Genomic DNA, 451556 nt, shown 5'->3' with positions numbered 1-451556 from the left:
TAGCGACGAACCGCCCGTGCGGGGCGGCACGATCGGCGACCGGTGCGACCGCGCCGGGCGCGCGTAGCATCCGAACGCATGGCCGAGCCGCACACCGACCCCGCTCCCGCAGCGCTCTCCGCCGCCGTCGACGCCGTCCTCCCGGGCGCGCGCACGGACCTCGAGGCGCTGGTCCGCATCCCGAGCATCTGGGCCGACCCGGCACACGCCGAGGACACCCGCCGCTCCGCGGACGCCGTCGCGACGCTGGCCCGTGACGCGGGTGCCGCCTCGGTCGAGATCATCTCCGCCGACGGCGGGGCCCCGGCCGTCGTCGCGCACTGGCCCGCACCCGAGGGCATGCCGACGGTCATGCTCTACGCCCACCACGACGTCCAGCCCACCGGCGGCGACGACGCGTGGACCAGCCCGCCGTTCGAGCCGACCGAGCGCGACGGGCGGCTCTACGGCCGTGGCGCCGCCGACGACAAGGCCGGCGTCATGACCCACCTCGCCGTGCTCCGCGCCTACGAGGGACGGCCGCCGGTCGGGGTCGTGCTGTTCATCGAGGGCGAGGAGGAGTCCGGTTCCCCCACGCTGACCGCGCTCCTGGCCGAGCACCGCGAGAAGCTCTCCGCCGACGTCATCGTGATCGCCGACGCCGCCAACCCGGCCGTCGACGTCCCGGCGCTGACCACCAGCCTGCGCGGCCTGGTCGACGTCGTCGTCGAGGTGTCGATGCTGGAGCGTCCGGTGCACTCCGGGGTCTACGGCGGCCCGATCGGGGACGCGCTGACCGCGCTGTGCCGCACCCTGGCCACCCTGCACGACGACAAGGGCGAGGTCGCCGTCCCCGGCCTGGTGCGCGGCAGCTCCGACGCGCCCGACCCGGACGAGGCCACCTACCGCTCCGACGCGGGCCTGCTCGACGGCGTCGAGCTGCTCGGCACCGGCTCGATCCCGGACCGGACCAACCACGCGCCCGCCGTCGCGGTGCTGGCGATCGACGCGCCGAAGGTCGCCGAGGCCTCGAACGTGCTGCTCCCCCGCGCCCGCGCGATGGTCAGCATGCGGCTGGCTCCCGGCCAGGACGCCCGCGAGGCCCAGCGCGCTCTCGCGGAGCACCTGGAGAGCAACGTCCCGTGGGGCGCGCACGTGTCGGTGACGCCCGGCCACGGCGTCGCCGAGCCGTTCAGCCTGTCCTCGGCCGGCGAGGTCTACGACCACGCCCGCGCCGCGTTCTCCGCCGCCTACGGCAACGACGCCGTCGAGACCGGCATCGGCGGATCGATCCCGTTCATCGCGGAGTTCGCGCGGACCTTCCCCGGCGCGGCGGTGCTGGTCACCGGGGTCGGGGACCCGGCCAGCCGCTGGCACGGCATCGACGAGAGCCTGCACCTGGGCATGTTCGGGCGCGGGGTGCTCGCGGAGGCACTGCTGCTGGACCGGCTCGCCGGCCGGGCGTGACGGTCCGGCCCGACGGGTACCCGCCGGTCATGAAGTTCGGCATCGCAACGTTCGTGACCGACGAGGGCATCCGTCCCGGGCCGCTGGGCCGGGCGCTGGAGGAACGCGGTTTCGACTCGGTGTTCCTCGCCGAGCACTCGCACATCCCCACCAGCCGGGAGTCGCCCTACCCCGGCGGGGGCGACCTCCCGCGGGTCTACTACCGCACCCTCGACCCGTTCGTCGCGCTCACCGCGATGGCGGGGACGACCACCGACCTGCTGCTGGGCACCGGGATCGTGCTCCTGCCGCAGCGCGACGTCATCCACACCGCCAAGCAGACCGCGAGCCTCGACCTGGTGTCCGGCGGGCGGCTGCTGTTCGGCGTCGGCGCGGGGTGGAACCGCGAGGAGATGCGCAACCACGGCGTCGACCCGAGGACCCGCGGGCCGCTCATGACCGAGCAGCTGCACGCGCTGCGGGCACTGTGGACCGAGGACGAGGCCGAGTTCCACGGCAAGCACCTCGACGTCGAGCGGTCCTTCTCCTGGCCCAAGCCGGTCCGCACCCCGCTGATCTACCTGGGCGGGGAGAGCGAGGCCGCGCTGAACCGGCTCGCCGAGGTCGGCGACGGCTGGCTCCCGCGCTCGCACACCTCCTTCGACGAGATCCGCCGCGTCCGCGACGACCTCGCCGAGCGGGGCAAGCCGGACGTACCGACCACGGTGTTCGGCGGGAAGCCGGACCCCGACGTCGTCGCCGGCTACGCCGAGGTCGGCGTCGAGCGAGTGACGTTCCTGCTGCCGACCCTGCCGGAGTCCGAGACCCTGACGAAGCTGGACGAGCTGGCGCAGGTGGTCCGGCGGTCGAGCTGACCTCGGTCGGCCGGAAACCGGTGGCCGTTGCGGGGCAGAATGGCCGGTGATGTCGATCCGGCTGCTCGGCCCCGTCTCCCTCACCGACGCCGGCGGGCGCGAGCTGCTGCCCGCCGGCGCTCGGGTGCGGGGTCTGCTCGCCCGGCTCGCGCTCGACGCCGGGCACCCGGTCGACACCGCGACGCTGGTCGACGCGCTGTGGGGTGACGACCCGCCGTCGACGGCGAACGCGCTCCAGTCCCTCGCCACCCGGCTGCGCCGCGCGATCGGCGCCGACCGGGTGCGGTCGGCCACCGGCGGCTACCTGCTGGCCGTCGACCCGGACGAGGTCGACGCGCTGCGGTTCGCCGCACTGCGCCGGACCGCGGCGGCCGACCCGGACGACGACCGCGCCCGCGCCCTGCTCACCGAGGCCCTCGACCTGTGGCACGGCCCGCCGCTGGGCGGGCTGAACGGGCTCGCGTTCGCCGCACCGGCCGCCACCCGGCTCACCGACGCCCGCGCGGGCGCCGCCGAGGAGCTGGCCGCCCGCGGGCTCGCGGCCGGCGCGCCCACGGCAGGTCTGGACGCGCTGACCGCGATCCTCGCCGAGCAGCCGCTGCGGGAGACCACGGCCGTCGCGCTGGCCCGCGGGCTGCACGCGACCGGACGGCGGGCCGACGCGCTGGCCGTGCTCGACCGGACCCGCACCGCACTGGCCGAGGAGCTCGGCGTCGACCCGGGCCCGGAGCTGCTGCGGACCCGCACCGAGCTGCTGCGCGACGACCCGCCCGCCACCGCGAGCCCCGCACGGCGACCCGGACCGCCGCCGGAGCGGACCCGGCCGGTGGCGCTCACCTCGTTCGTCGGCCGCGAGAAGGACCTGGACCGGGTACGGGCGCTGCTCGGCTCGACGCGGCTGGTCACCGTCGTCGGGCCGGGCGGGGCCGGGAAGACCCGGCTGTCGCAGGAGGCCGTGCGCGACGTCGGTACGGCCGTCGCCGTGGTCGAGCTGGCCGCGCTGACCGGCGGCGACCAGGTGGTCCCGGCCGCGCTGCACGCCGTCGGCGGGCCGGAGCTGTCGGTCGCGGACCGCGGTGGTCCGGACGCCAGGGCACGGCTGGTGTCGGCGCTGACCGGCCGCGAGCTGGTGCTGCTGCTGGACAACTGCGAGCACCTGGTCGACGACGTCGCGGACCTCGTCCACGACCTGCTCGCCCGGCTGCCCGGGCTGCGGGTGCTGGCGACCAGCCGGGAGCCCCTCGGTGTGCCGGGCGAGGTCCTGCACCCGCTGGGGTCGCTGGACCCGGCGCAGGCGACGCGGCTGTTCGCCGAACGCGCCGTCGCCGTCCGGCCGGACCTCGACCCGGCCGCCCACGCCCGGGCCGTCGCCGAGATCTGCCGTCGGCTCGACGGTCAGCCGCTGCCGATCGAGCTCGCGGCGGCCCGGGTGCGGAGCATGACCCCGGCCGAGATCGCCGACCGGCTCGCCGACCGATTCCGGCTGCTGGTGACCGGTGCCCGGACCGCGCTGCCCCGCCACCAGACGCTGCGGGCCGTCGTCGACTGGAGCTGGGACCTGCTCTCCCCCGCCGAACGGGCGCTCGCGACCCGGTTCGGGGTGTTCGCCGGTCCGGTCGACGCCCGCACCGTCGAGGCCGTCTGCGGCGACGACGCGTTCGACCTGCTCCCGGCGCTGGTCGAGAAGTCACTGGTCGTCCCGGTCGACGGCGCCGAGGACGGCGCGACCCGCTACCGGATGCTGGAGACCATCCGCGAGTACGCGGCCGCACGGCTGGCCGACGCGCCGGACCACGACGCCGTGACCGCGGCGCACGCCGACCACCTGCTCGCGGTGCTGGAACCCGGGGAGCCGCGGCTGCGCACCGGGGACCAGCTCGACCAGCTCGCCGTCGTCCGGCGGGTGGAGGGCGAGGCCGTCCGCGCGCTGGACCGCGCCGTCGACGCCGGCGACGGTCCCCGGGCGCACCGGCTGTTCGCGGCACTGGGCTGGAGCTGGATGGTCCGCGGCGACCTCGGGTCGCTGAAGCGCTGGTCCGACCGGGTCGCGACGGTCCCGGCGGACGCGCCGGCCGCCGCGGTCGCGTTCGCCCGCACGATCCGGGCGACGGTCCACATCGGGTTCGGCGACGAGCCGGGCGCGGCGCGGGCGGAGCTCGCCGCCGTCGTCGCGCTGTGGCCGGAGCTGCCCGAGCCGCGGCACCCGGTGGTCGAGCTCGCCCGGCCCACGGGCCTGCTGTTCGGTGACGGTGACCGCTCCGCGCTCGTGGCCATCGCCGACGGCGACGGCGAGCCGTGGCTGCGGGCGACGGCGTCCCAGATCATCGCCGCGTACGCCGAGAACACCGGCGACCTCGACGTGCAGCGGGTCCGGCTGCGGGCCGCGCACGAGCTGTTCGCCCGGACCGGGGACCGCTTCGGGCTCGGGATGACGACGTTCGCACTCGGTGAGCTGGAGGACTACGCCGGGGACACCGACGCCGCCCGCCGGGCCTGGACCGAGGCGGTCGCGCTGTCCGCCGAGCTGGGCAACGCCGACGACGTCCCCCAGTTCCACCTGCAGCTCGCCCGGCTCGCCGCCCGCGACGGCGACGAGACCGAGGCCCGCGAGCACCTCCGCCTGGCCTTCGACCAGGACATCGTCGACGACCCCCGTGCGGACTTCGGCCTGCGGTGGGGCCGGGCCGACGTCGAGCTGCGGCTCGGGAAGCCGCAGGAGGCCCTGGACCTGCTCCAGGAGTCCGACGTGCCGGCCCGGCCCGGCCCCGGACGGCTGCAGCGGGAGGCGTCGACGCACGCGCTCATCGCGGCCGCGCTGCTCGCCCTCGGACGTCCCGACGACGCCCGCGAACGGCTGGAGCAGGCCGGGCGGTCCGCCGTCGCCAGCGAGGACGGGCCGATCCTCGGCCTGGTCGCCGAGACCTCCGCACGGTGGGCGCTGGACGCGGGGGACGCGGAGCGGGCCGGTGAGCTGCTCGGCGTCGCCCTGGCCCGCCGGGGGGCGCTGCACCTGGGTCTGCCCGAGGTCGTCGCGACGCTGGAGGGGGTCCGCGCACGGCTGGGCCCGGCCGCGGCCGACGCTGCGGTCGACCGTGGCCGGGCCCTCCCCCGGGACGCGCCCCCTACACCGTGAGCGCCGGACCGCCGCGCGCCCTCAGGTGCGGCGGCGGTAGAGCGCGACGGCCAGCGGCGCGAAGACCACGACAAGGCCCGCGGACGTCAGCAGCGACACCGTCGCCGCACCACCCGCCGGCGCGCCGTCGAGCAGGGCACGCACGGCGTCCGCGGTCCGCGAGACCGGGTTGACCGCGACGAAGCCCTGCAGCCAGCCGGGCATCGTCTGCGTCGGGACGAACACCGAGCTGGCGAACGTCAGCGGCAGCATGATCAGCGCGGACAGTCCCTGCACCGAGCGGGGCTGCTTCACGACCATCGCGAGCGCGGTGAACACCCAGCACAGGCCGAACGCGAACGCGACGACCAGCCCGAACGCGGCGAGGATCCCGAACGGACCCGCCGGGGTCCGGTAGCCGAGCGCGAACCCGAACACCAGCATGATCACGCCGGAGGTCACGTAGCGGACGAGGTCCGCGCCGATCGCGCCGACCAGCGGGGCCGCGCGGGAGATCGGCAGGCTGCGGAAGCGGTCGAAGATCCCGGTCTTGAGGTCCTCGGCCAGGCCCACGCCGGTGCCCGCGGAGGCGAACACGACCGTCTGGAGCAGGACGCCGGGCAGGGCGTAGTGCAGGTACTCCGTGCTGTTGCCGGCGATCGCGCCGCCGAAGACGTAGACGAACAGCAGCAGGAAGATGACCGGCTGCAGCGTGACGTCGATCAGCGCCTCCGGCGAGTGGATCGTCTTCACGATCCCGCGGCGGGCCAGCGACAGCCCGTGCCGCACCGTCGAGGGCAGCAGCGGGGCGGAGCCGGCCGCCCGGCCGGAGCGCGGGGTGGTGGGCGGGGTCTCGAGGGTGGCGGTCATCGGGGGCCTCCGGAGGTGGTCTCGGCCGCGTGGCCGGTGAGGGAGAGGAAGACGTCGTCGAGGCTGGGGAGCCGCAGACCGATCTCGGCGACGGCGACGCCCTCGGCCACCAGCCGGTCCTCGGTGCGACGCAGCGCGCCGTGGTCGGCGACGGCCGCGGTGACCTCCCCGGACGGCTCGACCGTCGGCTCGGCGCCGGCCTCCTGCGCGACGACGGCGGCGACCAGCGGCGCCTCGCGCGGCAGCTCGGGGCGCACGTGCAGGCGTCGCCCGCCGGCCCGGGACTTCAGCTGCGCGGCCGTGCCCGAGGCGATGACCCGCCCCCGGTCCAGGACGACGAGGTCGTGCGCGAGCTGGTCGGCCTCCTCCAGGTACTGGGTGGTGAGCAGGACGGTGACGCCGTCCTCGGCGAGCCGCCGCACGGCCTCCCACACCTCGTTGCGGTGCAGCGGGTCCAGCCCGGTGGTGGGCTCGTCGAGGAACAGCACCTCGGGGCGCCCGACGAGGCTCGCGGCCAGGTCGAGCCGCCGGCGCATGCCGCCGGAGTAGGTGCCGGCGCGGCGCCCGGCGGCGTCGGTGAGCCCGAAGCGGTCGATCAGCTCGACGGCGCGGGCCCGCGCGGCCGGGCGCGGCAGGTCGAGCAGCCTGCCGATCAGGTACAGGTTGTCGCGGCCGGTCAGGGCCTCGTCGACGGCGGCGTACTGGCCGGTGAGGCCGATCAGGGAGCGGACCCCGGCGGCGTCGCCGACGACGTCGCGGCCGAGCACCGCGGCCCGGCCCGCCGAGGGCGGGAGCAGCGTGGCCAGCATGCGGACGGTCGTCGTCTTGCCGGAGCCGTTGGGGCCGAGCAGCCCGAGGACCTGTCCGCGCCCGGCGGAGAAGGAGATCCCGTCGACGGCGCGGACGTCACCGAAGGTCCGGACCAGGCCGTCGACCTCGATAGCGGGAGTGTTCATGCCGATGAGCGTGCGCCTGGGCGCTGACACGGCCCTGGTACGGCGCTGGCACCGCGGTGACAGCCGCGGGCGGCGGACTCACCGCCACGAGCCCGGTCCCGTCGCCACCCCCCGACTGTGGCGACGGAACCGGCCCGTCTCTCCCCCCGCGCCCCGGCGAGGCTCCCCAGCCCGCCGTGACGCGAGTACGACGGTATCCGCGCACCCGGGGGCCGCGGATCGGTCGAACTACTGATCTCTTACCCGGGGTCTCTCCTACCTGGGTAGGAGAGACCCCTCATCCCTCGGCGCGCTCGGCGGCCTCGAGCCACTCCAGCTCGACGCTCTCGCGCTCGGCGACGACGGCCTTCAGCTCCCGGTCCAGCTCCATCAGCCGGCCGGGCTCGGTGGCGGCCTCGGCGAGCCGGGCGTGCAGCTTCTCCTCCTGCGCGGTGAGCTGCCCCATCCGTCGTTCCAGGCGCTGGGCGTCCTTGCGGGCGGCCCGCTGCTCCGCGGCGCTCGCCTTCGGCCCGGCCGCCTGTGCGACGGGCGCCCCGGCCGGTACCGGAGCGGTCGGGGCGGCCCCGGCGGGGCCGTGGCCGGTGGCGGCACGGCGGGTCAGGTACTCGCCGATCCCGCCGGGCAGGTGGGTGAGGTGCCCGTCGCCGAACAGGGCGACGACCTGGTCGCAGACCCGCTCGGTGAGGTACCGGTCGTGGCTGACGACCACCAGGGTGCCCGGCCAGCCGTCGAGGAGGTCCTCGAGCCCGGCGAGGGTGTCGACGTCCAGGTCGTTGGTGGGCTCGTCGAGCAGCAGGACGTTCGGCTCGTCCATCAGCAGCCGGGTCAGCTGCAGTCGCCTGCGCTCGCCACCGGACAGGCGTCCGACCGGGGTCCACTGGCGGGCCGCGGGGAACCCGAGCCGCTCCAGCACCTGCGACGCGGTCATCTCCTGCTTGCCGAACCGCACGTACTTGGCGACGGCCTCGGTGGCCTCCAGCACGCGCATCTCGGCGGGCAGGTCGACGAGCTCCTGCGACAGCTGCGCCATCTTCACGGTGCTGCCCTGGACGCGCTTGCCCGAGTCGAGCGCGCGTTCCCCGGACAGGGCACGCAGCAGCGTCGTCTTGCCGGAGCCGTTGATCCCGACGATGCCGACCCGGTCGCCCGGGCCGAGCCGCCAGGTCACGCCGTCGAGCAGGGTGCGCCCGGCGACGGAGACGGTCGCGTCCTCCAGCTCCAGCACGGTGCGCCCGAGCCGGTTGGTCGCGAACGCCATCAGCTCGACGGTGTCGCGCGGCGCGGGCACGTCGGCGATCAGGGCCTCCGCGGCCTCGATCCGGTAGCGGGGCTTCGAGGTCCGGGCGGGCGGGCCGCGGCGCAGCCAGGCCAGCTCCTTGCGGGCCAGGTTGCGGCGGCGCTGCTCGGCGGCGTCGGCCTGCCTGCCGCGCTCGGCGCGGGCGTAAACCCAGTCGGCGTAGCCGCCGGTGTAGGACTCGACGCGCCCGTTCGCGACCTCCCAGGTCCGGGTGCAGACGGTGTCGAGGAACCAGCGGTCGTGGGTGACGACGACGAGTGCGATCCGCCGCGCCGTCAGGTGCGTCGCGAGCCAGCCGATGCCCTCGACGTCGAGGTGGTTGGTGGGCTCGTCGAGGACGACGAGGTCGAGCTCCCCGATCAGCGCCGCGGCGAGCGCGACCCGGCGCTTCTCGCCGCCGGACAGACCATCGGTGGGCCGCTCGATGTCGGAGATGGCGAGCCCGTCGAGGACGTCGCGGACCCGGGCGTCGGCGGCCCACTCGTGGTCGGCGCCGTACTCGGCGAGGACGATGTCGCGCACCGTCGACCCGGCCGGGAAGCGGTCGTGCTGCACGAGGTGCGCCATCCGCAGGCCACCGAGGCGGCTGACCCGGCCGCCCTCGACGGGGCGGTCGCCGGTGATCACGTCGAGCAGGGTCGACTTCCCGCCGCCGTTGAGGCCGACGACGCCGATCCGGTCGCCGCGCTCGACGCCGAGCGAGACGCCGTCGAGCAGGACGCGGGAGGCGTCACCGGGCACGTGCGCGGTGACGTTCTCCAGGTTGAGCAGGTTCTCGGGCAACTACGTCTCCACCGTCGGGAAGGTCAGGCACGGACCGGGGGCCACGAGCCGGAGCTCGAGGGACCGCCGCGGTCGGGGGGGTGGTCGCCGCCGGTCTCGGAGGTGTCGACGATGCGGGCGCCGCCGGCCGGGCCGTGGGCGACCCGCACCGTCCGGCACACCCCCATGCCGGCGAGCTCGGTCGCGACCTCGACGGCGGAGTCGGCGTCCGCGCACAGGAACGCGCACGTCGGCCCCGACCCGGACACCAGCCCGGCGAGCGCGCCGGAGTTGACCCCGGCACGCAGGGTGCGGCGCAGGTCCGGGGCCATCGAGACGGCGGCGACCTGCAGGTCGTTGCCCAGGTTGAGCGCGAGCCGGCGCGGGTCCCCGGAGGACAGCGCCTCCAGGACGGGCTCGACCGGTCGCTCGGCGATCGGGCCGTCGCCGCGCAGCCGGTCCAGCTCGGAGAACACCGCGGGTGTGGACAGTCCACCGCGGGCCAGCGCGATCACCCAGTGCAGCCGGTGCCGGGCGAGCACGGGGATGATCTTCTCACCACGGCCGGTGCCGAGCGCGGTGCCGCCGTGCAGACCGAACGTGACGTCCGATCCGAGCTCGGCGGCCAGTTCGGACAGCTCGTCGCGGCCCAGCTCCAGCCGCCACAGCGATGACAGCGCGACGAGCGTGCCCGCCGCGTCCGCGGAGCCGCCCGCCATGCCGCCCGCGACCGGGATGCCCTTGCGCAGGGTCACCCGCACGTCCGGGGCGCGCCCGGCCTTCTCCGCGAGCAGCTCGACCGCCCGCCAGGCCAGGTTGGTGGCGTCCAGCGGCACCTCGGCGACGCCGTCGCCGTGCACCTCCAGCGCGGGCTCCTGCGCCTGCTCGACGGAGATCTCGTCGAACAGGCTGACGGCGTGGAACACCGTGACGAGGTCGTGGAAGCCGTCCGGCCGCACCCCGCCCACGGCGAGGTGCAGGTTGATCTTCGCGGGAACCCGGACGGTGACCGGTCGCGGCACGGCGGACAGCACCGCTCAACCCTACGGGCAGCGCGGGACGGGCCGCCGCCGCCCGGCATCCGGGGTGGCCGGGCTCACCGGCCGGGCCGGCTTCCCGGACTCACCTGCCCGGGGCGCCCCGCCGCCCGGGCCCCTCGACCCCACCCGGGGCTCACCCTCCCCCGCGACTGCCCCTCCCCGGGCCGACCTTCCTCCGGGGCAGGCTCTCCCCCGGGCTGGACCTTCCCGGGCTGGCCTTCCCCCCGGGGCTGGACCTCCCCGGGCTGCCCCTCCCCCGGGGCTGGACCTCCCCGGGCCGGACCTCCCCCGGGGCTGTGGCCCTCCACCGGGGCCCACCGACTCGGCCGGGGTGACCAGCCGATTGGGCCGACGGGCTCCGCCCACGGTGTCCCTGCCGGAAAACCGTTCATGGCGTGAAGGGTTGTCGCGCAGCAGGGCACCGCGGACCCACTACCCGCCGACGCGGCCCGACCCCGCGCGGCCCGACCCCGCGCGGCCCGACCCCGCGCGGCCCGACCCCGCGCGGCCCGGCCCCGCGCGGCCCGGCCCCGCGCGGCCCGGCCGGGCCGGGCCCGACGCGACGCGGCGCGACCCATCGGCCCTCTACCTCGCCGCGGGACCGTCCCTTCTCCAGAAACGGTTCACCGCATGAAGGTTTTCCGGGCGACCGATGACCCGCGGGAGGACTCAGCCGGCGGACCGGTCGGTCGCGTCGCCGGGGCCGGGGCCGGGGCGGCCGGGCACCGGAGCGGCCGGGGACACGGGCGGCGACGCGGCGGGCACGGGAGACGCTGCGGAGACGGGGGACGCGGCAGAGCCGGAACCGGCGGGGGCGCCGGACACCGGGGCCGCACCGGACACCGGGGCGGAGCCGGACACCGGGGCGGGACCGGACACCGGGGCGCTGCCGGAGTCCGCGGCGGTGCCGGAGTCCGGGGCGGTGGAGCTCGCTGCGGCTGCGCGGCGCTCGACCAGGTGGCGCGGCGTCGCGAAGCAGGCGACGGCCACGAACCCGATCACCAGCACGGCCGCGGGCAGCAGCATCGACTGGGCCATCGCCGTCGCGAAGGGGTCGCGCAGCGCCTCGGGCAGCGGGCCGCCGGTCGCGGCGACCTCCGGGGAGCCGCCGGTCGCCGACGCGCCCGGGACGAGTGCGGCGATCCGCGACTCCATGAGCACCGCGATGCCCGCGCTGCCGAGCACCGCGCCGACCTGACGGGTCGTGTTGTAGACGCCCGACCCGGATCCGGCCTGGTCCATCGGCAGGTTGCGGGTGGCGCTGGTGGAGATCGGCGCCCAGACGCAGGAGTTGGAGATGCCGAGCAGGGTGAGCGGCAGCAGCAGCTGCCAGACCGGGGTGTCCGGGCCCATCACCCACGCCAGCCAGGCCAGCGCGATGACGAACGTCGACATCCCGAAGCCGCCGATCAGCCGCGGGTGCACGCGGTCGGTCAGCCGCCCGGTGTACGGGGCGAGCGCGCCGGAGAAGATCGCCAGTGGCGCGAGCAGCAGTGCGGCCTGGGTCGGGGTGAAGCCGCGCACGCTCTGCGCGTAGATCATCAGCGGGAAGCCCTGCGCGGTGATCGCGAAGCCGACGGTGCAGATCGCGATGTTGGCCAGCGAGAAGTTGCGGTCCCGGAACAGGCGCAGCGTGACCAGCGGCTCGCTGGTGGTGACCCGCTGCCACCACACGAACGCGACCAGCACGACGACGCCGCTGCCGATCAGCGCCCAGATCCCGGCGCTCCAGCCGAACTTCTGGCCCTCCTGGATGCCGAAGACCAGCAGGAACATGCCCGCGGCGGACAGCACCACGCCGACGACGTCGAACCGGCGACGCGAGGTCTCGAGCGAGGGCACCAGCCGCCAGGCGGCGACGAAGGCGATCACCCCGACCGGGACGTTCACGAAGAAGATCCACTCCCAGCCGAGGCCGCCGACGAGGAGCCCGCCGACGATCGGCCCGGTGAGCGTCGCGACGCCGGCGACGGCGCCCCACAGGCTCATCGCGCGCCCGCGCTGGGCCGCCGGGAAGGTCCGGGTGATGACGGCCATGGTCTGCGGCGTCATCATCGCGGCGCCGAAGCCCTGGGCGACCCGCGCGACGATCAGGGCGCCGACGGTCGTCGTGAGCCCGCACCACAGCGAGGCCAGGGTGAACACTGCGAGCCCGCACAGGTAGACGCGCTTGGGCCCGAACCGGTCCCCCAGCCGCCCGGTGACCAGCAGCGGGACGACGTAGGCGAGCAGGTAGGCGCTGGTCACCCAGACCACGGAGTTGACGTCGGCGTCCAGCGAGGTCAGCAGCGCGGGCGTCGCGACGGTGACGATCGTGGCGTCGACCAGGATCATGAAGAACCCGATCACCAGCGCCCACAGCGCGGGCCACGGGTTCGTCCCGTCGGCGCTGACCACCTGTTCCCTCGACCGCGTCACCACGCCATCATGCGCCGCCCCCGGCACGGTCCGGTCAGGCGGGAGGGGGCCCCGCCGGGCGGTTCCGGGCGATCCGGGCGAAGTCGGACACCGCCAGGGTCTCGGCGCGGGCGGTGGGGTCGACCCCCGCGGCGCGCAGGGCCTGTTCGGCCGCCGCGGCCGAGCCGGCCCAGCCCGACAGGGCTCCCCGCAGCACCTTGCGGCGCTGGGCGAAGGCTGCGTCGACGACCGCGAAGGTCGCCGCCCGGTCGGCGTCGGCGGGCGGGTCGTGCCGGGTGAACGCCAGCAGCCCGGAGTCGACGCCGGGGACCGGCCAGAACACCGCGCGCGGCACCGGCCCGGCGCGGCGGGCGGCGGCGTACCAGGCGAGCTTGGCGCTGGGGGCGCCGTACTCGCGCGAGCCGGGTCCGGCGGCGAGCCGGTCGGCGACCTCGGCCTGCACCATGACCAGCCCGGTCCGCAGCGACGGCAGCTCGGCGAGCAGGTGCAGGATCACCGGCACCGCGACGTTGTAGGGCAGGTTCGCGACGATCGCGGTGGGCGGCGCCGCACCGGGCCCGGCGTCGGTCGCGAGCCGGTCCGCGCCGACCCGCATGGCGTCGGCACCGGTCACGGTGAGGCGCCCGGCCAGCTCGGGGGCGCGCTCGGCGACGGTGTCGGGAAGCAGCCCGGCCAGCACCGGGTCGATCTCGACGACGTGCACCCGGGCCGCGACCGGCAGCAGCGCCAGGGTGAGCGAGCCGAGACCGGGGCCGACCTCGAGGACGACGTCGTCGCCGTCGACGCCGGCGGACTTCACGATCCGGCGGACGGTGTTGGCGTCGTGGACGAAGTTCTGGCCGAGCTTCTTGGTGGGGCGCAGACCGAGCCGCTCGGCCAGGACCCGGACGTCGGCCGGGCCCAGCAGGCGGGCGGTGGCGGTGGTCCGGCTCCCGTCGCCGTCGGCGTCGATGCTCCGGCTCCGGCCGCCGTCGGTCCCGTGGTCGCTCACGGCACCATTCTCGCCGGGCACCCCGGGCGGGGTGCGTGCGGGATCAGCTCAGGCCGAGCTTGGAGGAGCAGGACGGCCAGGCGCTGTAGCCGCCGCGGTCGTCCTTGACCTTCTCGGCGACCGCGATCTGCTCCTCGCGGGAGGCCTGGTCCGCGGTCGGGGCGTACTGCCCGCCGCCGTAGGCCTGCCAGGTCTGCTTGTTGAACTGCAGCCCGCCCTGGTAGCCGTTGCCGGTGTTGATGTTCCAGTCGCCGCCGGACTCGCACTTGGCCAGCTTGTCCCAGGTCGCGCCGTTGGAGACGGCGGGCGCCGAGGACTTCGCCTTCGCGATGATCTCCTCGACCTTCTTCTTGGTGCCGACCTTCACCACGCGCGGGGTGGCCGGGGTGTCCTGACCGGCGCCGACGCGCTCGCGGGCGACCTCGCGGCCCTGGTCGTAGGTGACCCGCCAGATGATGCTGCGGGCGCCCTCGCGGCCCGGGTCGACGACGGTGCGGGTGCCCTCGTCGAGCGACGGGTCCTGCACCTCCTGCTCCGGCACCGGGAGCTTCTGCGACTCGACGATCTGGGCGTTTACGATGTCCGAGCCGGTGGTCGGGGCGGCGACCGGGGCGAACGAGGCGGGCGAGGAGGCCCGGTCGAGGCTCATCGACGCCGTGCCGAGGTCGGTGGCGTTCGCGGCGAGCCCGGCCTGGAGCTCCTGGGCGGGCTGCTCGGCCGGGGCGGTGAGCACCGCGGCGGCGAGGCCACCGGTCGGGACCGAGAACAGCGCGGCCGCGGCGGCGGTCCGGACCCCGGCCCGGGAGCGGGCACCGGCGGTGCGGTGACGGCCCTCGTAGGTGACGTACCCGGCCTCGTCGCCGGCGAGACCGGCGGGCGCGATGACGGGGAGCGGTCGCGTGAGCTCGTCGTCGGCGAGCGGTGCGGCGTGACGCGAAGACATGACTTCCCGGGGGCTCGGCTGTCCGGGAAGGAGCCATGACCTGCGGGAACGACGACCGGCGCGGTGCCGGGGAGCGGAACCGTCGCTGGGGAGCGGACCGGTCGTCGTCCCGCGGGTCGGGGGAGCGACCCCGTCCCGGCGGGTACGACGAGGGACGTTAGCGGACCGTGACCCGGCGCAGCGTTTCCGACGCGCGCGTGGCGACGAGCGGACGGTGATCGACGGTGAGTGACGACAACCCCGCCACTCGTCACGGCGGACGGCGTCAATCGGTTGTGCGCAGCCGGAAGATCCGTTCGGCGTTACGGCGGGCCGTCTCGGCGACCAGGGCTTCGGACTCCCCGCGGGTCGCGGCGATCCCCCGCACGGTCCACGGCAGCACGTAGGGCTCGTTGGCCCGGCCGCGGTGCGGGTGCGGGGTGAGGAACGGCGCGTCGGTCTCCACGAGGTACTGCCCGGCGGGCACCAGCGCCGCGGCGGCGCGCAGCTCGTCGTTCTTCGTGAAGGTGACCGGGCCGGCGAAGGACAGGACGTACCCGGCGTCGGCGCACTCCCGGGCCATCGCGGCGTCGCCGGAGAAGCAGTGGAAGACCACGGTGTCCGGGGCGCCCTCCTCGCGGAGGATGCGCAGGACGTCGTCGTGGGCGTCCCGGTCGTGGATCATCAGCGGCTTGCCGGTGCGCTTGGCCAGCCCGATGTGCCAGCGGAACGCGTCCTGCTGCGCGGCGGGCGGGCTGTGGTCCCAGTAGTAGTCCAGGCCGGTCTCGCCGATCGACACGACGCGGTCGTCGGCGGCCAGCCGCTCGATCTCGGCGAGGTCGGCGGCCGGCACCCGTGCCGTCCGGGTGGGGTGCAGCGCGACGGCCGCCCACACCCGGTCGTCGGCGTGCGCGGCGCGCACGGCGAACCGGGCGCCGTCGAGGTCGTCGGCGATGGTGACCGCACCGACGACGCCGACCGCCGCCGCCCGGTCCATCGCGGCGACGACGTCGGCGTCGGTCTCGCAGCCGCACGCGTCGAGGTGGGTGTGGCTGTCGATCGTCGGCGCGGCGAGCGGCTCCGGCGGCTCGGGGCGCGGCCGGCGGCCGTGTCCGCTCACTTCTGGACCGGGGCCCACTCCGGCCCGGTCTCCCCCAGCTCGGGCGCGAGCTTGGCGATGATCGGCGACGGCTTGGCCAGTGGGCGCCCCACCTCGATCGGCGTCGACCCCCAGTGGGCCTGCTCGGCGGCGTAGTCGCCGGTGAGGACCGGGTAGGCGGGGCCATCGCCGAGGTCGTCGACGGTCGTCTTCTCCGGCTGCGCGGCCCACACCCCGGTGCCGCCGAGCGCCTCGTGCACCTTCTGCGCGGCGTGCGGCAGGAACGGGGTGAGCAGGGTGTTGGCGTCCTGCACGACCTGCAGCGCGGTGTGCAGGATCGTGTCCCGGCGCTCCGGGTCGTCCTTGCGCTTCCACGGCTCCTGGTCGGACAGGTACCGGTTCGCGGCGGTGACCACTCGCATCGCCTCACCCGCGGCCTGCTTGAACCGGTTCCGCGCGAGCAGCCCGCCGACGGTGTCGAACCCGGCCCGCGAGTACGCGAGCAGCTCGGCGTCGGCCTGCTGCGGCGCCGTCGGCGTCGGGATCGCGCCCACGTTCTTGTGGGCCATCGAGATGGACCGGTTGACCAGGTTGCCCCACTCGTTGGCCAGCTCGAAGTTGACCCGGCGGACGAACTCGTCCCAGGTGAAGTCGACGTCCTGGTTCTCCGGCCCGGCGACGGCGATGTGGTAGCGCAGCGCGTCCGGCCCGAACTCGCGCAGGAAGTCCCCGACGTAGATGACGGTGCCGCGGCTGGTCGAGAACTTCGACCCGCTCATCGTCAGGTACTCCGAGGACACGACCTCGCTGGGCAGGTCGAGCGTCCCGTACGGGCCGGGCTCGCCGCCGCGGTCGCCCGCGCCGTTCTGCCCGAGCAGGATCGCCGGCCACATCACCGAGTGGAAGGTGATGTTGTCCTTGCCCATGAAGTAGAAGGCCTCGGCGGCCGGGTCGGTCCACCACTGCTTCCACGCGTCCGGGTCCGGGCCGCGACGGGCCCATTCCACCGAGGCGGACAGGTAGCCGATGACGGCGTCGAACCAGACGTAGATCTTCTTGAGCGGGTTGTCCGACCAGACGTCGAGCGGGACGGGCACGCCCCACTCCAGGTCCCGGGTGATGGCGCGCGGCTTGAGGTTCTCCACCAGGTTGGCGGAGAACTTGAGCACGTTGGGGCGCCAGTCGGTGCGGGTCGACAGCCAGCTCCCGAGCGCCTCGGAGAAGGCGGGCAGGTCGAGGAAGAAGTGCTCGGTCTCGACGAACTTCGGCGTCTCCCCGTTGATCCGCGAGCGCGGGTTCTTGAGGTCGGCCGGGTCGAGCTGGTTGCCGCAGTTGTCGCACTGGTCGCCGCGGGCGCCGTCGTAGCCGCAGATCGGGCAGGTGCCCTCGATGTAGCGGTCGGGCAGGGTGCGGCCGGTGGACGGGCTGATCGCGCCCAGCTGCGTCTTCGGGACGACGTATCCGTTCTTGTACAGCGCGGTGAACATGTCCTGCACGACGCGGTAGTGGTTCGACGTCGTGGTCCGGGTGAACAGGTCGTAACTCAGCCCGAGACCCTGCAGGTCGTCGGTGATCACGCCGTTGTACTTGTCGGCGAGCTGGCGCGGGGTCAGTCCCTCGGCGTCGGCCTGGACCTGGATCGGGGTGCCGTGCTCGTCGGTGCCGGACACCATCAGCACCCGGTCCCCCGCCATCCGCCGGTACCGGGCGAACACGTCGGAGGGCACACCGAAGCCGGACACGTGGCCGATGTGCCGGGGGCCGTTGGCGTAGGGCCACGCCACGGCGGTCAGCACGGCTTTGCTCATGCCCTCCAGCGTATTCACCGTCGCCATCACGTTCTGCGGCGGCACATCACCAAAGATGGGGATAGCTCCCGGAGATGGGTGTCGTTCCCCCTACTGGTGTCATAGTGGCGCCCATGGACCGGGGTGAACGGGACCGCGAGGCCCTCCTCGACGCGGCCCTGCAGCAGTGGGCGGACGGCGGCTGGCCCGCCATCGACCCCTTCTCGGCCGCGGAACGGGCCGGGCTGCCCGCGACCGGGGCCGACGAGTTCGGCTCCGGTGTCGAGCTGGGCTGCGCGGTGTTCGACCACATCGTCGACGAGCGCGCCGCCACGACGATGGCCGCGGTCCAGGCCGCCGCCGCGAACCCGGCGGCCCGGATCCGGGCCGCGCTGACCGCCTGGTTCGACGACGTCGCCGCCGACCCGCGACGCGTCGTCGTGCTGGTCGACGCGATCGGCTGCCCCGAGCTCGTCGCACGCCGCCGCAGCGCCAACCGCGGCTTCGCCGAGCTGATGGTCAGCGGCGCCGTCGACAGCCGGATCGAGCCCGACGACCTGCGCGTCGCCGGGCACTTCTGCCTCGGCGGGATGGGCGAGATCGTGCTGGCCTGGCTGGACCCGGAGAGCCCCGTGACCCGGGAGCAGGCCCTGGGCCACGGGGTCCGGCTCTACGAGTCCTGCCTGTTCACCCGCTGAGCGGCCTCATCCCAGCGCCCGGTCCAGGTTGATCGCGGAGCTGATCAGCGACAGGTGGGTGAAGGCCTGCGGGAAGTTGCCCAGCTGCTCCCCGGTCAGGCCGATCTCCTCGGCGTAGAGACCCAGGTGGTTGCCGTAGGAGAACATCTTCTCCAGCGCGATCCGCGCCTGTTCCAGGCGTCCGGCCCTGGTCATCGCCTCGACGTTCCAGAACGAGCACATCGAGAACGTGCCCTCCTCGCCGTCGAGACCGTCCGGCGAGTCCTCGACGTCGTAGCGGAACACCAGGGTGTCGACGACGAGGTCGTCGTTGATCGCATCCAGGGTCGCCAGGAACCGCGGTTCGGTGGGCGCGCAGAACTTCACCATCGGCATGAGCAGCACCGAGGCGTCCAGCGTGGTCGCGCCGTAGCGCTGCACGAACGACCCGCGCGGCGGCACGTCGGGGTCCCAGCCGCGGTCCATGATCTGGTGGTAGATCTCGTCGCGGGTGGTGGTCCAGGCCCCGACGTCGCCGGGCAGCCCGCGCCGGCGCGCCATCCGGATCATCCGCTCGACCGCGACCCAGCACATGAGCCGGGAGAACACGTGGTCCTGGCGGCCCGCCCGGGTCTCCCAGATGCCCTCGTCCGGGGAGTCCCAGTGCTCGCGCAGCCAGTCGAGGATGGTGCAGAGGTTCGTCCAGTCCTCGTGGCCGACGCCGTCGCCGTACTTGTCGTACAGGTAGACCGAGTCGATGATCTCGCCGTAGATGTCGAGCTGGAGCTGCGACGACGCGCCGTTGCCGGCCAGCACCGGGCGCGAGCCGCGGTAGCCGTCGAGGTGGTCGAGCTCGACCTCGTCGGGGGTCTCGTCGCCGTCGATCGTGTACATGACGCGCAGCGGGCCCTGCGCCCCCTCCTGCCGTGTCCCGAACCGGCCCGACAGCCAGCCGATGAACGCGCCCGCCTCCTCGGTGAACCCGAGCCGCAGCAGCGCGTAGAGGGTGAACGCGGCGTCGCGCATCCAGACGTAGCGGTAGTCCCAGTTCCGCTCGCCGCCCAGCTGCTCGGGCAGCCCCATCGTCGGCGACGCGATCACCGCACCGGTCGGCTCGTGGGTGAGCAGCTTGAGGGTGAGCGCGGAACGGTGGACGCGCTCGCGCCACCGCCCGGTGTACGACGAGTGCGCCAGCCAGTCCTTCCAGAACGCGACGGTCCCGGTGAACAGGGCCTCCGCGGCGTCGTCGCAGGTGGTGGGCTCCCCGGTGGCGTCCACCTCCAGCACGAACACCTCGGTGCGCCCCTCGGCGGTACGGAACTCCGCGCCCGCGGCGTGGTCGGTGATCTCCAGCTCCACCGACGACGTCAGGTCCAGGGTGACACCGCTGCCGGTGAACCGGATGCCGGCGCCCGCGCTCTCGACCTTCGGGGTCTCCCGGGCGTAGTCGGGTCGCGGGACCACCTCGACGGTCATCGGCACCGCCCCGCGGACCCCGGTGACCCGGCGGACGAGCCGCTGGCGGTGGTCGGGGTCGTGCGGGCGCAGCACCACCATGAGGTCCTGCACCTCGACGATGCCGTCGGCGGTGAGGAAGCGGGTGATGAGGATGTTGGAGTCGGGGTAGTAGAACTGCTGCTGGCTGGCGAGCTCGGTCTCGTCGACGCACGGCGCGAGCCGCCAGTGCCCGCCGCGGTCGGCGTCGAGCAGCGAGGCGAACACGCTGGGCGCGTCGAACCGGCCCGGGCAGAACCAGTCGACGGTGCCGTCGGTCCCGACGAGTGCCGCGGAGCGCAGGTCGCCGATGATCCCGTGTTCGGCGATCGGGAGGTAGCGCTCGCTGCGCGAGGGGCTCACTCCGGCACCCGCCAGCCGCGCGGGCCGGGCAGGTCGAGCGCGTCCTGCGGGCCCCAGGACCCGTCGGAGTAGGTCTGCGTCCGCGGCGGGTCGGCGAGCACCGGGTCGCACAGCTCCCAGAGCCGCTCGACCTCCTCGGTGGTGGTGAACAGCGTGCGGTCGCCCTTCATGACGTCCAGGAGCAGCCGCTCGTAGGCCTCCAGGGCGTCGTCGGGGTCGCCGACGCTGTCGAGGTCCAGCCGCATCCGGCCGCGGCCGACCTTGAGCTCCGGGCCGGGGACCTTCGCGCGGACGTCGAGCTCGGCCGACACCTGGTCGGCCAGCTCGATGACGAGCTCGGTGGGCGGCCCGTCGTGGGCGTCGCCCGTGAACGACCCGCCCGGGAACATGGTCAGCGCCGGCTCGTCGAAGCCGATCGTCACGGTGCGCCGGGTCGCGCCCATCGCCTTGCCGGTGCGCAGGAAGAACGGGACGCCGAACCAGCGCCAGTTGTCGACGTAGGTCTCCAGCGCGACGAACGTCTCGGACTCCGAGTCGTCGGCGACGCCCTCCTCGTCGCGGTAGGAGGCGTACTGGCCGAACACCACCCGCGACGGGTCGAGCGGCCGGATCGAGTGGAACACCTTCGCCTTCTCCGCGTGCAGCGCGTCCGGCGCGATCGCGTACGGCGGCTCCAGGGCGACGAACCCGAGGATCTGGAACAGGTGCGTGGAGATCATGTCGCGGAACGTTCCGGTGGACTCCATGAACGACGCCCGGCCCTCGATCCCGATCTCCTCGGGGACGTCGATCTGCACGTAGCGGATGTTCTGGCGGTTCCACACCGGCTCGAACAGCCCGTTGGCGAAGCGCAGCGCGAGGATGTTCTGCACCGACTCCTTGCCGAGAAAGTGGTCGATGCGGAAGATGTCGGCCTCGTCGTAGACGTCCTTCAGGCCCGCGTTGAGCTCCTTCGCGGACTCCAGGTCGGTGCCGAACGGCTTCTCCAGCACCAGCCGGGAGCGCTCGGCGATGCCGGTCTCCCCCAGCATCGCGACCATCGGGGTCATCGCGGTCGGCGGCACGGAGAGGTAGACGAGCCGGCGCACGTCGTCGGAGCCGAGGTCCTTCTCCGCGCGCCGCACCGCGTCGGCGAGGTCGGCGCCGTCGTCGGCGTCGGAGACGACGAAGCTCAGCCGCGGCGCGAAGTCGTCCCAGCCGGTGTCGTCGGACAGGGCGCCGCGGATGCGGTCGCGGAACTCGTCGTCGGAGCCGGGCGAGTGCCGGCCGGACCCGATGACCCGGAAGTCCTCGGGGAGCAGACCCTCGTTCTGCAGGTGGAGCAGACCCGGGAAGAGCTTGCGCTTCGCCAGGTCGCCGGTGGCGCCGAACAGCACGATCACGTGCGGGGGCAGGTCCGAAGGCATGATCCCCGGCTACCCCCGGGCGGCCCCCGCCATTCGGCGGCGCCGGTCACGAGCGTGTTTCCGACGGCCGGTGTGCGCGGCGTACCGTTGCAGGGGTGAACGTCGACGTGACGCCGCTGCCCGGGATCGGGGTGCGGAAGGAGATCGAGCTGCGCAGCGGCCGCCGGGTCGGGGTCATCGCGCACCGCGACGGGAAGATCGACCTGATCCTCTCCCGTGCCGACGACCCGGACGCCTGCGTCGCGGAGCTGCCGCTGACCACCGAGGAGGCGGGCGCCCTGGCGAACCTGCTCGGCGCCCCGCAGCTGGTCAACCAGCTCAAGGACGAGCACGCGGACCTCCCGGGCATCACCACCCGCAAGATGCCGATCAAGCTCAACAGCCCGTTCGACGGCCGCCCGCTCGGCGACACCGCGCTGCGCACCCGCACCCAGGTGTCGGTGGTCGCGATCATGCGCGCGGGCCAGGTGATCCCGTCGCCGACGCCGGACCACGTGCTGGCCGCCGGGGACATCGTGATCGCCGTCGGGACGGCCGAGAAGCTGGAGCAGGCCGCCGACATCCTCGCGCGCGGCTGAGGCCGCCCCGGTAGTCGTGGACCACACCGCACTCGAACTGCTCGAACTCGGCGCCGTCTTCTTCGGGCTCGGCCTGCTCGGCAGGCTCGCCCAGCGGATCGGCCTGTCCCCCATCCCGCTCTACCTGCTCGGCGGCCTCGCGTTCGGCGCGGGCGGCGTCATCCCGCTGGGCGACATCGGCGACTTCACCTCGCTGGCCGGCGAGGTCGGCGTCGTCCTGCTGCTCCTGCTGCTCGGGCTCGAGTACTCCGCGGTCGAGCTGGTCACGGGGCTGCGCCGGTCCTGGACGGCCGGGATCGTGGACATCGTGCTCAACGCCGCGCCCGGCGTCGCCGTCGCGCTGATCCTGGGCTGGGGCGCGGTCGGGGCGATGGTGCTGGGCGGGGTCACCTACATCTCCTCCTCCGGGATCGTCGCGAAGGTGCTGTCGGACCTGGGCCGGCTCGGCAACCGGGAGACCCCGGTGGTGCTGTCGGTGCTGGTCTTCGAGGACCTGGTGATGGCGCTCTACCTGCCGATCCTCACGGCACTGCTGCTCGGCGTGACGCTGTGGGGCGGGATCAGTGCGGTCGCGGTGTCGCTCGCGGTGATCTCGGTGGTGCTGGTCGTGGCGCTGCGCTACGGCCGCTACGTCTCGGCCGTCGTCGACTCCGACGACCGCGAGGTGTTCCTGCTCAAGGTGCTCGGCGCCGCGCTGCTGGTCGCCGGGTTCGCCCAGGCCATGCAGGTGTCCGCCGCGGTGGGCGCGTTCCTGCTGGGCATCGCGATCTCCGGGTCGACCGCGGAGAACGCGACGAAGCTGCTGGAGCCGCTGCGGGACCTGTTCGCCGCGGTGTTCTTCGTGGTGTTCGGGCTGTCGACCGACCCGCGGGCCATCCCGCCGGTGCTCGGCTGGGCGCTGGTGCTCGCCGTGTCGACGGCCGCGACCAAGTACGCGACGGGCTGGTGGGCGGCGAAGCGCGCACGGATCGGGCGGATGGGCCGGGCCCGCGCCGGGGCCGCACTCGTCGCCCGCGGCGAGTTCTCGATCGTGATCGCCGGGCTGGCCGTCGGCTACGCGGCCGTCCCCGCCGAGCTGTCCGCGCTGGCCACGGCGTACGTGCTGATCATGGCGGTGCTGGGCCCGATCGCCGCCCGCTACGTCGAGCCGGCCATGCGGGCCCTGCCGACGCGCACCCCCGCGACCGCCTGACCGCCCGGCCCGGCCCGCCCGGGCCCGGCCCGGCCCGCTGTCGCACCCCACCGGAGGCCGTCGCACCCGCCGCGACAGGTGCGGCGACCGCGCGCGGGGTGCGGCGTCAGTCCCGGGCGGCGAGGGTCGCGTTGTAGAGGTCGCGCTTGGGCACCCCGGCGGCCTCGGCCACGGCGGCGACGGCGTCCTTGAGACGCTCGCCGTCGTCGGTGCGCTCCCGGACGGCGTCGACCAGCGACTCCACCGGCGGCGCCTCCCGGGCCTCGGCGCCGGCCAGCACCACGGTCACCTCGCCGAGCACGTCGCCGGAGGTGGCCCAGGCGTGCAGCTCGGCCAGGGTGCCGCGCACGACCTGCTCGTGGGTCTTGGTCAGCTCCCGGCACACCGCGGCACGGCGGGACTCCCCCAGCACCGCGACGGCGTCGGCGAGGGTGTCCGCGGTCCGCCGCGGTGACTCGAAGAACACCACGGCGCGGCGCTCGTCGCGCAGGGTCTCCAGCCACCGGCGGCGCTCGCCGGAGCGGCGCGGCGGGAAGCCGTCGAAGCAGAACCGCTCGCACGGCAGGCCGGACAGGACCAGCGCCGTGGTCACCGCGGACGGGCCGGGCGCGCAGGTGACCGGGAGGTCCTCCGCGGCGGCCGCGGCGACGAGCCGGTAGCCCGGGTCGGACACGGCGGGCATGCCGGCGTCGGACACGACCAGCACGGTCGCGCCGTCGCGGACCGCGGACAGCAGGCCGGGCAGCCGCTCGGCCTCGACGGCGTCGTAGTGGCTGACGATGCGGCCGGTGTAGGTGACCGGAAGCGCCGCGGCGAGGGTCCGGAACCGGCGGGTGTCCTCGGCGGCGATGACGTCGGCGGTGGCGATGAGCTCCCGCAGCCGCGGCGAGGCGTCCCGCGGGTCGCCCAGCGGGGTCGCGGCCAGGACCAGGCGACCGGTCGTCGTGGCCGTGTCGGGCGTGGAGTCGGGGGCGGGAGTCACGTCGGCCAGCCTACGATCGGACGCGATGGCCACCACGAGCGCCGATGCCGGGAGCCGGGTCGCCGGAGCGGCACCCGAACCCGGTCTGACCCCGCGGGGCACCCCGCCACCGCTGCGCCGCGCCGATCCCGGCCCGGCCGCGCGGCTCGGCGCGCCGCCGCCGTCGGACCGGCTGCTGGGCTGGCTGGTCACCGCGGGCGTGGTGCTCGTCGCGGCGCTGCTGCGGTTCTACGACCTGGGCGAGCCCACCGACCGCGGCACGCCCGTGTTCGACGAGAAGCACTACGTCCCGCAGGCCTGGGACATGGTCCGCAACGGCGGGGTGGAGAGCAACCCCGGCTACGAGAAGATCGTCCACCCGCCGCTGGCGAAACAGCTGATCGCGCTGGGCCAGATGGTCTTCGGCTACGACGGCGTCGGCTGGCGGGTCTCGGCCGCGCTGGCCGGGGTGCTCACCGTGCTGCTCGTCGTGCGGGCCGGACGGCGCCTGACCCGCTCGACGGCGCTGGGCGGGCTCGCCGGGCTGCTGCTGTGCGCCGACGGGCTGTCGCACGTGCAGTCGCGGATGGGGATGCTCGACGTCTTCTCCGCGCTGTTCGTGGTGGGCGCGTTCGCCGCGCTGCTCGCCGACCGCGACGACGTCCGCGACCGGATGGCACGCGTCGTCGCGCAGGGGCGGGTCGGCGACACCGTGTGGGGCCCGCGCTGGGGGGTGCGCTGGTGGCGGCTGACCGCGGGCGTCTCGCTCGGCCTGGCGTGTGCGGTGAAGTGGAACGGCGTCTACTACATCGCCGCGTTCGGGCTGCTGTGCGTGCTGTGGGACGTCTCGGTGCGCCGCCGCGCCGGGGTCGCCCGGCCGTGGGTGGGGACGATGGTGCGCGACGTCGCCCCCGCGCTGTGGGCGCTCGTCCTGATCCCGGTGCTGACCTACGTCGGGTCCTGGTGGGCGTGGTTCGGCAGCGAGACCGGCATCGACCGCCACGAGGTGGGCCGGGAGATCGGCACCGGCGGGGCGTTCGCCTGGGTGCCCGACGCGCTGCGGTCGCTCTGGTACTACCACGGTCAGGTCCTCGCCTTCCACGAGAACCTGACGACCCAGTCCGCCGGGGCGCACCCGTGGGAGTCCAAGCCCTGGACCTGGCCGATGGGGCTGCGGCCGATGCTCTACCGTTACGCCGACGACGCGACCGGCTGCGGGGAGACCGACTGCGTCTCCGCGGTGATGCTGATCGGCACCCCGGCGCTGTGGTGGCCGGCGATCCCGGTGCTGCTCTGGGGGCTGTGGCGGGCGGTGACCCGGGTCGACTGGCGGTGGACGGCGGTGCTCGTCGGCTACGCCGCCGGGTTCGTCCCGTGGTTCTTCAACATCGACCGGCAGATGTACTTCTTCTACATGATGCCGGTGGTGCCGTTCCTGGTCCTGGCCGTCGTGCTGGCGATGGGGCAGATGCTGGGCCACTCGCGGATGAGCGCGCGCCGGCGCCGCAACGGGCTGCTCGTCGTCGCGACGTGGGTGGCGCTGATCGGGGTCAACTTCGTGTGGCTGTGGCCGATCCTGGTCGGCGACCCGATCACCGCGGCGCACTGGCAGGCCGAGCTGTGGCTGCCGTCCTGGCGCTGAGGAGCTGCTCCGTCCGGGTGACGTCCGGAACTCCGGCGGGCGGTGCGACGACCGACCCGGCGTGAGCCCCGTTCTCCGCCGCCTCGCGGTCGCCCTCCCCGCCGTGCTCCTCGCCCTCGTCGCCGGGGCCGCACCGGCCTGGGCGCACACCGAGCTCGAGTCCAGCAGTCCCGCCGCGAACTCGCAGGTCGGCACCGCGCCGACGTCGGTGTCGCTGACGTTCTCCGAGGACATCGCGGCCGCCGACGCCACCGTCTCGGTGACCGGCCCCGGCGGCACCGACTACGCGGCGGGTCCCGCCACCGGCGACGGCGACACCCTCACCGTGCCGCTGCGCCCGCTCGGTGCGGCCGGCGCGTACACGGTCACCTACCGGGTGGTCTCCGACGACGGCCACCCCGTCTCGGGCACGGTGCCGTTCACCCTGGCCTCCCCCGGGCCGGGTGCGGCCGCGGCGACCTCCGCGGCGGCCGCGCCGTCCGCCGCACCCACCACAGCCCCGCAGACCACCCCCACCGCGTCCTCCGACGACGGAGGGGCGCCGGTGTGGCCGTGGATCGTGGTCGCCGTCGTCGTCATCGGGGCCGGGGTGGCGTTCGCGCTGCGCCGGTCGAAGGCCTGACGATCGACGACGCCCCGCCCGGGCACCGGGTCCGCGAGCCCGCGCCCGCGGTCGCCGGGTGGGTTGCGGTGCTGGTGGGGGCCGCGGTCGTCGTCGCCGGGGTCACCGGTGGCATCGGGCCGGACGGCGTCGCGCTCGACCTGGCCCAGACCGTCGTGCGGGCCGCGGCGGACCTGGCCGCGGTCGTCGCGGCGGGTGCGGCGCTGGTCGCGCTGCTCGCGCCCGACCGGGTGCCCGGCGCCGACCGGGTCCTGACGACCGTCGCGCCGCTCTGGCTCGGGGTGCTGCTGGTCGAGACGTTCGTCCGGGGCGCGGTCGTGTCCGGGCGCGGGCTCGCCGACGTGCGTGGCCCGGACCTGCTGGAGTTCCTGACCGGTCCGCGTGCCGGGACCGGCCAGCTGGTGGCGCTGGCCGCGGTGCTCGTGCTGGTCGGCGTCGCCGGGTCGCGGCCGGCCCGGCCGGGTGCCGGTCCCGGGCCCGCGGTGCTGGCGCTGGTGGTGGTCGTCGTCGCGGCGGCGGCGCCCGCGGCGACCGGGCACACCGCGGCGTCGACGGTCGCGGTGTACGCGGTGCCGGCGGTCGTCGCCCACGTCGCGGCGGCGCTGCTGTGGGTGGGCGGGCTCGGCGCGCTGCTGGTCGCCGCCCGCGACGCCGACGTGCGCGCCGTCGCGGTGCCCCGGTTCTCCCGGCTCGCGCTCGCCGCCGTCGTCGTGCTGGGGGTGACCGGGCTGCTCGCCGCCACCGCGCGGCTGTCCTCGCCCACCGACCTGGTCACGACGGCCTACGGCGCGGTCGTCCTCACCAAGGTCGTGCTGCTGGCCTGCGCCGCCGCGCTGGGCGGCGCGACGCGGGTCCGGCTGCGCGCCGGGCGGCTGCCGGTGCTGGTGTGGGCGGCGGTGGAGGTCCTCGTGCTGGTCGCGGCGACCGGGGTCGCCGCGACCCTGACCCACACCGCCTGAGCGGTCAGCGGGTCGTCGCGGCGGCGAGCTGCGGTTCCAGCTGGTCGATCGCGTAGAGCAGCGCGTCCGGGCCGCCGTAGGACAGCGCGCCGCCCAGGGGGTCCTTGAACGTCGTGTAGAGCGTGCGGCCCTCGCGGACGACGCCGAGGCGGGCGAACGGCACCGACGCCGTCATCTGCTGCTCGGTCGCGCCGTTGACGAACAGCACGTCGCGGTCGAGCAGGTCCAGCCGCTCCTCGCTCACGTCGCCGGAGTGCTCCTGCGTCCCGAAGCCGAGCGCGTCGAACAGCGCGCGCCGCGGGTCGCCGGCGGGGATCAGGTAGTGCCCGCCGTTCTCCGGACCGAAGTCCTCGACGAGCACCTTCCCGGCGAACGACGGGTGGGCGGCGCGGACCGCGGCGATCCGGTCGCGGACCTGGGCGGCGCGCTGCTCGGCGAGGTCCTCCCGGCCGATGGCCTTCCCCGTGGTGAGCAGTTGCACGTCCCACGGGGTCTTCTCCGGCGGGTACGCCGCGGACTGCACGACGGTCGGGGCGATCGCGGACAGCTTGCGGTACATGTCCTCGTCGATGTCCTCGTAGATCGCGATGATCACGTCCGGCCTGCTCGCGGCGACGGCCTCCAGGTCGATGCCGTCCTCACCGGACTGCGGGACCTCGGCGCCCTTCGTCACGGCCTGCACCCACGGGAAGCCCCAGTAGGCGTCGAACCAGGAGCGGGTCATGACGGGGACGACCCCGAGCCCCAGCACGAAGTCCTGGTCGTTCCAGCCGACCGTCGCGACCCGCTCGACCTGCGCCGGGACCGTCGTGGTGCCGTAGCGGTGCTCGATCGTCGCCCCGGTGGGTGCCGCGGCGGGCGCGGGAGCCCCACCGCACCCCGCCAGGACGACGACGGCCAGCGCCGTCGCGATCAGTCCGACCAGTCGTGCCCGCACCATCGTCGCCACCTCCACGGCGGCGTCCTTCGCCGGCGCGGTCGTAGACCATCAGGTGAGGTTAGGCTCATCAATAGGCCGTGAGGGTGACATCAACTGCAGGCCGGGAGTCCGAGCCCGCCGCGGGACCCCGGCTCCAGGTACACCTCCGACAGGTAGCCGGAGCGCCCGTCGGGCCAGGTCACGCGGTACCAGAGCTCGGACTCGACGCGGTGCGGGTTGTGCGCGACGGGCGAGTCGAGGTTGTAGTTCCACATCCGCTCGCCGACGACCGTGCAGGTGGCGGGCAGCATCGCCCCGCTGACGACGTCGGTGCCGTCCTCCTTGCAGCCCCGGGGACCGCAGAACGCGATCGCCCGTGACGACAGGTAGGCGGGCCCGGAGTCCTCGACGAGGTCCTCCGCGCCGAGCGCGACCTTGTTCTGCACCGTGACGACGGCCGGCCCCGCCGACGCCGCGGCCGGCGCTCCGAGCGTCCGGGCGGCGAGCCAGCCGGCACCGCCCGCGACCAGGGCCGTGGCCAGGACGGCGACGACCACCGCCCGCGCCGTCCGCCCCTTCGGCTCCTCGGCGCCCGTCGGTTCCGTCCCCCCGGCGGGAGCGCTCGCCGGTTCCGTCCCGCCTGTTCGCGGGGTCTCCGTCGCGTCCCGGGCCGTGGGCGCTCCCGTCGCCGGTGCCGCGACGTCCGCGGAGACGGTCGCCGAGAGCCTCGCCGGAGCTGTGGTGGGCGACGCGGGGGCCGCGGGGGCCGCGGCCAGCGCCGCGTGCCGGCGTGCCCACTCCCGCACCTCCGGCGCGGGTACGCCCACGGCGGCGAGCACCGTCGTCACCAGGTCGGCGCGGGGCAGGCGGGGTCCGGTGCGGGCGTTGCCGATCGCGCTCTTGCTCCAGTTCGAGCGTTCGGCGGCCTCGCGGACGGACACGCCGCGGGCGTCGAGCACCGCGGCGAAGTCACGGCAGAACAGTTCCGGGGAGTCGAGGGGACGACCGTCGGGGGATTCGGTCACCCGGACGAGTATCCGGTGCGCGATCACGGGGAGCCAGGCGGGGCGGGCGCCGTTCCACGAAGATCGTCACGATTGACGAGAGGATCTCGCGATACCCCGGTGCATCCGCAGCGACCACAGGTCGTCGTCCGCGGCGGAGGTGTGCATCGGCACGCGGTCGCGCTCGACGAAGGCACGGGCGCGGTAGAGGACGTAGAGCTCGCCGACGCCGTCGGCGGTGATCGCTCCACCGGCCGCGCCGACCACCGTGCCCGCCTCCTCGGCGACCACGTAGCCGAGCCAGTGCGGCGGGGCGGGGACGATCTCGGAACGGACCCGCGTCTCGTCGTAGAAGCGGGCGACGACGTCGTCGACGAACGCCTCCGGCAGCAGGTCGCGGTAGGTGGCCCGGTAGGCGCGGGTGCAGACCTCGGCGATGCCGCGGGCGTCGGCGGGGACGGCTGCGCGGACTCGGGCCTGCGGACGGCTCACGTCGACATCCCGCCCCCCACGACCCCGCGCCGCGCCGCTCACCGGAGGAGGCCGCGGGCCATGGCGGTCAGCCCGCCGACGAGCTGAGCACGTCGTGTCGCGAGGCCGGGCTCGGCCCGGATCACGGACTCGGCGATGTTCCCGAGTGTCCAGGTACCGACGATCTGGGTGATCACCGCCAGGAGCAGGTGCTCGACCGCCGACCGCCCGAGCCCGGGCAGGGCGTCGCACAGCCGGCCTGCATGGCCGGCGCACAACGGGCGACGCCGGTCGATCGCGACGGTGTGGTCGAGCTCCAGGCTCTCCCAGGCCAGCAGCCGCGGCAGCTCCGGCCGGGCCGCACAACGGTCGAACAGCTGCCCGGCGAACTCACCCACCGCGTCGGGGCCGGACGCCGTCACCTGGATGCCCTCCAGCATCGTGCCCAGCTCGCGGGCCAGCACGGCGGCGAAGAAGCCCTGCTTGTCGCCGAAGTAGCGGTAGACCCGCTCCTTGTTGACCCCGGCGTCGCGGCCGATCGCCTCCATGCGGGCCCCGGCGCAACCGTGCGCGGCGAACTGCCGCACCCCGGCGTCCAGCAGCTTGCGCCGGGTGGTCTCCGTGTCCCACGCCATCCGACGACCCTACTCCAACCAGATGTTTGCAGATTGCCACCGGACCTCCTACCTTCGTTTCCAACCAGGTGTTTGGGGTCGCCGACCCCGCATCACCACCGAGCCGCCCGGAGACCGCCGTGCACCCCGTCCCTCCTCACCCGGCGACCGCGCGGTCGGCCGTCCCACCCGTCCCACCGGCGGAGCCGACGGTTCCGGCGCCGGCCCGTGTCGCCGTCCGGCCGACCGGAGCACGACGACACGGCGAGGCCGGGCGATGAAGGCCCTGGTGCTCGGCGCCCGGGGCGCCGTCGGCCGGGCGGTCGTCGCCGAGCTCGGCAGGACCGGGGAGACCGCCGTACCCGCCGGCCGCACCAGGCCGGACGGCGGTGTCGCCATCGACCTCTCCAGCGGCGACGGCCTGTCGGCGCTGCACCGCGTCGCCGCCGACGTGGACGTCGTCGTCAACGCCTCCGGGGTCGAACGGCCCGAGCTGGCGGCCCGGGTCGGTGCGACGCCGCTCGTGGAGATCTCGGCCACCGGTCGGTACCTGGAACGGCTCGGGCGACGGGCGACGGGCGACGGTGCGGGCGTCCTCCTCGGCGCGGGCCTGGTCCCGGGCCTGAGCACGATCATGGCGAGCGCGACGGCCGACCGGCCGGGCGACGCGATCGACGTCATGGTGATGCTCGGCTCCGGCGAGGCGCACGGCGCCGCCGCGGTCGAGTGGACGAGCCGGCTCCTCGGCACGACGATCCATGCCGCCCCCGAGGCCGGACCGGTCCGCAACCTGCGGTCCTGGCGCCGGGCGCCGGTGACCGGCGGCCGCGTCCGTCGTCACCTGCGGGCCGACTTCCCCGACCACGTGCTGATCGGCAGGGCACGCCAGCAGGAGATCAGGACCTATCTCGCCCTCAGCTCACCCGTGGCGACGGCGGCGCTGGCCGCCGTCGCCCACGTGCCCCGGCTGCGTGGGATCCTGGCGCGTGCCCCGCATCTCGGGTCGTCCCGATGGCACCTCAGCACCACGAACCGCCGGACCGGCCGGACGCTGCGGGCGACCGGCGAGGGCCAGTCGCACGCCACCGGGGTGCTCGCCGCGCTCGCCGCTCGACGGATGGCCGCCGACCCGCCCACCATGCCGGTGACCATGGACCGCGTGATCAGCTGGCCCGAGGCCCTGGACCTGCTCGCGCCACGCGGCAACGACACGGGCAACGACCTGGTGATCGACTGACGCCCCCGTACGGGACCGGCCCACAACGACGAACGGCCGGACCCGACGGGTCCGGCCGTGTTCTGTGGAGCTGAGGGGAATCGAACCCCTGACCTTCTCGATGCGAACGAGACGCGCTACCAACTGCGCTACAGCCCCAGGTGTATCAGGCCCGCCCTCGCGGGCTGACCTGAAGAACCCTAACAGACCCCTATTCACCCACCGCACGCCGGTGGGGGGTACCCGTGTCGAACTCGTCGGGCTCCTCCTCGGCGTCCACGTCGACCAGCGACGTCCCGGCCGGGACGGGCGGCGGCGGGGCCGCGGCGAGGCGCGGGAGCGACGACTCGTGCTCGGTCCCGACGGGTCCCTCGACGGTGCGGCCGCGGGCAGGGAGCACACCCAGCGGCTCGCCGGTGCCGCGGACCCGGGTGGGCTCGCCGTCGTCGGCGGTCCAGTCGTCGTCCTCGTCGGCGCCCGCGGTGACGGGGGCCGCGGTCGCGCGGATCTCGTCGTCGGCCCGCTCCTCGGCGGAGGCGTCGCGGCCGCGGTGGGCCCACTCGTCGAGCTCGGGGTCGTCGGCGGCCGGGGACTGCCGGGTGCCGGCCAGGCGCGCGGCGCGGCGGGCCCGGATGCCCTCCTCGATGCGGACCTGGCGGCGCAGGTAGGTCAGGTAGCCGACCAGGCCCGCGCCGACGACACCGGTGACCCACCAGAACACCGTCGAGACCAGCAGCGCGGCCGCACCGGCGGCGAGCAGCAGGACCAGCAGACCGAGGACGACGCGCTGGCGGAACGCGTACTTGGCGTGCGCGGCCGCGGCGGCGGCCTCGGGGTCGAAGCCCCCGCGGCCGGGGCGGTAGCGGGCCGGCGGGCGGGACCAGCCCTCCTCGTCGATCTCGTCGACCTCGTCGAGGCCGTCGGCGTCGGCCCCGTGCTCGTCGTCGGCGTCGACGGGCCCGGCGGGCTCGTGGTCGTCGTCGGACCGGGGGTCGCGCTCCCGGTCCGACCGGACCCGCTCGTCGGGATCGACGTCGTCGTCGTGGTCGACGAGGTCGTGGTCGGCGCCCCCGGGGCCGCGGACCCGGCCCTCGTCGTCGATCTCGGTGTCCTCGACGTCGTCGTAGGCGTAGTGGTCGGCCTCGTCGGAGCGCTCGCGGGGAGCGGGGACGTCGTCCCGCGCCTCCGCCAGCTCGCCGACCGTGGTCGGACCGGATCGCTGTGTCACAAGAACCTCCGGGTGTCGATGCCGCGCGGGACGTTCCAGCACCCGCCCGGACAGCAGCGCCGGGCTGAGCCGGGCCACTTCCTGCTGACGCCGGGCGACGGTCGGAACGAGGATCAGCAGCCAGAGCACGACCAGACCCACGAAGATCAGAGAGCTGGGCACGGCTGCCTCCTCCCCCGACCGGCGCAGTCCACCCGGTGGAACGGCCCCGATCCGCGCCACCACCGATCACCGTAATCGGGCGGACGTCCGCACCCGGGTCGCGACGCGCCGTGGTCCCTCGGACGGACGGTGCGAAACCAGGGACGTGCGGTACACGTGTGACTCCGGTGAGTGATCGAACGAGGTGCGGGCGCTGCGCAGGGTCAGGCCCGCGAGGCGCGTCCGTCCCGCACCAGCCGGGCCGCGAAACCACCCGGCGGGACCTCCTCGGCGGTCACCGCGTAGGCGTAGTGGTCGCGCCAGGCGCCGTCGACGTCGAGGTAGCGCTGCAGCAGTCCCTCGCGGCGCAGCCCGAGCCGGGCGAGCACGGCGATGCTGGCCACGTTCTCCGGGCGGACCGTGGCCTCGATCCGGTGCAGCCGGACCGGGCCGAAGCAGTGGTCCAGGACGAGCGCGACGGCCGCGGTGGTGATCCCGCGCCCGCCCAGGGTCGAGTCGAGCCAGTAGCCGACGTAGCCCGACAGCAGCGGCTCCCGCACGACGTTGCCGACCATGACGTGGCCGGCCATCGCGCCGTCGACGGTGATCGCGAACGGCAGCGACAGCCCGCGCCGGGCGGCCCCGCGCAGCAGCCACCAGCGGCCGGGCCACTCCACCCCGGAGTTGCGGCGGGACCACCCGCCGTAGGTCGTCGGCTCCCAGGGGCGCAGGAAGTGCTCGTCGCGCACCCGGATCCGGGCCCAGTCACCGCCGTCGCGCAGCCGTACCGGGCGCAGCCCCACCTCGTGCCCGCGCACCCGCAGCGGTCCGAGGACGGCGGGCCAGCCGGGGTGACCGCCGGGCGGTTCGGGGACGGCGGACGGCGGCACGCGGCTCAGTTCCGCCCGCGGGGAACCAGCTCGACGTGCTCACCGACGGTCATCTCGGTCACGTCCTCGTCGATGACCGCCAGCGCGTTGACCTCGGACAACACGGCCAGCAGGTGGGTGCCCGACACCCCGAGCGGCTGGGCGAGCAGCTCGCCGCCGTCGTCGGAGCGCAGCAGCCGCGCCGGGATGTAGGACCGGCGCCCGGCCGGGGAGACGATCGGGGAGGTCAGCCGGGCGGTCCAGGTGCGCCGCATCGGCTCCTGGCCCAGCGCCAGCCGGATCAGCGGCCGGACGAACACCTCGAACAGCACCAGCGCGGTCGCCGGGTGCGACGGGAACAGGAACACCGGCACGGCGTCCGGGCCGAGCCGGCCGTAGCCCTGCGCGGAACCGGGGTGCATCGCGACGCGGGTGTCGTCGATGCCACCGAGGTCGGCGAGCCCGCTCTTGGCCTCGGCCGCGGTCGTCCCGCCGCCCGCACCGCAGACCACGACGATCTCCGACGCCGGCAGCAGGTCCTCGACGGCGCCACGGATCTCCGCGGCGCTGCCGCCGACGGTGCGGGGCCGGTTGGTCTCCGCGCCCGCCTCGCGGGCGGCGGCGACCACGGCGTGCGAGCAGACGTCGGCGACCTGCCCGGACGACGCCGAGCGGCTCACCTCCACCAGCTCGTCGCCGACCGAGACGACCGACACCCGCGGCCGCGGGTGCACCAGCAGCTTGTCCCGGCCCGCAGCGGCGAGCATCGCGACCTGGGCCGAGCCGACGACGTCGCCCTCGCGGACGGCGACGTCACCGGACTGGACGTCCTCCCCCACCCGGCGCACGAAGCCGGCCGACGGCACGCCGCGCCGGATCGTGAGGCGCGCGGTGCCGCCGTCGGTCCACCCCAGCGGCGCGACGGCGTCGGCGAGGGTCGGCAGCGGCGCCCCCGCCGCGACGCGGACGGCCTGGCCGGGCTGCAGCCGCAGCGGCTGACGGGACCCGGCGACGATCTCCCCCACCACCGGGACGGTGACCGGGGAGGCGTCGGTGGCCCCGGCCACGTCGACGCTGCGCACCGCGTAGCCGTCGATCGCGGCCTGGTCGAAGACCGGCAGCGGACGCGCCGCGACGACCTCCTCGGCGCTGCGCAGCCCCTGCGCGTCGGTGATCGCGACGCGCACCGGGGCCGGGCGCACCGCCACGTCCAGGATCCGGGACAGGTGATCGGTGACCGTGCGCACTCTCAGTCCTTCAGTCGCTCGTTCAGCCAGGTCCGCAGGTCCTCGCCGTACTCCGGGTGCTGCAGCATGAAGTCGACGTAGGCCCGCGCGTACCCGGCGGGGTTGCCCAGGTCGTGGCGCCCGCCGCGGTGCACGACGACGTGCACCGGGTGCCCCTCGGAGATCAGCAGCGCGACGGCGTCGGTCAGCTGCAGCTCACCGCCCGCGCCGGGGGTGATCCGGTCCAGCGCGTCGAAGATCGCGCGGTCGAGCAGGTAGCGACCGGCCGCGGCGAAGGTCGACGGAGCCTCGTCCGGGGCAGGCTTCTCGACCATCCCGTGGACCTGCTTGACGTCGTCGTCGCCGGTGTCGGAGACCTCGAAGACGCCGTAGGCCGAGATCTGCTCGCGCGGCACGTCGAAGGCGCAGAGGACGCTGCCGCCGTGCTCCTCGCGGACCTGCGCCATGCGGGCGAGGACCCCGGTCGGGAGGACCAGGTCGTCGGGCAGCAGGACGGCGACGGCCTGCTCGTCGTCGGCCAGTGCCGGGCCGGCCTGGGCGACGGCGTGGCCGAGGCCCTTGGGCTCGTACTGGTACACCGAGTCGACCTCGAGCAGGCCGGGGGCGCGGCGGACCTTGTCCGCCAGCTCGCCCTTGCCGCGGCCCTCCAGGGTCTTCACCAGGTCGTCGTCGGTGCGGAAGTAGGCCGCGACCGAGTCCTTGCCCGGGGAGGTCACGATCAGCAGCCGCTGTGCGCCGGCCTCGGCGGCCTCCGCGGCGACCAGCTCGATCCCGGGCGTGTCGACGACGGGGAGCAGCTCCTTCGGCACGGCCTTGGTCGTCGGCAGGAACCGGGTGCCCAGACCCGCCGCCGGGACGACGGCGGTGCGGAAGGCCCCGGTGCCGCTGGACGTCTGCACGCTCATGGTCGGCGAGCCTAGCCACAGCTCTAGCCTGGAGCCGTGACGGCTCGCGCGGAGGACAGGGGTGGATCGTCGCCTGATCAGGGTGGACGAGCCGCTGACGCCAAGCGGTCGCTGCGGCGCACGCTGCTGGCGGAGCGTCGCGGGCGCCCGGTCGCCGACCGGGCCGCGACGACCGCCGCGCTGTCCGCGCACCTGTGCGCGCTCGCCGCCGAGACGCCCGGCCCGGTGGCCTGCTACCTGCCGATCGGCACCGAACCCGGCGGGGCGGGACCGGGCGTGCCGTCGCTGCCCGACGCGCTGGTCGCCGCCGGTCACGAGGTTCTCGCCCCGGTGGTCCCGGACGCGCCGGGACCGCTGGACTGGACCGCCTACCGCGGCCCGGACGACCTGGCCCCCGGGCCGCTCGGGGTCGTCGAGCCGACCGGTCCCCGGCTCGGGCCCGCCGCGCTCGCGTCGGCCGGCCTGGTCGTGGTGCCTGCGCTGGCCGTCGACCGGCGCGGGCGACGCCTGGGCCGCGGCGGCGGCTTCTACGACCGGACGCTCGCGCTCGCCGCGCCCGGCGCCCTGCTGGTCGTCCCGCTGCACGACGGCGAGCTGCTCGACGACGTCCCGGCCGAGGACCACGACGTCGCGGTGGGGGCGGTCGTCCTGCCCCGGGACGGGGTGGTGCATCTCTCGCCCTGACCGTGTGGACGGGTCGGAGCGACCGTTGCCTCGGAGTATGCTGGCACTCGCTCTCGCCGAGTGCCAGCCCGCGGGCGGGCACCGCCCCAGTTCGTCCGGAGGATGTTGTGCCGACCTACCAGTACGCATGCACCGCGTGTGACCACCGCTTCGAGGCGGTGCAGTCGTTCTCCGACGACGCCCTCAGCACCTGCCCGAACTGCGGCGGGAAGCTGCGCAAGGTCTTCTCCTCGGTGGGCATCGTGTTCAAGGGCAGCGGCTTCTACCGCACCGACTCCCGCTCGGGCTCGGTGAGCAGCGGGTCCGGCTCCTCGTCGGAGTCGGCGAAGTCCGACAGCTCCTCGTCGAGCTCGTCGTCCTCGGACTCCTCGTCCTCGTCGAGCTCCTCGTCCTCCTCGGACTCCTCGTCGTCGAGCTCCTCGTCGAGCTCGGCCGGCACGTCGTCCTCGAAGGCCGCCGCTTCCTGATCCGTCCACAACCGGCCGGGTTGTCCACAGGCCGGTGGATCGGCCCGTCATCGGCCGTGTCCCGCCCTAGCGTCGGAACGACGACGGCGGAGGGGCGGCCATGGCGGAGCAGACACAGCGGGCGGACCGCCCGTGGGACCGGCTGCTGCGGCGGCCCTCCTGGTCACGGGCGTTGCTGGCCCGCCGGATGCTGGCCGCCGCCCTCGCAGTCGCGGCCGTGGTGGTGGCACTGCTCCCCGCCGCGGGTGACGAGCGGGTCCCGGTACTGGTCGCGGCCCGTGACCTCGCCCCCGGCACGGCGCTGGGCCCGGCCGACGTCGTCCTGGCCTCCTGGCCGCCCGCCCTCGCCCCCTCCGGTGCACTGACCGCGCCCGACGCGGTGGCCGGGCGGCTGCTCGCCGGACCGGTGACCGCGGGCGAGCCGATCGGCGAGCTGCGGCTGGTCGGGTCCGCGCTCGCCGTCGTCACCGGTGGGCCGGGCGCCTCGGCGGTGCCGCTGCGCCCGGCCGACCCGGCGGTGGCCGCGCTGCTGTCCCCCGGCTCCCGGGTGGACGTCGTGGCGGGCGGGCCGGACGGCGCGCGTGTGCTGGCCGCCCGGGCCGGGGTGGTGGCGGTGCTGCCACCCGCCCCCGGGGCCGCCGGGGCGCGGGCGGACCCGGGACCGCTGGTGCTGGTCGCACTGCCCGAGGCGGAGGCGACCGCGGTGGCCGCGGCGACGCTGGCCGGCGAGGTCACGGTCACCCTGCGCTGAGCAGCCCTCCCCCGGACGCCCGGCCGGTCAGCCGCCGTGGTGCGGGGGGCGGTTCTCGGTGAACCAGCGGTCGGGGTCCGCGGTGTCGCGCTCGTCGGCGGCGCCGTGGTCGGCCCGCTCGTCGGCGGTGGTCGAGGGGTCGTCGCCGAAGATCTCCTCGATCCGTCGGCGCATCCGGTCCGCGGGCTCGCTCATGGCCCCATGGTGCCGTGCGCGGGCGGCGCGGGTGGACACCGATCCCGCGTCACCGTGCCGTGCCGTGCTCGCGACGCCCCACGGCGACGCGTCCGGGTGACACCATGGGGTCAGCCGTACGCATCCGCCCGGGCACCCGGGCGACGACAGGAGAGGTGGACCGCTCATGGGGTTCCTGGACAAGGCACGCGAGGCGGCCGAGAACGCGATCGAGAAGGCGAAGCCGCACCTGGACAAGGCGATGGAGCAGGCCGGCCCGCACCTGGAGAAGGCCAAGGAGAAGGCGGGCCCGCTCGTCGAGAAGGCCGCCGAGAAGGTCGACCAGGCCACCGGCGGCAAGTACTCCGAGCAGATCGACGGTGTGAAGGGGAAGGTCGAGGGCGCACTCGGGCACACCGACCCGGCCGCTCCGGGCGCCGGCACGCACGGCGGCGCCGTCCCGCCGGTGCCGCCCGCCCCGCCCGGGGGTGACGCGCTGAAGCCGGAGGGCAACCCGGCCGCGTCGCAGCAGCCGCCGGCCGTGCCGCCGGTGCCGCCGGAGCGCAAGGACGACGGCGGCGTCCCGCCGGTGCCCCCGGCGAACTGACCCGCACACGACGAACGGGCCCCGGCTTCCGCCGGGGCCCGTTCGCGTCGTGTGACCGGTCGTGCGACCGGCCCGTGGGGCCGGTCAGTCGTCGAGGCCGGACAGCTCCGAGATGACGTGCGGGACGAGCGGGGTCAGCGTCGCCATGCCGTCGCGGACGGCGGCGCGGGACGCGGCCAGGTTGACCACCAGCGTGCTGCCCGAGACGCCGACGACCCCACGGGACACCCCGGCGTCGACCGCGCCGGCGGCGAGGCCGGAGGCGCGGATGGCCTCGGCGATCCCCGGCACCGGCCGGTCGAGGACACCGGTGGTGGCGTCCGGGGTGACGTCGCGGGGCGACACGCCCGTGCCGCCGACGGTCACGACCAGGTCGACGCCGCCGATCACGGCGGTGTTCAGCGCGCTGCGGATGGCCACCACGTCGCCGGGGGCCGAGACCACACCGTCGACGAGGAAGTGGGCCTCCTCCAGCAGCTCGGTGACCAGCGGCCCGGTGCCGTCGGACCGCTCACCCGCACTGACCCGGTCGTCGACGATCACCACGAGGGCACGGCCGATCTGCGGACCCGACATCTCCATGGCGGTCACCCTAGCGTCGGCCGGGGCGCGGCCCCGGGGAGGCCGTGCCGGTGCGGGGAGGGGGGACCGGCACCGACACGACGCTCCGGGCGCATTCGGTGGGGCACCACCGGATACGGGGACACCCCATCACGCCGGTTCTTCACCCGTCAACGACGTGCGGTGCGTGCCACCCACCCGGCCCCGTCCGGTCGGACGGACTGCACCCGGGCAGGCCCTCACTGCTCGCCCAGTGTCACCTCGACGGTCCGGGTCGCGCCGCCGGCGTCGACGACCTCCAGCTGGACGACGCTGCCCGGCGGCTGCGACCGCACTGCGGCCTGCAGGTCGGTGCCGGTGGTGATCCGCTGGTCGCCGAGCCGGGCGACGATCTCCTGCAGGCGCAGCCCGGCCTTCGCGGCCGCGCCGTCCGGGGTGACCTCCTGGATCACCGCGCCGCGCAGCTGCGGGTCGTTGCCGACGGTCACGCCGAGCACGGCGTGCGTGGCCTTGCCGCCGCCGCGCAGCTGGTCGGCGATCCGGCGGGCCTGGTTGATCGGGATGGAGAAGCCGACGCCGATCGAGCCGCCGCCCGGCCCGGCCGTCGCGATGGCGGAGTTGATGCCGACGACCCGGCCGTCGGAGTCCACCAGCGGGCCGCCGGAGTTGCCGGGGTTGATCGCGGCGTCGGTCTGGATCGCGTTCAGCACGGTGTCGCTCGACCCGGGTGCGCCCGACTCGGCGGGGATGCCGACGGCCCGGTCGACGGCCGAGACGATGCCGGTGGTGACCGACCCGCCGAGGCCGAGCGGCGACCCGAACGCGGTGACCTGCTGACCGACCCGGACGCGGTCGGAGTCGCCGAGCTCGACCGTGCTCAGGCCCGGCAGGTCGGTGCGCACGAGCGCGATGTCGGACTGCGGGTCCTGCCCGACGATCGTTCCGATGGCGGTGCGCCCGTCCTGCAGGACCACGCGCAGCGTGCCGCCCTGGGCCGCCGGGGCGACGACGTGGTTGTTGGTGAGGATCAGGCCGTCGTTGCCGACGATCATTCCGGAGCCCTCGCCGCGGTCACCGACGTTGCCCGCGCCGCCGTCGACGCGGATCTGCACGACCGCGGGCAGCACCTTCTCGGCGACGGCCTCGACCGAGCCGGACGGCGCCGTGCCCCCGGACCCGCCCGCGAGGCGCGCGCCGATCAGGCCGCCGAGGGCACCCGCGACCAGCGCGACGAGCAGCCCGGCCGCGACCAGGACGACACCCCGGCGGCCGCGGCCGGGCGGACGCCGCGGTGCGGGCGGCGCGCCGACCGCCCACGGGGGCGGGGCGGGCTCGCCGGGGGCGGCCGCGCCGGTCGCGTCCGGGTGCGCCGGGAGTTCCCGGGTGCCGTCCGCCGGCACCGGCGTCGTGTCGGTCGGGGTGTCCGGGCCGGCCGCGGGCGTGGCGCCGTCGGAGCCCGCGACGGGCGCGTCGGCGGCGGTGGAGCCGGGGCGGGCCCACGGGTTGGCGGGCACGGCCCAGCGGTCGGTGGGCGGGTCCTGGGTGGAGACGGCCTCGGTGTCGGGGCCGTGGTCGTGGTGCGGGGCGGCGTCCTCGTCCGCCGGGGTGGCGGGGGACGCGCCGGCCGCGGTCGTCGCGGCGGTCGTGCCGGACCGGGTGGACGCGTCGTCGGCGGCGGTCGCGGGGGTCGGCACGGACTCGTCGCCGGAACCGGCCGCGGCGGTGTCGCGGTCCGGGCCCGGTGTGGCGATGCCCGCCGTGTCCGGGGAGGACTCCCCCGGGCCGGCCGACCCACCCGTACCGCCCCCGGAGGCCGGGGCACCGTCCGGACCGGCGGAGGCCCCGTCGGAGGAACGCGCGCCGTCCCCCTGCCGCGGCTCCCCGGCGTCACCGGAGGACCCGGCCGGTCCCGCGGTGGCGGGGGTCCCGCCGTCGCGGCCGGCCCCGTCCCCGGAGGCCCCGCCGGACGTCCCCGCTCCGGTGCGGGTCGGCTCGTCGGGCGGGTTGTCCTGGGTCATGCGTCCACCGTCCGTCGTCTCACAGATGCACCACCCCGTCACCGGGATGTCGCACCAGGCTATGGGCTGTCCGGGTCCGCCACGTACCGGCCCGGCAGGGCCATCGAGAGCAGCGCGCCGCCCTCCGGGGCGCGTCCGGCCCGCACCTCTCCCCCGTGCCGTGCCGCCGCCTGCGCGACGATCGACAGCCCCAGCCCGGAGCCGGGCATGGTGCGCGAGGTGTCGGCCCGGTAGAAGCGGTCGAACACGTGCGGCAGGTCCTCCGCGGCGATCCCGTCACCCGCGTCCGCCACCTCGATGACCAGCCACTCCGGCGAGATCGGCACCATCGACAGTCGCACCGTGCCGCCGGGCGGGCTCCACTTCACGGCGTTGTCGAGCAGGTTGAGCACGGCCCGTTCGAGGGCGCTGGCGTCGCCGTCGAGGATCCACGGGGTGCGGTGGACGTCGAACTCGACCTCCCCCGCGCGTCGCTTCACCCGGTCCAGGGCGCGGTCGACGATCTCGGTGAGCTCCAGTGCCTCGCTGGTCATCGTCGGGGCGTCGTCGCGGGCGAGCTCGACGAGGTCCCCGACGAGGTGGGACAGCTCCTCGACCTGGGCGCGGACGTCGTCGAGCAGCTCGGTGCGGTCCTGCGCGGGCAGGTCGGGGGTGTCCGGCCGGTCGGCGGAGGCGAGCAGCTCCAGGTTGGTGCGCAGCGAGGTCAGCGGGGTGCGCAGCTCGTGCCCGGCGTCGGCGACGAGCCGGCGCTGCTGTTCCCGCGACGCGGCCAGCGCGCCGAGCATCGTGTTGAACGACTGGGTGAGCCGGGCGAGCTCGTCGGACCCGGAGATGGGGATCGGGCGCAGGTCACCGGTCTTGGCGACGCGTTCGGTCGCCGCGGTCAGCCGCAGCACCGGCCGCAGCCCGGTCCGGGCGACCGCGACCCCGGCGAGCGCGGCCAGCACGACGCCGCCCAGCCCGACGATCGGCAGCGCGGTGCCCATCCGGGTCACCACCCGGGTCATCGTGTCGAGCCGCTGGGCCAGCACCAGCGCGCGGCCGTCCCCGGCCCGGACCGCGACGATCCGGTACGGCACGCCGTCGAGCTCGGCGGTGCGGCCCGGCTGGGTCGGCCCGCCCTGGGCGACCTCGATCTCCGGCTCCCCCAGCGGCGGCCGCGACGACTCGTCCGCCGAGGTCGCGACGCCCGAGGAGTAGACGAGCGCGATGTGCAGGTCGGCCGCGCCGAGCACGTCGGGCGGGAGCGCGGCGAGCAGCCGCGGGTCGATCAGGTCGCTCTGCGCCGCGGCGTAGGCGCGCTGGCGCAGCGTCTCGTCCAGCGAGCTGGTGAGGTTCTGGCGCACGACGAGGAACGCGGCGGCGGACACGAGCAGCACCATCGCGGCGGCGACGAGTGCGGCGAGCACCCCGATCCGGGCGCGCAGCGTGAACCGCTCGCGGTCCGGCTCGGCCGCGGGCCCGCGGCGCCACCAGCGCTCGGCCCGCTCCTCGTCGGGCGGGAGCAGCTGGGTCACGGCGGGGTGTCCCGCAGGACGTAGCCGACGCCGCGCACGGTGTGGATCAGCCGGGGCTCGCCCTCGGCCTCGGTCTTGCGACGCAGGTAGCCGACGTAGACCTCCAGGGCGTTGCCGCTGGTCGGGAAGTCGTAGCCCCACACCTGCTCGAGGATCTGGGCGCGGGTCAGGACCCGGCGCGGGTGCGCGAGCAGCAGCTCCAGCAGGGAGAACTCGGTGCGGGTGAGGCTGATCGGCCGTCCGCCCCGGGACACCTCGCGGGTGTCGGGGTCCAGCGACAGGTCGCCGAAGGTGAGCGCGGGGCTGGTGCCCGCGTCGTCGTCGGCGTCGGGGGTGCGGCGGCGCAGCAGCGCCCGCAGCCGGGCGAGCAGCTCCTCCAGCGCGAACGGCTTGGGCAGGTAGTCGTCGGCGCCGGCGTCGAGCCCGGCGACCCGGTCGGACACCGCGTCGCGTGCGGTGAGCACGAGGATCGGGAGCGCGTCACCGGCGCTGCGCAGCCGCCGGCACACCTCCAGCCCGTCGACGCGCGGCATCATCACGTCCAGGACGAGCGCGTCGGGCCGGTCGGTGAGCATCTTGTCCAGCGCGACCTGGCCGTCCTCGGCGAGGTCGACCTGGTAGCCGTTGAAGGCCAGCGAACGACGCAGCGAGTCCCGGACCGCCTTGTCGTCGTCGACCACCAGAATGCGCATGGGCGCCAGTCTCGCCGACGGCTCTGAGAGGAACCTGAGCAGGCCCTGATCAGCGGATGGTGATCAGGGCCCGGTGATCAGGACGCCTTGTAGGCGGCGGCCATGTCGTCGCCGCCGTGCCCGCGCTCCGACGCCCGCCGCAGCCGGTCCCGCACCGCGGGCGCGACGTCGAGCCGGGTGCCCGAGGCCTCCGCCGCGGCGACGATCAGGCCCGCGTCCTTGGCCGCGTTGTCGACGGTGAAGCTGGGCGTGAAGTCGTCGTCGAGGATCGCCTTCGCCTTGTTCTGCAGGTAGGGCAGGTCCAGCGGACCGCCGGCGACGGCGTCGAGGAAGGCCTGCGGGTCCACCCCGAGTCCCTGGGCCAGCGCGACGGACTCCCCAGTCGCGGCGGTGATCGCCAGCACCCAGCTGTTGGCGACGAGCTTGAGCCGGCTCGCCTGGGCGGTGGTGTTGTCCTCGGCGACCCAGACGGTCTGCCTGCCGACGGCGTCGAGCACCGGGTCGACGACCGGGCGCGCCGCGGGGTCGCCGGCGACGAACACGACGAGCTGCCCCGACTCGGCGGGCGCGCGGGTGCCGAGCACCGGCGCGTCGAGCAGGGTCAGGCCGTGGCGCCCGGCGATCGCGCGGAGCCCGTCGAACGGCTCGACGCCGACGGTGGTGGTCTGCAGCCACACCTGGCCCGGCGCGAGACCGTCGGCGGCCTGTTCCAGGACGGCGGTGACGTCGTCGGCGTCTCCCAGCATCGTCACGACCACATCGGCGCCGCGCACGGCGTCGGCCGGGTCGGTGTGCAGGGCCGCACCCGCGTCCGCGAGCGGCTGCGCCTTCGCCGCGGTCCGGTTCCAGACCCGCAGGTCCAGCCCGGCGGCGAGGATGTTGTGCCCCATCCCGGCACCCATGATCCCGGTCCCCAGCAGTGCCACGGTCGTCATGGGACCCACCGTAGGACGATCTCCGCAGGTCCGCTGCCCGCGGAACGGCGGCGCACCACCGACCTCTGCTTCACTGGCGGCGTGACGGATGCGGGCGATCTCGGCTTCTCCAACCGGACCGGGCGCCCGCCGGGCCGGGTGATCACCGCGGTGTCCCGGTTCGTGCCCGCGATCCGCCGGGTGCAGCAGCAGATCGAGCCCTACGCCGCGTACTGGGAGCAGCGCAACCGCGCCGAGCTCGCCCGGACCGGGCCGCTGTGTGTCGCGCTGGGCGACTCGATGGCCCAGGGCGTCGGTGCGTCGGCCCCGGAGTGCGGCTGGTTCGGGCAGCTGGTCCCGCTGCTGCCGGGCTGGCGCACGGTCAACCTGTCCCAGTACGGCGCCCGCGTCGACGACGTCCTCGACGCGCAGCTCCCGGCGGCGCTGCGGCTGCACCCCGACCTGCTGCTGTGCCTGATCGGGTCGAACGACCTGATGCAGCCCAAGCACCAGGAGGGCGTCGGGAGCCGGTACGCGGCCCTGCTCGACCGGCTCCCGCGTGGCACGGTCGTCGGCAACCAGCCGGGCACCTTCGCCGCGGCGGTGCAGGTCAACGGCCTGATCGACGACGCCGTGCGGCGCCGCGGGCTGGTGCTGGCCGAGCTGCGGGACCCGCGGACGCGGCACTGGCGCGGCAAGCTCGCCTCCGACCGGTTCCACCCCAACGACCGCGGCTACGCCGCCATCACCGAGGTGTTCGGGGAGGCGCTGCGTCGCGCCGGTCACTAGGCCCCGGGCAGCGCCACCGGCAGGCCTGCACGTCCCAGTAGCAGCGACGGTCGTGCCGGTGCTCCCCCGCGTTCACGACCGCTCCGGTCCGTGCACGGCGCGGCGACGGCGCGCGTAGGCCCGGGGCGCGATCCGCGGCAGCAGCAGCCGCGCCGGCCCCGGCGCGTGCGCCAGCATCCCCCGCACCACCTCGGGGTCGGCGTCGTGCATCAGCATCCCGAACACCGTGACCAGCTGCGACGACGGCACGGCGGCGACGCCCGCGTCCCCGATCGCCCGCCACTCGGACCCGCTCAGGTACTGCCCGGCCAGCGGGAGGACCTCGCGTTCCTCGGCCCGCAGGTGGGGGGCGAGCTCGTCGTGCAGGGCCTCCAGCCCGGCGGCGAGGGCCGGCGCCGCGTCGTCGTCGCCGTCACCCCAGCGGCCCCGCGCCTCCTCGACGCGGGCGAGACGGTCCTCGATGCCGGCGTGCTCGTGCTCGCGGGCCTCGACGGTGCGCAGCGCGTCGCGCGGTGCCCGCTCGCGCAGCAGCGGCAGGAGCAGCCGGTCCTCGCCGTCGTGGTGGTGGCCCAGCATGTCCAGGACGAGCCGCAGGTGCCGGGCGGTGCGGGCGCGCCGCCGGGCCGGGCCGGGCGTGGCCCGGGCGACCGCGGCGGGCGCCCACCGGATCTCCCGCAGCAGCGCGGCGTGCACGACGACCATGTCGCGGGTGTCGACGGCCCCGTCCGGGGTCGTGGTGGTCGGGCCCATGGGGTCCCTCCTCGGGGTGGTCGGTCCGGTTCCGGTCAGACGAACAGCGGGTCGTCGATGACGACGGCCCAGCTGCCGTCGGGGCGGCGGCGGGAGACCTCGGCGGTCGTGCCCTGCTGCGTCACCACGGAGCCGTCCGGCAGGACGATCTCGGCGGTCCAGCTCGCGGAGGTCAGCGCCACGTCGTCGGCGACGACGAGCTTGCGGTCGGTCCCCTCCAGCCGGCGGATGGTCGCGGTCATGGCCTCGAAGGACGTGCGCAGCGCGTCCGGGCCGGTGGTCTCGCTGCCGTCGAACTCGACGACGACGCCGCGCTCGGTGTCGTAGAGGGCGAGCAGGGCGTCGACGTCGCCGGCGTTGACGGCCGTCTCGAACGCGTCGTGGATCTGGGCGGGGTGGGTGATGGTCATGTCCGTGTCCTCCCGGTGCGTCCCGCCGGGCTCTCCGGCGGCGACGGGGGAAGACTCGGCCGCCGGTGTTGCACCGGGCTTGCACGGACCTGTCACCGCGGTCCGGGGCGGTGCATGCTGGTCGGGTGGTCGGTCACCTGCGGCTGCGGGTCCTGGGCCCGGTGGAGATCGGCGACGGCGACACCGCCGTCGTGGTGCGACGCCCGCTGGAGCGGGGTCTGCTGGTGCGGCTCGCGCTCGCCCGCGGCGTCGTCGTCCCGGACGGGATGCTGGCCGCCGACCTGTGGGACGACGACGAGGGCACCGTCGAGCGGCTGCGCGTGGTGGTGTCCCGGCTGCGGCGCACGCTCGGTCCGGCGGGTGCGGCCGTCGTCCGGGCCGGTGGCGGGTACCGGGTCGACGCCGACGTGCCCGACCTGCGCGCCATGACCGCGGCCGCGGAGCGGGCCGACGCCGCCGCCCGCGCCGGGGACCACGCGACGGCCCGGGCCGCGGCGGCCGAGGCGCTCGGCTGCTGGCGCGGACCGGCGCTGTCGGACCTGCGGTCGCTGCCGTTCGCGCGCGCCGAGGCCGACCGGCTCGACGGCCGCCGGGTGGAGCTGACGGTGGCGCGCCTCGCCGCGGAACAGGCGTCGGGGGACGGGGCGCCGGTCCCGGCGGAGCTGGTCGAGCTGGCGTCCCGGCACCCGCTCCACGAGCCGCTGCGCGGGATGCTCGCCGTCGGGCTCTACCGGGCGGGACGCCAGGCCGACGCACTGGCCGAGCTGGCCGGGCTGCGCCGCACCCTGGCCGACGAGCTGGGTGTGGACCCCACCGCCGCGACGACCCGGCTGGAGCTGCGGCTGCTGCGCCAGGACCCGGACCTGCTCCCGGCCCCCGCGCCCCCTCCGGCGCCGGCCGGGCGGGCCGGCGCGGCCGTCGCGCCCGCCCCCGACACCGGCCTGGTGGGCCGCGACGCCGAGCTGGCCGTCCTCGCCGGGGCGCTCGACCGCGCCCTGGCCGGGGAGCCCGCGGTGGTGCTGGTCGAGGGCGGACCGGGGATCGGGCGCACCCGGCTGCTGGAGGCCGCGGGCGTGCTCGCCGCCGCCCGGGGGGGTGCCGGTCGCGACCGGCCGCGCGGTCGCGGGTGCCGGGGCGCCCGCGTTCGGGCCGTGGCGCCGGGCGCTGGAGCGGTGGGCCCGGGAGGTCGGCCCGGCGGTCGCGGGCCCGGTGCTGGCCGGTGCCCCGGAGCCGGTCGCCCGCGTCCTGCCGGAGCTGGGCGGGACACCCCCGCCGCCGGGCCCGGCCCCGTCCGGGCCGGACGAGCGGCTCGGGCTGTTCGAGCACGTCGCGGCCCTCGTCGCCGACGCGGCGGACGCCGGCCCCGGGCTGGTGCTGCTGCTCGACGACCTGCACCTCGCCGACCCGGCGTCGCTGATGCTGCTCGGGCACGTGGCCCGGACCGACCGGCGGTGTCCGCTGCTGGTCGTCGTGAGCCTGACCGACGGTGCGCTCGACGACGACCGGGCCGCGGCCAGGGCCGCGCTGCTGCGGGCGCCCGCGACCGTGCGGCTCGCACCGGCCGGGCTGCCCGCCGACGCCGTGGCCGTGCTGCTCCGGCGCGAGTCGGGGCGCACACCCGACGAGGCGACGGTGGCCGCCGTGGTCCGGCGCACCGGCGGCAACCCGTTGTTCGTCCGCGAGCTGGCCCGCGTCCCGGACAGCGCCGCGCAGGAGCTCCCGGCCGCCGTCCGGGACGTCGTCGCCGGGCGGCTCGCGGTCCACCCCGCACCGGTCCGGGAGGTCCTCGTCGCGGCGGCCGTGCTGGGCGGCGGTGTCGACGCCGACCTCGTCGCGACCGTGACCGGCACGGCCGTGGCGGACGTGCTCGACCGGCTCGACGACGCCGTCGCCGCCGGGCTCCTGGCGCCCGACCACCACTTCGCCCACGAGATCGTCCGCGACGCCGTGGCGCTGCAGGCCGCCCGCGGCACCCGGGCCCGCATCCACCTGCGGGCCGCGGAGCACCTGGACGCGACCGGCGGCGACGGGGCGGCGCTCGCCCACCACCGGCTGGCGGCACTCCCGCTCGGCGACCGGGCGGCCGCGGTCCGGGCCGCCACCGCGGCCGCCGACCTGGCGCTGCACCGGTTCGCCTTCGAGGAGGCCGCCGACCTGCTGGAGCGGGCGCTCGCCGCCGGGCCCGGTGGGCCGCTGGAGCGGGCGGCGCTGCTGCTCGACCGGGCCCGTGCCCAGTACCTGGGGCACGACGTCGCCGGGGCCGTGCGGAGCTGCGAGGACGCGGCGGCCCTGGCCGCGCACCTCGACGACCCGGAGCTGCTGGGCCGGGCCGCGACCCTGCTCCCCGAGGTCGGCGACGCCGGGTGGCTCGCCACCAGCCGCCGCTGGTGCCGGACCGCACTGGCCGGGCTCCCGGACGCCGACTCCCCGCTGCGGGCCCGGCTCACCGCGCAGCTCGCGGCCGCCTCGGCCTGGGACGACGACCGCGCGGGCCCCGACCGCGTCGTCGCGACCGGGACGGCGGCGCTGGCCATGGGCGAGAGGGTCGGCGACCCGGCGGCCTGCGCCATCGCGCTGCGGGCGCTGCAGCTGGCCCGCTCCGGACCGGCCGGGACCCGGCCGCGGCTCGACCTGGGCGACCGGATGACCGCCCTGGCCGACGGGCTCGGCGACTCCGCGGAGCTGTGGGGGCGGCTGTGGCGGTTCGACGCGCTCGTCCAGCTCGGCCGGACCGCCGACGCCGAGGCCGAGCTGGACCTGCTCGAACCCGTCGTCGCCCGGATGCGCCGCCCGCTGCCGCACTGGCACCTGGTCCGCAACCGCGCCTGCCTGCTCAGCGCCCGCGGCCGGTTCACCGAGGCCCGGGCCGCCGCCGACGAGGCGATCCGGCTCGCCGAGCGCGGACACCATCCGGCGGCGGAGTACCCGGCGCACGCGCTGCGCACCAGCATCGCGATGCTGACCGGGGACCCGCTGGACCCGCGGCTGCCCGCGATCGAGCGGCAGCAGCCCCCGCCGCGGCTGCTGACGATGCTCACCGCGCTGTGGCAGGCCCGGCACGGCGACGCCGAGGAGGCCGCCGCCCTGTACGAGCAGCTCCCCCGCCCCGAGACCGTCGCGTTGCGACCGTTCATGGAGGTGCTGTTCCACGCCACGAGCGGCGGGCTGGCCGCGGCGCTGGGCGACGACCGGGCCGCCGACCACGCCTACGCCGCGCTGTCCCCGTGGGCGGAGCTGCACGTGGCCGCCGGGGCCGGGGTCGCGTGGACCGAGGGCTCGGTGCACGGCGTGCTCGGCGTGATCGCCGGCGCGCGGGGTCGCACCGGCGACGCCGTGGACCACCTGCGCGCCGCGGTGGCGGCGGACGCGGCCGCCGGCCTGCTGCCGCACGCCTGCCTCGCCCGTGCCCGGCTGGCGGCGGCGCTGCGCCGCCGCGGCGACGCCGGGGACCGGGCCGAGGCCGACGCGCTCGCCGCCGAGGCCGCAGGCACCGCCGCGCGGCTCGGCCTGGCGCTGCCGTGAGCACCGCGGCAGCACGCGGAGCGGCCCGGACCGCGGCGGTACCGCGAGCCGCCCGGACCGCGGCGGTACCGACGGCCGCTCAGACCGCGGCGACCTCGCGCGCCCGGGACGCCGCCGTCCGGTCCCCACGCCCGGCCAGCACCGCGACGACCAGCCCGACCACGGCCAGCCCGGCCGCGACGACGTTCGGCGAGGCGTAGCCGTAGCCGGCCGCGATCACCGTGCCGCCCAGGGCGGCCCCGATCGCGTTGGCGACGTTGAACGCGGCCTGGTTGGCCGCCGAGGCCAGGTTCGGCGCGTCGCCGGCGCCGCTGATGATCCGCAGCTGCACGGCCGGGACCAGCGCGAACGTCGTCACGGCGAAGGCGAACAGGGCGACGACCGCGGTCGCCTGGTTCTGCAGGGCCGGCACGAACAGCAGCGCGACGACGGCGTCGGCGACGAGTGCGCCGTAGATCGTCGGCATGGTCGCGATGTCGGCCAGGCGGGCGCCGACCAGGTTCCCGACGGTCATGCCGACGCCGAACAGCGCGAGCAGCAGCGTGACCTCGGTCGGGGTGAACCCGGCGACCTCGACCAGCATCGGGGTGATGTAGCTGTAGGTGCTGAACAGCGCGGCCCCGCCGACGGTCGCCACCAGCAGCGCCGTCCACACCGGACGGTGGGTGAGGGCGCGCAGCTCGGCGCGCAGGCGCACCGGGGTGGCGTCGCGGACGTCGGGGACGCAGGCGGCGACGGCCACCGCGGCGACCGCGGCGATCACCCCGACGACGCCGAACACCGGCCGCCACCCGAGCTGCTGCCCGAGCAGGGTCCCGACCGGGACGCCCGCGACGTTGGCCAGGGTCAGTCCGGCGAACATCGTCGCCATCGCCCGGGCCCTGCGGTCGGCGCTGACGAGCCCGCCCGCGACGACGGCGCCGATACCGAAGAAGGCGCCGTGCGGCAGCCCGGCGAGGAACCGGGCGGCGAGCACCGGCAGGTAGCCGGGCACGACGGCGGACAGCACGTTGAAGGCGGCGTAGCCGGCCATGAGTCCGATGAGGACGTGCTTGCGCGGGAACCGGTTCGCCGCCGCGACCAGCAGCGGGGCCCCCACGACGACGCCGATCGCGTACGCCGAGATCAGCCGGCCGGCGTCGGGGATGTCGACGGCGAGCCCGCCGGCGACGTCGGGCAGCAGGCCCATGATCACGAACTCGCCGGTGCCGATGGCGAAGGCGCCGACGGCCAGTGCGGCGAGCGCGAAGGCGGGACGAGTGGTGACGGCACGCATCGGGTGCCTCCTCCGGGGAGTGGTGGGACAGGGAGGCGGCGTCGTCGTCGCAAATTAACACGTTAGACGAGTAAATAGGCGACGCGCCAGCCCACCGCGTTGTCCGCCACGTCACCCCGCCTTCTGGTTGGCTGTGCCGGTGAGCACCCCGAAGCTGCCGCGCAAGGTCTACGACGCCGAGCTGCTCCGCCTGCAGGGCGAGCTGCTGCAGATGCAGGAGTGGGTCCGGGCGTCGGGCGCCCGGGTGGTCGTGGTCTTCGAGGGACGCGACGCCGCGGGCAAGGGCGGGGCGATCCAGCGGGTCACCCAGTACCTCAACCCGCGGTTCACCCGGATCGTCGCGCTGCCCGCGCCGACCGAGCGCCAGAAGGGCCAGTGGTACTTCCAGCGCTACGTCGAGCAGCTGCCCGCGGCCGGCGAGATCGTGCTGATGGACCGGTCCTGGTACAACCGCGCCGGCGTCGAGCGGGTGATGGGGTTCTGCACCGAGACCGAGTACCGCCGCTTCCTGCGTCAGGCGCCGGTGTTCGAGAACATGCTCGTCGAGGACGGCATCCACCTGCGCAAGTACTGGTTCTCGGTGAGCGCCGAGGAGCAGGCGCGGCGGTTCGCCGAGCGGCTGGAGAACCCGCTCAAGCAGTGGAAGCTCTCGCCGATGGACCTCGAGTCGATGACCCGCTGGGACGACTACTCCCGCGCCCGCGACGACATGCTGATCCACACCGACACCGAGCACGCGCCGTGGTGGATCGTCGAGGCCGAACAGAAGCGCAACGCGCGGATCAACATGATCCACCACCTGCTCGGGTCGATCCCCTGGGAGCCGGTGGCGCGACAGGTGCTGACGCTGCCGGACCGGAAGCCGTCGACGGGCTACGAGCGCCCGCCGCGCGAGGTGCAGCGCGACGTGCCCGACCACGCGTCGACGCTGATCTAGGTCACACCCACCCGGCCGGTACGACCGGTACCGGATACCGTCCCGACGAGCGACGATGCGGCACGGACGCCGCGCGAGAGGCGGTGCACCCGTGGGTGTCGTGCTGTTCACCGGGTTCCCGGGGTTCCTCGGGTCGGCCCTGCTGCCGCGGACGCTGCGCCGCGCACCCGACGCGCGCGCGGTCGCACTGGTGCAGGCCAAGTTCCTCGACCAGGCCCGCACGACGCTGGCCCGGATCGAGCGCGAGGCGCCGGAGATCGCCGGGCGCACCGACCTCGTCGTCGGGGACATCACCGTCGACGGGCTGGGGCTGGAGCAGGCCGAGCGCGAGCGCCTGCTCGGCGGGCCGCTGGAGATCTTCCACCTGGCCGCGGTCTACGACCTCTCGGTGCCGGCGGACGTCGCCTGGCGGGTGAACGTCGAGGGCACCCGGCACGTCGTGCGGTTCGCCGAGGCCGCGTCGCAGCTGGTCCGGCTGCAGTACGTGTCGACCTGCTACGTCTCGGGCCGCTACGACGGCATCTTCTCCGAGACCGACCTGGAGCTCGGCCAGCCCTTCGCCAACCACTACGACCACACCAAGCACGAGGCCGAGCGCGTCGTGGCGAAGGCCCGCGACGCCGGCCTGCCGGTGTCGGTCTACCGGCCGTCGGTCGTCGTCGGGGACTCGGTGACCGGCGCGACGCAGAAGTTCGACGGCCCGTACTACCTGCTCCAGCTGCTGGCCCGGCAGGGCCGGACGGCGTTCGCGCCGCTCCCCCGCGCCGCGTCGCGGACCCGGTTCAACCTGGTGCCCTCGGACTACGTCGTCGACGGGATCGCCGCGCTGGCCGGGCACGGCCCGGCGGTGAACCGGACGTTCGCGCTGGCCCAGCCGGCCCCGCCGACGGTGACCGAGATGTGCGAGGTCTTCGCCGACCGGCTCGGCAAGCAGCTGCGCGTGGTGCCGATGCCGGTCGGGCTCGCCGCGTTCTCCATCGACCACGTACCCGGCGTCGGACGGCTGTTCCAGGTCCCGTCGAGCACGCTGGAGTACCTGACCCACCCGTCGCACTACGACACCGACGCGACGACGGCGATGCTCGGCGGGCTCGGCGTCCACTGCCCGCCGTTCGCCGGGCACGTCGACGCGATGGTCCGCTTCTTCGGCGCGAATCCGCAGGTCGGAACGGCTGCGATGGTCTGACGCCGGGAGGTCTACCGTCTCCGGCGTGGCCATCGAGCGGAACGACGTGCTCCTCGCGGCCGCGACCGTGCTCGTGCAGAACCCGGCCGCGTCGATGTCGGAGATCGCGACCGGCGCCGGCATCAGCCGGGCGACCCTGCACCGGCTCGTCGACGGCCGGGAGGCCCTGCTCTCCGAGCTCAGCGAGATGGGCGTGGAGCGCGGGATCGCCGCGATCCGGGAGGCCCGGACCGACGAGGGCGACCCGATCGAGGCGGTGCACCGGGTCATCGTCGGGCTGCTGCCCTCGGTGGACCTGTGGGTGCTCGCCGAGCGCATCCAGTCCAGCGACGAGGTCCTGGCCCGCTACGCCGAGATGGACACCCTGCTCGTCGAGCTGTTCCAGCGCGGGCAGCGGAGCGGGGCCTTCTGCGTGACCCAGTCCGCGACGTGGATGACCGAGGCGCTCTACGCCCTGCTGACCCGGGCGGTGCTCGCCGCGCACGACGGCAGGCTCGCCCGGCAGGAGATCATCGGGGTCACCGAGCGGACGCTGCTGGCCGGGGTCGTGGAGACCGCCGACCGCAGCCCCGCCACCCCCTGACTCACACGCCCGGTTCCTCCCTTTCGCCCACTACGCTCGGGGTGTGCTGACCCGCGCCTCCGGCATCGCCCGCTCCCTCGCGACCTACCACGGGATCCCGGGCCGGCAGCGCCGGATGCGCCGCTTCTACTCCGCGTTCCTGCGCCCCGGCGACCTCGCCTTCGACGTCGGCGCGCACGCCGGCAACCGGGTGCGTGCCTGGCGGGCCCTGGGCGCGCGGGTGGTCGCCGTCGAGCCGCAGCCGGACTTCACCCGGCTGCTGCGCCTGTTCTTCGGCCGCGACGACGCCGTGACCGTCCTCCCCCTCGCCCTCGGCGCCGCGGCGGGCACCGCCCGCCTCGGGGTCTCCCGCGCCACCCCCACCGTCTCGACGCTGTCGCAGCGCTGGCGCGACACCGTCGCCGACGACGCCGGGTTCGCCCGGGTGACCTGGGACTCCTCGATCGAGGTGCCGGTCGGCACCCTCGACGCGCTCATCGCCGAGCACGGCGTCCCGGCCTTCTGCAAGATCGACGTGGAGGGCTTCGAGGCCGACGTCCTCGACGGGCTGTCCCGTCCGCTGCCCGCACTCTCGGTGGAGTACCTGCCCGCCGCGCACGACGCCACCCTGGACTCGCTGGACCGCATCGAGGCCCTCGGCCGGTACGTCTACCGCTACTCCCCCGTCGAGACGATGATCTGGGACGTCTCGGCCGGGGACCGCTGGGTGGACGCCGCAGCGCTGCGCGCCCTGCTCGACCGGCGCCGCCCGCTGGGCCGCTCGGGCGACGTCTACGCCCGCCACCTGCCGGACTGACCCACCACCGGGGAAGATCACCGGACAAGTCGGGCATGCTGGAGCGCCTGATGTTCCGCCCGTCCCGCGGCACCGCCGCCACCGCCCCCGTCGCCCCGCAGGTCGCGGCGGGCGTGGCGCTGCTCGCCGCCGTCCTCGCCGCACTCGTGCCGACGACCGGGGCGGGCACCCTGCGGGTCACCGCCGCGGCCGTCACCGGCGTCGTCGCCGCGGCGCTGCTGCTGCGGGCCGCGCGCCGCGCCGGGGAGCGGACGCTCGGCCCGGCCGGGGTGGTCACGCTGGCCCGCGGCACGCTCGCCGTGGCCGTCGTCGCGCTGATCGGCCTGGACGGCGCCGGGACCGTCGCGCTGGTGACGCTCACCGCCGTCGCGCTCGCCCTCGACGGCGTCGACGGCCCGGTCGCGCGCCGCACCGGCACGGCGACCGCGCTGGGCGCCCGGTTCGACATGGAGACCGACGCGTTCCTGCTGATGGTGCTGTCGGTCCACGTCGCCGCGACGACCGGGCACTGGTGGGTCACCGCGCTGGGCCTGCTGCGCTACGCCTTCGTCGCCGCCGGGCGGGTCGCGCCGTGGCTGCGCGGCGCCCTGCCGCCGCGCTACTCGGCGAAGGTCGTCGCCGCGCTGCAGGGGATCGTGCTGGTCGTGACCGCGGCCGGGGTGCTGCCCACCGTCGTCGCGCTCACCGCGGTCGGGGTCGCGCTGGCCGCGCTGGTGTGGTCGTTCGGGGTGTCGGTGGTGCAGCTGTGGCGGGCCGCCGACCGGCACCCGTTCCACGCCCGCCGGGCCGGGGCCGCGCTGCTCACCGCGCTGTGCGCCGCGCTCGTCGGCGGGGTCCTGGTGCTGCCCGCCGACCCGGCCGCCCTCGACCCGGCCGGGCTGCTGCGGCTGCCGATCGAGGCGGTCCTCGGCGCGGCGGTGCTCGCACTGCTGCCCGGGCGGGTCCGGCGGGTCGCCGCCGCCCTCGCCGGGGCGCTGCTCGGCGTCGTCGGGCTGCTCAAGCTCGCCGACATCGGCTTCCTCACCTTCCAGGGCCGCCGGTTCGACGCCGTGTCCGACTGGTCGCTGCTGGGCAACGCGCACGAGTTCCTGCGCGGCGCCGCCGGTGCGGCCGGGACCGCGGTCGCCGTGCTCGCCGCCGTCGTCGCGGTGGGGCTGGTCGTGGCGACGGCCGCCGCGGCGGCCCGGCTCGGGCGGCTCGCGGCCCGGCACCGGCGGACCACCGTCGGGACCGCCGCGCTGCTGGCCGCGGCCTGGCTGCTGGTGGGCACCCTCGCCGACGCCCGGCTCGTCCCCGGGGTGCCGGTGGCCGCCGCCGACGGCGTCGCCGAGGTCGCCCACCGCGCCGGGCAGATCCCGCGGACGCTGGCCGAGCGCCGGGAGCTCACCGAGTCCCTCGCCCGCGACGCGTGGGCCGGCCGTGCCCCGGAGTCGCTGCTCACGGCGCTGCGCGGCACGGACGTCGTCATCGTCTTTGTCGAGAGCTACGGCCGCAACGCCCAGCACGCCCCGGAGATGGCGCCGCGGATCCGCCCGGTGCTCGCCGGGGCCGACGCCCGCCTCGCCGCGGCCGGGTACGGCGCACGCAGCGGCGTGCTCACCGCGCCGGTCAACGGCGGCGGCAGCTGGCTCGCCCACGCGACACTGTTCTCCGGGGTCCCGATCGCGGGCCAGGGCGCGCACGACCGGCTCACCGCGTCGGACCGGCTGACCCTGCCGCGCGCGTTCCGCGACGCCGGGTGGGAGACCGCCGTCGTCACCCCGGCGACGACGCGGGAGTGGCCCGAGGCCGCCTTCTTCGGCCACCAGCGGGTGCACGCCGGTGCCGACCTCGGCTACGCGGGCCCGCCGTTCAGCTGGTCGCCGATGCCCGACCAGTACACCCTCGACGCGTTCTCCCGGCTCGAGCTCGACCGCCCCGGCCGGGGACCGCTGCTCGGCACCGTGGTGCTGACCTCCAGCCACGCGCCGTGGTCGCCGGTGCCGCCGCTGCTGGACCCGGCCCGGATCGGCGACGGCGCGGTCTACGGCCCGTACGCCGGCGGTCAGCAGGCCTACGACACGATCTTCTCCCTGGACCGGGCGACGCTGCGCGCGGACTACCTCACCGCGCTGGAGTACGCGCTGCGCAGCGCCACCGGCTGGGTCGCCGACCGCCGCGGCGACGACCGGGACCTCGTCGTCCTGCTGCTGGGCGACCACGAGCCCGGCGCGACGGTGTCCGGGCCCGGCGCGGGCTCCGACGTCCCGATCTCGGTCATCACCCGCGACGCCGGGGTGCTGGACCGGATCGACGGCTGGGGCTGGACGCCCGGACTGCTCCCGCCGCCGGACGCGCCGTCGTGGCCGATGGCCGGGTTCCGGGACCGGTTCCTGGCCGCGTTCTCCTGACCGGCGACTCAGGACGTGCGGTAGCGCAGCAGCACCAGGTCGCCCATCGGGCGGGCCTCGACCAGCGCCATGCCGCGCTGCGGGCACTGCGGGAACCGGCCGTCGCGCACGAAGCGCGGGGCCCGGGCGTCGCCGACGAAGAACGGCGCGACGACCACGTGCAGCTCGTCGACCAGCCCGGCGGTGAGGAACGCGGTGTGCACGGCGCCGCCCCCTTCGACCAGCAGCCGCCGCACGCCGCGGGCGGCCAGGTCGTCGAGCACCGCGCGCGGGTCCGGCGGGTCCCCCGCGGCGACGACCTCGGCGGCGTCGCCGAGCCGCTCGCGCAGCGCGGCCGCGGCCGGTGCGGCCGTGAACACCAGCGGGGCGTCCCCGCCCGCGAACACCCGCGCCGACGGGTCCAGCGACGCCCCGGTGGTCAGCACCACCCGCCGCGGCGACGGCGGGCGGCCGTCGGCGACCCGCGCGGCGCGACGCTGCGCGCAGCGCACCAGCAGCCGTGGGTCGTCGGCGCGGACGGTGCCCGCGCCGACCAGGATCGCGTCGACCCCCGCGCGCACGGCGTCCACGCGGTCGAGGTCGTCGGCGTCGGAGAGCACCAGGGTGTCCGGGCCGGTGTCGTCGATGTAGCCGTCCAGCGACATCGCGACCGACGCCAGCACGTACGGCCGGTCCACTCAGACCACCTCCGCGCACCGGGCCGTCGCCCGATACGTCCGGATACTGTCGGGGCCGTCGGCGCGCCGGGCGCCGGGATCGGGGACGGCGCGGTGGGGCACGAGGCACGGGCGTTCTGGCTGGCCGCGCCGGGGCACGGCGAGATCCGGACGGTGCCGGTGCCCGACCCCGGCCCGGGCGAGGTGCTCGTCCGCACCCGGTACACCGCGATCAGCCGCGGCACCGAGACCCTGGTGTTCCGCGGCGAGGTCCCGGAGTCCGAGCACGAGCGGATGCGCGCCCCGTTCCAGGACGGCGACTTCCCCGCCCCGGTGAAGTACGGCTACCTGGCCGTCGGTGAGGTCGAGCAGGGCCCGCCGGAGCTCGCCGGGCGGACCGTGTTCTGCCTGTACCCGCACCAGAGCCGGTTCGTGGTGCCCGCCGACGCGGTCACCGTCGTCCCCGACGACGTGCCCGCCGAACGCGCCGTGCTCGCCGGCACCGTCGAGACCGCCGTGAACGCGGTGTGGGACGCCGCCCCGCTGGTCGGCGACCGGATCGCCGTCGTCGGGGCGGGGATGGTCGGGGCGTCGGTGGCCGCGGTCCTGGCCGGGCTGCCCGGCGCGCGGGTGCAGCTCGTCGACCCCGACCCGGACCGGGCCGCCGTCGCCGCGGCGCTCGGCGTCGGGTTCGCCTCTCCCGACGACGCCGAGGGCGACCGGGACCTCGTCGTGCACGCCAGCGCCACCCCGGCCGGCCTGGCGCGCTCGCTGGAGCTGCTCGCACCGGAGGGCGAGGTGGTCGAGCTCAGCTGGTACGGCACCCGCACGGTGCCGCTGCCGCTGGGCGGGGCGTTCCACAGCCGCCGGCTCACCATCCGCGCCAGCCAGGTCGGCACGGTGTCCCCGCGCCGGGCGCGCCGCGGCTACGGCGACCGGATGGCGCTGGCGCTGCGGCTGCTCGCCGACCCCCGGTTCGACGCCCTGGTCGGCGGCGACTGCACGCTCGACGAGCTGCCCGCCGTGCTCGCCACGATGGCGGCGGGCGGGCCGCCGTCGCTGTGCCTGCGGGTGTCGCACGACGGGGTTCAGTAGCCGGTCGCGGTGTGGCCGCGCGGCGTGTCCGGCGTGGCGTCGACCTGCGGCAGGACGTGCCCGAGCCGGTCGCGCTTGGCGGTCAGGTAGCGCACGTTGTGCTCGTCGGCGGGCTCCAGCACCGGCACCAGCTCGGTCACGACGATGCCGTGCGCGGTCAGCGCCTCGACCTTCGCCGGGCTGTTGGACAGCAGCCGCACCCGGCCGATCCCGAGGTGGCGCAGCACGACGGCGGCGGCACCGAAGTCGCGCACGTCGACCGGCAGGCCCAGCGCGACGGCCGAGTCGACGGTGTCCAGGCCGTCCTCGTCCTGCAGCACGTGGGTGCGGATCTTCGCGAGCAGGCCGATGCCGCGGCCCTCGTGCCCGCGCAGGTAGACGATCACGCCGCGGCCCGCGCGGACGACGGCGTCGATGGCGATCGACAGCTGCGCCCCGCACTCGCAGCGGCGCGCGCCGAAGACGTCGCCGGTGAGGCACTCGGAGTGCATCCGCACCAGCGGGGCGTCCACCGCCGTGGGGTCGCCGTGCACCAGCGCGAGGTGCTCGGGGCCGCCGTCGTACTCGCGGAAGGCGATGGCGCGGAACTCCCCGTGCCGTGTGGTCAACCGGGACTCGGCGAACTCGTGTCGGTCGTCGTGCACCCTCGCTCCTCCATGATCGGGCGGGGCCGTGAGAGCCTCGCCTGCGTGAATCCCCTCCCGGTCGACACCACCGAGGACGTCCGGGAGCGGGGTGCCGCCGTGGCCCTGCTCCCGGTCGGGAGCCTCGAGCAGCACGGACCGCACCTGCCCCTGACCACCGACACCCTCGTGGCGTCCGCGGTCGCCGCCCGGGTCGCCCGGGCCCACCGCGTGCGGGTCCTGCCACCCCTGACGATCTCGTGCTCCCACGAGCACGCCGCGTGGGCGGGCACCGTGAGCATCTCCGCGACGACGCTGGTCGCGGTCGTCGCCGACGTCGCCGCCTCGTTGCGCGCCGCGGGCACCACCGCGCTGGTCCTGGTCAACGCGCACGGCGGGAACCACGTGCTGCGCAACGTCGTCCAGGAGTCCTCCGTCGGCCCGCTGCCGATGGCCCTGTTCCCCGTCTCCGAGGACTGGACCGCCGCCCGCCGGGCCGCCGGGTGCGAGACCTCGAACACCGCCGACATGCACGCCGGGGAGCTGGAGACCTCGATCCTGCTGCACACCGCCCCCGACCAGGTCCGGCCGTCGTACCGCACCGCCGACCACGTCGCCGACGAGCGGCCGCACCTGCTCACGACCGGGCTCGCGGCCTACTCCGCCACCGGTGTGGTGGGACGGCCGTCGCTCGCCACCGCCGAGAAGGGCCGGGGCCTGCTCGACGCGCTCGTGGTCGCCTTCGCGGGCCACCTGCGGGTGCTCGCCGGGCGCTGACGGCGCGGTCCCCCGGGCCGCGCGGCGGCGCCGCAGCACCACGAGCGCGCCCGGCGCGACCCCGACGAGCGCCAGCACCCCGTAGGCGACGGCGGCGGCGAGACCCTCGGCAGCCGGCAGCCCGACCGCGGCGAACCCGGCCGCGGCGGCCGCCTCGCGCGGCCCCCACCCGCCGACGGTGAGCGGGATCGTCATCGCCAGCAGCGCGACCAGCAGCAACGGCAGCAGGACGGTGAGCGGTGCGGTCGCGCCGGCCGCCCGCGCGGCCAGCACGAACACCGTGAGGTGGCAGGCCAGCGCTCCGGCCGAGGTCAGCACCAGCCCGGCCGCGGTGCGCGGGCGCAGCACGGTGCGCGCGTCGGCCCACACCCGTCCGAGGCGGGCGCGCAGTAGCCACCCGGCCCCGCCGAGCGCGGCCACGACGGCGAGCACGGGCAGCACCGCGCCGCCCGGGACCGCGCCGGACGCCACCCGCAGCAGGTCCGGCTGCAGCGCCAGGACGACGGCGACGGCCGCCACCGCGACCAGCTGCCCGGCGACCCGCTCGAACACCACGGCCCGGACCCCGGCGCCGAGGTCCCCCTCGCTGCGCCCGTGGCCGACCGCGCGGTGGACGTCGCCGAGCACCCCGGCGGGCAGCAGCGAGTTGAGGAAGGTGGCGCCGTAGCAGTCGGCGACGGCGCGTCCCGGGGTCAGGCCGAGCCCGATCGAGCGGGCGACCATCCGCCACCGCCAGGCGCTGAGCACGGTCGCCACCGCGCCGAGCAGCAGCGCGGCGACGACCGCCGCCGGCCCGACGCCGCGCAGGCGCTCCAGCACCGGCCCGACCCCGATCTGCACGAACAGCACGGCGAGCAGCCCCACCCCGGCGAGCAGCCGCAGGGCCGGACCCACCCGGCCGCTCACGACCGCTCCCCCGGCACCGCCAGCAGGTCGGTGTGGCCGACCGAGACGGTGAGCTCTCCCGCGTCGAGGGCGCGCTCGCGCCGGTCGCGGTAGGCGCCGGCGTGTGCGGCGAGGCCGGGACGCTGCGCGCACGCCGCGTCGAGCCGTCCGGCCAGCCACTCGCGGAGCAGCGCGGGCCGGTCGGGGCCGAGCCGCCACGGCGAGTCGGCGGTGCGCACCCGCGCGCCGTGCCGGGTGAACGCGGCCGCCGCGGCGGCGGGGGCGTCCGGCCCGAGCATCCGTCGGCCGTTCTCGTCGCGGCGCTGGTGGTCGTCGAAGGCGGCGCCGATCTCGGCGTCGAGCGGGTCCTCGGGGTGCAGCCGGACCCGGCCGGACACGGTCAGGGTGACCAGCACGGGGCAGCCGGCGGCGGTGCAGGCGGCGGCCAGGGCGTCCATCTCGTCGGCGGTGAGCAGGTCGAGCAGTGCGGACGCGGTGATCAGCGACGTCCCGGCCAGCGCGTCGGCGCCGAGCCCGGTGAGGTCACCGGGTCCGGCCTCGCCGGTCACGCAGTCGGGCAGCGACGCGACGGCGTGGGAGAGCACGACGGGGTCGCGGTCGTGCAGGACCCAGTGCTGTCCACCGGGCCGGGCGAGGCGCGGGGCGAGCCAGCGGCCCATCGACCCGGTGCCGCAGCCGAGGTCGCGCACCAGCAGCGGGCCCGGCGGCAGGAGGTCGCGGACGGCGTCGGCGAGCGCGGTCGAGCGGGCGTCGGCGTCGGCGGGCTCGCGCAGGGCGAGCCACTCCGGCGGGCAGACCGGGTCGCCCGCCGCACCCTGGATCGGGACGGGGGCGCGGCGGTCGGCGGCGGCGCTCACGGCAGCACCGCGCAGAGGGCCCGGGCGGTGTCGTCCCAGCCGTCGAGCCGGTCCCGGCGGTCCCGGGCGGCGGCGCGCAGGTCCGCACGCGTCCCCGGGTCGGTCAGCCAGGACCGCAGCGCGCCGGCCAGCGCGTCCGGATCGCCGGGGGCGACGAGCAGCCCACCGCCGCCGAGCGCCTCGGGCACCCCGCCGACCGCAGCGGCGATCACCGGGACGGCCCGGGCCAGCGCCTCGGTGACGACCATCCCGTAGCTCTCGGTGCGCGAGGGCAGCACGAGCAGGTCCGCGGAGGCGTAGGCGGCGTCGAGGGCGGGGCCGGTCAGCGGGCCGGTGAGGGTGATCCGCCCGGCCAGGCCGTGCCGGTCCACCGCCGCGCGCACGGCCGCGGTGTGCGCGGGGTCGCGGTCGAGCGGCCCGGCCAGGCGCAACGTCCACTCCCGGTCGGCGACGCGGGCGAGGGCCTCGACCAGCAGGTCGTGGCCCTTGGTCGGGGTGAGCGCCCCGACCGCGAGCAGCCGGGTACCGGCCGGGTGCGCGGACGTCATCGGGGCAGCGTCCACCCCCGGCGACGCGACGTGCACGCGGGCGACGGGCAGCTGGTGCAGACGGACCACCCGCCGTGCCGTCCATTCGCTGGTGGTGACGACGGCGGCCGCCGCGTGCAGCGCCGCGTGCTCCCGGGCCCGGCGGTCCGCGACGACCGCCGCGGCGAGCCCGTGCTCGTCGCCCAGTGGCAGGTGCACCAGGACGACCGCGCGTACCCGGCCGGTGTGCCGGGCGAGGACCCCCGGCGCGGCGCAGGCGACGAGCCCGTCGAGCAGCACCGACGCGCCGTCCGGGACGCCCGTGAGCGCCGCGTCGAGCCGCTCGAGGGCGGCCCGGTCCGGGTCCGGCCAGCCACCCGCGACGGCGATCTCCCGCACGGGGCGGTCGAACGCGGCGCAGACACCGCGGTCGTAGCGGTTCCCGCCGCTCGGGGAGCGCGGGTCGTCGATCCCGGCGGGGACGACGACGTGCACCGCACGCCCCGTGGTCCGGGGCGGTGCGGGAGCCGTCACAGGTCCCGCTCGTAGCTCGCCCACGCGACGTGAGACTCGTGCAGCGTCACCGTCAGGCCGGTCAGCCCGCCGGCGTTGCCGCCGAGCCTCCCCGCGCCGATGCGGTCGGCGAGCCGGTCCGCGATCGCCCGGGCCAGGAACTCGGTGGTCGTGTTGACGCCCGCGAACTCGGGGTGGTCGTCGAGGTCGCGGTGGTTGAGGTCGGCGAGCGTCTCCGCGAGCTGCGCGGTGGCCAGCCCGATGTCGACGACGATCCCGTCCGGGTCCAGCTCGGGGCGCCGGAAGGTGGCGTCGACGAGGAAGGTCGCGCCGTGGCGCTGCTGCGCCGGTCCGAAGACCTCGCCGCGCAGGCTGTGCGCCACCATGACGTGGTCCCGGACGGTGATGCTGAACAAGCGGTCCTCCTGCACGCGGCGCTCGCTGAACCGGTTGTCCAGACGAAAAGCGGGCAATGTTCATGAAAGCACCACGCCGGTGACGCGGCGACCGAGCCGCGTCGCGGCGGTGGCCCGCGCTGGTCACGCGCGTGCGCCCGGCTGCTGCGGCCCGTCACCGGTGCTGCTCCGAGCGGATGAGGCGTGACACACGATGGTCACCATTGAGACAGCAGTGTCTCACTGGCTACTCTCGTGGTGCGAGTCGGACAGAGCAGCTTCCGAGTCGACCACTACGAGGAGGTAGCCGATGACCACCCACGAGACCCCGATGCCGTCCTGGCCCGAGACCCTGCGGGACGCCGGCCGGCGCACCGGGAACATGCTCCGCGCGATCTGGGTGGGCATCGACACCTGGAGTGCCGTCACGCACGGCCGCACCCCGGCCCGTCGCTGACCCCCGTCCCCCGGCGCGGTACGTCCGCACCGGGGGACGCCGTCGTTCAGGCCCGGTCCGCGTCCGGCGGCGCCAGCCGGGGGTGCAGCTGCGCCCAGGCCAGCAGCCCCAGCGCGGCGGCGACGGCGAACGTCCCCGCCGTCCCGATCCGGCCGGCCAGCGCCCCGGCCAGCGGGGAGCCCACCGTCTGACCGACGCCCAGGGCGAGGCACGCCCAGGTCACCGCGCGTGCGGGAGCGCCCGGGAGGATGTGGGCGGCCCACAGGATGCACAGCCCGGTCAGCCCGATGTAGCCCGCGCCGAACAGGCCCGCCGAGACGACCGCGCCGGCCAGGCCCGGCTCCGGCAGCGCGAGCAGGGCGATCCCGGCCGAGAACAGGGTCCAGACGACGAGCCCGACCGTCCGCAGCCCGTACCGCTGCGCCGCCCGTCCCACCGCGCCGCCGAGCACGCCGACCACACCGATCGCACACCAGGCGACGGTACCGACGACCGGCCCGGCGCCGAGCTCGTCGAGCCGCGCGGTCGAGAAGGTCCAGTACGGCGCGCTGACCAGCCCGAGCAGCCCGGCGACGGCCAGCAGCGGCAGCACCCGGCCCCGCCCGCGCTCCGTGGGCGCCGCCTCGGGGACCCCCCGCGGCAGCAGCCACGCGGCGGCGGCGGTGACGACGACCGCGACCAGGCCGAACCCGAGCCAGACGGCCCGCCAGTCCCCCGGCAGCAGCGGCGTGAACGCGGTCAGCGCGAGCCCCGCCCCGGTGCCGGTGTTCGCCCAGGCCTGCGCCCGGGTGCGCGCGGCCGCACCGACCGTCTCGACGACGAGCTGCGCCACCCCGGGCGTCGCGATGCCGGCCCCGGCCCCCGCCACCACGATCGCGGCACCGAACACCACGACGCCCGGCGCGAGGGCCATGAGCAGCAGCCCCACCGTCGCGGAGACGGCGGCCGCGATCGTGGCGCCGCGCGCCGACCGCGCCGACAGCGCCGGAGCGGCGAGCAGCCCGAGGACGTAGCCCGCCGTGGAGAGCCCACCGAGCACGCCGACCGCGGCCGGGGTCAGGCCGAACGTCTCGGTGAAGCGGGGCACGAACAGCCCGTAGGCGTAGCGGGCGACGCCGTAGCAGAGCGCGATCACCCCCGCGCCGAGCAGCGCGGTGGTCCACCAGGGCCGGTCGGTGGCGGGTGCAGGTCCGGGCCGTTCGCAGGTCGCCGTCATGCCGATAGTGAACAGACCTGTCTGTTTGATTGCAACTCGGCTCGACAGACAGCGCCGTTTCTGCTGCTAGAGTCGGCCATCAGAACAGACCGTTCGGTTCACTCCAGGAGGACCTATGGCACGCACGCGGCGCGGCGACGCCGGGGCGAAGGTGCTCGACGCCGCGTCCCGGCTCTTCTACCGGGACGGCATCAACGCGGTCGGGGTGGACACCGTCGCCGCCGAGGCGGGGGTCACCAAGACGGCGCTGTACACGAACTTCGGCTCGAAGGACCGGCTCGTCGTCGCCTACCTGCGGGACCGCGACCGCCGGTGGCAGTCCGACATCGACCGGATCACCGCCGACCACGCGTCGCCGCGGGACCGGATCCTCGCCGTCTTCGACGCCTACGAGACCTGGCAGTCCCGGGAGGACTTCCGCGGCTGCGCGTTCCTCAACGCGGCCTCCGAGCTGCCGCGCCTCGACCACCCGGCCCGCGAGGTCGTCCGGCACCACAAGACCGCGCTGCGCAGCTACCTGCAGGCACAGGTCGAGCGGCTGGGAACGGCCGAGCCGGCCGCGGCGCTCGCCGGGACCCTGATGATCCTGCTGGAGGGGGCGGCCGCGATGGCGGTGGTCGAGCGCGGGACGGGGCCGATCCGCGCGGCCCGGGAGGTCGCCGACGGGCTGCTCCCGGCGGCCTGAACGGTCACACCGGGACGGGGCCGTGCGGGTGCTGGTCGTCGACGACGAGCCGGTGCGCGTGGGTCCAGCCGTGCGCCGAGGGGCTGGCGGTGACGACATGGGCGTGGTCGGCGTCGTGGTCGTGGCGGTGCCGGACGAGGTCGGCGCCGGCCGTCGGCCAGACCGTGACCGCCACCCCGAGCGCGACGACGGCGAGCGCGGCGAGGACCGACCAGGTGAGGGTCCAGCCGGCCGAGACCGCCAGCCAGCCGGTGAGCGGGTAGGTGACCAGCCAGCAGGCGTGCGAGAGCGAGAACTGCGCGCTGAACAGGGCGGGCCGCTGGCCGGGTCCGGCCGAGGTGCGCAGCAGCCGACCGGTGTTGACCATGATCCACCCCGGGCCGAAGCCGACCAACGCCCACGCGAGCGCCGCGGTCGTCCACGACGGCGCGGCCGCCAGTAGCAGGGTCGCGCCGGCCGCCAGGCAGGAGACCGCCGCGCCGGCCAGCATCACCGTCCGGACCGGCAGCCGTCGGGCGGCCCACGGGGAGGCCAGCGCCGCCGCGGCCGTCCCCGCGCCGGACACCGCGAGCAGCAGCCCGACGTCGGCCTCGGTGCCCCCGAGCAGGTCGCGGACGACGTTCACCGTCGTCACCAGCGACACCACCCCCACCGCGGCGACGACGACGTTCAGCGCCAGCAGCCCCCGCAGCTGCGGGACCGCCCGGAACAGCCGGACGCCGAGCAGCAGCCGGGTCGCGAAGCCGCCCTGGGCGCGGCCCGCGACCGGCGGGACGGCCGTCGACGCCACGAGGACCGCGGAGAACACGAACCCGGCACAGGTGCCGACGAACAGCGTCGAGTAGCTCATCACCGCGACGGCCGCCGCGGCCAGCAGCGGGCTCAGCACCGTCTCCGCGCTGCTCGCGAGCTGCGAGGCCGACAGCGCCCCGGCGTAGTCCCGCTCGTCGGGGACGACGTCGGGGATGACCGACTGGAACACCGGGGTGAACGTCGCCGAGGCCACCTGGAGCACCGCGACCAGGACGAACACCTGCCAGATCCCGGTCACCCAGGGCAGGACGAGCACGACCGCCGCGCGGACGACGTCCGCACCGACCATCAGCATCCGTCGCGGGACCCGGTCGGCGACCGCGCCGACGACCGGCCCGACGACGACGTAGGCCACCATCTTGATCGTCAGCGCCGAGCCGAGGACGAGCGCGGCCTGCTCGCCGGCCAGGTCGTAGGCGAGGAGCCCGAGCGCGACCGTCGTGAGCCCGGTCCCGACCAGAGCGACGACCTGGGCCGTGAACAACCGGCGGAACCGCGTGTTCCGGAACAGCGATCGCACTGGCCCTCCCCCGTCGACTGCGGGGACCGTAGAACGATTTCCCGATCGCCCCAACGGATCAGTTGCCAGAAGGGAGCAGCAGCCTCCCGGCGTGAACTGCGAGGTGGCGGCGGTATCGTCACCGCTCCACGAATCCGCAGTTCAGCGCGGTCCGTGCCGCAGTTCCGACTGCGAGGAGGTCGCTGTCGCCGTGAACTCGCAGAAGCCTTCCGGTGTCGTAGTGGGCGAGGTCACGGCGACGATTCCCGGATTCCGCGCGGACGGCGGATCCACCGTTCCGCGGCGGGGCGGGCAGTACCGGCGGTCGGGCGGGGAGGCGTCCGGGTAGGCTCCCCTCAGGCCCTCGTAGCTCAGGGGATAGAGCACCGCTCTCCTAAAGCGGGTGCCGCAGGTTCGAATCCTGCCGGGGGCACTACACCGCGACCAGCGGAAACGCTGTTCGCGATCGCGAACGACTTCCTGCCGTGGAACGATTCGTGGAACGAAACCGGCCTGCCCTGCGCCCATGGCAGCGGGGAAGCGCAGGTCGCGGGGTCACATCGAGGAGCTGCCGAGCGGCTCCTACCGGGCGATCGTCTTCGCGGGCGTCGACCCGCTGACGGGGCGGAGCCGCCAGCTCAAGGAGACGGCGCGGACCCGCAAGGAGGCCGAGAAGGCGCTGACAAAGCTCCAGCGCCAGGTCGACGAGAACAAGCAGCCGAAGTCCTCGATCACCGTCGGCCAGGCCGTCGCGCAGTGGCTGGAGGTCGCCGACCTCCAGCCCACGACACAGGAGCGCTACGACGACCTGATCCGCCTCTACGTCTTGCCCACGTTCGGTCAGCTCCAGGCGGGCAAGCTCGACGCCGAGCTGCTGGAGCGCTTCTACGCCCGCCTCCAGCGATGCCGCACGCTCTGCACCGGACGCCCCCGCCCCGGGCACGAGTGCCGACCGCTGAGCGCCAGCACGACCCGCAAGGTGCACTACATCCTCCGGGCCGCGCTCGACCGGGCTGTCCGCTGGCGGCACCTCGGCGTCAACCCCGCCGCCATCGCGCAGGCTCCCGCGCCGAGCAAGGCCGAGCCCGACCCGCCGAGCCCCGCCGAAGCCGCCGCGATCCTCAACGAGTCGTGGCGCGACCCGGAGTGGGGCCTGCTGCTGTGGCTGACGATGCTGATCGGCCCCCGCCGCGGTGAGATCTCCGCGCTGCGCTGGCACGACGTCGATCTCGACCGCGCCACCGTCTGGGTCCAGCGCAGCAACACCCAGTCCAAGGCCGGCGTCGTGGAGAAGTCGACCAAGACCGACCGCAAGCGCCGGGTCGCGCTCGACCCGCACACCGTCGACCTGCTGCGCACGCAACGGGACCTCTGGGTCAGCAGACTGTCCGCGCTCGGCGTCGAGTTCTCCTCCGACGGGTTCGTGTTCTCACCGTCGCCCGACGGGCGCACCCCCTACGCGCCCCGCGCGATCAGCCAGCGCTACCGACGGCTCGCCGTCCGGTTGAAGCTGCGCAGCACCCGGCTCCACTCGCTCCGCCACTACTCCGCAACCGAGCTGGTCGCCGCCGGGGTCGACATCCGAACCGTCGCAGGACGGCTCGGCCACGGCAGCGGCGGCGCGACGACCCTGCGGGTGTACGCGGCATGGGTCGAGGAAGCCGACCGACGAGCTGCCGCGACGATCGCCACGGTGCTCCCGCAGCCGAAGCCCGCGGTACGGCGGGCGGGGCCGTATGAGCTGCTGGCCGCCGCGCTCCGTCAGCAGATCCAGGACGGGACCCTCCCTCCGGGAGCACCCCTGCCGACGATGGCCGAACTCGCCGTCGCCAACTCATGCGCGGTCGGGACCGCGCACCGCGCCGTCTCCCTCCTGCGAGAGGAAGGCCTAGTGGAGGTCTCTCGCGGGCGACGGGCGACGGTGCTCGGACAAGGCGCCCACTCAGCGCCATCTACGCCAAGCATCGCCACCTGACGTCGATCACGACCGTCCGAGTTCACAGGTCTGGACTCCGCCAGGGGCTCCTGCTTTACCCGGTTACCCTAGGAATCCTGGTATTGAACTTTACGGCTCCGCGTGAGACGCTACCCCCGCTAGCTCGATAGACGGGCTGGCAAGACTAAGGGGTTATTAGATGATCCACATCACGATGCGCAAAACCAGTCTGACGAACGATCCGACCGACCCCCTGCGTCGTGAATACTCGGGTTGGGACGAGGCTGCGACGATCAAGGAAAACTGGGAGATGAACCGCGGCTACTACTCGATCGGCGAACGCGGCGATCGACAGCAGTACGTCGCGTTCTCCTACGGCGGCGAGGTGGTCATGGTCGGCAGGATCCGTCGGCTCGTGCCTGCGGAAGGCAAGCCCGGCAAGCGGATCATCGAAGGAGCTCCCCTGGGCCCCGGGGAGCCCATCTGGGACACCTTCGTCGGTAAGCCGACTCCAGACAAGGCGGTCGGTGTCCGAAACCCGATCACCTACGTGGAGGAGGGTCAGGCATTCGGGAGGCCCTGCCGGTGTGGATGCGGTGAGGTCGTGTTCGAGTCCGATTTCGTTCGTGGGCATGATCAGACCGCATTGCACCAGCGGGTTGCACGGATCGGAACGATCCGAGAGTTCCTCGACTGGTTCGATGCGCTCGATGACGCTCCCCGACCTGCGATCCCGACGACGTCAGCGGCTCTCAGCGCAGCGGGGACTATCAACCTGACCGTCACAGGCGGAGAGGTGCAGATGTCGTTCACCCCGGCTGAGCCGTCCGTATAGAGCGACCCGCCCGATTTCAGGTGGGCAGCCTCTGCCGTCAAGCAGCGATGAGCGTGGTTGTTGTCGGTGGCTGCTGTCACCCTGAGACGCATGGCGGCGTCTCCTGAGCAGGTAGCACGGATCCCGGCGGGGAACCTGCGGGTTCCGCGCGGGGATCTCGCCGCAGTGTGGGCGGCGGCGGAGCGCCAGTCCTTGGAGCAATCCGAGCGGGGTGTTCTGGACTGGTACGCGGCGGCGGTGGTCGCGACGTGCATGTGGATGGCGTGCGCCATCTATCGGCCGCCGTGGGACCGGCCGCACCCGGCGGAGGCGCCGGTGACCCGAACACGGGCGTCGGCGTATGAGGAGCTGATCGAGGCGGAGTATCTCGCTGCGCAGCGGTTCGAGGAGCTGTATCCCAGCCGCGCGGCTCGGGCGCCGGGTTGGGGCGATGGGACCCGGGCGACGCTGCGGTGGGCGTGGCGGGGTGAGGGCCCGCCACCGGTCGAGGTGCAGGGGTGGTCGGCGGCGGGGTAGCTCCCCGCCGCCGACCACCGTCACCACCGGCTGTCGACCGGCTCCGGCTCGTCGAACCCGTCAGCGGCGTCGTCGACGCCGCTGAGCTGCTCGGTGTGCCAGCGGGCGAGTTCGGCGGCGCGCTCGTCGTAATCATCGACGGCGGTGTCTCGGTAGCGGATCTCGTCGAGGATCCGGCCGGCGTGGTCGAGGTGGTCCGTCGTCTCGGCCGCCTCGGGCACCCGCACCGTGTCCTCCCCCACCGGCTCCGGACGGGCGTCAGCGATCTCGCGGACGTCGTTGCGGCGACTGTCCGCCGTCTCGGCGTCGCGCTCGACGGCGACGGCGTCCCGGTCGTCGGGGGCCTGGTCGTGGATGTCGTCCTCGGTGATCTCTCGGTACTGCTCGTCCTCGGCGACCGCGGCGTCGTGGGCGGCCTTCCACTGCGCGGCGGTGACCCGGTCGTCCGGGTCGTCGGCGGCGTCGCGTGCGGACAGCTCGGCCTTGGACAGCTCCGCCCGCACGCGGGTCTGTGCGGTGTGGGCGAGCCACATCCCGCGGGCGTCGTCGATCTCCTGGAGCTGCGCAGCCCGCTGCTCCAGCAGCGCCGCCATCGCCTCGGCCCCGGCAGCCCGCTCGGCGAGCCGCTCCCGCTCCGCCGCGTCGGCGGTCGTGTCGCAAGCGGCGCGGGTGACCGCGGCGTCCTGACGCTGGGCCTCCGCGGCCTGGCGGGTCCCGGCAAGCTCGTTGGCGACGTAGCGGGGTGCTGCGGCGAGTTCGCGTTCGTAGGCGCGGACGCGGATGCGGAGCTGGCCGTTGGACAGTTCCAGGTGCTCGCGGTCGATCTCCGGCCGCCCGAGCGCCCGCCACGCCGCGCGGTGGGCGGCGAACTCCTCGACCTGTCCGGGCTTCGGGGCCGGGCCGAGTGCGTCGGCGGGGTCGTCGTGGCCGCGGACCTCCCGGTAGGCCGCGACGCGGCCGACGTCGTCGCACCACCGCTGCCGGGCCGACGGCTCGGCGGGGACGTCGCCGAACGCGGCGACCGCCCACGCAGGCGGCTCGACAGCCGCAGCGGTACCGAGGTCGTCGGCGCGCTGGTCGGCGGTCTCGACGAGGCGGTGCAGGTAGGTGCTCCACTCGGGGTTGTCGGTGCGGGGGATCCAGTCGGTCCAGCGTTCCCCGACGGGGTCGAGGCGGTGCTGGTCACGGATGCGGGAGTAGACGACGTTGCTGACGTTGCGCGCCCCGGTGAGCGGGCCGCGCTCGACGGCCTCGACGAGCACGGCGTCGGGGTCGAGGCCGGCCAACTCGACGTGGCGTAGGACGCGGGTCAGGGCGGCGGTGCCGTCCTCGGCCGCGATCCGGGCCCGCTGCTCCCCGGTGAGCGCGCCGTCGTGCACGAGCCGGTCGAGAGAGGCCGCGGTGCGCTCGGTGGCGGCGAGCTGGGCTGCGTCGGCGAGCAGCTCGGCCACGGTCCGGGCGCTCTCGGCCTCGGCGGCGGACTCGGTCGCGATCGCCACCGCCGACCGGTCGAGCGTCTGATCGGCGGTGTCGAGGATCGAGGCGAGCACGGCGACGGGGTCGCGGTGCAGCTCGTGCCGCTCGGGCGTGCCGTCGGCCGGATCGTCGGGCGCGACCCGCGTGGTGACATGGGCGGTGTTGCGATCACGGCCGCGGGACATCCCGACGTAGAGCGAGTTCGCGCGGGTCGTCGGGGTGACGACGGTGTGGGTGGTGTCGACGGTCGCGCCCTGCCCGGCGTGGGTGGTCCCGGCGTAGCCGAGGGCCAGGTGCTCGCTCACGTAAGTCGCGGGCAGCACGAAACGGGCACCGACGGCCGGGCCGTGGTCGGCGCCGTGGGTGTCGGTGGTGACCTCCAGGGCGCCGTCGTCGCGGACGGCGGTGATCCGGTAGAGGTCGCGGTTGTGCGGGCCGCGCCGGTTGCCCTCGAACCCGGCGAGGTGGTGGGCGTTGTGGCGGGCCTCGACCAGGTCCCCGACCCCGGCGGTGGTGCCGTCGAACCCCAGCCGCACCCCCTCCTCGGCGACGCGGCCGAGGCGGACCAGCTCGGCCCGAATCTCGGCGGAGAGGCGGGCGGCCTGCTCGTTGGTGTCGACCAGCAGCAGCGACCGCCGCCCCGCCAGGTGGTCGGCCAGCCAGCCCCGCGCCGCCGAGGTCTCGGCGTCCTCGCGGGTGCCGGAATCCAGGAGGCGGCCCTGCTGGTGGTAGGTGCGGAGCACGGTCTGGTCGCCCTCGCGCAGCCGCAACGAGGCGTCGCGTTCCCACTCGGCGCTGAACCGGCGGGCGTCGGTGAGCTCGTAGCGGGACCCGGCGGTGGCGAGCAGGTCCATGCCGCCGCCGGCGCCGACCGCGGCGAGCTGGCGGTGGTCCCCGACCAGCAGCAGCTTCGCCCCCGCCTCGTCGGCCCGCTCATGGATCGCGGCGAGCGCGGCGGTGTCGGTCATCCCGGACTCGTCGATCACCAGCAGGTCCCCCTCCCGCAGCCGCCACACCTCGTCACCGTCGACGGTGCGGCGCTCGGCCGGGGCTGCGGCGAGGCGGTCCTGGGTGGCGAGCCAGCGGGCGATGTTCGACGCCGTCAGCTCCTCGGCGGTCAGGATCTCGGTGGCGCGCTGGCTGGTCGCCAGCCCGAACACCCGCCCCGCACCACCACCCGGGCTACCGGCCGGGTGTAGGTCGGGGTCGGCCCAGGCGCGGGCGAGGTTCCCGACGACGTAGGACTTCCCGGTTCCGGCCGGGCCGACGAGGGTCTCGACCCGGGCGCCGGAGGTGAGGATCCCGCGCACGGCGGCGGCCTGGTCGACACCGAGTTCGAGGCCCTCGCTGCGCAGGGTGCGCAGGAACCGCTCCGCCTGCGCACCGGTGAACGCCGCCCCGTCACGGGCTTGGGTGGCGGCGAGCAGGATCCGCTCCGAGCGGACCTGCTCGGGGGTGCAGTAGACCCGGCCGCCCGGCGCGATGTAGGCCGACTCCCCGTTCGCCACGCGCAGGTCATCGGGCAGCAGCACCGACCCGGGGCGCTCGGACTCCAGCGCGATCGCATAGACCAGGGCGTGGTCGGTGAGCTGGTCGAGCAGTACTGCGACGTCGCCGCCGTCGGGGACCCCGAGGTAGTCCGGCAGCGCGGCGTTGACCGCGCGCACCAGGTCCGAGCGGGTCCACCCGGACTTGCGCGACGACACGTCCTCCAGCGCGATTTCGATCACGGCCTGGGGGTTGAACGCCTGCGGGGTGACCCCGTCGCGGCGGGCGGCCAGGGCGGTGTCGGCGATCCCTGCCAGGCCGCCGGCGATGTCGGCCTGCAACCGGGCGGCGACCCGGTCCAGCATGTCCCCGCGGGTCTCCCCGTCGTGCGACTTCGCCGCCCGCGTGGCGAGAGCGGCCTGCTGGGACAGCCGGTCCCGCTCGACGCCGTTCGGGGCGCGGCCGTAGCGGGTCTCGAACGCCTCGATCAGCTCCGCCGCCTTCGCCGTCACCGCGTGACGGCGGTTCGACACCAGCGACATCGCCTCCGCGGACACGCCGACGACCTCGCGGGACTTCCCGTCCGGGCGGGTCGCGACCAGCGTCCCGATCGTCGCGGCCAGCCGCTCTTCGGTGGTGCGCTCCCCCACCGCCCCGGCCCCGGCGCGCCACCGGTGGATCGCCCGGGAGTCCAGGGTCCGCCACACCCCGTCCGGGCCCTGGATCCGGTTCAGGATCGCGTTGTGGATGTGCAGCTGCGGATCCCGATCCCGGGAGTCGTGCTGGAAGAACGACGCCACCGTGAACGCGTGCGCGTCCACCCACCGACCCGCGGCGCCGCCGTGGTGCCCGACCCGCGCGTAGCCGGCCTTGTCCTCCAGGTAGGCCAGGGCGGCGTTGTTGCCCGCCCAGATCGCGTCCTCCACCGCCTGGCGGAACTCGCCCCACGCCGCCGCCGTGGCCTCGTCCCCGGCCTGTCGGGCGGCGACCTCGCGGGCCTCGAACGCGGTGTGCAGCAGCGTCACCGACTTCTGCACGCTGAACGTCGCATCCAGGAACGCGACGTTGTGCCGGGCCGCCTTCCCCGCCTCGGTACGCAGCTCGGCGCGGCGTTCCGCCGCCGCGTCCGGCTCCCGTTCCAACGCCGCCGCATACAGGTCGTCCTCGGACAGGTACTTGCGCCCGGTGTGTCCCAACGTCGGCACGCTGTCCCACTGGGACACATCCCGGAACCCGCCGTCCCGAGGGTCCAGGAACCGCTCGTAGAGCGCGCGCATGTCCTGGGCATCGACCAGACCGGCGAGACCGAGCTGCTCGGCCCCGGCACCCCACCAACGGCCCGGAGGCTCGCCCTCGGCGACCGCGCCGGTGTAGTAGTTCTCCCTCCCCGTCGCGACCTCCTTCAACAGGTAGTCCGGGGAGTAGCCGGTAGCGATCCTCAGCACCCCGACCACCCCGAAACGATCACCGACGCGGCTCCAGAGCCGTCCGGGACAGCCGCCGGGCGATCGGGGCGGGCAGGGGTTCGGCGTGGCCGGCCGGAGGCCGGCCCGCCCCCTCGGATCGTGATGCCTCGGTGTGAGTCCTTTGATCTTGGGGTGCTCTTGCTCTGTTCGGTGTAGTCGTTCTCGGTTCTGGTCTTCTGCGCGCTCTCGCTGCTGGTTCTGCTCGTCGCGGTGGTGCTGCTGCTGGTCTGGCTGCTCGGGTTCATGGCTGGGTCCTGTTCTGGGGCTCGTCGGGGACGAGGTGCAGGCCACTCGCGGCCTGCGGTGGGGTGTCGCGAAGCTGCTGGAGCGCTCGGGCAGCGGTGCCCCGGCCGACGTCGGCCAGGTCCTGCAACTCGCGCACGGTCGGGAGGCCGCCGTGGCGCTGGCGGTGGGTCGCGGCGGTGGTGCGGGCGCGCTCCTGCGCGCCCGCACCCGACCCGCCCGTCCCACCCGGGCCCGAGCCGTCCGGCCGGACCGCGGGACGCGGCGCCGGGTGGGACCCCGGCCGCGGCGCGCCCGGGATCACCGGCCCGTCCAACGCGGGCGGGACACCCGACCCGTGTCCCACCCCGCCGGGGTGTCCCACCGGTGTCCGGCCGGACCGGTCGGGCGAGGGGACGGTGATGGTCGCCCGGACCCGCGGCTCCGGCCCGGGCCGGGCGTCGTGCTCGGGCCGCGGGTCCAGCGCGGCGGCCGCGGTGGGGGTCTCGGCGAGGAGGTAGAGCAGGTGTGCGACGACGGCCGCGGCGATCGCAGGCCACGCCCCGACCCCGAACCGCAGCACCGCATCCGCCTCGACCGGCGGGGCCCCGGGAGCCGGGGCGGGCCCGGCGAGGAACACCGCCTGCGCCAACCCCGACAGCCCGGCGGCGACGATCACCACGCTCCACGCGTAGCGGGCGGCGCCACCGGACAGCTGCGCGGTCGCGGTGTAGGCGACCAGGGCCAGGCCGTCGGTGATCAGCGGGTAGATCCACGCCACCGCGACCGGCACCCGCGCGGCGACCGCGACCTCGAACAGACCGTGCGCGGTCGCCACCGCAGCACCGATCGCGACGGCCAGGCCCGGCAGCCACACCGCCGACCGGTCCCACCTGCTCGTGCTGGTGGTGGTCATCCGAGCGCACCTCCGATCGGACCGGCCGCGGCCGGGGCGGGCTCGGGCGGCATCTGCTCCCGGTGCTGCGCCCACCACCCGGTGATCGCGGCCGCGTGCTCCAGCCCCGGGACCGGGACCGGCGCCCCGCCCGGAGCGCTCCAGCCGGGGCGGGTCTGGTGGGCCTCGATCGAGCACGACCCCGCGCTCTTACGGACCCGGGCGACGACGCCGGGGCGCTGGCGGTCGTGCCAGTCCCCCGCCCCAATCACCGAGGCGTCGGGGCCTTGGTAGGCCGCGCACCAGGCGTGCATGAGCCAGAGCAGTTCCTCGACGACGTCGGGGTGCCACAACCAGCACTCCGGCAGCACCGACGCCCCGTCGGGGTAGCGCAGGAACACCGCCCCCAACCACACGGTCAGCTCGTCGAGCAGCCCGCCGACACGGGCGGTGTCGGTGGGGGCGAGCAGCCACGACGGGGCGGTCGCCTTCTGCCGGCGCCCGACGACCGCGGCCAGGGTGTCCGCCGTGCGCGCGGCCATCTCCTCCAACCGCTCCACCCGCTCCACCAACGGGTCGAGATCCTCGACCCGGCGGTGCAGCTCGTGGACCTCGCGGGCCAGACCGGCCACCACGACCTCCGACGACCCACCCGCGGGCCCGGCCGGGTTCTGCGGGTGGGGGGGGGCGTGCTCATCGCTCCCACCCGGCCCCGTCCACATTCACCGACGCCGCCGACGGCCCTCGTCCGGCGGGCGGGGTGTCGTCGTACTCGACGGCCAGGGCGTCGGCCTGGGTCTGGCGGACCAGGTCGGCGACGCGGCGCATCTCGGTCTCGGTCAGCGGGCGGATCCCGCCCTCGACGCTGTCGTCGAGGGTGAACCACAACCCACCCACCGACCCCGCCGCGGCGTCCCGGTCGGGGCCGTCGGCGCTGTCGCGGCGGTCGGGGTTCTCGTCGCGCTCGACGGCGTCGATGACGTCGCTCCAGTGCTCGGCATGCAGCATCGACTCGATATCCGCCACATCCCGCAAGACGTCGTGGTCGGGGTTGCGGTCCGGGGCGTCCACTGGTGCCTCCTGCTCGTCGCGCGTCTCGTGTGCCCGGCGGTCGCCGGGGTGAATCTGCTGGTGCGGGTGCTCGTCGAGCGCGGCGACCTCGGCCGCCGCCTCGGCGGCGGCCTGGCGGGCGTCGTGGACCGCGCACGCCTCACGGTGCGAGCGCTCCCGGCCCTCCCGGGCGACAGTCACGAGCCGCGGCTGCGGGTCACACGCCGTGGTGTTGGTCAGCTCGTCCAGCCCGACCTCGTGGGCGCGGTAGCCCCACATCTCGACATCGGAGTGCAGCCCGGCCTGCCGGTCCGGGTCGGTGATCGCCGACGTCCCCCGCGCCTCCCGCAGCGCCGCGACCGCGGTGGCGTCGGCCCGGGTGCGGGCGGCGGCGACGGTCTCCCCGCCCGCGGAGTCGACCCACCCGAAGCGGGCGCGGGCGTCGTCGACGTCGAACTCGTCGAGCCGCCAGCCCGACGACGGTCGGCCGTGCACGCCGGTGGCGTCGCGCAGGTAGGAGGCGACGACCTGTTCGGCGTCGGCTGTCCCACCGGGCAGCTCGGCGGCCAGCCGCTCCACCGCCTGCGCGGGGGTCCACAGCTCGTAGCCGCTCATCGGTTCCACCGCCCGTCACCCGCAGCGCCGTCGGCCGGACCCGCCGGACCCACAGCCCCACCGGGGCCGGCGCCGGGGGACGGCTCGTGCAACGCGGTCGCCTCGACGGCCTGGTCTGCGTCGGTGCCGCGGCGGATCGCGCGGAGCTCGGCGAACATCGCGTTCGACGACCGCACCCGCTCCGCCACCTCGCCGTAGCGCTCCGGCCACCGCGCGGCGAGCAGTACCAGGAGGCGTTCGAGCTGACCATCGGCCCAGACCCGGGCGGCCTCGCTGCGGCGGTGCCAGCGGGTCTCCGCCTCGATCCGACGCAGCAGCCGCGCCCGACGCCGCACGTCACGGCGCTTCCACGCCATCTGCACCCGGCCGATCACCGGAGCGATCCCGCGCCGGATCACCACCACCCGCCCCGCAGGCAGATTCGCGATCTGCGCCGGGGCCAACACCGGCACCTTGCGCACCGACCGGGACGCGACGCGGCCGTGGTCATCGGTCGTGGTCACGCGCTCGTCCCGCTCCCCCGCAAGGGTGGACCAGAACTCCAGGTCCGCCTTGTCCCGCGTCCCGCCGAAGATCATCACGGCGGCGGTGTTGTTCAGAATCGTCGCCGCCTTGTGCTCACCCCACCGGGCCAGGAGCTGAGCGCGCGACTGGAACGCGCACAGGATCGTCACCCCGCGACCGCCCATGTCCGCGGTCCACGATTCGAGGGGCACCGGGGAGATGAGGGCGGCCTCGTCGAGGAACAGCCCCAGCGGCGGATCCAGCCGGCCCTTCGCCTGCCCGGCGGCCAAGCGTCGGGCCTCGCGGGCGATATGACCCGTGAGGGCGCAGACGAGGGGTGCGGTCTGGGCCTCCTCGGCGCCGAGCAGGAACACCGTCGCCCGCTCGTCGAGGAGGCGGGCGACGTCGAACCCCTCCCCCGGCTCCGCCGCCGCCGCGGCGGCGGGGTGGGTCAGCCACCCGAGGGCCGGCATCACCGACGAGGTGATCGAGGAACGGGTGCGCTCGTTCGTGGTCAGGAACTGCATGACGTCCTGCTCGAACGCCGTCACCCCCGACCGCCGCAACAACGCGGGCACCTCGCGACCGGCGGTGTCGGGGTCGGCGACCCAGCCCAGGACGTCGGCCATCCGCTTGCCGCCGAGGGCGGCGGCGTGCAGGAGGGCGGCGAGGACGCGGCGGGCCTGACCGTCCCAGAACTCCCGGTCCCCACCGGACCCGCTGGCGACGGCGGCGAGCATGTCGGTGGCCCGCTCTGTGGCCGTGACGGGGTCGGTGCAGCCAGTGAGCGGGTCGAACGTGATCGTCGACATCCGGGAGCCGAGGCCGGCGGGGTTGAACACGAACACCTCGCCCCGGTTCTGGCGGCGCAGCGGCCCGCACAGGTCGAGCAGGTCGGTGCGGGTCGAGGTCACCAGGGCGGCGCCGGGGGCGTCCAGGACGCGTCCGGCGAGCCAGCCGGTCTTGCCGGTGCGGGGGCCGCCGACGACGATCACGACGTCCTCGACCAGCGCCCACACCCGCAGCACGCCGGTGCGGCACAGCTCCACCGCGGCCTCACTCGTCGCGAGCCGGAGCCGCTGCCACCGCGACAGGGCGGCCAGCGAGGGCCGGACCGTGCCGGTCCGGCGGCGGACCGCGAGGGTCCCGGCGTGGCGGACGATGTCCAGCGAGGAGGCCACGCCGACCTTGCGGCGGGACCGCGCGGCCCAGCGGGACACGGTCGCCGAGGAGCGCGACCACCGGTGCCACACGATCACCCCGGCCAGCCCGACCACCGCGACCAGGGCGGGCCACGAGAGGGCGGTGACGATCGTCGCCGCGGGGAGCAGCGCGACCAGGGCGAGGCCGGCGGCCAGCGCGCGGGCCCCGCGCGCCCAGGCGAGCAGGGCACCCGCGGCGAACGCGGCGAGGACGAGGCTGGTGGAGCTGAACAGAATGCTCATCTCAGTCGTCCCATCCAGTCCGGGCCGACCACGCCGCGATGTCCGCGCGGTGACGCGCGCAGCCCTCGGCGTGCCCGGACTCGACGTCGGTCGGATGCGAGCCGTAGGGGCCGGTGTCGGTGACCCGGGCACCACAGGTGGTGCAGCGCCACGACACCGACTCCCACCGCGGCGCCGCACAGCCGCCGCGTTCGGCGACGTGCTCGAACGCCAGCACCTCCGGCTCGTCCAGCCCCTCGAACCCGAGCACCGACGCGATCTCCGCCCACGACCAGCCGGCGCCACGGGCGTCCAGGGCGTACTCCCGACCCTGCGCCGCGGCGACCCGCCGCACCTGCACCGCGGCCCGCAACCCCGCCAGCGGATCGGCCAGCACCAGGCGGGTCATGCTGCTGTCGCCGATCGGCTCGCGGGTCTCGCGGGCGCCGAACCACTCCACCGCCAGGGACCGGACCATGTCCCGGACCCGCCACACCCGACGCTCGGCGTCGGTCGGCTCACCGAACGCGCCCATCACCGCTCGCCCCCGACCCGCACGCCGACGGCGACGCGGTGGGCACGGCGCAGCTCGGCCGCCCACCGCTCCGCGGTGCGCCGCGTGACCCCGCACTGCGCAGCCACGTGAACGGGCTCGGCCCCGGCCGCGAGCGCGGCCCGGCCGGCGTCGCGGTGCCGCGCACCCCGCACCGACACCGGCACCCGAACCCCGACCGGGCGTCCGCGCCGAGCCCGACGCGGCCGGCGCAGCGCGGCGCGCTGCGCCTCGGTCAACCCACCGGCGATCCCGTGCGGCTGCTCCGCCACCGCCCACGACCGGCACGCGGCCAGGACCGGGCACCCCGCGCACACCGACAGCGCCCGCCGCTCCTCCGCGGCCAGGGCCGCACCGGCGGTCGCGGTCGGGAAGAACAGCTCCGGGTCGACCCCGCGGCACGCCGCCAATGCCCGCCAGTCCGCGTTCTCGCCCCATGCGGGGCTCGGGTCTACGCTCGTCATCTCGCCTGCCTCCTTGTGGTTGGTGAGAGCGGCCCGGCGGTCGTGTTCCGCCAAGATCCCGTCGCCGGGCCGCCCCATCTGCTTGCTGCTGTCGTTCACTGCGTGTTCCTCTCCGGCGCCCGTGCGGGCGCCTCGAACAGCCCCGGCAACGCGTCCTCGGCCTGTCGCCGCTCCTCGCGGTCCGCCGCGGAGTCCCGCCCGACCCGCGCCCCGGGCACGACGTCGACCAGGTGCGCCAGCCGGACCGGCAACGGCCGGTTCTCCAACAGACACACCGCGACCTGACGCGACGGGCACTCCTCCCGACGCGCCACCGGCCACCCGCATCCCGGGCACCGCCCGGCCCCGACGACGTAGTGCTCGACGACGACCTGTAGCCGGTCCGTGCGCCCGGTCGGGCGCAGCAACAGCGGGTCCAGGTCCTCGGGCTGCGCGACCCGCTCGTGCACCACCCACTCCGGTGACGGGCGGACGTTCACGCCGACCACCCGCGCGCCTCGTCCAGCGACGCGGTGGCACCGGCGTCGGTGAGCGCGTAGCGCAGCCCCGCCGCCTCCACCGGCTCCGGCACCCGGCCCATGCGGTCCGGGCAGAGCACCGAGCCGTCGGCGTGGGAGAACTCCGGGGACCGGCCGGCGCGGGCGGGCCATCCCGAGGGCGGGGCGTCGATGACGGGGCCGGCGCAGCCCGGGCACACCAGGTCCGTGACGTCGATCAGGTCGGTCGGGTCGTCGTCGAGGTCCACGACGGGCGGGCCGGGAAGGAAGATCACGCTCACGCTGGCCTCCGAGAAGATCGAGGAGGGTCGGCCGGTCCGGCCCCCCGGTGGCGGCGTCCCGTCCGCCACCGCGCCGTCAGGCGCGCACGGCCTCCGAAGACCTCGACCGGTTGTCCGTCATCCGACGGATCGCCGAAGCCCTCGACGTCACCATCGGCGATCTGGTCGGAGAGCCGACCCTGCTGGAGTGGACCGCCGACAGCGGGGTGCAGACGGTCCCCGCGCTCCGCGCGGCCCTCATGGACTACCGGCAGATCACACCGCTCCTCGCCAGCCCGGCCATCGCCGGTGAGGCGGTCGACCTCAGGTCGCTGGAGACGGACGTCTCGGAGATCTTCGACGCCTACCAGGCCAGCCGCTACGGCTACGTCACCGGCCGGACCCCGCTCGTCCTCAGCGACGCGCTGACTGCCGTCCGCAACGCAGGACAGACCGAGCGTCGCCGAGCCCTCGCGCTGCTGGCGCTGACCTATCAGGTTGCGGTCTCCGTCCTGACCAAGCTCGGAGAGACCGATCTGGCCTGGATCGCGTCAGAGCGCGGACTCGCGGCGGCGCAGGAGTCCGAGAGCCCGGTCGTGCTCGGCTCGTTGTTCCGCTCCGTCGCCTACGCCCTGCACTCGACCGGACGGTTCGCGGCAGGCGTCGACCTGGTGCGCACCGCCGCGGGCATCCTCGAAACGCACCTGAGCACCCGCACCGACGAGTCGTTCCTCTCGGTCTACGGCACCCTCTTCCTGACCGGCGCCGTCGCCGCGGCGCGGGCCGACGACCGCGCGTCGGTGAACGCCTTCCTGCGCGAGGCAGAGGACAGCGCCCACCGCGTCGGGCACGACACCAACGCGATGTGGACGGCGTTCGGGCCCACGAACGTCGCGCTCCACCGCATGACGACCGCACTGGAGCTCGGCGACGTCCAAGTGGCCGTCGACCTCGCCCCCTCCATCGACGTCACCGGCCTCCCCGCGGAGCGCCAGGCGCGCCACGCCATCGAGACGGCCCGGGCCTACGCCGCCCGGAACCGACGAGACGACGCGCTTACCGTCCTGCTCCAGGCCGAACGGATCGCCCCCGAGCAGATCCGCCACCACGCCCTCAGCCGCCAGCTCGTCCTCGGCTGGGTGAAGAGCAATCGGGCGCACCGAGATCCGGCGCTCGACGATCTGGCCGGGCGTCTACGCCTCGTCTGATCAGCCCAAGCAGCAGCCACTCCGGCCGTTGCTGAGCTATGCAGTCGCATCCTCTCGACGAGGTAACAGCAGGGTTCCGATGACCGAAAGTCTCGTGAGACGGGCCACATGGGATCCGTGGTTCCGAGACCTGGCCCGCCAGTACGCCCGCAAGACCGGACTGAACCGGGTCACCATATGCCCTACACGACGAGGAGACGGGTGAATTGGAGTTAACAAAGGAGGAGCGAAACGAACTCATTTACTACCCTCAGGCCGATGCTCAAATGAATGAGTTCATTCCGGCGACAGAGTTCAAGATCGACCTAATTAACCGCTTAATGCTCGAACCAGGGATTCTGGTCACCGACATCTTTTTCTTTATCTCTAGACGAGTGGAGCAAGAGATTGCCAGAGGAAACGAGAGTTGGATTACGAGCGCCATCACTAAGAAGCTAATCGTTCCCGCGTTCCGAAGTCCCGACGTGAACTTCGAGACAGTTCTTCGCGAGATGCGGCAAGATATTGTCGGCATCCTTCAGGAGTCTGGAGGACTCGCAGGGATTCTAGACGACTCCGTTGTATCCGACGGACCGAGAGTCACTTGGCCTGCACGCATGGGCGTGGAGTTTAGGTCTCTCCTCGTCAAGCACCTCATGACCGCCGAGCCACCGGAAGGCGACGACGGCGTAACCTCAATCTGGCAATCAATCGAGCGATACAGAATCGGCATCCTCGGTGACGCAATAGACAGCCAGAGCGACCCTGAAGCAAATGGAGTTCAGAGAGGGGTCATACTTAGGAAGGTCGCCGAAGATTTGGACTTCAAAGGGGACCCCAGTGACACTAGAGATCTTCTCACGGCGGCATGGGTCGATGGTGGACGTCGAAGACAGCGAGAACTCTCAACCTTCCTCCTGTGGGTCAACGAAATCTACCATTTCAACCAGGCTACCCAGTTTTCGGTCCGACCGAGCTTTCCGGTCGAGAACGCTCCTGGCGCAGGGATCATCCCTGCACATCTATGGAGGACTGAAGACGTAGCAGCGAAGATTCCGACCCTGCCTATTGACGTCTCATTTGATCCGATCATCGTACCCTGGCCAACAAAATCTATGCTGCTTCGAGCAGACCCCGTCGAACTGCTTGCAATCCGAACCGGGAGCAACGGTGAAGACTTCGTTAGACGACTCGAAAAATTGCGCACAGAGCCCAGCGAGGATAACTGGTACCGGACTAAGGTGAGCCTGGGCTCGTACGCGCGTGCCGTCTGTCAACATTTCGGGAATGTCGAATCAGGCATGTCAATGGAGCTTAAGACTGTTGCGGCACGTCAAAAGCTTATCGGCCAGCTAGGCACAACATCCACAGCACTTGGAACGACTATTCTGTCGGCAGCAGGAAACCCTGCCACGTTCTGGCTCAGTATCGCAGGAACCGTTCTCTCTATTGTTTCCCCGGTAGTCGACTACAGGCTGGCTCGATCTCAAGCTGCTAGAGTTAACTCGAGAGCCAACGCTAGGCTACGAGCCATTCCGGGGCGAACCTTCGAAGTCGACTTCCCGGCTTAAATGAGGAGAAGCAGTGAGCGACTGGATCCATGGTGACGCTTCACGCGATGGATCATCCGACAACGGGTGGTTCTTTGGTCACTTCATGGAAGGGTGCGACCTACAGCGAACCTCCACCCAGGTCGAACTCAAGTGGTCGAAGCACGCCAAGGGCGAGAGCCAAACTAGGTGGGAGCACGCGCCAGCCGAATCGATGACCATCCTGATAAGCGGTTCGATGCTCCTCACCTTCGAGGACGGCTCTGCCCACCTCAGTCGGCCCGGAAACTACGCAAAGTGGGCCGCTGACGTAGCGCATACTTGGGAGGCGACGAGCGACGACACGACGGTGCTGACCGTACGGTGGCCCTCGTCTCCTCGTAACCGAACGTCATAGTCACTAGCGGAAAGGCCGCACCGTGCTCGTAGGGATCACGCCCCCATGGCGCGGCGCCGCAGGGCACGCACGACCGCCGCTGGGACCACCGCCGACACCACGCACGGTCTGACAGAGGCAGCCCGGAATCAGCGGTCGTAAGCTCGCAGCGTGTCCGACCCGAGCGAAATCTTCGCCACCCCCCGCGTCGCCGCAGATGCGCTGTTCCTTGACGACACCGGCCGGATCCTCCTCGTCCATCCCACCTATAAAGACACCTGGGACATCCCCGGCGGGTACGTAGAGCGCGGGGAGTCGCCCGCCGCCGCCTGCCGCCGCGAGGTCGCCGAGGAACTCGGTCTGGACCGGGACCCCGTCGCACTGCTCTCGGTCGACTGGGCCCCGAGTGACAAGGAGGGCGACAAGCTCCTGTTCGTCTTCGACTGCGGCCGGCTCGGCGACGACACCGAACGCATCAGACTTGCCGAGGACGAACTCGACCGGTGGGAGTGGGTCGATCTCGGCGATCTGGACTCTTACGTGATCCCCCGGCTCGCGCGTCGTCTGCGTTCCACGGCCGAGGGCGGACCTCGCTATCTAGAGCACGGCGGGGCTCTGAGCAGCACATGAGCTAGTCAGCCGGTCGGAACCGCGTGGAACCGTTCATGGAGCGAAGTACCGGTCGCTACAGGTCATCGGAGCAACAGCATCGTTGCCAGAGCGCTCCGAAGTACCTGGCCGATCTCTCCAGACGGCGCGGCGGCCCGGCCTCCTTAAACCGGGTGCCGCAGGGTCGAATCCTGCCGGGGGCACACAGGTCAGCAGGAGTGCAGCCGGGAATCGTCCACAGGCGTGGGAGCCATCGTGGGAGCGAAACGGCTAGCTTCAGGTTCTGGCCAGACGACAGCAGGGCGAGATCGAGGTCCGCTCCAACGGCTCCCTCTGCGTCCGCGGGTACGCGGGCATCGATCGTTTGAGCGGCTAGCGACACTACCTCGTCGAGACCGTCCCTGCGGGCAAGGACGCCCGCAAAGAGGCCGCGCCGGTGCAGCGCCGGCTCGCCACGCAGGTCGACGAGCAGCGCAACCCGTGCCCCTCGTCCAACTCGAACAAGCGGAGCCGACCCGCGTCTGAATCGTTGCTATTCAGACCCGCTCTCTAGAAGATCTTCAACACTCGTGACGGGGGCGTCCACCTCTTCGTCGTCGGTCGCAGGATCGTTCTGGTCGATCTCATCGCCAACGTCGCTCTGGGCCTCGTCATTCTTCTGGACGGACTTCGACTGACTCACCGAGCTCTCCCAGGCAGTGAAGACCTGCTCTTCCACATAGAACCAGTCGCGCAGGGCGCGCATCAAAGACTTGCTGGCAGACGAGCGCGCCTCGGCACGAAGGACCTCGTCCCGAACCGTCGGCCGGCTCGTCTTCAAGGCCTTGAACTGCTGGTCCTCCAACAGTTTGTGATACAACCGGCGGGACGCGTAGAGCACGTCATTGAAAGCATCGAGACTTGGGAACCAAGACTGTAGGTGTTCCCAAGCGACCGGCGTAGCCAACGCCTGCAACCAGAAATATCTGAAGTACACGGCTTGCGGCGTGTCCATGTTCGCTATTTGATTCAGCGGACTGCTAATCTCACCCTTATTGAACGCAAGGCGCCTGTCGCGAGCCTTGCCATGCTCTTCGCCGAAGTATGCGTTCAGGCCCGCAACGATAGCGTCCGCAAAATTTGGGAGCTCACTCAGATCGGGATTGCCAGCCGAGCCCTTTCGGATCTCCCACAGCGACCCCAGTGTCATTGCCAAACCAAGCTGGCAAGCGTGAGTGTTGAAGACAGCGAAGGCCGCCTTGGACTGCTTCAGTTGCGCAGATCGTCCCGAATTCAGGTAGGCTTGTACCCTGAACGTCTCAAAGTCGTCCTCCCGACCGTTCAACGTTTCCCACGCGTGAATTACATCAGACTTACTGACACTGTATCCCCGACGCCTACGATCGAGATAGTGTTCGTAGCTGTCACGCAACGTCCAGAAAACACCGACGCCACTAAACAGCGCGTCATGAGCCAGAGACAACCCAGTATTGTCGACGTGCCAGTTCTCCTTGAGCTGGACAAGCGCTCGTGAGTGCGCAGAGTAAGGGGTCGTCTTGGAGAACAGTGTTAGAAGCGCTCGCCCCCAGGTCGAAGCAAACCTATCCGTTAGCAGATCGACCTGGCCGAGAGGGAACTCGGTATTGCCGAGCTTATCGCGCTGGTAGGTGAATCCGCCGTCCTCGAACTGGTCAGCGAACAGGCTCTCAACATCTAGCTGCTCCTGCATGAACGCATCCAGATCAGTCGGACTAGGCCTACCAACGAACTTCAGCGTCACGTCCTTTAAGTACTTTGACGGGCCGAAGATACATCTATCAACCGCTAGCTTTAGAAGATTGATGTTCGTAAGTACGGACCAACGCGCCGGACGGCTTGAATTAACTTCTGGATTGTCGTACTCGACCGCGTATAGCGGAAGAAACGAGTCGTCGTTTCCGCTGCGCAACTCATTCAGCATCCGACGTGTTAGGACATTGCTCAGTTCTGAATCCGACAGAAGGATGATGCGCGACTCAGAAGGAGGACGAGCCTCCTTGTTCACATCGACGAATAGCTTCCGGGCTGCCTCGTGTGGGCGACTCAATTCACCTGTTTCCTCAGGAAACCAGCACACAGTGACCGGAACTTCGACGTTGCTGAGATCCAGATCTTGCCCGCTGTCTTTCAGAGCTTGCTGAACTTGCGTCTCGTAGAAAGATCGGAATCGAGCGCCACTCGAATCCTGCCAGCTTTTTGTCATCGTGCGTTCGATAGCTAGAAGTGCCATTGCTCGATGCTGCCCATCCAGGACAACTAGCTGCGCCTCAGTCCGGTTCCACCAGAGCTTTCCAACATTAGCGGGATGCAGTCGATCGTTGCCGTCCAGTAGACGCTGGACCTGGAAGGATCGACCAGCCTGTTCCTGCCGCCAAAACGCATCATCATCTTCAACCGACGTTGCTTCATCAAGCGCCGGGAAAGTCGAAGGACGCTTGCTCCTGAAGGGCAGAAGAACCGAGACAATTGGCGGAAAGAACGCCGGACCCGTTGCCCGCTGCTTCAGCAGGTAAGGAATCAGATTAACGGCCACGCGATGGTCGTCGAGGTCACGCTGGAGCAACTGATTGAAGTCGAGATCACCAGCCTCCATGACTTCCCGCACGGGCGACAAGCTCTTGGTCAGCTGTCGCTCTGGGTCGTCCGAGTCGTCTCCTAGACGCGCCTTCGTCATGATGTAGTCAACGCGACCTGCGGGAGTCGAGAAGCTCCCCCACGTGCCCTGGACATAATCCCGGAACGTAAGCCGGCTGCCACTTCCGAACACCATCTTCGCCTCTACCGCCTTCCAAGGATCGGGTGATAAAGCCTATGCAGGAGCCATTCAGCCGAGCCCGCCGCGGTCTTCATGTTCTCGTCGACTGAATCGCCCGCCTGCTCGCCTTCCTGCTCACTGGCAAGGGCGATAACCCATGCGCGCAGGTGTCGCATCGGTATACTGCGGGCAGCAGCCCGTTGCCCAAAGGACTTACCTAACGCTTGGACTTTGCCGGAGTCCTCCGGATGCTCACGCAGCCAGTCTGAAGTCTTAGTAAAGTCTCGGCGGTGTGTTAGCAGACGTTGGCGAAGATTCTCGGCTATCCCGATGTATAATGGTGCCGAGAAGATCGGAGCCGAAGCCTCAAGGATCTGCGTCATCAAACGACGTCGCTCTTCGGTGCTGAGCGTGTCGGCGAGGCGTCCGAGTTCAGACATCTCGTCCGCAGCTGCGTTCCCATTCTCCGAGTGCCCGTTCTGTCGCATAGGGTTCCGGAGCGTCAGTGCGCCTTCCCATCTTGCCCCGTACGAGCCCCGTCCATCAAGCCCGATGGGCAAAGGGTCATAATAACTGGCATACTTCCGCAGCAGATCTAGGTAGCCGTCGATGGCGAGGTCTCCATCTGCACTCGGTCGGACACGCCAATCCTCAGGACCCGCACTGAAGTTCACGTACCAGGCGTAGATCCCGGGCGACTTGGGAGCTTGATCCACATCAATCATTGCGTAGCTTTTCGGCTGAATACTGTCCGTTGCCAAGTTCGCCATGCCTCCCAACCAAGTCTGCCGCCGAGCAGTCTCCAGATGCTAAGTCCACGGGACTGTCGGGCGGGGCAGCCGCCCTGCGTACGTCGTCAACCCCAGCGAGCGCATCCTCCGGACATCTGCTGACACGCTAGAGGTCGTGCTCGCCTCGTCGTCACTTGGCTCACGATCGAGTGAACTTGCCTGGCCGCGGGCCTCAGGCTCCCGTGGTGCGGGCCAGAACTGTCTGCCTGATCGAAGGCACCGTGTACCGAGGATCAACACGTTGATAGCGCCCCAGTAGCCGCGGATCCGTCGACTGCTGCCCAGACGACGGGGGCAAGCCCCCAGCATGCGTGTCGTGCAGGGCTTGCAGGCTTGTGGGGGTCACGCACGCACAAGTCGATGGCCTCGGCACACGACGCCAGCCGAACTCAGCACTCCCTGCCAACCTCTTAGCGTTCCTATCAGCTCCGGCCGCTCGTACAGCCCCGCTCGCACCTCGGCCCGGGTCAACCGCTCATATAGCGGTCGGCGCGGGTCGTCGGATCGCAGGAACTCTTCCTTGCGATGTAGAAGCGGAGGGTTCTCTGACTTACTGTAGTCTCGGAACTCGACGGTCCTCTTCCGCAAGTTTACCGTTACCGCGGACTCTAAGGTCGGGTGAGCGTCTCGCTCGAAGTTCGTATAAGCTAAATAGGACACCTGCGGCTCAGCTACTGACAATTTGATTATGTTAGCCGACGCAACGGTCCCCGCAAGTACGCGAGCACAGCCTTCGTAGACCTGCAGGACGGGCGGCATAGCACTAACTGCGGATCGATGAACGTAAAGAGCGCTGGGAGTTTGCTTCCCTATCGCCGAACTTCTTGCATTCATGAACAGCATCGCCTGATCGCCGCACATCGCAAGAAGGCGGTCAGCCTGGGCGCATACCTCGCGATATGATCCAAATAAGGTACGGATATCAAGGGCGAGTGAACGATCTAGCTCCGCAAAACGAGGTCGTCCGCCGAAACGAGATAGAGCCACATAGGTCAGCAAGTCGGCGCGGCGATAGCGAGTAACTTCTGTCCAATAGTTGTCGTCGGTAACAGTCCGGATTAGTCGTTGCGCCTGTCTTACGCTACCTAGCTCACTGCGAATCTTTCCTACAACATCCGAAGGCAGCTCGTCCCCTCGCGGTGCACGTGCATGGTGTTGCATAAACCGCAGCAGGGGTTCAACTACGTCCTTCACCCCCTCGTATCTGGCATGGAGGTCGATGACAACCCGGGGCCGATACGAGTAGACACGAGAAGCTACGAAACATTGGGCATCTGTCTCATCACGGAAGATATAGAAGATTCCTGGCGCAGCTGCTCGTGGCGTGACTCCGAGTACATCTTCAATCCAGGCCGCCAGTTCCGCCTGCTCGTAAAACTTCTGAAATGTTCCGGTCCGGGTTACCAGTCCGTCACTCATCGGCCGCCCGGCGAGATCTCGGGCGTCCCACTTCATCCGGGCCGACAAGACCAGCACCCTGTCTGTGAGATCCCAAGCTGACTGAAGTACGGCGCGACGCTCATCAGGCTCCTCGATCACGTTCACGACGTAGCCAAGGTTAACGACACTCGCAGGAGTCCTTCTGGCTTCCGGTCGATGGCCGGGGTCCCATCCGTCAGCCTCATATCCAAGCGCTGTGAGGTTCCGTATGTCGTCCCCTTTGCCGCAGCCGTAGTCGAATAGGCTCTGCCCCGGCCCGAGGATGCCGTCGGCCAAAGCTGTGGCCACTGGTCTCGAGAGAGCAGTGCGCGTGAGCGCCGTCTTGTGTCGTGCCACGCGCGAACCAGTCATGTCGCCGGCAGCTCCTCCAGCGCGATGCCAGCCAAACCAGCGACATCGGTTACACGGGGGTCTCCTACCAGATAGCCAATCCCTCGGTGCAGGTGCAGCCGCAGCTGCTGCGCCACAGTCTCGTCGTCAAGCGAAAGCCCGTCTTGGTGGCAGCGCAGTCGTACCAGTGCCCAGAAAACGTCCCCGAGGTCGCCTCCGAAGGTCCGCCAGTCCATCTCTACATTGCTGTCTAGGGTCAGTCTGATCAGCGGAGGGGGCGCTACCTCAGCGAGGGAGCGACAGAGAGCCCACCTGCAGAGGACGTTCCAATGCTGGACGCCAGTCCGGCGCTTGAGGGTGATGAGCTGATCACGGGCCTGCTGACTCAGCCGGATGTGCTCTAGCGCCACGCTCACTCCCAGAAGTATCCGTGTTTGACATACGTGGCATTTGCAAACGTGTCGAACTCGAGGTGGTAGCTGCGCCCAACTCTCGGCTCGATTCGCCGAAAAGCAATGTCGTCAATTTCTGTATCGGTCGACAGCAGCACAACTTGATGGCTAGCATGCGGAAAGTAGCGGTCCAGCAGATGCCCACGATGCGAGCCATCGAGTCGGCCAAGCGGTGTATCAATAACAACTGGCAAGGGCTGTCCTGCGGCGCGGGCTAGCCCCCACAGCAGCGCTACGGCAAGTAGCTGCCGTTCACCTGCCGACAGGTCCGTCGCCGGAAGATCGCGGCCATCAACCCCGGTCAGCGCAACGGTGTGCGTTTCCGGGTCGATCTGTACGTTTGTGATCAGCTTTTCCTTGCGCAGCAGGTTGGACAGTGCTTCGAGGATGAGCTGCGAGATCCGCTCCAGATGTCGTCGACTGGCGGCGATCCGCAGGTTCTCTAGCGTTGCTCGGACGCGGTCCACGTGCTCCACCAGCCGACGATCGTCGTCTGCTGCGAGAGTGGCATGGGCAGCCTTATCGAGCACGGCGTCGAGGCTTGCCTGCGCCTTGGCTTGATCCGTTGTTGCTGCATCCAGCATCTCGGTAGCGACGGTATGCGCTGCTTCCGCCCGAGCGTAGGCGTCGCGCGCCTCTTCCCGAGCTCGATGGAGATCCGCTAACGCTTCCGCGTCGGGGATGGCAGCGAGCATGCGAGCAACTTCGTCAGCTTCTCTTTTGAGGTCAGTTCGGTGCTCAATCTCTGCCAGAGTGCGCCTGCGCGCCTCGGGCAGGTCACGGGACAAGAGCCGGTTTAGGACGCCAGCATCAGTGAAATTGACGATTGAGTCTGCTGCCGCAGACGCGCGCCGAGCTGCTCTGTCCTCCTCCAAGAAGGTTTCGACCTCACGAAGAATGGCAGGGTCTACAGCACCTCGAGTGAGTTTCTGCAAGATGGTGTGGTCCCGCTCAGTGAAGGTATTTACGAGCAGGCCATCTCGCTTTGCGTTAGCCTCATTTTTGGCTTGGCTAGCGAGTTGCTGCATCATGCTGCCTACCTGCAGAAGTGGAGTGACGTCTGCGAGTTCACGGCGAATTGCGTCCTCGCAACGAGTCAACGCCGCATCGAGGACGTCCGCGCGCCTCTCGGCTGTCTCCCGCTGCTCTAAGAGCTCGCCGCCGGCCGACCGATAACCTTCGGTCGCCTCGTACAGGGCCTTCCTGGCACGTTCTTGCTCGTCGTTTCGAGCAACCTTTGCGCTCTTGGCGGCAGTAACCGCCTGCAGATGCGCACTGACGAGCTGCCCCTTCTCCTCTATCAACTGACGCAGGTGGTCGGGAATCTGCTCGCCACGGTGTCGTCGCTTGAGGACTGTGAGATCGGTGGACAGACGATCTACCAGGTCAAGGCCAAGTAGTGCATCTAACGCCGACCCGAGAACCTGGCGCGAACGATCCAGATCGGCCAGTGCTTCGATTTGCTCACCATCGAAGAAAAAGAGGCCAGCGATACCGCGCGGGAGAAATGTCTCGACATGCTCAGCCCACGTCGACGTCAGAGATTGATTGTGTCGTCCATCGACAGACACGAGCAAGATCTCACGTATCGCGGACCCGGTGCTCTTCCAGCTGCGACGTATCCAGTAGCGGTGCTCAGCACCCTCTTGATATGCCGTGAAAGTCAACTCCACAGCGGCCCCCTCGGTGACCGCCACGTTGCGGTGGATTAGCCCTCGCAAGTAATTGTCGTAGCTACCTGTACGCCGACCGGATTGGTGGTAAAGAGGTCCATAGAGGGCAAGCTGGATAGATTCCAGAATCGTGGTCTTGCCAGCTCCGTTGAGCCCACCGACAAGGACGATCGGCTTGCCACGAGCCGGAGGGGTCAGCTCAAGCGCCTGGCGCCCCACGAACGTCCCCACATTGTGAAGGACCAACTCATTGATAATCATGACGGTTCCGCGACGACTCGAACGAAGCCAGCGACGACATCACGTGGGTCAGGTTCAGCGTCATCGGTTTCCGGCGAACGCTCTAGTGCGTCTTTTCGACGCTGCGCGCGCTGGGTCGCGTCCTCGGCGTCGTCGTAGAAGCCTCGCCGAAGCGCCTTCTCGAGCGAGCCAAATAGTCCTGCACGCCGAACCTGGGCACGGTGGCGCTGTTCGATGTCGAGGAGCTCTCGGACGAGCTCGAAGTGAATCCGATCGCCGCCCGCAACTTCCCGGAGTGCCTGGACCATCTCGGCGCCGAGTGGCAGGTGCTCGTCGAGCGTCCCTCCTGGGTAGGCAACTCCCAGAGCATTCCCGTAGATGCGGGGAAGGGAGTCCTCAAACTCGTGCTTATCGACGACCCAGATTCGCCGGATCTCTTCGAGCTCGGCAAGAGTAATTAGCTCAAGTGATCGCACATAATCGGGTCCGTTCTCGCGGATCCACCCCTGTGCTTCCAGGAGACGCTTGAGCCAGTCTTCTCGTGCAGCCTGCGTGTATGGACCAGGGATGGGCTGATCTCTGAAGAGCTGCACAGATCCATTCATTCTCCTGAAGTCCCGGAGGTGTCGGTCGTCTGCGACATCGAGCGCGTTACGCAAATCAAGGAGCGGCAGCATCCACTCCTTCTCATCGTCGTTCTGAATCATGGCGGCCATGGACTTGTCCTGCTCGACAAGTGTGCACGTCCAGCATCCAAAGCGACTGTCGCCACAGCTCGGTGTGCTGGAGTCGACAACGAGCGGGCACTCTCCGTCAGCTGATGCCCCCTGGTACATCGTCAGCAGCTCCTTGTTGGAGTACCCCCACGGGTTCGGAGCCTGCATCAGGAAGGTCCAGACGTCGTCGTTCGACCACTCCTCGACTGGCGAGTACACGAGTGCGTTAGGCAGGGACTCGTTGGGGCTGAGCATGTCGCGTGCCCTCCGGCTCTCAAGCGCCGCCATGCGCGCGTGCCGACCCGAGCTCTCGGCCTTCCGAGTGCCGAGAACGAGAATGGCCTCGCCGTGTGAACGCACCATCTCTCGGATAAAGGAGTTTGATGGCTTGATCTTGAGTCGCTCCGTGCACCAACGGAACTTGGGCCGCGGCGCGGGATACCCCCGCCCGATGAGGTTGACCCAGAAGGTATCCGTGACGGCAGGCGTGAGGCGGTGGGGGGTTAGAGGGAGACCTTGAGCCTCGGCAGCCTCAGCCATGACGTCGAGTGAATGAGTCACCCAGGCCGCGACGACCGGGTTCTCAACGAGCGTGTCAGTACTGATCACGTGCACCGGCTTGGTGCGCTGCTCGGGCGTCAAGCCCGCAAGTGCAAGCCAGACTATCTGCAGTGTGGCCGTGGAGTCCTTCCCGCCGGAGTAGCCGACCACCCACGGCACAGCGTCCGACAGGTACAGCTGTTGGGTTTGCGACACGAGTGTGTCGACAGCACCGGTGAAGCCAAGATCGTCGAACGCGGAGCGTGGCCGGATGGGAAGGTTGGTCGTCACTTGCTTTCTCCTCGGGCGAAGGCTTCCTCAGCCCGCTGCTCGTCAGGTGGAAGGGGCATGCCAAGCACGGTGCGAATGAGGGCGGTCGTCAGCTCGACGTTCCGTCTGCTCTTACTGACGGTTCCTCCCGATGTGGCTCGGCCCTCCCACGTCGCTGGGTTGTCTCGATGCCAGTCGATGCCCGACAGCTTCTTGAGCTTGCGTGCCCAGATCGTCGGGTCGTCGCTCTGACAAAGGAGTGCGTTGCCGATGCGTCCGAGAGCATGCAGAACGATGCTGTGTGTGTGGATGAAGTCTCGCCGAACCTCGCCGGCGGTGACTTCGCCTCGATATACCTGTTGCCACAACGGAAACTGCTCAGCGACAACGCGCCAATACTGCGAGGCCAGCCCGACGCGGTCAGGCATGGCGTCCGGCCTGATACCTTCAAGCAGCGAGTTGTGAGCGGTGTGGAGCGCAGACAGCGTGAACAACTTCCGAGAACGCTGCGAGAGGCTGCTCGCCTCCATTTCGGTGACGTCTCGCAGGAAGGGCGAGCTCATCACGACCATCCGCGTCAGCTCGGCCATCGGGTCACGGTGGTCGTAGAGAACGCCGATAGACGGAGCTGGACGGATGGCGTAGCGGTTGAGATCGGCGAACATCTGCTGGCAGCGGCTCAGCCCAATGTCGATGAACATGACGATCGCGATTGTCTCGTCGCCAAGCTCGGGGTTCTCAGCCAGCGCCTGCTGAATCGCTGCCCTGCGATGCTGTCCGTCGTTGATCACGAAGGTCGCGGACATGGGGATGGTCAGCGTGCCGATCCGCTCGCTCGGACCGCTGGCGCCCTCCAGGGCGTCGAAGCGCACGTCAGCGTTCACGCTCGCGGTGAGCGCGGAGAAGATGTAGGACTCAGGATTCTCGACGATGTAGCGCGCCATCTCGGGGATCCGGCCCTTGTTGAGCGAACGCTGGGCCCGCATCTCGGGGGGCAACTCCTCCTCGTTAAAGAGGAAGAGGCGCGGGATGATCCGCAGCGGGCACATGGTCACGTAGTACGCCCGGCCCGCCTGCACTCCGCGGATCGCCGGGAACACGTACTCAAAGCCGCTGACCCTGGCTCCCGTCGACCCTGGCTCCGCCATAACCCCTGATCCCGCCGTGTATGGACATACTTCCGTACAGCTCTCCAAACCTACACGGACCGCTGCCCGTACCTAGCAGTAGGCTTCCGTACATGACCGTAGCCTCGATCACCGACGGAAGCGGTGAGCTCCGCCATGCGCTCAGCCAGGCGACGTACCTGGACTTCAACGCGACGGCCCCAGTCGACGAGCGAGTAGCAGCCGAGGTCCTTCGCTACATGACGCTGGAGTTCGGCAACGCTGGCAGCCGGACGCACGGCTACGGCCAGGCAGCGAAGGAACGCGTGAACCAGGCGCGTAGGGAGATCGCGGAGGTCGTCGAGGCTAGGCCCGAGGAGATCATCTTCACCAGCGGCGCGACCGAGAGCGACAACATCGCCATCCTGGGCTTAGCCGCCCACGGCGAGGCGACCGGCCGGAAGCACATCATCTCGACGCAGATCGAGCACAAGGCGGTACTCGAACCCCTTGAGGTTCTCGCCAGCCGTGGCTTCGATGTCGAGCTTCTAGCGCCGAGCGACGGGGGGTGGGTGCCAGCCGAGGCAGTCGCAGCTGCCCTCCGCCCGGACACTTTGCTGGTGTCGGTCATGGCGGCCAACAACGAGACCGGTGTCATCCAGCCGGTTGAGGAGATCGCTAAAGTCCTGGCTGGACATGCGGCCTTCTTCCACGTAGACGCGGCCCAGGCCTTCGGCAAGGTGGTCGCGCCGCTCCAGAACCCACGCCTCGACCTTATGGCGATATCAGGACACAAGATCGGAGCTCCAAAGGGAATCGGCGCCCTCGTGACGCGCCGGCGAGGGTTCAAACGGCCCCCACTCGCTCCATTAATGTTCGGCGGCGGGCAGGAACGAGGGCTACGCCCTGGCACGCTTCCCGTCCCTTTGATCGCTGGCCTAGGTACTGCCTCGAGGCTCGCGCTCACAGAGGTCGATGTACGGACGGACCGAGCAAATCAGATCAAGGAGCTTCTTCTGCGCAGCCTCCTACCACTCGGAGCAACGTTGAACGGTGATCCCCGGCGTACCCTGCCCACGACCCTGAACCTCTCCCTTCCTGGCGTTGACTCTGAGGCGGCGATCGTCGCGTTGAAGGACCTCGCTGCGGTGTCCAACGGCTCAGCCTGCACTTCACAGAGCTACGATCCGAGTCACGTCCTCATGGCCGCAGGTCTACCGCGAGAACGTATCGACGGGGCTATCCGTATGTCATGGGGCACAGCGACGATTGACGTACCGGCCGAAGAGATTGCGACCCGGTTGTCTGCGCTCGTCCCCCGATAGCCACGGCTGGCATGTTCCCCTATTACGAATCTGCGTCCGTGGTTCTGCTGGGGACCACCTCGTCGCGGGCGCGTATGACCAGCCTGCCGATCTCCGCTGCGGCTAGGCCGGACGATCAAGGGCGCCACCCCAATCCACTAACCGATATTCCTGTCGCACTCCATCTCGCAGAAACGCGCCCCAGCAGTTCGTGCTCGCGTATCAGCTGCTCGACACGCTTGCAGGACACGTGGTGTTCGCTGCGGCTCAGGGTCGCGTTTACTCACGGAGAGCCGCAAGTGGCACCGGAGCGGTCGTGGCGCTCGCCTCGGTTGGACTCATCCTGGCAGATCCAGTTCCGCAACACGTCGTGATGCGCGCCCAGCTGCTCGGTCGGCCGCCCGCCCACCGGCTTGGGGTCCGGACCTCCTTCTTGAGGCGGACGGCGCGCTCACGCAGCTCGTCGGGATACCTCCTCGGTGCTGCCACGGAGACTCCTGACGCGGCCCTGCGCCCGCGATCGCCGATCTCCGAGCAAGCGGGACATCTCGCTCCGGGTGGCTCGACGTGGCGGCCCACACCCGCGGGGCGCGTCACCCATCTGGCGGGAGGTCTCCTCGCAACAGGTCAGGTGGCACGCATCACTCAAGAAGTCAGCCTCCCCGATGGGCATGCTGGCCGAGCCGCCAGTCCCCACGTGGGGCCGATCGTGGGACGAACTAAAATGCACCTGCGAACGCTGCAGCAGTTCCATGGAAACCCCAGCTACTGGTAGACCGTTCGAGGACGATGCGGATCACGCCCCGTCCCGGCCTCCTAAAGCGGGTGCCGCAGGTTCGAATCCTGCCGGGGGCACGCAGGTCAGAGGCACAACGACGATCCTCCGACCGGAACCCGGAGCCCGACGGCACCGTCCCGGTTCAGGCGGCGCCGTTCCCGTCGCGGCTCCCGCGCGGGCCGATCGTCCACGCGGGAACGGAACCGCGGACGACACCGACCATGACCACGATCATCACCACGCGGAGCGCGATCCCCACCACTCCGCCCTCCGGCCCGTACTCCCCGCCGGTCAGCCACGACGGGCCGGTCGTCGACTGGTCGAGGACCGGTGTGGCCAGCGCGTAGCCGCTCACGGTGAACCCGAGCGCGACCTGCAGCGTGTTCCAGGCCCAGCGCATGCCCACCCCGAACCAGATCCGCCCGGTCCGCCACCGCGCGAGCCCGTTGACCAGGTTCGTCGCGACCGCGCCGACGACCGGCAGCACCCCGCTGCCCGTGGAGAACACGTACGGCACCGCCACCAGCACACTCGTCACGACCAGTGCAGCGGTACGACCGACGACCACCCCCAGCCCGGTCATCAGCAACGCCCGGAACACGACCTCCTCGACGAGGAAGAGCACCAGGAAGTAGACCGCGACACCGACCAGCACCGCCGTGACGCCGGAGACCGGACCCGGTCGCAGCGTCCCGGTCGCCGCGAGCGCCCCGTAGAGCACACCGACCGACACCGCACCGAACAGCACACCCCGAGCGAGGTCGGGAAGCGGTCCCGGCCGGACCGACAGCCCCAGCCGGGTGCGCCCCCGGCGACGCGCGCGCACGGCCAGTACCCCGAGGACGGCGGCCGGGACGAGGAGCAGGGCGTTGGCCACCATCTGCGTGTCCATGGCGACACCCTGGCGCCATTCCTGATCACCGGCAAGGCGGACCCGGCGGGTGCCCACCGGCCCGACGCGAGGCCCCGCCCCGCGAGCAGGTCACCGACGGGCTGCCCGGGATGCGCCGCCGACGCGGCCACCGTCCGTGTCAGCCGCGGTGCGGTTCCCCCTCTCCGCCGGCCCAGGCCGGACGGAGCTCGTCGCCGCCGGCCAGCGGTGGCCACGACCCTTCCCCGCGCCGGTCCCGGGTGGTCGTCGCGGCGGCGTACAGCTGGATGTCGCGCAGACCGACGCCGACACCGGCCCGTCGCAGGTGCCGCACGAGGGGGACGACCTCCTGCTCCCACCACCGTTCGGCGAGGGCGCGCCGGTCCGTCAGGGGAGCGTCGCGCAGGGACTCGCGGAAGCCCCACGCCTCGGCGGCGTCCGCGAGCCGCATCCAGTCGGCCGAACGGTCGAGCCACAGCTCGGTGCGCACCGGGTCGGGCAGCGGGATGCGGGTCAGGAACTCCCGCTCGGCGGCCTTGCTGGGCAGGTGCATCACCCTCAGACAGGCCAGCGCGTAGGCGACGGTGCACACCCACCGCACCCGGGCCGGGATGACCGCGTGGCCGCGTGCGCGGGCGACCGAGACACGGTGGTGCCCGTCGACGACGAAGTACATCTCCCCCAGACGCAGCAGGTCGATCCGGGCGACCGGCCCGCCGGGGCGGGCCATCAGATCGGCGACCGCGTCCCACCGGTCCCGCAGGTCCGAGTTCCTCAGCCGGAACTCGGCGTCGAAGTCCTCGGCGCGCCCGACGGTTCCGACGATCCGCTCGACGCGGACGTCGTCGTGGTACTCGAGCATGTCCCCGCGACGGCCGAGAGCGAGCACGGCGTCCTCGTACGGGACGAGCCGGTCCACTCCCGCCGCGCTCCGGAGTAGGTTCCGCACCCGGAGACCATAAGGACATGAGCGACGACGGCGCCACCTCGCCGAGGGGGAACGCGTTCCCGTGACGTCCGCACGACGGACGGCGTCACGGGTCGGGTGGGCTCACCGGACCCGCTCCCCCGCGATCCAGACCCCGGCGATCGCGCGGGTCGCGCCGATGTCCTCGGTCGGGTCGCCGTCGACCAGCAGCAGGTCGGCGCGCCGGCCCGGTTCGACGACGCCCCGGTCGTCGAGGCCGAAGATCTGCGCGGTGAGGCCGGTGGCGCTGCGCAGCGCCTCGACCGGCGTCAGCCCGGCGTCGACCATGAGGCCGAGCTCGTCGTGCATCGACTCGCCGTGCCGGGGCGCGAACGGGGCGCCGGGCGCGGAGTTGGCGTCGGTGCCGACCAGGAGCCGGACGCCCGCCGCGTGGAGCGCGGTGACCGAGTCGCGGGCGTGCTCGTACCGGAGGCCCGCCGCGGCCCGCAGGTCGGCGACGCCGCGCATCATCGTCAGCGTCGGCGAGCAGACCGTGCCGGCGTCGCGCATGCGCTGCACGGTGGCGTCGTCGAGGACCGCGTCCAGGGGTGCGTGCGTGCTGATGTCCACCCCGGCCGCGACCGCGACGTGGACGGCGCCGGTGGTGACCGCGTGTGCCACGACCAGCAGGCCGTGCCCGTGTGCCGCGGCGACGATCGCGTCCACGGTCTCCTGGTCCATGCCCTCCGGCGGGGCCGCCTCGGTGACGATCTTGATGTAGTCGGCGCCCTCGGCGACGCGGCGGTCGACGAACGCGCGGGCCTCCCTCGGACCCGTGACGACGCCGTCGGCCGGGAACCCGGGCATCCGGGCGTGGTTGCCGCCGGGGCCCACCGCGGGCGTCGTCGCGCTGAGGATCTGCGCGACGCCCGTCTGCCCGCGCATCGCGGTGACGAAGGCGCTCGGCCAGGCCGCCATGTCCAGCCCCGTGGTGACACCCCACGTCGCCAGGTCCTGCAGGTCCTCCCGGCCGCGCACGGTGTGCATGTGCGCGTCGATCAGGCCGGGCAGCAGTACCCGCCCCCGGCCGTCGACCACGACGTCCGGCGTGCGCCCGGTGCCGATCTCCGCCCCGTCGAGGTACACCCGCCGCGGCTCCGTGAGGCCGTCGCCCGTGAACACCCGGACGCCGTCGATCGCGGTCACCGTTCCCATGGCAGCTCCTCCAGATAGCTTTCTGTAAAGCTATCACGAAAGCTTTCGTCGGGTAGGCTGCGACCGTGACCCGCGACCGGAGGAACGTGTCCCCCGACGAGCGCCTGGCGTTGGCGTTCTCCCAGCACGTCGTGCGCCTGCAGGGGACGCTCGCGCAGGCGATCGCCCCCGCCCTGTCCGCGCACGACCTCACGCCCGCGGAGCTGGACGTGGTCGCGACGCTGCTGACGACCGGCGAGCCCTACCGGCAGAAGCCGAAGGAGCTGACGGCGCACCTGCTGCTGACGACGGGCGGCCTGAGCAACGTCCTGCGCCGCCTGGAGAACCGCGGGCTCGTCTCCCGGGTACCCGACCCCGCGGACCGGCGCAGCAACGACGTCCGCCTGACACCGGACGGCGTGGCCGTGGCGCGCGCCGCGACCGGCGCGGCGAACGCGGCGCTCCGGCGCCTGCTCGCCGAGGTGCCCGCCGCGACCCTGGAGACCGCGCTGCACCAGCTGGGATCCGTCCTCGACGCGGTCGAGGACACCCGCGCCGGATGACCCGACCGGCCGCGCGGGTCAGGCCGCGGACCGCCCCGCCACCGGACGACGCCGCAGCTGCGGGTCCAGCAGCGCCGGCGGCCGGAACTCCTGGTCCAGGGCGCTGACGTCGACCCCCGGCGGCACGATCCCGTCGATGCGGTCGAGCAGGTCGTCGCCCAGCGCGACGTCCACCCCCGCGAGCAGGTCGTCGAGCTGGGCCATGGTGCGCGGCCCGAGCAGCGCGCTGGTCACCCCGGGATGGGCGACGACGAACGCGACGGCCAGGTGCGTGAGCGGCACGCCCGCCTCCTCGGCGAGCGGGACGAGCTGCTCCACGACCTCGATGCGTCGCTCGTCGGACAGGTGCCGCAGGAGCCCGGCCCGGCGCAGGTCGCTCACCCCGCCCCGGCGGACGCGACCGGTGAGCATCCCCTGGCCGAGCGGCCCCCAGATCAGCGCGCCCATGCCGAACCGCTGCGCGGCCGGCAGCACCTCGCGTTCGGCACCACGGTTCAGGATCGAGTAGGCGCACTGCTCGGCGCGGAACCGGACCAGCCCGCGCCGCTCGGCGACCCACTGGGCCTCGACGATGCCCGAGGCGGGGGCCTGGGAGGTCCCGACCGCCCGCACCTTTCCGCTGCGGACCAGGTCGGTCAGCGCGGAGAGGGTCTCCTCGATGTCGGTGTCGGGATCCGGGCGGTGGAGCTGGTAGAGGTCGATGTGGTCGGTCCCCAACCGGCGCAGGGAGTTCTCGACGGCGGTGACGATCCAGCGGCGCGACGCCCCGCGGTGCGCCGGGTCGTCGTCGACGGGGCGGCCGAACTTGGTCGCGAGCACCACGTCGTCGCGGCGACCCTTCAGCGCACGGCCGACCACCTCCTCCGAGTCGCCGTAGGCGTCGGCGGTGTCGACGAGGTTGATCCCGGCGTCGAGCGCCCGGTGGATGATGCGCGCGGAGTCGATGGGATCGGGGTTGCCGAACGACGTCGCGAACATCATCGCGCCGAGCGCGACGGGGCTGACCATGATCCCGGTCCGGCCGAGCGGGCGGTACTGCATGGCGGTCTCCCGGTGTGCGGTGGGCTAAGCGGAATGCCTTTCCGGATCGACGATACGGAAAGCCATTCCGGTTCACAAGGAGCGCGTGGCAGAGTGACGGGATGAGTGGGAGGACCGGGGCCAGACGTCCGCGCTCGGACGCACAGCGCAACGTCGAGGCACTGCTCGACGCCGCACGGCGGGTCTTCGACACCTCGGGCGTGGACGCTCCCGCGAAGGAGATCACCGACCTGGCGGGCGTCGGCGTCGGCACCCTCTACCGGCACTTCCCGCAGCGGGCGGACCTGGTGAAGGCGGTGGTCGAGACCGGCATCGACGCCCTCGCCGACGCCGGCCCGCAGCTGGCCTCCGAGCACCCACCGGTCGCGGCGCTGACGTACTGGCTCGACCGGTTCATCGACCTGCTCGCGACGAAGCGGGGCCTCGCCTCGGCGCTGCACTCCGGCAACCCCGCCTTCGACGGGCTGCCCGGCCACTTCACGCATCGCCTGGGCCCCGCACTGGCCGCACTGCTCGACGCAGCGGTCGGGGACGGCGCGATCCGGCGTGACGCCGTCTCCGCCGAGGACCTGCTGTTCGCCCTGCCGCAGCTGTGCCGGGCGGCGTCGGACGCCGACCTCGCCCGCGGTCGCCGGCTGGTCGCACTGCTCGTCGAGGGCCTGCGCACCGGACGGCCCTGAGCCCGGCGGGCCGGAGACGCGAACGGCCGGCCCGTCACGGCGTCGCGCCGGTGACGGGCCGGCCGTTGGTCCGGGGCGGCTCGGCGGATACCGCCCCGGAGGGGCTCCCGGGGAGGCCGTCAGGCCTTCAGCTCCGGGAAGTCCTCGTAGCGCCACTCCCCGCCCGCGGCCGCCCCGGCCTCGTCGCGCTCCCGGGCCCGCAGCTCCACCCGCCGGATCTTGCCCGAGATCGTCTTCGGCAGCTCGAAGAACTCGATGCGCCGCACCCGGAGGTAGGGCGCCAGGTGGTCCCGGGCGTGGGCGAAGATCGCGGCCGCGGTCTCGCGGGTCGGCTCGTGGCCGGGGGCGAGCGCGACGTAGGCCTTCGGCACGGCGAGCCGGACCGGGTCGGGCTGGGGCACCACGGCCGCCTCCAGCACCGCCGGGTGCTCGACGAGCACGCTCTCCAGCTCGAACGGCGAGATCTTGTAGTCGCTGGCCTTGAACACGTCGTCGGTGCGGCCGACGTAGAACAGGTAGCCGTCCTCGTCGCGGGTCGCGGTGTCCCCGGTGTGGTAGAAGCCGCCCGCCATGGCGTCGGCGGTCTTCTCCGGCATGTCCAGGTACCCGACCATGAGGCTGGTGGGCCGCAGGGACAGGTCGATGCAGATCTCACCCTCGGTCTCGGAGACCTCACCGGTGAGCTCGTCGACCAGCACCACCGGGACACCGGGCAGCGGGCGCCCCATCGACCCGGGCTTCACGACGGAGCCGGGCGTGTTGCCCACCGACGCCGTCGTCTCGGTCTGGCCGAACCCGTCGCGCAGGGTCAGGCCCCACTGCGCCCGGACCTGCTCGATGATCTCCGGGTTGAGCGGCTCGCCCGCCGCGATGACCTCACGCAGCGAGCCGGGCCCGCCGGACAGGTCGGCCTTGATCAGCATCCGCCAGACCGTCGGCGGGGCACAGAACGTGGTGACGTCCTTGTCCCGGATCTGGCCGAGCAGCGACGCCGCGTCGAAGCGGGTGTAGTTGTAGAGGAAGATCGTCGCCCCGGCGATCCACGGCGCGAAGAAGCAGCTCCACGCGTGCTTGGCCCAGCCCGGCGAGCTGATGTTGAGGTGCACGTCGCCCGGGGTGAGACCCAGCCAGTACATGGTGGACAGGTGCCCGACCGGGTACGACGCCTGGGTGTGCTCGACCAGCTTCGGCCGGCTGGTGGTACCCGAGGTGAAGTACAGCAGCAGCCGGTCGTCGGCGGTGGTGCCCGGGTGCTCGACCGGGGCGTCGTCGACGTCGTGGGAGTCGGTGTGGTCCAGCCAGCCCTCGGCGGACCCGCCGACCGAGACCGCGGTGAGCCCGTCGAGCAGGCCGTCGAACTTGTCCGTGCACGACACGTCGGCGATCACGAACCGCGCTCCCCCGCGCTCCAGGCGGTCCGGCAGGTCCACGGCGCCGAGTGCGGTGGTCGTCGGCATGATCACCGCGCCGAGCTTCATCACCGCGAGCATCGACTCCCACAGCTCGACGCGGTTGCCGAGCATGACCAGCACGCTGTCCCCGCGCCCGACGCCGTGCGAGGCGAGCCAGCGGGCCACCTGGTTGGAGCGGCGGCGCAGCTCGTCGAAGGTCCAGGCGCCCTCGGCACCGTCCTCCTCCACGATGCGCAGCGCGGTCCGCGACTCGCCGTCGGCGATCACGTCGAACCAGTCGTGCGCCCACTGGAACGCGCCGTCGAGCTGCGGCCAGGTGAAGTCGGCGACGGCCTTCTCGTGCTCGCCGTGCAGCGCGACGAGCCGGTCACGGGCGTCGCGGTAGATGTCGTGGTTGCCCATGGGTACGGACGTCCTCCGGGTCGGTGGGATGGGGCGGACCGCGGATCGGAGCGGTCCGGGCATCGCGTCGATCAGAGGGGCACCGCGGCGGTGGTGGAATGCATGCGGGGCTCCTCGTCGAGCGCAGCCGGATCTGTCGGGAGGAGACTCTCCGCAGCGGTCCGGGCGCCGCTACCAACCGAAGTCGGTAGTCGCGGGAGTCCGGTGCGGACCGGTGACCTGGTCCGCCGTCCGCGCCGGTGGCAAGCTGGGCCACGTCGGGCGGCCGATGCCGCCCGTGGGGACGGGAAGGAGCACTCGTGCAGGACGACGACGCGGTCGCCCGGGCGCTGGACCGGGTCATGCCCCGCCGGCTCCACGAGCTCAGCTCGACGACCGGCCTGCCGGTCGTCTTCGGCGGGACGACCCGGACGGTGCGCGACGGCCAGCAGCTCACGATCAACCAGCTGATCGGCACCTTCGGCGACTCGCTGCGGCTGCTCAGCGTCCTGTCCGGGCGCGGTCTCGGCGGCGCCGCGATGGCCCGCCGGATCCCGTGCCGGGTGAGCGACTACGCCTCGACCCCGGGGATCACCCACGACTACGACCACGTCGTCGTCGAGCACGAACGGCTCGCGTCGATCCTGGCGTACCCGATCGTCGTCCACGGCTCGGTCCGCGGTGTGATGTACGGGGCGATGCGCGAGCACCGGCCGATCGGCGACGTCGCCGTCCGCAACGCCGGCATCGTCGCCGCCAACATCGCCCGGGACGCCACGGCCCTGCTCGACCAGCACGCTCCCCCGGCCGTCGTGCCCCCGGGCGCCGCGGACGCCGAGAGCCGGGCCGGCGCGCTGCTGGAGCTCGCCGCGCTGATCGAGAGCACCGGTGACCCGGAGCTGCGCGAGCGGCTGAGCCGGATCCACCACGGCCTCGCCGGGGCCCACCCGGCCGTGGCCCGGCCGGGCGGGGAGGCCCCCGCCCTCTCACCGCGGGAGGTCGAGGCGCTGCAGCACGTCGCGGTGGGCGCGACCAACGCCGAGATCGCGGCGCAGCTCGGGATCACCGTGGGGACGGTCAAGGCCTACCTGCACAGCGCGATGCGCAAGCTCGACACCCAGAACCGGGCCCGGGCGGTCATCGCGGCCCGCGCCGCGGGCCTGATCTGACCCGCGGCACACGGCGGCGGCGCAGGTGGCGTCGGGGGGCGTGCGCGATGCGGGGTCAGACCATCGGGCGGCCGGTGGCCGAGGACTCGGCGGGCACCTCCTCCTGGACGACGTCCCAGTGCTCGACGATGCGCCCGTCCCGCAGGCGGAAGATGTCGACGATCACGACGGGCGTCGGGGCCCAGCCCAGGACCCGGCTGTGGGTGAAGACGAGGTCGCCCTGTGCGGCGACGCGGGCCGGCCGCCAGGAGAAGCCCTCCAGGGTCGGCACGACCGCGCGCAGCGTGTCGAGCCCGTCGGGCATGGACGGGTTGTGCTGCGTGTACGGCTCGGCCCAGTAGCGGTCGATGGCCGTGAGGTCCTTCTCCTCGAACAGCTCCCGCATCGCGGTCAGCACGATCCGGACGTTGCGCTCCTCGGGGCCCTCCACGGCGCTCACCGGGCGGTCCGGGTGATCGTGCCGACGAGCGCGTGCAGCGTCCCGTCGATCGTGATGTTCGAGTACAGCGTGCCGTTCTCGAAGTCCTCCACGTGCGTCACCGTCGCGCCGCTCGCCTCGGTCCACGAGTTCAGGTAGACGCCCTCACGGATCTCACGCAGGTCGATGCACACCGTCTCGGTGTGCCCGTCGGGAGCCAGCCCGGCACCGTCCTCCACCACGAAGGTCGCCTCCGTGCCGGAGTCGAAGCGGTACCGCACCCGCAGCCCGCCCAGCTCGAACCGGTACTCGTGGCCCACCGGCCGCGGGGTCGTCATCGCCCGCCTCACCCCTGGTCCCCAGCCGGGTCCAGCAGCACGTACAGGGCGGAGACCCGCCCGTCGCGCAGGAGGAGCACGTCGCGGCCGGACGCGACCGCGGGCCCGCGGCCGACACCCAGGGTCCAGGCGTAGGTGACCAGGTCCTGGGCCGTGCCGATCGGACCCGACCGGCTGATCACGGCCCCCGGCACCTGGGCGTGCAGAGCCGCGATCGCCCGGGACATCCCCTCGTGCCCGCGGTGCGCGGCGTCGGGCTCGCCCACGAACACGTCGTCGGTGTAGACCGTCCCGACGGCCCCGTCGCGCACGGGTCCCTCCGGCGCGTTCCAGGCGTCCAGGTGTGCGGCGACAATCCCGGCGGGGTCGGCTCGGTCGGGCATCGGGTCCTCCTCGACGGACGGCCGGATGCCGCCCGGGCCCAGTGTCAGCGCGCCGCGGGCACCGACGGATCGGTCGCCGGATGGGTCGCCCGGCCACCGACGGGCCCACCGGTCGGCCGCCGTGGGAACCCCGGGCGGCATCCCGCCGCAGGACCCCGCCGTCGGGAGGTCACCGACCCGACCGGCGCCCCGGGGGCTCCGCACGACCGATCGCGTGACCGATCCGGGGACGGCCGGGCCGACCTAGCGTCGTGGCGACGGAGCCGCCGGGACCCCGACGGCCGCGGCCCGGGCAGGCCACCCGCCCCCGGGCCACCCCACGACGGAGGTCACAGCCATGTCCGGATCGGCGACGCCCGACGCGGCCGGGACGCCCGAGGTCACGCACCGGCCCACGACGCACCGCTACGAGGTGCGGGTGGACGGCGTGGTCGCCGGGTTCACCGCCTACGTGGACCGCGACGGGCAGCGGGTCTTCTTCCACACCGAGATCGACGACGCCTTCGCCGGGCGCGGGCTGGCCGGGACCCTGGTCGCGCGGGCCCTCACCGACTCGCGCGACGCCGGCCGGCGGATCGTGCCGGTCTGCCCGTACGTCGCGCGATGGATACAGCGCCACCACGACGTCGACGACGTGCTGGACCCGGTGACGCCCGCGGCGTTCGCCGCCGTGCGCGACCTCGTCTGAGCGCGGCCCGCGGGCCGCCACCCCCCGGAAGGACCCCCGTGCAGTTCGGCATCTTCACCGTCGGCGACATCGGCGCCGACCCGCTCATCGGGCGCACTCCGGGCGAGGCCGAGCGCCTCCGCTCGATCGTGCGCCTCGCCCGGCACGCCGACGAGCTCGGCCTCGACGTGTTCGCGCTCGGCGAGCACCACAACCCGCCCTTCGTCCCGTCGTCGCCGCCGGCGATCCTGGGTCACATCGCGGCGGTGACCAGCAGGATCGTCCTGAGCACGGCGGTCACGCTGATCACGACCAACGACCCTGTCCGGATCGCCGAGGACTTCGCGACGGTCCAGCACCTCGCCGACGGGCGGCTGGACCTCATGCTCGGCCGGGGCAACACGGTGCCGGTCTACCCCTGGTTCGGCAAGGAGATCCGCGACGGCGTCGCGCTCGCCCTGGAGAACTACGCGCTGCTGCACCGGCTCTGGCGCTCCGACGTCGTGGACTGGGAGGGCCGGTTCCGCACGGCGCTGCAGGGGTTCACCTCCACCCCCCGGCCGCTCGACGGCGTGCCGCCGTTCGTGTGGCACGGCGCGATCCGCACCCCGGAGATCGCCGAGCAGGCCGCCCACTACGGCAACGGCTACTTCGCCAACCACATCCTGGCGCCGAACCTGCACTTCCGGCCCCTGGTCGACTTCTACCGCAAGCGCTGGGCCCACCACGGCCACGGGCGTCCCGACCAGGCGATCGTGGGCCTCGGGGGGCACGCGTTCGTCGCCCGCCGCTCCCAGGACGCCTACGCCGCGTTCCGTCCCTACTTCGAGAACCACGTCCTGTTCCGCGGGACCCGCCTCGAGGACTACGCGGACCGCACGCCGCTCAGCGTCGGCAGCCCGCAGGAGGTCATCGACAAGACCCTGACCTTCCAGGACGGCTTCGGGGACTACCAGCGTCAGCTGTGGGCGCTGGACAGCCTCGGTGTCCCGGAGGGCACGGTGCTCGAGCAGGTCGAGCTGCTCGCCACCGAGGTCGTGCCGGTGCTGCGCCGCGAGATGGCGGCACGCCGCGCGCCCGGCGTCCCGGAGGCGCCCACCCACGCGTCGCTGGTGCGGGCGACCTACGGCGAGGAGTCACCGCGCGACCCGCGGCCCCGCCCCAACCGGGGCGACAACCTGACCGGGGACGCCCCGTACCTCGACAGCGACAGCACGACCCCGACCCGCTACCCGGCCGCCTGACCGCGGTCCGGCCGGGTCCACCGGGGTGAACCCCTCGCGGCCCGCGCACGAACCCAGGGTGGAGGTGAGGCGGATGCTCCTGACCGACGACGAGTCACGGGCCCTGGAACTGCTCGACGCGCGCGAGGTGGACGTCGACCTGCTGCGCCCGGCGGTGGCCCGGCACCTGCTCGCCCTCGGCCTCATCGACGCCGACGGGAGCGTCACCGCGGCCGGTGCGGCCGCCGTCGAGGAGGTCTACGAGGAGCGGTTCGCCGACGGCGTCGCCGAGATGAAGGCCCGCATCCGGCACCACCGGCTCGGCCGCCCCGCGGGCTGAGCCCCGCCGCACACGCTCCGCTGCCCGGGGCCCGGAACACGTCACCCGCGGTGATATCCGGGCCCCGGGACATTTTTCCCCGCATTTCTCCGAACCCCCGCGCTCCGGCCGTCGAATACAGGAGCAAAGGTCGCCGGGAATCGCCCGTCGGTCGGTGCGATCCAAGGAGAACCACAATGGCGAATTCCGTACGACGTGTGATCGGCCTGGCCACGATCGGCCTGGTCGCCGCCGCGACGACCGCGCTGGGCGCCGGGGTCGCCTCCGCACAGGAGACCCCTCCGCCGGTCGCGATGATCTCCAACCTGACCGGCAAGAGCACCTCGGTCGCGCTGGACAAGGGCTTCACCGACGCGCTGACCTCGCTCGACGTCACCCCCGGCCCGTTCGGGTCCGCCTCGATCTCCGACGGCACGGCGTCGTTCCCGATCACCGGCGGCAACGTGACCGTCTACAAGCCGAACGAGGTCCTGCCCTACGTGCAGGGCAAGATCGAGCACATGGGCAGCGGGCTCACCCTCACCAAGGGTGACACCGAGGTCACGCTCGACAACTTCGTGATCGACCCGGGCGACCCCGCCGTGCTGACCGGCCGGGTCCGCGCCGGCGGCCAGACCGTCGCCGAGTCGACCACCCTGTTCGACCTCAACGGCTCGACCCTGAAGCCGATCACGATCGACCAGTCGGCGGGCACCGCGACGCTGACCGGCACGACCGTCACCCTGAACGCCGGGGCCGCCGAGGCCCTGAACGGCGCCTTCAAGACCGACGCCCTCAAGGGCGGCACCACCATCGGCATCGCGACGATCGTCGTCAACACGACGAGCGGGACCATGCCGATGCCGCAGGGTGGCGTCGAGACCGGTGGTGGCAGCACCTCCGGCACCGACACCGCGCTGGTCGTGACCGGTGTCGCGCTGCTCGCCGGCTCCGCGCTGGTGCTCGTCGTCCGCCGTCGCGGCGTCCGCGGGCACTGATCCACTCCGGGGGTGCCGCCCGCACAGGCGGGCGGCACCCCCGGCTCCGGTCGTGGTGGACCACCACGACCGGTTCCCCGATCGGCACAAGGACCGGAGCACCCGATGACCGCACCACACCCGTCCCGCCTCCGGCGGCTGCTCGCTCCGCTGGGCGCGCTGCTCCTGGGCGTCGCGGGTGTGGTCGTGCTCGTGCTGGCGCTGACCGCGGGCGGTCCCCCGGAGCCGGTGGCCGCGGCCGCCGGCCCGGTGGGACCGGCCGTGGTGGGCACCGCGCCCGCGGGGGCCCGGCCGGTGGGCGAGGTGCTCCCGCCCTCCCCGCCCCGGTCGATCTCGATCCCGTCGATCGGGGTCGAGTCGGTCGTCGACCAGTCCGGTCTCGCGCCGGACGGCACCCTCGAGGTCCCGGCCCCGGGCCCCGGCTACGACCGGGCGTCCTGGTACCGCGGGTCGTCGGCACCGGGCTTCCGCGGCCCGTCGGTCATCCTCGGCCACGTCGACTCGGCCGCCGAGGGACCGTCGGTGTTCTACGACCTCGGCCGGATGCGTCCGGGCGAGGACATCACCGTGACACGGGCCGACGGGATCGCCGCGACGTTCCGCGTCGACGAGGTCAGATCATTTCCCAAGAACGAATTCCCGACCGAGTCCGTCTACGGCGACGTCGACCGGGCGGAACTGCGTCTGATCACCTGTGGTGGATCTTTCGACTCGAGTGCACGGAGTTATCGGGACAACACCGTGGTGTTCGCCCATCTCGTCGGCAGCAGCCGCGGCTGATCACGACGGTCGGTCCCCGGCATCCGGCCGGTCGGTGGACAGGCAGCGGTCCCGTCGTCGTTGCAGCGCCACCTCGACTCCCGCGGCCACGGTGAAGACCGCGGCCCCGCTGAGGCCGACGAGGAAGAACCAGGGGTTGGCGGCCCGGGCGGCCGCGTTCAGCATCTGCGCCCACATCAGCACGGCCAGCGCCGACGGCGACACGAGTCCGGCCCCGCGCTGCGCCGTCCACGCCCGGGCGTAGGCGAGGTGCCCGGGAGGGATGTCCTCGGGCCTCCCCCGCCGCAGCGCCGTCGCGACGGCCGCGCGCTGGGCCGGCGGGACGGCCCGGCGGAGGACGACCATCGTCCGGTCGTGCGGGTACGGCCGGGTCGACTCCCGCCAGACGACCGCGGCGAGCGGCACCACGACGGCCAGGACGACGACGGTCAGCACGTCGCCCCACCGGCCGAGATCGCGCTCGCTCGCGAGCCCCCAGGGGGAGCTCACCAGCACGAGCCCGACGAGCGTCACGCTCGTCCCACGCCTCCGCCACACCCGGCCGCGACCGGGCTCCTGCAGCCGCTCGTGATCGGGTCCGGCCCGCATCACTGGTCCCCCTCTACAGCCAGGTGGCGACCCCACCGTGCCCTGAGCACGTCCCGGACCGGGACCGGCTGTGGCTGTAGGTGCCGTCCTTGCACTTCGCCGTCGCCCCGGCCGGGGCGTCGCCGCCGGACCGGGTCGGGCGGGGCACGCAGGTGCCGGCCGAGTTGACGTAGTGCGTGTCCGTGTCGCACGCCGACGGTCGCGCGGCCGGAGCCGGCTTCGCCGTCGTCGTGCGGGGTGTGGGGGCCGACGCGAGGGCCTGCGGCCGCGGGGACGCGGCCTCCTGCGCGGCCGGCGCCGTCCGCAGCTGCGCCTCCGGTGCGGACACGGGTGCCCGCGTCGTGGTCGGCGACGGCGCCGCCGCCGGAGCCACCGGGGGGTTCTCCCCGGCCGGGGCGGGCACCGGGGTCGGCGTCGTGGTCGGGGCGGCGACGAGGGCGGCGGCCTCGGTGGTGCCGGTGGTCGTCGGGACCGGGGACGGGGCGAGCACCACGGCGGCGACCACCAGCGCGGGCGCGGCGACGAGCGCCGTGACCGCACGGCCACGGTGGGGCGCGCGCCCGCCACGACCTCGCCACGCGGCGATCGCGGCGCACCCGGTCGCGGCCAGGGCCAGCAGAGCACCCATCGGGATCGTCGCCGTGGTCAGCAGGAACGCCGCCGACAGCACCACCAGGACGATGCCGACGGTGGCCAGACGGTTGCGGGCCGGAGGGACGACGCCCAGCCGCTCCGTCGGCGAGTCGTCGTACCACGATCTTCCGGGTCCGTTCACGAGTGCTGCATCGATCGGGATGATCAGGACGTTGCGGACGTACGGGCGTTACCGCCGGTAGTACGCAAAGTTGGTGAGACGGCCGGCGGGCACCGCTCCTTGACGCCCGCTCCGACGGCCGGGTTGGCTGGTGCGCCCGGCGCACCACGTCCGAGGTGCCCGCCCGCCACCCCGTCGGAGGCACCATGCCGCCCCTCGCCACCGACCGGCTCCCGGTCGTCGACCTGTCCCGCTTCCGCGCCGGTCCGGACGAGCGGGCGGCCTTCCTCGCGGAGCTGCGTCGCGCCGCGCGCGAGGTCGGGTTCTTCTACGTCACCGGTCACGGCGTCCCCGACGACGTCCTGACCGGCATGGACGCGCTCGCCCGCCGCTTCTTCGCGCTGCCGCCGGCGGACCGTCTCGCGATCGAGAACGTCCACTCCCCCCAGTTCCGCGGCTACACCCGGACCGGGACCGAGCACACCGGCGGCACCGCCGACTGGCGCGAGCAGATCGACATCGGACCCGAGCGCGCCGTGGTCGAGCCCGGCCCCGGGGAGCCGGACTGGCTGCGGCTGATCGGGCCGAACCAGTGGCCGCCGACACTGCCCGAGCTGCGCGAGGTCGTGCTGGGCTGGCAGGCCGAGGCGCTGCGGGTCTCCCGTGAGGTGCTGCGTGCCCTGGCCGCCGCGCTCGGCCAGGACGAGACCTACTTCGACGGCTGGTTCGACGAGGAGTCCTCGCTGCACCTCAAGATCGTGCGCTATCCCGGGCGCCCGGACCCGGACTCCGACCAGGGCGTCGGCGCCCACAAGGACTACGGCTACCTCGCCCTGCTGCAGCAGGACGTCGTCGGCGGGCTGCAGGTCGAGGGTCCCGACGGCGGCTGGATCGACGCCGTCCCGGTGCCGGGCTCGTTCGTGGTGAACATCGGCGAGATGCTGGAGATCGCCACCCGCGGCTACCTCACCGCGACCCGGCACCGGGTGGTGTCGCCGCCGCCCGGGGTCGACCGGATCTCGGTGCCGTTCTTCCTCGCGCCGCGCCTGGACGCCGTCGTCGCGCCGCTCGATCTGCCGGCCGAGCTGGCCGCGGACGCCCGCGGGATCAGCGAGGACGCCGACAACCCGCTCGACGCGCGCTACGGGGAGAACGCGCTGACCGGCTGGCTGCGCTCGCACCCCCGGGTCGCGCAGCGGCACTGGTCCGACGTGCTGGCGCGACGGGCCGCCCCGCCGACCGTCAGGTGACCCGTAGCGCCACGATCGCGGTGTCGTCCTTGGTCATGCCGCGGGCGTAGGCGGACACGCCCCGGTGGACCGCGGCGACGGTGCCCGCGGCGTCGAGCCCGGCACACGTGCGGAACAGGTCGGTGAGCCGGTCGTCGCCGAACAGGTCGGCGCCCGCGACGGGCCGGGCCTCGGTGACGCCGTCGGTGTAGAGCAGCAGCGCGTCGCCGCTGCCGAGCCGGACCACGTCGGTGGCGACCCGGCACGGGATCGGGAGGCCGAGCATCGTGCCGCCGGTGCCGTAGCGCTCCACGGCGCCGTCGGCGCGGAGCACCAGCGCTGGCTCGTGCCCGGCGCTGGCGATCTCCGCGCGCAGCCCGCCGTCCGGGTCGTGTTCGAGGACGACCACGACGACGGTCAGCATCGCCCGCTCGTCCATGGTCCGGACGGTCCCGTCGACGCTCGCGACGATCGACCCGACCTCGAGGTCCCGCGCCGCGGCGCCGCGGATCGTGTAGCGGGCCACGACCGCGATCTGCGACGCCTGCACACCCTTCCCGCAGACGTCGCCGATCACCAGGCAGTACCGGTCGCCGACGGCGAACAGGTCGTAGAAGTCCCCGACCACGTGCTCGCCCACCGCACCGGGGACGTAGACGGCGGCGACCTCGGCCCCCGCGATCTCCGGGAGCACCGGTGGCAGCAGCCCCGACTCCAGCAGGTCGGTACGCCGCTGGGAGTCGCCCAGCTCGTCCGACAGCGTCTGCTGCTGGGACTCCGACCGGGCCAGCCGGGCGCCGAGCCGGTCGGCGAGGTCCTGGCTGACCCGCATCGACCCGGCCATCCGCAGGTGCGCGCCGAGGGTCCGGGCGAGGGCGGTCAGCAGCCGTACCGTGCGGGGCGTCCACTCGCCGGCGCCGGTGCGCGCCACCCGCAGCGCGGCGACGACGTGGCCCGCCTCGCCGAAGACCGGGACGCTGCACACCGAGCCGGACCGGCCGGGGGTGGCCGGGGCGGGGTCGCCGCCGTCCGGGGTGCCGGGCAGGGCGTCCAGCACCAGGGGTACGCCGGAGTCGACCACCGCGTGCTCGACGGCGCCGCCCGCGCCCTCCACCGTCCCCGCCGCCGGCCCGTCACCGCTCGCGGCGCAGATCCACGACGTCACGCCGTCGGTCGCCGACACCGTCGCGTAGCCGCCTGCGGCCAGCTCCCGGGCCACGTCGCAGAGGTCGGACAGGACCCGGTCGTCGGAGGCGGTCGACAGCCCGGCCCGGTCGACGGCGCGCAGCCGCTCCGCCGAGCGGCGTGCCGTCGACACGGAGTGCAGCGGTGTGGGGCGCTGCACGGGGACCTCGGTCACTGCTGTCACCTCCGGACCGGTGCGGGCGACCGACCCGGACCGTACCGGTCGGCGGGACCCGGCGGCGTCGACGGATCATGCGGGTCGCCGGACACGACGGTAGCGTTCGCACCACGGTCTCCCGACCGTACGAGAGATGCGTCCGCCGCCCCTGACCCCGGCGACGTTCCGACGGTGATGGAGCAATGGTGGGTCACGACGGCGACATGCGGAATCCGGCGGAGCTGCAGCGGGGACCGGAGGGTCTGGTCCCGAGCTCGCGTGAGCTCGCCGCGCTGCTCCGCGCGATCCGCGACGGGGACCTCGACGCGCTCCGCCGGTTGTACGACGGGACCGGGACGCTGGTCTTCGGGCTCCTGCGCACCGCGCTGCGGGACCAGGACCGGGCCGCGGAGGCGACGGAACGCTGCTTCCTGTGGGTGTGGCGGACGGCGCCGACCCTCGACCCCGGTCACCCCTGCGCCCTCACGTTCCTGTTGCGCGCGGTGCGGCAGGAGCTGGAGGACCATCCGCAGGGTCCGTGACCCCGACCTCGGGCAGGACCTCGACGGGGGCCCCGGCGTCGGAGATCAGCCACCGGGCGACGTCCGGGAGCTTCATGTTCGTCGCCTGTGACGCGCCGACCAGCATGCGGAAGGCGCGGTCGGCGTCGATCCCGTGCCGGTGCATCAGGATGCCCTTGGCCTGCCCGATCAGGTCGCGGGTCTCCAGGGCCCGTTCCAGGTGGTAGGCCTTCGTGGCCCCGTGCAGCGCGACGGCGGCCTGCAGCGCGAACGCGTCGGCGATGGCCGTCGCGGAGGTGTCGAAGCCGTGCCGGGCCCGTGAGTAGACGGTCACCGCGCCCCGGACGGCCCCCGGCCGCACCAGCGCGACGGACAGGACGCCGTGCACGCCCCGGTGCACCGCGGCCGGCGCGAACCGCGGCCACCGGTCGCGCTCGTCGTCGAGGTCGCCGACCGCGACCACGGTGGGCACCCCGCCCCGGATCGCGTCCAGGCTCGGCCCCTCGCGCAGCCCGATCTGGAGCTGGTCCAGCTCGGCGAGGTCCGCACCGGGTGTGGTGCAGACGCCGTACCGGTCCCGCAGCGTCAGGCCGACCAGGTCGGCTCCGGGGACGGTGCGGGCGGCGACCCGGGTCAGCTGGACGAGCCGCCGATCCCACGAGGTGTCCCCCGACTCGTCGGTCAGGGGCTCGGTCAGGCCGGTGGACGCCCGGACCAGGGCGGTGCGCACGGCGTGGTCGTCGCTGGCGCTCACGCGCCTCCCTCCGGTGGGGCCGTCGTCTCCGTCAGGCGTCGGTGGGCTCTCCTCCTGCTCCGGCCAGCAGCGTCGCGACGTCGTCGTCGTTCCCGGCCGCCGACGCCCGGTCCAGGCAGCGCCGCGCGTCGGCGTCCGAGCTCTCCGGCGGCACGACGAGCAGGCACAGCCGGCCGTGCGCCCCGAACACGTCGACGACGTCGGGCGGGGTGCTGGCGAAGCCGCCGAGGCGGACCAGGTGCCCGTCGGTCGTGGTCCGGCGCGGCACCGACGGCCAGATGCGCAGGTTGTACCCGACCCGGGTCACCGGGCCGAGCCGGTCGTCGACGCCCGCGCTCAGCTCGCGCAGCTCGTCGACCAGGACGCGCGAGCGCGGCCACCAGGCCCCGTCGACCTCCCCGACCGGCCTCGGGTCGTCCTTGAGCGCGACGCGCGCCGCGGCGGGCTGCGCCGGGGCAGGCTGCGCCGGGGCGGGACGACGGGTGGGTGACGGGGTGCGCGGTGCGCTTACGGTGTGGCTCCGTTCGGCCGCCGCGGACCGCCGCACGGCACCCTGCAGGGCGGCCGTCCGGGGACGCGGGCGTGGTCACGGCGGAGCGGGACGCCTCGCCGTGTGGACCCGGGAACCCCGGCGGATCCTCCGGATCGTGCGTGCCCCGAGGTGGTGGGGCATCCGGCTGTCCAGCAGCACGTGGCCGTGCCACCGACGGTACTCCGACCGGGCGGGCCCCGCGGGGTCGGACGCGACGCTCCGTGTCCACAGCCCCTCCTCCCGGTGACCCGAATGTCATCGGCCGGGGGCTGGGGCTGACGTCGGTCCCGACGCTCCCCGCCGCCCGGTCGGGTGTCAACGACCCTCGCGGGGCAGGGCCCCGGGTGGCTAGGCTCGTCCGGTGGATGCCGGCGCCGGGGTCGAGGCCGCCGCCCGGCGGGTGCGGCACGCCCGGCACGTCGGTGACGTGGGCGCCCACGTCCGCCCGGTCGTCGCGGAGTCCTGGCAGCGGTCGGTCGACCTGGGCGTCGACCTCGCCCGGTCCGCGACCTACGTCGGGCACGAACCCGGCCCCGCCGCCGTCGCCGAGGCGGACGAGGTGTTCGGCCGCTTCCTCGCCGGCGCCGACGACCTGGACTGCTCGGTGCTGCTCGTCGACGGCGACGGGGTGGTCCGCGTCCGCCACGACGCCTGCCCGGACCTCGCCGCGCTGCTCGACGCCGTCCTGGTCGCACCGGGCTTCCGGATCGCCGAGCAGGACGTGGCGACCACGGCGTCCGCGCTCGTGCGGGCCACCGGTCGCGCCGCCCGGGTGGACGGTCCCGAGCACCTCCACCCCGACCTCGCCTGCCTGGCCGAGGCCGCCGCACCGGTGCCGTCGGACACCGACGCGGCACCGCAGACGGTGGTGGTCGTGACGCACCTGTCGACGCCGGGCGGTGCGTCGGCGCTGCGTGCGGCCGTCGCCGCGGAGCTGGCCCGCCAGGTCGGCGAACGCGTCCGGGACCTCGGGCACCGGGCCGGGCGGATGCTGCACGCCCGCTTCGACGAGGTCTGCGCACGGTCCGGGGCGGAGTGGGTCGTCGCGACCGACGGCCGGGCGACCCTGTGCAACCCCGGGTTCCGGGCCCTGCCCCGCGAGGACCGGGACCACCTGCTCGACCGGGCGCTCGCCGACGCCGCGCTCGCCGAGCCGCCGCCCGCCGGGTCCACGGCCGACCTGCCGTCGGGGCGCCGCGACGACGTCGTCACCTGCGTCGTCCGGGACCACGGCGCCGTCGTGGGCCACGTCAGCTCCGGGCGGCGCTGCGCGCCCGTACCGGCCGGGTCCCGGACGGCGGACGCGATGCGTCGCCAGGGGTCGCACGTCGCGCCCACGGCCCGCCGGGACTTCGCGGCCGACTTCCGGGACGCCCACGCCGACGGCGCCGCCGCCGAGGTGCGGCGCCGCGCGAACCGCGAGCTGCTCAGCCCCTACCTGCGCGCCCGCCGCGACGTCGCGACCGCGGTCGCCGCCCGGACCAGGCACCTGCTCCTCGTCGGCGAGCCGGGGGTCGGGAAGCAGACCCTGGCCGTCGAGCAGTTCCGCCGCAGCCACCCGACCGGGACGGTGCAGGTGCTCGACTGCGCGCGGATCGCGGAGTCCGGCGGCCCCCTCCTGCCGACGGTACGCGGCACCGACGGGGACCGGCCGCGGCTGCTCGTCCTGCGCCGGCTCTCGCTGCTCGGGTCGGTCGCCGCGCGGCGCCTCGACGAGTCGCTGCGGCTGCTGGTGGCCACACCCGCGGCACCGACGGTCGTCGGGTGCATCGACACGCCCTCGGTCGACGCCACCCGGCCCTACGGGCTGCTGCTGCGCCACTTCCACGACACGGTCCGGGTGCCCGCGCTGCGGTACCGGGCCGACGAGCTCGGCGAGCTCGCGCGGTCGGTGCTGCACTCGCTGTCCGGCGGCCGGTCGCTGAGCCTGAGCATGCAGGTGGTGCGGGTCCTGGAGGGCTACGCCTGGCCGGGGAACCTGCGCGAGCTGGAGGACGTGCTGCGCTACGTCATCGCCCGCAAGCCGGTCGGCGTCGTGCAGGCACCGGACCTGCCGTCGTCGTGCTTCACCGGCGGCGCACCGCGGATGTCGATGCTCGAGGCGGCGCAGTGCGACGTGATCATCCAGGCCCTCTACGAGGCGCGCGGCAACCGCTACCAGGCCGCCGAGCTGCTGGGGATCGCCCGGTCCTCGCTCTACCGCAAGATCGACGCGTTCGGGATCAGCTACATCGGCTGAGGTGTCCCGGGACCGGGACACACGGCCGTCGCCGGGGGTCGTGCCGCCCGCGGAGTCGTCCCAGAACGGGACAGTCACATGCGCACTCCCGCATTAGCGTCGGGCCCGCCGACGCTCTCGGCACCCCCTGCGACCAACGGAGTGAGCAGATGAAGGCACTCGTCTACCACGGACCGGACGCCAAGGCCTGGGAGGAGGTCCCGGACCCGACGATCCAGGACCCCACCGACGTGATCGTCAAGGTCGACACCACCACGATCTGCGGCACCGACCTGCACATCCTGCAGGGCGACGTCCCGGCCGTCACCGACGGCCGCATCCTCGGCCACGAGGCCGTCGGCACGATCACCGCCGTCGGTGACGCCGTGTCCGGCTTCGCCGTCGGCGACCGCGTCCTCGTCCCGGCGATCACCAAGTGCGGCCGCTGCGACTACTGCCAGCGCGGCATGCCGTCGCACTGCCAGACCGTCGGCGGGATCGGCTGGATCTTCGGCCACCTCATCGACGGCACCCAGGCCGAGTACGTCCGGGTCCCCTACGCCGACACCTCGCTCTACGCCGTGCCGGAGTCGGTCACCGACGAGCAGGCGATCTTCCTCGCCGACTCGCTGCCGACCGGCTACGAGGTCGGTGTGCTCGCCGGGAACGTACGGCCGGGTGACACCGTCGCCGTCGTCGGCGCGGGTGCGGTCGGCCTCTCGGCGATCCTCACGACCGGCCTGTGGGGCGCGTCGAAGGTCATCGCGATCGACTCCAACAAGTTCCGGCTGGAGAAGGCCATCGAGTTCGGCGCGACCGACAGCGTCGAGGTCGGGCCGGGCACCGTCGCCGACGTGACCGCGCTGACCGACGGGCTCGGCGTGGACGTCGCGATCGAGGCCGTCGGCTACCCGGAGACGCTGCTGACGGCGGCGTCGCTGGTGCGCCCGGGCGGCACGATCGCCAACGTGGGTGTCCACGGCACCCCGGTGGAGCTGCCCATGCAGGACATGTGGATCTCCAACGTCACGCTGACGATGGGCCTGGTCGACACCGTCTCCATCCCGACGCTGCTCAAGATGGTCGCCGGCGGGCGGATCCCGGCGGAGAAGATGGGCACCCACTCGTTCACCTTCGACCAGATGGACGAGGCCTACGACGTGTTCAAGAACGCCGCGGCCAACCAGGCGCTCAAGGTGGTCATCACCCCGGCCTGACGTCCGCTCCGGGGCCCCGCCCGCGCCGGGGCCTCGTGCGGGGCCGTCAGGAGAACGCGTTCAGCCCGGTCACCGCCCGCCCGACGATCAGCGACTGCACCGTGTCGGTGCCCTCGTAGGTGTAGACGGCCTCCATGTCGGCGTGGTGCCGGGCGACGTGGTGGTCGAGCAGGATCCCGTTGCCGCCCAGGATGTCGCGCGCCATCGCGCAGACCCGCCGCGCGCCCGAGGCGGTCTGCAGCTTCGCCAGCGCCGCGTGCTCGATCCCGACCCGGCCCTGGTCCTGCAGCTGGGCCATCCGCAGGCAGGTCAGCTGCATCCCGGTGATGTCGGACAGCATGTGCGAGAGCTTGTCCTGGACGAGCTGGAACCCGGCGATGGGGCGCCCGAACTGCTCGCGCTCGCGGGCGTAGGCCAGTGCGTACTCGTAGGCGCCGATCGCGTGGCCGAGCCCCTCCCAGGCGATGGCCTGGCGGCTCTTGGTGAGCGCCTTGTTGGTGTCGGCGAAGGTCCGGGCGCCGGCCAGCCGGTCGTCGGCCGGGATCCGGACGCCGTCGAGGTGGATGTCGGCCTGCCAGAGCGCCCGGTTGCTGGTCTTCCCGGTGATCACCGACGCGTGGTAGCCGGGCAGCTCGCCCTCGCTGCGGTCGACGACGAACCCGCCGACGTTCCCCTCCTCGTCGCGCGCCCAGACGATGACGACGTCGCCCATCGTGCCGTTGCCGATCCAGCGCTTGCGGCCGTCGAGGACCCACTCGTCGCCGTCGCGGCGGGCGGCGGTGGCGAGCCGGACGACGTCCGAGCCGTGGTCGGGCTCGGTGAGGGCGAACCCGCCGAGCAGCTCGCAGCGGGCCATCCGGGGCAGCCAGCGCTCCTTCTGATCCTCCGAGCCGAGCATGTCGATCGCCGACATGACCAGGCCGCCGTGGATGGAGTTGAACGTGGAGAAGCTGCCGTCGCCGCGGGCCAGCTCGGTGGTCACCAGTCCCTCGGCGACGGCGCTCATCCCGGGACAGCCGTGGCCCCGCACCGAACCGCCCGCGACCTCCAGCGCGGCGTAGGGCTCGATCAGCTCGCGCGGGAACTCCGCGGCCTCCCAGTAGTGGTTGGCCACCGGGACCAGGCGCTCGTCGACGAAGGTGCGCACCCGGTCGCGGATCGCGCGCTCGTCGTCGGTCAGCCAGTCCTCCGTGGAGAAGAAGTCGGTGCCCTGGGCCCGGGCCAGGTCGGAGCTCGGCTCGACGGTCGTCATCGGATCACCCTGGCAGCTCAGCCGGTGATCGTCCTCCTGCGAGCGCGGTAGGCGGCCGCCTTCACCCGGTTCCCGCACTCGTCCATGCCGCACCAGGTGCGCCGCGCGCCGCGGGAGCGGTCGAGGTAGAGCCGGGTGCAGGCGGGCCGGCCGCACTCCTTCACCGGTGTGTCCCGGTCGGCGAGGACGGCGACGGCGTCGCGCGCCAGCTCCGCGAGGACGGCGTCGGCGTCGCCGGTGCGGCGGGTGCCGTGGTCGTCGAGCTGCACGGTCAGGCCGGGACCGCGGGCCGTGCCGTTGACGACGGCCAGCGCGGCGGGGTCGAACGCCCGCCCGGCCAGCCGGTCGGTCGCGAGCCGGTGGACCGCCTCCCGCAGGTCCCGCGCGCACCCGAGGACCTCCGGGGTCACGGTCACGCCGTCCGGGAGGTCGGCGCAGGCGTCGAGCCAGCGGGCGAGGTCGGCGGGCCCGGTGAGCAGCTCGGTCGGGTCGGTGCGCCGCCAGGTGACGGTGCCGACCAGGTCGAGCGCGGCACTGCCGCTCACGAACGCGAAACCCACGTCACCATCTTGACCGGTGACGCATCGGTCCCGCAAACTGCGTCACCAGTCGAACCGGTGACGCCGTCGCCGGACGATCCCGGGGAGCCGCTGATGACGATCGACGTCGTCGTGTTCGACGTGCTGGGCACGCTGGTCGACGAGCCGTCCGGCCTGCGCGACGCGGTCGCCGCGGCCGTGCCCGGCATGGACCAGGGCACCGCCGCGGACCTGGCCCGGCTGTGGCAGGCGCACGTCGCGGGCGAGCAGGAGCGCATCGTCGGGGGCGGGCGGGCGTTCGTGCCCGGCCACGTGCTGGACGCCGAGGCCGCGGCCGTCGTCGCGCGGGCCGCCGGGGTCGACGACCCGGACGTCGTCGCGACCCTCGGCGACGCCGGGACCCGGCTGCCGGCGTGGCCGGACTCGGCCGACGGCCTGGCCCGGCTCGCCCGCGCGTTCCCGGTGGTCGGCCTGTCGAACGCGAGCCGCACGACGCTGCTGCGCCTCGCCGCGGGCGCCGGGCTGCGCTGGCACCAGGCACTCTCGGCGCAGGACACGCGCACCTACAAGCCCGCGCCGGCGGTCTACCGGCTCGCGGTCGACCTCGCCGGGGTCCCACCCGGGCGGACCCTGCTCGTCGCGGCGCACGCGTGGGATCTTCGGGGTGCGGCGGCGGCCGGGATGCGCACCGCGTACCTGCCCCGCCCCGGCGGGGACCCGCCCGCCGACGACGATTGCGTCGACCTGCACGTGACCGACATGGCCGAGCTCGCCGCGACGCTCGCCACCAGCCGACCGGGAGCCCACCCGTGCTGATCACCTTCTCCTTCACCCGGCTCGCCGTACAGGTGCGGCGCTGGTTCGAGATCGGGCCGGACGCCACGACCGAACGCGGCGCCCGGGTGGAGCTGCTCCTGCTCGACCCGCAGCCGCACCGCGGCAGCGAGTCCGCGGCGCAGCGGCTGGTCGTGGACACGCCGTTCTGGCGGGCCGACCTGTTCGACCGCACCGATCGGCCCGGCGCGTGGGCCGCAGCCCACGTGCACCCCCACTTCGACGGCGTCGAGCCCAGCGACCGGGTCTTCTCCCCCGGGCTGACCACGGACCCGTGGGGCTGGCTCACCGAGCAGCTCTCCCACCCCGGGGAGCGACTGCGCGACGCCGGCCTGGACCCCGCCGTCGCCGGCGACGACCTCGACGACCTGCGCACGGAGGTGCCGCACATCGTCGGGGCCGCCCGCCGGTTCGGCCCGGAGCAGCCGATGACCCGTGACGACGACTTCCACCTCACCCGCGACGCCGCCGAGCGGGTCCGGCGGATGCTCACGCTGATCCCGCCCGGCGTCGGCTACGACCGCGAGGAGCTGCGGCCGTGGCTGGAGCAGCGGCCGTGACCGGTCACGCCACCGCGGTCCCCTCCAGCTCGACGAGCTGGCCGGGGACCGCGAGCCGGGTCACCCCGAGCAGCGTCGTGGCCGGGGCGACGCCGGCGGCCCCCAGCCGGGCGGCGAGCACACCGTAGTGCTCCAGCAGGGCGTCGACGTCGGTCGCGAACACGGTCAGCCGCACCAGGCCGGCCAGGCCCGTGCCGGCGGCGGCGAGCACGCCTTCCAGGTTGTCCAGGCTCGTCGCGAGCTGGGCGGGCAGGTCGTCGTCGTGCAGCGGCACCCCGTCCGGGCTCATCGCGGTCTGCCCCGAGCAGTACACCGTGCGGGTCACCCCCGACACCACGACCGCCTGGTCGAACCCCATCGGCTGCGACCAGGTGACCGGGTTGACCGAGATCCGTTCCACCGTCATCCGTGCGTCCTCTCTCCTGTGTGGAACCCCAGCGTCGCCCCCGTACACGACATCTCCTGTCGTGTACGTCGGCTAGGTTTCCGGCGTGCGTGCCGACCGGCTGGTCACCCTGGTGCTGCTGCTGCGCCGGCGCGGCCGGATGTCCGCCCCCGCCCTGGCCGCCGAGCTGGAGGTGTCGACCCGCACGGTGCTGCGCGACATCGACGCGCTGTCCGGCGCCGGGGTGCCGGTGCAGGTGTGGCGCGGGCCGCAGGGCGGTTTCGCGCTGATGCCCGGGTTCCGCAGCGAGCTGACCGGACTGACCCACGACGAGGCCGTCGCCCTGATCGCGGCGGGGTCCCGGCACGGGGTGCAGGCGTTCGGGCTCGGTTCGGCGCTCGCGTCGGCCGTGCTGAAGGTGGTCGACGCGCTGCCGCCGGGGCATCCGGCCGTCGAGGTCGCGGAGCGGCTGCTCGTCGAGCCCGACACCGACCTGCTCGCGCGGCGACGCACCGAGGAGGACGTGCCGGGCGCCGTCGTCGGGCCGGTCCGGCGGGCCGTCCTGGAGGGTCGTCGGCTGCGCATCCGCTACGCCGCCCCGGTGGCACCGGAACGGTGGCGCACCGTCGACCCGGTCGGGCTGGTCACCGTCCGCGGGACGGGCTACCTGCTGGCGCACCGCTCCGGGGAGCAGCGCACCTACCGGCTGTCCCGGATCACCGTCGCCGAGGTGCTGCCCGACCCGGCGGACCGACCCGACCGGGTCGACCTGGACCGGACCTGGCGCGAGCACTCCGCCCGGTTCCGCGCCGGGCCGGACCGGGTGCGGGTGACGGTGCGGGTCGCGCCGTCGCACCGTGCGGTGCTGACCGACACCGCCGTCACGGTGCACACCGAGACCGTCGACGACGGCGGGTCGCTGCGTCTCGACGTCGACTTCCAGGACCGCAGGCACGCCGAGTGGGCGCTGTGGCAGCTCGGCGGGGCGGGCGAGGCCCTGGATCCGCCGTGGCTGCGGGACGCGCTGCACGACCGGGCCCGTGCGCTGGCCGAGCGGTACGCGCGTCCCGCCCCCGGCCCGGCGGGCTGACGGCACGGCCGACCGTCGCACCTGGACCGACCGTCGGTCGGTCGGTCGCTACCGTGGTGGTACGACGGGATGTCAGCCGGAGGCCTACCTGGGCGGGAGCGACGAGATGCTCGGCGCGGAGGGGACCCTGCGGTCCGACGCGGCGCGGGAGCTGCCGACCGGGCCCCTCGCCGGCTTCGGCGCGCGGGTCGCCGGCCACGTCGCGGTGCCCGCGTGAGCCGGACCCTGCCGACGCGGCGCCGGAGGACGCACCGTCCTCGCCGGGCGCAGCGGGCCCCGCGATCCGGTGGTCGCCGTCGCGTGCGCCCGCGGCGCGGCGGGCTTGACCCTGACACCGTGACAGGCGCTGGGGTGGCGGTCATGACACCACCGGACATCACCGCGTCCCTGTCCGCCACCGACCCGTCGGTCCGGCTGCGGGCCGCGCTCGCCGCCGGGTCGGCCGCCGACCCGGCCCTGCTCGACGCCCTGGTGGTGCGCTGCGGCGAGGAGCCGGACTTCTTCGTCCGCGACATGCTGTCCTGGGCGCTGACCCGGCTCCCCGCCGCGACCGTGCTGCCCCGGCTGTACGTCGAGCTGGACTCGCCGCGGCCGCGGGCCAGGGCCCAGGCGCTGCACACCCTGTCCAAGATCGCCGACCCGGCGAGCGCGGCCCGGGTCACCCCCGCCCTGCTGCGCGACCCCGACGACGAGGTCGCCCGCACCGCGTGGCGCACCGCCGTCGTGCTCGTCCCCGCCGACGGCCGGCCCGCGCTCGCCGCGGAGCTGGGCCGGCAGCTGGGCCGGGGCGACCGGGCGGTGCGGCTGAGCCTGTCCCGGGCGCTGACCGACCTGGGCGAGGCGGCCGACGCCGTCCTGGCCCGGGCCGCGGCCGCCCCGGACCCGGCGGTCGCGACGCACGCACGGGCCACCCTGCTCCTGCGCGCCGACCCCGACGCGGGGTTCGACGACGCCGTGGAACAGGCCCGCCGGGTGGTCGCGCTCGGCCCGGGACACGAGGTGGCGTCGTGCTGAGCGGCGCCGAACCGGGCGGGGCGCCGTGCTGATCGGGGAGGTCGCCCGCCGCAACGGGGTGAGCGTGCGGATGCTGCGCCACTACGACGCCGTCGGCCTGCTCCGGCCGACCGGACGCACCGTCGGCGGCTACCGGGAGTACTCCCCCGCCGACGTCCGCAGGCTCTTCCACGTGGAGGGTCTGCGGACGCTCGGGCTCTCGCTGGCCCAGGTCCGCGACGCCCTGAGCGACCCGGGGTTCGACCCGTCCGCGCTGGTCACGGACCTGGTCCGGGCCACCGAGGAGCGCCTGGAACGGGACCGGGAGCTGCTCGCCCGGCTGCGCACCGTCGACGCCGCCGGGCCGGGGACGTGGGCGGAGGTCGCCGACGTCGTCGGGCTGCTGCGGGAGCTCGCCTCGGCCACGGCGGGGCGCCGCCAGCAGGCCGCGCTGGCCGCGGGCGACGGGCCCGCGCTGCCCGCGGAGGTGCTGGCCCGCACGCTGCTCGCCGAGACCGACCCGCACGCCGCGGGCGCGCTGCGCTGGGCCCTGCGCCGGGCCGTGGCCCGCGCGGGCGACCCGGGCGGGGCGGCCGTGGCCGCGCTCGCGGCGGGTCTGCGCTCGGGCGATCCCGGGGTCCGGCGGAGGGCGGCCGACGCGCTGGCCGACGCCGCACCGTCCCCGGCGGCGCACGCGGCGCTCGTCGACGCCCTCGCCGACCCGGACCCGGTGGTGCGTCGCCGCGCCGCGACGGCCGTCGGGCGGGCCGGCGGCGTCGGAGCCGTCCCGGAGCTGGTGGCGATGGTGCGCGCGGGCGTCGACGACGTCGAGGCCGCGGAGATCCTCGCGTTGCTGTCGCACGAGGACCCGGCGACCACCGGGCACGTTCTCGCTGCGCTGACCCGCGACCTGGACGGCACCGACCCCGCGACCCGGATCCGGGTCGCACAGGCTCTGGTCGAGCTGCCCGGCCCCGGCCCGCAGGACGTGCTCCGCCGGCTCGCCGACGACACCGACCGGACCGTCGCGCTCGTCGCGGGGGCCTTCGCGGAACGCCGGGTCTGAGCGCACCCCACACGTCACCCGGCGTGGCGGGACCGGCCGCGCACGGACGGCCCGGCACCCGTGGCGGCGTCGTCGTGGCCGCGACCGCCGGCGAGGAACGCGACGAGCGGCAGGAGGACGCGGGCCTGCACGACCCGCATCAGCAGGGCGTTGGCCCGGATGCCCCACCGGGTCCTCGGCGCCACCATGCGGACGCGCCCGGGGAGGAGCTTCTGCGCGGCGGTCGCGCGGGGCCGCATCGCGGCCTCGAACGTCGAGAAGGCCGCCCGGATCCGTTCCGCGGTCGGCTCCGCGGACACCGCATGCCCCCGCAGCGCCGCGGCGAGCTCCGCCGCTCCGCGCAGACCGAGCGCGGTGCCGAGTCCGCTCAGCGGGCTCGCGCACCAGGCGGCGTCGCCCACGAGCACGACCCGCCCGTCGGACCAGGATCCGTCGACGTGGATCTGGTCGTAGGTGTCGAGTGCGAGGTCCGGGGCGGTGCGTGCGGCGGCGAGGAACTCCGCGGCCCGCCACCCAGCGCCCCCGAAGGCGTCCTCCAGCGTGGCGAGCCGCGCGTCCCGGTCGCGGGGGACGGCCGAGGCCGCGAACGTCATCCCGACCTCCTGCTGCCCCGCGTGCCCGGGCCGCGCGGTCAGCCCGCGGCACCCGGGCTCGTTGTAGGACAGCGCCCACCCGTCGAGCGGCGGCGTGCCGGGCCCCTCCTCCAGCGTGAACCAGGCGTGGGCCAGGCCCAGCGGCCGCCGGTACGCCTGCTCCGGGCCGAAGCGCAGGGACCGGATCCGGGAGTGCGACCCGTCCGCCCCGGCGACGATGTCGAACACCTCCGCGGAGCCGGAGCGGAACCGCACCTCCACACCGTCCGCCGTGTCGGTGAGCTGCTCGACGGTGTCGGCGAACCGGTGCTCGACGCCCGCGTCACGGGCCGCCGCGTGGAGCACGCGGGCGAGGTCGGACCGGAGGAGCTCCTCGGTCGAGATGAGCCCGTTGCCGCCGAAGGCCTCGACCGGCATCGCGGCCGTCCGGCTGCCGTCGGCCCTGATCCACGCGATCCCCCGCTGCGGCACGAGGTGCCCGAGCACCTCGTCGATCAGCCCGAGGTCGACCAGGACCTGGCGGGAGTCCCCGCGCAGGTCGACCGTCTGACCACCGGTACGGAGCGCCGGCGCGATCTCGACCACGGTGACGCGCCATCCGTCCCGGGCCAGGGTGACGGCCAGGGTCTCGCCGGCGATCCCGGCCCCGACGACGAGTGCGTGTGCCATCCGCGTTCTCCCCAGTCATGCAACTCCGACTGCGTTAACGGTAGACCGACAACGCCTGCAAACGCAATCGGCGATGCATTACTGTGGCCGCATGCCCGAGACGACCGGATCGATACGCCCGGGTGGACGCACCGCGCGGACCCGGGAGGCCGTCCTCGCCGCCGTCCGCGAGACGCTCGCCGACCCGGACGCGGAGCTCACCGTCCCCGCGGTCGCCGAGCGCGCCGGGGTGCACCCCACCACCGTCTACCGGCGATGGCGGACCATCGAGTCGCTGCTGCTCGACGCCGTGGTCGGTGACGTGCAGACGTCGTCCCCGGTCCCGGCGAGCGGCGACCTGCACGCCGACCTCACCGACTACGTCGGCCGCCTCCTGACCAGCCTGCGCGGCCCGCGCGCACTCGGGATGCTCCGTGCGCTGATCGCCGCCTCCCGCGCCTCGACGGACCCGCAGGACGTCATGACGATCATGCAGCCGCGCGTCGACGACTTCCGCGCGATGCTGGAGGCCGCCGGCGTGACGGGCGTGGGCGGACTGCAGCTCGTCGAGCTCGTGATCTACCCCGCGTACGTGTGGGCGCAGCTCGGCGCCCCCCTCGACCCCGCGACCGACACCGGGCGCCTGGTCGACGCCGCCCTGGCCGTCGTCCGGGCGTCGTCGACGCCCGACACGGCCGAACGGTCCGCGGGAGCGGTCGACGACCGGCACCCGGGATAGCGGAGTCGGCCACCCCCGGCGGCCGCCGCCACTCGGACGGGCCGGCCGGCATCACCCGTCCGTAGACTCCCGCGGTGGCCAGGAGCCTTCGCGACACCCTGAGCGCTCCGGCGCGCCCCGTCCTGCGGTACTGGAACGACCTCCCCATGCGGGTGCAGGGGCGCATCACGATCGGACTGCCGCTCGTCGCGGTACTGATCTCGGCCGGGCTGGCCCTGACCGGGAACCTGCAGCGCGTCGACATCGAGACCGACATCCAGCGCAAGTTCGAGATGACCGGCTCGCTCGGCGAGCTCACCACGCTCATGGTCGACGCCGAGACCGGCGTGCGCGGCTACCAGCTCACCGGGCGCACGGAGTACCTGGAGCCGTTCACCGACGCGTCGGCGGAGCTCCCGACGGTGCTGGGACGGCTGGAGACACTGGCCGCGGCGGAGCCCGGGGAGAAGCCGCGCACGGACAAGCTGGCCCGGATCGCCGAGCTGCGGGACCTGACGTCGAAGCAGATGACCGACCTGGCCCGGCAGCGCGACGTCGTCGCCGCGGGTGGGGACACCGACGGCGAGATCCGGCAGGACCTCGCCTACGGCAAGAACCTCATGGACGGCATCCGCAGCCGCGTCGACCAGATGCGGACCGGCGAACGCGAGCTGCTCGACGACCGCATCGACGAGATCAACCAGATCCGCCTCCGCGACTACCTGTCGGTCGGCATCGCGCTCGCGGTCGCCGTGCTGACCCGGTTCCTCGCCTGGTTCCTGCACCGCAACGGCATCCTGCGCCGGGTGGACCGGCTCGCCGACACCGTGCGCGTCATCCGCGAGGGCGGCCCGGTGCCCGAGCCGCCGCCGGTGAAGCGGGACCGGATGGGCGAGCTCGAACGGGAGGTCCACCTGCTCGAACCGGCGGTCCCGGCGCGGCGCGACGACGCCGTTGACGGACGCGTGTGACGCGGGACACGATCGGGCGCCCACCCGCTGCCCGAGGAGCCCGCATGAGCACCGACGCCTCCGTATCCACCCGCGCACCCGGCAGGCTCGGGGACCCGGCGACGACGATCGGCGACGACCCGCGGGCCGACCCGCGGATGGTCGCGGTGCTGGAGGGCTTCGGCCTGACCGGGCACGCCGACGACGCCCCGCTCGACCGCACCGCGGGCCGCCCGGCGCTGCTCGGCTTCGTCGACGCCGCCGAGGAGGGCTTCGAGGGCCTGTTCGCCGCGCTCGCCACGGGCTGGACCCCGCCGGCCGGGGTCGACCGCACGACCCGGACCGTCCCGGGCGCCGACGGGCACCCGATCACCCTGTACGTGCACCGCCCCACCGGCGTCGACGGGCCGCTGCCGGTGATCTACCAGGTCCACGGCGGCGGGATGGTCATGCTGGCCGCCGAGGGACCGCTCTACGTGCGCTGGCGCGACGAGCTGGCCGCCGAGGGCGCCGTCGTCGTGGGGGTCGAGTACCGCAACGGCGGCGGGCGGCTCGGGCCGCACCCGTTCCCGGCGGGCCTGGACGACTGCGTCACCGGCCTGCACTGGGTGCACGAGCACCTCACCGAGCTGGGCGGCACGCACGTCGTCGTCACCGGGGACTCCGGCGGGGCGAACCTCGCGCTCGGGCTGGCGATCCGGGCCGGGCGCGACGGCTGGTCCGGGCGGATCGCCGGGGTCTACGCCCAGTGCCCCTACGTGCTGGGGTCCTGGGACCGGCCGCCCGCGGACCTGGCGTCGCTGTGGGAGAACGACCGCTACTGGCTCAACCGGGAGCTGTTCCCGCTGCTCGCCGAGGTCTACGACCCCGGCTCCGCGCACGCCGACGACCCGACCTGCTGGGCCGCGGCCGCAGGCCCCGAGGACCTGCAGGGGCTCCCGCCGCACGTCATCGCGTGCGCAGAGCTGGACCCGCTGCGCGACGAGGGGCTCGCCCACCACCGTCGGCTGCTCGCCGCCGGGGTGCCGTCGGTCGGGCTCGTGTACCCGGGGCTCTGCCACGTCGGCATGATCCTGTTCCGCGACGCGATGCCCGACGTCTACGCGCACGCCGTGCGCGACGTCGTCGGCTTCGCCCGGTCGGTGCGCGGCTGAGCCCGCCGGGTCAGGACACGGCGGGCGGGGCCGGGTCGTCGCCGGTGTCCGGGCGCACCCGGCGGCGGCACCCCAGCACGACCAGGTGCGCGTCGAGCACCCGGGCGAGCAGGACCCGGTCGGCCCGGGCACCCGCCGCCGGGTCGGTCAGCATGTCGGCGACGTCGTGCTCGGTGCCGGTCCCGCCGAGACCCGCGTAGCGGACCCAGACGTCGTAGGCGGACAGCCCGGACAGCGCCGCCCCGGCCGGGAGCGACACCGTCACGGGTTCCTCGGGCACGACCATCCGCGCCGCCTACCCGACTCCGGGCGGTTCAGACCTCCGGGCACCCTTTCTGCGCGTTTTGTCTGCCTTGTCGGACTATCCTGGGCCTCGTGCGCATCCTGGTGGTCGAGGACGACGACCGCGTGGCCCGCGGCCTCGTGCGCGCCCTGCTGCGCGCGGGCTACCGGGTCGTGCGCGCCGCCGACGTCGCCGAGGCGTACGAGGCCATCGCCGAGCAGGTCCCCGACCTGGCCCTGGTCGACATGGGGCTGCCCGACGGGCACGGCTCCGCCGTCGTGCGACGGCTGCGCGACCACCCGGCGACCGGGGTCCTGATCGTCACCGCGCAGGACGGCGAGACCGACCGGGTCGTCGGGCTGCGCGCCGGTGCCGACGACTACGTCGTGAAGCCGTTCAGCCTCGCCGAGCTGCTCGCCCGGATCGAGGCCGTCAGCAGGCGGACCCGCGCCCTGCGCGAGGCGCCGGCGCCGGTCGTGCACCGGCGGGGGTCGCTCGAGCTCGACGTGACCGCCCGGACCCTGTCCGACACCGACGACGGCTGGTCGGTCGCCCTCACCGCGACCGAGTCGGCCGTCCTGGCGCTGCTGCTCACCCACGACGGCCCGGTCGAGCGCGGCGTCATCCTCGACCGGGTGTGGTCGGCCCCGTCCGAGGCGCGCTCACGCACCCTGGACACCCACATGGCGACGCTGCGCGGGAAGGTCGAGGGGCGCCTGCGGATCCGCACCCTGCGCGGGATCGGCTACCAGGCCGGGCCGTGAGGCGACGGCTCGTCGTCGCGGTCACCCCGCTGCTGGTCCTGCTGCTGCTCGGGGTGCTGGTGCCGACGGCGGCGACGGTCGCCGAGCGGCACACCGCCACGCTGGTCTCGGACCGGCTCGCCGACGCGTCGCGGTTCTCGGTGCTGGCGCTGACCGCGTTGACCGGCGGCACCGCGCTGGAGGCCGACCTGGCTCGGCTGCGTGCCGAGCTCGACGAGTACGCCGACCTGTACGACACCGGCGTCTGGTTCCTCGACCGCGAGCAGCACGTCCTGCACGCGACCGGGCCCGGGCACGCGGGCAGCCCGCCGGACGCGGCGCTGCCCCGGCTCACCGGTGCGATGGCCGGGCGGCTGCCGCCGCTGGAGCGCACCGTATGGCCGTGGGACACCGCCGACGAGATCGTCGTGACGCCGGTCGGGCGGGACTCACAGGTCGTCGCGGCGCTGGTGTTCGCGGTGCCGACCGACACCGTCCGCGGGGAGATCCTGCGCGACTGGGCCCTGCTCGGCGGGCTGTTCGCCCTGGTCGCGGCCCTGGTGATCGGGGCGGTCGGCCCGATGACGCGGTGGATCCTGCGGCCGGTCACCGACCTGGAGCGCAGCGCCGCCGCCGTCCGCGCCGGTGACCTCGGTGCCCGGGCCGCCCCGGCCGGCGGCCCGCCGGAGCTGCGTCACCTCGCCGCCGGGTTCAACGACATGGTCGAGGCCGTGCACCGCACCATCGAGCGCCAGCAGCGCTTCGTCGCCGACGCCGCGCACCAGCTGCGCAACCCGATCGCCTCGGCCCGGCTGTCGGTGGAGAACCTCGCCCCGCACCTGTCCGAGCGCGACCCGGACGCCCGCGCGACCTACGACGACGCCGTCGACGACCTGGACCGGATGAGCTCGGTCGTCGACGGGATGCTCGCCGCGACCGCACTGCGGGACCGCCCGGCGGGCACCGCGACCGTCGCCGGGGCGCTCGGGCGGCGCGCCGAGGTCTGGCGGGGCGTGGCCGACGACGCCGGGCTGGCCTTCACCGCCGAGCTGGCCGACACCGCCACCACGGTGCGCGAACCCACCGGCGGGCTCGCCGCCGCCGTCGACGAGCTGGTCGCGAACGCCTGCCGGCTCTCGGCCGGGCGCACCCTCACCGTGCGCGGGGCCGCGACCCCGGACGGCGGCTACCGCCTCGCCGTCGCCGACGACGGCCGCGGGCTCGACCCCGCCGGGCGGCGGCGGGCCACCGAGCGCTTCTGGCGCTCGCCGCGGGACCAGAACGTGCCGGGCACCGGTCTGGGGCTGGCGATCGTCGCGCAGGTGCTCGACGACGCCGGCGGCACGCTGTCGCTCGACGCCACCCCGGGCGGCGGCCTCACCGCGGTCGTCACCGTGGCACCGGGGTAGCGCACGGAGGTCAGGGCTTGTGGCCGCGGAACCAGCGGCGCGCGGCCGGGTGCAGCGGGACCGGCGTCGTCGCCGCGCCGGTGCGCGGGTTGATCTGGCCCGCCTCCAGCCGGACCCGGGACAGCTCGTCGGAGTGGGCGAACAGCTGGTCGGTGAGCCAGTGCGCGAGGGCGTCGTCCATCGACGGCGACACCGCGAGCAGCGTCGGGACGGCCGGGGCGGGCGCGGCCTCCAGCGGCGGGTACATCGTCGCGGGCACCACGACCGGCACGTACTCCAGCGGGTGCCGCGCGATCAGCGCCTCCACCTGTGCGGTCAGGTCCAGCAGCCGGACCCCGCCGGAGGAGGCCAGCTCGGTGACCGCGGGCGTCGGCATGCCGGTGAGGCTCAGGACGCCGTCGACCTCCCCCGCCCGGAACGCCCGAACCGAGTCGGCCTGGGTGTGGCTGCGCAGCGTCGCCCGGACCCCGGCGACCTCCAGCAGCCGCTCGGTGACGAACCGGGTCCCGGAGCGCGGCGCACCGCAGGCGAGGGTCAGGCCGTCGAGGTCGCGGGCGTCGCGGGCCGGGCTCGCGGCGGGCACGAGCGCGTGGAGCACCGAGTCGAACACCCGGGCCAGCGCGACGACCGGCTCCGGGTGGGCGAGCGCGACGTCGACGTTGACGAACGCCAGCTCGGCCCGCCCGGAGGTCAGCAGCGCGACGTTCTCCGGGGCCGAGTCGGTGTGCACGACCTCGACGACCTCGCGGCCCCACTCGCGGTCCAGCAGCCCGGCCAGCGCGGCGCCGATCTCGCGGTAGACCGCCCCCTCCGGGCCCGTGGCCAGCCGGAACGGCGACGGCGGGCGGGGTGGCGGCGCCGCGCAGCCGGTCAGCGCACCACCGGCGAGCAGGGTCCCGGCGAGCAGTCCGCCGCCGCGCAGCACGTCGCGGCGCGACCATCCGGCCATGTCCGCATCCTACGTTTTCGTCCGGTATGCCGGTAATCCCAAGAACAGCCCAAGATTCCGGCCGTCCGGCCCCGCGCGACGCCCCGCCCGACCACTCTCCGTCCAGCATCGTCACGCGAGGGAGCGAGCATGAGCAGTCCAACGGCGGACGCCGTCCCGGCCGCACCACGGCCCCGGACGAGGACCCCGATCTACAAGCACCTCTACGTCTGGGTGCTCGCCGGCATCGCCGCGGGGATCCTCGTCGGCCTGCTGCTGCCCGAGGTGGGCGCGCAGATGCAGTGGCTCGCCACGCTGTTCATCAGCCTGGTGAAGGTGGTGATCGCGCCGGTCATCTTCGCGACCGTGGTGGTCGGGATCGCCGGTCTCGGCAACCTCGCCAAGGTCGGCGGGCTCGCCGGGCGCACGGTGGTCTACTTCAACGTCACCACCCTGATCGCGCTGGCCCTGGGCCTGCTGACGATCAACGTCATCGCCCCGGGCGTCGGGCTCGGCTACGACCGGGAGAGCTTCGACGGCTCGGCCGCGGACTCCACCATCGAGTCGGCCGGGGCCGCCGCGGGCGGGGGCATCACCGACTTCCTGCTGGCGCTGGTGCCGGACTCGTTCGCCTCGGCCTTCACCGACGGCCAGCTCCTGCAGGTGCTGCTGCTGGCGATCCTGGTCGGCGTCGCGATCACCATGCTCGGCGAACGGGGCAAGGGCATCACCCGGGCCCTGGACTCGTTCGCCCAGGTCATGTTCGGCGTGATCAAGCTGGTCATGTGGGTCGCCCCGCTCGGCGCGTTCGGCGGGATCGCGTTCACCATCGGCCAGCACGGCAGCTCGATCCTGGGCAGCCTGGCCGGGTTCATGCTGACCTTCTGGGCGACCTGCCTGATCTTCATCTTCGTGGTGCTCGGCCCGATCTGCCGGCTCGCCGGGTTCTCGCTGCTCAAGTACCTGCGCTACATCAAGGACGAGCTGCTGATCGTGCTCGGCACGTCGTCGTCGGAGACGGTGCTGCCGCGGATGATGCGCAAGCTGGAGGCGGCCGGCACGCCGAAGCACGTCGTCGGGCTGACCATCCCCACCGGCTACTCGTTCAACCTCGACGGCACCGCGATCTACATGACGATGGGCGCGATGTTCATCGCCCAGGCGTTCGGCGTGGACGTCCCGCTCGCCACCCAGATCGGGATCCTGCTGTTCATGCTGATCTCGTCCAACGGCGCGGCCGGGGTGTCCGGCGCCGGGCTGGTGACCCTCGCCGCGTCGCTGGCGGCGTTCGACCACATCATCCCGCTGGTCGGGCTGGCCCTGATCGTGGGCATCGACCGGTTCATGTCCGAGGGCCGCGCGCTGACCAACCTCACCGGCAACGGCATCGGCACCCTCGTCATCGCCCGCTGGACCGGGGAGCTGGACCGCGACCGGCTGCGGGCCGTGCTCGACGACCCCGGGCAGGTCGACGTCGACCAGCTCATGAGGGCCGAGAACGACGCCGCCGCGGAGCCCGGCACCGACGACGACGCCGCCCGCGCCGTCGAGCGCAAGGCCGCCGTGGCGACCGTCGGGACCGGGGGCGGCGAGGTCGCCACCGGCACCGAGCTGCGGGAACGGACCGACCCCGGGCGCTGACCCGGCACGACCACCGGCCCGGGCCGGCCCCGCGGCGGCGACGTTGCGGGGTCAGCTCGGGTCGATCCGCAGGATCCGGTCGCCGTCGCCGTTCGAGGTCGTGACCAGCAGCGGACCGCCGGGCACGGCGTACACCCCGCGCAGCCGGCCGGAGTCCCCGTCGAGCGCCGCCGGGATCTCGACGTCGGAGACCGCGCCGTCGGTGCCCTCCGGGCCGACCCGCATCAGCAGCAGCTTCTGCCCGCGCAGCGCGGCGACGGCGAGCATCCCGTTCCGCTGCCCCCACGCGTCGCCGTCGAGGAACGCGGCGCCGGCCAGCGCCTCGGGCGGGCTGCCGGAGGCCCACACGGCGGGGACGGCGTCGGGGAAGCGTTCCCGGTCGGTCATCGGGACCGACTCGTCGTAGGTGGTCACCGTGCCGCCCTGCGAGGGGTCCCAGCCGTAGTTGCCGCCCGGGCGCAGCAGGTTCACCTCGTCGTCGCGGGTGGGGCCGTGCTCGGCGGTGAAGACCCGCCCGGTGCCCGGCTCGACCGCGACGCCCTGCACGTTGCGGTGCCCGGAGGTGTACACGAGCCGCTGGGCCGGGTCGGCGGCGTCGGCGAAGGGGTTGCCGGCCGCGGGCCCGCCGGTGGCCGGGTCGACCCGCAGCGTCTTGCCGCCGAGCGAGGTGAGGTCCTGCGGGGTGGCGGGCATGGCCGCGTCGCCGGTCCCGACGACGAGCGCCCCGGCGTCGTCGACGGCGACCCGGCAGCCCGAGTGCCGTCCGCCCGAGGCGATCGGCAGGCCGCCGACCAGCGGGTCCGCGACCCGGGTCGCGGTGGCCCCGTCCGGGGACAGCGTCCAGGTGACCAGCCGGACGTCGACCGGGTTCCCGTTCTCGGCATGGGTCTGGCAGGTGGTGAACCGGTTCGACGTCGCGAAGTCGGCGTGCACGGCCAGGCCCATCAGCCCGCCCTCGCCGCGGGCGAACACGTCGCCGAGGTCGGCGGCGACCGGGGTGACCGCGGTGCCCGGGTCGAGCGAGGCGAGCAGCGACAGGCGCCCGTCCCGCTCGGTGACCAGCGCGCGCCCGTCGGGCAGCACCCCGACGCTCCAGACGTGGGAGAGCCCGCCCGCGACGACGACCGGCGCCAGGTCCCCGGCCGCCGCCGGGGCGTCGGTGGTGGGCGGCGCGGGCGCCGGTCCGGCGGGCGCCGGTGCTGCGGCGCCGCACCCGGCGGCGACCATCAGGGCGACGGCCGCGGCCGCCGTCCCGGCGCGGCGGAGACGGGCGGGGTGGGGGTCACGGGTCACACCGGTCATCCTGGCCGGAACCGGGCACGACGGCAGCACGGGTGTGGTCGCGCAACACCGGCGGTCAGGGCGTGTCGACCCGCACCTCGAGCGACCCGAGGCGCTCGAACCCCAGGTCCGACGGCCCGTCGGCCGGCGTGGCGAGCCGCAGCGCGGGGAACCGCTCGACCAGCGCGTGCAGCGCCACCTCGATCTCCTGGCGGGCCAGCGCGGCCCCCAGGCAGTAGTGGGCGCCCTGGCCGAACCCGAGGTGCCCCTCGCCACGACCCGGGTCCCGGGTCACGTCGAGCTCGTCGGGCCGGTCGTGCCGGCGCGGGTCGAAGTTCGCGGTGACCAGCCCGGCCGTCACCGACTCCCCCGCCGCGATCCGGGTGTCGCCGACGACGACGTCGGTGCTCGCGTACCGGGGCGTGCTCACCGGGACCGCGCCGCAGGTCCGCACGATCTCGTGCACCGCGGTGGGCCACCGCCACGGCTCGGCGCGCAGCGTCGCGAGCTGGTCGGGCCGGGTCAGCAGGGCCAGCGTCGCCCGGGACAGCACGTGCGAGGTCGTCTCGAACCCGGCGACGACCAGGTCGAACAACAGGACGTCCAGCTCGTCGGCGGTGAGCCGGTCGCCGTCGTCGTGCACCGCGACGAGCACGTCGACCAGGTCGTCGCGCGGGTCGGCCCGCCGGGCCGCGACGAGCTCGTGGATCTGCGCGACGACGGCGCGCGCCACGTCGGGCATCCGCTCCGGGTCGGGTGCGACGAGCAGCGCGGCCAGCTCCCGCCAGAGTCCGCGCTGCTCCACCGGGACGCCGACGAGCTCGCAGATCACCGCGATCGGCAGCGCGCGGAACACCGTGGGCAGCAGGTCGACCGGACTGCCGTCGGCACCGGCGGCCGCGACGTCGTCGAGCAGCTCGGCGGTGAGCTGCTCCACGCGCGGGCGCAGCGCGGCGACCCGGCGCACGGTGAACGCCCGCGAGACGAGCCGGCGCAGCCGGGCGTGGTCGGCGCCGTCGCGGACGAGCAGGCCCCGGCCGAGGTGGTCGAGGTCCGGCGGCAGCCCGAGCCCCGTCAGGAGCGCGCCCATGACGTCCCCGGCACCGGGCACCCCGGTGGGGTCGTTGCGGAACCGCGGGTCGAGCAGCAGGGCGTGCACGTCGTCGTGCCGGGTGACGAGCGACGCGGCGCCCATCGGCGACTCCGGCATCGCGACGACGGGCCCCTGTTCGCGCAGGCGCCCGAAGGCGGCGACCGGGCAGGTGGTGCGGTCCACGACGTACTCCTTCGACGGCGTCAGCAGGTCCGGTCCATCGGACACCGTGCCGTCGCGGCAGGGTCAAGCCCGCACCGCCGACCGACCTCCGTGGCGCCACACCCTTGACGATGGTGCCATCGTGCGCCATAGTTGCGCCATGGAGTTGGACGGATATGTCGACCGCCTGCGCACCGAGTTCGCCGCACTGGGCGAGGCCGCGGGCGAGGACACGCGGGCGGCCGCGGAACGGCTGCTCACGCCCCTGACGTCGACGACCCGCCTGGTCCTGCTCGAGGCGCTGGCCGCGGCGGCCGACGAGATCACCCTCGAGCTCGCACCGGGGTCGGTGCACGTACGGCTGCGCGGCAGCGACCCCGAGTTCGTCGTCACCGCGGGGTCGGCCGCACCGTCGGCACCCCCGGCGACGACGGAGGCGCCACCCGTGGCGCCATCGGCGCCGGCGGGCGCCGACGGCGAGTCCGGGCCGGTCGCCCGGATCAACTTCCGGCCGCCGGAGACGCTCAAGACCCGGATCGAGGAGGCCGCCGGGCGGGACGGTCTCAGCGTGAACACCTGGCTGACCCGTGTGGCCGCGGCCGCGCTGGACCGCCCCGCCACCGCACCCGACCGTCCCGACGCCGCCCGCCGCGGCCGCGTCGGCTGGTTCGGCTGAGCCACCCGACCCCTGCCACCCACCCCTGACTCACGGCGTCACCGCGACGCCGAGGAGGCGATGCCCCGTGCCCACCTACGACACCCCCGAGCCCGTCACCGCGATCGTCGACCTCGCCATCGGCGAGCTGCGGGTGACCGCGTCGGACCGCACCGACACCGTCGTCGAGGTCCGCAGCTCCGACGCCGACCGTGCCCACGCCGACCGGGTCCGGGTCGAACTGACCGGGCGGGAGCTGCGCGTCACCGGCCCGCAGCTCGGGCTGCTGCAGAAGCTCACCCCGCGCACCCCCGGCCGCTCGATCGAGGTCGGGATCGCCCTGCCCGCCGGGTCGGCGCTGACCGCCGCCACCACCTACGGCGGGATCGTCGTCGAGGGCCCGCTCGGGGCCTGCGAGGCCCGCACCCGCTTCGGCGACGTCCGCGTCGACGACGCCGCCTCCGCCGACCTGAGCACCGGCTTCGGCCACGTCCGGATCGGCGGCACCGTCACCGGGGACGCCACGGTCCGCTCCGACCACGGCGGCATGCAGATCCACCGCATCGGCGGCACCGCGACGCTGAGCAGCAAGCACGGCGGCATCCGCGCCGACGAGCTGACCGGCGACGCCGAGCTGACCGGCACGCACGGCCCCATCGACGTCGACGAGCTCGGCGCGGGCGCCCGCGTGCGCACCGCCTACGGCGACGTCCGGCTCGGCCGCGTCCACCGCGGCGAGGTGTCGCTGACCAGCACGCACGGCCGGCTGGAGATCGGCGTCGCGCAGGGCAGCGCCGCCTGGCTCGACCTCGACACCACCGGCCGGGTCGGCAACGACCTCGCACCGCGCGAGGCCCCGGACGGCGACGCCGTCGACACCGTCGCCGTGCACGCCCGGTCCCGCGAGGGCGACATCGTCGTCCGCCGCGCCTGACCCCCGCCGTCCGCGATCCCACCCACGAGCCCGTCCACGAGAGGAACCACCGTGCCCACACCTCCGCCCGCGATCGCCGTCGCCGCCCTGCACAAGTCCTACGGCGACCACGCCGTGCTCCGCGGCATCGACCTCGACGTCCCCGCCGGGACGGTGCTCGCTCTGCTCGGCCCCAACGGGGCCGGCAAGACGACGCTGGTCCGGATCCTGTCCACGCTGCTGCCACCGGACTCCGGACGCATCCGCATCGCCGGGCGCGACCCGGCGACCGACCCCGACGGCGTCCGCGCCGCGATCGGGGTGACCGGCCAGTTCTCGGCCGTCGACGGCCTGCTCACCGGTGTGGAGAACCTGCGGCTGATGGCCGACCTGCACCACCTGCCCCGCGACGCCGGCCGCGCCCGCACCCGGGAGCTGCTCGACCGCTTCGGCCTCGCCGACGCCGCGGACCGGCGCGCGGGGACGTACTCCGGCGGGATGCGGCGCCGCCTCGACCTGGCCATGACCCTCGTCGCCGACCCCGACGTGCTGTTCCTCGACGAGCCGACCACCGGGCTGGACCCGCGCAGCCGCCGCGACCTGTGGGACGCCGTGCGCGACCTCGTCGGCCGCGGCGTGACCGTGCTGCTGACCACCCAGTACCTGGAGGAGGCCGACCAGCTCGCCGACGACGTCGCCGTCCTGGACGGGGGCCGGCTCGTCGCGCGCGGCACCCCGGCGCAGCTCAAGGCCCGGGTCCCCGGCGGGCACGTGCGCCTGCGCTTCGCCGACGACGGCGCCCTCGCCGCCGCCCGCTCCGTGCTGCCCGCGGCGGTGGCCGACCCGGCCGCGGTGACCCTGCAGCTGCCCGCCGCCGGGGCCCGCGACCTGCGGGACCTGCTGGACCGCCTCGCCGGGACCGGGGTGGAGCCCGAGGAGCTGACCACCCACACGCCCGACCTCGACGACGTCTTCCTGGCCCTCACCGGCCACCCGACCACCCCGGAGGTGGCCGCGTCATGAGCGCCCCCGTCACGGACACCGCGCCCCTCGACCGTCCCCGGCTGGTCGCCGACTCGGCGACGATGCTGCGCCGCCGGGTCCGGCACCTGCGCCGCTACCCGTCGCTGACGATCATGCTGATCGGCCAGCCGATCGTGTTCCTGCTGCTGTTCGTGTTCGTCTTCGGCGCCACGATGGGCGCCGGCCTGGCCGGTCCGGGCGGTGACCGCGACGCCTACCTGGCCTTCATCACCCCGGCCGTGCTGCTGATGACCGTCGCGAGCGTCGCGCTCGGCACCGCGATCGGCGTCGCCACCGACATGACCGAGGGGGTCGTCGCCCGGTTCCGGACGATGGCGATCGCCCGGTCCAGCGTGCTCACCGGGCACGTCGGCGGCGCGTTCGTCCAGACCGCGGTCGGCCTGGTGGTGGTGCTCGGCGTGGCGCTGCTGCTCGGGTTCCGCAGCGACGCGGGCCCGCTCGCGTGGCTGGGCGTCGCCGGTCTGCTGGCGCTGCTCACGCTCGCGCTGACCTGGCTCACCGTTGCGTTCGGTCTGGCCGCCCGCAGCGTGGAGACGGCCAGCAACACCCCGATGTTCCTGGTGCTGCTGCCGTTCCTGGGCAGCGGGTTCGTGCCCGTGGACTCGCTGCCGGCCGGGCTGCGCTGGTTCGCCGCCTACCAGCCGTTCACCCCGGTCATCGACACCCTGCGCGGCCTGCTCGGTGCCGGGCCCGGCAGCGGGGCCGGGCTCGGCACCGACGCCGCGCTCGCCGTCGGCTGGTGCGTGGTGATCACCGTCGGGAGCCTGCTGTGGTCGCGCCGGCTCTACGAGACCCGCGCGGCGCGCTGAGCGTCTACTCCGCCGGCGGACGGTCGACGTGGACGGGCAGGGCGGGCAGCCGCTCGAACCCCAGCCGCGACGGGCCGTCCGCCGGTTCGGCGAGCCGGAGCCCCGGGAAGCGCGTGACCAGCGCCGACAGCACGACCTCGACCTCCTGTCGGGCCAGCGCGGCGCCGAGGCAGTAGTGCGCACCGTGCCCGAACCCGAGGTGCCCCTCGCCGCGGCCGGGGTCACGGCGCACGTCCAGCTCGTCGGGCCGGTCGACGACGCGCGGGTCGAAGTTCGCCGGCAGCAGGCCGGGCAGCACCGCGGTCCCGGCGGGCACCGACGTCCCGGCGATCTCCAGGTCCTCGGCCGCGTAGCGCGGGGCACCGGCCGGGATCGGGCCGCAGGTGCGGACCAGCTCGTGCACCGCCGTCGGCCACAGCTGCGGGTCGGCCCGCAGCGCGGCGAGCTCGTCCGGGCGGCTGAGCAGCGCGAGGGTGCCCTTGGCCAGCACGTGCGCGGTCGTCTCGAACCCGGCGACGGTCAGGTTCACCGTCATGTCGACGAGCTCCTGCTCCGAGAGCCGGTCGCCGTCCTCGTCGTGTGCCGCGACCAGCCCGGACAGCAGGTCGTCGGCCGGCTCCCGGCGACGGGCCCCGATCAGGTCCCGGACGTGGGCGACCATCCCCCGGGCGACGTCGGGCATCCGCCCGGGGTCGGGCTGGATCAGCAGCCGGGCGAACTCCCGCCAGCGGTCCCGGTCGGCCTCCGGCACGCCGACGAGCTCGCAGATGACCGCGATCGGCACCGGGTAGGCCAGCGCCTCCACCAGGTCGACCGGGGTGCCGTCGGCACCGGCCGCGGCGACGTCGTCGAGCAGGCCGTCCACGATCGCCCCGACCCGGGGGCGCAGCCCGTTCACCCGGCGCACCGTGAACGCCCGGGACACCAGCCGGCGCAGCCGCGCGTGGTCCTCGCCGTCGCGGCCCAGCATCGGACGGCGGAGCAGGTCGAGGTCCTCGGGCAGCCCGATCAGGCCGGTCTGGGCGTTGCGCAGGAAGTTCTCCGCCTCCGGCACCGCGGCGGCGTCGTGCCGGAAGCGGTCGTCGGTGAGCATCGCGCGGACCTCGGCGTGCCGGGTCACCATCAGCCCCTGCTGGGTCGGCCGGCCGGGCACCTCCAGCGGGATCTCGACGGCCGCGGCCACCTCGCGCATCCCCGAGAAGGCGGCGACCGGGTCCGACGGGTCCACGGTGTCCGGCCCGGAGGTCGCCGCAGCCGGGGTGGTGGTCGTGTGCTCTGCCATGCGGACAGTCGACACCGTGCCGTCGCGGCACGGTCAAGCCCCGCGATCGTGCAGGTTCGGTCCCGTTCGTCCCGCTCTCCCCGTAGGCTCCGCGCGTGCGCACGGATTCGGCCATGCAACGGACGGTGACCCGGTGAGCGGACTGTTCGCCCTGCTCGACGACGTCGCGGCGCTGGTGCGCCTGACGACGGCCTCCCTCGACGACGTCGCCGGGGCCGCCGGGCGCGCCGGGGCCAAGGCCGCGGGTGTGGTCGTCGACGACGCCGCGGTCACCCCCCGCTACGTCCAGGGCCTCAAGCCCGAGCGCGAGCTGTCGATCATCTGGCGGATCGCCAAGGGCTCGCTGCGCAACAAGATCGTGTTCATCCTGCCGGTCGCGCTGATCCTGTCCCAGTTCGCGCCGTGGCTGCTGACCCCGATCCTGATGGTCGGCGGCTGCTACCTGGCCTACGAGGGCGCGGAGAAGCTCTGGGAGTACTTCTCCGGCCACTCCGAGCACCCCGAGGAGCGCGACGAGAAGGTCGCCGCGGACCCGGCGGAGAACGAGCGCCGGGTCGTCTCCGGTGCCGTGCGCACCGACTTCATCCTGTCCGCCGAGATCATGGTCATCGCGCTGAACGAGGTCGCGAGCGAGGGCATCGTCGCCCGGGCGGTCATCCTGGCCGTCGTCGCCGTCGCGATCACCGCGCTCGTCTACGGCGCGGTCGCGCTCATCGTGAAGATGGACGACGCCGGCCTGGCCCTGGCGAAGCGCGGCTCCGGCCCCGTCGCGTCGTTCGGGCGCGGGCTGGTGAAGGCCATGCCGATCGTGCTGACGACGCTGTCGGTCGTCGGCGTCGCGGCGATGCTGTGGGTCGGCGGGCACATCCTGCTCGTCGGGATGGACGAGCTGGGCTTCTCCCCGATCTACGACCTGGTGCACCATCTGGAGGTGGCCGTCGCCGACGCGACCGGTGCGCTGGGCGGGTTCCTGGGCTGGCTCACCAACACCGTCGGCTCGGCGATCCTCGGGGTCGTCGTCGGCGCGGTGATCGTCGCCGTGGCGCACCTGATCCCGAAGCGGAAGAAGAACGACACCGACGACACCGACGACACCGACGACACCGCCGAGACCGCCGGGACCGCCGGCGCCTGACCCGGGAGGCCGCCGTGAGCCGCATCGAGATGCCGTCCGGCGAGACCATCGACGTGCTGCACAGCGGCGCCCCGGCCTTCGAGTTCGAGGCCGTCGTCCCGCCCGGGGTGGCCGGTCCCCCGCCGCACCGGCACCGGGGCGCCACCGAGTCGTTCACCGTGCTCGAGGGCGTCCTGCGGGTACGGGTCGGGGGCTGGACGAGCCTGCTTCACCCCGGCGACGGGATCGTGGTGCCGCCCGGCGTCACGCACTCGTTCGACAACGGGAGCGACGGCCCGGTGCGCGTGCGCACCGTCGAGACCCCCGCCGGGTCCCTGGAGGAGCAGTTCCGGATCCTGGCGACGGCCGGGCGGCTGCCGCCGCTGCGCCGCCTCGCGCGGCTCAACGTCGCCCACGACCTGGACTTCTCCCTCGCCGGGATCCCCGACGCGGTGCAGCGCCCGCTGTGGCGGTTGCTCGCGGCGCTGCCCGGTCCGTCATGATCGGGCGATGGGAGACACCGGCGTCTTCGTGCCCTACGGCGCGACCCACTGGGCCGCGCTGACCGTCGGGGTCCTCGGCGCCGTCGCGCTGGTGGCCCTGGGACGACGGCTGCGCGGCACCCCCGCCGAGCTGCGCGTCTCGCGGGCGTTCGCCGTCGTGGTCGTCGTGCTGCTGGTGCCGCTGCAGCTGCGGCTGCTGACCCCGCAGACCTTCGACGTGCACATCTCGCTGCCGCTGCAGCTCTCGGACCTGTCCTGGGTCACCGCCGCGGTCGCCCTGTGGACACGGCGCTGGTGGGCGTGCGCGCCGCTGTACTACTGGGGTCTCACGCTGACCCCGCAGGCGCTGCTCACCCCGGCGACCGACTCCCCCGACTTCCCGCACGTCGCGTTCCTGCACTTCTGGGCGCTGCACCTGCTGGTGACCTGGGCCGCGGTGTACCTGACCTGGGGCGCCGGGGTGCGGCCGACCTGGCGCGGGATGGGCGTGACGCTGGCGGCCACGATCGCCTGGGCGGCGGTGGTGCTGCCGTTCAACCTGGCGGCGGGCACCAACTACGGCTTCCTCGCCCACAAGCCGACCAACGCCTCCGCGCTGGACCTGTTGGGCCCGTGGCCGGTCTACCTGGTCGTCGAGTTCGTGCTGGTCGCGGTGGGATGGGCGGTGATCACGTGGCCGTGGACGCGGCGGCGGGAGCGGGAACCGGCCTGACCGGCAGCCGCTCCGCCAGCCCGTCGACGAGGTGGTCGAGCACCGCGCGGACCCGCCGGGGCGGGTCGGCCCCGTGCACCGCCAGCAGGTCCGCCGACGGGGTCGGGATGTCCGCCAGCACCTGCACCAGCTCCCCCGACGCGATCAGCGGCGCGACCTGCCACAGCGAGCGCATCACCAGCCCGCGCCCGGCCCGGCACCACGCCGTCGCGACCTCGCCGTCGTTGCAGGTCATCGCGCCCGTCACGCGGACCCCGGCGGCGTCGGCGTCGGTCCCGAAGCGCCAGTGGGCGTAGGCGGTGTCGTTCTCCCGGATCACGATGCAGTCGTGTCCGGCCAGGTCGGCGGGGGTGCGCGGGGCCCCGCGGCGCCCCAGGTACGACGGCGCCGCACACACCACGCGCCGGTTGCGGTGCAGCACCCGGGCGTGCAGCCGCGAGTCGGGCAGCGGTCCGACGCGCACCGCGAAGTCGTAGCCGGAGCCGCCGACCGCGACCGGCAGGTGCGACAGCTCCAGGTCGATGCGCAGGTCCGGGTTGGCCGCCTCGAACGTGCCGAGCAGCGGCGCGACGTGCGCCCGGCCGAACCCCATCGACGAGTGCACCGCGATCCGCCCGTGCAGCCCCGAGCGACGACGGCCGATCTCGTCCTCCAGGTCGTCGATCCGGCCCAGCACGTCGCGGGCGCCCTCGGCGTAGCGGCGGCCCTCGTCGGTCAGGGTGAGACGCCGGGTGGACCGGTTGACCAGGCGCACGCCCAGGCGTCGTTCCAGGCGGGCGAGCCGCTTGCTGACCGCCGACACCGACACACCCCACTGGCGCGCCACCTCGGTCAGCGTGCCCGCGGCGGCGACCCCGGCGAAGAAGCGCAGGTCGTCGAACTCGGGCAGCTCCACGCCTGCTCCTTTCCCCTGCGGAAAGACTGTCCGGCCCGGACGACGGTTCACCGCGCCCGGTTCGCCGATCAGGATAGAAGCAACCGAGTCGAGGAGGACACGACATGACCGCGCACCGCATCGCCGTCATCCCGGGCGACGGGATCGGCAAGGAGGTCGTCCCGGAGGGCGTCCGTGTGCTGACCGCGGCCGCGGAGCGGTTCGGGATCGGGCTGGAGTTCACCGAGTTCGGCTTCGCGAGCGCCGACCACTGGCTCGAGCACGGCACGATGCTGCCCGAGGACTGGTTCGAGCAGCTGCGCGGCTTCGACGCGTTGTTCTTCGGCGCCGTCGGGTGGCCCGAGGTGCTGCCCGACCACGTGTCGCTGTGGGGCAGCCTGCTGCAGTTCCGCCGTCACTTCGACCAGTACGTCAACCTGCGCCCGGCCCGGCTGCTGCCCGGCGTCGCCGCCCCGCTCGCCGGCCGCTCCCACGGCGACATCGACATGCTGATCGTCCGGGAGAACACCGAGGGCGAGTACTCGTCGGTGGGCGGGCGGATGTTCGAGGGCACCGACCGCGAGGTCGTGATCCAGGAGACCGTCATGACGCGCACCGGCGTCGACCGGATCCTGCGCTACGCCTTCGAGCTCGCGCGGCGGCACCCGAACCGGCACCTGACCTCGGCGACGAAGTCCAACGGCATCGCGATCACCATGCCCTACTGGGACGAGCGGGTCGCGGCGATGGCGGCGCAGTACCCCGACGTCGACGTCGACTCCTCCCACATCGACATCCTCGCGGCGCGGTTCGTGATGAGCCCGGAGCGGTTCGACGTCGTGGTCGCCAGCAACCTGTTCGGCGACATCCTGTCCGACCTCGGACCGGCCTGCACCGGGACGATCGGCATCGCGCCGAGCGCGAACATCAACCCGGAGCGGGAGTTCCCGAGCCTGTTCGAGCCGGTGCACGGGTCCGCACCGGACATCGCCGGGAAGGGCGTCGCGAACCCGGTCGGCCAGATCTGGTGCGGGTCGATGATGCTGGAGCACCTCGGCGAGCACGAGGCGGCGGCGGCCGTGCTGGCCGCGGTCGAGGACGTCGTCGGGCGGGGCGGCGCGACCGTCACCCCGGACCTGGGCGGCACCGCGACGACCGCCGAGCTGGGCGCGGCGATCGCCGAGGTCGTGCGGGGATGAGCCCGTCCGGCCCCGGCCGGTGCGCCGCGGCGGCCGGGCGTCGCGGCTCAGCCCGCGAGGAGCGCGACCAGGCGACGGGCCGCGTCGGGCGGCAGCCTGCGACGGCCGCGCAGGTGCCGGAACACCGGCGCGAGCACCGGGTCGGCCAGCAGCTCGGCCCGCGGCACCGGCCGTCCGACCGGCACGACGACGCCCGCCGCGTGCCGTCCGCCGGGGTGCGGCTCGGCGGGACCGGTGAACGCGAACAGCGCCGTCACGCCGCCGCCCGGCCCGGTGCGGTAGACCACGGCCCGGTCGCCCGGCGCGGTCCCGGCCAGGCAGCAGGGCTCCGGAGGCGGGTCGGCGACCTCGTCGGCGTCCCAGAGCAGCACGGTGTCCGGCAGCCCCGCGTCGGGTCGCACGGGGTCGGTCGGCACGGGGTCGGTCGGCACGGGGTCGGTCGGCACGGGGTCGGTCGGCACGGGGCCCGGCAGCGGCATGCCGCCCGTCCTACCCCAGCCCGCGGGGGTCCGGCGCGATGAGCCCGCGGACCCTGCTGCCCGCCCCGTTCACCGCCCGCACGGTCGACGCGGCGGGGACGGCGGTGCACACCGTGATCGGCGGATCCGGGCCGCCGCTGCTGCTCCTGCACGGCTACCCGCAGACCCACGCGATCTGGCACCGGGTCGCGCCGTTGCTCGCCGACCGGTTCACCGTCGTCGCGACCGACCTGCGCGGCTACGGCGACAGCGCCAAGCCGCCCCCGGGCCCGGACGACGCCGCCTACGCCAAGCGCGCCATGGCCGCCGACCAGCTCACCGTCATGCGGGAGCTCGGGTTCGACCGGTTCGCCGTCGCCGGGCACGACCGCGGCGGCCGGGTCGCGCACCGGCTGGCCCTCGACGCACCGGACGCGGTGTCGGCGCTGGCGGTGCTCGACATCGTCCCGACCCGGCACGCGTTCGACACCGCCGACGCCGGGCTCGGGCTGGGCTACTGGCACTGGTTCTTCCTCACCGCCCCGGCCGGGATCCCGGAGCGGCTCATCGGGGGCGACCCGGAGTTCTGGATCACCGCCCGGATGCGGTCGCGCCACCACGGCGGCACCCCGTTCGACGACCGCGCCGTCGCCGAGTACGTCCGCTGCTTCGCCGACCCGGCCTCGATCGCCGCGTCGTGCGCCGACTACCGCGCCGCGGCCGGGATCGACCGCGTCCACGACGGCGCGGACGCCGACCGGCGGGTGACCGCGCCGCTGCTGGCGCTGTGGGGCGCGCACTCCTTCGTCGGTCGGTCCTACGACGTCCCCGCGGTGTGGACCGGCTACGCCACGGACGTGCACGGGACGGCCCTGGACGCCGACCACTACCTGCCCGAGGAGCGCCCCGAGGAGGTGGCGCGGGAGCTCGCCGCGTTCCTGACGAGGTGATGCGGGCCGCTCAGTCCGTGATCCGGTACTGCGCGATCTTCCGGTAGAGCGTCGACCGGGCCACCCCCAGCGCCGCGGCAGCGGCGGCCCGGTTCCCGCCGGTGTCGCGCAGCGCGGCGACGATCGCGTCCCGCTCGGCCCGGTCCACCGCCCGCAGCGTCCCGGACGGTGCGCTCTGGCAGGACTCGGGCAGGTCGGTCGCCTCGACCACACCCACCGGCCGCCGGCCCAGGGCCGCGGTCAGCGCGTCGCGCAGCTCGGTCACGTTCCCCGGCCACGGGTGCCTGCTCACCGTCCGCAGCGCCCCGGCGGACAGCCGCACGTCGCGGCCGGGGGCGAGCTCGGTGAGCAGCGCGGCGACCAGGCCGGGGAGGTCACCGGGGCGGCCGCGCAGCGGCGGGACCGGCACCGACACCCGGAACCGGGCCAGCACGGCGTCGCGGACGGGGTCGGGGACGGCGGTGTCCGCGCGGGTGCCGGCCGTCGGCAGGTCCCCGCGCGCGACGGCGGGCGGCACCCCGGCGTCGCGCCGGTCGAGGTCGCGCAGCAACACCAGCGCCCGCTGCCCGGCCCGCCGGACGCGGTCGTCGAGGTCGGCGCCGTCGTCGTCCGGGCCGACCTCGACCACCGGGCCGGGCCAGGAGTCCGTGACCAGCCGCGCCCGGCCGGAGCCGGGCTCGCCGGTGACCAGCAGCGGTTCCCCCGCCCCCAGCGCCCCGGCGACGGCGGCCCGCGCCGCCCGCCAGGCCGGGCTCACCCCGTCGGCGTCGGGCCGCGGGGTCGCCGCGACCGGTCCGGCGGGGCCGCCGCCGTCGGGCTCGCGCAGCAGCGTCACCACCGCCACCAGGCCGGCGACCGACCCGCCGACCGGGACGACCGCGCCGCGCAGCCGGGCCCGCGTCCCCGACGGCAGGTCCACCCGGTCGTCGACGCCGGGCCCGCGGAGCAGCAGGAACCGGGCGTGGTCGGTGAGCGCGGCGTGGTCGCCCGCGTCGAGCAGGGTCTGCATCGCGGTGTTCGCCAGCACCGTGCGGCGCCCGACGGCGAGCACCGCCCGCCGGGTGCGGGACTCGGTGCGGGCGTAGGCGTCGAACAGGGCCTGCTGGGCGGGGTCGCGGTCGTGCAGCAGGGCGTCGGAGATGCGGGCGGCCGCGGAGCGCACCAGCGACAGCAGCAGCGGCGAGGAGTGCTCGGCGCGGCAGGACAGGTCGAGCACCGCCTCGATCCGCCCGGTCGCCGGGTCGCGCACCGGGGCGCCGGCGCAGGCGTAGTCGTGGAGCTGCTCGACGAAGTGCTCGGCGCCGACGATGTGCACCGGCCGGCCGGACTCCAGCACGGTCCCGACGCCGTTGGTGCCCACCGCGCCCTCGGCGTAGCCGAACCCGGCGGCGAACGCGTTGACGTCCGCGGACCGGGCGATCACCGCGTCGGTGTCCAGCCGCACCAGCAGCCGGGCCCGGTGGTCGGTGAGCGCGACGCACACCCCGATCCCGGCGACCTGCTCGACCAGCTGCTCCATCACCGGGCGCGCGCAGCGGACCAGCCGGGAGCCGGTGTCGAGGTCGGGGTGGAACCGGTTCACGATCATCGCCGGGTCCACCCCGCCCGCGATGCTGCGCCGCCACGACGCGACGACGTGGCCGGGCACGCCGGGCAGCGCGACGTCGGGCCGGTCGAGCAGCTCGGCCCGCGCGGACACGAGCTCGCGGCGGCGTGCGAGCAGATCCCCCATCGACGCACCTCTCTGTGCTCGTCATCACATGATGCGTCACCGGTCAACACCTGTCGCTGTCCGAAGTTCGGACACCCGTGGGACGCCCGGTCCGACCTAGCGTCGGGTGACCGTCGTCACCCCTGCACCGGGAGGACCCCCATGGCCGCCACGACCACCGAGCACGTCGACGTCCTGATCGTCGGGGCCGGGGTGTCCGGCATCGGCGCCGCGCACCGGCTGCGGGAGGAGTTCCCGGAGCGGAGCTTCGTGCTGCTGGAGGCCCAGGACGCCCCCGGTGGGACCTGGTGGACGCACCGCTTCCCCGGTGCCCGCTCGGACAGCGACCTGTTCACCTACGGCTACCGGCACAAGCCGTGGAAGGGACCGTCGATCGCCGCGGGCGGGGAGATCCTGTCCTACCTCCACGAGGTCATCGACGAGGACGACCTCGCCGGGCACATCCGCTACCACCACCGCGTCACCGCGCTGAGCTGGTCGTCGGAGGAGAACCGGTGGACCGCGGAGGTGACGCGCACCGACACCGGCGAGACCCTGCGGATGACCGCGTCGTTCCTGTGGATGTGCCAGGGCTACTACAACCACGACGAGCCCTACACCCCGGAGTGGCCGGGCACCGAGCGCTTCGCCGGGACGGTCGTGCACCCGCAGTCCTGGCCGTCGGACCTCGACGTCACGGGGAAGAAGGTGCTGGTCATCGGGTCCGGCGCGACCGCGGCGACGGTCGTCCCGGCGACGGCCGCGACCGCCGGGCACGTGACGATGCTGCAGCGCTCGCCGTCGTACTGGTTCCCGGCGCCGACCGTGCACGAGCTCGCGACGATGCTGGAGCCGCTCGACCTGCCCGGCGAGTGGACCCACGAGATCCTGCGCCGCACCTACGTCCAGCAGCTCGACTGGCTGGCGACCACCGGCCGCGACGACCCGGACGCGCTGCACGAGTTCCTGGTCGAGTCCATCCGGCCGCTGCTGCCCGAGGGCACCGACGTCGAGAAGCACTTCGTCCCCCGCTACCGGCCGTGGCAGCAGCGCATCGCGTTCGTGCCCGACGGCGACTTCTTCGCCGCGATGCGCGAGGGGAAGGCCTCGGTCGTCACCGACACCATCTCCGAGTTCACCGAGAAGGGCGTGCAGGTCTCCTCCGGCGAGGTGATCGAGGCCGACGTCGTCGTCACCGCGACGGGCTTCGACCTGGCGGTGTTCGGCGACATCCCCTTCACCGTCGACGGCGAGCCGGTCGACTTCACCCGGCACGTCACCTGGCGCGGTCTGATGATCAGCGACATCCCGAACATGGCCTACGCCTTCGGCTACTTCCGGCACAGCTGGACGCTGCGGATCGACCTGGTCAACGACCTGATCGGCCGCATCCTGGCGCGCATGGACGAGCGCGGGGACCGGGTCGTCGTGCCCACGCTGCGGGAGCAGGACGCCGACATGCCGCGGCTGCCGTGGGTCTCGGAGGACAACTTCAACCCCGGCTACATCGGACGCTCCCAGCACCGCATGTTCGGGCAGGGCGACCGCGAGCCCTGGACCCACATGCACGAGCACGACGTCGACCGGGTCGAGCTGCCGAAGGCCGACCTCGACGACGGCCTGCAGTACCGCTGACCCCGACCGACCGCACACCCCGAGGAGACCCACCGTGCCCCGCATCCCCGTGTCCACCGGCGTCGAGCTGAACTACGAGACCGCAGGCGACGGCGACCCACTGCTCATGATCATGGGGACGTCCGGCGCGATCCCGCTGTGGGGCGAGCTCGCGTCCCGGCTCGCCGAGACCCACCGTGTGATCACCTTCGACAACCGGGGCCTGGGCGGCAGCGACCGCGGCGCCGGCCCGATCAGCGTCGGGTCGATGGCCGCGGACACCTCCGCGCTGCTCGACGCCCTGGAGATCCCGCGGGCACACGTGCTCGGCTGGTCGCTCGGGTCCGCGGTCGCGCAGGAGATGGCGCTGACCCGCCCCGAGCAGGTCGCGTCCGCGGTGCTGCTGTGCACCTGGGGACGGTGCGACGGCTTCCAGCGCTCGGTGCTCAGCGCGCTGCGGCTGCCCTACGTGCACCGCGACATGGAGTCCGCGCTGGCCACCTCGGGCCTGGCGTTCTCCCCGCAGCTGCTCGACCACCCGGACTTCGCGGCGATGCTGGAGCCGATGCTCCCGGCGTTCCCGCAGAACGAGGCGCAGATGCAGGTGACCGTCGAGCAGTGGGACGCCGACCTGGTCCACGACACGCTCGACCGGCTCGGCGGGATCACCGCGCCGACGCTCGTCCTCGTCGGGGAGCAGGACCTGCTGACCCCGCCGTGGCAGTCCCGCGCGGTCGCCGACGCGATCCCGGGTGCGACGTTCGAGCTGGTCGGCGGACCGGGGTCGAGCCACGGCATGCACATCGAGCGGCCCGACGACATCTCCAAGCTCGTCACCGGGTTCCTGGGCGGGCAGCGCGTCTGACGGGGTCGGACCCGCGGGGGGGTCAGCGGACCCGCAGGCCGTCGAACAGCAGCGCCGTGTGCGCCGCGACGACCTCGTCGGCGTCGGCGTCGGACTCCCCGCGGATCCAGCCGCTCACCCCGTTCAGCATGTCGAGCAGCCCGAGCGCGGCCAGCGTCGGGTCGGTCTCCCGCAGCTCGCCGCCGCGCATGCCGGCGGCGAGCACGTCGCGGACGCGGCGGTGGTAGAGCCGCACGTGGGCGTCGATCTCGGCGCGGTGCTCCGGGGTCAGCGCCGCGCGCTCGTGCAGGCCCACGAGGTACTCGGTGCGCCGGCGCAGCAGGTGTCGGACGTGCGCACGGACCAGCTCGGCCAGCCGCTCGGCGGGGGTCCCGGCCGCGTCGAGCAGGGGCAGGTTCTCCTCCACCGGCTCCCGGGTCACGGTCAGGCAGATCGCGTAGAGGATCTCCTCCTTGGACCGGAAGTGGTGGTAGAGGCTCGCCCCGCGGATGCCGATCGCGTCGGCGATGTCGCGCATCCCGACCTGCGCGTAGCCCTGGTCGGCGAAGATCCGGGCGGCGGCCCGGACGATCTCGGCCCGGCGCTCGGTGGTCCGCTTGCGCCGGGCCGCGGGCTGCGGGATCCGGTCCGGGGCGGTCACCGTGCGGCCCCGGCCCGGAAGTCGGCGAGGTCGGCGGTGCGGGTCATCCGCCAATAGTCGACGATCCGCCACGGCATCGTGCACACCACCCGGCCCGCGGCGTTGCGGTACCAGTTCGTCATCCCCGGGTGGGTCCACAGCATCCGGGCGTGCGCCTCGTCGTGCCGCCGGGTCCACTCGGCCTCGACCTCGGGGCGGACCTCGACGGTGCGCAGCCCCCGCTCCGCCATCGTGACGACCAGGTCGACCAGGTAGCGGACCTGGCACTCGGCGATGGTGATGTAGCTGCCGCCGTGCCCCAGCACGGTGCCCGGGCCGCAGGTCACGAACAGGTTCGGGAAGCCGGGGACGGTGATGCCCAGGTGGGCGCGCGCGTCCTCGGGCCCCCACACGTCGGCGAGCCGGACGCCGTCGCGGCCGCGGATCTCGATCGGCCACAGGTAGCGGTGGGTGTGGAACCCGGTGGCGAGGACGACGACGTCGGCCTCCACCTCGGTGCCGCGGTCGCCGCGCAGCCCGGTCGGGGTGACCTCGGCGACCCCCTCGGTCACGAGCGTGACGTCGTCCCGGCGCAGCGCCCGGTACCAGCCGTTGTCCAGCAGCATCCGCTTACCGAACGGCGGATAGGTGGGCAGCGCCTTCTCGACGAGGTCCGGGCGGCCGTCCAGCTCGGACTCCAGGTAGCGGGTGAACACCCGGCGGTGGGCGTCGTTGACGGCGTTCACCGACCGCTGCGGGTGCTCCCACTCCGGGTCCACCTGCAGGCTCGGGTGCACCCGGTCGTTGAAGTTCCAGGCCAGCCGGGCCCGGTACCAGCGGCGGTAGAACGGCACCCGCGCCATGAGCAGCGCGACGGCCGGGTCGACCGGGGTGAAGTAGACGTCGTTGGGCGCGACCCACTGCGGCGAGCGCTGGAACACGGTCAGCTCCCGCACGCGGCCGGCGATCGCGGGCACGACCTGCATCGCGCTCGCCCCCGCCCCGACGACGGCGACCCGCCTGCCGTCGAGGTCGAGGTCGGCCGGCCACTGCGCGGTGTGGAACGCCGGGCCTGCGAACGTGTCGAGCCCGGGGATGTCCGGGACCCGCGGCCGGTTCAGCGCGCCCGTGGCGCTGACCAGGATCCGGGAGGTGAACACGGCACCGTCGGCGGTGCGGGTGGTCCAGGTGCCGCGCTCGTCGTCCCAGTCGGCCCCGACGACCTCGGTGCCGAACCGGATCCGCTCGCGCAGCCCGTGGGTGTCCGCGACGTCGCGCAGGTAGGCCTGGACCTCGTCCCGCTTGCCGAAGTGGGTGCTCCAGTCCCGCGGGTGGAACGAGTAGGAGTACAGGTGGCTCGGGGTGTCGACGCCGGCCCCCGGGTAGGTGTTCTCGTACCACCCGCCGCCGACGTCGTCGTTCTTCTCCAGGACGACGTGGGCGATCCCGGCCTCGGCCAGCTTGATCGCGGCGAGCATCCCGGAGACGCCCGCCCCGATGACCACGGCGTCGATGTCGGTGTCCGGCGCGACGCGGACCGGGGCGGGGGCGAAACCCATGTCCTCGGCGAGCATCTCGGCGTACTCCGGCGGGACGGGCTCGCCGTTGGCCAGCTCCAGCAGCTCGCGCAGGGCCTCACCGGTCGGGGCGGGCACCGCGGGCGGGCGGCCCGCGTCGTGCGCGGCGACCGCCTCGGCGACCGCCTCGCGGATCTCCGCGGCGACCTCGGGGGCGAACCCCCCGGGGTCGTTGTCGTCCATCCCCCGGCTGCGGGTGGGCCGGTACGGGTCGCGCAGCCAGCGGCGGTCGCCGGTCAGCTGGTGGAGCACCGGGACGAGCGAGGGCAGGTTCGCGTGTTCCAGAGCGCGCAGCAGCTCCGGGTCGGTCGAGGCCACGTCGTCCTCCTCGGTCGCTTGACATGTGCACGGGGTCACACCACTATCCGCTCCAGAACCTAACCACAGATAGGTAGGAGTTGGCGATGGAGCTGACCGAGGCGATGCGCACCGTGGGGACCTGCCGGTACTTCACCGCCGACCCGGTACCGGACGCGGTGCTGCGCCGGGCCTTCGACGTCGCCCGGTTCGGCCCGCAGGGCGGCAACCGCCAGCCGGTCCGCTGGGTCGTCGTGCGCGACACCGCCCGCAAGCAGGCGCTCGCCGACCTCTACCTGCCGATGTGGAAGGCCTACCTGGGCGGGATCGGCGACGGCACCGTGAACGTCGGTGCGCTGCCGAGGACCGTCCGCGACGCCGACCACTTCGCCGAGAACCTCGCGACCGTGCCCGCGATCGTCGTCGTCTGCGCGGAGATCGACGGGCTGCACCCGACCGACCTGGAGCTGGACCGGGTGTCGGTGGTCGGCGGCGCGTCGATCTACCCGACCGTGCAGAACTTCTGCCTCGCGCTGCGCGACCAGGGCGTCGGCTCCGCGGTGACCACGCTGCTCTGCCACCACGAGGCGGCCGTCCGCGAGCTGCTGGAGATCCCGGACGGGGTGCTCACCGCCGCGCACGTCGCGGTGGGGTACCCGGGGAAGGGCTTCCCCTCGTCGCTGACCCGCAGCCCCGTGGAGGACATCGTCTCGGCCGAGACCTACGGCCGTCCGTTCTTCGCCGCCGCCGGCGTCTGACCGGGCACCGGAGGAGACCGTGGCCGACCTCGCCCCGCACCACCGCACGCTCCTGGGCCGCGCGACCATCGGCGACCAGCTCCGCCGGCACGCGCGCACCCGGCCGGACAAGATCGCGTTCGTCGCCTACGACGCCGCGGGCGTCCGCTCCGAGACCACCTACCGCGAGCTCGACGAGCGCGCGAACCGCTTCGCGCAGCTGTTCACCGCCCGGGGGATCGGGCGCGGCGGCCGGATCGCGTCGATGGCGCGCAACGCGGTCGACGTGGTGGCCGCCTACTACGGCGCGCTGAAGATCGGCGCCGCATTCACCGGCGTCAACCCGCTCTACCGGGAGGCCGAGGTGGCCCACCAGCTCGGGCACAGCGGTGCGGCGCTGGTGCTCGCCGACGACGCGTTCGCCCCCGTCGTCGACGCGGCCCGGCCCGCCGGGGTCGACCGGCTCGGCTACGGCGCGGAGCTGGACGCACTGCTCGCCGCGCAGCCCGCCACCGAGCCGGAGGTGGACCTCGACGAGAACGACGTCGCCCTGATCGTCTACACCTCCGGCACCGAGGCCGCCCCGAAGGGCGTGCTGATCCCGCACCGCAACTACCTCGCGTCCACCGCCCCTGCCTGGGGCTGGGGCCTGGACACCGGGCCGCGCGACACCTGGCTGTTCGTGATGCCGTTCCACACGATCGCCGGGCTCGGGTCGATGACCAGCCTGACCCTGATGGGAGCCACCCTTGTGCTCCCGTCGAGCGCCGACCCCGCGACGGCGCTCGCGGTGATCGGGCGCGAGCGGGTCACGGTGATCGCGCAGACCCCCACGTTCTACATCGCGCTGTCCGCCCAGGACGGCTTCGGCCCGGACACCGTCGGCCAGGTGCGGCGCTGCATGACCTACGGCGGGCAGATCCCGCCGCACGTGATCGACGCGTGGTCGGCGGCCGCGCCCGAGGTCCTGTGGGGCACCTACTGGGGGCAGTCCGAGCTGTCCCAGCTCGGCACGGTCGGCTTCTTCCGGACCCTCGACGACGTCCCGGACGGCGACCCGACCTGGATCGGGAAGCCGGTCACCCACCTGGAGATCCGGGTCGTGGACGCCGAGGACCACGACGCCGAGGTGGGTGAGCTGATCTGCCGCTCGCCGTCGGCGATGCTCGGCTACCTGGACGACCCCGAGCGCACCGCCGCCGTCTTCCGCGACGGCTGGGTGCGCACCGGCGACATGGTGCGGATCGACGCCGACGGGAACCTGTTCTTCCACGACCGGCTCAAGGACATGATCAAGACCGGCGGCATGAACGTGTCGTCGCAGGAGGTCGAGCGGGTGGTGCACGAGCACGCGGGCGTGGAGCGTGCCGCCGTGGTGGGGCTGCCCGACCCGTACTGGTCCGAGGCCGTCACCGCCTTCGTCGTGGCCCGGCAGGGCTGCGAGCCCACCGCCGAGGAGCTCGTCGCGCACTGCCGGGCCCGGCTCGCCGCCTACAAGGTGCCCAAGGCGGTCCACCTGGTGTCCGAGCTGCCGGTCGACCCGCAGGGCAAGATCCTCAAGCGCCGCCTGCGCACGACGGAGCCCGCACGGTCCTGACCGGCCGGTCAGGACTCCCGGTGCGCCTTCGGGGACCGCCCGAAGCGCGCCCGGAAGGCCCGGCTGAACGCGGCCGGGTCCGGCATCCCCCAGCGGGCGCCGACCGCGCCGACCCCGACGTGGGCGAGCTCGGGGCGGCGCAGGTCGGTCCACGCGCCCTGCAGGCGTTCCTCGCGGATGGCCCCGGCCACCGTGGTGCCCTCCTCGGCGAACAGCTTGTGCAGGTAGCTCACCGAGATCGCGCAGGCGGCGGCGACGCCCGCGGGGTCGAGGTCGCGGTCGGTGATGTGCTCGCGGATGTGCCCGCGGGCCCGCGCGACGTGCAGGTTCTCCGGCGCGGACGCGGGCACGGTGCTGCGGACCAGCGCGACGAACACGTCCCCGATGGTCCGCGCGACGGCCTCCTGCGCGGCCAGGGGGACGTCGTCGCCGATCGCCCGGTCCAGCGAGGACAGCAGCGGCGGCAGCATCGCGCCGACGCCGCGACGGCCGTCGAGGGCGACCGCGGTGGCCTCGGCCATCTCCGCCCGGGACAGCGGCAGCGCGCTCTTGGGATGCAGGCAGACCTGGTACTCGAAGCTGTCGGTGGTGACGAAGGTGAACGGCCTGCTGCTGTCGTAGATCACGAACTCGCCGGGGCCGATCACCGCCTCCCGCCCGTCCTGCGCGACGAGTGTGCGGCCACGGCGGGCCAGCGCGATCTGCAGATAGTCCTCGTCTGCGGCACGAACCTGGCGTATCGTCCTGTCGAAGCGGTGTGGAACCGAGGAGATCCGCCGCAGATGCGTACCGGCCACCGACGAGGCGGTGACCCGTCCGGAGACCAACCCGGTGGTGGACGGTGTCACGTCCAGCGCGACGAACTGGTCGCACACCGTCGCGCGCCAGAAGTCCAGCCGGTCGGTCTCGGCCACGGTGGTGGTGTCGATCGTGACCAATGCCATACCCGAGCATGGCACGTCCACGTCACGAACGTGTTGCTCCGATGTGAGGACGTCGTCGCGCGGCACGTTCGGCCGCCCGGGCCCGCACCCCCTCGTCCGTGCAGAAGCCGGCCCCGGACCGCTTGAGGCAGAGCAGGCCGAGCAGCCTGCCGTGCCCGTCGACGACGGCGAGCCGCCTGCGCCCGTCGGCCCGCATCCGGTCGCGCGTCGCGGTCGCCGGCGCGGTGGGGGCGACGGTGCGCCCGGCCAGGGTGCCGAGCCAGCGGATCGGCGCCGCGGCGGGACGGCCGGCGAGGTCGCCGCGCTCCACCACGGCCAGCAGCACACCCCGGTCGACGACGAGCAGCGCGTGCACGTGGTCGTCGCGGAACACCTCCCGGGCCTGGTGCACCGTGGTGGTGCGCCCGCACGTCCGGGGGTGCCCGATCATCGCCGCGCCGGTGCTGCCGGGGACCCACCCCACCCCGGACCGGTCGGGCACCGCGCCGGTCATGCCGCGTCGCTCGAGTGTCCGGGCACCACCGGGAGGTCGGGGCGCACCAGCGGGACGAGGTTGTTGACCGCCAGCGCGGCCTCGCCGAAACCGACCGAGATCAGCCGGACCTTGCCCTCGAAGTCGGTGATGTCCCCGGCCGCGAACACCCGGGGCAGCGTCGTGCGCATCGACCGGTCGACGGCGATGTGCCGGCGGCTCATCCCGATCCCCCAGCTCGACAGCGCCGCGAGGTCGGCCTTGAACCCCAGCGCGGCGACGATCTCGTCGACCCGCAGGGTCTCGACGCCGTCCGGGCCGGACACGTCGACCTCGGAGACGCGGCCGTCGCCGCGGACGTCGTGCACCTCGTAGGGGGTCAGCAGCCGTACCGACGAGGCGCGCAGCTCGGTGACGCTGCGCTCGTGCGCGCGGAACGCGTCGCGGCGGTGCACCAGGGTCACCGACGCCGCGAGCGGCTCCAGGCACAGCGCCCAGTCCACGGCCGAGTCCCCGCCGCCGACGATCAGCACGTCCTTGCCGGTCAGCTCGGCCGGGCGCGGGACCGCGTAGCGCAGCCCGCGGCCCGCGTAGTCGCCACCGGCCGGGAGCGGGCGCGGGGTGAACCGGCCCATCCCGCCGGTGACCAGCAGCGCCCCGGCCCGGATCCGTACGCCGCGGTCGGTGGTGACGGCGACCCCGTCGTCGAACTGCTCCAGGACGGTGGCGTCGTGACCGAGAAGGTAGGTCGGCTCGGCCAGCGCGGCCTGCTCGACGAGCGAGTCGACGAGGTCCTGCGCGCGGACCCGGGGGAAGCCCGCGACGTCGAAGACCGGCTTCTCCGGGTAGAGCACCGACATCTGCCCGCCCAGCTGGTCCAGGGCGTCGACGACGACCACGGACAGGCCGCGGAAGCCGGCGTAGTAGGTGGCGTAGAGGCCGGTGGGCCCGGCGCCGACGACGACCAGGTCGGCCGTGAGCTCCGCGGTCATCGCGGCTTCCGCTGCGTGACCAGTGGGTGGTCGCTGTCTGCCGGGTCGGCGTCCTCGCCACCACCGGAGAACCCCTGCTCGCGCACGAACGCCGCGTTGGCGTCGACGAACGGGAGCAGGTCCGCGGGCATCTTGTGCTCCCAGTGGATGGCCTCGCTGGGGCAGGCGGGCATGCACTTGCCGCAGTCGACGCACTCGTCGGGGTGGATGTACATCATCCGCTCGCCGGGGTAGATGCAGTCGACCGGACACTCCTCCATGCAGGAGCGGTCCTGGATGTCGATGCAGGCCTCGGTGACGACGTAGGCCACGAGTATTTCCTCCGATGTGGACGGTCAGGGTGGGGCACGGCCCGGCCGGGCCGAGAAGGGCGATCCGGCCGGGCCGTGCGACTCAGGCGGTCTCGACCTCGACGAGCGTGTCGGAGAACGTGGGCGCGTTGCCCAGGTCGCCGAACACGGTCGGGTTGACCGCGGCCAGGGTGGCGCCGGCCTTGGAGTTCTTGCGCCAGCCGCCCATCGGGCTCACCACGACCCCGCGGGACACGGTGTCCTGCAGCGACGCGACGACGGTGAACTCGCCCCGGTCGTTGAACACGCGCACCGGCGACCCCTCGGCGATGCCGCGGGCGGCGGCGTCGTCGGGGTGGATGATCAGGGTGTGCTCGTTCGCGACGCGGCGGTGGAACTCGTGGCTGCCGAAGCTCGAGTTCAGGAACGCGTGCGACTTGGGCGTGAGCAGGTTGAGCGGGTAGCGGGCGGCGAGCTCCGGGTCGGACGCGGCGGACTCGCGCGGCGGGATGTAGTGCGGCAGCGGGTCGACCGGCTGGCCGGGCTGGTGGTCGTTGGAACCCTGCCGGAACAGCGGGACGACGAAGTTGCCACCCGCCGCGGCGGCGGAGACGAACTCGGCCTTGCCCGACGGCGTCGGGAAGTTCCCCTCGGCGTGCGGGGCGTAGGCCTCAGGCGGGGCCACGTTGAGCCGCTGCCAGCCCTGCTCCTTCAGCGACTCGACGGTGATCCCCTCCATGTGCGGGTGGGACCAGTCGAACGCCTCGGCGATCATCTCCTCGTCGGTGCGCTGGAAGACCGGGTCGTCGAAGCCCATCGCGGCGGCGAGCCTGCGGAACATCTCGGTGTTCGGGACGGCCTCGCCCAGCGGCTCGATGGACTGGTGGTTGTAGGTCACGAACAGGTGGCCCCAGGAGAACATGATGTCGTCCTGCTCGAGCTGCGTCGTGGCCGGCAGGACGATGTCGGCGTACTCCGCGGTGTCGGTCATGAACTGCTCCGACACGACGGTGAACAGGTCCTCGCTCTCCAGGCCCTTGATCAGCCGGTCCTGGTCGGGCGTCGTGACGACCGGGTTGGAGTTGTAGACCATCAGGCCCTTGATCGGCGGGCCGGCGGGCAGGTCACCGGCGAGCGCGGCACCGAGCCGGTACTGGTTGATGACCCGGGTGCCGGGGGTGAGCATCTCCGGGTGCATGAAGGCGCCCCAGTTGACGGGGAACGCCCACAGCGGCAGCTGCAGGATGCCGCCGCCGGGCTTGCGCCAGGCGCCGACGAGGCCGGGCAGGCAGGACAGGGCGCGCACGGTCTGGCCACCGCCGGCGTGCCGCTCGACGGCGACGCCGATCCGGATGACCGACGGCTGCGCACCGGCGTACTCGCGGGCGAGCACCCGGATGGTCTCGGCGGGCACGCCGGTCTCGGTCTCGGCCCACTCGGGGGTGTAGCGGGAGACGCGCTCGGCGAACTCGTCGTAGCCGACGGTGTGGTTCGCGATGTAGTCGTCGTCGGTGAGGCCCTCGGCGATGATCACGTGCGCCATGGCCAGCGCGAGCGCGCCGTCGGTGCCGGGGCGGATCGCGATGTGCTGGTCCGCGGCGGCCGCGGTGCGGGTGCGGATCGGGTCGACGACCACGACCTTCGCGCCGTTCTTCTTCGCCTTCGCGATGTAGGGCCAGAGGTGCAGGTTGGTGCTCATGATGTTGCAGGCCCACACCAGGATGAACTTGGAGTGCACGAGGCTCTCCGGGTCCACCCCGGCGGTGTCGCCGATGGTCATGGCGTAGGCGGTGCAGGAGCCGGAGTCGCAGTAGGTGCGCTCGGCGACGGTGGCGCCCAGCTTCGCGAAGAAGGGGTCGCCGACGTTGAGGCCGTTCAGGATGCCCTGGGTGCCCAGGTAGCTGACCGGCATGATCGCCTCGGGGCCGTGCTCGTCGGCGATGGCCTTGAAGCGGGTGGCGATCTCGGTGACGGCGTCGTCCCAGGTGATCCGCTCGAAGCGGCCGCTGCCCTTGGGCCCGGTCCGGCGCATCGGGAACAGCACGCGGCCCGGGTCGTACACGCGGTCGAGATAGTTGTTGACCTTCACGCAGAGGCCGCCGTTGGTGTACGGGTGGTCCGGGTCGCCGACGACCGAGGTCGCCGTTCCCGAGCCGTCGACGGTCACCAGCATCGCGCAGGTGTCCGGACAGTCCTGCGGACAGGCGGCCTTGACCACCTTCTCGGTCAGCGGCGTGGCCGGGGCCTCGTGCGTCGCGGTCATGGGGGTGCTCCTCGCCTCGTGGTGGGATGGCGTCGCCCACGAGACTCGTCGCCTGCCGCGCGCCGGTCTTGGCACCAGGAGCACTGACGTTGTCCCGGGGAGCACAATCGCGCCCCCCGGGACGCCCGGTCAGGCGTAGGTGTGGAAGCCCCGCCCGGTCTTCTTGCCGAGCAGGCCGGCGTCGACCATCCGGGCCAGCAGCGGCGGCGGCGCGTACAGCGGCTCCTTGAACTCCGCGTACATCGACTCCGCGACGGCCTGCACGGTGTCCAGGCCGATCAGGTCGGACAGCGCGAGCGGGCCCTGCGGGTGCGCACAGCCGCGGACCAGGCCCTCGTCGATGTCCTCGGCGGTGGCGAAGCCGGACTCCATCATCCGGATCGCCGACAGCAGGAACGGCACCAGCAGCGCGTTGACGACGAAGCCGGCGCGGTCCTGGCAGTCGATCGCCTTCTTGCCCAGGCCGTCGGAGACGAAGCTCCGCGCCCGGGCCAGGGTGTCCTCGGAGGTCATCAGGCTCGGGACGAGCTCGACCAGCGACAGCACCGGCACCGGGTTGAAGAAGTGGATGCCGACGACCTGCTCGGGCCGCTTCGTCGCCACCGCCAGCTTCATGATCGGGATGGACGACGTGTTCGACGCCAGCACCGCACCGGTGTCGGTGACGAGCCGGTCCAGCTCCCGGAAGACGCCGGTCTTGAGCGCCTCGTCCTCGGCGATCGCCTCGACGACGAGCTCCCGGTCGGCCAGCGCGTCCAGCCCCTCGACGACCTCGAGGCGGGTCAGGACCTCCTCGGCGGAGTCGATCCGGCCGCGCTTCTCCGCCCGGGCCAGCGACGACTCCAGGCGGGCCCGGCCCGCCTCCACCGCGGCGGCGGAGGTCTCGACGACCCGCACCCCGTACCCGGCCCGTGCCGCGACCTCCGCGATCCCGGATCCCATCTGACCGCAGCCGACGACGCCTACGCGCTCCATGAGCACCTCGTTCCCTCTGCGCGTCCCGGGATCTCCGGGACGCGGTCGAACCATCGAGACTTCCGTCGGCGGGGGGCGGGGCACAACCCGGCGCGACGACGGGTGCCCGGCCTCACTCCGCCGGTGCGGCCGGTGCGGCGGCCGCGCACGCGTGCGGCGGTCCCGGACACCGCCCGCTCCGGCGCAGGCCGTCGGCTCAGCGACGGTCGGCCGGGTGCCCCACGGCGCGGGGCGCGTCCCCGCGACCGACGGCGGGCAGCTGCACGGTGGCGTCGTCGGGGAGGCGACGGTGGCCCCCCGTCGCCGCCGGACCGGCGCCGACGGGGCCACCGGGGCCGCGGGCGGCGCCGTCGTGCCTGCCAGTGCCACCGGTGACCACGGGCGGCCCGGTCGGTGCCTCCGGTGCGGCGGGGCCGGTCGGCGCGGCCGGACCGGCGTCGGCCGCGGAGACGGCCGGGTCGGCGGGGTCCGCCGGGGCCGGGCGGTCCGGCCTCGGCCCGCGCGGCGCGCCGCCCCCGCGCAGGCTCCGCACCACCGACAGCTCGGCGGCGAAGCGGCCGCGCAGCACGACCAGCGTGCCGATCGACGCGACCCCGCCGGCCAGGGCCGCGGCGACCAGGGTCACCAGGTCGATCCCGAGCGGGCGCACCAGCACCGCCACGCCCCAGGTCGCGGCCACGGTCAGCACCAGCGCCGGGACGTGCTTGACGTACATCCGCAGCACCGCGCCCATCAGACCGGGCGAGACGCGTGCGGAGAACTGCAGCATCACCAGGAAGTGGACGACGATCGCCAGCGACGCCCCGGCCGCGACGCCGACCAAGCCCCACAGCAGCCCGCCGGTCACGGTGAGCACGACGACGTAGCCGGCGTAGAGCCACTGCCGCCAGGCCGCCCGGTAGACGGCACCGGTGGCCCGGGTCAGCGAGGTGCTGATCTTGTACGAGGTGCGCGGCAGCAGGACCAGCGCGAACAGCTGCACCAGCGGCACGACCTCGTCCCACTGGGCGCCGAGCAGCACCCGGACGACCTCGGGGGCGAGCACGCAGAGCAGCACCGCGGCCGGGGCGGTGACCAGGGCGACCAGGCTCGCGCTGCGCACGTAGGCGGCGCGCAGGCGGGGGCCGTCGTCGCGGACCCGGGCCATCGCCGGGAACAGTGCCTTGTCGGCGGCACCGCCGATGATGTTCGCGGGTTCGGAGAGCAGGTTGTAGGCGCGGCCGTAGACACCGAGCGGGCCGGTGCCCAGCGCGTTGGCGACGACGAGCTTGTCGGCGTTGAGCGCGAACCAGTTGCCGAGCTGGGCGATGGAGAACCCGGCGCCGTAGCCGAGCAGCGGCCGCAGCCGGCCCCAGCTCGCGGTGGGCCCCTCGGGGCGGAACCGCGGCCGGGTCAGCGCGAGGTAGCCCGCGCACTTGGCGACGGCGGCGGCGATCTCGCCGAACGCGAGCGCGGAGGCGCCGAACCCGGCCGCGGCCAGGACGACGCTGACCCCGATCAGCGCCGGACCCGCCGCGAGCAGGTCGACCGTCGCCATCGAGCGGAACCGCAGGTCACGCTGGAGCAGGCCGAGCGGGGTCGCCGAGGCCCCGGCGAACAGCAGCGCGATCGACAGCAGCGGCAGCAGCGCGGAGTCGGCCGGGAGCCCGACGAGCGGGCTGATCACCGGCGAGCCGACGGCCAGCACCGCGGCGAACACCGCCGCGACCAGCACCGAGAACCAGAACGCCGCCGTCACGTCGCGGTCGTCGAGGTCCTTGCGGTGCACCAGGGAGGCGGCGACGCCGAGCTGGGTGACCAGCTGGGTCAGCCCGACGATCAGCAACGCGGCCGCGGCCGCACCGAACTCCTCCGGGGTGAGCAGGCGGGCCAGCGCGACGGTGGCGCCGATCTGCAGCACCGCCTGTCCGACGGTGCCGGTGAACGCCCACGCGAACCCGCGCGCGGTCCGCGCGGTCAGCGACGACCCGGACGGTGCCGACGGACCCGTCCCACCCGGCGGGCCGGGGGCCGGTGCGGGCTCCGGGGGCACGGGCCGCAACGGCCGGGTCGCATCGTCGGGCAGGTCGCCACCGGGTCCGGTCACGCGGGTCCTCCGGTCGTCGGGGCGGGTCGGCGCGTCGGGGGTCGCGCCGTCAGTGCCGCTTCCCGCGGAGTGCGGGATGCAACCGCCCGACGGTACCGAGGGCGCTGAACCAGGCGAGCTGGGTGGCCCCGCTGTGCGCGGCCTCGCCCCGGCGGGGCTCGGCGAGCAGCCGGGCGCGGCGCATCCCCGAGATCGCCGGGTGGAAGACCGAGTTCCCGACGCCACGGGTCAGCACCAGGTCGGGCAGCCCCTCGACCGAGGCGCGGTAGGCCTGCGGCACGCCGCGCAGGCTCCAGCAGTCCGACCACGCCGGCGGCTCGCCCGGGTAGTCCAGGACGAACTCCAGGTCGAGGACCTTGAGCCCGGCCCCCTCGTCCCACACCAGGTTGTGCGGGGACAGGTCGAGCACGAAGCGGCCACGCTCGTGCAGGTCGCGGCAGAACCGCAGCAGCGTCCGCACGACCTCCGGGCGCAGCTGGGCGAGCTCGCCGGGCAGCCGGCGCACGACGTGCCGGCCGGTGTCGCCGTAGAACGGGGTGAGCAGCCAGTTCGGGCCGTGCTCGAGCAGCTCCGGGACCTCGGGCAGGTCGCCGAGCTCGAGGCGGGCCCGCAGCTCGCGGCCGTAGGCCTCGTGCGCCCCGGGCCGGAACACCTTGCACACCGACGGCCCGTGCACCGGGTGGTGGACCAGCGCGACGCGGGCGCGGAACCCGGGCGAGGTGCCGCCGAGCATCCGCACGACCGGGAAGGGCATCGCGCACCGGCGGCCGAGGTCCTCGACCGGTCCGGCGATGCGGTGCAGGATCCCCGGGTCGCCGAGCGCGTCGAGCAGGGCGAGGGCGTGCTCCGGCGACGACGACGCCTGCACCGGCAGGTAGTGGTCCCGCGGCGGGACGCGGCGCAGGACCCGCTTGTCGGTGTAGTCCAGGACGGCGAGGACCCGGTCGGCGACCGCCCGCACGCCCGACGTCCCGACCGGGGCGACGACGTCGCAGGCGACGATCAGGGCGTACGGCGCACCGGACGGGACCGGGCGCGACGCCGGGGCGGGCAGCGTGCCGCGGACCCGGGCGACCTGCGCGTCGTCCAGGACGACGACGTCGAGGATCTCCAGCCCGCGGGCGACACCGGCGACGGCCTCGTCGAGCAGGGGCGCCGCCGCGGACCGTACGACGAACACGGCCAGACCGCGCCAGCGGTCGGCCGCGGCCCGTGCGGTGGGCCGGACCTCCTCGAGGGTCACCGACTCGTCCCGAAAGGTTGCGCCATGAGCGAATGATAGGACCCCCTTGAACAAACGGTTAACTCGACCGGTCCTGTGGTTGTCCCCGGGATGGCGGATTCACCGGTCCGTGTGACGGCATCGGAGGGACCTCGTCCGGCCCAGCCGGCCCCGGCACCTGCCGCCTAGGTTCACTCGTGTGAGCAGCGCCGAACTCGCCGACCTGTACCGCGACCTGCACCGTCACCCCGAGCTGTCCTTCGCCGAGACCCGCACCGCGGGCATCGCCGCGGCCCGGCTGCGCGACGCCGGCTACGACGTCACCGAGGGGGTCGGACGCACCGGTGTGGTCGGGGTCCTCCGCAACGGCGACGGCCCGACCGCGCTGCTGCGGGCCGACATGGACGCGCTGCCGGTCGCCGAGGACACCGGCCTGGACTACGCCAGCACCGTCCGCGCCACCGGCCGCGACGGGGAGGAGACCGCCGTCGCCCACGCCTGCGGGCACGACATGCACGTCACCTGCCTGGTGGGCGCGGCCGCCGAGCTGGCCGCCGCCCGCGACACCTGGCGGGGCACGCTGCTGGTGGTGTTCCAGCCCGCCGAGGAGTTCGGCGCCGGCGCCGACGCGATGCTCGACGACGGCCTGTTCGCCCGCTTCGGCACCCCGGACGTCGTGCTGGGCCAGCACGTCGCGCCGCTGCCCGCGGGGCTGCTGGCCCTCGCCGCCGGACCGGCGTTCGCGGGCAGCGACACCGTGCGGGTGACCCTGCACGGCTCCGGCGGGCACGGCTCGCGCCCGGAGACGACGGTCGACCCGGTGCTGCTCGCCGCCGCGACGGTGCTGCGCCTGTACACCGTCGTGCCGCGGGAGGTGGCCGCGACCGAGACCGCCGTGCTCAGCGTCGGCATGCTGCGGGCGGGCACGAAGGAGAACGTCATCCCCGACTCCGCCGAGCTGGGCCTGACCGTGCGGTCCTACACCCCGGGCGTCCGGGACCGGGTGCTCGCCGGGATCGAGCGCACCGTGCGCGGCGAGGCCGCGGCCTCCGGGGCGCCGACCGACCCCGAGGTCCGGCTGCTGGAGTCCTTCCCGCCGGTCGTCAACGACGCCGACGCCGCCGAGCGCACCCGGGCCGCACTGGCCGCGGTCACCCCGCTCCCGGTCGTCGACCCGGGGCCGGTCACCGGCAGCGAGGACGTGGGCCGGTTCGCCGTCGCCGCCGGGGTGCCGTGCGTGTACTGGCTGCTCGGCGGGGCCGACCCGGCCGCGTTCGAGGGCGCGGGCACCGTCGCGGAGATCCGGGAGCGGACCGCGTCGCTGCCGTCGAACCACTCCCCCCGCTACGCGCCGGTGGTCGAGCCGACGCTGTCGGTCGGCGTCGCGGCGCTGGTCGCGGCGGCGCGGGAGTGGCTGCCGGCCGGCTGACCGGGATCAGAGGGCCGGTGCACGCAGCGCGTGCACCGCGACCCGCGCGGCGGCCCCGATCGCCGCGTCCGCCCGCGGGACGGCGGCGTCGCTGCGCGCGGCGTGGGTGTAGACGGCGACGGCGACCGGGTGCTCCCCCGGGTAGGTCACCACGCCGACCTCGTTGCGGACCGCGCCGACCGTGCCGGTCTTGCCCGCCACCCGCGCGGCCGCGGGGAACCCGGCGCGCAGCCGGTGCGGCCAGATCTGGGCGCCGAGCACCCGGCGGGCGAACGCGGTGGACCCGTCCGAGGCGAGCTCGCCGCGCCACAGCAGCCCGAGCAGCGCGGTGGTGTCCGCCGCCGTGGTGGAGGAGCCGTAGACCGGGCTGAGTGCGCGGGTCCGCACCGGCACGTCGTTGTCGGCGAGCACCCCGAAGGCCGCGGCGACGTCGTCAGTACCGGTGTCGGCGAGCAGGTCGGCGAACACGTCGTCGGTGCCGCCACGGATCCGGGTGCCGGTGAGCCCCAGCTCGGCGGGCAGCGCGGCCACCCGGTCGCGCCCCACCCGGGTGTGGACGACGTCGGCCGCGGCGTTGTCCGAGGCCGTCACCATCGAGGTGACCAGGTCCCGCCAGCTCATCGTCACCGGGTCGGCCAGCGCGGAGATCCCGGTGATCCCGGGCGTGCGCCGCACCGGGACGACGACGGGCTCGCGCGGGTCGATCGTGCCGACGTCGACCGCCCGGCAGTACGCGACCAGCACGAACACCTTGTAGACCGAGGCCATCACGACCGGCACGTGCGCGCCGACACCGACCTCGCGCGCCGTCGGGCGGATCCCGTCGCCGGTGACCGGGCGGGCGTGCAGCCAGCCGCGCACCCCGGCGTCGCGGAACACCGCGCGGACCTCGGCGGCCGGGTTCACACACCCTCCCGCAGCGCGTCGGCGAGCGCCCCGACCAGGCCGTCCGGGACGCCGTCGCGGTGCACCACCCGGACCCGGTAGGGCACCGGCTCCCCCGCCACCGGCCTGCGGACCACGCCGTCGCCGGTGAGGCCGGGATCGGCGGTGAGGAGGAACGCGGCACCGGTCGCGACCAGCGCCAGCGCCTCCGCCGGGGACGCCGCGTCGGCCGGGCCGGCCGGGCACCCGCGGGCGTCGAGGGTGTCGAGCAGCAGGTCGTGGGCGGCCGGGGCGTGCGTCCGCGGCGCCGTGGCCGGCGCCGTCCCGCGCAGGGTGCGCAGCACCACCGGCCCCGGCCCGGCCGCGGCGGGGTGGCCGGCGGGCAGCAGGACCTCGGTCGGCAGCGCGACGACCGGTCCGGCCCGCGCCGACTCCAGCACCGTCGGGTGCGCGACGACGGCGACGTCCACCGTCCCGTCCGACACCGCGTCGACCAGCGCGACGGTGGTCGCCACGGTGGGCGCGACCCGCAGGCCGGTCGCGGCGGCGGCGCGGACCGCCAGCCGGGCGGTGGCGGCCGGACCGAGGTCGGCGACGACGCCGAGCCGCAGCACCCGGGCCGCCTCCGCGTGCCGGGCGGCGGCGCGGCCGAGCGCCTCGGCGTCCTCGATCAGGGCACGGGCGCGGGGCAGCAGGTCGCGACCGGCCGCCGTCGGGGAGACGCCGCCGGGCCCACGGTCGAACAGCGGGGTGCCGAGCCGGGCCTCCAGCCGTCGCAGGCCCTGGGACAGCGGCGGCTGCGTCATGCCGAGCCGGGCGGCGGCCCGCCCGAAGTGCCGCTCCTCGGCGACGGCGACGAAGAACGTCAGGTGCCGCAGCAGGTCCACCGGCCTCGCCCCATATCGAACGGCTATCACACGCGAAGCACGATCGTATTCGCGCTATCGGACCGGATGCGACACGGTGCGCCCATGACGATCACCCGTCGCTCCCTGCTCCTGGCCGGTGCCGCACTGGGCGGCGCCGCGCTGACCGGCTGCGCACCGGCGGCACCGGCCGCACCCGCGGCGCCCGCCCCGGCGGGCCCGGGCACCGGGACCGCACCGATCCCCGCGCTGGCCGACGTCGAACGCGAGTACGCCCGCACGATCGGGGTGCACGTGCTCGACACCGGCACCGGCGCGGCGGCCGGGCACCGCGACGGCGAGCGCTTCCTGATGTGCTCGGTGACCAAGGTGCTGATGGCCGGATTCGTGCTGCACCGCTCGCTGTCCGAGCCCGGCCTGCTCGACCGCCCGGTCCGCTACGGACGCGCCGACCTTCTGGAGTACGCGCCCGTCACCACCCGGAACCTGGCGACGGGGATGACGGTGGGCCGGCTGTGCGAGGCCGCCGTCACCGTCTCGGACAACACCGCGCACAACCTGCTGCTGCGCGAGGTCGGCTCCCCCGCCGAGCTGACCGCGTGGCTGCGCACGACCGGGGACACCGTCACCCGGTCCGACCGGGCCGAGACCGCGCTGAACGACCGCGACGGCGAGCGCGACACCTCGACACCGGCCGCGCTGGCGTCCACGCTGCGCACCCTGGTCCTCGGCGACGCCCTGCCGCCCGCGCAGCGCGACCGGCTGACCGGCTGGCTGCGGGCGAACACCACCGGCGACCGGCAGATCCGCGCGGCGGTCCCGGCCGGCTGGACCGTCGGCGACAAGACCGGCTCCGGGCCGCTCGGGGAGCGCAACGACTCCGGGGTGCTGTACCCACCGGACGGTGCACCGCTGGTCCTGACGGTCTTCACCGTCCCGGCCGACCCGGCCGACACGGCGCGCGGGGAGGCCGCGGTCGCCGCCGCGACCCGGGCGGCGATCGCCGCGCTGCGCGGCTGAGCGTGCCGGGTCAGATCCGGGCCAGCACCGCCCGCAGGATCGCGACCTGCCCGATCGGGCTGGGGTGCAGGCCGTCGTCCTCCCAGAAGTCGGGCCGGATCGGCATCCGGGACAGGTCGACCGCGTCCGGGTCGACCTCCCGGACCGTCGCGACGAGCCCGGGGACGTCGGCCGGGTCCCACCACTCGCCGGTGAGCTCGCGGGTGGCGGCCACCCGTCCGGGGTCGACCGGCGGCGGGACGACGAACCGCACCCGGGCGCCGCTCTCGGTCTCCAGCAGCAGGCGCAGCGCCCGCAGGTTCCGTGCCGTCTCGCTGATCGACACCATCCGGATCCCGGTGGTCGCGCCCTCCCGGCGGATGTCGTTGGTGCCCAGCATGACCAGTACCCGGGTCGGCACCCGGGAGACCAGGACCGGGCCGAGTGCGAGCGCCTCGGAGCTGGTCCGCCCGGACAGCGCGAGCACCTCGACCGAGGCCTCCGGTTCGACCATCGGGACCAGCTCGGCGAACAGCCGTGCCCAGCTCAGCCGGTCGGCGGACAGGGAGTCGCCGACGACCACGATCCGCTCGCCCGGGCGCAGCGCCATCCGGTGCAGGCCGTCCGCGACCGGCGGCTCGTTCCGCAGTGCCCGCGCCGCGGCGCGGACCCGTCCGGCGAGCCCGGCCCGCACCCCGGCGACGGCCGACGGGTCCAGGCCCGCGGTCGTCGCGAGCAGCCGGTCGATCGACTCCTCCTGCACCCCGAACGCCGCGAACGCCGGCCAGGCGGTCAGGTCGGCGAACCGGATGAGCCGGCCCATCAGGTCCTCGTCCACGTCGCCCCCTCTCCGGCCCGGTCCACCGGGTCCGGCGGGGGGATCATCGCCCACCCCCGGTCGGCCGTCACCGACCGGCCACCTCCGCGACCGACGCGGATCACCCGTCCGACGGGCACGCAATGTGATTCACGACACACATATACCGCGTTTGCCGGACCGATCGCCCAGGTGGAGGGCGCAATTGAGGCGGCCCGCACCGCCGGTCAGGCGAGCCTCTGCTGCCTGGCGCGCACCGCACGACCCCGACAACCTGAGCGCCATGACCACGGCCCAGGACATGCCCCAGGTTCAGCAGTGCTCCGCCACCAGCTGTTCCTACAACTCCGACTCCAGCTGCGGCGCGGGGGCGATCACGATCTCCGGTGACCACGCCCACTGCGGCACCTTCGTCGAGATCTCGTTCCGCGGCGGCAGCGGAAACGGCCTCGTCGGTGCCTGCCACCGTTCGGACTGCCGGTTCAACGAGAAGCTCGAGTGCACCGCGTCGTCGGTGAACATCGGCGCGGGCGCCGACGCCGCCGACTGCCTCACCTACGAGGCCAAGTAGGCCAGCTCCTCCACCCGGACCTCGCCACGCTCGTCGACGCGCAGCGCGCCGTCGGCGACGGCGAGGGCCGCGACGGGGTCGATGTCGTCGACGAGGACGGCGACCCCGTCCGCAGCGACCGCCCGCAGCGCGGACAGCACCGTGCTGCGGTCGTGTGCGTCGAGACCGTCGGTCAGGCGGTCGGCGAGGACCATCGCGGTGGGGCCCCGGCGGGCCGAGTCGACGGTGGCCAGCCGGTCCGCCGCCGACTCGGTCGCGCGGGCACCCAGCCTGCGGACCACGGCGTCGTGTCCGTCGGCGCACCGGCCGCTCGCGTCGTCCAGCCGGTTCATCATGCGGCGGCGTTGCACCGACGGCCCGAGCAGCACCGTGATGCTGCCGGTCGGCAGACGCAGAGACATGGAAGCCCTCCCTCACCGGTACTGAGGCGAGGCTAACCGACGATTGCGATCAGGTGAAGGCCCTGCGGTAGGTCTCACGCAGCTCGCGCTTGAGGATCTTGCCGCTCGGGTTGCGCGGGAGCGCCTCCACGACGTCGACCGAGCGGGGCCGCTTGAAGCCCGCGATCCGCGGCCGGACCCACTCGATGAGGGCATCCGGATCGATCGTCGCCCCCGGCCGCGGCACGACGACGGCCTTCACCGCCTCGCCCCAGCGCTCGTCGGGCACCCCGATCACCGCGACGTCGGCGACGTCCGGGTGCTCGGACAGCACGCTCTCCACCTCGATCGGATACACGTTCTCCGCGCCGGTCACGATCATGTCCTTGATCCGGTCGGTGAGGAACAGGTAGCCCTCGGCGTCGAGGTAGCCGCCGTCGCCGGTGCGCAGCGTCGCGTCGTCGCCGAGCGCGGCCGCGGTGTCCTCGGGCCGGTTCCAGTAGCCGGCGGTGACCTGGTCGGAGTGGATCCGGACCTCCCCCACCTCGCCGGGCGGCAGCTCCCGGCCGGTCGCCGGGTCCACGATCGTCAGCCGCACCCACGGGTACGCCCGCCCGGCCGAGCGCATGAGGTGCGCCCGGGGGCCGTCCGGATCGTGGTCGGCCGGGTCGAGCTGGGTGATCGCACCGGTGGTCTCGGTCGCGCCGTAGACCTGGAACAGCGGCGCCCGGAAGGTCTCGACGACCGCCCGCAGCGCGCCGACGGTGATCGGCGAGGCGCCGTAGGCGATCGACCGCAGCGCGGACCAGTCGCGGTCGGCGGCACCGGGCACCGCGGAGAGCATCTGCAGCACGGCCGGTACGAGGAAGGCGTTCGTGACGCGCTCGCCGGACATCGTGTCGAGCAGCGGCCCGGGGACGATGTCGGCGACGAGCACGCACCGCGCCCCGGCGGCCAGGCAGACCAGGGCGTAGCCGACGCCGCCGATGTGAAACAGCGGCATCGCGACCAGCGCGGTCGAGGTGGGGTCGATCGACCAGTGCCCGGCGGCGAGCAGCAGCGCCGAGAACTGCCGGTGCGCGAGCAGCACGCCCTTGGGCAGCCCCGTGGTGCCGGAGGTGTAGAGCTGCAGCACGGTGTCGTCCGGGGTGGACCCGGCCGGCGGCGACGGCGGCAGCACGTCGGCGGCCGCGTCACGCCAGTCCGCGTGGTCCTCCCCCACGACGACGACCCGGCGCCCGTCGAGCGCACCGCGCAGCCCCGCGAAGTCCGGCCCCAGCACGACGAGCCCGGCCCGGGCGTCGTCGACGAGCGCCAGCAGGTCGGCCTCGGTGAGCCGGGTGTTGAGCGGGACCGACACCGCGCCGATCCGCGGCGCGGCGAAGAGCAGCTCCAGGAACTCCGGCCGGTTCTTCCCGATCCACACGACGCGGTCCCCGGCCCCGAGGCCGAGGTCGCGCAGGGCCGCCGCGGTGCGCCCGGCGCGCTGTTCGAGCTCGCCGTAGGTGGTCGTCGCGCCGTCGAACGACAGCGCGACGAGGTCGGCGCGGTCGGGATCGGCGAGGATGTCGGTCAGGCGGAAATCCTCGGCAGGGCTCTGACCCGGCACGGTGTTCTCCCTCGGTCGGCGGCGACGCAGGTTCGGCGAAATCGTATATGATAGTCGCCGTGTCGACGGCCGACTTCGTGCGTGAGCTCTCACCGGGCCGCGCCCCGCAGCTGCCCGACCGCATCGCGCTCGTCCTGCGGGACCGGATCCTGTCCGGCGAGCTGCGGCCGGGCACCTTCCTGCGGATGGACCGGATCGCCGCGGACCTCGGCGTCAGCCACACCCCGGTCCGCGAGGCCCTGCAGTCGCTGCGCGCCGAGGACATGGTCCACGCGGTGCCGCGGCGCGGGTTCGTCGTCGCCGAGCTGACCCGTGACGACGTCGCGGACCTGTTCCAGGTGCAGGCCGACCTGACCGGGACGCTGGCCGCACGCGCGGCGCAGCGGCTGTCCCCCGCCGACCTCGCACCGCTGCGCGAGCTCGCCGACCGGATCGCCGCACTGTGCGCGCGCACCCCCGAGACCCACGACCCGGCCGAGCTGGACCCGCTCGTGTCCGCCGAGCACCGGCTGCACGCCGAGGTCAACCGGCTGGCCGGCTCGCGCAAGCTCGCCTGGCTGGTGGGGCGCTCGTCGCACTACCTGCCGGCGCACTTCTACACCGGCTCGCCCGAGTGGCGGGCCGGCGCGGTCGACGCCCACGTCGTCCTGCTCGACGCGCTCGGCGCCGCCGACCCCGACGCCGCGCGGGCGGCGATGCGCCGCCACGTGCTCGACGGCCGCGACCTGCTGCTCGCCCACCTGGACCGCACCGGAATGTGGTCCGACGACCGAGGAGATCCCTGATGCCCGTCACCCTGACCGAGGACCAGACCGACCTGGCGAAGGCGATCGGCGACTTCTGCCGTCGCGAGATCGGCAGCAAGGAGCGCCGCGACGAGCTGACCGGCGGCGGGCGGCACGCCCACTCCGACGAGATCTACCGCAAGATGGCCGACCTCGGCTGGCTCGGCATCGCCACCCCCGAGGAGTACGGCGGCGCCGGCCAGGGCATGCGTGACCTGCTGGTCTTCCTGGAGGAGTCCGCGTACGGCCAGGCCCCGATCGCCGGGTTCGGCACGACCACCATCACCGCCGCGGCGATCGAGAAGTTCGGCACCGAGGCCCAGAAGCAGGAGCTGCTGGGCGGGATGTGCCGCGGTGACGTGCTGTCGATCTCGATGTCCGAGCCGGAGGCCGGGTCCGACGTCGGCGGGCTGAAGTGCAAGGCCACGAAGACGGAGACCGGCTGGCGGATCGACGGCCAGAAGACCTGGTGCTCGAACGCGCACATCGCGTCGCACATCCTGCTGGTCGCCCGCACCTCCACCGAGGGCGGCAAGCACGACGGCCTGACCATGTTCGTCGTGCCCGCCGACGCGGCGGGCCTGTCGATCCACGGCATCGAGACGATGGGTGGCAAGGAGGTCAACGACCTCTACTTCGACGGGTGCGAGCTGCCCGCCGACGCCGTCGTCGGCGTCGAGGGGCAGGGCTGGCGACAGCTCATGGCCGGGCTGAACCTGGAGCGGATGATCCTGGCCGGGCTCATGCTCGGGCTGGCGCGGCGCGCCTTCGACGACACCGTCGCCTACGTCAAGGAGCGCAAGCAGTTCGGCCGCCCCGTCGGGAGCTTCCAGGCGATGCGCCACCGCATCGCCGACAACGCCACCGAGCTGGCGGCCACCAGCCTGCTGGTGCACGACACCGCGCGGGTGATCGACGAGGCACCCGCGGGTGCGCTGTTCCCGCGCGAGGCGTCGATGGCCAAGCTCAAGGCCACCGAGCTCGCCAAGCACCTGTCCCTGGAGGGGATGCAGATGCTCGGCGGCTACGGCTACGCCACCGAGTACGGCATGGAGCGGCTGCTCCGCCAGAGCGTCGTCTCGACGGTGTACGGCGGGACCAGCGAGATCCAGCGCGACATCATCGGGAAGTCCTACGGGCTGTAGCGGCTCAGGCCGCGGAGTTCCGGGCGAGCTCCGCGGCCCCGCGGTCGTCGCCGGCCTCGGCCTCGGCCTGCCGGTCGGGACGCGGAGCCGGGACGGCCGTCGGGCCGACGTGGGCGCCGGCCTCGGCCCGGACCCGCGCGGCCTCGGCGGCACGGCGGATGTGCGCCGGGACGAGCGCCGAGCGCGCGGGCAGCAGCATCGGCGGCACCGCGCCACCGTTGCGCCGCACCTCGCGGGACCGCTGCACGTAGGCCCAGCCGCCGCGGGCGATCCGGCCGCCGCGCTCCAGCAGCCCGCTGTCGGGCATCGCGTCGCCGGCGCCTGCCTCGCGGTCGGAGATGTGGCGCAGCCGGGCGACCGCCGCCGGGAGCCGGCGCAGCGCGACCGAACGGCCCTGCGGGGACAGCGCCACCTTCGCCAGGAAGCTGCCCAGCCCGATCGCGTAGCCCTCGAGCTGGGTGTTCAGCGCCGCCTGGTCGGGACGGTGGTGGTGCCACAGGTAGGCGCCCGGGGCGTACCCGAGGACGTTGCCGGCGAGGATCATGCGGACGAGGAACTCGCAGTCCTCGCCGCCGTGGGTGGGGGTGCCCGGGCCCATGGCCTCGTCGAAGCCGCCGACGGCACGGGCGGCCCCGGCCCGCACGGCGAGGTTGGCGCCGATGCCGAACAGGCCGGGTGCGAACGGGAAGATCGGGGAGTCCGCGGGGGGCTCGGCGAGGGTGAACCGGCGCGGGGTGAAGCCCTTGTTCCAGGCCAGGGCGACGTCGGCGGCGCGTTCCTCGGGGCTGCCCAGGCGGGCGGCGAGCACCGGGCCGGAGACGCAGGCGAGCTCGGGGTCCGCGGCGAACGCGCCGGCGATGCGCGAGGCCCAGGCGGGGTCGACCTCGGTGTCGTCGTCGGTGAAGGCGACGATCTCGGTGCGGGCCTCGGCCAGGCCCCGGTTGCGGCCGATGGACGCACCGCGCCGCGGCTCGCGGACGTAGCGGACCCGGTCGGAGCCCGCGGCCCGCACGACCAGCTCGGTCCGCTCGTCGTCCGGGTCGTTGTCGACGACGACGACCGACAGCGCCGGGTGGTCCGAGGCGAGGACCGCGCGCAGGCAGCGGGCCAGCGACTCGGGCCGGTTGCGGGTCGCGACGACCACGGTGACCGGGTCGGCCGCGGACGGCGCGACGGCGACGGTGCCGGCCGCGGGCAGCGCGGCGACGGCGAGCGAGAGCTCCGCGGCGGTCGCGCGCCCGGCGCGCAGCGGCACGGTGACCTGACCCTGCGGGGTGCCACCGACGGTGACCAGCAGCCGTGCGGCGGCGAACCGCCGATCGACCTCGAGGTCGCGGGCCGGGGCGAGCCGGTCGAGCTCACCCACCCAGGTCGGTACGTCGGGAGTCATCGCCATGGACCCCATCGTGCTCACCGTCGCTGTGACGACGCTGAGATCGGCCTGTGGGACAACGGAGTGTGGGGCGCGCCACCCCGGACGGGTTCCGGGCCCCGCACCGCAGACCCTCCCCTCACGTGAGAGTACGGTCGGGCCGTTCGCGAGCTCCCGCCGTCGTGGCCCGCGGCCCCGCCCCTCCCCCGACGTGAAAGCGACCGTCGTATCGTGCCCCGCTCCGCCCTGCCCGACCTCGCCACGCTGCGTGCACACTGGACACCCCGCCTGGTGCGCACCGAGGTGCTCGCCGGACTCGTCGTCGCGCTCGCCCTGATCCCCGAGGCCATCGCGTTCTCGATCATCGCCGGGGTGGACCCCCGGGTCGGCCTGTACGCCTCGTTCACGATGGCCGTGGTCATCGCGGTCTGCGGCGGGCGACCGGCGATGATCTCGGCCGCGACCGGTGCGATCGCGCTGGTCGTGGCCCCGCTCTCGCGGGAGTACGGCGTCGAGTACCTGTTCGCCGCGGTCGTGCTGGGCGGGGCGCTGCAGATCGCGCTGGCCGCCGCGGGCGTCGCGCGGCTGATGCGCTTCCTGCCACGCAGCGTGATGGTGGGCTTCGTCAACGCACTCGCGATCCTGATCTTCACCTCGCAGGTGCCCCAGCTGGTCGGCGTGCCCTGGGCGGTCTACCCGCTGGTCGCCATGGGCCTGGTGGTCATCGTCGGGCTGCCGCGGCTGACCCGCGTCGTCCCGGCACCGCTGGTCGCGATCGTCGGGCTGACCGTGGTCACGGTGACGGCCGCGGTCGCCGTGCCGACCGTCGGCGACCAGGGCGCGCTGCCGGACACGGTGCCGCTCCCGCACCTCCCCGCGGTGCCGCTGACGTGGGAGACGCTGCGGATCGTCGCGCCGTACGCGCTCGGCGTCGCCCTGGTCGGGCTGATCGAGTCGCTGATGACCGCGCGTCTGGTCGACGACATCACGCAGACCGGCTCGGACAAGACCCGTGAGTCGTGGGGCCAGGGCGTCGCGAACATCGTCACCGGCTTCACCGGCGGCATGGGCGGCTGCGCGATGATCGGCCAGACGATGATCAACGTGAAGGCGTCCGGGGCCCGGACCCGGCTGTCCACGTTCCTCGCGGGCTCGTTCCTGCTGGTCCTCGTGGTCGCACTCGGCGACGTCGTCGCGCTGATCCCGATGGCCGCCCTGGTCGCGGTGATGGTCATGGTGTCGGTCGGGACGTTCGACTGGCACAGCATCCGCCCGGCGACGCTGCGCCGGATGCCGCGCAGCGAGACGGCGGTGATGCTGACGACCGTCGTGGTCACCGTCGGCACCCACAACCTGGCCTTCGGCGTGGGCGCCGGCGTGCTCGTCGCCTCGGTGCTGTTCGCGAACCGGGTGTCACGGCTGGTCCGGGTGGACCGCACCGCCGACGACGACGGCGCGGTCGTCTACCGCGTCACCGGCCAGCTGTTCTTCGCCTCCAGCAGCGAGCTGAGCACGGCGTTCGCCCCCGACGGGGACCCGGCGGAGGTGACCGTCGACCTGTCCGGCGCGCACGTGTGGGACGCCTCGACCGTCGCTGTCCTCGACGACCTGCGGCGCCGCTACGCGCGGTCCGGTCGCACGCTCGTCGTCACCGGGATGAACGACGACAGCCGCGACCGCCACGAGCGGCTCGCCGGACACCTGGGCGGCGGGCACTGACCACCGGGGCCTAGGTGCGCTCGCGTGCCGCCAGCACCTCGGGGATCCGGTCCTCGATCCAGCCGACGAGGCCGGCGAGGTGGCCGGTCACGCCGTGGCCGAGCTCGGTGAGGCCGTAGCTGACCTGCGGCGGGGTGGTCGCGGCGACCTCGCGGTGCACGAAGCCGTCGCCCTCCAGGGTGCGCAGGGTCTGGGCCAGCATCTTCTCGCTGATCCCGCCGACGGCGCGGCGGAGCGCGGAGAACCGGTGGTCCTCGCGGGACAGGACGACGAGCACGAGGACCGCCCACTTCGACGTCACGTGGTCGAGGACCGACCGCGAGGGGCAGCTGCTGTCGAACGCGTCACCCGAGAACAGGCCCGTGGGCCGCTCCACCTGCGTGCTCACCGTCCACCCACCTACTTACCAGAAGGTACGTACTTACCGAACGTAAGTCTATCCGGCAGTGTCGCCACCGTCCACGACGAGATGGGGAGACAGCGATGATCATCGTGACCGGGGCGAGCGGGAAGCTGGGCGGCGCGGCCGTGCGGGCGCTGCTGGAGACCGTGCCGGCGGAGCGGGTGGGCGTCCTCGCCCGGTCCGCGGAGAAGGTGGCCGACCTGGCCGCGGCCGGGGTCCGGGTGCACGTCGGCGACTACGAGGACCCGGCCTCGCTGAAGGCGGCGTTCACCGGCGCCGACGGGCTGCTGTTCGTGTCCGGCTCCGACGTGACACCCGGGGTGCGCGAGCGCCAGCACGGCAACGTGGTCCGTGCCGCGGCCGAGGCGGGCGTCGGGCACGTCGTCTACACCAGCGCGATCGGCGCGGACCGGCCCGGCGCGCCCGCCTTCCTCGCCGACCACACCGTCACCGAGGAGCTGCTGCGCGACTCCGGGCTGCCGGTGACGCCGCTGCGCAACACCTTCTACTCGGACATGTTCGTCAACCCGGACGTGGTCGCCGCCGCGCTGGAGTCCGGCGGGACGGTCGCCGCGGACGGCGGCCGGGCGCTCAACACCGCCACGATCGCGGACCTGGCGCGGGCGGCCGCCGTCGTCGTGGCCGGGGGGCCGCAGGAGCACGCCGGGCGCGCCTACGAGCTGCGCGGACCGCTGTGGACCTACGACGAGCTGGCCGCGACGATCGCCGCGGAGTCCGGCCGTCCGGTGTCGCACCGCCGGGTACCGCTCGACCGGGCCCCGGCTCCGGCCTTCATCGGGGAGTTCGTCTCGTCGGGGATGTTCGCCGAGCCGTCGGAGGACCTCGCGACGCTGCTCGGCCGCCCGGCGACCGGGATGCCCGAGCTGGTCCGCGCCGCCCTGGCCTGAGCCGGGAACAGAACGCCCGGCGCCGCGGTTGTGGTTGACGTATCAACCGAACGGGCCGGAAGGAGGCCGCACCGATGAGGATCGACGCGCTGTCCTGGATGACCGGGACGGAAGCAGGGCCTGCCGACCGGTGGGAGCACGCCGGGTACCTCTTCGACTCCGGCGACCCCGCGGGGGCCGCGACGGTGCTCGCCGAGCTCGTCGCCGAGCAGCCCGAGGCCGCCGCGGTCCGGCTGCTGCTGGCCCGCGCGTACTACCACTCCGCGCAGCTCGGCCGGGCCGAGACCGAGCTCCGCGAGCTGGTGCGCCGCGAGCCGGCCGACGGGTACGCCCACCTGCTCCTCGGGCGCACCCTGCAGCGCCGTTCGCGCCACGACGAGGCCGCGCCGCACCTGCGGCTTGCCGAGGCGATGGGCGTCAGCGCCGGGTGACCGTGCTCGGCAGCGCCGGTTCCGACCGGCGCTGCCGGGGCACCACCACCGCGCCGGTGAGCCCGTCGACGACCGGGACGCGGTCCGCGAACAGCAGGTAGCCACCGCAGGTGAGGGTGGCGAACAGCCCCAGCTCGACCGCGGCGTGCAGCCCGTCGGAGAGCATCGCGATCATGCCGAGGTGCAGCCCGATCCCGGCGACGACGGCGACCGGCCGCAGCCGCGACGACCACAGCCCGAACGCGACGAACAGCTCGGTGAGCACCGCGCCGAACGCCATCGGCACCAGGAACACCGGAGTCAGCAGCGCCGCCGGGACCAGCACCGAGTCCCACGCCCAGGACGCCAGCCCGTTGCCGGACAGGAAGTCCGGACGGATCTTCGAGATCGCGGCGTAGAAGTAGACGATCGTGATCTGCGCCCGCAGCACCAGCACCGGCGCCGCCCACACCCGGTCGGCGCCGTGTCCGCGCCGGGACCGGAGCGACCAGGCCGCGTCGCAGTCGGAGAACGACAGCAGCACCGCCGCGGTGAACAGCAGGTAGGTGTGGTTGGAGTAGAAGCCCGCACCCCAGACGAAGCCGGCGGTGCACAGCCCGACCACCAGGGCCGCGGCCCGCGCGTTCCACCCCGCGACGACGGCGAGGGCCGCCAGCCCCATCACCGCGCCGAGCGCGAGCCAGACCGGGGCGGGCAGCACCGGGCCGACCCCGAACAGCGGCCCGGCCCGGGTCCCGAGCAGCGGGCTCGCGCCGAGCTCGACGGCCTTCAGCCCGGCGACGAGCCCGACCAGGATCCGGTACCCGGCCAGCGGACGTGCGGGGAGCGTGTCGGGGAGCCTCAGCACGGCTGCTCCCACTCCGGGGCGCCGTCCCGGGTCCGCGACACCGCGACGAGGTCCGGGGTCGCCGTGCACAGCAGCTGCGGGACCGTGGCTCCGTAGTGGACGGTCCGCTGCGGCCACGGGAGGGCCTCGGTGTCGAGGGCACGGGACGCGCCGTCGGCGGTCCGCCCGGTGTAGGCGTACTCCGTCGACGACGCGACGAACATACTCCAGGAGTAGCGGCGCGGCGGCTCGGTGGTGGCCAGGCCGATCGCGGGGATCGTGACCTCCAGGGCCACGACGCCCGCGAGCAGCCACCCCGCGGTCCTGCGTGTGAGAAGCGGCACGTCCACTCATCGCCCCGCAACGGTCCGGTGTTAGCCGGTCACTTTCCGTCGAGGGAGTAGATCCGGACCCAGTCCACCTCGTACGTCGCCGGCTGCATGTTGCCGCCGAAGAAGTTGTCGAGCTGGATCGTCAGGTGCCCGCTGGGCATGTCCTGGATGTTCTTGCGGCCGGGCCGGGCGCCGCCGGAGAAGGAGAACCACTCCTTGCCGTCGATGAAGCCCTTCACGTGGTCGGGCGTCCACTCGATGGCGACGTTGTGCCACTCGCTCAGCGGTGCGCCGCAGTCCTTCTCCTTGGCGTACTCCTGCTGGACCGCGCCGCGGCCGTGCGGGTAGTGGATGAACGCCTCGGCGCACTGCTCGCCGGGCGCGCCGTTCTCGAGGAAGTCGTACTCGCCGTCCTGGGGCCAGCGGTCCGACTGCGGCCAGATGATCAGCAGCGGGTGGTACTGCCTGCCGTTGTCCGGGCCGGTGGCCTCGGAGCGGACGCGGGCCTCCCAGCGGCCGTACTGCTGGTTGAACTTCGACGAGATCCACGCCGAGTCGCCGTTGCGCAGCCCGGTCTGGATCAGCTTGCCGTCCTTGACCGTGGACCGGCTGGCACAGCGGCCGCCGTTGCCCGCGTGACCGGGCCAGCACTCGCCCGCCTGGTTCCACTTCGCCGGGTCGGGCGGTCCGGTGTAGTCGAACTCGTCCGACGCCGGCAGCGGCGCGCCCCAGCCGTAGCGCTCGGCCGCGCTGGTGGCGCCGGGGCGGGGCGTGCTCTGGTCGGCCGGTCGGGCCGAGGGGTCGGCGGGCGCGGCGGGCGCGGCCGCGGGGTCGGTCGGCGTCTCGACGGGCGTGTCCGCGGGGTCGACGGGCTTCTCCTCCGGGTCGGTGGGCTTCCCGGGGGCGGCGGGCTCCGTCCCCGTGTCGGCGGGTCCCGTCCCGGCGTCGGCGGGCTTCGTCCCGGCATCGGCGGGTGCGGGCGCCGGGTCGGCCGGCGTCTCCCCAGTATCCGCCGGCTTCTCGGCAGGCCCACCCGGTGTCTCCGCGGGAGCGGCGGGCTCGTCCGCGGGAGCGGCGGGCTTCTCCGCGGGAGCAGCCGGCCCGACCGCGGGACCGCTGGGCTCGTCCGCGGGCGGCGCCGGGTCGGCGGGCCTCTCGGCGGGGGCGACCGGCGTCGTCGGTTCGTCCGCGGGGCCGGACGGCGCGTCGGCGGGCGTGTCGGCGGGCTTCGCGGCGTCGGCAGGCTTCGCACCGTCAGCGGGCTTCGCCCCGTCGGCAGGCTTCGCGGCGTCGGCAGGCCCCGTCGCGGACGGCGGGACCGGGCTCTCGGAACCGGACGACCCGGTGGCGGCCGGGCGGGCCGGTCCGGCGTCACCGGAGCCCTCGGCCCCGCGGACGGCGTCCGTCTCCGCGGGCCGAGCGGCCGCGGCGGCACCCGAGCCCCCGGCGGCCTCCGACGACGACCGCAGAGCGGAGTCGGTCGGGAACGCCGCGGCGCCCGACGGGGTGGTCGTCGGCCCGGCGAGCACGCTCGGTGCCTCCGGAACCGCGGCCTGCGCGACGGCGCCGGGCACCGTGGGTGCCGCCGCCGCGGACACGGCCGCACCGTCGGTGAGCGCCAGGACCCCTCCGGTGAACATGACAGCACTCACCGTCACCACCGCCGCCGCGCTCATCACCGTACGTCGTGCCAGTCCGCGCCTCATGGCTTCGTTCCCGTCCCCATCCGTGTCCGGCTTGTCCGATATCCACGACGCTAGAAGCACCCTGTGCACACCAGCCACACTCGCCACCCGTCGGTGGGGTGAGGTCACCCCGGAGGAGGTCACCCGAACCGGCGGGTCGGCGTGACGGGTGGGAACCGGGGGACGATCGGGACCAGCGGGACGGAGCGGCCGGCCCTCGTGTCACCCCGGCGCGCAACGCCCCAGGTCAGGACCGGGACGGGAGGGTCTCCGGCGCCCGCCACCAGACCAGCGCCGCGACCAGCGACAGCACCCCGGTCACCGCGAACGCCGGCCCGTACCCCCAGACCTCGGCGAGCGCGCCGGCCACCAGCGGGCCGGCGATCGCCCCGAGGTCGGCCGCCATCTGGAAGCCCGCCAGCACCGAGCCGCCGCGGGCGCGCTCCCCGATGACGTCGGCGACGGCCGCGTTGAGCGGCGGGTTCACCAGTCCGCTGCCGAGCCCCGCGACGAGCGAGAGCGCCAGGAACGCCCAGGGGTCGAGCACCCAGCCGAGGACGGCCGTCGACGCACCCGACACCGCGAGGCCGGCGATCAGCGGGGGCCTGCGACCGGAGCGGTCGGCGAGACGTCCGGCCAGCAGCAGGGTCGCCGCGTTCCCGGCCGCGAACACCGACAGCGCGATGCCACCGAACGCGTCCTCGCGCCCCAACGCCTCGACCACCACCAGCGGGACCAGCGCGATGCGGACGCCGAACACCGCCCAGCCGTTCGCGAAGTTCCCCACCAGCGACGCCCGGTAGGCACGGTGGCGCAGCGCGTCGCGGAACCTGGTGCGCGGCGGGGGCGCCTCGTCGACCGGGCCCTCCGGCCGGCGCAGCAGCGGCCCGCCCACGACGATCACCAGCACCAGCAGCGCCGCGTAGATCAGGAACGGGGCGCGGACGTCGATCGCGGCGAGGGTGCCGCCGAGCAGCGGCCCGGCGATGTTGCCGAGCAGGAACCCGGTCGCCCACAGGCTCGTCGCGCGGCCCCGCAGGTGTGGCGGGGACAGCCGCACGAGCAGCGACACCGCCGAGATCGTGAACATCGTCGACCCGACGCCCGCGACCAGGCGCAGCGCGATCAGCTGCCAGTACGCCGTCGCGAAGGCCAGACCGGCCGTCGTCACGGCGACGACGGCGAGTCCGGCCACGAACACCCGCAGCTCGCCGAACCGGCCGACGACCGTGCCGGACAGCGGGGCGAACACCAGCCGGGAGAAGGCGAACACGCTGATCACCGCGGCGGCCGCGGTCACCCCGACGTCGAACGAGCGCGCGAACGCCGGCAGCACCGGCGCGACCAGCCCGAACCCGATGGCGATCGCGAACGCCGACCCGACCAGAACGCCGATCTCGCGGGGCAGCGCCGTCGCACCCCGCACCGTGGGGGGCTCGGGCACCGGTGCGCCGGGTACGGCGGGGTCGCGGCCGTCGTGCTCGACCACGTGCTCCTCCGCTCCGATGTCCCGGCCGACGACCGTACGCCCGCCGGTCCCGGCGGCCGACGCCGGTGCGGGCACACGACGCTGCCGGGGACGGCGCCGTGGACACTGTCGTCGTGGACGACGATCCGATCGCCCGGCTGGAGCGGCTCGCCGGGCCGGAGGGGACGGCGCTGCTGGACCGGCTCGCCGTCGCCGACCGGGACGGTGACGCCGCGCTCCGGCTGGGGACCGCGCTGCGCCGCGAGCACGACGCCGGGCTGGTCGCCGACGCCATGGCCCAGGCCGGGCTGCGGGACCGGGCCGCCCGGAAGTTCGCACGGGCCGCGCGGATGTGGTTCACGCGCGACGGGCTGGAGCAGGCGTCGTCGGAGGTGATCGCGCGGCACCGCGCCGCCCGCTTCGCCGGGCGCGCGGTCGTCGACCTGTGCTGCGGCATCGGCGGCGACCTGGTCTCCCTGGTCGCGGCGGGCCACGACGTCACCGGCGTCGACCTGGATCCGGTGCACCTGTGGATGGCCGACCGCAACGCGGCCGTGCACGGCGGCTCGGCCCGGACGGTGCGGTGCGACGTGCGCGACGCCGACCTGTCCGGCGCCGACGGCGTGTTCGTCGACCCGGCCCGGCGCACCGGCGGCGGCCGGATGCGGACCGGCGAGTCCGAGCCGCCGCTGGACTGGTGCCTGGAGCTGGAGCGGCGGGTCGGCGCGGTCGGGATCAAGGCGGCACCGGGGATCGACCACGACACCGTCCCGCCGGACTGGGAGATCGAGTTCCTCGCGCTCGGGCGCGAGCTGAAGGAGGCCTGCGCCTGGTCCCCCGCGCTGGCCGGCGCCCGCACGCGCGCCACCGTCGTCGACGACGACGGTGTGCACGACCTGCACGGCGAGCCGGACCCGCCGGACGGGGACACCGGGATCGCGGTCGGCGAACCGGGCGCCTGGCTGCTCGACCCGAACCCGGCCGTCACCCGGGCCGGGCTGGTCTCCGCGCTGGCCCGGGCCACCGGCACCGCCCGGATCGACCCGCGGATCGCCTTCCTGACCGGCGACGACGAGCCCCCGGCCACGCCGTTCGCGCGACCGCTGCGGGTGCTCGACTCCCGCCCGTGGGACCAGAAGCGGCTGCCCCGGCTGCTGCGCGACCTCGACGTCGGCGCGGTGGACGTGCGGCGCCGCGGCCTGGCCGGTGACGTCGAGGCGATCGCCCGGAAGCTGCGCGGCCGCGGGTCGCGGCACGCCACCGTGGTGATGACCCGGGTCGACGACCGGCCGTGGGGCCTGGTCTGCGTGGACCCCCGCTAGGCGAAGCCCCGCCGGAGCACCTCGGCCAGCGTGCCGAACCGGGCCCGGTGGTCGGCCAGCACGACGTCGCGCTCCTCGCCGGCCAGCAGCCGTCGCGCGGTCCCGGCGAGGACCGCCGCGTAGCCGCCGACGAACAGCGCGGCGAGCAGGTCGCCGTCGCCGTCGAACGTCCCGTCCGCGGCGATCTCGGCGGCGAGGACACCCTCCAGCTCGGTGCCGATCTCGCGCGCCCGGGCCAGCAGCGACGGCGACGTCGCGACCGCCCGGTAGAAGGGCAGCGAGCGCGGGTCGGTGCCCGCCAGCGGGTGCCCGGCCTCGACCAGGTCGTCGACGGCGCGCCGCAGGCCGGCCGGCACGTCGTCGCCCCCGGGCCGGTCGCGGACCGCCGCGCGCAGCAGCTCGGCCGCCTCGTCGGTGCGGTCGAGGAACAGGTCCTCCTTGCGCGGGAAGTGGTTGTAGACGGTCACGCTCGAGACCCCGGCCTCCCGCGCGACCTCGGCGACGGTCACCGCGTCGAACCCGCGCTCGTGGAACAACCGGCCCGCGACCTCCGCGATCCGCGCACGTGTCCGCGGCCCGCCGCGCGGTCCCGTCCTGGGCATCCCGACCACCTCTCTTGACCGACTAAATTTAGTCAGTTAACTTACTCGTCGTGGGCCACGCCGACCCACCACCATCGGAGGGAGGAACCCACCGTGCACGAGCCCACGTCCACCGCGTCCCCCGGGTCGCTCCGGGCGGCCTGGCCCGCCCTGACCGGCCTGTCCGCCGTCTTCCTGTTCGAGATGCTGGACAACTCCGTCCTGAACGTCGCGCTGCCGACGATCGGGCGCGACCTGCACGCCTCGGCCACCGACCTGCAGTGGGTCACCGGCGCCTACTCCGTGGTCTTCGGCGGGCTGATGCTCGCCCTCGGCGCGCTCTCGGACCGGGTCGGCCGGCGTCGCGTCATGCTCGTCGGCCTGGTCCTGCTCGCCACGTCGAGCCTCGCGACCGCGTTCGTCACCACCGCGGGCGAGCTGATCGCCGTCCGGGTGGCGACGGGCGTCGCCGCCGCGATGACCACCCCCGGCTCGATGGCGCTGGCCTTCCGCCTGTTCCGCGACGACGACCTGCGCGTCCGCGCGATCAACCTCATCTCGACCGTCGGGATCGTCGGCCTCGCGATCGGCCCGACGGTCGGCGGGCTCGTCCTGGCGGTCGCCCCGTGGCAGGTGCTGCTGCTGGTCAACGTGCCGATCGCGCTGCTGGCGATCGTCGGGATCGGGCGCGGCATCGCCGCCGACGACCCGGCGTCGCTGCACCGGGTGCCGCTCGACCTCGCCGGCGCCGCCCTGGGCACGACGACGATCGTGTCCGCGCTGCTCACCCCCACCCTGTTCGTCGAGCACGGCTCCGGCTCGGCGCTGCCGTGGGCCGCGGGCGTCGTCGCCGTCCTCGCCGCGGTGCTGTTCGTGCTGCGCGAGCGCACCGCCCGCCACCCGCTGCTCGACCTGGCGCTCGTCGCCCATCCGCTGGTGTCGAGCGGGCTGGCCTTCAAGGCCGCGGCCGGCCTGGCGATCGCCGGGCTCGGCTACCTGGTGACCCTGCAGCTGCAGCTCGACCTGGGGTGGAGCCCCGCGGCGGCCTCGCTCGGGATGCTGCCGCAGGTGGTCGTCCTGCTCGCGGGCGGCGCGCTGGTCACCCCGTTCGTGCGGCGGTTCGGGTTCACCCGGGCCTCGTGGGTGGGCGCGGTCGCGATCGTCGCCGGGCTGGCCGTCTACACCGGTCTCGGCACCCTCGGCTACCCCGGGATCGCCGCCGCGCTCGCCCTCACCGCGGCCGGGCTGCGGGTGGTCGGCGTCGTCGCCGCCACCAACGTGCTGCGGGGCCTCCCCGAGGAACGCACCACGATCGGCGTCGCGCTGGTCGACACCGCCTCCGAGATCACCTCCGGGATCGGGGTCGCCGTCGCCGGGACCGCGCTGGCCGCGCTGTTCACCGGGCCGCTCGCCGCCGCGGGCTGGAGCCCGGAGCAGACCGGGCAGTTCCGGACCGGGACCGTCGTCGCCGGGGCGGCGCTCACCGTGCTCGCGGCCGCCCTGGTCGGCTGGGGCGTGCTCCGCGCCCGCCGGGCCGCCGTGGCCCCGGCACCGGTCGCCTAACCGCGGCCGGGGAAGTGGATGAACTCCAGCGCGATGCCGTCCGGGTCGCGGAACTCCAGCGTCGCGTAGCCGGTCGGGTCGGTCCGGTCGACGACGCCGCCGTGCGGCACCGTGAGGCTGTCCAGCCAGGCGGCCCAGGCGTCGAGGGTCGCGCGGTCGGCGACGCCGAACGCCAGGTGGTCGAGCGCGCCGCGGGGCCCGCCGCCGTCGCCGTCGGCCGGGGCGTGCAGCTCGATCATCACCCCGGTCACGACGTCGAGGAGCAGCGCCGCCTTCTCCGACGAGCCGTCGGCGGCGTCGTGGTGCGGGAAGGTCATCGGCAGCCGTTGCAGCCCGAGGACACGCTGGTACCAGAGCGCACTGGACTCCACGTCGGTCACGGCCGCCGACACGTGGTGGAAGCCGGTGACCGCCGGTCGTTCGATGGCCGAGCCCATGGGCGTCCTTCTCGTCGCCGGCCGCCCGCGGGGCGGCCGGTCCTCCCTCTCGTCGCGGAGCAGTACACCACCGGCGGACCTCCCGGGGGCGGACGACGTCCGCCGGAATGATCGACCGTGCGCGCACCGGTACGTCCGGCGCGGTCGGCGCACCGCGTTGCCCGGCCCGGCCGCGCGTGCCACCGTCGTGCCCGTGACGACGATCGCCGAAGTGCCGGAGTCGATGCGGTGCAGCGTGCTGCGTGCCGCCGGTGAGCTGGAGGTGCAGCAGCGACCGGTCCCCCGGCCCGGCCCCCGGGAGGTGCTGGTGCGGGTGGCGGCGGTCGGCACCTGCGGCTCCGACGTGCACTACTTCCGGCACGGCCGGATCGGCGACTTCGTGCTGCGCGAGCCGATGGTGCTCGGGCACGAGCCGTCCGGGCGGATCGTCGGCGTCGGGGAGGGCGTCGACGCGGGGCGGATCGGCGAGCGCGTCTCGCTGGAGCCGGGCGTGCCCTGCCGCCGCTGCCGGTACTGCCACACCGGCGCCTACAACCTGTGCCCGGACATGGTGTTCTTCGCGACCCCGCCGGTCGACGGCGCGTTCGCCGAGTACGTGACGATCGCCGACGACTTCGCCCACCCCGTCCCCGAGCACGTCTCCGACGACGCCGCCGCGCTGCTCGAACCGCTGTCGGTCGCGCTGTGGGCGAACCACAGGGCGGGCACCGGGGTCGGGTCGCGGGTGCTCGTCGCCGGGGCGGGGCCGATCGGGCTGCTCGTCGCGCAGGTGGCGGCGGTGCAGGGCGCCGCCGAGGTCGTCGTCAGCGACCCGGACCCGGCGCGCGCCGCACTGGCCCGCGAGTTCGGCGCGACCGACGTCGTCGCACCGGGCGCCGACGTGTCCCGTGTGGACGCCTTCGTCGACTGCTCCGGGGTGCCGGCCGCGGTGCTGGGCGGGCTGCCCGCGGTCCGGCCGGGCGGCGCCGCGGTGCTCGTCGGGATGGGTGCCGACGAGATGACGCTGCCGGTGTCGATGCTGCAGTCGCGCGAGATCACCCTGACCGGCACCTTCCGCTACGCCAACACCTGGCCCACGGCGGTGCGCCTGGCCGCGTCGGGCGCGGTGGACCTGGACCGGCTGGTGACCGGGCACGTCGACCTCGACCACGTCGGCGACGCCCTGTCCCCCGACGCGTCGCAGGTCAAGGTGGTCGTCCGGCCGTGAGGACGGTCGCGGACCGGGACTGGACCGACACGGTCGCCCGGCTCGTGCACGCCGCCCCCGCCGGGCCCGCCGGGAACCGCCTGGTCACCGTGGACGGGTTCTCCGGGGCCGGGAAGTCCACCCGGGCCCGTGAGCTCGCCGACCGGCTCGGGGCCCCGCTGCTCGAGATCGAGGACCTGTGCCCCGGCTGGGACGGGCTGCCCCGGGTCCCGGCGCTGGCCCGGCGCGGGATCGGTGACCCGCTGGCGGCCGGTACGACGCTGCGCTGGACGTCGTGGGACTGGGTGCACGACCGGCCGGGACCGGAACGCACGCTGGCGCCGGCGACCGTCGTCGTACTGGAGGGGTGCGGGAGCGGCGCGGCCGCACTGGCGCCGGTGACCTCGCTGGCGATCTGGGTGGAGGCGTCGGCGGACGAGCGGGAGCGGCGGCTGCACCGACGGGCGGACTGGCCGGGCTACGCCCCGTACCGCGACGGCTGGCGGCGCGCCGAACAGGAGCTGGCCCGCTCCGGTGGCGCACCGGAACGGGCCGATCTCGTGCTGAACGACTGAGGGCCCGGCACCACCCCCCACGAGGGTGCCGGGCCCCGCCGGGTCCTCCGTCAGGGAGTCGCGCGGCGCAGCACCAGGTACCCGGCCCCCGCCGCGACCGCGGCGAGGATCAGCGGATAGCCGGCGAGCAGCGCCAGCGTCGGCGTCTCGACGAAGAACCGGCCGAACGCCCCCCAGGCGTCCTGCCAGGTCAGGAGCATCACCCCGGCCGCGACCACCAGCACGGGCACCAGGACAGCGGCCCAGATCCCGAGCTGTCCCCAGCGCCGGAACACCGCGCCGAAGAGCACGAACACCAGCGAGAGCGTCAGCAGCGGCACCCAGTACGCCAGCACCTGGGCGACCGGGTTCGACTGGCCCATGAAGCCCATCTCGAAGAACTCGACCCGCAGGCCCCAGCCGTCGGTGGCCCGCTCGACGGCCAGCAGCACGCTGAGCCCGATCGCGCTGACCAGGGTCTCGGCGGCCACCAGCAGGACGGTGCCGAGGTAGAAGTGCCGTCGCGTGATGCCCAGGCTCAGCGCGAACGGCATCACCTGGGTCATCAGCGCGAGGTAGGTGCTGGCCAGGATGAAGAAGAACGAGGTCAGCGCGCCGGTGTAGCCGGTCGGCTCGTCGCCGCCGTTGCTGCGCACCACCCACCACACGGTCTGGTGCAGCACGAAGACGACCCCGAGGATCAGCCAGGCCATCCCGAACCGGCGGCCCCAGTTGACCGTGCCCATCCGGATCGCGGCGCGCACCCGGGCGGGCGCGGCATCGACCGGGCTGCGGTCGGCGGTGACGGCGGTCATGACAGGACCTCCTCGGCGACGCCGGCGCCCGGCGCCGCGCTGTGCTGGGTCGTACGGACGACGAGCTGCTGCAGCGAGACCGGCTCGAACTGCAGGTTCGGCTCGGTGGGGCCGGTGCGGGTCGGCGCGACCCCGGAGAGGGTGACGCGCAGGAAGCCGCCGAGGCGCTCCCGGTGCAGCTCGGTGTGGCCGCGGGCGAACCGCTCGACCGACTCGGCGGGCCCGGAGACGGTGACGGCCCGGCCGCGCAGTGCCTCGGCCTCCTCGTCGATGAGCACCCGACCCCGGTCGATCAGGACGACGTGCTCGATCAGGTCGGAGACCTCGTCGATCAGGTGCGTCGAGAGCACGACGGTGCGCGGGTGCTCGGCGAAGTCGGCGAGCAGGTGGTCGTAGAACATCTGCCGGGCGACGGCGTCGAGGCCCAGGTAGGGCTCGTCGAAGAAGGTCAGCGGGGCCCGCGAGGCCAGTCCGATGATCACCCCGACCGCGGACTGCTGGCCGCGGGAGAGCTTCTTGCAGATCCGGGTGAGCGGCAGCCCGAACTCCCCGACGAGCCGGTCGGCGAAGGCCTGGTCCCACTGCGGGTACACGCTCGCGGCGGCCCGGAGCGCGTGGTGGACCCGGTACTCGTCCGGGTACTTCAGCGACTCGCGGATGAAGCAGGTACGGGCGAGCACCCGGGCGTTCTCGTAGGGCTGCTCGCCGAAGATCTCGGCGCGCCCGGAGGTCGCGAAGTTCTGTGCGGTGAGGATCTGCATCGCGGTGGTCTTGCCGGCGCCGTTGCGGCCGAGCAGCCCGTGGATGCGGTTCTCCTCCAGCGCGAACGTCACGTCGTCGAGCGCGGTCACGTCGCCGTAGCGCTTCGTGACGCCGTGCATGGCGATCACGTCGGTGCTCATCGGTCGTCCCCCCAGACGTCGATCATCTTCTTGAGCTGCTCGGGGTCGATGCCGAGCTTGCGGGCCTCGGTGACCAGCGGAGCGATGTACTGCCGGGCGAAGTCCTCGCGACGGCTCTCCAGCAGCCGGGACCGTGCCCCCTCGGCGACGAACATGCCGATCCCCCGTCTCTTGTAGAGCACGCCCTGCGCGACCAGCTGGTTGAGACCCTTCGCCGCGGTGGCCGGGTTGATCCGGTGGAAGGCGGCGAGCTCGTTGCTGGACGGCACCGGGGTCTCCTCCGGATAGGTCCCGTCCACCACGGCGGACGCGATGTCCTCCGCGATCTGCGCGAACAGCGGGCGTCCGTCGTCGATCACGGCGACCTCCCGGTGCCGTAGTGCAGTGGTTCATTACTCATGTAATGAACCATAGCGGCGACGAACCGATCCGTCCAGGGGCCTACTATTTCCGTTCCAAGTTATATAAGCTCGGAGTTGTGGAAGCGTTCGACGTGCTGGGCGACCCCGTCCGGCGGCGCATCCTGGAGCTCCTCGCCGGCGGCGAGCGGACGGCAGGGCGGGTGACCGAGGTCGTCCGCACCGAGTTCGGGATCTCGCAGCCGGCCGTCTCCCGGCACCTGCGTGTGCTGCGGGACAACGGGTTCGCCACCGTCCGCGCGGAGGGGACCCGGCGGCTCTACGCGGTCGACCCGTCCGGGCCTGCTGCGGCCGAGCAGTGGCTGGCCGGGCTGCGCGGCTTCTGGGCGCAACGGTTCGACGCGCTCGACACCGAACTGGCCCGTGGATCGCGGAGGAACCCGTGACCGATACCGGAGGCCGTGCCGGGGAGGTGGTCCGCGGCACCGACGGGCGTGCCGTGCTGCGGTTCCGCCGCGTCCACGACGAACCCGTCGCCGACGTCTGGTCGGCAGTCACCGACCCGGACCGCTGCGCGCGGTGGTTCGGGCGGTGGAGCGGCGACGGGCGACCCGGCGGCACCGTCGAGCTCGTCCTGACCAGCGACGAGGACGGCGGCGGCGCCCCGTCCACCGTGCTCGTCCGGGACTGCGATCCCCCGCACCGGCTGGTCGTCGACATCCGGGAGGGCGACGGCGAGCCGTGGGAGCTGTCGGTGACGCTCACCCCGGAGGGCGGGGGCACCGTGCTCGTGTTCGAGCAGGTACTGCCCGACGGGTTCTCCCCGGCCGACGCCGGCCCGGGCTGGCACTGGTACCTCGACCGGCTCGCCGCGGTTCTGGCCGGGGCGCCGATGCCGGACTGGGAGGCGACCCTCGCGGCGACGTCGCCGTACTACCGCAGCTGAATTCGGTGCACACCGAAACGTCGGGCGCCTAGCGTCGCCTCCCGTGACGGGAACAGGGATGCGGGTCGCCGCGGCGGCCGGGGTGACCGTGCTGGCGTGGGCGTCGGCGTTCGTGGCGATCCGGGCGGTCGGCCCCGCGTTCGGCGCCGGCGCGCTCGCGCTCGGACGACTGGTGGTCGGCGGGGCGGCGCTCACGCTCGCGGTGCTGGCGTCGCGGTCCTGGGTCCGGCCGACCGCGCGGGAGTGGCTGCTGATGGTGGTGTGCGGGGTGAGCTGGTTCGCGGTGTACAACGTCGCGCTCAACGCGGCGGAGGAACGTCTCGACGCCGGGACCGCGGCGATGCTGGTGAACGTCGGACCGATCCTCATCGCGCTGTCCGCCGGCGTCGTGCTGCGGGAGGGCTTCCCGCGCCCGCTGCTCGCGGGCGCCGGGATCGGGTTCGCCGGCGCGGTGCTGATCGGGTTCGCCACATCGGGCGCCGGTCCGGCCGGCGCCGGGGGTCCCGTGGGCGCGCTGCTGTGCCTCCTGGCCGCCGCGACCTGGACGATCGGGGTACTCACCCAGAAGCCCGTGCTCCGGCGCCTGCCCGCGGTGCAGGTCACCCAGGTCTCCTGCGTGGTCGGCGCGATCGCCACCCTGCCGTGGGCCGGGGACCTGGCCGACGCCCTCGGCACGGCGTCCGGACCGGAGGTCGCCGGGATGGTCTACCTCGGGCTGGTGCCGACAGCGCTCGCGTTCGGGACCTGGGCGTACGCCCTGTCGCGGACCGACGCGGGGCGGCTCGGCGTCACCACCTACCTCGTCCCGACGCTGGTGGTCCTCATGGCGTGGCCGGTGCTCGGGGAGCTGCCGACGCCGCTGGCGCTGCTCGGCGGGGTGCTCGCGCTGACAGGGGTGGCGCTGTCCCGCCACCGGGGGCGACCGGTGCGGGAGAGCCGGGTCGCGGCGGGCGGGGTGCCGGGGTCCGGCGGGGACCGGGGCACTCGGTGACCGGCGGTCCCGGCACGGGCGGCGTCCGCGGTTCCGGGGGCCCGATCGACCCGGCCGCCCTCGCCGCCCGGGCCGCGCTGCTCGCGGACCGGACCCGGGCCGCGTTCTGCCTCGCGCTGATCGACGGTCGCGCCTGGACCGCGGGCGAGCTGGCCCGGCACGCCGGCGTCGCCCCGTCGACGGCGTCGGCCCATCTGGACCGACTGGTCGACGCGGGCCTGCTCGTCGCCGAACGGCAGGGCCGGCACCGCTATCTGCGACTCGGCGGACCGGACGTCGCACGCACGATCGAGACGCTCGCCGCGGGCACCGCGCCCGCCCCGGCGGCCCCGACGCTGCGGGCCTCGCGCGCCGCGGCCAGGCTCGCCACCGCCCGGACCTGCTACGACCACCTTGCGGGCACCCTGGGTGTCGCGCTCTTCGACGGGCTCGTCGCCGACGACCTGCTCGCGACCGGCGACGGCCTCGCCCTCACACCCGCCGGGCGGCTGTGGTTCGCCGGGATCGCCGGACCGGATGCGCTCACCCGCCGCGGCCGCCCGGTGGTGCGGGCGTGCCTGGACTGGACCGAACGCCGCCACCACCTCGCGGGGACGGCGGGCGCGGTGCTGTACCGGGCCCTGTTCGACCGCGGCTGGGTCGAGCGCGGCCGCGACCGGCGGTCCGTGCGCCTCACGGCGTCGGGTCGCACCGCGCTCCCGGCGCTGGTCGGGGTGGCGCTGCCGGACTGACGGCAGCGGAGACCCACCGGGGCGACGGCCACCGAACGAGATCACCGCTCTTCGATCAGCTCAGCGCTCGGGGAACAGACCGATGCTCTACCGTGGCCGTGTGAACGCCTCCCGCACCGCCCGTGAGCGGGCCCGCGCCGAGCTCGTCGCCGAGATCACCGCGGCGGCCCGGCGGCAGCTGGCCGAGACCGGCGCGGCCGCGCTGTCCATGCGTGCGGTGTCCCGCGAGATCGGGATGGTGTCCTCGGCGCTGCACCGCTACTTCCCCACCCGCGACGACCTGCTCACCGCCCTGATCGTGCAGAGCTACGACGGGCTCGCCGACGCCCTCGCCGCGGCCGATCCCGGCACCGACCCGGCGGAGCACTGGCGGGCCGTCGCGCACGCCGTGCGCGGCTGGGCGCTGGCCCGTCCGCACGAGTACGCGTTGATCTACGGCTCCCCCGTGCCCGGCTACCGCGCGCCGACCGACACCGTCCCGGCCGCGGCACGCGTCCTGGAGCCGCTCGCCCGCGCCCTGGGCGCCGCGCACGCCGCGGGCACCCTCCCCGAGGCGCCCGACCCGGACCCCGCGCTCGCCGCCGACGCCGCCCGCGTCCGCGCCGCGCTGGACCTCCCGGACCTGTCCGACGGGGCCGTGCTCGCCGCCCTCACCGCGTGGACCGGCCTGTTCGGACACCTCTCCTTCGAGCTGTTCGGCCAGTTCGACAACGCCGTCGACGCCCGCGACGCCCTGTTCGCCGGCACCGTCGAGCGCCTCGGCCGGGTCGCGGGCCTGGTCCGCTGACCCCCGTGAACGGGGCCGGCCGGGGCGGGACGGCCGGAGCGGGACGGGTCAGCGGCGCAGGCGGCCGGCGAGCCGGCCGAGGCGCGCGCCCAGCTCGCGCAGCCCGCCGCCCTGCTCGACCCTGACCACCAGCGCCGTCGCCGCCAGCGCCACCAGCAGCGCGACGACCAGGTCGCCGAACGGGCCCACCCCGAGCCGCCCGCTCCCCAGGGCCGCGGCCGCGGTCCCGACCGGCGGCAGCCACGACTGCGTCCCGGTCACCACGAGCACGACCAGCGCACCGATCAGCGCGACACCCTCGTTGCGGACCACCGGCCGGGAGAACACCGACCCCACCGCGGCGCCGGTGATCCCGCAGGCCAGGTGGGCGAGCAGCCCGTCGAGCAGGCTCCCGGTCGTCGCCGTGCCCCAGGCCGCGACCACGCCCCACACCACGGCGAGCAGCCCGAGCAGCGCCACGCCCGCCGTCGCGGCGATCAGCACGCCGGCCGCGACCGGCCACGGGCCGCCCGCGGCGGACAGGGTGACGGTGCGGGCGTCGTCGTCCTCGGACTCGGCCAGCGCGTGCGCCAGCCAGGCCCCGACCGGGTAGAGCAGCAGCGCGCTGGCCGCCCACGGCGCGGGCAGCGGGCCGGGCGCGCCGCCGAACAGCACGGCGAGGGCGCCGGCGTAGAGCACCAGCGGCGCGACGAAGCGTTCGGTGCGGCCGACGTCCTCGCCCAGCAGCATCGCCACGGCGAACGCCGAGCGCACCCGCCGCCTCACCGGCCGCCCTCCCAGGGAGCCGGGCGGACCGGCCGCACCGAGCGGACCGCGCAGCCCGCGGCGAGCGCGGCCGCCAGCCAGGCGTCGCTCTCGGGGGCGGGGACCCGCACGGTGAACCGGCCCGGCGCCGCGCCCTCGACGCGGGCCGGTGGCAGCACCCGTTCCAGCAGCGGGCGGGGGTCTCCCGCACAGGCCATGTCCAGGCGCATCATCGCCCCGGGCGGCGGAGCGGTCGGCAACGGCACGGAGTCCGGGTCGGAGGCGGTCGCGATCCGGCCCTCGCGCAGCCGGTGCAGACGGGCGCAGGGCAGACCGGCCGCGGTACCGGTGTGGTCGGTCAGCAGGGTCGGGGCGGCGCGGGCGGTGAGCAGCCGGGTCAGGGCGTCCGCGGCGTCGTCGTCGAGACCGTTCCAGGGTTCGTCGAGCACGAGCACACCGGGCTCGCAGGCCAGCGCCTGCACCAGCCCGACCTTGCGGGCGTTGCCGGTGGACAGGTCGGCCATCGGCTCGTCGTCGTCGCCGTCGTACCCGAGCTCGGTCAGCAGCACCTCGGCGCGGTCGGCGGCGTCGTCGATGTCGACGCCGCGCACCCGGGCGATGTGGTCGAGCCAGCGTCGCGGGGTCAGCTTGCGGGCGGCCGGGAACCGGTCGGGCAGGTAGCCGACGACCTCGGGGACGTCCTCGACCTCGCCCGCGGTCGGGGCGAGCGCACCGGCGGCGATCCGCAGCAGCGTGGACTTGCCCGCGCCGTTGCCTCCCCGCACGACGGTCGGCACGGCCGGGTCGACGTCGAGGTCGGCACCGCGCAGGGCGACCGCTCCCGACGGGTGGGTGTGGTGGATCCCGACCAGGCGCACCCGACCACCTCCACCGCTCGTCGCCGCCCGTGCGTGACGATCAGGTTCGCACAGCGGCGCGGGCCCACGGCCCGGCGGTGGCACGGCGGTACGGCCCGTGGCGGGACCGGTACGCAGGGCTGTCGTGATCACCCGCCCGGCGCAGCCGGGCGTCGGCTCGGCGCGTTCAGCCGGTCCCGGTCGACACCCCGGCGTCGCGGTGGCGGCGCTGGCGGAGCTTCCGCACGACCAGCCACACGATCACCGCCGCGCCGAGCACGGCGACGACCTTGCTGATCGGCGACATGTAGACCTCGATGACCTCCCAGCGCTCGCCGAGCACGAACCCGAGGTAGACGAACAGCGCGTTCCACACGCCGCTGCCGAGCGCGGACAGCGCGGTGAACCGCAGCAGCGGCATCCGGGCGATCCCGGCCGGGATCGAGATGAGGCTGCGCACGATCGGGATGCAGCGCCCGCCGAGGACGAACCAGTTCCCCCAGCGCTCGAACAGCGCGAGCCCCTTCTCCAGGTCCTTCTGGCTGGAGACGACGAACCAGCGGCGGCCGCAGAGCCGGTGCACCCGCTCGTAGCCGAGCCAGTGCCCCAGTGCGTAGAGCACCAGTGCACCGGCGACGGCACCCATCGTGGCCGCCGCCCAGACGCCGACCGGGCTCATCGCGCCGGTCGAGGCGCGGAAGCCACCCAGCGGGAGGATCACCTCCGACGGGATCGGCGGGATCACGTTCTCCAGGAAGATCAGCAACCCGATGCCGGCGGCGCCGAGCCGGTCCACGATGTCGAACACCCACTGCGTCACGCACACCATGGTGCCTGATGGGCGCGTCCGTCCTGTTGGTCCGGTTCCTCCCCGGTCAGGGCAGGCGGAACTGGATCCGCTCGATCGACGAGCAGAGCGGGGCGAACAGCTCGCGGCGGATCCGGTTGTGCTCGTCGTCGGCGTCGTAGACGCGGTAGGACTCCTCGTCGGGCAGGTCGAGGGTGAGCACGAAGTGCGCGTTGCCCTCGCGCAGCCCCAGGTCCAGGCCGGCCTTCAGGTCGAGGTCGAGGCCCTCGATCCGCAGGTCGCGCAGCGCCTGCAGCCCCTTCTCGATATCGGCCGGGGCCACGTCGTCCTTCAGCCGGCCGACCACCACGTTGCGGATCATGTCCCGGGCTCCTTCCGTCGTCGTCCGGGGCTCTCCCCCGCCGACCGACCCTAGACTCGGCCGATGGCAGTGAACCCGACCGGCGCGGACATGAAGGCCTTCCTCGCCGAGGACCCCGACCAGCCGATCACGATGCTGAACCTGCTGCGCTTCGCCGAGGGCGGCGAGGCGCGCTACGACGACTACGTCACCCACTTCCGGGCCACCGCCGCCCGGTTCGGCGCCGAGGTCGTCTACTTCGGGCGCGGGCTGGCGCCGGTCGTCGCCGAGCCGGGCCAGGAGTGGGACGCGGTGCTCCTGGTGTCCTACCCGAGCCGCCGGGCGTTCTCCGAGATGGTCCGCGACCCCGGCTACCAGGAGGGGACCCACATCCGGACCGAGGCGCTGGTCGAGGCGACGCTGCAGCCCACCGTGCCCCGCTGAACGGAGCCGGAACGCACGGACCCCCGCCGGCCAGGGGCCGGCGGGGGTCCGTGTCGGGCGGGATCAGGCGGCCGCGGTGGCCGACTCCCCCTTCGCCGCGCGGTCACGCAGCGACTGCGGGACCTCGAAGCGCTCGCCGTACTTCGCCTTCAGCTCGTCGGCGCGGGCCACGAAGCCGGCCGGGCCACCGGGGTAGCCCTCGATGTACTGCAGCACACCGCCGGTCCAGGCCGGGAAGCCGATGCCGAAGATCGAGCCGATGTTCGCGTCGGCGACGGTGGTCAGCACGCCCTCGTCGACGCACTTCACGGTCTCGATCGACTCGATGATGAGCATCCGCTCGGACAGCTCGTGCAGGTCGACGTCGTGGTTCGTCGCGCCGAACTGCTCGCGCAGGCCGGGCCAGAGGCCGGTGCGCTTGCCGTCGGCGTAGTCGTAGAACCCGGCGCCGGTGCTCTTGCCCTTGCGGTCGAACTCGTCGACGAGCCGGTCGATCACCGGGTCGGACGGGTGCGGGGTCCAGGTGCCACCGGCGGCCTCGACGCCCTTCTTCGTCTCCTCGCGGATCTTGCGCGGCAGCGTGAGGGTCAGCTCGTCCATCAGCTGCAGCACCGGGGCCGGGTACCCGGCCTGCGACGACGCCTGCTCGATCGTCTGCGGGTCGATGCCCTCGGCGATCATCGCGACGCCCTCGTTGATGAAGGTGCCGATCACGCGGCTGGTGAAGAAGCCGCGGGAGTCGTTGACGACGATCGGGGTCTTCCTGATCCCCAGCGTCAGGTCGAACGCCTTGGCCAGGGCCTCGTCGTTCGTGCGCTCACCCTTGATGATCTCGACCAGCGGCATCTTGTCGACCGGCGAGAAGAAGTGCAGACCGATGAAGTCGTCCGGGCGGTCGACGCCCTTGGCCAGCTCGGTGATGGGCAGCGTCGAGGTGTTCGAGCACAGGAGCGCGTCGGAGTTGATGTACTTCGCGGCCTCGCGGAACACCTCCTGCTTCAGCTCGACGGACTCGAAGACGGCCTCGATGACGACGTCGCAGCCGGCGAGGTCGGCGTAGTCGTCGGTCGGCAGGATGCGACCGAGCAGCGCGTCGCCCTTCTCCTGCGTGGTCTTCCCGCGCTTGACGCCCTTCTCGACGAGACCCTGCGAGTAGGCCTTGCCCTTCTCGGCGGCCTCCTTCGAGACGTCCTTGAGGACGACGTCCCAGCCGGCGAGGGAGCAGACGTAGGCGATGCCCGCGCCCATCATCCCGGCGCCGAGCACGGCGACCTTGGTCGGCTGCCACTTCGCGGGGCCGTCCGGGCGGGACTTGCCGCCGTTGATGGCGTTGAGGTCGAAGAAGAACGCCTTGGTCATGTTCTTCGAGACCTGGCCGGTCACGAGCTCCGCGAAGTAGCGGCCCTCGATCTTCTGCGCGGTCTCGAAGTCGACCTGGCTGCCCTCGACGGCCGCGGCGAGGATGTTGCGCGGGGCCGGCATCGGCGCACCCTTGAGCTGCTTGCGCAGGTTCGCCGGGAACGCCGGGAGGATCGAGGCCAGCGACGGGCTCGACGGCGTACCGCCGGGGATCCGGTACTTCGGCTGGTCCCAGGGCTGGGTGGTGTGCTCGGGGTTGGCGAGCACCCAGGCGCGGGCCTTGTCGAAGGCCTCCTCGCGGGTGGCCGCGAGCTCGTCGATCAGACCGAGCTCGAGCGCCTTGGCCGGCTTGTGCCGCTGACCCTGCGCGAGGACGTTCATGAAGCCGTTCGCGATGCCCAGCATGCGGGTGACGCGGGTGACGCCGCCGCCGCCGGGCAGCAGGCCCAGGCTCACCTCGGGCAGGCCGTAGACGACGCCCTTCGCGTCGACGCCGACCCGGTGGTGGGTGGCGAGCGCGATCTCCAGGCCACCGCCGAGCGCGGTGCCGACGAGCGCGGAGGCGACCGGGCGGCCGAAGGTCTCCAGCTTGCGCAGCTGGGCCTTGACCTCGGTGACCAGCTCGAAGATCTTCCCGGCGTCGTCCGGGCCGGCGGACGAGAGCTGCTCCAGGTTCCCGCCGGCGAAGAAGGTCTTCTTCGCCGAGGTGATGACGACACCGACGATGTCGTCCTTGTTCTTCTCCAGGTCGTCGACGACCTCCCGCATGGCCTCGCGGTAGGCGTCGTTCATGGTGTTGGCGCTGCTGGCGGGGTCGTCGAGGGTGACGACGGCGATGCCGTCGCTGTCCTTCTCCCAGCGGACGGCCTTCTGCTCACTCACTGCTTGTTCAGTCCTTCCGGGATTCAGACGCGCTCGACGATGGTGGCGATGCCCATGCCGCCGCCCACACACAGCGTGGCCAGACCGCGGCGCAGGTCACGGCGCTCCAGCTCGTCGACGAGGGTGCCGATGATCATCGCGCCGGTGGCGCCGAGCGGGTGGCCCATCGCGATGGCGCCGCCGTTGACGTTGGTGATCTCGTGCGAGATGTCCATGTCGCGCATGAAGCGCAGGGCGACGGCCGCGAAGGCCTCGTTGATCTCGAACAGGTCGATGTCGCCGACCGACAGCCCGGCCTTGGCCAGCGCCTTGCGGGCGGCGGGCGCCGGACCGGTCAGCATGATCGTCGGGTCGGCGCCGGACAGCGCGGTGGCGACGATGCGGGCACGCGGGGTCAGGCCGTTGGCCTTGCCCGCGGCCTCGGTGCCGATGAGGGTGAGCGCGGCACCGTCGACGATGCCGGAGCTGTTGCCCGCGTGGTGGACGTGGTCGATCTTCTCGACCCAGTGGTACTTCTGCAGCGCCACGGCGTCGAACCCGCCGTCGCGGCCCATCATCTCGAAGGACGGCTTGAGCCCGCCGAGCGCCTCGACGGTCGCGCCGGCACGGATGTGCTCGTCGCGGTCGAGGACGGTCAGGCCGTTGCGGTCCTTGACCGGGATGACCGAGTTCGCGAAGCGGCCGTCGGCCCACGCCTTGGCGGCGCGGGTCTGCGACTCGACGGCGAAGGTGTCGACGTCGGTGCGGGACCAGCCCTCGAGCGTCGCGATGAGGTCGGCGCCGATGCCCTGGGGCACGAAGCCGGTGGTGTACGCGGTGTCGGGGTCCATCGCCCAGGCGCCGCCGTCGGAGCCCATCGGCACCCGGCTCATGCCCTCGACGCCACCGGCGAGGACGAGCTCCTCCATGCCGGAGCGGACCTTCTGCGCGGCGGTGTTCACGGCCTCCAGGCCGGAGGCGCAGAAGCGGTTGAGCTGCACACCGGCGACGGTGTCGGGCAGCCCGGACGCGATCGCAGCGGTCTTGGCGATGTCGCCGCCCTGGTCGCCGATCGGCGAGACGACGCCGAGCACGAGGTCGTCGATGGTGTTGGTGTCCAGGTCCGGGTGACGCTCGCGGACCGCGTCGATCAGCCCGGTCACCAGCGAGATCGGCTTGACCTCGTGCAGCGAACCGGAGGCCTTGCCCCGTCCGCGCGGTGTACGGATCGCGTCGTAGATGTAGGCCTCGGGAATCTCGCTCATCCGAACCTCTCGTGGGGTGGTCGGCACCGGGGCGGTACAGGCGGCACTGCCCCTACTTACTGGTAGCTTTTGTTACAGCAGCACTGTCACATGGGTCAAGACGGACCGGCGTCCATGTGACACGGATGATGTCACACCGGCACTGTCATATCGAGCGGACGACCCGTAACCTGCTCGCCATGTCCGCCGCCATCGACAGCTCCGCGGGGAGCCCGACCCCCGACGACGGGGATCTCCTCACCGTCGACCAGCTCGCCGAGCGGACCGGGATGTCGGTGCGCACCATCCGCTTCTACGCGAGCAAAGGACTCATCCCCGCGCCCCGGCTGCGCGGTCGCACGGGTCTCTACGACGCCGCGCACCGCGCCCGGCTGGAGCTGATCGGCGAGCTCACCGGGCTGGGCTTCACCCTCGCCGCGATCGAACGGCAGCTGGAACGGGTGCCGCTGGAGACCACGCCGGAGGAGCTGGCTCTGCAGCGCGCGCTGCTCACGCCCTGGCTGCCCGAGGTCGACGAGGAGCTGGACCGGGCCGGACTCGACCGGCGCGCCGGCCGCCGCCTGTCCGACGACGACGTCACCACCCTCGAACGGCTCGGTGCCCTGACCCGGCTGCCCGGCGACGGCCCGGCGACCGTCCGGCTGCACGGGGCGGTCGCGCTCGGCTCCGCGCTGGAGGCACTGGACTCCGGCCTGCCCCCCGAGCTGTGGAAGCGTTCGCACGACCTCATCGAGCGGCACACCGCCGCGCTCGCCGAGGACCTGATGACGCTGTTCCAGGACGAGGTCCTCCAGCCCTACCGGGACCGCGGCCGCCCCGCCGACGAGCGACGACGGCTCGCCGCCGCCTTCTCCCGGCTCAAGCCGATCACCGTGCAGGGCGTCGTCGCGGCGTTCGGGCGGGCGGTCAACCGGGCCATCCGGGAGCGCGTCGACTCCTCCGGGGGCTCCGACCGGCACGAGGGGTGAGCCCGGCCGGGTGAGTCGTAGCATCGGCCCATGGCGAGCTTCGAGTTCCCGGTCCGGGTGCGCTACCACGAGGTCGACGCCCAGGGCGTCGTCTTCAACGCCTGGTACCTGGCCTGGTTCGACGAGGCGATGACCGAGTTCCTCGAGTCCCGCGGCCTCACCTACCGGGCGATGCTCGACGCCGGCTACGACGTCCAGCTCGTCCACACCGAGCTCGACTGGCGGGCCGGGGTCGGATGGGGCGAGGACGTCGTCGTCGCGGTGTCGACGGCGCGGATCGGCCGGACCAGCTTCGCGCTCGACTTCCAGGTCCGCGCCCTCGACGACGCGGGCGAACGCATCGTCACCTGCGACTGCCGCACCGTCTACGTGGTCATCGCCGTCGACGGCAGCGGCAAGCAGGAGGTGCCGGCGCTGATCCTGAACGCGCTCGGCGACCCCGAGCCGCTGATGCCGCTGCGCCCCTGAGCACCCCGGCGCGGATCCGGCCGGGCGTCTCCCCCACCGGCTCCGGCGGTCAGGCGCCGCGGATCCGGCCGCGGACCTCGCCGAGGGCGACCCGGCCGCCGTCGCGGGCGGGCGCGGTCGCGGTCATCACGACCTCGTCGCCGTCCTCCAGCCAGGTGCGCGAGGCGCCACCGGCGAGCACGACCGGGTCGCGGCCGTTCCAGGACAGCTCCAGCATCGAGCCGAACCCGCTGCGCTCCGGGCCGGAGACGGTGCCCGAGCCGAGCAGGTCACCGGCGCGCAGCCCGGCGCCGTTGCACGTCAGGTGGGCCACCATCTGCTCCGGGGACCAGTACAGGTCCCTCGCGGGCGGGGACGCGAGCAGCTCGCCGTTGACGTGCACGGCGAGGTCGAGGTCCAGGCCGAGCGCGGGCTCGCCCGGGGTGAGGTAGGGCAGCGGCGCGGGGTCGTGCGCGGGCAGCGGGACCCGGGCCGCGGACAGCTCCTCGAGCGGGGTCACCCACGCCGAGATCGACGTCGCGAAGGACTTGCCCAGGTGCGGGCCGAGCGGGCGGGACTCGAAGAACTGGATGTCGCGGGCGGACCAGTCGTTGAGCAGCACGACGCCGAAGACGTGGTCGGCGGCGTCGTCGATCCCGACCGGCCCCGGGACCGGCCCGCCGAGGACGAAGCCGAGCTCGGCCTCGAAGTCGAGCTTGGCGCAGGGACCGAAGTCCTCGGGCCCGCGCTGCCCCGACGGGCGCGCGACCGGGGTGCCGGTGACCCGGACCGTGCCGGAGCGGCCGTGGTACCCGACCGGCATCCGCCGCCAGTTCGGGGTGAGCGGGTCCTCGGCGTCCGGACGGAAGATCAGCCCGGCGTTCCGTGCGTGCTGCTCGCAGGCGTAGAAGTCGACGTAGTCGGCGACGGCGAAGGGCAGCACCGGGACCAGTCCCTCGTCGGGCAGGCGGTGCGCGGCGGCCCGCTCGTGGTCCTCGCGCCAGCCGCGCAGCCACTGGACGACCTCGCGCCAGGCCGGGGCACCGGCGTCGAGCAGCGGGGTCAGGTCGGGCGCGGTCAGCAGGTCCGGGTACGGGCCGCGCTGCGCGGTGGCCAGCGATCCGACGTCGAGCAGGCCGCCGTCGGGCAGCGGGCAGGCGATGCGCGAGCTCCCGGGGCGCCCCTTCCCGGCGACGGCGCCGAGCGCGAGGGCGGGAACGGTCGTCGGCGGTGGCGCAGTCGTCACGGTCCCCGACCGTAGGCGATCCGGCGACGGCGTGGGTGTGGGAACTCGCCGCGGTTGTCACGCGTTCGACCGGTGTGCCCGGTCCGTCCGGATCGGACACGTACCGACACACCACCGGGAACGCACCCGGAACGCAGGAGGACACCCGCAGATGGGTCTGCTCGACAAGCTCAAGGAGCGCCTCACCGGAGGCGCGCAGGCACAGCCGCAGCAGGGCTTCGGGGGCGCGCCCCACCAGGGCTACGGCCGGGCGCAGCAGCAGGATCCCGACCAGCAGGCGATCGAGCGCTACCGCTACATGCTCCGCACCGCCCCGCCGGAGCAGGTGGAGCAGGCGCACGCGGAGGCCTTCGCGAAGCTCACCCCCGAGCAGCGGCAGGCGGTGCTGAACGACGTCGGCGCGCAGGTCCCCGAGGCCGAGCGGGCGCGGTCGACCGACCCGCAGGAGCTGGCGCGGATGGCGACCCGCGCCGAGATGCGCAACCCCGGCACGATGGAGCGCTCGCTCGGCGGCGGCCGTGGCCCGGGCATGGGCGGGATGATCGCCGGGTCGCTGCTCGCGGGTGTCGCGGGCGCGTTCATCGGCACGGCGATCGCCGGCGCGATGTTCGACGACGCCGGTGCCGGTGAGGACGTGGCCGCGGCCGAGGAGCCCCCGGCCGAGGACCCCGGCTTCGACGACGGCGGCATGGACATGGGTGGTGACTTCGACTTCTGAGGTCCCCCGGCGCGGACGCGCGGGCACCGAGCCCGCGCGTCCGCGCACGGGCGACGCACTAGCGTGGGCGCGTGTGGACGTCGGCACCCCTCCCGCGCTCACGGGCAGGCGGAGCGAGGTCCGGCGCCTCGAGGAGCTGATCGGCGCCACGCGGGCGGCGAGGGGCGGGGCGCTGGTCCTGCGTGGTGAGGCGGGGATCGGCAAGACGGCGCTGCTCGACCACGCCCGCCGGGCCGCCACCGGGCTGCGGGTGATCGACGCCGAGGGTGCGGAGTTCGAGTCGGAACTGCCCTTCGCCGCCCTGCACCAGCTGTGCGCACCGGTGATGGCGCATCTCGACGACCTGCCTGCCCGGCACCGTGAGGCCCTCCGGACCGCGTTCGGCCTGGCCCAGGGTGAGCCCGACCCGTTCCGCGTCGGGCTGGCGGCCCTGGAGCTGCTGGCGTCCGCGGCGCGGGACCGCCCGTTGCTGTGTGTGGTCGACGACGCGCAGTGGCTCGATGTGGCGTCGTCGCGGGCGTTGGCGTTCCTCGCCCGGCGCGTCGCCGCCGAGCCGGTCGCCCTGCTGTTCGCCGTCCGCCTGCCGGTGGCGGGAGGCGAGCTCGACGAGCTGCCGGGGTTCGTCGTCGACGGGTTGGGCGACGCGGACGCGCGTTCCGTGCTGGCCGCCGGGAGCTACGTGATGCTCGACGACCAGGTGCGCGACCGCCTGCTGGCCGAGGCACGCGGCAATCCGCTGGCCCTGCGCGAGCTCCCCAGGGCCGGCGGCTTCGCTCCACCGGACGCCTCGTCGGTGCCGAGCCGGATCGAGCGCAGCTTCCGGGCCAGGTCGGCCGGGCTGCCCGCCGACGCACAGCTGTTGCTGACCGTCGCCAGTGCCGACCCGACCGGCGATGCGGCTCTGCTGTGGGCCGCCGCGCAGCGGTTGGCCATCGACGTGCCGCCGGCCAGCACGGCCGCGGCCGCCACCGGTCTCGTCGAGTTCGGCACCCGCATCCGCTTCTGCCATCCGCTGGCCCGGTCCGCCGTGTACCGGGCCGCGGGCGCCGAGCAGCGCCGGGCTGCCCACCGGGCGCTGGCCGAGGTGGTCGAACCGGCCATGGACCCGGACCGGAGGGCGTGGCACCGGGCCCAGGCCTGCGCCGGTCCCGACGACGAGGTCGCCGCCGAGCTGGAGCGCTCGGCGTCCCGCGCGCGCTCCCGTGGGGGCGTCGCGGCCGCTGCGGCATTCCTCGAGCGTGCCGCGGCCCTGTCGCTGGACCCGGCCGAACGGGTCGAGCGCACGCTCGAGGCCGCCCGGGCCACGCTCGAGGCGGGTGCCACGGACACGGCCGCGGAGCTGCTCACCACCGTCGACGACGCGGTGCTGGACGACACCCGGCACGCCACCGCCGACCTGCTGCGCGGGCAGGTCGCCTTCGTCCGCCGCCACGACGGGGACGGCCCGTCGTTCGTCCTGCGCGCCGCGCGACGGCTCGCGGACCTCGATCCGGCCCGGGCCCGGGACTGCCTGGTGGACGCCCTCGAGATGGCGCTCGTCGTCGGCCGGGCCGGTGGCGTGCTGGACCGGGTCCTCGACGCGGCCGGGCCGGCGCATCCCACACGACCCCCGGACGTCCTGGACGCGCTGACGCTGCTGACCACCGACGGACACCGCGCCGCGGTCCCGCTGCTGCGGACCGTCCTCGACGGGGACGACGGCCCGCTCTGGACCCACCGCCCCGCGCTCGCCTCGGTACTGGCGGTGGAGCTATGGGACCCCGACCTGCACGGGGAGATCGTCGAGTGGCTGGTCAAGTCCGGTCGCCAGTCCGGGTCGCCGCTCGTGCTGCGCCTCGGGCTCGCGCTGACCACCTCCCACTCCGCGTTGACCGGTGACATCGGGCAGGCGATGGCCGCGATCGCGGAGGAGGCGGCGATCGCCGACGCGGTCGGGCTGCCGCCGGTGCTCTACCCGCGGCTGTACCTGGCGGCGATGCGGGGCCGCCGCGGGGAGGCCGACGAGGTGTTCCGGTCCGCCGCCGCGGAGGCCGAAGCGGACGGCGGGGAGCAGCTCGTCGTGACGGCGGACTGGGCCGCAGCGGTCCTGAACAACGGCTCGGCCGACTACCCGGCCGCACTCGCCGCGGCCCGGCGGGCCGTCGCACACGACGATCTCGGACCCGCCGCCTTCAGCCTGCCCGAGCTGGTGGAGGCGGCCGTGCGCTGCGGCGAGGACGACACCGCCGCCGCCGCGCTGGAGGCGTTGACCGAGCGCACCGAGGCCGCGTCCACCGGGACCGGGCTGGGCATCGCGGCGTACGCGCGTGGCCTGGTGACCGGCGTCGAGGGTCACTACCGGGAGGCGATCGAGCTCCTGGCGGACAGCCCGCTCCTGCCCTACCGCGGACGGGCCCACCTCCTCTACGGCGAACGGCTGCGGCGCGAGGGCCGCCGCCGGGACTCCCGCGAGCAGCTGCGCACCGCCCACGACCTGTTCTCCGGCACCGGGATCGAGGCGTTCGCCCGCCGGTCCGCCGACGAGCTGCGGGCCACCGGTGAACGGGCCCGCAAGCGGTCCGGGCACGGCTTCGACCAGCTCACCATGCAGGAGATGTCCATCGCCCGGCTGGTCGCCACCGGAGCGACGTCCAACGAGGTCGCGGGCCGGCTGTTCCTGAGCCGGCGCACCATCGATGCGCACCTGCGCAACATCTTCCGCAAGCTGGACATCACCTCCCGCCGTCAGCTCCGGGACCGGCCGGACATCCTCAGCTGATCGGGGACCGGGCGGCCGGTCCGGAGGAACCCTCCGCGGAGTGCGTAGGTAACTCTTGCCGACGCGATGCCCGTGCTGCGCGGGAGACGGTCTGTCCGTACCGGCTCCACGGCCCCCACGGAGGATCTGATGACCACGTCCAGCAGCCCACGCGCAGCGACCCGGTGGGCGGTCCCGCTCGTCGTCACGGCCGTGATCGGCCTGGCCGCCTGCGCACCGGCGGCACCGCCGGCACCGCCGGCTCCCCCCACGACCACGGCTGCCGCAGCCCCGGGGCAGACCAGCGGGCTGACCTGCGACGGCGCGGGTGTCGACCCGGCGGCGACGATCCGCTACGGCTCCGAGCGACTGATCAAGGCGCCACTCGACAGGATCTGGGACCTCCAGACCGACGTCGAGCGCTACCCGACGTGGCAGACGGCCGTGGCGACCATCGAACGGCTCGACGGGGACCGCCCGCTGCAGCCCGGCTCGCAGTTCCGGTGGACGACGCCGATCCCCGCCACCCCCGCCACACCGGCCACGACGCTGACCGTCACCTCCAGCCTGCAGCAGGTCGAGAAGGAGAGCTGCCTGCGGTGGACGGGGCCCGCCGTCGGCACCGGCCTGAACATCGACGAGGGCACCCACGTCTGGACCTTCACCCCGGCGGACGGGGGCGTCCTCGTGCGCACCGAGGAGACCTGGACCGGCGCACAGGTCGAGGCCGACGTCCCCCTGGCCACCTCGGCGCTCGGCGCGGGACTCGAGACGTGGCTGGACGAGCTGACGACGGCTGCCGAGGGTTCCGCTCCCCGGTGAACGCCCGGCCATCGACAGCTCGAGTACGTGCCGACACCACGAGAGCGAGACCGTTCATGTCGACCATCCGCACCTCCACCACGTCCACCCGGGCCGACCCGGCTCCCTGGGCGGACCGCATCGGCCGGGGCCTCATGGTTCTCGACGCGCTCGCCACCCTCGTCGCGTTCGCAGGGGGGATCGTCGTGGTCACGACGGCCGTCGCCTACGTGCTGTGCCGCGCGTGGCACGGCTGGCGCGACGTGCACGTACGCACGGCGCAGACGTCGGATCACCACCCGACTCACACAGGATGTGCACCATGAGTACGCCACCCGACGCCCCGCCGGTCGGCCCGTCCCGCGTCGCCCTGATCTCGGCGTGGGCGTTCCCGGTCTTCGTCGTCGGCGGTTTCGCACTGATCTCGGGCCTGCCCGTGATCGCGGCCGTGATCTCCGCGGTCCGCGGTCGCTGCGCACGTGCGCAGCGTGTCCTGACCGCCGTCATGGCACTGGCCTACCTCATCCCGCTGGCATCGTGGCGGTTCTCCTCGAGCGAGGCGCCCAGCCTGACCACGTACCTGAGCCCGACCGCCACGGCGGTGGTCGTCGCGACCGGGGTCCTCGTGGCCGTCGCGCTCACGGTCCTCCGCTTCCGGTCGCGGGGCGCCGCCGGCCGGGCAGCGGCGTGACCGTCCACGTGCATCCAGCCGGACCGGAGCGCCGACCGGTGGCTGCGACCGGCGATCGCAGCCACCGGTTCCCCCACATGCCGAAACACCTGTTGCAGGGCCGGAGCCGACCTGGCACCGTCCGGGCACCCATGCCAGAGTCGCCATCCGAGCATCCGTCCCGCGCGGACGGCATCGAGGACGAGTGGAGTACGAGTTATGGCACAGCAGGTACGCGGGGTCGTGGCCCGCGCCAAGGGTGAGCCGGTCACCGTCGAGACGATCAACGTGCCCGATCCCGGTCCCGGTGAGGCCGTGGTCAAGATCCAGGCCTGCGGGGTCTGCCACACCGACCTGCACTACAAGCTCGGCGGCATCAACGACGAGTTCCCCTTCCTGCTCGGCCACGAAGCCGCCGGCATCGTCGAGTCCGTCGGCGAGGGCGTCACCGACGTCGAACCCGGCGACTACGTCGTCCTGAACTGGCGCGCCGTCTGCGGCAACTGCCGGGCCTGCAAGAAGGGCAAGCCCCAGTACTGCTTCGACACCCACAACGCCGCCCAGAAGATGACCCTCGACGACGGCACCGAGCTGTCCCCCGCGCTCGGGATCGGCGCGTTCATCGAGAAGACCCTCGTCCACTCCGGACAGTGCACGAAGGTCAACCCCGACGCCCCCGCCAAGGTCGCCGGCCTGCTCGGCTGCGGCGTCATGGCCGGACTCGGCGCCGCGATCAACACCGGCGGCGTCGGACGCGGCGACTCCATCGCCGTCATCGGCTGCGGCGGCGTCGGCGACGCCGCCATCGCCGGCGCCAAGCTCGCCGGCGCCACCACCATCATCGCCGTCGACACCGACCCCCGGAAACTCGACTGGGCCCGCGAGTTCGGCGCCACCCACACCGTCAACGCCAAGGACACCGACCCCGTCGAGTACATCCAGAGCGTGACCGACGGCAACGGCGCCGACGTCGTCATCGACGCCGTCGGACGCCCCGAGACCTACAAGCAGGCCTTCTACGCCCGCGACCTCGCCGGCACCGTCGTCCTCGTCGGCGTCCCCACCCCGGACCTGCAGGCACCCGAGATCCCGCTCATCGACTACTTCGGCCGCGGCGGCGCCCTCAAGTCCTCCTGGTACGGCGACTGCCTGCCCAGCCGCGACTTCCCGATGTACATCGACCTGTTCCTGCAGGGACGCTTCCCGCTCGACAAGTTCGTCACCGAGGAGATCGGGATCGACGGCGTCGAGCAGGCCTTCGAGAAGATGCACGCCGGTGAGGTCCTCCGCTCGGTGGTGATCCTCTGATGGCCCCGGTCGACCACGTCGTCACCTCCGGCACCTTCAACCTCGACGGCGGATCCTTCGACGTCGACAACAACGTCTGGATCGTCGGCGACGACCGCGAGGTGTTCGTCATCGACGCCGCCCACGACGCCGACGCCATCGCCACCGCCGTCGGCGACCGCCGCGTCAAGGCCGTCGTGTGCACCCACGCCCACGACGACCACGTCAACCAGGCCCCCGCCCTCGCCGACCGGTTCAGCGCGCCGATCCTGCTCAACCCCGCCGAGCAGGTGCTGTGGGACATGACCTGGCCCGACCGCAAGCCCGACCAGGAACTCGCCGACGGCCAGGTCCTCTCCGCCGGCGGGATCGACCTGACCGTGCTGCAGACCCCCGGCCACTCACCGGGCTCGTCCTGCCTCTACGCACCCGAACTCGGCATCGTGTTCACCGGCGACACCCTGTTCCAGGGCGGACCCGGCGCCACCGGACGGTCCTACTCCAGCTTCGACACGATCATCGAGTCGATCCGCACCACCCTGCTGCCCCTGCCCGCCGACACCCGCGTCCGCACCGGACACGGCGACTCCACCAACATCGGCGACGAGGCACCCCACCTGGAGGAATGGATCCGCAACGGATCCTGACCCCGCCCCTGGACGCACGACGCGGCCCGGCCCCTCACCCCGAGGGACCGGGCCGCAGCCGTTCCCCGACCGGATCGCACCCCAGCGGCCGGGCCGCCCTGCGCACCGACCGACGCCGAGAAGCACCTCAGGGTCGTCCCCGGGCGCCACGGACAGCCCTGAGCTGCATCTCGACGCGGATTCCGTCGCCGAGATGCACCTCAGCGGGCCGGGGAGATCCACAACTCCCGCTCAGCTGCATCTCGGCGACGTGCGCCCGCGCCGACGGCCCGGACCCTGGGCAGGGGGCCTCCCGAGCCGGACCGGCCCCAGCGGCCGGGTAGCTCCGCGCACCGGGCCCTCGTCGAGATGCGCTGCACGGTCGTCGCCTCCGGTCCGGCGCAGCCCTGAGCCGCATCTCGGCGGGCCCGGGCGCGGCGCAGCGCGACGGGGATGTCTGACACGGTGGGGCGTGCCCCGCTCGCTGTCGTCGCTCCCGTTCCGCCTGCTCCTCGCCGCGACCGCGCTGGCGTTCGGCGGGTACGCCCTGCTCCTGCCGGTCGTGCCGCTGTGGGTGTCCCGGGGCGGCTCCGGCGAGTTCGGCGCGGGGCTGAGCACCGGTGTGCTGATGGCGGCCACCGTGGCCACCCAGCTGCTGGTGCCCGCGATGCTGCGCCGGGTCGGGCACCGTCCGGTGCTGGTCGTGGGGTCGCTGCTGCTCGGCCTCCCGACGCCGTTGCTCGCGCTGACCGCCGACCTCGGTCCGGTGCTGGCGATCTCCACCGTCCGCGGGATCGGGTTCGGGCTGGCCACGGTCGCCGGGAGCGCGCTCGTCGCGGAGCTGGTCGAGCCCTCCGCGCACGGTCGCGCGTCGGCGCGCTACGGCTACGCCGTCGGCCTGCCCCAGCTGCTGTTCCTGCCGGCGGGAGTCGCGGTCGTCGACGCGCTGGAGTTCACCGGGGTGTTCCTGCTGGCCGGGATCACCCCGGTCGCCGGGGCGCTGGTCGTGGCGTTCGTGCGGGGTCCCCGGCGCGCTCCGGCACCCCGCCGCGACGACGCCGTCCCGCACACCCGGGAGCACCCCCGGGAGCACCGCCGCCGGCTCCCCGCCGCGCCGGTGCTGGCGATGCTGGGCTGCTCCACCGCGCAGGGCGGCGTGATCACCTTCGCCCCGCTCGTCGCACCCGGGGCGACGGTCGCGGTGCCCGCCGCGCTGTTCGCCACCGCGCTCGGCGCGCTGCTCGGCCGCGGTGTCGCGGGCACCCTCACCGACCGCAGCGGACGCCCCGGGGCGCTGCTGCCGGTCGGGACGGCGTGCGCCACGGTCGGGTTGCTCGGGGTGCTCGCCGCGCCGTACGCGTCGGTCCTGCTGGTGGTGGGGGCGGCCGTCGTCGGCGCCGGGTTCGGGCTGGTGCAGAACGACGCGATGGTCGCCCTGTTCGCCGCCGCCGGGCCGCTGCACTACGGCGCGGCCAGCGCCGCCTGGAACATCGCCTACGACGCCGGGACGGGCCTGGGCGCGACCGGGCTCGGCGCGATCGCCGAGCCCTTCGGGTTCGCCGCCGCCTTCGGCACGACGGCCGCGGTGCTGCTCCTGCTCACCCCGACCGTCCGGCGTCGCCGTGCCTGACCACCGCCACGGCAACACCGGAGCGGCGGTCAGGCAGGAGCGTCGCGTGGCGGGGCGGACCCCGGGGGTACGGGGGCGCCCCTCCTCGGCGCCAGCGGGTCAGGTCTTCGGAATCGCCCGCTGCAGCTGGGGGACGACCGCGTCGAGCACGGACGGAAGACTGAGCACGGTCTGCCAGGCGAAGGCCAGCTCGGTGGCCCCCTCCAGGAACACGGTGCGCCCGTCGCGCATCGCGGGCAGCCGCGACAGCAGCGGATCCCCGACGACCGTCGCCTTGCCGCCGGGGGTGAACGACAGCTGATCCCACACGATGAGGTCGTGGTCGAGTTCGCTCGCCTGCTCGAAGCTGAACTCGGTGTAGAAATTGCCCGCGGCCAGCTCGTCGATCCGGGGCGGCACCGTGAACCCCAGCTGGGTGAAGAACCGCGAGCGGGGGTCCTGCGAAGAGAACACGCTGATCTTGTCCGCGCTGCGGCTCGCGACGACGACCGAGCGCCCCTTCCACTGCGGGTCGGCATCGCGGGCGGCGACGAACCTGGCCTCCAGGTCGGTGACCAGCTTCTCGGCCTCGGCCTCCTTGCCCAGCGCCCGTCCGGTCTCGCGGGTGTATTCCTGCCACGGTGCGCCGTAGTCGTCGAACCCCCGGGGCGGTCCGACGGTCGGCGCGACGGCGCTCACCACCGGATAGTTCTGGGCGTCGAGGTCGGAGTAGAGGCCGATCACCAGGTCGGGGCGCTGCGCTGCGATCTTCTCCGGCTCGATGGAGGACATGTTCAGCACCGCCGGTGCCGCGCCCACCGCCTGCGCGGCCGCCTGGGCCCACGGCTGCACGACGACCTTCTCGTCGCCGTACCAGTAGCGGGCCGCCACCGGCGCCACGCCGAGCGCGAGGATCGCGTCGTGGTCGGTGTAGCCCACGGACACCACCCGCTGCGGGGCCTGCGGGATCGTCGCCGCACCGAGCTTGCCGTCGATCGTCACCGGGAACCCGGCGCTCCCCGTCGCGGCACCGGTGCCGGTCTCCGACCTGCCGCCCCCGCCACACCCGGCCAGTACGGCGCCGCCGGCCGCAGCCAGCGTCGTGAGAAGCATCTGCCGTCGGGTGAGTCCCATGTCCGTTTTCCCTTCGCTCGTCCGGCGGAAGGATAGGACACCTTCTGAGGGTTGCCTCCCCTGCATTCAGGTGGGGCTCAACACTCCTCGGCGGCGCGGACGCACGGTGGCGCAGGCCAGGTCGAGCCCGTGGACCCGTGCCGCGGTGCCGCCGAGCAGGGCGGCGCGGACGTCGTCGTCGAGCTCGGGGAACCGTCCGCGCAGCTCGTCGGGGTAGCGGAAGGTCATGAGGTCGCGGATCAGGCGCGCCGGGCGCACCAGCGGGTAGCCGCTGCCGAACATCAGCCGGTCCGGACCATAGGCGGCCAGCAGCTCGCCGAGCGCCTCGGCGGCGGGCACCCGGTGCCGACGCAGGGCGATCAGCAGGTCGGTGAGCAGCACGTAGACGTTGGGCAGGCGGGCCAGCCGGACCAGCGACGCGGTCGGGGCGCAGGCGGCGCCGACCACGAACCGGATCTTGGGCAGGGCCGTGGCCAGCGCGGCGACCTCGGTGACGTCGACGGCACCGGCCGGCAGCGGCCCGGCGCTGCGCACCCGGACCGGGAGCGCGGACCCGGCGCGGACCGGCTCGGCCCACTCCGGCCACCGGGGCCGCGGTACGGCGTCGCCCTCGGCGACGACGCCCGCGTGCGCCCACTCCGGTGCCGCGCGCGACGGTCGCGCGGTCGGCGCGATCCCGATGTGGACCACCCCGGCGCCGGCCTGCTCGGCCCGGATCAGGGTGCGGCGCAGCCACGGCGCCCGCAGCGACAGCGCGGTCTCCGGTCGGCGGGCGGGCAGCACGGTCAGCGCGCGCAGACCGTCGCGCCCGACCCGGGCCCCGATGCCGCGGGCGCGGGCCCGGTCGGCGGGGTCGAGCTCCCCCGCCAGCGCGAGCCGCCCGGGGTGCTCGGCGGCGAGCTCGGCGTGCCAGGCCGGTGCGGCGAACCCGAGCACGAACAGGTCCTCGAACCCGGCCGGGACGAGCACCGCGCGGTCCACCGCGGAGAGCACGTGCGCGGCCAGCGCCTGGGGCGTGACCAGCTCGAACGCGTCCGCGGACAGCGGGCGCGGCGACGGGTCGACCATCCGGTGACGGTGCAGCAGGTCGGCGACGAACTGCTCCCCAGCCGGGCCCGCCTGGTTGTGCGGCCGGCCGTCCCAGCCGTGCACCTGGGCGTCGACGACCGCCGGGAGACCACCACGCCCCTGGGGCGCTTCGCAGCACCGGTCCACGCCGACCACCTCTCCACTGTCGCGGAGCGGCCCGGCACGCGCAGCGCGTGCCGGGCCGCTCCCCCTGTTCCTGTGACCGGACGGGCCGGTACCTACCCGACCGACGGGCCGAGCCCCATCGACTGGGGCGTGCTCGAGTCCGGGCTGGGCTGCGGGATGCCCTCGTCGAGCTGGCCGAACTCGGTCATGAGCGCCTTGTTCCAGGGCGTGACCTCCTCGGCCACCAGCGAGTTGGTGGTGAGGATCAGCCCGGCGACGGAGGCGCCGTTCTGCAGGGCGGAGCGCACGACCCGCAGCGGGTCGATGATGCCCATCTCGACCATGTCCCCGAAGCGGCCCTCCAGGGCGTCGAAGCCCTCGTCGACGCCCATGGTCGTGACCTGCTTGACCACCTCGTCGCCGTCGTAGCCGGCGTTGGAGGCGATGAGGTGCACGGGCTCGGTGAGCGCGTGCCGGACGATCTCGACGCCGATCCGGTAGTCCCCGGTCACGTCCAGCTCGTCGAGGGCGGGCTCGGCGTGCAGCAGCGCCGCGCCGCCACCGGCGACGATGCCCTCGGCCACCGCGGCCCGGGTCGCCTGCAGCGAGTCGTCCACGCGGTGCCGGATCTCGCGGGCCTCGGCGTTGGTCGGTGCCCCGACCGAGATGATCGCGGCCTTCCCGGACAGCCGGGCGATGCGGTCGGAGAAGAAGTCCTCGTCGGTGCCGATGGTCGCGCGGGCCAGCTCGGCGCGCAGCTGCGACAGCCGGTACTCCAGCTTCTGCTTGTCCCCGCGGCCGCCGATGATCGTGGTGCCCTCGCTGGTGACCTGCACCTGCACCGCGCGCCCCAGGTGCTCGACGTCGATCTGCTCGAGCGAGAACGAGGAGCTCTTGGAGTGCACCTGCCCGCCGCAGAGCGCGGCCATGTCCTCCAGCAGGTGGATGCGCTTCTCGCCGAAGCCGGGCGCCTTGATCGCGACGGCCTGGAAATGCCCGTTGACGTGGTTGTGGACCAGCATCTGCAGGGCGGTGCCCTCGACGGTCTCCGCGACGATGACGAGCGGGCGCCGGTCGTTGCGCATGATCCGGTCCAGCACCGGCATGATCTGCTGGACGTCCTTGATCTTGTGCGCGGTGAACAGGATGTAGGGGTCGTCGACGATCGCCTCGAGCGTGCCGGGGTTGGTCACCATGTACGGCGAGACGTACCCGTTGTCGAACTCGAAGTCCTCGACGAAGTCCACCGAGACCCCCGGCAGCGGGGTGTCGTCGACGGTGACCACGCCGTCGTCGCCGACGGTGTGCAGCGCCTTCGCGACGACCCGGCCGATCGTGTAGTCGTCGTTGGCCGAGATGGAGGCGACGCGGGCGTAGTCCTCCTCGGTGCTGACCGGGTGCGACACCGTCTGCAGGCGGTCGACGAGCGCGTTGACCGCGATGTCGATGCCCCGCTTGACCAGCACCGGGTTGCCACCGCGCTCGATGGCGCTCATGCCCTGCTTGACGATGGCCTGGGCGATGACGGTCGCGGTCGTGGTGCCGTCGCCGACCGTGTCGTTGGTCTTGACCGCCGCTTCCTTGACCAGCTGGGCGCCCATGTTCTCGAAGGGGTCGCGCAGGTGGATCTCGCGGGCGATCGTGACGCCGTCGTTCGTGACCTCGGGCGAGCCCGTGATCTTCTCCAGGATGACGTTACGGCCCTTGGGGCCGAGCGTGCTCTTGACGGCTTCGGCCAGCTGGTCGACGCCGGCCTGCAGCAGATGACGGCCCTCGGCGCCGAAGCGGAGTTCCTTGGCCATGGTGGGTCCTCCCGGAGAAAGAGTCGGTCCAGGTGCGCGGGTGTGGATCAACGTGCGCAGCCGTGGCGCCGCGGAGGCGCGCTGCGCGGGTGGAGCGCACCGCCCGGGCCGTCGCCGGGCGTGGTGGGCCGGGGACGGGTCGTCGTCCCGGGCGGTGCGATCCGGGTGAGGAGCGGGTCCTTACACCGGCTTCAGGTCGAAGTCGATGTACTCGGCGGCGTCCTCGGGATTGGCGAACATGATGGTCTTGTCATCGAGGTGGACCATCCGCCCGTAGTGGGTGGACATGTTCTCCTCGAACTGGGCGGCGTCGAACCAGCCCTCCTCCTGGCCGGCCTCCTCGTCCATCGCGACGTAGTCCAGCTCGAACTTGCCCGTGCCGTCGACGCGGATCATCGAGGGCAGGTGCTGCACGGTCACGTTGTCCTGACGGTCCAGGACGGTCGCGATGACCGCGCCGATCTGGTTGTTCATCAGCGTGAAGCCGCACATGTTCGACGCGGTGCTGTCCTGCTTGAACGGGCTGGTGCTGGTCACTGCTTCAGCTCCTCGGGGACGTCGAGGCCGAGATCGCTGCAGATCCCGGCGAACCGGTTCTTGGCGCGGTCGAGGGAGTCCTCGAACGTGGGGGGCTTCGAGTCCGACTGGGACCACATCGGCTGCATGGTCCGGGCGGCCTCCAGTGCCTGCGGGACGTAGGTCCGCAGCCAGCCGCCCATCAGCGAGCGGTTGTGCTCGGCAAACTCGCGGTCCTGGGTGAGCGGCGCGAAGCAGGCGATCGACCAGCGCAGGTCGCGCTGGGCGTAGTCGTACTCGCCGGCACCCATGACCGTCGGGGTCACGTAGTCGCCGTTGGAGGCGGCGGACTGCATGACCAGGTTCGAGCGGAACAGCTCACCGACCAGCGGCTCGAAGACGCAGTTGGCCGCGAAGATGGCCTCGCCCCAGTCGTCCTGGACCGCGGTGAGGGCCTCGGTGAACTTGCGGGCGCCCTGCCACTCCGGCGCGTTGTCCCACGCGTCGAGGTGGGCGGCGCCGTCGAACCCGTCGATCTCCTCGGAGAGCGTCAGGTTGTAGAGCGCCAGGTCCTGGGCGAAGCGGATCTTGCGGGTGGAGTTCGCCGCGAGCGCCGTGTTGTGCATGTTGGTAGGCGCGGACCGCTCGTTGGACGCGAAGACGTAGAGGCCGAGGATGTGCTCGATGTGCATCCAGGCGCCGACGTTGCGCTCGACGAAGCGCACCCAGTTCGAGTTCCAGAGCTCGAACGCCTTCGCGTTGCGGGCGTTCTCGATGTTCTGGGTGAGCTGCCGTACGACGTTCGCGTTGTAGCGGAAGAGGCTCTGCTCCCACTCCTCGTTCGGGTCGCGGAACTCGTGCCAGCCGTGGGCCGGCCAGTTCTTCACGTGCATGCCGCCGCTGCCGATGCCGCGCTGCGGCTCCGGCTCGTCGACACCCCAGGCCTTGAGCTTGGTCCAGTGCAGCGGGTAGCCGCCCTCGCCGTTCGCGAAGCCGTAGATCCAGCCCTGCGAGAGGTAGTGCCGCGGGTCCGGCTGGACCTCGACGGTCGTGTCCTCGTACAGCGTCTGCTTGCGCTTGGCGGGCGCGTAGTAGTTGTAGCGGCGCGCGTTCGAGCTCGAGTCGGGGAACTCCCGCGCCCCGGCCTCCGCGTCGGTGAAGACGGGCTTGGGAACGCTGCGCTGCGAACCGGACGACGTGTCCTGCGTGGTGGGGGACTGAGTCATTGCTGTCCGTCCTCGCCTTCTTGCTCACCGGTCGTGGTGAACTTGTCGTAGAAGATGTTGGTCTCACTCACACCCAGCTGGGTCAGCGTCGCGATCGCCGCGTCGACCATCGGCGGGGGACCGCAGACGTAGGCATCCGCTCCCTTCAGATCGGATTCGTTCCGCCTGACCACCTCCGTGATCAGGCCGGTCTCGCCGGCCCAGTCCCCGCCGTCGCCGCCGTCGACGTCGGACAGGGCGGGGACGTACCGGAAGCCGTTGAGCTGGGGCGCCAGTTCGGCGATCTCCTTCTCGAAGCAGAGATCGGCCGCGGTGCGCGCGCCGTAGTAGAAGGTGGCCCGTCGTTCGACGCCGCCCTCGGCCATCGCCCGCAGCAGGCCCAGTACCGGCGCCATGCCGGCGCCACCGCCGACGAAGACGATCGGCGAGCTGCGGTTCTGGCGGAGGGTGAAGGTGCCGAAGGGCGCCTCGACGTCGAGCCGGTCACCGGGAGCGGCCTTCTCGTCGAGCCAGGTCCCGAACAGCCCACCCGGGTAGACCTTGATCACGAACTCGTACAGGCCGTCCCGGTTGGGGGTGTTGGCCATGGAGAACGAACGGCTCTCCTCGGTCCCGGGGCAGACGAGGTCCATGTACTGCCCGGGGAAGAACTTGATCTCCGACGGCTCGACCAGCTTGACGGTCAGGTGCCGCATGTCGTGGGTGACGGCCTCGACCGACACGACCTCGACCACGCCCTTGGTGAGGGGCAGGCCGGAGCGGATGATCTCCTCGTCGTAGTTGGTCAGCTCGATGACCAGGTCCTCATAGGCGTGCGCCCGGCACAGGAGGGTGTGGCCCTCCTCCTTCTCGTAGTCCGGGAGCGCGAAGGTCGAGTAGCTGTCGTACTCGATGTCCTCGCCCTCGAGCACGAAGGACTTGCAGGCCGAGCACTGGCCCTCCTTGCAGCCGTGCATGAGCTGGACGCCCTGCTCGGCCGCGGCGCGGAGGATGTTCTGGTCCTCGTCGACCTCGATCTCGATGCCGACGGGCTCGAACCGCACGACGTGTTTGTCGCCCACGAGCGCAGACCACCTCTCTTGGCGTGACTAGTGGCGTGAGAAAAAAGACCAATCGGACAGATGTGGGCAGGCGTCGCCCCGGGCCCCGCCCGGCGGACGGGAGTCCCGGGGTGACCCGGCCGGGGAAGACGACCCCCCGGCCGGGCCGCGGGAAGAGGGACCCGTCATGGCGTGACGGGAACCCCCTCCCCTCGCCTGACCCGCGCTCAGGCGTCGGTGGGCGCGGGCCGGCCTCCCGGCCCCTGGCGGTTGTAGTCCGCCACGAACGCCTCGCGCTCGGCGTCGCTCATCTCGTTGAGGATGACGTTGGGGCTGGCCAGGTGCGGCATGCGCCGCATGTGGTCCAGCGTCCACATCTTCTTCGGGTCGAGATCGAGGTGCGGCTGAGCGGTCAGCGTCTTGCCGTCGTCACGGACGAAGCCCATGTCCTGGATGACGTCGGCCCAGTTCCAGCCGTGGTAGAGCGTCTCCCACTCGCGGTGACCCACGAGCTTGCCCATGTTCGGGGTCTCGCGACCCTGGTACACGGGCCGGAAGGCCTCGGCGTCGGTCCAGCGGCAGACCTCGTGGCAGTACGTGCGCCACTGGCCGTCCACCTTGTCGACGACCATGTCCTCGCGCACCAGACACGGGACCATGCAGGTCCAGCAGCGGTGCGGGTACACGTAGTCGACGTCCTCGGCCACGATGGCGTGGTGACCGTTCGGCTTGGCGAGGCGGTTGTAGTTCTCCCACCACTTGCCGTACCGGTCGTACCAGCCCGGGTACTTGTACTCGAACCACTCGAAGTCGGTGTCGGTCATGCCGTCGATGCGCCAGTAGTTGGCGCACCAGCCGGTGGCGAAGAACTGCGCGACCTCGTGGACGTAGCCCTTGTTCCAGATCTGGTTCCAGGACTCCTCGACCAGGTCGTGCGGGATCACCAGGCCGTACTTCTCGAGCGGCAGCAGGTAGCTGCGGTAGTAGTCGTCGTAGATCCAGCGGCGCCACATCTCCGCGTAGGACTCGCGGTCCTTGCGGCGGTCCTTCGTGCCGTACTCGATGAAGGTACCGATGGCGGCGTCGACGACGCGGTGGTTGTTCCACCACGCGTAGCGCAGGTCGCGCTCGAGCAGCTGGCGGTTGTCCTCGTCCGACAGCGCCATCAGGAGCGTGGCGTAGCCGTTGGAGATGTGCCGCGACTCGTCGGACTGCACCGAGTGGAACACCGTCGGCAGCAGGTAGTCGCCGTTGGCGGCCGCCTCTGCCGGCATCGCCACGAACAGGGTGTTCGTGAACGCGGTCTCCGCGACGATGGTCAGGTAGATCGACGCGGCGGTGATGGCGTCACCGGTGATGAACCCCTCCGCGAACTGGCGGCCGATGGTGCCGCAGTAGTCCGACTGGAAGTTCCGCAGCGAGTTGTTGAAGCCCGCCGGGTCGATGTAGTTGTTCATGTACAGGCGCTTGAGGTTCTGCTGGATCGTGCTGTGCCGAACCTCGTCGATCATCTGGATCGCCTGGCCGTTGTGCAGCTCCGGGTTCGGAACCACGTGGAACAGCATCGGCATCGAGCGCGCCGCCGAGATCTCCGGCAACGGGATGATCGACAGGAAGAGCTTCTGCCACTCCAGCCAGCGCTCCTGCACCTGCCGGAACATGTTGCCGCGGATGGCACCGTCCTGGGCGCCGTAGACGCGGTGGTCCTTCTCCTCCTCCATCGGGAAGTACGAGCGCAGGACCTGCTTGAGCGGGTCCTTCTTCGCCGCCTTCTTGAAGGTGTAGTCGGTTCCGTACTTCATGTACGGCTCGTGGTACTGCGGCTCCCAGGAAAGCTCCTGGATCTTCTGGTGAGCCTTCGCCAAACTCTGCCGACTCACGTCGTCTCCTCACGGTGGTGGGTTGTGGTCGGATCAGCGGGCGAGCGCGGGTAGCCCGATGTCGTGGTCGTGCACGGAGGGCGGGCGGCCCGGCGACGTGGCTGGTTGCCGCGTCTGGCGATGCCGTCTTTCTTCCGTGCTGCGAATCACACATGGTCCGACAGGCATTCGAGGTCTCAATATGAGACTCTTCCGCTCCGCCACCTGTGGTGATCTTGCTCTCACGGCGCGTACCGTCGCCGTGACCACGGGATCCGGGCAGGTCACCGCTGCCGCACGCGGGTCCTCGGTGGTCGTGTCCCGAGCTCGACACAGGCGAGGAGGCCGTGTGTGAGACCCCTGCCCGACGGCGCGCAGGGCGCCACCCGGGCGGGCCGGCCGACGCCGAGCCCGCGACACCCCGGGGACGGACATGACTCCCCCGTCACCGGCTCGGCGCCCACACCCGCCACCAGGACCACCACCAGCGCCGCGGCCGAACGGATCGCGGCGGCCCGCGACGCGTTCCTGCACCACGAACAGATGCGTGAGGACGCGGTCCGCCCGCCGATCCTGGCGTCCTGGATCCGGTCGCGGGACAGCGACGTCGCGCCCGACTCCATCGACCTGCCCGAGATCGGCCGCGAGACCGACAGCCCGCTGGTACGGGCGGCGACGCCGATCGTCTCCGAGCTGTGCGACCAGTTCGCCACCGAGCCGGTCAGCCTCATCCTCTGCGACGGCGACGGTGTCGTCCTCGACCGCCGGACCGGTGACTCCGCGCTGCGTCAGCACCTGGACCGGGTGTGGCTCGTCCCCGGTTTCTCCTACGCCGAGCAGCACGTCGGCACCAACGGCATCGGCACCGCGCTGGAGGGCAGGCGCCCGACCGAGGTGTTCGGGCACGAGCACTTCGTCGAGCACCTGGAGGACCTGGCCTGCGCCGGCGCCCCGATCCGGCACCCGGTGACCGGCAAGATCCTCGGCGTCGTCGACCTGACCTGCTGGCGGAGCGAGGCCAACGCGCTGATGGTCGCCACCGCGGCGACGACGGCCCGCCGCATCGAGGAGGCGCTGCTCGCCGCGTCCGGGCGGCACGAGCTGACGCTGCTGCACGACTACCTGACCGCGGTCCAGCGCGGGGGCGACTCCGCGGTGCTCGCCGTCGGCGACGACCTCGTGATGATGAACGACCGCGCCCGCGAGCTCATCGCCCCCGGTGACCAGGTCCCGCTGCTCGCCGGGGCGACCGACGCGCTGCGGGCCGGACGCAACCGCCAGCTCGTCGTCGACCTGCCGAGCGGGGCGACCGCGCGCGTGCAGTGCCGGCCGAGCTGGAACGAGGCGGGCTCGGCGGGCGGCATCCTGCAGGTGAGCCTGACCCACCGCGAGACCGTCGGCCGCGGCTCCGCGACCCCGACGATCACGACCGCGCTGCCGACCGCCGTCGGCTCGGGGGCGCTGTGGACCAAGTGCGCCCAGGCGGTGGACCGGCACTTCCGCACCAACGAGTGGCTGGTGCTGCAGGGCGAGCACGGCTCCGGCCGGACCACGCTGGCCCGCGCCACCCATCATCTCCACTCCCCCGCCGGGCACGTGCGTGTGCTCGACGCGGGCGACGTGGGCCCGCGCTGGCTCTCCGAGGTGTCCGACGAGCTCGGCGGCGGCGGCGGGACGCTGGTGCTGCGCGAGGTCGACCGGCTCCCCCCGGCCGCCGCGGCGGCGCTCGCCGACGTGCTCGAGCCGCACCGCGAGTCGACCGACCCCGAGCGGGCCTGGGTCATCGCGACCCGCGGCAGCTCCCGGACGACCGACTCGCCCGAGCTGGCGTCGCTGCTGGACTGCTTCCCGCGCACCATCGAGGTCCCGCCGCTGCGCCACCACGTGGAGGACGTCGCCGAGCTGGTGCCGTACCTGCTCGCCCGGCTGACCCGCGGCGCCGACCTGACCTGTGCGCCGGAGGCCCTGCGGGTGCTCATGCGGCACCGGTGGCCGGGCAACGTCGAACAGCTCTACCAGGTGCTGCGCAAGGTCGTGAGCCGTCGCCGGACCGGGGTGATCCGGCTGGAGGACCTGCCGCCGGAGACGCGGGTACTGGCCCGGCGGGTGCTGACCCCGCTGGAGTCGATCGAGTGCGACGCCATCGTCGACGCCCTGCTCGACGCCGACGGCAACAAGGCCGAGGCCGCGCGCCGGCTCGGGATGAGCCGGGCGACGATCTACCGCAAGATCCGCGGCTACGGCATCGCGACACCCGAGGGGGCGGGGGCGGCCCGGTAGCGTCGGGCGGGTGACCGCCCGCCGCCGGCTCGTCCGGGCCCTGAGCTTCCCCGACGGCACCCCGGCGCCCCTGCTCGGGCTGATCGGCATCAGCAGCTCGCTGGTCGGGGTGTTCTTCGTGCCCCTCCTGCTGCCGGAGCCGACGCCGCTGTGGGTGCGCGCGGCGCTGTCCGCCCTGGTCGTGTTCGCGCTGATCGTGCTGACCGCGGCGCTGCTGCGCCGGGCCGTGGCGCGGGGCAGGCAGCGGCGCGCCCCCTGACCGGGCCTCGCCGCGCCCCGAGTGTTGATCTACGGTGCGTGCGCATGGATGCGTGGCCGGACTCGGCGTTCCCGGCGGACCCCTACCCCGGGGCCCGGCCCGACGGGTCGTTCCTGCACGTCGACGGCCGGTCGCACCCGCTGACCGCCGACCCCGCGACGCCCTCCGGGTGGCGGGTCGGCGGGGAGTGCCTGGACACGGCGCTGGCCCGGCACGGGGCCCCGCCGTCGGCCGCGCGCGTCCCGCTGCTGGCCTACGGCTCGAACGCCTGCCCGTCGAAGATCTCCTGGATGCGCGGGGAGCGCGGGCTGACCGGTCCGGTCGTCGTGCTGCGGGTCCGGACCGAGAGCCTGGCCGCGGTGTGGTCGGCCGGGCGCCGGGTGGTCGACGACCAGCGCCCCGCGACGCTCGCGGCCGTGCCCGGCGTGGCCGAGGAGCACGCGGTCTGGCTGGCGGCCCCGGAGCAGTTCGCCGCGCTCGACACCGTCGAGGGCCGCGACGCCGACCCGCCGCGCTACCGCCTGGCCCGGGTCGCGACCGGACGGGTCACGCTCGTCGACGCCGTCGGGGAGCTCGACCGGCCGTGGGCCTATCTCGCCCCGGAGGTCCCCACCGGCGACGCGCGCACCGACCGGCGCCCGCTGCACGTCGACGGGGCACCCGTCCGCTGCGCCGACCTCGACCAGGCCGGGGCCGTCGCGCTCACCGGTGCCCCCGGCCCGGACGGTCTGGACGCGTCGACCGTCGACGGTGTGCCGGTGCCGGAGCAGTGGCCGTCGCGGGTGTTCGTCTACGGCACCCTCATGCCCGGCCGGCGGGCCTTCGGGATGCTGCGCGGGCACGCCGCCGACGTGCTGCCCCAGCCGGTGGTGCTGCCGACCGGCGGGGTCGCCGACACCGGCCTCGGATACCCCGCGCTGACCCTCGACACCGGCGACGGGGTGCCCGGCTGGGTCGTCGAGCTGGCCGATCCGGTGACCGCGCTGGCCGCGCTCGACGCCTACGAGGGCCCGGAGTACACGCGGTCCCGGGTGGTCCTCGACGACGGCACCGTGTGCTGGGCCTGGGTGTGGACGGCCGCGCGGGACGGGCACGTGCCGCTGCCGGACGGGTGGCCGGTCCCCTGAGACGCCGACCGGGCCCGCCCCCGACGGGGACGGGCCCGCTGCGGACCGGTGGTGCGGCTCAGGAGCCGGTCTTCGCGGCCTGCCGTGCGCGGTGCTCGGCGAGCCCCGGGACCTCGCGGCCGGCGATCGACACGCCCTTCGTCTCGATGACGAAGTAGAGCGCGATCATGCCGACCACGCAGGCGCCCATCATGTAGTAGGCCGGGAACAGGACGTCGCCGGTGCCCTCGATGGCCGCCTCGTTGATCAGCGGCGCGGTGCCGCCGAACGCCGCCGTCGCCACGTTGTAGGAGATCGCCATGCCGGCGAACCGGACGTGGGTCGGGAACATCGCCGGGAACGTCGCGGAGATCGTCCCGAGCTGCAGCAGGTAGATCAGGCCGAGCACGGTGAACCCGAGGATCGCCAGTGGCAGGCTCTGCGCCATCAGCATGTACATCGGGATCGCCAGCACGAAGATGCCGACCAGTGAGATCCACCAGCACGGTTTGCGGCCGATCCGGTCCGACAGCGCACCGGCGAACGGGATCAGCAGCATCATCACGACCTGGCCGACCACGGCGACGGTGTCGGCGCTCGCCGAGTCCATCGACAGCGTCGTCTGCAGGTAGGTCGGCATGTAGGTCAGCAGCGTGTAGTTGATGACGTTCAGCGCGATGACCAGGCCGAACAGCGCCAGGATCGGCTGCCAGTAGCGGACGAGGAGGTCCTTGAGCGCACCGGTCGCGGCGGACTCGGACTCGCCGGCGGCCTCCAGGTCGCGGAACACCGGGGTGTCCTCGAGCTTGGTCCGGATGTAGAGACCGATCATCGCCAGCGGCAGGGCGATCATGAACGGGATGCGCCAGCCGTAGTCGAGCATGGCCTGCTCGCCGATCGCGGTCTCCAGGCCGAAGACGACCAGCACCGCGAGCGTGAAGCCGGCCAGGGTGCCGAACTCCAGGAAGCTGCCCCAGAACCCGCGCTTGCGGTCCGGCGCGTACTCCGCCATGAACGTGGCGGCGCCGCCGTACTCACCGCCGGTGGAGAAGCCCTGGATGATCCGCAGCAGGAACAGCAGCGCCGGGGCGGCCCAGCCGATCGTCTCGTAGGACGGGATGACACCGATCAGGAACGTCGCGACACCCATCAGGATGATCGTCATCGACAGGACCTTCTGCCTGCCGATGCGGTCACCGAGCGGGCCCCACACGAAGCCGCCGAGCGGTCGCAGGACGAACGAGATCGCGAAGCCGAGCAGCGTTCCGAGGTAGCCCAGTTCGCCCGGGAAGAACGCGTTCGTCAGTTCGACGGTCAGGTAGGCGTAGATGCCGTAGTCGAACCATTCCGTCGCGTTTCCGATCGCCGACGCGGCGACCGCCCTCCGCAGTACGGAGGGCTCCACTTCGTTCTCGCCACTCTGTTGACCAGCACCTGCCGGAACCGATGACATTCGAGGACCCCCCACTCACGCAATGCGTAAACCGCTACCGGAAGCGCATTTCGTTACACGATCGACATATCCAGCACCATTGCGGTGTGCGGAGCTTACAGAGCGGAAAGGGGGGCTGCCACCCACGCGCGGTGATCGATACCGGTGCGCGACACCCGCCCCGTGTAGCGTCGCCCGGGTGCTGGCGATCGACGGCCTCGCCAAGCGGTTCGGCCCCGCCACCGCCCTCGACGGGGTGAGCTTCACGGTCGGCGCGGGCGAGGTGTTCGGCTTCGTCGGCGGCAACGGGGCGGGCAAGACGACGACGATGCGGATCGTGCTCGGCGTCCTCGACGCCGACGCCGGCGCGGTCACCTGGAGGGGTGCCCCGCTCGGTCCCGCGGAACGCCGCCGGATCGGCTACCTGCCCGAGGAGCGCGGTCTGTACCCGCGGATGCGGGTCGCCGAGCAGCTCGTCTACCTGGCCCGGCTGCACGGGCTGTCCCGGTCGGCCGCGCTCGCCGCCACCGAGACCTGGACCGCCCGGGTCGGGCTCGCCGACCGCCGCGGCGACGAGGTGCAGAAGCTGTCGCTGGGCAACCAGCAGCGGGTGCAGCTGTGCGCCGCGCTGGTGCACGACCCCGACCTGCTGGTGCTCGACGAGCCGTTCTCCGGGCTGGACCCGGCGGCCGTCGACACCCTGGGGGCGGTGCTGCGCGAGCGCGCCGCGGCCGGGGTGCCGGTGGTGTTCTCCTCCCACCAGCTGGAGCTGGTGGAGCGGCTCTGCGACCGGGTCGGCATCATCTCCGCGGGCCGGATGGTCGCGGTCGGGACGGTCGACGGGCTGCGCGCCGGGGCCGCCGACCGCTACGACGTCACCGGACCGCCGCCCGGCTGGGCCGACGCCCTCGCCGGGGTGCGGGTCGTCGGGACCGAGGGTGACCGCACCCGCGTCGAGCTGGCGCCGGGCACCGACGACCAGGCGCTGCTCGCCGCGGCGCTGGCCGCCGGGCCGGTGCACGCGTTCGGGCCGTACCGGCCGCCGCTGACCGAGCTGTACCGCGACGCCGTGCGCGACCGCGCCGTCCCGGCGACCGAGGGTGCCCGATGAGGACGGTGCTGCTCGTCGCGCGGCGGGAGATCACCACGCAGCTGCGGTCGCGGACGTTCGTCGTCGGGATCCTGCTGATGCTGCTGGTGTTCGGCGGCTACGGCGCGGTGATCGTGTTCGCCGGGTCGCAGAGCTCGTCGTCGTCGATGGTGCTCGACGGGCCGGCCCGCGAGCTGCGCGGCGAGCTGCAGGGCACCGCGGACCGGCTGGGCACCGCGCTGCGGCTGACCGAGGCCGGGAACCGGGACACCGCCGAGTCGATGGTCCGCACCGGCGAGGCCGACGCGATGCTCACCGGGGCGCCGGGGACCTACCAGCTCGTGGGCCTCGACGACGTCGCCCCGGGGCTGCGGTCGCTGGTCGCCGACGTCGTCGAGCAGCAGGCCGTGCGCGAGTCGCTGCTCGCCGCCGGCGCCGACCCCGAGCAGGTCAGCGCGCTGTCCGGGGTGGGGGTGCGCACCCTCGAACCGGTCGACACCGAGCTCGGGCAGCGGATCGGCACCGCGTTCGTGGTGACGTTCCTGCTGTTCTTCTCGGTCACCGCCTACGGCGCGGCCGTCGCGCAGGGGGTGGTCGAGGAGAAGGCCGGGCGCGTGGTCGAGCTGCTGCTCGCGACCATCCCGGCGCGGCAGCTGCTCGCGGGCAAGGTGCTCGGGCTCGGCCTGGTCGGGCTGCTGCAGCTGCTGATCCTCGGCGGGGTGGGCGCGGCCGTCGCGGTGGGCACCGGCGCGCTGGCCGTCCCGGCGCTGCTGCTGCCGACGCTGGTGTCGGCACTGGCCTGGTACCTGGTCGGCTTCTTCCTGTTCGCGACGCTCTACGCGGCGGCGGGCGCGCTGGTGTCCCGCCAGGAGGAGCTCCAGTCGGTGACCGCGCCGATCGCCGTCGTGCTGCTCGTGCCGTTCCTGCTCGCCGTCGCCGTGCTGCCCGTGGACCCGCGCAACCCCGTCACGACGGTGCTGTCGTTCGTGCCGTACCTGTCGCAGACGCTCATGCCGGCCCGCACCGCGCTGGGGGTGACCTCGTGGTGGGAGCCGGTCGTCGCGTTCGTGCTGGCGCTGCTCGCGCTGGCCGGGATGGTGGTGCTCGCGGCGCGGGTCTACCGCAACTCGGTGCTGCGCACCGGGGCGCGGGTCCGCTGGCGGGACGCGCTCAGGACCGGGCGGCCTTGACCTGGTCGTAGCGGGCGAGCGCGTCCTGCCGCTCGGCCTTGTGGTCGACCATCGGCTCCGGATAGCCCTCCGGGATGCCGTCGCGCAGCTTCCACGGCTGGTGCACGGCCTTCCCCTCGACGTCGGCGAGCTCGGGCACCCAGCGACGCACGTAGTCCCCGTCGGGGTCGAACCGCTCGCCCTGGGTGATCGGGTTGAAGACCCGGAAGTACGGCGACGCGTCCGTCCCCGACCCGGCCGTCCACTGCCAGCCGTGCTGGTTGGAGGCCAGGTCGCCGTCGACGAGCAGCGACATGAAGTGCCGCGCGCCGCGCCACCACGGGATGTGCAGGTCCTTGACCAGGAACGACGCGACGATCATCCGCACCCGGTTGTGCATCCACGCCTCGCCGCGCAGCTGGCGCATCCCGGCGTCGACGATCGGGAAGCCCGTCCGGCCCTCGCACCAGCGCTCGAAGTCGGCGTCGGCGGCCTTCCCGGTGCGCAGCGGCAGGTGGTCGAAGGCGGTGTCGTAGTTGCCGCGCGCGGAGTCCGGGCGCCGGTGGAGCACGTCGGCGTAGAACTCCCGCCAGGCGATCTCGGTGCGGTAGGCCTTCACCGAGTCGCCCTTGCGCTGCGCCAGGTCCGCGAGCAGCGTGCGCGGGTGGACACAGCCGTACTTCAGGTACGGCGACATGCCCGAGGTGCCGCGCTCGGCCGGCAGGTCGCGGGCGGACTCGTAGTCCTCGACGCCCTCGTCGAGGAAGTCCGCCCAGCGGGCCAGCGCCGCGGACTCCCCCGCGTCGGGCAGCTCGGCCTCGACCGCGCCGTCGTCGGGGATGGCGACGGCCCGCGGACCGCCGTCCTTGTCCGACGGGTCCATCCAGGTGCAGGTGCCGGCGTCGGTCTCGGCGGGGGCGCGCCAGCCGTGGTCGGCCCAGGCGCGGCTGAACGGGGTGAACACCTTGAACGGCCCGCCGGTGCCCTTCTCCACCCGGCCGGGCGCCACGGCGTAGGGCGAGCCGGTGCGGACGAGCTCGACGTCGTCCTCGGCGAGCGCCTTCTCGACCTGCTCGTCGCGCTCGCGGCCGTAGGGGCCGTAGTCCGCGGCGACGTGCACGGTCTGCGCACCGACGGCCTTCACGATCCGCGGGACGACGTCGACCGGGTCGCCCTTCACGACGAGGAGCTTCCCGCCGAGCGCCTCGTCGAGCTCGCGCAGGCAGCCGAACAGGAAGTTCGCGCGGGCCGTACCGGAGGGGGTCAACAGGGCCGGGTCCAGCACGAACAGCGCGAGCGCGCGGTCGGCGGCGTCGGCGGCGGCGAGGAACGTGGGCTGGTCGGCGACCCGGAGGTCGCGCCGGAACCAGACGACGGCAGTGCTGGGCGCCATGCCGGTCGACGCTAGCGGCGCCGCCGCCGGCCCGCCCGTCGACGGACGCGCGACGGCCCCGCCGGAGAAGTCCGGCGGGGCCGTGGGTACAGCGGCGGTGCTACGGGGTCAGCGCTGGCCGACCGGGACGTAGAGGCGCTCCGCGGAACCGGTGTAGAGCTGGCGCGGACGCCCGATCTTGTTCTGCGGGTCGTTCATCATCTCGCGCCAGTGCGCGATCCAGCCCGGGAGCCGGCCGAGTGCGAAGAGGACGGTGAACATCTTCACCGGGAAGCCCATCGCCCGGTAGATGACGCCGGTGTAGAAGTCGACGTTCGGGTAGAGCTTGCGCTCGACGAAGTAGTCGTCGGCCAGCGCCTTCTCCTCGAGCGTCATGGCGATGTCGAGCAGCGGGTCGTTGACGCCGAGCTTCTTGAGGATCGTCTCGGCCTGCTCCTTGACGATCTTCGCGCGCGGGTCGTAGTTCTTGTAGACCCGGTGCCCGAAGCCCATCAGCTTCGCGCCCTGCTCCTTGTTCTTGACCCGGTTCACGAAGTCGTCGACGTTGCCGCCCTCGACGTCCTTGATGCGGGTCAGCATCTCCAGGACCGCCTGGTTGGCGCCGCCGTGCAGCGGGCCGAACAGCGCGTTGATGCCGGCGGAGATGGAGGCGAACAGGTTCGCCTGGCTGGAGCCGACCAGCCGCACCGTCGAGGTGGAGCAGTTCTGCTCGTGGTCGGCGTGCAGGATCAGCAGGGTGTCGAGCGCGCGGACCATGTCCGGGTCCAGCTCGTAGGGCTCGGCGGGGAACCCGAAGGTCATCCGCAGGAAGTTCTCGACGAGGCCGAGGGAGTTGTCCGGGTACAGGAACGGCTGCCCGACGGACTTCTTGTACGCGTAGGCGGCGATCGTGAAGACCTTCGCCATGAGCCGCACGGTGGAGAGCTCGACGGCCTCCTCGTCGTGCGGGTCCAGCGAGTCCTGGTAGAAGGTCGACAGCGCGCTGACCGCCGACGACAGCACCGGCATCGGGTGCGCGTCCCGCGGGAAGCCCTCGAAGAAGCGCTTCAGGTCCTCGTGCAGCAGGGTGTGCCGGCTGATCCGGTTGGTGAAGGCGTCGAGCTGCTGCTGGCTCGGCAGCTCGCCGTAGATCAGCAGGTAGCTGACCTCGAGGAACGTGGAGTTCCCGGCCAGCTGGTCGATCGGGTATCCGCGGTAACGGAGGATGCCGGCGTCACCGTCGATGTAGGTGATCGCCGAGGAGCAGGCCGCGGTGCTGGTGAAGCCCGGGTCGAAGGTGACCAGGCCGGTCTTGCCGAGCAGCTTGCTGACGTCGACGGCCTGCGACCCCTCCGTCGGGGTGTGCACCGCGGTCTCGAACTCGCCGCCCGAATACCGGAGTACGGCGGTGTCGGACTTGGCGGCGGTCTCGTCGGACATGTGGAGGTTCCCTCTCACAGCGGGGATCAATCGGGTCTCGGACACACGCTAGCCCGCCGGGCGGAATCCGCAGAACGCGGCGACGATTCTCACGCTCCGCCACCGGGCGCGCGATACCGGAGGAACTCCGGGAACCGCCACACGCACAGCAGGACACCGACGACCACGGCGGCGCCGCCGAGCGTCGCGGTGACACCGGGCCCGATCAGCGAGGCCGCCGAGCCGTGCCACATGTCGGCCAGCCGGGGCCCGCCCGCGACGACGACGATGAACACGCCCTGCATCCGGCCGCGCATCTCGTCGGTGGCGACGGTCTGCAGCATCGAGGACCGGTACACCGAGCTGACCAGGTCACCGGCACCGGCGACGGCCAGCGCGAGCACCGCGAGGAACAGCGACCCGGTCAGGCCGAACACCAGGATCCCGCCGCCCCAGACGCACACCGCGACCACGACCGCGACGCCCTGGCGCTGCACCTTCTGCAGCCAGCCCGACAGCACGCCGCCGGCGACCATCCCGATCGGGATCGCGGCGAACAGCAGGCCCTGCTGGATGCCGCCGTCGGCCGACCCGCCGAAGGTGTCCACCGCCATCTGCGGGAACAGCACCCGGGGCATGCCCAGGCCCATCGCGATCACGTCGACCAGGAACGAGACGAGCAGGATGCGCTGCGTCCCGACGTAGCGGAAGCCGTCGACGACCGAGCGCAGCCCCACCTTGGGGCGGGCGCCGTCCACCCGTTGCGCGGAGCTGGGCAGCGCGGGCAGCCGCCAGGTCGCCCACAGCGTGGCCAGCAGGAAGATCGCGTCGATCAGGTAGAGCGTCGACAGCCCGATGAACGGGATCAGCACCCCGGCCAGCAGCGGCCCGAGCACCGCGCCGACCTGCACGACGGTCATGTTCAGCGCGTTCGCCGCGGGCAGCTGCTCGGCGGGCAGCAGCCGCGGGATGACCGCGCTGCGGGTGGGCTGGTTCATCGCGAGCATCGCCGACTGGAACGCGAACAGCACCAGCACGACCCACACGTTGCCGGCGCCGCTGGCCGACACCACCCACAGCGCCAGCGAGCTCAGCGCGATGCCCGACCCGGTGAACAGCAGCATCACCCGCCGGTCCACCGCGTCGGCGACCGCGCCGCCCCACAGCCCGAACACCACCAGCGGGACCAGGCCGAACAGCCCGGTGAGGCCGACGTAGGCCGAGGAGCCGGTCAGCTGGAAGATCTGGATCGGCACGGCGACGACCGACAGCTGCGCGCCGATCACCGTCACGATCCCGGCCACCCACAGCCGCCGGTAGGCGGGCGTGCGCAGCGGGGTGGTGTCGGCGAAGGTCGACCGCAGCAGGCCGGTGACCCGACCGGCGCGGGTCCGGGTGGTCGGGCCGTCGCCCGCCGCGGACGGGACCGGCCGGGTCGGGGAGTCCCGTTCCGCGCCGGGCACGGGTTCGGTCGGCCCGTCCCCCGGATCGTTGCGACTGCTCACGACGTCAAGGTGTACACGGGACCCCCGACGGTGCGCCTCCGGGTTCCCTCCTAGGGGGCGAGCCTGCGGACCGACCAGGCGTCGTCGCGGCCGACCTCGAAACGCAGCCGGTCGTGCATGCGGTCGGCGCGGCCCTGCCAGAACTCGACCTGCCACGGCACGATCCGCCAGCCGCCCCAGTGCGGCGGCCGCGGGATGTCGGTGACGCCGTCGAACCGGCGGGTCACCCCGGCCAGCGCCTGGTCGAGGACGGTGCGCCCGGCGACGATCGTCGACTGCGCCGACGCCCACGCCCCCAGCTGCGACCCGCGCGGGCGCAGCGCCCAGTAGGCGTCGGACTGGGCGTCGGAGCAGCGCTCCACCCGGCCGGAGAGCTGCACCTGCCGCTGGAGGTCGTACCAGGGGAAGGTCACCGAGGCGACGCGCGTGCGGTTCAGGTCGTGGCTCTTGGCCGAGGTGTAGTTCGTGTAGAAGACGATCCCGCCGGCGTCGAGGCCCTTGCACAGGACGGTGCGCGACGACGGCAGCCCGTCCGGGTCCGACGTCGCCAGCACCATCGCGTTCGGCTCGGTCAGCCCGGCCTCACGGGCCTGCTCCAGCCACGCGGTGAGCTGCTCGTGCCAGGTCGGAGCCAGGTCGTCGACGTCGAGCGGGCGGCTCGAGTAGTCCGTCCGCATCCTCTCGAGGGCGGGCGCGTCGGTCATCGGTTCCCCTTCCGAGCAGGTGCAGCGACCCCGACCGTAAGGGGGACGGCCCCGCGTGTGCACCCGCCGTTCGGTGCGGTCGACCCGGTCGTTCACGCACGGGTGTCCGGTTCGTGATCGACGACACCGGCCGGTCACGTTGCCCCGGCAACCCGTTCGGAGCAGGGTGACGGCGTCCACCAGAGCCGAAGGAGACCCGGTGACCGAGACGCTCGCGCACGAGGTGCCCCCGCCCCCGCCCGGCTTCAAGTCCGGTCTGGAGGGCCACGTCGCGTTCCGCACCGAGATCGCCGAGCCCGACAAGGACGGCGGGTCGCTGCGCTACCGCGGCGTCGACCTGGAGGACCTCGCCGGCACCGTGACCTTCGGCGACGTCTGGGCGCTGCTGGTCGACGGCCGGTTCGGGCAGAGCCTGCCGCCGGCGGAGCCGTTCCCGATCCCGGTGCACACCGGTGACGTCCGGGTCGACGTGCAGGCGGCGCTGGCCATGCTCGCCCCGTACTGGGGCTACCGCCCGCTGCTCGACATCGACGACACCGAGGCCCGCGACAACCTGGCCCGCGCCTCGGTGATGGCGCTGTCCTACGTCGCGCAGTCCGCGCGCGGGATCGGCGTCGCCGCGGTGCCGCAGTCGCGCATCGACGAGTGCTCGACGATCACCGAGCGCTTCATGACCCGCTGGCGCGGCGAGCCCGACCCGCGCCACGTCGCCGCCGTCGACGCCTACTGGGTGTCCGCCGCCGAGCACGGCATGAACGCCTCCACCTTCACCGCCCGGGTGATCGCCTCCACCGGCGCCGACGCCGCCGCGTCGCTGTCCGGCGCGATCGGCGCCATGTCCGGCCCGCTGCACGGCGGCGCCCCCGCCCGGGTGCTCCCGATGATCGACGAGGTCGAGCGCACCGGCGACGCCGAGGCGCTGGTCAAGGGCCTGCTGGACCGCAAGGAGAAGCTCATGGGCTTCGGGCACCGGGTCTACCGGGCCGAGGACCCGCGGGCCCGCGTGCTGCGCCGCACCTGCCAGGAGCTCAACGCCCCGCGCTACGAGGTGGCCGCCGAGCTGGAGCGGACCGCGCTCGCCGTGCTGCGCGAGCGGCGCCCGGACCGGCCGATCGAGACCAACGTCGAGTTCTGGGCGGCGGTGATCCTCGACTTCGCCGAGGTCCCGCCGCACATGATGCCCGCGATGTTCACCTCGGCCCGGACCGCGGGCTGGTCGGCGCACGTGATGGAGCAGAAGCGCGAGGGCAAGCTCGTGCGTCCGAGCGCGCAGTACATCGGCCCGGGCCCGCGCCGTCCGCAGGAGGTCGAGGGCTGGGACTCGGTCGTCGCCCGCTGACCGGGCCCCGCGCCCGTCCGTCCTACCGGGGCCCGCTCAGGAGAGGGGGCCGGTGACCCGCGCGACGGCGTCCCCGCCGTCGTGGCGGAGCCACCGGTCCTGGTGGAGCAGGCCGTAGACGCCCTGGCCCAGGGCCGTGCCGGGGACGGCGACCACCAGGATCGCCCCGACGAACACCGCGATGGCGGCGGTCTCGAAGCCGGCCACCACGAGTCCGACGGCGCCCAGCCCCGCGACGGCGCCGGCCACGATCCCGACCAGGAGCATCACCAGGACCAGCAGCAGCAGGACGCCGAAACAGCGCCACCAGGCGCCTCGGACCAGCTCGACCGACCGCCACAGCGCGTCGACGGCGGCGCGCCGCTCCCGGACGACGGCCGGGAGGGTCAGTGCCAGCAGCACGGTCACCCAGAGCACGGCGAGGTAGGCGGCGATCGCGATCAGCGCCCCCACCGCGGCAGCCACGCCGCCCGCCCGCCACAGCGGCAACGACACGGCCCACACCAGCGCCGTCGGCACGAGACCGATCGCCGTGAGGATCAGCTGCGCCCCGTACGCGGCGCCGAGCCGGTCGCGACCGGCCGCCCACGCCGAACGCAGCGTGGGCCGCTGTCCGATCACCGACAGGTGCAGGCCCGCCAGCAGCAGCACCGCGAACGGCGGAGTCACCAGGGCCCCCAGCAGTGCGACCAGCAGGGCGCTGCCCATGGACCCCGCGAACGCCTCCACCAGGTCGAGGGTCGGGGGCGGCGCGGGCTCGACGAGCATCAGCAGGCCCTGGACCCCGAGCACGACCACCATCAGCACGAGGGCCGGCACCAGCGTGAGGACGGGGCGGCGGCGCACGTAGCGCCAGGCCCCGCCGAGGATCTCGCCGGCGTCGAGCGGTCGCAGCGGCACGATGCCGGGCTGCGGCGGCCCGGGCTCCCCCGGGCCGGGGTGATTCTCGGTCACGGTCGTCCCCTCTGTTCGCCCGGTTCGTGTCCTATCGGACATCGGGGACCCCCGGGCGGGATCGGGACGATCGTGAGCCGATGGTGATCAGCCGGCGGGCAGCGGCGCGGGGACCCGCCGGCGCCGGATCGCCAGCGACAGCCCGGCCGCGACGACGCAGAGGACGGCGCCGCCGTACCAGGCCGCGTCGTAGCTGCCCAGCGCGTCGCGGACCAGCCCCGCGACGAGTGCGGCGAACGCCGCCCCGATCTGGTGCGAGGCGAAGATCCAGCCGAACACCACCGCCGAGCGGGCGCCGAACGCCTCGCGGGCCAGCGCCATAGTCGGCGGGACGGTCGCGACCCAGTCCAGGCCGTAGAACACGACGAACGCGAGCATGCTGGCGTTGAGGTCGGTCCCGAACAGCGGCGGGAGCAGGAACAGCGACAGCCCGCGCAGCGCGTAGTAGGCGCCCAGCAGGAGCCGCGGGTCGACACGGTCGGTCAGCCAGCCGGAGAAGATCGTCCCGAGCAGGTCGAAGATGCCGACCAGGGCGAGCAGGGAGGCCGCCGTCGTCGCGGGCATGCCGTGGTCGTGCGCGGCCGGGACGAAGTGGGACTGGACCAGCCCGGCCGTCGTCGCGCCGCAGATGAAGAACCCGCCGACGAGCAGCCAGAACGTGCCGGTGCGCGAGGCGTCGGCCAGGGCCCGCAGCGCCAGCCGCGCGGCACCCGTGCGCTGCGGCGGGACGACGTCGGCCTCGGTGCCGCCGTAGGGAAGGACCCCGGCGTCGGCGGGGCGGTCCTTCAGGAACAGCAGCACGACCGGCACCACGGCCAGCGCCGCGCCCGCGGTGATCAGCGCCGCGGGCCGCCACCCGCCCGACTCGACGACGGCCGCGACCAGGGGCAGGAACACCAGCTGCCCGGTGGCGGTGGCGGCGGTGAGGATGCCGGAGACCAGGCCGCGGCGGGCGACGAACCAGCGGTTCACCACGGTCGCGACCAGCGCCATCGCCATCGACCCGGTGCCCAGCCCGACGACGACGCCCCACAGCAGCACCAGCTGCCAGACCGCCGTCATGAACACGGTCGTGCCCGCGCCGACCGCCACCATGACCAGTGCGGTCGCGACCACGCGGCGCACGCCGAAGCGCTCCATCAGCGCCGCCGCGAACGGCGCGGTCACCCCGAACAGGGCGAGGTTCACAGCCAGCGCGAAGGAGATGGACCCGATGCCCCAGCCGAACTCGGCGTGCAGGGGCTCGACCAGCACCCCGGGTGTGGACCGGAACCCGGCCGCGCCGAGCAGCGCGAGGAACGTCGCGGCCGCGGCCCACCAGGCCGGGTGCACCCGGCGTCGTTGCGTGGCCGATGTCGTCGGCGCCGTCGTCATGGGCTCATGGTGCGGGGTCCCTGCGTCGCGCAACAGTGGCCGTCGAGACGACATGTGCAAGAATTCGGCCATGCACCGGGTGGGGGTCCTCGCCGTCGACGGGGTGATCGCGTTCGAGCTGGCGATCCCCGAGCGGATCCTGGGCACCACGACCACCCTCGACGGCACCCCCCTCTACGACGTGCGGGTCGCCTCGGTCGACGGCAGCCCGGTCCGCACGAGCGCCGGCTACCGGGTGCTGCCCGAGCACGGGCTCGACGCCCTGGAGCGCGCCGGGACGCTGGTCGTCCCGGCGATCCGGGGCTCCGGCGTCGGCGACGAGGCGGCGCTCGCGGTGGTGCGCCGGGCCGTGGCGCGCGGGGCGCGCGTCGTCGGGATCTGCACCGGCGCCTTCACCCTCGCCGCCGCCGGGGTGCTCGACGGCCGTCGCGCCACCACGCACTGGGCCCACGCCGGGCGCATGCGACGGATGTTCCCGCAGGTCGAGGTGGATCCGGACGTGCTGTTCGTCGACGACGGCGACATCCTCACCTCGGCGGGCGTCGCCGCGGGCATCGACCTCTGCCTGCACCTGGTGCGCCGCGACCACGGCGCCGGGATCGCCGCGGCGACGGCCCGTCGCAACGTCGTCGCGCCGTGGCGGGAGGGCGGGCAGGCGCAGTTCGTGGAGTCCCACGTCCCCGACCCCGGCGGCGGCCCCGACACCCGCGCCGTGCGCGAGTGGGCGTTGCAGCACCTCGACCGGCCGCTCGCCGTCGAGGAGCTGGCGGAACGGGCGTCGATGAGCGTGCGGACCTTCACCCGCCGCTTCCGCGCCGAGACCGGCACCAGCCCGGGGCGCTGGCTGTCCGCGCGTCGCCTCGACCTCGTGCGACGCCTGCTGGAGACCACCGACCTCCCCGTCGAGCAGGTCGCGGCCCGCTCCGGCTTCGGCACCACCGCCGCGCTGCGTCAGCGACTGCACGCCGACATCGGGATGGCCCCGCTCGCCTACCGGCGCTCGCATCGCGCCCCCGCCGTCACCCGGTGACGCCGGCGGGTGGCGCGCAGCACTCGTCGCACGTCACGCCGGTCCGGCTGCGACACTGGTGGGGTGACCTCCCCTGCCGATCTGAAGATCCCCGGCGATCTCCTTCCGCAGGACGGCCGCTTCGGATGCGGCCCGTCCAAGGTGCGCCCCGAGCAGCTGTCCGCCCTCGCCGCGACCGGCGACTCCCTGATGGGCACCTCGCACCGGCAGAAGCCGGTGAAGGAGCTCGTCGGACGGGTGCGGTCCGGACTGGCCGAGCTGTTCTCCCTGCCCGACGGCTACGAGGTCGTCCTCGGCAACGGCGGCTCCACCGCGTTCTGGGACGCGGCCGCGTTCGGCCTGGTCCGTGAGCGCTCGCTGCACCTGACCTACGGCGAGTTCTCCCAGAAGTTCGCCGACACCACCACCGGCGCCCCGTTCCTGGCCGACCCGGTGATCGTCAAGGCCGACCCGGGCAGCGCGCCGGAGCCGGTGAGCGACCCGTCGGTCGACGTCATCGCGTGGGCGCACAACGAGACCTCGACCGGCGTCGCGGTGCCCGTCAACCGGCCCGCGGGCACCACCGACGACCAGCTCGTGCTGATCGACGCCACCTCCGGCGCCGGCGGGCTGCCGGTCGACATCACCCAGTCCGACGTCTACTACTTCGCCCCGCAGAAGGGCTTCGCCTCCGACGGCGGCCTCTTCCTCGCGATCATGAGCCCGAAGGCCCTGGAGCGGGTCGCCGAGCTGGCCGCGTCGGACCGCTGGATCCCGCCGTTCCTGTCGCTGGCCACCGCCGTCGACAACTCCGGCAAGGACCAGACCTACAACACGCCGTCGCTGGCGACGCTGTTCCTGCTCGAGGACCAGGTCCGCTGGATGAACGCGCTGGGCGGGCTCGACGGCTGCGTCGCGCGCACCCGCGACTCCTCCGACCGGCTCTACACCTGGGCCGACAAGAGCAGCTTCGCGACGCCGTTCGTCACCGACCCGGCGCACCGCAGCCTGGTGGTCGGCACGATCGACTTCGACGACGCCGTCGACGCCGCCGCGGTGGCGAAGGCGCTGCGCGCGAACGGGATCGTGGACACCGAGCCGTACCGGAAGCTGGGCCGCAACCAGCTGCGGATCGGGATGTTCCCGGCCGTGGAGCCGTCGGACGTCTCGGCGCTGACCGCGTGCGTCGACTGGGTCGTGGAGCGGCTGGGTTCCTGACCCCACCTCTTCCCGGGTGGACGACGACCGTCCGCCGAGGTGGGTCGACCGGCTGCGGTCGGCCCACCCGGCGGGGTCCTCGCCGTGGCGGTCGTGTTCGTCGGCACCCCGACCGTCCTGATCGTCGTCGCCGGGGTGCCGCTCCCGGACACGCCCCGGCCGCTCTCCTGCTCCTCGCCGTCGCGCCCGGTGACGCGGACCCGGCCTCGAGCGGATCACCTTCCTCCTCGCCGTGGTCGGCGGCATCGTTCTCGCCTGCTCGACCCGGGCCGACGCGTCGTTCGTGGCGTCCGAGGGTCTTCTCGACGTGCCGGCGCTCCCGGCGTTCGCGGTCGGACCGGCCGCCGTCGCCACCCGGAGGATCCGGCTCGGCGCCGCCGTCGGGCCGGTGTCCGAGCCGGCCGCGGTCCGAGCGGGCGGGGATCACCCGCGCCGATGAGGAACGACCGCGCCGGCAGGGGCAACGGGCGGCGGGCAGCGGGCGCCGATGGGCGCATCGGCCGGTGATCCACATGGCGCGCGCAGTTCTGTCGTTCGCGCGCGTCCGGACGCGCGCGGGCCGCGGATCACCGCGCGGACTGCGGATCACCGGGCGGGCGGTCACCGCGACGAGAGCGCGCCCGCAGGTATCTCGCGTCCACACTCCACGACGGCCCCGGCGCCGTTCCCCGTCCTGACGCCGCGCCGGGGGATACGTCCCGGACGTCCTGTTCCGCGTCGGGGTGGCCACGACACCGGGCACACCGGGTTGCGTCGCCGCGCGGCGTCGTTGCGTGATCGATAGCAACTCGTTGTAGTCACACACGTATCACTCGCCCCAATTTCCTCGCGAGTCACACATTGTGCGACGCTGCGCACGGTGAGTGAGAACGGCTCGGCGGTCCCCCGGGCGAGTAGGTGTTGTCGACCAGGCAGAACTCGCCCGGCGCGCCTCACCCGGCACGGACCCCTCGCCATCTACCGTCACCCGGACGGGGACGACAGCAGGAGGTCAGGTCGATGCGCGCGTTGCGGGTCGTGGGGGTGACCGGGGACGGCTCGGTCGTCCTCGAGGACCCGGGGCGTCGCGAGCGCTACACGGTGCCGGCCGACGAGCAGCTGCGGGCCGCGGCACGGGGTGACGTGACCCGGCTCGGCCAGATCGCGATCGAGTTGGAGAGCCAGTTGCGCCCACGGGAGATCCAGGCCCGAATCCGGGGTGGCGCGTCGGTCGACGAGGTCGCAGCCGCGGCCGGCGTCCCGACCCAGAAGATCGAACGCTTCGCCTATCCCGTCCTGCTCGAACGGTCGCGGACCGCCGAGCTGGCCCAGGGTGCCCACCCGCAGCGCGCCGACGGGCCCGACTCGCGCACGCTCGGTGAGACCGTCGCGCACACCTTCGGCCTGCGCGGACAGGACTACGGCGGGGCCGGCTGGGACTCCTGGAAGGGCGAGGACGGCAAGTGGGTCGTCGTCCTGACCTGGCAGACCGGCCGCTCGGACAACGCCGCGCACTGGGCGTTCCAGCCCGGCGCGCACGGCGGCACCGTCGTCGCGCTGGACGAGCACGCCTCCGACCTCGTCGAGGGTCTGCCCGCACGTCCGCTGCGTCCGCTCGGCGCGGTGGTCGACATGGCCCGCGACGAGGACCACACCCCCCAGGCTCCGACGACCGCCGCTCCGGCGCGCGCCGTCGCGGCCGCCGGTGGGCAGCAGCCCGAGGCCTGGGCCGGGCGCGGGATCGCGCCCGAGCAGCGTCGGGCGAGCCCCCCGCCGCCCCGGACCCGCGTCGAGACACCCGGTCGCACCGTCGGCGCCCGCCCGGACGACACCCGGGCCCCGGCCGCCGCGGCGCCCGTGGTCCCCCAGCGCGTCGAGCAGGTCGAGGACGCCGGGTCGTCCGCTGTGGCCGACGCCTCGCAGGCCGACTCCGCGAACATCGACTCCGCGAAGGCCGACTCCGCGGACACCGACGGCACGGTTGCCTCGACCGCCACTGCGGATGCTCCCGGCGCCGACACGACCGCGGCGGCCGGCACGGGTACGGGCACGACCGGCGCAGCCCCGAGCGGCTCCGCCTCGACCGGCACCTCGTCGACCAGCCCCTCGTCGACCGACACTTCGTCGAACGGCACCTCCTCGAACGGCACCTCGTCGAACGGCTCGGCCCCGGCCGCCGCGGCCTCCGCCGGCACCGGCTCGGACGCACCCGCCACGGGCTCGACCGGCCGGGAGTCGACCGGCTCGGACGCCGCCGACACGGCCCCGGTGTCGGCGGGCTCCGGCTCCGCCACCCCGATCCGGACCGGCACGAACGCGGCCGACACGGACGCGGCAGACTCGGACGCGGCGGTCGCGACCCCGGCTGCCACGGCCGCGGGCGTCGCGACCGCGACCGGTGCGGGTACGTCCGCCACGGACTCCGGGTCCGGGTCCGCGGGCGACGCGACGAGCCCGGCCGCCTCGTCGGCGACGACCTCGCCGGAAGCCGCCACGGCCACCTCCGCGTCGGACACCGCCGCACCGACCACTGCGGACCCGACGACCCCGGGCTCGACCACGGCGGGACCGGCCCCGGCGCAGGACAGCGCGACCGCCGCGTCGACCGCCGCGTCACCGACTACCCCGGCACCGAGCACCGCAGCACCGTCCACCCCGGCGTCCGCGGGCACCGCCGCGGGCTCCACGAGCACCTCTGCCGACCACGGCGAGGTCTCCCCCACCGCGGAGGGCGACGCCCCCGGCGAGCGGACCGACGCACCCACCGGGGCCGCCGCGACCACCACCGGGGCACCGGCCACGTCGTCGTCGAACGGCTCGGAGCCGGAGCCGGACCCCGCTCCGGCACAGGACACCGAGAGCGCGGCCCCGCGCCGCCCCTCCACCGCCGGATCGCGGCGGACGAAGAAGGGCAAGCCGGTCATGCCGTCGTGGGACGAGGTCCTGCTCGGCGTCCGCGGCCAGCGCTGACACCGTCCCGCACGGGTTCCGGTCTCCCGCACCGGATCCGGTCCCGTGTGGGAGCACGGATCCGGTGTGGGACCGCGCCCGCGGTCAGCCCCCGCCGGTGACGGCGTGGAAGGCGACGGCGGCGGCCGTCGCGACGTTGAGCGAGTCCACGCCGCTCGCCATCGGGATCCGGACCCGGCGGTCGGCGGCGGCCAGGGCCTCGTCGGTGAGGCCGGGACCCTCCGCACCCAGCAGCAGGGCGACCTTCCGGCCGCCCAGGCCCGCCGTGGCGAGGGGCTCGGCGTCGGCGGAGGGGGTGAGGGCGGCGACGGTGAACCCCGCCTCCCGCAGCCGGTCCAGCGAGGCGGGCCACGCGCCGTCGAGGGTCGTGAACGGGACCCGCAGCACGTGCCCCATCGAGACGCGGACGCTGCGCCGGTACAGCGGGTCCGAGCAGCCGGGGCCGAGCAGGATCGCGTCGACGCCGAGGGCGGCGGCGTTGCGGAACAACGACCCCAGGTTCTCGTGGTCCCCCACCCCCTCGCAGACGGCCAGCGTGCGGGCGCGGGCCAGGACGTCGTCGAGGGACGGCGCGGGAGCCCGGTCGGCGACGGCGAGCACCCCCCGGTTCAGGTGGAACCCGACCGCTCGGGCCATGGTGTCGGCGTCGGTCGCGTAGGCCGGCACGTCGACGCCGGCGAGGTCGTCGGAGAGCTCGTCGAGGCGCCGCGGGACCCCCAGCAGGGAGCGCACCGGATACGGCGAGTCGAGCAGCCGGCGCACGACGACGACACCCTCCGCGATCACCAGCCCGCGCCCACCGGGCCGATCGGGGCGCCGATCGGCTGTCGTGAGGTCGCGGTAGTCGTCGATTCGGGGGTCGTCGGGGTGCTCGACCGTGGTGAGTATGGCCACGACGCCCGATCGTCCCACGTCACTGACCGCTCGCCGCGTCTGGTCGCCCGGTCAGCCGGTACCGCCCGGTCCGGCGATATGACACGGTGTAGTGCCGCCTCCTTCGGCACGGTCCTCCGCCGTGTGAGTGAGAAGGCGCTCCCCGTTCGATGGAGGTCGGTTCGCGCATGGGTCAGGTGGTCGACCGGACGACGTTCAGCCGTCGCGACCGCCAGCGGTACCGGATCAAGGTGCAGCGCTGTCTGGACACTCTCGGTGACCTGCTCAGCAGCTACCCGTTCTCCGACACGGAGCCGATGACCGGCGTCGAGATCGAGTTCAACCTGGTGGATCCGGAGCTGGCGCCGTCGCTCAACGGGAGCGACGTGTTGGACACGATCAACTCGGGCGAGTGGCAGACCGAGCTCGGCCGCTGGAACCTCGAGCTGAACCTGCCGCCCCGGCCGCTGCCCGGCGACCAGTGGCGCCAGCTGGAGCACGAGCTGCTCGATCTGCTCGCGGGCGCCGGGGCGAAGGCCGGTGACCTGCGCACCCAGCTCGTCATGATCGGGATCCTGCCGACGCTGGACCCGGGACACATGACCGCCGAGGCGATCTCCCCCGAGGACCGCTACGAGGCGCTCAACGACCAGATGCTCAACGCCCGGGGCGAGCCGATCCGGATCGACATCGCCGGCTGCTCGCCCGAGGAGCGGGTCAACGCCGACTTCGACACGATCATCCCCGAAGCGGCCTGCACGTCGATGCAGCTGCACCTGCAGGTGTCCCCCGCGAACTTCGGGCGCTACTGGAACGCCGCGCAGTGCCTGGCCGGTGTCCAGCTGGGGCTCGGTTCGAACTCGCCGTTCCTGCTCGGGTCGCAGCTGTGGTCGGAGACCCGGATCCCGCTGTTCGAGCAGTCCTGCGACGTCCGGACCCCCGAGTTCCACAACCAGGGGGTACGGCCGCGGGTCTGGTTCGGCGAGCGCTGGATCGACTCGGTGCTGGACCTGTTCTCCGAGAACGCCCGCTACTTCCCGGCGCTGATGCCGCTGACGTCCGATGTGGACCCGGCGACGCAGATGCGCGACAAGGGCTTCCCGGACCTGCCCGAGCTGACCCTGCACAACGGCACGATCTGGCGCTGGAACCGGCCGATCTACGACAGTACGGGCGACACCCCGCACGTCCGGCTCGAGAACCGGGTGCTCCCCGCGGGGCCGACGACCGTCGACATGGTCGCCAACGCGCTGTTCTTCTACGGCCTGCTGCGCACCCTGGTCGAGGCCGACCAGCAGCTGTGGCGGTCTGTGTCGTTCGAGGCGGCGCGGGAGAACTTCCAGACGGCGGCCAAGCACGGCATGCACGCTCCCCTGTACTGGCCCGGCACCGGCTGGGTGCTCCCCGACGAGCTCGCCCTGCGCAAGCTGCTCCCCCTGGCCCACGAGGGTCTCGCCCGCTGGGGCGTCTCCGGCGCGGTCTGCGACCGGTACCTGACGGTGCTGGAGCGGCGCTGCGTCACGCGTCAGACCGGGTCGTCGTGGCAGATCGACACCGTCGCCGCGCTGGAGGCACGGGGCGCGGACCGGATGAGCGCGCTGCGCGGCATGCTCGAGCGCTACCTGGCGCACTCGACCGCCAACCAGCCCGTCCACACCTGGGAGATCCCCGGCTGATCGGCTTCGCCATTGCGAAGCATTCTCCGCGACCGGGCCCGCTCACCGCCCTCACGTTCCTACCGTCCCCCTCCGCACACCCGCCCCGGGTGCGCGTACGGGACGGAGGGACATGTCCATCCAGCACCACCCCGACCGGCGTCGATGACCCGGGCGACGACGATGTCCCCGTTCCGGCTGTTCGGCCGCACCGCCCGCGACGAGCGCCCCCTCGACGACGGCCCCGACCCATGGCTCGACGACCCGGCCCCCGCCCCGGCTCCGCGGCCCGCCGCACCCCGGGCCCGGGAGGCCGCCCCGGCTCCGTCGACCGGCGGGACGCCCGCGGCTCCGGTGGCGGAGGGCCCCGCGACCGCGGCGGCGCGACCGGCGGTCTGGACGCCGCGGCGGCCGCCGCAGGAGCCGGTCGCCGAGCCGGAGCCGGTCACCGATCCCTTCGGCTTCCCGCCGGTGCCGCCGGCCGGGCCGCCCCCTGCCGTCGCACCGGTCCCCGCCACCGCTCCCGTCTCCGACGAGGTGGCCGCGGCCTGGGCGGCGTGGGCGCCTGCCGCGACGACGCGGCCCGACGGCACGCAGGGCAGCGCGGATCCCGGTGTTCCGCCGTCCGTGCCCGACACCGCGGCCGCTACGTCCGGTCCGGCACCCGCCGACCCGGGCTCGGCAGCACAGTCCGGACCGGCGACGCCCGCTGTTCCCTCCGGCCCGGCGTCCTCGGGATCGGCGGCCACCACGCCGGCGCTGTCCGACCCGGCACCGTCCGGCCCGGCACCGTCCAGCCCGGCACCGTCCGGTCGCGGGGGGCCGGCCGACCGGGCATCCGGGTCGCCCGCTCCGGGACGCGCGGCCGCTGAGCCGGTCGCCGTGCCCGCCGCGGTTCCGGGGCTCCCCGACCCCGGCGCCGCGGAGGCCGCACCGGGCACGGTGGGGGCCGGGACGCCCGGCCCGGTCGTGACCGATCACGGTCCGGCCTCCCGCTCCGCCGGAGCACCGGTCGGGGCCACCCCCGGCCCCGTCGATCCGACGCATGTCCCACCACGACCGGACCACCATCACCCCGAGGTACGGCCCGCCGGGGCCGCCCCGTCGCGGCTCGTCGACCCCGCCGAGGCGTCCGCGTTGGCCGGGGCCTTCGCCGCGGACCTGTTGTCCTGGGACGAGGACGACGTCGCCCGCCGCGGCCGCGTCCTCGCCGCCTACCTGCCCACGACCGCGGCCGACGGGCTGCTCGGCTGGACCGGGACCGGACGCCAGCGGGCCGACCTCGTGCTGCCGGGCCGCGTCCGCACCGACGGCGACCGCGCCGTCGTCGACGTCCGGGTGCGGGTCGTGCCCTACCGCCGCGTCGACGCCCGCGGGACGGCCGCGCCGGAACCCGAGCCCGACGACCCGATCGGGGCGCCCGCCGGTGCCCCGGCCCCGGCCGCGCGCGGCTGGCGCGGGCTGGCCGCGCGGTGGGTCCGGCTGGAGGTGGGCGTGGTCCTCAGCGGCGACGGGCTCGTCGTCGACGCGGGGCCCGCGACCGAGCCGGCCCGGCGGCCGTCGCCGGTCGACCTCGCCCGGGGCGGTGCGCGGTGAGCGGGCGGATCCCGGTCGTCGGAGGTCTGGCCGGCGGGGTCGGGACGACGACCGTCGCCCGGGCCCTGCACGGCCGTGACCTGGGGCGGGTGTGCGGGCCGGACCTGCTGCCCGACGTCGTCGTCACCCGGGACACCGCGGCCGGGCTGGCCGCCGCCGCCCTCGTCGCCCCGGCACCCGGGCCGGGGGCTCCGGTCCTCGTCCTGCACCCCGGCACCGCCGACCCCGACGGCATCGACGCCGACGCCGCGGGTCCCGGCTGGGCGGCCGTCGTCGCGCTGCCCGCGGTGCCGGGCTGGGCCCGCTCGGCCGACCCGTGGTCGGACGCGGCCGGGGTGCTCACCCGGCCCGGGCCCTCGGCCGCGGTCCGCCGCTACGCCGACGCGATCGGCCGGATCGTCACCGCGCTGACGACGTCCGGCCGGCTCGACCGGCCGCTCACCCCGGCCGGCGTCGGTGGGCTGCGACCCATGCGCGGGGTGCTGGCGGTCCCGACCGGGCCGGTCCGGTGAGCCGTGCGAGCGCTGCTGATCGTGCCGGTCGTCGTCGCACTCCTGCTGGGGACGGCGGGGCAGGTCCTGGCCGCACCGGCCGCGGAACCGGTCACCTCGGGCGTCGACGCGGCACGCGTGCCGGAGGCGGCGCGGCCGTACCTCGACCTGGTCACGGAGCTGACCTCGCAGGGCTGCCCGGAGCTGCCGCCGGCCTGGGTGGTCGCCCAGGTGCAGGCGGAGTCGGGCTGGGACCCGGAGCTGCGCACCGGCACCGCCGCCGGGCTGCTGCAGGTCTCGGAACGGACCTGGGTCGCGGCCGGGGGCGCTCCGTGGCCGGATGCGGCGCTGACCGAGCCGGAGGGGCACCTGCGCGTCGTCGTGCCGTGGCTCTGCTCGACGCTGCGCGCCGCCGCCGGGTACCTGGCGACGACCCCGAAGGACGTGCCGGTGCTCGACGCGATGCTGGTCTGCCACATCGCGGGCTGCAGCCGGGTCACCGGCTCGGCGTCGGGGGTGCCGACGGGCGGGGAGGCGGACTGCTCGCAGGCGTGTGCGTCGGCGATCCGGCGCTACCTCGACGCGGTGCACGGCTTCGTCGCGGACTACTCCGGCACGACGGCCGTCGACGACCGCGAGTCGTCCCCGCCACCGCCGCAGAAGGCCGCCCCGGCGAAGGCACCGGCGGCGAAGGACGCCTCGTCGGCACCGGCACCCGCCTGGACCGGCGGCGCGACGGGCTGTCACGAACCCGATCCGGTGCGCTCCGGCGGCTGTCTGACCGGCGCGACGAAGCACGGTCTCGACGCGGTCCGGGCGGTCTTCGGCCCGACCATCGAGACGGTCGGCTGCTGGGACGAGCACCTGCAGAACCCGCGGTCGGACCATCCGAAGGGCAGGGCCTGCGACGTGTTCACCGGGAAGGCCGGGGCGTTCGCGAAGGGCGCCGACCTCGACGAGGGCTGGGCGATCGCGCGCTGGCTGGAACGCAACGCGGCCCCGCTGAAGGTCAAGTACCTGATCTGGCAGGGCCGCTACTGGGACCCCTCGGTGCGCGCCGACGGCTCCGGCTGGGGCCGTCGCTACACCGGCGGCGGGGTCTACGACACCTCCGACGCGACCGGCGGCCACTACGACCATGTCCACATCAGCTTCGCGGAGTGACCCCGTGCGACGTTCCCTGCCGCTGCTCGTGCTCGCCGCGGTCCTCGCGGTGCCCCTGGCCCTGCTGGTACCGGCGCTGCTGCCCGGACCGCCGTCGCAGGCCGTGCTGACCTCGGCCGACCGGGACGCCCTCGGCGATCCCGGTCCCGTCCGCGGAGCGGAGCCACCCGTGCCGGCGACGCGGCCGTCGTCGCCCGGGGCGGTGGCGCGCGCCTACCTCGTCGCCGCGCACGGCACCCGGGCCGGCGCGGCCGCGGGCACCACCCTCGACGGCAGCCCGTACGCACTGCCCGGCAGCCCGGCCGCGGCCGGAGCGCCCGTCCTCGACCCGCCGCCGCCCGGCGCGGGACGGACCGCCGAGGTCGAGGACCTCGACGAGGGCGCCACCGACTGGGCCCGCGGGCGCACCGCGCTCGTCGCGACCGTCCGCACGACCACGGCCGGGCCCGGCGCGGCCCCCGAGATCCGGCGCTGGCGCACCCGCGTGGTCGTGGCGCTCGACGCGGCGGGCCACTGGCTGGTCACCGCCGACACCCCCATCACCACCGACACCCCCGACGTGGACGACTGACGTGACCGAACCTTGGAGTGGGCGATGACCGCCGACGAGCTCGAGCAGCTGCTCAAGTCCCTGCTGGCCAAGGGGGTCACGGTCGTCCTGCTGGCGCTGGGCCCTGCCGGGGAGCTGGTGGGGGTGGAACCCGGGGGGTCCGCGACGCCGTCGGTGAGCTCCGGGCAGGACGCCGCCGGTGCGCCGCGTCCGGACCTGGAGCTGGGGGCCGACGGCGAGGTGTGCGTCGGGTCGGGCGGGTCCTCCGGGGCCGGTTCCGGGTCGGGCTCCGGCGGGTCCGGGTCGGGCTCCGGCGGTTCCGGGTCGGGTTCCGGGTCGGGCTCCGACAGCTCGGGCGGCGGGGACGGCCGCGACGGGTCCGGGTCCGACGGGTCCTCCGCCGGGTCCGGGTCCGCCGGGGCCGGCGACGACTCGTCCGGCGGGTCGGAGGACGGTCGCGACGGCGGGGCCGGCGGCTCCGACAGCTCCGACGGGTCGGGCGACTCCGACGACCGGCGCCGATCCAGCGGGTCGGGCGACTCCGGGAGCAACAGCGGTTCGGACGACAGCGGCTCCGGGGGCGACAGCTCCGGGAAGAGCGGTTCACAGGGCACCGGGTCCGGCGACAGCGGGGGCTCCGGTTCGGACGACAGCAGCCCCGGCGACAGCGACGCGGGAAGCGGCTCGGGCGGCAGCGGCACCGCCTCCGGCGCCCCCGACGAGTCCGGTGCCACCGCCTACGGCACCAGCGACGACGCCGCCGCGGGCCTCCTCACCGGCGGCACCGGCACCGGCGGCCGGACCACCCCCGCCCCCTGCCCCACCGGCTCGGGCGGCGCGGCCGATACCGCGCCCGCCACCGGGAGCGCCCCGGAGGCGGGCGGCGCGGCGGCGGCCGAGGGCACCACCGCGGCGGCGAAGCTGGGCTGGGGACAGCCGGTCCGCACCGACGAGTTCGACAACGGCACCGACGGCTGGAGCATCTACGACGGCGCCGGGCACGCGGGCAACGGCCGTCGCACCCCGGACGCGGCCGCGGTGGCGGACGGCGTCCTGACGATCACCGGCGACAGCCAGGGCAACACCGCGGGCATGGCGTGGAAGGAGGGCTCCCAGCAGTACGGCCGCTGGGAGGGTCGGGTGCGCGCGCCGGTCGGGGACCCGTCGTACAACGCGCTGCTGCTGCTCTGGCCCACCGCGGAGAACTGGCCCGAGGGCGGTGAGCTCGACTTCATGGAGATGATGGATCCCTCGCGGCAGAAGACCAACGCGTTCTTCCACTACGGCGCGGACAACTCCCAGGTCGAGGGCTCGGTCGAGATCGACGCGACGCAGTGGCACAACTGGGCCCTGGAGTGGACGCCGGACCGGATCACCGCCTACGTCGACGGCGAGAAGTGGTTCGAGACCACCGAGCAGAAGGTGCAGCCGCCGGGGCCGATGCACCTGTGCATCCAGCTCGACTGGTTCCCCAAGGGCGGGTCGGGGAAGGAGACGCAGATGCAGGTCGACTGGGTCCGCCAGTACACCCTCGACGGGGGCGCCGCCGGCACCGGGACCGGGTCGGGTCAGGCGTCGAGCGGTTCATGATCACCGGTTGTGGAGCGCGGCGCTCGCTCAGCGGGCCGGATCCTCCACAACGGTCGATCTTCGGGCGCCGGGCCCCTCTCAGCTCCCCCACAGCCGTCCCCTCCTAGGCTGCCGCCGACCCGCCGTCGACGATAAAGGAGGGGGTCGTGCCGGAACAGACGGAGCAGGAGCCCGAGCACGACCCCGAGGCCCCCTCGCGACGCCGCTGGCCCGCCGTCGTCGGGCTCGTGGCGGGCCTGGCCGTGCTGGCCGGGGTCGTCACGGTCGCGATGGACCCGACCCTGCTCACCGGCTCGTCCGGCCCGACGCCCGCACCGGCGGCGCCGCCGTCGCCGGGCGGGATGCACGACCAGGAGCGTCCGAACGAGGTCGGCGAGCTCGACCCCGCGTCGCGCTCGGACACCGAGGCGGCGGTGCGCAACGGCTGGCGCCTCACCGACCACGACGAGTTCGACGGCACCGCGCTCGACCGCACGCGCTGGAGCCCGTACACCGGGGAGACCACCGGGGGCAACGGCCGGCACCGGGCCGAGAACATCTCTGTCCGCGACGGCGAGCTCGTCCTCACCAGCCGCGGGCGCACCTCGGCGGGCCTGGCCTGGCGCGGCGGACAGCAGTACGGCCGCTGGGAGATCCGGGCGAAGACCAACCCCGGCGTCGGCTACGGCGACGTCGCGCTGCTCTGGCCGGACGCCGAGGACTGGCCCGAGGGCGGCGAGCTCAACTTCATGGAGATCCCGAAGCCCGAGCGCGCCGAGACGCACACGATCGTCCACTACGGCGAGGACAACAGCCAGGTCGGCAAGACCATCCGCGGCGACTTCACGCAGTGGCACACCTACGCCGTCGAGTGGCTGCCCGACCGGGTCGTGTTCTACATCGACGGCGCCGAGGTCTTCCGGACCACCGACCCGGAGCAGATCCCGCCGCGGTCGATGCACCTGGCGATGCAGCAGGACATCGGTCCCTACGGCGACGACTGGATCCCGGCGCCGGACGCGACCTCGCCGGAGACGCTGGACTTCCAGGTCGACTGGGTCCGCATCTACGCGCCCTGACCCGCTCGGCGGCGGGTCGGGTGTGACTGGGGAAAGAAGGAGGCCCCGGACCCTGTGGGGTCCGGGGCCTTCTCCTGTCCCGAACTGACGCGCCGCTCCCACCACGAAGCGACAAGATTGAGGTTAGCCTAACCTTCGTCGCTCGCGCAAGGGCGGGTTCTCAGCCGAGCAGCTCCCGCAACGGTCCCACGCCGAAGTACCCCACGAACAGCACCGCCACGACCCACATCAGCGGATGGACCTGCCGCGCGCGGCCGGTGGCCGCCGCGAGCGCGACGTAGCTGATGAAGCCGGCGCCGATGCCGTTGGCGATCGAGTAGGTGAACGGCATGACGGTGATCGTCAGGAACACCGGGATCGCGGTGCGCAGGTCGTCGAGCGAGACCGAGGTGATCTGCCGGAACATCAGCGCGCCGACGACGACCAGCGCCGGGGCCGCGGCCTCGACCGGGACGATCGAGTACAGCGGCGTGAAGAACATCGCCAGCAGGAACAGGACACCGGTCAGGACGTTCGCCAGACCCGTCCGTGCGCCCTCGGCGATGCCGGCCGCGGACTCGACGAAGATCGTGTTCGACGACGCCGACCCCACACCACCGGCGACCGCACCCGCACCCTCGACGACCAGCGCCTTCCCGACGTTCGGGAGCTTGTCGTCGGAGTCGGTCAGGCCCGCCTGGCGGCCGAGGCCGGTGAGCGTGCCCATGGCGTCGAAGAAGTTCGCCAGCACGAGGGTGAAGACGAGCAGGACGACGGTGATGATGTCGAGCCGGGTGAACGCCCCGAGCGAGACCTGCCCGACCAGCGACAGGTCCGGCAGCCCGACGATCCGGTCCGGGATGGCGGGCACGGCCAGCGACCAGCCGCCGGGGTTGGTCGGGCCGCCCGGGCCGACCCGGACGATCGCCTCGACGACGATCGCGATGATCGTGTTCACCACGACGCCGATGAGGATGCCCGCACGGACACCGCGGGCGACGAGGACGCCGACGATGATCAGCCCGACGACGAAGACGAACGTCGGCCACGAGGCGATGGAGCCGCCGGTGCCCAGCCCGACCGGGACCGTGGTGTTGGCGGCGTCGGGCAGCCGGCGCACGAAGCCGGAGTCGACCAGGCCGATCAGCGCGATGAACGCGCCGATGCCGACCGCGATCGCCGTCTTGAGCTCGGTGGGTACGGCGTTGAACACCGCCGTCCGGAAGCCGGTCAGGGCGAGGATCACGATGATGACGCCGTTGATGACCACCAGGCCCATCGCCTCGGGCCAGGTCATCAGCGGCGCGATGGTCACGGCCAGCAGGGTGTTGATCCCCAGGCCGGTGGCGATCGCGAACGGGTAGTTCGCGACGACGCCGAAGATGATGGTCATCACGCCCGCGACCAGGGCGGTCACCGCGGCGACCTGCGCGACCGGGAGGATCCCGCCCAGCGCGTCGGCCTTGGCCGACGGGTCGCCCGGCGTGACGCTGCCGAGGATCAACGGGTTCAGGACGATGATGTAGGCCATCGCCATGAACGTGACGAGACCCCCGCGCAGCTCGCGGGAGACGGTGGAGCCGCGCTCGGACACGCGGAACAGGCGCTCGATCACGGCGACACCCTAGACGCGGTGCAACGCTGCGGGTTCCGTACGTGCACCGTTTAGGCTACGGCCCCGTGACGGCCCACGAGAGCGAGCGCGCGAGCGACCCACCGCCCCCGCCGCCGTTGCCGGCGCGCTTCTACGAGTCCCCGCCGGTGATCCTCGGCGGGATGCTGCTGTGGGCGGTCGGCGCGGGCGTCGCCGCCGCGTTCGCGATGGTCACCGGCTCCGGGTTCGATCCCGCGAACGGTGCCGGCGCCTGGTTCTGGACCTGCATCGCCGGGGTCGGGGTGGGCCTGTTCGGTGCCGCGGTGTTCTCGGCGCAGCGGGCCGCGGCCCGGCGCGGGGACCGGTCGGCGCAGCGCGGCGTCGAGCCGAGGTAGGTCATAGGCTCGGCGCCATGACCGCGAACGACCGTCCGACCGCCGTCGTCACCGGTGCCTCCTCCGGGATCGGCGCCGCCACCGCCCGCGCACTCGGTGCCGCGGGCTTCCACGTGGTGCTGGGAGCCCGCCGGGTGGAGCGCTGCGAGGAGATCGCGAAGGAGATCGACGGCACCGCGCTGTCCCTCGACGTCACCGACCGGGAGTCCGTCCGCGCGTTCGCCGACGCCGTGCCCGAGGCGAAGCTGCTGGTCAACAACGCCGGCGGCGCGAAGGGCCTGGAGCCCGTCGCGGACGCCGACGAGGACGACTGGCGCTGGATGTGGGAGACCAACGTCGCCGGCACGCTGCGCCTCACCCAGGCGTTCCTGCCGAAGCTGCGGGCGTCGGGCGACGGGCACATCGTCACCGTGACTTCGATCGCCGCGCTGGACTTCTACGACAACGGCGCCGGCTACACCGGCGCCAAGCACGCCCAGGCGATGCTGCACCGCACCCTGCGCGGGGAGCTGCTCGGCGAGCCGATCCGGATCACCGAGATCTGCCCCGGCATGGTGGAGACCGAGTTCTCCGAGGTGCGGCTCGGCGACGCCGACAAGGCGGCGAAGGTCTACGAAGGCCTGACCCCGCTGACCGCCGACGACGTCGCCGACACGATCGTTTTCGCCGCGACCCGGCCGTCGCACGTCAACCTGGACCAGATCGTGCTCAAGCCGCGTGACCAGGCGTCGGGCACGCGGCGGCACCGGCGCTAGAGGGTCTCCTCCGACCGGCGGTGCTGGTCGGCGTCGTCGCCGGGGCTCTCGCCCGAGACGGCGCCGGCGATCCGTTCCTCGGACTCGCGCAGGATCTGCTCGGCCCCCTCCTCCTGGAGCGGGGTCGGGCGGTCGCCGTCGGGCCGGTCGGGGTTCTCGGGGGCGGTCATGCCCACGGGTACCCGCTAGGACAGCGCCGACAACCCCTTCCACTTCTCCCAGGACAGCGTCCAGTCCCACAGGTCGCCGTCGCGGGCGGAGAGCTGCACGGGGGTGCCGGTGACCTCGACCGGGTCGCCGTAGAGGACGGTGTCGTAGTACGCCTTGGCGTTCTCGATCGACAGGTTCACGCAGCCGTGGGTGACGTTCGCGGTCCCCTGCGCGGCGGCCGACACCGGGTTGGCGTGGATGAACTCGCCGTTGTTGCTCATCCGGACGGCCCACTTCTCGACGACGTCGTAGCCGTACTGCTGCGAGACCATCCGCTTGTCGGTGAACTTCTCGGTGACGACGTGGATGCCCGAGCGCGTGTTGCGGTTCGGGTCGTCGGCCAGGCCGTAGGACGCCGGGTAGTCCGCGATCTGCTTGCCGTCGCGGATCACGATCATCCGGAACGAGCGGGCGTCGGCCTTGACGATCTGGGCGCGACCGATCGCGAACGACGTGGTCAGGTCCTCGGCGCCGTAGCTGCCGCCGCCGTAGTCGACGCCCTTGAGCGGCGCGTCCACGGTGACCTTCGTGCCCGACGGCCAGTACTCCTTCGGCCGCCAGTGCACGCGCGAGCCGCCGTTCTCGTCGGGCAGCCAGCCCCACGCGCCCTCGACCTCCTTCGAGGTCGTGACCTTCAGGACCTTCTCGATCGCGGCGCGGTCCTCGACGTGCCGGTCGAACTGGATCTCGATCGGCGCGGCGATGCCGACGGTGCGGTCGTCGCCGATGTTCAGGGTGCCGCGCACGGTGTGGGCGGGCTTCAGCGTCGCGACGGTGCCCTGCACGGGGGTCGCCGTGCCGTCCGGGGCGACGGCACGCCCGTGCCAGCTGTAGGTGGTCGCGAAGTCCAGGTCACCGCTGCTGGTCCAGGTCGTGCGGTCCGGGGACAGCGCGCCGTCGACGGCGTCGCCGTCCGGGTCGGTCAGCGACACCCCGTCCAGCGTGCCGCCCGCCGCGCGGACCGAGACCGGCTGCGCCGGGTTCGCCGACGACGCCGAGGCGGCCGGCTGGTAGCTCACCTGCGGCCCGGCCGGGGCCGGGGCGGCCTGCGGCGCCGCCGGGTCCTGCGGCGAGGCCGCGAGGGCCACCGCACCGACGATGCCCAGCGCGCCGATCAGCGCCACCACGACGATCAGTACCCGTCGCAACCGTTCCCCCGCGTACTCGATCCGTGCGTTGCGCACCGACCGTACGCCGAGATCCAGTACGCGTGATCGGCAGGAGGACGGTGCTCCCCCGTGCGGCGCAACGCGAACCGGACGTCGATGTACAGAGGGTGTCAGACGGCGCAGTTCACCAGCACCGGTTCGGGATGCAGTGTGACGCCGAACCGCTCGGCGACGCCGCCCTGCACCTCACGGGCCAGGGCCAGCAGGTCGGCCGTCGTCCCGCCGCCGCGGTGGGTCAGGGCCAGGACGTGCCGCGTCGACAGCGACACCCGGCCGCCGGGGCCGGCGTGCCCGCGGCCGAACCCGGCGTTCTGGATCAGCCCGGCGGCGCTCAGCTTGACCCGGCCCTGTCCCGCGGGCCAGGCGGCCAGGCCGTCGACCTGCGGCGCGCGGTCCGTGGGCAGGATCGGGTTGGTGAAGAACGAGCCGGCCGACCAGGTGTCGTGGTCGTCGGCGTCGAGGACCATGCCCTTGCCGCGGCGCAGCCCGAGCACCGCCTCGCGGACGGCGGCCGGGTCGGTCCGCGTCTCCGGGTCGACGCCGAGGGTGCGGGCGAGCTCGCCGTAGCGGATCGGGGCGGAGCGGCCGTCGGCGTGCAGCGCGAAGCGCACCCGCAGGACGATCGCGTCGTCGCGGCCCTTGAGGACGCTGGTGCGGTAGTCGAGCCCCAGGTCGGAGGCGGGCACGTGCTCGCGGACGGTGCCGGTGCGCCGGTCGTAGAGGTCGACGTCGACGAGCAGGTCGGCGACCTCGACGCCGTAGGCGCCCACGTTCTGCACCGGGGTCGCGCCGGTCCGCCCGGGGATCCCGGACAGGCACTCCAGCCCGCCGAGCCCGTCGGCGACGGTCGCGGCGACGACGTCGTCCCAGTCCTCGCCGGCCTCGACGGTCAGCAGCACCCGGTCGCCGTCGCGCTCGTGGCCGATCCCGCGCCCCGCCAGCAGCACGGCGGTGCCGTCGAACCCGGCGTCGGCGACGACGAGGTTCGACCCGCCGCCCACCAGCAGCACCCGTTCCCCGGCCCGGTCGGCCGCGGCGACGGCGTCGACCACCTCGGCCGCGCCCTCGGCGCGCACGATGCGGGAGGCCGGTCCGCCGAGGCGCAGTGTGGTGTGCGCACTGAGCATCGGGTCGACCGTTGTCGGAGCGGGGGAACTCACGACCGCAACGGTAGCCTTCGCCCATGCCGCGCTCGATCGACTACCGCGCAACGTCCGCGCACCCGGCCTCGAAGGTCTACGCGGCGATGGTCGACCGCGATCTCCTGGAGGAGCAGCTGCGTCACATCGGCGGCCCCGGGGCCGGGGTGACCGCGTACGAGACCACCGCCGACGGCGTCCGCTACACGTTGCGGCACGGGATCCCGGGCGAGCACCTGCCGTCGATCGTGTCGTCGTTCGTGCCCGGCGGGGACCTGCAGATCGACCGCAGCGAGCAGTGGCGGGCCGGCGACTCGGGCGTCTACGACGGCACCGGCTCCGTGAAGGTCATCGGCACCCCCGCCACCGCACGGTCGGTGATGCGGATCGCCGACGTCGACGGCGGCAGCGAGGTCCGGATCCGGGCCGAGGTCACGGTCAAGGTCCCGCTGGTGGGTGCGAAGATCGAGCAGGCGGTCGCCGGACAGATCGAGCAGCTGCTCGCCGCCGAGACCCAGTTCACCCTCTCCCGGATCTCCTGATGTCCCACTACGTGATCACCCTGTCCTGCCCGGACCGCACCGGCATCGTCGCGCGGATCAGCACGTTCCTCGCCGAGCTCGGCGCCTCGATCACCGAGGCCGCGTACCACGCCGACGTCGAGGCCGGGGTGTTCTGCACCCGCCAGGTCGTCGACGCCGCGTCGGTCCCCTTCGACGTCGACGAGCTCCGCGCCCGGTTCGCGCCGGTCGCCGCCGAGCTGGGCGGTGAGCACCGCATCTCCGACACCGGCGTCCGCAAGCGCGCCGTGCTGCTGGTGACCCGCGACCAGCACTGCCTGCACGACATCCTCGGCCGGGTGTGGGCGGGCGAGCTGCCGGTGGAGATCACCCGCGTGATCGGCAACCACACGTCGCTGGAGCCGGTCGTCGCCGCGCACGGGGTGCCGTTCCACCACGTGCCCTTCCCCGCGCCCGGCGACCCGGCCCGCGAGCAGGGCAAGGTCACCGCGTTCGAGGAGATCCGCAAGCTCGTCGACGACGACTCTCCCGACGCGATCGTCCTCGCCCGCTTCATGCAGGTCCTGCCCGCGCACCTGTGCGAGGCCTGGGCCGGGCGGGCGATCAACATCCACCACAGCTTCCTGCCGTCCTTCGCCGGGGCCCGGCCCTACCACCAGGCCCACCGGCGCGGGGTCAAGCTGATCGGCGCGACCTGCCACTACGCGACCGCCGACCTCGACGCCGGCCCGATCATCGAGCAGGACGTCGCCCGCGTCGACCACGGGGACACCGCGACCGACATGGTGCGACGGGGACGCGACATCGAGCGCCTGGTGCTGGCCCGGGGGCTGCGGTGGCACCTGGAGGACCGGGTGCTGATCCAGGGCAACCGGACCGTCGTCTTCCGCTGAGCCCGCAGCCCTGCGCTCCGCTCGCCCGGCCGGGTCGCGCGGCGGAACGTCGCCGAGATGCAGCTCAGCGGGAATTGTGGATCTCCGCGGCCCGCTGAGCTGCATCTCGGCGTAGGTCCTTCGTTCGCGATGGCGACGGAGTACAGCCGATCCGATCCGACGGCCACGGCAGCCGGCGCACGATCGGCGCGTGACGATCCCCGGATGGCCCGAGGTGTTCCGCGGGACCGCGGCCGTGGCGGCGGGTCTCGTCACACCCGACCTCCTGCGCGGGCCCCGCTTCCGCCGGCTGCTCCCGGACACCTACGCGCCGGCCGACCTGCTCCCCGACCTGCGGCTCCGCTCGCTCGCGGCGCACCGCTGGGCCGGACCGGACGCCGTGCTCAGCGGGTACTCCGCCGCCGAGCTGCTCGGCGCGTCGTGCGCCCCGAGGGCTGCACCGGCCGAGGTGACAGTCGGTGCGGCGCACCCCGGAGCCCGCTCCCGTGACGGTGTGCTCGTCCGCCGCGACGTCCTGCATCCCGACGAGGTGACCGAGGTCCGCAGCGTCCGGGTCACCACGCGTGTCCGCACCGCGTTCGACCTCGCGCGGCGTCTGTCCCCGACCGAGGGGGTCGTCGCCGTCGACGCGCTGTCCCGCGGATCGTTCGCCCCGGACGTGTTGCTGAACCTGGCGGTCCGGCACGCCCACGCCCGGGGTGTCAGGCGGGTGGTCGACGCGTTGGTGTGGGCCGACCCGCGCGCCGGCTCCCCGCCCGAGACCCGGCTCCGGCTGGTCCTCGTCCGGGGCGGTCTCCCGCCCCCGGTGCCCCAGCACCCGGTCCTCGACGACGCCCGGCGCACGGCGCTGTGGCTGGACCTGGCCTACCCGGACCACCACCTCGGCGTCGAGTACGACGGCGGCGGCCACTTCGCGACGCCCGAGGCGGCCCGCGCCGACGCGCAACGGCACACCCGCCTCGTCGCGGCGGGGTGGCGGGTGCTGCGCTACACCGCCCCGGACATGCACCGACGGCCCGACGAGATCGTCGCCGAGGTGGGCCGGGCCCTCGGCGAGGCTCACCGAGATGCAGCTCAGCGGGCCGCGAAGATCGACAATTCCCGCTGAGCTGCATCTCGGCGAACTTCCCGGGGCGCGGGGCGCGCACACGACGGCGCCCGCCCCGCGTGCTGCGGGACGGGCGCCGGATCGTGCGGCTCACGCCGCGGGTCGGACGGGGGGTCAGGCCGCGGACTGCTCGGCCGTCGCCGCGTCGTGGGCGGGCTCCAGGGCGATCGCCAGGGCCTCGGAGACGTCGGCGACCGGGTGCACCCGCAGCTCCTCGCGGACCGAGGCCGGGACGTCGTCCAGGTCCGGCTCGTTGCGCTTCGGGATGATCACGTCGGTCAGTCCGGCCCGGTGCGCGGCGAGCAGCTTCTGCTTCACCCCGCCGATCGGCAGGACCTTGCCCTGCAGCGTCACCTCACCGGTCATGCCGACCGAGCTGCGGACCGGGCGCCCGGAGGCCAGCGACGCCAGCGCCGTCGTCATCGTGACGCCGGCGGACGGGCCGTCCTTCGGGACCGCACCGGCCGGGACGTGCACGTGCAGCTTCCGCGACGCGAGGTCACCGGCCAGCCCGCGCGAGCGCAGGTAGGACAGCGCGATCGAGACGGACTCGGTCATCACCTCGCCCAGCTGCCCGGTGATCTGCAGGCCCGGCTCGCCGTCCATCGAGGTGGCCTCGATGAACAGCACGTCACCACCGGCGCCGGTCACCGCCAGCCCGGTCGCGACGCCCGGCACCGAGGTCCGCTCGGCGGACTCCGGCGTGAACCGCGGACGGCCGAGGTAGGTGACGAGCGCGTCGGCGTCGACGTGCACCGGGCGCGCGGTCTCCGACTCGTCGAGCTGGACGGCCACCTTCCGCAGCACCTTCGCCAGGCCCCGCTCCAGCTGCCGGACCCCGGCCTCCCGGGTGTACTCGGCGGCGATCATCGACAGCGCGACGTCGGTGAACTCGACATCGCCGTCGTCGAGACCGGCCTTGGCGACCTGGCGCGGCAGCAGGTGGTCGCGGGCGATCGCGACCTTCTCCGGCTCGGTGTAGCCGTCGAGCGTCACGATCTCCATGCGGTCGGCCAGCGGGCCGGGGATCGCGGAGCCGTCGTTCGCCGTCGCCAGGAACAGGACGTTCGACAGGTCGAGGTCGACCTCCAGGTAGTGGTCGCGGAACGTGTGGTTCTGCGCCGGGTCGAGGACCTCCAGCAGCGCCGCGGTCGGGTCACCGCGGAAGTCGCTGCCGACCTTGTCGATCTCGTCGAGCAGCACGACGGGGTTCATCGAGCCGGCCTCGCGGATGGCGCGGACGATCCGGCCGGGCAGCGCGCCGACGTAGGTGCGCCGGTGACCGCGGATCTCCGCCTCGTCCCGGACGCCGCCGAGCGCGACGCGGACGAAGTTCCGGCCGAGCGCGCGGGCGACCGACTCCCCCAGCGACGTCTTGCCGACGCCGGGCGGGCCGACCAGCGAGAGCACCGCGCCCGAGCCGCGGCCGCCGACCGTGTCGAGGCCCTTGCGCTCGCGACGGGCGCGCACGGCGAGGAACTCGACGAGGCGCTCCTTCACGTCGTCGAGGCCGGCGTGGTCGGCGTCGAGGATGCGGCGGGCCTCCACGAGGTCCGACGAGTCGGTGGTCGTGGTGCTCCACGGGATGTCGAGGACGGTGTCGAGCCAGGTCCGGATCCAGCCGGACTCCGGGCTCTGGTCCGACGAGCGCTCCAGCTTGCCGACCTCGGTCAGCGCGGCCTTGCGGACGTCGTCGGGCAGGTCGGCGGCCTCCACGCGGGCGCGGTAGTCGTCGGAGCCCTCCGGGTCGTCCTCGCCGAGCTCCTTGCGGATCGCGGCGAGCTGCTGGCGGAGCAGGAACTCGCGCTGCTGCTTCTCCATGCCCTCGCGGACGTCGTTCGAGATCTTCTCGGTGACCTCCTGCTCGGCGACGTGCTCCTTGGTCCAGCCCAGGAGCTTCTCCAGCCGGGCGTCGAGGTCGGTCTCGGCGAGCAGCTCGGCCTTGTGCGCGACGTCGAGCCACGACGCCCACCCGGCGAGGTCGGCGAGCGCGCCCGGGTCGTCGGTCTGCTGCACGGAGTCGATGACCTGCCAGGCGCCCCGCTGCTGCAGGATGCCGATCACCAGGGCCTTGTACTCGCGGGCGAGCTCGTGGGTGCGGCCGGTGGGCTCGCCGGCGTCGACCGGCTCGGCCTCGACCCAGAGCGCCGCACCGGGGCCGGAGACGCCCGACCCGATGCGGGCGCGCCGCTCACCGCGCACGACGGCGGCCCGGTCCCCGTTGGGGAGCCTGCCGATCTGCTCGAGCACGGCGACGACGCCGATGGCGCCGTAGCGGCCGTCGATGCGGGGGACGACGAGCACCCGTCTCCCGTCGTCGCGGTCCTGGGCCGCGGCGGTGGCCGCGTCCACCGCGGCACGGGTGTCGGAGTCGTCGAGACGGACGGGGACGACCATGCCGGGCAGGACCACGGCGTCGTCGAGGGGCAGGACCGGGAGCGTCAGCACGTCACTCATGTCCTGCCCAACCACACGGAGGGCCCTCCGCTTCCCGGAGTTGAGTCCTGTCCGCTCAGGGCGAACGCGGACACCGGAGCACGTAACGGCGACCGTGGGCACACCGAGTACCGCGGGGGCACCGGTGCGTGACCGGGTCGCGCTCGGGAGGTCGGGATGCGGAACCGGCTCGGCCTGCTGGCCTGCGCGGTCGTGGCCTGCACCGCCTGCGGCCCACCCCCGGCGGACCTGCCGCCCCGGATCGTCCCGCCCGCGACGACGGCGTCCGCCGCGGTGCCCACGCCCGTCCCGACCGGCGGGGTGGCGCCGCCGGTGCCGGGGACCACGGGAGCCGCCCCCGCGCCGACCCCGTCCCGCGCGGGCCCCACCGTCGACGACCCCGCCGCGCCCACCACCACCTCCCGCGCCACGAGACGCCCGCCGCCGCCCACCCGTCCCGGTGGGGGCGGGGAGCCGACCCGGATCGCGCCCCGGCTCGGCGGCGCGCCGCCACGCGGCTCGATCCCGGAGCTGCTCGACGGCAACTACACCTTCGACGACTACCGGGCGATCCTGCTCAAGGGGTGCGCACCGGCACCGAGCGGCTGCGTGAGCGTGGTGATCGACCGGGCGGCCTCACCTCCCGGCGCCACCGGGAGCTGGCTCGCATGCGACACGACACCGCGCCGCCGAACGGACCTCGCGGACATCCTCGGGCAGACCGTTCGCGTGAGCGTCGGTTACAGCAGCTGCGATCCGATCGACGGCCTCCCCGCGAAAGAGCCCGACCCGGTCCCCGGCGACGGCGGCGAGCCCGCCCCCGCCGGGGGCGGGACCCCGCAGGACGACACCGGGCGCGGCGGCGGGTGACCGCACCGCCGCGCCGACGACGCGTCGCCGGTCCGCGCCGCACCACGACCCCCGCGCCGACGCCGGCCGGCACCGGGCCGGCCGCGACGGATCCGGCGCCGCAGCCCGGACCCGAGTCCCTGCCCCGCGCCCTGCAGGCGCTCGGCACCGTCGTCGCCCCGGCGACGCTGCTGACCGCGCTGCTCCTCTACTTCGGCCGGATGCACGCCTTCGGCTTCTTCGACCACCTCGGCGTCTCCTACACCGCGATGGACCTCACCCCGGCCGACTACCTGGTCCGCAGCGCCGACGGGATGATCCCGCCGCTCGCCCTGACGGGCACGGCCGTCCTGCTCGTGCTGTGGGGCCGTCAGCTCGTCCGCCCCCGGCTCTCGGAGCGGGCGCGGGTCCGGTCGCGCCGCGTCCTGGTGCCGCTGCTCGCGGCCGTCGGCGTCGGTGCGGGGGCGCTCGCCGTCGCCGACACCGCGGGTGCGGAGCTGTTCGTGCAGGTCCCGGAGCTGCGCGGACTCTCCCTGTGCGCGGCGGTCCTGGCGCTGCTCGCGGCGGCGCGGCTCGCCCGCGGGACCCGCCCGGTCCCGGCGACGGCCGCGGTCACCGAGTGGGGCGTGTCCTTCGTGCTGCTCGGCGTCGGGCTGTTCTGGGCGGTCGGGGCGTACGCGTCGGGCGTCGGCGCCGGGCGGGGCGTGCAGTTCGAGCAGAGCCTGCCGTGGCTCGCCGACACCACCGTCTACAGCGAGCGGTCGCTTGGTCTCACCGGCCCCGGGGTCACGGTGACCCCGTGCGCCGGGCCGGACGCCGGCTACCGCTTCCGCTACGACGGCCTCAAGCTCGTCGTGCAGTCCGGCAGCCAGTTCCTGCTGCTGCCCGCGGGCTGGACCTCGACCGACGGGTCCGCCGTCCTGCTCCCCCGCGGGGGCGGCTACCGGCTGGAGTTCACCGCCGCGGAGGCCGCCCGCAGCACGGGCTGCTGACTCAGCGCGCGAGGTCCGGCACGATCTCGGCGCCGGGCAGCGACGCCAGCAGGTCGCCGGGCACCGCCAGCTTCCCGGCCCGCGTCCCGCTCCCGACGACGACCGCGTCGGCCTCGGCGACCCCGGGCGAGAGCCAGAGCGGCCAGTCCGCGGGGAGCCCGATCGGGGTGATGCCGCCGTAGGCCATCCCGGTCAGGGCGACGGCGTCGTCCATCGGCGCGAACGACGCCTTGCGCACGTCGAGGCGGCGCTTCACCGCACCGTTGACGTCGACCCGGGTCGTCGCGAGGACCACACAGGCGACGTACCGGGTCTCGCCGCCGCGCTTCCCGGCGACGACCACGCAGTTCGCGGCCCGTTCGACCGGGGAGGAGTAGGCGGCGCAGAACGCGGCGGTGTCGGCCAGGTCCGGGTCGATCTCGGCGACGGCGACCCGGCCCGCGTCGAGCCCCGCCAGCGCGACGGCGACGGGCTCCGCGAGCAGGTCGGGCCGGTCCAGCGCCGGGACGGCCGTGAGCGTCCCGAGGACCGGGTGGTTCACCAGCGCGGTCCGCCGCCCTGGACCTCCATCACCGCGGGCTTGACGTCGACCAGGTAGACCAGCGTCGCGACGGTGGCGGCCAGCCAGAACATGGCACCGCCGAACATCGGGCCGTTCGTGATGATCAGGAGCAGCAGCGCGACGCCGGTGATGCCCAGCCATGCGTTCTTGGTGAGCTTGCCCGCCGCGGTGAAGGCGTCCGCACGTTGCATCAGTGCGTGCCCGAACGAGAACCCGCCGACCACCACCATGATCCACTTGATCACGAAGATGATCAGTTCATCGGGGGCACCTGGCAGTGACAACACTCGGCCAGAGTACGGACAACCCGGGCGACGGTCACGTCCGGCGCCGTATCCGGGCGGGACGATCCGCGTCGCGCACACGACGGCGCCCCCGGCCGATCATGGATCGGCCGGGGGCGCGGGTCGTGTTCACCGGGCGCGGGGCCCGGCGGGTGTCACTTCTTGGCGGACGCCGTCGAGGTGCCACGGCGGGTGGTCGGCTTGCGGGCCGGGACCTTCGCGCCGGTGGCGGTCTTCGGGTCGGTCTTGGCGGCGGTGCGGCGCGCGGTCGAACGCGTGGTGGACGCGACCTCGTCGCCGGCCTCCTCGATCGCCTCGGCGGCCTCCTTGGAGACCTCGGTGACGACCTCGGCGGCCTCGCTCGCGGCGGTCTGGGCGCGGCGGGCGACCTTCTCGCCGACCGAGCGGGTCTGGGTGGTGACCGCACCCAGGGTCTTGACGGCGGCGTCGTGGGTCTCGTCCACGAACTCGTCGACGCGGGTGTCGAACTTCTCGGTCAGGCCCTCGACGGTCGCGATGGCCTGCTTGACCTGCGGCTGCTTGCGGATCCGGCCCCAGGCCTTCTCACCGCGCTGGGCGAAGCCGACGTAGACGCCCTCGACCTCGGAGCGGAACTCCTCGACCTGCTTGCGGATGTTGTCCGAGGACAGCTTGCCGCGGAGCTCCTTGAGCTCGTCGGGGAGCTCCTGGACGCGGGTCTGGACCTCCTCGGCGCGCTTGGTGGCGGTGGAGCGGGCGTCGGTGACGGCCTTGCTCACGGTGGTGACGGCGAAGTCGCCGGCGCCGAGCACGGCGAGCAGCGGGGTACGGACGACCTCGGCCTGCTCGGCGGTCTGCTCGCGCAGCTTCTGCACGTCGGCGCTGGTGGGGAGGTTCACGGCCATGGTGATCACTTCCTCGTATCGGTGGGGGTGTCGGTGGTGCCGGCAGAGAGGCCGTTCTCCCTGCGAAAGGACTCGTAGACATCGAGCAGCACACGTTTCTGCCGCTCGTTGAGAGTCGGATCGGTGAGCACCGCGTCGGTCACCTGACCGGCGGGCCGCTCCTCGAGGATCCCGGCGCGGACGTACAGCGCCTCGGCGGAGATCCGCAGCCCCTTGGCGATCTGCTGCAGGATCTCGGCGGACGGCTTGCGCAGTCCGCGCTCGACCTGGCTCAGATACGGGTTGCTGACGCCCGCGGTGCGGGCCAGCTGCCGCATGGAGACCTGGGCGGCCTCGCGCTGGGCGCGGATGTAGGACCCGATGTCCTCCACCGCGTGCCCCACGGTCTGACCGACGCTCTCGACGGCCTGCGCGACGCGCTCAACGGGCTCGACGGACTCACGCTCTCCGTGCTTGCGCTCGGTGGCCATCCGTCTCACCTCCGCCTCGATCCGTTCCTCACTGACGGAACCGACCGTACGCGGCACTGCTAGCTCCTGCAAGCACAGTGCTAGCGCTGGTCACGTGGCGTGCGCCACGTCGGTGACGGCCCGGTGACGGTGCGATGTCGTCCGGGGACACCCGACCGATCACCCGATGACGAGCTCCCCCACGGCGTGGATGACCAGGCCGGCGAGCGCCCCGACGACGGTGCCGTTGATCCGGATCCACTGCAGGTCGCGGCCCACCTGGAGCTCGATCTTGCGCGAGGTCTCCTCCGCGTCCCAGCGGGCGACGGTCTCGGTGATCAGCGTGGTGATCTGGTGCCGGTAGTGCCGCACGACGTACGACGCGGCGTCCGCCAGCCAGCCGTCGAGCTTCGCGCGCAGCTCGGCGTCGCGGCCCAGCCTCCGCCCGAAGGCCATGAGGCCGTCGCGCACGCGCAGGCGCAGCTCGTTCGACGGGTCGTCGGCGGCGTCGAGGACCATGGACTTCACGACCGTCCAGGCGCGGCCGATGAAGTGCTGCACCTCCGGGTGCTCGACGACCTGGCGCTTGACCTGCTCGGCGCGCTCCATCGTCGTCTCGTCGTGCTGCAGGTCGCGGGCGAACTCGGCGAGGTAGCGGTCCACGGCGTGCCGCAGCGGGTGCTCGGGGTCGGTCTTGACCGCCCAGGCGTACCCGCGGATCTCGGCGAACAGCTTGTCGGCGACGAGGTCGTCGACGAAGCGCGGCGTCCAGGACGGCGCGCGGTCGTGCACGACCCGCAGGACCATCTCCTGGTTGTCGGCGACCCAGTCGTAGGCGCGGTCGCAGACGAGGTCGACCAGCCTGCGGTGGGCGCCGTCGGCCAGGACGCCTTCCAGCGCCTTGCCCATCGGCGGGCCGACCGGGATCTCCATCAGCTTGCGCACCGCGACGGTCTCGATGACGTTCTGCACGTCCTCGTCGCGCAGCACGGTCACGAGGGCCCGCGCCGCGGTGACCAGCTCGGTGGTGATCCGGTCGGCGTTCTGCTGCTCGGCGATCCACCGCCCGACCGACTCGCTGACCCCGATCCGCTCGAGCTTGTCGCGGACGACGGACTCGGACAGGAAGTTCTCCCCGACGAAGTCGCCGAGGCTGTCACCGATCATGTCCTTCTTGCGCGGGATGATCGCGGTGTGCGGGATCGGGATCCGCAACGGGTGCCGGAACAGCGCGGTCACGGCGAACCAGTCGGCGAGCGCACCGACCATGCCGGCCTCGGCGGCGGCCCGGACGTAGTCCGCCCCGGGGACACCGCGGACGACCTCGAAGTACTTCGCGACGAAGAACACGACCGTCGCGCCGAGGAGGAACCCGGTGGCGACGGCCTTCATGCGCCGCAGGTCGCGCCGCTTCTGCTCGTCACCGGGGCCGAAGCCGCCGAGGGGGACGCTGGGAACGGACCCGATGGTGCGGTCCCGCTGCGGGACGGGGGTCGGGCGCTCCGGCGCGCGGGAGGTCTGCACACACCCATAGTGCCCGGGGACACCGACATCGGGCGGCGGGGGCGCGCGCCGTGGGTCCCGGCCGGGCCCGGGGGATGTCCCGCCGGACCCGGCCGTGGCCGGTGGAGCGGCTGCGCGGCGAGGGAGAAGTGCCCCCTCGGGCGCCGCTTCCGGGCGTACCGCCAGGCCGGTCCCGGCGTCCCCCGCGAGGTGATCGGCGGGGACGGCAACGGGACGGAACCCGGGCGGGCGGTACGCGGTCGCGCGGGCCGGATCCTCGGTTCCGTCCGGGCCGCGCGGGAGGGTCAGCGCCGCAGGGCGCCCGGGACGCCGGGCTGCTCGGCCCGCGCCTCCTGCTCGTCGGGCAGGGCCTGCTCGCTGCCGCGCCGGCGCACCGCGTCGCAGATCGCCTCGACGACGACCGCGGCCTCGGGCACCCGGTAGCCGACCCGCGCCGGGGCCACGCGCCACTGCACCCAGCCCTCGGGACGCTCGGTCGGCGGGGCGACGACGCCGATGCCGTCGGTGTGCAGCACGACGTCGGTGTGCAGGCTCAGCTCGGCCGGGAGCGCGTGCCGCGGGCTCATCGGGAACCACCAGGTGCCCTCGGGCGTCGCGGCGACCGGCACGACCTCGCCGGCCTCACGCAGCGTCCGGCAGACCTGGCGGCCGATGGCCGCCGGGACCTCGACCACGTCGAGCACGTCGCCCGTCGCGAGCATGACCTCCGCGCCCGGCCCCGGCACGAGCGGCCAACCGTGGTCGGCGTACTCGCGAGCGGCCGCTCGCAGCTCCGCGCCGTAGACGGCTCGGTAGCTGTCCCACCAGGACATGGAGGTCACTTCCTTCCGCTTGTGCGACAACCCCTGTGGTGCCGCTTTCCTTGTGAAGTACAACACCAGGATGCGGGCTCCGGGCACGAGTTCGCGAGGGGTACGCGGCGAGGGTGCGCAGCGGCGAGACGAGCGGGGAGCGCCTACCGCACGGCGTCGCGACCACCGGTGAACGGCGGGTGACCGGGCGCAGCGGGCCGACGACCGGTGGCAACCCCGCCGCCGTCCGGCGCAGTGCCGGTCGTCGTACCGCTCGACATGCCTCGTGCGTCGATTGTCTTTATCATCGAGATGGTTGTGACGATCGGAAGGACTGACATGGCGTCGACGACGGCGAGGGCGGGCCGCACGGCAGGCCCGGCCACCGGGATGGACACGGCACGGACCTGGGCGGTGCTCGCCGCGGCGGTGCTGCAGGCGGTGGCGGGCTCGCTCGGCGGCAGCGGGACGTTCGGGGAGTCGCAGCGGGTGCTCAGCGACCGCTACCCCTCACTGGTCACGCCGGCGACGGTGGCGTTCTCCGTGTGGGGCCTCATCTACCTGGCCCTGCTCGTGTACGCGGTGTACCAGTCGCTGCCCGGGCAGCGGTCGCGCCCGGTGCACCGGGCGACCGGCTGGCTGTTCGTGGCGACGGCGGTGCTCAACGCGGGCTGGATCGTCGTGTTCTCCCAGGAGCTCCTGGGCACCGCGCAGCTGCTGATCGTGGCGCTGCTCGTGATCCTGGCCGTGGTGCTGCGCCGGCTCGCCGCGTTCCCGGCCGACGGGGCGGCGGACCGGGTGCTGCTGCACGGCCCGCTGGCGTTCTACGCGGGCTGGGTGTCGCTGGCGACCGTGGCCGGGTTCTCGGTGACGCTGACCTACTGGGGCGCCCCGCTCGGCCCGGTGGCGGCCGCGGTGCTGCTCGGAGTCGGCGTGCTGGCCGCGGGCGTCGCGACCCGGCGGACGACGGCGGCGCTCCCCTACGCGGCGACGGCCGTCTGGGCGCTGGTCTGGGTCGCGGTGGAGTCCGCGTCGGCCGGGACGGTGCCGGTGACCGTGGTCGCGGCGCTCGGCGTCGTGGCGGTGGTCGTCGCGGCGGTGCTGCGGGCGCGGGAGGGGCTGCGGCCGGCCTTCGGCTGACCCCGGGAACGACGACGGCGCCGGTCCCCGAAGGGAGCCGGCGCCGCCGTGTTGCGCGGGTCGTGCCCGCGCAGAAGTCAGATCACGCGGACCGAGTCGGCCTGCGGGCCCTTCTTGCCCTGGCTGGCCTGGAAGTCGACGCGCTGGTTCTCCTCCAGCGTGCGGAATCCGTTCGACTCGATGGCGGAGTAGTGGACGAAGACGTCCGGTCCCTCGTCGTCGGTGGCGATGAAGCCGAAGCCCTTCTCGGCGTTGAACCACTTGACGGTGCCCTGCGGCATAGCGTGTGTCCTTCTCAGATGGAACGGTTCCGGCCCTCACAGCAAGAGCCGGAGGTCGCGTGGACACCGTCGTGGCACCTCAGCACCGATCGACGACGCCCACCGTCACAACTTCACACGGACGCTTCGCGGCGATCGGAGAAGAACGACTGCAACCGACGCGGACGCTACCACGGCTCGCCGGCACGTCGACCGTCCTCACTCGACGCCCCCGCACGGGCCCGTTCCGCGGCGACGACCGCCCGTCGCACCACTCCGGGGACGATCACGCCGCGTGAGATCCGGGCCGTCGATCGGCGACGGGCGGTCATCACCGTCCCGAACGGGTGAGCGCGGGACGTGTTCCACGCCGTCGGGTGAGCGCCGGGCGCACGTCCTCCCCGGTTCGGGTGGCGACGGCGGCCCGCACCCGCTCCACGGCCCCGCAGGACCCCGGACGGGGTCGCCCGTTCCGGGTGCGTTGCGGTGCGATCCGCTCACACCGTGACCGGTGGGACCCCTGTGACTCGTGTGGCCACGATCGGGGCACTGGTGGACGACGCCCGGTGACCGCAAGCTCAGCGCCGTCCGTCACCCCGTGCAGCAGCACAGCGAACTGGAGAGACCGTGCGATCCCGAGTCACCACTTCCGTCGCCCTGACCCTCATGATCGGCACCCTGGGTGTGTACGGCGCCGGCGTGGCCGGCGCGGCCGAGCCCGTTCGTGCCTCCACCCCGGCCGCCCCGGCCGCGACCGTCACCCACGCGCCCACCGCGGCGTCCGACGGCCCGCTGGACCGGCTGTTCGACACGCTCTTCGGGAACGGCGCGGCGACCGCCCCGGCGACGCCCGCCGACACCACCGTCCCCGTCCAGGACGTGCCGACCCCGGCCGCCCCGGGCGTTCCCGCGGCTCCGGGCGCCCCGGCTGCTCCGGCCGTCCCCGGCGCGCCGGCCGCGCCGCAGGTTCCCGCCGCCCCGGCCGTTCCGGGTGCGCCGGCGGCCCCGGCCGTGCCGGGTGCTCCGGCCGTACCGGCTGCGCCCGCCGCTCCGGCCGTGCCCGCGGCCCCCGCCGCTCCCGCGGTGCCGGCCACCCCCGCCGTCCCGGGGACGCCGGCCGCGCCCGCCCTGCCCGCGGCCCCGGCCGCCCCGGTGGCGCAGATCGCCCCCGCGGCGCCCGCCGCCCCGGTCGCCCCCGCGGCGCCGGCCGCCCCGGCCGCCTCGGTGACCCCGGCCGTCGCCGTCACCTCGGACACCGCGGCCCGCCAGGCCCCCGAGCCCCCGGCCGTCCCGGGCGCTCCGGGTGTTCCGCAGGCGCCGGCCGCCCCGCAGGCCCCTGCGGCCCCCCAGACCCCGGCCCTCCCCCAGGCGCCTGCGGCCCCCGCCGTCCCGGGTGCTCCCGCGGCCCCGGCCGTCCCGGGCGCTCCCGCGGCGCCGGCGGTCCCCGCCGTCCCGGGTGCGCCCACCGCTCCGGAGGCCCCGGCCGTTCCGGGCGCTCCGGCTGCTCCCGGTGCCCCCGCGGCTCCGGGTGCCCCGGCCGCTCCCGCCGTGCCCGCGGCCCCGGCGGCGCCGGGCGCCCCGGCCGTCGCCACCGCCCCGGACGGCACCGCCGCTCCGCAGGCCCCGGCCGACGCCCGGACCCAGGACGCTCCGGAGCGCACCGCCCCGACCCGACCGAGCCTCTGGGAGCGGCTGTTCGGCACCACCCGCTGACCTGCGACGCAGGCACCGCCACGCGACGGCGTCCCGCACCGGGGCGCCGTCGCGGCGCGTCTCAGGGGAGCTCGGTCGCCCAGCCCCGCTGCAACGCCCGCAGCACCTCGTCGAGCAGGTCGGCGAGCTCGGAGCCGTCGTCGGCCAGCCAGCGCTCGTAGGCCGCGATGCACACGCCCAGGCAGGCGTGCCCGACGCTCTGCGGGACGAGCTCCGAGGAGTCCTCACCACGACGCTCGGCAACGTGGTCGGCCACGACCTCCCGCCACGAGGCGTAGCGCAGCGTCGAGTGCGCCTGCAGCGCCGGGGTCTGCAGGATCAGCCGCAGCCGGCGCCGGTGCCAGGGCTGCTCGTCCGGCTCGACGTGGTTGAACTCCAGCACCGCCCGCCGGACCCCCTCCAGCGTCGGCAGGTCCGACGGCTGGGCCGCGAGCACCGCACGCATCCGCACCAGCTGCTCGTCGAAGGCGCCCCAGGCGATGTCGTTCTTCGAGGCGAAGTACCGGAAGAACGTGCGACGCCCGATCCCCGCGGCGTGCGCGACGTCGTCGACGGTCGTGTGCTCGAACCCCTGGTCGCTGAACATCTCCAGCGCGATGTGCTCGATCTCCGAGCGGGAGGTGACCGGGCGACGACCGGCGCGGCGCGCCCCGCCCCCGCCGGTACTCCCGGTCCCGTCGTTCTCGGTCACCGCTGACATCGTCGCCCCGCCGTGCTCCCCGACTCCTCCGTCGTGCCTGCGACCGGCGGACCGGGAGGGTCGAGCGGAACGCCGTCGGCCCCGATCATCCCACGTCGCGGTCGGCGCGTCGGCGCACGTCGCCCCTGTTCGGCGGCCGTTCGTCGCGCGGGCCCTCCACTTTGTCGGTGTTGCGCGGCACACTCGCGGCCAGACGGACCGGGACCCACCCGGACGGGTACGTCGAGGGGGAACCATGAGCGCACCCGCACGGGCCGCCGACACCACCGTGGACGAGCGGCCACCCGAGGAACGCCTCGAGGACCACCGGCGCGAGCTGACCGGTTACTGCTATCGGATGCTCGGCTCGGCCTTCGAGGCCGAGGACGCGGTGCAGGACACGATGGTCCGGGCCTGGAAGGGCGTCGCGAAGTTCGACGGCCGCTCCTCGCTGCGGTCCTGGCTGTACCGCATCGCCACCAACGTCTGCATCGACGCGCTGAACGGGCGCAAGCGCCGCGCCGTCCCGATGGACATCGGCGGCCCCGGCGCACCGGTCGCCGAGTCGCTGCGCGAGCCGCTGCCCGACGCCGAGTGGCTCGAGCCGATGCCCGACGCCCGGGTGTCGACGCCGGCCGGGGACCCGGCGGACAAGGCCGTCGCGAAGGAGACGATCCGGCTCGCGTTCATCGCGGCGCTGCAGCACCTGCCGGCCCGCCAGCGCGCGGTGCTGATCCTGCGCGAGGTCCTGTGCTGGAAGGCCGCCGAGGTCGCACAGCTGCTGGACACGTCGGTCGCCTCGGTCAACAGCGCCCTGCAGCGCGCCCGCGCCACCCTGAACGAGCAGGGGATCTCCGAGGCCGCACCGAAGACGTCCCCGGCGATGGACCCGGCCCAGACCGCGCTGCTGATGCGCTACATGGCGGCGTTCGAGGCGTTCGACATGGAGGCGCTGACCGCGCTGCTCCACGAGGACGTCGAGCAGAACATGCCCCCGCTGGAGCTCTGGTTCCGCGGCCGGGACGACGTCATCGCCTGGATGGCGACCGGCCCCGGGCAGGGCTGCCGTGGGTCGCGGGTGGCTCCGGTGGAGATCAACGGGACGGTCGGCTTCGCCCAGTGGAAGCCGTCCGGGCCGAACGGGGAGTTCGAGGCCTGGGGCATCACCGCCCTGCGGATCGAGGACGGGGCCGTCACCGGGCTGAGCATCTTCCTCAACACCGAGCTGTTCGGCTACTTCGGGCTGCCGCTGAAGCTGGCCGACCGGCCGGAGCTGTGGGAGCCGAAGGCGGGCTGACGCCGCCCGGACTCGCCGCCTGGCCGGGGCTGCGCATCACGGCCCGGCTCGGCGGCGGGCACCGCGGCGCGGTCTGGGCGGCGACCGACGGGAGCCGACGGCTGGTGGTCCACCGCAGCGGGCGGACGCCCGCGGCGCTGGACTGGGAGCTCGACCTGACCGGCGAGCTGCGGGCCCACGGTTTCCGCGTACCCGAGGTCGTCCCGACCGGTGACGGGCGACGGCGGTGCGGGGCGGACGTCGTCCGGACCTGGCTCGACGGCGACCCGCCCGGGCCGGGCGACGAGGCGACCGTCGCCGCCGAGCTGCACCGGCTGCACGCCCTCACCTCGGGGCGGGGCCAGCGGCCGGGGTTCGTGGGCACGATCGAGCTGCTCGCGGGCGCCGTCCGGGGCGGGGACGTGGACCTGACCGCGATGCCGTCCGACGTCGTCGCGGAGTGCCGGGCCGCGTGGGCCGTGCTGGACGGTCCGGTCGCCGTCGTCCACGGCGACCCCGGCCCGGGCAACATCCGGGTCCTGGACGGACGCCCGGGCCTGCTCGACTGGGACGAGTGCCGGGTGGACCGGACGGCGCTCGACCTCGACGGTGGGCCCGGGGCGGCCCGCGAGGTCCGACGCGCCGTCGACGCGTGGGAGGTCGCCGCCTGCTGGACCGTCGAACCCGGCTACGCCCGGGAGCGGCTCGCCGCGCTGCGCGCCGCCCCGTGACCGGGCCTCACGCCGCCGGCGTCACCGCGGCGACCCGCTCCCCTGCCGTCCGGGCGTCGACGCGGGCGCGCTCGCGCTTCTCCGCGGCCAGCGGGCGCAGCTCGCTCATCGCGGGCACCACGTCGGCCAGGGTCAGTTCCGTCTCCACGACGGTCACGTCGGCACCCCACACGTCGCGCAGGATGCGGGTGATCCAGCCGGAGCCGTGGTCCCAGCCCTCGCGCGGGGTGCCCGGCCCGTAGCCGCCGCCCCGGGAGACGACGAGCACGACCGGGCGGCCGGCGAGGGGCGTGCTGCCCGGCGCGAACCGGGTGTCGGTGATCAGGGCGTCGACCCAGGTCTTCAGGTGCGCGGCGATGCCGAAGTTGTAGAGCGGCGACCCGATGACGACGGCGTCCGCGGCCAGCACCTCGTCGGCCAGCTCCGCGATGCGCGCGAGGACCCCGCGCTGCTCCGGGGTGCGGTCGGCCTCGGCCACGTACCCGGCCGCGACCGCGGTGGTCCACAGGTCGGCGGGCAGCGGGGCGGTGCCCAGGTCACGGCGGACGACCTCGGCCCCCGGCCGCGCGTCGAGGTAGGCGCGCTCGACCTCGTCGGCGATCTCGCGGCTGACGGAGCCCTCGGTGCGGATGCTCGCGTCGAGTCGGAACAGGGACACGGTGACCTCCCGGTCGATCTGAAGTGAAGATGTTCTGTTGAACAGAGTATCTGCACGGGAGAAGACCTTGCAAGCACGTATCCTGTGACGATGTCCGGTCCGTCCGCCCCGCAGAGCGTCGAGTGCGACCTGGCGTGGGCGTTGACCCGGGTGGCGCGCGACCACGCCACGGCGGTGCAGTGCGTCGTCGGCACGCTGCCCGGCGGTCAGCGCGGTTTCCAGGTGCTCGCCGCCGCGGCCGGGGACGATCCGCCCACCCAGCTCGCACTCGCCCGCAAGCTCGGCGTGGACCGCACCGTGATGACCTACCTGCTGGACAAGGTCCAGGAGGCGGGACTGATCGAGCGGCACCCCGACCCGAACGACCGGCGGGCCCGCCGGATCGTGCTCACCACGGCCGGCCGGGCGCTGCTCTGCGAGACCGAGACGCGGCTGCGCGCCGCCGAGGCCCACATCCTGGCGCCGCTCTCGCCGGACGAGCAGGGCGCGCTCCGGACGCTGCTGCGCCGGGTCGCGACCGCGGGCACCGACCCGACCTCCGCCGAGGGCGAACCCCGTCCGCCGTCGGCGTAACCGCAGGTCGGGCGGTCCGTCCCGGCTCTAGCGTCGGACGGGCACCCGAGGAGCGGAGATCCGATGCCCGTCCTGTCCACCCCGTCCGACCCCGCCGACCGCCTGCTCGGCGAGCGGATCGTGCTGCTCGCCCGCGAGCTCGACGACGACGTCGCCGCCGAGACCTGCGCGCGCCTGCTGCTGCTGGCCGCGGAGGACCCGCGCCGCGACATCACCCTGCACGTCCTGGCGCCCGGCGGCTCCCCGGTCGCCGCGATGGCGGTGCACGACACGATCCGCACGCTCGGAGTCGACGTCGCGACCGTCGCCGCGGGATCGCTCGCGGGCCCGGTGCCGTTCCTCGTCGCGTCGGGGACGCCGGGCAAGCGGCTCGCCCGCGCGCACGCCGCGTTCCTGCCCACCGCCGACGGTCCGGTCCGCGGCTCGCACCCCGGCGACGTGCGGGTCCGGGCCGACCACCTCGCCGGACGCCGCCGCGAGATCGAGTCGCTGACCGCGGCGTACTGCGGCGCCCCACTGCCCGACGACGCCCGGGACCGCTGGCTGTCGGCGGCGGAGGCGGTGACCTTCGGCATCGTCGACGGGCTGTCGGAGGCCCCGGGCCGAAACGGATAGCTAGAGTCTCCGATGTGCGAGTCTCGGATCTGTCCCGGTCGTCCGGTGTCCCCGTCGCGACGATCAAGTACTACCTGCGCGAGGGCCTGCTGCCCCGCGGCGAGACGACGTCACCGAACCAGGCCCGCTACGACGACGCGCACGTCCGCCGGCTGCGCCTGATCCGGGCGCTCGTCGAGGTCGGCGGGCTGCCGATCGCCACCGTCCGCGAGGTGCTGTCGGCCGTCGACGACCCCGCGGTCGGCCTGCACGACATGCTCGGCCGGACGGTCTACGCGATCACCGGTGACGTCGGCGCGTCCGGCTCGCTCGACGAGGCGGAGGCCGACCTGGCCGGAGCCATGGCCCACGTGGGCTGGCAGGTCGAGAAGGACGCGCCCGCCCTGGCCGGGGCCCGGTCGGTGCTGGCCCGGATGCACGAGCTGGGCTGGGGACCCGGCGAGGAGACCCTGCGGGCGTGGGCCGAGGCCGCCGACCGCGCCGCGGAGGGTGACCTGGCCGCGATCGGGCGGACCGCCGACCGCGAGGAGGCCGCGGAGACCGCACTGGTCGGCACCGTCCTCGGCGACGCCCTGCTCGCGGCCCTGCGCCGGATCGCCCAGGAGAGCCGCTCCGCGCGGCTCTACCGCGCCGGACCCTGAGTCCCCGGCAGCCGCACCGTCACCAGCACCGCGCGGTGGTCGCTGCCCGGGGTCTCGAGGACGACGTGGCGGCGGGTCACCGACCCGCGGGGCACGAGGACGTGGTCGATGCGGATCCCGGCCCAGCGCGGCAGCGACGACGGGAAGGTCGCCACGAGCCCCCGCCCGGTGCCATCGGTGGCGTCGACGCAGCCGCCGGACGCGTCGCGCAGCCGCCGGTGGTCGACGACGGCGTTGAGGTCCCCGGCCACGACCGGCGCCGGTCGGGTGCGGGTCCACTCCCCGATCAGCGCGAGCTCACCGGTCCACAGCTCGGTCCACCGCGGGTTCGTCGGTGCGGAGGTGTGCACCGCGTACAGCGTCCGGGCACCGAGCAGCCCGCCGGTGACCTCCAGGTGCGGCAGCCGCATCCCCTGTCCGGGCCGGACGTCGACGTCCCCGGCCCGCGGCGCGACCAGCACCACCGTGCCGCGCTGGTCCGGGACGCCGGGCGGGACCGAGGACCAGCCGCGGTAGCCGTCGAGCAGGAGCAGGAGCCGGTCGAGGTAGGCGACGCCCGCCTCGGGCAGCACGACGACGTCCGGCCGCTCCCGGGTCACCGTCGCGGCGAGCGCACCGGTGTCGGCCCGCCCCAGCAGCACGTTCGCGACGAGCACGGTCAGCTCGGGCCCGTCCGGCAGCGGCCCGGCCGGGCGCGGCAGCACCCGTCGCAGCGCGGGAGCGGCGGCGGCGGCGCCGGCCAGCCCCACCGCCGTCGCGGTGCGGCGCAGCCCGGCGAGCCGCAGGAGACCCGCGACCCCCAGTCCTGCGACGCCGAGGTGCGGGCGCAGCGCGGTCAGCCCGACCAGGGCGGAGCGCCGGTCGGTCCGCCACCGCCGCGGCAGCACGGTGACGGCGGTACGCAGGGCTCGGTCGACGATCACGGACACGGGGGGACAACGGACGCGGGCCGCACTCGGTTCCACCTGATCCACATGGACAGTACGAGTATCCGATAGTTACGGTATCCGCATGAGGGGCATCGTCGCGTGGCACCGTCCGTTGATGGTCGTCGGTCTCGCCTGCGCCGCGGCCGTGCCGCTCGGCGTCCTGGGCACCCTCGTCGACCCGCGCGAGGTGCTCGGCGCGCCGGTATGGCTCAAGCCCACCAAGTTCGCCGTCTCCATCGCGATCTTCTGCGTGACCTGGGCCTGGCTGTACGACCAGCTGCGTTCCAGGCGCGGCCGGACCCGTGGCGCGTTCCTCGCGGGCACGGTCGCGGCGGTGGCCCTCGCGGTGGAGATGGTCGTCATCGCCGTCCAGGCCGGGCGGGGCACGACCAGCCACTTCAACTACACCTCGCCGCTCGACACCGGCCTGTGGGCCACCATGGGGATCTCGATCGTCCTCGCCTGGCTGGCGACGTTGTGGGTCGCCGCCGGCCTGTTCGCGGTGCGCGACCTCGACCCCGCCCGCACCGTCGCGATCCGCGCCGGGGCGGTGCTCGCGCTGGTCGGGATGGCGCTCGGCTTCCTGATGACCTCACCGACCCCGGGCCAGCTCGCCGACTTCCGCGGGATCGCCGGAGCGCACACCGTCGGCGTCCCCGACGGCGGCCCGGGCCTGCCGCTGGTCGGGTGGAGCACGCTGGGCGGTGACCTGCGCGTCCCGCACTTCGTCGGGATGCACGCGCTGCAGCTGCTGCCACTGCTGCTGATCGCGTTCGAGCTGACCGCCTGGCGGGTGGCCCGGCTGGCCGACCCACGGGTGCGCCGCGACCTGATGACGACGGCCGCCGCCGGCTACACCGGCCTGCTCGCCCTGCTGACCTGGCAGGCCCTGCGGGGACAGCCGCTCGTCTCCCCGGACGCGTTCACCGTCGCCGCCGCCGGGATGCTGACGGTCCTGGTGGTGGCCGGTGCCGTCGTCGCGCTGCGGGAGCGACGACCGGTGCTCACGCCAGGCAGGTGAGCGGGCGCCCGCCGTTGTACTCGACCATCTCGGCGAGCGCGGCCATGATGTCGATCGGGGCGCCGCGCTCGGCGCCGTCGAGCTCGGCGTAGGCGCGGTGCAGGTTCCCGACGATGCGCTCGGCGTCCGGCCAGTCGCTGAACCGGCCGAGGTCGGCGTCGCGGGCGGCCTCCAGCGGGCGGATGCCGGCGTCGCGGGCGCGCTCGGCCAGGTCGAGGACGAACCGCAGGTAGTCGAGCGTGTCCCGGACCGGCCCGTCACCCTGGAACACCGGCCCGTGGCCGGGCACCGTCGTCGCGGCCCCGAGCGGGAGCACCACCTGCTCCAGGACGTCGATCGCGCCGGTCACCGAGCCCATCAGCAGGAACGGGGTGCCGCTGTTGAAGACCAGGTCCCCGCAGTAGAGGACCGACCGGTCGGGCACGTGCACGAGGACGTCGTTGGTGGTGTGAGCGGGCGTCCCGACGTGGAGGACGTCGGCCCGCAGGTCCCCCAGGTGCAGCGCGATGCGGTCGGTGAAGGTGAGGAACGGCGGGTCCAGCGGGAGCGAGCCCCAGTCGCCGTGGTCCCAGAACGGCAGATCCCGGGGCGGGCCGAAGGCGACCATCTCCGCGCGTGCCCGCTCGTGCGCGACGACCGTCGCGCCCGAGAACAGGGCGTTGCCCCAGGTGTGGTCGCCGTGGTGGTGGGTGTTGACCAGCGTGCGGACCGGCCGGTCGGTGACCTCGCCGATCGCGGCCGCGAAGGCCCGGGTCCGGCGCTCGGTGGAACAGGAGTCGACGGCGACGGCGCCCTGCGGCCCGACGAGCAGGCCCGCGTTGTTGATCCACCAGGTGCCGTCCGGCTGGACGTAGGCGTAGAGCCCGTCGGAGATCTCCTGCAGCCGGGGCGGGCCGGGGACGGTGATGTCGTGCGGGTGGGTGCTCATCGGCCGATCATGACCGGAACCGACCCCGAACGCACGAGAGCCGGTCGGTGGCTACCGACCGGCTCTGCGGGGGATCAGGACTGTGGCCAGGGGCGGGGTCGAACCGCCGACCTTCCGCTTTTCAGGCGGACGCTCGTACCAACTGAGCTACCTGGCCCCGGCCTCCGGTGAACCGGAGATCCAGAGAGTGGAGCGACCCAGACGGGACTCGAACCCGCGACCTTCGCCGTGACAGGGCGACGCGCTAACCAACTGCGCCACTGGGCCTTGCTCTCGCGAGAAGCATCGTATCCGATACCTCTCCCGGTACCCCCAACGGGATTCGAACCCGCGCTGCCGCCTTGAAAGGGCGGAGTCCTAGGCCGCTAGACGATGGGGGCTGGGACCAGGCCCGAGGGCCTCGACCTTCCCTCAACGGCTGTCCGTTGGGAGTGAGGAAACCTTACGACACCGCTCCGAGAGGCCCTGCAACCACCCCCCGGTTCCGGCGTCGCCGCAGGTCAGCGAGCCACGGGTGGCGGCTGTTCCGGGTTGCCGGAGATCAGCCCCAGCATGTCGAGCAGCTCGCGCAGGTCTTCGGAGTCGTCCGAGTTCCGGGCGACGACGAGCCGGGCGCGCTGCACCTGGTCGTCGGAGACCTTGAAGGCGTCGGCCGCGTTCCGCGGCGCCGGAATGGAACTGGTGTCGTCGTCGATGCCGCGCTTCGCGCCGATGGTCACGAGGCCTCCCCGTAGGCCGCCAGGACCTGCTCCGGGCCCGTCCGTGGGACGCGCCGCGTGCCGGTGTCCGTCGGTACCGCCACGTGTTGTGGCCGTGACCAAGACGTTACCCATCGTGCGGGGGCCCCGCACGCCCCTTCCCGGGTGACGGCCGGTCACCCAGCGCTGCGCGGGACGGGTGCGGCTCAGCGATCCGGCGAGACCCGGCAGGGGCTGCCGGACAGCTCCCCGACCGGCACGGATGCCGCCAGCGCCCGGTACCCGGCGGGCGACGGGTGGAGCCCGTCGCCGGAGTCCAGGTCGGGCCGGAGCCGGAGCGGGTCACCCGGGTCGCCCAGTGCGGCGGCCGCGTCGATCACCCCGTCGGCCCAGCGGCGGCCGTCCGAACGGAGCCAGCCGTTCACCTCGTCCCGGGCCGCGACGGCCGTCGGGGTGGCGCGACCGCCGCTGGCCGACGGCGGGATGGTGGTGAGGAACACGCGCAGCCCCGCGGCGCGGGCGCGCTGGGCGAAGCCCTGCAGCCCGGCGACGAGGTCACCGCCGGCCGCGCCGGCGGCGAGGTCGTTGGTGCCGACGAGCAGCACCACGTCGCGCACGCCGGGGACGGCGGCCACGTCGTCGTCCCAGCGGGTCGACGGCGCGTCACCGCCGGCCGGCGGGTCGTCCTGCAGCAGCTGGTTGCGCGACAGCCCCGCGTTGAGCACGATCATCGGCCGGTCGCCGCCCGCCGCGGACAGCCGGGCGGCGAGCTGGTCGGGGAAGCGGTCGTCGCCGCCGGGGGTGGAGCCCACGCCGTCGACGAGGGAGTCCCCGATCACGAGGACGGCGCCGTCCGGGCGGGGCGCCAGGACCTCCAGACCGGTCAGCACCGGCCAGGACTGCAGGGTCGTGTCGAAGCCCGCCGCGTCCGGCGCCGCGGTGCGGTCCCCCGGCCCGGACAGCCACGCGGTGCGCATCGCGACCGGGTGCGAGCCGATCGTGCGCGGCACCTCGGCGAGGAACAGGCTCACCGTCAGCGGCACGCCCGCCGCGGCGGCGACCGGTGCGGGATCGGTCAGCACCTCGGCACCCGCCGGGATGTCGGCCACGGGGGCACCGCCGACGGTCAGCGGGACCGGCCGGGTCACCGCGGCGCCCGGGCCGGTGGCGCCGACGGTCATCGCCGCGATCCGCAGCGGCCCGTCGCCGTGCCGGTTGGACAGCCGCAGCCGCAGCTCCTCCCCCGCCGCGCCGGGCCGCACCACCATCCGCAGCGTCCGGCCGGCGAGGCTGTCGCCGGGGACGGCCTGCTGCGCGGCGTGCCAGGCGGCCGTCCAGCCGGGGGTGCACGTCGTCGCCGCGGCCGCCGCCGGGACGACCGACGGGACCGGGGCGCAGCCCGCGGCCACGAGCCCGGCGAGCAGTGTCCCGAGCACCGCCGCACCGGCGGGACCCCGCCTGCCACGCCACCGGACCGCACCGTCGTCGGGCCGCACCGGCACCGCCTCTCGTCCGTGGGCCCGCCCGCGGATCGGACGGGTCCCCCACGCGCTGTGTCGGGCCGTCACCCGATCACGTTACGGATCTGCCCGGTCACACTGCGACGATCGGCGCATCGTCGTCGACGAACGGCCTGTCCCTCCGGAGCGGTCCGCCCACGAGAGGGCTGCACACTGTCGGTGTCACCTCCTAGGGTCGTCGGCGACACGAGGGGCGGCCACCGTGGGCCGCCGGGATCGCCAGGGGAAGAGGACGACGGTGACCGCCTACGAGGAGATCTTCCGTTCCAGTGTGGACGACCGTGAGGGCTTCTGGCTCCGCGCGGCCGACGGGATCGACTGGGACGTCGCCCCGACCCGCGCGCTCGACGAGTCGAACCCGCCGTTCTACCGCTGGTTCCCCGACGGGGAGCTGAACGTCGCGTACAACGCGCTCGACCGGCACGTCGACGCCGGGAACGGCGACCGCACGGCCCTGGTGTACGACTCGCCGGTCACCGGGTCGCGGCGCTCCTACACCTACGCGGAGCTGCGCGACGAGGTCGCGCTGTTCGCGGGCGTGCTGCGCGACCAGGGCGTCGGCCACGGCGACCGGGTCGTCGTCTACATGCCGATGGTCCCCGAGGCCGCGATCGCGATGCTCGCCTGCGCCCGCCTCGGCGCCGTCCACTCGGTGGTCTTCGGCGGGTTCGCCGCCAAGGAGCTCGCCGTCCGGATCGACGACGCCGGGCCCAAGGTCGTCGTCTCGGCGTCCTGCGGCATCGAGGGCAAGCGCGTCATCGAGTACAAGCCGCTGCTCGACCGGGCGATCGAGCTGTCGGACCGCAAGCCCACGTCCACGGTGATCCTGCAGCGCGAGCAGGCCACCGCGCAGCTGGGCCCGGCCGACGTCGACTGGGCCGAGGCCGTCGCCCGCGCCACGCCCGCCGACCCGGTCCCGGTGAAGGCCACCGACCCGCTCTACGTGCTCTACACCTCCGGCACCACCGGCAAGCCGAAGGGCGTGGTGCGCGACTCGGGCGGCTACGCCGTCGCCCTGGCCTGGTCGATGCCCAACATCTACGACGTCGGCCCCGGCGAGACGATCTTCACCGCGTCCGACGTCGGCTGGGTCGTCGGCCACTCCTACATCGTCTACGCGCCGCTGCTGGCCGGGGCGACGACCGTGCTCTACGAGGGCAAGCCCGTCGGCACGCCGGACGCCGGCCAGTTCTGGCGGGTCGTCCAGGAGAACGGGGTGAAGTCGGTCTTCACCGCGCCCACGGCGTTCCGGGCGATCAAGAAGGAGGACCCGAAGGGCGAGTTCCTCGGGCAGTACGACGTCTCCTCGCTGAAGTACCTCTTCCTCGCCGGCGAGCGCCTCGACCCCGAGACCCACCGCTGGGCCTCGGACCTGCTCGGCATCCCCGTCATCGACCACTGGTGGCAGACCGAGACCGGCTGGCCGATCGCGGCCAACCCGGCGGGCATCGAGCTGCTGGAGATCAAGCCCGGCTCCCCGACCCGTGCCATGCCCGGCTGGGACGTCCAGGTCCTCGACGAGCGGGGCGACCCGGCCGAGCCCGGTGTCGACGGCGCGATCGTGGCGAAGCTGCCGCTGCCGCCCGGTGCGTTCCCGACCCTGTGGAACGACGACGAGCGCTACGTCAGCTCCTACATGTCGGCGTTCGAGGGCTACTACCTCACCGGCGACGGCGGCCACCTCGACGCCGACGGCTACGTCTTCGTCATGGGCCGCACCGACGACGTCATCAACGTCGCGGGCCACCGTCTGTCCACCGGCGGGATGGAGGAGGTCCTGGCCTCGCACCCGGACGTCGCGGAGTGCGCGGTGATCGGCGTCGCGGACACCATGAAGGGGCAGATCCCGCGCGGGTTCGTGGTGCTGAAGTCCGGCGTCGACAGCGACGCGGAGGGCTACGAGGACGGGCTGCGCGCCGAGCTCGTGCAGATGGTGCGCGACCAGATCGGCGCGGTCGCCTCCCTCAAGGACGTCGCGGTCGTCCCGGCCCTGCCCAAGACCCGCTCCGGCAAGATCCTGCGCAAGACGATGCGCGGGATCGCCGACGGCGTCGAGGAGCCGGTGCCCTCCACCATCGACGACGCGTCGGTGCTGGACACGCTGCGTCCGGTGCTGCGCAGGGAGTGAGCGCCCTCCATCGGGTGGTCCGGATGCACCCCGCTTGACCCGGATCACCCGATGGCGGTAACGGCGGACGGCCGCGACCCGATGGTTGGTCGACGGCCGCTGCCGCTCCCCGGCATCCCCCCGCGCGGTCGTCGACGTGGAGGTGTGCCGTGGACCCGGCGCGACTGCGACTCGCGGCACTGGCCGCCCCGGTGGTGCTCGGCGCCCTGCTCGGCGTGGCCGCGATGCTCGAACCCGACGAGGTGCGCCTGCCCTCGGTCGGCAGCATCCCGGTGACCACCCGGGCGACGACCGCGATCCTCACCGGGGCACCGCACACCACCCCGCCGCCGACGCCCGTGCAGGCCCGCGCGAACCTCGCGCCGCAGCCGTTGCCGACCGCCGCCCAGACCCGCGACAGCCGCTGACCTGCGGCCTTCCCGAGCGGGGAAGGGAAGCATAACCGCAGGTCAGGGGGCCCTCAGTCCTGCGGCGTCGTCCCGGCGGGGGCACCATGGACGTCATGAAGGTCATCGTGGATTTCGACCGCTGCGAGAGCAACGCGGTCTGCATGGGTGTCGCGCCGGAGGTCTTCGAGGTGCGCGACGACGACTACCTCTACATCCTCGACGAGAACCCGGCCGAGTCGCTGCGGCCGAAGGTCGAGGAGGCGGCACGGAGCTGCCCCAAGGCCGCCATCACGATCGAGGGCTGAGCCCAGCGCCGGGACCGAGCCGGCGCAGGTTGCCGGGCACTCCTCGCGGCGAGCAGGATCGCGGCGACGAGTGCACCGCCTGCGAAGGAGCCGACCGTGACACAGGGCGCGACGACCGACGTCTGGACCACCCCGCTCACCCCGCTGGCCTTCCTGGGCCGCTCGGCCGAGGTGTTCGCGGAGTCCACGGCGATCGTCTACGGCGACCGCAGGCACACCTACGCCGAGTTCGCGGCGGAGGCGACCCGGGTGGCGAACGCACTCGCCGCGTCGGGCGTCGAGCCCGGTGACCGGGTCGCCTACCTGCTGCCGAACGTCCCGGAGATGCTCGTCGCGCACTTCGCGGTGCCGCTCGCCGGCGCGGTCCTGGTCGCGATCAACACGCGGCTGTCGACCGAGGAGGTCCGCTACATCCTGGACCACTCGGCGGCCACGGTGCTGGTCGTCGACGCCGTCCTGTACGAGACGGTCCGCCCGGTCGCCGACGAGCTGGCCACGGTCCGCGAGATCGTCACCGTCGTCGACCCTGCGGCGCCCGGCGACGGCGTCGGCTCCGGGACCAGCTACGCCGACCTGCTCGCCCGCGGCTCGGACGACCCGCGGCCCTGGGCCGTCGACGACGAGCGCGCCACCATCACGATCAACTACACCTCGGGGACGACCGGCAACCCGAAGGGCGTCGAGTACCACCACCGCGGTGCCTACCTGAACTCCTTCGGCGAGATCGTCCACTCCGGGCACACCGCGGACAGCGTCTACCTGTGGACGCTGCCGATGTTCCACTGCAACGGCTGGTGCACCCCGTGGGCCGTGACGGCGATCGGCGGCACCCACGTCTGCCTGCGCGAGGTCCGGGGCGACACCATCTGGCGGCTGATCGGCGAGCACGGCGTCACCCATCTCAACGGCGCCCCGACCGTCGTCACGACGATTTTGAACGCGCCCGAGGCCGTCACCCTGGGCTACCAGCTGGTGATCACCACGGCGGGGGCGCCGCCGTCGCCGACCACGATCCTGCAGATGGAGCGGATGGGGTTCCGGATCGTGCACGTGTACGGGCTCACCGAGACCTACGGGCCGTACTCGGTGAACCAGTACCAGCACGCCTGGGACGACCTCGACGCCGAGGAACGCGCCCGGCTCCAGGCCCGCCAGGGCGTCGGCATGGTGTGCGCGGACCGGGTGCGGGTCGTCGACGAGCAGATGGACGACGTCCCCCGCGACGGCGCCACGATGGGCGAGATCGTGATGCGCGGGAACAACGTCATGAAGGGCTACCACCGCGACCCCGAGAAGACCGCCGAGGCGTTCCGCGGCGGCTGGTTCCACTCCGGGGACCTGGGCGTCGTGCACCCCGACGGCTACGTCGAGCTGCGCGACCGCGCCAAGGACGTGGTGATCTCCGGTGGGGAGAACATCTCCACCGTCGAGGTCGAGCAGGCCGTCGTGTCGCACGACGCGGTGCTGGAGGCGGCCGTCGTCGGGGTGCCGGACGAGAAGTGGGGCGAGGTCTGCAAGGCCTTCGCCGTGCTCAAGCCGGGGCGGTCCGCCGAGCCCCAGGAGATCATCGACCACGTCAAGACGAGGATCGCCCGGTACAAGGCGCCCAAGTACGTCGAGCTCGTCGACGAGCTGCCCAAGACCTCCACCGGCAAGGTCCAGAAGTTCGAGCTGCGCGAGAAGGAGTGGGCAGGTCGCGGGGACTCCCGGATCCAGGGATGACGCAAATCGGTTAGCGTTGCTGAACGTGAGCATCGCAACCGAACCGGGCACGACGGACGTCGCGGCGCCGTCCGCCTTCCGCGTCGCCTCCGGCGCGGTGATCGTGACGACGGCATCGGTGCTCCCGGTGTTCCTCACCGGCGCCCTGTCGGTGCAGCTCTCGCGCGACCTGGCCTTCGACCCGTCCGGGCTGGGCCTGGTCGTCGCGCTGTACTTCGGGGTCAGTGCGCTGTGCTCGCTGCCGGTCGGCATGGTCGTCGAGCGGGTCGGGTCGCGGGTGACCAGCCGGATCGCCGTCGTCGGGGCGGCGGTGCTGATGGCGGCCCTGGCGCTGGGCGCGCGGTCCTACGTCGCGCTCGTCGTGCTGCTGCTCTGCGGCGCCTGGTGCAACGTGATGGGCCAGCTGTCGTCGAACCTGACGCTCGCGCGCTCGGTGCCCGCGCACCGACTGGGGCTGTCGTTCGGGGTGAAGCAGGCCGCGATCCCGGCGGCGACGCTGCTGGCCGGGCTGGCCGTGCCCGCGGTGGCGCTGACCGTGGGCTGGCGCTGGGCGTACGGGATCGGCGCGGTGCTGGCCCTGGCCGCGCTGTTCGCGTGCCCGCGCACCGACGCCCGTCCGGCGGCCCGCACACGGAAGGGCGACCGGGCGACGGCCGCGCTCGCGGTGATCGGCGCGGCCTCCGGGCTCGCCGCCGGGACGGCCACCGCACTCGGCATCTTCCTGGTCGCCTCGGCGGTGGACCGCGGGATCGCCCCCGGTACGGCCGGGCTGATGCTGACCCTCGGCAGCGTCGTCGGGCTGTCGGTGCGGATGCTGCACGGGTGGCTGGCCGACATGCGCTCGGGCGGCCACGTCGCCGTCGTCGCGGCGAGCCTCGCCGCGGGCGCCGGCGGGTTCCTGCTGCTCGCCGTGCCCGGGACGCCCGCGCTGGTCGTCGGGGTGGTGCTGGCGTTCGGGCTGGGCTGGGCGTGGCCGGGTCTGCTGCAGTTCGCCGTGGTGCGGCTCAACCCGTCCGCCCCGGCCGCGGCGACGTCGATCGTGCAGGTCGGTGTCTACGCCGGCGGTTTCGCCGGACCGATCGTCTTCGGCTCGCTCGCCACCCACGCGGGCTTCCCGACCGCGTGGACGGTCAACGCCGTCGTGATGCTGGTGTCGGCGGCGTTGATGCTGGTCGGGCGACGGATGCTGGTCGCGCACGCGCGTCGCTGAGCGGAAACAGGGCCGGAACTGTCGGGGTGATAGGGCACAGTGGCGTCCGCTCAGGCCTTCCGAGGGGGACATCACGATGCCGGACGCGATCCGCGCCACGGGACTGGTCAAGACCTACGGGTCGCTGCGGGCACTCGACGGGGTCGACCTGTCGGTGCCGGAGGGGACGGTGCTCGGCCTGCTGGGCCCGAACGGCGCCGGGAAGACCACGGTCGTCCGGGTGCTGACCACACTGCTGACACCGGACGCGGGCGAGGCCACCGTGGCCGGCGTGGACGTGCTGGCCGACCCCGCCGCGGTGCGCAGCCGGATCGGCCTGTCCGGGCAGTACGCCGCGGTCGACGAGTACCTGACCGGCTTCGAGAACCTGGAGATGGTCGGGCGGCTCTACCACCTGGGGCACCGCCGGGCCCGGGACCGTGCCCGTGAGCTGCTGGCCGACTTCGGCCTGACCGACGCCGCGGACCGTCCGGCCCGGACCTACTCCGGCGGGATGCGCCGCCGGCTCGACCTGGCCGGAGCGCTCGTCGCCGACCCGCCGGTGCTGCTGCTCGACGAGCCGACCACGGGGCTGGACCCGCGCAGCCGCAACGACCTGTGGGACGTGATCCGCGGGCTCGTCGCGCGCGGGACGACGCTGCTGCTCACCACCCAGTACCTGGAGGAGGCCGACGCGCTGGCCGACGAGATCGTGGTCATCGACCACGGCCGGGTCATCGCCCGCGGCACCGCGGACGAGCTCAAGTCGCAGGTCGGCGGGGAGCGCCTGGAGGTCACGACCAGCCTGGCCGACGACCTGGAGCCCACCGCCGCGCTGCTCGCCCCGCTCGGCGTGGGTGAGGCCGTGCTGGACCGGCACCGCCGCTCCCTGACGATGCCGGTCAGCGGCGGGGTCGAGGTGCTGCGCGCCGCGCTGGACCGGCTCGCCGACGCCGGCACCAAGGTCGACGACGCGGGGCTGCGCCGCCCGACGCTCGACGACGTCTTCCTCACCCTGACCGGGCGCCCCGCCGACGAGGCGGACCAGGCCGAGGAGCCGACCCCGTGAACGCCGCCGCCACCATGCTCGCCGACGCCTCCGTCGTCGCGAAGCGCAACCTGATCAAGATCAAGCGGGTACCGGACCTGCTGGTCTTCACGACCCTGTCCCCGATCATGTTCGTGCTGCTGTTCGCCTACGTCTTCGGCGGCGCGATCGACCCGACCGGCGGCGGGGCCGGGTACCGCGAGTTCCTGATGGCCGGGATCTTCGCCCAGACCGTCATCTTCGGGGCCACGAACACCGGCGCCGGGCTCGCCGAGGACGTCAAGAAGGGCATCATCGAGCGGTTCCGCTCGCTGCCGATGTCGTCGTCGGCGGTGCTGACCGGCCGGACCCTGTCCGACGTGGTGAACAACCTGATCGTGCTGGTCGTGATGTCGCTGACCGGGCTGCTGGTCGGCTGGCGCATCCACACCTCGGTCGGCGAGGCGCTCGCCGGGTTCGCGGTGCTGATCGTGTTCGCCTACGCGTTCTCGTGGGTGATGGCGTTCGTCGGGCTGCTGGTGCCGAGCCCGGAGGTCGTGAACAACGCGTCGTTCATCGTGATCTTCCCGGTGACGTTCCTGGCGAACACCTTCGTGCCGCTGAACTCGCTGCCGGGGCCGCTGCGGGTGTTCGCCGAGTGGAACCCGGTCTCGGCGGTCACCGCGGCCGCGCGGACCCTGTTCGGCAACGACGGCGCGATCCCGGCCTCGGCGTCCGCCTCGGACGCCTGGCCGCTGCAGCACCCGGTGCTCTACGTGCTGATCTGGTCGGTCGTGATCGTCGCGGTGTTCGCACCGCTGGCGAGCCGCCAGTACCGGCGGGCCGCGAGCCGCTGACCCCGCCTGCGCCGGTCCCACTACGGTCCCCCTGCGGCGGAACGGTTCCGCCGCGGAGGGGGCCGTCGTGATCGTCGCCGGGCTGGTGCTGACCGGGATCGGGGCACTGATCCACGTCTACATCTTCGTGCTGGAGTCGCTGCTCTGGACCACCGACCGGGCCCGGGCGACCTTCGGTACGGACCGCGCGGAGGCGGAGCAGACCCGGGCGCTGGCGTTCAACCAGGGCTTCTACAACCTGTTCCTCGCCGTCGCCGTGCTGCTCGGGACCGTGGTGTTCGCGACGGGCGCCCGCAGCGTCGGCGCGACGCTGGTGTTCAACGGGGCGGGCTCGATGGTCGCCGCCGGTCTGGTGCTGCTGCTGTCGGACCCGTCGAAGCGGCGGCCGGCGTCGATCCAGCTGGGGCCGCCGCTGCTGGGCATCGCGGCGCTGACGGTGGGCCTGCTGGGCTGAGGCCCGGCCGTTCAGGCGTCCGGACCTCCGGCCGAGCGGCGGCTGCCGAGCTGTCGGCCGATCCTCTCGGCGTACTGCAGCAGCAGCTCCGTGATCCGGTCACGGTGGTCGGCGTCCATCCGGTTCCGGGGCCCGACGACGCCGAGGGCCCCGACGAAGCCGCCGTCCATGCCGAAGACGGGCACGGCGACGGCACCGGCCTCCGGGCTGCGCTCCCCGTCGGAGACGTAGTACCCCTGCGTCCGGATCTGTTCGGCGTGCTCGTCGTCGCCGCCGGTGTACACGGTCAGGATCCGTCCGCCGGCGCCACGGTCGAGCGGCAGCGCCGAGCCCTCCTCGATGTGGTGCCGGGTGGGACGGTCGCTGTTGACGCGGTAGAGCACCACCCGCTGGTCGCCCTCACGCACGTAGAACGCCGCGCTCTCGCCGGTCTCGGCGCTGATCTCGGACAGCGCGGGCCGGATGTAGTCGGCGAGCCGGAACGCGCGCTGGTACTGCGAGCCCAACCGCCACAGCGTCGGTCCCAGCCGGTAGGAGCCCTCGGCGTCGCGGTGGAGGTATCCCATCCGCTGCAGTGACGCCGCGAGCCGCAGGATGGTGCTCCGGTAGTACCCGGTCCGCTTCGCCAGCTCGGCCAGCGACAGCCGGTCCGCCCCCTCGGCGAACGCCTCCAACAGCGTCAGCGCGCGCTCGACGGACTCGACCCGCTGCTCCTTCGCCTGCTCCGCCACCCCGACCCTCTCGTGGTCCGTTGTGCCGCAACCGGCTGGTCACGACGTCCGCACCATTCTGTCAGACAGAACGACATCCTCCTTGACGCGCTCCCGAGGGCTCGCCTAGTTTCTATCCAACAGACAGACATTCTGTCAGACAGAACGGAGTGCCGATGGTGGCGACGGCAGCGCGGACGTCCAGGACGTCCGAGGTGGACGTCCTGGTCAGCGAGGTCGGACCGCGGGACGGGCTGCAGAGCGTCGACCAGGTCATGCCGACCGAGGTCAAGCACCGCTGGATCGCCGCGCTCGCGGCCGCGGGCCTCCGGGAGATCGAGGTCGGTTCCTTCGTCCCCTCGGCACGGCTGCCGCAGCTGGCCGACACCGGCGAGGTCGTCGGCCGGGCCCGGTCGATCCCGGACCTGACGGTGCTCGCGCTGGTCCCGAACCTGGTGGGGGCACGTCACGCCGTCGCGGCCGGTGCCCGGTCGGTGACGATGCCGGTGTCGGTCTCCGAATCGCACAGCCGCGCGAACATCGGCATGAGCACGGACGAGGCCGTCGGGCAGGTCGCGCAGGTCTGCGCGTTGCGGGACGAGCACCCCGGGCTCGAGGTCGAGGTCGGCCTGTCCACCGCCTTCGGCTGCACCATCGAGGGCCCGGTCGACGAGGACCGCGTGATCGAGTACGCGGTCCGGGCCGCGGACGCCGGGGCGGGCTCGGTCGGGCTCTCCGACACCACCGGCTACGCCGACCCCGCCCGGGTACGGCGGCTGTTCACCCGGCTGTCCGCCGAGCTCGGGGACCGGGCCGGCGGCGCACACCTGCACAACACCCGCGGCCAGGGCCTGGCCAACGTCGTCGCCGCACTCGACGCCGGGGTCCGGACGTTCGACTCGTCGCTGGGCGGGCTGGGCGGGTGCCCGTACGCGCCGGGCGCCAGCGGCAACATCGTGACCGAGGACCTGGTCTTCCTGCTGGAGTCGATGGGCCTGCGGACCGGTGTCGACATCGCGGCGCTGGTCGCGGCGCGCGACCTGGTCCGGGAGGGACTGCCGGGCGAGGAGCTCCACGGCATGGTCCCTGAGGCCGGCCTGACCAAGGGATTCCGCTACGCGACGGTGGCGGCGTGAGCGCCGGGACCGGCCGGCTGCCGCTCGAGGGCGTGCGGGTCGTCGAGTTCTCGCACATGGTCATGGGCCCGTCGTGCGGCCTGGTCCTCGCCGACCTCGGCGCCGACGTCATCAAGATCGAACCGCCGGGCGCCGGGGACAAGACCCGCACCCTGCCCGGCTCCGGCGCCGGGTTCTTCCCGATGTTCAACCGCAACAAGCGGTCGGTGTCGGTGGACCTGCGCTCCGAGCGGGGCATCGAGTTCGTGCGACGCCTGGTCCGCACCGCGGACGTCGTCACCGAGAACTTCCGACCCGGCGGGCTCGACGCGCTCGGTCTGGGCTACGACGACCTCCGGGCCGACAACCCGGGGCTCGTCTACTGCAGCCTGAAGGGCTTCCTCGCCGGGCCCTACGAGCAGCGCGCCGCACTCGACGAGGTCGTCCAGATGATGGGCGGGCTGGCCTACATGACCGGACCGCCCGACCGTCCGCTGCGGGCCGGGGCCTCGGTCAACGACGTCATGGGCGGAATGTTCGCGGCGATGGGCGTCATGGCCGCGCTCTACGAGCGACGCGCGACCGGGCTCGGCAAGCTCGTGCGCAGCTCGCTGTTCGAGAACAACGTCTTCCTCGTCGGACAGCACATGGCCCAGTACGCCGTCACCGGGGCCGCCGCCGCGCCGATGCCCGCACGCCTCTCGGCGTGGGCCGTCTACGACGTGTTCGACACCGGCGACGGGGAGAAGGTCTTCGTCGGCGTCGTGTCCGACACCCAGTGGCAGGCCTTCTGCGCCGCGTTCGACCTGCCCGACCTGGCCGGTGACCCGGAGCTGGCGGCCAACGCCCAGCGGGTCGCCGCCCGGGACCGCGTGATCCCCCGTCTGCGCTCGACGTTCGGCGCGATGGACCGGGACGAGGTGGTCCGGCTCTGCGGGGCCGCCCGGCTGCCCTTCGCCCCGATCCAGCGGCCCGAGGACCTCTTCGACGACCCGCACCTGGCCGAGCCCGGAGCGCTGACCGAGGTCACGCTGTCCGACGGCCGCTCGGTCCGGCTCCCGTCGCTCCCGCTGGAGCTCGACGGCGCACGCCTGCCCCTGCGGCGCGACCTGCCACTGGCCGGCGAGCACACCGCGGATCTGGCGCGCGAGCTCGGCTACTCCGACGACGAGATCTCCACCGCGGGCGCGGACGGCGCCTTCGGCGGGAGCTCCGTGGCCCACCGCTGACCCGCCCGAACAGCTCACAAAGGAGTGTCTGTGAACAGGAGAGTGCTCCCGGCACTGGGCGTCGCCGCGACGCTCGTGCTGACCGGGTTCGCTGCCGTCGACGCGAGCGGGTCGGCCACCGGCGCCGACCCGCGCTCGTCGCTGACCTTGATGGCGCCCGCCGCACCGGGTGGCGGCTGGGACCTCGCCCTGCGCGAGGCCCAGCAGGTGCTGCGTGCCGAGGCGATCGTGAACAACGTCCAGGTGATCAACGTCCCCGGGGCGGGCGGCACGATCGGGCTGGCGCGCTTCGCCGACATCGGCCCCGACCCGACCCAGCTGATGATGACCGGGACGGTCATGGAGGGTGCGATCACCGTCAACGGGTCGGCGGCGACGCTGGACGACACGACCCCGATCGCCCGGCTCGCCGAGGACTACCTCGTCCTGGTCGTGCCGGCGGAGTCGCCGTTCCGGACCCTCGACGACTTCCTCGACGCCTGGCGGGCCGACCCGCACGGGCAGGCGATCGGTGGCGGTGGCCTCGGCGGCGCCGACCACCTGCTCGCCGGGCTGACCGCACGCGGCGCCGGTATCGAACCGGGCGCGATCAACTACATCGCCTACTCCGGCGGCGGGGAGGCGCTGACCGCGCTGCTGTCGGGCACCGTGGCCGTCGGGATCAGCGGGTTCCACGACTTCTCCGACCAGATCGAGGCCGGGAACCTGCGGGCGCTGGCCTACTCCGCGCCGGAGCCGGTCGAGGGCATCGACGTGCCGACGCTGACCGAGCAGGGCGTGCCGGTGACGTTGTCGAACTGGCGCGGGGTCGTGGCCCCGCCCGGGATCACCGACGACCAGCGCGCCGAGCTCACCGCCCTCATCACCGAGATGGCCGGCAGTCCCCGCTGGGCGGACACCCTCGCCCGCAACAAGTGGGAGGACTCCTTCATGACCGGCGCGGAGTTCGACCGTTTCATCGCCGCCGACCAGGCCCGCGTGGACGGGATCATCGAGGAGCTCGGACTGTGACCACCACCCCGACCACCGACCCGGTCCGACCGGCCGCGGAGGCCGGCGGAGCGGGCTTCTGGCGACGCCGGACCGGCCTGGTCGTCCCCCTCGTGCTGCTCGGCGGGGGCGTCACGCTCGCCGTCGGCACGATCACGATGGAGGTCCCCTCCACGGCGACCTCTCCCGGACCGCAGGTGTTCCCGGCCATCGCCTCGATCATCTGCACGGTGCTCGCCGTCGCCCTCGCCGTCGACGTCCTGCGCCGCCCGGAGCCGGCCGAGGTTCACCGCCCGGCCACCGGCGGCGCGACCGCGGAGCCGGGGACCGGCGGCACCGACACCGACACCGAGCCGGGGGCCGGCGGTTCCGACCCCGGTCCGGGGATCGGCGGCGGGCCCGACCCCGCGCCCACCCGCCCACGGGCCGACCGGCGCGGGCTCGCGGAGGCCGTCGGCGTCGTGGTGCTGTTCATCGCCGTCCTGCAGCCGGTCGGCTGGCTGCTGTCGGGAGCCCTGCTGTTCTGGGGCATGGCCCGTGCGCTGGGCAGCCGGCGCCCGCTGTTCGACCTGTTCCTCGCCCTCGTCGTGTCCTCGGCGGTGCAGCTCGCCTTCTCGGCCGGCCTCGGGCTCAACCTGCCTCCGGGCGTGCTCGCGGGAGTCCTCGGATGAACACCCTGACCCAGCTCGGCGACGGTTTCGCGACCGTCCTGACGCCCATGAACATGCTGTGGGTCCTCGTCGGTGCGTTGCTGGGCACCGCGGTCGGGGTGCTTCCCGGCCTGGGGTCGGCGATGGCCGTGGCCCTGCTGCTGCCGGTGACGTTCTCGCTCGACCCGATCGGCGCGTTCATCATGTTCGCCGGAGTGCTGTTCGGTGGCCTGTTCGGGGACTCGATCTCCGGGATCCTGATGAACACCCCCGGCAACTCCACCGCGATCGCGGGGTCGATCGAGGGCCACGCGATGGCCCGCAACGGACGGGCCGCCCAGGCACTGGCCGCATCGGCGATCGCCTCGTTCGTCGGCGGCGTCGTCGCCGCCGTGCTCGTGGTGTTCTTCGCCCCGTCGCTGGCCGCACTGGCCACCGTGTTCGGACCGGCCGAGTACCTCGCCCTGGCGGTGTTCGCGTTCGTCGCGATCTCGGCGGTCGTCACGGACTCGATCGTCCGGGGGCTGTCCGCGCTCGCCCTGGGCCTCGCGATCTCGGTGGTGGGCATCGACGGCATCTCGGGTGCCGCCCGCCTCACCGGAGGCCTGCCCGAGCTCTTCGACGGGATCGACATCATCGTGATCACCGTCGGCCTGCTCGCCCTGACCGAGGTGTTCCACCAGGCCGCACGGCGCGGCGTCCCGGACGACCACAGCATCCTGCGCTCCCCCGGGCGCCCGTGGCTGTCCCGCGCCGAGTTCCGCGCGGCCCTGCCCGCCTGGCTACGCGGCACCGCCACCGGGCTGCCGTTCGGGATCATCCCGGTCGGCGGCTCCGAGGTGCCGACCTTCCTGGCCTACGGCACCGAACGGCGGCTCGACGCGCGGCGTGCGAACCCGATGTTCGGCCGAGGCGCGATCCAGGGCGTCGCCGGTCCGGAGGCAGCCGGCAACGCCACCGCGGGCACCGCCATGGGTGCCCTGCTCGCGCTCGGGCTCCCGACCTCGGCGACCGCGGCGATCCTGCTGGCCGCGTTCCGCCAGTACGGCCTCCAGCCCGGTCCGCTGCTGTTCGAACGCGCACCGGACCTGGTGTGGGCCCTGCTGGCGAGCTTCTTCGTCGGGCTCGTCGTGCTGCTCATCCTGAACCTGCCGTTCGCGCCGCTGTGGGCGAAGCTGCTGCGGGTCCCCAAGCACTACCTCTACGCAGGCATCAGCGTCTTCGCGATGCTCGGGGTGTACGCGACCAGTGCGAAGATCCTCGACCTGGTGCTCGTGCTGCTGATCGGGCTGCTCGGGTTCGCGATGCGCCGGTACGGCATCCCGGTCGCCCCGATGCTGATCGCGGTGATCCTGGGCCCGCTGGCCGAGACCGAGCTGCGCCGGGCGCTCGCGGTCAGCGACGGCGACCCGGTCGCACTCGTCGACAGCCCGATCGCCGCGAGTCTGTACGGGCTGCTCCTGCTCGTGGTGCTGGCCGTCGTCGTGCGGGCCGTCCGGTCCCGTTCCCGGTCCGGCGACGGCGACCGGCTGGTCGGCGCCGGCCGCTGAGTCCCGGGCCGGGCCCGCCCGGACGTACGGAGGCCCTCCCCGGGCGTCCCCGGGGAGGGCCTCGTCGTCCGTCGGGACGCTCGTCGTGCGTGACCACTCCAGCGACTGCGCGGGCGCGTCGCTGTGGAGCGTCCCGGCGTACGGGTGGTGGGTCAGCTGTCGTTGCAGCTCACGACCGCGTAGGGACCCGAGCTGGTCGAGGAGGTGATCTCCTCGCCGTTGCGCAGGATGCGGCAGGTGATCTCGCCGTTCCCGCCGGAACCGGACTGGGCCACCAGCGACAGCGGCTGGAAGGTGAGGACACCGGAGTCGAAGGTGACCTCCTTGGTCCACGGCAGCGAGGTCCCGTTGACCTGCTCCATCCCCATCTTGTCGTCCTTGACGTAGGTGATGTTCCCGGCGGTGCCGGACCCGGTGACCTCGTAGGTGATCACGTCGCCGCCGGTGGACGCGGCGGGGGCCGAGGCGACGGCGTCGGACTCGGGTGCGGTCACGGCCGGGGCCGCGGTCGGCACGGTCGTCGGCAGGCCGGACACCGCCGCGGCGACGACCGAGGCGTAGACGACGCAGATGACCAGGCCGATCGCCGAGAGCACGGTGCCCGCGATCGCGACGCCGCGGTTGTCCGCGCGGCCCCTGCTCGCCCGGACGACACCGAGCACACCGAACAGCAGGCCCAGCAGCACCAGCGGCCAGGCGATCATCCCGATGATCGGGATGAAGGAGAACAGCAGGCCCAGGATGCCGAGCACCAGCGCGGTGACGCCGAATCCGTTGCGCGGCGCGACGGCCGGTGCGACGGCGGGGGCCGCGGTGCGCTGCTGCGGGACGCCGGCCCGCTGGGCCGCGCTCGGCCAGGGCTGCGCGCCGGCGGCCTGCTGCTGGGGGCCGCGGGCCTGCTGCTGCGGCAGCCCACCCGGGTTGGTGCGGCCGAAGGGCGGCCCGCCGAAGGGGACCTCGGGGTGGCCGTCGTAGTAGGGGTTCGGGTGCCCGCCGGAGTGCTGCGGCCGGGGCTGGTGGTGCGGCGCCCAGCCCTGCGGCGCGGCACCGCGCGGGTCCTGCGCGTACTGCTGCTGGTGGCGGCCGGGGCCCTGGGGGCCCGGGTACTGCTGCGGGACACGGTGCGGGCCGGACTGCTGCTGCGGCGGGCCGGAGAGGTCCGGGGCGCCGTGGCGGTTCTGCGGAGTGGTCACGTCACGGCTGTCGCGGCGACGGCGGCCCGCGTATCAGCCGGCCCGCCCTTATCAACAAATGTGAGGACAGGTCCGTTCGGCCGTGCGGGCACAGGACCGAACAGGTCAGCCGAGGCGGTCGAGCAGGGCCCGGGCGTCGGTCGGTGCGTGGACCTTCGCGTCGTTGTCGAAGTAGCAGACGACGTCGTGCCCGGCGTCGCGCCAGGCCCGGATGCGGGCGGCCCAGCCGTCGAGCGCCTCGGCGGTGTAGCCACCGGCGTAGAGCTCGCCCTGGCCGTGCAGCCGCAGGTAGACGAGGTCGGCGATGACCTCGTCGAACACCGGCCAGGTGCCCGCGGAGTCCGACAGCACCAGTGCGACCCCGTGCTCGCGCAGCAGCGCGGTGAACGCCGGGTCCCGGAACGACGGGTGCCGCGGCTCGACCGCGTGCCGCAGCGGACGGTCGGCGTCGGTCTCGACCAGCGCCCGGCCGTCGAGCCGCTCGTCGTGCCCGGTCGCGGCCCGGGCGGCGGCCGTGGTGCTCGCCGGCAGCAGCTCCAGGAAGCGGGCCACCCGGTCGGCGTCGAACCGCATCCGGGGCGGTAGCTGCCACAGCACCGGGCCCAGCGCCGGCCCCAGGCCGAGCACCCCGGAGGCGAGGAAGTTCGCGACCGGCACCGCGACGTCGCGCAGCTGCTTGAGGTGCGTCACGAACCGCGGGCCCTTCACCGCGAACACGAACCCGGCGGGCACCTGTTCGGCCCAGGCGCGGTAGCTCTCCGGGCGTTGCAGCGAGTAGAACGACCCGTTGATCTCGATCGAGGTGACCTGCCGGGACAGGTACTCCAGCTCGCGGCGCTGCACCAGCCCGGGCGGGTAGAACGTGCCGCGCCACGGCGGGTAGCGCCATCCCGACGTGCCGACCAGCACCGTTCCGCTCACGTGCCGCCGACCAGCCCGCGCAGCGCCGCGGCGGCCGCGACCGGGTGGGTCACCGGACCGTCGTGGCCCCCGGGCAGCTCGACCAGGCCCCGTCCGATCCCGGCCGCCAGCGCCTCGGCGCACCGGTGCTCCCAGCGCCCGCGCGACTCGTAGCCGCCGGTGGGGATCACCCGCACCCCGCTCGCGGTGACGTCGGCCGGGTCGATCCGCGCGGCCCGCACGGCCGGGACGTCGTGGCGCAGGAACCGGCGCAGCGCGGGCTCCGGGTTCCCCGACGGCGGCTCGGGCCGGTATCCGGGCTCGACCGGGTCGTCGCCGGAGGTCAGCACGGCCATCATCCGGATCGCGGCGCCGATGTCGTCACGTGCGACGAGGTCCGCGACCCGGTCCATGGCGGCCTCGCGGGCCGCGTCGCGGACCAGGCCGGGCAGCGGCGGCTCGTGCGCGACGAGCGTCGTGACCAGACCCGGGTGCCGGACGGCGAGCAGCAGCCCGATCACCGCGCCGATGCTCACCCCCACGACGGCCGCGGGTCCGGTGCCGGCCAGCAACCCGGCGGCGTCGTCGGCGTGTGCGGCGAGCGGGACCGGGCCGTCGTCGGCGGGGCTGCGCCCGATCCCGCGACGGTCGTAGGTGAGCACCCGGTGGGTCACGGCCAGCTCGTCGACGAGCATCCGCGCCGCGCCCGCCTCGGACGCGCCGCCCTGGATCAGCAGCAGCGGCGGTCCCGACCCGGTCACCTCGTGGTGCAGGGGCACGCGTCCTCCCGGGCCGGTCTCGGGGCGACCGGAGAGCCGCCCGTTTGCCAGGATGGACGCCATGCGTACCCGACCGCACCTCGCGTCGTGACCGAGCTCGCCCCGGCGGTGCGCCGGGTCCTGGACTGGCCGGTCGACCACGTGGGCGCCGCCGTCGTCGCCGCGGACGGCACGGTGCTCGCCACCGCGGGCGACACCGACCGCGAGTTCGGGCTGGCCTCGGTGACCAAGCTGCTCTCGGCCTACGCGGTGCTCGTCGCGGTCGAGGAGGGCGCCGTCGACTGGGACGACGCGGCCGGCCCGGACGGCGCGACCGTGCGACACCTGATCGCGCACACCTCGGGCCTGGCGTTCGACACCGACGAGGTCAAGGCCGCCCCCGGTGAGAAGCGGATCTACTCCAACACCGGCTTCGCGGTGCTCGCCGAGACCATCGCGGCCGCCACCGGCATCGGGTTCGCCGAGTACCTGCACGAGGCCGTCTGCACCCCGCTCGGGATGGGGCACACCCGGTTGAAGGGCTCCGCGGGCGCCGGTGCCGTGTCGACCGTCGACGACCTGGCGCGCTTCGCCGCGGAGCTGCAGGCCCCGCAGCTGCTGGACCCGCGGACCGTCGCCGAGGCGACCACGGTCGCCTACCCCGGCCTCGACGGGCTCCTGCCGGGCTACGGCCGGCAGAAGCCGAACGACTGGGGCCTCGGCCTGGAGATCCGCGACGGCAAGTCCCCGCACTGGACCGGGGAGGGCTCGTCGCCGCGGACCTTCGGGCACTTCGGCCAGTCCGGCACCTTCCTGTGGGTCGACCCGGACGCGGGCGCCGCGGCCGTCGTGCTGACCGACCGGGACTTCGGGCCGTGGGCGATCGAGGCGTGGACGCCGTGGACGGACGGGGTGCTGGCGGCGCTGCCCCACCCCTGACCTGCGACGCGAGCGCGCACGGAGAAAATCCGGGTGGCCGGGAATGATCCCGGGCCCCCCTCCGTTGGAACGACTGTCCGAGCCGGGCGAACCGAGTCCCCGGGCCGCAATAGATAACCGCCGCCGTGGAGTTCCGTTCGGCTGGAGCCGCGGTGCGCCACTCGCCGCGAGGCGACCGGCGTCCGGTTCGGACCCCATACCTCCCCTTCCCGAAATCCATTCGACGACGCCTGCGAGGCCGGTCACCATGGTCGGCGCACGCCCGGTCCCGGGCGAGCAGGCAGACTGAACGAACGATGTCCAGCGAACCCGTCCCGTCTCCGACTTCCGCACAGCCGTCGTCGCACGACCGTCCGCGCCGACCCCGCCGCCGTCCCGGCGCACGGGGCGACCACCAGCCGCGCGGCGGGAACTCCGGCACCCCGCAGGACACACCTCCACACGAGACCACCTCATCGGACCTCGCCGCAGCGCAGGCCGCCCCCGGGACGGAGGGCGCCGCGCGCGGCGTCCCGGCCCGCGATCAGCAGCGCCGCCGTGCATCGACGCAGCGCCGCCGCGGGCCTCGGGGTCGGCGCGCTGCCGTCACGGCGCCCGGCCCCGACCAGCCCGGCCGTCGCGGCCCCGACCGCGACGGCCCGGACCAGGCGGGCCCCGCCCCGGCCGGGGAGACCGACGCCGGCCGCCCGCGCCGTCGCGCCGCCGGCGACGGCCGCGACTCCGCCGAGCCGCCGCTCCCCCCGCTCGACGACGCCGAGCTCACCGCCCTGCGCGAGCGCCTCGACGCGCTCGGCCCGGCCGAGGCCGAGCGGCTGCGCGGCCGGCTGGACCGGGCCCGCGACGGGCGCGCCCAGCAGCGGGTCGCCGACGCCGTCGCGAAGGCCGAGCACCGCGTGGAACGCCGCCGCGCCGCGCTGCCGCGGATCTCCTACCCCGCGACGCTGCCGGTCTCCGCGCGCCGCGAGGAGATCGCCGACGCGATCCGCGACAACCAGGTCGTGATCGTCGCCGGGGAGACCGGATCCGGGAAGACGACGCAGCTGCCGAAGATCTGCCTCGAGCTGGGCCGCGGTGTGCACGGGATGATCGGGCACACCCAGCCGCGGCGGCTCGCCGCGCGCACCGTCGCCACCCGGATCGCCGAGGAGCTGGGCGTCGAGCTCGGCGGGGCGGTCGGTTGGAAGGTCCGGTTCACCGACGCCGTCGGCGACTCGACCATGGTCAAGCTGATGACCGACGGCATCCTGCTGGCCGAGCTGGCCGGCGACAAGGACCTGCTGGCCTACGACACGCTGATCATCGACGAGGCGCACGAGCGCAGCCTCAACATCGACTTCATCCTCGGGTACCTCACCCGGCTGCTCCCCCGCCGTCCGGACCTCAAGGTCGTCATCACCTCGGCGACGATCGACCCGGAGCGCTTCGCCCGGCACTTCGGCGCGGCCACCGACGGCGGCGACCCGACCCCGGCCCCGATCGTCGAGGTCTCGGGGCGCACGTTCCCGGTCGAGGTGCGCTACCGCCCCGTCGTCGACCCGGACGACCCGGACGCCGACCCCGACCGCGAGCTGGACGACGCGATCGGCGACGCCGTCGTCGAGCTCCAGCGCGAGGGCCCCGGCGACGTGCTGGTGTTCCTGCCCGGCGAGCGCGAGATCCGCGAGGCCACCGAGGCCCTGGAGCGGCGCAACCTGCGGAACACCGAGATCCTGCCGCTCTACGCCCGCCTCTCGACGGCCGAGCAGCAGCGCGTCTGGGCGCCGCACGCGGGCAACCGGGTCGTGCTCGCCACCAACGTCGCCGAGACCTCGCTGACCGTCCCCGGCGTCCGCTACGTCGTCGACACCGGCACCGCGCGCATCTCGCGCTACTCGCGCCGGCTCAAGGTGCAGCGGCTGCCTATCGAGAAGATCTCCCAGGCCTCGGCGAACCAGCGGTCCGGACGCTGCGGCCGTACCTCCGACGGCATCGCGATCCGGCTCTACGCCGAGGACGACTTCGACGCCCGCCCCGAGTTCACCGACCCGGAGATCCTGCGGACCAACCTGGCGTCGGTCGTGCTGCAGATGATCGCCCTGGACCTGGGCGAGATCTCGGAGTTCCCGTTCGTCGAGCCGCCGGACCGCCGCGCCGTCGCCGACGGTCTGGACCTGCTGCACGAGCTCGGCGCGCTCCGCCCGGACCGGCGCTCGCTCACCGCGGTCGGGCAGTCGCTGGCGCGGCTGCCGGTGGACCCGCGGCTGGGCCGGATGCTCGTGGAGGCGCACCGCAACGGGTGCCTGCGCGAGGTGCTGGTCATCGCCGCCGCGCTGAGCGTGCAGGACCCACGCGAGCGGCCCACCGAGCAGCGCCAGGCCGCCGACGAGCGGCACCGCCGCTTCGGTGAGGACGGCTCGGACTTCCTGGCCTACCTGCGGCTGTGGGACCACCTGAACGCCCGCCGCGACGAGCTGTCGGGCAGCCGGTTCCGCCGCGAGCTGCGCGAGGACTTCCTGCACTACCTGCGGGTCCGCGAGTGGTGGGACCTGCACGGCCAGCTCCGCCAGGCCGCCCGCAGCTCCGGCATGGATCTGAACGACCACGACCCGGAGTGGCCGCGGCACGCCGACCGGATCCACCAGTCCGTCCTCGCCGGGCTGCTGTCGCAGGTCGGCATGCAGGACCCCCTGGCGGAGAAGGGCAAGGACGGGAAGAAGGAGCGGAAGGGCCCGAAGGACTACCTCGGCGCCCGCGGCGCGAAGTTCGCGATCTGGCCCGGCTCGGGGCTGGCGCGCAAGCCCCCGCGCTGGGTGATGGCCGCCGAACTCGTCGAGACGACGAGATTGTGGGCGCGGACCGTCGCACCGGTCCAGCCGGACTGGATCGAACCCCTCGCCGGACATCTCGTCAAGAAGACATATTCGGAACCGCGCTGGTCACGCAAGCGCGCGTCCGCCGTCGCGACCGAACGGGTCACCCTGCACGGGCTGCCGCTGGTCGCCGACCGCAGCGTCGCCTACGGCCGGATCGACGCCGAGGTGAGCCGCGACCTGTTCCTGCGGCACGCCCTCGTCGAGGGCGACTGGGAGACCCGGCACCCGTTCTTCCACGCCAACCGGGAGCTGCTCGACAGCGCCGAGGAGCTGGAGCACCGGGCGCGGCGCCGCGACCTGGTCGTCGACGAGGACACCCTGTTCGCCTTCTACGACGAGCGGGTCCCCGCCGACGTCGTCTCCGGAGCGCACTTCGACCGGTGGTGGAAGAAGGAGTCGAGGCAGGCCCCGGACCGGCTGACCTACACCGAGGAGATGCTCGCGACCGAGGCCGCGAAGCAGGTCGACCGCGCCCACTACCCCGACCACGTCGAGGCGGGCGGGCTGACCCTGCCGCTGTCCTACGCGTTCGAGCCCGGCCACCACGAGGACGGCGTGACCGTCGACGTGCCGGTGGCCGCGCTGAACCAGGTCGACCCGACGCCGTTCACCTGGCAGGTGCCCGGGCTGCGCGAGGAGCTCGTCACCGCGCTGATCCGGACGCTGCCGCGGAACCTGCGGCGCAACTTCTCCCCCGCCCCGGACCACGCGAAGGCGGTGCTGGCCCGGCTGCGCGGCGAGACCGGCCGGCGCCCGCTGCTGGACGTCCTGGAGGACGAGCTCGGCCGGATGCGCGACGTGCACATCCGGCGCGAGGACTGGGAGCTGGAGCGGCTGCCCGAGCACCTGACGGTGACCTTCCGGGTGCTCGACGAGTCCGGTGCCGAGCTGGCCCGCGACACCGACCTGGACCGGCTGCGCCGCGCCCTCGCCCCGAAGGTCCGCGAGGAGCTGGCCGCCGCGGGCAGCGAGGTCGAGGCGACCGGCCTGACGTCGTGGACGATCGGCGAGCTCCCCCGCGAGCTGCCGATCCGGCGCGGCGCGCACACGGTCACCGGCTACCCGGGGCTGCGCGACCGCGGCACGAGCGCCGACGTCCGGGTGTACGCGACGGCGCCCGAGCGCGACCCCGCCCACCACCGCGGCGCCCGGCGGCTCCTGCTGCTCACCACCACCCACCCGGGGAAGCAGGTGCAACGCGGCCTGGACAACCGGGCGCGGCTGGCCCTGTCGCGCAACCCGCACGGCTCGCTCGACGCCCTGCTCGACGACTGCACCACCGCCGCGGCCGATCACCTGATGGCCCGGGGCGGCGGCGACCCGTTCGACGAGGCGCAGTACGCGCGGCTCGCGGAGCTGCTGCGGATGCGGCTGCCGTCGACGACGTTGCAGGTCTTCGACGCCGTCCGCGGCGTGCTGGAGGTCTGGCACCGGGTCGGTGCGGCGCTGGCGGACCTGCGCGGCCCCGCCACCCGCGACGGCGTCGCGGACGTGACGGCGGTCGTGGGCCGGCTGACCGCGCCGGGCTTCGTCACCGCCGCCGGGGCGACCCGGCTCGGCGACATGAAGCGCTACCTGCAGGGCTGCGAGCTGCGGCTGGAGAAGCTGCGTGCCGACCCCGCCCGCGACGCCCGGTGGACCGCCGAGATCGCGCCGGTCGAGGCCGAGTACCGCGGGCTGCTGGCCGCCCTGCCCGAGCACACGCCGCCGTCGCCCGCGCTGCGCGAGATCGGGTGGATGGTCGAGGAGCTGCGCATCTCGCTGTACGCGCATCCGATGAAGACCCGCCATCCGGTGTCGGTGCAGCGGATCGAGCGGGCGATCGACGCGCTCTGAGGCGTGACTGTCGGGGGTCGCAGGCACACTGCCGCCATGACCGATGCACCCGTTGCCAGGTTCGCACTGTTCGCGCTCGACTGCCCGGACCCGCTGGAGCTCGCCCGGTTCTACTCGGCGATCACCGGCTGGCCGGTCAAGGGGCCCACCGACACCGACCCCGACTGGGTCGAGCTCGACCCGGGCGGCGCGGGCGCGACGCTCGCGTTCCAGCAGATCTCCGAGGGGGAGTTCACCCCGCCGGAGTGGCCCGGGCAGGTGCGGCCGCAGCGCGGGCACGTCGACTTCGACGTGCCCGACCTCGATGCCGGGGAGGCCGCGGTGCTGGCGCTCGGGGCCACCAGGCACGAGGTCCAGCCCGCACCGGAGAGCTTCCGCGTCTTCCTCGACCCGATCGGGCACCCGTTCTGCCTGGTCCGGGAGTAGCCCCGGAGACCCGGAGCGGGGGTCAGCGCAGGTCGCGGAAGAACGCGCGCACGTCGTCGACCAGCAGCTCCGGCTCCTCCAGGGCGGCGAAGTGCCCGCCGCGGTCCACCTCGGTCCAGCGGGTGATGTGGTGCGCGGGCTCGGCGTAGCGCCGGATGCCGACGTCGTGCGCGAACTGGATCACCCCGGTCGGGACGCCGGAGGGCCGCTCGGGCTCGCCCCAGCTGCCGGCGTCGAGCGCGTAGCCGACGTAGGCCGACGACCCGGCCGTGCCGGTCAGCCAGTAGAGCATCACGTTCGTCAGCAGCCGGTCGCGGTCGAGGATGCGGTCGGGCAGCTCGTGCCGCGGGTGGGTCCACTCCCGGAACTTGTCCAGGACCCAGGCGAGCTGCCCGACCGGGGAGTCGGTGAGCGCGGCGCCGACGAGCTGCGGCCGGGTGGACTGGATCGCGATGTAGCCGAACTCCTCCTGCATGAAGGCACCGATCCGCCGCACGCGGTCGCGTTCGGCGTCGGTCAGCGCGGCCGTCTCGTCCTCGGTCAGGGTGTGCATCGGCGCGCCGAGGCTGCCGTTCACGTGCACGCCGACCACCCGGTCCGGTGCGACCCGGCCGACCTCGGGGGCGACGGCGGCCCCGATGTCGCCGCCCTGGGTGCCGTAGCGGTCGTACCCGAGCCGGCGCATCAGCTCGTCCCAGGCCCGGGCGATCCGGGTCGTGGTCCACCCGTCGTCGGCGACGGGGCCGGAGAAGCCGAACCCCGGCAGCGACGGGACCACCACGTGGAACGCGTCCGCCGGGTCGCCACCGTGGGCCGCGGGGTCGGTCAGCGGGCCGATGACGTCGAGGAACTCCACGACCGAGCCCGGCCACCCGTGGGTGAGCACCAGCGGCAGCGCGCCCGGTTCCGGGGAGCGGACGTGCAGGGCGTGGACGTCCTGGCCGTCGACGACCGTCCTGATCTGCGGGTACGCGTTGATCCCCGCCTCGGCGGCGCGCCAGTCGTAGTGGTCACGCCAGTGCGCCACGAGCTCGGCGAGGTAGGAGACGGGGACGCCGGTGTCCCAGCCGTCGCCCGGCAGCGGGGCGGGGAGGCGGGTCCGTGAGAGCCGGTCGGCCAGGTCGTCGAGCTGTGTCTGAGGGACGTCGATCCGGAACGGATGCACGGTCTCGTCGGTCATGGGTCCACCGAACCGGACGACCCGGACGGATCCTGTCCTCGTCGGGCCCAGCGGGATCGACGGATCGGTGTGAGGATCAGGTCTCCGTCGACGGCGAGGGGCCCGCGATCATGACCGCACCGACCACTCCGTACACCGAGCTGGGCGAGGCCCTGGGCACCGACTTCTTCTCGGTGCGCGACCAGTTCACCGACGAGCAGTGGCAGCGCTTCGCCGACACCCGCAAGTTCGTCGACGCCGAGGTCCTCCCCGGCATCAACGACTACTGGGAGCGCGCCGAGCTGCCCTGGCACCTGTTCCGGCGTCTCCCGGAGCTCGGGATCGTCGGCGAGGACATCCAGGGCTACGGGGCGGCCGGGATGAGCCCGCTCGCGCTCGGCCTCGTGCACATGGAGCTGCACCGCGGCGACGGCTCGCTCGGCACGTTCCTCGGGGTGCACGCGGGCCTGGCGATGAAGGCGATCGCGATGTGCGGCTCGGAGGAGCAGAAGCAGCGCTGGCTGCCGTCGATGTCCACCATGGACAAGTTGGGCGCGTTCGCGCTGACCGAGCCGATGCACGGATCGGACTCGGTCGCGCTGGAGACCACCGCGACCCGCGACGGCGACCACTGGGTGCTGCGCGGGTCGAAGCGCTGGATCGGCAACGGCAGCGTCGCGGACCTGGTGGTCGTGTGGGCGCGCGACACCGACTCCGGCGAGGTGCTCGGGTTCGTCGTCGAGACCCCGGCGGAGGGCTACGAGGCCACCGTCATCCCGGGGAAGGTGTCGCTGCGCGCGCTCTGGCAGGCCGACATCGAGCTCGACGGGGTCCGGGTGCCGGAGGAGAACCGGCTGGCGCAGGCGCGGACGTTCGCCGACTGCGCCGCGGTGCTGGCCACCACCCGGGGCACCTGCGCCTGGATGGCCCTGGGCCACGCGACCGCCGGCTACGACGCCGCCCTGCGCTACGCCCTGGAGCGCGAGCAGTTCGGCAAGCCGCTGGCGAGCTTCCAGATCGTGCAGCAGCGGCTCGTCGCGATGCTCGCCGACCTGACCGGCATGCAGCTCTACTGCATGCAGTCCGCCCGGCTCGCCGAGGTGGGCAAGCTGTCCCCGACCGTCGCGGGGCTGGCGAAGATGCACAACACCCGGACCGCCCGCAAGATCCTCTCCGAGGCGCGGGACCTGCTCGGCGGCAACGGGATCCTGCTGGAGCACCACGTCGTGCGGCACTGGGCCGACATCGAGGCCATCCACACCTTCGAGGGCACCGAGACGATCCAGACCCTGATCGTCGGCCGGGACGTGACCGGGATCAGCGCGTTCACCTGATCCCGGCGGGAGGGTCAGGCGGCCAGGTCGCGGGGGCCGGGCGTGTCGCGGCCGAAGCGGCGAGCCAGGTCGGCCTCGACGCGGCGGTCCGAGCGCCGTTCCAGCCACCGCCGCCCGCGCGCGGTCCGGGCGACCAACAGCGACTCGACCAGGTTGCGCAGCACCTGCGACGGCCACATCCACGCCGCGGTCACCGGCAGGTCCAGGTCGCGCAGGCCCTCGGCGCGCAGGAACACCCGCAGCAGCGACAGCAGCCGTCGTCGCTCCCAGGCGCCGCGGAGCCGGTCGGCGGGGCCACCGGTCCGCTCGCTGCGCAGCCCCTCGACGAGCGCGCCCGCGAGCAGCGGGCCTGCCGGGGTGACGTCGCCCTGGGCCAGCACGATGTGGTGGTTGAACGCGTTCTGGGCGCGCTCGGTGTCGAACAGCCAGTCGTCGTCGACGCCCATCAGCCACCCGACGTAGCGCCACAGGTGCATGATCGCGTCGCCGTCGGCGCGCGGGACGTGCCGTCCGAGCAGGCGGCAGCCGAGGACCGCGGTGCTGTTGAACAGCCCGAGCGTGGCCGCGGCGTCGGCCTGGTTGATCGGCAGCCCGTGGGTGGCGACGTCGTAGCGGTCGCCGCGCTCGAAGCGCTCCGCGACGAGCGCGTGCATGGCGCGCACGTGCAGCGTCGCCGCCCAGCCCTCCCCGCCGGGCGCCATGCCGCCGGGACGGCTGACGGCGAACGCCCACGCCTGGGTCTCCCCGAGGCGGCGCATCGCGCCGGCGCCGGTGAGCCCGCCGGTGCGGACGAGCAGCTCGGTGGGGCCGCCGTAGCGGTAGCCGCCGATCAGCGAGAGTCCCAGCAGCACGTCGTCGCGGCTGCGGCCGAGCCTGCGGTAGGCGCGGGCGCCGCACTCGAGCAGGTCCCGGTCGAGCCAGTCCGGGTCCGGGGTGACGGCGGCGAGGAAGTCCCGCAGCGCGGGCGGCGCGTCGGCCGGCGCGGTGCCCGCGGCCAGCGCGGTGTGCAGCGCCCGCATGGTCACGCGGCCGGTGTCACCGCGGGCGCGGCCCATCGCGCGGGCAAGCGCGGCGCCGGTCTCGTCGCGGGTGAACATCCGGCGGCCGATCTCGGCGAGCAGCGCGGGGTCGGGGTCGCGGACCCCGGCGACCAGGCCGAGCGGACGGGCGATCCGCGCTGCGCGCTCGGGCGCACTGCGGAAGCGTCGCGGGGCGACGGGCGGCTCTGCCAGCATGGACCGATGCTGACACGAGCGAATGCTCGCCTTCAACGCGCGTTCCGGGGCACCCGGTGAGCGGCCGCGGGGCCCGGCGGCGCGAGCCGCGCCAGGAGCGGTCCCGGGCGATGGTGGAGCGGATCGTCGCGGCGGGCCGGGACGTGCTGGTCACCCGCGGGTACGACGGCGCGTCGACGAACCGGATCGCGGCCGCCGCCGGGGTGTCGCCCGGGTCGCTCTACCAGTACTTCCCGGACAAGGACGCGGTGCTGACCGAGGTGCTGGACCGCTACCTCGACGCGATGGAGGCTCGCGTCTCGCGCGCGTTCCTCGACTCGGTCGCCGCGGCCGGGCCGGGGGCGGGCACCGCTCCGGCCGTGCGCGCGACCCTGGAGGCGCTGCTCGACACGTTCGGCGAGGAGCCGGACCTGCTGCGGGTGATCGTCGAGCAGCTGCCGCGCTCCCCCGGCGGGCGCCGGGCCGCGTTCGCCGGCCGGATCGACGACCTGGTCACCACGGTGCTGCTCACCCGCGGCGTCGAGGACACCGACGCGGCGCGGGCCGCGGCGTGGACGGTCGTGCGGACCGTCGAGCACCTGACCACCGGCTACGTGCTGGAGCGGCCCGGGTTCGCGCGGGCGGTCGTCGTCGACGAGCTGACCGCGCTGGTCGCGGGCTACCTCGACGCGCGCCTGTCCGGCGGGCGGGTGGCGTCGGACGGGCCGTCCTGACCTGCCTCGACCGGGAGTCCGGCCGCGGCCCAGGCGCGGAACCCGCCGTCGACGTCGGTGGCCCGGTGCAGCCCGATGTCCTGCAGCGACGCGGCCGCCAGGCTGGAGCTGTAGCCCTCGGAGCAGAACAGCACCCAGGCGACGTCGTGGTCGACGGCCTCGGGGACGCGGGCGTCGGAGGTCGGGTCGAGGCGCCACTCCAGGTGGTTGCGCTCGATGACCAGCGCGCCCGGGATCTGCCCCTCCTCGCGGCGCTGCCACCCGGGCCGGGTGTCGACCAGGTGCGCCCCGGCGGCGGCGAGCTCCGCGGCCCGCCGCGGGTCGGGCCGGTCGAGCCGGGCGCGGGCGGCGGCGAGCAGGTCGGCGACGGTGCGGCTCATCCGACACCCTGGCCGGGTTCGACGAGCTCGGTGCGGGTGCGGCGCAGGCGCTGGTGCCCGGTGGTGCCCGCGACCTCCTCGACGTCGTAGTACGACATCGCCGACAGCGGCGGCGAGTAGGCGTGCACGCTCACCGCGGGGGCGTCGGCGGTGTTCGCGACGTCGTGCACGTGGCCCAGCGGGAACCCGGCGCCGCGGCCGTGGCGCAGGGTGCGGGTGCGCAGCCCGGACGGGCCGCTCCAGCGGCGCTCGGTCAGCGAGCCGGACACGACGGTGAGGGCGCCGAGCGACCCGGCGTGGTCGTGCAGCTCCGCGATCTGCTCGGTGGCCCAGCTGATCAGCCAGACGTCGACGAAGCCGTCGCTGCGCAGCAGCCGGTACCAGCGGCGGTCCGGGTCGACGACGACGTCGTGCTGCCCGGAGCGCACCTCGGCGGCGATCTCGCGGGTCAGCTCCTGCAGGTCCTCGAGGCCGTACGGGGTGGGCGCGGTGACGGGCCGCGCGTGCGGGACGCGCAGGCGGGCGGGGCGGGACGCGGGCAGGGAGGCAGGCGCGGACACGGTGGTGCTCCAGGGGAAAGGTCGGGCGAGCGTGGTCGGGGGACTCAGCTCGGGCGACAGCCCTGGTCGAAGTGGTCGGCGCGACGGGTGCCCCACAGGGGTCCGAGGGTCGCTGCCTGACTCATGCCGGGAATGGCATCACAGCGGGGGCACGGTTTCAACCCGCCGTCCGGCCCGCGGGAGGGCCCCGCGGGTGTCCGGACAGGTCGGGGGGTCAGGCGCCGTCGTCGTCGGACATGCCGATGACGGTGTCGAGACCCGACAGCACCAGCGAGCGACGGGCCTGGCTGCCGGCGGGCGCGACGAGCGTGAGCGCCGCCCCGTTGGTCCGCATCCGGCGCGCGACCTCCGACAGCAGGGCCATCCCGGCGCTGCTGACGAACGCCTCCCCCGGCAGGTTCAGGGTGATCGGCAGCCCGCGGTCGACGTGCTCCATCAGCGGGGCCCGGATCGCCGAGACCCCACCGAGGTCGAGGTCCCCGACGATCCCGATCCGCACACCGTGCGCGTCCGGGACGGCACGCAGCCGGGCCCGGACGGTGCCGTCGTCGCCGTCGCCGGACGGGGTGTCGATCCGGTCGCGGTCCGGTTCGGGCTCCCCGGCGACGAACTCCACCGGCGGTCCCGCGCCCGGGGTGCCCACCTCGACCGGGATCGCGGGCAGCAGGAACCGCACGGTGGTGCCGGAGTCCGACGGGTCGATGTGCACGTCCCCGGCGAGCTCGCGGATGAGCGCGATGCCGCGGCCGCGGTAGCCGGGGTCGGGCGGCGGGGGCCGCCAGCGTCCGCCGTCGGTGACGCGCACCGCGACCGAGCCGTCCGCGGTCAGCGCCAGGTCGAGGTCGACCCCGGCGCGCCCGTCGGTGTCCTCGGGCAGGTAGGCGTGCTCGATGGAGTTGGTGGCGGCCTCGCCGACGGTCAGCTGCAGGTCGCTGACCGCGTCCGGGCCCATCCCGCACTGCGCGGCCCAGGCGGCCACCGCGCGGCGCAGCGGGGCGAGCCGTTTCGGGTCGGCCTCGATCGCGATCCGCAGGGGCGGCGGCATGAGCCGCGCGACGACGACGACCGTGTCGTCGGGGATGACCATCCCCTCGGACATGCGGTGCAGCAGCGTGTCCGCCATGTCGCGGGGCTGGGCGGCGGACAGCTCGTCGAACGCGCCGGACAGCCGGGCCAGGCCGTCGTCGATGACCTCGTTGCGGCGTTCGAACAGGCCGTCCGAGCAGAGCAGGATCGTCTCGCCGGGCTCCATCCGGTCCACGGCCTCGGGGAACGGGGGCCGCCCGGAGATCCCCAGCGGCACGCCGCGGCCCTCGGACAGGGTCCGCACCCCGTCCGGGCCCGCGACCAGCGGCGGCGGGTGGCCGGCGCTGGCGTAGCGCATCTCGCCGGTGCCGGTGTCGATCGTCGCGATGGCCACGGTGCTGGCCATCGCGCCGCGCACCCGCAGCGCGTACTGGTCGAGCTGCTCCAGCGCCCGCGCCGGGGGCTGGCCGTTGACCAGGTTCGACGCGACGGCGGACCGCAGCTGGCCCATCACCGCGGCCGCCGCCGGGCCGCGGCCGACGACGTCGCCGACGACGAGTGCCACCAGGTCGTCGCCGAGGTCCAGGACGTCGAACCAGTCGCCGCCGGCCTCGGTGCCCTGGGTGCCGGGGCGGTAGCGGGTGGCCAGCGACAGCCGTTCGATGTCGGGCAGGCGCTGGGGCAGCAGGCTGCGCTGCAGGGTGACCGCGACCTCGTGCTCGGCCTGGTGCAGCTGGGCGCGGACGATCGCCTGCGCGCACTGGTTGGCCAGGGTCAGCACGAAGCTGCGCTGCTCGGGGGTGAACACCGGCTCGACCGGGAACCGCAGCCCGATGACGCCGATCGGGCGGGCCGCGACCATCAGCGGCACCGCGGTGTGCACCGGGTAGCGCAGCACCTCGCCGTCGGCGGGCCCGCCGGCGTTCCAGATCGGCTCGCCGCTGCTGACCGCGCGGCTCAGCGGGTGCGCGCGGCCGGGGGTGCGCATCGGCGGGCCGTCGTCGGGCCAGCCGGTCTCCCGGAGCAGCGAGAGCGCGCCGCCCTCGTCGACGACGAGCACCGCGACCGCGTCGGCCCCGATCGAGATCCGGCCGTGCTCGACGACGACCTCGGCGACCGACTCCAGGTCGGTGGCCCGGGCCAGCCCGGTCGCGACCGCGCCGAGGCGTTCGGCGAGCCGGCGGGCCTCGGTCTCGGCGTCCAGCATCGAGGCCCGATCCAGCGCCTGTGCCGCGAGCTCGGCGACGGCGACGGCCGCCTCCTTGTCCGCGTCGGACAGCCGTCGCTCGGTCAGCATGGCGACGGCGAGGACCCCCAGCGAGCGCCCGCCGGCGATGAGCGGCAGGTAGCCGATGGTCTGGGCGTGGTCCGGTGCGATGCCGATGGCCGCGGGGTAGCGCGTCGCCCACTCGTGCGCGGTGGTGAACCACATCGGCTCGTGCCCGGACAGCACCTCGGTGAACGCCAGCGGCGCGTCGACCCGGATCCGGGCGGCGCGCTGCCACATGTCGCGGTCCCAGCCGTGCCCGGTGAGCGCCTGCAGCCACTCCCCGCGGATCTCCCAGAGCCCGGCGTGGTCGGCGTCGAGCAGGTCGACGATGTGGTCCGCGGCGATCGCGGCGACCTCGCCGGGGGTCGCGGCGGCCGACATCTTGGCGGTGGCGCGGTGCAGCAGGCCGAGGCGCTGGGCCGAGGCCCGTTCCTGCTCCAGCAGGCGGGCGTTGTCGACGGCCAGCCCGGCCCGGCGGCCGATCTCGGACAGGAGGTCCAGGTCGTCGTCGGTGTAGGGGTCGCCCGACTCGGTGCGGACGACGGTCAGCACGGCACTGGTGCGTCCGCGGGCGGGCAGCGGCACGACCATCGCCGAGGTCATGCGCAGCCGGGTCCAGGCCCGGCGCTGGGTGGGCGCGAGCCGGCTCAGGACCTCGTCGAGGTGGGCGGCGTCGAGGATCTCGGGGTGGCCGTCGTCGTCGGCGGGGACGAGCGGGGCCAGCCGCCACAGCGAGGGCTCCAGGGCCGAGCGCTCCGCGGAGACGGCGAGGGTGCCGGTGCCGGTGACCGCGTCGGCGTCGTGGACGACGGCGATGTCGGCGAGCCGGTCCTCGACGACGGCGCGGACGAGCTGGTCGGTGCGCCCGGTGCGGGTGATCTCCCGTTCCAGGGACTCGGCGACCTCGGAGTAGATGCGGTGCCTGCGCTGCTCACGGTGCTGGACGTCGATGTCGAGACAGCCGCCGACGTAGCCGGCGGAGCGTTCGCCGTCGCGGACGGGGGCGCCGCGGTCGAGCACCCAGCGGTAGCGGCCCGCCCGGTCCAGGAGCCGGTACTCGACCTCGAACGGCGCGTGCGCACGGGCGGCGGCGGAGGTCACCGAGCGGTAGCGCTCGCGGTCGTCGGGGTGGATGCGGCGGCGCCAGTCGTGGCCCAGCTCCTGCGCCGCGTCCTCGACACCGGTGAAGTCCAGCCAGCCCCGGTTGACGAACAACCGGTGCCCGCCCGGGTCGTCGACCCAGATCAGCGCCGGGGTGGAGTCGGCCATGGCCCGGAACTGCAGCTCGGCGGCCCGGCGGACCCGGCCGAGCTGCAGGTGGTTCGCGACCCGGGCGAGCAGCTCGCGGGCGGAGAACGGGCGGACCAGGTAGTCGTCGGCGCCGGCGGCGAAGCCCTCGACGGCGGCCTCCTCCCCGGCCCGCGACGACAGCAGCACGACCGGCACCCCGACCGTGCGGGGGTCCGACCGCAGCGCGCGCAGGAGCTCGATGCCGCCGTTGCCGGGCAGCGCCGCGTCGGCGACGACCAGGTCCGGCGGGTCGGTGCGGGCGGACTCCAGTGCGGCCGCACCGTCGGCGACGACCCGGACGGTCCAGCGTTCGACGAGCAGGTCGCGCAGGTAGCCGCGCATCTCGCGGTCGTCGTCGACGACGAGCACCCGGTCGCGGTGGTCGACCTCCAGCCCGTCGACGACCGACCCGTCCACCGATCGGCCGCGGGCGAGGACCGCCGGGGCGCCCGCGGGCTCGGGGGCGTCGGGCAGCCAGCGCAGCGCCTCCGCCACGTAGGGCGCGGCGAGCTGCGGGGCGGCGCGTGACCCGACCCGGGCCCGGACGAGGCGTTCGGGGGGCAGGTGGGCGAAGCCGAGCGGCAGCCGCACGGTGAACGTGCTGCCCGCGCCGGGGTCGCTGGTCACGCCGATGGTGCCGCCGTGCAGACGGACCAGCTGGCGGATCAGCGGCAGGCCGAGGCCGCTGCCGTCGCCGCTGCGGCCGTGCCGCCGGGTGGGCCGGTGGAAGCGGTCGAACACCGCGTCGAGCTCGCCGTCGACGATGCCGGCGCCGGTGTCGGAGACCCGCAGCACGACCTGCTCGCCGTCCTGGGCCAGGTCGACGGTGATCGTGCCCTCGCGGGTGTACTTGACCGCGTTGCTGAGCAGGTTGAGGACGACCTTCTCCCAGGCGTCGCGGTCCACCCAGACCGGCCGGACCTGCGGCGGGCAGGACACCGACAGCTCCAGCCCGGCCCGCTCGATGACGGGCGCGAACGCGTCGACGAGCGCCGCGGTGGTCTTCCCGATCTCGGTCGGGGCGAACAGGCCGTCGTGCTTGCCGGTCTGCAGGGCGGAGACGTCCAGCAGCCCGTCGACGAGCTTGAGCATCCGCTGCGCGTTGCGCTGCGCGAGCTCCACCTGGGTGCGGACGGCGGCGTCGTCGTGGTCGCGCAGCCGCTCCAGCGGTCCGAGGACGAGGGTCAGCGGGTCGCGGAACTCGTCGCCGAGGCCGGCGTAGTACTCGGCGCGGGCCTGCTCGATCAGCCCGGCGTCGTCGCGCCGGTCGCGCTCGCGGTCGCGGGCGAGCGCGGCGGTCAGCAGGCCGCCGACGGTGCCCGCGATCAGCCGCAGGAACGAGCGGTGGTCCTCGTCGAGCGGGAGCAGCGGCGGCGCCCCGAGGACGACGGCGATGCCGGCCGACCCGTCGGGGGTGTGCACCGTCGCCCGGACGACGTCGGTGACCGGGACGCCGTCCTCACCGTGGACCGCGACCGGGTCGACGGCGAGGAACTCGACGTCGGTGGCGTGGTCGGAGTCGAGGTCGTCGAAGAGCCAGTCCGCGGGCGGCGCGTCGATGCGGACGGTGGCCAGGGGGCCGGGGTCGGCGCCGACCGTCGTCACCACGGCGCAGCCGACGTCGTCGGGCAGGTCGGTCAGGACCGTGCAGAGCCGTTCGACGGCGATGTCCAGCGTCGGTGCGTCCCGGGCCACCTCGCCGAGCGCGGCCAGGAGCGCCATCCGCCGGCCGCCGACGACCTGCGGGGTGGTCTCGGCCGTGAAGACGATCAGGCCGAGGACGCCGCCGTCGGGACCGCGGACCGGGGTGGCGGAGTAGGTCCACCACGTGACCTCCGGGGTGTCCCAGCGCCGCAGCACGATCCGGTCGTCGCTGCGGTAGATGCCCTCGCTGTCCCCGGAGAGCAGCTCGTCCAGGTGGCCCCCGAGGTGCGCGGTGGTCTCCGGCCAGCCCTCCCGCAGCGGCCTGCCGAAGGACCGTGGGTGGCGCAGGCCGGAGTGCCGGGCGAACTCGTCGTTGTAGAACAGGACGAGCTCGGGTCCCCACCACGCGACGAGCGGCTGGCGGCTCTCCAGGATGAACCGGATGGTGTCCTCGAGCTCGCGGTCCCAGGTGTCGCGCACGCCGAGCGGGGTCGCCGACCAGTCGATCGTCGCCAGCAGGTCGCGGACGGGGACGTACTCGTCCTCCGTCCGCCGGTCGAACCGCTCCACCGTGCGCGCCACCCCGTTCCGCCGTACCGGCCCCAGGATCGCACCACCGGGGCGGGTCCGGCGCGGTGAGACGGGGATCGCTCGGGTCAGGTCACCTGACGGGCCGCGTCGCGGTGCCGGTCGAGCCAGTCCCGCAGGTCCGCGAGCGGGGTCGCCCGGCCCGGTTCGTGGTAGATCTCGTGCCAGAAGCCGTCGTACCAGAGCACGGTGGTGTCGGCGGACCCGGAGCGCTCGTCGAGCAGCCGGGTGCCCGCCGGATCGGTCAGCCGGTCCGCGGTCCCGTGCTGCACGAGCAGCGGGATCCGCAGCTCGGCGGCCCGGACGGGCAGCTCGGCCATCTGCCGGTAGATCTCCGCGCCCAGGGCCAGGGTGGGGCGGCCGTGGTGCACGAGCGGGTCGGCGTCGTAGTCGGCGACGACGGCCGGGTCCGAGCTGATCGCGGAGGTGTCGATCCCGACCGGGCGGACCGTGGGCAGGACCTTCGCGACGACCGACAGCAGCGGCACGAGCGCAGCCGAGACGGCGTCGGAGGCCAGTGCGGGCGCGGACAGCACGAGCCCGTCGAGGCGGTTCTGGTGGCGCAGCGCGTAGGCGAGCGCGATCTGGCCGCCGAGGCTGTGCCCGAGCAGGAACACCGGGACGCCGGGGTGACGGGCGATCGTCTCGCGGCGGAACGTCTCGAAGTCGGTGAGCAGGTCGTCGTAGCGGCGGACGTGCACCCGGGTGCCGCCGGAGCGGCCGTGGCCACGGTGGTCGAGGCCGTACACGGCCCAGCCGTCCGGGACCAGCGTGTCGACGACGGCGTCGTAGCGGCCGGAGTGCTCACCGATGCCGTGGCTGACCAGCAGGACACCGCTCGGGTCGCCCTCGGGGAGGCGGCCCTGCCAGAACAGCTCGATGCCGCCGACGCCGGGGAGCCGGCCGTGGACCTCCGTGGTGCCGGTCACGAGCCCGCCAGGTCCCGCCGCTCGTCGCCGCCGGGGACGAGGTCGACCTCCACGCCCGGGCCGTCGTCCGCGGCGAGCAGGTAGCGGCCGGGGTCGAGGTCGGCGAGGCGGTAGGTCCCGTCCGCCGCGGCGGTCGTCGAGGCGACCGGTTCGCCGTCCTGGGAGAGCACGACGCCGGTGCCCGCGGGCGCCGAGCCGTGGACGGCGGCGGCAGCGGCGAGGCGCAGGGTGGTCCCGGCGTCGTCGTCGCCGACGGTGCAGGTGGCGACGCCGGGCAGGTACCCGTCGGCGCGGGCGACGACGACGAACGCCCCGGCGCCCGGCGCCGTGACGTGCGCCGTCCCGTCGGCGTCGGTGGTGGCGGAGCCGATCGGCCCGCCGGAGCGGTCGCGCAGCGCGACCTCGGCGCCGGGCAGCGGGGCGTCGGTGGCGTCGACGACGCGGACCTCGACGTCCTGCGGTGCCGTGTCCGGCACGACCGCCGACGGCACGGGCCCGGTCCGGAGCACGGACAGGGAGACGTCCTCGGCGCGGTCGGGGCGGGTGGCGGTGGTCGGGCCGGCGTGCACGGGGGTCTCCTCGGCCTCCGGTGCGGTGGTGGGCCGCTCCGGGGTGGTGGGGTCCGGGGTCGGGGCCTCGGCCTGCGGGTCCTGCTCCTGGAGGCCCTGCTCCCGCGGGGCCTGCTCGTCCGGGGCTTGCTCCTGCGGGGCCTGCTCCTGCGGGGCCTGGCGGGGCAGGTCCGGGACCGTCGTGTCGGACGCGGCGGTCGCGGCGGCGGCGACCGGGGCGACGACCGCGGCGGCGGCGAGCGGGACGACGGTGCGGGTGGCGCCCTCGGTCGCGTCGGTACGGGCCTCATCGGTCCGGGTCTCGTCGGTCCGGGCCTCGTCGGTCCGGGCCTCGTCGGTCCGGGCCTCGTCGGTCCGGGTCGCATCGGTCCGGGTCGCATCGGTCCGGGTCGCATCGGTCCGGGTCGCATCGGTCCGGGTCGCATCGGTCCGGGTCGCATCGGAGCCGGTCACGTCTGCACCAGCCGGGTCGGTGCCGGTCGCGTCGGTCCCGGTCGCGTCGGTACCGGCGGCGTCGGTCCCGGCAGGGGCGTCGGCGGTCGGGGCGTCGGTGTCGGCGCCGCCCTCGACCACGTTCGTCCCACCGGCGTCGGCGTCCGCCGCGTCCGTCCCGGTGGTGATGCCCGGGGTCGCGTTCCCGTCGGCGTCGTCCCGGGTCGCGACGTCCCCGGTCGCGGCGTTGTCGGTCGCGACCGGGGACGTCGCAGCGGCGTCGGTCGTCCCGGCTCCGGCCGCATCGCCCGTCGGGGCCTCGCGCTCGCCGGTGTCCGGAACGGAGGCGTCGGTGTCCCCGGCCGGACCACGGACGTCGACGGCGTCGACCGCACCGGCGGTGCGGTCGATGGTCACCGTGCCGCCGGAGCCCGCGGAGGAACCGGCGTCCCCGGCCGTGCCGGACACGACGGTGTCCTCAGCAGAGGCGGTGTCCTCGTCGGGGCCGCTGTCGGTCGCGGACGTCCCGCGCAGCGACGGGGCGAGGTGCCGCGGGCCGCTCCCGGGACGCGCCGACCGCAGGACCCGCGGGGCGGGCCGGGGCGGCGGCTCGGGGTTGTCGCCGGTCTCGCGCGCCGCGCGGGCGCCGGTGGCGGCGAGCCCGATCGACGGGATCCGGCTCACCGGCGGGGTGTCACCGGCCGTCTCGGGCGCACCGGCCTGCTCGGGGACGCGGCCCGCCCAGTTGTGCGGAGTCGAGATGCGGTCCCGGGCCTCGCGGAACTCCCGCTCGGTGTCCGGGTCGGCCGGGGCGCGGACCGAGGTGCGCTCGGACGGCAGCGCCGTGACCCGCCGGACCAGGTCCGGGTCGAAGGGCGCGCGGGACTGGGTCGTGGCGGCGGGCGGGGCCTCGTCGACCGACTCGTCGGCCTCCTCCCCGGCGGGGGCGGTATCCCCGGCGGACGCGACGTCCCCGGTGACGCCGGTCGACGCGTCGGCGGGCGCCTCGGACGCGGTCGTCGTCGCATGCCCCACGACCGCGGTCCCGGAGGTGGGCGTGCTGATGTCGGGCGCCGAGCTGTCCGGGCCGGAACCGGTGGCCGCGGTCGCCTCGTCGGCGGTACGGGCAGCGGGGTCCGCGACGGGCCGTCGTCGCACGAAGGGCGTCGGGGCCGGGGTCCGCCGGGCCGGTGCCGGCTCGACGGGCTCGAGCGGCTTGCCGTCCTTGAACCCGCGCGACCAGGGCGGGCCGACCGGGCCCGCGCTCACATCGGGTGTGACCCGCGGGACCGCCGGCAGCTCGTCGGTGGGATCGGCCGCGCCGACCGCCTCGGTGATGTCGGGCGCCGACGACGACGGCCCGACGTCCGGGGCGGCGTCCTCCGCGGCGGGGGGCCGCGGGCGCTCCTCCTGCGGACGGACCGCGGCGACGGGCGTGGTCGCGGAGACCGCGTCCTCGGGATCGTCGTCCACCGCGGCGTCGGACCCGGCGACCTCACGGTCCGCGGGCGACTCCTCGTCGACCATGGGCTCCGGGGCGTCGTCGACCGGAGGCTCCGGAGAAGCCGGGGGCGCAGACGGGTCGGGCGCGGGCCTGCGCGGCCCGTCGTCGAGGCCGCGGGCGCGGCGGTCGACGAGATCGGCGACGGTGCGCGGACGGTCCCCTTCGGACGACGCGACGTCGTCCTCCCGGCCCCGCCCCCACCGCAGGAACCCGGCGATCCCGACGGCCACCAGCACCACCACCACAACCAGCCCGAGCAGGGCCCACGTCGACATCTGGAAGTCCTCCTGCCGGAGCTGCGCGAACCGTCGTCCACGACACGGTGCGGCCCGGGAGGAGGTGCCCGTCGCCGGGCCCCGCTGCCCGGCCGGCCACGGTGACCCGGTCGGCGCATCCGGCGACGCACCGTAGCACCGTGGACCCCCTGACCGGGGGTGATCGGAGGCGGCCCGCGTGTCGGTCGCGGAGGTTGCCCGTCTCACCCCGGGCGGCCGGGCCGGGCGGCCGCTCATCCGCCAGGATCGACCCATGACCAGCGACCCGGTGACCCCCGAGCTCGCCGAGATCGCCGACGCGTACGGCGTCGCGACCTCGTACCTCGACGGCAGCAGGACCGAGCAGCGGATCGACGCGGAGGTGGTCCGCACCGTCCTCGGGTTGCTGGAGGTCGACGTCGCCTCCCCCGACGCGCAACGGGTGGCGCTCGCCGGGGCCCGCGAGCGCGCCGGCGCCGGGGCGCTGCCGCCGACGATCGGGCTGCGCAGCGACCGTTCCCGCACCGTGCCGGGCCGTGGGCGCCTCACCGCCGTCGACGGCGCGCGTGGCGACGAGGGCTGGGCCCGCGACGTCGACGGCGAGCTCCCCGCCGGGCTGGAGCCGGGCCGCTACACGCTGGAGACGACGGCCGGGCGCGCCCACGTCGTCGTCGCGCCGCCCACGCTGCCCGACCCGCCCCGGACGTGGGGCTGGATGCTGCAGCTCTACGCCCTGCACTCGCGCGACTCGTGGGGCATCGGCGACCTGGGCGACCTGACCACGCTGATCCGCGGCGGGCACGGCGCGGGTGCGGTGCTGCTCAACCCGCTGCACGCGATCACCCCGGTGCCGCCGGTGCAGCCGTCGCCGTACACGCCGTCGTCGCGCCGCTACGCCACCCCGCTGAGCCTGCGGATCACCGACCTGCCGGCCTACGCCGCCGCCGACGCGGCCACCCGCGCCGAGGTCGACGCCCTGCGCCCGGAGACGACCGGCGACCGGATCGCGCACGACCGGGTCTGGGCGGCGAAGCGGTCCGCGCTGGAGGCGCTGTGGCGCGGTGCCGGGTACCCCGACGGCGCCCCGGACGCCGACCTGCGCGACTTCGCGACCTACTGCGCGCTGGCCGAGCGCTACGGCGGCCGCTGGTCGCTGTGGCCCGACGACCTGCGTCGTCCCGACGCCCCCGGCGTCGCCGCCGCCCGTGCCGAGCTGGCGCCGCGCGTCGCGTTCCACGCCTGGGTGCAGCGCCAGGCCGAGGCGCAGCTGGCCGGGGTCCGGGCCGCGGCGAAGGACGCGGGGATGCCGGTCGGCGTCATCCACGACCTCGCCGTGGGCTGCGACCCCGAGGGCGCCGACGCGTGGATGCTGCAGGACGTGCTCGCGCTCGGTGCGACGGTCGGTGCCCCGCCGGACGCGTTCAACCAGCGCGGCCAGACGTGGGGTCTGCCGCCGTGGCGCCCGGACCGTCTCGCCGACACCGGCTACGCCGCGTTCGGCGACATGACCCGCGCACTGCTGGCGCACGCCGACGGCCTGCGGATCGACCACGTCATGGGGCTGTGGCGGCTGTGGTGGGTGCCGTCGGGGCAGACGGCCGACCGCGGCACCTACGTCCACTACGACGCCGACGCGATGCTCGCGGTGCTGCTGCTGGAGGCCCACCGCGCGGGCGCGCTGGTCGTCGGCGAGGACCTGGGCACGGTGATCCCGCGGATCCGCGAGGACATGGCCGAGCGGAACCTGCTGGGTTCGACGGTGCTGTGGTTCTCCCGCGACCCCGACCCGGTGACCGGCGGCGACGACGGCCCGCTGCGCCCGCCGCGCCGCTGGCCCGAGCGGTCGGTCGCGACGATCTCCACCCACGACCTGCCGACCGCGCCCGGGTTCCTGGCCGGTGAGCAGGTGCGGGTGCGCGCCGAGCTGGGGCTCCTCGACGACCCGACGACCGAGGAGGCCAAGGCCGGCGCCGAGCGGGACGAGCTGCTGGCGCTGCTGGCCTCGGAGGGGCTGCTCGACTCCCCGGACGAGACCGACGAGGACACGATCGTCGTCGCGCTGCACGCGCTGCTGGCGTCGGCGCCGTCGCGGCTGGTCCTGGCCTCCCTCTACGACGTGCTGGGCGAGACGCGGCAGCCGAACCTGCCCGGCACCGTCGACGAGTACCCGAACTGGCGGATCCCGCTGCCGGTGTCGCTGGAGGACGCGCTCGCCGACGACCGGGTCCGCCGCGTCGCCGAGGTGCTGCGCGCCCGGACCGGCGACGACGGCTGACCCCCGGCCCTGGCAGGATGCCGCCCCGATGAGTGCCGAGAACAGCTCCGCGGGCATGGACCCGACCGCCGTCGACCTCGTGCGGGCCGACGGCACCGCCGGTGCGTTGTGGCAGGCCTGGACCACCGGCGAGCGGATCGCCGCACTGCCGGAGCTGCTGCGTCCGCGCAGCCTGGCCGAGGGCTTCGCCGCGCAGAGCAGGCTGTCGGAGCGGGCCGGGCCGTCCTACGGCTGGAAGCTCGCGGCGACCGCGCCCGCCGGGCAGGCCCACATCGGGGTGGACGCCCCGCTGCCGGGGGCGCTGTTCGAGCGGTTCCGGCACTCCCCCGGTGACGTGGTGCCGTCGGGCGACCTGCACATGGCCGTCGCCGAGGCGGAGTTCGCGTTCGTGATGGGGGCGCCGGTGGGTGCCGACGCGACCCGCGAGGAGCTGCGCGCCGCGGTCGCGGCCGTGCACGGGGCGGTGGAGCTGCCCGAGTCGCGGTTCACCGACTTCGTCGCGGCGGGGGCGCCGTCGCTGATGGCCGACGCCGCGTGCGCCGGCCGGTTCGTGCTGGGCCCGGAGCTCCCCGGCGCCCTCGACCTCGACCTCGCCGCGACCCCGACCACCCTGCAGGTCGACGACGAGCAGGCGGCCGGGTCCGGCGCGGCCGTCCTCGGGGACCCGTGGACGGCGCTGGCGTGGCTCGCCGACGTCCTGCCCGGCTACGGCCTGCGGCTCGAGGCGGGCGCGGTCGTCACCACCGGGACGACGACCGTCCCGATGCCCGTGCACCGCGGCGCCCGGGTGCGGGCGAGCTTCGGCGACGACCTCGGCGCGGTGGAGTTCACGCTCGCCCCGTGAGCACGGTGGGGGTCAGCGCACGACGTTGAGTGCCCCGGCCGCGCAGCGGACGCGGATCGCGGTGCCGCCGGTGACTTCGTCGACCTCGCCGTCGATCTGCACCGGCATCGGCCCGCACGCGGTGAACCGGAAGTCCGAGGTCGCGGGCTGGCGGCCGAGCCCGGAGAACGCCGCCCGGGCCGCCACCCACAGCTGCTTCCACTTCGGACGGTGCTCCAGCAGCACGACCTCGAACCGGCCGTCGTCGGGACGGCTGGTGGCCGACAGCTCGGCGACCTTGGCCATCTCGCCGATGTTGGCGAAGACCAGGTTGTCGATCCGGCGCCGGTCGCCGCGGGAGAACTCCACCTCGAACGGGGTGAAGGCCCAGAACGCCCGCACCGTGGTGATCACCTCGCGGATGCTGCCCTTGCCGCCTTTCTCGATCTGCAGCGCGACGACGGGGGTCAGCCCGAACCCGATGTAGGAGTGCGCGTAGTGCGGCGGGTCGTCGTCGCGGTGCATCTCGAGCAGGTCCATCGGCTCTGGGCGGCCGTCGAGGATCGCCTCGGCCAGCGGACGGCGTGCGGTGACGCGGTCGTGGTCGTTGGCGTTCCCGGCGGCGAGGACGGCGGCCGAGGCGTCGGTGCCCGGGACGTCCATGATCCCGTTGACGACCTCGTTGTAGCCGCCGTCGCCGGACGCCGACACGATGAGCGGGCGCCCGCCGGCGGACGCGGCCTCGCGGGCGATGACGCGGGCGTGCCCGGCGTACTCGGTGGGCACCAGCCGCACGGTCAGCTCGGGCCGGGCGGCGCCGAGCTCGTCGCGCAGCTGTTCGGCGAGCACGTCGGCGTCCCCCGTACTGCCCGGGTTGAAGACCACCAGCACGGAGTCGATCGGCTCAGCCACGCGCACACCGTAGACGCCTGCGGTCCCGCCACCGTTGCGGCACGGTGGGAATCATGGATCTGCAACTGAACGGGCGCCGGGCGATCGTCACCGGTGGGAGCCGCGGCATCGGGTTGGCGACGGCCAGGGCGCTCGCCGCCGAGGGCGCCCGGGTGGCGTTGTTCGCGCGCGACGCCGGCGCCCTGGAGGCCGCCGCGGCCGGACTGCGCGCCGAAGGTGCGCCGGAGGTGCTGGCCGTCGCCGTCGACACCACCGACGACGACGCGGTCCGCCGTGGCGTCGCCGCCGTCGCCGACCGGTTCGGCGGGGTGGACGTGCTGGTGAACGCCGCCGCACGGCCGGCGAGCGCGGGCCCGCCGACCGACCTGGCCTCGATCACCGACGACGCGGTGCGGGTCGAGCTGGAGACGAAGGTCCTCGGCTACCTGCGGTGCGCGCGGGCGGTCGCGCCGCTGATGCGGGCGCAGGGGTGGGGGCGGATCGTGAACGTCAGCGGCCTGAACGCGCGGAAGTCGTCGTCGCTGGTGGGGTCGGTGCGCAACGTCGCGGTGGCCTCGATGACCGCGGCGCTCGCCCAGGAGCTGGGTCCGCACGGCATCAACGTGACGGTCGTGCATCCCGGGGTCACCGAGACCGAGCGGACACCCGACGCCGTCGCCGCGCGGGCGGAGTCGGCCGGGATCACCGGGGCCGAGGCCCGCGCGGAGCTGGACGCGACGACGACGATCGGCCGCATCACGACCGCCGCGGAGGTCGCCGACGTCATCACGTTCCTGTGCTCGCCCCGGTCGGTCGCGATCACCGGCGACGCCGTCGCCGCGGGTGGGGGAACACCGGGCGTCGTGCACTACTGAGGCCCGGACCGCCCTCCCGGATGGCACGATGGTCCGATGGAGGGGACCCGCGTGGACCGGTGGCTGTGGTCGGTGCGCCTGGCCAAGACCCGTGCCGACGCCGCGACCGCCTGCCGCGGCGGGCATGTGCGGATCAACGACCGGCCCGCGAAGCCCGCGGCGACGGTGCAGGTCGGCGATCGGGTGCGGGCGCGGGTGTACGACCGGAACCGGATCGTCGAGGTCACCCGGGTGATCGAGAAGCGGGTCGGCGCCCCGATCGCGCAGGAGTGCTACATCGACCACACCCCGCCGGAGCCGAGCGCCGCGGGGCAGCCGTTGTTCGCCCACCGCGACCGCGGCGCCGGGCGCCCGACGAAGCGCGACCGCCGCATGCTCGACCAGCTGGGGCTGTCCCGCCGCACCTCCTAGGCCGGTGTGAGGATGGGGGCATGTACGACGCCCTCATGCGCCACGTGCTCCGGCACGTCCCGTCCGAGCCCGCGCACCGGATGGGGTTCGGTGTGGTCCGCACACTCGGGACCGCGCCCGTCGTGGGTGAGCGGGTCGCGGAGCGGTTCGCCCCGTCGGACCCCGTGCTGCGCACCCGGGCGCTGGGTCTGGAGTTCGCGGGCCCGCTCGGTCTCGCCGCCGGTTTCGACAAGGACGCCGAGGGTGTCCTCGCGCTCGGCAGGCTCGGGTTCGGCGCGGTCGAGATCGGCACGGTGACCGGTCGGGCGCAGCCCGGCAACCCGCGGCCCCGCCTGTTCCGGCTCGTCGACGACGCCGCGCTGGTCAACCGGATGGGCTTCAACAACTCCGGTGCCGGGACCGTCGGGCCCCGCCTCGCCGCGCTCCGCGCCCGCTCCGGGCCGGGGATGCCGGTGCTCGGGGTCAACATCGGCAAGAGCAAGGCGGTACCCGCCGAGGACGCCGCGTCGGACTACCGTGCGAGCGCCGCCGCGCTGGGCGCCTACGCCGACTACGTCGTGGTCAACGTCAGCTCCCCGAACACCCCCGGCCTGCGGGACCTGCAGCAGGTCGACGTGCTGGAGCCGCTGCTCGTCGCCGTGCGTGAGGAGCTGGACCGGGTGTCCGGGGACCGCCGTGTGCCGCTCCTGGTGAAGATCACGGTCGACCTGGCGCCGGAGGATCTCGACGCCGTCGCCGACCTGGCCCGCCGGATGCGGCTCGACGGGGTCGTCGCCACGAACACGACCGTCTCCCGCGACGGCCTGCGCACCGCACCCGACGTCGTCACCGCCACCGGTGCGGGTGGGCTGTCCGGCCGTCCGCTGACCGAGCGGGCCCGTGCGGTCGTGCGGCAGCTGCGGACCCGCCTCGACGACGACCAGGTCGTCGTCTCCGTTGGCGGGATCGCCGACGCCCAGGAGGCCTACCGCCGGATCCGTTCCGGCGCGGCGCTGGTGCAGGCCTACACCGGTTTCGTCTACGGCGGTCTGCTCTGGCCCGCCCGGGTCCACCGCGAGCTCGCGGCGCTGCTGCGCGCCGACGGCTTCTCGTGCGTCGACGACGCCGTGGGCGCCGATCTCTGACACCTGCGGTGGCCGGTCTTCCCGCCGGCCGCCCTCCGCGCACCCCACGTCGCACACGTTTCTGCGACCTCGCAGCCCCTGCAGAGGGTGCGAGGTCGCAGGAAAGCATGCGAGGTGCACCGGCCCACCGGCCCCTCCACCACGGAGCACACCCCGGACCCGACCTGGGCCCGATACGTGGCGGACCGAAAAGGGTCCGGAAATGAGAAATGCCCCGGACTCGAAAGTCCGGGGCAGATCCCATGAAGTTGAATGTCGGCGACGACCTACTCTCCCACACCCTGGCGAGTGCAGTACCATCGGCGCTGGAAGGCTTAGCTACCGGGTTCGGAATGGGACCGGGCGTTTCCCTACCGCAATGACCACCGACAACACTATCCAACTATCACCCCACCCCCAAAAACCTAGGGGTAGGGGTCGAGCACACAAGCCAACCCACCACCCCCCAACTCACCGGGGGGATGTGGATGGTTGTGGACTCAGGGTCACACAGTGGATGCGAACAACTCGTTGTGGCAAGCCCTCGGCCTATTAGTACCGGTCAACTCCACCCCTCACAGGGCTTCCATCTCCGGCCTATCAACCCAGTCATCTACTGGGAGCCTTACCCACTCGAAGGTGGTGGGAGACCTCATCTTGGAACAGGCTTCCCGCTTAGATGCCTTCAGCGGTTATCCCTCCCGAACATAGCCAACCAGCCGTGCCCCTGGCGGGACAACTGGCACACCAGAGGTTCGTCCGTCCCGGTCCTCTCGTACTAGGGACAGCCTTCCTCAAGTCTCCAACGCGCGCGGCGGATAGGGACCGAACTGTCTCACGACGTTCTAAACCCAGCTCGCGTACCGCTTTAATGGGCGAACAGCCCAACCCTTGGGACCTACTCCAGCCCCAGGATGCGACGAGCCGACATCGAGGTGCCAAACCATGCCGTCGATATGGACTCTTGGGCAAGATCAGCCTGTTATCCCCGGGGTACCTTTTATCCGTTGAGCGACACCCCTTCCACAAGGTGGTGCCGGATCACTAGTCCCGACTTTCGTCCCTGCTCGACCCGTCAGTCTCACAGTCAAGCTCCCTTGTGCACTTACACTCAACACCTGATTGCCAACCAGGCTGAGGGAACCTTTGGGCGCCTCCGTTACTCTTTGGGAGGCAACCGCCCCAGTTAAACTACCCACCAGGCACTGTCCCTGAACCAGATCATGGCCCGAGGTTAAGACACCCAATTCGACCAGAGTGGTATTTCAACAACGACTCCACCACCACTGGCGTGGCGATTTCACAGTCTCCCACCTATCCTACACAAGCCGAACCGAGCACCAATACCAAGCTATAGTAAAGGTCCCGGGGTCTTTCCGTCCTGCCGCGCGTAACGAGCATCTTTACTCGTAGTGCAATTTCGCCGAGTCTGTGGTCGAGACAGCGCCCAAGTCGTTACGCCATTCGTGCAGGTCGGAACTTACCCGACAAGGAATTTCGCTACCTTAGGATGGTTATAGTTACCACCGCCGTTTACTGGCGCTTAAATTCTCCGCTTCGCCCCGAAGAGCTAACAGGTCCTCTTAACGTTCCAGCACCGGGCAGGCGTCAGTCCGTATACATCGTCTTGCGACTTCGCACGGACCTGTGTTTTTAGTAAACAGTCGCTTGGGCCTGGTCTCTGCGACCGGCCGTCCCTAGCCCGCAAGGAGCCTCAAGACAACCGGCCCTCCTTCTCCCGAAGTTACGGAGGTATTTTGCCGAATTCCTTAACCACAGTTCGCTCGATCGCCTCGGTATTCTCTACCTGACCACCTGTGTCGGTTTGGGGTACGGGCCGCAACAGCACTCGCTAGAGGCTTTTCTCGACAGCATGGGATCACCCTCTTCGCCTCAATCGGCTACGCATCACCTCTCACCCTTTGATGAGCCCCGGATTTACCTAGGACTCGGGCTACAGGCTTACACCACGACAACCACCGCGTGGCGGAGCTACCCTCCTGCGTCACCCCATCACTTGCCTACTACCAGATCGGATCCCACGCTCCCCCACAAACACAACTCCCGAAGGAGCCGAGGTGGGTTCGGATGGTTAGCATCACCGGCCTTGGCATGGACGCACTGTCACGAGCACGGGAATATCAACCCGTTGTCCATCGACTACGCCTGACGGCCTCGCCTTAGGTCCCGGCTCACCCTGGGCGGAACAACCTGGCCCAGGAACCCTTGGTCATCCGGCGGCAGAGATTCTCACTCTGCATTCGCTACTCATGCCTGCATTCTCACTCCCACACCCTCCACCCGTAAATCACTCCCGGGCTTCACCAGATGCAGGACGCTCCCCTACCCAACAACACCTAAAGATGTCATTGCCACGGCTTCGGCGGTGCGCTTGAGCCCCGCTACATTGTCGGCGCAGGACCACTTGACCAGTGAGCTATTACGCACTCTTTCAAGGGTGGCTGCTTCTAAGCCAACCTCCTGGTTGTCCGGGCGATCCCACATCCTTTCCCACTTAGCGCACGCTTAGGGGCCTTAGCCGGTGATCTGGGCTGTTTCCCTCTCGACCACGAAGCTTATCCCCCGCAGTCTCACTGCCGCGCTCTCACTCACCGGCATTCGGAGTTTGGCTGACTTCGGTAAGCTTGTCGGCCCCCTAGGCCATCCAGTGCTCTACCTCCGGTGAGAAACACACGACGCTGCACCTAAATGCATTTCGGGGAGAACCAGCTATCACGAAGTTTGATTGGCCTTTCACCCCTACCCACAGCTCATCCCCCAGGTTTTCAACCCTGGTGGGTTCGGGCCTCCACGACGTCTTACCGACGCTTCACCCTGGCCATGGGTAGATCACTCCGCTTCGGGTCTACACCCCGCGACTACAGCGCCCTATTCGGACTCGCTTTCGCTACGGCTACCCCACACAGGTTAACCTCGCCACGAAGCATAACTCGCAGGCTCATTCTTCAAAAGGCACGCCATCACCCTGTACCACGAAAGCACTGCAGGCTCTGACGGCTTGTAAGCACACGGTTTCAGGTACTATTTCACTCCCCTCCCGGGGTACTTTTCACCTTTCCCTCACGGTACTTGTCCGCTATCGGTCATCAGGTAGTATTTAGGCTTGACGGGTGGTCCCGCCAGATTCACAGCGAATTTCACGGGCTCGCTGCTACTCGAGAACACGCCCACAACAGAACCCAGTGTTTTCGCGTACGGGGCTATCACCCACTACGGCCGACCATCCCAGAGTCGTTCCGCTAACACAGGCTCTTGCTGTCCCATCCTCGGCAGAAGATGAACGACACGTCTCACAACCCCGCACCCGCAACGCCTGCCGGCTTGACACGGACACGGTTTAGCCTCTTCCGCTTTCGCTCGCCACTACTCACGGAATCACTATTGTTTTCTCTTCCTGTGGGTACTGAGATGTTTCACTTCCCCACGTTCCCTCCACGCACCCTATGAATTCAGGTACGGGTAACGCCCCATGACGGGCGCTGGGTTTCCCCATTCGGACACCCTCGGATCACAGCTCGGTTGACAGCTCCCCGAGGCCTATCGCGGCCTCCCACGTCCTTCATCGGCTCCTGATGCCCAGGCATCCACCATGTGCTCTTAACAACTTGACCACAACAAGATGCTCGCATCCACTATGCAACACTCAACCCACAACCACACCAGACCGAGAAGAAGCCACCACACCCGAAACCAACCGGGGCGTTAGGACAACCCTCAACCTGAGCGGCCAAAGAAAACAACCCACAGGGTGTCTTCTCAGGACCCAACAGTGTGCCAAGCCGATACGGTTCGACGTGCTGCGTTCCACCCAACGCACCCAACCCACGAACGGGGCCGCTGATGCGATTCAATGAAGGAACCACAGACACCCAAAATGAGCACAACTCACTTACGAGCGTGTGGTGCCCCATCACATGATGGGACTCCTTAGAAAGGAGGTGATCCAGCCGCACCTTCCGGTACGGCTACCTTGTTACGACTTCGTCCCAATCGCCAGTCCCACCTTCGACAGCTCCCTCCACAAGGGTTGGGCCGCCGGCTTCGGGTGTTACCAACTTTCGTGACGTGACGGGCGGTGTGTACAAGGCCCGGGAACGTATTCACCGCAGCGTTGCTGATCTGCGATTACTAGCGACTCCAACTTCACGGGGTCGAGTTGCAGACCCCGATCCGAACTGAGACTCACTTTAAGGGATTCGCTCCACCTCACGGTCTCGCAGCCCTCTGTATGAGCCATTGTAGCATGTGTGAAGCCCTGGACATAAGGGGCATGATGACTTGACGTCATCCCCACCTTCCTCCGAGTTGACCCCGGCAGTCTCCCATGAGTCCCCACCATTACGTGCTGGCAACATGGAACAAGGGTTGCGCTCGTTGCGGGACTTAACCCAACATCTCACGACACGAGCTGACGACAGCCATGCACCACCTGCACACCAACCACAAGGGAAGCCCTATCTCTAGGGATGTCTGGTGCATGTCAAACCCAGGTAAGGTTCTTCGCGTTGCATCGAATTAATCCACATGCTCCGCCGCTTGTGCGGGCCCCCGTCAATTCCTTTGAGTTTTAGCCTTGCGGCCGTACTCCCCAGGCGGGGCGCTTAATGCGTTAGCTGCGGCACAGAAACCGTGGAATGGTCCCCACACCTAGCGCCCAACGTTTACGGCGTGGACTACCAGGGTATCTAATCCTGTTCGCTCCCCACGCTTTCGCTCCTCAGCGTCAGTATCGGCCCAGAGACCCGCCTTCGCCACCGGTGTTCCTCCTGATATCTGCGCATTTCACCGCTACACCAGGAATTCCAGTCTCCCCTGCCGAACTCAAGTGATGCCCGTATCGACCGCACGCTCAGAGTTAAGCCCCAAGTTTTCACGGCCGACGCGACACACCGCCTACGAGCTCTTTACGCCCAATAATTCCGGACAACGCTCGCACCCTACGTGTTACCGCGGCTGCTGGCACGTAGTTGGCCGGTGCTTCTTCTCCAGGTACCGTCAATTGCTCTTCGTCCCTGGCGAAAGAGGTTTACAACCCGAAGGCCGTCATCCCCCACGCGGCGTCGCTGCGTCAGGCTTCCGCCCATTGCGCAATATTCCCCACTGCTGCCTCCCGTAGGAGTCTGGGCCGTGTCTCAGTCCCAGTGTGGCCGGTCGCCCTCTCAGGCCGGCTACCCGTCACCGCCTTGGTAGGCCATCACCCCACCAACAAGCTGATAGGCCGCGGGCCCATCCCCCACCGAAAAAACTTTCCACCACCAACCATGCGATCAGTGGTCCTATCCGGTATTAGACCCAGTTTCCCAGGCTTATCCCAGAGTGGAGGGCAGGTCACCCACGTGTTACTCACCCGTTCGCCGCTCGTGTACCCCCGAAAGGGCCTTACCGCTCGACTTGCATGTGTTAAGCACGCCGCCAGCGTTCGTCCTGAGCCAGGATCAAACTCTCCAACAAAACCCTGACTTGCAACAAACAACTGGCCACAACACCCGACGGGATCGAATGCTGCAACCAAACAAACAATTTGGCACAAAACGCCAAACCGAATAAATAGCTCGACACACTGTTGAGTTCTCAAAAGACACCCGCACCGCAATCACCCAACCCCCTGAAAAGGAAGCGGGATCCTGAAGACGGATCGCCTTGACCCACAAAGATAACCACACCGAGAAACTCGGTGAACCACCGGGGGTCGCTGTCCGCGGGGCCTGTTGACCGGGCCTCTCAGGGCCCGTTCTGTCCGGCTCACTCGCTGACAGGAAGAAAGTTACGGCACGGTGTCCGGGGCCGTCAAACCGGGGGGTCCTCGGGGCGAACACCAGGCGTCGTCGCAGGTCATCGCCGTGGGCGGAGGCGAACTCCTGGTTACCGACACCCTCTCACCGGGCGATACGGACGATCACCGATCTGTGTGACGCCGACCACGGTCTCTTCGCGATGAGTTGTCGACGTGGTCTTCTCGGTGGTCGGGCCACCATCCGTTCAGGTCTCGAATCGGCCCGTGACCTGCGCAGTCAGGGTGCGGTCGTGGTGCGCCGCCCCGTGCTCGTCCGGTACCGCCGTGGCCCGGTTCCGGCCGTCGGCCGGGGCCCCGCCCCGCACGACGACCCGTGGTCACGGTGCAGGTGCCCGGTTCCGGCCCACCGTCGGGTCCGGCCCGTCCTCTGCCGTCGCGTGGCAGGTCGTCCACAGCGGAGCGCCGGCAGGGACGAGCTGAACGATCGCCGCAACGGTCCGCCCGCGTGCGATCCCGGGCCGGCCGCGTGGGGCTCGGCCGCGTCCCTCCGGCCCCGACGGTCCCGGGGCCGAGGGGGCTCCGTCCCGCCGTTCCGGCTCCCGGAGCCCACCACGGACGGCGGGTGTCCCCCCGGATCGGCACTCGACGGCCCGGGCCACCCACCGATTTTTTGTCACGAAGACATGACGACGACCCGTCTGACCTGCGGGGACGACCGATGGTGGTGTCCGGGCCCGCGTCGTCACCGCATCAGGGGGGTATCCGTGCCCGTTCCGGCGCGTTGGTCCGTCGAGTGCTCCTCGTCGGGTCCTGCAGCGCGTCGGGGGCGAATGCGCGACGCGATCCGACGAGGAGCACTCCCTTCTCCCCTCCCCCACGCGCGGCGACACCGGTCGGCGTCGCCGCGCGTACGGGGTCACGGAGCGGCGGGAGCGGCCGGAGCCGCGGGCGCCGCGGGAGCGGCGGACGACCCCGGAGCCGCGGGAGCAGCAGGGGCCGCGGGAGCGGCCGGAGCAGCGGCACCGCCCTGGCGCGGAGCCGTCGCACCCGGGGCCGTGGCACCCGGGGCGGCCGGGGCGGCGCCCGGAGCGGGCGGCGTCGGGGCCCCGGCGGGCGGCGCGGGCGGAGTCGCGCCGTCACGACCCGGACCACCGGCCGGACCGCAGGCACCGGGGCCACCGGGGCCACCGGGACCGGCACCGTCGGGTCCGCGGCCCGGACCACCGGCCTCACCACCGGGGCCACCGGAGCCATCGGGTCCGCCGGGACCACCGGGGCCGCGGCCGTCGGCGGCGACCGCCGTGCGGGCGGGGCCGTCGCCCGGTCCGGCGAACGCGGTCCCGACGATCAGGCCGCTCGCGGTGGCCCCGACGACCAGGCCGATCACGCCGGCCGCGACCGCGGGCAGCGCGGACCGGCGTCGCAGGGCGGCGAACCGGCGTCGTCGCGGAGGGTCACCCGCGTCGGAGGCGGCGGCCACCGTCCCCCCGCCGTGCACGCCGTCCCGGACGTGCGGGGTCGGGGTGTGGGCGGTGGGGGTCTCGTCGGCGGGGACCGGGGGCTGCCGGTCGGTGGGACGGTCGTCGTCGTCGCGGGGGGTGCGGTTCTCGTCGTTCATGGTTCTCCTCGGACAGTGCCGTGCCCGGAAGAGGGCAGCGGCGGGTCGCGGACCGCCGGACGGCGGACCGCTGGGGGTCGGGTGGGATCAGCTGGCGGGAGGCCGCGCGGCGTCGACGACGTCGCGGGCGGCGGACGTCGTCGCGGGCAGCAGCTCCGACACCGAGTCGACGATCCGGCTGCCGCCCAGGGACTGCGCGAGCGTCGTCACGGGGGCGAGCGCCTCGGCGCTCACGACCGCGGGGACCACCCACGAGACCAGCCAGATCACCAGCAGTGCGGTCACGGCACCGGTGACGGCGCCGACGATGCGGTCCAGGAAGGACAGCTTGCCGCGGGCGAGCACCCGGCTGACCAGTCCGCCGAGGAACCCGCCGACCAGCGAGCCCAGCAGCAGACCGGCGATCACCCCGACCAGGCCCCACAACCAGGCCGAGTCGGGGGTGTCGCCGTAGCGGGCCAGGTTCGAGCCCCAGGCCGCGCCGAGGCCGGCACCGACCACGAGGCCGAGCAGGCGCCCGGCCCGGGCCACGCCGCCGAGGCGGTGGAACCCGCCGATCGCGGCGGCCACCACGATGATCAGGACGATCACGTCGAGCAGGGTCATCTCTTCCTCTCCGCGCCGCGGGCCGGGCGGCCCGTCGTCTCGGTGTCTGACACGACAGTGCCCGCGGTACCTGAGACGGACCTGAAACCGGCGGGTCCTTCAGCTCCCCCTCAGCCTCGCGGCGCACCCTTGTCCCCGTGAGCACACGCCAGGACGACGACAGCCGCGGCCCCACGACCCGGGTCCTGGTGCTCGAGGACTCCGACGCCATCCGCGAGTCCGTCGTGGACGCGCTGGCCGACGCCGGGCACGTGACCGAGGGCGTCGTCGACGGCGTCGCGTTCGAGGAGCGGCTCGCCGCGTTCCGGCCGGACCTCGTCGTCCTGGACGTGATGCTGCCCGGCGGGCGCGACGGGTTCGACCTCATCGACGTCGTGCGCGGGCACGGGGACGCCGGGATCGTCATGCTCACCGCGCGCGACGCGCTGGCCGACCGGCTCCGCGGGCTCGACGCCGGCGCCGACGACTACGTCCTCAAGCCGTTCGCGCTCGACGAGCTCGTCGCCCGGGTCGCGGCGGTGCTGCGCCGCCGGGGCAGGCTGCCGTCCGCGGTGCAGGTGGGCGACCTCGTCCTCGACCCGGACGCCGCCGTCGCCTCCCGCGGGGGGACGGTGCTGGAGCTGTCCGCGACCGAGCTGCGGCTGCTCACCTACCTCGCCGAGCAGCGCGGACGCACCGTGTCCAAGGCGCAGATCCTGCGCTCGGTCTGGGGCTACGACGCCTACGACCCCAACCTCGTCGAGGTCCACGTGTCGGCGCTGCGCCGCAAGCTGGAGGCGCACGGCCCCCGGCTGCTGCACACCGTGCGGGGCCTCGGCTACTCGCTGCGCGGGCCGTCGTGAGCTCCGCCGCGCAGGCCCGCACCGCCACCCCGTCGCTGCGCCGCCGGGTCACCGCCGCGGTGCTCGGGGTGGTGGCGGTGCTGCTGGTCCTGGTGGTGGTGCTCGTCGACGTCCTGCTCGGGGCCCGCCTGGAGTCCGATCTCGACTCCCGGCTGCGGGACCGCGTGGTGCAGGCCCAGCAGCTGATCGCGGCGGGCGCCACCCCGGAGGAGCTGGTCACCGGGCTGTCCGGCCAGCAGATCCGGATCAAGGTGACCACCGCCGACGGGGAGGTGATGGGCGACCCCGGACTGAACCCGCCCGGGACCCCGCCGCCCGCCGGCCGGCCGGACCGCGGCCCCGGTGGTGACCGCACCGACGACCCGAGCAGCCCACCTGCCGCCCCGGTCCCGGGCGGACGCCCACCCGTCCCGCCGGACACCGGCAGCCGCACCGTGACCCTCGACGCCGGCGACGGTGCGAAGGTCGAGCTCGTCGCCGACGCCTCCGACGTCACCCAGGTCCGCAACGGCCTGCGCGCGGTGCTGGCCGGATCGGTGCTGGTGACCCTGCTCGTCGCGCTCGGTGCGGTGTCGTTCGTCGTGCGGACGGCGCTGCGCCCGCTGGACCGGATGACCGCGCTCGCCGGGCGGATCACCGCGGGCGAGCGCGACGCGCGGCTCCGGCCCGACCGCCCGCACACCGATCTCGGCACCGCGGCGGCGGCGATGGACGGCATGCTCGACGCCCTCACCGACGCCGAGCGGCGCTCCTGGGAGGAGGCCGAGCGGACCCGGGTGTTCCTCGCCGACGCCGCGCACGAGCTGCGGACACCGCTGTCCGGGATCACCGCCGTCGCCGAGACGCTGGAGCGGTCCGGGCCCGACGCCGACCCCGCCCGCCGTACCCGGCGCCTGGAGCTGCTGCTCGGCGAGACGCGCCGGGCCGGGCGGCTGGTCACCGACATGCTCGACCTGGCCCGCATCGACGGCGGCACCGCGGTGGCGCCACGGGAGGTCGACGTCGCCGGGATCGCCCGCGCCGAGGCCCGGCGGGCCGCGGTGCTCGCGCCCGGGCTGACCGTCGACGGCCACGGGGAGCCCGCCGCGGTGCGCGCCGACCCGCAGGCGGTGTCGCGCATCCTCGCCAACCTGCTCGACAACGCCCGCCGCCACACCCCCGACGGCGGGCGGATCGAGGTCGTCACCCGGACCGACCGGGCGGCCGGGACCGTGTCGGTCTCGGTGCGCAACACCGGCACCCCGATCGCCGACGGCGACCGCGAGCGCGTCTTCGACCGGCTCGTCCGGCTCCAGGACGCCCGCGACCGGGACAGCGGCGGCGCCGGGCTCGGCCTCGCGATCGCCCGCGGCCTGGCCCGCGCGCACGGCGGCGACCTCACCTGCCCGCCCGACGACGACGGCGCCACCTTCGTCCTCACCCTGCCCGTGACGGGCCCGGACGGCACCGGCGGACTACCGTCGTGACGTCACGCAACCGTCAGTCCGACACCGTCCGATCCGGGAGGCCGCGGTGACCGAGGAACCGCGGATCCCCCGGGGTCTGGTGATCGCGTCGAGCCTGGCCTGGCGCGGTCTGCTCGTCGCGACCGCCGTCGCCGTCGTGCTGTGGCTGATCGCGCAGCTCGCGGTGCTGGTCGTGCCGGTGGTGCTCGCGCTGATCCTGACCGCGCTGCTCGCGCCACTCGCCCGGGTCGTGAACCGGGTGCCGCTGGTGCCCCGCGGTGTGGCGACGGGTGTCGTCGTCGCGGGCGGGCTGGCGGTGGCGGTCGGGGTGCTGTGGTGGGCGGTCGCGGCGTTCCTCGACGGGCTGCCGAGCCTGTCGGCGAGCATCGGGGAGACGGTCGTCGCGCTGCGCGACCGGCTGGCCGGGCCGCCGTTCCGGCTCGACGACACCCAGCTCGCGGCCGTCTTCCAGTCGCTGCTCGACACCCTGCAGCGCAACCAGGCCGCGCTGGCGAACAACGTGATCGGCGCCCTGGGGACCGCGGGCGAGCTGGCCGCCGAGACCCTGCTCATGCTGTTCGTGCTGATCTTCCTGATCCACGACGGGGCGCGGATCTGGCGGTTCGTCCTCGGCGCGGTGCCGCAGCACGTGCGGCGGCGGGCCGACGTCGCGGGCCGGCGGGCGTTCGCGTCGCTGGTCGGCTACACCCGGGCGACGGTCGTCGTCGCCGCGGTCGACGCGGTGACCGCCGCGATCGGCCTGTGGGTGATCGGTGTCCCGCTGGTCGTCCCGCTGGCCACGCTGATCTTCTTCGGCGCGTTCGTCCCGACCATCGGCGCCGTCGTCACCGGGATCGTGGCGGTGCTCGTCGCGCTCGCGTCCGGCGGCTGGGTGGACGCGCTGCTCGTGATCGGCCTGCTCCTGATCGTGCAGAACGTCGAGGGCTACATCCTGCAGCCGCTGCTGCTGGGCCGGTCGGTACGGCTGCACCCGCTCGCGGTGGTGCTGCCGATCAGTGCCGGACTGATCGTCGGCGGGGTGCCCGGCGCCCTGCTCGCGGTGCCGCTGGTGACCCTCGCCGACGCCGGTGTCCGCTCACTGCGCCGCCCCGGCGACGGGACGCTGCGTGACGCCGGCACCGTCGACCCACTGGACCCGCGGTCGGCGCGGCCGCTGCGCGGCGAGGGCCCGGGGCCCGTCGCACTCCCCGGCCCGGTCTGATCCGCAACCCGGATCCGGGTTTCGAGACACGGCACACCTTCGCAGGTCAGCGTGGTTTGTCCGCGAAGGCGACCGGCTATCCCCGGAGTGCCTCGCTCGACGAACGGAGGACGACGTCATGTCATCGATCGGGTCCGACGCACGCCGGCTGAACGGGTTGCACCGGGTCAGCAGCCTGCTCGTCGGGATCATGCTCCTGGTGTTCGGGGTGCTGGGCTTCACGAACAACCTCGACTTCTTCTCCACCACCGGGTCCCCGGTGCTGGGGCTGTCCACGAACCTGCTGCTGTCGACCGTCTCGGTGGTCGTCGGCGCAGTGCTGGTCGGCGCCGCCGTCCGGGGCGGCCGGCTCGCCTCGACGGTCAGCGTCACCGTCGGCGTGCTGTTCCTGCTGTCCGGCGTGGTCAACGTGCTGCTCATCGGCACGCCGTACAACCTGTTGGCGTTCCGGATGCCGAACGTCGTGTTCAGCCTGCTCGTGGGCCTGGTGATGCTGGTGCTGGGCGCCTACGGCCGGTTCAGCGGGCGGCTGCCCGCGGACAGCCCCTACGCCGCCGAGCAGAAGCACGACGTCGACGCGCAGGGCGGCGACGACCGCGACCAGCGGCTGCCGCACGGCGCCGCCGACATCGCCGCGGCCCGCTCGCTGGCCGACGCCGAGCGGCTCGTCGCGAACGGCGGCGGGACCGAGGAGCAGCGCCGCATGCTCGCCGAGGTCGACACCATCCGCGACACCGGTGAGCGCCGCGACGCGTGGCGGGCCCGCACCGAGCGCGGCGGCGCACCGGCGTGACCGGCCGCCGCACGGCACCGGGCCGGGGCACCGCGCCGGTGCCGGCCGGCGTCGCGCCCGAGCCGGTCACCCCGGACCCGCCCGCACCGGTCCGGCACCCGCTGCTGCACCAGTACTGGGCCGACGTGGTGTTCCTGCACTGGCGGGCCGATCCCGCCGCGGTGGCGCCGCTGCTGCCGCCCCGGACCCGTCCCGACGTCCACGACGGCGTCACCTGGATCGGGCTCGTCCACTTCCGGATGCGACGGCTGGGCTTCGGCCCGCTGCCTGGCCTGCCCTGGCTCGGCAGCTTCGCCGAGACCAACGTCCGGCTCTACTCGGTGGACGACGAGGGCCGCCGCGGTGTGGTGTTCCGGTCGCTCGACGCCGACCGGATGCTGCCCGTGCTCGCCGCGCGGGGTGTCGCGGCGCTGCCCTACGACTGGTCGCCGTCGACGGTGTCCGGGCGGGTCGCCGAGGGCGAGGAGATCGCCTACAGCTGCACACGCCGCTTCCCCGGCCCGCGCGGTGTCTCCGCACGGACCCGGGTCCGCACCGGCGCCCCGCTGGCCGTACCCGGGGACCTCGAGCACTTCCTCACCGCACGCTGGGCGCTGCACACCCGGCGTCCGCTGGGCACGGTGCGCTGGCGCAACGACCACCCGCGCTGGCCGCTGCACCGCGCCGAGTTGCTCGACCTCGACGAGGACCTGGTCGCCGCGGCCGGTGCCGCGCCGCCGTCGGGACCGCCGGACAGTGTCCTGACCTCGCCCGGCCTGCCGGTGCGCTTCGGCGGCTGGCACCGGGTGCGCGCGGCCCGCTGAGGGCGCGCATCCGTACGCGCGCAGCGCGCCCCGGATGAGCGCAGGTCGCGTCGGGGGTACCGTGGGGCGATCAGCGCCCCGGGTCTCCCGGGCGCCGACGACCGGCCCGTCGAGGGCCAGGAGTTGATGTGACCGAACTGGAGCCGACGACCGGCGACGCGACCGTGCTTCCGGACACGCCGGCCGTGGTCGACCGGCGCTGGACCGACGCCCCCTGTGCCGCGCTCACCGTCGGCGCCGACGGCACCGTGCTGCAGGCCAACGACGCCGCACGCGCGCTGCTCCCCCGCGCCCGCACCGGGTACCCGCTGTCCCGGGTCGCCCCGTGGCTGGCCACCGCGGGTGGCGCCGACCGCGGGGTCCCCACCGCGTTCTCCGACATCGTCGACGGCCGCGCGCTGGAGGCCCAGCCCGTCCGGCACGAGGACGGCTCGGTCACCTGGTGGCTGATCGACGTCACCGACGTCCGGTCCATCCGCGACGAGCTGCACCTGGAGCAGGCCCGCGCCGCGTTCCTGTCCGAGGCCTCGGCCGCGCTCCTGGGCTCGCTGAACCTGGGCCGCTGCATGGAGGTCACCGCCCAGCTCGCCGTGAGCAGGCTGGCCGACGGGGCGCTCGTGATGACCCCGGGCACCCGCGGGCAGTTCCAGGTCGTCGACGCCGTCACCGACGGCCCCGTCCGGCACCGGGCCCTGCGCATCGACCCGGACGAGGTCCCCGGCCTGGCCGAGGCCCTGCAGGGCTTCCCGCCGGTCCCCTCGCGCTGGATCGACCCCGCCGTCGCCCCCGCCTGGGTGACGCCGGACGGGTTCGGCGAGGTCGGCTCGATCGTCGTGACCCCGCTGCCGGGGCACGGCATCCCGGCCGGCGCCATCGTGCTGCTGCGCCGCGCCGACACCGGGCCGTTCAGCGAGGGCGAGGAGGCGACCGCCCGCGAGTTCGCCGCCCGGTCCGGTCTCGCGATGTCCGCGGCTCGCATGTTCGCCCAGCAGGCCTCGATCACCGAGACCCTGATGCGCGACCTGCTGCCGCCGTCGCTGCAGCACGTCTCCGGGGTCGAGTTCGCCGGCGGCTACCGGCCCGCGCAGGACTCCGAGCGGGTCGGCGGCGACTTCTACGACGTGCACCCCGGCGCGGAGGGCTCCGACGAGACCCTCGCCGTGCTCGGGGACGTGTGCGGCAAGGGCCTGGAGGCCGCCGTGCTCACCGGTAAGATCCGCAGCGCGGTGCACGCGCTGCTGCCGATGGCCGACGACCACCTGCGGCTGCTGCACCTGCTCAACAACGCGCTGCTCTCCGACGACCACGCCCGCTTCGTGACGCTGGTGCTGGCGTCGGTGTCGCGCAGCGGGGCGGACGTGCGCGTGCGGATCACCTGCGCGGGCCACCCGCCGCCGCTGATCATCCGCGCCGACGGCCGCGTCGAGGAGGCGGCGACGCTCGGCACGCTGATCGGGGCGCTGCCCGAGATCCACGCGTCGACCTGGGAGACCCGGCTCGGGCCCGGCGAGACCTGCCTGCTGTTCACCGACGGCATCACCGAGGCCCAGGGCGGACCGCTCGGGCGCGACCAGTTCGGCGAGGAGCGCCTGCGCCGCGCGGCCGCCGAGTGCGCCGGGATGCCGGCCGAGGCGGTCGTCGAACGGGTGCAGATGCTCGCCACCGAGTGGGTGGGGCGCAACTCCCACGACGACATGGCCGTCCTCGCGATCACCGCCCCGCGCGGCCGGCACCTCACCGCGGTGGGTGGGTCGGGCCGGGGCAGGTACACCGCATGACGGCCGAGCGCTACACCGATCTGCTCTGGGACGCGGTGCTGCGCGGCGACGAGTACAGCGCGGTCGACGTCGTCGTCGACGCGCTGCGGGACGGCCTGGAGGCCGAGACCGTGCTGCTCGAGGTCATCGGCGCGGTGCAGCAGCGGGTCGGGCTCGAGTGGGCGGCCAACCGCATCTCCGTCGCCCAGGAGCACGCCGCCACCGCGATCAACGAGCGCGTGATCAGCACGCTGTCGCTGACCAGCGGCCGGCACGGCGGCGGGCAGGGCCGGGTGACCGTGGCCTGCGTCGACGGCGAGTGGCACGCGCTGCCCGCCCGGCTCCTGGCCGAGGTGCTGCGGCTGCGCGGGTTCACCGTCGACTACCTGGGCGCGCAGGTCCCCGCGGCGCACCTGATCACCCACCTGCACAGGACCGGACCGGACGCGGTGGCGCTGTCGTCGTCGATCGCGACCCGGCTGCCGACCGCGCACGCGACGATCACCGCCTGCCAGGCCGCGGGTGTCCCGGTGATCGTCGGCGGCCGGGCGTTCGGCACGGACGGCCGCTACGCCCGCCTGCTCGGCGCCGACGCCTGGGCCCCGGACGCGCGGGCCGCCGCCGAGACCCTCGCCGACGGGCTGCCCGCCCCGGCGCACCCGCACGCCCAGCCGATGGACGACCTGCCGCACCTGTCCGACCAGGAGTACACCCTGGTCACCCGCAGTGCCCCGCGGCTGGTCGCCACGGTGCTGGACCGCCTGCCCGACCGTGTCCCGGCGATGGCCGGATACGACGACGCCCAGCGCCAGCACACCGCCGAGGACGTCCGGCACATCGTCGACTTCCTGTCCGTGGCGCTCTACACCGGCGACGCCGAGCTGTTCGAGCAGTTCCTCGGCTGGACCGCCGAGGTGCTCGAGGCCCGGTCGGTGCCGGTGGCCGTCCTGCGGCCGGTCCTGGACCTGCTCGGCGACGAGCTGCGCGACTTCACCCGGGCGTCGGAGCTCCTGCGGCACGCGACGACGTCCCCGGTGCTCACCGGAGGCGCGGGCACCCCCGTCCCGGCCGGCGCCGTCGCCGAGGGCGCCGACCCCACGACCCTGCACCGAACCGGAAGGCCCGCATGAGCGACCCGCGAGAGCTGACCCTGACCTGGACCAGCCCCGCGCCGGACCTCGCGACGGTCGCGCCGGCCGGTGACCTCGACTACGCCACCTCCGACGCGCTCACCGACGCCGTCGCCGCGCTGCTGGCGGACCGGCACGGCCTGCGCGAGCTGCGGATCGACTGCGCCGGGATCGAGTACTGCGACTCCTACGGTCTGTCGTCGCTGCTGATGATCCGCAGGCGGACCCGGGCCGCGGGCGTCGAGCTGCACCTGGACAACCGGGCCGGCGCGCTGGAGCGGCTGCTGCGCGTCACCAACACCCTGGAGCACCTCACCGGGGCCGACGGACCGGCCCGCGAGCAGCGGCTCGACACCTGAGCGGACGGCCGGCGGTCACCCCCGGTCGCGCAGCGCGGGGAGGTTCGCCTCGATCGTCGCCCGGTCCGGCTCCAGCCACGGCGGCAGCTTCAGCGCGCGGCCGAGCTCGAGCAGCGGCTCGTCGACGGTGAAGCCGGGCTCGTCGGTGGCGATCTCGAACAGCACACCGCCGGGCTCGCGGAAGTAGATCGAGGTGAAGTACTGCCGGTCGAGGATCTCGGTGACCTCCAGGCCGCGGGCCACCAGCTCGGTGCGCCACTGCTCCTGGGTCGCCCGGTCCGCCACCCGGAACGCGATGTGGTGCACCGTGCCACCGGCCTGCACCCCGCGCCCGTCGACGCCGCCGAGCACGTCCACGGCCGTCGCGGTGTCCCCGGTGGTGCGGAAGCGGCTGCGGGCGCCGTCGTCGCCGGTGTGGGTCATGCCGAGGTCGGTGAGCATCCGCTGGGTCGGTTCGAGGTCCGCCTCGGACAGCGTCACCGCGTGCAGGCCGCGTACCGCGTGCTCGGCGGGCACGTCGCCGGCGCCGTCCCAGCCCGAGCGGGTGTCGCCGGGCGCGGCGACGAGGTCGATCACCAGCCCGTCGGGATCGCGCAGGGTCAGGACCTCCTCGGCACCCGACGACGCGTCCCGGGTGCGGGGGTCGTCGGCGTCGACGCCGAGCGCGGCGAGGTGGGTCTGCCACCAGCCCAGCGACTCCGGCGGCACGCCGAACGCGGTGGCGGTCGTCAGGCCGGCGCCCTGGCGGCCGGGCTCGACGTCGGGCCACGGGAAGAACGTGAGGACGGTGGCGGGGCGGCCCGCCTCGTCGCCGTAGTAGAGGTGGTGGACCTCGGGCGCGTCGAAGTTCACCGTCCGCTTCACCAGCCGCAGGCCGAGCACGGTGGTGTAGAAGTCCACGTTGCGCTGCGGGTCCCCGGCGATCGCCGTGACGTGGTGCAGCCCGTGCGGGGTGACGGTCGTTCCGGGGGTCATCGCATCGCTCCTCGGGATGGTCGCTCCCCACCGGCTACCCGTTCCCGGGGCCGCCGACGCCGGACATGAAACCCGCCCGACCGGGGTACCCGGTCGTCATGACGACGCCCGAGAAGGACCAGCGCGATCAGGACGAGCGCACGAGCCACCCGGTCCCGACCGAGCAGAGCGACACCCCGGTCGACGAGACCCCCGACGGCGACGGCGTCCACCTCGACGCCCAGCCGGTCGCGGACGACGACCCCCGCACTGCGGCGTCCTGAACCACGCACCCGTCACGGAAGGACTGCACAGAACCATGGCCACGATCCGTTACACCGTCCCCGGCCTCGAGCGCGGAGACGCCGAGCAGGTCGTCGACATCCTGCAGCACCGTCTGCACGCCCTGAACGACCTCCAGCTCACGCTCAAGCACGTGCACTGGAACGTCATCGGCCCGAACTTCATCGCGGTGCACGAGATGCTCGACCCGCAGGTGGACGCGGTCCGCGGGTTCGTCGACGACGTCGCCGAGCGCATCGCGACCCTGGGCGGCTCGCCCAACGGCACCCCCGGCGCGCTGGTCAAGGACCGCACCTGGGACGACTACTCGATCGGCCGCGACCAGGCGATCGCCCACCTCGGCGCGCTCGACGTGGTCTACACCGGGGTCATCTCCGACCACCGCACCCAGATCGAGAAGGTCGGCGCGCTCGACCCGGTGACCGAGGACATGCTCATCGCCCAGGCCGGCGAGCTGGAGCAGTACCAGTGGTTCGTCCGGGCGCACCTGGAGAACGCCGACGGTTCGCTGAACACGCAGGGCAACACGGGTGAGGCGGGCGCGGCCGACGCCGCGCGCTGACCCACCCGGCCGTTCGGCCCCCGAGGCCCGGTCCCGCCGTCGTGCGGGTCCGGGCCTTCGTCGTGCACTCGTCCGATATGACCGGAAAGCACGGATCGTGATAGGTGTCGGCGTCGCACATCCACGTCGAGGGGGAAACAGTGATCGTCCGATACCTACGGGAGCACACCAGTCCTCCCGTCTTCGTCACCTCGGCCCTGCTGGCGGTGGCGTTCGTGCTGTGGGGGGTCGTCTCCCCGGCATCGCTCGGGGCGGTCGCGGAGTCGGTGAACGCCTGGATCACCGGCACGCTCGGCTGGCTCTACATCTTCTCCGCCACCGGCTTCCTGGTCTTCGTGATCGTGCTGATGGCCTCACGGTACGGCCGGGTGAAGCTCGGCCCGTCGGACTCGACGCCGGAGTACGGCAACGTCTCCTGGTTCGCGATGCTCTTCACCGCGGGCATGGGCATCGGCCTGGTGTTCTACGCGGTGTCCGAGCCGATCTCGCACTTCACCGCCCCGCCGACCGGGGACGGCTCGTCGCCCGAGGCCGCGCGGAACGCGATGCTCTACACGTTCTTCCACTGGGGCCTGCACCCGTGGGCGATCTACATCGTGCTCGGCCTGTCGCTGGGCTACTTCGCCTTCCGCAAGGGCCTGCCGCTGCGCCCGGCGGCCGCCCTGTACCCGATCCTGAAGGACCGGATCAACGGCTGGCCCGGCTACCTCGTCGACATCATCGCGGTGTTCGGGACGCTGTTCGGCCTGGCCACCTCGCTGGGCATCGGCGCGCAGCAGGTCGCGGCCGGCCTGGACGCGGTCTTCGGCTGGGAGAACACGACCACGCTGCAGGTCGTGCTGATCGCGGTGATCACCGCCGTCGCGATCACCTCGCTGATGCTGGGGCTGGACCGGGGCATCCGGCGCCTCGCGCTGATCAACCTGTGGCTCGCGCTCGCGCTGATGCTGTTCGTGTTCTTCTTCGGCCCCACCCGCGACCTGCTCAACAGCCTCGCCTCCAACATCGGCACCTACGTCCAGGAGGTGCCCGGCCTGTCGTTCGAGACCTTCACCGACGGCGGCAACGGCACCGCGGCGGAGTGGCAGAGCTCGTGGACGCTGTTCTACTGGGGCTGGTGGATCTCGTGGTCGCCGTTCGTCGGCATGTTCCTGGCCCGGATCTCCTACGGCCGCACCATCCGCAACTTCGTCGCCGGCTGCCTGTTCGCACCGGTCGGCGCGTCGATGGTGTGGCTGACCGTCTTCGGTGACAGCGCGCTGGAGCTCGTGCAGGCCGACCCGGCCGACCCGCTCGCCGAGGCGGCACCCGAGACCGCCATCTACGTGCTGCTCGCCCAGCTGCCGGTGCCCGAGTTCGTGGTCCTGCTGGCGTCCCTGCTGACGATCTTCGTGGTCGTGCTGTTCTTCGCGACCTCGTCGGACTCCGGCTCGCTGGTGGTCGACATCCTCACCAACGGCGGCGACCCGAACCCGCGCTGGCAGCAGCGGCTGTTCTGGGCGGTGCTGGAAGGTGTGATCGCGGCGGTGCTGCTCACCGCGGGCGCGGTCGCCGGCACCGACGCGCTCTCCGCGCTGCAGACGGCGTCGATCGTGGCCGGACTGCCGCTGGGGATCGTGCTGATCCTGATGGCCGTCGGACTGACCCGGGCCCTGCGTGACGAGCGGTTCGTCGTCGCGCTGCCGGTCGAGCCGTCACCGTCCCAGGGGCTGCGCGAGAGCAGCAGGCGGAGCACGTCGCCGTCGGAGAGCGGGGAGGGGATCACCGGCTCGAACACCGAGCCCGAGACCGACGACCCGATGCTCTCGGAGACGGCGGTGGCCGAGTTCGCGACGACCCGGACCGCGCCGTCGGACTCCGGCGGGGAGCGTTCCGGCCGCGACCGGGACTGACCCGCGACGCCCGGGCGGGGCCGGCTCAGTCCGAGCCGGCCCCCTCGGCGGCGCCCACCCACAGGGCCATCGCGAGCGTCGGGCCCCACTCGTGCTCGGCCTCGCCCGGGGCGGGGCGGGTCTGCTCGCCGGAGCGGCGCAGCCGCACCACGAACGGCCCCTCGAAGGGCTTGCGGGCCAGCAGGTCCACCCGGTCGCCGAGCCGGACGTCGTGCGCGTCGAGGAAGCGGAGCACCTCGGGGTCGGTGTCGTCGACGCGCACCAGGGTGCCGCCCTCGCCGTAGCGCAGGTCCGGCAGCCGGCGGGCGTGGACCACGGGCATCGTGCCGTCACGGGCCGGGATGGGGTCGCCGTGCGGGTCGAACCGCGGGTGCCCGAGCCGGGTGTCGATCCGGTCGAGCAGCCGGTCGGAGACGGCGTGCTCGAGCGCCTCGGCCTCCTCGTGCACCTCGTCCCACGCCAGGTCCAGCTCGGTGACCAGGAACATCTCCAGCAGCCGGTGCCTGCGCACCACGGCGAGCGCGGAGACCCGCCCGGCGGCGGTGAGCGTGATCCCGGCGTAGCGGGCGTGGTCGACCAGCCCGGCGTCGACGAGCTTGCGCACCATCCCCGACGCCGACGGCGACGAGACCCGCAGCCGCTCGGCCAGCGCGGAGACCCCGACCGACCCCTCCCACCGCTCCGAGAGCAGGAAGATGGTCTTCAGGTAGTTCTCCACGGACTCCGAGAGGCGCTCGGCGCTCATGCCCACCACGGTATCCCGGCGACGGCGGCTCAGGCGTTCCCGGCCGCGCAGAGCCGGGCCAGCAGGCCGGGGTCGACCGGCGAGCCGAGCGCCCCGCTCAGGGTCAGCCCGTTGACCGCGGCGGCCAGCAGGGCGCGCCGGTCGGCGTCGTCGGGCAGGAGCCGGGCGGCGGCCGCGTCGAGCGCGACGTCCCACCGGTCCAGCTCACCGCGCAGGTCCGGGCGCCGCGCGGCCAGCAGGAACAGCTCGTACTCGGCGATCGCGGTGACCCGTTCCTGGCGGGCGCAGTCCTCGACGAGCGCGACGAGGTCGCCGGGGACGGTCACCGCGTCGAGCCGGGCGATCCAGCGGTCGTTGACCGCGATGAGCGTCGCGACCAGCAGCGCGTCGACACTGGGGTGGTAGTAGAAGACCGCGCTGGGCGGCACGCCTGCCTCCGCGGCGACCGCCCGCTGGCTGACCGCGGCGACCCCGCCCGCGCCGACCAGCCGCAGCGTGGCCTCGACCAGCTCGCGGCGGCGCCGGTCCCCGCGGCGGCGCCGGCCGTCGGCCTCGGGCGTGTCCCGTCCCGCCGCATCAGGCATGCGCGGTCGCGCCGCCCAGCTCCAGGGCGAGCACCCCGGCGATCACCAGCGCGATCCCGCCGAGCTGCACCCAGGTCAGCGACTCACCGAGGAAGAACACCCCGATCAGCGCGACGAGCGCCACCCCGGCCGCGGCCCAGGTGCCGTAGGCGATCCCGAGCGCCATCCCGCGGCCGAGCGCCTGGGACAGCGACCAGAACGCCAGCCCGTAGCCGACCACGGTGATCATCGACGGCACCAGCCTGCTGAAGCCCTGCGAGAACCGCAGCGCCACCGTTCCGGTGACCTCGGCGCCGATCGCGAGCGCGAGCCATCCCCACATCGCCGGGCTCCTCCCCCTCTGTCCGTTCCTCGCCCACATTGTAGAGCGTTCGCTCAGGTTTCCCGCCACCCGGACGACCGAGCACGAAATGGTTGTCATTGGCTTACGGTGGATCATCGTGACCACGCAGAGCAGTCGGACGACCGCGCCCGGTTTCCCCGCACCCCGCCGTCCCCGCGACGACGGCTCCGTCGCCGCCGTCGCGACCCGCCTCGTGGCCCTGCGACGACGGCTGGAGCGCACCGACCTGCGGCCCGCCCCGGACACCGACGCCGCGTTCGGCGAGCTCGTCGGACTCTGCTGCTTCCCGCCCGCCGGCTGTACCGAGGGCGTCCTGGCGCGGGTCGCCCCGCACTCGGACGCCCTGCGGACCCTCGCCGCGACCGGCGAGGGCCACATGGAGAACCACTGGGCGGGCCGGATCGCCGCCGCCCCCGACCCCCGGGCCGAGCTGGACCGGTTCCCCTACCTGGGCAACTACCACGACCTCGTCCGGCTGGAGCTCGCCGCGCTGACCGCCGTCGGGCTGCCCGCGCCGCGACGCGTCGTCGTCCTCGGGTCGGGGCCCCTGCCGCTGACCGGCCTGGTGCTGGCCACCGGGCACGGCGCGCAGGTGCTGCACGTCGACCGGGACCCGGCGGCCGCCGCCGCGGGGGACGCGGTCGCCGCCGCCCTCGGGGCGGACGGGCGGGTCCGCAGCCTGGTCGCCGACCTCGACGACCCGCAGCTGTCCCCCGCGCTCGCCGACGAGCTGGGCCGGGCCGACCTCGTGCTCGTCGGGGCCCTGGTCGGTGCGGACGCCGCCGCCAAGGCCGCGATCACCGCCCGGCTGGCCACCGCGACCGGGCCCGGCACGACCCTGCTCGTGCGGTCCGCCGCCGGGCTGCGGACCCTGCTCTACCCGGAGATCGTCCCGGCCGACCTGCCCGCGCTCGACGTGCTCCTCGAGGTGCACCCGCGCACCGACGTCGTCAACTCCGTCCTGGTGGCCCGCGCCGCCACGTGAGGTGCGTCGCTCCCGCGGTTCGGAGCGCCCCCGGCCGGGCAACCGGGCCCCGACGAGGGGCGCAGCGACGCGCCGGAGGACGACGGACCGAGGAGGTCGGGTCATGATGCGGACGACGGGCGGGTTCTCCCGGCCCTACACCCCGGTGCAGCCGGTCGCGGCGGCGTTCGCCGCGGCGTTCCTACTGGTCGGAGCCCTGGGCTTCGTGCCGGGCGTGACCTCCGGCGAGCTCGCGGTGCTGCCCGGTGCGGGCACCGCGGTGCTCGGCGGGCTGCTGCCGGTGTCGGTGCTGCAGAACGTGCTGCACCTCGTCACCGGCCTGGCCGGACTGGCCTGTGCGCGCTCCGGTGTCGCGTCGCGGGTGGTGCTCGTGGCCGGTGGCGCCGTCGCGCTGCTGAGCGCCGCCGTCGCCCTGGACGCCGTGGGCGCGGCCCTGGTGGTCGTCGCCGTCGCGATGGTCGGCTGCGCGACGCTGCTGCGCGGCCGTCCCGTGGTGCGCCCGGCCCGCCGCGGGGCCGCCGCGGCCTGAGACCTGGACGGGGCGTGACCCCCGTGGTCCGATGGCGGTGTGTCCGACACACCGTCCGCCGGGACCCCGGTCACCGGACGACACCCCGACCACGGCCACGAGGCCGAGGTCGGCGACCCGGTGTGCTGGCTGGACCGGCTCTGCCCGGACTGCGGGGCGATGCCCTCGCCCACCGAGGACGGCGGGCCGCCGCAGACCTGCTGGCGCTGCGGCGCCGCCGTCACGCACCCGTCGGGCTTGCGATCGCCTGACGATCGTGCCGGGCCCGGCGCCGGGGTCGACGGGACCGGCCCGGATCCGGTGGAATCGCCGTCATCATGAGCGAACACGGCCGGACCCGGGTGCTGCTGGTCGACGACGACGTCCGGATCGGGCGCGCGCTCGGCCTCGCCCTGGGCGACGAGGGCGTCGACGTCGACGCGGTGCACACCGGCGAACAGGCCCTGGTCAGCGCCGCCCGGCCGGGCGTCGACCTCGTGCTGCTGGACCTCATGCTGCCGGGCATCGACGGGCTCACCGTCTGCCGGCGGCTGCGCGAGACCGGTGACCTGCCGATCATCATGGTGACCGCGCGCTCCGACTCCGCCGACGTCATCGCCGGGCTGGAGGCGGGCGCCGACGACTACGTCACCAAGCCCCTGGTGGCCGGGGAGCTGGCCGCCCGCATCCGGGCGCTGCTGCGCCGCAGGCGTCCGACCCCGGCGGCACCGCGCCGGATCACCGTGGGCGACGTCGAGCTGCGCCCGGACGAGGGGACCGTGCTCCGCGACGGCGCCCCGGTGCACCTGACCCGCACCGAGTTCCGGCTGTTCGCCGAGCTCGCCGCGGCGGGCGGGCGGATCGTGACCCGCGACGAGCTGCTGTCGCGGGTGTGGGGCTACGAGTACCACGGCGACACCCGGCTGCTGGACGTCCACGTGCGACGGCTGCGGCGCAAGGTCGAGCTCGACCCGGACCGCCCGGTCCTCGTGCTGACCGTGCGCGGCGCCGGGTACAAGGTCGGCGACGCCGGACCGGACCCCGCGCTGCCGGGCGCCGCCCCCGCCTCGGGCCGCGGCGGGTGAGCGGGCGCGGCAGGATGCGGTCCGTGCTGGACCGACTGCCGCTGGGCCGGCTTCCGCTGCGTCACCGGGTCGGCGTCGCGTTCGCCGGGGTGTCGCTGGTGGTGACCGGGCTGTTCGCGACGGTCACCTGGAACCTCGCGTCGTACTACCTGGTGGAGCAGCGGGTGGAGAGCGCGACCCGGCAGCTCGCGGTGAACCTCCAGCTCGTCGAGCGGGCGATCGCCGACACCGCCGACGTCGGCGGCCTCGACGACCTGCTGACCGGCCTCGCGGGCACCCCGGACACCACGGTCGCGCTGCGCCGCGACGGCGCCTGGACGACCAGCGGCCGCGAGGTCGACCCCGGCCTACTGCCGGCGGGGGTGCTGGCGCTGGCGGAGAACGGGACCGGGGCGCGGCAGCGGGTGATGGTGGCGGGGATGCCGAGCGTCGTCGTCGCGGCGCCGATGCCGGGCGGCGACGTGTTCGTCGAGGTCTTCCCGATGCAGCGGCTCGACGCCAACCTGAAGTTCCTCAGCGTCGTGCTGTTCACCGGGGTCGCGGTGAGCGCCCTGCTCGGGCTCGCGCTGGGTCAGTGGGCCGGGCGGCGCGCGCTGCTGCCGCTCACCGCCGTGACCCGGGCCGCGGCGCGGATCGCCGGGGGCGACCTGACCGCACGGTTGCCGTCGAGCACCGACGCCGAGCTCGCCCCGCTCGTCGCGACCTTCAACCGGACCGCCGACGACCTGGAGCAGCGGGTGTCGCGCGACGCCCGGTTCGCCGCGGACGTGTCGCACGAGCTGCGGTCGCCGCTGACGACGCTGGTGAACGCGACCGCGGTGCTGACCCGGCGGCGCGACGAGCTCGCGCCGACCGCGCGGGAGGCGGTCGAGCTGCTCGACGGCGAGATCCAGCGCTTCCGCCGCATGGTCCTGGACCTGCTGGAGATCTCGCGCAGCGACACCCTGCAGCGTGAGGACGGTGAGCTCGGTGCGCTGGTCCGCGGGCTCGTCGCGGTCCGCGGCGGGGAGCACGTCCCCGAGGTCGACGCCCCGGAGCCGGTGACCGTGCGGGTCGACCGCCGTCGCCTCGACCAGGTCCTGGGCAACCTCCTGGACAACGCCGACGCGCACGGCGGCGGCGCGCTGCGGATCGGCGTCGCGCCCCGGGGCCGGTACGCCCGGATCGAGGTCGACGACGCGGGCCCCGGCATCCCGCCCGAACAGCGGCTGGCGGTGTTCGAGCGGTTCGCCCGTGGCACCCTGGCCGGCAGCCGCGGCGACGGCGGCGGCACCGGTCTCGGCCTGTCCCTGGTCGCCGCGCACGTGCGCCGGCACGACGGCCGGGTGTGGGTGGAGGAACGACCCGGCGGCGGGGCCCGGGTCGTCGTCGAGCTGCCGGGGGTGGACACGTGAGGACGCGGCTGTGCACCGCCGTGCTGGGGCTGCTGCTCGTCGCCGGGTGCGGGGTGACCCTGGAGGACGAGCCGGAGCCGCTGGACCCGGCCACCGGGACGCCGTCACCGACGCCGACGGTCACCGTGCTCCCGCCGCACTCCCCTGCCCCCGGCACCGTGCTCCCGCCGCAGCCGACTACCGGCGGCGGCGTCGGCGCGGGTCCGACGCACAGCTGATGCAGGTGTCCGCGGCGGGCAGCGCCTCCAGCCGCTCCGGGGCGATCGGACCGCCGCAGACGGTGCATCGCCCGTAGCCGCCGTCCGCCATCCGGTCGGCCGCCCGGTCGAGGTCCCCGCACTCCCGCTCCGCCGCGGCGAGCAGGCCCTGCAGCTGCGCGCGCTGCACGGCGATGGTGACGCCCTCGGGGTCGTGCTCGTCGTCGTGGCTGGTCAGGGCCTGCTGGTCGGCGAGGGCGTCCAGCTCCCGGCGCAGCGACGCCACCCACTCGCGGGCGTGGGCGCGGGCGGCGGCCAGGGCGGTGGGGTCCACGGGACCAGGATGCGCCCCGGCAGACTGTCGTGGTGCCCCTGTCGCGTCCCGTGTCCGGTGTCGGTGTCGTCCTCCAGCGCGACGACGGCGCGGTCGCCGTCGGGCACCGCGTCACCGCCGGGGAGACTCCGAGCTGGTCGTTCCCGGGCGGGCATCTGGAGGGCGGGGAGCCGGTCGTCGCGGCCGCGCTGCGGGAGCTGGCGGAGGAGACCGGCGTCGTCGCGGCGACGGGGACGCTGTTCGCGGTGTGCGTCCGGCTCGACGGCGCGGGGGTGACCTTCGCGGTGCACGTGCCCGCACCCGCCGGGGCCGGGCTGCGGGTGACCGAACCGCACGCGATCGACGCCTGGACCTGGGCGGACCCCGACGCGCTGCCCGCCCCGGTGTTCGCCCACACCGCCGCCGTGCGCCACGCCTGGCGTTCCCCGGGCGTCGCCCTCGACGGCTGGGAGCTGCACCGGGTCGCGCATTGAGCACCCACTCCCGGCCCCGCCTCCGCGCCGTCGATCAGTACATGAGCGCTGTCCCGGGCCGGTCCGACCGCGCTCATGTACTGATCGACGTGGGTATCGGGCGGTCTACTCCCCCGCGGCCCCGGTCGCGAGCTCGACGACGATGTCCAGGTGCCCCGCGTGGCGGGCGTACTCCTGCACGACGTGCAGCAACGTCCGCTCGATCGTCCCGGGCCCGGCACCGCGCCAGCGGGCGCTCGGCAGCCCCACCGCGCCGGCCCCCACCGACTCCGCGATCTCGCGGGTGCGCCTGCCCTGCGCCGCGAGCGCGTCCGCGAGCCCGTCGGCGGTGGTACCGGGCGGGAGCTGCCACCGGCCGTCGACGTGGTCGGCCCACGGGTCCGGGAGGTCGGCGTCGACGAAGCCCCACTCCAGCCATCGGCGCTCCATGCAGCGCAGGTGGTGCAGGAGCTCGGCGGGCGACCAGCCGGTCGGGAGGCGGCTGGTCGTGCGGTCGGGCCCGGGGAGCTCGGCGTACTTGGCGAGGACGCGGGCCCGGAAGAAGTCGATGTAGGTGAGCAGGAGCGCGGTCGTGGAGGGGGCCGGGTCGGTGGGCTCGGGGAGGCGGGACGGATCCCTGCGCAGGTGCAGCAGCGGGAACGGGCGCCCCCGGCCGTCGCGGTCGGACCGTCCGGTCCGGACGAACCCATGGCGCTCGTAGAAGGCCAGCGCGGACGGGTTCTGCTCGTTCACGTCCAGCTCCACCCGCGCGAGTCCGTCGGTGGCCGTCGCCAGCAGCGCGGACCCGACACCGAGACGGTGCGCCGACGGGTCGACGAACAGGGCCTCCACCCGGTCGCCGTGCACCCCGATCCAGCCGACCGGCGTGCCGTCGTCCCGCTGGGCGACGGTGACGGCGAGGGCGGGCAGCGCCGCCGTCCGGACCTCGTACTCGATCTCGTCGACGTCGGCCGGGGTGAGGAACGCGTGCGTCGCCTCGACCGCGCGACGCCAGATGCGGACGAGCTCGGGGTGGTCGGCGGGGGTGGCGGCGCGGACGGTCGGGCGGTTGTCGTCGCTCACGGGGACAGGGTGGCAGGGCTGTCGAGCGGGTTGCCGGGGCCGGAGTCGTGGAACCGCGCCGGTGACAACGACGGCTACTGCGGCGAGTGACCGGGCACGTCTGCTCGCGGGCCGAGGGCGTCGGCCAGCCGCTCCGCCGTCGCCCGGACCAGCTCGCGCAGCTCCTCCGGCCCCTCGACGACGAACGGAACCGGCAGCCCCGCCAGCAGCGCGGGCACCCAGTCCAGCGAGTCGGCGCGCAGGGTGACCCGCGCCCACCCCCCGGGATCCGCGAGGTCCTCGGCGAGGGCCAGCCCGGCGGGGAACATCGCGGTGACCTCCGCGGCCATCCCCCGCACGCGCAGCACCACCTCGTGCCGCCACGGGGTGCGGGCCAGCGATTCCAGGACGTGGGCGGCGGGGTCCAGGTCGGGCGGGGCATCGAAGGAGCCGACGAGCGCCGTGGCGTCCGTGACCCGGTCCAGCCGGAAGGTCCGCAGCTCACCGACGGCGGTGTCGGTGGCGGACAGGTACCACCGCCCCCGGTGGACGACGACGCCGTGCGGATGCACCGTGCGCCGGCTGCGGTCGCCGTCGGCGCGGGTGTAGGTCAGTGCCACCGGGCGGCGCTCCGCGGTCGCGGTGGCCGCGGTGAGCAGGACCTCGGCCGCCGGGGCGCCGACCGGCCCGGCGGGTGCCGTGACCTGCAGGTCTGCGAGAAGGGCATCGACCCGGTGGACCAGCGCGGCGGGCAGCACGCGGCGCAGCTTCGCGGCCGCGCCGTCCGCGGCGCCGCCACCCGCGACGTCGTCGGACACGGCCGGGGGCAGCAGCCCGGCCCGCCGGGCGGCCACGAGGCCCAGCATGACCGCGACGGCCTCCCCGTCGGTGAGCATCAGCGGCGGCATCCGGTAGCCGGGCGCGAGGCGGACGCCCCCGTGCCTGCCGCGCACCGACTCCACCGGCACACCCAGGTCCTGCAGGTGCGCCAGGTAGCGACGCAGGGTGCGTTCGTCGACGTCGAGGCGTTCGGCGAGGTCGCCGACCCGGCGCAGCCGCGGTCCCGCCTGCAGCAGCTCGAGCAGGGCCAGGACCCGGGCGGTGGGACGTGTCACACGTCCATCGTCCCCCATAACCGGGCGGATCCTGACCGGTTACCGTCCTAACGTCCCGGCCATGACGACATCGACGACCGCGAGCCTGGTCTCCGTCCGCTTGATCACCGACGACGTGGCCGCCCTCGCCCGGTTCTACGAGCGGGTCACCGGGACACTCGCACACTGGTCCACACCGGACTTCGCCGAGGTGGCGACGCCGGCGGGCACCCTCGCCCTCGGCAGCACCCGCACGGTCGCGCTGTTCTCGGCCGGCTCGGCGCGCCCGGCGGACAACCACACGGCGATCATCGAGTTCCTCGTCGCCGACGTCGACGCCGAGTACGAGCGGCTGCGCGCCACGGTGGACGACGTCGTCCAGGAGCCGACGACCATGCCGTGGGGCAACCGGTCGCTGCTGCTGCGCGACCCCGACGGGAACCTGGTCAACCTGTTCACACCGATCGACCCGGAGGCCAGGACGACGTTCGCGGCCGACCACACGGAATGACCGCGGCCGCGCCGGGGTTCGGACCGTCCGTACCGTCACCGGACAGTGGAGGCGAGCCCGTCGTGACCGACGCGATCCTGCAGCGCAACAAGGACAACGTCCGAGCGTTCTACGACCTCATGTTCAACCGGTGCCGACCGGCCGAGGCCCTCGACCGCTACGCCGGGCAGACCTACATCCAGCACAACGTCCACGTTGCGGACGGCAAGCAGGCCTTCGTCGACTACTTCGAGCGGATGGCCGAGGAGTACCCGGGCAAGCACGTGCGGTTCGTCCGCGCGATCGCCGAGGACGACCTGGTGGTACTGCACTGCCACCAGACGTGGCCGGGCGGTGACGACTACGCTGGCATCGACATCTTCCGCGTCGACGACGACGGCAGGGTCGTCGAGCACTGGGACGTCCTGCAGGTCGTTCCCGCCACCTCGGCGAACGACAACGGCATGTTCTGACCGGGCCCCGCAGGAGTCATGTGGTCGACGGCCGGATGCAGCAGACCGCGCCGGGCGGCCGGAACCGACGCCGACGCCCTCGTCGCGCAGAGCCTCGCGCGCCGAGACTGTCAGAGCCTCCTGCAACCATCCCGCCATGGACGACCAAAAGAGCGACCTGCTCCGTTACCTCGACGAGGCTCGCGACGCCGTCGTGTGGAAGCTCGACGGGCTCGACGAGTACACCGCCCGCCGCCCCGGAACGCCCACGGGGACGAACCTGCTCGGTCTGGTCAAGCACCTGACGAGCTGCGAACTGGTGTACTTCGCCCGTACCTTCGACCGACCGTCCGCGGACCTGTCCTACCTCGACACGTTCGACGCGTGGGAGAACGAGGACATGTGGGCCGGCGCCGACGAGGACCGCGAGGAACTCGTCGCCCGCTATCGCCGGGTCTGCGCCCACTCGAACAGCATCGTCACCGAGCTGCCGCTCGACGCCCCGGGTCGGGTACCCCACTGGCCCCAGGAGCGTGCCGAGACCACGCTGCACCATGTCGTCGTCCGCATGCTCGGGGAGACGAACCGGCACGCGGGGCAGGCGGACGTCATTCGTGAGGGCTTCGACGGGGCGGCCGGGCATCGAGAGGGTTTGTCGTCGCTACCGTCCGAGGACCGCGAATGGTGGACGCAGTACGTCGGCCGGATCGAGTCGGCCGCGCGTGAGGCGTCCCGGTAGGCGCTGGGAGCGCTTGGGGTGAGTCCCGCCCGTTGGCCGTGACCTGCAGCGCGTTCACCCAGTGACTGTGGGCCCCCGGGGGATCGAACCCCGAACCCGCGGATTAAAAGTCCGCTGCTCTGCCGATTGAGCTAGAGGCCCCTGACCGCCCCCGGACACGCCGGGTGTGGCCCACCACCGGATACCCCCGGCCGGTCGCGGCGAACCAGATCTGCACTTTACCGTCTGCAACCACCGATGCCGTCGTCGCGACGCCGTCACCGTGTCGGGTGTCGCAGAACGAGACACCATGGCCGGGGTGGATCCCCTGCCCCGGAAGGGATCCCGGCAGCCGTCGGACGCGGCACCGCCCCGGAGGCTCCGGGAGGCGGCTACCCAGGGCTCGGAAACCGACGGTAGCCACCACACGAACCGGTGGAACGTCCCGTCGCGTCCGCTTTCGCGGTGCCCACCCCGGCGCGGGCCGTGATCATCGTTCTCATGATCCACACGCGTTCCCTCGCCTCGATCGCCCTGCTCGGAGCCACCACGGTCGCCCTGACCGCCTGCGGTGGCGAGCAGTCGCGGACCGCGGTGACCGAGGTGACCGCGACCGTCGCCCGGGGCGGGGACGGGCCCGCGTTCACCTACGACCCGAAGCTCGTCCCGGTCGGGGCGACCGTCGCGGTCACCGACGCCGAGCAGGACGGCTCGACCGTCACCACCCTCCGGGTCACCGGGCTGCTGCCGAACCGGACCTATGGGGCGCACGCGCACGCGAAGCCCTGCACCGCGGCCTCCGGCGCCGACGCGGGCCCGCACTACCAGTTCTCCGAGGACCCGGTGACGCCGAGCGTCGACCCGTCCTACGCGAACCCGATGAACGAGATCTGGCTCGACGTCACCACCGACGCGAACGGCGCGGGCGAGTCGACCGCCACCGTCCCGTGGGTCTTCCCGGACGACCGGCGCGCGGAGTCCGTCGTCCTCCACCAGAAGCCGACCGCCACCCACGCCGGGCACGCCGGCACCGCGGGTGGACGCCCCGGCTGCATCACCGTCGGCTTCTGAGCGACGCCCAGGTCGGCGCCGTCACGCGGGCCTGGGACACTGGTGGGCGTGACCGTGTTGGACAGCGTCCGCGACGCGCGGACGGACACCCCCGCCCGCCGTGACCGCGTGCTGCCGCCGTTGCGCATCGGCCCGTTCGAGGTCGACACCCCCGTGGTGCTCGCGCCGATGGCCGGCATCACCAACCCCGGGTTCCGCCGCCTGTGCCGTGAGCAGGGCGCCGGCTACTACGTCTGCGAGATGATCACCGCCCGCGGGCTGGTCGAGAAGAACCCGCTGACGTTCCGCATGATCGCCTTCGACGCGGACGAGCACCCCCGCTCGATGCAGCTCTACGGCGTCGACCCGGTGTCCATGCAGCGGGCCGCGGAGATGATCGTCGAGCGGGACCTGGCCGACCACATCGACATGAACTTCGGCTGCCCGGTCCCGAAGGTCACCCGTCGTGGCGGCGGGGCGGCGCTGCCGTTCAAGCGGGAGCTGTTCCGCCGGATCGTGCGCGCCGCCGTCACCGGCGCCGGGGACCGCCCGGTCACGGTGAAGATGCGCATCGGCATCGACGACGAGCACCCGACCCACCTCGAGGCCGCGCGGATCGCCGTCGACGAGGGTGCCGTCGCCGTCGCGCTGCACGCGCGGACCGCCGCCCAGCGCTACTCCGGCACCGCGGACTGGTCCGAGATCGCCCGGCTGCGCGAGGCCGTCCCGTCGCACATCCCGGTGCTGGGCAACGGCGACATCTTCTCCGCGCAGGACGCCCTGGACATGGTCGCCCGGACCGGGTGCGACGGCGTCGTGGTCGGCCGGGGCTGCCTGGGCCGCCCGTGGCTGTTCGGGGACCTGGAGGCGGCGTTCGCCGGGCGCGAGCTGCCGGCCGCGCCGAACCTCGGTCAGGTCGCCGCGACGCTGCGCCGGCACGCCGTGCTGCTCTGCGAGCACATGGGCGACCACAAGGGCATCCGCGACGTGCGCAAGCACATCGCCTGGTACCTCAAGGGCTTCCCGGTCGGCCCGGAGCTGCGGCGCAGCCTCGGGATGGTGGAGTCGATCGATCACCTCGACGAGCTGCTGTCCGGGCTGGACCCGGACGAGCCGTTCCCGGCCGACGCCGACGGGCCGCGCGGGCGCCAGGGGTCACCCGGTCGCGTCGTGCTGCCCGAGCACTGGCTCGACGACCCGGACGACCCGTCGATCCCCTTCGGGGCGGACGTGGAGCACTCCGGAGGTTGATCACGGCGACCCCGGGGCGAACACGCGTTACCCCGACCCGGGGGAACCAGGGCGCCGAACGGGTGCCGACGCCCCGTACGCCTCAAGCGTCCCGGGGGTGTCACCGATGAACAGTCCCAGTGGCCGAACGGCTCGACGACGGGGAGGTGGACCATGACCGACACCGCATGGACGGTGCGCAGGCTCGTGCGGTCCGCACGCCGTGTCGACCCGTCGCCGCCCGTTCCCGGGCCCGACACCCCGGGCGACGACGTCGCCCCCGCCTCCCCCGCGGCCCGCGCGGCCCTGCACACCGCGGCCGCCGAGCGGCTCGCCGAGCACCGTCGCTACGAGCAGGCCTACCTGCACCTGCGCGAGGCCGTCCGGCTCCTGCACGGCCTCAGCGCGCCCAGCCCGGCCGACGAGCTCGACCGGCTCCGCCGCGAGCACGCCGAGGCCCGTGAGCAGAGCCGCCGCGACAGCCTGACGGCGTCGTACAACCGCCGGTACCTCGACGAGCGGCTGATCGACCTGCTCGCCGCGGGAACGGACCTGCCGGTCTGCCTGGCGCTGGCCGACATCGACCACTTCAAGCTGGTCAACGACACCCACGGGCACCCGTTCGGGGACCGGGTCCTGCAGCGGATGGTCCTGGAGCTGGGCCGGGCCCTGCCGCCCGGCGCGTTCTGCGCCCGCTACGGCGGCGAGGAGTTCGCGCTGGTGCTGCCCGGGCTGACGGCCGAGGAGGGCGTCGCGGCCTGCGAGACCGCCCGCGAGAACGTCGCCGCGCACGACTGGAGCGACCTGCACCCGGACCTGCGGATGACGATCAGCATCGGCGTCGCCCGGTCCCGTCCCGGCGACGACGACGTCGAGGCCCTCGTCACCGAGGCCGACGTGCTCCTCTACACGGCCAAGCAGGCGGGCCGGAACGCCGTCGCCCACCGCGACGCCGACGGCCGGGTGAGCCTCGCCGGTGCGGCAGCCGGACGCAGGTCGATCCCCCAACCGGAGCAGGGCGCGTCGCGCCCCGCGCCACCCGCGTCGGCCCGGGCCGAATAAGATCCTCCGTGCGGTCCCCGCGACCGCACGATCCCGGAAGGGCGCGCTCCCCCGACGCCGCGCCCGTCACGCGCTTCCGCTCCGGCGGTCGCGACGAGGAGGCCCGGTGCAGGACGGCGACGACGAGGTGCGCCGGTCCCGGCGTACGCGTCGGCGCCCGGACGACGCGGGCCCGCCCGCGCCCCCCGCACCGCAGAGCCCTCCCGGGGCGCAGGTCCCGCCGTCCGGAGCGCACCCGTCGGGCCCGCAGGGGCGCCCCGGCGCGCACCCGTCCGGGCCGCAGCCCCGTCCCGGCTCCGGGACCCACCCGTCCGGGCCGCAGCAGCGCCCCGCCACCGGGACCCACCCCTCCGGCCCGCAGCCGCGCCCCGCGTCCGGATCCCAGCCCGCGGGGCCGCAGCCGGAGAGCGGCGCGCACCCGTCGCAGCCGCAGCCGCGGCCCGCCGACGCCCCGCCGCCGGGGCCCGCCGACGCCCCGCCGCCGGGGCCGGTCCCCCCGACCGGTGTGCGACGCGTGCGCGGCGGCCCCGTACCCCGCCGTCCCGGTGAGCCGCCGGCACCGCAGCGTCCGCGCCCACGCGACGGTGACCCGTCGCGGACCACCCCGGTGCCGCCCGCGGGCGGCACCGCCCGTCCGGCGTCACCGGGTGGCCCCGGTGCCCGGCCCGCCCGCACCCCCGGGGAGACCCCGGCGACCGCGCGCGCCGCCACCCCGGCCACCGGAGCAGGCCCCGGCACCGGGGCCACCCCGGCGCCCCGGGGCGGCCGTACCCCCGGGACCACACCGACCACCGCTGCCCGCCCGGCCGCGGACACCGGGGCGGGCGCGGCCGCCGCAGCCCACCCGGACACCCGGGCCCCCCGGAGCACCGGCGCCACCCGGAACACAGCGGACGCCGGGAACACCGGAGCCGGCCGGAACACGGGCGACGCCGGAGCCACCCGGAGCGGTGGGACCGACGGCGACACGGAGACCGGGGCGGGCGCGGCGCCGTCGCGGCCCGACCGCCGCGGCGCCGCGGACTCCCGCGTCACCGAGGTCTTCGACGCACTGGTGCCGCGCCGCCGTCGTCGTCGCTATCGGGACGACCCGCCCGTCGAGGACACCACCACGGCCGAGGAGGTCGCGGAGCCGGAACCGGCCGACACCCCGCCACCGGCCCGGCTAGACCCCCGCGCCCGCGCGCTGCGGATCGGCGCTGCGGCGGCCGCGGTGCTCGTCCTGGCCACCACCGCGTTCGGGTTCGCCGGGCGCAGCGAGGTGCACGACGGCGTCCGCGACGTCGCCGCCCTCGCCCCGGACACCGACGCGATCCTCGACGCCGACGCCCAGGCGAGCGACCGCAACGTCCTGGTGCTGGGCCTGCAGGCCGACCGCGCGGGCACCGCGGAGTCCGCGCGCACCGACACGGCGGTGCTGGTCCACCAGCCCGCGGGCGGCGGCCCGGCCGTCACCCTGTCGATCCCCGCGACGCTGGAGGTGTCCCGGCCGCCGTGCCGGCGATTCGACGCCGCCACCGGCACCTACGGCGACACCGTGCCCGCGGAGTCCCGCACCGCCTTCGCCACCGCCTACGACGTCGGCGGCCCGGCCTGCAGCGTCGGCGTCGTCCAGCAGCTGACCGGCATGCCGATGAGCGGCTTCGTCGCGCTCGACCTGGCCGGTACCCCGCAGCTCGTGGACGCCGTCGGCGGGATCGAGGTCTGCACCGAGCGTCCGGTCGTGGACCCGGTGCTCGGCCCGGTCGTGGAGGGCTCGGGCACCGTGGAGCTCGACGGGCCCACCGCGGTCCGGTTCGCCTCCGCCGCGGGCACCGCGGACAGCTCCCCGGCCAACCGGGTCCGGCGCCAGCAGCGGGTGCTCGCCGCCGCGCTCGGCGACGCGCTCTCGACCACCTCGCTGCTGACCCCGGGTGCGCCGGGCCGCTCCGCGGCCGGGGTGTCCTCGGCGCTGTCGGCGGACGGCGTCGACGCCGGCGAGATCCTCACCCTCGCCCGCGGGCTCGCCCGGTCCGGCGCCGCGGGCGACGCCGACACCCCGGTGTTCCTGTCCGTCCCGGTCACCGAGACCCCGAACACGCGGGGCCAGCTGGAGCTGCGCCGCTCCGAGGCACGCACCCTGTTCTCCGCGCTGCGCGAGCACGAGCCGCTGCCCGAGAGCGCGACCGCGCCGGCCTCCCGGTCCGCGGCCGCCCCGGCGCCGGGCACCGTCGTGAACCTGGTCGACGCGACCGGGCGTCCCGGCGCGGCCGACCGGATCGCCGCGGACCTGCGCGAACGCGGCTACGAGATCGGCACCGTCACGCCCGGCCCGGCCGCACCCGGCGCGCAGGTCCGCTACTCCCCCGACAACACCGACGCCGCGGGCACGCTCGTGGAGGCGCTGCCCGGCGCCCGGCCCGTCCCGGACCCGACCGGGAGCCGGGTGCTGGAGCTCGTCGTCGGGGCCGGAGACGCGGCCCCGGTGCAGGCCGTCCCCTCCGACGACGCCGACTGCGGCTGAATCGCCCATATCCCCCGAACGGGGGATGTCGTCCAGCGTTCACGGCGGGTTCACCCGCTGCGGCTGAACGTTCCCGCCCGGGGGCCTAGGCTCGGGACATGCGCGACACCTATCAGGAGCAGCTGGACGAGCTGGCCTCCGGCCTGGCGGACATGTGCGACGACGTCGCACGTGCCATGGCGCGCGCCACGACAGCGCTGCTCGAGGCCGACCTCCAGCTCGCCGAGCAGGTCATCTCCGAGGACATCAAGATCGACGACGTCCGTGCCGCCGCGGAGCACCGGGCCTTCGGCCTGCTCGCCCTGCAGGCGCCGGTCGCGACCGACCTGCGGGTCGTCGTCGCCGCGATCCACGGTGCGGGCGACATCGAGCGCATGGGCGACCTCGCCCTGCACGTCGCCCAGGCCGCCCGCCGCAGGCACCCGCAGAGCGTGCTGCCCGACGAGGTGAAGTCCTACTTCGCCGAGATGGGCCGGGTCGGCGTGGAGCTCGCGGAGAAGGCCGGGCGCGTCATCCGCACCCGTGACCTGGACGCGGCGAACGAGCTCGAGGCCGACGACGACGCCGTCGACGACATCCACCAGCACATGTTCACCGTGCTGATGGACCGCAACTGGACCCACGGGGTGTCCGCCGCGGTCGACGTCGCCCTGCTCGCGCGCTTCTACGAGCGGTACGCCGACCACGCCGTCGCCGTCGCTCGCCGGATCGTGTACGTCGTCACCGGTCAGATGCCCGGTCCGCTCGCCGTCTGAGAGCGTCGTTGCCCCGTTCGACGTAGTCGATACACCCCGCTCGGCGAACGGTCGACCGATCGAGTTTGACGGTGAGACGCCGGGGGCACGTCTGCTGCATGGAACACGCGGGCTGCGTCGTCACCGAGGTCGTCGGCACCTCGGACGAGAGCGTCGAGGCTGCGATCCGGGACGGCATGAGCCGCGCCGGACACGCCCTCGAGTGGTTCGAGGTGACCGGGGTCCGGTCGACCGTCCTCGGCTCCACCGAGCGCTTCCGGGTCGGTCTGCGCGTCGGCCTGCGGGCCCGCGCCGCCTGACCCCGGCGTTCACCGAGCGTTCACCGGTCCCGGGCCGAAGCCGTCACGGACTCCGATCTAAGGTCGTCGCCATGCGCAGGGAGACGCTCGACGACAACCTGACGCAGCTCCAGTCCATGCTCGACGAGATGGGTCCGCTCGTCGCCTCCGCGTTCCGCGACGCGTCCGAGGCGCTCCTGTGCGACCGCCCCCGGCTCGCCGAGCAGGTCGTCTCCCGCGACCCCGTCATCGACGGCCACCGCGACGCGATCGAGCTGCTCGCCGTCGAGACCATGAACATCCACCAGCCGATGGTCGCGCCGCTGCGCTCGGTGATCACCGCCCTGCGGTGCGCCCAGCAGCTGGAGCGGATGGGTGACCTGGCCCGGCACGTCGCCGCCACCGTCGTGCGCAACGGGGACCGTGTGGTGCTCGCCGAGCAGGCCCGCCCGCTGTTCCGCGACTACGGCGCCCGGGTCGCGGCCATGGGGGACAAGGCCGTCGAGGTGCTCCGCACCCACAACGTCGTCCTCGCGGCCGAGCTGCGCGACGACGACGACGTCGTCGACGCCCTGCACCGCGAGGTCTTCGAGCTGATGTTCGGCCCGGAGTGGACCGCGGGGGTGCCGGCCGCCGTCGACGCCGCGCTGCTGGCCCGTTTCCACGAGCGCTACGCCGACCACTGCGTGCACCTGGCCGACCACGTCGTCTACGCCGTCACCGGCGGCACCGTGGACGAGCTGCCCGCGCTCTGAGGTTCACTCCCCGGACGGCCCGGCGACGACCACGCTCGTCCCGACCCAGGGCCCGCTCCACCACATGATCGGCCCCAGACCGGTGCGGGTGACGGTCGCCGACGGCCGTCGCACGCGGATCCGCTCGGCGTAGCGCGCGGTCCTCCCGAGGTCCGCGACGACGAGACGGCCGTCCGGACGCAGCACCCGGCACATCTCGTCGACGGCCCGGTCGCGGTCCTCGGGCCGGGGGAGGTTGTGCACGGCGAGCGAGGACACGACGAGGTCGAACGACGCGTCCGGGAACGGGAGGTCGCGCATGTCCGCGGTGTGCAGCTCCACCCGCTCGGCCACCCCCGCGGCCTCGAGGTTCGCGCGCGTCGTCGCCGGGTCGTTGCCCGACTGGTCCCCGCGCCGCCACAGGTCGACGCCGGCCACACGGCCGCGGGGCACCCGCCGGGCCACCGCGACCGTCACCGCGCCGCGACCACAGCCGACGTCGAGCACGCGGGCGTCCTCGGCGATCGCGGCGCGGTCGAGCAGCCGCTCCCAGGCCACGAACTTGCCGCGTCGCGTGGTGTGCAGGTAGATCCCGGCGCCGAGCAGGAAGAAGGCCGCAGTGATCCGCCACCACGGCCCGAACAGGACCGCCGGCACCGCGGCGACGACGGCTCCGGCCAGGTACCCGGCCGGGACGTAGGGGGCGTCGATCCCGAAGTCGGGGCGCCTCACGGCGGACCCGTCGGCACGGTCGGTCTCCACGGTCCGATCCTGGCCCCGCGGCGAAGGACGACAACGGCATGGTGATCCGCCTCACAACGACGACGGCCCCGACCCCCTCGCGGGGCCGGGGCCGTGTCGTACGGCGGAGCCGATCAGCCGAAGCGACCGGACACGTAGTCCTCGGTCGCCTTCTGCTTCGGCTGGGAGAAGATCGTCTTGGTCTCGTCGAGCTCGACCAGCTTGCCGGGCTTGCCGGTGCCCTCGATGTTGAAGAAGCCGGTGAAGTCGCTGACCCGCGCCGCCTGCTGCATGTTGTGGGTCACGATGACGATCGTGTAGTCGTTCTTCAGCTCGTTGATCAGGTCCTCGATCGCGAGCGTGGAGATCGGGTCCAGCGCCGAGCAGGGCTCGTCCATCAGCAGGACGTCCGGGCGCACCGCGATCGCGCGGGCGATGCAGAGCCGCTGCTGCTGACCACCGGAGAGGCCCGAGCCGGGCTTGTCGAGCCGGTCCTTGACCTCGTTCCAGAGGTTGGCGCCGCGCAGCGACCGCTCCACGGTGTCGTCGAACTCGGACTTCGACGCCCGCTTGTTGTTCAGCTTCATGCCCGCGATGACGTTGTCGTAGATCGACATCGTCGGGAACGGGTTGGGCCGCTGGAAGACCATGCCGATCTGGCGGCGGACGCCGACCGGGTCGACGTTGGCGCCGTAGAGGTCCTGGCCGTCGAGCTCGAGCTTCCCCTCGACGCGGGCGCCGGGGATGTTCTCGTGCATCCGGTTGATCGACCGCAGGAAGGTCGACTTGCCGCAGCCGGACGGGCCGATGAGGGCCGTCACGGTCTTCGGCTTGATCGTCATGTTGACGCCCTCGACGGCGAGGAACGACCCGTAGTAGATGTTCAGGTCCTTGGCTTCGACACTCTTGCCCATGTCGCGGATTCCTTATCGGGTCTTCGGGGCGAAAATGCGGGAGATGATGCGGGCGACGATGTTCAGCACCATGACGACGAGCATCAGGACCAGCGCGGCGGTCCAGGCCCGGTCGAGGAACGCCTCGCGCGGGATGCCGGGAACGGCGTAGGAGTAGTAGGAGAACACCGGCAGCGTGGCCATCGGCCCCGAGAACGGGTTCAGGTTGACGCCGAGCGCCAGGCCCGTGGTGACCAGCAGCGGGGCGGTCTCACCGATGACGCGGGCGACGGCGAGCATGACGCCGGTCGCGATACCGCCGGCCGTCGTGGGGATGACGACCTTGAGGATCGTCCGCCACTTCGGCACACCGAGCGCGTACGCGGCCTCGCGCAGCTCGTTCGGGACGATCTTGAGCATCTCCTCGGTGGAGCGCACCACGATCGGGATCATGAGGACCGTCAGGGCGACCGCACCGGCGAAGCCGAACCGCACCGCCGGACCGACGAACAGCGCGAACAGCGCGAACGCGAACAGACCGGCGACGATCGACGGGATACCCGTCATGACGTCGACGAAGAACGTGATCGCCCGCGCCAGCCGCGACCGGTTGCCGTACTCGACCAGGTAGATCGCGGTCAGCACACCCACCGGGATCGACATGACCGCGGCGAGCGCCGTGATGATCAGAGTGCCCTGGATGGCGTGCAGCGCACCGCCGCCGACCCCGACGACGCCGCGCATCGAGCTGTCGAAGAACGTCGGGTCGAACCGCGCCCAGCCGTTCGACACGACCGTCCACAGCACCGACACCAGCGGGACCATCGCGAGCAGGAACGCGCCCGTGACGGTCGCCGTCACCAGCCGGTCGGCGGCCTTGCGACCGCCCTCCACCGCCCGGGACACCGCGTAGGTGGCGACCAGGTACACGACCACGGTCAGGAAGACCCACAGCCCGATGGAGAAGCCACCCGCCAGGGCCGTCACACCGGCGGCCACCACGGCCGATCCGGCGACCAGGGCCCACGGGGACCAGCTCGGGAGGGAGCCCTTGCGACGCGGCAGAGCCGTCGTCGCGGCCGGGGCCTGCAGCGTGCTTCCGGTCACGGTCGCCTCGGTGTCGGTGCGGTTTCGTTCGGTCCCGGTGGACATGTCAGTTCGCTCCCGAGAACTCGCGACGGCGCTCGACGATGTAGCGAGCGATCATGTTGACCAGCAGGGTGATCAGGAAGAGCACCAGGCCGGACGCGATGAGGACGTTGACGTCGAGGCCGGACGCCTCGGGGAACTGCAGCGCGATGTTCGCGGCGATCGTCGACGGGTTGCCGGAGCCGATCAGGTTGAACGTGATCCCGCCGGAGACCGACAGGATGATCGCCACCGCCATGGTCTCGCCGAGCGCGCGGCCGAGGCCGAGCATCGCGCCCGAGACGATCCCGGAGCGGCCGAACGGCAGCACCGCGAGCCGGATCATCTCCCAGCGGGTCGCCCCCAGGGCGAGCGCGGCCTCCTCGTGCAGCTTCGGCGCCTGGAGGAAGACCTCACGGGCGACGGCGGTGATGATCGGCAGGATCATCACGGCGAGGACGAGGCCGACGACCAGCATCGTGCGGCCGGTGGCCGACGGCGGGCCGGCGAAGAAGGGCAGCCAGCCGAGGTAGGTGTTCAGCCACACCATCAGCCCGACGGTCGCCGGGGCCAGGGTGGCCATGCCCCACAGGCCGTACACGATGGACGGCACCGCGGCCAGCAGGTCGACGACGTAGCTGAGCGTCTGTGCGAGCCGGCGCGGGGCGTAGTGGCTGATGAACAGGGCGACCGCGATCGCCAGCGGCGTCGCCACGATCAGCGCGATGACCGCGCTGACGAGCGTGCCGAAGATGAGCGGCGCGATGTAGAGGGCGAGTCCGCCGTGCACCTCGGACGCAGGGGCCACGACGGCCGGGAACGCCTCGCTGACGAGGAAGGCCGCGACGCCGGCGAGGACGACGAGGATGAGGATGCCTGCACCCTTGGCCGACCCGGCGAAGATCCGGTCCCCGAGCTGGGTCACCGGCTTCGCAGGTGCGGGCGCGGGCGAGTTTTCCGTGGTGGTCACTGTGATCCCTGGGGGTGCGGAACGCGCTGGGCAGGGGACTCGAGCGGCCGGGAACCCCGGGCGGTCACCATGATGACGACCGCCCGGGGCTCCTGGCTAGATGACATCCGACTCAGACTCAGCCCTGGGCCTTGATCTGGTCGATCACCGGGTCGATCTGTCCGCGGAGCGTGTCCGACAGCGGCGCGGAGCCCGCGTTCTGGGCGGCGGTCTGCTGGCCCTCGGACGAGACCACGTACTTCAGGAACGCCTTGGTGGTGTCGGCCTGGGCGGCGTCCGGGTACTGCGGGCACGCGAGCAGGTAGGACACCAGCACGACCGGGTAGGCACCGCCGGTGGCGGTCCGGTTGAGGTCGAAGGCGAACGAGGTGTCGCCCTGGCCCTCGACGCGCTTGGACTCCTCGAGGATCTTGGCCGCGGCCTCGGCGGTCGGCTCGACCGCCTGGTCGCCCAGCTTGACCTTGGCCTTGCCGAGGTCCTTGGCCTGGCTGGCGTCGGCGTAGCCGATGGTGCCGTCGCCGCCGCCGACGGCGGTCACGACGCCGGAGGTGCCCTGCGCGGCCTCGCCACCCTGGACCGGCCAGGTCTGCGCGGCCTTGTCGGTCCACACCGACGGGGCGGCCTTGTTCAGAAAGTCGGTGAAGTTCTGGGTGGTGCCCGACTCGTCGGAGCGGTGCACCGGGGTGACGCGGGTGGCCGGGAGCTGGACGCCCGGGTTGTCCGCGGCGATCTTCGGGTCGTTCCAGGTGGTGATCTGGCCCTTGAAGAGACCGGCGATGGTGGCCGGGGACAGGGTCAGGTCGTTGACGCCGTTCAGCTTGAAGACGACGGCGATCGGCGAGACGTAGCTCGGCACCTCGATGACCGAACCGCCACAGCGCTCGCGCGCCTTGGCCAGCTCGTCGTCCTTGAGGTAGGCGTCGGTGCCGGCGAACTGGACACCGCCCTGGATGAACTGGGTGCGGCCACCGCCCGAGCCGACCGGCTGGTAGTTGACGGTCGCACCCGGGTTGGCGCCGCCGAAGCCGGCGATCCAGGCCTGCATGGCCGCCTGCTGGGAGCTCGCGCCCGCACCGGCGATCTGGCCGGTGACGCCCGAACCCTGGGCGTCCGAGCCGCCGCCCTCGTTCGCCGCACCGCAGCCGGCGACGAACAGTGCGCAGGACGTGGCGATACCGACGGCAGCCAGGCGCGCCCGGGGCGCGCGCCGCTTGGTCTTCACTGCAGTTTCCTCCGAGTCGGCGGGAGCCGGTTGCGGGACGGCGGTCTGGGGTGACCACTCGGCCGCAGACGCTAGGAGTCGACGTTGGACGCCACCCCCACGGAAGATGAACGTGGGATGAACAGGGTCGGCGACCGGGTGGACCTGCGTCACACGTTCGAACGAACCCCGTCACCGGCCGTCGAACGGTGACGGGGTCTCACCGGGCGTAGTTGACGTCCGCGGCGTGCACGGCGAACCCGAGGCGCTCGTAGACGGCCACGGCGGGGGCGTTGTCGGCCTCGACGTAGAGCAGCACCGTGTCCAGTCCGCGGTCGTGCAGGTGGTGCAGCCCGGCGAGGGTCAGGACCTTCCCGAGCCCCCGTCCGTGGGTGGCCGGGTCGACGCCGAGGACGTAGACCTCGCCCAGGGCCCGCTCGTCGCCGGTCGCGGGGTGGACCTTGGTCCAGTGGTAGCCGAGCAGGGTGCCGCCGCCGTCGACGGCGAGCAGGAACCCGTCCGGGTCGAACCAGTCCTCGGCCTCCCGCGCGGCGAGCTCGGCGCCGGTCCAGCCGCCCTGCTCGGGGTGCCAGTCGAAGGCGGCGTTGTTGACGCGCAGGAACTCGTCGTCGTCGCGGCCGGGTTCGAAGGCCCGGATCGTGACGCCGTCGGGGACGGTCAGGGCGGGCAGCGGGCCCGCCGCGGTGGTGCGGCGCATCTGCCAGAGCACGCGGTCCCGGCGGTAGCCCCGGCCCGCGGCGAGCTCCTTCGCGGCGTCGAGGTCGCCGTGCGCCCACACGTGCGGGTCGGCGGTGACCTTCTCGACCGCGGCGACGAGCGCGCCGCCGATCCCCCGCCGTCGTGCGCCGGGGTGCACCGCCAGCTCGGCGTAGGTGCCGTCGACCTGGGCGTAGCCGTCCACGGCGCCGTCGTCACCGGCGACGACGAGGTGCGTCACGCCGTCGGCGGGGGCGTCCGGGCGCAGGTGCATCAGGAACTGCTCGGAGAGCGGTTCGGCGCCGTCGGCGGCGGTCGCCGCCCTCAGCAGGTCCTGCACCGCGGAGACGGTGGCGGCGTCGAGACGGGAGTGCTCCTGCGGGTCCACGAGCGCCGACCCTAGGTCACCGCGGCACCCACGCTCCACGTCCCGGGCCGGTCGGGGGCCGGGCGCCGGGCAGGCGACGGTCCGGGACGGGCTCGGGGTCCGCGTCGTCCTGGTCGGGCGGCGCGGACAGCCCGCCGCGCGACGGGCGGACGAACTTGTAGCCGACGTTGCGCACGGTGCCGATCATCTGCTCGTGCTCGCCGCCGAGCTTGGCGCGCAGCCGCCGGACGTGGACGTCGACGGTGCGGGTGCCACCGAAGAAGTCGTAGCCCCAGACCTCCTGCAGCAGCTGGGCCCGGGTGAACACCCGTCCCGCGTGCTGCGCGAGGTACTTGAGCAGCTCGAACTCCTTGTAGGTGAGCTCCAGCAGCCGGCCCTTGAGCCGCGCCGAGTACGTCGCCTCGTCGATGACGAGCTCGCCGAGGACGAGCGCGCCACCCCCGGACGCGGACTCGGCGCCGGGGCGCGACCGCAGCAGCCGCAGCCGGGCGTCCACCTCGGCCGGGCCGGTGTCGGGGAGCAGGATCTCGTCGACCACCCACTCGCCGGACACGGCGACCAGGCCGCCCTCGTTCAGCACGGCGATCACCGGCGCGTCGGTCCCGGCGCTGCCCAGCAGCCGGCACAGGCTGCGCGCGGCGACCAGGTCGGAGCGGGCGTCCACCAGGACGGCGTCGTGCGGACCGGCGTCGAGCAGTGCCGCCACCTCGGGCGCCGCGGTCCGCACGTTGTGCGGCAGCAGCGACAGGGCGGGCAGTACGGCTGCCGCATCCGGAGCCGTGGTCAGCAGGAGCAGTTCCATGGACTCCCCCTTCTCGCGATACGCGGACGATACCGGGACGTCACCCCACGGTCAGCCGCAGAGCGACGGGTTTCACGCCCCGATCTGGATCGTTCCCGCCGGGGATCGGAACCGATCCGGGGCCCCGGGGCCGCCCACCGGACCGGCGGCGGGGCTCTCTACCCTGGTCAGGACCTATCCCGATCCTGTGGAGGCCCGGTCGTGGGACGCCCCGTCCGTCGCGTGCTCGTCGCCGTCCTGGCGGTGGCCGCCGTGCTCGTCGTGGGCGACCTCGCCACCGGGGCGGCCGTCGAGTCGGGCATCTCCCGCGCACTGCGCGACCGGCTCGACCTCCCCGAGGACCCCCACGTGCAGGTGCACGGCTTCTCGGTGCTCGCCCAGGCCGCGACCGGCCGCTACGACCACGTCGAGATGACGCTGCAGCGGGTCCCGGTCGGGCCGCTGCGCACCCCCGAGCTCCAGGTGCAGATGTACGGCCTGCGCGGGGACCTGTCCGACCTCGCCGGGCTCGGGCCCGCCCGGTTCCGCGCCGCGGCGGCCGAGGGCATCGTGCAGGTCAGCCCGAACGACATCCGCCGGATGGTCGTCGACGCCGGCGGTCCGGCCGCCGGGGTGACGCGGCTGTCGGTCGAGGCCGTCGACGCGAACGCGATCGACTCGGTGATCCGGGCCGGCGGCGACCCGACGCTGCGCGGGCTCGACCCGCGCAACGCGGCACGGTTCGTCGCGGAGATGCCGGTGGACGGCGCCGACGCGCAGGTGGCCGTGCTGGCCGTGCTCGTCGTCGACCGCGGCACGATGCGGATCGTCCCGCGCGACGTCCGGATCAACGGCTCGGACGAGCCGGTGCCGGACGCGGTCCGCACCTCGATGCTGCGCGCGCTCGCCGTGGACATCGACCCGGGTCCGCTGCCGCTGGGCGTCACCGCGACCTCGGCGAGCGTTCCGGAGTACAACGTCCTGCAGGTCGCCGGGTCCGTGCGCGACCTGAGCGTGGGCGGAGGACCGGGCACGTCCCGCTCCGCGGGCTGAGAGGGGGCGTCGGTGGACGTCACGGGTGCGGTGGTGCTGGTCGTCGTCCTGCTAATGGCGACGCTCGCCGGGCTGGTCCTGCGCCGCCGTTCGGGGCGGCTCCGGCCCTCCGGGCACGACGGCGGCGCGCCCGCCGCGGCCGGGCCGGGCTGGGAGCTGGCCGGGACCGAGCCGGACGGGCGCCGGGCGCTGCTGCTGCAGCTGTCCTCCCCGGTCTGCGCGCCGTGCCGGCAGACCGCGCGCGTCCTCGGCGACCTGGCCGCGGCGGACCCGGGCGTGGCGCACGTGGAGGTCGACGTCGCCGAGCGCGTCGACGTCGCCCGGGCGCTGGGCGTGCTGCGGACCCCGACCACGGTCGTCTTCGACGCCCGCGGTGCCGAGGTCCTACGGGTCTCCGGGGTCCCGCGCACCGACGAGCTCGTCGCCGCCCTTCCCACCGGCTGAGAACGTGTGTGTGATGTCCGGTGGGCGCCGACCACTGGGCTCGGCACGGATCGTCGGCTAGGCTCGGTCCCGTGAACTGGCCGCTGACCCGACGCCGCACGGTCGATCTGTGCCGCCTCGCCGGCTGCCTGTGTCTGGACTCCTGACCCGCGTGTCCTGAGCCCCGGCGTCCCGCGACGCCGAGGTTCCCGCCCCGGTTACTGGAGTCCCATGTCCGTCACGGACCGCGGATCCGCGCTCGTCGAGCCCCGGCTCGACCCGCGCGGGGTCCGCTTCTCCGCCGCGATCACCACCGTCGTCCTGGCGCTGGTGCTGCTGTCCGGCAGCGGCCTGCTCGTACTCGCGCAGGCCGTCGTCTTCGCCGTCGGCGCGTTCGCCGGCATGCGGTTCGCCCCCTACGGCGTCGTGTACCGGCACCTCCTCGCCCCCCGGCTGGGTCCGCCCGCCGAGCGCGAGGACGCCGCCCCGGTCCGCTTCTCGCAGACCGTCGGGCTGGTGTTCACCGTCGTCGCGGCGGCCGGCTACCTGTCCGGCCTGACCGTGCTCGGTGTCGTCGCCACGGCGGCGGCGCTCGCGGCGGCCTTCCTCAACGCGGCCTTCGGCTTCTGCCTCGGCTGCGAGATGTACGGGCTCCTCGCCCGCCTGCGCGGCACCGCCGCGCAGTCCTGACCGTTCCCACGACACACGATTCGGGAGAGATCGACATGAGCCGCGAGGACGTCCTCGTCACCGCCGACTGGGCGGAAGAGAACCTGGAGACCGACGGGGTGGTGTTCCTCGAGGTCGACGAGGACACCACCGCCTACGACGGGGGCCACATCCCCGGTGCGGTCAAGGTCAACTGGACCGACGAGCTGCAGGACGCGGTCCGTCGCGACATCCCCACCAAGGAGCAGTTCGAGCAGCTGCTCTCCGCCAAGGGCGTCTCGAACGACGACAAGGTCGTGCTCTACGGCGGCAACAACAACTGGTTCGCCGCCTACGCGTACTGGGAGTTCAAGCTCTACGGCCACGACAACGTGGTGCTGCTCGACGGCGGCCGCAAGAAGTGGGAGCTCGACGGCCGGACCCTGACCACCGACGTCAAGGACCGGCCCGCGACCTCCTACACCGCCAAGGAGGCCGACACCTCGATCCGCGCGTTCCGCGACGAGGTCGTCGAGGCCATCGACGCCAAGAACCTGGTCGACGTCCGGTCGCCCGACGAGTTCTCCGGCAAGATCCTGGCCCCGGCCCACCTCCCGCAGGAGCAGAGCCAGCGTCCGGGCCACGTGCCGAGCGCGATCAACATCCCGTGGTCGAAGGCGGCCAACGAGGACGGCACGTTCAAGTCGAACGACGAGCTCGCCTCGCTGTACAAGGAGGCCGGCTTCGACGAGGGCAAGGCGACCATCGCCTACTGCCGCATCGGCGAGCGCTCCAGCCACACCTGGGTCGTGCTGCACGAGCTCCTGGGCCACTCCGACGTCAAGAACTACGACGGCAGCTGGACCGAGTACGGCTCGCTGATCGGCGTGCCGATCGAGCTGGGAGCGAAGTGACATGTGTGCCGCACCTGACCAGAACCTGACCCTGCCCCCGAACACGGACCTCTCCAAGGAGACCGTGCTCGCCGGCCGCGTCGTCGCCGCCGGCGACCCGGTGGCCGGGGCCTTCGTACGGCTGCTCGACGGCACCGGGGAGTTCACCGCGGAGGTCGTGTCCTCGGCCTCGGGTGACTTCCGGTTCTTCGCCGCCCCGGGCACCTGGACCGTCCGGGCGCTGTCGCGCTCGGGCAACGGGCAGTCCGAGCTCGTCGCCGACGGACCCGGCCTGCACCGCGCGGAGATCGCCGTCGCCTGACCCGCTCGTTCCACCCGAACGCCGTCCCGGTCCCGCCGGGGCGGCGTTCGGCGTTCCGGCCGCCGACGGTCCGCGCGTCGGAACGGCCGGGGAGGCGCGACGGCGTGGCAGGTCAGTAGACTCGCCCGCCGTGCACTGGTTCTCCACCGGGCTGTTGATCGCCCTGTCCGCGGGAACCGCCGCCTGGGCCGGCTGGTTGCTCCGTCGCCTGTTCGTCGTCGAGCCCGTCGCCGCGCCCGGGCCGGGTCCCGATCCCGAACGGGACCCCGACGACCACCACACCGAGGAGCAGACCCCGTGACCGACCCCGAGCCCGCCGCAGCGTCCGACGAGGAGCTGCAGACCACGATCACCGGTCCGGAGAACGCGGCCCCGGACTCCCCGCAGCGCAACCGGCCGCAGTGGCCCGACCTGCCCGTCGACGACGACACCGCCAACCTGCGCCAGGGCCCCGACCTGCACGAGGCCTGCCTCGGCCTGCTGCCGCTGGTCGGTACCTGGCGCGGCACCGGCGAGGTCGTCTACCCGACGATCGAGGGCCCGTTCCACTTCGGCCAGCAGATCACCTGGGCGCACGACGGGCGTCCGTTCCTGTCCTACGAGGCCCGCTCCTGGCTCCTCGACGACGACGGCGGGATCATCCGCCAGGCCGCCCGCGAGACCGGGTTCTGGCGTCCCCAGGAGGACGGCTCGATCGAGGTCCTGATCGCGCACCACACCGGGATCGTCGAGGTCTACTACGGGCCGCGGGGCGACATGCGGTCCTGGCAGATCGAGACCGACGCCATCGCCCGGACGCCCTCGGCCAAGGAGGTCACCGCGGCGAAGCGGCTCTACGGCCTGGTCAACCAGGGCGACCTCGCCTACGTCGACGAGCGCGCGATGGTCGGGCAGCCGATGCAGCCGCACATCTCGGCCGTCCTGCACCGCGTGGTCGGCTAGTTGGTCGCGGTCCGGGTCCGCCGCTGCGGCGGGCGGGCGGTGCTGCTGGAGGTCGACGACGCCGCCGGGGTGGCGGCCGTCGTCGCCGCCGTGCGGGACGCCGCGCTGCCCGAGGTGCGGGAGCTGGTCCCGGCCGCCCGGACCGTGCTCGTCGAGGTGGCGCCCGGAGCCGCCACCGAGCGGGTCGTACAGGTCGCACGGGCCGCGGACCCGGCCGCCGGCGAGGCGGGCACGGGCACAGTCCACACGCTGCCCGTGACCTACGACGGCGAGGATCTCGCGCTCGTCGCCGAGACCGCGGGCCTGTCCGTCGACGAGGTGGTCGCGCTGCACAGCGGCGCGGAGTACCGGGTGGACTTCTGCGGGTTCGCGCCGGGCTTCGGCTACCTCTCGGGGCTCCCGGAGCCGCTGCGGCAGCCACGCCTGGAGAGCTCGCGGACCGCGGTGCCCGCCGGCTCGGTCGGGATCGCCGACGTCTACAGCTGCGTCTACCCGCGGCGCTCCCCCGGCGGCTGGCGGCTGATCGGCCGCACCGACACGGTCCTGTTCGACCCCGTCGCCGACCCGCCCGCGCTGTTCACCCCCGGCGACCGCGTCCGGTTCGAGCCCCGGTGAGCGCGCTGCTGGTGGTGCGGGCCGGGCCGCAGGCGCTGGTGACCGACCGCGGACGTCCGGGGCACGCGCACCTGGGGGTGCCGCCGTCGGGCGCGCTGGACGGGCCGGCGTACGAGCTGGGGAACCGTCTGGTCGGCAACGACGACGGCGCGGCCGGGCTGGAGCTGCTCGGCGGCGGACTGCGGGTGCGCGCCCTGGGGGGCCGGACCGTCGCCGTCACGGGGGCGCCCGCGCCGGTGTCCGTCGACGGCCGCCCGGCCGCGTCGCACCGGGCGCTGCACCTGCCCGACGGCGCCGAGCTGACGGTCGGGACGCCGGTCGGCGGGCTGCGGTGCTATCTCGCCGTCGCGGGCGGGCTGGAGGTGCCGCTCGCGCTGGGCAGCCGCAGCACCGACCTGCTGTCCGGGCTGGGACCCGACCCGGTCGCGGACGGCGACGAGCTGCCGGTCGGCCCATGGTCCGGGCCGATCCCGGTGTCCGGGCCGGTCCCGGTGTCGCTGCCCGGTGCCGTGGTCGGGCTGCGGGTGCGCCCCGGCCCCCGCGACGACTGGTTCGCCGACCCGCACGCCGCCCTCGCCGGTCCGCTGTGGACGGTGACGGCCGACGGGAACCGGATCGGGGTCCGTCTCGACGGGCCGTCCCCACAGCGGCTCCCGGAGCTGCGCGACCGGGAGCTGCCGAGCGAGGGGATGGTGACCGGCGCGGTGCAGGTCCCGCCGGACGGGCCGCCGGTGGTGTTCCTCGCCGACCGTCCGACGACCGGTGGCTACCCGGTGATCGCCGTCGTCGAGCGCGCCGACCTGCCGCTGCTCGCCCAGGCCCCACCGGGGACGGGCGTGCGGTTCACCGTGCTGCGCTGAGGCTCAGCGCTCGGCGTCCTCGCCGTCGAGGATGGTGCGGACGTCGTCGACAGCCATCCCGGACAGCCTGCCGATCTGCGCCGGGTCGAGCCCGCACTCGTGCAGGTGCCGGACGGCGCCGGCCAGGTCGTCGCGGCGGCGGCGCAGGACCTCGTCGAGCTCGGCGATGCGGTCGCGGGTGTCGTCGAGCCGTTCGGTCGCGTCGACGGCGCGGGCCGGGTCCTCCAGGAGCACCCCGAGCAGCCGGTCCTTCGCGTCGCCGGCCGCCGGGGTGCGCGCCCCCGCGGTCGGGACGACGGCGAGCGGCAGCTCCTGCTGCTCGCCACCGGGGGCGTCGGGCTGCGGATCGACGACGGCGTCGGTGGCGCGCAGGCGCGCCCGCTGCACGGCGCGGGCCGCGAGGGCCTGCTGCACGGCCCGGGAGACCGGCTCGGGGGTCGGCCGGGACGTGATCTCGGACCCGGTGGGCGGGGTCGGCGCGGGGGGCGGCGTCGCCGGGATCCCGGACGTCGCGGGGAGGTCCTCCGCGGCCGGTTCCGCGCGCTCGGCCGACCAGGGCGGCAACGGGCCGGGCGCGGTGTCCTTCCGGGCGGCCGGAGCCTGTTCCGCGGCGGGGGGCACGGTGTCGTCCCCGGTGGCCGGGGCCTGCCCGGCCGCGGCGGGCGTGACCTCCGGGCCGGGCGCGACGACGTCGGTGAGGTCGTCGACGATGCGCAGCCGCGCGACAGGCCACTCCGGGACCGGCGGCGTGGCCGGGTCGCCGGGGGTGCCCGCGGCGTCCCGGGCTGCGATGACGTCGGCCGGGACGGTGGCGTCGGCCGGGACGGTGGCGTCGGCCGGGACGGTGGCGTCGGTCCCGGTGGCGCTGTCGGTCGCGGGGGTGCTGTCGGTTCCGGCAGGGCCGTCGGTTCCGGCAGGGCCGTCGGTTCCGGCAGCGGCAGCGGCTGCGGCGAGGGGCGTGGCGGCGGCGCGGCCCGGGCCGGCGGTGTCGGCGCGGTCCGTACCGCCGCTGTCCGTCCGGGCCGGGTCCGTCCGACCGGTGGTGTCGGCGGGAGCGGTGGCGGCGTGGGGGCCCGCCGGGGTCGTCGCGGACAGGGGCTCCACGTCCGCCGTGCCGCGCGCAGTGCCGTCGCTGGCGTCGGGGCCGTCGGGGGCACGACCGGCGCGCGTGGCGGCCCCGGCGCCCCGGGCCCGTCGCAGCCCGGTCGACCGGGGGCGCGGGGTCGGCCGGGGCCGGGGCAGCGGCTCCACCGCGGCACCCGACGCCCCGGTTCCCGGCGCGGCACCCGGGACCGGCGGCGCCGCGGCGAGCGCCACGGCGGCCGTCGCCTCCGGGTCTCGCCCCCGGGCGAGGGTGGCCGCGTCGGGCTGCTCGTCGGCCGGGGCGAACAGCGCCTCCAGCGAGCCCTCGTCCCCGTCGTCGTCGGGGGCGGCGTGGCGCCCCGCACCGGAGGCGACGACCGCGCCGGCGTACGCGGGCACCCGCGGCAGCGGACCGGTGTCCGCGCCGCGCTCGGCGACCACGTCGGCGACGGTCCGTGCACGGGCCGGGCGCGGCGGGTCGGCCGGGCCACCGGCCGCCTCACCGGTCCAGTCGGCATGGGACGGCTGCGGGTCCGCGGCCGTGCGCGGGGGCTCGAGCGGCAGCGGCACGGGCGCGGGGGTGCGGCGCGCACGCCACACACCCCACAGGACCAGGACCACGAGCACGCCCGCGCCCAGCACCGCCACGAGGGGCAGGACCGGGACCGTGAACGAGCCGAGCTGCATGGGCCCGGACCTTATTGGGGTCCCGGGCCCCGCGCGGGGAACCTCAGCTGCTGCGCGTCCCCGTCGACGGCTGCGCCGCGCCCGTCCGGCCCTTGTCACCGGTGGCCGCACCGGAACCGTTGCGGGTCGCGCCGTTGCCCTTCTCGCCACCCTGCGACGACGGCTCGGACGCCGACGACGCACCGTTACGACCGTTCTGACCGTGGCCGGCCTGGCCGGAGCCGTTGCGGGCCCCCTCCGGACCGGGTCGCGCCGGGCTGCGCCCGGCGGCCGGGTTCGCGGTCGTCGGCGGGTCCGCGTCGGCCTTCGCGCCCTCGGCCGCGGTGCCCTTCTCCCCCGCCGGCGGCTTCTGCGAACCATCCGTTGGGGTGTCACCGGAACGGCGGACGGCGCCGACCGCGACCGTGCGCTCGGCGTCGCCGCCGGGCGTCGGACGCGGGTCCTGGCGCGGCACGGCCGACGTCTTCGGCTCCGCCTCGACCGGACGGGACTCCGACGCGGGCCGGAACAGCTCGGCGGGTTCGGGCTCGTCCCCGGGCCGGACGGCGGTGGTGCGCTCGGCACCGCCCTGCTGCCCGGTGGGGGCCGGCGACGGGCGCGGGCCCGGTGCGGGCCGCGGACCCGGGCGCGGGCCGGCGGCCTTGTCCCCGTCGGTACCGCCGGGACGCGGTCCCGAGGCGTCCGTCCGGGCGGGCTGCGGTGCCCCGGCCGGACGGTCGGTACCCGCCCCACCGGTGCCGGGCTTGGCCGGACCGGAGTCGGGCCGGGACTGGGACCCGGAGTCCTGGCGCGCCGGGGCGGGCCCCGGCTGCGGACGCGGACCGGGCCGCGGCGCGGGTGCCGCATCGCCCGACGGCGACGCCTGGGCGGCGGCCGGTCGGGCACCGTTCACCCCGGCGCCGTTGACACCGGCCGCGGGGGCCTGCGGGCGGCCGTTCGGGGCGCCCTGCGGACGCGCGGGGCCCTGGTCCTTCTGACCGGGACGCTGCTCGGACCCCGGGCGCTCCTCGGCGCCGGACCGGGCACCGGGACGCTGCGGCTCCGGCGCACCCGGGCGCGGCCCGGGACGACCGGACCGCTGGTCCGCGGAGTCGGGACGGGCCTGGTCGGAGCGACCCTGGTCGGGACGACCGGGCCGGGCGTCGGCCTGCCCCGGGCGCGCGGAGGCGTCTGCACCCGTGGCGGCGGCAGCGGCGGCCGGCGTGGCGCCGGCACCGGACTGCGGGGCGGGCTTGGCACCGGCACCGGACTGCGCGGCGGGCTTCAGCCCGGGGCCCGGCTGACCGGCGGGCTTGGCCGCACCGGGCTGACCCGTGCCGGGCCGGTCGCCCGCGGCGGGCTTCGCGGAGCGGTCGTCGGACGACCCGGCCTCGCCGGACGGTCCGCCGGGCTTCTGCCCCGGGCCGGGGACCGGCCGGATCTCGTGGCGGGCCTTGTCCCCGGTGGCCGGGGCCTTCCCGACCTCGGCGCGCAGCTCGTCGCGACGGCGGGTCAGCTCCCCGACCTCGGTGCGGAGCTTGTCGCCCTGCTCACGGGCCCGGTCGGCGTCGGCGCGGGCGCGGTCGACCTGCTTGCGGGCCTCGGTGACGACACGCTCGGCGTCGGCACGGGCCTTGCTGCGGATCTCCTCCGCCTCCTCCTCGGCCTTCTGCAGGATCGCCTGCATGCGGTCGGAGAAGTTGTCGACGGCACCGTGCCGGTCGGAGTCCGACGGTCCCGGGCCGGGACGCGGCCCCGGACGCGGTGCCGGGCGCGGCGGCCCGCCGGCCGGACCGGCGGCGAACCCGCCGGGCGGCGGCACCGGCATGGGCGGCGGCATCGGCCGGCTCCGCAGTGCGTCGATGTCCGCGCGCATCCGGCCCATGAGCCGCTGCATCTGGACGATGTGCTCGTCCACCTGCCGACGGTCGTAGCCGCGGAGAACGACGTCGAACCGCGGGGAACCGCCCGGGCGGTCCGCCCCGTCTGCCGTCATCGCCTCTCCTCAGGTCGTCGACATGGGTGCCCTCGGAGGGCACGTACGAGGTCGGCGGACCGACGGTTCGGCGCGACCTCGCCGGTCAGGGTAGTCACGACGACGGGGTCGCGGCGAACCACGCAGCGTGCAACGGTCGTCCGTCGGCGTGGCGGGCCCCGCGACGGACGGTTCCGTGACACGATGTGCGGTCACCGTCCTCGTGGCCCGAGCCTACCGGGCCGTACCGAATACCATCGGCGGTGTGGACAGCACACTGAAGGGCACGTTGCACCGGCGTGGGCTCCGGATGACCCCTCAACGCCAGCTCGTGCTGGACGCGGTCCGGGAGCTGGGGCACGCGACACCCGAGCAGGTGTGCAGCCGGGTCCAGGCGACGGCGCCGGCGGTGAACATCACGACGGTGTACCGGACGCTGGACCTGCTCGAGGAGCTCGGCGTCGTCCGGCACGCCCATCTCGGGCACGGTGCGCCGACCTACTCCGAGCACCAGCACCGCCACGTCCACCTCGTCTGCCACCACTGCGGCCGGGTGGACGAGGCGCCGACCGAGCTGCTCTCCGATGTGGCGAGTCGCACGCTCGCCGACCTGGGCTTCCACCTGGACGCGACGCACGTGGCCCTGTCCGGCACGTGCGTCGACTGTGCGCACGACGACGAGGACTCCGCCGACGGAGCCCCCGAGCAGGACGACACGGCGCCCCAGGAGGGCGCGGAGGGAGACCGGTGACCGTTCCCGGATCCGAGCAGGACCCCGACACCACCGACAACGCCGGGGACACGACCCCCGACCCGGACGACGTCGTCGCCGCGCACCACGGCGACCCGCCGGCCGAGCAGCGGGCGATGGCCCGCTCCGCCGCCGTCGTCGACCGCGGGCACCGCGAGGTGCTGGCGGTGACCGGCGAGGAGCGGCTGTCCTGGCTGCACCTGCTGCTCACCCAGCACGTCAGCGAGCTGCCGCCCGGCACCGGCACCGAGGCGCTGGTGCTCGACGCGCAGGGCCGGGTGCTGCACCACATGGCCGTCGCGTCGTCGGCGGACACGGTCTGGCTCGACACCGAGCCCGGCGAGGGCGCGGCACTGCTCGACTACCTGGCGAAGATGGTGTTCTGGTCGAAGGTCGAGCCGCGCGACGTCACCGCCGAGCTGGCGGTGCTGTCGGTCGTCGGCCCCGGGACCGCGGCCGTGCTCGCCGCGGCGGGGCTGCCGGTGCCCGATGCGCCGAACGGCGTCACGGCCCTGCCGGACGGCGGGTTCGTGCGACGGATGCCGTGGCCGGGCCGGGACGCGGCGGACGTCGTCGTCCCCCGCGGGACGAAGGACGCCCGCTGGGCGGACCTCACCGCGGCCGGGGCGCGGGCCGCCGGGACGATCGCGTTCGAGGCGCTGCGGGTGGAGTCGCGCGCACCGCGCCTGCACCGCGACACCGACGACCGCACCATCCCGCACGAGGTCGGCTGGATCGGCTCCGCCGTGCACCTCACCAAGGGCTGCTACCGGGGCCAGGAGACCGTCGCCCGGGTCGCGAACCTGGGGCGCCCGCCGCGGCGCACGGTGCTGCTGATGCTCGACGCCGGCGACGAGGACCTGCCGCGCACCGGCGACCCGGTGGTGCGCGACGGCCGCACGGTCGGCCGGGTGGGCACGGTCGTCCAGCACCACGAGCTGGGCCCGGTGGCGCTCGCGCTGCTCAAGCGGTCGGTCCCGGTGGACGCCGAGCTGACCGCGGGCGTCGACGACCGGGTGTCCCCCGCGACGATCGACCCGGACTCCTACGAGCCGGACCCGGACACCCCGCCGCCGGGCCGCGCGGCCCGGGAACGGACGGGTGGCGCCGCGCGTCGCGGATGACGCGCGGCCCGGCCGGACCACCGTGGGGCGACCACCGGGTGAACACCCGGGGGCCCCGCGCCGGTCCGGGGCCGGGTCCGCCTGTGACGACGGCGGTGCCGCGTCGCATGTTCCGGGGTGAGCAGGGTACGGTTGTTTTCACGACATTGATGAGACGAGAGGGGCCGCCGGGTCGTGCGCAATGACCGGCCGCCCCTTCCCTGTTGTAAGGGGGACCTGCCATGGGGCGTGGACGAGCCAAGGCCAAGCAGACGAAGGTGGCCCGTGAGCTCAAGTACAGCTCCCCTTCTATGGATCTCGACGCCTTGCAGCGGGAGATCGGTAGCGCGACGGCGGTGACTACCGACAGCCGCGAGGACGACTACGGCGAGTACGACGACCTCGCCGCCAAGTACAACGACGAGGACGACGACCCTCGCCGTTGACGGCCACCCCGGCGCCCGGCTCCCCGTCGTGACACGACGGCCCGGGCGCCGCGGCACGTGCCGACCCGGTGAGTTCGCTCGTCGGACCGGTCGTACCGGGCGGTTTCCCCCGGCCGGTCGGATAGGGCAAGATCATGACCTGTCTCCTGTGGGAGGCTTGGTCACCGATCCCGTCACGTCCGAGGTGTTCAGCAGATGCGCGGCAACCTGTTCGCGGTCGCCGTCAACCTCGTCGTGCTGACCGTGCGGTCGGACCGTCTGCACGTGCTGCTCATCGAACGGGGCGAGCCCCCGTTCCTCGGGCACTGGGCCCTGCCCGGTGGTTTCGTGCGCCCGGAGGAGGACCTCGTGCACACCGCCAGCCGGCGGTTGGGCGAGGAGACCGGGGCCGACACCGGCAGTGCCGTGTGCGGGCACCTCGAGCAGCTGGCGAGCTACGCCGCACCCGACCGCGATCCCCGCGGCCGGGTCCTGTCCGTGGGCTACCTCGCGCTGCTGCCGGACATGCCGGAGCCGACGCCGGGCGGCGGGGCCGCCGCGTCCGCGTGGTGCGCCGTCGACGACGTGCCGCCGCTGGCGTTCGACCACCAGCGCATCCTCGCCGACGGCGTGGAGCGGGCGAAGTCGAAGCTCGAGTACACGACGCTCGCCGTCTCGTTCTGCCCGGACGAGTTCACGGTGACCGACCTGCGCCGGGTCTACGAGGCCGTCTGGGAGACCTCCCTGGACCCGCGCAACTTCCAGCGCAAGGTGACCTCCACCGACGGCTTCCTCGTGCCGACGACGACGCTGGTCACCGGCGGCCGCGGGCGTCCGCCCCGATTGTTCCGCCGCGGCCCGGCGACGGCGCTGCACCCGCCGATGCTGCGCGAGCCGCACCGCGCCGGGAACCGGCAGCCGGCGTCGCACGACACGGAGTTCCACCACTCCTTCGAGTGAGAGCAGCCGGCGCGGGACCGCTTCAGAAGCGGGGGTGCTCCCCGCGCAGCTGCACCCGGGCGCCGAGCTCGCCGGAACCGGCGCCGTCGACGTCGCCGATCCGGCCGACCTCGCCCAGGATCCAGGCGGGCACGTGCCGTGCGGTGAGGACGGCGAGGGCGCGGTCGACGTCCTCGGGCGGCAGCACCGCGACCATCCCGACGCCCATGTTGAACGTCTTCTCCATCTCCGCGCGCTCGACCCGGCCGCGGGACTGGATCAGCTTGAAGATCGGGGCCGGGGTCCAGGAGCCACGCTCCACGGTGGCCGCGAGGCCCTCGGGCAGCACCCGCTCCAGGTTGCGGGCCAGCCCGCCCCCGGTGATGTGGGAGAACGTCCGCACGCCGGTCTCGGCGGTGATCGCCAGGCAGTCCTTGGCGTAGATCCGGGTCGGGACGAGCAGCTCCTCGCCGAGGGAGTGGTCGAACTCCTCCAGCTCACCGGCCAGCGGCAGCCGGGCGATGTCGAGCAGCACGTGGCGGGCCAGGGAGTAGCCGTTGGAGTGCAGCCCGGAGGAGCCGAGGGCGACCAGCACGTCGCCGGGGCGGACGCGCTCGGGCCGCAGCATCTTCTCGGCGTCGACGACACCCACACCGGTGGCGGAGAGGTCGTAGGCGCCCTCCTCCATCAGCCCGGGGTGCTCGGCGGTCTCGCCGCCGAGCAGCGCGCAGCCCGCGGTCTGGCAGCCCTCGGCGATGCCGCGCACGATCGTCGCCACCTGGTCGGGGACGATCTTGCCGATGGCGATGTAGTCCTGCAGGAACAGCGGCTCGGCCCCGCAGACGACCAGGTCGTCGACGACCATCGCGACGAGGTCCTGGCCGATGGTGTCGTGCTTGTCCATCGCCTGCGCGATCGCGACCTTGGTGCCGACGCCGTCGGTCGAGGCGGCCAGCACCGGCTCGGAGTACTTGCCGAACTTCGCCGCGAACAGACCGGCGAAACCGCCGATGCCGCCGCGCACCTCGGGCCGGGTCGCCTTCTCGGCGAACGGACGAAAACGCTCGACCGCCTGCTCCCCCGCATCGATGTCCACCCCCGCGGAGGCGTAGCTGGCGGGGCCGGGCTCGGTCGAGGGCATGCGTGGTCTCTCCAGGTCGGGACGGGGTCGTGATCGGGTGCCGCTACGGGCGGGTCAGCGCTTCCCCGGCACCGTAGCCGACGGACAACGGCCCCGGATCGCCAGAGGCGGCACCGGACGCCGTCGGCTCCGGGACGTCCTCCAGCAGGTGCTTGCCGAGCTGGGCCTCCTCCGGCAGCGGGATCGGGTACTCCCCGTCGAAGCAGGCGCAGCACAGCCGCGAGCGCGGCTGCTCGGAGGCGGCGACCATCTGCTCGACCGAGACGTAGCCGAGGCTGTCCGAGCCGATCGAGCGTCGGACGCCCTCGGTGTCGGCGCCGTTGGCGATCAGCTCGGCCCGGCTGGCGAAGTCGATGCCGTAGAAGCAGGGCCAGCGCACGGGCGGCGAGGCGATCCGCACGTGCACCTCGAGGGCGCCGGCCTCGCGCAGCATCCGCACCAGCGCGCGCTGGGTGTTGCCGCGGACGATCGAGTCGTCGACGACGACCAGGCGCTTGCCGCGGATGACGTTGCGCAGCGGGTTCAGCTTCAGCCGGATGCCGAGCTGGCGGATGGTCTGGCTGGGCTGGATGAAGGTGCGCCCGACGTAGGCGTTCTTCACCAGTCCCTGGCCGTAGGGGATGCCGGAGCCCTGGGCGTAGCCGATCGCGGCCGGGGTGCCGGACTCCGGGACCGGGATGACCAGGTCGGCCTCGACCGGGTGCTCCTCGGCGAGGCGGCGGCCGATCTCGACGCGGGTGTCGTAGACCGAACGGCCGGAGATGGTGGTGTCCGGGCGCGCCAGGTAGACGTACTCGAACACGCAGCCCTTCGGCTCCGGGGCGGCGAAGCGCTGGCTGCGGATGCCGTCGGCGTCGATCGCGATGAGCTCGCCCGGCTCGACCTCACGGACGAACGAGGCGCCGACGATGTCCAGCGCCGCCGTCTCCGACGCGACGACCCAGCCGCGCTCCAGGCGGCCCAGCACCAGCGGGCGGACGCCGTGGGAGTCGCGGGCGGCGTAGAGGGTGCTCTCGTCGGCGAAGGTCAGCGAGAACGCGCCGCGCAGCCGCGGCAGCAGCCGCATCGCGGCCTCGTAGACGCCGAGGTCCGCGGCGCCCGCGGCCAGCAGCTCGGTGAGCAGGTCGGAGTCGGTGGTCGCGCGCAGCCCGGACCGCTTGCGGTTCTCCAGCTTCGCGACGTCCTCGCGCAGCTCGGCGGTGTTGACCAGGTTGCCGTTGTGACCCAGCGCCAGGCCGGAGCCCGCGGCGGTGGTGCGGAACGTCGGCTGGGCGTTCTCCCAGGTCGTCGCGCCGGTCGTCGAGTAGCGGCAGTGGCCGACGGCGAGGTGCCCGCGCAGCGAGGACAGCGTCTGCTCGTCGAACACCTGGCTGACCAGGCCGAGGTCCTTGAACACCACGGTGCGGCGGCCGTCGGACACGGCGATGCCTGCGGCCTCCTGGCCGCGGTGCTGCAGCGCGTAGAGGCCGTAGTAGGTCATCTTCGCGACGTCCTCGCCGGGGGCCCAGACGCCGAACACACCGCACTCCTCGCGGGGTCCTTGCTCGTCGGGCTCGGGGGCAGGAAGTGCGACGGGGGTGAGGGAGAGGGTTCGTTCAGGGCTGACGTGCTCGTTCCGGACGGAACTCAACGCGGCGCTCCTCGGCTGGCGGCGTACCGGGACCAGGGGACGACTGTACGCCCCGAGATCACGTGTCCCCAGGTACGGGGACAGGGGTCACGTCGGAGTTGCACACCGCACCCGTCCGGTCACGGCGTGCGGAGCGGCAGGAACGCGGCGATCTCGCCCGCCCGCGACCCGGACGCCGACACCCGCCCGGCGGCGACGGCGTCGTCCCAGGTCAGGCGGCCGATGGCGAGCGCGATCCAGGTCCGCGGGTCGGTCTCGACGACGTTCGGCGGGGTGCCGCGGGTGTGCCGCGGCCCCTCGACGCACTGCACCGCGCCGAACGGCGGGACCCGCACCTCGACGCTGCGGCCCGGCGCGCGCCGGGCCAGCTCGTCCAGCGACGTCTTCACCGCCGACTTCCGTGTCGCCCGGTCCGGCTCGACCCCGTCGTCGACCCAGTCCAGGAGGACGTCGGACATCAGACCGAGACGGCGCCGAACCGCGCCGGGAGCGTGCCCTCCCAGGCGGCGCGCAGCTCGTCGAGCGCCAGCGTACCGAGGGCGTCACCCAGGTCGAGGACGTCGCCGCCGGTCTCGCCGAGCTGCAGCGCCGGGACACCGGCCTCGGCGGCGCGGGCGAGGAACGCCTCGGCGCCGTCGGCGGGCACGGTGACCAGCACCCGTCCGGCGGACTCGGCGAACAGCGCGGTGAACGAGTCCTCGTGCACCCCGGCCAGGTCGACGCGGGCGCCCCGGCCCCCGGCGAGCGCGGCCTCGACCAGGCCCTGGGCGAGGCCGCCGTCGGACAGGTCGTGGCTGCCGGTCAGCGCCCGGTCCGCGGCCGCGGCGGCGAGGAGCTGCGCGAGGCGCCGCTCGTGCTCCAGGTCGACGGCGGGCGGCCGTCCGCCGAGGTGCCCGTGCACCTCGTGCGCCCACTCCGACCCGCCGAACTCGGCGGCGGTCGTGCCGAGCAGGACGACCGTGTCGCCGTCGGCGCCGGCGAACCCGGACCGGACCGCGGTGGTGACGTCGTCGATCACGCCGAGCACGCCGACGACCGGGGTCGGCAGGATCGCCGTCGTCCCGGTCTGGTTGTAGAAGCTGACGTTGCCGCCGGTGACCGGGGTGCCCAGCACCGCGCAGCCGTCGGCGAGACCGCGCACGGCCTGCTCGAACTGCCACATGACGTGCGGGTCCTCCGGCGAGCCGAAGTTCAGGCAGTCGGTGACGGCGAGCGGCACGGCGCCGGAGGTCGCGACGTTGCGGTAGGCCTCGGCCAGCGCGAGCTGCGCGCCGACGTACGGGTCGAGCGCCACGAAGCGGGCGTTGCAGTCGGTGGCGACGGCGATGCCGCGGCCGGTGGACTCGTCGACCTGCACGACGCCGGAGTCGGCGCCGTGCGCGGCGACGGTGTTGCCGCGCACGTAGCGGTCGTACTGGTCGGTGACCCACGAGCGGGACGCGAGGTTCGGGGCAGCGGCCATCCGCAGGATCTCCGCGCGCAGCTCGGACGGGGTCTCCGGGCGGGGCAGCGTCTCCGGGGAGTCCGCGTTCAGCGCGTCCTGCTTCGCGTCGTCGCGGGCGACCGGGCGGGTGTAGACCGGGCCCTCGTGGGCGACCGTGCGCGGCGGCACGTCGACGACGGTCTCGCCCTGGGAGGTGATCACCAGGCGGTCGCCGTCGGTGACCTCGCCGATCACGGTGGCGATGGTGTCCCACTTGCGGCAGACGGCGAGGAAGGCCTCGACGTTCTCCGGGGTCACGACCGCGCACATCCGCTCCTGGGACTCCGAGGAGAGGATCTCGGCGGCGGTCATGCCGGTGGCGCGCAGCGGGACGGCGTCGAGGTCGACGTGCATGCCGCCGTCACCGGCGGAGGCGAGCTCGGAGGTCGCGCAGGACAGCCCGGCGCCGCCGAGGTCCTGGATGCCGACGACGAGCCCGGCCGCGAACAGCTCCAGGCAGCACTCGATGAGGACCTTCTCGGTGAACGGGTCGCCGACCTGGACGCTCGGGAGCTTCTTCCGCCCGGTGCCGCCGCTGTCGGAGTCGAAGGTCTCCGACGCCAGCACGGACACGCCGCCGATGCCGTCGAGGCCGGTCGTCGCACCGAACAGGATGATCTTGTTGCCGGTGCCGGAGGCGAACGCGAGGTGCAGGTCCTCGGTCTTCAGCGCTCCCACGCACAGGGCGTTGACCAGCGGGTTCCCCGCGTAGGACGGGTCGAAGACGACCTCGCCCGCGACGTTCGGCAGGCCGAGACAGTTTCCGTAGCCGCCGACACCGGCGACGATGCCGGGCAGCACCCGGCCGGTGTCGTCGGCGTCGAGCGGGCCGAAGCGCAGCGGGTCGCCGACGGCGATCGGGCGCGCGCCCATCGCCATGATGTCGCGGACGATGCCGCCGACACCGGTCGCCGCGCCCTGGTAGGGCTCGACGTAGGACGGGTGGTTGTGCGACTCGACCTTGAAGGTGACCGCCCAGCCGTCGCCGACGGACACGACGCCCGCGTTCTCGCCGATACCGGCGAGCATCGTCGAGCGCATCTCGTCGGTGGTGGTCTCACCGAAGTAGCGCAGGTGGACCTTGGAGGACTTGTAGGAGCAGTGCTCGCTCCACATCACCGAGTACATCGCCAGCTCGGCGTCGGTGGGCCGGCGGCCGAGGATCTCCCGGATACGGGCGTACTCGTCGTCCTTGAGCCCCAGCTCCCGGAAGGGCTGCGGCTGCTCCGGAGTGGCCTCGGCGTGCTTGACGGAATCGACCGGCACCTGGGACTGCGTCACGGGGGTCAGGGTAGACGGGGCTCCCCCGCCCGCGTCCCCGCACGGTGCCGGGGCCCACAGGCGGGGTTCCCCACAGCGGGGTGAAACGCACCCGCCGCCCGCGGAGTCCCCTCGTGCACAGGCCCACCGGGCCACGGACGAGGGGAACACCATGAGCGACTTCGACACCACCGCCACCGTCGACGACGTGCGGACCGCCGACCTGGACCACGACGGCTACCAGGAGTCGGTGCTCGCCGACACCGACGGCGACGGCGAGATCGACCTGGTCGCGAGCGACACCGACGGCGACGGCGCGGCCGACTACGGCGTGCTCGACACCGACTACGACGGCGTCGCCGACACCGAGGTCCGCGACACCGACGGCGACGGCGTGTTCGACGCCGGCCGGACCGACACCGACGGCGACGGCTACCTGGAGAGCGCCGCGGTGTTCACCGACACCGACGGCGACGGGGTCTTCGACACCACCACCGTCGCGGTCGACGGCGACGGGGACGGCAGCGCCGACGACGTCGTCTCCTCCGGCGGGACCGGCAGCGGGATCTTCTCCGTCGCATGACCCGCGGACCGCAGGTCGTGCGGACCGGGGAGCCACCCGGTCCGCACGGCCGGGGCTCAGCGCCCGAGCTCGGCCGCCAGCCGGAGCCTGCCCCGGTGGACCCAGACCCGCACGCTCGACGGGGTCGCCCCCATCAGGGCCGCGATCTGCTCGTAGGACAGGTCGCCGGCCCGCAGGAGCAGGGCCTCGCGGTGCTTCCCGGGCAGCAGGCCCAGCGCCCGCTGCACGGCGTCGACCTCGGTGACCGCCCCGGCGAACGGGTCGACGGCGCCGCCGACCGGTTCGAGGTCCTCGACCGGCTCGGGGCGGCGCGACCGGGCCCGCAGGACCGACCGGGCGGCGTTGCGCGCGATCGCCTGCACCCAGGCGGTGAACGGGCAGCGGCCGTCGAAGCGGTCGAGGTTCTGTCAGACCGCGATCTGGGTGTCCTGCAGGGCGTCGTCGGCGTCGGCCCGGTTGCCCGTCAGCCGCAGGCACAGCGCGTGGGCCTGGCGGTGGGCCGGGGCCCACAGCGCGCGGAAGGCCTGCTCGTCGCCGGCCCGGGCCCGCTCCAGCAGCTCGGCGGTGTCACCCGCGTGCAGCGGGCGGAGCAGGGTCGTCGCGCCGGTCGTGGTCGTCATCGTCGGTGCCTCTCGTCCGTGGTGTCCGCTGCACCGTCGGACCACGGGCTTGCAAGGGACTTGCAGCGGACTGTCGAGGAGGGCGAGATGGACCAGTACGACGACCGTGAGCTGCGGCGACTGCTGCTCGACACCGTCGGGCCGGACGACCCGGCGACCGGGGAGAACCGGTTCGCGACGACCTTCGCCGCCGCCCACCGGCCGGAGCTGGCGGCGCTGCTGCCGGGCGGGGCCCTGCCCGGGCCCGACGACGCGCCCCCGGGCGGTGCGGCGTGACCACCGCGACCGCGCTCGTCGACACCCGGGCGCTGCTCGGGCTGCCCGACCCGGCCGTCGTCCTCCGGACCGCGTGCCGCACCGCGGCCGGTCGGGCCCACGACCCCGGCCTGCGCGCCGAGCTGACCCGGATCGCCGACACGCTCGGCAGGCCGCTGCAGCTCGCCGTCGCCGGGGCCGTCGGCGCCGGGAAGTCGACGCTGATCAACGCGATCCTCGGCCGCCCGGTCGCCCCCGCCGACGCGGGCGAGTGCACCCGGGTCGTCACCTGGTACTCCTACGGCCCCGACGACGGGCTGGTGGTCGTCGAGCGGCGCCACGGCGCCCCGGTGCTGCGCCGGCTCGTCGACGGCCGGATGCCCGAGGACCTCGGCTGCCCGGTCGCCGAGGTGCTGCGGGTGCGCGTCCTGCTCGACGACCCGCGGCTGCGGGTGCTGACCGTGATCGACACCCCGGGCATCGACACCGTCCGTGCCGCGACCGAGGAGGCCACGCGGCGGCTGCTGTTCGGCGACGACGCCGCCGGGCACGCCCAGGCGCTCGTCTACGTGCTGCGCCACCTGCAGCGCTTCGACGCCGACGTGCTCGCCGAGTTCCGCGCGCTGTCCGGGGCCGCCGGGATGACCGCCGTCGACACCGCCGCCGTGCTCAGCCACGTCGACCGGGTCCCGGGCGGGGACCCCTGGCCCGACGCGCACCGGGTGGCCGGGCGGGCGCGGGCGGCGCTGCGCGGGGTGGCCCTGGACGTCGCGCCGGTGTCGGGCCTGCTGGCCGAGACCGCGCGCTGCCGGCTGCTGGGCCCCGCCGAGCTCACCGGTCTGCGCGCGCTGGCCGCCCTCGACGACGACCTGCTCGACGACCTCCTGCTGGACCTCGACGACTTCACCGGGCACGGCGCCGCCGACCTCGCCGCCGACCTCGCCGCCGACCTGGGCGACGGGCCCGCGGCCGCCCTCGACGCGGCCCTGCCCGCACCGGTCCGGGCTGCGCTGACCGGCCGGCTGCACCGCTACGGGATCCGGGTCGCGGTCGACCTGCTGCGCTCCCGGCCGGACGCCGGGCCCGACGCGCTGCACGCCGCGCTGCTCGCCGCCTCCGGTCACGACGACGGGCTCGGCCCGGCCGTCGACCGGTTCCGGCGGCACGCGCACCGGCTCACCGCGCACGCCGCGGTGGCCCGGATCCGCCGCCTCGCCGCACGGCCCGCGCGGCACCCGGCGGACCGGGCCGCCGTCGCCGGGCTGCACCGGGTGGTCGACGCCGACCGGCGGATCGCGACCGAGCTGCGGGCACTCGCCCTGCCCGCCGCCGGCGCCGCCGTCGCCCGCGGGGAGCTGCTCCTGGACGGACCGATGACCGACGAGCTGATGCGGATGGTCCGGGAGGACGACGTCGCCGCCCAGCTGGGGCTGCCCCCGACGGCCGGGGCCGGGGAGGTCGTGGCCCGGGCGCGGGCCGCGGCCGCGCGCTGGCGGGCGGTGGCCGACGCCGCGGGCCGGACGGTCGGGGGGCGGCGGGCCCGTGACGTGCTCGCCGTCCTGGAGTCCATCGCCGACTCCCTCGGCGGCCCCGCCGCGCCCGGCCCGGCACCGGCGCCCGGCGGCTCACCGCTGGACCGGGGCCGCCTGCTGGCGCTGGCCGCGCACCCGTCGGTGCCCCAGGACGACCGGGACGCGCTGACCCGGCTGGCCCGCTCCCGCACCGCGCACCGCGCGGTCGGGCTGCGCGGCGCGACCCCCGACGAGCGCCGGGCCGCCGCCGCGGGCCTCGCCACCCGGCTGCGACGGCTGGCCGCCGCACCCCTGCCCGGCCCCGAGCGGGCCACCCTGCACGCGGTCTGCGACCTCTACGACCGGATCGCAGGCCCCCGACCCCGGGAGACCCCGTGACCGCCGCCCCCGCCGACACCGTCACCGCGGTGCTGACCCTGGCCAACCGCGCCCACACCGAGGCCGCCGACGCCGGCCTGACCGACTGGCGCGACGCGCTCGCCGCCGCGGCCGGGCGGTGGAAGGACGACGTGCTGACCGTCGTCGTCGCGGGGGCGCAGAACCGCGGCAAGAGCAGGCTGCTCAACGCGCTGGGCGGGCACCGCGACCTGCTGCCGGTCGACGCCGACGTCGCCACCGGGACCCGGGTCCACCTGGAGTACGCCGACACCCCGGCCGTCACCGTCACCCGCCGCGACGACGCGGGCCGGCCGGTCCGCTCGGTCGTCGCGGCGGACCGGGTCGCCGCGCACGTCGCGGTGGACGGCGCCGACCGGGCCGGGGTGGTCGAGGTCGTCGTCGGCGTGCCCCGGGAGCCGCTGCGGGGCCTGCGGCTGGTCGACACCCCCGGCGTGGACAGCCTGACCCTCGGCCACCGGCACATCACCGTCTCCGCGCTGCACGCCGCGGACGGGCTGCTGCTGTGCGTCGGCGCGCAGGACCAGCCCGTGCTGCGGCACGAGCTGGAGTTCGCCGCCGAGGCCGCCGCGCGGGTGCCGTCGGTCGCCTTCGTCCTCACCAAGATCGACGACTCGGCGGCCTGGCCGGAGCTCCTGGCCGAGAACCGGGCCCGGGTCGCGACCTTCACCGCGGCCGCCGTCGCCGACGGCAGGCTCGACGCCGCGACCGCCCGCCGCCTGGAGCAGGCGCCCTGGGTGCCGGTGAGCGCCGCGCTGGCCGAGGCCGCCGACGACCTCGCCGCCCGCGGCCGCGACGCCCGGGCCGGCGCCCGCCGCGAGCGCAGCGGGCTGCCCGCGCTCACCGCGCTGCTGGGGAGCTGGTCCCGGCGACGACGCGTGGCCCGGGCCGCCGCCGTCCTCACCCTGGTCGAGGGCGTCGCCCGCGCGCTGGACGACCTCGCCCGCGACGAGGCCGCCGTCGGCTCGGGGGACGACGACGCGCTCGACCGGCGCCGCGCCGGCATCGACGACGACCTCGACCGGCTGCGCGAGCTGCGCCGGGCACGGCGCCGCAGCGGCATCGACCAGCAGTTCCTCGGGCAGGAGGCGGCCCGCCGCGCCCGGGTGCGGATGGAGGGCTACCGGCGGGCGTACGAGATCGAGATCGCCGGGCTGCACTCGCTGCGGGAGCTGCGCCGCTACCGCGACCGGCTCCCGGAGGCGCTGGAGGGCACGCTCACCGCGGCCTGGGAGGAGATCGCCGCCGACACCCGTGACCTCGCGGCCACCGGTCTGGCCGAGCACGTCCGGCGGCTCGGGCTGCCCCCGGTCGGGCTCGACACCGGGCTGCTGGACCGGCGGCCCCGCCCCGACGGCGCGGTCCGCGTCACCGACGGTCCGGCCGCGCGCGGCGTCGACGTGATCGCCGACGGGCTGCCGTCGGTGATGATGGCGAGCAGCATCAGCTTCGCCTCGGCACACCTGCTGGGTCTGGGCGTGGGGCTCGCGTTCGCCGGACCGGTGGCCGTCGGCGTCGCCGTCGCCGGGGTGTTCCTGGTCCACAAGCGACGGCTGACCGAGGCCGCGCACACCCGGACCGCGCTGACCAAGGGCGTGAACGACGTCGTCGGGGCGGCCGCGGGCGAGATGGTGCTGACCGCACAGCAGGCCGTCGCGACCTGGCGGTCCACGGTCGACCAGACCGTCGACGAGCTGCTCGACGCCCGTCGCGCCGAGCTGGAGCAGCGGCGCGCGGCCGTCGCCGAGGAGCACCGTCGCGACGCCGGACGCCGCCGTGACGCCACCGCCCGTGCGGAGCGGCGGGCCGGCGCGGTGCGGGAGCTGACCGGGCGGGTGCAGGAGCTGCGCGGCGCGCTCGACGACCGGCTCGCCGCCCCGCCGACCTGCTCCGTCCGGGTGAGGTCGGGGACGGGCGCCGTCGTCGCTGAAACGCCGGGCGCGCGGGCGGCATCCCCCTCCCCGACACGGTGACGACAGCACCGCGACGACGGCACGGGTGGAGGTGGGCACGGTGGCGGAGATGTTCGGTCACTATCGGATCGAGGGGGTCCTCGGCCGGGGCGGCATGGGGGAGGTCAGCCGGGCCTACGACACCCGCACCGAGCGCGTGGTCGCGCTGAAGCGGCTGCGCCCGGAGCTGGCCGACGAGCCGGAGTACCGGTCGCGGTTCCAGCGGGAGTCGCGGACCGCGGCACGGCTGTCGTCGCCGCACGTCATCCCGATCCACAACGTCGGCGAGATCGACGGCAGGCTGTTCATCGACATGCGGCTGGTCGCCGGGCGCGACCTCGCCGAGGCCGTCCGCGAGTCCGGCGCGCTCGACCCGCACCGGGTCGTCCGGCTGGTCGGGCAGGTCGCCGACGCGCTGCACGCCGCGCACGCCGACGGCCTGGTGCACCGCGACGTCAAGCCGTCCAACGTGCTGCTCGCCGACGGCGACCGCGACTTCGCCTATCTCGTCGACTTCGGCATCGCCAAGTCCACCGACGCCGGCACCGGGACGGCGCTGACCGGGACGGGCACCGCGATCGGGACGCTGGCCTACATGGCCCCCGAGCTGTTCCTCGGCGCGGCCGCGGACCGGCGGGTCGACGTGTACGCGCTGGCCTGCCTCACCTACGAGGCGCTGAGCGGCGCCGCCCCGTTCCGGGCCGAGGGGCCGGCGCTGATGTACCAGCACCTGAGCGCCGAGCGGCCGCGGATCTCCGCGGTGCGCCCCGAGCTCGCCGACGCCGACGACGTCCTGGTCCGCGGCATGGCCGTCGACCCGGACGAGCGGTTCGCGACGGCGCCGGAGTTCGCCGCCGCCCTGGCGCAGGCCCTGGGTGCGGACCCCGAGCGGTCGACGGCCTCCGGGCCGACCCGGGTGCTGTCCGGCATCCCGTCCCAGGCCCCGGCGCCGGGCTCCGGTCCGGTCCGGGTCGCCGCCCCGGGGTCCGGGCCGGTCCCGGTCGCCGCCGGGGCCGCGGCCGGCGCCGTCGGGGTCGCGGGCGCGGCGGGCACGGTGCCCGCTGCGGCGGGGGTCGCGGCGTCCGTGGGCACGGTCCCGGCTCCGGCCGGGACCGTGCCCGGGGCACCGGGGGGCACCGGGCCCGGCGGGACGGCCGCGCTGTGGGGGCAGCCGCCGTGGGGACAGGCGGGACACGACGGCGCGGCCCACGGCCCGTGGGCGGCACCGGCGACCCCGCCCGGCGGCCACGGCGTCCCGCCCGGCCTCGCGGCCCCGGCCGGGCTCGGCGGCCCGTACTCCGGGCCGCAGGGCCCGTGGGTCCCGCCGCAGCCGCGGCGGCGCACCCACCCGGCGCTGGTCGCGGTGACCGCGGTGCTCGCCACCGTGGTGCTGGGCTTCGGCGCGCTGATGGTCGTCGGCACCGTCCTGGAGGACCCGGCCGGCGGGACCGCTCCCCCGGCGCCCACGGCCGCGCCCGCCGCGGCACCCACCACGGCCCCCGCGGCGGCACCGGCGTCGGCGGCCCCGGCCACGACCACGCCGATCCCCAACCGGGAGGCCGACCTCGCCGTGCTGCGGCAGGTCTTCGGCTCCGCGGCCGCGCCCGCATGTGTGACCGTCCCCGCGGACGACACCGGCTACGCCTCGATCGCCTCGATCCGCTGCGAGGACACCACGAACGGAGCGACGGTGTTCTACGACATGTGGTCCGACGCGGGCGACGCCCGCGTCTTCTACGACCACGTCCGCGCGGGGGCCTCGCTGCCGCCGGGCTCGGACACCTGGAGCTCCGGCGACGACGCCACCGTGCAGGGACCGTTCTTCTCCCGCGGACCGACGCTGAGCCGCAACGCGGTCGCTGTCGCGCTCTGCGCGGACACGCGGTTCTCGATCTACGTCGTCGCGCCCACCCAGGAGCAGGCGCAGGCCGGCTTCGCCGCGACGACGACCGCCCCGGCGTCGGAGATCCCGCGCTGAACACGGGGACGGCCCGGCCGGTGGTCCGCGGGGACCACCGGCCGGGCCGTGCGTCGTCGGTGGGTCAGGCGGTGACCCGGGCCAGCACCGAGGTGAACAGGCCGAGGCCGTCCGCGGACGGGCCGGTCAGCTCGCTGGTCGCGTGCTCCGGGTGCGGCATGAGGCCGACCACGTTGCCCGCTGCGTTGGTGATTCCGGCGATGTCGCGGGTCGAGCCGTTGGGGGCGGACTCGGCGTAGCGGAACACCACGCGGCCCTCGCCCTCCAGCTCGTCGAGGGTCGCGGCGTCGGCGACGTAGCGGCCCTCCTGCGACTTCAGCGGGATCGTCAGCCGGTCCCCCGCGGTGTAGTCGCGGGTCCACGCGGTCTGCGCGTTCTCCACGGTCAGCTCGAGGTCGCGGCACAGGAAGTGCATCCCGGCGTTCGCGACGAGCGCGCCGGGGAGCAGGTGCGCCTCGCAGAGGATCTGGAAGCCGTTGCAGATGCCGAGCACCGGCAGACCGCGCCCGGCGCCCGCCACGACCTCGGTCATGATCGGCGCCAGGCTCGCGATCGCGCCGGCGCGCAGGTAGTCGCCGTAGGAGAACCCGCCCGGCACGACGACGGCGTCCACACCCTGCAGGTCGTGGTCGCCGTGCCACAGCGGGACGGCCTCGGCGCCGGCGCGGCGGACCGCGCGGGCGGCGTCGACGTCGTCCAGGGTGCCCGGGAAGGTGATCACACCGACGCGGGTGCTCACAGCCGGGTCACCGTCCAGTCCTCGATCACCGGGTTCGCCAGCAGCGAACCGGCGAGCCGGTGCAGGGTCTCGTCGTCGATGCCGTCGGAGACCTCGAGCTCGAAGTGCTTGCCCTGCCGCACCCCGCTCACGCCGGACACACCGATCCGGTCGAGCGCCCGGGTCACGGCCTGACCCTGCACGTCGAGGATCTCGGGCTTGGGCATCACGTCCACCACCACTCTGGCCACGGGGTCAGCCTACGGTGAACACACCTGCCGGCTCGACGTGCGTGCCCTCACCATCGACGCATGCGGATCCTCGTCCTGGGCGGCACGGTCTTCCTCTCCCGCGCCGTCGCCACCGCCGCGCTCGCCCTCGGACACACGGTGACCTGCGTGTCGCGGGGGGTGTCCGGAGCGCCGCCCGTCGGCGCGGAGGCCCTGACGGCGGACCGCTCCCGGTCCGGGGCGCTGGCCGCGGCGGTGCGGGGTCGGACCTTCGACGCCGTCGTGGACGTCGCGACGATGTCCGCGCCCTGGGTCCGTGAGGCCCTCGACGCGCTGGACGGCCGTTACGGGCACTGGACGTTCGTGTCCTCGGTCAACGTCTACGCCGACCTGTCGCGGCGCGGCGGGACCGTCGGCCAGGCGACCCTCGCGCCACGGCACGACGACCCCGGCGCGGCGCCGCCGTCGGAGCGGGACCCGGACGTCTACGGCGCCGCGAAGGTCGGCAGCGAACAGGCGGTGCACGAGCGGGCGGGGGACCGGGCGCACGTCGTGCGTGGCGGGCTGATGTGTGGTCACGGGGACCCGCACGACCGCTACGGCTACTGGGCGAACCGGTTCGCCCGCGGCGGCCGGGTGGTGGTGCCGGACTCGCCCGCGCAGCCGATGCAGGTCGTCGACGTCGACGACCTGGCGGCCTGGATCGTCACCCGCGCCGGGACCGGCACCACGGGCACCCACGACGGCACCGGCCCGCGATCCACGCTGGACCGGGTGCTCGCGGCGACCGCGGAGGCCGTCGGCGCCGACGACCTCGAGCTGGTCCGCGTACCCGGCGAGACCCTGCGGGCGCAGGACGTCGCGATCTGGGCGGGCCCGCGGTCGCTGCCGCTGTGGCTGCCGGAGACGCACTGGGGCATGGCCGACCGCGACGTCACCGCGACCGTCGCCGCCGGGCTGGAGACCCGCCCGCTCGCCGTCACGGCCCGGGCGGCGCTGGCGTGGGAACGCGAGCTCGGCCTCGACCGCGGGCGGGCCGCCGGGCTGACCGCCGCCGAGGAGCGGGCGGTGCTGGCGGCGCACACCGGGGGCTGACGCCGCCGGTCGGGAAGGCGGCTCGGCCGGGGCTCGTCGGCGCGGCCGCCCGGCACCGCGCCACCGCGACGCGGGATGCTGTGCCCATGCAGCTGACGCACTACGGCCACGCCTGCGTCCTGGTCGACACCGGAGCCGCACGCCTGCTGTTCGACCCCGGCGCCTTCTCCTCCGGGTTCACCGGCCTGGAGGGCCTCGACGCGATCCTCGTCACCCATCAGCACTTCGACCACGTCGACGCCGACGCGCTGCGCACCCTGTTGCGCGCCAACCCCGACGCCGCCCTGGTCACCGACGGCCAGACGGCCGGGCAGCTCGACGGCGTCGACGCCCGCACCGCCGCCCCCGGCGACGTGCTGGCCCTCGGCGGCGCCGAGGTGACCGTCGTCGGGTCCGGGGACCACGCCCAGATCCACCCGGACGTCCCGCTGGTCGCGAACAACGGCTACCTCGTCGACGGCGCGCTGCTGCACCCCGGCGACGCCTACGTCCCGCCGGGCGTCGACGAGCTGGCGACGCTGCTGCTCCCCACCGGCGCGCCCTGGCTCAAGATCTCCGAGGCCGTCGACTACCTGCGGTCGGTCGCGCCGCGGACGGTGGTGCCGATCCACGAGGGCACCCTCGCCGACCCGGCGCTCCATCACCGCTTCTTCGACCAGCTCAAGCCCGACGCCACCACGCTCCTGGTCCCCGACCGGGAGACGGCGGTCGACGTCTGATGGCCCTGCAGTGGGAGCAGGTCGTCGTCGACGCCCGGGACCCGGTCCGGCTCGGCCGCTGGTGGGCCGAGGCCCTGGACTGGACGGTCGTGAACGCCTCGGCGTCGGAGTTCGAGATCCAGCCCGCCGAGGGCGTCGTCCCGGGGCTGATCTTCGTGCCGGTCGCGGAGGGCAAGCGGACCAAGAACCGCCTGCACATCGACCTGCGGCCGGACGGCGTCCGCGACTCCGAGGTGGCCCGGCTGCTGATGCTGGGCGCCACCCGGGTCAACGTGGGCCAGCACCGGGCCCCGGCCGACGAGGTGTCGTGGACGGTGCTCGCCGACCCGGAGGGCAACGAGTTCTGCGTGCTCGGCGAGCGGCGGACCTGACACCTGTCCACAGGTGGCACCGGTTGTCCACAGGAGAGCACACACTGTGGACAACCGGGCCGATCGCCGGGGAGCTCCTAGGCGGCCGGGGCCGCGGCGGGGAACAGCGTGCGGTGCACGGCGCCGACGGCGCCCGCCCCGCGCGCCGCGTCGACGGCGGCCAGCGCGGCCTCGACGCGGTGCTCACGGCGCAGGTCCTTGGCCCGCAGCGCGAGCCGGACGAGCCCGCCGCGCTCGGCGGTGCGCACGGCCTGCTGCTCCAGCGCCCGTCCGCGACGGCGCTCCCCGGCGCGGCGCTCGCCCCGCCAGGGCTCGGACGCCCGGAAGGTCAGCACCCGCGAGCGCAGCACCGGACCGCCGGTCGCGCGGACGGTCGTCTCGTCGGCGCAGAGGCCGAAGCCGAGGTCGGCGAGCGCGTCGAGGGTGCCCTCGGAGGCGATCCAGCCGGGCGGGGCGAAGCCGTCGGTGGACAGCCCGGTCGCGAGCAGGATCCGCCGGGCACCGGTCAGCCGCAGGCCCGCCTCGTGCCGGGGCAGCGCCCCGAACTCGGTGCGGCGCCCGATCCGCGGCACGGAGCCGTTCTGCCAGGCGCCCACCGGGTCGCTCGTGTGGTCGAAACCGTGCAGGAGCAGGTCGTCCCCGGCGCGGACGCGGCCGGCGATCCAGCGGACCAGGTCGTCGCCGCGGCGCAGCGGCCCGTCGGGCCCCTTGGGCTGCACGAGGTGGGTCAGCGGCACGCCGCGCCGGTCCAGCTCCGCGGCGAACGCGGCGGCGCGGGCGCGGTCGGCGTCGTCGGAGTCGGTCAGGCCGGACAGCGAGACCAGCAGCGTGCTCATGGCCACCATCCGACCCGACCGAGGTGAACCCCGCGTGGAGCAGCCGGATCGCGCGGACGACGATCGGCGGGCGTTCTCGGCAGCCGTCCTCAGCGGGCCGTGAACCCGCCGTCGACCCTCAGCTCGGCGCCGTTGACCATCGCGGCCTCGGCCGAGGCCAGGTAGACCACGGCCGCGGCGATCTCCGACGGCTCCGCGAACCGCCGCGCCGGGATCTCGGCGCGGTGGGCGTCCCCGGCCGGGTTGTCCCACGCCGCGCGGCCCAGGTCGGTGAGCACGACCGTCGGCGACACCGCGTTGACCGTCACCCCGTGCGGCCCCCACTCGACGGCGAGGGTGCGGGTCAACCCGGTGATCCCCGCCTTGGACGCGCAGTAGGCGGCGTGCTGCTCCAGCCCGCTGCTCGCCGCCTGCGAGGCGAGGTTCACGATCCGCCCGTACCCGCGCTCCACCATCACCCGGCCCGCGGCCCGCGCCATCAGCCAGGATCCGGTGAGGTTGACGTCCAGGGTGCGGCGCCAGTCGTCGACCCCCAGCTCCAGCGCCGGGGCGAGCAGCGCGATCCCGGCCGAGTTGACCAGTACGTCGACCCGGCCGTGCCGGGCGACGACCTCGTCGACGCAGGCCTCCGCGGCGTCGGGGTCCGCGACGTCGACGACGTGCGCCGACGCGCAGACCTCCGGGACGCCGTCGGTGCGCAGGTCCGCGGCGGCGACCACGGCGCCCTGCCCGGCGAGTGCCCGGGCCGCCTCGGCGCCGATGCCCGACGCGGCCCCGGTGACCAGCGCGACCGAACCGGTGAGGTCGAACATCAGCAGTCCGTCCCGACGGTCTGCGCCCCGGCCGGGCCGCCGCGGTCGTAGGTGTCGAGCGCGGCGACCTTCTCCGCCGAGGCGCTCGCCGGGTCGAAGCGGTGGTCGAGCCAGCCGGCGACGAGCGTGCGGGCCAGCTCCAGCCCGACCACGCGCTGACCCATGCAGAGGACCTGCGCGTTGTTGGACTTCACCGAGCGCTCGACGGAGAACGGGTCGTGCGCGGTGACCGCGCGGACACCCGGCACCTTGTTCGCCGAGATCGCGACGCCCAGCCCGGTCCCGCAGATGAGCAGGCCGCGGTCGGCCTCGCCGTCGGCGATCCTGCGTGCCGCGGCGACGCCGATGTGCGGGTAGGCGGTGTGCCCGTCCGCGCCGACGCCGACGTCGACCACCTCGGCGACGCGGTCGTCGGCCTCCAGGTCGGCCTTCAGCCTCTCCTTGTACTCGTAGCCGGCGTCGTCGGCGCCGACGACGATGCGGAGCTTCCCGCTCATGTCTCCTCCTCCAGCACCTGTGCGACGGCCGTCGCGACGAGTCCCAGCGACACCGCCCCGGCGTCGGGGGTGCCGACGCTCTTGTCCGCCAGCGGGCGGGCCCGGCCGATCCGGGGCCGCAGGTCGGCGGTGTCCCGCGCCCGGGCTGTCGCGACCTCCGCCGCCGCGGCCCACGCCCCGGCGAGCGGGTCGCCGTCGCCGACCCGGCGCTCCAGCTCGTCGACGAAGGGCAGCAGCGCGTCGAGCAGGGTCTTGTCCCCCGCCCGCGCCCCGCCGAGCTGCTCGATGGTCGTCGCGAACTCGCGGATCCCTGCCGCGACGGTCGCGGCCGGGTAGCCGTCGGCGGTGTCACCGAGGTGCCGCCCGAGTGCCTCGAGCGCCGCGCCCCACAGCACCCCGGAGGTGCCGCCGGCGCGCTCGGCCCAGGCCTGCCCGGCCTGCTGGAGCACCCAGCCGCCGCCGACGTCGTCGCCGAGCTCGCCGACCCGGGCGGTGGCGGCGGTGATGCCCTTGAGCATGCCGCGGCCGTGGTCGCCGTCGCCCGCGACGGCGTCGATCCGGCCCAGCTCGTGCTCGTGGGAGCGGATCGTCGACTCCGCCGCCGCCAGCGCGGCGCGGACGGTGCCCGCGAGCTCCCGGGCCGCGTCGCTCGCCGCGGGCGCCGTGACGACGGCGTCGGCCTCGGCGAGCTCGTCGGCGGTCGGCTCGCGCAGCGCCGCCAGCGGTGCGGCGGTCTTGCGGTAGGCGGGGGTGTAGGCGTCCGCCCGCCACAGCGGCTCCAGCTCATCGTCGAGCCACATCAGGGTGAGCGAGCAGCCGCCCATGTCGAGGCTGGTCACGAGCTCGCCGACCTCGGGGTCGACGATCTCGTACCCGGCGTCGCGCAGCCGCGGCGCGACGTGGCGCCACAGCAGGAACAGCTCCTCGTACTTCGTGGTGCCCAGCCCGTTGAGGATCGCCCCGACCCGGCCGGGCGCTCCCGTGGGCGCGTGCTTCAGCACGTCGTCGACCAGCAGCTCCGCCAGCTCGCGGGCGGGCAGCATCGGGACGTCGCGGATGCCGGGCTCGCCGTGGATGCCCAGGCCGAGCCCGAGGTGTCCCTCGGGCACCGAGAACAGCGGCTCGTCCTCGCCGGGCATCGTGCAGCCGGTGAACGCGACGCCGAGGCTGCGGGTGGCCGCGTTGGCGGCCCGGCCGAGCCGCTCGACCTCGTCGATGTCCGCGCCGCGCGCGGCGGCGGCGCCCATCGCCTTGAACACGGTGAAGTCGCCGGCGATCCCGCGGCGCCGCGACTCCTCCTCGGCGGACGCGACGTCGTCGGTGACGACCACGATGCGGGTGTCGATCCCCTCCTCGCGCAGCCGGTCGGCCGCGATCCCGAAGTTGATCGTGTCGCCGGCGTAGTTGCCGAAGCTGAAGACCACACCGCGGCCCTGGTCGGCGGCCTTCGCGACCGAGTACGCCTGGGCCGCCGACGGCGAGGTGAAAATGTTGCCGACGACGGCGCCGTGCGCCATCCCCGGCCCGACCGTCCCGCAGAACGCCGGGTAGTGGCCCGAGCCGCCCCCGATGACGACGGCGACCTGCGGGCCGCCGTCGCCACGGTGGGCGACCACGCCGCCGTGCACCCCTCGGACACGGTCGGCGTAGAGGTCGAGGAAGCCGTCGAGCTGGTCGTCGGCGAACGTGGCGGGGTCGTCGTAGATCCTGGTCACGAGGTCTCCTTCACCGGGGTCGCGACGGCGGCGCGCGGCTCGGGGGCGTCCTGCGGGACGTTCAGGAACGAGACCATCACGAAGGCGGCCGCGTAGAGGGCGACGAAGGCCCACACGACGCCGACGTTCCCGGCCCCGACCCCCAGCATCAGCGCGACGACGCCGGACCCGAGGAACGCGGCACCGCCCGCGGCGGTCGTGTACATGGCCATCGCGGCGCCCTTGTGGTCGGGTGCGAGCGCGGGCATGATCGCGCCCATCGGGACGAACCCGGCGAGCAGGCAGCCGAAGATGCAGCCCGCGGCGACCGAGACCCAGAAGCCCCAGGTCGATCCGGCCGGGACGGCGTGCGGCACGTACCACCACAGCAGCAGGCCCACGGCCGAGCCGAACACACCGAACCACTGCACGGTGCGCCGCCAGCCCCAGCGGTCCCCGACCGCGCCGAACACCGCGTTGACCAGGATGTTCGTCGCGTAGACGAACACGGTCATGGTCAGCCAGCGGCTCTGGCCCCAGCCGAGGTCCACCGCGATGACCGTCGGCAGGATGATGAACATGCCGTACTGCGGCGCGGTGTTGATCAGCCGGACCAGGAAGCCCATGAGGATCTTCGGGTTCGACGCGGTGAGCCGCAGCCCGGCGGTGAGCACCTGGGCGGTGGTCTCCCCGGCCGGGGCGAGGCGCCGGGTGGCGTGCGGCTCGCGCACCCCGAAACGGGCGATCAGGAACCCGGCGACGACGAGCACGGTCGAGCCGACCATCGCGGCGGTCTCGCCGCCGGTGCCCCCGCCGAAGGCCGGGATCATGCCGAGCGCGAACAGCGAGCCCAGCGTGGGCAGGCCGCCGGTGAACATGACGTAGAACCAGCCGACCGCGACGCCGTTGCGCGAGTACGGCGTGACGACGTTGATCCACACCAGGAACGCGAACGCGAAGAGCGGGTAGCCGAGGCCGCGCAGGAAGTAGGTGGCCGCGACCAGGCCGATGCTGCCGAGCTGCAGGCTCAGCAGGAACAGCACCTCGAACACGACCCAGACGACGACGCCGAGGGTCATCACCCGGCGCGGCCCCCACAGGTCGGCCAGCGCACCGGACAGGTAGCTGGCGACGAGCACGGCCAGGCTGTAGCCGGCGATGATCGTGGCGACGGTCGCCTCGGGCGAGCCGAGGACCGCCTCGATGTGCGGGGAGATGAAGTTCGACTCGGTCCCGTTGCCGGTCATGAAGACGAGCACGCCGAGGAAGCCCCAGCGCAGGGAGTGCGGGATGCCGATGCGGTCGAGGAAGGTCTCGCGCGGTGTCGTCGTCGACATGGCGGCCCTCACGCGTTCGGGAGGATCGAGACCTTGACCGACGACCCGGACGTGTCGCCGACGAGGTCGAGGGCCTTCTGGAACTCCGCGAGCGGCACCTGGTGGGTGCAGATGTCGGAGATCGGGAGCTTGCCGTCCTCCAGCATCTTGATCGCGGCGGGCCAGCAGTGCGGGCCGAGGTGGGCGCCGCGGACGTCGAGCTCCTTGTCGTCGGAGATGATCGACCAGTCGACGGTGACGTCGGACCCGAACACCGAGTACTCGACGTAGGTGCCGAGCTTGCGCAGCAGGTTGAGTCCCTGGGCGACGGCCGGGACGGCGCCTGAGCCCTCCAGGTAGACGTCGGCGCCGTAGCCCTCGGTGAGCTCCCGGACCCGGGCGACGGCGTCCTCGCGGGAGATGTTGATCGTGAGGTCGGCGCCGGTGCGGCGGCCGAGCTCCAGCTTCTCGTCGTCGAGGTCGAGCGCGATCAGCAGCCGCGGGTTCTTCGCGCGGGCGCCGGCGATCAGGCCGAGGCCGATCGGGCCGCATCCGGCGACGACCACGACGTCGTCGAAGGTGATGGTGGCGCGCTCGACGGCGTGCAGCGCGCAGGACAGCGGCTCGGCGAACGCGGCGTGGTGCGGCTCCAGGTCCGGCGAGACCCGGTGCACCCGGGCACGGGTCGGGACCAGCATGTACTGGGCCATCGCGCCGTCGAAGTTGCGGAAGCCGAACATGTCGTGCGGCCCGCACATCCAGTACTGGCCGCGCAGGCAGTAGCGGCACTGCTCGCACGGGACGATCTGCTCGCAGGCGACGCGGTCGCCGACGGACACGCCGTGCAGGGCGAGGCCCTCGTCGTCGCCGGAGACGATCCGGCCGACGAACTCGTGGCCGGGCGTGACGCCGGTCTGGGCCCAGGCGGGGCGGTTCTCGTCGCCCCAGAACTTCGCGGCGCCGTGGTAGCACTTCAGGTCGCTCGCGCACACGCCCACGGCCTCGACCTGCATCAGCAGCTCGCCGGGGCCGGGAGCCGGGACGTCGACCTCCTCCAGGCGGTAGTCCTCGGGGCCGTGTACGACGACGGCCTGCATCCGGGTCGGGATCTGGTCTGCCACGACGGAACCTCCATTGGTGCCATGCGGGGTGCTGCATGCGACTGGTTCTGAGCATGCGTTCCGGCGTGAACATTCGTCAACACATCCGTTCCTGATTGAACAAACGTGCAGTAGGCTTGACTGGTACCGGTCCGACACGGCGGAGGAGGTGGCGATGGCGCCGCACGACGTCTCCCGGCGCGACCTGGGGCTCATGCACCGGGCCGCACGGCTGTACTACGTCGACGAGCTCAACCAGGCCGCGATCGCCGACCGGCTCACCGTGTCGCGTCCGACCGTCTCCCGGCTGCTCGCCGAGGCCCGCCGGGTCGGGATCGTGCAGATCACCGTGCACGACCCGGACTCGCTGCACACCGGCGGCGACGACGCGCCCCGGCTCGCCGCCGCGCTCGGGCTGGACTGGGTGTGGCTGGCCCCGCGCCCCGCCACCGACCTCGGTCAGTCGCTCGCCGAGCCGGTCGGCGAGGCACTGCGGGAGGCCGGGCTGCGCGCGGGCGACGTCCTGCTCGTCTCCTCCGGGCGCACCGTGTGGGAGCTCAGCCACACCGCGCTGCCCGCGCTGGCCGGCTGCGAGATCGTGCCGACCGTCGGCGGGGTCGCCGAGCCCGAGGCGTGGCACCAGACCAACGAGATCGTCCGGTCGGTCGCCGAACGCGGGCACGGGCGCCCGCACTTCCTGTTCACCCAGGCCATGCCGTCACCGGCGATGAGCCGCACGCTCGCCGAGGACCCGGAGTTCCGGCGGGTCACCGGGTTCTGGGCGCGCGCGCAGGCCGCGCTGGTCGGTGTCGGCGCCCCGCCCGCGGGCCGCGCGTCGATCTCGACCTCGGTCCCGCTCGACGACGAGGGCCTCCAGGACGGCGTCGGCGACGTCTGCCTGAACTTCTACCGCGCCGACGGCCGCCCGATCGCCTTCCCCGGCAGCGACCGGATGGTGCGGATCTCCCCGGAGCAGCTGCGACGGGTGCCGCGGACGATCGCCGTCGCCGTCGGGGAGGAGAAGGTGCCGAGCATCGTCGGCGGGGCGCGGGCGGGCCTGTTCAACCGCCTGGTCACCGACGCCCCGACCGCCCAGGCCCTCCTCGACGCCCTACCCCCGACCTGACCCCCACCCCTCGCCGCCCCGTGGCGACCGCCGGGCGCGGGGTCAGGACGCGAGGTCAGGCGGTGGGTGAGGTCCAGGGGGTGCCGGTGATGCGGCGGTAGACCTCGGCGTAGCGGTCGTGGACGACCTTCACGACCTCGTCGGGGACCTCGGGGCCGGGGGCGGTGCGGTCCCAGTCCAGCCCGGCGGACCAGTCGCGGACGTACTGCTTGTCGAAGGAGAACTGGACCCGGCCGGGCTCGTAGGAGTCAGCGGGCCAGAACCGCGACGAGTCCGGGGTGAGCACCTCGTCACCGAGGACGATCTCGCCGGAGGTGTCCCGGCCGAACTCCAGCTTGGTGTCGGCGACGATGATCCCGCCCTCGGCCGCGGACTCGGCGCCGCGCCGGTAGACCTCCAGGGTCAGGTCCCGCAGCCGGGTCGCGGTGTCGGCGCCCAGCTGCGCCACGACGTCGTCGAAGGTCATGAACTCGTCGTGCTCACCGACCGGCGCCTTGGTGGTCGGGGTGAAGATCGGCTCGGGGAGCTTCGAGCCCTCGACCAGGCCGGCGGGCAACGTGACGCCGGAGACGGCGCCGGTGCGCTGATACTCCTTCAGCCCGAGCCCGGTGAGGTAGCCGCGAGCGATGCACTCGACCGGCAGCATCTCCAGCGGGCGGCAGCGGACGGCGCGCCCGGCGGACTCGGCGGGGATGTCGTCGGTCCCGATGACGTGGTTGGGCACGAGGTCGCCGGTGCGCTCGAACCAGTACAGCGACAGCGCGGTGAGGATCGCGCCCTTGTCCGGGACGGGCGTCGGGAGCACGACGTCGTAGATCGACAGCCGGTCCGAGGCCACGAGCAGCAGCTGGGCCGGGTCGCGGGACTCGTCGAGGTAGAGCTCGCGGACCTTGCCGGAGTGGACGAGCCTCACAGGATGCCTCCGGGGGTGTAGGCGGCGGCCTCGGGGTGCTTCGCGGTGATCGCGGCGATCTTCTCCGTCACCGTGGTGACCTGTGCGGACGCAGCGCCGGTGAACCGCAGCGGGTCCTCCAGCAGCCGGTCCAGCGTGCCGGCGGGCAGGCCGAGCCGGTCGTCACCGGCGAGGCGCTGGAGCAGGTCGTTGTCGGCCTGGCCCTGCTCGCGCATCGCCAGTGCGACGGCGACCGCGTGCTCCTTGATGACCTCGTGCGCGGTCTCCCGGCCGACCCCGGCGCGGACGGCGGCCATCAGCACCGCGGTCGTGGTGAGGAAGGGCAGGTAGCGGTCCAGCTCGCGGGCGATCACGGCCGGGTAGGCACCGAACTCGTCGAGCACGGTCAGCGTGGTCTCGTAGAGGCCGTCGAGGGCGAAGAACGCGTCCGGCAGCGCGACGCGGCGCACCACCGAGCAGGACACGTCGCCCTCGTTCCACTGGGAGCCGGCGAGGTCGGCGGTCATGACCGACAGGCCGCGCAGGATCACCATGAGGCCGTTGATGCGTTCCGCGGAACGCGCGTTCATCTTGTGCGGCATGGCGCTGGACCCGACCTGGCCGGGGGCGAAGCCCTCCGTGGCGAGCTCGGCGCCCGCCATCAGCCGGATCGTCGTGGCCAGCGACGACGGCGCGGCGGCCAGCTGCACCAACGCGGTGACGACGTCGTGGTCGAGCGAGCGCGGGTAGACCTGCCCGACGCTGGTGAACGCCTCGGCGAACCCGAGGTGGGTGGCGACGCGCTGCTCCAGCTCGTCGAGCTTGGCGGCGTCGCCGTCGAGGAGATCCAGCATGTCCTGGCTGGTGCCCATCGGGCCCTTGATCCCGCGCAGCGGGTAGCGCGAGCGCAGGTCCTCCAGCCGGGCGTGCGCGACGAGCAGCTCGTCCGCGGCGGAGGCGAACCGCTTGCCCAGGGTGGTGGTCTGCGCGGCGACGTTGTGGCTGCGCCCGGCCATGACCAGCTCGGCGTACTCCGACGCGCGACGCCCGAGCCGCGCCAGGACCGCGACGGTCCGGTCGGCGACGAGCTCCAGCGACAGCCGGATCTGCAGCTGCTCCACGTTCTCGGTGAGGTCGCGGCTGGTCATGCCCTTGTGCACGTGCTCGTGGCCGGCGAGGGCGTTGAACTCCTCGATGCGGGCCTTCACGTCGTGCCGGGTGACGCGCTCGCGGGCGGCGATCGAGCCCAGGTCGACCTGCTCGACGACGGCCTCGTAGTCGTCGATGACCGACGGCGGCACCTCGATGCCGAGGTCGCGCTGGGCGCGGAGCACCGCGATCCACAGCCGTCGCTCCAGCTGGATCTTGTACTCCGGAGACCAGAGGCGGACCAGCTCGGGGCTCGCGTAGCGCGCGGCCAGCACGTTGGGAATCACGTGGCGCGATGATAATGGCTGGTGGGGGCCCTGTGACCGGCGGGAGCGCGGCCTCACACCCTGGGCAGGGACTCCAGCACCTCGTGCAGCGCCTCCCGGCCGACCGCACGCGGGTCGGGGTCGGCCTCGATCAGCGCGGTGAGCACGACGCCGTCGACGAGCGCGGTGAGCCTGCGGACCTCCCCCGGCCCCGGGCGACGGCCGGTCGCGCGGGTGAGCGCCTCGTCGAGCAGGGCGTCGAACTCGACGCGCTGGGCGCGCAGCAGCCCGGCCAGGAACGGGCGCCGGCCGGACCCGATCAGCCGCTCGAACCGGGCCAGGACGGCGTCGAGGCCGTCGGTGCGCGACCGCGGGCCGAGCAGCAGGTCGAGCACGATCTCGGCCGGGTCGTCGCGGCGGGCCAGGCAGGCGTGCGCGTCGGCCAGCTCGGCGTGCGCCAGCCGGTCCAGCGCGGCGCAGACCAGGTCCTCCAGCGAGGAGAAGTAGTAGGTCGTGGCCGCCAGCGGCACCCCGGCCCGTTCGGCGACGGCGCGGTGCCGGATCGCGTCGAACCCGCTCTCGGCGAGCAGGTCCGCGGCCGCCGCGACGAGCAGGGCGCGGCGCCGCTCACCCTTCTCGGTCTGCTTCGGGGCCGCCATCGCCACATAGTGCCAAGACAGGACCCGTCCGGACGAGTGAGATACCGGACTCGACGCCCAGGTCGGACGGGGTGACCGTGACCGTTTCGTGACCCTGCCGTTCTCACCGCCGCGGGGATGGAACACACTGGTGGTGTGCGCCCGTCACCCAGAAGCCGCTGGTCACCGCGCGGTGGTGCGCGCGGGGCGGCGGCCGCCCCGGCCCCCGGCGAGCCCGTCGACCTGCGATCGGACACCGTCACGCTGCCGACCGAGGCGATGCGCCGGGCGATGGCCGAGGCCGAGGTCGGCGACGACGTGCTCGACGGCGACCCCACCATGCGCGAGCTGGAGGAACGGGTCGCGGGCCTGCTCGGCGCCGCCGACGCGCTGTGGACGCCCACCGGCTCGATGGCGAACCTGATCGCGCTGATGAGCCGGCTCGGCCGCGGCGACTCCTTCCTCGCCCCCCAGGGCGCGCACGTGCTCGACTTCGAGCTGGGCACGGCCGCGTGGCTGGCCGGCGGGATGCCGCGGCCCCTGCCGCACGACGCGGGCCCCGGCAAGGTCACCGCGGCCGCCGTGCGCCGGGCCGCCGCCGACGACGGCTTCTACGCCTCACTGCGCCCGGTGCTGCTGTGCCTGGAGAACACCCACAACTCCGCGGGCGGCACCGTGACCGCACCGGAGGAGCACGCCTCCGTCGCCGCCGCGGCGCGGGCCGCCCGGCTCTCGGTGCACCTCGACGGCGCCCGGCTGTGGAACGCCGCGGTCGCGCTCGGGGTCCCGCCGGGCGCGCTGACCGTCGGCGCCGACACGGTCGCGGTCTGCCTGTCCAAGGGGCTCGGCGCGCCGGTCGGGTCGGTCGTCGCGGGGTCGGCGGAGTTCGTCGAGCACGCCCGGCGACTGCGCAAGATGCTCGGCGGCGGCGTCCGGCAGGGCGGGGTGCTGGCCGCGGCCGGGCTCGTCGCGCTGGAGGACATCGACCGGCTCGCCGAGGACCACGACCTCGCGACGCGGCTCGCCGCCGGGCTGCGCGAGCGCGGCTGGCGGGTCCGCGAGCCGCAGACCAACATCGTGCTGGTGGACGTGGCCGACGTGCGCGGCACGATCGCCGCGTTCGCCGAGGCCGGGGTCCGCGCCGGCGCCATCGCGGGCAAGCTGCGGCTGATGACCCACCGCGACGTCGGCGGCAAGCACATCAAGGCGGCGCTGGACCGGATCGGCGAGGTCGGCCCGTCCAGCACCGGCTCCCCCGGCGGCCCCGCGCCGCTGCCCCGCACCGCCCTCGGCGGCTGAGCCCCCGGGGCCCCGCCCCGCGCCGCCCTCCGCCGGCGCTCCGGGTCGCCTCCGGCCCCGGCGCCGGACGTGCCCGCGGCACCCCGGGCCGGGCGCTCCGGGCGCCCCTCGTCGCCGCCGTCACAGTGTCGCGCCGGGTCAACTCACTGTCGTCCGAGGTCAAGTCGGCCCGCACGATCGGGTCCACACTGGGCGACGGCCGGACGCCGGAGCAGGCGTCGGCCTAGGCTTCCGCCGCCGTCGCGCCCGTGCGTACGCACCACCGGGCGCCGGTGGCTCCGACCCACGACCGGTGCCGGTGAGCTGCGCGGACCCGCGATCGCCGGGTGTCGTGCGGCCCGGGGCGCCCAGGACAGCAGGACCGTCATGACCAGCTCCGCCCCCTCACCCGCCCCCGATCCCGAGGCCGCCCCTGATCCCGAGGCCGCCCCTGATCCCGAGGCCGCACCCGGCCCCGAGGCGGCGCTCGTCGCCGAGGGCGTCGCCGTCGACGGCACCCACGGGGTGCTGCTCGCGCCGACCTCGCTGCGCGCCGTCCCCGGCTCGGTGCTGCTGGTCGCGGGCACCCCCGGCTCCGGGCACACCGCGCTGGCGCTGGCGCTGGCCGGGCGGATGCGGCCCGACCACGGCACCGTGACCCTCGACGGCGACGACGACCCGCGCCGCCTGCGCCGCGCCGTCGCCGTCGTCGACACGCCCGGGGTCAGCGAGCCGGAGCCGGTGCTGCCGCTGCGGACCGTCGTCGGCGAGGAGCTGGCGATGGCCGGGCGCGGCACCACCCCGCGGGCGGTGACCGAGTGGCTGGGCGCGCGGGGCGCGCAGAGCTGGGTGCGCTCGCGGTTCGAGGACGTGCCCGCACCCGTGCGGATCGGGCTGATGACCGCACTCGCCGCGTCCCGCCCCGGGGTACGGGTGCTCGTGCTGACCGCGCCGGACCGGCACGGCGGCACCCCGGTGACCTGGTGGCAGGTGGCCTCCGAGCACGCCCGCGCCGGGTTCGCCGTCGTCGTGACCTGCACCGAGGGGTCGGCGGCGCTGCTGGGCGTGCCCGCGGTGCGGCTCGGCGGTGGCGACGCCGGCGCGCTGCCGGAGCCGCCCGGGCGGCACAGCAGGCCCGAGGACCCGACGGGGCCGCTGACCGTCGTCGCGCCGCAGGGGGCCGACGACCTGCCGCAGAGCTGGACCCGGCGGCTGCTGCGCCGCCGCCTCGCCGGGGCCGCGGACGCTCCGCCCCCCGGCACGGCGGAGCCCCCGCAGGACGCGGGCACGGCGATCCTGCCCGGGCCGGACCCCACCCCCGGGACCACCGACGGCGACGAGAGCACGGAGCGGACCTCATGAGCGCGATCAGGATGGCGATCAGCGAGCTGCGGCGGATCACCGCCGGGCGGCTGCCGGTCCTGGCCGTGCTCGCGCTGCTGATGATCCCGATGCTCTACGCGGGCTTCTACCTCTACGCCAACGGCGACCCCTACTCCCGCCTGGACCAGGTGCCCGCCGCACTCGTCGTCGACGACGCGGGCGGCACCGACCCCGACGGGAAGGCGCAGAACGTCGGCCAGGACGTCGCGAAGGAGCTGACCGACTCCGGCTCGTTCGACTTCCACCGGGTCTCCGCCGCCGAGGCCGACCGCGGTGTCCGCGACAACGTCTACACCTTCGCCGTGACGATCCCGCGCGACTTCACCGCGGCCCTGCAGTCCTCCGGCGAGTTCACCCCGCGCCAGGGGATCCTCGTGCTCACCACCAACGACGCCAACAACTACCTGGCCCGCACGATCGCCGACACCCTCACCACCCGGGTCCGCGAGTCGGTCGCCAAGGAGGTCGGGACGCAGGCCGCGGACCGGTTCCTCACCGGCTTCTCCACCATCCACACCAAGACCCAGGAGGCCGCGGACGGCGCCGGGAAGCTCGCCGACGGCGCGGCCACCGCCCACGACGGGGCCGGCCGGCTGGCGTCCGGCGCCGGTGAGCTGGCGACCGGGCAGCGCAAGCTCCTCGACGGCGCCCAGCAGCTCTCCGGCGGCGCGGGCGAGCTCGCGACCGGGGCCGGGACCCTCGCCACCGGGGCGGGCACCGCCGCGTCCGGCGCGGACCGGCTGTCCTCGGGCGCCGGAGAGCTCGCGACCGGGCTGGGCACCCTGCGTCAGGCCACCGCCGACCTGCCCGCGCAGTCGCGGCAGCTGGCCGACGGCGCCCGCCAGGTCGCCGACGGCAACGCGCAGCTGGCCGCGGCCGGGGACCGGGTCGCGCAGGAGAGCGCCCGGCTGGCCGACCAGCTCGACGCCGCCGACGGCACGATCGCGGCGGGCCTGCGCGAGCGCGGGTTCACCGAGGAACAGGTGCAGCAGGCCCTGGCCGCGCTGGCGACCGCGAAGCAGCCGCTGGTCGACGGCAACGCCCGCGTCCAGCAGGTGTCCGGGCAGCTCGACCGCCTCGGTTCCGGCGCGGGGCAGGTCGCCGACGGCGCCGAGCAGCTCGCCGCGTCGGCCCCGCAGCTCAGCCGCGGCATCGCGAGCGCCGCCGACGGCGCCGGGACCCTGCGCGACGGCGCGACCGAGCTGTCCGGCGGCGTCCGGAAGCTCTCCGACGGCGCCACGCAGCTGTCCACCGGCGCCACCGCGCTGCGGACCGGGGCGGACCAGCTCGTCGCCGGGGAGCGCACCGCCGTCGACGGGACCGACCGGCTCGCCGACGGGGCGCGCCGGCTCGACTCGGGTACCGGAGAGCTCGCCACCGGCGCGACGCAGCTGCACGACGGCCTGGCCTCGGGCCTGGACGACATCCCGAACCCGGCCCCGGGCGTCCGGGAGGCGACCGCCGCGAACATCGGCGACCCCGTCGCCACCCGCGACGTCGCCTACTCCCAGGCCGACACCTACGGCGCCGGGCTGGCCCCGTTCTTCATGGCGCTCGCCACCTGGATCGGCGGCTACGTGCTGTTCCTGCTGGTCCAGCCCCTGTCCCGACGGGCGATCGCGGCCGGGCAGAGCCCGCTGCGGATCGCGCTGGGCGGCTGGATCCCGGCCGGACTGCTGGGAGTCGTGCAGGTGACCGGCATGTACGCGGTGGTGTCGCTGCTGCTGGGGATCACCCCGGTGCACCCGTTCGCGACGCTGGCGCTGCTGTGGCTGACCTCGATGACGTTCACCGCGATCGTGCACGCCCTCAACGCCCTGCTCGGCGCGGTCGGGCAGTTCCTCGGGCTGGTCCTGATGGTGCTGCAGCTCGTCTCGGCGGGCGGCACGTTCCCGTGGCAGACCATCCCCGGGCCGCTCTACCCGGTGCACCACGTGATGCCGATGGGTTACGCCGTCGACGCGCTGCGCCACCTGATGTACGGCGGTGAGCTGGCCGGGGTGGTCGGGACGGCGGTGCCGGTGCTGCTGGCCTGGTTCGTCGGGGCGCTGGCGCTGGCGACGTTCGCGGCGTACCGCAAGCGGGTGTGGACGGCGACGGCAGTGAAGCCCGAGCTGGTGCTCTGAGGCCCGCTCAGACCCAGGCCCGCAGCCGCTCCAGCGCCTCGGTGATGCCCTCGGGCGTCCCGGCGCCGGAGAAGCGGATGTAGGCGCCGCCGTCGACCGGGTCGAAGTCCTGCCCCGGTGCGACGGCGATGCCGGTCTCGGCGAGCAGCCGGTAGGTCAGCCCCATCGAGTCCTCGCCCGCGCGCAGCAGGTGCGCGATGTCGGCGTAGACGTAGAACGCGCCGTCGGCGGGGGCGAGCCGGGTGATCCCGAGCCCGCGCAGGCCGTCGAGCAGCAGGTCCCGGTTGCGGCCGTAGCGCACGACGTGGGAGTCGGCCTCGGCGTAGCTCGCCTCGTCGAACGCGGCGAGCGCCGCGTGCTGGGGCAGCGCGGGCGGGCAGACGGTGAAGTTGCCGGCCAGCCCCTCCACGGTGCGGCGCAGCCGCGGCGGGCACACCAGCCAGCCGAGCCGCCAGCCGGTCATCGAGAAGTACTTCGAGAACGAGTTGACCAGCACGGCCTCCCGCGAGGTCTCCCAGGCGCTGCTCGTCGCGGGGCTGCCCGGGAACGTGATGCCGTGGTAGATCTCGTCGCTGACGAGCTGGATGCCGCGCTCCTCGCAGTACGACGCGAGCGCCGCCAGCTCGGCGGGGTCGAGGACGGTGCCGGTGGGGTTCGCCGGGCTGGCCACGATCAGGCCCTTCACCGGCTCGTCGAGCGCCTCGAGCATCTCCACGGTGGGCTGGAACCGGGTCGCCGGACCGCACGGCAGCTCGACGACCTCGCAGCCCAGCGCGGCGAGGATGTTGCGGTAGCAGGGGTAGCCGGGGCGGGCCATGGCGACGCGGTCGCCCGCGTCGAACGCGGCGAGGAAGGCGAGCAGGAACCCGCCGGAGGACCCGGTGGTGAGCACGACGTCGCCCGGGTCGACCTCCAGGTCCCGGGTGCGCCGGTAGTGCCCGGCGACGGCCTCGCGCAGCTCCGCGATGCCGGGGGCGACGGTGTAGCCGAGTACCTGCTCGTTCAGGGCGGCGACGGCGGCCGCGCGCACCGGTTCCGGCGCCGGGGTCGACGGCTGCCCAGCCGAGAGGTTGATCAGGTCGCCGTGGGTGCGGGCCCGTTCGGCGGCGGCCGCCCAGACGTGCATGACGTGGAACGGGGCGACGGCGGCACGGGCGGCGACGGTCAGGCGGGTCACGCCGCCGAGCCTAGGCGGCGGCCCCGCACGGGACCGGACCGCGCGCCCGGGCGGGAGCCCGCTCCCGGGCGCGCGGTCGTTCACGAACCGGGGCGGGCGCGGGGCCCGCCCGGTGTCACTCGGCCTCGAAGCCCAGGGCGTCGACGACGGCGCCGATCTGCGCGTCGGTGTCGGCGACGGTGTCGTCGAGGTACTCGGCGACCGGGGTCAGCTCGGCCGCCTGCGCGGTGCCGGTGAGCGCCAGGGCGGCGAGCGGCGCGGCGACGACGCCACCCACGAGGGCGAGGGCGCGACGACGACGGGCCTGCTGGGGAGCGTGGGCCATGGTGATCCTCCTGTGGTTCAGGGACACCGGCTGTGCCCCTGTGCCACAGGACGATTCCTCGACGAACCGGTGGAGATCAAACCCTGGTGTCCGGTTTTACCGGCTCTTCATGATCATCGAACAACCGGATACGGAGGCCCAGGTCAAGCCATTCGGACTATTGGCGTTGCGCCATGCGGCGGTAACACCCGCGCAACATCAGGCCTGCGCGACGGGCACGCTGACCTCTCCGCGCTCGGCCTTCAGACCGATGTCGGTGCGGTGGTGCGAGCCCGCAAGGCGGACCGGCTCCAGGCGGGCGTAGGCCTCGGCCCGGGCGGCGGCGAGGTCGGAGCCGGTGCCCACGACCGACAGGACGCGCCCGCCGGAGGAGACGACCGCGCCGTCGTCGCGGCGACGGGTGCCGGCGTGCAGCACGCCCTCCCCCTCGGCGCCGGTGATGACGTCACCGAGCCGCGGGGTGGCCGGATAGCCCTCCGCGGCGACGACGACCGTCACCGCCGACCCGTCGGCCCACTCGATCGCGGGCTGCTCGGCGAGGGTGCCGGTCGCGGTGGCGAGCAGCAGCTGCGACAGCGGGGTGCGCAGCAGCGCCAGCACGGCCTGGGTCTCCGGGTCCCCGAAGCGGCAGTTGAACTCGATGACCGCCGGGCCCTGCGAGGTCAGCGCGAGACCGGCGTAGAGCAGCCCGGTGAACGGGGTGCCGCGGCGCACCATCTCCTCGGCGACCGGCGCGACGACCCCGGCGACCAGCTCCTCGGCGAGGTCCTCGCCCGCCCAGGGCAGCGGGCAGTAGGCGCCCATGCCGCCGGTGTTGGGGCCGGAGTCGTCGTCGCCGACGCGCTTGAAGTCCTGCGCGGGCAGCAGCGGCACCACGGTGGCGCCGTCGACGAGGCAGAACAGCGACGCCTCGGGGCCGTCGAGGAAGGACTCCAGCAGCGCCGGGTGGCCGGCGTCGAGCAGCCCGAGGGCGTGCGCGCGGGCCACCTCGATGTCGCCGGACACGACGACGCCCTTGCCCGCGGCCAGCCCGTCGTCCTTGACGACGTAGGGCGGGGTGAACACCGACAGCGCGGTGTCGAGGTGCGCCGGGTTGTCGACGACGACCGACGAGGCCGTCGGTACCCCGGCCGCGCTCATGACGGCCTTCGCGAACGCCTTGGACCCCTCGATCCGGGCCGCCTCGGCGCTCGGGCCGAAGCAGGGGATGCCGGCCTCGCGCACCGCGTCGGCCGCACCGTTGACCAGCGGGCCCTCCGGCCCGACGACCACGAGGTCCGCCTGCCAGGTCCGCGCCACGTCGACGACGGCGCCGTTGTCGGTGACGTCGAGCCCGAGCTGCTCGGACACCGCGGCCGTCCCCGCGTTGCCGGGGGCGACAGCGAGCGCCGTCACCTCCGGGTCCTGCGCCAGAGCCACGGCGATGGCGTGCTCACGCGCACCGCTTCCCACGATCAGGATCCGCACGGTGGCCGAGCGTATCCGTGCACGTCGGACGACGGGGAACCGGTGTCCGCTCAGCCGTCGCAGCGTTGCAGGTGGGCCCCGATCAGCGCGGTGACGTGGGTGGGGTGCTCCTGCTGCGGGAAGTGCCCGGTGGCCGGGAGCGTGTGGTGGGTCAGCCCGGCACCGGCGAACCGCTCGTCGCCGCGCATGGTGGTGTCGAGCACGCACGGGTCGTCGGCGCCGTGCACCTGCAGCACCGGCACCCCGACCGGCCGGGAGAGCTCGCGGGCGAAGCGGCGGCCGTCGGGGCGCACCTGGGAGCGCATCGACCAGCGGTAGTATTCGAGGCTGCAGTGGGCGACGGTGGAGATCCGCATCGCCTCCGCGTTGCGGGCGACGGCGTCGGCGAAGTCGGTGGTGGCGGCCCACTCCGGACCCGCCCACGCCCGCATGATCCGCCCGACCCGGGCGCCGCCGTCGGCACGCAGGGAACGCTCCGGCAGCCGCGGCAGCTGGAACCCGGCCATGTAGCGGCTCGCGCGGCCCTGCCCGAGCGGGTCGCGCAGCACCGCGTCGCGCATGACGACCGGGTGCGGCGCCCCGAGCCCGGTGAGCGAGACGACCAGCCGCGGGTGCAGCGTGGCGACCGTCCAGCCGATCGCGGCACCCCAGTCGTGCCCGACGACGTGGGCACGCGGCTCCCCGAGCGCCCGGATCAGCCCGGCGCAGTCACCGGCGAGGGTCCACAGGTCGTAGCCGCGGGGCGTCTTGTCGGTGTCGCCGTAGCCGCGCAGGTCGGGCGCGACGACCCGGTAGCCGGCGTCGCCGAGGGCGAGGAGCTGGTGGCGCCAGGTCCACCAGAACTCCGGGAAGCCGTGCAGCAGCACGACCAGCGGGCCGGTCGGCGGGCCGTACTCGGCGAGGTGGATGCGGATGCCGTTGGCCGACACCGCGCGGTGCGTCCACGGACCGGGCACCCGGACGACCGAGGGGTCGGGCGGGGTACCGGTCGCTGCGGACACGCCGGATCAGCCCGCGGCGGCGTGCCGCCCGGAGGTGCCGTCGGCGATCTCGCGGACGTTGTCGCGGTCACCGCGGTGGCCGCGCTGGGCGAGCACCTGGGCGGAGTCCTTGAGCGAGTCGATGGTGCGCTCGGGCTTGCGGATCTTGCGGACCCGCAGGTAGCCGAGGAAGCCGAACAGGCCGGCGACGAGCAGCATGAACAGGAACGTGATCCCGAAGCCCGCGGCGCGGTTGAGCCACAGCGAGAGGAACTCGGCGAGGGTGAAGAACAGGTAGAACAGGCTGAACAGCCCGATCACCGCGGCGATCACGAAGAAGACGCTGCCCTGCACGCCCTTCTTCACCTCGGCCGTGACCTCGGCCTTGGCGAGCTCCACCTCCGACCGGACCAGGGTGGAGAGGTGGGTGGTGACGTCCTTCGCGAGGGCACCGAGGGACGCGTCGCGCGGCCCCGGCTCGTTCGTGAGCGGGATCGAGGGCAGGACCGGCGGAACCTCCGCGTTGCCCGACTGGCTGTTGCTGGCCACCGTCTTCCCTCCTGCTGGTGCACTCGCCTACCCGGGGCGCTGGGGATCCCCCGGACGGCCGTCGTTCGGTGAGCCGCCATCGTGCCACGGGGTCCGGCGACCCGCTCGGCTACGCCACGCCGGGGACACGGCCTCACTCGTCCGGGCGGCCGCGCAGTTTCTTGATCTGTCCGCGCCGGTTCTTGGCGTCGAGCCTGCGACGCTGCGACCCGCGCGTCGGACGGGTCGGGCGACGGGTGCGCGGGCCCGCCGCGGTCGCCTCGCCGAGCAGGGTCGCGAGCCGCCCGCGGGCGGCCTCGCGGTTGCGGAGCTGGCTGCGGTGCTCGGAGGCGACGACGGTCAGCACGCCGTCGACGAGCCGGTTCGCCAGCCGTGACAGGGCGCGGTCGCGCAGGTCCTCCGGCACGCTCGGCGACGCCGCGAGGTCGAAGGACAGCTCCACCCGCGAGTCGGTGGTGTTGACGCCCTGCCCGCCGGGGCCCGAGGCGCGGGAGAACCGCCAGTGCAGCTCGCGGGCGGGCACGACGAAGCCCCGCCGCACCTCGATCGGCTCGTCCACGCCGACCAGTGTCGCCGATCGGCCCCGGGTCCCGTGCGGTGTGCACGGGCCCGGGGCCGCCGGGACCGGAGGGTCAGTCCTCCTTGGACTCGCTCATGCCGGACGAGATCAGGTCCATCACCGACGAGTCGGCGAGGGTCGAGACGTCGCCGACGTCCCGGTTCTCGGCGACGTCGCGCAGCAGGCGGCGCATGATCTTGCCGGAGCGGGTCTTCGGCAGCTCCTCCACGACGAGGATCTGGCGCGGCTTGGCGATCGGGCCGATCTCCTTGGAGACGTGGTCGCGGAGCGCCTTGATGGCCTCCTCGCCCTTCGCCTCGTCCTTCGACGCGCTCCCGCGCAGGATGACGAACGCGACGATCCCCTGGCCGGTGGTCTCGTCCGAGGCGCCCACGACCGCGGCCTCGGCGACGGTCGGGTGGCTGACCAGCGCCGACTCCACCTCGGTGGTCGAGATGCGGTGCCCGGAGATGTTCATGACGTCGTCGACGCGGCCGAGCAGCCAGATGGCGCCGTCGTCGTCGTACTTGGCGCCGTCACCGGCGAAGTAGTAGCCCTGCTCGGCGAAGCGGGACCAGTAGGTGTCCTTGTAGCGCTCGGTGTCGCCCCAGATGCCGCGCAGCATCGACGGCCACGGCTTGTCGAGGACCAGGTAGCCGCCCTCGCCGTTGCCGACCGGGGTGCCGGTGTCGTCGACGACGGTGGCGGAGATGCCCGGCAGCGCGCGCATGGCCGAGCCCGGCTTGGTCGCGGTGACGCCCGGGAGCGGCGCGATCATCTGCGAGCCGGTCTCGGTCTGCCACCAGGTGTCGACGATCGGGCAGTTCTCCTTGCCGATCTTCTCCCGGAACCACATCCAGGCCTCGGGGTTGATCGGCTCGCCGACCGTGCCGAGCACCTTCAGCGAGGACAGGTCGTACTTCGCGGGGATGTCCTCGCCCCACTTCATGAACGTGCGGATCAGCGTCGGGGCGGTGTAGTAGATCGAGACCTTGTACTTGTCGACGATCTCCCAGTGCCGGCCCTCGTGCGGGGTGTTCGGCGTGCCCTCGTAGATCACCTGCGTGGCGCCGTTCGCGAGCGGCCCGTAGACGATGTAGGTGTGCCCGGTGACCCAGCCGATGTCGGCGGTGCACCAGTAGACGCTCTCGCCCGGCTTGTGGTCGAACACCACGTGGTGGGTGTAGGCGGACTGCGTGAGGTAGCCGCCGGAGGTGTGCAGGATGCCCTTCGGCTTCCCGGTGGTGCCCGAGGTGTAGAGGATGAACAGCGGGTGCTCGGAGTCGAAGGACTCCGGGGTGTGCTGGTCGGAGGCACCGTCGACGACGTCGTGCCACCACACGTCGCGGCCGTCGGTCCACGGCACGTCGGTCTCGGTCCGCTTGACGACGAGGACCTTCTCGATCGAGGTGCCCTCGACGGCCTCGTCGGTGTTCTCCTTCATCGGAGCCGGCTTGCCGCGGCGGTACTGGCCGTCGCTGGTGATCAGCACCTTGGCCTCGGCGTCCTCGATGCGCGCCTTGAGCGCGCCCGGGGAGAACCCGCCGAACACGACGCTGTGCAGCGCGCCCAGGCGGGCGCAGGCCAGCATCGAGAACACGGCCTCGGGGATCATCGGCAGCTGGATGGCGACGCGGTCGCCCTTGCCGACGCCCAGCTCGCTCAGCGCGTTCGCGGTCTTGGAGACCTCGCGCTGCAGGTCGGCGTAGGTGATGGTGCGGGAGTCGCCGGGCTCGCCCTCCCAGTGGATGGCGACGCGGTCGCCGTTGCCCGCCTCGACGTGCCGGTCGGCGCAGTTGTAGGCGACGTTCAGCTCACCGCCGACGAACCACTTCGCGAACGGGGGCTGCCAGTCCAGGACGGTGTCCCACTTCTTCGTCCAGTGCAGCCGGTCGGCCTGCTCGGCCCAGAACCCCTCGCGGTCGGAGTCGGCGCGCTCGTACCAGTCGGCGGTGGCGTTCGCCTGCGACGCGAACTCCTCCGACGGCGGGAACGACCTGCTCTCGGTGGAGAGTGCGCTGAGCGCAGAACTCTTCTCGGACTCGGCCATGTCCTCGTGTCCTCCTCGACGCGGCGGGTCACTTCGGGCCGGCGTGGCGGCCTCGGGCGCACTCGGTGTGCGCGCACGTGTGCTGTCCGACGCTAGTGAAACGTCGTGGCCCGTGCACCGTCTGTCGGGACAGGTACGGACGGGACACAAGGGCCACACCTGACCGTCCGCGCAGGTCGGGGGCCACTCCCGGGTGCGTCACGGGGTTCGCGAGACCATCGACGGCGGACGGACGGACGTCCGGCGGTCGGTGGATCACCACGACCGGTCGCCGAGCGGTCCACACCGCAGGGGTACTACCCGACGGTAACCCACGGGTTGGGACGATGACGCCCATGGCCCGCCCCGCAGCAGCCGATCCGCTCGCCCCGCTCGCCGCCCTCCCCGGCGTCGCCGAGGCGGTCTCCCGCGCCCGCGACGCGGCCACCGAGGTGCACAACCAGCCGGTCAACCGGCGCGGCTGGCCCGCGACGGCCGCCGAGGCCGCCCTGCGCGCGGCCCGCTCCTCCGCCGCGGTCGACGGGGCCCCGCTGCGGCCGGTCACCGCCGACCACGTCTCGGACCCGGTCCTCGCGGGCGCCGTCCGGATCGCCGACGAGCGCGCGAAGCTCCTCGACACCTGGGGTCGCGCGCCGCTGCAGGGGCTCGCCCGGCTGCACGTGCTGGCCGCGGGCGACCTCGTGCCCGCCGCCGAGCACGAGCAGGTGCTGGGCAGGCCGCGCCCGGCGACGTCGGGACGGCTCGCGGCGCTGGCCGACCTGATCGGCGGGGGCACCTCCGTGCCGGCACCGGTGCTGGTCGCCGTCGTGCACGGCGAGCTGCTGACCCTGGCCCCGTTCGGCACCGCCGACGGCGTCGTGGCCCGGGCCGCGGCCCGGCTGACCGCGATGTCGACCGGGCTGGACCCGCGCGGTCTGTCGGTGCCCGAAGTGGGGTTCCTGCGCCGCACCGCGGAGTACCGGGAGGCCGCGGCGGCGTTCGCGTCCGGGACGCCCGACGGTCTGGCCCGCTGGATCGTCCACACCTGCGCGGAGTGGGAGGCGGGCGGCCGGGAGGGCCTGTCGATCGCCGCGGCGCAGTCCGGCTGAGGCCACGCACTCGGCACGGACCTCCCGCCCCGGCCGGGCTCGGACACGACCTCGGACATGACAGAGCCGGGTGGTGCCCCGAGGGGCGCCACCCGGCCCGACGTGGGAACCGGCGTCCTGGCGTGCACTACGTGTCGTGTTGTGCGGCCTCGGCGCCCGGCGTCCCGGTTCGCAGGCCCACGACGACATGCCTCCCGCGGCGTGCTCGGCGTGGACGTGATCCGGTTCCCACGTACGGAGCCCGGTCAGGGGAGACGCCTCTTCTCCTCCGAGACGCCCCTGGCCCGGCCGGGGTCCGTGACTCCTTCGTAGACCCGGAACGTGATGTGGGCAACCCTCGCACCGGGATGCACCGGTTCAGCAGCACAGGGTGACCGTCGACGGCCGCCGGGTGGGTGGACGACGACGCCCGGACGGCGGTCGCGCCCGGCATCCGGGCCGCATTCCGGCCCGACACGGTCCGCACCGGTCGTCGGCCGCCCCGCTGTCCGCACCGGCACGGCGGCCCCACCACCCGCACCGGTCGCCGGTCGCTCCCTGCCCGCTCCGGTCGCCCCACTACCGGCACCGGCACGGCCGCCGCGGTACCCGCATCGGCACCGCCGGCCACGCCGTCCGCTTCGGCACGCCTGCCGCGCTACCCACATCAGCACGACCGGCCCACTCCCCGCACCGGCACGGCCGCCCCCTTGCCCGCACCGGCACGGCCGACCCGCTGCCCGCACCGGCACAGCCGGCCACGCCGCACCACGCCCGCCACACCGGCCCGCGAGGCTCCGTCGATCAGTGCATCAGCGCTGTTTGCCGGCGGCCGAGCAGCATTCATGTACTGATCGACGGTCGCCCCGGGGTGCACCGCACCGTCCCGCGCTCCGCCACCCGGCAGTCCGCTCACCGCGTGTCGATCAGTACATGAGCGTGGTCGCGGGATACCCGGACAGCACCGACGTACTGATCGACGGGCGCGCCGCGGTCGAGGGCGCGGCAGCCGCGGTGAGGACGGGCGCGGGCCGCTCGGCGAGGCCGGCAGCGCCCCGCCCGCAGGCCGGCCATCACCTCAGCGGCCACCGCGGGCGGACCGGGTGCCGGCCGCCCCCGCCACCAGCGCCGCGAGCACCCCGCCGACCGCGGCCGCACCGAGCAGCGCCGGATCCCGCCACGGTTCGCCCGCACCGACCCCGCCGGTCTCCTCGCCGGTCCCATCGGCCGCCGGGCCGGCGTGAGCACCACCCCGGGCCCCGGCCGCGAACCGGTCGGACAGCCGGTCGCGCAGCCGGAACAGCCGGTCCCGGCGGGAGGCGGCGCGCACGAACGCGAGCACCGGCCACCCCCGCTCACGGGCGATCGCCCGCAGCTCCCGGTCCGGGTTCACGACGGACGGCTGCCCGACCGCCTCCAGCAGCGGCAGGTCGGTGATCGAGTCGGTGTAGGCGGCACACCGCGCGAGGTCGAGCCCCAGCTCCTCGGCGATCTCCCGGGCCGCGACGGCCTTGCCCTCGCCGTAGCAGTAGAACGCGATCTCCCCGGCGTAGCGGCCGTCCTCGATGTGCATCCGGGTCGCCCGGAAGCGCGTGATCCCGACCAGCTCGGCGATCGGCTCGACGACTTCCAGCCCCGACGCCGACAGCAGCACGATCTCCGCCCCCTGCGCGCGGTGGTGCTCGATCAGCCGGACCGCCTCGGGGTAGACGAGCGGACCCACGATCTCCTGCAGCGTCTCGGCGACGATCGCACGGACCCGCGCGACCTCCCAGCCCTGGCAGATCAGCACCATCCGCCGGCGCAGGGTGTCCATCGTGGACGCGTCCGCCCCGGCGAGCACGAGCAGCAGCTGGGCCCACGCCCCGCGCAGGACGGTCGCGCGGTCGATCAGGCCGGCGCGGGCGAACGGACGCGCGAACGCCAGCGCGCTCGACCCGGCGATGATCGTGTTGTCGAGGTCGAGGAACACCGCCTGGGGAACGGCGGCACCGGCGGTCCGGTCCGGGGCGACGGGGGCTGTGGAGGACTCGGGCACGCCGTCCAGCCTGCCCGAACCGGGACGCGCCCCGTCCCCGGTCCCCGACTCCGTCCACACCCCGCCGACCGTCGGCCCCACGGTGGGCGCCGCCCGTCCTCGCACCGCCCGGCCGGGGGTACGAGCAGGCCGATGACCAGCAGCGGAGAGTAATCGGCCGTACGCGACCGGTCGCCCGGACGCGCTCACCGGTCAGTGGTGCAGTTCACCCCGCCGGGGTCAAGAGCGACATCGTCGCCGGTACCGGTCGGCGCAGCCCACGGCCGGAGTATGGGCGCGACCGGCATGTTCCGGCTACAGTTGACCGAGCTCGGACGTGGTCCGAGCGGGTTCAGCTCGACCCCCCGGGGCTGAACCGCCCGACGGCCCCCGCCAATCCCCCCTGGCGGGGGTCGTCCTGCGTCCGGGGTCGGGACGACACGGTCGTGTCGGTCGCCCGCCTCCCCGGTGTGCTCCTCGCCGCTCCGGTGCTGCTCCTCCATGGCGCGCCCGCGAGGGCCCTCCCCCGTGCTCCATCCTCCCGCACGACACCGACGGAACCGGTGGGTTGTCCACAGGTCGAGCCGTTTCCACGAAGTTGTCCACAGGCCCGCGATCGGGGCCGGCGAGGCCCTCCCGGGACCGCACGCTCGACACCGGGGCCCGCACCGGCGGGCCGGTGTGGAGGACGACGCGATGGACCGGCGCTGCCTGATCGTGGCCGACGATCCCGAGCTGCTCGACGCGCTGCTGCGGCTCGCCGCGGCCGCCGACATGGACGCCCAGCGCGCGGTCGACGCGGCCGACGCCCGCCGTGCCTGGGCTCGCGCACCGGTCGTGCTGCTCGACCGGGCCGGGGCCCGGCGCTGCGGCGAGGCCGGTTTCCCCCGCCGCGACGGCGTCGTGATCACCGTCCCCGGCGAGCCCGCCGCGGAGGACTGGCGGATCGCGGTCGCCCTCGGCGCGGACCGGGTCGTGCAGCTCCCCCAGGGCGAGGCCGGGCTGGCCGGCATCCTCGCCGACGCCCGGGAGCGCGCAGCGGGCGACGGGCGGGCCGGCCGGGTGCTGGCCGTGGTCGGCGGCAGCGGTGGGGCGGGCGCCTCGGTGCTCGCCACCGCCGTCGCGCTGACCTCCGCACGGGCCGGGGAGTCCGCGCTGCTGGTCGACTGCGACCCGCTCGGCGGCGGCCTCGACCTGATGGTCGGGCTGGAGCAGGAGGCCGGGCTGCGCTGGCCGGAGCTGTCGGTCGGCGACGGCCGGGTGCGCGCCGCGTCGCTGCACGCCGCGCTGCCGCGGGCCGGGTCCGGGCGCACCGCGTTGTCGGTGCTGTCCTGCGCGCGCTCCCCGCACGGCCCCGAGCCGGCCGCGGTCACCGCGGTCCTCGACGCCGGGCGTCGCGCGGGCGGCACCGTCGTGTGCGACCTGCCCCGCTACCCCACCGACGCCGCACTCACCGCTCTCGGCACCGCCGATCTGACCGTCCTGGTGGTCCCCGCCGGGCTGCGGTCCTGTGCCGCGGCCGCCCGGGTCGCCGACGTGCTCGCCGAGCACGCCCGGGCGGTGGAGCTGGTCGTGCGCGGGCCGTCCCCCGGCGGCATCACCCCCGACGAGGTGGTCGCCTCCCTCGGCCTGTCGTTGCTCACGACCATGCGCCCGGAGCGGGACCTCGCCGGTGCCCTCGAACGGGGGCGGACCCCCGGCTCGGGGCGGGGCCCGCTCGCCACCGCGGCCCGGGCCGTGCACGAGCGCCTCTCCGGCACGGCCGCCTCCAGGCGGGCGGCGTCGTGAACCCGCTGGTCGACCGGGTGCGGGCCCGGCTGGCCGACGCCGGCGGCGAGACCGGGCCGGCCGCCGTCGCCGCGGCGGTGCGGGCCGAGTCCGGTGGGGTCGCGTCCGATCTGGACGTCCTCGCCGCGCTCCGCACCCTGCGCCAGGAGTTCACCGGAGCAGGCCCTCTCGACGCGCTGCTGCGCGACCCGGCGACCACCGACGTGCTGGTCACCGCGCCCGACGCCGTCTGGGTCGACCGCGGCGACGGGCTGCGCCGCACCGGCATCACCTTCGCCGACGAGGCCGCGGTCCGGCGCCTCGCCCAGCGCCTGGCGCTCGCCGCGGGCCGCCGCCTCGATGACGCGAGTCCCTGCGTCGACGGCAGGCTCCCCGACGCCGGGGTCCGGCTGCACGCCGTCCTCCCACCGGTGGCGGCCGCCGGGACCGCGATCTCGCTGCGGGTGCTGCGCCCCGCCGGACACGACCTGGCCGCGCTCCGGCGGACCGGCACCCTCGACGCGACCGGCGAGGCCCTGCTGCGCGCGATCGTCACCGCCCGGCTGGCCGTGCTCGTGGCCGGTGGGACGGGCAGTGGCAAGACCACGCTGCTCAACGCGCTGCTGGGCGCGGTCGACCCGGGCGAGCGACTGATCACCGTCGAGGACGCCGAGGAGCTCTCCCCGCGCCATCCGCACGTCGTGCGGCTGGTCGCCCGGCCGCCGAACATCGAGGGCTCGGGTGGGGTGCCGCTGCGTGAGCTGGTGCGTCAGGCGTTGCGGATGCGTCCGGACCGGCTGGTCGTCGGCGAGGTCCGCGGCGCCGAGGTGTGCGACCTGCTGGCCGCCATGAACACCGGTCACGACGGCGGCGGCTGCACCGTGCACGCCAACTCGGTCCGCGAGATCCCGGCCCGGATGCGCGCGCTGGCCGGGCTCGGCGGGATGTCCCCCGCCGCGCTCGACGGGCAGCTGACCGCCGCCGTCCAGGTCGTGCTGCACATGCGACGCCGCCCCGGCGCCGGCCGGACGCTCGACGAGATCGGCGTGCTGGGCCGCGCCGACGACGGCACCCCCCGCGTCACGGCCGCCTGGAGCCGCGGCAGCGGGGCCGGACCGGGCCGCGACGAGCTCGCCACGCTGCTGCGCGAGCGCGGGGTCGGTGTGCCGTGCTGAGCACACTGCCCGGGACTCCGCAGGGCGTCGCGGTCCCCGCCCTGCTCGCGCTGGCGGTGCTGACACTGCCCGCGGCGCCGGGCCGGTCCCGGTGGCGGGCCCTGACCGGCACCGCGATCGGCCTCCCGACGGCCCGGCTGCTCGCTCCGCCGTTGCCCCTGCTCGCCGCGCCGCTGGGGTGGCTGCTCCTGGGCCCCGCCGGTGCGGTGTGCGCAGCAGGGGTGGCGTGGGGGGTGCGGCGCCGGGTCGCCGCACGCCGCGCCGCGGAACGGGCCGGGTCGACGGCGGCCGAGCTCGCCGACGCGCTCGCCCGGATCACCGACGAGCTGCGCACCGGGGCGCACCCCGCGGCCGCGCTGGCCGGGCACGTGCACGACGGGCCGCTCGCCCGCGCGCTGCTCGAGCCGGCGGCGGTCGCCGCGCGGATCGGTGAGCCGGTACCGGAGGCACTGCGCCGGACGGCGCGGGGTCCCGCCCGGCGCGACGTCGAGCGGGTCGCCTCGGCCTGGGAGCTCGCCGACACCCACGGCGCCCCGCTCGCCGACCTGCTCACCGGGCTGCTCGACGACATCCGCTGGCGGATCGCGCACGGCGCCCGGGTGCGGGCCCAGCTCGCCGGACCCCGGGCGACGGCGTCGGTGCTGACCGGGTTGCCGTTGGCCGGGATCGGTCTCGGGCAGCTCATGGGTATCGCGCCGCTGACCGTGCTGCGCACCGGCCTGCACGGGCCGGCGCTGCTGCTGACCGGGGTCGTCCTCACGGTCGCCGGGGCGGCGTGGGCCGACCGGATCCTGCGTGCGGCGGTGCCGAAGTGACCGCGGCCGCGCTCGGGCTCGCCGCGCTCGCCCTGGCCGTCGGCGGCGGGCGTCCCGGGCCGGGACGGCTGCGCGGGCTGCGGGCCGTCGTCGGCACGGCTGCGGCCGCGGCGCCGCCCCGCACCGCGGTCCTCGCGGTGCTGGTCCCCGCCGGGGCCGCGCTCGGCGGAGCCCTCGGTGGGGCGGGTGGCGCGGTCGTCGGCGCGGCGGCGGGCGGCGGGCTGTTGTGGCTCGCCCGGCGGGCGGCCCGCGGGCCGGCCGCGCGGGTGGACTCCGCGGACCTGGCCGCCGCCTGGGACCTCCTGGCGACCTGTCTGGCCGCCGGTCTCGCCGTCGCGGACGCCGTCGGAGCCGCGGCCCGGCGGCTCGACGGCCCGGCCGGGGAGGCGTTGCGCCGGGTCGCGGGTCTGCTCGCCCTGGGCGCCGACCCCGACGACGCCTGGGCCGCCGCCGGCCCGGTCCCCGAGCTCGCCGGGTTCGCCCGCGCGGCGGGCCGGTCGGCCCGTACCGGTGCCGCTCTCGGACGCTCCGCCGCGGCCGAGGCGGCTCGCCTGCGCGCCGGTCTGGCGGACCTCGCCGAGGAGCGGGCGCAGCGCGCCGCGGTCCGCATCACCGCCCCGCTGGGGCTCTGCTTCCTGCCCGCCTTCCTGGTCCTCGGCATCGTGCCGGTCGTGATCGGGCTGGCCGGGGAGGCGTTCGCGCGGTGGTGACCACACCGCCGCGCGGCGACCGGGTCCGCACCCCGCGGGCCCCCGACGAAGGAGACACCGATGACCCCCACCCGTTCCCTGCTGCACCGCCGGCTGCGCGCACTCGCCTCCGACGACGACGGGATGTCCACCGTCGAGTACGCCGTCGGCACCGTCGCGGCTGCGGCGTTCGCCGCGCTCCTCTACGCGATCGTCAGCGGCGGCGACGTCCTCGCGGCCCTCACCGGGATCGTGCAACGTGCGCTGTCCACGACGCTCTGACCCCCACCGCACCGGCCACGGCCGCGGTGACCGCCGCACCACCGGCCGAGGTGCGATCGGCACCACGAACGGCCCGGCGAGTTCCCCGGCGGACGACGACGGCGCGGTCACCGTCGAGGCGGCGCTGGCGCTCGGCACCCTGGTCGCGGTCACCGCGGCGGCGGTCGGAGCCGTCGCCGCGGTGGCGGCCGGGGTCCGCTGCACCGACGCCGCCCGCGAGCTGGCCCGCCAGGCCGCACGCGGCGACACCGAACGGGGCCGGGCCGTGGCCGCGCAGCTGGCCCCGGCGGGGGCCGAACCGGAGCTGCGCCTCGACGGCGATCTCGTCGTCGTGACGGTGCGGGTCCGGCCGGTCGGACTGCTCCCGGTCACGATCAGCGGCACCGCGACCGCCGCGGTCGAACCCGGCGTCACGACCGGCGCGGACCGGTCCGGGGCCCAGGCGGCCCGGCGCGGCCTGACAGCCGGATCGGCCCCACCCGGCGACGCGTCATGAGCCGCCCGGCCCCTCCGCGCCGGGGAGACGACGCGGGCGTCGCCTCGGTCTGGGCCGCGACGGCGGCGGCGGTGCTGCTGCTCGTCGGCATCGTCGGCGTCGACCTGGCCGCCGCCACCCGCGCCCGGCACGTCGCCTCCGCCGCCGCGGACCTGTCCGCGCTCGCGGCCGCCGGCCGGTCGGTGGACGGCACGGCCGCCGCCTGCGCCCGTGCCGCCGACCTGGCCGCCCGCAACGGCGCCGAGCTCATGACCTGCCGCCTCGACGGCTGGGACGCCCTGGTCGAGACCCGGGTCGCCTGGTCGGGGCTGCTCCCGCTGCGCGGTCCCGCGCGGGCGAGGGCGCGTGCAGGCCCGGCTCCCGTGGACACCGGCCCGCCCCCGGCGAGCGGGACCGTGGACGGTTCCGGCCCCACCGCGGAGCCGTCGTGAACGCCCCCGGACGTGATCACGATCTCGGTGAGCGGTCCACGCCCCCGGATGAACGGACGGCGAACCCCGGAGCACGCCGTCATCACGATTGCTTACGACGAACGTCCCAGCGCGACCGCGTTTCGTCGTGGGCGCCTGACCGATCACCGACGTCGCGCGGCCCACATCTGGTCACCGTCGCGACACTCGGGCCTACTGGGAGTCGCAGGGACGGGCAGGGTCCGGTCCGCCCCCGCCACGAAGACCACGCTCCCCAGACAGCGACGACGTCGGAGCGCCCCTGGCGCCCCCGTCCGATGTCGTCGCACGTGGTTGCCACCGGCCCGCCCCCGCCCCCGACGGGCGGGCCGGTGGTACCCCGTCCGGTTCCGCGATCACCGCGAACCGGTCGGGGCACCGCCTTCCAGCGCGGCGAGGACCAGGTCCAGCACCTGCACCGCCCCCGTCTTGTCCAGCGGGTTGTTGCCGTTGCCGCACTTCGGGGACTGCACGCAGGACGGGCAGCCCGTGCGGCACTCACAGTCCCGGACCGCGGCGCGGGTGGCCGCCAGCCACCGCCCCAGCACCTCGTGGCCGCGTTCGGCCAGGCCCGCGCCGCCGGGGTGCCCGTCGTGCACGAACACCGTCGGGAGCCCGGTGTCGGGGTGCAGCGCGGTCGACAGGCCGCCGATGTCCCAGCGGTCGCAGATCGCGAACAGCGGGAGCAGACCGATCGCGGCGTGCTCGGCGGCGTGCAGTGCGCCGGGGAGACGTGCCTCGTCGATGCCGGCGTCGGCGAGCGCGTCGGGGTCGATCGTGTACCAGACCGAGCGGGTGTCCAGGCTCTGCGGCGGCAGATCCAGCGCCGTCTGGTCGAGCACCGTGCCGTCCGGGGTGCGTCGCCGGTAGGCGACGACCTGGCTGGTCACCGTGGTCGCACCGAAGCAGACCTGCACCGGCCCGTACCGGCGGTGCTCCAGCACCTCCAGCACGGTGACGTCGGAGACCGACTGGGCCTCGGTGCGCCAGTCCGGGTCCTCGGCGTGGACGAGCGCGACGCCGTCATCGAGGTCGAGCTCGTCGACGACGAAGCTGTCGCCGCGGTGCAGGTACACCGCACCGGAGTGGATCGTGCCCGGGGCCGAGCCGCCGTCGACGGTGCCGAGCATCCGCCCGGTGGCCGCCTCCACCACGGCGACCTGCCCGAGCCCGGAGCCCCGGATGTCGACGTGCGCGGCGGGTGCGTCGCCGGTGTCGGGCCAGAACCAGCCGTGCGGTCGTCGGCGCAGCACGCCCTCGTCGACCAGGGCGTCGAGGACCTCCACCGCGGGGGCTCCCCCGAAGATCTCCTCGACGTCGACCGTGGTCAGTGGCATCTCCGCGGCCGCGCACGCCAGCTGCGGCGCGAGCACGTACGGGTTGACCGGGTTGAGCACGCAGCTCTCCACGGGCGCCCCGATCAGCGAGCGCGGGTGGTGCACGAGGTAGGTGTCGAGCGGGTCGTCGCGGGCTACGAGCACGACGAGCGCCTCGTCGGCGGCCCGTCCGGCGCGCCCGGCCTGCTGCCAGAACGACGCGCGGGTGCCCGGGAACCCGGCCTGCACCACGGCGTCGAGCCCCGAGATGTCGACGCCGAGCTCCAGCGCGTTGGTGGTCGCGACCCCGAGCAGCTCGCCCGACATCAGGTCGGCCTCCAGCGCACGGCGCTCCTCGGGCAGGTAGCCGCCGCGGTAGGCGGCCACCCGCGCGGCCAGCTCCGGAGCGATCTCCGCGACCTGGCGCTTCGCACCGAGCGCGGTGAGCTCGGCGGCACGCCGGGACCGGACGAACGCCAGGGTGCGGGCGTCGGTCAGGACGAGGTCGGCGAGCATCCGGGCGACCTCGGCCCCGGCGGAGCGGCGGACCGGCGCCCCGTTCTCCCCGGTGATCTCGGCGAGCAGCGGCGGCTCCCAGAACGCGACGGTGCGCCCGGCGTGCGGGGACCCGTCCTCGGTGACGGCGACGACGCCGCGTCCGGTCAGCCGGGACGCGAACTCCTCCGGGCGCGCCACCGTCGCCGAGGCGAGCACGATCACGGGGCGCGCGCCGTAGCGGGCGGCGAGACGCAGCAGCCGGCGCAGCAGCAGCGCCACGTGCGAGCCGAACACCCCCCGGTAGGTGTGGCACTCGTCGACCACGACGTAGCGCAGCCGGCGGAGGAAGGTCGTCCAGCGCCCATGCCGGGGAAGGATCGACCGGTGCAGCATGTCCGGGTTGGAGAACACCCACCGGCAGTGCCTGCGGACCCAGTCGCGCTGGTCCATGGGGGTGTCGCCGTCGAACGCGGCGGGCCGGACACCGTCCGGGGCGAGCCCGTCGAGGGACCTCAGCTGGTCGGCGGCGAGTGCCTTGGTCGGGGCGAGGTACAGCGCCGTGGCCCGCGGGTCCTCGGCCAGACCGGCGAGCACCGGCAGCTGGTAGACCAGCGACTTCCCCGACGCCGTCCCCGTCGCGACGACGACGTCGGCGCCGGAGTGCACCAGCTCCGCACCGTGCGCCTGGTGCGACCACGGGCGGGTCACGCCGCGGGCCGCCCAGGCCGCGCGCAGCGGCTCGGGCGCCCAGCCCGGCCAGTCGACCGGGTGGCCGGCCCGCGCCGGGATCCGCACGACGTGCCGCAACGGGTCCTCGACGACGTCGATCCCGTCGGAGCCGCCGCTGCCGTCGGAGCCGTGAGAGCGGTCGGAGTCGGCAGACCCGTGGGAGCCGGCAGAGCCGAAGGAATCGCCGGAGTCGCGCGAATCGCGAGAACGGTCGGAACCGCGGAGACCGTCAGGACCGTCGAAGCCGTCCTGCGCAGCGAACACCCCGGCACCCGGCCCCGGCCCCGGCCGGGTTCCCGCTCCCGGCCCCGGCCCGTCCGTGTCGGCGGCACCGGACGTCCACGTGGTGTCGGCGCGGGCCGGGTCGAGTCCCGAGCCCGCCAGCACGCGACGCAGCAGCTCCACCCCGCGCTGCGACCCGTCCGGGCCCTGCGTGCTCTCCGCCGTCGCTCCCACGACCGACCACGATGGCACAGATGTTCGAACGATCCGCCGTCGCTCCCGGTGGCCGTCCCGAGCCGGCGGCCCGCGGCCGGACGGATCACGGAAGACGTTGCACCGCAGTTGATCTGCAGGTTCCCGGATTGCGTTGCAACATCGTGTGGGATTGATCACTTTTGCCAGTTCGTTACGTCTTGTGATCCCAATCGCACTGAGGGATGCACCACACTCCTAGACTGCACCAGCCCGGTCACCGGTGGACGCCGCCCGGGCCCAGTCGACGCCGACGAGGCCGTCGCCGCCCGGCCGGGTCGAGCCACAGTGACCCGTCCCGGCCGCCGGGGACCTCGCCGGCCGGATCCTTTCCACCGGGAGGACACGGATGTCCCAGCCCACCTACCTCGCCCAGGGCCTCGAGCTCGGCGGCGGGGACCTCGCCATCGTCGGCGTGGTCGCGGTGGTCGCCCTCGTCGCCCTGGTCGTCGGCGGTCTCCTGATGCGGGAGGTGCTCTCCTACGACGAGGGCACCCCCAACATGAGGGAGATCGGCCGCGCGGTCCAGGAAGGCGCCACGGCGTACCTCAACCGCCAGTTCCGCACACTGCTGATCTTCGCCGTCGTCGTCGTGTTCCTGCTCCTCGCGCTCCCCGCCGAGGACAACTTCGAACGCATCGGCCGATCGATCGCCTTCGTGTTCGGAGCCGCGTTCTCCGCCGCCATCGGCTACCTGGGCATGTGGCTCGCGACGCGCGCGAACATCCGCGTCGCCGCGGCCTCGCGCGAGCCGGGCGGCCGGGAGAAGGCGACCCGTATCGCGTTCCGCACCGGCGGCGTCGTCGGCATGTTCACCGTCGGCCTCGGCCTGTTCGGCGCCTCGCTCGTCGTGCTCGTCTACGCCGGCCAGGCGCCCCGCGTCCTGGAGGGCTTCGGCTTCGGCGCGGCACTGCTCGCGATGTTCATGCGGGTCGGCGGCGGCATCTTCACCAAGGCCGCCGACGTCGGCGCCGACCTGGTCGGCAAGGTCGAGCAGGGCATCCCCGAGGACGACCCCCGCAACGCGGCCACCATCGCCGACAACGTGGGCGACAACGTCGGCGACTGCGCCGGCATGGCCGCCGACCTGTTCGAGTCCTACGCGGTGACCCTGGTCGCCGCGCTGATCCTCGGCACCGCGGCGTTCGGCCTGCAGGGCCTGCTGTTCCCGCTGATCGTCCCGGCGATCGGCGTGATCACCGCGATCCTCGGCGTCTACCTGACCAAGGCCCGCGCCGGGGAGAACACCCTGCGCGCGATCAACCGCAGCTTCTACCTCTCGGCCCTGTTCGCCGGGGTGCTGTCGATCGTCGCCGCCTACGTCTACCTCCCGGGCACCTTCGGCGAGCTGCTGAACCCGACCGACACCAGCGTCGTCGGCCTCGCCGGCGACCCGCGCCTGATCGCCTCGGTCGCCGTGGTCATCGGCATCGTGCTGGCCGCGGTCATCCTCAAGCTGACCGGCTACTACACCGGCACCGAGGACCGTCCGGTCAAGGACGTCGGCGAGTCGTCGCTGACCGGTGCGGCCACCGTGATCCTGTCCGGCATCTCGATCGGCTTCGAGTCCGCCGTCTACACCGCGCTCGTCATCTCCGCGGCCGTCTACGGCGCGTTTCTGCTGTCCGGCTCGATCGTCGTGTCGCTGTTCGCGGTCGCACTGGCCGGTACCGGCCTGCTGACCACGGTCGGCGTCATCGTCGCGATGGACACCTTCGGCCCGGTCTCGGACAACGCCCAGGGCATCGCGGAGATGTCCGGCGACGTCGAGGGCGAGGGCGTCGACATCCTCACCGAGCTCGACGCGGTCGGGAACACCACCAAGGCGATCACCAAGGGCATCGCGATCGCCACCGCGGTGCTCGCGGCGACGGCACTGTTCGGCTCCTACCGCGACGCGATCAGCCAGGCGCTCGCCGGGGTCAACATCGCCGCGCAGGACGCCGGGACCGCCTTCGCCTACGAGGTGTTCAGCCCGAACACCCTGGTCGGCGTGATCATCGGTGCCTCGGTGGTCTTCATGTTCTCCGGCCTCGCGGTCAACGCGGTGACCCGCGCCGCGGGCGCCGTCGTCTACGAGGTGCGCCGCCAGTTCCGCGAGCACCCCGGGATCATGGACCGCACCGAGCGCCCGGAGTACGGCCGCGTCGTCGACATCTGCACCCGGGACTCGCTGCGCGAGCTGGCCACCCCCGGTCTGCTCGCCATCTTCGCCCCGATCGCGGTCGGGTTCGGTCTCGGCGTCGGCCCGTTGGCCGGCTACCTGGCCGGTGCCATCGCGACCGGTGTCCTCATGGCGATCTTCCTGGCCAACTCGGGCGGCGCCTGGGACAACGCCAAGAAGCTCGTCGAGGACGGCAACCACGGCGGCAAGGGCTCCGACGCCCACGAGGCGACGATCATCGGCGACACCGTCGGCGACCCGTTCAAGGACACCGCGGGCCCGGCGATCAACCCGCTGATCAAGGTCATGAACCTGGTCTCGGTGCTGATCGCCCCGGCGGTCGTGGTGCTGTCCACCCCGGACGCCAACCCGGTGATCCGGATCGTCATCGCGATCGTCGCAGTGGTGATCATCGCGGCCGCGGTGGTGGTCTCGAAGCGCCGCACCTCGGCGATCACCGACGCCCCGGCCGAGAGCTCGGTCGGCTGACCGACACCTCGCAGGACCACGGCGGCCGCTCGTCCCATCGGGACGGGCGGCCGTCCTGCGTCACGGGACGATTCGGATACTCTCCGCCGGACGGCAGTGATCACCCCGACGGAGGAGCGATGCGGACATCGCGAGGTCTCGCCGGACTCCTCGTCGCCCCGGCCGTCCTGCTGGCGGGCTGCGGCCCCTCCGGGCCGACCGTCGAGCAGTGGACCGAGTCGATGTGCGCGGCCGTGCTGCCCTTCGTCCGCACCGCCGTGGACACCCCCGGCGAGACCCCGGACCCCGCGCAGCGGCTGCGGGCCCTCTCGGACTACCTGACCCGCACCACCCAGGCCGCCGACGGCGCGCTGGGCGACCTGGACCGGCTCGGCCCGGCCCCCGTCGACGACGGCGAGGCCCTCTCCGCACGGCTCCAGGGCGGGCTCGGCGAGATCCGCTCGGCGTTCTCCGGGGCGCGCTCGCGGGTCGACGCCATCGACCCGGCCGACCCGGCCGCGGTGCAGCGCGACCTGCCCGCCGCGCTGGAGCCGCTCGCCCGCCTCGGCGGCACCACCGGCCCCCTCGACGAGGTCACCGGCAACCCGGCGATCGCCTCGGCGTTCCGGGCCTCGACGACCTGCACGGATCTCACCCGGTCGGCGGAGCAGGCCCGCGCGACACCCCCGCCCGGCGCACCCGTTGCTGATCCGAACGGGTTAACCGGGGAGGGTGGAAGCAGCTGACCGGCGACGGCGTCCTACCGTCGACCACTGTCCGTGCCCCGGGCCCCGACGGGCCCCGACCCTGGAGCCCGACGATGGCCACCCCCCGCCCGGCGCGAACCGCCCGGGTCCTGCTCCCCACCCTGCTCGCCGCGCTCCTGGCCGGCGGCTGCGCGTCGAGCGTGGCCGGCACCCCCGCGGCGGACCCGGCCCCGCGGCCGACCGCGGGCGTCGGCGCCGACCCGGTCGCCTGGGGCGACAAGGTCTGCGGCGCGACCCTGGCCTACTACCAGCCGCTCAACACCCCGCCGAACTACGACGGCGCCGACCTCGCCGGCATCAAGACGCGCCTGTCCGAGTACCTCGGCAAGGTCGCGGCCGGCATCGACACCGGCAAGAAGCAGCTGACCGCGGCCGGCGAGTCCCCGGTCAGCGGCGGCGACGCGTGGGCGACCGCGGTGCGCGACATGCTCGACCGGTCCGGCACGACGATCGCCCAGGCCAAGAAGGACGTCGACGCGATCGACCCGAACGACGTCCAGGGTTTCAAGGGCAAGCTCGACGGCGCCCAGCAGAAGCTGCGGACGATCTCCGGCGCCCAGGGCCTGGACAAGATCGGCCCCACCCCGCGGCTGGACAAGGCGTTCGCGACCGCGCCGAAGTGCGTCGCCCTCAAGAAGATCAACGGCCCCGCCTGACCCGCGGCGTCACCCGTCCGGCGCTCCCTGCTGGGCAAGCTCGAACATGCGTTCTATGCTTCGCGGGTGCCGCAGATGTCGCTGTTCTCCGCGGAGGCCCGGCCGGCCGGGCTGACCGACCTGGCCGGGCTGCTCTGCGGGCCCGGGCGGATCGAGCGGTTCGGCGCCGGTGACACGGCCCGGTTCGACGTCCCGCTGCCGATCGAGGGGCGCGAGACCGCGCTGGCCGCGCTCGCGGCGGCCCGCGGCGTCACCCTCGCCCCCGGCGCGTCCGGGATGCGCAGCGCGTTCCGGCGCGACCTGGTCCCGCTGGCCCGCGCCTGGTGCACGCCGGACGGTCGCAAGCGGATCCCGCCGGACTTCCAGCTCGACGGCGCCACGCTCCGGCTGTGGGCGCTCTCCGCGGGCACTCCCGACCTGCGGGGCGGGCACCTGCTGCTGCTCGACCCGCAGGCCCCGTGGACACACGGCCCACTGATCGCCGCCGCCACCCGGGCCGGCCTGCCCCCGGCACGGCTCGCCCCGGGGGAACACGGCGCACCCGGCCCGGCGTTACGCCTGCACGGAGCGCGCCGACTGGCCCGACTGGTGGAACTGGTGGGCCCCGCGCCGCGGATGACGAACCCGACCGAGTGGCCCCGGCACCACGGCCGACCGGCCGCCTGACCTGCCGAACCACGGCCGGGTCTACGCTGGCGACTCGCCCGCTCCCAGTGGCACGAGCCACGACACGGAGCGACGACGGTGTGAGATCGTGCGATCGTCGACCCCGAAGAAGACGCTCAGCGCAACCGTCCCGGCACGCTCCGGGACCGCACGGTGTAACAGTGCGGGGTCGGGAAACGGCTACGACGTCGCAGGGACCGCGACGCAGCCGAGGAGATGAGGTAGGACCACGTGGCAGCAGCGACAACGGGAACGACGGGTTCGGCACGCACGTCGGGGGGCAGCACGCGCAAGCCGACCTCGACGGCGAACGCATCCGGCCGCCCGACGCGCCGCCTGGTGATCGTCGAGTCCCCCAGCAAGGCGAAGAAGATCCAGCCCTACCTGGGCAACGACTACGTCGTCGAGTCCTCGGTCGGTCACATCCGTGACCTGCCGCGCGGCGCGGCGGACGTCCCCGCCAAGTACAAGGGCGAGTCCTGGGCGCGGCTCGGCGTCGACGTCGACAACCAGTTCAGCCCGCTCTACATCGTCACGCCGGAGAAGCGCAGCACCGTCTCGGAGCTGCGCGAGGCGTTGAAGACCGTCGACGAGCTCCTGCTCGCGACGGACCCCGACCGTGAGGGCGAGGCCATCGCCTGGCACCTGCTGGAGACCCTCCAGCCGAAGGTCCCGGTCCGGCGGATGGTCTTCCACGAGATCACCGAGTCGGCGATCCGCGCGGCCGCGGAGAACACCCGCGAGCTCGACCAGCACCTCGTCGACGCGCAGGAGACCCGCCGCATCCTGGACCGTCTCTACGGCTACGAGGTCTCCCCCGTGCTGTGGAAGAAGGTCATGCCGAAGCTGTCGGCGGGCCGCGTCCAGTCGGTCGCGACCCGGCTGATCGTGCAGCGCGAGCGGGACCGCATCGCGTTCCGCTCCGCGGAGTACTGGGACATCGCCGCGACCCTCGACGCCGGGGAGAAGGCCACCCCGCGCTCGTTCGGTGCGCGGCTGCTGCAGGTCGACGACAAGCGCGTCGCCACCGGCCGCGACTTCGACTCGCTCGGGCAGCTGAAGAAGGGCTCCGCGGAGGTCGTCACCCTGAACGAGGCCGAGGCGCGCCGCCTCGCCGAGGGGCTGCAGGACCGTCCGATGGAGGTCGCCTCCGTCGACTCCAAGCCCTACACCCGCAAGCCGTACCCGCCGTTCATGACCTCGACGCTGCAGCAGGAGGCGGGCCGCAAGCTGCGGTTCTCCTCCGAGCGCACGATGCGCAGCGCGCAGCGTCTGTACGAGAACGGCTACATCACCTACATGCGTACGGACTCGACGACGCTGTCGGCGACGGCCATCGAGGCCGCCCGCTCGCAGGCCCGTGAGCTGTACGGCGACGCCTACGTCGCGGACTCGCCGCGCCAGTACACGCGCAAGGTGAAGAACGCCCAGGAGGCCCACGAGGCCATCCGTCCCGCCGGCGAGACCTTCCGGACCCCGGGTGCCATCGCCCGCGAGGTCGACGGTGACGACTTCCGTCTCTACGAGATGATCTGGCAGCGGACCATCGCCTCGCAGATGAACGACGCCCGCGGGACCACCGTGAGCGTCCGGATCGCGGGCACCGCGGGGACCGGCGAGAAGGTCGTGTTCGCGTCCTCCGGCCGCACGATCACCTTCCCCGGCTTCCTGAAGGCCTACGTCGAGACCCTCGACGACGAGGCCTCGGGCCAGCAGGCCGACGACGCCGAGTCCCGGCTGCCCGAGCTGACCGAGGGCCAGCCGCTGACCGCGACCGAGCTGGTGCCCGACGGGCACTCGACCAGCCCGCCGTCGCGGTTCACCGAGCCCGCGCTGGTCAAGGCGATGGAGGAGATGGGGATCGGCCGGCCGTCGACGTACGCGTCGACGATCAAGACGATCCTCGACCGCGGCTACGTCTGGAAGAAGGGCTCCGCGCTCGTCCCGTCGTGGGTGGCGTTCGCCGTCGTCGGGCTGATGGAGCAGCACTTCGGCCAGCTCGTCGACTACGACTTCACCGCCGCCATGGAGGACGACCTCGACTCCATCGCCTCCGGTGACGACTCCCGCGTGCACTGGCTGTCCGGGTTCTACTTCGGCACCGACGGCGCGAGCAGCGGCTCGGAGATCGCCCGGGCCGGTGGGCTGAAGAAGCTCGTCGGGTCGAACCTGGAGGAGATCGACGCCCGCACGGTGAACTCGATCCCGATGTTCGCCGACGCGGCGGGCAACGACGTCGTCGTCCGGGTGGGGCGCTACGGCCCGTACCTGGAGCGGATCGTCGACGGCGAGTCCCAGCGCGCGAACCTGCCCGACGACCTGGCCCCGGACGAGCTGTCCGAGGAGATCGCCGAGAAGCTGTTCTCGGTGCCGCAGGAGGGCCGCAAGCTGGGCACCGACCCGGTCACCGGACACGAGATCGTGGCGAAGGAGGGCCGCTTCGGCCCCTACGTCACCGAGCTCCTGCCCGAGCCGGAGGTGCCCGAGGGCGCCAAGAAGAAGCCGGCCAAGCCGAAGCCGCGCACCGGCTCGCTGTTCAAGTCGATGACGGTCGACACCATCACCCTCGAGGACGCGCTGCGGCTGCTGTCGCTGCCCCGGATCGTCGGCACGGACCCGGACTCCGGTGACGAGATCACCGCGCAGAACGGCCGCTACGGCCCGTACCTGAAGAAGGGCACGGACTCGCGGTCGCTCTCGGGCGAGGAGCAGCTCTTCACGGTCACCATCGAGGAGGCCCTGGAGATCTACAAGCAGCCCAAGCAGCGGGGCCGCGCCGCCGCGGCGCCGCCGCTGCGTGAGCTGGGCGAGGACGCCTCGACGAAGAAGAAGATGGTGATCAAGGACGGCCGGTTCGGCCCCTACGTCACCGACGGCGAGACCAACGCCAGCCTGCGCAAGGGCGACTCGGTCGAGGAGATCACCGACGAGCGGGCGTCCGAGCTGCTCGCCGAGCGGCGGGCGAAGGCCCCGGCGAAGAAGACGACGACCCGCAAGCCCGCGGCGTCGAAGAGCACCGCCGCGGCGAAGAAGACGACCACACGCAGCACCGCGGCCAAGAGCACCACGGCCAAAAGCACCACGGCCCGGAGCACGGCGAGCAAGAGCACCACGACGAAGTCGACCGGGACGCGCACCCGCAAGACCCCCACGACCTGAGTCGACGACGACGGGCCCCGCTCCGGAGCGATCCGGTACGGGGCCCGTCGTCGTCGGTGGGTGCGGTCAGCCCGCGGCGAGGGCCTTCTTCACGGCGGCGGCGACGCGGCCGCCCTCGGCGCGGCCGGCCGCGGCGGCGTTCGCCTTCTTCATGACCTGGCCCATCTGCTTCATGCCGGGCTTCTCCCCTGTCTCGGACTCCACCTCGGCGACGGCGGCGGTCGCCAGGGCGGCCACCTCGTCGTCGTCGAGCTGGATCGGCAGGTACCGGGCGAGGACCTCGCCCTCGGCGCGCTCACGGTCGGCGGACTCGGGGCGGCCGCCGTCGGCGAAGGCCTGGGCGGACTCGGCGCGCCGCTTGGTCTCCTTGGTGATGACCGCGCGGACCTCGTCGTCGGAGAGCTCCCGGGCGGTGTCACCGGCCACCTCGGCGTTGCCGATCGAGGTCAGGACGGATCGCAGGGTCGTCCGGACCAGCTCGTCCCTGGCCTTCATCGCGGTGGTCAGGTCGGCCCGCAGCTGCTCCTTGAGGGTGCTCACGGGTCGCCACGATAGTCCCGCGACGTAGGCTGGATCGCGTGAGTATCGCCGGGACCCTCGCACGTACCGCCGCCGGAGCCGCCCTGCTCGGAGCGTCGGGCATCGGGTACGCGGCGGGGATCGAGCGGCGGCACTGGACGCTGCGCCGGGTCGAGCTGCCCGTCCTCGACGAGGGTGCGCGGCCGCTGCGGATCCTGCACCTGTCGGACTTCCACCTCACACCGGGCCAGCGCAGCAAGATCCGGTGGATCGCGGCGCTGGACGAGCTCGACCCGCACCTGGTGATCGACACCGGGGACAACCTGGCACACCCCGACGCCGTCCCGGGCGTGCTGACCGCGCTGGGGAGGCTGCTGGAGCGGCCGGGCGCGTTCGTGTTCGGCAGCAACGACTACTACGGCCCCACCCCGAAGAACCCGGCCCGCTACCTGCGCCGCGGGGACACGAAGCGGGTGCACGGGGCGGACCTGCCCTGGACCGACCTGCGCGCCGCGTTCCGCGAGCACGGCTGGGTCGACGCCACCCACGCCCGGCACGTGCTCGAGGTCGACGGCCGGACGGTCCGGATCGCGGGCGTCGACGACCCGCACCTGAACCTGGACCGCTACCCGCGCATCGCCGGCCACGACGCCGACACCGACCTGCGCATCGGGCTGACCCACTCCCCCGAGCCGCGGGTGCTCGACGGCTTCGCCGCCGACGGCTACGACCTCGTCCTCGCCGGGCACACCCACGGCGGCCAGCTGCGCCTGCCCGGCTACGGCGCGCTCGTCACCAACTGCGGGATCGACCGGTCCCGGGCCCGCGGGGCGAGCCGCTGGGGCAGCCGGATGCGGCTGCACGTGTCGGCCGGGCTGGGCACCTCGCCGTACGCGCCGGTGCGCTTCGCGTGCCCGCCGGAGGCCTCGCTGCTGACCCTCGTCCCCCGCACGACCGGCCCCGATGCGCGGACGGGAACCCCCGCGCAGGCCTCGGAGGGCATCGGGTAGAGTTCTCAACGGCTCACGGGGAGACCCGAGTGCCAATCGGGGTGTGGCGCAGCTTGGTAGCGCGCTTCGTTCGGGACGAAGAGGTCGCAGGTTCAAATCCTGTCACCCCGACAACACGAAGGCCCAGGTCCGGCGGACCTGGGCCTTCGTCGTGTTCCACGGCCTCTCACCGGAGGGCCGGGCCGAGCAGCAGGCCGCCGTCGCTCACGTACTCCGAGCCCGTCACGAAGGACGCCGCCGGGGACGCGAGGAACAGCACCAGCGCCGAGATGTCCGCCGGTTCCCCCAGCCGCGGCACCGCGAAGGGGTCGGGCGAGTAGAAGTCGGCGATGGGGGCGGCGGCTCCGGCGGCGGGCTCGGTGATGAACGGCGTCGCGATGACCCCCGGGTGGACGACGTTGACCCGGATCCCGTCGCGGCCCAGCTCGAGCGCGGCGGTCCTGGTCAGGCCGCGCAGCGCCCACTTGGCGGCGACGTACGGCGCGTAGTGGGCGGTCCCTCCGGTCCCCATGACGGACCCGATGTTGGTGATGGACCCGCCGCCCGCACGGCGCAGGGCCGGCGTCACCGCCTTGATGCCGAAGAACGCACCGGTCAGGTCGATGTCGAGGACACGCTGCCACGTGGACGCCTCGGTCGTCTCGATCGGTGCGGGCGGGTTCTGGACGCCGGCGTTGTTGACCAGGACGGTCAGCCGGCCGAACCGGTGCTCGGCCTCGGCGACGGCCGCGCTCCACGACGCCTCGTCGGCGACGTCGAGCTGCACGACGCAGCACCGGTCGCCGAGCTCCTCGGCGAGCCGGTCCCCGCGCTCGCGTCGGGTGGTGCCGATGACGACGTTCGCGCCCTCGGCGTGGAACGCGCGGACGTGGCCGGCGCCCTGTCCCCCGGTGCCGCCGGTGACGAGGACGGTCTGTCGGTCGAAACGAGCCATGGGGTTCTCCCGGATTCCGAGTCGCAGTGGTGAGTCGATCCACTCACCTCGTGACCGAAGGTAGGAGCCGTGGAGAGGTGAGTCAAGTGACTCACCTCGGTACGATACGACGATGGATGCCCCCGTGCCGACGTACCACCGGCGTATGGCGGAGGAGAAGCGCGCCCTGATCGTGCAGGCGGCCACGAGGCTCTTCCTCGCGTCCGGCTACGACCGCACGTCGCTCGCGAGGGTCGCGGACGAGGCGGGGGTCTCGCGGGCGACGCTGTTCAAGCAGTTCCCGACGAAGGCCGCACTGTTCGAGGCCATGATCACCGCGACCTGGGACGAGGGCGACAGCGGCGCGGACGTCCCGACCGGCGACCTCACCGCCGGCCTCCTCGCACTCGGCCACCGGTACGCGGCGCTGCTGGGACGGCAGGAGATGCAGGATCTGTTCCGCATCGTCATCGCCGAGCTCCCCCGGTTCCCGGAGCTGGCACGGGCACAGTTCTCGCTCGGCAAGCTGCCCTACTTCGAGACGGTCCGCCGCCATCTCGCCGCCGCGCACGAGGCCGGGACCGCCCGGATCGACGATCCCGAGCTCGCGACGACCCAGTTCCTCGGGATGATCTCCAACGCCCTGTTCTGGCCCGCGCTCCTCCTGCCCGACTGGAGCGTCGACGCGGACCGGGTCTCCCGCGTCGTCGAGGAGGGGGTGCGCACCACGACGGCGCGGTACGCGGTCCGGGCCGCCGACCCCGGGCCGTGACGACGATCGCGCAGTTCGTGGCGCGGACGGCGGACGGCCGCCGGGTGCACGATGGACCCGTGATCGGTGACCGCTGGGGCGTGAGCGACGCCGAGACCACCCGCCCCTACCCGTGCGACGAGCTCGTCCCGGCTCCCACGCTGCAGGCGTGGCGGGGCGTCTCCGTCGCCGCGCCGGCCGCCGCCGTCTGGCCGTGGGTCGCCCAGATCCGGCTCGCCCCGTACTCCTACGACTGGGTCGACAACCTCGGACGCCGGTCCCCGCAGGAGCTCGTGGGACTCCCGGAACCGCAGGTCGGGGACACCTTCACCGCGACCGGCGGACGGCGGCTCGGCCGGATCCTCTCGGTCGACCCCGGGGTGCAGCTCACCGGCAGCGTCCTGGGCGCCGTCATGTCCTACGTCCTCGTGCCGCAGGGGGCGGACACGACCCGCCTGTTGCTCAAGGTCGTCATGGGCGGCACCCGCGTGCTCGCGCCGCTGGTGTCGGTCGGCGACCTCGTGATGGCCCGGCGGCAGCTGCTGAACCTGGGACGGCTCGCCGAGGGCCACAGCCGACTACGGCGCCGTTGACGACCCGCCGGGCGTGGTGGGGTGCGACGACGGGGTGTGATGCGCGATCCTGACGGGATGAGTGAGAACCCGGTAGCGCTCGATCTCGACGACGCGGGACTGGCCGGTGGCCTCCCCCGCCCGGCGCACCAGCTCGACGGGATCCAGGACGTACCGTTCCGCCCGGTCCAGTTCCGCGACAACGACCTCCCGACCGCACTGGAGCGCGCCGCGCAGTGGCTGCGGGAGACCCAGTCCTGGCTGGGTGAGCCGGTCGACGTGATCGCCATCCACCTCGACTACAACGAGGCGTCCGAGGCGGCGTACTACGAGCTCAAGCTGCTGTGCAACGAGGAGGACCTGGCCGGGGCACCCATCGCGGTGCGCCAGCGGGCCGCGGCCGACGCCTGACCACACGACGACGGGTCGTCGCCCCGGCACCGACCGTGCCGGGGTGGCGACCGCCGAGTGATCAGAGTCACGCCGAGCGTGACGATCGGCAGGTCGTGACCCTCCGGACGGCCCGCCGGAGCACCGCGGGGTGAACAATTGTTTGGTCGACACCGCGCCCTGCGGTAGCGTCGTCCTCGGTCACCGTAGTTCTGAGTTTCGTGTCTCAAGCGCGCTCGCAGAATGATGATGCGGGCGGATTCGCTGTCTTTGGTGTAGCTGAAGCTGGCTGCCGTCTGGGAATTCCTCTGACCCGGGCAGCCGCACGACGTGGTTGTTCCGTCCGAATGCTGCATTACAAGGAGTCACCATGACCAACGGCACCGTGAAGTGGTTCAACGCCGAGAAGGGCTTCGGCTTCATCGCCCCCGAGGACGGCGGCGCCGACGTGTTCGTCCACTACTCGGCGATCGACGGCTCGGGCTTCAAGGAGCTCCAGGAGAACCAGGCCGTGTCCTACGAGGTCACCCAGGGCGCCAAGGGCCCGCAGGCCTCCTCGGTGACCGTCCGCTAAGGACGCACCCGCCCGGCCGACGTGCCGGGCCCTGTTCTTCCGTCCGATGGCGGCATCCCCCACGCGGGGATGCCGCCATCGGCGTCTCCGGGGCCGCTACCGTGGCGGCGTGCCGCTGTCCGCCCGCCAGGCCGCGCTGCTCGAGAGCCGGCTGCCCGGGCACGAGGTCGTCGCCGACCACGGCTGGGGTCTGGTCGGGACCACCGTGCTGCGGGTCCGTCACGACGGCGCCGACCTCATCGTGAAGGCCGGCGACGACGCCGACACCCACATCGCCCGCGAGCTGCGCGCCCACCGCGAGTGGCTGGCCCCGCTCGTCGCCCGGGGTCGCGCGCCGGAGCTCCGCCACGCCGACGCCGACGCGAAGCTGCTGGTCACCCGCTACCTGCCCGGGACCCTGGTGCAGGACACGCCCGCCGAGCACGAGCCCTCGACCTACCGCGGGGCCGGGGAGCTGCTGGCGCTGCTGCACGACCGGCCCGCCGTCGTCGACGAGGGGTACGGCGCCCGGCTGCGCGACACCGTCCTGACCAGGCTCGGGCGTCCGCACCGCATCGCCCCCGGGCTGCTCGCGCGGCTGCGGGCGGAGGTGGCCGGCTGGCCGACCCCGCCGGCCCGGCTCGTCCCGACCCACGGCGACTGGCACCCACGCAACTGGCTGGTGCACGACGGGGCCGTCGCCGTGATCGACCTGGGCCGGGCGGCGCTGCGCCCGGCGCCCACCGACCTGGTGCGTCTGGCCGCCCGCCAGTTCCGGTGGGACCCGGCGCTAGAGACCGCCCACCACGACGGCTACGGCGGCGACCCGCGCGAGCCCGGCCCGTGGCGCCGGGAGTGGATCGCCGAGGCCGTCGGCACCGCGACCTGGGCCCTGAAGGTCGGCGACGGGCCGTTCGAGGCCCACGGACACCGGATGCTCGCCGAGGCGTTCCCCGACTAGCCTGTGCCGGTGCCCCTCGTCGTCGGTCCGGCCACCTCGTTCGAGGACCTCGCGACCCTGCTGGGCCCGAAGCGCGACCCCGACGCATCGGTCTGCTGGTGTCTCTCGCACCGCCTGCCCGCGGCGACGCACCGCGCCCTGACCGGCCGGGCCCGGGGCGAGTACGTCCGGGAGCTGACGACCCGCGCGGTCGCCCCCGGCGTCGTCGCCCACGACGACGGCGAACCCATCGGCTGGGCCGCCGTCGCCCCGCGCGCAGAGCTGCCGTTCGCCCGCTCCCGCACCATCCCGCACGTCGACGACCTCCCGGTCTGGTCGGTGTGGTGCTTCCGGGTGCGCGCCGGGCACCGGGGCCGCGGCATCGCGCGTGCCCTGCTCGCCGGAGCCGTCGCGTACGCCCGGGACCAGGGGGCGCCGGCCGTCGAGGGCTACCCGGTGGACAACCGGGGCGCCCGGGTCGACCTGACGATGGCCTACGTCGGCACCCGCGCGTTGTTCGAGGCGGGCGGGTTCACGTTCGCCGCGGAGACCACCGGGGTGTCCGGTGGGTTCCCGCGGGTGGTCATGCGCCGCGCCCTCACCGGCTGACCCGGCCCCGCCCCGGATCGCGCAGATCCGTGACGGCGGACCGCTCCCGTTCCCGGCAGGCTCGCCCACGTCCTGACAAGCCTCCGGCCGACGCCGGAGGAGCACCGAGACGGAGGAGCGATGATCGTGATCATCGTCGTGGTCGGCATCTTCTTCCTGCTCATGGGCGGGTACGCGCTGGCCGCGCCGGCCGCGCTGGTCCGGCCGTTCGGGCTGGTGGCCGACGGCCCGGAGAGCAGGTCGGAGGTGCGCGCCGTCTACGGCGGGTTCGGCCTGGCGATCGCGGCCGTGCTCGGGCTGGCCCTCGCCGTCCCCGGGCTCCGCATCGGTGTGGTGCTCACCGTCGCCTTCGCGCTCGGCGGGATGGCCGTCGGACGCGTGCTGTCCCGGCTGGTCGACCGGCCCACCGCGTTCTACCCGATCTGGTTCTACGGCCTGGTCGAGACGGTCACGGCCGGGGCGCTGGTCGTCGTCGCCGCGACCTGACCGGGCACGACCCGGATGTCGAGCCCCGACCGGAAGAGCCGTCCGGGCGGCAGGCCGAACATCCGGCGGAACGCCAGCCCGAGGTGCGACGGCGTCGCGAAACCGGCGTCGGCCGCGGCCCGGGTGAGGTCCCCGCCGTCGCGCACGACGCCCGCGACGATCCGCATCCGCGCCCACCTGCGGTAGGCCCGCAGACCGGCCCCCGTCTGCCGGGTGAACAGGCGCGCGAAGTGGCCCGGCGACAGCCCGGCCGCCGCCGCGAGGTCACCGGTCGGCAGGTCCGGGCCGCCGGGCCGGTGCAGGGCCGCGATCGCCCGCGCGATGCGGGCGTCGGGCTCGGCGCGGGCGTCCGGCGCCGTACCGCTGTCGACCAGGATCCGCCGCAGCCCCGGCCCGTCGCCGTCGACCGCGCAGGCGACGAGGTCGGGCTCGGCCGGGTGCCCGGTCACGATCCCGGCGGGCCCGCGACCGGGCTCGAGGAACACGAAGGCCGCCCGGTGCGCGCCGCCGGTGATCCGGTGGCGCAGTCCGGCCGGGACCAGCAGTGTCCGCGCCGTGCGGTCCGGGGCGCCGTCGACCCGCACGGTCAGGTCGTCGTCGACACCGACCGCGAGGCACGCCACCGCACCCCGGTGGGCGTCGAGTCCGAGCATCGGCCCCAGGTGGACGGCCCAGCAGGGCCCCACCCACAGCCGCGCCGGGCCCGCCGCCGCGGTCACCGGACGCCCGCCCGCAGGCGTCGCCATCCGAACCCGGCGGCCGCCGCGAGCAGCCCGGCGAGCGCCAGACCGTGCTCGAACCACGCCCCCCAGCGGGTCGCGAACGTCAGGCCGGTGCGCAGCGGCACCTGCTCGACCAGGGTGTCCGCGGTGTACAGCCCGGTCTCGGCGACGACGGAGCCGTCGGGCCGGATCACCGCGCTCGCCCCGGACAGTGCCGCGACGACCGCGGCCCGCCCGTGCTCGACGGCCCGCAGCCGCGACATCGCGAGGTGCTGCCAGGTCATCTCGCTCCGCCCGTACCAGGCGTTGTTCGTCGGGATGACCAGCAGCGAACCGCCGTCGGCGACGCCGTCGCGCAGCACGTGGTCGTAGGCGGTCTCGTAGCAGATCGCCGTCGCGACCCGGGTGCCCGCGACGGGCAGCACCGCGGGCGCCGTACCGGGGGTGAAGTCGGCCAGCGCGACGAACGGGGTCAGGTACTGCGTGACCGCCCGCAGCGGGATGCGCTCGCCGAACGGCACGAGCTCCTGCTTGGCGTAGCGCTCCCCCATCCCGGTCCCCGGGTTCCAGACGGCCACCGCGTTCTCGGTGTCGGTCGCGCTCGCCTCGTAGTTGGTACCGATCAGGAACGGCACGCCGAGCGCGTCGACGACCCGGTCGACCGCCGGGTCGACGCCGTCGGTCGAC

427 protein-coding genes, 7 tRNA genes, 3 rRNA genes and 3 pseudogenes (1 of these 440 only partly in view) are annotated in these 451556 nt (G+C 74.2%); 228 read left to right on the top strand and 212 right to left on the bottom strand.

All coding sequences use genetic code 11. The annotated features are described in order from the left end of the window. Nucleotides 1-78: 78 nt before the first annotated feature. Genes KPL57_RS36815 through KPL57_RS36805 form a run of 3 tightly spaced genes read left to right on the top strand, consistent with a single transcriptional unit; the run spans nt 79 to nt 5433 of the window. Nucleotides 79-1446, top strand: a complete 1368-nt coding sequence (locus KPL57_RS36815) for a dipeptidase (protein ID WP_226355148.1) — start codon at nt 79-81, stop codon at nt 1444-1446. Nucleotides 1447-1475: 29 nt separating this feature from the next. Then, the gene (locus KPL57_RS36810; protein ID WP_226355147.1) at nt 1476-2300 is read left to right on the top strand and encodes an LLM class F420-dependent oxidoreductase; all 825 of its coding nucleotides are present in this window, start codon (nt 1476-1478) and stop codon (nt 2298-2300) included. A gap of 49 nt (nt 2301-2349) precedes the next feature. After that, on the top strand, nt 2350-5433 hold the full coding sequence (locus tag KPL57_RS36805) for a BTAD domain-containing putative transcriptional regulator (protein ID WP_226355146.1): 3084 nt from the start codon (nt 2350-2352) through the stop codon (nt 5431-5433). A 21-nt stretch (nt 5434-5454) separates the two neighbouring features. On the opposite strand, the gene KPL57_RS36800 is transcribed toward KPL57_RS36805, so the two are convergent. The 9 genes from KPL57_RS36800 to metG form a co-directional block, all read right to left on the bottom strand. Further along, nucleotides 5455-6282, bottom strand: coding sequence for an ABC transporter permease (locus tag KPL57_RS36800; protein ID WP_226355145.1), 828 nt, complete (start codon nt 6280-6282; stop codon nt 5455-5457). After that, complete coding sequence (locus KPL57_RS36795; protein WP_226355144.1) at nt 6279-7238, bottom strand: ATP-binding cassette domain-containing protein; 960 nt, start codon at nt 7236-7238, stop codon at nt 6279-6281. The genes KPL57_RS36800 and KPL57_RS36795 overlap by 4 nt, the downstream gene beginning before the upstream one ends. Before the next feature lie 277 nt (nt 7239-7515). Next, on the bottom strand, nt 7516-9318 hold the full coding sequence (locus tag KPL57_RS36790) for an ABC-F family ATP-binding cassette domain-containing protein (protein WP_226355143.1): 1803 nt from the start codon (nt 9316-9318) through the stop codon (nt 7516-7518). 23 nt (nt 9319-9341) lie between these two features. Beyond that, nucleotides 9342-10331, bottom strand: coding sequence for a 4-(cytidine 5'-diphospho)-2-C-methyl-D-erythritol kinase (locus tag KPL57_RS36785; protein WP_062400202.1), 990 nt, complete (start codon nt 10329-10331; stop codon nt 9342-9344). A 675-nt stretch (nt 10332-11006) separates the two neighbouring features. Continuing rightward, nucleotides 11007-12755 carry a DHA2 family efflux MFS transporter permease subunit gene (locus tag KPL57_RS36780; RefSeq protein WP_226355142.1) on the bottom strand — a complete coding sequence of 583 codons (1749 nt, stop codon included), beginning with the start codon at nt 12753-12755 and terminating at the stop codon, nt 11007-11009. Nucleotides 12756-12789: 34 nt separating this feature from the next. Beyond that, complete coding sequence (gene rsmA, locus KPL57_RS36775) at nt 12790-13662, bottom strand: 16S rRNA (adenine(1518)-N(6)/adenine(1519)-N(6))-dimethyltransferase RsmA (RefSeq protein WP_226356639.1); 873 nt, start codon at nt 13660-13662, stop codon at nt 12790-12792. A gap of 127 nt (nt 13663-13789) precedes the next feature. Further along, nucleotides 13790-14689 (bottom strand): resuscitation-promoting factor, encoded by a 900-nt coding sequence (locus tag KPL57_RS70600; protein WP_308253074.1) that lies wholly within the window; start codon nt 14687-14689, stop codon nt 13790-13792. A gap of 265 nt (nt 14690-14954) precedes the next feature. Beyond that, nucleotides 14955-15788 carry a TatD family hydrolase gene (locus KPL57_RS36760; RefSeq protein ID WP_226355141.1) on the bottom strand — a complete coding sequence of 278 codons (834 nt, stop codon included), beginning with the start codon at nt 15786-15788 and terminating at the stop codon, nt 14955-14957. Next, nucleotides 15785-17575, bottom strand: a complete 1791-nt coding sequence (gene metG / locus KPL57_RS36755; protein ID WP_226355140.1) for a methionine--tRNA ligase — start codon at nt 17573-17575, stop codon at nt 15785-15787. The genes KPL57_RS36760 and metG overlap by 4 nt, the downstream gene beginning before the upstream one ends. Before the next feature lie 113 nt (nt 17576-17688). On the opposite strand from metG, the gene KPL57_RS36750 reads away from it, so the two are divergent. Continuing rightward, nucleotides 17689-18252: a TetR/AcrR family transcriptional regulator gene (locus KPL57_RS36750; RefSeq protein ID WP_226355139.1), complete on the top strand. Its 564-nt coding sequence runs from the start codon at nt 17689-17691 to the stop codon at nt 18250-18252. 6 nt (nt 18253-18258) lie between these two features. Here the strand turns inward: KPL57_RS36750 and KPL57_RS36745 are convergent, their stop codons facing one another. Then, nucleotides 18259-20088 (bottom strand): glycoside hydrolase family 15 protein, encoded by a 1830-nt coding sequence (locus tag KPL57_RS36745; RefSeq protein ID WP_226355138.1) that lies wholly within the window; start codon nt 20086-20088, stop codon nt 18259-18261. After that, complete coding sequence (zwf, locus tag KPL57_RS36740; RefSeq protein ID WP_226355137.1) at nt 20085-21494, bottom strand: glucose-6-phosphate dehydrogenase; 1410 nt, start codon at nt 21492-21494, stop codon at nt 20085-20087. The genes KPL57_RS36745 and zwf overlap by 4 nt, the downstream gene beginning before the upstream one ends. A gap of 95 nt (nt 21495-21589) precedes the next feature. On the opposite strand from zwf, the gene KPL57_RS36735 reads away from it, so the two are divergent. After that, the gene (locus tag KPL57_RS36735) at nt 21590-22072 is read left to right on the top strand and encodes a cation:proton antiporter regulatory subunit (RefSeq protein WP_073577611.1); all 483 of its coding nucleotides are present in this window, start codon (nt 21590-21592) and stop codon (nt 22070-22072) included. Nucleotides 22073-22088: 16 nt separating this feature from the next. Next, nucleotides 22089-23264: a cation:proton antiporter gene (locus KPL57_RS36730; RefSeq protein WP_226355136.1), complete on the top strand. Its 1176-nt coding sequence runs from the start codon at nt 22089-22091 to the stop codon at nt 23262-23264. Nucleotides 23265-23370: 106 nt separating this feature from the next. On the opposite strand, the gene rsmI is transcribed toward KPL57_RS36730, so the two are convergent. Continuing rightward, nucleotides 23371-24246 carry a 16S rRNA (cytidine(1402)-2'-O)-methyltransferase gene (rsmI, locus tag KPL57_RS36725; protein WP_226355135.1) on the bottom strand — a complete coding sequence of 292 codons (876 nt, stop codon included), beginning with the start codon at nt 24244-24246 and terminating at the stop codon, nt 23371-23373. A gap of 25 nt (nt 24247-24271) precedes the next feature. Here rsmI and KPL57_RS36720 point away from each other — a divergent pair, with 25 nt between their 5' ends. The 3 genes from KPL57_RS36720 (at nt 24272) to KPL57_RS36710 (ending at nt 27448) form a co-directional block, all read left to right on the top strand. Next, a complete protein-coding gene (locus KPL57_RS36720) occupies nt 24272-25867 on the top strand; it encodes a dolichyl-phosphate-mannose--protein mannosyltransferase (protein WP_226355134.1) in 1596 nt (531 codons plus the stop codon). Nucleotides 25868-25928: 61 nt separating this feature from the next. Next, the gene (locus tag KPL57_RS36715; RefSeq protein WP_226355133.1) at nt 25929-26489 is read left to right on the top strand and encodes a copper resistance CopC family protein; all 561 of its coding nucleotides are present in this window, start codon (nt 25929-25931) and stop codon (nt 26487-26489) included. A 68-nt stretch (nt 26490-26557) separates the two neighbouring features. Further along, a complete protein-coding gene (locus KPL57_RS36710; protein ID WP_226355132.1) occupies nt 26558-27448 on the top strand; it encodes a CopD family protein in 891 nt (296 codons plus the stop codon). 4 nt (nt 27449-27452) lie between these two features. Here KPL57_RS36710 and KPL57_RS36705 read toward each other — a convergent pair whose 3' ends face one another. From KPL57_RS36705 to KPL57_RS36690, 4 genes are all read right to left on the bottom strand, one after another. Further along, the gene (locus KPL57_RS36705) at nt 27453-28388 is read right to left on the bottom strand and encodes an ABC transporter substrate-binding protein (RefSeq protein ID WP_226355131.1); all 936 of its coding nucleotides are present in this window, start codon (nt 28386-28388) and stop codon (nt 27453-27455) included. Nucleotides 28389-28477: 89 nt separating this feature from the next. Beyond that, nucleotides 28478-29392: a helix-turn-helix transcriptional regulator gene (locus KPL57_RS36700; RefSeq protein ID WP_226355130.1), complete on the bottom strand. Its 915-nt coding sequence runs from the start codon at nt 29390-29392 to the stop codon at nt 28478-28480. A gap of 66 nt (nt 29393-29458) precedes the next feature. After that, nucleotides 29459-29863 (bottom strand): hypothetical protein, encoded by a 405-nt coding sequence (locus tag KPL57_RS36695; RefSeq protein WP_226355129.1) that lies wholly within the window; start codon nt 29861-29863, stop codon nt 29459-29461. Between the two features lie 38 nt (nt 29864-29901). Then, the gene (locus KPL57_RS36690; protein WP_226355128.1) at nt 29902-30477 is read right to left on the bottom strand and encodes a TetR/AcrR family transcriptional regulator; all 576 of its coding nucleotides are present in this window, start codon (nt 30475-30477) and stop codon (nt 29902-29904) included. 256 nt (nt 30478-30733) lie between these two features. On the opposite strand from KPL57_RS36690, the gene KPL57_RS36685 reads away from it, so the two are divergent. Continuing rightward, nucleotides 30734-31693 carry a hypothetical protein gene (locus KPL57_RS36685; RefSeq protein ID WP_226355127.1) on the top strand — a complete coding sequence of 320 codons (960 nt, stop codon included), beginning with the start codon at nt 30734-30736 and terminating at the stop codon, nt 31691-31693. 65 nt (nt 31694-31758) lie between these two features. Here the strand turns inward: KPL57_RS36685 and KPL57_RS36680 are convergent. From KPL57_RS36680 to KPL57_RS36660, 5 genes are all read right to left on the bottom strand, one after another. Continuing rightward, a tRNA-Ala gene (locus tag KPL57_RS36680) sits at nt 31759-31831 on the bottom strand. A gap of 52 nt (nt 31832-31883) precedes the next feature. Continuing rightward, nucleotides 31884-33062, bottom strand: coding sequence for a gephyrin-like molybdotransferase receptor GlpR (gene glpR / locus KPL57_RS70595; RefSeq protein ID WP_308253073.1), 1179 nt, complete (start codon nt 33060-33062; stop codon nt 31884-31886). Between the two features lie 203 nt (nt 33063-33265). Continuing rightward, the gene (locus KPL57_RS36670; RefSeq protein ID WP_226355126.1) at nt 33266-33931 is read right to left on the bottom strand and encodes a GNAT family N-acetyltransferase; all 666 of its coding nucleotides are present in this window, start codon (nt 33929-33931) and stop codon (nt 33266-33268) included. 5 nt (nt 33932-33936) lie between these two features. Beyond that, a complete protein-coding gene (gene glp, locus KPL57_RS36665; RefSeq protein ID WP_226355125.1) occupies nt 33937-35157 on the bottom strand; it encodes a gephyrin-like molybdotransferase Glp in 1221 nt (406 codons plus the stop codon). 2 nt (nt 35158-35159) lie between these two features. After that, nucleotides 35160-36062 carry a UTP--glucose-1-phosphate uridylyltransferase gene (locus KPL57_RS36660; protein ID WP_226355124.1) on the bottom strand — a complete coding sequence of 301 codons (903 nt, stop codon included), beginning with the start codon at nt 36060-36062 and terminating at the stop codon, nt 35160-35162. A gap of 36 nt (nt 36063-36098) precedes the next feature. On the opposite strand from KPL57_RS36660, the gene KPL57_RS36655 reads away from it, so the two are divergent. The 3 genes from KPL57_RS36655 to KPL57_RS36645 all read left to right on the top strand — a co-directional run bounded on the left by KPL57_RS36655 (nt 36099) and on the right by KPL57_RS36645 (nt 37964). Next, complete coding sequence (locus KPL57_RS36655) at nt 36099-36746, top strand: 5-formyltetrahydrofolate cyclo-ligase (RefSeq protein WP_226355123.1); 648 nt, start codon at nt 36099-36101, stop codon at nt 36744-36746. Nucleotides 36747-36853: 107 nt separating this feature from the next. Further along, nucleotides 36854-37213 (top strand): FmdB family zinc ribbon protein, encoded by a 360-nt coding sequence (locus tag KPL57_RS36650; protein ID WP_178374539.1) that lies wholly within the window; start codon nt 36854-36856, stop codon nt 37211-37213. Between the two features lie 100 nt (nt 37214-37313). Continuing rightward, a complete protein-coding gene (locus tag KPL57_RS36645) occupies nt 37314-37964 on the top strand; it encodes an SAF domain-containing protein (protein ID WP_226355122.1) in 651 nt (216 codons plus the stop codon). Between the two features lie 27 nt (nt 37965-37991). On the opposite strand, the gene KPL57_RS36640 is transcribed toward KPL57_RS36645, so the two are convergent. Next, nucleotides 37992-38159: a hypothetical protein gene (locus tag KPL57_RS36640; RefSeq protein ID WP_226355121.1), complete on the bottom strand. Its 168-nt coding sequence runs from the start codon at nt 38157-38159 to the stop codon at nt 37992-37994. A 166-nt stretch (nt 38160-38325) separates the two neighbouring features. Between KPL57_RS36640 and KPL57_RS36635 the strand changes: the two genes are divergently transcribed. After that, entirely contained in the window at nt 38326-38745 is a 420-nt protein-coding gene (locus tag KPL57_RS36635; protein ID WP_226355120.1) for an antitoxin, read from the top strand. Nucleotides 38746-38829: 84 nt separating this feature from the next. Here the strand turns inward: KPL57_RS36635 and KPL57_RS36630 are convergent, their stop codons facing one another. From KPL57_RS36630 to KPL57_RS36610, 5 genes are all read right to left on the bottom strand, one after another. Next, on the bottom strand, nt 38830-39321 hold the full coding sequence (locus tag KPL57_RS36630) for a molybdenum cofactor biosynthesis protein B (protein ID WP_373324192.1): 492 nt from the start codon (nt 39319-39321) through the stop codon (nt 38830-38832). A gap of 224 nt (nt 39322-39545) precedes the next feature. Then, nucleotides 39546-41324 (bottom strand): trypsin-like peptidase domain-containing protein, encoded by a 1779-nt coding sequence (locus KPL57_RS36625; RefSeq protein WP_226355119.1) that lies wholly within the window; start codon nt 41322-41324, stop codon nt 39546-39548. A gap of 59 nt (nt 41325-41383) precedes the next feature. Beyond that, nucleotides 41384-42832, bottom strand: a complete 1449-nt coding sequence (locus tag KPL57_RS36620; protein ID WP_264199045.1) for a HAMP domain-containing sensor histidine kinase — start codon at nt 42830-42832, stop codon at nt 41384-41386. Nucleotides 42833-42837: 5 nt separating this feature from the next. Further along, nucleotides 42838-43533 (bottom strand): response regulator transcription factor, encoded by a 696-nt coding sequence (locus KPL57_RS36615; protein WP_073577591.1) that lies wholly within the window; start codon nt 43531-43533, stop codon nt 42838-42840. Nucleotides 43534-43610: 77 nt separating this feature from the next. Further along, a complete protein-coding gene (locus KPL57_RS36610) occupies nt 43611-44468 on the bottom strand; it encodes an NAD(P)-dependent oxidoreductase (RefSeq protein ID WP_226355117.1) in 858 nt (285 codons plus the stop codon). 81 nt (nt 44469-44549) lie between these two features. Here KPL57_RS36610 and KPL57_RS36605 point away from each other — a divergent pair, with 81 nt between their 5' ends. Continuing rightward, nucleotides 44550-45236 (top strand): SGNH/GDSL hydrolase family protein, encoded by a 687-nt coding sequence (locus KPL57_RS36605; RefSeq protein ID WP_226355116.1) that lies wholly within the window; start codon nt 44550-44552, stop codon nt 45234-45236. A 72-nt stretch (nt 45237-45308) separates the two neighbouring features. Here KPL57_RS36605 and KPL57_RS36600 read toward each other — a convergent pair whose 3' ends face one another. Next, a complete protein-coding gene (locus KPL57_RS36600; protein WP_226355115.1) occupies nt 45309-45986 on the bottom strand; it encodes a hemerythrin domain-containing protein in 678 nt (225 codons plus the stop codon). Nucleotides 45987-46021: 35 nt separating this feature from the next. Continuing rightward, entirely contained in the window at nt 46022-46396 is a 375-nt protein-coding gene (locus tag KPL57_RS36595; RefSeq protein ID WP_226355114.1) for a nuclear transport factor 2 family protein, read from the bottom strand. Nucleotides 46397-46461: 65 nt separating this feature from the next. Between KPL57_RS36595 and KPL57_RS72910 the strand changes: the two are divergent. Both KPL57_RS72910 and KPL57_RS36585 read left to right on the top strand, forming a co-directional pair. Beyond that, nucleotides 46462-47184: pseudogene (locus KPL57_RS72910) on the top strand (BTAD domain-containing putative transcriptional regulator); the annotation flags it as partial. Between the two features lie 307 nt (nt 47185-47491). Then, a complete protein-coding gene (locus KPL57_RS36585) occupies nt 47492-49918 on the top strand; it encodes an AAA family ATPase (RefSeq protein ID WP_226355113.1) in 2427 nt (808 codons plus the stop codon). A 79-nt stretch (nt 49919-49997) separates the two neighbouring features. Here KPL57_RS36585 and KPL57_RS36580 read toward each other — a convergent pair whose 3' ends face one another. Next, on the bottom strand, nt 49998-51194 hold the full coding sequence (locus KPL57_RS36580; RefSeq protein ID WP_226355112.1) for an MFS transporter: 1197 nt from the start codon (nt 51192-51194) through the stop codon (nt 49998-50000). 139 nt (nt 51195-51333) lie between these two features. Between KPL57_RS36580 and ppk2 the strand changes: the two genes are divergently transcribed. The 5 genes from ppk2 to KPL57_RS36555 all read left to right on the top strand — a co-directional run bounded on the left by ppk2 (nt 51334) and on the right by KPL57_RS36555 (nt 57086). Continuing rightward, a complete protein-coding gene (gene ppk2 / locus KPL57_RS36575) occupies nt 51334-52131 on the top strand; it encodes a polyphosphate kinase 2 (protein ID WP_161151226.1) in 798 nt (265 codons plus the stop codon). Nucleotides 52132-52222: 91 nt separating this feature from the next. Then, complete coding sequence (locus tag KPL57_RS36570; protein WP_226355111.1) at nt 52223-53317, top strand: SDR family oxidoreductase; 1095 nt, start codon at nt 52223-52225, stop codon at nt 53315-53317. A 25-nt stretch (nt 53318-53342) separates the two neighbouring features. After that, on the top strand, nt 53343-53900 hold the full coding sequence (locus KPL57_RS36565; RefSeq protein WP_226355110.1) for a TetR/AcrR family transcriptional regulator: 558 nt from the start codon (nt 53343-53345) through the stop codon (nt 53898-53900). Nucleotides 53901-53943: 43 nt separating this feature from the next. Beyond that, nucleotides 53944-54696: an FkbM family methyltransferase gene (locus KPL57_RS36560; RefSeq protein ID WP_226355109.1), complete on the top strand. Its 753-nt coding sequence runs from the start codon at nt 53944-53946 to the stop codon at nt 54694-54696. A gap of 35 nt (nt 54697-54731) precedes the next feature. Beyond that, nucleotides 54732-57086 carry a CDP-alcohol phosphatidyltransferase family protein gene (locus KPL57_RS36555; protein WP_226355108.1) on the top strand — a complete coding sequence of 785 codons (2355 nt, stop codon included), beginning with the start codon at nt 54732-54734 and terminating at the stop codon, nt 57084-57086. Between the two features lie 8 nt (nt 57087-57094). Here KPL57_RS36555 and KPL57_RS36550 read toward each other — a convergent pair whose 3' ends face one another. Continuing rightward, nucleotides 57095-57763, bottom strand: a complete 669-nt coding sequence (locus tag KPL57_RS36550) for a dihydrofolate reductase family protein (RefSeq protein WP_226355107.1) — start codon at nt 57761-57763, stop codon at nt 57095-57097. A gap of 93 nt (nt 57764-57856) precedes the next feature. On the opposite strand from KPL57_RS36550, the gene KPL57_RS36545 reads away from it, so the two are divergent. Beyond that, a complete protein-coding gene (locus KPL57_RS36545; protein ID WP_226355106.1) occupies nt 57857-58837 on the top strand; it encodes a zinc-binding alcohol dehydrogenase in 981 nt (326 codons plus the stop codon). Here the strand turns inward: KPL57_RS36545 and KPL57_RS36540 are convergent. Continuing rightward, the gene (locus KPL57_RS36540) at nt 58831-59481 is read right to left on the bottom strand and encodes a GTP cyclohydrolase II (protein WP_226356638.1); all 651 of its coding nucleotides are present in this window, start codon (nt 59479-59481) and stop codon (nt 58831-58833) included. The genes KPL57_RS36545 and KPL57_RS36540 overlap by 7 nt on opposite strands. Before the next feature lie 12 nt (nt 59482-59493). Here KPL57_RS36540 and KPL57_RS36535 point away from each other — a divergent pair, with 12 nt between their 5' ends. After that, nucleotides 59494-60237, top strand: coding sequence for a creatininase family protein (locus KPL57_RS36535; RefSeq protein WP_226356637.1), 744 nt, complete (start codon nt 59494-59496; stop codon nt 60235-60237). 60 nt (nt 60238-60297) lie between these two features. Here KPL57_RS36535 and KPL57_RS36530 read toward each other — a convergent pair. The 4 genes and pseudogenes from KPL57_RS36530 to KPL57_RS36515 form a co-directional block, all read right to left on the bottom strand. Further along, a pseudogene (locus KPL57_RS36530) lies at nt 60298-61131 on the bottom strand (lysylphosphatidylglycerol synthase transmembrane domain-containing protein); the annotation flags it as partial. 8 nt (nt 61132-61139) lie between these two features. Further along, the gene (locus tag KPL57_RS36525; RefSeq protein WP_226356636.1) at nt 61140-61964 is read right to left on the bottom strand and encodes an SAM-dependent methyltransferase; all 825 of its coding nucleotides are present in this window, start codon (nt 61962-61964) and stop codon (nt 61140-61142) included. Between the two features lie 32 nt (nt 61965-61996). Continuing rightward, complete coding sequence (locus KPL57_RS36520) at nt 61997-63022, bottom strand: glycosyltransferase family 4 protein (protein WP_226355105.1); 1026 nt, start codon at nt 63020-63022, stop codon at nt 61997-61999. A gap of 35 nt (nt 63023-63057) precedes the next feature. Then, complete coding sequence (locus KPL57_RS36515; RefSeq protein WP_226356635.1) at nt 63058-63456, bottom strand: 6-carboxytetrahydropterin synthase; 399 nt, start codon at nt 63454-63456, stop codon at nt 63058-63060. 289 nt (nt 63457-63745) lie between these two features. On the opposite strand from KPL57_RS36515, the gene KPL57_RS36510 reads away from it, so the two are divergent. Further along, complete coding sequence (locus tag KPL57_RS36510) at nt 63746-63892, top strand: hypothetical protein (protein ID WP_179761111.1); 147 nt, start codon at nt 63746-63748, stop codon at nt 63890-63892. A 46-nt stretch (nt 63893-63938) separates the two neighbouring features. On the opposite strand, the gene KPL57_RS36505 is transcribed toward KPL57_RS36510, so the two are convergent. Further along, a complete protein-coding gene (locus tag KPL57_RS36505; protein ID WP_226355104.1) occupies nt 63939-65108 on the bottom strand; it encodes a YbfB/YjiJ family MFS transporter in 1170 nt (389 codons plus the stop codon). Nucleotides 65109-65223: 115 nt separating this feature from the next. Here KPL57_RS36505 and KPL57_RS36500 point away from each other — a divergent pair, with 115 nt between their 5' ends. After that, complete coding sequence (locus tag KPL57_RS36500) at nt 65224-65793, top strand: TetR/AcrR family transcriptional regulator (protein ID WP_226355103.1); 570 nt, start codon at nt 65224-65226, stop codon at nt 65791-65793. Between the two features lie 4 nt (nt 65794-65797). Here KPL57_RS36500 and KPL57_RS36495 read toward each other — a convergent pair whose 3' ends face one another. Next, nucleotides 65798-67126 (bottom strand): MFS transporter, encoded by a 1329-nt coding sequence (locus KPL57_RS36495; protein ID WP_226355102.1) that lies wholly within the window; start codon nt 67124-67126, stop codon nt 65798-65800. Nucleotides 67127-67465: 339 nt separating this feature from the next. On the opposite strand from KPL57_RS36495, the gene KPL57_RS36490 reads away from it, so the two are divergent. The 3 genes from KPL57_RS36490 (at nt 67466) to KPL57_RS36480 (ending at nt 69876) form a co-directional block, all read left to right on the top strand. Beyond that, nucleotides 67466-67538: transfer RNA gene (locus KPL57_RS36490), tRNA-Arg, on the top strand. Nucleotides 67539-67631: 93 nt separating this feature from the next. Beyond that, a complete protein-coding gene (locus KPL57_RS36485) occupies nt 67632-69080 on the top strand; it encodes a tyrosine-type recombinase/integrase (RefSeq protein ID WP_226355101.1) in 1449 nt (482 codons plus the stop codon). A 160-nt stretch (nt 69081-69240) separates the two neighbouring features. Beyond that, entirely contained in the window at nt 69241-69876 is a 636-nt protein-coding gene (locus KPL57_RS36480; RefSeq protein WP_226355100.1) for a hypothetical protein, read from the top strand. A 536-nt stretch (nt 69877-70412) separates the two neighbouring features. On the opposite strand, the gene mobF is transcribed toward KPL57_RS36480, so the two are convergent. The 9 genes from mobF to KPL57_RS36435 form a co-directional block, all read right to left on the bottom strand. Continuing rightward, nucleotides 70413-74801, bottom strand: a complete 4389-nt coding sequence (gene mobF, locus KPL57_RS36475) for a MobF family relaxase (protein WP_226355099.1) — start codon at nt 74799-74801, stop codon at nt 70413-70415. 262 nt (nt 74802-75063) lie between these two features. Further along, on the bottom strand, nt 75064-75960 hold the full coding sequence (locus KPL57_RS36470; RefSeq protein ID WP_226355098.1) for a hypothetical protein: 897 nt from the start codon (nt 75958-75960) through the stop codon (nt 75064-75066). Next, nucleotides 75957-76574 (bottom strand): hypothetical protein, encoded by a 618-nt coding sequence (locus tag KPL57_RS36465; protein WP_226355097.1) that lies wholly within the window; start codon nt 76572-76574, stop codon nt 75957-75959. Before KPL57_RS36465 ends, KPL57_RS36470 begins: the two co-directional genes overlap by 4 nt. A gap of 58 nt (nt 76575-76632) precedes the next feature. After that, nucleotides 76633-77604, bottom strand: coding sequence for a hypothetical protein (locus KPL57_RS36460; protein WP_226355096.1), 972 nt, complete (start codon nt 77602-77604; stop codon nt 76633-76635). Continuing rightward, nucleotides 77601-79553 (bottom strand): type IV secretory system conjugative DNA transfer family protein, encoded by a 1953-nt coding sequence (locus KPL57_RS36455; RefSeq protein WP_226355095.1) that lies wholly within the window; start codon nt 79551-79553, stop codon nt 77601-77603. The genes KPL57_RS36460 and KPL57_RS36455 overlap by 4 nt, the downstream gene beginning before the upstream one ends. A 1-nt stretch (nt 79554) precedes the next feature. Then, on the bottom strand, nt 79555-80067 hold the full coding sequence (locus tag KPL57_RS36450; protein WP_226355094.1) for a hypothetical protein: 513 nt from the start codon (nt 80065-80067) through the stop codon (nt 79555-79557). Beyond that, a complete protein-coding gene (locus tag KPL57_RS72905; protein WP_374203830.1) occupies nt 80067-80549 on the bottom strand; it encodes a WhiB family transcriptional regulator in 483 nt (160 codons plus the stop codon). Before KPL57_RS72905 ends, KPL57_RS36450 begins: the two co-directional genes overlap by 1 nt. A 95-nt stretch (nt 80550-80644) precedes the next feature. Then, entirely contained in the window at nt 80645-81028 is a 384-nt protein-coding gene (locus KPL57_RS36440) for a hypothetical protein (RefSeq protein ID WP_226355093.1), read from the bottom strand. Then, nucleotides 81025-81327, bottom strand: a complete 303-nt coding sequence (locus KPL57_RS36435; RefSeq protein WP_226355092.1) for a hypothetical protein — start codon at nt 81325-81327, stop codon at nt 81025-81027. The genes KPL57_RS36440 and KPL57_RS36435 overlap by 4 nt, the downstream gene beginning before the upstream one ends. A gap of 110 nt (nt 81328-81437) precedes the next feature. Between KPL57_RS36435 and KPL57_RS36430 the strand changes: the two genes are divergently transcribed. From KPL57_RS36430 to KPL57_RS36420, 3 genes are all read left to right on the top strand, one after another. Next, entirely contained in the window at nt 81438-82514 is a 1077-nt protein-coding gene (locus tag KPL57_RS36430; protein WP_226355091.1) for an XRE family transcriptional regulator, read from the top strand. Between the two features lie 206 nt (nt 82515-82720). Then, nucleotides 82721-84064 carry a hypothetical protein gene (locus tag KPL57_RS36425; protein WP_226355090.1) on the top strand — a complete coding sequence of 448 codons (1344 nt, stop codon included), beginning with the start codon at nt 82721-82723 and terminating at the stop codon, nt 84062-84064. A 526-nt stretch (nt 84065-84590) separates the two neighbouring features. Beyond that, complete coding sequence (locus KPL57_RS36420; RefSeq protein WP_226355089.1) at nt 84591-85049, top strand: NUDIX hydrolase; 459 nt, start codon at nt 84591-84593, stop codon at nt 85047-85049. Nucleotides 85050-85560: 511 nt separating this feature from the next. On the opposite strand, the gene KPL57_RS36415 is transcribed toward KPL57_RS36420, so the two are convergent. The 7 genes from KPL57_RS36415 to dndB all read right to left on the bottom strand — a co-directional run bounded on the left by KPL57_RS36415 (nt 85561) and on the right by dndB (nt 95353). Continuing rightward, the gene (locus KPL57_RS36415; RefSeq protein WP_226355088.1) at nt 85561-87720 is read right to left on the bottom strand and encodes a DNA sulfur modification protein DndB; all 2160 of its coding nucleotides are present in this window, start codon (nt 87718-87720) and stop codon (nt 85561-85563) included. A 104-nt stretch (nt 87721-87824) separates the two neighbouring features. After that, nucleotides 87825-88571, bottom strand: a complete 747-nt coding sequence (locus tag KPL57_RS36410; RefSeq protein ID WP_226355087.1) for a hypothetical protein — start codon at nt 88569-88571, stop codon at nt 87825-87827. Between the two features lie 363 nt (nt 88572-88934). Further along, nucleotides 88935-90383, bottom strand: coding sequence for a DNA phosphorothioation-associated putative methyltransferase (locus KPL57_RS72900; RefSeq protein WP_226355086.1), 1449 nt, complete (start codon nt 90381-90383; stop codon nt 88935-88937). Continuing rightward, nucleotides 90380-90772, bottom strand: a complete 393-nt coding sequence (dndE, locus tag KPL57_RS36400) for a DNA sulfur modification protein DndE (protein WP_226356634.1) — start codon at nt 90770-90772, stop codon at nt 90380-90382. Before dndE ends, KPL57_RS72900 begins: the two co-directional genes overlap by 4 nt. Before the next feature lie 2 nt (nt 90773-90774). Further along, nucleotides 90775-92748, bottom strand: a complete 1974-nt coding sequence (dndD, locus tag KPL57_RS36395) for a DNA sulfur modification protein DndD (RefSeq protein ID WP_226355085.1) — start codon at nt 92746-92748, stop codon at nt 90775-90777. Beyond that, entirely contained in the window at nt 92745-94274 is a 1530-nt protein-coding gene (gene dndC / locus KPL57_RS36390) for a DNA phosphorothioation system sulfurtransferase DndC (RefSeq protein WP_226355084.1), read from the bottom strand. The genes dndD and dndC overlap by 4 nt, the downstream gene beginning before the upstream one ends. Further along, nucleotides 94271-95353: a DNA sulfur modification protein DndB gene (gene dndB / locus KPL57_RS36385; RefSeq protein ID WP_308253071.1), complete on the bottom strand. Its 1083-nt coding sequence runs from the start codon at nt 95351-95353 to the stop codon at nt 94271-94273. The genes dndC and dndB overlap by 4 nt, the downstream gene beginning before the upstream one ends. A 140-nt stretch (nt 95354-95493) precedes the next feature. On the opposite strand from dndB, the gene dndA reads away from it, so the two are divergent. After that, entirely contained in the window at nt 95494-96684 is a 1191-nt protein-coding gene (gene dndA / locus KPL57_RS36380) for a cysteine desulfurase DndA (RefSeq protein WP_226355082.1), read from the top strand. Nucleotides 96685-97583: 899 nt separating this feature from the next. Here the strand turns inward: dndA and KPL57_RS36375 are convergent. From KPL57_RS36375 to KPL57_RS36365, 3 genes are all read right to left on the bottom strand, one after another. Then, on the bottom strand, nt 97584-98333 hold the full coding sequence (locus KPL57_RS36375; RefSeq protein ID WP_226355081.1) for a CPBP family intramembrane glutamic endopeptidase: 750 nt from the start codon (nt 98331-98333) through the stop codon (nt 97584-97586). Nucleotides 98334-98472: 139 nt separating this feature from the next. Further along, entirely contained in the window at nt 98473-99261 is a 789-nt protein-coding gene (locus tag KPL57_RS36370; protein WP_226355080.1) for a hypothetical protein, read from the bottom strand. A gap of 102 nt (nt 99262-99363) precedes the next feature. Next, nucleotides 99364-100434 carry an amidohydrolase family protein gene (locus KPL57_RS36365; RefSeq protein ID WP_226355079.1) on the bottom strand — a complete coding sequence of 357 codons (1071 nt, stop codon included), beginning with the start codon at nt 100432-100434 and terminating at the stop codon, nt 99364-99366. Nucleotides 100435-100499: 65 nt separating this feature from the next. On the opposite strand from KPL57_RS36365, the gene KPL57_RS36360 reads away from it, so the two are divergent. Further along, a complete protein-coding gene (locus KPL57_RS36360; RefSeq protein WP_226355078.1) occupies nt 100500-100976 on the top strand; it encodes a MarR family winged helix-turn-helix transcriptional regulator in 477 nt (158 codons plus the stop codon). Nucleotides 100977-100994: 18 nt separating this feature from the next. On the opposite strand, the gene KPL57_RS36355 is transcribed toward KPL57_RS36360, so the two are convergent. Then, nucleotides 100995-102017: an aldo/keto reductase gene (locus KPL57_RS36355; protein WP_226355077.1), complete on the bottom strand. Its 1023-nt coding sequence runs from the start codon at nt 102015-102017 to the stop codon at nt 100995-100997. Between the two features lie 101 nt (nt 102018-102118). Here KPL57_RS36355 and KPL57_RS36350 point away from each other — a divergent pair, with 101 nt between their 5' ends. After that, nucleotides 102119-102697 (top strand): TetR/AcrR family transcriptional regulator, encoded by a 579-nt coding sequence (locus KPL57_RS36350; RefSeq protein ID WP_226355076.1) that lies wholly within the window; start codon nt 102119-102121, stop codon nt 102695-102697. Between the two features lie 119 nt (nt 102698-102816). Here the strand turns inward: KPL57_RS36350 and KPL57_RS36345 are convergent, their stop codons facing one another. Continuing rightward, complete coding sequence (locus KPL57_RS36345; RefSeq protein WP_226355075.1) at nt 102817-104511, bottom strand: AMP-binding protein; 1695 nt, start codon at nt 104509-104511, stop codon at nt 102817-102819. Nucleotides 104512-104810: 299 nt separating this feature from the next. Here KPL57_RS36345 and KPL57_RS70590 point away from each other — a divergent pair, with 299 nt between their 5' ends. Beyond that, the gene (locus KPL57_RS70590) at nt 104811-105659 is read left to right on the top strand and encodes a LuxR C-terminal-related transcriptional regulator (RefSeq protein ID WP_226355074.1); all 849 of its coding nucleotides are present in this window, start codon (nt 104811-104813) and stop codon (nt 105657-105659) included. Nucleotides 105660-105714: 55 nt separating this feature from the next. Here the strand turns inward: KPL57_RS70590 and KPL57_RS36335 are convergent, their stop codons facing one another. From KPL57_RS36335 to KPL57_RS36325, 3 genes are read right to left on the bottom strand one after another with little or no spacing between them, the layout of a single operon-like run. Beyond that, entirely contained in the window at nt 105715-106098 is a 384-nt protein-coding gene (locus KPL57_RS36335; protein WP_226355073.1) for a nuclear transport factor 2 family protein, read from the bottom strand. After that, the gene (locus tag KPL57_RS36330) at nt 106095-106415 is read right to left on the bottom strand and encodes a hypothetical protein (protein ID WP_226355072.1); all 321 of its coding nucleotides are present in this window, start codon (nt 106413-106415) and stop codon (nt 106095-106097) included. Before KPL57_RS36330 ends, KPL57_RS36335 begins: the two co-directional genes overlap by 4 nt. Before the next feature lie 8 nt (nt 106416-106423). Further along, nucleotides 106424-106798 carry a hypothetical protein gene (locus tag KPL57_RS36325; RefSeq protein WP_226355071.1) on the bottom strand — a complete coding sequence of 125 codons (375 nt, stop codon included), beginning with the start codon at nt 106796-106798 and terminating at the stop codon, nt 106424-106426. A gap of 337 nt (nt 106799-107135) precedes the next feature. Between KPL57_RS36325 and KPL57_RS36320 the strand changes: the two genes are divergently transcribed. The 5 genes from KPL57_RS36320 (at nt 107136) to KPL57_RS36300 (ending at nt 110785) form a co-directional block, all read left to right on the top strand. Then, nucleotides 107136-107486 carry a GNAT family N-acetyltransferase gene (locus KPL57_RS36320; protein ID WP_226355070.1) on the top strand — a complete coding sequence of 117 codons (351 nt, stop codon included), beginning with the start codon at nt 107136-107138 and terminating at the stop codon, nt 107484-107486. 38 nt (nt 107487-107524) lie between these two features. Further along, nucleotides 107525-108709: a CE1758 family FMN-dependent luciferase-like monooxygenase gene (locus KPL57_RS36315; protein WP_226355069.1), complete on the top strand. Its 1185-nt coding sequence runs from the start codon at nt 107525-107527 to the stop codon at nt 108707-108709. A 73-nt stretch (nt 108710-108782) separates the two neighbouring features. Next, nucleotides 108783-109028: a hypothetical protein gene (locus tag KPL57_RS36310; protein ID WP_226355068.1), complete on the top strand. Its 246-nt coding sequence runs from the start codon at nt 108783-108785 to the stop codon at nt 109026-109028. A gap of 176 nt (nt 109029-109204) precedes the next feature. Beyond that, nucleotides 109205-110005 (top strand): hypothetical protein, encoded by an 801-nt coding sequence (locus tag KPL57_RS36305; protein WP_226355067.1) that lies wholly within the window; start codon nt 109205-109207, stop codon nt 110003-110005. A 105-nt stretch (nt 110006-110110) separates the two neighbouring features. Further along, on the top strand, nt 110111-110785 hold the full coding sequence (locus tag KPL57_RS36300) for a class F sortase (protein ID WP_226355066.1): 675 nt from the start codon (nt 110111-110113) through the stop codon (nt 110783-110785). Here the strand turns inward: KPL57_RS36300 and KPL57_RS36295 are convergent, their stop codons facing one another. Next, nucleotides 110786-111373: a hypothetical protein gene (locus tag KPL57_RS36295; RefSeq protein ID WP_226355065.1), complete on the bottom strand. Its 588-nt coding sequence runs from the start codon at nt 111371-111373 to the stop codon at nt 110786-110788. Nucleotides 111374-111386: 13 nt separating this feature from the next. Further along, complete coding sequence (locus tag KPL57_RS36290) at nt 111387-112148, bottom strand: DUF3761 domain-containing protein (protein WP_226355064.1); 762 nt, start codon at nt 112146-112148, stop codon at nt 111387-111389. 185 nt (nt 112149-112333) lie between these two features. Between KPL57_RS36290 and KPL57_RS36285 the strand changes: the two genes are divergently transcribed. After that, nucleotides 112334-113377: an isopenicillin N synthase family oxygenase gene (locus KPL57_RS36285; protein WP_226355063.1), complete on the top strand. Its 1044-nt coding sequence runs from the start codon at nt 112334-112336 to the stop codon at nt 113375-113377. Here the strand turns inward: KPL57_RS36285 and KPL57_RS36280 are convergent. Beyond that, nucleotides 113370-114716: a PP2C family protein-serine/threonine phosphatase gene (locus KPL57_RS36280; protein ID WP_226355062.1), complete on the bottom strand. Its 1347-nt coding sequence runs from the start codon at nt 114714-114716 to the stop codon at nt 113370-113372. The two genes, KPL57_RS36285 and KPL57_RS36280, sit on opposite strands and share 8 nt — an antisense overlap. A 185-nt stretch (nt 114717-114901) precedes the next feature. On the opposite strand from KPL57_RS36280, the gene KPL57_RS36275 reads away from it, so the two are divergent. After that, a complete protein-coding gene (locus KPL57_RS36275) occupies nt 114902-115240 on the top strand; it encodes a sigma factor (RefSeq protein ID WP_226355061.1) in 339 nt (112 codons plus the stop codon). Here the strand turns inward: KPL57_RS36275 and KPL57_RS36270 are convergent. Continuing rightward, the gene (locus KPL57_RS36270) at nt 115182-115973 is read right to left on the bottom strand and encodes a GAF and ANTAR domain-containing protein (protein WP_226355060.1); all 792 of its coding nucleotides are present in this window, start codon (nt 115971-115973) and stop codon (nt 115182-115184) included. The genes KPL57_RS36275 and KPL57_RS36270 overlap by 59 nt on opposite strands. A gap of 31 nt (nt 115974-116004) precedes the next feature. After that, entirely contained in the window at nt 116005-116520 is a 516-nt protein-coding gene (locus KPL57_RS36265; protein ID WP_226355059.1) for a DUF5994 family protein, read from the bottom strand. 346 nt (nt 116521-116866) lie between these two features. On the opposite strand from KPL57_RS36265, the gene KPL57_RS70585 reads away from it, so the two are divergent. Then, entirely contained in the window at nt 116867-118744 is a 1878-nt protein-coding gene (locus KPL57_RS70585) for a helix-turn-helix domain-containing protein (RefSeq protein ID WP_226355058.1), read from the top strand. A 149-nt stretch (nt 118745-118893) separates the two neighbouring features. Continuing rightward, nucleotides 118894-119940, top strand: coding sequence for an alcohol dehydrogenase catalytic domain-containing protein (locus tag KPL57_RS36255; protein WP_226355057.1), 1047 nt, complete (start codon nt 118894-118896; stop codon nt 119938-119940). A gap of 46 nt (nt 119941-119986) precedes the next feature. On the opposite strand, the gene KPL57_RS36250 is transcribed toward KPL57_RS36255, so the two are convergent. Both KPL57_RS36250 and KPL57_RS36245 read right to left on the bottom strand, forming a co-directional pair. Next, nucleotides 119987-121192: an acyl-CoA dehydrogenase family protein gene (locus KPL57_RS36250; RefSeq protein WP_226355056.1), complete on the bottom strand. Its 1206-nt coding sequence runs from the start codon at nt 121190-121192 to the stop codon at nt 119987-119989. A gap of 17 nt (nt 121193-121209) precedes the next feature. Beyond that, nucleotides 121210-121737, bottom strand: a complete 528-nt coding sequence (locus tag KPL57_RS36245) for an ABATE domain-containing protein (protein WP_226355055.1) — start codon at nt 121735-121737, stop codon at nt 121210-121212. A gap of 108 nt (nt 121738-121845) precedes the next feature. Here KPL57_RS36245 and KPL57_RS36240 point away from each other — a divergent pair, with 108 nt between their 5' ends. Both KPL57_RS36240 and KPL57_RS36235 read left to right on the top strand, forming a co-directional pair. Then, nucleotides 121846-122547 carry a haloacid dehalogenase type II gene (locus tag KPL57_RS36240; protein WP_226355054.1) on the top strand — a complete coding sequence of 234 codons (702 nt, stop codon included), beginning with the start codon at nt 121846-121848 and terminating at the stop codon, nt 122545-122547. Next, nucleotides 122541-123125 carry a hypothetical protein gene (locus KPL57_RS36235; protein ID WP_226355053.1) on the top strand — a complete coding sequence of 195 codons (585 nt, stop codon included), beginning with the start codon at nt 122541-122543 and terminating at the stop codon, nt 123123-123125. The genes KPL57_RS36240 and KPL57_RS36235 overlap by 7 nt, the downstream gene beginning before the upstream one ends. A 4-nt stretch (nt 123126-123129) precedes the next feature. Here KPL57_RS36235 and KPL57_RS36230 read toward each other — a convergent pair whose 3' ends face one another. Further along, the gene (locus KPL57_RS36230) at nt 123130-123525 is read right to left on the bottom strand and encodes a RidA family protein (protein ID WP_226356633.1); all 396 of its coding nucleotides are present in this window, start codon (nt 123523-123525) and stop codon (nt 123130-123132) included. Nucleotides 123526-123616: 91 nt separating this feature from the next. Here KPL57_RS36230 and KPL57_RS36225 point away from each other — a divergent pair, with 91 nt between their 5' ends. From KPL57_RS36225 to KPL57_RS36215, 3 genes are all read left to right on the top strand, one after another. Next, on the top strand, nt 123617-124600 hold the full coding sequence (locus KPL57_RS36225; RefSeq protein WP_226355052.1) for a YafY family protein: 984 nt from the start codon (nt 123617-123619) through the stop codon (nt 124598-124600). 360 nt (nt 124601-124960) lie between these two features. Continuing rightward, nucleotides 124961-125614 (top strand): HEAT repeat domain-containing protein, encoded by a 654-nt coding sequence (locus KPL57_RS36220; protein WP_226355051.1) that lies wholly within the window; start codon nt 124961-124963, stop codon nt 125612-125614. Between the two features lie 25 nt (nt 125615-125639). Continuing rightward, nucleotides 125640-126659: a HEAT repeat domain-containing protein gene (locus KPL57_RS36215; protein WP_226355050.1), complete on the top strand. Its 1020-nt coding sequence runs from the start codon at nt 125640-125642 to the stop codon at nt 126657-126659. 14 nt (nt 126660-126673) lie between these two features. Here the strand turns inward: KPL57_RS36215 and KPL57_RS36210 are convergent, their stop codons facing one another. Beyond that, the gene (locus tag KPL57_RS36210; RefSeq protein ID WP_226355049.1) at nt 126674-127921 is read right to left on the bottom strand and encodes an FAD-dependent monooxygenase; all 1248 of its coding nucleotides are present in this window, start codon (nt 127919-127921) and stop codon (nt 126674-126676) included. A gap of 91 nt (nt 127922-128012) precedes the next feature. Here KPL57_RS36210 and KPL57_RS36205 point away from each other — a divergent pair, with 91 nt between their 5' ends. From KPL57_RS36205 to KPL57_RS36195, 3 genes are all read left to right on the top strand, one after another. Continuing rightward, nucleotides 128013-128639: a TetR/AcrR family transcriptional regulator gene (locus KPL57_RS36205; protein ID WP_226355048.1), complete on the top strand. Its 627-nt coding sequence runs from the start codon at nt 128013-128015 to the stop codon at nt 128637-128639. Nucleotides 128640-128713: 74 nt separating this feature from the next. Next, nucleotides 128714-129589 carry a CHASE3 domain-containing protein gene (locus KPL57_RS36200; RefSeq protein WP_226355047.1) on the top strand — a complete coding sequence of 292 codons (876 nt, stop codon included), beginning with the start codon at nt 128714-128716 and terminating at the stop codon, nt 129587-129589. Nucleotides 129590-129633: 44 nt separating this feature from the next. Further along, nucleotides 129634-130722, top strand: coding sequence for an alpha/beta hydrolase fold domain-containing protein (locus KPL57_RS36195; protein WP_226355046.1), 1089 nt, complete (start codon nt 129634-129636; stop codon nt 130720-130722). 10 nt (nt 130723-130732) lie between these two features. Here KPL57_RS36195 and KPL57_RS36190 read toward each other — a convergent pair whose 3' ends face one another. Beyond that, nucleotides 130733-131002 (bottom strand): hypothetical protein, encoded by a 270-nt coding sequence (locus tag KPL57_RS36190; RefSeq protein WP_226355045.1) that lies wholly within the window; start codon nt 131000-131002, stop codon nt 130733-130735. A 95-nt stretch (nt 131003-131097) separates the two neighbouring features. Between KPL57_RS36190 and KPL57_RS36185 the strand changes: the two genes are divergently transcribed. After that, nucleotides 131098-131769: a response regulator transcription factor gene (locus KPL57_RS36185; protein ID WP_226355044.1), complete on the top strand. Its 672-nt coding sequence runs from the start codon at nt 131098-131100 to the stop codon at nt 131767-131769. Further along, a complete protein-coding gene (locus KPL57_RS70580) occupies nt 131766-133157 on the top strand; it encodes a HAMP domain-containing sensor histidine kinase (protein ID WP_226355043.1) in 1392 nt (463 codons plus the stop codon). The genes KPL57_RS36185 and KPL57_RS70580 overlap by 4 nt, the downstream gene beginning before the upstream one ends. A gap of 10 nt (nt 133158-133167) precedes the next feature. On the opposite strand, the gene KPL57_RS36175 is transcribed toward KPL57_RS70580, so the two are convergent. Then, on the bottom strand, nt 133168-134106 hold the full coding sequence (locus KPL57_RS36175; RefSeq protein ID WP_226355042.1) for a TAXI family TRAP transporter solute-binding subunit: 939 nt from the start codon (nt 134104-134106) through the stop codon (nt 133168-133170). Between the two features lie 129 nt (nt 134107-134235). Between KPL57_RS36175 and dctA the strand changes: the two genes are divergently transcribed. After that, entirely contained in the window at nt 134236-135726 is a 1491-nt protein-coding gene (gene dctA, locus KPL57_RS36170) for a C4-dicarboxylate transporter DctA (protein WP_226355041.1), read from the top strand. A 51-nt stretch (nt 135727-135777) separates the two neighbouring features. On the opposite strand, the gene KPL57_RS36165 is transcribed toward dctA, so the two are convergent. Then, entirely contained in the window at nt 135778-137028 is a 1251-nt protein-coding gene (locus tag KPL57_RS36165; protein ID WP_226355040.1) for a sorbosone dehydrogenase family protein, read from the bottom strand. A gap of 55 nt (nt 137029-137083) precedes the next feature. After that, the gene (locus KPL57_RS70575; protein ID WP_226355039.1) at nt 137084-138328 is read right to left on the bottom strand and encodes a cytochrome P450; all 1245 of its coding nucleotides are present in this window, start codon (nt 138326-138328) and stop codon (nt 137084-137086) included. 94 nt (nt 138329-138422) lie between these two features. Here KPL57_RS70575 and KPL57_RS36155 point away from each other — a divergent pair, with 94 nt between their 5' ends. The 4 genes from KPL57_RS36155 (at nt 138423) to KPL57_RS36140 (ending at nt 141683) form a co-directional block, all read left to right on the top strand. Further along, nucleotides 138423-138938, top strand: coding sequence for a hypothetical protein (locus KPL57_RS36155; protein WP_226355038.1), 516 nt, complete (start codon nt 138423-138425; stop codon nt 138936-138938). Nucleotides 138939-139005: 67 nt separating this feature from the next. Further along, nucleotides 139006-139851, top strand: coding sequence for a DUF4097 family beta strand repeat-containing protein (locus KPL57_RS36150; RefSeq protein ID WP_226355037.1), 846 nt, complete (start codon nt 139006-139008; stop codon nt 139849-139851). A 51-nt stretch (nt 139852-139902) separates the two neighbouring features. Further along, entirely contained in the window at nt 139903-140853 is a 951-nt protein-coding gene (locus tag KPL57_RS36145; RefSeq protein WP_226355036.1) for an ATP-binding cassette domain-containing protein, read from the top strand. Next, the gene (locus KPL57_RS36140; RefSeq protein WP_226355035.1) at nt 140850-141683 is read left to right on the top strand and encodes an ABC transporter permease; all 834 of its coding nucleotides are present in this window, start codon (nt 140850-140852) and stop codon (nt 141681-141683) included. Before KPL57_RS36145 ends, KPL57_RS36140 begins: the two co-directional genes overlap by 4 nt. A gap of 4 nt (nt 141684-141687) precedes the next feature. Here the strand turns inward: KPL57_RS36140 and KPL57_RS36135 are convergent, their stop codons facing one another. After that, a complete protein-coding gene (locus KPL57_RS36135) occupies nt 141688-142965 on the bottom strand; it encodes a cytochrome P450 (protein ID WP_226355034.1) in 1278 nt (425 codons plus the stop codon). 133 nt (nt 142966-143098) lie between these two features. Between KPL57_RS36135 and KPL57_RS36130 the strand changes: the two genes are divergently transcribed. The 3 genes from KPL57_RS36130 to KPL57_RS36120 are packed head-to-tail and all read left to right on the top strand — an operon-like array spanning nt 143099 to nt 145294. After that, nucleotides 143099-144100 carry a DUF808 domain-containing protein gene (locus KPL57_RS36130; protein ID WP_226355033.1) on the top strand — a complete coding sequence of 334 codons (1002 nt, stop codon included), beginning with the start codon at nt 143099-143101 and terminating at the stop codon, nt 144098-144100. 14 nt (nt 144101-144114) lie between these two features. Further along, a complete protein-coding gene (locus KPL57_RS36125) occupies nt 144115-144582 on the top strand; it encodes a cupin domain-containing protein (RefSeq protein ID WP_226355032.1) in 468 nt (155 codons plus the stop codon). Nucleotides 144583-144589: 7 nt separating this feature from the next. Further along, nucleotides 144590-145294 carry a TIGR02206 family membrane protein gene (locus KPL57_RS36120; RefSeq protein WP_226355031.1) on the top strand — a complete coding sequence of 235 codons (705 nt, stop codon included), beginning with the start codon at nt 144590-144592 and terminating at the stop codon, nt 145292-145294. Here the strand turns inward: KPL57_RS36120 and KPL57_RS36115 are convergent. Then, nucleotides 145251-146189: a LysR family transcriptional regulator gene (locus tag KPL57_RS36115; protein ID WP_226355030.1), complete on the bottom strand. Its 939-nt coding sequence runs from the start codon at nt 146187-146189 to the stop codon at nt 145251-145253. The genes KPL57_RS36120 and KPL57_RS36115 overlap by 44 nt on opposite strands. 104 nt (nt 146190-146293) lie before the next feature. Between KPL57_RS36115 and KPL57_RS36110 the strand changes: the two genes are divergently transcribed. Then, entirely contained in the window at nt 146294-147367 is a 1074-nt protein-coding gene (locus KPL57_RS36110; protein WP_226355029.1) for a tartrate dehydrogenase, read from the top strand. 47 nt (nt 147368-147414) lie between these two features. Here KPL57_RS36110 and KPL57_RS36105 read toward each other — a convergent pair whose 3' ends face one another. Continuing rightward, nucleotides 147415-147846: a hypothetical protein gene (locus tag KPL57_RS36105; RefSeq protein ID WP_226355028.1), complete on the bottom strand. Its 432-nt coding sequence runs from the start codon at nt 147844-147846 to the stop codon at nt 147415-147417. Between the two features lie 38 nt (nt 147847-147884). Between KPL57_RS36105 and KPL57_RS36100 the strand changes: the two genes are divergently transcribed. Continuing rightward, nucleotides 147885-148775, top strand: a complete 891-nt coding sequence (locus tag KPL57_RS36100) for an alpha/beta fold hydrolase (protein ID WP_226355027.1) — start codon at nt 147885-147887, stop codon at nt 148773-148775. 10 nt (nt 148776-148785) lie between these two features. Here the strand turns inward: KPL57_RS36100 and KPL57_RS36095 are convergent, their stop codons facing one another. Beyond that, the gene (locus KPL57_RS36095; protein WP_226355026.1) at nt 148786-150507 is read right to left on the bottom strand and encodes a sigma-54-dependent Fis family transcriptional regulator; all 1722 of its coding nucleotides are present in this window, start codon (nt 150505-150507) and stop codon (nt 148786-148788) included. Between the two features lie 141 nt (nt 150508-150648). Between KPL57_RS36095 and KPL57_RS36090 the strand changes: the two genes are divergently transcribed. Continuing rightward, the gene (locus KPL57_RS36090; protein ID WP_226355025.1) at nt 150649-152121 is read left to right on the top strand and encodes an NAD(P)/FAD-dependent oxidoreductase; all 1473 of its coding nucleotides are present in this window, start codon (nt 150649-150651) and stop codon (nt 152119-152121) included. A 34-nt stretch (nt 152122-152155) separates the two neighbouring features. Continuing rightward, a complete protein-coding gene (locus tag KPL57_RS36085; protein ID WP_226355024.1) occupies nt 152156-152965 on the top strand; it encodes an alpha/beta fold hydrolase in 810 nt (269 codons plus the stop codon). A 22-nt stretch (nt 152966-152987) separates the two neighbouring features. Here the strand turns inward: KPL57_RS36085 and KPL57_RS36080 are convergent, their stop codons facing one another. Beyond that, complete coding sequence (locus KPL57_RS36080; RefSeq protein WP_226355023.1) at nt 152988-153605, bottom strand: TetR/AcrR family transcriptional regulator; 618 nt, start codon at nt 153603-153605, stop codon at nt 152988-152990. After that, nucleotides 153602-155479 carry an NAD(P)/FAD-dependent oxidoreductase gene (locus tag KPL57_RS36075; protein ID WP_226355022.1) on the bottom strand — a complete coding sequence of 626 codons (1878 nt, stop codon included), beginning with the start codon at nt 155477-155479 and terminating at the stop codon, nt 153602-153604. The genes KPL57_RS36080 and KPL57_RS36075 overlap by 4 nt, the downstream gene beginning before the upstream one ends. 86 nt (nt 155480-155565) lie before the next feature. On the opposite strand from KPL57_RS36075, the gene KPL57_RS36070 reads away from it, so the two are divergent. Next, nucleotides 155566-156216 carry a nitroreductase family protein gene (locus KPL57_RS36070; protein WP_226355021.1) on the top strand — a complete coding sequence of 217 codons (651 nt, stop codon included), beginning with the start codon at nt 155566-155568 and terminating at the stop codon, nt 156214-156216. A gap of 19 nt (nt 156217-156235) precedes the next feature. After that, on the top strand, nt 156236-157792 hold the full coding sequence (locus KPL57_RS36065; RefSeq protein ID WP_226355020.1) for a class I adenylate-forming enzyme family protein: 1557 nt from the start codon (nt 156236-156238) through the stop codon (nt 157790-157792). A gap of 8 nt (nt 157793-157800) precedes the next feature. On the opposite strand, the gene KPL57_RS36060 is transcribed toward KPL57_RS36065, so the two are convergent. The 8 genes from KPL57_RS36060 to KPL57_RS36025 form a co-directional block, all read right to left on the bottom strand. Next, on the bottom strand, nt 157801-158736 hold the full coding sequence (locus KPL57_RS36060) for a helix-turn-helix domain-containing protein (RefSeq protein ID WP_226355019.1): 936 nt from the start codon (nt 158734-158736) through the stop codon (nt 157801-157803). Between the two features lie 22 nt (nt 158737-158758). Beyond that, the gene (locus KPL57_RS36055) at nt 158759-159229 is read right to left on the bottom strand and encodes a CBS domain-containing protein (RefSeq protein WP_226355018.1); all 471 of its coding nucleotides are present in this window, start codon (nt 159227-159229) and stop codon (nt 158759-158761) included. Next, nucleotides 159226-160200: an NAD(P)/FAD-dependent oxidoreductase gene (locus KPL57_RS36050; RefSeq protein WP_226355017.1), complete on the bottom strand. Its 975-nt coding sequence runs from the start codon at nt 160198-160200 to the stop codon at nt 159226-159228. Before KPL57_RS36050 ends, KPL57_RS36055 begins: the two co-directional genes overlap by 4 nt. After that, on the bottom strand, nt 160197-160511 hold the full coding sequence (gene fdxA, locus KPL57_RS36045; RefSeq protein ID WP_226355016.1) for a ferredoxin: 315 nt from the start codon (nt 160509-160511) through the stop codon (nt 160197-160199). The genes KPL57_RS36050 and fdxA overlap by 4 nt, the downstream gene beginning before the upstream one ends. A gap of 82 nt (nt 160512-160593) precedes the next feature. Continuing rightward, nucleotides 160594-162753 (bottom strand): molybdopterin-dependent oxidoreductase, encoded by a 2160-nt coding sequence (locus KPL57_RS36040; protein WP_226355015.1) that lies wholly within the window; start codon nt 162751-162753, stop codon nt 160594-160596. A 129-nt stretch (nt 162754-162882) separates the two neighbouring features. Then, nucleotides 162883-163728 carry a 3-hydroxybutyryl-CoA dehydrogenase gene (locus KPL57_RS36035; RefSeq protein WP_100880817.1) on the bottom strand — a complete coding sequence of 282 codons (846 nt, stop codon included), beginning with the start codon at nt 163726-163728 and terminating at the stop codon, nt 162883-162885. A 196-nt stretch (nt 163729-163924) separates the two neighbouring features. Continuing rightward, a complete protein-coding gene (locus KPL57_RS36030) occupies nt 163925-165814 on the bottom strand; it encodes a lipopolysaccharide biosynthesis protein (protein ID WP_226355014.1) in 1890 nt (629 codons plus the stop codon). Nucleotides 165815-165863: 49 nt separating this feature from the next. After that, nucleotides 165864-167057: a hypothetical protein gene (locus tag KPL57_RS36025; RefSeq protein ID WP_226355013.1), complete on the bottom strand. Its 1194-nt coding sequence runs from the start codon at nt 167055-167057 to the stop codon at nt 165864-165866. 178 nt (nt 167058-167235) lie between these two features. Between KPL57_RS36025 and KPL57_RS36020 the strand changes: the two genes are divergently transcribed. After that, nucleotides 167236-168465: an amidohydrolase gene (locus tag KPL57_RS36020; RefSeq protein WP_226355012.1), complete on the top strand. Its 1230-nt coding sequence runs from the start codon at nt 167236-167238 to the stop codon at nt 168463-168465. Between the two features lie 6 nt (nt 168466-168471). On the opposite strand, the gene KPL57_RS36015 is transcribed toward KPL57_RS36020, so the two are convergent. Further along, nucleotides 168472-169371 carry a serine hydrolase gene (locus KPL57_RS36015; RefSeq protein ID WP_226355011.1) on the bottom strand — a complete coding sequence of 300 codons (900 nt, stop codon included), beginning with the start codon at nt 169369-169371 and terminating at the stop codon, nt 168472-168474. Beyond that, a complete protein-coding gene (locus tag KPL57_RS36010) occupies nt 169368-170237 on the bottom strand; it encodes a LysR family transcriptional regulator (RefSeq protein WP_308253070.1) in 870 nt (289 codons plus the stop codon). The genes KPL57_RS36015 and KPL57_RS36010 overlap by 4 nt, the downstream gene beginning before the upstream one ends. A gap of 84 nt (nt 170238-170321) precedes the next feature. Between KPL57_RS36010 and bla the strand changes: the two genes are divergently transcribed. Beyond that, the gene (gene bla, locus KPL57_RS36000; RefSeq protein WP_226355010.1) at nt 170322-171236 is read left to right on the top strand and encodes a class A beta-lactamase; all 915 of its coding nucleotides are present in this window, start codon (nt 170322-170324) and stop codon (nt 171234-171236) included. 10 nt (nt 171237-171246) lie between these two features. Here the strand turns inward: bla and KPL57_RS35995 are convergent, their stop codons facing one another. Continuing rightward, on the bottom strand, nt 171247-172053 hold the full coding sequence (locus KPL57_RS35995) for an SGNH/GDSL hydrolase family protein (RefSeq protein ID WP_062399968.1): 807 nt from the start codon (nt 172051-172053) through the stop codon (nt 171247-171249). Nucleotides 172054-172315: 262 nt separating this feature from the next. Here KPL57_RS35995 and KPL57_RS35990 point away from each other — a divergent pair, with 262 nt between their 5' ends. Beyond that, nucleotides 172316-172603 (top strand): DUF1540 domain-containing protein, encoded by a 288-nt coding sequence (locus KPL57_RS35990; RefSeq protein ID WP_100879494.1) that lies wholly within the window; start codon nt 172316-172318, stop codon nt 172601-172603. Here KPL57_RS35990 and KPL57_RS35985 read toward each other — a convergent pair. Together KPL57_RS35985 and KPL57_RS35980 are read right to left on the bottom strand one after the other, a co-directional pair. Beyond that, nucleotides 172588-173004 (bottom strand): hypothetical protein, encoded by a 417-nt coding sequence (locus KPL57_RS35985; RefSeq protein ID WP_226355009.1) that lies wholly within the window; start codon nt 173002-173004, stop codon nt 172588-172590. The genes KPL57_RS35990 and KPL57_RS35985 overlap by 16 nt on opposite strands. Before the next feature lie 49 nt (nt 173005-173053). Further along, nucleotides 173054-174592 (bottom strand): long-chain-fatty-acid--CoA ligase, encoded by a 1539-nt coding sequence (locus KPL57_RS35980; RefSeq protein WP_226355008.1) that lies wholly within the window; start codon nt 174590-174592, stop codon nt 173054-173056. A 59-nt stretch (nt 174593-174651) separates the two neighbouring features. On the opposite strand from KPL57_RS35980, the gene KPL57_RS35975 reads away from it, so the two are divergent. Both KPL57_RS35975 and KPL57_RS35970 read left to right on the top strand, forming a co-directional pair. Continuing rightward, a complete protein-coding gene (locus KPL57_RS35975; RefSeq protein ID WP_226355007.1) occupies nt 174652-175377 on the top strand; it encodes a GntR family transcriptional regulator in 726 nt (241 codons plus the stop codon). Beyond that, a complete protein-coding gene (locus KPL57_RS35970) occupies nt 175377-176522 on the top strand; it encodes an acyl-CoA dehydrogenase family protein (RefSeq protein ID WP_226355006.1) in 1146 nt (381 codons plus the stop codon). The genes KPL57_RS35975 and KPL57_RS35970 overlap by 1 nt, the downstream gene beginning before the upstream one ends. A 4-nt stretch (nt 176523-176526) precedes the next feature. On the opposite strand, the gene KPL57_RS35965 is transcribed toward KPL57_RS35970, so the two are convergent. After that, nucleotides 176527-177918, bottom strand: a complete 1392-nt coding sequence (locus tag KPL57_RS35965) for a glycosyltransferase family 2 protein (RefSeq protein ID WP_226355005.1) — start codon at nt 177916-177918, stop codon at nt 176527-176529. 207 nt (nt 177919-178125) lie between these two features. On the opposite strand from KPL57_RS35965, the gene KPL57_RS35960 reads away from it, so the two are divergent. Further along, nucleotides 178126-179613 carry a SulP family inorganic anion transporter gene (locus tag KPL57_RS35960; protein WP_226355004.1) on the top strand — a complete coding sequence of 496 codons (1488 nt, stop codon included), beginning with the start codon at nt 178126-178128 and terminating at the stop codon, nt 179611-179613. Between the two features lie 10 nt (nt 179614-179623). Here KPL57_RS35960 and KPL57_RS35955 read toward each other — a convergent pair whose 3' ends face one another. Next, nucleotides 179624-180001, bottom strand: coding sequence for a helix-turn-helix domain-containing protein (locus tag KPL57_RS35955; protein ID WP_226355003.1), 378 nt, complete (start codon nt 179999-180001; stop codon nt 179624-179626). Between the two features lie 95 nt (nt 180002-180096). On the opposite strand from KPL57_RS35955, the gene KPL57_RS35950 reads away from it, so the two are divergent. Beyond that, nucleotides 180097-180924 (top strand): NmrA family NAD(P)-binding protein, encoded by an 828-nt coding sequence (locus KPL57_RS35950; protein WP_226355002.1) that lies wholly within the window; start codon nt 180097-180099, stop codon nt 180922-180924. 74 nt (nt 180925-180998) lie between these two features. Further along, nucleotides 180999-181355 carry a tetratricopeptide repeat protein gene (locus tag KPL57_RS35945; protein ID WP_224403647.1) on the top strand — a complete coding sequence of 119 codons (357 nt, stop codon included), beginning with the start codon at nt 180999-181001 and terminating at the stop codon, nt 181353-181355. Here the strand turns inward: KPL57_RS35945 and KPL57_RS35940 are convergent. From KPL57_RS35940 to KPL57_RS35925, 4 genes are all read right to left on the bottom strand, one after another. Beyond that, nucleotides 181342-182202 carry an HTTM domain-containing protein gene (locus KPL57_RS35940; protein WP_226355001.1) on the bottom strand — a complete coding sequence of 287 codons (861 nt, stop codon included), beginning with the start codon at nt 182200-182202 and terminating at the stop codon, nt 181342-181344. The genes KPL57_RS35945 and KPL57_RS35940 overlap by 14 nt on opposite strands. Then, nucleotides 182196-182525, bottom strand: a complete 330-nt coding sequence (locus KPL57_RS35935) for a hypothetical protein (protein WP_226355000.1) — start codon at nt 182523-182525, stop codon at nt 182196-182198. Before KPL57_RS35935 ends, KPL57_RS35940 begins: the two co-directional genes overlap by 7 nt. A gap of 38 nt (nt 182526-182563) precedes the next feature. Beyond that, nucleotides 182564-184153 (bottom strand): family 16 glycosylhydrolase, encoded by a 1590-nt coding sequence (locus tag KPL57_RS35930; protein WP_226354999.1) that lies wholly within the window; start codon nt 184151-184153, stop codon nt 182564-182566. A 292-nt stretch (nt 184154-184445) separates the two neighbouring features. Beyond that, complete coding sequence (locus KPL57_RS35925) at nt 184446-185762, bottom strand: MFS transporter (RefSeq protein WP_308253069.1); 1317 nt, start codon at nt 185760-185762, stop codon at nt 184446-184448. Between the two features lie 38 nt (nt 185763-185800). On the opposite strand from KPL57_RS35925, the gene KPL57_RS35920 reads away from it, so the two are divergent. Beyond that, the gene (locus tag KPL57_RS35920; protein WP_226354998.1) at nt 185801-186988 is read left to right on the top strand and encodes a class I SAM-dependent methyltransferase; all 1188 of its coding nucleotides are present in this window, start codon (nt 185801-185803) and stop codon (nt 186986-186988) included. On the opposite strand, the gene KPL57_RS35915 is transcribed toward KPL57_RS35920, so the two are convergent. Next, nucleotides 186985-187590, bottom strand: coding sequence for a TetR/AcrR family transcriptional regulator (locus KPL57_RS35915; protein WP_226354997.1), 606 nt, complete (start codon nt 187588-187590; stop codon nt 186985-186987). The genes KPL57_RS35920 and KPL57_RS35915 overlap by 4 nt on opposite strands. Nucleotides 187591-187683: 93 nt before the next feature. Here KPL57_RS35915 and KPL57_RS35910 point away from each other — a divergent pair, with 93 nt between their 5' ends. Beyond that, nucleotides 187684-189132 (top strand): MFS transporter, encoded by a 1449-nt coding sequence (locus KPL57_RS35910; protein WP_226354996.1) that lies wholly within the window; start codon nt 187684-187686, stop codon nt 189130-189132. Here the strand turns inward: KPL57_RS35910 and KPL57_RS35905 are convergent. Next, nucleotides 189129-189569 (bottom strand): VOC family protein, encoded by a 441-nt coding sequence (locus tag KPL57_RS35905; RefSeq protein WP_062399945.1) that lies wholly within the window; start codon nt 189567-189569, stop codon nt 189129-189131. The two genes, KPL57_RS35910 and KPL57_RS35905, sit on opposite strands and share 4 nt — an antisense overlap. A 193-nt stretch (nt 189570-189762) precedes the next feature. Between KPL57_RS35905 and KPL57_RS35900 the strand changes: the two genes are divergently transcribed. Both KPL57_RS35900 and KPL57_RS35895 read left to right on the top strand, forming a co-directional pair. Continuing rightward, a complete protein-coding gene (locus KPL57_RS35900) occupies nt 189763-190776 on the top strand; it encodes an NAD(P)-dependent alcohol dehydrogenase (protein ID WP_226354995.1) in 1014 nt (337 codons plus the stop codon). After that, nucleotides 190773-191330: a hypothetical protein gene (locus KPL57_RS35895; RefSeq protein ID WP_226354994.1), complete on the top strand. Its 558-nt coding sequence runs from the start codon at nt 190773-190775 to the stop codon at nt 191328-191330. The genes KPL57_RS35900 and KPL57_RS35895 overlap by 4 nt, the downstream gene beginning before the upstream one ends. Before the next feature lie 50 nt (nt 191331-191380). Here the strand turns inward: KPL57_RS35895 and KPL57_RS35890 are convergent, their stop codons facing one another. Genes KPL57_RS35890 through KPL57_RS35880 form a run of 3 tightly spaced genes read right to left on the bottom strand, consistent with a single transcriptional unit; the run spans nt 191381 to nt 193382 of the window. After that, the gene (locus KPL57_RS35890) at nt 191381-192124 is read right to left on the bottom strand and encodes a hypothetical protein (protein WP_226354993.1); all 744 of its coding nucleotides are present in this window, start codon (nt 192122-192124) and stop codon (nt 191381-191383) included. Further along, entirely contained in the window at nt 192121-193026 is a 906-nt protein-coding gene (locus KPL57_RS35885; protein ID WP_226354992.1) for an ABC transporter ATP-binding protein, read from the bottom strand. The genes KPL57_RS35890 and KPL57_RS35885 overlap by 4 nt, the downstream gene beginning before the upstream one ends. Then, the gene (locus KPL57_RS35880; protein ID WP_226356630.1) at nt 193023-193382 is read right to left on the bottom strand and encodes a GntR family transcriptional regulator; all 360 of its coding nucleotides are present in this window, start codon (nt 193380-193382) and stop codon (nt 193023-193025) included. The genes KPL57_RS35885 and KPL57_RS35880 overlap by 4 nt, the downstream gene beginning before the upstream one ends. A 122-nt stretch (nt 193383-193504) precedes the next feature. Here KPL57_RS35880 and KPL57_RS35875 point away from each other — a divergent pair, with 122 nt between their 5' ends. The 5 genes from KPL57_RS35875 (at nt 193505) to KPL57_RS35855 (ending at nt 196840) form a co-directional block, all read left to right on the top strand. Continuing rightward, entirely contained in the window at nt 193505-193831 is a 327-nt protein-coding gene (locus KPL57_RS35875) for a helix-turn-helix transcriptional regulator (RefSeq protein ID WP_226354991.1), read from the top strand. Next, nucleotides 193828-194331 carry an SRPBCC family protein gene (locus KPL57_RS35870; RefSeq protein ID WP_226354990.1) on the top strand — a complete coding sequence of 168 codons (504 nt, stop codon included), beginning with the start codon at nt 193828-193830 and terminating at the stop codon, nt 194329-194331. Before KPL57_RS35875 ends, KPL57_RS35870 begins: the two co-directional genes overlap by 4 nt. Before the next feature lie 43 nt (nt 194332-194374). Then, nucleotides 194375-195322, top strand: coding sequence for a DMT family transporter (locus KPL57_RS35865; protein ID WP_226354989.1), 948 nt, complete (start codon nt 194375-194377; stop codon nt 195320-195322). After that, nucleotides 195319-196053, top strand: a complete 735-nt coding sequence (locus tag KPL57_RS35860) for a helix-turn-helix transcriptional regulator (protein WP_226354988.1) — start codon at nt 195319-195321, stop codon at nt 196051-196053. The genes KPL57_RS35865 and KPL57_RS35860 overlap by 4 nt, the downstream gene beginning before the upstream one ends. Before the next feature lie 100 nt (nt 196054-196153). Next, nucleotides 196154-196840, top strand: a complete 687-nt coding sequence (locus tag KPL57_RS35855; protein ID WP_226354987.1) for a TetR/AcrR family transcriptional regulator — start codon at nt 196154-196156, stop codon at nt 196838-196840. Nucleotides 196841-196888: 48 nt separating this feature from the next. Here KPL57_RS35855 and KPL57_RS35850 read toward each other — a convergent pair whose 3' ends face one another. The 4 genes from KPL57_RS35850 to KPL57_RS35835 form a co-directional block, all read right to left on the bottom strand. After that, a complete protein-coding gene (locus KPL57_RS35850) occupies nt 196889-197605 on the bottom strand; it encodes a hypothetical protein (protein ID WP_226354986.1) in 717 nt (238 codons plus the stop codon). Continuing rightward, entirely contained in the window at nt 197602-198462 is an 861-nt protein-coding gene (locus KPL57_RS35845) for an ATP-binding cassette domain-containing protein (RefSeq protein WP_226354985.1), read from the bottom strand. The genes KPL57_RS35850 and KPL57_RS35845 overlap by 4 nt, the downstream gene beginning before the upstream one ends. Before the next feature lie 166 nt (nt 198463-198628). Next, nucleotides 198629-199261, bottom strand: a complete 633-nt coding sequence (locus KPL57_RS35840) for a DedA family protein (protein ID WP_226354984.1) — start codon at nt 199259-199261, stop codon at nt 198629-198631. A 55-nt stretch (nt 199262-199316) separates the two neighbouring features. Next, entirely contained in the window at nt 199317-199610 is a 294-nt protein-coding gene (locus tag KPL57_RS35835; RefSeq protein ID WP_226354983.1) for a Dabb family protein, read from the bottom strand. Between the two features lie 63 nt (nt 199611-199673). Between KPL57_RS35835 and KPL57_RS35830 the strand changes: the two genes are divergently transcribed. After that, nucleotides 199674-200033, top strand: a complete 360-nt coding sequence (locus tag KPL57_RS35830; protein WP_226354982.1) for a DUF1330 domain-containing protein — start codon at nt 199674-199676, stop codon at nt 200031-200033. A gap of 63 nt (nt 200034-200096) precedes the next feature. Here KPL57_RS35830 and KPL57_RS35825 read toward each other — a convergent pair whose 3' ends face one another. Beyond that, nucleotides 200097-202274 carry a 3-hydroxyacyl-CoA dehydrogenase NAD-binding domain-containing protein gene (locus KPL57_RS35825; RefSeq protein ID WP_226354981.1) on the bottom strand — a complete coding sequence of 726 codons (2178 nt, stop codon included), beginning with the start codon at nt 202272-202274 and terminating at the stop codon, nt 200097-200099. Between the two features lie 23 nt (nt 202275-202297). Then, entirely contained in the window at nt 202298-203518 is a 1221-nt protein-coding gene (locus tag KPL57_RS35820; protein ID WP_226354980.1) for an acetyl-CoA C-acetyltransferase, read from the bottom strand. A 179-nt stretch (nt 203519-203697) separates the two neighbouring features. Between KPL57_RS35820 and KPL57_RS35815 the strand changes: the two genes are divergently transcribed. Further along, complete coding sequence (locus KPL57_RS35815) at nt 203698-204486, top strand: MerR family transcriptional regulator (RefSeq protein WP_226354979.1); 789 nt, start codon at nt 203698-203700, stop codon at nt 204484-204486. A 30-nt stretch (nt 204487-204516) separates the two neighbouring features. Beyond that, nucleotides 204517-204954 carry a thioesterase family protein gene (locus tag KPL57_RS35810; RefSeq protein WP_073577845.1) on the top strand — a complete coding sequence of 146 codons (438 nt, stop codon included), beginning with the start codon at nt 204517-204519 and terminating at the stop codon, nt 204952-204954. Nucleotides 204955-205003: 49 nt separating this feature from the next. Here the strand turns inward: KPL57_RS35810 and KPL57_RS35805 are convergent, their stop codons facing one another. Next, on the bottom strand, nt 205004-206179 hold the full coding sequence (locus KPL57_RS35805) for a fumarylacetoacetate hydrolase family protein (RefSeq protein ID WP_226354978.1): 1176 nt from the start codon (nt 206177-206179) through the stop codon (nt 205004-205006). 151 nt (nt 206180-206330) lie between these two features. Here KPL57_RS35805 and KPL57_RS35800 point away from each other — a divergent pair, with 151 nt between their 5' ends. From KPL57_RS35800 to KPL57_RS35765, 8 genes are all read left to right on the top strand, one after another. After that, nucleotides 206331-206897 (top strand): hypothetical protein, encoded by a 567-nt coding sequence (locus KPL57_RS35800; RefSeq protein WP_226354977.1) that lies wholly within the window; start codon nt 206331-206333, stop codon nt 206895-206897. 73 nt (nt 206898-206970) lie between these two features. Further along, nucleotides 206971-209655: an AAA family ATPase gene (locus KPL57_RS35795; RefSeq protein WP_226354976.1), complete on the top strand. Its 2685-nt coding sequence runs from the start codon at nt 206971-206973 to the stop codon at nt 209653-209655. Between the two features lie 129 nt (nt 209656-209784). After that, nucleotides 209785-210456, top strand: coding sequence for an SRPBCC family protein (locus KPL57_RS35790; protein ID WP_226354975.1), 672 nt, complete (start codon nt 209785-209787; stop codon nt 210454-210456). A gap of 56 nt (nt 210457-210512) precedes the next feature. Further along, complete coding sequence (locus tag KPL57_RS35785) at nt 210513-210761, top strand: hypothetical protein (protein WP_226354974.1); 249 nt, start codon at nt 210513-210515, stop codon at nt 210759-210761. Continuing rightward, complete coding sequence (locus KPL57_RS35780; protein WP_226354973.1) at nt 210758-211126, top strand: hypothetical protein; 369 nt, start codon at nt 210758-210760, stop codon at nt 211124-211126. The genes KPL57_RS35785 and KPL57_RS35780 overlap by 4 nt, the downstream gene beginning before the upstream one ends. A gap of 198 nt (nt 211127-211324) precedes the next feature. Beyond that, nucleotides 211325-212413: an S-(hydroxymethyl)mycothiol dehydrogenase gene (locus KPL57_RS35775; protein WP_226354972.1), complete on the top strand. Its 1089-nt coding sequence runs from the start codon at nt 211325-211327 to the stop codon at nt 212411-212413. Further along, a complete protein-coding gene (locus tag KPL57_RS35770) occupies nt 212413-213039 on the top strand; it encodes an MBL fold metallo-hydrolase (protein WP_226354971.1) in 627 nt (208 codons plus the stop codon). The genes KPL57_RS35775 and KPL57_RS35770 overlap by 1 nt, the downstream gene beginning before the upstream one ends. Nucleotides 213040-213490: 451 nt before the next feature. Further along, nucleotides 213491-214648, top strand: coding sequence for an MFS transporter (locus tag KPL57_RS35765; RefSeq protein ID WP_226354970.1), 1158 nt, complete (start codon nt 213491-213493; stop codon nt 214646-214648). 99 nt (nt 214649-214747) lie between these two features. Here the strand turns inward: KPL57_RS35765 and KPL57_RS35760 are convergent, their stop codons facing one another. From KPL57_RS35760 to KPL57_RS35730, 7 genes are all read right to left on the bottom strand, one after another. Then, a complete protein-coding gene (locus KPL57_RS35760) occupies nt 214748-215761 on the bottom strand; it encodes an ABC transporter substrate-binding protein (RefSeq protein ID WP_226354969.1) in 1014 nt (337 codons plus the stop codon). A 66-nt stretch (nt 215762-215827) separates the two neighbouring features. Next, a complete protein-coding gene (locus KPL57_RS35755; RefSeq protein ID WP_226354968.1) occupies nt 215828-216976 on the bottom strand; it encodes an amidohydrolase family protein in 1149 nt (382 codons plus the stop codon). Nucleotides 216977-217068: 92 nt separating this feature from the next. Next, a complete protein-coding gene (gene groL, locus KPL57_RS35750; protein ID WP_226354967.1) occupies nt 217069-218757 on the bottom strand; it encodes a chaperonin GroEL in 1689 nt (562 codons plus the stop codon). Between the two features lie 180 nt (nt 218758-218937). Then, nucleotides 218938-219294: a propane 2-monooxygenase effector subunit MimD gene (gene mimD / locus KPL57_RS35745; RefSeq protein ID WP_350589363.1), complete on the bottom strand. Its 357-nt coding sequence runs from the start codon at nt 219292-219294 to the stop codon at nt 218938-218940. Next, nucleotides 219291-220499, bottom strand: a complete 1209-nt coding sequence (locus tag KPL57_RS35740) for a toluene hydroxylase (protein ID WP_226354966.1) — start codon at nt 220497-220499, stop codon at nt 219291-219293. The genes mimD and KPL57_RS35740 overlap by 4 nt, the downstream gene beginning before the upstream one ends. Then, nucleotides 220496-221560, bottom strand: a complete 1065-nt coding sequence (locus tag KPL57_RS35735) for a 2Fe-2S iron-sulfur cluster binding domain-containing protein (RefSeq protein ID WP_208824608.1) — start codon at nt 221558-221560, stop codon at nt 220496-220498. The genes KPL57_RS35740 and KPL57_RS35735 overlap by 4 nt, the downstream gene beginning before the upstream one ends. 206 nt (nt 221561-221766) lie before the next feature. Then, nucleotides 221767-223404, bottom strand: a complete 1638-nt coding sequence (locus KPL57_RS35730; RefSeq protein WP_043276429.1) for a methane monooxygenase — start codon at nt 223402-223404, stop codon at nt 221767-221769. Nucleotides 223405-223749: 345 nt separating this feature from the next. Here KPL57_RS35730 and KPL57_RS35725 point away from each other — a divergent pair, with 345 nt between their 5' ends. From KPL57_RS35725 to KPL57_RS35715, 3 genes are read left to right on the top strand one after another with little or no spacing between them, the layout of a single operon-like run. Then, on the top strand, nt 223750-225678 hold the full coding sequence (locus KPL57_RS35725) for a helix-turn-helix domain-containing protein (RefSeq protein ID WP_226354965.1): 1929 nt from the start codon (nt 223750-223752) through the stop codon (nt 225676-225678). A 10-nt stretch (nt 225679-225688) separates the two neighbouring features. Continuing rightward, a complete protein-coding gene (locus KPL57_RS35720) occupies nt 225689-225937 on the top strand; it encodes a hypothetical protein (RefSeq protein ID WP_226354964.1) in 249 nt (82 codons plus the stop codon). A 44-nt stretch (nt 225938-225981) separates the two neighbouring features. Further along, nucleotides 225982-227064 (top strand): gamma-glutamylcyclotransferase family protein, encoded by a 1083-nt coding sequence (locus tag KPL57_RS35715; protein WP_226354963.1) that lies wholly within the window; start codon nt 225982-225984, stop codon nt 227062-227064. A 58-nt stretch (nt 227065-227122) separates the two neighbouring features. On the opposite strand, the gene KPL57_RS35710 is transcribed toward KPL57_RS35715, so the two are convergent. Further along, complete coding sequence (locus KPL57_RS35710) at nt 227123-228448, bottom strand: MFS transporter (protein WP_226354962.1); 1326 nt, start codon at nt 228446-228448, stop codon at nt 227123-227125. 226 nt (nt 228449-228674) lie between these two features. Here KPL57_RS35710 and KPL57_RS35705 point away from each other — a divergent pair, with 226 nt between their 5' ends. Both KPL57_RS35705 and KPL57_RS35700 read left to right on the top strand, forming a co-directional pair. Further along, nucleotides 228675-229586: an ABC transporter ATP-binding protein gene (locus KPL57_RS35705; protein ID WP_226354961.1), complete on the top strand. Its 912-nt coding sequence runs from the start codon at nt 228675-228677 to the stop codon at nt 229584-229586. Further along, nucleotides 229583-230755, top strand: a complete 1173-nt coding sequence (locus KPL57_RS35700; RefSeq protein ID WP_226354960.1) for an ABC transporter permease — start codon at nt 229583-229585, stop codon at nt 230753-230755. Before KPL57_RS35705 ends, KPL57_RS35700 begins: the two co-directional genes overlap by 4 nt. On the opposite strand, the gene KPL57_RS35695 is transcribed toward KPL57_RS35700, so the two are convergent. The 4 genes from KPL57_RS35695 to pdxH all read right to left on the bottom strand — a co-directional run bounded on the left by KPL57_RS35695 (nt 230736) and on the right by pdxH (nt 235734). After that, nucleotides 230736-232127 (bottom strand): deoxyribodipyrimidine photo-lyase, encoded by a 1392-nt coding sequence (locus tag KPL57_RS35695; RefSeq protein WP_226354959.1) that lies wholly within the window; start codon nt 232125-232127, stop codon nt 230736-230738. The genes KPL57_RS35700 and KPL57_RS35695 overlap by 20 nt on opposite strands. Before the next feature lie 108 nt (nt 232128-232235). Further along, a complete protein-coding gene (locus KPL57_RS35690; protein WP_062399893.1) occupies nt 232236-233546 on the bottom strand; it encodes a citrate synthase in 1311 nt (436 codons plus the stop codon). Nucleotides 233547-233635: 89 nt separating this feature from the next. After that, a complete protein-coding gene (locus tag KPL57_RS35685) occupies nt 233636-235030 on the bottom strand; it encodes an MFS transporter (protein WP_226354958.1) in 1395 nt (464 codons plus the stop codon). A 50-nt stretch (nt 235031-235080) separates the two neighbouring features. Next, nucleotides 235081-235734 carry a pyridoxamine 5'-phosphate oxidase gene (gene pdxH, locus KPL57_RS35680; RefSeq protein ID WP_226354957.1) on the bottom strand — a complete coding sequence of 218 codons (654 nt, stop codon included), beginning with the start codon at nt 235732-235734 and terminating at the stop codon, nt 235081-235083. A 199-nt stretch (nt 235735-235933) separates the two neighbouring features. Here pdxH and KPL57_RS35675 point away from each other — a divergent pair, with 199 nt between their 5' ends. After that, nucleotides 235934-237073 carry a citrate synthase 2 gene (locus KPL57_RS35675; protein WP_226354956.1) on the top strand — a complete coding sequence of 380 codons (1140 nt, stop codon included), beginning with the start codon at nt 235934-235936 and terminating at the stop codon, nt 237071-237073. Nucleotides 237074-237109: 36 nt separating this feature from the next. Here KPL57_RS35675 and KPL57_RS35670 read toward each other — a convergent pair whose 3' ends face one another. Together KPL57_RS35670 and KPL57_RS35665 are read right to left on the bottom strand one after the other, a co-directional pair. Continuing rightward, entirely contained in the window at nt 237110-238027 is a 918-nt protein-coding gene (locus tag KPL57_RS35670) for a hypothetical protein (protein WP_226354955.1), read from the bottom strand. Nucleotides 238028-238114: 87 nt separating this feature from the next. Next, the gene (locus KPL57_RS35665; protein ID WP_226354954.1) at nt 238115-239401 is read right to left on the bottom strand and encodes an MFS transporter; all 1287 of its coding nucleotides are present in this window, start codon (nt 239399-239401) and stop codon (nt 238115-238117) included. 70 nt (nt 239402-239471) lie between these two features. Here KPL57_RS35665 and KPL57_RS35660 point away from each other — a divergent pair, with 70 nt between their 5' ends. The 4 genes from KPL57_RS35660 (at nt 239472) to sepH (ending at nt 244577) form a co-directional block, all read left to right on the top strand. Continuing rightward, on the top strand, nt 239472-240431 hold the full coding sequence (locus KPL57_RS35660) for a GlxA family transcriptional regulator (protein ID WP_226354953.1): 960 nt from the start codon (nt 239472-239474) through the stop codon (nt 240429-240431). Nucleotides 240432-240494: 63 nt separating this feature from the next. Beyond that, complete coding sequence (gene serC, locus KPL57_RS35655; protein ID WP_226354952.1) at nt 240495-241628, top strand: phosphoserine transaminase; 1134 nt, start codon at nt 240495-240497, stop codon at nt 241626-241628. 232 nt (nt 241629-241860) lie between these two features. Continuing rightward, on the top strand, nt 241861-242067 hold the full coding sequence (locus KPL57_RS35650) for a hypothetical protein (protein WP_226354951.1): 207 nt from the start codon (nt 241861-241863) through the stop codon (nt 242065-242067). Nucleotides 242068-242627: 560 nt separating this feature from the next. Next, nucleotides 242628-244577: a septation protein SepH gene (gene sepH, locus KPL57_RS67695; RefSeq protein WP_264198707.1), complete on the top strand. Its 1950-nt coding sequence runs from the start codon at nt 242628-242630 to the stop codon at nt 244575-244577. Between the two features lie 84 nt (nt 244578-244661). On the opposite strand, the gene KPL57_RS35640 is transcribed toward sepH, so the two are convergent. Then, nucleotides 244662-245471 (bottom strand): RNA methyltransferase, encoded by an 810-nt coding sequence (locus KPL57_RS35640; RefSeq protein WP_226354950.1) that lies wholly within the window; start codon nt 245469-245471, stop codon nt 244662-244664. Between the two features lie 167 nt (nt 245472-245638). On the opposite strand from KPL57_RS35640, the gene KPL57_RS35635 reads away from it, so the two are divergent. The 7 genes from KPL57_RS35635 to KPL57_RS35605 all read left to right on the top strand — a co-directional run bounded on the left by KPL57_RS35635 (nt 245639) and on the right by KPL57_RS35605 (nt 253554). Next, entirely contained in the window at nt 245639-247126 is a 1488-nt protein-coding gene (locus KPL57_RS35635; RefSeq protein WP_073577871.1) for a glutamate--cysteine ligase, read from the top strand. Between the two features lie 144 nt (nt 247127-247270). Next, the gene (locus tag KPL57_RS35630) at nt 247271-248701 is read left to right on the top strand and encodes a hypothetical protein (protein WP_226354949.1); all 1431 of its coding nucleotides are present in this window, start codon (nt 247271-247273) and stop codon (nt 248699-248701) included. Continuing rightward, the gene (locus tag KPL57_RS35625) at nt 248698-249213 is read left to right on the top strand and encodes a hypothetical protein (protein WP_226356733.1); all 516 of its coding nucleotides are present in this window, start codon (nt 248698-248700) and stop codon (nt 249211-249213) included. Before KPL57_RS35630 ends, KPL57_RS35625 begins: the two co-directional genes overlap by 4 nt. 3 nt (nt 249214-249216) lie before the next feature. Continuing rightward, a complete protein-coding gene (locus tag KPL57_RS35620; protein WP_226354948.1) occupies nt 249217-250356 on the top strand; it encodes a hypothetical protein in 1140 nt (379 codons plus the stop codon). A 4-nt stretch (nt 250357-250360) separates the two neighbouring features. Then, nucleotides 250361-250927, top strand: coding sequence for a hypothetical protein (locus tag KPL57_RS35615; protein WP_226354947.1), 567 nt, complete (start codon nt 250361-250363; stop codon nt 250925-250927). Between the two features lie 24 nt (nt 250928-250951). Next, nucleotides 250952-252496 carry a glycoside hydrolase family 16 protein gene (locus tag KPL57_RS35610; protein WP_226354946.1) on the top strand — a complete coding sequence of 515 codons (1545 nt, stop codon included), beginning with the start codon at nt 250952-250954 and terminating at the stop codon, nt 252494-252496. Nucleotides 252497-252642: 146 nt separating this feature from the next. Beyond that, nucleotides 252643-253554: a family 16 glycosylhydrolase gene (locus KPL57_RS35605; RefSeq protein WP_226354945.1), complete on the top strand. Its 912-nt coding sequence runs from the start codon at nt 252643-252645 to the stop codon at nt 253552-253554. A gap of 160 nt (nt 253555-253714) precedes the next feature. Here KPL57_RS35605 and KPL57_RS35600 read toward each other — a convergent pair whose 3' ends face one another. Further along, a complete protein-coding gene (locus KPL57_RS35600) occupies nt 253715-255148 on the bottom strand; it encodes an NCS2 family permease (protein ID WP_226354944.1) in 1434 nt (477 codons plus the stop codon). 65 nt (nt 255149-255213) lie between these two features. Here KPL57_RS35600 and KPL57_RS35595 point away from each other — a divergent pair, with 65 nt between their 5' ends. After that, nucleotides 255214-255522, top strand: a complete 309-nt coding sequence (locus KPL57_RS35595) for a DUF2530 domain-containing protein (protein ID WP_226354943.1) — start codon at nt 255214-255216, stop codon at nt 255520-255522. A gap of 17 nt (nt 255523-255539) precedes the next feature. Next, complete coding sequence (locus KPL57_RS35590) at nt 255540-256277, top strand: SDR family NAD(P)-dependent oxidoreductase (protein ID WP_208827059.1); 738 nt, start codon at nt 255540-255542, stop codon at nt 256275-256277. Here the strand turns inward: KPL57_RS35590 and KPL57_RS35585 are convergent. The 3 genes from KPL57_RS35585 to KPL57_RS35575 all read right to left on the bottom strand — a co-directional run bounded on the left by KPL57_RS35585 (nt 256274) and on the right by KPL57_RS35575 (nt 258783). Further along, the gene (locus KPL57_RS35585) at nt 256274-256447 is read right to left on the bottom strand and encodes a hypothetical protein (protein WP_226354942.1); all 174 of its coding nucleotides are present in this window, start codon (nt 256445-256447) and stop codon (nt 256274-256276) included. The two genes, KPL57_RS35590 and KPL57_RS35585, sit on opposite strands and share 4 nt — an antisense overlap. A gap of 15 nt (nt 256448-256462) precedes the next feature. After that, nucleotides 256463-257671 carry an Ig-like domain-containing protein gene (locus KPL57_RS35580; protein ID WP_226354941.1) on the bottom strand — a complete coding sequence of 403 codons (1209 nt, stop codon included), beginning with the start codon at nt 257669-257671 and terminating at the stop codon, nt 256463-256465. 95 nt (nt 257672-257766) lie between these two features. Continuing rightward, nucleotides 257767-258783 carry a UDP-N-acetylmuramate dehydrogenase gene (locus tag KPL57_RS35575; protein WP_374203862.1) on the bottom strand — a complete coding sequence of 339 codons (1017 nt, stop codon included), beginning with the start codon at nt 258781-258783 and terminating at the stop codon, nt 257767-257769. A gap of 56 nt (nt 258784-258839) precedes the next feature. Here KPL57_RS35575 and KPL57_RS35570 point away from each other — a divergent pair, with 56 nt between their 5' ends. From KPL57_RS35570 to KPL57_RS70570, 3 genes are all read left to right on the top strand, one after another. After that, the gene (locus KPL57_RS35570; RefSeq protein ID WP_062399848.1) at nt 258840-259337 is read left to right on the top strand and encodes a DUF2505 domain-containing protein; all 498 of its coding nucleotides are present in this window, start codon (nt 258840-258842) and stop codon (nt 259335-259337) included. Then, entirely contained in the window at nt 259337-260209 is an 873-nt protein-coding gene (gene purU / locus KPL57_RS35565) for a formyltetrahydrofolate deformylase (protein ID WP_226354939.1), read from the top strand. The genes KPL57_RS35570 and purU overlap by 1 nt, the downstream gene beginning before the upstream one ends. A gap of 190 nt (nt 260210-260399) precedes the next feature. Beyond that, entirely contained in the window at nt 260400-261317 is a 918-nt protein-coding gene (locus KPL57_RS70570) for a DUF559 domain-containing protein (protein ID WP_226354938.1), read from the top strand. Between the two features lie 114 nt (nt 261318-261431). Here the strand turns inward: KPL57_RS70570 and lon are convergent, their stop codons facing one another. Further along, nucleotides 261432-263774 carry an endopeptidase La gene (gene lon, locus KPL57_RS35555; protein ID WP_226354937.1) on the bottom strand — a complete coding sequence of 781 codons (2343 nt, stop codon included), beginning with the start codon at nt 263772-263774 and terminating at the stop codon, nt 261432-261434. A gap of 156 nt (nt 263775-263930) precedes the next feature. Between lon and KPL57_RS35550 the strand changes: the two genes are divergently transcribed. Next, nucleotides 263931-264623, top strand: a complete 693-nt coding sequence (locus tag KPL57_RS35550; RefSeq protein WP_226354936.1) for a hypothetical protein — start codon at nt 263931-263933, stop codon at nt 264621-264623. After that, nucleotides 264620-265594, top strand: coding sequence for a hypothetical protein (locus KPL57_RS35545; protein ID WP_226354935.1), 975 nt, complete (start codon nt 264620-264622; stop codon nt 265592-265594). The genes KPL57_RS35550 and KPL57_RS35545 overlap by 4 nt, the downstream gene beginning before the upstream one ends. Nucleotide 265595: 1 nt before the next feature. On the opposite strand, the gene KPL57_RS35540 is transcribed toward KPL57_RS35545, so the two are convergent. The 6 genes from KPL57_RS35540 to KPL57_RS35515 form a co-directional block, all read right to left on the bottom strand. Next, a complete protein-coding gene (locus tag KPL57_RS35540; RefSeq protein WP_226354934.1) occupies nt 265596-266135 on the bottom strand; it encodes a YbaK/EbsC family protein in 540 nt (179 codons plus the stop codon). Further along, entirely contained in the window at nt 266132-266386 is a 255-nt protein-coding gene (locus KPL57_RS35535) for a DUF2516 family protein (RefSeq protein WP_062404096.1), read from the bottom strand. The genes KPL57_RS35540 and KPL57_RS35535 overlap by 4 nt, the downstream gene beginning before the upstream one ends. A gap of 209 nt (nt 266387-266595) precedes the next feature. After that, nucleotides 266596-267324 (bottom strand): hypothetical protein, encoded by a 729-nt coding sequence (locus tag KPL57_RS35530; protein ID WP_226354933.1) that lies wholly within the window; start codon nt 267322-267324, stop codon nt 266596-266598. A gap of 5 nt (nt 267325-267329) precedes the next feature. Beyond that, nucleotides 267330-267794 carry a helix-turn-helix domain-containing protein gene (locus KPL57_RS35525; protein ID WP_062399838.1) on the bottom strand — a complete coding sequence of 155 codons (465 nt, stop codon included), beginning with the start codon at nt 267792-267794 and terminating at the stop codon, nt 267330-267332. A 159-nt stretch (nt 267795-267953) separates the two neighbouring features. Then, nucleotides 267954-269297, bottom strand: coding sequence for a DUF445 domain-containing protein (locus KPL57_RS35520; RefSeq protein ID WP_374203829.1), 1344 nt, complete (start codon nt 269295-269297; stop codon nt 267954-267956). Nucleotides 269298-269581: 284 nt separating this feature from the next. Beyond that, complete coding sequence (locus KPL57_RS35515) at nt 269582-270109, bottom strand: bifunctional DNA primase/polymerase (protein WP_337832651.1); 528 nt, start codon at nt 270107-270109, stop codon at nt 269582-269584. A gap of 318 nt (nt 270110-270427) precedes the next feature. Between KPL57_RS35515 and KPL57_RS35510 the strand changes: the two genes are divergently transcribed. Beyond that, entirely contained in the window at nt 270428-271228 is an 801-nt protein-coding gene (locus KPL57_RS35510; protein ID WP_226354931.1) for a tryptophan-rich sensory protein, read from the top strand. 77 nt (nt 271229-271305) lie between these two features. Here the strand turns inward: KPL57_RS35510 and KPL57_RS35505 are convergent, their stop codons facing one another. After that, on the bottom strand, nt 271306-271509 hold the full coding sequence (locus tag KPL57_RS35505) for a cold-shock protein (RefSeq protein WP_020627638.1): 204 nt from the start codon (nt 271507-271509) through the stop codon (nt 271306-271308). A gap of 645 nt (nt 271510-272154) precedes the next feature. Between KPL57_RS35505 and KPL57_RS35500 the strand changes: the two genes are divergently transcribed. Next, entirely contained in the window at nt 272155-273201 is a 1047-nt protein-coding gene (locus KPL57_RS35500) for a hypothetical protein (protein WP_226354930.1), read from the top strand. Nucleotides 273202-273262: 61 nt separating this feature from the next. Here the strand turns inward: KPL57_RS35500 and mftR are convergent, their stop codons facing one another. Further along, a complete protein-coding gene (mftR, locus tag KPL57_RS35495) occupies nt 273263-273901 on the bottom strand; it encodes a mycofactocin system transcriptional regulator (protein ID WP_226354929.1) in 639 nt (212 codons plus the stop codon). Between the two features lie 235 nt (nt 273902-274136). Between mftR and KPL57_RS35490 the strand changes: the two genes are divergently transcribed. Both KPL57_RS35490 and KPL57_RS35485 read left to right on the top strand, forming a co-directional pair. Next, nucleotides 274137-275177, top strand: coding sequence for a sigma-70 family RNA polymerase sigma factor (locus tag KPL57_RS35490; RefSeq protein WP_226354928.1), 1041 nt, complete (start codon nt 274137-274139; stop codon nt 275175-275177). Beyond that, nucleotides 275156-275887, top strand: a complete 732-nt coding sequence (locus KPL57_RS35485) for a phosphotransferase enzyme family protein (RefSeq protein WP_226354927.1) — start codon at nt 275156-275158, stop codon at nt 275885-275887. The genes KPL57_RS35490 and KPL57_RS35485 overlap by 22 nt, the downstream gene beginning before the upstream one ends. A 7-nt stretch (nt 275888-275894) precedes the next feature. On the opposite strand, the gene KPL57_RS35480 is transcribed toward KPL57_RS35485, so the two are convergent. Next, nucleotides 275895-276545 (bottom strand): FMN-dependent NADH-azoreductase, encoded by a 651-nt coding sequence (locus tag KPL57_RS35480; RefSeq protein WP_226354926.1) that lies wholly within the window; start codon nt 276543-276545, stop codon nt 275895-275897. Between the two features lie 90 nt (nt 276546-276635). Here KPL57_RS35480 and KPL57_RS35475 point away from each other — a divergent pair, with 90 nt between their 5' ends. The 3 genes from KPL57_RS35475 to KPL57_RS35465 all read left to right on the top strand — a co-directional run bounded on the left by KPL57_RS35475 (nt 276636) and on the right by KPL57_RS35465 (nt 278374). After that, on the top strand, nt 276636-277118 hold the full coding sequence (locus KPL57_RS35475) for a MarR family winged helix-turn-helix transcriptional regulator (protein WP_226354925.1): 483 nt from the start codon (nt 276636-276638) through the stop codon (nt 277116-277118). A 63-nt stretch (nt 277119-277181) separates the two neighbouring features. Further along, nucleotides 277182-277733: an ATP-dependent Clp protease proteolytic subunit gene (locus KPL57_RS35470; protein WP_226354924.1), complete on the top strand. Its 552-nt coding sequence runs from the start codon at nt 277182-277184 to the stop codon at nt 277731-277733. 14 nt (nt 277734-277747) lie between these two features. Beyond that, the gene (locus KPL57_RS35465; RefSeq protein WP_226354923.1) at nt 277748-278374 is read left to right on the top strand and encodes a MerR family transcriptional regulator; all 627 of its coding nucleotides are present in this window, start codon (nt 277748-277750) and stop codon (nt 278372-278374) included. Here the strand turns inward: KPL57_RS35465 and KPL57_RS35460 are convergent. Next, on the bottom strand, nt 278356-279297 hold the full coding sequence (locus KPL57_RS35460; protein WP_226354922.1) for an endonuclease/exonuclease/phosphatase family protein: 942 nt from the start codon (nt 279295-279297) through the stop codon (nt 278356-278358). The genes KPL57_RS35465 and KPL57_RS35460 overlap by 19 nt on opposite strands. A gap of 88 nt (nt 279298-279385) precedes the next feature. Here KPL57_RS35460 and KPL57_RS35455 point away from each other — a divergent pair, with 88 nt between their 5' ends. After that, the gene (locus KPL57_RS35455) at nt 279386-280324 is read left to right on the top strand and encodes a hypothetical protein (RefSeq protein WP_226354921.1); all 939 of its coding nucleotides are present in this window, start codon (nt 279386-279388) and stop codon (nt 280322-280324) included. On the opposite strand, the gene KPL57_RS35450 is transcribed toward KPL57_RS35455, so the two are convergent. The 6 genes from KPL57_RS35450 to KPL57_RS70565 form a co-directional block, all read right to left on the bottom strand. Then, nucleotides 280308-281252 (bottom strand): MBL fold metallo-hydrolase, encoded by a 945-nt coding sequence (locus KPL57_RS35450; RefSeq protein WP_226354920.1) that lies wholly within the window; start codon nt 281250-281252, stop codon nt 280308-280310. The two genes, KPL57_RS35455 and KPL57_RS35450, sit on opposite strands and share 17 nt — an antisense overlap. An 83-nt stretch (nt 281253-281335) precedes the next feature. Beyond that, nucleotides 281336-281409: transfer RNA gene (locus tag KPL57_RS35445), tRNA-Phe, on the bottom strand. A gap of 36 nt (nt 281410-281445) precedes the next feature. Then, nucleotides 281446-281519, bottom strand: a tRNA-Asp gene (locus KPL57_RS35440). 40 nt (nt 281520-281559) lie between these two features. Beyond that, nucleotides 281560-281632, bottom strand: a tRNA-Glu gene (locus KPL57_RS35435). 120 nt (nt 281633-281752) lie between these two features. After that, the gene (locus KPL57_RS35430) at nt 281753-281971 is read right to left on the bottom strand and encodes a hypothetical protein (protein WP_062399816.1); all 219 of its coding nucleotides are present in this window, start codon (nt 281969-281971) and stop codon (nt 281753-281755) included. A 185-nt stretch (nt 281972-282156) separates the two neighbouring features. Further along, entirely contained in the window at nt 282157-283452 is a 1296-nt protein-coding gene (locus KPL57_RS70565; RefSeq protein ID WP_226354919.1) for a GDSL-type esterase/lipase family protein, read from the bottom strand. 256 nt (nt 283453-283708) lie between these two features. Here KPL57_RS70565 and KPL57_RS35420 point away from each other — a divergent pair, with 256 nt between their 5' ends. The 8 genes from KPL57_RS35420 to KPL57_RS35385 all read left to right on the top strand — a co-directional run bounded on the left by KPL57_RS35420 (nt 283709) and on the right by KPL57_RS35385 (nt 291541). Then, nucleotides 283709-285598: a propionyl-CoA synthetase gene (locus tag KPL57_RS35420; protein ID WP_226354918.1), complete on the top strand. Its 1890-nt coding sequence runs from the start codon at nt 283709-283711 to the stop codon at nt 285596-285598. 149 nt (nt 285599-285747) lie between these two features. Then, a complete protein-coding gene (locus KPL57_RS35415; protein WP_226354917.1) occupies nt 285748-286005 on the top strand; it encodes a hypothetical protein in 258 nt (85 codons plus the stop codon). 95 nt (nt 286006-286100) lie between these two features. Next, nucleotides 286101-286292 carry a ferredoxin gene (locus KPL57_RS35410; RefSeq protein ID WP_062399810.1) on the top strand — a complete coding sequence of 64 codons (192 nt, stop codon included), beginning with the start codon at nt 286101-286103 and terminating at the stop codon, nt 286290-286292. A 96-nt stretch (nt 286293-286388) separates the two neighbouring features. After that, nucleotides 286389-288014 (top strand): acyl--CoA ligase family protein, encoded by a 1626-nt coding sequence (locus KPL57_RS35405; RefSeq protein WP_226354916.1) that lies wholly within the window; start codon nt 286389-286391, stop codon nt 288012-288014. 25 nt (nt 288015-288039) lie between these two features. Next, nucleotides 288040-289224, top strand: coding sequence for an MFS transporter (locus KPL57_RS35400; protein ID WP_226354915.1), 1185 nt, complete (start codon nt 288040-288042; stop codon nt 289222-289224). 76 nt (nt 289225-289300) lie between these two features. Next, nucleotides 289301-290272 (top strand): ATP-binding cassette domain-containing protein, encoded by a 972-nt coding sequence (locus KPL57_RS35395; protein WP_226354914.1) that lies wholly within the window; start codon nt 289301-289303, stop codon nt 290270-290272. Next, nucleotides 290269-291087 (top strand): ABC transporter permease, encoded by an 819-nt coding sequence (locus KPL57_RS35390; RefSeq protein ID WP_374203828.1) that lies wholly within the window; start codon nt 290269-290271, stop codon nt 291085-291087. The genes KPL57_RS35395 and KPL57_RS35390 overlap by 4 nt, the downstream gene beginning before the upstream one ends. A 67-nt stretch (nt 291088-291154) precedes the next feature. Further along, the gene (locus tag KPL57_RS35385; RefSeq protein WP_226354913.1) at nt 291155-291541 is read left to right on the top strand and encodes a DUF1304 domain-containing protein; all 387 of its coding nucleotides are present in this window, start codon (nt 291155-291157) and stop codon (nt 291539-291541) included. 11 nt (nt 291542-291552) lie between these two features. On the opposite strand, the gene KPL57_RS35380 is transcribed toward KPL57_RS35385, so the two are convergent. Next, entirely contained in the window at nt 291553-292272 is a 720-nt protein-coding gene (locus tag KPL57_RS35380) for an IclR family transcriptional regulator (RefSeq protein ID WP_226354912.1), read from the bottom strand. Nucleotides 292273-292427: 155 nt separating this feature from the next. Here KPL57_RS35380 and KPL57_RS35375 point away from each other — a divergent pair, with 155 nt between their 5' ends. The 5 genes from KPL57_RS35375 to KPL57_RS35355 are packed head-to-tail and all read left to right on the top strand — an operon-like array spanning nt 292428 to nt 297785. Then, complete coding sequence (locus KPL57_RS35375) at nt 292428-293387, top strand: hydroxymethylglutaryl-CoA lyase (protein WP_226354911.1); 960 nt, start codon at nt 292428-292430, stop codon at nt 293385-293387. Beyond that, a complete protein-coding gene (locus KPL57_RS35370) occupies nt 293384-294595 on the top strand; it encodes a CaiB/BaiF CoA-transferase family protein (RefSeq protein ID WP_226354910.1) in 1212 nt (403 codons plus the stop codon). The genes KPL57_RS35375 and KPL57_RS35370 overlap by 4 nt, the downstream gene beginning before the upstream one ends. Nucleotides 294596-294625: 30 nt before the next feature. After that, complete coding sequence (locus tag KPL57_RS35365; protein ID WP_226354909.1) at nt 294626-295606, top strand: tripartite tricarboxylate transporter substrate binding protein; 981 nt, start codon at nt 294626-294628, stop codon at nt 295604-295606. Further along, nucleotides 295603-296256 (top strand): tripartite tricarboxylate transporter TctB family protein, encoded by a 654-nt coding sequence (locus KPL57_RS35360; RefSeq protein ID WP_226354908.1) that lies wholly within the window; start codon nt 295603-295605, stop codon nt 296254-296256. The genes KPL57_RS35365 and KPL57_RS35360 overlap by 4 nt, the downstream gene beginning before the upstream one ends. Further along, nucleotides 296253-297785 carry a tripartite tricarboxylate transporter permease gene (locus KPL57_RS35355; protein ID WP_226354907.1) on the top strand — a complete coding sequence of 511 codons (1533 nt, stop codon included), beginning with the start codon at nt 296253-296255 and terminating at the stop codon, nt 297783-297785. Before KPL57_RS35360 ends, KPL57_RS35355 begins: the two co-directional genes overlap by 4 nt. Nucleotides 297786-297937: 152 nt before the next feature. Here KPL57_RS35355 and KPL57_RS70560 read toward each other — a convergent pair whose 3' ends face one another. The 3 genes from KPL57_RS70560 to KPL57_RS35340 form a co-directional block, all read right to left on the bottom strand. Further along, the gene (locus tag KPL57_RS70560) at nt 297938-298978 is read right to left on the bottom strand and encodes an MmpS family transport accessory protein (RefSeq protein ID WP_226354906.1); all 1041 of its coding nucleotides are present in this window, start codon (nt 298976-298978) and stop codon (nt 297938-297940) included. Nucleotides 298979-299083: 105 nt separating this feature from the next. Further along, nucleotides 299084-299899: a DUF72 domain-containing protein gene (locus KPL57_RS35345; RefSeq protein WP_226354905.1), complete on the bottom strand. Its 816-nt coding sequence runs from the start codon at nt 299897-299899 to the stop codon at nt 299084-299086. Then, on the bottom strand, nt 299896-300657 hold the full coding sequence (locus KPL57_RS35340) for an alpha/beta fold hydrolase (protein ID WP_226354904.1): 762 nt from the start codon (nt 300655-300657) through the stop codon (nt 299896-299898). The genes KPL57_RS35345 and KPL57_RS35340 overlap by 4 nt, the downstream gene beginning before the upstream one ends. A gap of 87 nt (nt 300658-300744) precedes the next feature. Here KPL57_RS35340 and KPL57_RS35335 point away from each other — a divergent pair, with 87 nt between their 5' ends. The 3 genes from KPL57_RS35335 (at nt 300745) to KPL57_RS35325 (ending at nt 306689) form a co-directional block, all read left to right on the top strand. Continuing rightward, nucleotides 300745-301575 carry a serine hydrolase gene (locus KPL57_RS35335; RefSeq protein ID WP_226354903.1) on the top strand — a complete coding sequence of 277 codons (831 nt, stop codon included), beginning with the start codon at nt 300745-300747 and terminating at the stop codon, nt 301573-301575. Between the two features lie 296 nt (nt 301576-301871). Further along, on the top strand, nt 301872-306263 hold the full coding sequence (gene hrpA / locus KPL57_RS35330) for an ATP-dependent RNA helicase HrpA (RefSeq protein WP_226354902.1): 4392 nt from the start codon (nt 301872-301874) through the stop codon (nt 306261-306263). A 36-nt stretch (nt 306264-306299) separates the two neighbouring features. Further along, a complete protein-coding gene (locus tag KPL57_RS35325; protein WP_226354901.1) occupies nt 306300-306689 on the top strand; it encodes a VOC family protein in 390 nt (129 codons plus the stop codon). Nucleotides 306690-306711: 22 nt separating this feature from the next. On the opposite strand, the gene KPL57_RS35320 is transcribed toward KPL57_RS35325, so the two are convergent. Next, complete coding sequence (locus tag KPL57_RS35320) at nt 306712-307869, bottom strand: epoxide hydrolase family protein (RefSeq protein ID WP_226354900.1); 1158 nt, start codon at nt 307867-307869, stop codon at nt 306712-306714. A gap of 110 nt (nt 307870-307979) precedes the next feature. On the opposite strand from KPL57_RS35320, the gene KPL57_RS35315 reads away from it, so the two are divergent. Further along, nucleotides 307980-309182, top strand: coding sequence for an acyl-CoA dehydrogenase family protein (locus KPL57_RS35315; RefSeq protein WP_226354899.1), 1203 nt, complete (start codon nt 307980-307982; stop codon nt 309180-309182). A gap of 14 nt (nt 309183-309196) precedes the next feature. Here KPL57_RS35315 and KPL57_RS35310 read toward each other — a convergent pair whose 3' ends face one another. Then, nucleotides 309197-310417, bottom strand: coding sequence for an oxygenase MpaB family protein (locus KPL57_RS35310; RefSeq protein ID WP_226354898.1), 1221 nt, complete (start codon nt 310415-310417; stop codon nt 309197-309199). 56 nt (nt 310418-310473) lie between these two features. Between KPL57_RS35310 and KPL57_RS35305 the strand changes: the two genes are divergently transcribed. Then, the gene (locus KPL57_RS35305; protein ID WP_226354897.1) at nt 310474-311130 is read left to right on the top strand and encodes a TetR/AcrR family transcriptional regulator; all 657 of its coding nucleotides are present in this window, start codon (nt 310474-310476) and stop codon (nt 311128-311130) included. Here the strand turns inward: KPL57_RS35305 and KPL57_RS35300 are convergent. The 5 genes from KPL57_RS35300 to KPL57_RS35280 form a co-directional block, all read right to left on the bottom strand. Beyond that, nucleotides 311076-311510: a rhodanese-like domain-containing protein gene (locus KPL57_RS35300; RefSeq protein WP_226354896.1), complete on the bottom strand. Its 435-nt coding sequence runs from the start codon at nt 311508-311510 to the stop codon at nt 311076-311078. The two genes, KPL57_RS35305 and KPL57_RS35300, sit on opposite strands and share 55 nt — an antisense overlap. Further along, complete coding sequence (locus tag KPL57_RS35295; protein WP_226354895.1) at nt 311507-312070, bottom strand: cysteine dioxygenase family protein; 564 nt, start codon at nt 312068-312070, stop codon at nt 311507-311509. Before KPL57_RS35295 ends, KPL57_RS35300 begins: the two co-directional genes overlap by 4 nt. 214 nt (nt 312071-312284) lie before the next feature. Then, nucleotides 312285-317882: a SpoIIE family protein phosphatase gene (locus KPL57_RS35290; RefSeq protein ID WP_226354894.1), complete on the bottom strand. Its 5598-nt coding sequence runs from the start codon at nt 317880-317882 to the stop codon at nt 312285-312287. Between the two features lie 74 nt (nt 317883-317956). Further along, the gene (locus KPL57_RS35285; RefSeq protein ID WP_226354893.1) at nt 317957-318817 is read right to left on the bottom strand and encodes an alpha/beta hydrolase; all 861 of its coding nucleotides are present in this window, start codon (nt 318815-318817) and stop codon (nt 317957-317959) included. Further along, a complete protein-coding gene (locus tag KPL57_RS35280) occupies nt 318814-321597 on the bottom strand; it encodes a carboxypeptidase regulatory-like domain-containing protein (protein WP_226354892.1) in 2784 nt (927 codons plus the stop codon). Before KPL57_RS35280 ends, KPL57_RS35285 begins: the two co-directional genes overlap by 4 nt. Before the next feature lie 253 nt (nt 321598-321850). Between KPL57_RS35280 and malQ the strand changes: the two genes are divergently transcribed. Then, nucleotides 321851-323851, top strand: coding sequence for a 4-alpha-glucanotransferase (gene malQ, locus KPL57_RS35275; RefSeq protein ID WP_226354891.1), 2001 nt, complete (start codon nt 321851-321853; stop codon nt 323849-323851). Between the two features lie 28 nt (nt 323852-323879). Next, nucleotides 323880-324695, top strand: a complete 816-nt coding sequence (locus KPL57_RS35270; RefSeq protein ID WP_226354890.1) for a 2-keto-4-pentenoate hydratase — start codon at nt 323880-323882, stop codon at nt 324693-324695. Between the two features lie 12 nt (nt 324696-324707). Here KPL57_RS35270 and KPL57_RS35265 read toward each other — a convergent pair whose 3' ends face one another. Beyond that, a complete protein-coding gene (locus KPL57_RS35265; RefSeq protein ID WP_226354889.1) occupies nt 324708-325586 on the bottom strand; it encodes a diacylglycerol kinase family protein in 879 nt (292 codons plus the stop codon). A gap of 53 nt (nt 325587-325639) precedes the next feature. Here KPL57_RS35265 and KPL57_RS35260 point away from each other — a divergent pair, with 53 nt between their 5' ends. From KPL57_RS35260 to KPL57_RS35250, 3 genes are read left to right on the top strand one after another with little or no spacing between them, the layout of a single operon-like run. Further along, entirely contained in the window at nt 325640-326440 is an 801-nt protein-coding gene (locus KPL57_RS35260) for an SDR family NAD(P)-dependent oxidoreductase (protein WP_226354888.1), read from the top strand. A 36-nt stretch (nt 326441-326476) separates the two neighbouring features. Beyond that, complete coding sequence (locus tag KPL57_RS35255; protein ID WP_226354887.1) at nt 326477-326851, top strand: RNA-binding S4 domain-containing protein; 375 nt, start codon at nt 326477-326479, stop codon at nt 326849-326851. Between the two features lie 20 nt (nt 326852-326871). After that, nucleotides 326872-327975, top strand: a complete 1104-nt coding sequence (locus KPL57_RS35250) for a quinone-dependent dihydroorotate dehydrogenase (protein ID WP_226354886.1) — start codon at nt 326872-326874, stop codon at nt 327973-327975. Nucleotides 327976-328228: 253 nt separating this feature from the next. Here KPL57_RS35250 and rrf read toward each other — a convergent pair. From rrf to KPL57_RS35225, 5 genes are all read right to left on the bottom strand, one after another. Next, nucleotides 328229-328345: ribosomal RNA gene (gene rrf / locus KPL57_RS35245) — 5S ribosomal RNA — on the bottom strand. Nucleotides 328346-328486: 141 nt separating this feature from the next. Further along, nucleotides 328487-331586, bottom strand: a 23S ribosomal RNA gene (locus KPL57_RS35240). A gap of 320 nt (nt 331587-331906) precedes the next feature. After that, nucleotides 331907-333426, bottom strand: a 16S ribosomal RNA gene (locus tag KPL57_RS35235). Together the 16S, 23S and 5S rRNA genes form the textbook arrangement of a ribosomal RNA operon. Before the next feature lie 1199 nt (nt 333427-334625). Continuing rightward, complete coding sequence (locus KPL57_RS35230) at nt 334626-335327, bottom strand: hypothetical protein (protein ID WP_226354885.1); 702 nt, start codon at nt 335325-335327, stop codon at nt 334626-334628. Nucleotides 335328-335414: 87 nt separating this feature from the next. Then, nucleotides 335415-335933: a CvpA family protein gene (locus tag KPL57_RS35225; RefSeq protein WP_226354884.1), complete on the bottom strand. Its 519-nt coding sequence runs from the start codon at nt 335931-335933 to the stop codon at nt 335415-335417. 137 nt (nt 335934-336070) lie between these two features. Between KPL57_RS35225 and KPL57_RS35220 the strand changes: the two genes are divergently transcribed. The 8 genes from KPL57_RS35220 to KPL57_RS35185 all read left to right on the top strand — a co-directional run bounded on the left by KPL57_RS35220 (nt 336071) and on the right by KPL57_RS35185 (nt 344284). Continuing rightward, nucleotides 336071-336775 carry a response regulator transcription factor gene (locus KPL57_RS35220; RefSeq protein ID WP_226354883.1) on the top strand — a complete coding sequence of 235 codons (705 nt, stop codon included), beginning with the start codon at nt 336071-336073 and terminating at the stop codon, nt 336773-336775. Next, complete coding sequence (locus KPL57_RS35215) at nt 336772-338241, top strand: cell wall metabolism sensor histidine kinase WalK (RefSeq protein WP_226354882.1); 1470 nt, start codon at nt 336772-336774, stop codon at nt 338239-338241. Before KPL57_RS35220 ends, KPL57_RS35215 begins: the two co-directional genes overlap by 4 nt. A 46-nt stretch (nt 338242-338287) precedes the next feature. Beyond that, nucleotides 338288-339442 carry an AI-2E family transporter gene (locus KPL57_RS35210; RefSeq protein WP_226354881.1) on the top strand — a complete coding sequence of 385 codons (1155 nt, stop codon included), beginning with the start codon at nt 338288-338290 and terminating at the stop codon, nt 339440-339442. Between the two features lie 118 nt (nt 339443-339560). Beyond that, nucleotides 339561-340235, top strand: coding sequence for a DUF4383 domain-containing protein (locus KPL57_RS35205; protein ID WP_226354880.1), 675 nt, complete (start codon nt 339561-339563; stop codon nt 340233-340235). Next, on the top strand, nt 340232-341038 hold the full coding sequence (locus KPL57_RS35200; protein ID WP_226354879.1) for a YqjF family protein: 807 nt from the start codon (nt 340232-340234) through the stop codon (nt 341036-341038). The genes KPL57_RS35205 and KPL57_RS35200 overlap by 4 nt, the downstream gene beginning before the upstream one ends. A gap of 128 nt (nt 341039-341166) precedes the next feature. Continuing rightward, a complete protein-coding gene (locus KPL57_RS35195; RefSeq protein ID WP_226354878.1) occupies nt 341167-342816 on the top strand; it encodes a PP2C family protein-serine/threonine phosphatase in 1650 nt (549 codons plus the stop codon). Next, entirely contained in the window at nt 342813-343925 is a 1113-nt protein-coding gene (locus KPL57_RS35190) for a B12-binding domain-containing protein (RefSeq protein WP_226354877.1), read from the top strand. Before KPL57_RS35195 ends, KPL57_RS35190 begins: the two co-directional genes overlap by 4 nt. Further along, nucleotides 343922-344284, top strand: a complete 363-nt coding sequence (locus KPL57_RS35185; protein ID WP_226354876.1) for an STAS domain-containing protein — start codon at nt 343922-343924, stop codon at nt 344282-344284. Before KPL57_RS35190 ends, KPL57_RS35185 begins: the two co-directional genes overlap by 4 nt. Nucleotides 344285-344299: 15 nt before the next feature. Here the strand turns inward: KPL57_RS35185 and KPL57_RS35180 are convergent, their stop codons facing one another. After that, nucleotides 344300-345259, bottom strand: coding sequence for a ring-cleaving dioxygenase (locus KPL57_RS35180; RefSeq protein ID WP_226354875.1), 960 nt, complete (start codon nt 345257-345259; stop codon nt 344300-344302). 98 nt (nt 345260-345357) lie between these two features. Between KPL57_RS35180 and KPL57_RS35175 the strand changes: the two genes are divergently transcribed. The 3 genes from KPL57_RS35175 (at nt 345358) to KPL57_RS35165 (ending at nt 347995) form a co-directional block, all read left to right on the top strand. Next, entirely contained in the window at nt 345358-345522 is a 165-nt protein-coding gene (locus tag KPL57_RS35175) for a hypothetical protein (RefSeq protein WP_168172166.1), read from the top strand. A gap of 35 nt (nt 345523-345557) precedes the next feature. Further along, a complete protein-coding gene (locus KPL57_RS35170) occupies nt 345558-346103 on the top strand; it encodes a Dps family protein (RefSeq protein WP_178374752.1) in 546 nt (181 codons plus the stop codon). A 140-nt stretch (nt 346104-346243) separates the two neighbouring features. After that, a complete protein-coding gene (locus tag KPL57_RS35165) occupies nt 346244-347995 on the top strand; it encodes a BCCT family transporter (protein WP_226354874.1) in 1752 nt (583 codons plus the stop codon). A gap of 25 nt (nt 347996-348020) precedes the next feature. Here the strand turns inward: KPL57_RS35165 and KPL57_RS35160 are convergent, their stop codons facing one another. The 3 genes from KPL57_RS35160 to KPL57_RS35150 are packed head-to-tail and all read right to left on the bottom strand — an operon-like array spanning nt 348021 to nt 349646. Beyond that, nucleotides 348021-348740, bottom strand: a complete 720-nt coding sequence (locus KPL57_RS35160; RefSeq protein WP_226354873.1) for a metal-dependent transcriptional regulator — start codon at nt 348738-348740, stop codon at nt 348021-348023. A gap of 29 nt (nt 348741-348769) precedes the next feature. Then, on the bottom strand, nt 348770-349324 hold the full coding sequence (locus KPL57_RS35155) for a TetR/AcrR family transcriptional regulator (RefSeq protein WP_226354872.1): 555 nt from the start codon (nt 349322-349324) through the stop codon (nt 348770-348772). After that, nucleotides 349317-349646, bottom strand: a complete 330-nt coding sequence (locus KPL57_RS35150; protein ID WP_062399751.1) for a multidrug efflux SMR transporter — start codon at nt 349644-349646, stop codon at nt 349317-349319. The genes KPL57_RS35155 and KPL57_RS35150 overlap by 8 nt, the downstream gene beginning before the upstream one ends. Before the next feature lie 118 nt (nt 349647-349764). On the opposite strand from KPL57_RS35150, the gene KPL57_RS35145 reads away from it, so the two are divergent. From KPL57_RS35145 to KPL57_RS35120, 6 genes are all read left to right on the top strand, one after another. Beyond that, nucleotides 349765-350652, top strand: coding sequence for a nicotianamine synthase family protein (locus tag KPL57_RS35145; protein ID WP_226354871.1), 888 nt, complete (start codon nt 349765-349767; stop codon nt 350650-350652). A 103-nt stretch (nt 350653-350755) separates the two neighbouring features. Further along, the gene (locus KPL57_RS35140; RefSeq protein ID WP_226354870.1) at nt 350756-351181 is read left to right on the top strand and encodes a DUF4383 domain-containing protein; all 426 of its coding nucleotides are present in this window, start codon (nt 350756-350758) and stop codon (nt 351179-351181) included. 39 nt (nt 351182-351220) lie between these two features. Continuing rightward, nucleotides 351221-351502, top strand: coding sequence for a hypothetical protein (locus tag KPL57_RS35135; protein WP_226354869.1), 282 nt, complete (start codon nt 351221-351223; stop codon nt 351500-351502). After that, entirely contained in the window at nt 351499-352245 is a 747-nt protein-coding gene (locus tag KPL57_RS35130; RefSeq protein WP_226354868.1) for a response regulator transcription factor, read from the top strand. Before KPL57_RS35135 ends, KPL57_RS35130 begins: the two co-directional genes overlap by 4 nt. Before the next feature lie 14 nt (nt 352246-352259). Further along, nucleotides 352260-353639 carry a HAMP domain-containing sensor histidine kinase gene (locus KPL57_RS35125; protein WP_226354867.1) on the top strand — a complete coding sequence of 460 codons (1380 nt, stop codon included), beginning with the start codon at nt 352260-352262 and terminating at the stop codon, nt 353637-353639. Further along, nucleotides 353636-353857 carry a hypothetical protein gene (locus KPL57_RS35120; protein WP_226354866.1) on the top strand — a complete coding sequence of 74 codons (222 nt, stop codon included), beginning with the start codon at nt 353636-353638 and terminating at the stop codon, nt 353855-353857. The genes KPL57_RS35125 and KPL57_RS35120 overlap by 4 nt, the downstream gene beginning before the upstream one ends. Here KPL57_RS35120 and KPL57_RS35115 read toward each other — a convergent pair. Further along, the gene (locus KPL57_RS35115; RefSeq protein WP_226354865.1) at nt 353817-354170 is read right to left on the bottom strand and encodes a TraR/DksA C4-type zinc finger protein; all 354 of its coding nucleotides are present in this window, start codon (nt 354168-354170) and stop codon (nt 353817-353819) included. The two genes, KPL57_RS35120 and KPL57_RS35115, sit on opposite strands and share 41 nt — an antisense overlap. A gap of 29 nt (nt 354171-354199) precedes the next feature. On the opposite strand from KPL57_RS35115, the gene KPL57_RS35110 reads away from it, so the two are divergent. Continuing rightward, nucleotides 354200-354643 (top strand): NUDIX domain-containing protein, encoded by a 444-nt coding sequence (locus tag KPL57_RS35110; RefSeq protein ID WP_226354864.1) that lies wholly within the window; start codon nt 354200-354202, stop codon nt 354641-354643. A gap of 105 nt (nt 354644-354748) precedes the next feature. On the opposite strand, the gene KPL57_RS70555 is transcribed toward KPL57_RS35110, so the two are convergent. Further along, nucleotides 354749-355705 (bottom strand): acetyltransferase, encoded by a 957-nt coding sequence (locus KPL57_RS70555; RefSeq protein ID WP_226354863.1) that lies wholly within the window; start codon nt 355703-355705, stop codon nt 354749-354751. A 74-nt stretch (nt 355706-355779) separates the two neighbouring features. After that, complete coding sequence (locus tag KPL57_RS35100) at nt 355780-356799, bottom strand: YafY family protein (RefSeq protein WP_226354862.1); 1020 nt, start codon at nt 356797-356799, stop codon at nt 355780-355782. A 61-nt stretch (nt 356800-356860) separates the two neighbouring features. Here KPL57_RS35100 and KPL57_RS35095 point away from each other — a divergent pair, with 61 nt between their 5' ends. The 3 genes from KPL57_RS35095 (at nt 356861) to KPL57_RS35085 (ending at nt 358459) form a co-directional block, all read left to right on the top strand. Continuing rightward, nucleotides 356861-357289, top strand: coding sequence for a VOC family protein (locus KPL57_RS35095; RefSeq protein ID WP_226354861.1), 429 nt, complete (start codon nt 356861-356863; stop codon nt 357287-357289). 62 nt (nt 357290-357351) lie between these two features. After that, nucleotides 357352-357741 carry a nuclear transport factor 2 family protein gene (locus KPL57_RS35090; protein ID WP_226354860.1) on the top strand — a complete coding sequence of 130 codons (390 nt, stop codon included), beginning with the start codon at nt 357352-357354 and terminating at the stop codon, nt 357739-357741. Nucleotides 357742-357877: 136 nt separating this feature from the next. Continuing rightward, nucleotides 357878-358459 (top strand): DinB family protein, encoded by a 582-nt coding sequence (locus KPL57_RS35085; RefSeq protein ID WP_226354859.1) that lies wholly within the window; start codon nt 357878-357880, stop codon nt 358457-358459. 68 nt (nt 358460-358527) lie between these two features. On the opposite strand, the gene KPL57_RS35080 is transcribed toward KPL57_RS35085, so the two are convergent. After that, nucleotides 358528-358600: transfer RNA gene (locus KPL57_RS35080), tRNA-Lys, on the bottom strand. A gap of 339 nt (nt 358601-358939) precedes the next feature. On the opposite strand from KPL57_RS35080, the gene KPL57_RS35075 reads away from it, so the two are divergent. The 7 genes from KPL57_RS35075 to KPL57_RS35045 all read left to right on the top strand — a co-directional run bounded on the left by KPL57_RS35075 (nt 358940) and on the right by KPL57_RS35045 (nt 366071). Further along, a complete protein-coding gene (locus KPL57_RS35075; protein WP_226354858.1) occupies nt 358940-359509 on the top strand; it encodes a superoxide dismutase in 570 nt (189 codons plus the stop codon). A 108-nt stretch (nt 359510-359617) separates the two neighbouring features. Further along, nucleotides 359618-360739 carry a tRNA dihydrouridine synthase DusB gene (gene dusB, locus KPL57_RS35070; protein ID WP_308253104.1) on the top strand — a complete coding sequence of 374 codons (1122 nt, stop codon included), beginning with the start codon at nt 359618-359620 and terminating at the stop codon, nt 360737-360739. 153 nt (nt 360740-360892) lie between these two features. Further along, on the top strand, nt 360893-361780 hold the full coding sequence (locus KPL57_RS35065) for a GGDEF domain-containing protein (RefSeq protein WP_226354856.1): 888 nt from the start codon (nt 360893-360895) through the stop codon (nt 361778-361780). A gap of 106 nt (nt 361781-361886) precedes the next feature. Beyond that, nucleotides 361887-364283 carry an LCP family protein gene (locus KPL57_RS70550; protein WP_226354855.1) on the top strand — a complete coding sequence of 799 codons (2397 nt, stop codon included), beginning with the start codon at nt 361887-361889 and terminating at the stop codon, nt 364281-364283. Between the two features lie 98 nt (nt 364284-364381). Then, a complete protein-coding gene (gene phoU / locus KPL57_RS35055; protein ID WP_020626048.1) occupies nt 364382-365038 on the top strand; it encodes a phosphate signaling complex protein PhoU in 657 nt (218 codons plus the stop codon). A gap of 98 nt (nt 365039-365136) precedes the next feature. Further along, nucleotides 365137-365337 carry a dodecin domain-containing protein gene (locus tag KPL57_RS35050; protein WP_100879374.1) on the top strand — a complete coding sequence of 67 codons (201 nt, stop codon included), beginning with the start codon at nt 365137-365139 and terminating at the stop codon, nt 365335-365337. 71 nt (nt 365338-365408) lie between these two features. After that, complete coding sequence (locus tag KPL57_RS35045) at nt 365409-366071, top strand: PhoU domain-containing protein (RefSeq protein ID WP_226354854.1); 663 nt, start codon at nt 365409-365411, stop codon at nt 366069-366071. A gap of 3 nt (nt 366072-366074) precedes the next feature. Here the strand turns inward: KPL57_RS35045 and KPL57_RS35040 are convergent, their stop codons facing one another. The 7 genes from KPL57_RS35040 to KPL57_RS35010 form a co-directional block, all read right to left on the bottom strand. Then, the gene (locus KPL57_RS35040) at nt 366075-366812 is read right to left on the bottom strand and encodes a class I SAM-dependent methyltransferase (protein ID WP_226354853.1); all 738 of its coding nucleotides are present in this window, start codon (nt 366810-366812) and stop codon (nt 366075-366077) included. A gap of 113 nt (nt 366813-366925) precedes the next feature. Beyond that, nucleotides 366926-367705 carry a phosphate ABC transporter ATP-binding protein PstB gene (gene pstB / locus KPL57_RS35035; RefSeq protein WP_226354852.1) on the bottom strand — a complete coding sequence of 260 codons (780 nt, stop codon included), beginning with the start codon at nt 367703-367705 and terminating at the stop codon, nt 366926-366928. 12 nt (nt 367706-367717) lie between these two features. Beyond that, nucleotides 367718-368836 carry a phosphate ABC transporter permease PstA gene (gene pstA / locus KPL57_RS35030; RefSeq protein WP_255655120.1) on the bottom strand — a complete coding sequence of 373 codons (1119 nt, stop codon included), beginning with the start codon at nt 368834-368836 and terminating at the stop codon, nt 367718-367720. Nucleotide 368837: 1 nt separating this feature from the next. Beyond that, on the bottom strand, nt 368838-369782 hold the full coding sequence (gene pstC / locus KPL57_RS35025) for a phosphate ABC transporter permease subunit PstC (protein WP_226354850.1): 945 nt from the start codon (nt 369780-369782) through the stop codon (nt 368838-368840). 118 nt (nt 369783-369900) lie between these two features. Beyond that, nucleotides 369901-371004, bottom strand: a complete 1104-nt coding sequence (gene pstS / locus KPL57_RS35020) for a phosphate ABC transporter substrate-binding protein PstS (RefSeq protein WP_226354849.1) — start codon at nt 371002-371004, stop codon at nt 369901-369903. A gap of 199 nt (nt 371005-371203) precedes the next feature. Next, a complete protein-coding gene (mshD, locus tag KPL57_RS35015; RefSeq protein WP_226354848.1) occupies nt 371204-372088 on the bottom strand; it encodes a mycothiol synthase in 885 nt (294 codons plus the stop codon). A gap of 16 nt (nt 372089-372104) precedes the next feature. Next, on the bottom strand, nt 372105-372890 hold the full coding sequence (locus KPL57_RS35010; RefSeq protein WP_062399702.1) for a response regulator transcription factor: 786 nt from the start codon (nt 372888-372890) through the stop codon (nt 372105-372107). A 201-nt stretch (nt 372891-373091) separates the two neighbouring features. Between KPL57_RS35010 and KPL57_RS35005 the strand changes: the two genes are divergently transcribed. The 10 genes from KPL57_RS35005 to KPL57_RS34965 all read left to right on the top strand — a co-directional run bounded on the left by KPL57_RS35005 (nt 373092) and on the right by KPL57_RS34965 (nt 378625). After that, nucleotides 373092-373922 (top strand): DUF2993 domain-containing protein, encoded by an 831-nt coding sequence (locus KPL57_RS35005; protein WP_226354847.1) that lies wholly within the window; start codon nt 373092-373094, stop codon nt 373920-373922. A 12-nt stretch (nt 373923-373934) separates the two neighbouring features. Continuing rightward, on the top strand, nt 373935-374366 hold the full coding sequence (locus KPL57_RS35000; protein WP_226354846.1) for a thioredoxin family protein: 432 nt from the start codon (nt 373935-373937) through the stop codon (nt 374364-374366). Between the two features lie 20 nt (nt 374367-374386). After that, nucleotides 374387-374512 carry a putative leader peptide gene (locus tag KPL57_RS72895; protein ID WP_374203827.1) on the top strand — a complete coding sequence of 42 codons (126 nt, stop codon included), beginning with the start codon at nt 374387-374389 and terminating at the stop codon, nt 374510-374512. A 64-nt stretch (nt 374513-374576) separates the two neighbouring features. Continuing rightward, nucleotides 374577-375035, top strand: a complete 459-nt coding sequence (locus KPL57_RS34995; protein ID WP_100879370.1) for a DUF4395 domain-containing protein — start codon at nt 374577-374579, stop codon at nt 375033-375035. 35 nt (nt 375036-375070) lie between these two features. Then, nucleotides 375071-375907, top strand: coding sequence for a sulfurtransferase (locus KPL57_RS34990; protein WP_226354845.1), 837 nt, complete (start codon nt 375071-375073; stop codon nt 375905-375907). 1 nt (nt 375908) lies between these two features. After that, on the top strand, nt 375909-376208 hold the full coding sequence (locus tag KPL57_RS34985) for a DUF1416 domain-containing protein (protein WP_178374777.1): 300 nt from the start codon (nt 375909-375911) through the stop codon (nt 376206-376208). A 130-nt stretch (nt 376209-376338) separates the two neighbouring features. Beyond that, nucleotides 376339-376509 (top strand): hypothetical protein, encoded by a 171-nt coding sequence (locus KPL57_RS34980; RefSeq protein ID WP_157818430.1) that lies wholly within the window; start codon nt 376339-376341, stop codon nt 376507-376509. A gap of 35 nt (nt 376510-376544) precedes the next feature. Further along, nucleotides 376545-377150 carry an FABP family protein gene (locus KPL57_RS34975; protein ID WP_062404071.1) on the top strand — a complete coding sequence of 202 codons (606 nt, stop codon included), beginning with the start codon at nt 376545-376547 and terminating at the stop codon, nt 377148-377150. Continuing rightward, on the top strand, nt 377151-377765 hold the full coding sequence (locus KPL57_RS34970; RefSeq protein WP_226354844.1) for an allophanate hydrolase subunit 1: 615 nt from the start codon (nt 377151-377153) through the stop codon (nt 377763-377765). Further along, nucleotides 377762-378625 carry a biotin-dependent carboxyltransferase family protein gene (locus tag KPL57_RS34965; protein WP_226354843.1) on the top strand — a complete coding sequence of 288 codons (864 nt, stop codon included), beginning with the start codon at nt 377762-377764 and terminating at the stop codon, nt 378623-378625. Before KPL57_RS34970 ends, KPL57_RS34965 begins: the two co-directional genes overlap by 4 nt. Before the next feature lie 3 nt (nt 378626-378628). Here KPL57_RS34965 and KPL57_RS34960 read toward each other — a convergent pair whose 3' ends face one another. Together KPL57_RS34960 and KPL57_RS34955 are read right to left on the bottom strand one after the other, a co-directional pair. Then, nucleotides 378629-380395 carry a hypothetical protein gene (locus tag KPL57_RS34960; RefSeq protein WP_226354842.1) on the bottom strand — a complete coding sequence of 589 codons (1767 nt, stop codon included), beginning with the start codon at nt 380393-380395 and terminating at the stop codon, nt 378629-378631. 43 nt (nt 380396-380438) lie between these two features. Next, complete coding sequence (locus tag KPL57_RS34955; RefSeq protein WP_226354841.1) at nt 380439-382370, bottom strand: hypothetical protein; 1932 nt, start codon at nt 382368-382370, stop codon at nt 380439-380441. Between the two features lie 289 nt (nt 382371-382659). Between KPL57_RS34955 and KPL57_RS34950 the strand changes: the two genes are divergently transcribed. From KPL57_RS34950 to KPL57_RS34935, 4 genes are all read left to right on the top strand, one after another. Then, nucleotides 382660-383100, top strand: a complete 441-nt coding sequence (locus KPL57_RS34950) for a Fur family transcriptional regulator (RefSeq protein WP_083658651.1) — start codon at nt 382660-382662, stop codon at nt 383098-383100. Next, the gene (locus tag KPL57_RS34945) at nt 383097-384224 is read left to right on the top strand and encodes a folate-binding protein YgfZ (RefSeq protein ID WP_226354840.1); all 1128 of its coding nucleotides are present in this window, start codon (nt 383097-383099) and stop codon (nt 384222-384224) included. The genes KPL57_RS34950 and KPL57_RS34945 overlap by 4 nt, the downstream gene beginning before the upstream one ends. A gap of 221 nt (nt 384225-384445) precedes the next feature. Then, a complete protein-coding gene (locus KPL57_RS34940; protein WP_062399683.1) occupies nt 384446-384649 on the top strand; it encodes a DUF3073 domain-containing protein in 204 nt (67 codons plus the stop codon). 195 nt (nt 384650-384844) lie between these two features. Continuing rightward, the gene (locus tag KPL57_RS34935; RefSeq protein WP_226354839.1) at nt 384845-385588 is read left to right on the top strand and encodes an NUDIX domain-containing protein; all 744 of its coding nucleotides are present in this window, start codon (nt 384845-384847) and stop codon (nt 385586-385588) included. Nucleotides 385589-385610: 22 nt separating this feature from the next. Here the strand turns inward: KPL57_RS34935 and purM are convergent, their stop codons facing one another. From purM to purL, 4 genes are all read right to left on the bottom strand, one after another. Continuing rightward, nucleotides 385611-386708 carry a phosphoribosylformylglycinamidine cyclo-ligase gene (purM, locus tag KPL57_RS34930; protein ID WP_073575834.1) on the bottom strand — a complete coding sequence of 366 codons (1098 nt, stop codon included), beginning with the start codon at nt 386706-386708 and terminating at the stop codon, nt 385611-385613. Nucleotides 386709-386751: 43 nt separating this feature from the next. Then, nucleotides 386752-388338: an amidophosphoribosyltransferase gene (purF, locus tag KPL57_RS34925; RefSeq protein WP_226354838.1), complete on the bottom strand. Its 1587-nt coding sequence runs from the start codon at nt 388336-388338 to the stop codon at nt 386752-386754. Nucleotides 388339-388457: 119 nt separating this feature from the next. Then, nucleotides 388458-388796 carry a sterol carrier family protein gene (locus KPL57_RS34920; RefSeq protein ID WP_226354837.1) on the bottom strand — a complete coding sequence of 113 codons (339 nt, stop codon included), beginning with the start codon at nt 388794-388796 and terminating at the stop codon, nt 388458-388460. Continuing rightward, nucleotides 388796-391102: a phosphoribosylformylglycinamidine synthase subunit PurL gene (gene purL / locus KPL57_RS34915; protein WP_226354836.1), complete on the bottom strand. Its 2307-nt coding sequence runs from the start codon at nt 391100-391102 to the stop codon at nt 388796-388798. The genes KPL57_RS34920 and purL overlap by 1 nt, the downstream gene beginning before the upstream one ends. 151 nt (nt 391103-391253) lie before the next feature. Between purL and KPL57_RS34910 the strand changes: the two genes are divergently transcribed. Then, nucleotides 391254-391664 carry a hypothetical protein gene (locus tag KPL57_RS34910; RefSeq protein ID WP_226354835.1) on the top strand — a complete coding sequence of 137 codons (411 nt, stop codon included), beginning with the start codon at nt 391254-391256 and terminating at the stop codon, nt 391662-391664. Between the two features lie 56 nt (nt 391665-391720). On the opposite strand, the pseudogene KPL57_RS34905 reads toward KPL57_RS34910, so the two are convergent. Together KPL57_RS34905 and KPL57_RS34900 are read right to left on the bottom strand one after the other, a co-directional pair. Then, nucleotides 391721-392056, bottom strand: a pseudogene (locus tag KPL57_RS34905) (RNA polymerase sigma factor); the annotation flags it as partial. A 15-nt stretch (nt 392057-392071) separates the two neighbouring features. Then, on the bottom strand, nt 392072-392284 hold the full coding sequence (locus KPL57_RS34900; protein WP_226354833.1) for an RNA polymerase sigma factor: 213 nt from the start codon (nt 392282-392284) through the stop codon (nt 392072-392074). 87 nt (nt 392285-392371) lie between these two features. Between KPL57_RS34900 and KPL57_RS34895 the strand changes: the two genes are divergently transcribed. Genes KPL57_RS34895 through KPL57_RS34880 form a run of 4 tightly spaced genes read left to right on the top strand, consistent with a single transcriptional unit; the run spans nt 392372 to nt 398397 of the window. After that, nucleotides 392372-392560 (top strand): hypothetical protein, encoded by a 189-nt coding sequence (locus tag KPL57_RS34895; RefSeq protein ID WP_226354832.1) that lies wholly within the window; start codon nt 392372-392374, stop codon nt 392558-392560. Beyond that, on the top strand, nt 392557-394449 hold the full coding sequence (locus KPL57_RS34890; protein ID WP_226354831.1) for a dynamin family protein: 1893 nt from the start codon (nt 392557-392559) through the stop codon (nt 394447-394449). The genes KPL57_RS34895 and KPL57_RS34890 overlap by 4 nt, the downstream gene beginning before the upstream one ends. Beyond that, a complete protein-coding gene (locus KPL57_RS34885) occupies nt 394446-396440 on the top strand; it encodes a dynamin family protein (RefSeq protein ID WP_226354830.1) in 1995 nt (664 codons plus the stop codon). Before KPL57_RS34890 ends, KPL57_RS34885 begins: the two co-directional genes overlap by 4 nt. 49 nt (nt 396441-396489) lie before the next feature. Continuing rightward, entirely contained in the window at nt 396490-398397 is a 1908-nt protein-coding gene (locus tag KPL57_RS34880) for a serine/threonine-protein kinase (protein WP_226354829.1), read from the top strand. Between the two features lie 64 nt (nt 398398-398461). Here KPL57_RS34880 and purQ read toward each other — a convergent pair whose 3' ends face one another. Both purQ and purS read right to left on the bottom strand, forming a co-directional pair. After that, a complete protein-coding gene (purQ, locus tag KPL57_RS34875) occupies nt 398462-399136 on the bottom strand; it encodes a phosphoribosylformylglycinamidine synthase subunit PurQ (protein WP_226354828.1) in 675 nt (224 codons plus the stop codon). After that, nucleotides 399133-399366, bottom strand: a complete 234-nt coding sequence (purS, locus tag KPL57_RS34870) for a phosphoribosylformylglycinamidine synthase subunit PurS (protein ID WP_062399665.1) — start codon at nt 399364-399366, stop codon at nt 399133-399135. The genes purQ and purS overlap by 4 nt, the downstream gene beginning before the upstream one ends. A gap of 60 nt (nt 399367-399426) precedes the next feature. On the opposite strand from purS, the gene KPL57_RS34865 reads away from it, so the two are divergent. The 3 genes from KPL57_RS34865 to KPL57_RS34855 all read left to right on the top strand — a co-directional run bounded on the left by KPL57_RS34865 (nt 399427) and on the right by KPL57_RS34855 (nt 401530). Next, the gene (locus KPL57_RS34865; RefSeq protein ID WP_226354827.1) at nt 399427-400440 is read left to right on the top strand and encodes an NAD-dependent epimerase/dehydratase family protein; all 1014 of its coding nucleotides are present in this window, start codon (nt 399427-399429) and stop codon (nt 400438-400440) included. 86 nt (nt 400441-400526) lie between these two features. Next, nucleotides 400527-401159, top strand: coding sequence for an MBL fold metallo-hydrolase (locus KPL57_RS34860; RefSeq protein WP_226354826.1), 633 nt, complete (start codon nt 400527-400529; stop codon nt 401157-401159). Continuing rightward, on the top strand, nt 401159-401530 hold the full coding sequence (locus tag KPL57_RS34855) for a VOC family protein (protein WP_226354825.1): 372 nt from the start codon (nt 401159-401161) through the stop codon (nt 401528-401530). The genes KPL57_RS34860 and KPL57_RS34855 overlap by 1 nt, the downstream gene beginning before the upstream one ends. 77 nt (nt 401531-401607) lie before the next feature. On the opposite strand, the gene KPL57_RS34850 is transcribed toward KPL57_RS34855, so the two are convergent. The 6 genes from KPL57_RS34850 to KPL57_RS34825 all read right to left on the bottom strand — a co-directional run bounded on the left by KPL57_RS34850 (nt 401608) and on the right by KPL57_RS34825 (nt 407806). After that, nucleotides 401608-402366, bottom strand: coding sequence for a DUF2334 domain-containing protein (locus KPL57_RS34850; protein ID WP_226354824.1), 759 nt, complete (start codon nt 402364-402366; stop codon nt 401608-401610). 89 nt (nt 402367-402455) lie between these two features. Then, a complete protein-coding gene (locus KPL57_RS34845; protein WP_226354823.1) occupies nt 402456-403178 on the bottom strand; it encodes a GolD/DthD family dehydrogenase in 723 nt (240 codons plus the stop codon). Beyond that, nucleotides 403178-403675 (bottom strand): ribose-5-phosphate isomerase, encoded by a 498-nt coding sequence (locus KPL57_RS34840; RefSeq protein WP_226354822.1) that lies wholly within the window; start codon nt 403673-403675, stop codon nt 403178-403180. The genes KPL57_RS34845 and KPL57_RS34840 overlap by 1 nt, the downstream gene beginning before the upstream one ends. Continuing rightward, the gene (locus KPL57_RS34835) at nt 403672-405390 is read right to left on the bottom strand and encodes a dihydroxyacetone kinase family protein (RefSeq protein WP_226354821.1); all 1719 of its coding nucleotides are present in this window, start codon (nt 405388-405390) and stop codon (nt 403672-403674) included. The genes KPL57_RS34840 and KPL57_RS34835 overlap by 4 nt, the downstream gene beginning before the upstream one ends. Next, nucleotides 405387-406718: an RbtT/DalT/CsbX family MFS transporter gene (locus KPL57_RS34830; protein WP_226354820.1), complete on the bottom strand. Its 1332-nt coding sequence runs from the start codon at nt 406716-406718 to the stop codon at nt 405387-405389. The genes KPL57_RS34835 and KPL57_RS34830 overlap by 4 nt, the downstream gene beginning before the upstream one ends. Then, complete coding sequence (locus KPL57_RS34825) at nt 406715-407806, bottom strand: alcohol dehydrogenase catalytic domain-containing protein (protein WP_226354819.1); 1092 nt, start codon at nt 407804-407806, stop codon at nt 406715-406717. The genes KPL57_RS34830 and KPL57_RS34825 overlap by 4 nt, the downstream gene beginning before the upstream one ends. Nucleotides 407807-407960: 154 nt before the next feature. Between KPL57_RS34825 and KPL57_RS34820 the strand changes: the two genes are divergently transcribed. After that, nucleotides 407961-408911 carry a sugar-binding transcriptional regulator gene (locus tag KPL57_RS34820; RefSeq protein ID WP_226354818.1) on the top strand — a complete coding sequence of 317 codons (951 nt, stop codon included), beginning with the start codon at nt 407961-407963 and terminating at the stop codon, nt 408909-408911. Nucleotides 408912-408966: 55 nt separating this feature from the next. On the opposite strand, the gene KPL57_RS34815 is transcribed toward KPL57_RS34820, so the two are convergent. The 3 genes from KPL57_RS34815 to KPL57_RS34805 are packed head-to-tail and all read right to left on the bottom strand — an operon-like array spanning nt 408967 to nt 411877. Next, a complete protein-coding gene (locus KPL57_RS34815; protein ID WP_226354817.1) occupies nt 408967-409824 on the bottom strand; it encodes a phosphoribosylaminoimidazolesuccinocarboxamide synthase in 858 nt (285 codons plus the stop codon). After that, entirely contained in the window at nt 409821-411239 is a 1419-nt protein-coding gene (gene purB, locus KPL57_RS34810; protein WP_226354816.1) for an adenylosuccinate lyase, read from the bottom strand. The genes KPL57_RS34815 and purB overlap by 4 nt, the downstream gene beginning before the upstream one ends. 53 nt (nt 411240-411292) lie before the next feature. Beyond that, complete coding sequence (locus KPL57_RS34805) at nt 411293-411877, bottom strand: TetR/AcrR family transcriptional regulator (RefSeq protein ID WP_226354815.1); 585 nt, start codon at nt 411875-411877, stop codon at nt 411293-411295. 222 nt (nt 411878-412099) lie between these two features. Between KPL57_RS34805 and KPL57_RS34800 the strand changes: the two genes are divergently transcribed. The 3 genes from KPL57_RS34800 (at nt 412100) to KPL57_RS34790 (ending at nt 416643) form a co-directional block, all read left to right on the top strand. Continuing rightward, on the top strand, nt 412100-413155 hold the full coding sequence (locus KPL57_RS34800) for a threonine aldolase family protein (protein ID WP_255655231.1): 1056 nt from the start codon (nt 412100-412102) through the stop codon (nt 413153-413155). Between the two features lie 366 nt (nt 413156-413521). Continuing rightward, nucleotides 413522-414496, top strand: coding sequence for an ATP-binding cassette domain-containing protein (locus KPL57_RS34795; protein WP_226354813.1), 975 nt, complete (start codon nt 413522-413524; stop codon nt 414494-414496). After that, nucleotides 414493-416643, top strand: a complete 2151-nt coding sequence (locus tag KPL57_RS34790) for a YhgE/Pip domain-containing protein (RefSeq protein ID WP_226354812.1) — start codon at nt 414493-414495, stop codon at nt 416641-416643. Before KPL57_RS34795 ends, KPL57_RS34790 begins: the two co-directional genes overlap by 4 nt. Nucleotides 416644-416650: 7 nt before the next feature. Here KPL57_RS34790 and KPL57_RS34785 read toward each other — a convergent pair whose 3' ends face one another. The 7 genes from KPL57_RS34785 to acs form a co-directional block, all read right to left on the bottom strand. After that, nucleotides 416651-417769 (bottom strand): pyridoxal phosphate-dependent aminotransferase, encoded by a 1119-nt coding sequence (locus KPL57_RS34785; RefSeq protein WP_226356629.1) that lies wholly within the window; start codon nt 417767-417769, stop codon nt 416651-416653. A gap of 166 nt (nt 417770-417935) precedes the next feature. Beyond that, on the bottom strand, nt 417936-418145 hold the full coding sequence (locus tag KPL57_RS34780) for a hypothetical protein (RefSeq protein ID WP_139282823.1): 210 nt from the start codon (nt 418143-418145) through the stop codon (nt 417936-417938). 198 nt (nt 418146-418343) lie between these two features. Further along, entirely contained in the window at nt 418344-419612 is a 1269-nt protein-coding gene (purD, locus tag KPL57_RS34775) for a phosphoribosylamine--glycine ligase (RefSeq protein WP_226354811.1), read from the bottom strand. A gap of 50 nt (nt 419613-419662) precedes the next feature. Continuing rightward, complete coding sequence (locus tag KPL57_RS34770) at nt 419663-420613, bottom strand: alpha/beta fold hydrolase (protein WP_226354810.1); 951 nt, start codon at nt 420611-420613, stop codon at nt 419663-419665. A 6-nt stretch (nt 420614-420619) separates the two neighbouring features. Further along, a complete protein-coding gene (locus KPL57_RS34765) occupies nt 420620-421141 on the bottom strand; it encodes a phage holin family protein (protein ID WP_178374796.1) in 522 nt (173 codons plus the stop codon). A gap of 133 nt (nt 421142-421274) precedes the next feature. Continuing rightward, nucleotides 421275-421700, bottom strand: coding sequence for an alternative ribosome rescue aminoacyl-tRNA hydrolase ArfB (gene arfB / locus KPL57_RS34760; RefSeq protein WP_226354809.1), 426 nt, complete (start codon nt 421698-421700; stop codon nt 421275-421277). Nucleotides 421701-421773: 73 nt separating this feature from the next. After that, complete coding sequence (gene acs, locus KPL57_RS34755; RefSeq protein ID WP_226354808.1) at nt 421774-423750, bottom strand: acetate--CoA ligase; 1977 nt, start codon at nt 423748-423750, stop codon at nt 421774-421776. A 335-nt stretch (nt 423751-424085) separates the two neighbouring features. Between acs and KPL57_RS34750 the strand changes: the two genes are divergently transcribed. Beyond that, a complete protein-coding gene (locus tag KPL57_RS34750; RefSeq protein ID WP_073575811.1) occupies nt 424086-424838 on the top strand; it encodes an oxidoreductase in 753 nt (250 codons plus the stop codon). 1057 nt (nt 424839-425895) lie between these two features. On the opposite strand, the gene KPL57_RS34745 is transcribed toward KPL57_RS34750, so the two are convergent. Then, nucleotides 425896-426855: an HAD family phosphatase gene (locus KPL57_RS34745; protein ID WP_226354807.1), complete on the bottom strand. Its 960-nt coding sequence runs from the start codon at nt 426853-426855 to the stop codon at nt 425896-425898. A gap of 675 nt (nt 426856-427530) precedes the next feature. Between KPL57_RS34745 and ssd the strand changes: the two genes are divergently transcribed. The 7 genes from ssd to KPL57_RS34710 are packed head-to-tail and all read left to right on the top strand — an operon-like array spanning nt 427531 to nt 432489. Further along, nucleotides 427531-428622, top strand: a complete 1092-nt coding sequence (ssd, locus tag KPL57_RS34740) for a septum site-determining protein Ssd (RefSeq protein ID WP_226354806.1) — start codon at nt 427531-427533, stop codon at nt 428620-428622. Beyond that, nucleotides 428619-429776 carry a TadA family conjugal transfer-associated ATPase gene (locus KPL57_RS34735; protein WP_226354805.1) on the top strand — a complete coding sequence of 386 codons (1158 nt, stop codon included), beginning with the start codon at nt 428619-428621 and terminating at the stop codon, nt 429774-429776. The genes ssd and KPL57_RS34735 overlap by 4 nt, the downstream gene beginning before the upstream one ends. Beyond that, the gene (locus KPL57_RS34730) at nt 429770-430591 is read left to right on the top strand and encodes a type II secretion system F family protein (RefSeq protein ID WP_226354804.1); all 822 of its coding nucleotides are present in this window, start codon (nt 429770-429772) and stop codon (nt 430589-430591) included. Before KPL57_RS34735 ends, KPL57_RS34730 begins: the two co-directional genes overlap by 7 nt. Next, the gene (locus KPL57_RS34725) at nt 430588-431301 is read left to right on the top strand and encodes a type II secretion system F family protein (protein ID WP_226354803.1); all 714 of its coding nucleotides are present in this window, start codon (nt 430588-430590) and stop codon (nt 431299-431301) included. The genes KPL57_RS34730 and KPL57_RS34725 overlap by 4 nt, the downstream gene beginning before the upstream one ends. Before the next feature lie 60 nt (nt 431302-431361). Continuing rightward, on the top strand, nt 431362-431562 hold the full coding sequence (locus tag KPL57_RS34720) for a DUF4244 domain-containing protein (protein WP_149663265.1): 201 nt from the start codon (nt 431362-431364) through the stop codon (nt 431560-431562). After that, entirely contained in the window at nt 431540-432058 is a 519-nt protein-coding gene (locus KPL57_RS34715) for a TadE family type IV pilus minor pilin (protein ID WP_226354802.1), read from the top strand. Before KPL57_RS34720 ends, KPL57_RS34715 begins: the two co-directional genes overlap by 23 nt. Further along, nucleotides 432055-432489: an Rv3654c family TadE-like protein gene (locus tag KPL57_RS34710; protein ID WP_226354801.1), complete on the top strand. Its 435-nt coding sequence runs from the start codon at nt 432055-432057 to the stop codon at nt 432487-432489. The genes KPL57_RS34715 and KPL57_RS34710 overlap by 4 nt, the downstream gene beginning before the upstream one ends. A gap of 374 nt (nt 432490-432863) precedes the next feature. Here the strand turns inward: KPL57_RS34710 and KPL57_RS34705 are convergent, their stop codons facing one another. After that, entirely contained in the window at nt 432864-435149 is a 2286-nt protein-coding gene (locus tag KPL57_RS34705) for a DEAD/DEAH box helicase (RefSeq protein WP_226356628.1), read from the bottom strand. Nucleotides 435150-435873: 724 nt separating this feature from the next. Between KPL57_RS34705 and KPL57_RS34700 the strand changes: the two genes are divergently transcribed. The 5 genes from KPL57_RS34700 to topA all read left to right on the top strand — a co-directional run bounded on the left by KPL57_RS34700 (nt 435874) and on the right by topA (nt 443404). Further along, a complete protein-coding gene (locus KPL57_RS34700) occupies nt 435874-438177 on the top strand; it encodes a sodium-translocating pyrophosphatase (RefSeq protein ID WP_226354800.1) in 2304 nt (767 codons plus the stop codon). 119 nt (nt 438178-438296) lie between these two features. Further along, a complete protein-coding gene (locus KPL57_RS34695) occupies nt 438297-438902 on the top strand; it encodes a hypothetical protein (protein ID WP_226354799.1) in 606 nt (201 codons plus the stop codon). Nucleotides 438903-438976: 74 nt separating this feature from the next. Next, nucleotides 438977-439579, top strand: coding sequence for a hypothetical protein (locus tag KPL57_RS34690; RefSeq protein WP_062399624.1), 603 nt, complete (start codon nt 438977-438979; stop codon nt 439577-439579). 75 nt (nt 439580-439654) lie between these two features. Then, a complete protein-coding gene (locus KPL57_RS34685; RefSeq protein ID WP_226356627.1) occupies nt 439655-440245 on the top strand; it encodes a hypothetical protein in 591 nt (196 codons plus the stop codon). Between the two features lie 339 nt (nt 440246-440584). Next, nucleotides 440585-443404: a type I DNA topoisomerase gene (topA, locus tag KPL57_RS34680; protein ID WP_308253068.1), complete on the top strand. Its 2820-nt coding sequence runs from the start codon at nt 440585-440587 to the stop codon at nt 443402-443404. Between the two features lie 66 nt (nt 443405-443470). On the opposite strand, the gene KPL57_RS34675 is transcribed toward topA, so the two are convergent. Next, the gene (locus KPL57_RS34675) at nt 443471-443944 is read right to left on the bottom strand and encodes a GatB/YqeY domain-containing protein (protein WP_226354797.1); all 474 of its coding nucleotides are present in this window, start codon (nt 443942-443944) and stop codon (nt 443471-443473) included. A 38-nt stretch (nt 443945-443982) separates the two neighbouring features. Here KPL57_RS34675 and KPL57_RS34670 point away from each other — a divergent pair, with 38 nt between their 5' ends. Together KPL57_RS34670 and KPL57_RS34665 are read left to right on the top strand one after the other, a co-directional pair. After that, nucleotides 443983-444933 carry a metallophosphoesterase gene (locus KPL57_RS34670; protein WP_226354796.1) on the top strand — a complete coding sequence of 317 codons (951 nt, stop codon included), beginning with the start codon at nt 443983-443985 and terminating at the stop codon, nt 444931-444933. Between the two features lie 37 nt (nt 444934-444970). Next, a tRNA-Pro gene (locus KPL57_RS34665) sits at nt 444971-445044 on the top strand. 55 nt (nt 445045-445099) lie between these two features. Here the strand turns inward: KPL57_RS34665 and KPL57_RS34660 are convergent. After that, nucleotides 445100-445867 (bottom strand): SDR family NAD(P)-dependent oxidoreductase, encoded by a 768-nt coding sequence (locus KPL57_RS34660; protein ID WP_226353721.1) that lies wholly within the window; start codon nt 445865-445867, stop codon nt 445100-445102. A gap of 112 nt (nt 445868-445979) precedes the next feature. Here KPL57_RS34660 and KPL57_RS34655 point away from each other — a divergent pair, with 112 nt between their 5' ends. From KPL57_RS34655 to KPL57_RS34625, 7 genes are all read left to right on the top strand, one after another. Continuing rightward, nucleotides 445980-446618, top strand: a complete 639-nt coding sequence (locus KPL57_RS34655; protein ID WP_226364722.1) for a TetR/AcrR family transcriptional regulator — start codon at nt 445980-445982, stop codon at nt 446616-446618. A gap of 59 nt (nt 446619-446677) precedes the next feature. Next, nucleotides 446678-447190, top strand: a complete 513-nt coding sequence (locus KPL57_RS34650; protein ID WP_226353719.1) for a polyketide cyclase — start codon at nt 446678-446680, stop codon at nt 447188-447190. 57 nt (nt 447191-447247) lie between these two features. Further along, entirely contained in the window at nt 447248-447580 is a 333-nt protein-coding gene (locus tag KPL57_RS34645) for a hypothetical protein (RefSeq protein WP_062399612.1), read from the top strand. A 349-nt stretch (nt 447581-447929) separates the two neighbouring features. Beyond that, the gene (locus tag KPL57_RS34640; protein WP_226353718.1) at nt 447930-448133 is read left to right on the top strand and encodes a cold-shock protein; all 204 of its coding nucleotides are present in this window, start codon (nt 447930-447932) and stop codon (nt 448131-448133) included. Between the two features lie 109 nt (nt 448134-448242). Continuing rightward, nucleotides 448243-449073: a phosphotransferase gene (locus KPL57_RS34635; protein ID WP_226354795.1), complete on the top strand. Its 831-nt coding sequence runs from the start codon at nt 448243-448245 to the stop codon at nt 449071-449073. A 9-nt stretch (nt 449074-449082) separates the two neighbouring features. After that, entirely contained in the window at nt 449083-449661 is a 579-nt protein-coding gene (locus KPL57_RS34630; RefSeq protein ID WP_226354794.1) for a GNAT family N-acetyltransferase, read from the top strand. A gap of 120 nt (nt 449662-449781) precedes the next feature. After that, the gene (locus KPL57_RS34625) at nt 449782-450147 is read left to right on the top strand and encodes a DUF4345 family protein (RefSeq protein WP_226354793.1); all 366 of its coding nucleotides are present in this window, start codon (nt 449782-449784) and stop codon (nt 450145-450147) included. On the opposite strand, the gene KPL57_RS34620 is transcribed toward KPL57_RS34625, so the two are convergent. Together KPL57_RS34620 and lnt are read right to left on the bottom strand one after the other, a co-directional pair. Then, nucleotides 450090-450893: a helix-turn-helix domain-containing protein gene (locus KPL57_RS34620; protein ID WP_226354792.1), complete on the bottom strand. Its 804-nt coding sequence runs from the start codon at nt 450891-450893 to the stop codon at nt 450090-450092. The two genes, KPL57_RS34625 and KPL57_RS34620, sit on opposite strands and share 58 nt — an antisense overlap. Beyond that, nucleotides 450863-451556, bottom strand: the 3' portion of a protein-coding gene (gene lnt, locus KPL57_RS34615) for an apolipoprotein N-acyltransferase (RefSeq protein ID WP_226354791.1). Its footprint extends 791 nt past the window's final position; 694 of the gene's 1485 nt are visible here — the last part of the coding sequence; the start codon falls outside the window, past its right edge; its stop codon occupies nt 450863-450865. Before lnt ends, KPL57_RS34620 begins: the two co-directional genes overlap by 31 nt.

This window comes from Pseudonocardia sp. ICBG601 (assembly GCF_020496245.1).
This window is presented reverse-complemented; position numbering and strand designations above follow the sequence as displayed.

What these genes read in the sequence shown, in the direction of transcription:
- KPL57_RS36455 (WP_226355095.1), bottom strand. Translation starts at nt 79,553, where the DNA reads ATGAGCATTCTGTTCAGCTCCACCAGCCTCGTCCTCGCCGCGTTCGCC.
- KPL57_RS36795 (WP_226355144.1), bottom strand. Translation starts at nt 7,238, where the DNA reads ATGAACACTCCCGCTATCGAGGTCGACGGCCTGGTCCGGACCTTCGGT.
- KPL57_RS36175 (WP_226355042.1), bottom strand. Translation starts at nt 134,106, where the DNA reads ATGGCCGGATGGTCGCGCCGCGACGTGCTGCGCGGCGGCGGACTGCTC.
- KPL57_RS34950 (WP_083658651.1), top strand. Translation starts at nt 382,660, where the DNA reads ATGACCCCTCAACGCCAGCTCGTGCTGGACGCGGTCCGGGAGCTGGGG.
- KPL57_RS35010 (WP_062399702.1), bottom strand. Translation starts at nt 372,890, where the DNA reads ATGGAACTGCTCCTGCTGACCACGGCTCCGGATGCGGCAGCCGTACTG.
- KPL57_RS35535 (WP_062404096.1), bottom strand. Translation starts at nt 266,386, where the DNA reads ATGGTGGTGGTCGGCGGGTTCTCGTTCGGGCACGCACTGATGCAACGT.
- KPL57_RS36535 (WP_226356637.1), top strand. Translation starts at nt 59,494, where the DNA reads ATGATCGGGCGGGGCCGTGAGAGCCTCGCCTGCGTGAATCCCCTCCCG.
- KPL57_RS35590 (WP_208827059.1), top strand. Translation starts at nt 255,540, where the DNA reads ATGACCGCGAACGACCGTCCGACCGCCGTCGTCACCGGTGCCTCCTCC.
- groL (WP_226354967.1), bottom strand. Translation starts at nt 218,757, where the DNA reads ATGGCCAAGGAACTCCGCTTCGGCGCCGAGGGCCGTCATCTGCTGCAG.
- KPL57_RS35150 (WP_062399751.1), bottom strand. Translation starts at nt 349,646, where the DNA reads ATGTGGGGATGGCTCGCGCTCGCGATCGGCGCCGAGGTCACCGGAACG.
- KPL57_RS34795 (WP_226354813.1), top strand. Translation starts at nt 413,522, where the DNA reads ATGACCAGCTCCGCCCCCTCACCCGCCCCCGATCCCGAGGCCGCCCCT.
- KPL57_RS35915 (WP_226354997.1), bottom strand. Translation starts at nt 187,590, where the DNA reads ATGCCCAGGACGGGACCGCGCGGCGGGCCGCGGACACGTGCGCGGATC.
- KPL57_RS36365 (WP_226355079.1), bottom strand. Translation starts at nt 100,434, where the DNA reads ATGGGAACGGTGACCGCGATCGACGGCGTCCGGGTGTTCACGGGCGAC.
- pstA (WP_255655120.1), bottom strand. Translation starts at nt 368,836, where the DNA reads ATGTCCACCGGGACCGAACGAAACCGCACCGACACCGAGGCGACCGTG.
- dndA (WP_226355082.1), top strand. Translation starts at nt 95,494, where the DNA reads ATGACCGTAGCCTCGATCACCGACGGAAGCGGTGAGCTCCGCCATGCG.
- KPL57_RS35450 (WP_226354920.1), bottom strand. Translation starts at nt 281,252, where the DNA reads ATGAGCACCCACCCGCACGACATCACCGTCCCCGGCCCGCCCCGGCTG.
- KPL57_RS35950 (WP_226355002.1), top strand. Translation starts at nt 180,097, where the DNA reads ATGATCATCGTGACCGGGGCGAGCGGGAAGCTGGGCGGCGCGGCCGTG.
- KPL57_RS72900 (WP_226355086.1), bottom strand. Translation starts at nt 90,383, where the DNA reads ATGACTGGTTCGCGCGTGGCACGACACAAGACGGCGCTCACGCGCACT.
- KPL57_RS35930 (WP_226354999.1), bottom strand. Translation starts at nt 184,153, where the DNA reads ATGTTCACCGGAGGGGTCCTGGCGCTCACCGACGGTGCGGCCGTGTCC.
- ssd (WP_226354806.1), top strand. Translation starts at nt 427,531, where the DNA reads ATGGACCGGCGCTGCCTGATCGTGGCCGACGATCCCGAGCTGCTCGAC.
- KPL57_RS35130 (WP_226354868.1), top strand. Translation starts at nt 351,499, where the DNA reads ATGAGCGAACACGGCCGGACCCGGGTGCTGCTGGTCGACGACGACGTC.
- KPL57_RS35700 (WP_226354960.1), top strand. Translation starts at nt 229,583, where the DNA reads ATGAGGACGGTGCTGCTCGTCGCGCGGCGGGAGATCACCACGCAGCTG.
- KPL57_RS35815 (WP_226354979.1), top strand. Translation starts at nt 203,698, where the DNA reads ATGTCCGCCGCCATCGACAGCTCCGCGGGGAGCCCGACCCCCGACGAC.
- KPL57_RS35085 (WP_226354859.1), top strand. Translation starts at nt 357,878, where the DNA reads ATGGACGACCAAAAGAGCGACCTGCTCCGTTACCTCGACGAGGCTCGC.
- KPL57_RS34920 (WP_226354837.1), bottom strand. Translation starts at nt 388,796, where the DNA reads ATGTCCGACGTCCTCCTGGACTGGGTCGACGACGGGGTCGAGCCGGAC.
- KPL57_RS35810 (WP_073577845.1), top strand. Translation starts at nt 204,517, where the DNA reads ATGGCGAGCTTCGAGTTCCCGGTCCGGGTGCGCTACCACGAGGTCGAC.
- KPL57_RS36325 (WP_226355071.1), bottom strand. Translation starts at nt 106,798, where the DNA reads ATGCCCGACCGAGCCGACCCCGCCGGGATTGTCGCCGCACACCTGGAC.
- pdxH (WP_226354957.1), bottom strand. Translation starts at nt 235,734, where the DNA reads ATGACCGACGCGCCCGCCCTCGAGAGGATGCGGACGGACTACTCGAGC.
- KPL57_RS35965 (WP_226355005.1), bottom strand. Translation starts at nt 177,918, where the DNA reads ATGGCGATGACTCCCGACGTACCGACCTGGGTGGGTGAGCTCGACCGG.
- KPL57_RS35250 (WP_226354886.1), top strand. Translation starts at nt 326,872, where the DNA reads ATGTACGACGCCCTCATGCGCCACGTGCTCCGGCACGTCCCGTCCGAG.
- KPL57_RS35820 (WP_226354980.1), bottom strand. Translation starts at nt 203,518, where the DNA reads ATGAGCGAGATTCCCGAGGCCTACATCTACGACGCGATCCGTACACCG.
- KPL57_RS35525 (WP_062399838.1), bottom strand. Translation starts at nt 267,794, where the DNA reads ATGGCCACCGAGCGCAAGCACGGAGAGCGTGAGTCCGTCGAGCCCGTT.
- KPL57_RS35280 (WP_226354892.1), bottom strand. Translation starts at nt 321,597, where the DNA reads ATGTCGACGTGGGCCCTGCTCGGGCTGGTTGTGGTGGTGGTGCTGGTG.
- KPL57_RS36595 (WP_226355114.1), bottom strand. Translation starts at nt 46,396, where the DNA reads ATGACCATCACCCACCCCGCCCAGATCCACGACGCGTTCGAGACGGCC.
- KPL57_RS34660 (WP_226353721.1), bottom strand. Translation starts at nt 445,867, where the DNA reads ATGGCTCGTTTCGACCGACAGACCGTCCTCGTCACCGGCGGCACCGGG.
- KPL57_RS36120 (WP_226355031.1), top strand. Translation starts at nt 144,590, where the DNA reads ATGGGAGACACCGGCGTCTTCGTGCCCTACGGCGCGACCCACTGGGCC.
- KPL57_RS34985 (WP_178374777.1), top strand. Translation starts at nt 375,909, where the DNA reads ATGTGTGCCGCACCTGACCAGAACCTGACCCTGCCCCCGAACACGGAC.
- KPL57_RS35550 (WP_226354936.1), top strand. Translation starts at nt 263,931, where the DNA reads ATGCGGAACCGGCTCGGCCTGCTGGCCTGCGCGGTCGTGGCCTGCACC.
- KPL57_RS34785 (WP_226356629.1), bottom strand. Translation starts at nt 417,769, where the DNA reads ATGCACGTCTGGGCGGCCGCCGCCGAACGGGCCCGCACCCACGGCGAC.
- KPL57_RS35185 (WP_226354876.1), top strand. Translation starts at nt 343,922, where the DNA reads ATGAGCGACCCGCGAGAGCTGACCCTGACCTGGACCAGCCCCGCGCCG.
- KPL57_RS35990 (WP_100879494.1), top strand. Translation starts at nt 172,316, where the DNA reads ATGACCACGGCCCAGGACATGCCCCAGGTTCAGCAGTGCTCCGCCACC.
- KPL57_RS35065 (WP_226354856.1), top strand. Translation starts at nt 360,893, where the DNA reads ATGACCGACACCGCATGGACGGTGCGCAGGCTCGTGCGGTCCGCACGC.
- KPL57_RS35140 (WP_226354870.1), top strand. Translation starts at nt 350,756, where the DNA reads ATGATGCGGACGACGGGCGGGTTCTCCCGGCCCTACACCCCGGTGCAG.
- KPL57_RS34955 (WP_226354841.1), bottom strand. Translation starts at nt 382,370, where the DNA reads ATGACGGCAGACGGGGCGGACCGCCCGGGCGGTTCCCCGCGGTTCGAC.
- KPL57_RS35320 (WP_226354900.1), bottom strand. Translation starts at nt 307,869, where the DNA reads ATGACCGACGAGACCGTGCATCCGTTCCGGATCGACGTCCCTCAGACA.
- KPL57_RS35300 (WP_226354896.1), bottom strand. Translation starts at nt 311,510, where the DNA reads ATGAGCCGCACCGTCGCCGACCTGCTCGCCGCCGCCCGCGCCCGGCTC.
- KPL57_RS35945 (WP_224403647.1), top strand. Translation starts at nt 180,999, where the DNA reads ATGAGGATCGACGCGCTGTCCTGGATGACCGGGACGGAAGCAGGGCCT.
- KPL57_RS36355 (WP_226355077.1), bottom strand. Translation starts at nt 102,017, where the DNA reads ATGCAGTACCGCCCGCTCGGCCGGACCGGGATCATGGTCAGCCCCGTC.
- KPL57_RS36555 (WP_226355108.1), top strand. Translation starts at nt 54,732, where the DNA reads ATGCTGGAGCGCCTGATGTTCCGCCCGTCCCGCGGCACCGCCGCCACC.
- metG (WP_226355140.1), bottom strand. Translation starts at nt 17,575, where the DNA reads ATGAGCAAAGCCGTGCTGACCGCCGTGGCGTGGCCCTACGCCAACGGC.
- KPL57_RS35780 (WP_226354973.1), top strand. Translation starts at nt 210,758, where the DNA reads ATGAGTACGCCACCCGACGCCCCGCCGGTCGGCCCGTCCCGCGTCGCC.
- KPL57_RS34820 (WP_226354818.1), top strand. Translation starts at nt 407,961, where the DNA reads ATGGCGCCGCACGACGTCTCCCGGCGCGACCTGGGGCTCATGCACCGG.
- KPL57_RS36070 (WP_226355021.1), top strand. Translation starts at nt 155,566, where the DNA reads ATGGAGCTGACCGAGGCGATGCGCACCGTGGGGACCTGCCGGTACTTC.
- KPL57_RS34690 (WP_062399624.1), top strand. Translation starts at nt 438,977, where the DNA reads ATGGCCACCCCCCGCCCGGCGCGAACCGCCCGGGTCCTGCTCCCCACC.
- KPL57_RS35785 (WP_226354974.1), top strand. Translation starts at nt 210,513, where the DNA reads ATGTCGACCATCCGCACCTCCACCACGTCCACCCGGGCCGACCCGGCT.
- KPL57_RS35470 (WP_226354924.1), top strand. Translation starts at nt 277,182, where the DNA reads ATGCCCGTCCTGTCCACCCCGTCCGACCCCGCCGACCGCCTGCTCGGC.
- KPL57_RS72905 (WP_374203830.1), bottom strand. Translation starts at nt 80,549, where the DNA reads ATGACGAGCGTAGACCCGAGCCCCGCATGGGGCGAGAACGCGGACTGG.
- KPL57_RS36205 (WP_226355048.1), top strand. Translation starts at nt 128,013, where the DNA reads ATGCCCGAGACGACCGGATCGATACGCCCGGGTGGACGCACCGCGCGG.
- KPL57_RS35775 (WP_226354972.1), top strand. Translation starts at nt 211,325, where the DNA reads ATGGCACAGCAGGTACGCGGGGTCGTGGCCCGCGCCAAGGGTGAGCCG.
- KPL57_RS36090 (WP_226355025.1), top strand. Translation starts at nt 150,649, where the DNA reads ATGGCCGCCACGACCACCGAGCACGTCGACGTCCTGATCGTCGGGGCC.
- KPL57_RS34700 (WP_226354800.1), top strand. Translation starts at nt 435,874, where the DNA reads ATGTCCCAGCCCACCTACCTCGCCCAGGGCCTCGAGCTCGGCGGCGGG.
- KPL57_RS36105 (WP_226355028.1), bottom strand. Translation starts at nt 147,846, where the DNA reads ATGCCGCTGCCGGGCCCCGTGCCGACCGACCCCGTGCCGACCGACCCC.
- KPL57_RS35160 (WP_226354873.1), bottom strand. Translation starts at nt 348,740, where the DNA reads ATGAGCGCCGAGCGCCTCTCGGAGTCCGTGGAGAACTACCTGAAGACC.
- KPL57_RS35075 (WP_226354858.1), top strand. Translation starts at nt 358,940, where the DNA reads ATGATCCACACGCGTTCCCTCGCCTCGATCGCCCTGCTCGGAGCCACC.
- KPL57_RS35635 (WP_073577871.1), top strand. Translation starts at nt 245,639, where the DNA reads ATGGGTCAGGTGGTCGACCGGACGACGTTCAGCCGTCGCGACCGCCAG.
- KPL57_RS35665 (WP_226354954.1), bottom strand. Translation starts at nt 239,401, where the DNA reads ATGACGACGGCGCCGACGACATCGGCCACGCAACGACGCCGGGTGCAC.
- KPL57_RS34850 (WP_226354824.1), bottom strand. Translation starts at nt 402,366, where the DNA reads ATGAGCACGCTGCTGGTCTCGCTGTCCGGCCTGACCGACTCCGACGAC.
- KPL57_RS34780 (WP_139282823.1), bottom strand. Translation starts at nt 418,145, where the DNA reads ATGGCCCACGCTCCCCAGCAGGCCCGTCGTCGTCGCGCCCTCGCCCTC.
- KPL57_RS35125 (WP_226354867.1), top strand. Translation starts at nt 352,260, where the DNA reads ATGCGGTCCGTGCTGGACCGACTGCCGCTGGGCCGGCTTCCGCTGCGT.
- malQ (WP_226354891.1), top strand. Translation starts at nt 321,851, where the DNA reads ATGACCAGCGACCCGGTGACCCCCGAGCTCGCCGAGATCGCCGACGCG.
- KPL57_RS36485 (WP_226355101.1), top strand. Translation starts at nt 67,632, where the DNA reads ATGGCAGCGGGGAAGCGCAGGTCGCGGGGTCACATCGAGGAGCTGCCG.
- KPL57_RS36705 (WP_226355131.1), bottom strand. Translation starts at nt 28,388, where the DNA reads ATGGTGCGGGCACGACTGGTCGGACTGATCGCGACGGCGCTGGCCGTC.
- KPL57_RS36645 (WP_226355122.1), top strand. Translation starts at nt 37,314, where the DNA reads ATGGCGGAGCAGACACAGCGGGCGGACCGCCCGTGGGACCGGCTGCTG.
- KPL57_RS35835 (WP_226354983.1), bottom strand. Translation starts at nt 199,610, where the DNA reads ATGATCCGCAACGTGGTGGTCGGCCGGCTGAAGGACGACGTGGCCCCG.
- KPL57_RS35985 (WP_226355009.1), bottom strand. Translation starts at nt 173,004, where the DNA reads ATGTCTCTGCGTCTGCCGACCGGCAGCATCACGGTGCTGCTCGGGCCG.
- KPL57_RS36345 (WP_226355075.1), bottom strand. Translation starts at nt 104,511, where the DNA reads ATGGGCAACCACGACATCTACCGCGACGCCCGTGACCGGCTCGTCGCG.
- KPL57_RS35510 (WP_226354931.1), top strand. Translation starts at nt 270,428, where the DNA reads ATGGCGTCGACGACGGCGAGGGCGGGCCGCACGGCAGGCCCGGCCACC.
- acs (WP_226354808.1), bottom strand. Translation starts at nt 423,750, where the DNA reads ATGGCCGAGTCCGAGAAGAGTTCTGCGCTCAGCGCACTCTCCACCGAG.
- KPL57_RS34990 (WP_226354845.1), top strand. Translation starts at nt 375,071, where the DNA reads ATGAGCCGCGAGGACGTCCTCGTCACCGCCGACTGGGCGGAAGAGAAC.
- KPL57_RS35270 (WP_226354890.1), top strand. Translation starts at nt 323,880, where the DNA reads ATGAGTGCCGAGAACAGCTCCGCGGGCATGGACCCGACCGCCGTCGAC.
- KPL57_RS35375 (WP_226354911.1), top strand. Translation starts at nt 292,428, where the DNA reads ATGGTGGCGACGGCAGCGCGGACGTCCAGGACGTCCGAGGTGGACGTC.
- KPL57_RS35585 (WP_226354942.1), bottom strand. Translation starts at nt 256,447, where the DNA reads ATGACCGCCCCCGAGAACCCCGACCGGCCCGACGGCGACCGCCCGACC.
- KPL57_RS34940 (WP_062399683.1), top strand. Translation starts at nt 384,446, where the DNA reads ATGGGGCGTGGACGAGCCAAGGCCAAGCAGACGAAGGTGGCCCGTGAG.
- KPL57_RS35885 (WP_226354992.1), bottom strand. Translation starts at nt 193,026, where the DNA reads ATGAGCACCGACGTGATCGCCATGCACGGCGTCACGAAGCGCTACGGC.
- KPL57_RS36250 (WP_226355056.1), bottom strand. Translation starts at nt 121,192, where the DNA reads ATGACGACCGTCGAGCCGAGCTCCGACCTGGCCCGGGCCCAGGGCACC.
- KPL57_RS36615 (WP_073577591.1), bottom strand. Translation starts at nt 43,533, where the DNA reads ATGCGCATTCTGGTGGTCGACGACGACAAGGCGGTCCGGGACTCGCTG.
- KPL57_RS36320 (WP_226355070.1), top strand. Translation starts at nt 107,136, where the DNA reads ATGTCCGGATCGGCGACGCCCGACGCGGCCGGGACGCCCGAGGTCACG.
- KPL57_RS35475 (WP_226354925.1), top strand. Translation starts at nt 276,636, where the DNA reads ATGTCCGGTCCGTCCGCCCCGCAGAGCGTCGAGTGCGACCTGGCGTGG.
- KPL57_RS35355 (WP_226354907.1), top strand. Translation starts at nt 296,253, where the DNA reads ATGAACACCCTGACCCAGCTCGGCGACGGTTTCGCGACCGTCCTGACG.
- purU (WP_226354939.1), top strand. Translation starts at nt 259,337, where the DNA reads ATGTCCCACTACGTGATCACCCTGTCCTGCCCGGACCGCACCGGCATC.
- KPL57_RS36040 (WP_226355015.1), bottom strand. Translation starts at nt 162,753, where the DNA reads ATGACCGCGACGCACGAGGCCCCGGCCACGCCGCTGACCGAGAAGGTG.
- KPL57_RS34910 (WP_226354835.1), top strand. Translation starts at nt 391,254, where the DNA reads ATGAGCGACTTCGACACCACCGCCACCGTCGACGACGTGCGGACCGCC.
- KPL57_RS35395 (WP_226354914.1), top strand. Translation starts at nt 289,301, where the DNA reads ATGCCGGACGCGATCCGCGCCACGGGACTGGTCAAGACCTACGGGTCG.
- KPL57_RS35690 (WP_062399893.1), bottom strand. Translation starts at nt 233,546, where the DNA reads ATGTCCGACGAGACCGCCGCCAAGTCCGACACCGCCGTACTCCGGTAT.
- KPL57_RS36110 (WP_226355029.1), top strand. Translation starts at nt 146,294, where the DNA reads ATGACCGCGCACCGCATCGCCGTCATCCCGGGCGACGGGATCGGCAAG.
- KPL57_RS35255 (WP_226354887.1), top strand. Translation starts at nt 326,477, where the DNA reads ATGGAGGGGACCCGCGTGGACCGGTGGCTGTGGTCGGTGCGCCTGGCC.
- mftR (WP_226354929.1), bottom strand. Translation starts at nt 273,901, where the DNA reads ATGTCAGCGGTGACCGAGAACGACGGGACCGGGAGTACCGGCGGGGGC.
- KPL57_RS34935 (WP_226354839.1), top strand. Translation starts at nt 384,845, where the DNA reads ATGCGCGGCAACCTGTTCGCGGTCGCCGTCAACCTCGTCGTGCTGACC.
- pstB (WP_226354852.1), bottom strand. Translation starts at nt 367,705, where the DNA reads ATGGGCAAGAGTGTCGAAGCCAAGGACCTGAACATCTACTACGGGTCG.
- KPL57_RS35410 (WP_062399810.1), top strand. Translation starts at nt 286,101, where the DNA reads ATGAAGGTCATCGTGGATTTCGACCGCTGCGAGAGCAACGCGGTCTGC.
- KPL57_RS35740 (WP_226354966.1), bottom strand. Translation starts at nt 220,499, where the DNA reads ATGACTCAGTCCCCCACCACGCAGGACACGTCGTCCGGTTCGCAGCGC.
- KPL57_RS36330 (WP_226355072.1), bottom strand. Translation starts at nt 106,415, where the DNA reads ATGACGACCCCGCGGCCGGTGGGCCACGAGTACCGGTTCGAGCTGGGC.
- KPL57_RS70600 (WP_308253074.1), bottom strand. Translation starts at nt 14,689, where the DNA reads ATGTCTTCGCGTCACGCCGCACCGCTCGCCGACGACGAGCTCACGCGA.
- KPL57_RS35170 (WP_178374752.1), top strand. Translation starts at nt 345,558, where the DNA reads ATGGCCACGATCCGTTACACCGTCCCCGGCCTCGAGCGCGGAGACGCC.
- KPL57_RS36300 (WP_226355066.1), top strand. Translation starts at nt 110,111, where the DNA reads ATGACCGCACCACACCCGTCCCGCCTCCGGCGGCTGCTCGCTCCGCTG.
- KPL57_RS34960 (WP_226354842.1), bottom strand. Translation starts at nt 380,395, where the DNA reads ATGCAGCTCGGCTCGTTCACGGTCCCGGTCCTGCCCCTCGTGGCGGTG.
- KPL57_RS35570 (WP_062399848.1), top strand. Translation starts at nt 258,840, where the DNA reads ATGCCGCGCTCGATCGACTACCGCGCAACGTCCGCGCACCCGGCCTCG.
- KPL57_RS34750 (WP_073575811.1), top strand. Translation starts at nt 424,086, where the DNA reads ATGGCCCGCCCCGCAGCAGCCGATCCGCTCGCCCCGCTCGCCGCCCTC.
- KPL57_RS36350 (WP_226355076.1), top strand. Translation starts at nt 102,119, where the DNA reads ATGAGTGGGAGGACCGGGGCCAGACGTCCGCGCTCGGACGCACAGCGC.
- KPL57_RS36060 (WP_226355019.1), bottom strand. Translation starts at nt 158,736, where the DNA reads ATGGCATTGGTCACGATCGACACCACCACCGTGGCCGAGACCGACCGG.
- KPL57_RS36220 (WP_226355051.1), top strand. Translation starts at nt 124,961, where the DNA reads ATGACACCACCGGACATCACCGCGTCCCTGTCCGCCACCGACCCGTCG.
- KPL57_RS34845 (WP_226354823.1), bottom strand. Translation starts at nt 403,178, where the DNA reads ATGTTCGACCTCACCGGTTCGGTCGCGCTGGTCACCGGGGCCGCGTCG.
- KPL57_RS34995 (WP_100879370.1), top strand. Translation starts at nt 374,577, where the DNA reads ATGTCCGTCACGGACCGCGGATCCGCGCTCGTCGAGCCCCGGCTCGAC.
- KPL57_RS36240 (WP_226355054.1), top strand. Translation starts at nt 121,846, where the DNA reads ATGACGATCGACGTCGTCGTGTTCGACGTGCTGGGCACGCTGGTCGAC.
- KPL57_RS36660 (WP_226355124.1), bottom strand. Translation starts at nt 36,062, where the DNA reads ATGAGCGTGCAGACGTCCAGCGGCACCGGGGCCTTCCGCACCGCCGTC.
- KPL57_RS34840 (WP_226354822.1), bottom strand. Translation starts at nt 403,675, where the DNA reads ATGAGCGGGAAGCTCCGCATCGTCGTCGGCGCCGACGACGCCGGCTAC.
- KPL57_RS35180 (WP_226354875.1), bottom strand. Translation starts at nt 345,259, where the DNA reads ATGACCCCCGGAACGACCGTCACCCCGCACGGGCTGCACCACGTCACG.
- KPL57_RS36210 (WP_226355049.1), bottom strand. Translation starts at nt 127,921, where the DNA reads ATGGCACACGCACTCGTCGTCGGGGCCGGGATCGCCGGCGAGACCCTG.
- KPL57_RS35770 (WP_226354971.1), top strand. Translation starts at nt 212,413, where the DNA reads ATGGCCCCGGTCGACCACGTCGTCACCTCCGGCACCTTCAACCTCGAC.
- KPL57_RS34865 (WP_226354827.1), top strand. Translation starts at nt 399,427, where the DNA reads ATGCGGATCCTCGTCCTGGGCGGCACGGTCTTCCTCTCCCGCGCCGTC.
- KPL57_RS34860 (WP_226354826.1), top strand. Translation starts at nt 400,527, where the DNA reads ATGCAGCTGACGCACTACGGCCACGCCTGCGTCCTGGTCGACACCGGA.
- KPL57_RS35095 (WP_226354861.1), top strand. Translation starts at nt 356,861, where the DNA reads ATGACGACATCGACGACCGCGAGCCTGGTCTCCGTCCGCTTGATCACC.
- KPL57_RS36505 (WP_226355104.1), bottom strand. Translation starts at nt 65,108, where the DNA reads ATGACGGCGACCTGCGAACGGCCCGGACCTGCACCCGCCACCGACCGG.
- KPL57_RS34640 (WP_226353718.1), top strand. Translation starts at nt 447,930, where the DNA reads ATGACCAACGGCACCGTGAAGTGGTTCAACGCCGAGAAGGGCTTCGGC.
- KPL57_RS35905 (WP_062399945.1), bottom strand. Translation starts at nt 189,569, where the DNA reads ATGGGCTCGGCCATCGAACGACCGGCGGTCACCGGCTTCCACCACGTG.
- dctA (WP_226355041.1), top strand. Translation starts at nt 134,236, where the DNA reads ATGAGCAGTCCAACGGCGGACGCCGTCCCGGCCGCACCACGGCCCCGG.
- phoU (WP_020626048.1), top strand. Translation starts at nt 364,382, where the DNA reads ATGCGCGACACCTATCAGGAGCAGCTGGACGAGCTGGCCTCCGGCCTG.
- KPL57_RS34710 (WP_226354801.1), top strand. Translation starts at nt 432,055, where the DNA reads ATGAGCCGCCCGGCCCCTCCGCGCCGGGGAGACGACGCGGGCGTCGCC.
- KPL57_RS36155 (WP_226355038.1), top strand. Translation starts at nt 138,423, where the DNA reads ATGGAGTTGGACGGATATGTCGACCGCCTGCGCACCGAGTTCGCCGCA.
- KPL57_RS35455 (WP_226354921.1), top strand. Translation starts at nt 279,386, where the DNA reads ATGAGGGGCATCGTCGCGTGGCACCGTCCGTTGATGGTCGTCGGTCTC.
- KPL57_RS35190 (WP_226354877.1), top strand. Translation starts at nt 342,813, where the DNA reads ATGACGGCCGAGCGCTACACCGATCTGCTCTGGGACGCGGTGCTGCGC.
- KPL57_RS35890 (WP_226354993.1), bottom strand. Translation starts at nt 192,124, where the DNA reads ATGACCGCCGTCACCGCCGACCGCAGCCCGGTCGATGCCGCGCCCGCC.
- KPL57_RS35175 (WP_168172166.1), top strand. Translation starts at nt 345,358, where the DNA reads ATGACGACGCCCGAGAAGGACCAGCGCGATCAGGACGAGCGCACGAGC.
- KPL57_RS35310 (WP_226354898.1), bottom strand. Translation starts at nt 310,417, where the DNA reads ATGCTGGCAGAGCCGCCCGTCGCCCCGCGACGCTTCCGCAGTGCGCCC.
- KPL57_RS36055 (WP_226355018.1), bottom strand. Translation starts at nt 159,229, where the DNA reads ATGACCGGCGCGGTGCCCGACCGGTCCGGGGTGGGGTGGGTCCCCGGC.
- purM (WP_073575834.1), bottom strand. Translation starts at nt 386,708, where the DNA reads ATGCCCTCGACCGAGCCCGGCCCCGCCAGCTACGCCTCCGCGGGGGTG.
- KPL57_RS36415 (WP_226355088.1), bottom strand. Translation starts at nt 87,720, where the DNA reads ATGACGAAGGCGCGTCTAGGAGACGACTCGGACGACCCAGAGCGACAG.
- KPL57_RS34620 (WP_226354792.1), bottom strand. Translation starts at nt 450,893, where the DNA reads ATGGCGACGCCTGCGGGCGGGCGTCCGGTGACCGCGGCGGCGGGCCCG.
- KPL57_RS36510 (WP_179761111.1), top strand. Translation starts at nt 63,746, where the DNA reads ATGACCACCCACGAGACCCCGATGCCGTCCTGGCCCGAGACCCTGCGG.
- KPL57_RS35695 (WP_226354959.1), bottom strand. Translation starts at nt 232,127, where the DNA reads ATGGCGCCCAGCACTGCCGTCGTCTGGTTCCGGCGCGACCTCCGGGTC.
- sepH (WP_264198707.1), top strand. Translation starts at nt 242,628, where the DNA reads ATGCGCGCGTTGCGGGTCGTGGGGGTGACCGGGGACGGCTCGGTCGTC.
- KPL57_RS35045 (WP_226354854.1), top strand. Translation starts at nt 365,409, where the DNA reads ATGCGCAGGGAGACGCTCGACGACAACCTGACGCAGCTCCAGTCCATG.
- KPL57_RS34900 (WP_226354833.1), bottom strand. Translation starts at nt 392,284, where the DNA reads ATGACGACCACGACCGGCGCGACGACCCTGCTCCGCCCGCTGCACGCG.
- KPL57_RS35790 (WP_226354975.1), top strand. Translation starts at nt 209,785, where the DNA reads ATGACCACGTCCAGCAGCCCACGCGCAGCGACCCGGTGGGCGGTCCCG.
- KPL57_RS35315 (WP_226354899.1), top strand. Translation starts at nt 307,980, where the DNA reads ATGACCGCACCGACCACTCCGTACACCGAGCTGGGCGAGGCCCTGGGC.
- KPL57_RS36625 (WP_226355119.1), bottom strand. Translation starts at nt 41,324, where the DNA reads ATGACCCAGGACAACCCGCCCGACGAGCCGACCCGCACCGGAGCGGGG.
- KPL57_RS35970 (WP_226355006.1), top strand. Translation starts at nt 175,377, where the DNA reads ATGCCCGTCACCCTGACCGAGGACCAGACCGACCTGGCGAAGGCGATC.
- KPL57_RS35830 (WP_226354982.1), top strand. Translation starts at nt 199,674, where the DNA reads ATGGCAGTGAACCCGACCGGCGCGGACATGAAGGCCTTCCTCGCCGAG.
- KPL57_RS36690 (WP_226355128.1), bottom strand. Translation starts at nt 30,477, where the DNA reads ATGGCGTGGGACACGGAGACCACCCGGCGCAAGCTGCTGGACGCCGGG.
- KPL57_RS34880 (WP_226354829.1), top strand. Translation starts at nt 396,490, where the DNA reads ATGTTCGGTCACTATCGGATCGAGGGGGTCCTCGGCCGGGGCGGCATG.
- KPL57_RS34855 (WP_226354825.1), top strand. Translation starts at nt 401,159, where the DNA reads ATGGCCCTGCAGTGGGAGCAGGTCGTCGTCGACGCCCGGGACCCGGTC.
- KPL57_RS36375 (WP_226355081.1), bottom strand. Translation starts at nt 98,333, where the DNA reads ATGGACACGCAGATGGTGGCCAACGCCCTGCTCCTCGTCCCGGCCGCC.
- KPL57_RS36630 (WP_373324192.1), bottom strand. Translation starts at nt 39,321, where the DNA reads ATGTCGGGTCCGCAGATCGGCCGTGCCCTCGTGGTGATCGTCGACGAC.
- KPL57_RS36305 (WP_226355067.1), top strand. Translation starts at nt 109,205, where the DNA reads ATGGCGAATTCCGTACGACGTGTGATCGGCCTGGCCACGATCGGCCTG.
- KPL57_RS36095 (WP_226355026.1), bottom strand. Translation starts at nt 150,507, where the DNA reads ATGGGGGATCTGCTCGCACGCCGCCGCGAGCTCGTGTCCGCGCGGGCC.
- KPL57_RS36640 (WP_226355121.1), bottom strand. Translation starts at nt 38,159, where the DNA reads ATGAGCGAGCCCGCGGACCGGATGCGCCGACGGATCGAGGAGATCTTC.
- KPL57_RS36165 (WP_226355040.1), bottom strand. Translation starts at nt 137,028, where the DNA reads ATGACCGGTGTGACCCGTGACCCCCACCCCGCCCGTCTCCGCCGCGCC.
- KPL57_RS34805 (WP_226354815.1), bottom strand. Translation starts at nt 411,877, where the DNA reads ATGGCGGCCCCGAAGCAGACCGAGAAGGGTGAGCGGCGCCGCGCCCTG.
- KPL57_RS35230 (WP_226354885.1), bottom strand. Translation starts at nt 335,327, where the DNA reads ATGAACGACGAGAACCGCACCCCCCGCGACGACGACGACCGTCCCACC.
- KPL57_RS36635 (WP_226355120.1), top strand. Translation starts at nt 38,326, where the DNA reads ATGGGGTTCCTGGACAAGGCACGCGAGGCGGCCGAGAACGCGATCGAG.
- KPL57_RS35530 (WP_226354933.1), bottom strand. Translation starts at nt 267,324, where the DNA reads ATGGCCGTGAACCTCCCCACCAGCGCCGACGTGCAGAAGCTGCGCGAG.
- KPL57_RS34695 (WP_226354799.1), top strand. Translation starts at nt 438,297, where the DNA reads ATGCGGACATCGCGAGGTCTCGCCGGACTCCTCGTCGCCCCGGCCGTC.
- KPL57_RS36685 (WP_226355127.1), top strand. Translation starts at nt 30,734, where the DNA reads ATGAAGGCCCTGGTGCTCGGCGCCCGGGGCGCCGTCGGCCGGGCGGTC.
- KPL57_RS35205 (WP_226354880.1), top strand. Translation starts at nt 339,561, where the DNA reads ATGTCATCGATCGGGTCCGACGCACGCCGGCTGAACGGGTTGCACCGG.
- KPL57_RS36140 (WP_226355035.1), top strand. Translation starts at nt 140,850, where the DNA reads ATGAGCGCCCCCGTCACGGACACCGCGCCCCTCGACCGTCCCCGGCTG.
- dndD (WP_226355085.1), bottom strand. Translation starts at nt 92,748, where the DNA reads ATGATTATCAATGAGTTGGTCCTTCACAATGTGGGGACGTTCGTGGGG.
- KPL57_RS36580 (WP_226355112.1), bottom strand. Translation starts at nt 51,194, where the DNA reads ATGCGTGCCGTCACCACTCGTCCCGCCTTCGCGCTCGCCGCACTGGCC.
- KPL57_RS36275 (WP_226355061.1), top strand. Translation starts at nt 114,902, where the DNA reads ATGGTGGGTCACGACGGCGACATGCGGAATCCGGCGGAGCTGCAGCGG.
- KPL57_RS36410 (WP_226355087.1), bottom strand. Translation starts at nt 88,571, where the DNA reads ATGGCGAACTTGGCAACGGACAGTATTCAGCCGAAAAGCTACGCAATG.
- KPL57_RS35155 (WP_226354872.1), bottom strand. Translation starts at nt 349,324, where the DNA reads ATGCCTGATGCGGCGGGACGGGACACGCCCGAGGCCGACGGCCGGCGC.
- KPL57_RS36805 (WP_226355146.1), top strand. Translation starts at nt 2,350, where the DNA reads ATGTCGATCCGGCTGCTCGGCCCCGTCTCCCTCACCGACGCCGGCGGG.
- KPL57_RS35610 (WP_226354946.1), top strand. Translation starts at nt 250,952, where the DNA reads ATGACCGCCGACGAGCTCGAGCAGCTGCTCAAGTCCCTGCTGGCCAAG.
- KPL57_RS34645 (WP_062399612.1), top strand. Translation starts at nt 447,248, where the DNA reads ATGAGTGAGAACCCGGTAGCGCTCGATCTCGACGACGCGGGACTGGCC.
- KPL57_RS36450 (WP_226355094.1), bottom strand. Translation starts at nt 80,067, where the DNA reads ATGGGCGCGTTCGGTGAGCCGACCGACGCCGAGCGTCGGGTGTGGCGG.
- KPL57_RS35800 (WP_226354977.1), top strand. Translation starts at nt 206,331, where the DNA reads ATGGGTCTGCTCGACAAGCTCAAGGAGCGCCTCACCGGAGGCGCGCAG.
- KPL57_RS36480 (WP_226355100.1), top strand. Translation starts at nt 69,241, where the DNA reads ATGATCCACATCACGATGCGCAAAACCAGTCTGACGAACGATCCGACC.
- KPL57_RS36310 (WP_226355068.1), top strand. Translation starts at nt 108,783, where the DNA reads ATGCTCCTGACCGACGACGAGTCACGGGCCCTGGAACTGCTCGACGCG.
- KPL57_RS34625 (WP_226354793.1), top strand. Translation starts at nt 449,782, where the DNA reads ATGATCGTGATCATCGTCGTGGTCGGCATCTTCTTCCTGCTCATGGGC.
- KPL57_RS35490 (WP_226354928.1), top strand. Translation starts at nt 274,137, where the DNA reads ATGAGCGCACCCGCACGGGCCGCCGACACCACCGTGGACGAGCGGCCA.
- KPL57_RS34685 (WP_226356627.1), top strand. Translation starts at nt 439,655, where the DNA reads ATGTCGCTGTTCTCCGCGGAGGCCCGGCCGGCCGGGCTGACCGACCTG.
- zwf (WP_226355137.1), bottom strand. Translation starts at nt 21,494, where the DNA reads ATGCCTTCGGACCTGCCCCCGCACGTGATCGTGCTGTTCGGCGCCACC.
- KPL57_RS35515 (WP_337832651.1), bottom strand. Translation starts at nt 270,109, where the DNA reads ATGTCCTGGTGGGACAGCTACCGAGCCGTCTACGGCGCGGAGCTGCGA.
- KPL57_RS36035 (WP_100880817.1), bottom strand. Translation starts at nt 163,728, where the DNA reads ATGGAGCGCGTAGGCGTCGTCGGCTGCGGTCAGATGGGATCCGGGATC.
- lon (WP_226354937.1), bottom strand. Translation starts at nt 263,774, where the DNA reads ATGAGTGACGTGCTGACGCTCCCGGTCCTGCCCCTCGACGACGCCGTG.
- KPL57_RS35225 (WP_226354884.1), bottom strand. Translation starts at nt 335,933, where the DNA reads ATGACCCTGCTCGACGTGATCGTCCTGATCATCGTGGTGGCCGCCGCG.
- bla (WP_226355010.1), top strand. Translation starts at nt 170,322, where the DNA reads ATGACGATCACCCGTCGCTCCCTGCTCCTGGCCGGTGCCGCACTGGGC.
- KPL57_RS35500 (WP_226354930.1), top strand. Translation starts at nt 272,155, where the DNA reads ATGATCGGCACCCTGGGTGTGTACGGCGCCGGCGTGGCCGGCGCGGCC.
- KPL57_RS36610 (WP_226355117.1), bottom strand. Translation starts at nt 44,468, where the DNA reads ATGACGACCGTGGCACTGCTGGGGACCGGGATCATGGGTGCCGGGATG.
- KPL57_RS36810 (WP_226355147.1), top strand. Translation starts at nt 1,476, where the DNA reads ATGAAGTTCGGCATCGCAACGTTCGTGACCGACGAGGGCATCCGTCCC.
- KPL57_RS36100 (WP_226355027.1), top strand. Translation starts at nt 147,885, where the DNA reads ATGAGCCCGCGGACCCTGCTGCCCGCCCCGTTCACCGCCCGCACGGTC.
- KPL57_RS36050 (WP_226355017.1), bottom strand. Translation starts at nt 160,200, where the DNA reads ATGACCGCGGAGCTCACGGCCGACCTGGTCGTCGTCGGCGCCGGGCCC.
- KPL57_RS35260 (WP_226354888.1), top strand. Translation starts at nt 325,640, where the DNA reads ATGGATCTGCAACTGAACGGGCGCCGGGCGATCGTCACCGGTGGGAGC.
- hrpA (WP_226354902.1), top strand. Translation starts at nt 301,872, where the DNA reads ATGTCCAGCGAACCCGTCCCGTCTCCGACTTCCGCACAGCCGTCGTCG.
- KPL57_RS36815 (WP_226355148.1), top strand. Translation starts at nt 79, where the DNA reads ATGGCCGAGCCGCACACCGACCCCGCTCCCGCAGCGCTCTCCGCCGCC.
- KPL57_RS35760 (WP_226354969.1), bottom strand. Translation starts at nt 215,761, where the DNA reads ATGGGACTCACCCGACGGCAGATGCTTCTCACGACGCTGGCTGCGGCC.
- KPL57_RS35715 (WP_226354963.1), top strand. Translation starts at nt 225,982, where the DNA reads ATGGATGCGTGGCCGGACTCGGCGTTCCCGGCGGACCCCTACCCCGGG.
- KPL57_RS35630 (WP_226354949.1), top strand. Translation starts at nt 247,271, where the DNA reads ATGACCCGGGCGACGACGATGTCCCCGTTCCGGCTGTTCGGCCGCACC.
- KPL57_RS34720 (WP_149663265.1), top strand. Translation starts at nt 431,362, where the DNA reads ATGACCCCCACCCGTTCCCTGCTGCACCGCCGGCTGCGCGCACTCGCC.
- KPL57_RS36600 (WP_226355115.1), bottom strand. Translation starts at nt 45,986, where the DNA reads ATGGGCCCGACCACCACGACCCCGGACGGGGCCGTCGACACCCGCGAC.
- KPL57_RS36255 (WP_226355057.1), top strand. Translation starts at nt 118,894, where the DNA reads ATGAAGGCACTCGTCTACCACGGACCGGACGCCAAGGCCTGGGAGGAG.
- KPL57_RS35575 (WP_374203862.1), bottom strand. Translation starts at nt 258,783, where the DNA reads ATGCTCAGTGCGCACACCACACTGCGCCTCGGCGGACCGGCCTCCCGC.
- KPL57_RS36750 (WP_226355139.1), top strand. Translation starts at nt 17,689, where the DNA reads ATGGACCGGGGTGAACGGGACCGCGAGGCCCTCCTCGACGCGGCCCTG.
- KPL57_RS36720 (WP_226355134.1), top strand. Translation starts at nt 24,272, where the DNA reads ATGGCCACCACGAGCGCCGATGCCGGGAGCCGGGTCGCCGGAGCGGCA.
- KPL57_RS34790 (WP_226354812.1), top strand. Translation starts at nt 414,493, where the DNA reads ATGAGCGCGATCAGGATGGCGATCAGCGAGCTGCGGCGGATCACCGCC.
- KPL57_RS36195 (WP_226355046.1), top strand. Translation starts at nt 129,634, where the DNA reads ATGAGCACCGACGCCTCCGTATCCACCCGCGCACCCGGCAGGCTCGGG.
- KPL57_RS36285 (WP_226355063.1), top strand. Translation starts at nt 112,334, where the DNA reads ATGCCGCCCCTCGCCACCGACCGGCTCCCGGTCGTCGACCTGTCCCGC.
- KPL57_RS36500 (WP_226355103.1), top strand. Translation starts at nt 65,224, where the DNA reads ATGGCACGCACGCGGCGCGGCGACGCCGGGGCGAAGGTGCTCGACGCC.
- KPL57_RS36460 (WP_226355096.1), bottom strand. Translation starts at nt 77,604, where the DNA reads ATGAGCGGCTACGAGCTGTGGACCCCCGCGCAGGCGGTGGAGCGGCTG.
- KPL57_RS35050 (WP_100879374.1), top strand. Translation starts at nt 365,137, where the DNA reads ATGGAACACGCGGGCTGCGTCGTCACCGAGGTCGTCGGCACCTCGGAC.
- KPL57_RS36470 (WP_226355098.1), bottom strand. Translation starts at nt 75,960, where the DNA reads ATGACCACCACCAGCACGAGCAGGTGGGACCGGTCGGCGGTGTGGCTG.
- KPL57_RS35660 (WP_226354953.1), top strand. Translation starts at nt 239,472, where the DNA reads ATGCACCGGGTGGGGGTCCTCGCCGTCGACGGGGTGATCGCGTTCGAG.
- KPL57_RS34895 (WP_226354832.1), top strand. Translation starts at nt 392,372, where the DNA reads ATGGACCAGTACGACGACCGTGAGCTGCGGCGACTGCTGCTCGACACC.
- KPL57_RS36295 (WP_226355065.1), bottom strand. Translation starts at nt 111,373, where the DNA reads ATGCGGGCCGGACCCGATCACGAGCGGCTGCAGGAGCCCGGTCGCGGC.
- KPL57_RS35325 (WP_226354901.1), top strand. Translation starts at nt 306,300, where the DNA reads ATGACCGATGCACCCGTTGCCAGGTTCGCACTGTTCGCGCTCGACTGC.
- KPL57_RS36135 (WP_226355034.1), bottom strand. Translation starts at nt 142,965, where the DNA reads ATGGCAGAGCACACGACCACCACCCCGGCTGCGGCGACCTCCGGGCCG.
- KPL57_RS34655 (WP_226364722.1), top strand. Translation starts at nt 445,980, where the DNA reads ATGGATGCCCCCGTGCCGACGTACCACCGGCGTATGGCGGAGGAGAAG.
- KPL57_RS35505 (WP_020627638.1), bottom strand. Translation starts at nt 271,509, where the DNA reads ATGCCGCAGGGCACCGTCAAGTGGTTCAACGCCGAGAAGGGCTTCGGC.
- KPL57_RS36800 (WP_226355145.1), bottom strand. Translation starts at nt 6,282, where the DNA reads ATGACCGCCACCCTCGAGACCCCGCCCACCACCCCGCGCTCCGGCCGG.